General features: G+C 70.1%; 432 protein-coding genes, 9 tRNA genes, 1 pseudogene and 2 riboswitches (2 of these 444 cut by a window edge). Of the genes and pseudogenes, 192 read left to right on the top strand and 250 right to left on the bottom strand.

All coding sequences use genetic code 11. From position 1 onward, the window contains the following. The 4 genes from BJ986_RS09800 to guaB form a co-directional block, all read right to left on the bottom strand. A protein-coding gene (locus BJ986_RS09800; RefSeq protein WP_179421815.1) for a GMC oxidoreductase crosses the window boundary here: on the bottom strand, positions 1–1,558 show its 5' portion. Its footprint begins 182 nt before the window's first position; the window shows 1,558 of its 1,740 coding nt (coding positions 1–1,558); the start codon lies at positions 1,556–1,558; the stop codon falls past the left edge of the window. After that, the gene (locus tag BJ986_RS09795) at positions 1,555–3,147 is read right to left on the bottom strand and encodes a succinic semialdehyde dehydrogenase (protein ID WP_179421814.1); all 1,593 of its coding nucleotides are present in this window, start codon (positions 3,145–3,147) and stop codon (positions 1,555–1,557) included. Before BJ986_RS09795 ends, BJ986_RS09800 begins: the two co-directional genes overlap by 4 nt. Positions 3,148–3,295: 148 nt before the next feature. Continuing rightward, positions 3,296–4,417, bottom strand: a complete 1,122-nt coding sequence (locus BJ986_RS09790) for a GuaB3 family IMP dehydrogenase-related protein (protein ID WP_179421813.1) — start codon at positions 4,415–4,417, stop codon at positions 3,296–3,298. Between the two features lie 318 nt (positions 4,418–4,735). Then, on the bottom strand, positions 4,736–6,352 hold the full coding sequence (guaB, locus tag BJ986_RS09785; RefSeq protein WP_179421812.1) for an IMP dehydrogenase: 1,617 nt from the start codon (positions 6,350–6,352) through the stop codon (positions 4,736–4,738). A 256-nt stretch (positions 6,353–6,608) separates the two neighbouring features. Between guaB and BJ986_RS09780 the strand changes: the two genes are divergently transcribed. Both BJ986_RS09780 and BJ986_RS09775 read left to right on the top strand, forming a co-directional pair. Then, positions 6,609–6,902: a WhiB family transcriptional regulator gene (locus tag BJ986_RS09780; RefSeq protein ID WP_179421811.1), complete on the top strand. Its 294-nt coding sequence runs from the start codon at positions 6,609–6,611 to the stop codon at positions 6,900–6,902. 27 nt (positions 6,903–6,929) lie between these two features. Then, a complete protein-coding gene (locus BJ986_RS09775) occupies positions 6,930–7,166 on the top strand; it encodes an RNA-binding S4 domain-containing protein (protein WP_337795102.1) in 237 nt (78 codons plus the stop codon). A gap of 61 nt (positions 7,167–7,227) precedes the next feature. Here BJ986_RS09775 and BJ986_RS09770 read toward each other — a convergent pair whose 3' ends face one another. From BJ986_RS09770 to groES, 3 genes are all read right to left on the bottom strand, one after another. After that, on the bottom strand, positions 7,228–8,766 hold the full coding sequence (locus BJ986_RS09770) for a sigma factor-like helix-turn-helix DNA-binding protein (protein WP_179421810.1): 1,539 nt from the start codon (positions 8,764–8,766) through the stop codon (positions 7,228–7,230). 155 nt (positions 8,767–8,921) lie between these two features. Next, positions 8,922–10,538: a chaperonin GroEL gene (groL, locus tag BJ986_RS09765; RefSeq protein ID WP_179421809.1), complete on the bottom strand. Its 1,617-nt coding sequence runs from the start codon at positions 10,536–10,538 to the stop codon at positions 8,922–8,924. Between the two features lie 101 nt (positions 10,539–10,639). Next, entirely contained in the window at positions 10,640–10,933 is a 294-nt protein-coding gene (gene groES, locus BJ986_RS09760; protein ID WP_179421808.1) for a co-chaperone GroES, read from the bottom strand. Positions 10,934–11,222: 289 nt separating this feature from the next. Here groES and BJ986_RS09755 point away from each other — a divergent pair, with 289 nt between their 5' ends. From BJ986_RS09755 to BJ986_RS16390, 3 genes are all read left to right on the top strand, one after another. Then, a complete protein-coding gene (locus BJ986_RS09755; protein WP_179421807.1) occupies positions 11,223–12,044 on the top strand; it encodes a GNAT family N-acetyltransferase in 822 nt (273 codons plus the stop codon). 80 nt (positions 12,045–12,124) lie between these two features. Further along, entirely contained in the window at positions 12,125–13,357 is a 1,233-nt protein-coding gene (locus tag BJ986_RS09750) for a THUMP-like domain-containing protein (RefSeq protein ID WP_179421806.1), read from the top strand. A gap of 140 nt (positions 13,358–13,497) precedes the next feature. After that, positions 13,498–14,199, top strand: a complete 702-nt coding sequence (locus tag BJ986_RS16390) for a VldE C-terminal domain-containing protein (RefSeq protein WP_179421805.1) — start codon at positions 13,498–13,500, stop codon at positions 14,197–14,199. A gap of 85 nt (positions 14,200–14,284) precedes the next feature. Here BJ986_RS16390 and BJ986_RS09740 read toward each other — a convergent pair whose 3' ends face one another. The 3 genes from BJ986_RS09740 to BJ986_RS09730 form a co-directional block, all read right to left on the bottom strand. Beyond that, on the bottom strand, positions 14,285–15,169 hold the full coding sequence (locus tag BJ986_RS09740; protein WP_179421804.1) for a PfkB family carbohydrate kinase: 885 nt from the start codon (positions 15,167–15,169) through the stop codon (positions 14,285–14,287). Further along, the gene (locus BJ986_RS09735) at positions 15,169–16,152 is read right to left on the bottom strand and encodes a nucleoside hydrolase (protein ID WP_179421803.1); all 984 of its coding nucleotides are present in this window, start codon (positions 16,150–16,152) and stop codon (positions 15,169–15,171) included. Before BJ986_RS09735 ends, BJ986_RS09740 begins: the two co-directional genes overlap by 1 nt. Positions 16,153–16,269: 117 nt before the next feature. After that, entirely contained in the window at positions 16,270–16,473 is a 204-nt protein-coding gene (locus tag BJ986_RS09730; protein ID WP_179421802.1) for a hypothetical protein, read from the bottom strand. Between the two features lie 43 nt (positions 16,474–16,516). Here BJ986_RS09730 and BJ986_RS09725 point away from each other — a divergent pair, with 43 nt between their 5' ends. After that, the gene (locus BJ986_RS09725) at positions 16,517–17,527 is read left to right on the top strand and encodes a glycoside hydrolase family 3 N-terminal domain-containing protein (RefSeq protein ID WP_179421801.1); all 1,011 of its coding nucleotides are present in this window, start codon (positions 16,517–16,519) and stop codon (positions 17,525–17,527) included. Positions 17,528–17,548: 21 nt separating this feature from the next. Here the strand turns inward: BJ986_RS09725 and BJ986_RS09720 are convergent, their stop codons facing one another. The 11 genes from BJ986_RS09720 to glmS all read right to left on the bottom strand — a co-directional run bounded on the left by BJ986_RS09720 (position 17,549) and on the right by glmS (position 27,561). Then, positions 17,549–18,100: a hypothetical protein gene (locus BJ986_RS09720; protein WP_179421800.1), complete on the bottom strand. Its 552-nt coding sequence runs from the start codon at positions 18,098–18,100 to the stop codon at positions 17,549–17,551. Further along, a complete protein-coding gene (locus BJ986_RS09715; RefSeq protein ID WP_179421799.1) occupies positions 18,097–18,633 on the bottom strand; it encodes a hypothetical protein in 537 nt (178 codons plus the stop codon). The genes BJ986_RS09720 and BJ986_RS09715 overlap by 4 nt, the downstream gene beginning before the upstream one ends. 181 nt (positions 18,634–18,814) lie before the next feature. After that, a complete protein-coding gene (gene tsaD / locus BJ986_RS09710) occupies positions 18,815–19,879 on the bottom strand; it encodes a tRNA (adenosine(37)-N6)-threonylcarbamoyltransferase complex transferase subunit TsaD (protein WP_179421798.1) in 1,065 nt (354 codons plus the stop codon). After that, positions 19,876–20,349, bottom strand: a complete 474-nt coding sequence (gene rimI / locus BJ986_RS09705) for a ribosomal protein S18-alanine N-acetyltransferase (RefSeq protein WP_179421797.1) — start codon at positions 20,347–20,349, stop codon at positions 19,876–19,878. Before rimI ends, tsaD begins: the two co-directional genes overlap by 4 nt. Next, positions 20,346–21,020, bottom strand: a complete 675-nt coding sequence (gene tsaB, locus BJ986_RS09700) for a tRNA (adenosine(37)-N6)-threonylcarbamoyltransferase complex dimerization subunit type 1 TsaB (protein ID WP_179421796.1) — start codon at positions 21,018–21,020, stop codon at positions 20,346–20,348. The genes rimI and tsaB overlap by 4 nt, the downstream gene beginning before the upstream one ends. Next, entirely contained in the window at positions 21,017–21,490 is a 474-nt protein-coding gene (gene tsaE / locus BJ986_RS09695) for a tRNA (adenosine(37)-N6)-threonylcarbamoyltransferase complex ATPase subunit type 1 TsaE (RefSeq protein ID WP_179421795.1), read from the bottom strand. The genes tsaB and tsaE overlap by 4 nt, the downstream gene beginning before the upstream one ends. Next, a complete protein-coding gene (locus BJ986_RS09690) occupies positions 21,483–22,655 on the bottom strand; it encodes an alpha/beta fold hydrolase (RefSeq protein ID WP_179421794.1) in 1,173 nt (390 codons plus the stop codon). Before BJ986_RS09690 ends, tsaE begins: the two co-directional genes overlap by 8 nt. After that, positions 22,652–23,830 (bottom strand): alanine racemase, encoded by a 1,179-nt coding sequence (alr, locus tag BJ986_RS09685; RefSeq protein ID WP_179421793.1) that lies wholly within the window; start codon positions 23,828–23,830, stop codon positions 22,652–22,654. Before alr ends, BJ986_RS09690 begins: the two co-directional genes overlap by 4 nt. 29 nt (positions 23,831–23,859) lie before the next feature. After that, on the bottom strand, positions 23,860–25,317 hold the full coding sequence (locus tag BJ986_RS09680; protein WP_179421792.1) for a bifunctional ADP-dependent NAD(P)H-hydrate dehydratase/NAD(P)H-hydrate epimerase: 1,458 nt from the start codon (positions 25,315–25,317) through the stop codon (positions 23,860–23,862). Between the two features lie 20 nt (positions 25,318–25,337). Beyond that, positions 25,338–25,688, bottom strand: coding sequence for a holo-ACP synthase (locus BJ986_RS09675; protein WP_179421791.1), 351 nt, complete (start codon positions 25,686–25,688; stop codon positions 25,338–25,340). Between the two features lie 13 nt (positions 25,689–25,701). Then, on the bottom strand, positions 25,702–27,561 hold the full coding sequence (gene glmS, locus BJ986_RS09670) for a glutamine--fructose-6-phosphate transaminase (isomerizing) (protein ID WP_179421790.1): 1,860 nt from the start codon (positions 27,559–27,561) through the stop codon (positions 25,702–25,704). A 69-nt stretch (positions 27,562–27,630) separates the two neighbouring features. Between glmS and coaA the strand changes: the two genes are divergently transcribed. Next, positions 27,631–28,602, top strand: a complete 972-nt coding sequence (gene coaA, locus BJ986_RS09665) for a type I pantothenate kinase (RefSeq protein WP_179421789.1) — start codon at positions 27,631–27,633, stop codon at positions 28,600–28,602. A 37-nt stretch (positions 28,603–28,639) separates the two neighbouring features. Further along, positions 28,640–30,064 carry a class II fumarate hydratase gene (locus BJ986_RS09660; RefSeq protein WP_179421788.1) on the top strand — a complete coding sequence of 475 codons (1,425 nt, stop codon included), beginning with the start codon at positions 28,640–28,642 and terminating at the stop codon, positions 30,062–30,064. Positions 30,065–30,140: 76 nt separating this feature from the next. Here the strand turns inward: BJ986_RS09660 and BJ986_RS09655 are convergent, their stop codons facing one another. The 3 genes from BJ986_RS09655 to BJ986_RS09645 form a co-directional block, all read right to left on the bottom strand. Continuing rightward, a complete protein-coding gene (locus BJ986_RS09655) occupies positions 30,141–30,791 on the bottom strand; it encodes an aggregation-promoting factor C-terminal-like domain-containing protein (protein WP_337795096.1) in 651 nt (216 codons plus the stop codon). A 396-nt stretch (positions 30,792–31,187) separates the two neighbouring features. Continuing rightward, a complete protein-coding gene (locus BJ986_RS09650; protein ID WP_238338360.1) occupies positions 31,188–32,516 on the bottom strand; it encodes a PhoH family protein in 1,329 nt (442 codons plus the stop codon). 416 nt (positions 32,517–32,932) lie between these two features. Further along, positions 32,933–33,694 (bottom strand): isoprenyl transferase, encoded by a 762-nt coding sequence (locus BJ986_RS09645; protein WP_179421785.1) that lies wholly within the window; start codon positions 33,692–33,694, stop codon positions 32,933–32,935. 130 nt (positions 33,695–33,824) lie between these two features. Here BJ986_RS09645 and trhA point away from each other — a divergent pair, with 130 nt between their 5' ends. Next, positions 33,825–34,523, top strand: a complete 699-nt coding sequence (trhA, locus tag BJ986_RS09640) for a PAQR family membrane homeostasis protein TrhA (protein ID WP_179421784.1) — start codon at positions 33,825–33,827, stop codon at positions 34,521–34,523. A gap of 91 nt (positions 34,524–34,614) precedes the next feature. Here trhA and BJ986_RS09635 read toward each other — a convergent pair whose 3' ends face one another. From BJ986_RS09635 to mca, 3 genes are read right to left on the bottom strand one after another with little or no spacing between them, the layout of a single operon-like run. After that, entirely contained in the window at positions 34,615–34,998 is a 384-nt protein-coding gene (locus BJ986_RS09635) for a VOC family protein (protein ID WP_179421783.1), read from the bottom strand. A 41-nt stretch (positions 34,999–35,039) separates the two neighbouring features. Next, positions 35,040–35,297 carry a hypothetical protein gene (locus BJ986_RS09630; RefSeq protein ID WP_179421782.1) on the bottom strand — a complete coding sequence of 86 codons (258 nt, stop codon included), beginning with the start codon at positions 35,295–35,297 and terminating at the stop codon, positions 35,040–35,042. Then, complete coding sequence (gene mca, locus BJ986_RS09625) at positions 35,294–36,229, bottom strand: mycothiol conjugate amidase Mca (protein WP_179421781.1); 936 nt, start codon at positions 36,227–36,229, stop codon at positions 35,294–35,296. Before mca ends, BJ986_RS09630 begins: the two co-directional genes overlap by 4 nt. A gap of 95 nt (positions 36,230–36,324) precedes the next feature. On the opposite strand from mca, the gene BJ986_RS09620 reads away from it, so the two are divergent. Together BJ986_RS09620 and greA are read left to right on the top strand one after the other, a co-directional pair. Further along, a complete protein-coding gene (locus tag BJ986_RS09620) occupies positions 36,325–36,690 on the top strand; it encodes a DUF4307 domain-containing protein (protein ID WP_179421780.1) in 366 nt (121 codons plus the stop codon). 267 nt (positions 36,691–36,957) lie between these two features. After that, entirely contained in the window at positions 36,958–37,452 is a 495-nt protein-coding gene (gene greA, locus BJ986_RS09615; RefSeq protein WP_179421779.1) for a transcription elongation factor GreA, read from the top strand. A 64-nt stretch (positions 37,453–37,516) separates the two neighbouring features. On the opposite strand, the gene ilvA is transcribed toward greA, so the two are convergent. The 7 genes from ilvA to BJ986_RS09580 all read right to left on the bottom strand — a co-directional run bounded on the left by ilvA (position 37,517) and on the right by BJ986_RS09580 (position 44,822). Continuing rightward, positions 37,517–38,743 carry a threonine ammonia-lyase gene (ilvA, locus tag BJ986_RS09610; RefSeq protein ID WP_179421778.1) on the bottom strand — a complete coding sequence of 409 codons (1,227 nt, stop codon included), beginning with the start codon at positions 38,741–38,743 and terminating at the stop codon, positions 37,517–37,519. 82 nt (positions 38,744–38,825) lie between these two features. After that, on the bottom strand, positions 38,826–39,683 hold the full coding sequence (locus BJ986_RS09605; protein ID WP_179421777.1) for an ABC transporter permease: 858 nt from the start codon (positions 39,681–39,683) through the stop codon (positions 38,826–38,828). Continuing rightward, a complete protein-coding gene (locus BJ986_RS09600) occupies positions 39,680–40,660 on the bottom strand; it encodes an ATP-binding cassette domain-containing protein (RefSeq protein ID WP_179421776.1) in 981 nt (326 codons plus the stop codon). Before BJ986_RS09600 ends, BJ986_RS09605 begins: the two co-directional genes overlap by 4 nt. A gap of 93 nt (positions 40,661–40,753) precedes the next feature. Beyond that, entirely contained in the window at positions 40,754–42,073 is a 1,320-nt protein-coding gene (locus tag BJ986_RS09595; RefSeq protein ID WP_179421775.1) for a glutamate mutase L, read from the bottom strand. 20 nt (positions 42,074–42,093) lie between these two features. After that, positions 42,094–43,281: a cystathionine gamma-synthase gene (locus BJ986_RS09590; protein ID WP_179421774.1), complete on the bottom strand. Its 1,188-nt coding sequence runs from the start codon at positions 43,279–43,281 to the stop codon at positions 42,094–42,096. Between the two features lie 21 nt (positions 43,282–43,302). Next, positions 43,303–43,818 carry an MOSC domain-containing protein gene (locus tag BJ986_RS09585; protein WP_179421773.1) on the bottom strand — a complete coding sequence of 172 codons (516 nt, stop codon included), beginning with the start codon at positions 43,816–43,818 and terminating at the stop codon, positions 43,303–43,305. After that, complete coding sequence (locus BJ986_RS09580) at positions 43,815–44,822, bottom strand: GNAT family N-acetyltransferase (protein WP_179421772.1); 1,008 nt, start codon at positions 44,820–44,822, stop codon at positions 43,815–43,817. The genes BJ986_RS09585 and BJ986_RS09580 overlap by 4 nt, the downstream gene beginning before the upstream one ends. Before the next feature lie 100 nt (positions 44,823–44,922). Between BJ986_RS09580 and msrA the strand changes: the two genes are divergently transcribed. Together msrA and BJ986_RS09570 are read left to right on the top strand one after the other, a co-directional pair. Then, positions 44,923–45,636, top strand: a complete 714-nt coding sequence (msrA, locus tag BJ986_RS09575; protein ID WP_420372057.1) for a peptide-methionine (S)-S-oxide reductase MsrA — start codon at positions 44,923–44,925, stop codon at positions 45,634–45,636. Positions 45,637–45,669: 33 nt separating this feature from the next. Next, positions 45,670–46,158: a GNAT family N-acetyltransferase gene (locus BJ986_RS09570; RefSeq protein WP_179421770.1), complete on the top strand. Its 489-nt coding sequence runs from the start codon at positions 45,670–45,672 to the stop codon at positions 46,156–46,158. A 97-nt stretch (positions 46,159–46,255) separates the two neighbouring features. Here BJ986_RS09570 and BJ986_RS09565 read toward each other — a convergent pair whose 3' ends face one another. Together BJ986_RS09565 and BJ986_RS09560 are read right to left on the bottom strand one after the other, a co-directional pair. Further along, a complete protein-coding gene (locus BJ986_RS09565; protein WP_179421769.1) occupies positions 46,256–46,819 on the bottom strand; it encodes a universal stress protein in 564 nt (187 codons plus the stop codon). Positions 46,820–46,832: 13 nt separating this feature from the next. Further along, positions 46,833–48,305 carry an MFS transporter gene (locus BJ986_RS09560; protein ID WP_238338076.1) on the bottom strand — a complete coding sequence of 491 codons (1,473 nt, stop codon included), beginning with the start codon at positions 48,303–48,305 and terminating at the stop codon, positions 46,833–46,835. Between the two features lie 167 nt (positions 48,306–48,472). Here BJ986_RS09560 and BJ986_RS09555 point away from each other — a divergent pair, with 167 nt between their 5' ends. After that, on the top strand, positions 48,473–49,363 hold the full coding sequence (locus tag BJ986_RS09555) for an ABC transporter substrate-binding protein (protein WP_179421768.1): 891 nt from the start codon (positions 48,473–48,475) through the stop codon (positions 49,361–49,363). 27 nt (positions 49,364–49,390) lie between these two features. Here the strand turns inward: BJ986_RS09555 and BJ986_RS09550 are convergent, their stop codons facing one another. After that, positions 49,391–50,767 carry a cystathionine beta-synthase gene (locus tag BJ986_RS09550; protein WP_179421767.1) on the bottom strand — a complete coding sequence of 459 codons (1,377 nt, stop codon included), beginning with the start codon at positions 50,765–50,767 and terminating at the stop codon, positions 49,391–49,393. A gap of 162 nt (positions 50,768–50,929) precedes the next feature. Here BJ986_RS09550 and BJ986_RS09545 point away from each other — a divergent pair, with 162 nt between their 5' ends. Together BJ986_RS09545 and BJ986_RS09540 are read left to right on the top strand one after the other, a co-directional pair. Then, on the top strand, positions 50,930–52,060 hold the full coding sequence (locus tag BJ986_RS09545; protein ID WP_179421766.1) for an SGNH/GDSL hydrolase family protein: 1,131 nt from the start codon (positions 50,930–50,932) through the stop codon (positions 52,058–52,060). A 50-nt stretch (positions 52,061–52,110) separates the two neighbouring features. Beyond that, positions 52,111–53,334, top strand: a complete 1,224-nt coding sequence (locus tag BJ986_RS09540) for an acetyl-CoA C-acetyltransferase (RefSeq protein WP_179421765.1) — start codon at positions 52,111–52,113, stop codon at positions 53,332–53,334. Between the two features lie 59 nt (positions 53,335–53,393). Here the strand turns inward: BJ986_RS09540 and BJ986_RS09535 are convergent, their stop codons facing one another. Further along, on the bottom strand, positions 53,394–53,702 hold the full coding sequence (locus BJ986_RS09535) for a hypothetical protein (RefSeq protein WP_202881222.1): 309 nt from the start codon (positions 53,700–53,702) through the stop codon (positions 53,394–53,396). A gap of 52 nt (positions 53,703–53,754) precedes the next feature. Continuing rightward, complete coding sequence (locus tag BJ986_RS09530) at positions 53,755–54,621, bottom strand: Bax inhibitor-1/YccA family protein (RefSeq protein WP_179421763.1); 867 nt, start codon at positions 54,619–54,621, stop codon at positions 53,755–53,757. A 231-nt stretch (positions 54,622–54,852) separates the two neighbouring features. On the opposite strand from BJ986_RS09530, the gene BJ986_RS09525 reads away from it, so the two are divergent. Further along, positions 54,853–55,599, top strand: coding sequence for a hypothetical protein (locus BJ986_RS09525; protein ID WP_179421762.1), 747 nt, complete (start codon positions 54,853–54,855; stop codon positions 55,597–55,599). Between the two features lie 16 nt (positions 55,600–55,615). Here BJ986_RS09525 and BJ986_RS09520 read toward each other — a convergent pair. Then, a tRNA-Leu gene (locus BJ986_RS09520) sits at positions 55,616–55,690 on the bottom strand. A 114-nt stretch (positions 55,691–55,804) separates the two neighbouring features. Between BJ986_RS09520 and BJ986_RS09515 the strand changes: the two genes are divergently transcribed. Next, positions 55,805–56,437, top strand: coding sequence for a TetR/AcrR family transcriptional regulator (locus BJ986_RS09515; RefSeq protein ID WP_337795088.1), 633 nt, complete (start codon positions 55,805–55,807; stop codon positions 56,435–56,437). Here BJ986_RS09515 and BJ986_RS09510 read toward each other — a convergent pair. From BJ986_RS09510 to eno, 5 genes are all read right to left on the bottom strand, one after another. After that, complete coding sequence (locus tag BJ986_RS09510; RefSeq protein ID WP_179421761.1) at positions 56,426–57,034, bottom strand: VOC family protein; 609 nt, start codon at positions 57,032–57,034, stop codon at positions 56,426–56,428. The two genes, BJ986_RS09515 and BJ986_RS09510, sit on opposite strands and share 12 nt — an antisense overlap. Before the next feature lie 63 nt (positions 57,035–57,097). After that, on the bottom strand, positions 57,098–58,042 hold the full coding sequence (locus BJ986_RS09505) for a Ppx/GppA phosphatase family protein (RefSeq protein ID WP_179423703.1): 945 nt from the start codon (positions 58,040–58,042) through the stop codon (positions 57,098–57,100). Positions 58,043–58,047: 5 nt separating this feature from the next. Further along, positions 58,048–58,587 (bottom strand): DUF501 domain-containing protein, encoded by a 540-nt coding sequence (locus tag BJ986_RS09500; protein WP_179421760.1) that lies wholly within the window; start codon positions 58,585–58,587, stop codon positions 58,048–58,050. Further along, positions 58,584–59,075, bottom strand: coding sequence for a septum formation initiator family protein (locus BJ986_RS09495; RefSeq protein WP_179421759.1), 492 nt, complete (start codon positions 59,073–59,075; stop codon positions 58,584–58,586). Before BJ986_RS09495 ends, BJ986_RS09500 begins: the two co-directional genes overlap by 4 nt. A 234-nt stretch (positions 59,076–59,309) precedes the next feature. After that, positions 59,310–60,602, bottom strand: coding sequence for a phosphopyruvate hydratase (gene eno / locus BJ986_RS09490; RefSeq protein ID WP_179421758.1), 1,293 nt, complete (start codon positions 60,600–60,602; stop codon positions 59,310–59,312). A 360-nt stretch (positions 60,603–60,962) separates the two neighbouring features. Here eno and BJ986_RS09485 point away from each other — a divergent pair, with 360 nt between their 5' ends. Further along, positions 60,963–62,852, top strand: coding sequence for an Ig domain-containing protein (locus BJ986_RS09485; RefSeq protein ID WP_202881221.1), 1,890 nt, complete (start codon positions 60,963–60,965; stop codon positions 62,850–62,852). 104 nt (positions 62,853–62,956) lie between these two features. Here the strand turns inward: BJ986_RS09485 and BJ986_RS09480 are convergent, their stop codons facing one another. The 5 genes from BJ986_RS09480 to mfd form a co-directional block, all read right to left on the bottom strand. Next, entirely contained in the window at positions 62,957–63,877 is a 921-nt protein-coding gene (locus tag BJ986_RS09480; protein WP_179421756.1) for a pseudouridine-5'-phosphate glycosidase, read from the bottom strand. After that, positions 63,874–65,112: a carbohydrate kinase gene (locus BJ986_RS09475; protein ID WP_179421755.1), complete on the bottom strand. Its 1,239-nt coding sequence runs from the start codon at positions 65,110–65,112 to the stop codon at positions 63,874–63,876. Before BJ986_RS09475 ends, BJ986_RS09480 begins: the two co-directional genes overlap by 4 nt. Before the next feature lie 62 nt (positions 65,113–65,174). Beyond that, a complete protein-coding gene (locus tag BJ986_RS16055; RefSeq protein ID WP_179421754.1) occupies positions 65,175–66,167 on the bottom strand; it encodes a MazG family protein in 993 nt (330 codons plus the stop codon). A 6-nt stretch (positions 66,168–66,173) separates the two neighbouring features. Then, on the bottom strand, positions 66,174–66,701 hold the full coding sequence (locus BJ986_RS09465; RefSeq protein ID WP_179421753.1) for a SurA N-terminal domain-containing protein: 528 nt from the start codon (positions 66,699–66,701) through the stop codon (positions 66,174–66,176). Positions 66,702–66,721: 20 nt separating this feature from the next. Then, positions 66,722–70,297 carry a transcription-repair coupling factor gene (mfd, locus tag BJ986_RS09460; protein WP_337795084.1) on the bottom strand — a complete coding sequence of 1,192 codons (3,576 nt, stop codon included), beginning with the start codon at positions 70,295–70,297 and terminating at the stop codon, positions 66,722–66,724. A 118-nt stretch (positions 70,298–70,415) separates the two neighbouring features. Between mfd and BJ986_RS09455 the strand changes: the two genes are divergently transcribed. Further along, positions 70,416–71,669, top strand: coding sequence for a heparan-alpha-glucosaminide N-acetyltransferase domain-containing protein (locus tag BJ986_RS09455; RefSeq protein WP_337795082.1), 1,254 nt, complete (start codon positions 70,416–70,418; stop codon positions 71,667–71,669). Between the two features lie 9 nt (positions 71,670–71,678). On the opposite strand, the gene BJ986_RS09450 is transcribed toward BJ986_RS09455, so the two are convergent. Beyond that, a complete protein-coding gene (locus BJ986_RS09450; protein ID WP_179421751.1) occupies positions 71,679–72,500 on the bottom strand; it encodes a glycosyltransferase family 2 protein in 822 nt (273 codons plus the stop codon). A 390-nt stretch (positions 72,501–72,890) separates the two neighbouring features. Here BJ986_RS09450 and BJ986_RS16385 point away from each other — a divergent pair, with 390 nt between their 5' ends. After that, the gene (locus BJ986_RS16385) at positions 72,891–73,676 is read left to right on the top strand and encodes a GNAT family N-acetyltransferase (RefSeq protein ID WP_337795080.1); all 786 of its coding nucleotides are present in this window, start codon (positions 72,891–72,893) and stop codon (positions 73,674–73,676) included. 92 nt (positions 73,677–73,768) lie between these two features. Next, positions 73,769–74,341 (top strand): polysaccharide deacetylase family protein, encoded by a 573-nt coding sequence (locus BJ986_RS09440; RefSeq protein ID WP_179421749.1) that lies wholly within the window; start codon positions 73,769–73,771, stop codon positions 74,339–74,341. Positions 74,342–74,355: 14 nt separating this feature from the next. Here the strand turns inward: BJ986_RS09440 and BJ986_RS09435 are convergent, their stop codons facing one another. Then, entirely contained in the window at positions 74,356–75,306 is a 951-nt protein-coding gene (locus BJ986_RS09435; protein WP_179421748.1) for a glycosyltransferase, read from the bottom strand. Positions 75,307–75,441: 135 nt separating this feature from the next. Between BJ986_RS09435 and BJ986_RS09430 the strand changes: the two genes are divergently transcribed. Genes BJ986_RS09430 through BJ986_RS09395 form a run of 8 tightly spaced genes read left to right on the top strand, consistent with a single transcriptional unit; the run spans position 75,442 to position 84,405 of the window. After that, positions 75,442–75,891 carry a holo-ACP synthase gene (locus BJ986_RS09430; protein WP_179421747.1) on the top strand — a complete coding sequence of 150 codons (450 nt, stop codon included), beginning with the start codon at positions 75,442–75,444 and terminating at the stop codon, positions 75,889–75,891. A gap of 20 nt (positions 75,892–75,911) precedes the next feature. Beyond that, positions 75,912–76,166, top strand: a complete 255-nt coding sequence (locus BJ986_RS09425) for an acyl carrier protein (RefSeq protein WP_179421746.1) — start codon at positions 75,912–75,914, stop codon at positions 76,164–76,166. Beyond that, positions 76,159–77,340 carry an acyl-CoA dehydrogenase family protein gene (locus tag BJ986_RS09420; RefSeq protein ID WP_179421745.1) on the top strand — a complete coding sequence of 394 codons (1,182 nt, stop codon included), beginning with the start codon at positions 76,159–76,161 and terminating at the stop codon, positions 77,338–77,340. Before BJ986_RS09425 ends, BJ986_RS09420 begins: the two co-directional genes overlap by 8 nt. 10 nt (positions 77,341–77,350) lie before the next feature. Further along, a complete protein-coding gene (locus BJ986_RS09415) occupies positions 77,351–78,283 on the top strand; it encodes an amino acid--[acyl-carrier-protein] ligase (protein WP_179421744.1) in 933 nt (310 codons plus the stop codon). After that, positions 78,280–79,263 (top strand): DUF1839 family protein, encoded by a 984-nt coding sequence (locus tag BJ986_RS09410; RefSeq protein ID WP_179421743.1) that lies wholly within the window; start codon positions 78,280–78,282, stop codon positions 79,261–79,263. Before BJ986_RS09415 ends, BJ986_RS09410 begins: the two co-directional genes overlap by 4 nt. Before the next feature lie 8 nt (positions 79,264–79,271). Beyond that, a complete protein-coding gene (locus tag BJ986_RS09405; protein WP_179421742.1) occupies positions 79,272–81,842 on the top strand; it encodes a glycosyl hydrolase 2 galactose-binding domain-containing protein in 2,571 nt (856 codons plus the stop codon). Beyond that, positions 81,839–83,536 (top strand): alpha/beta hydrolase family protein, encoded by a 1,698-nt coding sequence (locus BJ986_RS09400; RefSeq protein WP_179421741.1) that lies wholly within the window; start codon positions 81,839–81,841, stop codon positions 83,534–83,536. Before BJ986_RS09405 ends, BJ986_RS09400 begins: the two co-directional genes overlap by 4 nt. 23 nt (positions 83,537–83,559) lie before the next feature. After that, the gene (locus BJ986_RS09395; protein ID WP_179421740.1) at positions 83,560–84,405 is read left to right on the top strand and encodes a methyltransferase domain-containing protein; all 846 of its coding nucleotides are present in this window, start codon (positions 83,560–83,562) and stop codon (positions 84,403–84,405) included. Here BJ986_RS09395 and BJ986_RS09390 read toward each other — a convergent pair. Further along, positions 84,387–85,112 (bottom strand): flavin reductase family protein, encoded by a 726-nt coding sequence (locus tag BJ986_RS09390; RefSeq protein ID WP_179421739.1) that lies wholly within the window; start codon positions 85,110–85,112, stop codon positions 84,387–84,389. The genes BJ986_RS09395 and BJ986_RS09390 overlap by 19 nt on opposite strands. Positions 85,113–85,838: 726 nt before the next feature. On the opposite strand from BJ986_RS09390, the gene BJ986_RS09385 reads away from it, so the two are divergent. From BJ986_RS09385 to BJ986_RS09370, 4 genes are all read left to right on the top strand, one after another. Continuing rightward, positions 85,839–86,645: a YveK family protein gene (locus tag BJ986_RS09385; RefSeq protein ID WP_179421738.1), complete on the top strand. Its 807-nt coding sequence runs from the start codon at positions 85,839–85,841 to the stop codon at positions 86,643–86,645. Positions 86,646–86,734: 89 nt separating this feature from the next. Further along, positions 86,735–88,006, top strand: a complete 1,272-nt coding sequence (locus BJ986_RS09380; RefSeq protein WP_179421737.1) for an O-antigen ligase family protein — start codon at positions 86,735–86,737, stop codon at positions 88,004–88,006. After that, on the top strand, positions 87,994–89,091 hold the full coding sequence (locus BJ986_RS09375; RefSeq protein WP_179421736.1) for an acyltransferase family protein: 1,098 nt from the start codon (positions 87,994–87,996) through the stop codon (positions 89,089–89,091). The genes BJ986_RS09380 and BJ986_RS09375 overlap by 13 nt, the downstream gene beginning before the upstream one ends. Continuing rightward, on the top strand, positions 89,058–90,029 hold the full coding sequence (locus tag BJ986_RS09370; RefSeq protein ID WP_179421735.1) for a hypothetical protein: 972 nt from the start codon (positions 89,058–89,060) through the stop codon (positions 90,027–90,029). The genes BJ986_RS09375 and BJ986_RS09370 overlap by 34 nt, the downstream gene beginning before the upstream one ends. Before the next feature lie 29 nt (positions 90,030–90,058). Here the strand turns inward: BJ986_RS09370 and BJ986_RS09365 are convergent, their stop codons facing one another. Together BJ986_RS09365 and BJ986_RS09360 are read right to left on the bottom strand one after the other, a co-directional pair. Further along, positions 90,059–91,543 (bottom strand): oligosaccharide flippase family protein, encoded by a 1,485-nt coding sequence (locus tag BJ986_RS09365; RefSeq protein WP_179421733.1) that lies wholly within the window; start codon positions 91,541–91,543, stop codon positions 90,059–90,061. A 15-nt stretch (positions 91,544–91,558) separates the two neighbouring features. Then, positions 91,559–92,536 (bottom strand): glycosyltransferase, encoded by a 978-nt coding sequence (locus BJ986_RS09360; RefSeq protein WP_179421732.1) that lies wholly within the window; start codon positions 92,534–92,536, stop codon positions 91,559–91,561. Between the two features lie 197 nt (positions 92,537–92,733). On the opposite strand from BJ986_RS09360, the gene BJ986_RS09355 reads away from it, so the two are divergent. Both BJ986_RS09355 and BJ986_RS09350 read left to right on the top strand, forming a co-directional pair. Continuing rightward, positions 92,734–93,894 (top strand): Gfo/Idh/MocA family protein, encoded by a 1,161-nt coding sequence (locus BJ986_RS09355; RefSeq protein ID WP_179421730.1) that lies wholly within the window; start codon positions 92,734–92,736, stop codon positions 93,892–93,894. Further along, entirely contained in the window at positions 93,846–94,784 is a 939-nt protein-coding gene (locus BJ986_RS09350) for a hypothetical protein (RefSeq protein ID WP_337795074.1), read from the top strand. Before BJ986_RS09355 ends, BJ986_RS09350 begins: the two co-directional genes overlap by 49 nt. Before the next feature lie 111 nt (positions 94,785–94,895). On the opposite strand, the gene BJ986_RS09345 is transcribed toward BJ986_RS09350, so the two are convergent. The 6 genes from BJ986_RS09345 to BJ986_RS09320 all read right to left on the bottom strand — a co-directional run bounded on the left by BJ986_RS09345 (position 94,896) and on the right by BJ986_RS09320 (position 101,885). Next, a complete protein-coding gene (locus tag BJ986_RS09345; RefSeq protein WP_179421729.1) occupies positions 94,896–96,176 on the bottom strand; it encodes a hypothetical protein in 1,281 nt (426 codons plus the stop codon). Positions 96,177–96,566: 390 nt separating this feature from the next. Continuing rightward, positions 96,567–97,250: a PIG-L family deacetylase gene (locus BJ986_RS09340; protein ID WP_179421728.1), complete on the bottom strand. Its 684-nt coding sequence runs from the start codon at positions 97,248–97,250 to the stop codon at positions 96,567–96,569. A 231-nt stretch (positions 97,251–97,481) separates the two neighbouring features. Beyond that, complete coding sequence (locus BJ986_RS09335) at positions 97,482–98,897, bottom strand: sugar transferase (protein ID WP_179421726.1); 1,416 nt, start codon at positions 98,895–98,897, stop codon at positions 97,482–97,484. Positions 98,898–99,376: 479 nt separating this feature from the next. Further along, positions 99,377–99,979 (bottom strand): aminoacyl-tRNA hydrolase, encoded by a 603-nt coding sequence (gene pth / locus BJ986_RS09330; RefSeq protein ID WP_179421725.1) that lies wholly within the window; start codon positions 99,977–99,979, stop codon positions 99,377–99,379. Positions 99,980–100,060: 81 nt separating this feature from the next. After that, complete coding sequence (locus BJ986_RS09325; protein ID WP_179421724.1) at positions 100,061–100,750, bottom strand: 50S ribosomal protein L25/general stress protein Ctc; 690 nt, start codon at positions 100,748–100,750, stop codon at positions 100,061–100,063. A gap of 160 nt (positions 100,751–100,910) precedes the next feature. After that, on the bottom strand, positions 100,911–101,885 hold the full coding sequence (locus BJ986_RS09320) for an EamA family transporter (RefSeq protein ID WP_179421723.1): 975 nt from the start codon (positions 101,883–101,885) through the stop codon (positions 100,911–100,913). Positions 101,886–101,973: 88 nt separating this feature from the next. Here BJ986_RS09320 and BJ986_RS09315 point away from each other — a divergent pair, with 88 nt between their 5' ends. After that, positions 101,974–102,525, top strand: coding sequence for a CGNR zinc finger domain-containing protein (locus tag BJ986_RS09315; protein WP_179421722.1), 552 nt, complete (start codon positions 101,974–101,976; stop codon positions 102,523–102,525). Positions 102,526–102,722: 197 nt separating this feature from the next. Beyond that, positions 102,723–103,715: a type IV toxin-antitoxin system AbiEi family antitoxin domain-containing protein gene (locus BJ986_RS09310; protein WP_179421721.1), complete on the top strand. Its 993-nt coding sequence runs from the start codon at positions 102,723–102,725 to the stop codon at positions 103,713–103,715. A gap of 115 nt (positions 103,716–103,830) precedes the next feature. On the opposite strand, the gene BJ986_RS09305 is transcribed toward BJ986_RS09310, so the two are convergent. The 5 genes from BJ986_RS09305 to BJ986_RS09285 form a co-directional block, all read right to left on the bottom strand. Continuing rightward, complete coding sequence (locus BJ986_RS09305) at positions 103,831–104,811, bottom strand: ribose-phosphate diphosphokinase (protein WP_179421720.1); 981 nt, start codon at positions 104,809–104,811, stop codon at positions 103,831–103,833. Then, positions 104,808–106,292 (bottom strand): bifunctional UDP-N-acetylglucosamine diphosphorylase/glucosamine-1-phosphate N-acetyltransferase GlmU, encoded by a 1,485-nt coding sequence (gene glmU / locus BJ986_RS09300; protein ID WP_238338349.1) that lies wholly within the window; start codon positions 106,290–106,292, stop codon positions 104,808–104,810. The genes BJ986_RS09305 and glmU overlap by 4 nt, the downstream gene beginning before the upstream one ends. Positions 106,293–106,453: 161 nt before the next feature. After that, positions 106,454–107,461, bottom strand: coding sequence for an NAD-dependent epimerase/dehydratase family protein (locus BJ986_RS09295; protein ID WP_179421718.1), 1,008 nt, complete (start codon positions 107,459–107,461; stop codon positions 106,454–106,456). 7 nt (positions 107,462–107,468) lie between these two features. Continuing rightward, a complete protein-coding gene (locus tag BJ986_RS09290) occupies positions 107,469–108,848 on the bottom strand; it encodes a nucleotide sugar dehydrogenase (RefSeq protein WP_202881220.1) in 1,380 nt (459 codons plus the stop codon). Between the two features lie 138 nt (positions 108,849–108,986). Further along, positions 108,987–109,065: transfer RNA gene (locus BJ986_RS09285), tRNA-Gln, on the bottom strand. A gap of 175 nt (positions 109,066–109,240) precedes the next feature. Between BJ986_RS09285 and BJ986_RS09280 the strand changes: the two genes are divergently transcribed. After that, positions 109,241–110,179, top strand: a complete 939-nt coding sequence (locus BJ986_RS09280; RefSeq protein WP_179421717.1) for an acyl-CoA desaturase — start codon at positions 109,241–109,243, stop codon at positions 110,177–110,179. Positions 110,180–110,247: 68 nt separating this feature from the next. Here the strand turns inward: BJ986_RS09280 and BJ986_RS09275 are convergent, their stop codons facing one another. After that, positions 110,248–111,057: an N-acetylmuramoyl-L-alanine amidase gene (locus BJ986_RS09275; RefSeq protein ID WP_179421716.1), complete on the bottom strand. Its 810-nt coding sequence runs from the start codon at positions 111,055–111,057 to the stop codon at positions 110,248–110,250. 83 nt (positions 111,058–111,140) lie between these two features. Between BJ986_RS09275 and BJ986_RS09270 the strand changes: the two genes are divergently transcribed. Both BJ986_RS09270 and BJ986_RS09265 read left to right on the top strand, forming a co-directional pair. Beyond that, positions 111,141–111,740, top strand: a complete 600-nt coding sequence (locus BJ986_RS09270; RefSeq protein ID WP_179423694.1) for a TetR/AcrR family transcriptional regulator — start codon at positions 111,141–111,143, stop codon at positions 111,738–111,740. A gap of 33 nt (positions 111,741–111,773) precedes the next feature. After that, entirely contained in the window at positions 111,774–112,427 is a 654-nt protein-coding gene (locus tag BJ986_RS09265; protein ID WP_337795073.1) for an O-methyltransferase, read from the top strand. Here BJ986_RS09265 and BJ986_RS09260 read toward each other — a convergent pair. Continuing rightward, entirely contained in the window at positions 112,405–113,226 is an 822-nt protein-coding gene (locus BJ986_RS09260) for a methyltransferase domain-containing protein (RefSeq protein WP_179421715.1), read from the bottom strand. The genes BJ986_RS09265 and BJ986_RS09260 overlap by 23 nt on opposite strands. 67 nt (positions 113,227–113,293) lie before the next feature. On the opposite strand from BJ986_RS09260, the gene BJ986_RS09255 reads away from it, so the two are divergent. Continuing rightward, the gene (locus BJ986_RS09255) at positions 113,294–113,818 is read left to right on the top strand and encodes a MarR family winged helix-turn-helix transcriptional regulator (protein WP_179421714.1); all 525 of its coding nucleotides are present in this window, start codon (positions 113,294–113,296) and stop codon (positions 113,816–113,818) included. 63 nt (positions 113,819–113,881) lie between these two features. Here the strand turns inward: BJ986_RS09255 and BJ986_RS09250 are convergent, their stop codons facing one another. Next, entirely contained in the window at positions 113,882–115,714 is a 1,833-nt protein-coding gene (locus BJ986_RS09250) for an ABC-F family ATP-binding cassette domain-containing protein (protein ID WP_179421713.1), read from the bottom strand. A gap of 7 nt (positions 115,715–115,721) precedes the next feature. Next, positions 115,722–116,657: a 4-(cytidine 5'-diphospho)-2-C-methyl-D-erythritol kinase gene (locus BJ986_RS09245; protein WP_179421712.1), complete on the bottom strand. Its 936-nt coding sequence runs from the start codon at positions 116,655–116,657 to the stop codon at positions 115,722–115,724. 110 nt (positions 116,658–116,767) lie between these two features. Here BJ986_RS09245 and BJ986_RS09240 point away from each other — a divergent pair, with 110 nt between their 5' ends. Both BJ986_RS09240 and BJ986_RS09235 read left to right on the top strand, forming a co-directional pair. Next, positions 116,768–117,457, top strand: coding sequence for a response regulator (locus BJ986_RS09240; RefSeq protein ID WP_179421711.1), 690 nt, complete (start codon positions 116,768–116,770; stop codon positions 117,455–117,457). Further along, positions 117,454–119,967 carry a DUF4153 domain-containing protein gene (locus tag BJ986_RS09235; RefSeq protein WP_179421710.1) on the top strand — a complete coding sequence of 838 codons (2,514 nt, stop codon included), beginning with the start codon at positions 117,454–117,456 and terminating at the stop codon, positions 119,965–119,967. The genes BJ986_RS09240 and BJ986_RS09235 overlap by 4 nt, the downstream gene beginning before the upstream one ends. Before the next feature lie 74 nt (positions 119,968–120,041). On the opposite strand, the gene rsmA is transcribed toward BJ986_RS09235, so the two are convergent. From rsmA to metG, 4 genes are all read right to left on the bottom strand, one after another. Continuing rightward, positions 120,042–120,905 carry a 16S rRNA (adenine(1518)-N(6)/adenine(1519)-N(6))-dimethyltransferase RsmA gene (gene rsmA, locus BJ986_RS09230; RefSeq protein ID WP_179421709.1) on the bottom strand — a complete coding sequence of 288 codons (864 nt, stop codon included), beginning with the start codon at positions 120,903–120,905 and terminating at the stop codon, positions 120,042–120,044. Between the two features lie 95 nt (positions 120,906–121,000). Then, positions 121,001–122,077, bottom strand: coding sequence for a ubiquitin-like domain-containing protein (locus tag BJ986_RS09225; protein ID WP_337795072.1), 1,077 nt, complete (start codon positions 122,075–122,077; stop codon positions 121,001–121,003). Between the two features lie 353 nt (positions 122,078–122,430). Beyond that, positions 122,431–123,252, bottom strand: a complete 822-nt coding sequence (locus BJ986_RS09220) for a TatD family hydrolase (RefSeq protein WP_337795070.1) — start codon at positions 123,250–123,252, stop codon at positions 122,431–122,433. Positions 123,253–123,277: 25 nt separating this feature from the next. Then, positions 123,278–125,110, bottom strand: coding sequence for a methionine--tRNA ligase (gene metG, locus BJ986_RS09215; RefSeq protein WP_179421706.1), 1,833 nt, complete (start codon positions 125,108–125,110; stop codon positions 123,278–123,280). A gap of 186 nt (positions 125,111–125,296) precedes the next feature. Between metG and BJ986_RS09210 the strand changes: the two genes are divergently transcribed. The 3 genes from BJ986_RS09210 (at position 125,297) to BJ986_RS09200 (ending at position 128,018) form a co-directional block, all read left to right on the top strand. After that, positions 125,297–126,466 (top strand): RtcB family protein, encoded by a 1,170-nt coding sequence (locus BJ986_RS09210; RefSeq protein WP_179421705.1) that lies wholly within the window; start codon positions 125,297–125,299, stop codon positions 126,464–126,466. A gap of 126 nt (positions 126,467–126,592) precedes the next feature. After that, positions 126,593–127,201 (top strand): DUF4126 domain-containing protein, encoded by a 609-nt coding sequence (locus BJ986_RS09205; protein ID WP_179421704.1) that lies wholly within the window; start codon positions 126,593–126,595, stop codon positions 127,199–127,201. Positions 127,202–127,247: 46 nt separating this feature from the next. After that, positions 127,248–128,018: a CPBP family intramembrane glutamic endopeptidase gene (locus BJ986_RS09200; protein WP_179421703.1), complete on the top strand. Its 771-nt coding sequence runs from the start codon at positions 127,248–127,250 to the stop codon at positions 128,016–128,018. On the opposite strand, the gene rsmI is transcribed toward BJ986_RS09200, so the two are convergent. After that, positions 128,011–128,880, bottom strand: a complete 870-nt coding sequence (gene rsmI, locus BJ986_RS09195; protein WP_179421702.1) for a 16S rRNA (cytidine(1402)-2'-O)-methyltransferase — start codon at positions 128,878–128,880, stop codon at positions 128,011–128,013. The two genes, BJ986_RS09200 and rsmI, sit on opposite strands and share 8 nt — an antisense overlap. 50 nt (positions 128,881–128,930) lie before the next feature. Here rsmI and BJ986_RS09190 point away from each other — a divergent pair, with 50 nt between their 5' ends. Further along, positions 128,931–130,487: a dolichyl-phosphate-mannose--protein mannosyltransferase gene (locus tag BJ986_RS09190; RefSeq protein WP_179421701.1), complete on the top strand. Its 1,557-nt coding sequence runs from the start codon at positions 128,931–128,933 to the stop codon at positions 130,485–130,487. Positions 130,488–130,717: 230 nt separating this feature from the next. Further along, positions 130,718–130,885: a Flp family type IVb pilin gene (locus tag BJ986_RS09185; RefSeq protein WP_179421700.1), complete on the top strand. Its 168-nt coding sequence runs from the start codon at positions 130,718–130,720 to the stop codon at positions 130,883–130,885. A 7-nt stretch (positions 130,886–130,892) separates the two neighbouring features. On the opposite strand, the gene BJ986_RS09180 is transcribed toward BJ986_RS09185, so the two are convergent. Next, positions 130,893–132,215, bottom strand: coding sequence for a HAMP domain-containing sensor histidine kinase (locus tag BJ986_RS09180; protein ID WP_179421699.1), 1,323 nt, complete (start codon positions 132,213–132,215; stop codon positions 130,893–130,895). 174 nt (positions 132,216–132,389) lie between these two features. Here BJ986_RS09180 and BJ986_RS09175 point away from each other — a divergent pair, with 174 nt between their 5' ends. The 5 genes from BJ986_RS09175 (at position 132,390) to BJ986_RS09155 (ending at position 137,906) form a co-directional block, all read left to right on the top strand. After that, the gene (locus BJ986_RS09175) at positions 132,390–133,079 is read left to right on the top strand and encodes a hypothetical protein (RefSeq protein WP_202881219.1); all 690 of its coding nucleotides are present in this window, start codon (positions 132,390–132,392) and stop codon (positions 133,077–133,079) included. Further along, a complete protein-coding gene (locus BJ986_RS09170) occupies positions 133,079–133,795 on the top strand; it encodes an ABC transporter ATP-binding protein (RefSeq protein ID WP_179421698.1) in 717 nt (238 codons plus the stop codon). Before BJ986_RS09175 ends, BJ986_RS09170 begins: the two co-directional genes overlap by 1 nt. Beyond that, on the top strand, positions 133,792–134,487 hold the full coding sequence (locus tag BJ986_RS09165) for an ABC transporter ATP-binding protein (protein ID WP_202881218.1): 696 nt from the start codon (positions 133,792–133,794) through the stop codon (positions 134,485–134,487). The genes BJ986_RS09170 and BJ986_RS09165 overlap by 4 nt, the downstream gene beginning before the upstream one ends. Next, on the top strand, positions 134,484–137,126 hold the full coding sequence (locus tag BJ986_RS09160; RefSeq protein ID WP_179421697.1) for an FtsX-like permease family protein: 2,643 nt from the start codon (positions 134,484–134,486) through the stop codon (positions 137,124–137,126). The genes BJ986_RS09165 and BJ986_RS09160 overlap by 4 nt, the downstream gene beginning before the upstream one ends. Before the next feature lie 66 nt (positions 137,127–137,192). Next, positions 137,193–137,906 carry a response regulator transcription factor gene (locus tag BJ986_RS09155; protein WP_179421696.1) on the top strand — a complete coding sequence of 238 codons (714 nt, stop codon included), beginning with the start codon at positions 137,193–137,195 and terminating at the stop codon, positions 137,904–137,906. Here the strand turns inward: BJ986_RS09155 and BJ986_RS09150 are convergent. The 8 genes from BJ986_RS09150 to BJ986_RS09115 form a co-directional block, all read right to left on the bottom strand. Then, positions 137,885–139,783 (bottom strand): APC family permease, encoded by a 1,899-nt coding sequence (locus tag BJ986_RS09150; RefSeq protein WP_179421695.1) that lies wholly within the window; start codon positions 139,781–139,783, stop codon positions 137,885–137,887. The genes BJ986_RS09155 and BJ986_RS09150 overlap by 22 nt on opposite strands. Positions 139,784–139,965: 182 nt before the next feature. Continuing rightward, positions 139,966–140,625: an HAD-IA family hydrolase gene (locus tag BJ986_RS09145; RefSeq protein WP_179421694.1), complete on the bottom strand. Its 660-nt coding sequence runs from the start codon at positions 140,623–140,625 to the stop codon at positions 139,966–139,968. 36 nt (positions 140,626–140,661) lie between these two features. Beyond that, on the bottom strand, positions 140,662–141,600 hold the full coding sequence (locus tag BJ986_RS09140; RefSeq protein WP_238338073.1) for a carbohydrate ABC transporter permease: 939 nt from the start codon (positions 141,598–141,600) through the stop codon (positions 140,662–140,664). Beyond that, entirely contained in the window at positions 141,600–142,487 is an 888-nt protein-coding gene (locus tag BJ986_RS09135) for a carbohydrate ABC transporter permease (protein WP_179421693.1), read from the bottom strand. Before BJ986_RS09135 ends, BJ986_RS09140 begins: the two co-directional genes overlap by 1 nt. A gap of 126 nt (positions 142,488–142,613) precedes the next feature. Further along, positions 142,614–143,969, bottom strand: a complete 1,356-nt coding sequence (locus BJ986_RS09130) for an ABC transporter substrate-binding protein (protein WP_179421692.1) — start codon at positions 143,967–143,969, stop codon at positions 142,614–142,616. Then, complete coding sequence (locus tag BJ986_RS09125; protein WP_179421691.1) at positions 143,966–144,820, bottom strand: PfkB family carbohydrate kinase; 855 nt, start codon at positions 144,818–144,820, stop codon at positions 143,966–143,968. Before BJ986_RS09125 ends, BJ986_RS09130 begins: the two co-directional genes overlap by 4 nt. An 11-nt stretch (positions 144,821–144,831) precedes the next feature. Further along, positions 144,832–145,857, bottom strand: a complete 1,026-nt coding sequence (locus tag BJ986_RS09120) for an SIS domain-containing protein (RefSeq protein ID WP_238338072.1) — start codon at positions 145,855–145,857, stop codon at positions 144,832–144,834. Positions 145,858–145,859: 2 nt separating this feature from the next. Next, the gene (locus BJ986_RS09115; RefSeq protein WP_179421690.1) at positions 145,860–146,858 is read right to left on the bottom strand and encodes an SIS domain-containing protein; all 999 of its coding nucleotides are present in this window, start codon (positions 146,856–146,858) and stop codon (positions 145,860–145,862) included. Positions 146,859–147,146: 288 nt separating this feature from the next. On the opposite strand from BJ986_RS09115, the gene BJ986_RS09110 reads away from it, so the two are divergent. Then, on the top strand, positions 147,147–148,238 hold the full coding sequence (locus BJ986_RS09110) for a substrate-binding domain-containing protein (RefSeq protein WP_179421689.1): 1,092 nt from the start codon (positions 147,147–147,149) through the stop codon (positions 148,236–148,238). A 173-nt stretch (positions 148,239–148,411) separates the two neighbouring features. On the opposite strand, the gene BJ986_RS09105 is transcribed toward BJ986_RS09110, so the two are convergent. The 3 genes from BJ986_RS09105 to BJ986_RS09095 form a co-directional block, all read right to left on the bottom strand. Further along, positions 148,412–148,484: transfer RNA gene (locus BJ986_RS09105), tRNA-Ala, on the bottom strand. A 155-nt stretch (positions 148,485–148,639) separates the two neighbouring features. Beyond that, positions 148,640–149,437 carry an anti-sigma factor family protein gene (locus BJ986_RS09100; protein ID WP_179421688.1) on the bottom strand — a complete coding sequence of 266 codons (798 nt, stop codon included), beginning with the start codon at positions 149,435–149,437 and terminating at the stop codon, positions 148,640–148,642. Beyond that, positions 149,434–149,946 carry a sigma-70 family RNA polymerase sigma factor gene (locus BJ986_RS09095; RefSeq protein ID WP_179421687.1) on the bottom strand — a complete coding sequence of 171 codons (513 nt, stop codon included), beginning with the start codon at positions 149,944–149,946 and terminating at the stop codon, positions 149,434–149,436. The genes BJ986_RS09100 and BJ986_RS09095 overlap by 4 nt, the downstream gene beginning before the upstream one ends. 135 nt (positions 149,947–150,081) lie before the next feature. Here BJ986_RS09095 and BJ986_RS09090 point away from each other — a divergent pair, with 135 nt between their 5' ends. Further along, positions 150,082–150,519 (top strand): DUF2231 domain-containing protein, encoded by a 438-nt coding sequence (locus BJ986_RS09090; protein ID WP_179421686.1) that lies wholly within the window; start codon positions 150,082–150,084, stop codon positions 150,517–150,519. 37 nt (positions 150,520–150,556) lie between these two features. Here the strand turns inward: BJ986_RS09090 and BJ986_RS09085 are convergent, their stop codons facing one another. From BJ986_RS09085 to BJ986_RS09060, 6 genes are all read right to left on the bottom strand, one after another. Beyond that, complete coding sequence (locus BJ986_RS09085) at positions 150,557–151,462, bottom strand: hypothetical protein (protein ID WP_179421685.1); 906 nt, start codon at positions 151,460–151,462, stop codon at positions 150,557–150,559. Between the two features lie 10 nt (positions 151,463–151,472). Further along, entirely contained in the window at positions 151,473–152,135 is a 663-nt protein-coding gene (locus BJ986_RS09080; RefSeq protein WP_179421684.1) for a GNAT family N-acetyltransferase, read from the bottom strand. Beyond that, the gene (locus tag BJ986_RS09075) at positions 152,135–152,653 is read right to left on the bottom strand and encodes a MogA/MoaB family molybdenum cofactor biosynthesis protein (RefSeq protein ID WP_337795062.1); all 519 of its coding nucleotides are present in this window, start codon (positions 152,651–152,653) and stop codon (positions 152,135–152,137) included. Before BJ986_RS09075 ends, BJ986_RS09080 begins: the two co-directional genes overlap by 1 nt. After that, positions 152,650–153,081, bottom strand: a complete 432-nt coding sequence (gene moaC, locus BJ986_RS09070; protein ID WP_202881551.1) for a cyclic pyranopterin monophosphate synthase MoaC — start codon at positions 153,079–153,081, stop codon at positions 152,650–152,652. The genes BJ986_RS09075 and moaC overlap by 4 nt, the downstream gene beginning before the upstream one ends. Positions 153,082–153,149: 68 nt before the next feature. Beyond that, on the bottom strand, positions 153,150–154,370 hold the full coding sequence (gene glp, locus BJ986_RS09065) for a molybdotransferase-like divisome protein Glp (RefSeq protein WP_179421682.1): 1,221 nt from the start codon (positions 154,368–154,370) through the stop codon (positions 153,150–153,152). Further along, positions 154,367–155,803, bottom strand: a complete 1,437-nt coding sequence (locus tag BJ986_RS09060; protein ID WP_179421681.1) for a UTP--glucose-1-phosphate uridylyltransferase — start codon at positions 155,801–155,803, stop codon at positions 154,367–154,369. The genes glp and BJ986_RS09060 overlap by 4 nt, the downstream gene beginning before the upstream one ends. A 53-nt stretch (positions 155,804–155,856) precedes the next feature. Here BJ986_RS09060 and BJ986_RS09055 point away from each other — a divergent pair, with 53 nt between their 5' ends. Beyond that, positions 155,857–156,393 carry a 5-formyltetrahydrofolate cyclo-ligase gene (locus BJ986_RS09055; RefSeq protein ID WP_179421680.1) on the top strand — a complete coding sequence of 179 codons (537 nt, stop codon included), beginning with the start codon at positions 155,857–155,859 and terminating at the stop codon, positions 156,391–156,393. A 44-nt stretch (positions 156,394–156,437) separates the two neighbouring features. Here the strand turns inward: BJ986_RS09055 and BJ986_RS09050 are convergent, their stop codons facing one another. Continuing rightward, complete coding sequence (locus BJ986_RS09050) at positions 156,438–159,179, bottom strand: penicillin acylase family protein (RefSeq protein WP_179421679.1); 2,742 nt, start codon at positions 159,177–159,179, stop codon at positions 156,438–156,440. A gap of 47 nt (positions 159,180–159,226) precedes the next feature. Between BJ986_RS09050 and BJ986_RS09045 the strand changes: the two genes are divergently transcribed. The 5 genes from BJ986_RS09045 to mscL all read left to right on the top strand — a co-directional run bounded on the left by BJ986_RS09045 (position 159,227) and on the right by mscL (position 163,331). Beyond that, positions 159,227–160,804, top strand: a complete 1,578-nt coding sequence (locus BJ986_RS09045) for a potassium/proton antiporter (protein ID WP_337795061.1) — start codon at positions 159,227–159,229, stop codon at positions 160,802–160,804. Positions 160,805–160,896: 92 nt separating this feature from the next. After that, positions 160,897–161,199, top strand: coding sequence for an FmdB family zinc ribbon protein (locus tag BJ986_RS09040; RefSeq protein ID WP_179421678.1), 303 nt, complete (start codon positions 160,897–160,899; stop codon positions 161,197–161,199). A gap of 156 nt (positions 161,200–161,355) precedes the next feature. Next, the gene (locus BJ986_RS09035) at positions 161,356–162,192 is read left to right on the top strand and encodes an S-methyl-5'-thioadenosine phosphorylase (RefSeq protein WP_179421677.1); all 837 of its coding nucleotides are present in this window, start codon (positions 161,356–161,358) and stop codon (positions 162,190–162,192) included. Between the two features lie 12 nt (positions 162,193–162,204). Then, positions 162,205–162,870, top strand: coding sequence for an SAF domain-containing protein (locus BJ986_RS09030; RefSeq protein WP_179421676.1), 666 nt, complete (start codon positions 162,205–162,207; stop codon positions 162,868–162,870). A gap of 101 nt (positions 162,871–162,971) precedes the next feature. Further along, a complete protein-coding gene (gene mscL, locus BJ986_RS09025; protein ID WP_179421675.1) occupies positions 162,972–163,331 on the top strand; it encodes a large conductance mechanosensitive channel protein MscL in 360 nt (119 codons plus the stop codon). Positions 163,332–163,420: 89 nt separating this feature from the next. Here mscL and BJ986_RS09020 read toward each other — a convergent pair whose 3' ends face one another. The 7 genes from BJ986_RS09020 to BJ986_RS08990 all read right to left on the bottom strand — a co-directional run bounded on the left by BJ986_RS09020 (position 163,421) and on the right by BJ986_RS08990 (position 172,865). Then, positions 163,421–167,593: an AAA domain-containing protein gene (locus BJ986_RS09020; protein ID WP_337795057.1), complete on the bottom strand. Its 4,173-nt coding sequence runs from the start codon at positions 167,591–167,593 to the stop codon at positions 163,421–163,423. Positions 167,594–167,602: 9 nt separating this feature from the next. Then, positions 167,603–168,928 (bottom strand): MFS transporter, encoded by a 1,326-nt coding sequence (locus BJ986_RS09015; protein ID WP_337795054.1) that lies wholly within the window; start codon positions 168,926–168,928, stop codon positions 167,603–167,605. Between the two features lie 94 nt (positions 168,929–169,022). Continuing rightward, a complete protein-coding gene (locus BJ986_RS09010; protein WP_179421673.1) occupies positions 169,023–170,141 on the bottom strand; it encodes a hypothetical protein in 1,119 nt (372 codons plus the stop codon). Next, positions 170,138–170,602, bottom strand: coding sequence for a hypothetical protein (locus BJ986_RS09005; RefSeq protein WP_202881216.1), 465 nt, complete (start codon positions 170,600–170,602; stop codon positions 170,138–170,140). The genes BJ986_RS09010 and BJ986_RS09005 overlap by 4 nt, the downstream gene beginning before the upstream one ends. Beyond that, on the bottom strand, positions 170,599–171,132 hold the full coding sequence (locus BJ986_RS09000; RefSeq protein ID WP_179421672.1) for a hypothetical protein: 534 nt from the start codon (positions 171,130–171,132) through the stop codon (positions 170,599–170,601). The genes BJ986_RS09005 and BJ986_RS09000 overlap by 4 nt, the downstream gene beginning before the upstream one ends. A 119-nt stretch (positions 171,133–171,251) precedes the next feature. Beyond that, positions 171,252–171,731: a TasA family protein gene (locus tag BJ986_RS08995; protein WP_179421671.1), complete on the bottom strand. Its 480-nt coding sequence runs from the start codon at positions 171,729–171,731 to the stop codon at positions 171,252–171,254. Positions 171,732–172,106: 375 nt separating this feature from the next. Further along, the gene (locus BJ986_RS08990) at positions 172,107–172,865 is read right to left on the bottom strand and encodes a matrixin family metalloprotease (protein WP_179421670.1); all 759 of its coding nucleotides are present in this window, start codon (positions 172,863–172,865) and stop codon (positions 172,107–172,109) included. Positions 172,866–173,071: 206 nt separating this feature from the next. Between BJ986_RS08990 and BJ986_RS08985 the strand changes: the two genes are divergently transcribed. Then, positions 173,072–173,293: a hypothetical protein gene (locus tag BJ986_RS08985; RefSeq protein ID WP_179421669.1), complete on the top strand. Its 222-nt coding sequence runs from the start codon at positions 173,072–173,074 to the stop codon at positions 173,291–173,293. A 26-nt stretch (positions 173,294–173,319) separates the two neighbouring features. On the opposite strand, the gene BJ986_RS08980 is transcribed toward BJ986_RS08985, so the two are convergent. The 3 genes from BJ986_RS08980 to BJ986_RS08970 form a co-directional block, all read right to left on the bottom strand. Next, entirely contained in the window at positions 173,320–173,733 is a 414-nt protein-coding gene (locus BJ986_RS08980) for a TraR/DksA family transcriptional regulator (protein ID WP_179421668.1), read from the bottom strand. 95 nt (positions 173,734–173,828) lie between these two features. Beyond that, the gene (locus BJ986_RS08975) at positions 173,829–174,656 is read right to left on the bottom strand and encodes an MIP/aquaporin family protein (protein WP_238338340.1); all 828 of its coding nucleotides are present in this window, start codon (positions 174,654–174,656) and stop codon (positions 173,829–173,831) included. 5 nt (positions 174,657–174,661) lie between these two features. Next, positions 174,662–175,498 carry a haloacid dehalogenase-like hydrolase gene (locus BJ986_RS08970; protein WP_179421667.1) on the bottom strand — a complete coding sequence of 279 codons (837 nt, stop codon included), beginning with the start codon at positions 175,496–175,498 and terminating at the stop codon, positions 174,662–174,664. Between the two features lie 215 nt (positions 175,499–175,713). Between BJ986_RS08970 and BJ986_RS08965 the strand changes: the two genes are divergently transcribed. Further along, a complete protein-coding gene (locus BJ986_RS08965; RefSeq protein ID WP_179421666.1) occupies positions 175,714–176,031 on the top strand; it encodes a hypothetical protein in 318 nt (105 codons plus the stop codon). Positions 176,032–176,184: 153 nt separating this feature from the next. Then, a tRNA-Arg gene (locus tag BJ986_RS08960) sits at positions 176,185–176,260 on the top strand. Between the two features lie 680 nt (positions 176,261–176,940). On the opposite strand, the gene BJ986_RS08955 is transcribed toward BJ986_RS08960, so the two are convergent. The 3 genes from BJ986_RS08955 to BJ986_RS08945 form a co-directional block, all read right to left on the bottom strand. Further along, positions 176,941–178,782, bottom strand: a complete 1,842-nt coding sequence (locus tag BJ986_RS08955; protein ID WP_179421665.1) for a substrate-binding domain-containing protein — start codon at positions 178,780–178,782, stop codon at positions 176,941–176,943. A 138-nt stretch (positions 178,783–178,920) separates the two neighbouring features. Then, on the bottom strand, positions 178,921–179,880 hold the full coding sequence (locus BJ986_RS08950) for a class E sortase (RefSeq protein ID WP_179421664.1): 960 nt from the start codon (positions 179,878–179,880) through the stop codon (positions 178,921–178,923). Next, positions 179,877–181,709 carry a substrate-binding domain-containing protein gene (locus tag BJ986_RS08945; RefSeq protein ID WP_179421663.1) on the bottom strand — a complete coding sequence of 611 codons (1,833 nt, stop codon included), beginning with the start codon at positions 181,707–181,709 and terminating at the stop codon, positions 179,877–179,879. Before BJ986_RS08945 ends, BJ986_RS08950 begins: the two co-directional genes overlap by 4 nt. 247 nt (positions 181,710–181,956) lie before the next feature. Here BJ986_RS08945 and pstC (BJ986_RS08940) point away from each other — a divergent pair, with 247 nt between their 5' ends. The 6 genes from pstC (BJ986_RS08940) (at position 181,957) to BJ986_RS08915 (ending at position 188,182) form a co-directional block, all read left to right on the top strand. Further along, positions 181,957–182,943, top strand: a complete 987-nt coding sequence (gene pstC / locus BJ986_RS08940) for a phosphate ABC transporter permease subunit PstC (RefSeq protein WP_179421662.1) — start codon at positions 181,957–181,959, stop codon at positions 182,941–182,943. Then, entirely contained in the window at positions 182,943–184,127 is a 1,185-nt protein-coding gene (pstA, locus tag BJ986_RS08935) for a phosphate ABC transporter permease PstA (protein WP_179421661.1), read from the top strand. The genes pstC (BJ986_RS08940) and pstA (BJ986_RS08935) overlap by 1 nt, the downstream gene beginning before the upstream one ends. Next, positions 184,124–184,960 carry a phosphate ABC transporter ATP-binding protein gene (locus tag BJ986_RS08930; protein WP_179421660.1) on the top strand — a complete coding sequence of 279 codons (837 nt, stop codon included), beginning with the start codon at positions 184,124–184,126 and terminating at the stop codon, positions 184,958–184,960. The genes pstA (BJ986_RS08935) and BJ986_RS08930 overlap by 4 nt, the downstream gene beginning before the upstream one ends. A 12-nt stretch (positions 184,961–184,972) precedes the next feature. Next, positions 184,973–186,616, top strand: coding sequence for a phosphate ABC transporter substrate-binding protein PstS (gene pstS, locus BJ986_RS08925; RefSeq protein WP_179421659.1), 1,644 nt, complete (start codon positions 184,973–184,975; stop codon positions 186,614–186,616). Positions 186,617–187,165: 549 nt separating this feature from the next. Continuing rightward, a complete protein-coding gene (locus BJ986_RS08920; protein WP_179421658.1) occupies positions 187,166–187,900 on the top strand; it encodes a 4'-phosphopantetheinyl transferase family protein in 735 nt (244 codons plus the stop codon). Positions 187,901–187,969: 69 nt separating this feature from the next. After that, positions 187,970–188,182, top strand: a complete 213-nt coding sequence (locus BJ986_RS08915; RefSeq protein WP_179421657.1) for a three-helix bundle dimerization domain-containing protein — start codon at positions 187,970–187,972, stop codon at positions 188,180–188,182. Positions 188,183–188,218: 36 nt separating this feature from the next. Here BJ986_RS08915 and BJ986_RS16775 read toward each other — a convergent pair whose 3' ends face one another. From BJ986_RS16775 to BJ986_RS08875, 8 genes are all read right to left on the bottom strand, one after another. Then, positions 188,219–189,538: a M1 family metallopeptidase gene (locus BJ986_RS16775; RefSeq protein ID WP_179421656.1), complete on the bottom strand. Its 1,320-nt coding sequence runs from the start codon at positions 189,536–189,538 to the stop codon at positions 188,219–188,221. Continuing rightward, the gene (locus BJ986_RS08905) at positions 189,535–193,440 is read right to left on the bottom strand and encodes a Pls/PosA family non-ribosomal peptide synthetase (protein WP_179421655.1); all 3,906 of its coding nucleotides are present in this window, start codon (positions 193,438–193,440) and stop codon (positions 189,535–189,537) included. The genes BJ986_RS16775 and BJ986_RS08905 overlap by 4 nt, the downstream gene beginning before the upstream one ends. Positions 193,441–194,266: 826 nt before the next feature. Then, entirely contained in the window at positions 194,267–195,793 is a 1,527-nt protein-coding gene (locus BJ986_RS08900) for an alkaline phosphatase D family protein (protein WP_420372041.1), read from the bottom strand. Positions 195,794–196,447: 654 nt separating this feature from the next. Beyond that, positions 196,448–197,980, bottom strand: a complete 1,533-nt coding sequence (locus BJ986_RS08895) for a CYTH and CHAD domain-containing protein (protein ID WP_179421653.1) — start codon at positions 197,978–197,980, stop codon at positions 196,448–196,450. A gap of 284 nt (positions 197,981–198,264) precedes the next feature. Further along, complete coding sequence (locus BJ986_RS08890) at positions 198,265–198,375, bottom strand: aldehyde dehydrogenase family protein (protein ID WP_179421652.1); 111 nt, start codon at positions 198,373–198,375, stop codon at positions 198,265–198,267. A 440-nt stretch (positions 198,376–198,815) separates the two neighbouring features. Beyond that, positions 198,816–199,067, bottom strand: a complete 252-nt coding sequence (locus BJ986_RS08885) for a hypothetical protein (RefSeq protein ID WP_179421651.1) — start codon at positions 199,065–199,067, stop codon at positions 198,816–198,818. 250 nt (positions 199,068–199,317) lie between these two features. Further along, the gene (locus BJ986_RS08880) at positions 199,318–200,010 is read right to left on the bottom strand and encodes an aspartate/glutamate racemase family protein (RefSeq protein ID WP_179421650.1); all 693 of its coding nucleotides are present in this window, start codon (positions 200,008–200,010) and stop codon (positions 199,318–199,320) included. A 51-nt stretch (positions 200,011–200,061) separates the two neighbouring features. Next, a complete protein-coding gene (locus BJ986_RS08875; protein WP_179421649.1) occupies positions 200,062–200,565 on the bottom strand; it encodes a MarR family winged helix-turn-helix transcriptional regulator in 504 nt (167 codons plus the stop codon). Between the two features lie 94 nt (positions 200,566–200,659). Between BJ986_RS08875 and BJ986_RS08870 the strand changes: the two genes are divergently transcribed. The 3 genes from BJ986_RS08870 to BJ986_RS08860 are packed head-to-tail and all read left to right on the top strand — an operon-like array spanning position 200,660 to position 202,936. Beyond that, a complete protein-coding gene (locus BJ986_RS08870; RefSeq protein ID WP_179421648.1) occupies positions 200,660–201,232 on the top strand; it encodes an NADPH-dependent F420 reductase in 573 nt (190 codons plus the stop codon). Positions 201,233–201,263: 31 nt separating this feature from the next. Next, positions 201,264–201,773, top strand: a complete 510-nt coding sequence (locus BJ986_RS08865) for a VOC family protein (protein ID WP_179421647.1) — start codon at positions 201,264–201,266, stop codon at positions 201,771–201,773. Next, positions 201,770–202,936, top strand: a complete 1,167-nt coding sequence (locus BJ986_RS08860; RefSeq protein ID WP_179421646.1) for a luciferase domain-containing protein — start codon at positions 201,770–201,772, stop codon at positions 202,934–202,936. The genes BJ986_RS08865 and BJ986_RS08860 overlap by 4 nt, the downstream gene beginning before the upstream one ends. Positions 202,937–202,969: 33 nt before the next feature. Here BJ986_RS08860 and BJ986_RS16770 read toward each other — a convergent pair whose 3' ends face one another. After that, the gene (locus BJ986_RS16770; RefSeq protein ID WP_179421645.1) at positions 202,970–203,872 is read right to left on the bottom strand and encodes an ATP-binding protein; all 903 of its coding nucleotides are present in this window, start codon (positions 203,870–203,872) and stop codon (positions 202,970–202,972) included. A 166-nt stretch (positions 203,873–204,038) separates the two neighbouring features. Between BJ986_RS16770 and BJ986_RS08850 the strand changes: the two genes are divergently transcribed. The 12 genes from BJ986_RS08850 to BJ986_RS08795 all read left to right on the top strand — a co-directional run bounded on the left by BJ986_RS08850 (position 204,039) and on the right by BJ986_RS08795 (position 222,568). After that, positions 204,039–204,491: a hypothetical protein gene (locus tag BJ986_RS08850; RefSeq protein WP_179421644.1), complete on the top strand. Its 453-nt coding sequence runs from the start codon at positions 204,039–204,041 to the stop codon at positions 204,489–204,491. Between the two features lie 305 nt (positions 204,492–204,796). Then, on the top strand, positions 204,797–205,321 hold the full coding sequence (locus tag BJ986_RS08845) for a polysaccharide deacetylase family protein (RefSeq protein ID WP_179421643.1): 525 nt from the start codon (positions 204,797–204,799) through the stop codon (positions 205,319–205,321). Further along, the gene (locus BJ986_RS16620; RefSeq protein WP_337795048.1) at positions 205,318–205,851 is read left to right on the top strand and encodes a glycosyltransferase; all 534 of its coding nucleotides are present in this window, start codon (positions 205,318–205,320) and stop codon (positions 205,849–205,851) included. Before BJ986_RS08845 ends, BJ986_RS16620 begins: the two co-directional genes overlap by 4 nt. Before the next feature lie 242 nt (positions 205,852–206,093). Continuing rightward, the gene (locus tag BJ986_RS08835; protein ID WP_179421642.1) at positions 206,094–209,036 is read left to right on the top strand and encodes a prealbumin-like fold domain-containing protein; all 2,943 of its coding nucleotides are present in this window, start codon (positions 206,094–206,096) and stop codon (positions 209,034–209,036) included. A 102-nt stretch (positions 209,037–209,138) separates the two neighbouring features. Beyond that, complete coding sequence (locus tag BJ986_RS08830) at positions 209,139–210,659, top strand: SpaH/EbpB family LPXTG-anchored major pilin (protein WP_179421641.1); 1,521 nt, start codon at positions 209,139–209,141, stop codon at positions 210,657–210,659. 141 nt (positions 210,660–210,800) lie between these two features. Beyond that, positions 210,801–211,757 carry a class C sortase gene (locus tag BJ986_RS08825; protein WP_179421640.1) on the top strand — a complete coding sequence of 319 codons (957 nt, stop codon included), beginning with the start codon at positions 210,801–210,803 and terminating at the stop codon, positions 211,755–211,757. Between the two features lie 277 nt (positions 211,758–212,034). After that, on the top strand, positions 212,035–212,421 hold the full coding sequence (locus BJ986_RS08820; RefSeq protein WP_179421639.1) for a sortase family protein: 387 nt from the start codon (positions 212,035–212,037) through the stop codon (positions 212,419–212,421). A 91-nt stretch (positions 212,422–212,512) separates the two neighbouring features. Further along, entirely contained in the window at positions 212,513–213,025 is a 513-nt protein-coding gene (locus BJ986_RS08815) for a class C sortase (protein ID WP_420372040.1), read from the top strand. Positions 213,026–213,233: 208 nt separating this feature from the next. After that, entirely contained in the window at positions 213,234–214,817 is a 1,584-nt protein-coding gene (locus BJ986_RS08810; protein WP_179421638.1) for an RNA polymerase sigma factor, read from the top strand. A gap of 10 nt (positions 214,818–214,827) precedes the next feature. Beyond that, positions 214,828–215,049 (top strand): hypothetical protein, encoded by a 222-nt coding sequence (locus tag BJ986_RS08805; RefSeq protein ID WP_179421637.1) that lies wholly within the window; start codon positions 214,828–214,830, stop codon positions 215,047–215,049. A gap of 289 nt (positions 215,050–215,338) precedes the next feature. Then, the gene (locus BJ986_RS08800; RefSeq protein WP_179421636.1) at positions 215,339–218,665 is read left to right on the top strand and encodes a DUF7507 domain-containing protein; all 3,327 of its coding nucleotides are present in this window, start codon (positions 215,339–215,341) and stop codon (positions 218,663–218,665) included. Positions 218,666–218,974: 309 nt separating this feature from the next. Continuing rightward, positions 218,975–222,568 (top strand): galactose oxidase-like domain-containing protein, encoded by a 3,594-nt coding sequence (locus BJ986_RS08795; protein ID WP_179421635.1) that lies wholly within the window; start codon positions 218,975–218,977, stop codon positions 222,566–222,568. Here BJ986_RS08795 and BJ986_RS16880 read toward each other — a convergent pair. Then, the gene (locus BJ986_RS16880; protein WP_420372039.1) at positions 222,565–222,828 is read right to left on the bottom strand and encodes a three-helix bundle dimerization domain-containing protein; all 264 of its coding nucleotides are present in this window, start codon (positions 222,826–222,828) and stop codon (positions 222,565–222,567) included. The genes BJ986_RS08795 and BJ986_RS16880 overlap by 4 nt on opposite strands. A gap of 182 nt (positions 222,829–223,010) precedes the next feature. On the opposite strand from BJ986_RS16880, the gene BJ986_RS08790 reads away from it, so the two are divergent. The 4 genes from BJ986_RS08790 (at position 223,011) to BJ986_RS08775 (ending at position 226,997) form a co-directional block, all read left to right on the top strand. After that, a complete protein-coding gene (locus BJ986_RS08790; RefSeq protein ID WP_337795044.1) occupies positions 223,011–223,829 on the top strand; it encodes a trimeric intracellular cation channel family protein in 819 nt (272 codons plus the stop codon). After that, on the top strand, positions 223,826–225,112 hold the full coding sequence (locus BJ986_RS08785; RefSeq protein ID WP_179421633.1) for an amidohydrolase: 1,287 nt from the start codon (positions 223,826–223,828) through the stop codon (positions 225,110–225,112). Before BJ986_RS08790 ends, BJ986_RS08785 begins: the two co-directional genes overlap by 4 nt. A 50-nt stretch (positions 225,113–225,162) precedes the next feature. Then, positions 225,163–225,450, top strand: a complete 288-nt coding sequence (locus BJ986_RS08780) for a DUF1905 domain-containing protein (protein ID WP_179421632.1) — start codon at positions 225,163–225,165, stop codon at positions 225,448–225,450. 245 nt (positions 225,451–225,695) lie between these two features. Continuing rightward, positions 225,696–226,997 carry a D-alanyl-D-alanine carboxypeptidase/D-alanyl-D-alanine-endopeptidase gene (locus tag BJ986_RS08775; RefSeq protein WP_179421631.1) on the top strand — a complete coding sequence of 434 codons (1,302 nt, stop codon included), beginning with the start codon at positions 225,696–225,698 and terminating at the stop codon, positions 226,995–226,997. Positions 226,998–227,039: 42 nt separating this feature from the next. Here BJ986_RS08775 and BJ986_RS08770 read toward each other — a convergent pair whose 3' ends face one another. Further along, positions 227,040–227,234 carry a hypothetical protein gene (locus tag BJ986_RS08770; RefSeq protein ID WP_179421630.1) on the bottom strand — a complete coding sequence of 65 codons (195 nt, stop codon included), beginning with the start codon at positions 227,232–227,234 and terminating at the stop codon, positions 227,040–227,042. Between the two features lie 101 nt (positions 227,235–227,335). Here BJ986_RS08770 and BJ986_RS08765 point away from each other — a divergent pair, with 101 nt between their 5' ends. The 5 genes and pseudogenes from BJ986_RS08765 (at position 227,336) to BJ986_RS08745 (ending at position 231,657) form a co-directional block, all read left to right on the top strand. Continuing rightward, entirely contained in the window at positions 227,336–227,809 is a 474-nt protein-coding gene (locus tag BJ986_RS08765; protein ID WP_337795043.1) for a MarR family winged helix-turn-helix transcriptional regulator, read from the top strand. Between the two features lie 28 nt (positions 227,810–227,837). Continuing rightward, a pseudogene (locus BJ986_RS16875) lies at positions 227,838–228,434 on the top strand (DUF222 domain-containing protein); the annotation flags it as partial. 85 nt (positions 228,435–228,519) lie between these two features. Beyond that, complete coding sequence (locus BJ986_RS16360) at positions 228,520–229,254, top strand: HNH endonuclease signature motif containing protein (protein WP_179421629.1); 735 nt, start codon at positions 228,520–228,522, stop codon at positions 229,252–229,254. Between the two features lie 141 nt (positions 229,255–229,395). Next, the gene (locus BJ986_RS08750; RefSeq protein WP_179421628.1) at positions 229,396–231,087 is read left to right on the top strand and encodes a glycoside hydrolase family 13 protein; all 1,692 of its coding nucleotides are present in this window, start codon (positions 229,396–229,398) and stop codon (positions 231,085–231,087) included. 108 nt (positions 231,088–231,195) lie between these two features. Continuing rightward, positions 231,196–231,657 carry a PLDc N-terminal domain-containing protein gene (locus BJ986_RS08745; RefSeq protein ID WP_202881214.1) on the top strand — a complete coding sequence of 154 codons (462 nt, stop codon included), beginning with the start codon at positions 231,196–231,198 and terminating at the stop codon, positions 231,655–231,657. 10 nt (positions 231,658–231,667) lie between these two features. On the opposite strand, the gene BJ986_RS08740 is transcribed toward BJ986_RS08745, so the two are convergent. Next, positions 231,668–232,540, bottom strand: coding sequence for a DUF1028 domain-containing protein (locus BJ986_RS08740; protein WP_179421627.1), 873 nt, complete (start codon positions 232,538–232,540; stop codon positions 231,668–231,670). Between the two features lie 155 nt (positions 232,541–232,695). On the opposite strand from BJ986_RS08740, the gene BJ986_RS08735 reads away from it, so the two are divergent. Then, positions 232,696–233,223: an O-acetyl-ADP-ribose deacetylase gene (locus tag BJ986_RS08735; protein ID WP_179421626.1), complete on the top strand. Its 528-nt coding sequence runs from the start codon at positions 232,696–232,698 to the stop codon at positions 233,221–233,223. A gap of 21 nt (positions 233,224–233,244) precedes the next feature. On the opposite strand, the gene BJ986_RS08730 is transcribed toward BJ986_RS08735, so the two are convergent. The 4 genes from BJ986_RS08730 to BJ986_RS08715 form a co-directional block, all read right to left on the bottom strand. Then, positions 233,245–233,955 (bottom strand): DsbA family oxidoreductase, encoded by a 711-nt coding sequence (locus tag BJ986_RS08730; RefSeq protein ID WP_179421625.1) that lies wholly within the window; start codon positions 233,953–233,955, stop codon positions 233,245–233,247. 141 nt (positions 233,956–234,096) lie between these two features. Then, a complete protein-coding gene (locus tag BJ986_RS16355; protein ID WP_337795040.1) occupies positions 234,097–234,783 on the bottom strand; it encodes a C40 family peptidase in 687 nt (228 codons plus the stop codon). 53 nt (positions 234,784–234,836) lie between these two features. After that, positions 234,837–235,035, bottom strand: a riboswitch (cyclic di-AMP (ydaO/yuaA leader). Positions 235,036–235,250: 215 nt separating this feature from the next. Beyond that, complete coding sequence (locus tag BJ986_RS08720) at positions 235,251–235,949, bottom strand: iron-dependent transcriptional repressor DtxR (RefSeq protein WP_179421624.1); 699 nt, start codon at positions 235,947–235,949, stop codon at positions 235,251–235,253. 34 nt (positions 235,950–235,983) lie between these two features. Next, complete coding sequence (locus BJ986_RS08715; protein WP_179421623.1) at positions 235,984–237,291, bottom strand: MFS transporter; 1,308 nt, start codon at positions 237,289–237,291, stop codon at positions 235,984–235,986. Between the two features lie 94 nt (positions 237,292–237,385). Here BJ986_RS08715 and BJ986_RS08710 point away from each other — a divergent pair, with 94 nt between their 5' ends. The 3 genes from BJ986_RS08710 to BJ986_RS08700 are packed head-to-tail and all read left to right on the top strand — an operon-like array spanning position 237,386 to position 239,553. Further along, positions 237,386–238,120 carry a hypothetical protein gene (locus tag BJ986_RS08710; RefSeq protein WP_179421622.1) on the top strand — a complete coding sequence of 245 codons (735 nt, stop codon included), beginning with the start codon at positions 237,386–237,388 and terminating at the stop codon, positions 238,118–238,120. After that, positions 238,117–238,857 carry an SDR family NAD(P)-dependent oxidoreductase gene (locus BJ986_RS08705; RefSeq protein WP_179421621.1) on the top strand — a complete coding sequence of 247 codons (741 nt, stop codon included), beginning with the start codon at positions 238,117–238,119 and terminating at the stop codon, positions 238,855–238,857. The genes BJ986_RS08710 and BJ986_RS08705 overlap by 4 nt, the downstream gene beginning before the upstream one ends. A 54-nt stretch (positions 238,858–238,911) precedes the next feature. Continuing rightward, positions 238,912–239,553, top strand: coding sequence for a malonic semialdehyde reductase (locus tag BJ986_RS08700; protein ID WP_179421620.1), 642 nt, complete (start codon positions 238,912–238,914; stop codon positions 239,551–239,553). A 322-nt stretch (positions 239,554–239,875) separates the two neighbouring features. Here the strand turns inward: BJ986_RS08700 and eda are convergent, their stop codons facing one another. The 3 genes from eda to pdxH all read right to left on the bottom strand — a co-directional run bounded on the left by eda (position 239,876) and on the right by pdxH (position 243,246). Next, entirely contained in the window at positions 239,876–240,541 is a 666-nt protein-coding gene (eda, locus tag BJ986_RS08695) for a bifunctional 4-hydroxy-2-oxoglutarate aldolase/2-dehydro-3-deoxy-phosphogluconate aldolase (protein WP_179421619.1), read from the bottom strand. Further along, complete coding sequence (gene edd / locus BJ986_RS08690) at positions 240,538–242,424, bottom strand: phosphogluconate dehydratase (protein WP_179421618.1); 1,887 nt, start codon at positions 242,422–242,424, stop codon at positions 240,538–240,540. Before edd ends, eda begins: the two co-directional genes overlap by 4 nt. Before the next feature lie 141 nt (positions 242,425–242,565). Next, complete coding sequence (pdxH, locus tag BJ986_RS08685; RefSeq protein ID WP_179421617.1) at positions 242,566–243,246, bottom strand: pyridoxamine 5'-phosphate oxidase; 681 nt, start codon at positions 243,244–243,246, stop codon at positions 242,566–242,568. Positions 243,247–243,292: 46 nt separating this feature from the next. Between pdxH and BJ986_RS08680 the strand changes: the two genes are divergently transcribed. Beyond that, positions 243,293–243,700, top strand: a complete 408-nt coding sequence (locus BJ986_RS08680) for a hypothetical protein (RefSeq protein ID WP_179421616.1) — start codon at positions 243,293–243,295, stop codon at positions 243,698–243,700. A gap of 95 nt (positions 243,701–243,795) precedes the next feature. Here the strand turns inward: BJ986_RS08680 and BJ986_RS08675 are convergent, their stop codons facing one another. Further along, on the bottom strand, positions 243,796–245,070 hold the full coding sequence (locus tag BJ986_RS08675) for an MFS transporter (protein ID WP_179421615.1): 1,275 nt from the start codon (positions 245,068–245,070) through the stop codon (positions 243,796–243,798). A gap of 57 nt (positions 245,071–245,127) precedes the next feature. Here BJ986_RS08675 and BJ986_RS16350 point away from each other — a divergent pair, with 57 nt between their 5' ends. Next, a complete protein-coding gene (locus BJ986_RS16350) occupies positions 245,128–245,964 on the top strand; it encodes an NYN domain-containing protein (protein ID WP_179421614.1) in 837 nt (278 codons plus the stop codon). Here the strand turns inward: BJ986_RS16350 and BJ986_RS16345 are convergent. Further along, positions 245,961–246,542 carry a pentapeptide repeat-containing protein gene (locus BJ986_RS16345; protein ID WP_179421613.1) on the bottom strand — a complete coding sequence of 194 codons (582 nt, stop codon included), beginning with the start codon at positions 246,540–246,542 and terminating at the stop codon, positions 245,961–245,963. The genes BJ986_RS16350 and BJ986_RS16345 overlap by 4 nt on opposite strands. A 108-nt stretch (positions 246,543–246,650) precedes the next feature. Between BJ986_RS16345 and BJ986_RS08660 the strand changes: the two genes are divergently transcribed. The 3 genes from BJ986_RS08660 (at position 246,651) to BJ986_RS16045 (ending at position 250,437) form a co-directional block, all read left to right on the top strand. Then, positions 246,651–247,748 (top strand): citrate synthase 2, encoded by a 1,098-nt coding sequence (locus tag BJ986_RS08660; protein WP_179421612.1) that lies wholly within the window; start codon positions 246,651–246,653, stop codon positions 247,746–247,748. Between the two features lie 150 nt (positions 247,749–247,898). Beyond that, on the top strand, positions 247,899–249,023 hold the full coding sequence (gene serC / locus BJ986_RS08655; RefSeq protein ID WP_179421611.1) for a phosphoserine transaminase: 1,125 nt from the start codon (positions 247,899–247,901) through the stop codon (positions 249,021–249,023). Between the two features lie 124 nt (positions 249,024–249,147). Continuing rightward, entirely contained in the window at positions 249,148–250,437 is a 1,290-nt protein-coding gene (locus BJ986_RS16045; RefSeq protein ID WP_202881212.1) for a lytic transglycosylase domain-containing protein, read from the top strand. Between the two features lie 189 nt (positions 250,438–250,626). On the opposite strand, the gene BJ986_RS08645 is transcribed toward BJ986_RS16045, so the two are convergent. The 3 genes from BJ986_RS08645 to BJ986_RS08635 form a co-directional block, all read right to left on the bottom strand. Further along, positions 250,627–251,925, bottom strand: coding sequence for an MFS transporter (locus BJ986_RS08645; RefSeq protein WP_179421610.1), 1,299 nt, complete (start codon positions 251,923–251,925; stop codon positions 250,627–250,629). Next, positions 251,922–252,389 (bottom strand): MarR family winged helix-turn-helix transcriptional regulator, encoded by a 468-nt coding sequence (locus BJ986_RS08640; RefSeq protein WP_179421609.1) that lies wholly within the window; start codon positions 252,387–252,389, stop codon positions 251,922–251,924. Before BJ986_RS08640 ends, BJ986_RS08645 begins: the two co-directional genes overlap by 4 nt. 133 nt (positions 252,390–252,522) lie before the next feature. Then, entirely contained in the window at positions 252,523–254,040 is a 1,518-nt protein-coding gene (locus BJ986_RS08635; RefSeq protein WP_179421608.1) for an NCS2 family permease, read from the bottom strand. Between the two features lie 55 nt (positions 254,041–254,095). Between BJ986_RS08635 and BJ986_RS08630 the strand changes: the two genes are divergently transcribed. After that, entirely contained in the window at positions 254,096–254,362 is a 267-nt protein-coding gene (locus tag BJ986_RS08630) for a DUF2530 domain-containing protein (RefSeq protein WP_179421607.1), read from the top strand. A gap of 34 nt (positions 254,363–254,396) precedes the next feature. On the opposite strand, the gene BJ986_RS08625 is transcribed toward BJ986_RS08630, so the two are convergent. Continuing rightward, positions 254,397–255,131 carry a DUF3027 domain-containing protein gene (locus BJ986_RS08625; protein ID WP_179421606.1) on the bottom strand — a complete coding sequence of 245 codons (735 nt, stop codon included), beginning with the start codon at positions 255,129–255,131 and terminating at the stop codon, positions 254,397–254,399. Further along, positions 255,131–255,526, bottom strand: a complete 396-nt coding sequence (locus BJ986_RS16615; protein WP_179421605.1) for a cold shock domain-containing protein — start codon at positions 255,524–255,526, stop codon at positions 255,131–255,133. The genes BJ986_RS08625 and BJ986_RS16615 overlap by 1 nt, the downstream gene beginning before the upstream one ends. Positions 255,527–255,682: 156 nt before the next feature. Here BJ986_RS16615 and BJ986_RS08615 point away from each other — a divergent pair, with 156 nt between their 5' ends. Next, positions 255,683–257,023, top strand: a complete 1,341-nt coding sequence (locus BJ986_RS08615) for an MFS transporter (protein WP_179421604.1) — start codon at positions 255,683–255,685, stop codon at positions 257,021–257,023. Here the strand turns inward: BJ986_RS08615 and BJ986_RS08610 are convergent. Together BJ986_RS08610 and BJ986_RS08605 are read right to left on the bottom strand one after the other, a co-directional pair. Then, positions 257,016–257,942 carry an aldose 1-epimerase family protein gene (locus tag BJ986_RS08610; protein WP_337795037.1) on the bottom strand — a complete coding sequence of 309 codons (927 nt, stop codon included), beginning with the start codon at positions 257,940–257,942 and terminating at the stop codon, positions 257,016–257,018. The two genes, BJ986_RS08615 and BJ986_RS08610, sit on opposite strands and share 8 nt — an antisense overlap. 65 nt (positions 257,943–258,007) lie before the next feature. Then, a complete protein-coding gene (locus BJ986_RS08605) occupies positions 258,008–258,547 on the bottom strand; it encodes a hypothetical protein (RefSeq protein ID WP_179421602.1) in 540 nt (179 codons plus the stop codon). Positions 258,548–259,049: 502 nt separating this feature from the next. Here BJ986_RS08605 and BJ986_RS08600 point away from each other — a divergent pair. After that, positions 259,050–261,278 (top strand): helicase-associated domain-containing protein, encoded by a 2,229-nt coding sequence (locus BJ986_RS08600; protein ID WP_179421601.1) that lies wholly within the window; start codon positions 259,050–259,052, stop codon positions 261,276–261,278. Positions 261,279–261,432: 154 nt separating this feature from the next. Here the strand turns inward: BJ986_RS08600 and BJ986_RS08595 are convergent, their stop codons facing one another. Then, positions 261,433–262,365, bottom strand: coding sequence for a hydroxymethylglutaryl-CoA lyase (locus BJ986_RS08595; RefSeq protein WP_179423662.1), 933 nt, complete (start codon positions 262,363–262,365; stop codon positions 261,433–261,435). A gap of 99 nt (positions 262,366–262,464) precedes the next feature. On the opposite strand from BJ986_RS08595, the gene BJ986_RS16335 reads away from it, so the two are divergent. From BJ986_RS16335 to BJ986_RS08560, 7 genes are all read left to right on the top strand, one after another. After that, the gene (locus BJ986_RS16335; protein ID WP_238338071.1) at positions 262,465–263,082 is read left to right on the top strand and encodes a hypothetical protein; all 618 of its coding nucleotides are present in this window, start codon (positions 262,465–262,467) and stop codon (positions 263,080–263,082) included. A 3-nt stretch (positions 263,083–263,085) separates the two neighbouring features. Beyond that, positions 263,086–264,732 carry a DNA repair helicase XPB gene (locus BJ986_RS08585; RefSeq protein ID WP_179421600.1) on the top strand — a complete coding sequence of 549 codons (1,647 nt, stop codon included), beginning with the start codon at positions 263,086–263,088 and terminating at the stop codon, positions 264,730–264,732. 61 nt (positions 264,733–264,793) lie between these two features. After that, positions 264,794–265,501: a response regulator gene (locus tag BJ986_RS08580; RefSeq protein WP_179421599.1), complete on the top strand. Its 708-nt coding sequence runs from the start codon at positions 264,794–264,796 to the stop codon at positions 265,499–265,501. After that, on the top strand, positions 265,501–267,027 hold the full coding sequence (locus BJ986_RS08575) for a sensor histidine kinase (RefSeq protein WP_179421598.1): 1,527 nt from the start codon (positions 265,501–265,503) through the stop codon (positions 267,025–267,027). Before BJ986_RS08580 ends, BJ986_RS08575 begins: the two co-directional genes overlap by 1 nt. Before the next feature lie 51 nt (positions 267,028–267,078). Beyond that, positions 267,079–268,566 (top strand): S1C family serine protease, encoded by a 1,488-nt coding sequence (locus tag BJ986_RS08570; protein WP_179421597.1) that lies wholly within the window; start codon positions 267,079–267,081, stop codon positions 268,564–268,566. Positions 268,567–268,691: 125 nt separating this feature from the next. After that, a complete protein-coding gene (locus BJ986_RS08565; RefSeq protein ID WP_337795036.1) occupies positions 268,692–270,716 on the top strand; it encodes a HelD family protein in 2,025 nt (674 codons plus the stop codon). 24 nt (positions 270,717–270,740) lie between these two features. Then, on the top strand, positions 270,741–271,403 hold the full coding sequence (locus BJ986_RS08560; RefSeq protein ID WP_179421596.1) for an HD domain-containing protein: 663 nt from the start codon (positions 270,741–270,743) through the stop codon (positions 271,401–271,403). Here the strand turns inward: BJ986_RS08560 and BJ986_RS08555 are convergent. Together BJ986_RS08555 and BJ986_RS16040 are read right to left on the bottom strand one after the other, a co-directional pair. After that, the gene (locus BJ986_RS08555) at positions 271,354–271,887 is read right to left on the bottom strand and encodes an NUDIX hydrolase (protein ID WP_179421595.1); all 534 of its coding nucleotides are present in this window, start codon (positions 271,885–271,887) and stop codon (positions 271,354–271,356) included. The genes BJ986_RS08560 and BJ986_RS08555 overlap by 50 nt on opposite strands. Then, the gene (locus tag BJ986_RS16040; RefSeq protein WP_337795035.1) at positions 271,884–272,636 is read right to left on the bottom strand and encodes a DUF4031 domain-containing protein; all 753 of its coding nucleotides are present in this window, start codon (positions 272,634–272,636) and stop codon (positions 271,884–271,886) included. Before BJ986_RS16040 ends, BJ986_RS08555 begins: the two co-directional genes overlap by 4 nt. A gap of 122 nt (positions 272,637–272,758) precedes the next feature. Between BJ986_RS16040 and BJ986_RS08545 the strand changes: the two genes are divergently transcribed. Continuing rightward, entirely contained in the window at positions 272,759–273,049 is a 291-nt protein-coding gene (locus BJ986_RS08545) for a WXG100 family type VII secretion target (protein WP_179421594.1), read from the top strand. Positions 273,050–273,054: 5 nt separating this feature from the next. Here BJ986_RS08545 and BJ986_RS08540 read toward each other — a convergent pair whose 3' ends face one another. The 5 genes from BJ986_RS08540 to BJ986_RS08520 all read right to left on the bottom strand — a co-directional run bounded on the left by BJ986_RS08540 (position 273,055) and on the right by BJ986_RS08520 (position 280,760). After that, positions 273,055–275,598: an ABC transporter permease gene (locus tag BJ986_RS08540; protein WP_179421593.1), complete on the bottom strand. Its 2,544-nt coding sequence runs from the start codon at positions 275,596–275,598 to the stop codon at positions 273,055–273,057. Position 275,599: 1 nt separating this feature from the next. Next, complete coding sequence (locus BJ986_RS08535) at positions 275,600–276,385, bottom strand: ABC transporter ATP-binding protein (protein ID WP_179421592.1); 786 nt, start codon at positions 276,383–276,385, stop codon at positions 275,600–275,602. Between the two features lie 166 nt (positions 276,386–276,551). Beyond that, positions 276,552–278,249, bottom strand: coding sequence for an alkaline phosphatase D family protein (locus BJ986_RS08530; protein WP_337795031.1), 1,698 nt, complete (start codon positions 278,247–278,249; stop codon positions 276,552–276,554). Positions 278,250–278,354: 105 nt separating this feature from the next. After that, complete coding sequence (gene groL / locus BJ986_RS08525) at positions 278,355–279,980, bottom strand: chaperonin GroEL (protein ID WP_179421590.1); 1,626 nt, start codon at positions 279,978–279,980, stop codon at positions 278,355–278,357. A 303-nt stretch (positions 279,981–280,283) separates the two neighbouring features. After that, on the bottom strand, positions 280,284–280,760 hold the full coding sequence (locus BJ986_RS08520; RefSeq protein WP_179421589.1) for a DUF559 domain-containing protein: 477 nt from the start codon (positions 280,758–280,760) through the stop codon (positions 280,284–280,286). 603 nt (positions 280,761–281,363) lie between these two features. Here BJ986_RS08520 and BJ986_RS08515 point away from each other — a divergent pair. Further along, positions 281,364–281,804, top strand: a complete 441-nt coding sequence (locus BJ986_RS08515) for a phage tail protein (RefSeq protein WP_179421588.1) — start codon at positions 281,364–281,366, stop codon at positions 281,802–281,804. A gap of 16 nt (positions 281,805–281,820) precedes the next feature. Here BJ986_RS08515 and BJ986_RS08510 read toward each other — a convergent pair whose 3' ends face one another. The 10 genes from BJ986_RS08510 to BJ986_RS08465 form a co-directional block, all read right to left on the bottom strand. Then, a complete protein-coding gene (locus BJ986_RS08510; RefSeq protein ID WP_202881209.1) occupies positions 281,821–282,261 on the bottom strand; it encodes a hypothetical protein in 441 nt (146 codons plus the stop codon). Then, positions 282,261–283,310: a P1 family peptidase gene (locus tag BJ986_RS08505; protein ID WP_179421586.1), complete on the bottom strand. Its 1,050-nt coding sequence runs from the start codon at positions 283,308–283,310 to the stop codon at positions 282,261–282,263. The genes BJ986_RS08510 and BJ986_RS08505 overlap by 1 nt, the downstream gene beginning before the upstream one ends. Then, entirely contained in the window at positions 283,307–283,744 is a 438-nt protein-coding gene (locus BJ986_RS08500) for a VOC family protein (RefSeq protein WP_179421585.1), read from the bottom strand. The genes BJ986_RS08505 and BJ986_RS08500 overlap by 4 nt, the downstream gene beginning before the upstream one ends. Next, the gene (locus tag BJ986_RS08495) at positions 283,744–284,199 is read right to left on the bottom strand and encodes a GNAT family N-acetyltransferase (RefSeq protein WP_179421584.1); all 456 of its coding nucleotides are present in this window, start codon (positions 284,197–284,199) and stop codon (positions 283,744–283,746) included. Before BJ986_RS08495 ends, BJ986_RS08500 begins: the two co-directional genes overlap by 1 nt. An 82-nt stretch (positions 284,200–284,281) precedes the next feature. Continuing rightward, on the bottom strand, positions 284,282–284,572 hold the full coding sequence (locus BJ986_RS08490) for a DUF3263 domain-containing protein (RefSeq protein WP_179421583.1): 291 nt from the start codon (positions 284,570–284,572) through the stop codon (positions 284,282–284,284). A gap of 175 nt (positions 284,573–284,747) precedes the next feature. Continuing rightward, entirely contained in the window at positions 284,748–286,118 is a 1,371-nt protein-coding gene (locus BJ986_RS08485; RefSeq protein WP_179421582.1) for a pyridoxal-dependent decarboxylase, read from the bottom strand. Positions 286,119–286,141: 23 nt separating this feature from the next. Next, positions 286,142–286,798 (bottom strand): HAD-IA family hydrolase, encoded by a 657-nt coding sequence (locus BJ986_RS08480; RefSeq protein ID WP_179421581.1) that lies wholly within the window; start codon positions 286,796–286,798, stop codon positions 286,142–286,144. Between the two features lie 10 nt (positions 286,799–286,808). After that, positions 286,809–287,237, bottom strand: coding sequence for an arsenate reductase ArsC (locus BJ986_RS08475; protein ID WP_179421580.1), 429 nt, complete (start codon positions 287,235–287,237; stop codon positions 286,809–286,811). After that, positions 287,234–287,917, bottom strand: a complete 684-nt coding sequence (locus tag BJ986_RS08470) for an aquaporin (protein WP_337795028.1) — start codon at positions 287,915–287,917, stop codon at positions 287,234–287,236. The genes BJ986_RS08475 and BJ986_RS08470 overlap by 4 nt, the downstream gene beginning before the upstream one ends. Next, the gene (locus BJ986_RS08465) at positions 287,908–288,324 is read right to left on the bottom strand and encodes an ArsI/CadI family heavy metal resistance metalloenzyme (protein ID WP_179421579.1); all 417 of its coding nucleotides are present in this window, start codon (positions 288,322–288,324) and stop codon (positions 287,908–287,910) included. The genes BJ986_RS08470 and BJ986_RS08465 overlap by 10 nt, the downstream gene beginning before the upstream one ends. Before the next feature lie 107 nt (positions 288,325–288,431). Here BJ986_RS08465 and BJ986_RS08460 point away from each other — a divergent pair, with 107 nt between their 5' ends. From BJ986_RS08460 to BJ986_RS08440, 5 genes are all read left to right on the top strand, one after another. Next, on the top strand, positions 288,432–288,797 hold the full coding sequence (locus BJ986_RS08460; protein WP_179421578.1) for an ArsR/SmtB family transcription factor: 366 nt from the start codon (positions 288,432–288,434) through the stop codon (positions 288,795–288,797). Between the two features lie 20 nt (positions 288,798–288,817). Beyond that, positions 288,818–289,495 carry a uracil-DNA glycosylase gene (locus BJ986_RS08455; protein WP_179421577.1) on the top strand — a complete coding sequence of 226 codons (678 nt, stop codon included), beginning with the start codon at positions 288,818–288,820 and terminating at the stop codon, positions 289,493–289,495. Positions 289,496–289,545: 50 nt separating this feature from the next. Beyond that, entirely contained in the window at positions 289,546–290,385 is an 840-nt protein-coding gene (locus tag BJ986_RS08450; RefSeq protein WP_420372056.1) for an SGNH/GDSL hydrolase family protein, read from the top strand. Positions 290,386–290,577: 192 nt separating this feature from the next. After that, positions 290,578–291,762: an acyl-CoA dehydrogenase family protein gene (locus tag BJ986_RS08445; RefSeq protein ID WP_179421575.1), complete on the top strand. Its 1,185-nt coding sequence runs from the start codon at positions 290,578–290,580 to the stop codon at positions 291,760–291,762. Positions 291,763–291,768: 6 nt separating this feature from the next. Further along, the gene (locus tag BJ986_RS08440; RefSeq protein ID WP_179421574.1) at positions 291,769–292,533 is read left to right on the top strand and encodes an SDR family NAD(P)-dependent oxidoreductase; all 765 of its coding nucleotides are present in this window, start codon (positions 291,769–291,771) and stop codon (positions 292,531–292,533) included. On the opposite strand, the gene BJ986_RS16910 is transcribed toward BJ986_RS08440, so the two are convergent. Beyond that, positions 292,493–294,634 (bottom strand): AAA family ATPase, encoded by a 2,142-nt coding sequence (locus BJ986_RS16910; RefSeq protein WP_475439525.1) that lies wholly within the window; start codon positions 294,632–294,634, stop codon positions 292,493–292,495. The genes BJ986_RS08440 and BJ986_RS16910 overlap by 41 nt on opposite strands. Before the next feature lie 159 nt (positions 294,635–294,793). Between BJ986_RS16910 and BJ986_RS08430 the strand changes: the two genes are divergently transcribed. The 4 genes from BJ986_RS08430 to BJ986_RS08415 all read left to right on the top strand — a co-directional run bounded on the left by BJ986_RS08430 (position 294,794) and on the right by BJ986_RS08415 (position 299,514). Further along, positions 294,794–295,873 (top strand): methyltransferase domain-containing protein, encoded by a 1,080-nt coding sequence (locus tag BJ986_RS08430; RefSeq protein WP_179421573.1) that lies wholly within the window; start codon positions 294,794–294,796, stop codon positions 295,871–295,873. Between the two features lie 28 nt (positions 295,874–295,901). Then, positions 295,902–298,055 (top strand): alpha/beta hydrolase, encoded by a 2,154-nt coding sequence (locus BJ986_RS08425; protein WP_179421572.1) that lies wholly within the window; start codon positions 295,902–295,904, stop codon positions 298,053–298,055. Between the two features lie 84 nt (positions 298,056–298,139). Next, positions 298,140–298,733, top strand: a complete 594-nt coding sequence (locus BJ986_RS08420) for a TetR/AcrR family transcriptional regulator (RefSeq protein WP_179421571.1) — start codon at positions 298,140–298,142, stop codon at positions 298,731–298,733. A 10-nt stretch (positions 298,734–298,743) separates the two neighbouring features. Continuing rightward, positions 298,744–299,514 carry a maleylpyruvate isomerase family mycothiol-dependent enzyme gene (locus BJ986_RS08415; RefSeq protein WP_179421570.1) on the top strand — a complete coding sequence of 257 codons (771 nt, stop codon included), beginning with the start codon at positions 298,744–298,746 and terminating at the stop codon, positions 299,512–299,514. 147 nt (positions 299,515–299,661) lie between these two features. Here BJ986_RS08415 and gabT read toward each other — a convergent pair whose 3' ends face one another. Beyond that, on the bottom strand, positions 299,662–300,993 hold the full coding sequence (gene gabT, locus BJ986_RS08410; RefSeq protein ID WP_179421569.1) for a 4-aminobutyrate--2-oxoglutarate transaminase: 1,332 nt from the start codon (positions 300,991–300,993) through the stop codon (positions 299,662–299,664). A gap of 90 nt (positions 300,994–301,083) precedes the next feature. Between gabT and ligD the strand changes: the two genes are divergently transcribed. Genes ligD through BJ986_RS08385 form a run of 5 tightly spaced genes read left to right on the top strand, consistent with a single transcriptional unit; the run spans position 301,084 to position 305,252 of the window. Continuing rightward, on the top strand, positions 301,084–302,067 hold the full coding sequence (ligD, locus tag BJ986_RS08405) for a non-homologous end-joining DNA ligase (RefSeq protein WP_179421568.1): 984 nt from the start codon (positions 301,084–301,086) through the stop codon (positions 302,065–302,067). Positions 302,068–302,109: 42 nt separating this feature from the next. Beyond that, on the top strand, positions 302,110–302,514 hold the full coding sequence (locus BJ986_RS08400) for a TOBE domain-containing protein (protein ID WP_179421567.1): 405 nt from the start codon (positions 302,110–302,112) through the stop codon (positions 302,512–302,514). Continuing rightward, positions 302,511–303,341, top strand: a complete 831-nt coding sequence (modA, locus tag BJ986_RS08395; RefSeq protein WP_179421566.1) for a molybdate ABC transporter substrate-binding protein — start codon at positions 302,511–302,513, stop codon at positions 303,339–303,341. The genes BJ986_RS08400 and modA overlap by 4 nt, the downstream gene beginning before the upstream one ends. A 28-nt stretch (positions 303,342–303,369) precedes the next feature. Beyond that, on the top strand, positions 303,370–304,161 hold the full coding sequence (locus BJ986_RS08390; RefSeq protein ID WP_179423656.1) for an ABC transporter permease: 792 nt from the start codon (positions 303,370–303,372) through the stop codon (positions 304,159–304,161). Beyond that, complete coding sequence (locus BJ986_RS08385; RefSeq protein ID WP_179421565.1) at positions 304,158–305,252, top strand: ATP-binding cassette domain-containing protein; 1,095 nt, start codon at positions 304,158–304,160, stop codon at positions 305,250–305,252. Before BJ986_RS08390 ends, BJ986_RS08385 begins: the two co-directional genes overlap by 4 nt. A gap of 19 nt (positions 305,253–305,271) precedes the next feature. Here BJ986_RS08385 and BJ986_RS08380 read toward each other — a convergent pair whose 3' ends face one another. The 8 genes from BJ986_RS08380 to BJ986_RS08345 all read right to left on the bottom strand — a co-directional run bounded on the left by BJ986_RS08380 (position 305,272) and on the right by BJ986_RS08345 (position 311,948). Beyond that, positions 305,272–305,550, bottom strand: coding sequence for a hypothetical protein (locus tag BJ986_RS08380; protein WP_179421564.1), 279 nt, complete (start codon positions 305,548–305,550; stop codon positions 305,272–305,274). A gap of 227 nt (positions 305,551–305,777) precedes the next feature. Then, complete coding sequence (locus tag BJ986_RS08375; RefSeq protein ID WP_337795025.1) at positions 305,778–306,203, bottom strand: anti-sigma regulatory factor; 426 nt, start codon at positions 306,201–306,203, stop codon at positions 305,778–305,780. Positions 306,204–306,484: 281 nt separating this feature from the next. Continuing rightward, positions 306,485–306,907 carry a hypothetical protein gene (locus tag BJ986_RS08370; protein WP_179421562.1) on the bottom strand — a complete coding sequence of 141 codons (423 nt, stop codon included), beginning with the start codon at positions 306,905–306,907 and terminating at the stop codon, positions 306,485–306,487. 15 nt (positions 306,908–306,922) lie between these two features. After that, positions 306,923–306,995: transfer RNA gene (locus tag BJ986_RS08365), tRNA-Thr, on the bottom strand. An 85-nt stretch (positions 306,996–307,080) separates the two neighbouring features. Beyond that, on the bottom strand, positions 307,081–307,830 hold the full coding sequence (locus tag BJ986_RS08360; protein ID WP_179421561.1) for a transglycosylase family protein: 750 nt from the start codon (positions 307,828–307,830) through the stop codon (positions 307,081–307,083). 12 nt (positions 307,831–307,842) lie between these two features. Continuing rightward, positions 307,843–307,995: riboswitch (cyclic di-AMP (ydaO/yuaA leader) on the bottom strand. Between the two features lie 214 nt (positions 307,996–308,209). After that, a complete protein-coding gene (locus BJ986_RS08355) occupies positions 308,210–309,796 on the bottom strand; it encodes a threonine/serine exporter family protein (protein WP_179421560.1) in 1,587 nt (528 codons plus the stop codon). Further along, the gene (locus tag BJ986_RS08350) at positions 309,793–311,478 is read right to left on the bottom strand and encodes a serine/threonine-protein kinase (RefSeq protein ID WP_179421559.1); all 1,686 of its coding nucleotides are present in this window, start codon (positions 311,476–311,478) and stop codon (positions 309,793–309,795) included. Before BJ986_RS08350 ends, BJ986_RS08355 begins: the two co-directional genes overlap by 4 nt. A gap of 41 nt (positions 311,479–311,519) precedes the next feature. Next, positions 311,520–311,948, bottom strand: coding sequence for a CBS domain-containing protein (locus BJ986_RS08345; protein ID WP_179421558.1), 429 nt, complete (start codon positions 311,946–311,948; stop codon positions 311,520–311,522). A 189-nt stretch (positions 311,949–312,137) separates the two neighbouring features. Between BJ986_RS08345 and BJ986_RS08340 the strand changes: the two genes are divergently transcribed. From BJ986_RS08340 to BJ986_RS08320, 5 genes are all read left to right on the top strand, one after another. After that, positions 312,138–313,658: a trehalose-6-phosphate synthase gene (locus tag BJ986_RS08340; RefSeq protein ID WP_179421557.1), complete on the top strand. Its 1,521-nt coding sequence runs from the start codon at positions 312,138–312,140 to the stop codon at positions 313,656–313,658. Beyond that, a complete protein-coding gene (gene otsB, locus BJ986_RS08335; RefSeq protein ID WP_179421556.1) occupies positions 313,655–314,503 on the top strand; it encodes a trehalose-phosphatase in 849 nt (282 codons plus the stop codon). Before BJ986_RS08340 ends, otsB begins: the two co-directional genes overlap by 4 nt. A gap of 317 nt (positions 314,504–314,820) precedes the next feature. Next, positions 314,821–315,228 carry a hypothetical protein gene (locus BJ986_RS08330; protein ID WP_179421555.1) on the top strand — a complete coding sequence of 136 codons (408 nt, stop codon included), beginning with the start codon at positions 314,821–314,823 and terminating at the stop codon, positions 315,226–315,228. 17 nt (positions 315,229–315,245) lie between these two features. After that, positions 315,246–316,112, top strand: a complete 867-nt coding sequence (locus BJ986_RS08325) for a hypothetical protein (RefSeq protein ID WP_179421554.1) — start codon at positions 315,246–315,248, stop codon at positions 316,110–316,112. Between the two features lie 198 nt (positions 316,113–316,310). Beyond that, positions 316,311–317,837: an HNH endonuclease signature motif containing protein gene (locus BJ986_RS08320; RefSeq protein WP_179421553.1), complete on the top strand. Its 1,527-nt coding sequence runs from the start codon at positions 316,311–316,313 to the stop codon at positions 317,835–317,837. Positions 317,838–317,936: 99 nt separating this feature from the next. On the opposite strand, the gene BJ986_RS08315 is transcribed toward BJ986_RS08320, so the two are convergent. After that, positions 317,937–318,950 carry a LacI family DNA-binding transcriptional regulator gene (locus BJ986_RS08315; RefSeq protein WP_179421552.1) on the bottom strand — a complete coding sequence of 338 codons (1,014 nt, stop codon included), beginning with the start codon at positions 318,948–318,950 and terminating at the stop codon, positions 317,937–317,939. Between the two features lie 259 nt (positions 318,951–319,209). Here BJ986_RS08315 and BJ986_RS08310 point away from each other — a divergent pair, with 259 nt between their 5' ends. From BJ986_RS08310 to BJ986_RS08300, 3 genes are all read left to right on the top strand, one after another. After that, the gene (locus BJ986_RS08310) at positions 319,210–320,325 is read left to right on the top strand and encodes an ABC transporter ATP-binding protein (protein WP_179421551.1); all 1,116 of its coding nucleotides are present in this window, start codon (positions 319,210–319,212) and stop codon (positions 320,323–320,325) included. A gap of 115 nt (positions 320,326–320,440) precedes the next feature. Beyond that, a complete protein-coding gene (locus BJ986_RS08305) occupies positions 320,441–321,730 on the top strand; it encodes a DUF4032 domain-containing protein (RefSeq protein WP_179421550.1) in 1,290 nt (429 codons plus the stop codon). Between the two features lie 84 nt (positions 321,731–321,814). After that, positions 321,815–322,447 (top strand): RDD family protein, encoded by a 633-nt coding sequence (locus tag BJ986_RS08300; RefSeq protein ID WP_179421549.1) that lies wholly within the window; start codon positions 321,815–321,817, stop codon positions 322,445–322,447. Between the two features lie 36 nt (positions 322,448–322,483). Here BJ986_RS08300 and BJ986_RS08295 read toward each other — a convergent pair whose 3' ends face one another. From BJ986_RS08295 to ispF, 5 genes are all read right to left on the bottom strand, one after another. Beyond that, positions 322,484–322,924, bottom strand: coding sequence for a DUF2752 domain-containing protein (locus BJ986_RS08295; RefSeq protein ID WP_179421548.1), 441 nt, complete (start codon positions 322,922–322,924; stop codon positions 322,484–322,486). Positions 322,925–322,947: 23 nt separating this feature from the next. After that, positions 322,948–323,253: a CD225/dispanin family protein gene (locus BJ986_RS08290; RefSeq protein WP_179421547.1), complete on the bottom strand. Its 306-nt coding sequence runs from the start codon at positions 323,251–323,253 to the stop codon at positions 322,948–322,950. A gap of 87 nt (positions 323,254–323,340) precedes the next feature. Continuing rightward, positions 323,341–324,324 carry a 23S rRNA (guanosine(2251)-2'-O)-methyltransferase RlmB gene (rlmB, locus tag BJ986_RS08285; RefSeq protein WP_179421546.1) on the bottom strand — a complete coding sequence of 328 codons (984 nt, stop codon included), beginning with the start codon at positions 324,322–324,324 and terminating at the stop codon, positions 323,341–323,343. Between the two features lie 11 nt (positions 324,325–324,335). Beyond that, a complete protein-coding gene (gene cysS, locus BJ986_RS08280; RefSeq protein ID WP_179421545.1) occupies positions 324,336–325,775 on the bottom strand; it encodes a cysteine--tRNA ligase in 1,440 nt (479 codons plus the stop codon). Positions 325,776–325,889: 114 nt separating this feature from the next. Beyond that, positions 325,890–326,384: a 2-C-methyl-D-erythritol 2,4-cyclodiphosphate synthase gene (ispF, locus tag BJ986_RS08275; RefSeq protein WP_238338070.1), complete on the bottom strand. Its 495-nt coding sequence runs from the start codon at positions 326,382–326,384 to the stop codon at positions 325,890–325,892. Between the two features lie 76 nt (positions 326,385–326,460). Here ispF and BJ986_RS08270 point away from each other — a divergent pair, with 76 nt between their 5' ends. Further along, complete coding sequence (locus BJ986_RS08270; protein WP_179421543.1) at positions 326,461–327,054, top strand: GNAT family N-acetyltransferase; 594 nt, start codon at positions 326,461–326,463, stop codon at positions 327,052–327,054. Here the strand turns inward: BJ986_RS08270 and ispD are convergent. Both ispD and BJ986_RS08260 read right to left on the bottom strand, forming a co-directional pair. After that, positions 327,044–327,715 carry a 2-C-methyl-D-erythritol 4-phosphate cytidylyltransferase gene (gene ispD, locus BJ986_RS08265; RefSeq protein ID WP_179423654.1) on the bottom strand — a complete coding sequence of 224 codons (672 nt, stop codon included), beginning with the start codon at positions 327,713–327,715 and terminating at the stop codon, positions 327,044–327,046. The genes BJ986_RS08270 and ispD overlap by 11 nt on opposite strands. Further along, positions 327,712–328,194, bottom strand: a complete 483-nt coding sequence (locus tag BJ986_RS08260; RefSeq protein ID WP_056922091.1) for a CarD family transcriptional regulator — start codon at positions 328,192–328,194, stop codon at positions 327,712–327,714. The genes ispD and BJ986_RS08260 overlap by 4 nt, the downstream gene beginning before the upstream one ends. A 208-nt stretch (positions 328,195–328,402) precedes the next feature. On the opposite strand from BJ986_RS08260, the gene BJ986_RS08255 reads away from it, so the two are divergent. Further along, on the top strand, positions 328,403–329,023 hold the full coding sequence (locus tag BJ986_RS08255) for a hypothetical protein (RefSeq protein ID WP_179421542.1): 621 nt from the start codon (positions 328,403–328,405) through the stop codon (positions 329,021–329,023). A 66-nt stretch (positions 329,024–329,089) separates the two neighbouring features. Here BJ986_RS08255 and BJ986_RS08250 read toward each other — a convergent pair whose 3' ends face one another. Both BJ986_RS08250 and BJ986_RS08245 read right to left on the bottom strand, forming a co-directional pair. Continuing rightward, complete coding sequence (locus tag BJ986_RS08250) at positions 329,090–329,773, bottom strand: response regulator transcription factor (protein WP_179421541.1); 684 nt, start codon at positions 329,771–329,773, stop codon at positions 329,090–329,092. Continuing rightward, complete coding sequence (locus tag BJ986_RS08245) at positions 329,770–330,990, bottom strand: ATP-binding protein (RefSeq protein ID WP_179421540.1); 1,221 nt, start codon at positions 330,988–330,990, stop codon at positions 329,770–329,772. Before BJ986_RS08245 ends, BJ986_RS08250 begins: the two co-directional genes overlap by 4 nt. A 169-nt stretch (positions 330,991–331,159) precedes the next feature. Here BJ986_RS08245 and phoU point away from each other — a divergent pair, with 169 nt between their 5' ends. After that, a complete protein-coding gene (gene phoU / locus BJ986_RS08240; protein WP_179421539.1) occupies positions 331,160–331,849 on the top strand; it encodes a phosphate signaling complex protein PhoU in 690 nt (229 codons plus the stop codon). A 51-nt stretch (positions 331,850–331,900) separates the two neighbouring features. Here phoU and BJ986_RS08235 read toward each other — a convergent pair whose 3' ends face one another. From BJ986_RS08235 to BJ986_RS08220, 4 genes are read right to left on the bottom strand one after another with little or no spacing between them, the layout of a single operon-like run. After that, the gene (locus tag BJ986_RS08235; protein ID WP_179421538.1) at positions 331,901–332,635 is read right to left on the bottom strand and encodes a phosphoglyceromutase; all 735 of its coding nucleotides are present in this window, start codon (positions 332,633–332,635) and stop codon (positions 331,901–331,903) included. 33 nt (positions 332,636–332,668) lie between these two features. Beyond that, the gene (locus BJ986_RS08230) at positions 332,669–333,157 is read right to left on the bottom strand and encodes a YbjN domain-containing protein (RefSeq protein ID WP_420372055.1); all 489 of its coding nucleotides are present in this window, start codon (positions 333,155–333,157) and stop codon (positions 332,669–332,671) included. Positions 333,158–333,198: 41 nt separating this feature from the next. Next, positions 333,199–334,512, bottom strand: a complete 1,314-nt coding sequence (gene mshA / locus BJ986_RS08225) for a D-inositol-3-phosphate glycosyltransferase (RefSeq protein ID WP_179421537.1) — start codon at positions 334,510–334,512, stop codon at positions 333,199–333,201. A gap of 44 nt (positions 334,513–334,556) precedes the next feature. Then, complete coding sequence (locus tag BJ986_RS08220) at positions 334,557–335,348, bottom strand: hypothetical protein (RefSeq protein WP_179421536.1); 792 nt, start codon at positions 335,346–335,348, stop codon at positions 334,557–334,559. A gap of 45 nt (positions 335,349–335,393) precedes the next feature. On the opposite strand from BJ986_RS08220, the gene BJ986_RS08215 reads away from it, so the two are divergent. Then, entirely contained in the window at positions 335,394–336,182 is a 789-nt protein-coding gene (locus tag BJ986_RS08215; protein WP_179423650.1) for a class I SAM-dependent methyltransferase, read from the top strand. 25 nt (positions 336,183–336,207) lie between these two features. Here BJ986_RS08215 and BJ986_RS08210 read toward each other — a convergent pair whose 3' ends face one another. From BJ986_RS08210 to BJ986_RS08180, 7 genes are all read right to left on the bottom strand, one after another. Next, complete coding sequence (locus tag BJ986_RS08210) at positions 336,208–336,660, bottom strand: phosphomannose isomerase type II C-terminal cupin domain (protein ID WP_337795019.1); 453 nt, start codon at positions 336,658–336,660, stop codon at positions 336,208–336,210. Between the two features lie 14 nt (positions 336,661–336,674). Further along, a complete protein-coding gene (locus tag BJ986_RS08205; protein ID WP_179421535.1) occupies positions 336,675–337,013 on the bottom strand; it encodes a DUF2516 family protein in 339 nt (112 codons plus the stop codon). A gap of 16 nt (positions 337,014–337,029) precedes the next feature. Beyond that, complete coding sequence (dtd, locus tag BJ986_RS08200; protein ID WP_179421534.1) at positions 337,030–337,455, bottom strand: D-aminoacyl-tRNA deacylase; 426 nt, start codon at positions 337,453–337,455, stop codon at positions 337,030–337,032. A 6-nt stretch (positions 337,456–337,461) separates the two neighbouring features. Then, complete coding sequence (locus BJ986_RS08195) at positions 337,462–338,442, bottom strand: asparaginase (RefSeq protein ID WP_179421533.1); 981 nt, start codon at positions 338,440–338,442, stop codon at positions 337,462–337,464. Positions 338,443–338,559: 117 nt separating this feature from the next. Continuing rightward, positions 338,560–339,258 (bottom strand): hypothetical protein, encoded by a 699-nt coding sequence (locus BJ986_RS08190; protein WP_179421532.1) that lies wholly within the window; start codon positions 339,256–339,258, stop codon positions 338,560–338,562. A gap of 1 nt (position 339,259) precedes the next feature. Beyond that, positions 339,260–339,781 (bottom strand): helix-turn-helix domain-containing protein, encoded by a 522-nt coding sequence (locus BJ986_RS08185; RefSeq protein WP_179421531.1) that lies wholly within the window; start codon positions 339,779–339,781, stop codon positions 339,260–339,262. Between the two features lie 99 nt (positions 339,782–339,880). Beyond that, positions 339,881–340,723 (bottom strand): beta-keto acid cleavage family enzyme, encoded by an 843-nt coding sequence (locus BJ986_RS08180; RefSeq protein ID WP_179421530.1) that lies wholly within the window; start codon positions 340,721–340,723, stop codon positions 339,881–339,883. Positions 340,724–340,871: 148 nt separating this feature from the next. Between BJ986_RS08180 and BJ986_RS08175 the strand changes: the two genes are divergently transcribed. Beyond that, positions 340,872–342,290 carry a polysaccharide biosynthesis tyrosine autokinase gene (locus BJ986_RS08175; RefSeq protein WP_179421529.1) on the top strand — a complete coding sequence of 473 codons (1,419 nt, stop codon included), beginning with the start codon at positions 340,872–340,874 and terminating at the stop codon, positions 342,288–342,290. Between the two features lie 9 nt (positions 342,291–342,299). Here BJ986_RS08175 and ygfZ read toward each other — a convergent pair whose 3' ends face one another. Both ygfZ and BJ986_RS08165 read right to left on the bottom strand, forming a co-directional pair. Then, positions 342,300–343,358 (bottom strand): CAF17-like 4Fe-4S cluster assembly/insertion protein YgfZ, encoded by a 1,059-nt coding sequence (gene ygfZ / locus BJ986_RS08170; RefSeq protein WP_420372038.1) that lies wholly within the window; start codon positions 343,356–343,358, stop codon positions 342,300–342,302. Next, the gene (locus BJ986_RS08165; protein ID WP_337795016.1) at positions 343,343–343,759 is read right to left on the bottom strand and encodes a Fur family transcriptional regulator; all 417 of its coding nucleotides are present in this window, start codon (positions 343,757–343,759) and stop codon (positions 343,343–343,345) included. The genes ygfZ and BJ986_RS08165 overlap by 16 nt, the downstream gene beginning before the upstream one ends. A gap of 56 nt (positions 343,760–343,815) precedes the next feature. On the opposite strand from BJ986_RS08165, the gene BJ986_RS08160 reads away from it, so the two are divergent. After that, on the top strand, positions 343,816–344,838 hold the full coding sequence (locus BJ986_RS08160) for an LCP family glycopolymer transferase (RefSeq protein WP_179421528.1): 1,023 nt from the start codon (positions 343,816–343,818) through the stop codon (positions 344,836–344,838). Positions 344,839–345,366: 528 nt separating this feature from the next. Here the strand turns inward: BJ986_RS08160 and BJ986_RS08155 are convergent. The 5 genes from BJ986_RS08155 to BJ986_RS08135 form a co-directional block, all read right to left on the bottom strand. Continuing rightward, a complete protein-coding gene (locus tag BJ986_RS08155) occupies positions 345,367–345,822 on the bottom strand; it encodes an SRPBCC family protein (RefSeq protein ID WP_179421527.1) in 456 nt (151 codons plus the stop codon). A gap of 74 nt (positions 345,823–345,896) precedes the next feature. Continuing rightward, a complete protein-coding gene (locus tag BJ986_RS08150; protein WP_179421526.1) occupies positions 345,897–346,433 on the bottom strand; it encodes a hypothetical protein in 537 nt (178 codons plus the stop codon). Positions 346,434–346,752: 319 nt separating this feature from the next. Beyond that, complete coding sequence (locus tag BJ986_RS08145; protein WP_179421525.1) at positions 346,753–347,685, bottom strand: hypothetical protein; 933 nt, start codon at positions 347,683–347,685, stop codon at positions 346,753–346,755. Then, the gene (locus BJ986_RS08140; RefSeq protein ID WP_179421524.1) at positions 347,685–348,272 is read right to left on the bottom strand and encodes an arsenate reductase/protein-tyrosine-phosphatase family protein; all 588 of its coding nucleotides are present in this window, start codon (positions 348,270–348,272) and stop codon (positions 347,685–347,687) included. Before BJ986_RS08140 ends, BJ986_RS08145 begins: the two co-directional genes overlap by 1 nt. A 5-nt stretch (positions 348,273–348,277) precedes the next feature. After that, on the bottom strand, positions 348,278–348,775 hold the full coding sequence (locus BJ986_RS08135; protein WP_179421523.1) for a heme-binding beta-barrel domain-containing protein: 498 nt from the start codon (positions 348,773–348,775) through the stop codon (positions 348,278–348,280). A 122-nt stretch (positions 348,776–348,897) separates the two neighbouring features. On the opposite strand from BJ986_RS08135, the gene BJ986_RS08130 reads away from it, so the two are divergent. Further along, entirely contained in the window at positions 348,898–349,266 is a 369-nt protein-coding gene (locus BJ986_RS08130; protein WP_179421522.1) for a DsrE family protein, read from the top strand. 24 nt (positions 349,267–349,290) lie between these two features. Here BJ986_RS08130 and BJ986_RS08125 read toward each other — a convergent pair whose 3' ends face one another. Together BJ986_RS08125 and BJ986_RS08120 are read right to left on the bottom strand one after the other, a co-directional pair. Next, positions 349,291–350,157, bottom strand: coding sequence for a hypothetical protein (locus BJ986_RS08125; RefSeq protein WP_179421521.1), 867 nt, complete (start codon positions 350,155–350,157; stop codon positions 349,291–349,293). A gap of 7 nt (positions 350,158–350,164) precedes the next feature. Continuing rightward, positions 350,165–350,425: a MoaD/ThiS family protein gene (locus tag BJ986_RS08120; RefSeq protein WP_179421520.1), complete on the bottom strand. Its 261-nt coding sequence runs from the start codon at positions 350,423–350,425 to the stop codon at positions 350,165–350,167. Between the two features lie 99 nt (positions 350,426–350,524). Between BJ986_RS08120 and BJ986_RS08115 the strand changes: the two genes are divergently transcribed. Continuing rightward, on the top strand, positions 350,525–351,211 hold the full coding sequence (locus BJ986_RS08115) for a winged helix-turn-helix transcriptional regulator (protein ID WP_179421519.1): 687 nt from the start codon (positions 350,525–350,527) through the stop codon (positions 351,209–351,211). 96 nt (positions 351,212–351,307) lie between these two features. On the opposite strand, the gene BJ986_RS08110 is transcribed toward BJ986_RS08115, so the two are convergent. Then, complete coding sequence (locus BJ986_RS08110; RefSeq protein ID WP_179421518.1) at positions 351,308–353,191, bottom strand: bifunctional metallophosphatase/5'-nucleotidase; 1,884 nt, start codon at positions 353,189–353,191, stop codon at positions 351,308–351,310. A 98-nt stretch (positions 353,192–353,289) separates the two neighbouring features. Here BJ986_RS08110 and mshD point away from each other — a divergent pair, with 98 nt between their 5' ends. From mshD to pstB, 7 genes are all read left to right on the top strand, one after another. Next, entirely contained in the window at positions 353,290–354,273 is a 984-nt protein-coding gene (mshD, locus tag BJ986_RS08105; RefSeq protein WP_337795014.1) for a mycothiol synthase, read from the top strand. A gap of 10 nt (positions 354,274–354,283) precedes the next feature. Beyond that, positions 354,284–356,545 carry an RNA degradosome polyphosphate kinase gene (locus BJ986_RS08100; protein WP_179421517.1) on the top strand — a complete coding sequence of 754 codons (2,262 nt, stop codon included), beginning with the start codon at positions 354,284–354,286 and terminating at the stop codon, positions 356,543–356,545. Then, on the top strand, positions 356,542–357,510 hold the full coding sequence (locus tag BJ986_RS08095; RefSeq protein WP_179421516.1) for an NUDIX hydrolase: 969 nt from the start codon (positions 356,542–356,544) through the stop codon (positions 357,508–357,510). The genes BJ986_RS08100 and BJ986_RS08095 overlap by 4 nt, the downstream gene beginning before the upstream one ends. A 186-nt stretch (positions 357,511–357,696) precedes the next feature. Then, positions 357,697–358,821 carry a phosphate ABC transporter substrate-binding protein PstS gene (gene pstS, locus BJ986_RS08090; RefSeq protein ID WP_179421515.1) on the top strand — a complete coding sequence of 375 codons (1,125 nt, stop codon included), beginning with the start codon at positions 357,697–357,699 and terminating at the stop codon, positions 358,819–358,821. 170 nt (positions 358,822–358,991) lie between these two features. Beyond that, a complete protein-coding gene (gene pstC, locus BJ986_RS08085) occupies positions 358,992–360,005 on the top strand; it encodes a phosphate ABC transporter permease subunit PstC (RefSeq protein WP_179421514.1) in 1,014 nt (337 codons plus the stop codon). Beyond that, positions 360,002–360,919 (top strand): phosphate ABC transporter permease PstA, encoded by a 918-nt coding sequence (pstA, locus tag BJ986_RS08080; RefSeq protein WP_179421513.1) that lies wholly within the window; start codon positions 360,002–360,004, stop codon positions 360,917–360,919. The genes pstC (BJ986_RS08085) and pstA (BJ986_RS08080) overlap by 4 nt, the downstream gene beginning before the upstream one ends. 74 nt (positions 360,920–360,993) lie before the next feature. Then, positions 360,994–361,770, top strand: coding sequence for a phosphate ABC transporter ATP-binding protein PstB (gene pstB / locus BJ986_RS08075; RefSeq protein WP_179421512.1), 777 nt, complete (start codon positions 360,994–360,996; stop codon positions 361,768–361,770). A 105-nt stretch (positions 361,771–361,875) separates the two neighbouring features. Here the strand turns inward: pstB and BJ986_RS08070 are convergent, their stop codons facing one another. From BJ986_RS08070 to BJ986_RS08040, 7 genes are all read right to left on the bottom strand, one after another. Beyond that, on the bottom strand, positions 361,876–362,946 hold the full coding sequence (locus BJ986_RS08070; protein WP_179421511.1) for a hypothetical protein: 1,071 nt from the start codon (positions 362,944–362,946) through the stop codon (positions 361,876–361,878). A 149-nt stretch (positions 362,947–363,095) separates the two neighbouring features. Then, entirely contained in the window at positions 363,096–364,097 is a 1,002-nt protein-coding gene (locus BJ986_RS08065) for an inorganic phosphate transporter (protein ID WP_179421510.1), read from the bottom strand. 8 nt (positions 364,098–364,105) lie between these two features. After that, positions 364,106–364,732, bottom strand: coding sequence for a DUF47 family protein (locus tag BJ986_RS08060; RefSeq protein ID WP_179421509.1), 627 nt, complete (start codon positions 364,730–364,732; stop codon positions 364,106–364,108). A 110-nt stretch (positions 364,733–364,842) separates the two neighbouring features. Continuing rightward, positions 364,843–365,061, bottom strand: a complete 219-nt coding sequence (locus BJ986_RS08055; protein WP_179421508.1) for a hypothetical protein — start codon at positions 365,059–365,061, stop codon at positions 364,843–364,845. A 587-nt stretch (positions 365,062–365,648) separates the two neighbouring features. Then, positions 365,649–366,296: a hypothetical protein gene (locus BJ986_RS08050; protein ID WP_179421507.1), complete on the bottom strand. Its 648-nt coding sequence runs from the start codon at positions 366,294–366,296 to the stop codon at positions 365,649–365,651. Positions 366,297–366,335: 39 nt separating this feature from the next. Next, positions 366,336–366,653, bottom strand: a complete 318-nt coding sequence (locus BJ986_RS08045) for a low affinity iron permease family protein (RefSeq protein WP_179421506.1) — start codon at positions 366,651–366,653, stop codon at positions 366,336–366,338. A gap of 144 nt (positions 366,654–366,797) precedes the next feature. Further along, positions 366,798–367,553, bottom strand: a complete 756-nt coding sequence (locus BJ986_RS08040) for a hypothetical protein (protein ID WP_179421505.1) — start codon at positions 367,551–367,553, stop codon at positions 366,798–366,800. A gap of 323 nt (positions 367,554–367,876) precedes the next feature. On the opposite strand from BJ986_RS08040, the gene BJ986_RS08035 reads away from it, so the two are divergent. The 3 genes from BJ986_RS08035 to BJ986_RS08025 all read left to right on the top strand — a co-directional run bounded on the left by BJ986_RS08035 (position 367,877) and on the right by BJ986_RS08025 (position 372,374). Beyond that, the gene (locus tag BJ986_RS08035; RefSeq protein ID WP_179421504.1) at positions 367,877–368,518 is read left to right on the top strand and encodes a peptidoglycan-binding protein; all 642 of its coding nucleotides are present in this window, start codon (positions 367,877–367,879) and stop codon (positions 368,516–368,518) included. A gap of 11 nt (positions 368,519–368,529) precedes the next feature. Then, positions 368,530–370,926: a zinc metalloprotease gene (locus tag BJ986_RS08030; RefSeq protein WP_179421503.1), complete on the top strand. Its 2,397-nt coding sequence runs from the start codon at positions 368,530–368,532 to the stop codon at positions 370,924–370,926. 155 nt (positions 370,927–371,081) lie between these two features. Continuing rightward, complete coding sequence (locus BJ986_RS08025; protein ID WP_179421502.1) at positions 371,082–372,374, top strand: PP2C family protein-serine/threonine phosphatase; 1,293 nt, start codon at positions 371,082–371,084, stop codon at positions 372,372–372,374. Between the two features lie 61 nt (positions 372,375–372,435). Here the strand turns inward: BJ986_RS08025 and BJ986_RS08020 are convergent, their stop codons facing one another. After that, on the bottom strand, positions 372,436–373,149 hold the full coding sequence (locus BJ986_RS08020) for a response regulator transcription factor (protein WP_179421501.1): 714 nt from the start codon (positions 373,147–373,149) through the stop codon (positions 372,436–372,438). Then, positions 373,142–375,202: an ATP-binding protein gene (locus BJ986_RS08015; RefSeq protein WP_179421500.1), complete on the bottom strand. Its 2,061-nt coding sequence runs from the start codon at positions 375,200–375,202 to the stop codon at positions 373,142–373,144. Before BJ986_RS08015 ends, BJ986_RS08020 begins: the two co-directional genes overlap by 8 nt. Positions 375,203–375,389: 187 nt before the next feature. Here BJ986_RS08015 and BJ986_RS08010 point away from each other — a divergent pair, with 187 nt between their 5' ends. Further along, positions 375,390–376,106 carry a hypothetical protein gene (locus BJ986_RS08010; RefSeq protein WP_179421499.1) on the top strand — a complete coding sequence of 239 codons (717 nt, stop codon included), beginning with the start codon at positions 375,390–375,392 and terminating at the stop codon, positions 376,104–376,106. Between the two features lie 131 nt (positions 376,107–376,237). Here the strand turns inward: BJ986_RS08010 and BJ986_RS16315 are convergent, their stop codons facing one another. Next, a complete protein-coding gene (locus BJ986_RS16315; protein WP_202881207.1) occupies positions 376,238–377,581 on the bottom strand; it encodes a SpoIIE family protein phosphatase in 1,344 nt (447 codons plus the stop codon). Between the two features lie 227 nt (positions 377,582–377,808). Here BJ986_RS16315 and BJ986_RS08000 point away from each other — a divergent pair, with 227 nt between their 5' ends. Then, positions 377,809–378,480 (top strand): DUF72 domain-containing protein, encoded by a 672-nt coding sequence (locus BJ986_RS08000; RefSeq protein ID WP_337795008.1) that lies wholly within the window; start codon positions 377,809–377,811, stop codon positions 378,478–378,480. 7 nt (positions 378,481–378,487) lie between these two features. Here BJ986_RS08000 and BJ986_RS07995 read toward each other — a convergent pair whose 3' ends face one another. After that, entirely contained in the window at positions 378,488–379,036 is a 549-nt protein-coding gene (locus tag BJ986_RS07995) for a CGNR zinc finger domain-containing protein (RefSeq protein ID WP_179421498.1), read from the bottom strand. Between the two features lie 71 nt (positions 379,037–379,107). Between BJ986_RS07995 and BJ986_RS07990 the strand changes: the two genes are divergently transcribed. From BJ986_RS07990 to BJ986_RS07980, 3 genes are all read left to right on the top strand, one after another. Then, entirely contained in the window at positions 379,108–380,373 is a 1,266-nt protein-coding gene (locus tag BJ986_RS07990; RefSeq protein WP_337795007.1) for an MFS transporter, read from the top strand. Positions 380,374–380,547: 174 nt separating this feature from the next. Continuing rightward, entirely contained in the window at positions 380,548–382,056 is a 1,509-nt protein-coding gene (locus tag BJ986_RS07985) for an MFS transporter (RefSeq protein ID WP_179421496.1), read from the top strand. Between the two features lie 233 nt (positions 382,057–382,289). Further along, positions 382,290–382,364 (top strand) — tRNA-Lys (locus BJ986_RS07980). A gap of 127 nt (positions 382,365–382,491) precedes the next feature. Here BJ986_RS07980 and BJ986_RS07975 read toward each other — a convergent pair. Together BJ986_RS07975 and BJ986_RS07970 are read right to left on the bottom strand one after the other, a co-directional pair. Further along, positions 382,492–383,472, bottom strand: a complete 981-nt coding sequence (locus tag BJ986_RS07975; protein WP_179421495.1) for an NAD-dependent epimerase/dehydratase family protein — start codon at positions 383,470–383,472, stop codon at positions 382,492–382,494. A gap of 161 nt (positions 383,473–383,633) precedes the next feature. Next, positions 383,634–384,083 carry a GtrA domain-containing protein gene (locus BJ986_RS07970; RefSeq protein ID WP_179421494.1) on the bottom strand — a complete coding sequence of 150 codons (450 nt, stop codon included), beginning with the start codon at positions 384,081–384,083 and terminating at the stop codon, positions 383,634–383,636. A gap of 44 nt (positions 384,084–384,127) precedes the next feature. Between BJ986_RS07970 and BJ986_RS07965 the strand changes: the two genes are divergently transcribed. Next, positions 384,128–385,333 (top strand): DegT/DnrJ/EryC1/StrS family aminotransferase, encoded by a 1,206-nt coding sequence (locus BJ986_RS07965; RefSeq protein WP_179421493.1) that lies wholly within the window; start codon positions 384,128–384,130, stop codon positions 385,331–385,333. Positions 385,334–385,346: 13 nt separating this feature from the next. Here BJ986_RS07965 and BJ986_RS07960 read toward each other — a convergent pair whose 3' ends face one another. From BJ986_RS07960 to BJ986_RS07950, 3 genes are read right to left on the bottom strand one after another with little or no spacing between them, the layout of a single operon-like run. Beyond that, on the bottom strand, positions 385,347–385,766 hold the full coding sequence (locus BJ986_RS07960; RefSeq protein WP_179421492.1) for an acyltransferase: 420 nt from the start codon (positions 385,764–385,766) through the stop codon (positions 385,347–385,349). Positions 385,767–385,824: 58 nt separating this feature from the next. Then, on the bottom strand, positions 385,825–386,907 hold the full coding sequence (locus tag BJ986_RS07955) for a glycosyltransferase family 2 protein (protein ID WP_179421491.1): 1,083 nt from the start codon (positions 386,905–386,907) through the stop codon (positions 385,825–385,827). Continuing rightward, the gene (locus BJ986_RS07950; RefSeq protein ID WP_179421490.1) at positions 386,904–388,850 is read right to left on the bottom strand and encodes a hypothetical protein; all 1,947 of its coding nucleotides are present in this window, start codon (positions 388,848–388,850) and stop codon (positions 386,904–386,906) included. The genes BJ986_RS07955 and BJ986_RS07950 overlap by 4 nt, the downstream gene beginning before the upstream one ends. Before the next feature lie 355 nt (positions 388,851–389,205). On the opposite strand from BJ986_RS07950, the gene BJ986_RS07945 reads away from it, so the two are divergent. The 8 genes from BJ986_RS07945 (at position 389,206) to BJ986_RS07910 (ending at position 394,182) form a co-directional block, all read left to right on the top strand. Continuing rightward, complete coding sequence (locus BJ986_RS07945) at positions 389,206–389,499, top strand: hypothetical protein (RefSeq protein WP_179421489.1); 294 nt, start codon at positions 389,206–389,208, stop codon at positions 389,497–389,499. Between the two features lie 162 nt (positions 389,500–389,661). Continuing rightward, complete coding sequence (locus BJ986_RS07940; protein ID WP_179421488.1) at positions 389,662–390,648, top strand: DUF6454 family protein; 987 nt, start codon at positions 389,662–389,664, stop codon at positions 390,646–390,648. Between the two features lie 45 nt (positions 390,649–390,693). Then, positions 390,694–391,704 (top strand): pirin family protein, encoded by a 1,011-nt coding sequence (locus BJ986_RS07935; protein WP_337795005.1) that lies wholly within the window; start codon positions 390,694–390,696, stop codon positions 391,702–391,704. Between the two features lie 45 nt (positions 391,705–391,749). After that, entirely contained in the window at positions 391,750–392,025 is a 276-nt protein-coding gene (locus BJ986_RS07930) for a hypothetical protein (protein WP_179421487.1), read from the top strand. Then, on the top strand, positions 392,022–392,861 hold the full coding sequence (locus tag BJ986_RS07925) for an oxidoreductase (RefSeq protein ID WP_179421486.1): 840 nt from the start codon (positions 392,022–392,024) through the stop codon (positions 392,859–392,861). Before BJ986_RS07930 ends, BJ986_RS07925 begins: the two co-directional genes overlap by 4 nt. Before the next feature lie 4 nt (positions 392,862–392,865). After that, positions 392,866–393,921 (top strand): PHP domain-containing protein, encoded by a 1,056-nt coding sequence (locus tag BJ986_RS07920; RefSeq protein ID WP_179421485.1) that lies wholly within the window; start codon positions 392,866–392,868, stop codon positions 393,919–393,921. Positions 393,922–394,014: 93 nt separating this feature from the next. Next, positions 394,015–394,087: transfer RNA gene (locus BJ986_RS07915), tRNA-Glu, on the top strand. A gap of 21 nt (positions 394,088–394,108) precedes the next feature. Continuing rightward, positions 394,109–394,182: transfer RNA gene (locus tag BJ986_RS07910), tRNA-Asp, on the top strand. Positions 394,183–394,283: 101 nt separating this feature from the next. Here BJ986_RS07910 and BJ986_RS07905 read toward each other — a convergent pair. After that, positions 394,284–395,207, bottom strand: coding sequence for an NADP-dependent oxidoreductase (locus BJ986_RS07905; protein ID WP_179421484.1), 924 nt, complete (start codon positions 395,205–395,207; stop codon positions 394,284–394,286). A 159-nt stretch (positions 395,208–395,366) separates the two neighbouring features. On the opposite strand from BJ986_RS07905, the gene BJ986_RS07900 reads away from it, so the two are divergent. Both BJ986_RS07900 and BJ986_RS07895 read left to right on the top strand, forming a co-directional pair. Continuing rightward, positions 395,367–395,443: transfer RNA gene (locus BJ986_RS07900), tRNA-Phe, on the top strand. A gap of 126 nt (positions 395,444–395,569) precedes the next feature. Beyond that, a complete protein-coding gene (locus BJ986_RS07895) occupies positions 395,570–398,950 on the top strand; it encodes a response regulator (RefSeq protein ID WP_179421483.1) in 3,381 nt (1,126 codons plus the stop codon). 214 nt (positions 398,951–399,164) lie between these two features. Here BJ986_RS07895 and BJ986_RS07890 read toward each other — a convergent pair whose 3' ends face one another. The 3 genes from BJ986_RS07890 to BJ986_RS07880 form a co-directional block, all read right to left on the bottom strand. Further along, positions 399,165–399,557: a hypothetical protein gene (locus BJ986_RS07890; RefSeq protein WP_179421482.1), complete on the bottom strand. Its 393-nt coding sequence runs from the start codon at positions 399,555–399,557 to the stop codon at positions 399,165–399,167. Positions 399,558–399,679: 122 nt separating this feature from the next. Continuing rightward, positions 399,680–400,798 carry a CaiB/BaiF CoA transferase family protein gene (locus BJ986_RS07885; RefSeq protein WP_179421481.1) on the bottom strand — a complete coding sequence of 373 codons (1,119 nt, stop codon included), beginning with the start codon at positions 400,796–400,798 and terminating at the stop codon, positions 399,680–399,682. A 68-nt stretch (positions 400,799–400,866) separates the two neighbouring features. Beyond that, the gene (locus BJ986_RS07880; RefSeq protein WP_179421480.1) at positions 400,867–401,055 is read right to left on the bottom strand and encodes a BldC family transcriptional regulator; all 189 of its coding nucleotides are present in this window, start codon (positions 401,053–401,055) and stop codon (positions 400,867–400,869) included. A gap of 201 nt (positions 401,056–401,256) precedes the next feature. Here BJ986_RS07880 and BJ986_RS07875 point away from each other — a divergent pair, with 201 nt between their 5' ends. The 4 genes from BJ986_RS07875 to BJ986_RS07860 all read left to right on the top strand — a co-directional run bounded on the left by BJ986_RS07875 (position 401,257) and on the right by BJ986_RS07860 (position 404,965). Then, a complete protein-coding gene (locus BJ986_RS07875; protein ID WP_337795004.1) occupies positions 401,257–402,363 on the top strand; it encodes a Glu/Leu/Phe/Val dehydrogenase dimerization domain-containing protein in 1,107 nt (368 codons plus the stop codon). 207 nt (positions 402,364–402,570) lie between these two features. After that, entirely contained in the window at positions 402,571–402,768 is a 198-nt protein-coding gene (locus BJ986_RS07870) for a DUF3073 domain-containing protein (protein WP_179421478.1), read from the top strand. A 188-nt stretch (positions 402,769–402,956) separates the two neighbouring features. Further along, positions 402,957–404,420, top strand: coding sequence for a purine-cytosine permease family protein (locus tag BJ986_RS07865; protein ID WP_179421477.1), 1,464 nt, complete (start codon positions 402,957–402,959; stop codon positions 404,418–404,420). Continuing rightward, positions 404,417–404,965, top strand: coding sequence for a cysteine hydrolase family protein (locus tag BJ986_RS07860; RefSeq protein ID WP_337795003.1), 549 nt, complete (start codon positions 404,417–404,419; stop codon positions 404,963–404,965). Before BJ986_RS07865 ends, BJ986_RS07860 begins: the two co-directional genes overlap by 4 nt. On the opposite strand, the gene BJ986_RS07855 is transcribed toward BJ986_RS07860, so the two are convergent. From BJ986_RS07855 to purM, 3 genes are read right to left on the bottom strand one after another with little or no spacing between them, the layout of a single operon-like run. After that, positions 404,962–405,462: a hypothetical protein gene (locus tag BJ986_RS07855; protein ID WP_179421475.1), complete on the bottom strand. Its 501-nt coding sequence runs from the start codon at positions 405,460–405,462 to the stop codon at positions 404,962–404,964. The two genes, BJ986_RS07860 and BJ986_RS07855, sit on opposite strands and share 4 nt — an antisense overlap. Positions 405,463–405,516: 54 nt before the next feature. Continuing rightward, positions 405,517–406,008 carry a hypothetical protein gene (locus BJ986_RS07850; RefSeq protein ID WP_179421474.1) on the bottom strand — a complete coding sequence of 164 codons (492 nt, stop codon included), beginning with the start codon at positions 406,006–406,008 and terminating at the stop codon, positions 405,517–405,519. Positions 406,009–406,047: 39 nt separating this feature from the next. Next, positions 406,048–407,163, bottom strand: coding sequence for a phosphoribosylformylglycinamidine cyclo-ligase (gene purM / locus BJ986_RS07845; protein WP_179421473.1), 1,116 nt, complete (start codon positions 407,161–407,163; stop codon positions 406,048–406,050). Positions 407,164–407,263: 100 nt separating this feature from the next. Here purM and BJ986_RS07840 point away from each other — a divergent pair, with 100 nt between their 5' ends. Continuing rightward, positions 407,264–408,133 carry a hypothetical protein gene (locus tag BJ986_RS07840; protein WP_179421472.1) on the top strand — a complete coding sequence of 290 codons (870 nt, stop codon included), beginning with the start codon at positions 407,264–407,266 and terminating at the stop codon, positions 408,131–408,133. 117 nt (positions 408,134–408,250) lie between these two features. Here BJ986_RS07840 and BJ986_RS07835 read toward each other — a convergent pair whose 3' ends face one another. Continuing rightward, on the bottom strand, positions 408,251–408,667 hold the full coding sequence (locus BJ986_RS07835) for a hypothetical protein (RefSeq protein ID WP_179421471.1): 417 nt from the start codon (positions 408,665–408,667) through the stop codon (positions 408,251–408,253). A 90-nt stretch (positions 408,668–408,757) separates the two neighbouring features. On the opposite strand from BJ986_RS07835, the gene BJ986_RS07830 reads away from it, so the two are divergent. Next, positions 408,758–409,258, top strand: coding sequence for a hypothetical protein (locus tag BJ986_RS07830; protein WP_179421470.1), 501 nt, complete (start codon positions 408,758–408,760; stop codon positions 409,256–409,258). Between the two features lie 32 nt (positions 409,259–409,290). On the opposite strand, the gene purF is transcribed toward BJ986_RS07830, so the two are convergent. After that, entirely contained in the window at positions 409,291–410,829 is a 1,539-nt protein-coding gene (purF, locus tag BJ986_RS07825) for an amidophosphoribosyltransferase (protein ID WP_179421469.1), read from the bottom strand. A 43-nt stretch (positions 410,830–410,872) separates the two neighbouring features. Then, positions 410,873–411,097 carry a hypothetical protein gene (locus BJ986_RS07820; protein WP_179421468.1) on the bottom strand — a complete coding sequence of 75 codons (225 nt, stop codon included), beginning with the start codon at positions 411,095–411,097 and terminating at the stop codon, positions 410,873–410,875. A gap of 78 nt (positions 411,098–411,175) precedes the next feature. Between BJ986_RS07820 and BJ986_RS07815 the strand changes: the two genes are divergently transcribed. The 4 genes from BJ986_RS07815 (at position 411,176) to BJ986_RS07800 (ending at position 415,044) form a co-directional block, all read left to right on the top strand. Then, on the top strand, positions 411,176–412,759 hold the full coding sequence (locus tag BJ986_RS07815; RefSeq protein ID WP_179421467.1) for a molybdopterin-dependent oxidoreductase: 1,584 nt from the start codon (positions 411,176–411,178) through the stop codon (positions 412,757–412,759). A gap of 240 nt (positions 412,760–412,999) precedes the next feature. Then, positions 413,000–413,641 carry a fasciclin domain-containing protein gene (locus tag BJ986_RS07810; RefSeq protein WP_179421466.1) on the top strand — a complete coding sequence of 214 codons (642 nt, stop codon included), beginning with the start codon at positions 413,000–413,002 and terminating at the stop codon, positions 413,639–413,641. Positions 413,642–413,665: 24 nt separating this feature from the next. After that, positions 413,666–414,262 carry an ECF RNA polymerase sigma factor SigK gene (sigK, locus tag BJ986_RS07805; protein ID WP_179421465.1) on the top strand — a complete coding sequence of 199 codons (597 nt, stop codon included), beginning with the start codon at positions 413,666–413,668 and terminating at the stop codon, positions 414,260–414,262. Then, positions 414,259–415,044 carry an anti-sigma factor gene (locus tag BJ986_RS07800; RefSeq protein WP_179421464.1) on the top strand — a complete coding sequence of 262 codons (786 nt, stop codon included), beginning with the start codon at positions 414,259–414,261 and terminating at the stop codon, positions 415,042–415,044. Before sigK ends, BJ986_RS07800 begins: the two co-directional genes overlap by 4 nt. A gap of 6 nt (positions 415,045–415,050) precedes the next feature. On the opposite strand, the gene BJ986_RS07795 is transcribed toward BJ986_RS07800, so the two are convergent. Continuing rightward, positions 415,051–415,914: an LLM class flavin-dependent oxidoreductase gene (locus tag BJ986_RS07795; RefSeq protein ID WP_179421463.1), complete on the bottom strand. Its 864-nt coding sequence runs from the start codon at positions 415,912–415,914 to the stop codon at positions 415,051–415,053. A 71-nt stretch (positions 415,915–415,985) separates the two neighbouring features. Here BJ986_RS07795 and BJ986_RS07790 point away from each other — a divergent pair, with 71 nt between their 5' ends. The 3 genes from BJ986_RS07790 to BJ986_RS07780 all read left to right on the top strand — a co-directional run bounded on the left by BJ986_RS07790 (position 415,986) and on the right by BJ986_RS07780 (position 418,983). Beyond that, a complete protein-coding gene (locus tag BJ986_RS07790) occupies positions 415,986–417,032 on the top strand; it encodes a zinc-dependent alcohol dehydrogenase family protein (protein WP_179421462.1) in 1,047 nt (348 codons plus the stop codon). 35 nt (positions 417,033–417,067) lie between these two features. Further along, on the top strand, positions 417,068–417,871 hold the full coding sequence (locus BJ986_RS07785) for a spermidine synthase (protein ID WP_179421461.1): 804 nt from the start codon (positions 417,068–417,070) through the stop codon (positions 417,869–417,871). 77 nt (positions 417,872–417,948) lie between these two features. Continuing rightward, complete coding sequence (locus BJ986_RS07780; protein ID WP_337795000.1) at positions 417,949–418,983, top strand: Gfo/Idh/MocA family protein; 1,035 nt, start codon at positions 417,949–417,951, stop codon at positions 418,981–418,983. A 2-nt stretch (positions 418,984–418,985) separates the two neighbouring features. On the opposite strand, the gene BJ986_RS07775 is transcribed toward BJ986_RS07780, so the two are convergent. From BJ986_RS07775 to purS, 6 genes are all read right to left on the bottom strand, one after another. After that, positions 418,986–419,378, bottom strand: a complete 393-nt coding sequence (locus BJ986_RS07775; protein ID WP_179421459.1) for a VOC family protein — start codon at positions 419,376–419,378, stop codon at positions 418,986–418,988. A 53-nt stretch (positions 419,379–419,431) separates the two neighbouring features. Then, positions 419,432–419,794: a sterol carrier family protein gene (locus BJ986_RS07770; RefSeq protein ID WP_179421458.1), complete on the bottom strand. Its 363-nt coding sequence runs from the start codon at positions 419,792–419,794 to the stop codon at positions 419,432–419,434. A gap of 201 nt (positions 419,795–419,995) precedes the next feature. Continuing rightward, entirely contained in the window at positions 419,996–421,120 is a 1,125-nt protein-coding gene (locus tag BJ986_RS07765) for an ATP-binding protein (protein WP_179421457.1), read from the bottom strand. Positions 421,121–421,194: 74 nt separating this feature from the next. Beyond that, entirely contained in the window at positions 421,195–423,495 is a 2,301-nt protein-coding gene (purL, locus tag BJ986_RS07760) for a phosphoribosylformylglycinamidine synthase subunit PurL (RefSeq protein ID WP_337794999.1), read from the bottom strand. Further along, positions 423,492–424,163 (bottom strand): phosphoribosylformylglycinamidine synthase subunit PurQ, encoded by a 672-nt coding sequence (gene purQ, locus BJ986_RS07755; RefSeq protein ID WP_179421456.1) that lies wholly within the window; start codon positions 424,161–424,163, stop codon positions 423,492–423,494. The genes purL and purQ overlap by 4 nt, the downstream gene beginning before the upstream one ends. Next, positions 424,160–424,444, bottom strand: a complete 285-nt coding sequence (gene purS / locus BJ986_RS07750) for a phosphoribosylformylglycinamidine synthase subunit PurS (protein WP_179421455.1) — start codon at positions 424,442–424,444, stop codon at positions 424,160–424,162. Before purS ends, purQ begins: the two co-directional genes overlap by 4 nt. Positions 424,445–424,575: 131 nt before the next feature. On the opposite strand from purS, the gene BJ986_RS07745 reads away from it, so the two are divergent. Continuing rightward, entirely contained in the window at positions 424,576–425,055 is a 480-nt protein-coding gene (locus tag BJ986_RS07745; protein WP_179421454.1) for a nitroreductase/quinone reductase family protein, read from the top strand. Here the strand turns inward: BJ986_RS07745 and BJ986_RS07740 are convergent. Next, positions 425,052–425,963, bottom strand: a complete 912-nt coding sequence (locus BJ986_RS07740; RefSeq protein WP_179421453.1) for a phosphoribosylaminoimidazolesuccinocarboxamide synthase — start codon at positions 425,961–425,963, stop codon at positions 425,052–425,054. The two genes, BJ986_RS07745 and BJ986_RS07740, sit on opposite strands and share 4 nt — an antisense overlap. 45 nt (positions 425,964–426,008) lie before the next feature. Then, a complete protein-coding gene (gene purD, locus BJ986_RS07735; RefSeq protein WP_179421452.1) occupies positions 426,009–427,292 on the bottom strand; it encodes a phosphoribosylamine--glycine ligase in 1,284 nt (427 codons plus the stop codon). Between the two features lie 244 nt (positions 427,293–427,536). Here purD and BJ986_RS07730 point away from each other — a divergent pair, with 244 nt between their 5' ends. The 3 genes from BJ986_RS07730 to BJ986_RS07720 all read left to right on the top strand — a co-directional run bounded on the left by BJ986_RS07730 (position 427,537) and on the right by BJ986_RS07720 (position 432,512). Further along, the gene (locus BJ986_RS07730; protein ID WP_179421451.1) at positions 427,537–428,658 is read left to right on the top strand and encodes a helix-turn-helix transcriptional regulator; all 1,122 of its coding nucleotides are present in this window, start codon (positions 427,537–427,539) and stop codon (positions 428,656–428,658) included. Positions 428,659–428,765: 107 nt separating this feature from the next. Then, positions 428,766–430,988, top strand: coding sequence for an AAA family ATPase (locus tag BJ986_RS07725; RefSeq protein ID WP_179421450.1), 2,223 nt, complete (start codon positions 428,766–428,768; stop codon positions 430,986–430,988). A gap of 204 nt (positions 430,989–431,192) precedes the next feature. Next, positions 431,193–432,512 (top strand): hypothetical protein, encoded by a 1,320-nt coding sequence (locus BJ986_RS07720; RefSeq protein ID WP_179421449.1) that lies wholly within the window; start codon positions 431,193–431,195, stop codon positions 432,510–432,512. Positions 432,513–432,571: 59 nt separating this feature from the next. On the opposite strand, the gene BJ986_RS16035 is transcribed toward BJ986_RS07720, so the two are convergent. From BJ986_RS16035 to BJ986_RS07670, 10 genes are all read right to left on the bottom strand, one after another. Continuing rightward, the gene (locus BJ986_RS16035) at positions 432,572–433,081 is read right to left on the bottom strand and encodes a DUF402 domain-containing protein (RefSeq protein ID WP_202881204.1); all 510 of its coding nucleotides are present in this window, start codon (positions 433,079–433,081) and stop codon (positions 432,572–432,574) included. Between the two features lie 37 nt (positions 433,082–433,118). Beyond that, positions 433,119–434,420 carry an adenylosuccinate synthase gene (locus BJ986_RS07710; protein ID WP_179421448.1) on the bottom strand — a complete coding sequence of 434 codons (1,302 nt, stop codon included), beginning with the start codon at positions 434,418–434,420 and terminating at the stop codon, positions 433,119–433,121. Between the two features lie 84 nt (positions 434,421–434,504). Further along, on the bottom strand, positions 434,505–435,311 hold the full coding sequence (locus BJ986_RS07705; protein WP_179421447.1) for a helix-turn-helix domain-containing protein: 807 nt from the start codon (positions 435,309–435,311) through the stop codon (positions 434,505–434,507). A 300-nt stretch (positions 435,312–435,611) separates the two neighbouring features. Continuing rightward, positions 435,612–436,016, bottom strand: coding sequence for a DUF3151 family protein (locus BJ986_RS07700; RefSeq protein ID WP_179421446.1), 405 nt, complete (start codon positions 436,014–436,016; stop codon positions 435,612–435,614). Continuing rightward, complete coding sequence (gene fbaA, locus BJ986_RS07695) at positions 436,013–437,041, bottom strand: class II fructose-bisphosphate aldolase (RefSeq protein ID WP_179421445.1); 1,029 nt, start codon at positions 437,039–437,041, stop codon at positions 436,013–436,015. The genes BJ986_RS07700 and fbaA overlap by 4 nt, the downstream gene beginning before the upstream one ends. An 86-nt stretch (positions 437,042–437,127) precedes the next feature. Next, positions 437,128–438,453 carry an RNA polymerase sigma factor gene (locus BJ986_RS07690; protein ID WP_337794996.1) on the bottom strand — a complete coding sequence of 442 codons (1,326 nt, stop codon included), beginning with the start codon at positions 438,451–438,453 and terminating at the stop codon, positions 437,128–437,130. Positions 438,454–438,457: 4 nt separating this feature from the next. After that, positions 438,458–438,820 (bottom strand): YciI family protein, encoded by a 363-nt coding sequence (locus tag BJ986_RS07685; protein WP_179421444.1) that lies wholly within the window; start codon positions 438,818–438,820, stop codon positions 438,458–438,460. Continuing rightward, complete coding sequence (locus tag BJ986_RS07680) at positions 438,817–439,185, bottom strand: YciI family protein (protein ID WP_179421443.1); 369 nt, start codon at positions 439,183–439,185, stop codon at positions 438,817–438,819. Before BJ986_RS07680 ends, BJ986_RS07685 begins: the two co-directional genes overlap by 4 nt. A 27-nt stretch (positions 439,186–439,212) precedes the next feature. Then, positions 439,213–439,917 (bottom strand): TrmH family RNA methyltransferase, encoded by a 705-nt coding sequence (locus BJ986_RS07675; protein ID WP_337794995.1) that lies wholly within the window; start codon positions 439,915–439,917, stop codon positions 439,213–439,215. Then, positions 439,910–440,689 (bottom strand): polysaccharide deacetylase family protein, encoded by a 780-nt coding sequence (locus tag BJ986_RS07670; protein WP_238338067.1) that lies wholly within the window; start codon positions 440,687–440,689, stop codon positions 439,910–439,912. The genes BJ986_RS07675 and BJ986_RS07670 overlap by 8 nt, the downstream gene beginning before the upstream one ends. 193 nt (positions 440,690–440,882) lie before the next feature. On the opposite strand from BJ986_RS07670, the gene BJ986_RS07665 reads away from it, so the two are divergent. Beyond that, positions 440,883–441,578, top strand: coding sequence for a DedA family protein (locus BJ986_RS07665; RefSeq protein WP_179421441.1), 696 nt, complete (start codon positions 440,883–440,885; stop codon positions 441,576–441,578). A gap of 69 nt (positions 441,579–441,647) precedes the next feature. Here the strand turns inward: BJ986_RS07665 and BJ986_RS07660 are convergent, their stop codons facing one another. The 7 genes from BJ986_RS07660 to BJ986_RS07630 all read right to left on the bottom strand — a co-directional run bounded on the left by BJ986_RS07660 (position 441,648) and on the right by BJ986_RS07630 (position 447,297). Beyond that, on the bottom strand, positions 441,648–442,298 hold the full coding sequence (locus BJ986_RS07660; RefSeq protein WP_179421440.1) for a response regulator: 651 nt from the start codon (positions 442,296–442,298) through the stop codon (positions 441,648–441,650). Continuing rightward, positions 442,295–443,530, bottom strand: coding sequence for a histidine kinase (locus BJ986_RS16765; RefSeq protein WP_179421439.1), 1,236 nt, complete (start codon positions 443,528–443,530; stop codon positions 442,295–442,297). The genes BJ986_RS07660 and BJ986_RS16765 overlap by 4 nt, the downstream gene beginning before the upstream one ends. A 7-nt stretch (positions 443,531–443,537) precedes the next feature. Then, a complete protein-coding gene (locus BJ986_RS07650; protein ID WP_179421438.1) occupies positions 443,538–444,344 on the bottom strand; it encodes an ABC transporter permease in 807 nt (268 codons plus the stop codon). Then, positions 444,341–445,231: an ABC transporter ATP-binding protein gene (locus BJ986_RS07645; RefSeq protein ID WP_179421437.1), complete on the bottom strand. Its 891-nt coding sequence runs from the start codon at positions 445,229–445,231 to the stop codon at positions 444,341–444,343. The genes BJ986_RS07650 and BJ986_RS07645 overlap by 4 nt, the downstream gene beginning before the upstream one ends. A gap of 115 nt (positions 445,232–445,346) precedes the next feature. After that, complete coding sequence (locus BJ986_RS07640) at positions 445,347–445,925, bottom strand: LemA family protein (RefSeq protein WP_179421436.1); 579 nt, start codon at positions 445,923–445,925, stop codon at positions 445,347–445,349. A gap of 10 nt (positions 445,926–445,935) precedes the next feature. Next, on the bottom strand, positions 445,936–446,490 hold the full coding sequence (pyrE, locus tag BJ986_RS07635) for an orotate phosphoribosyltransferase (RefSeq protein WP_179421435.1): 555 nt from the start codon (positions 446,488–446,490) through the stop codon (positions 445,936–445,938). A 39-nt stretch (positions 446,491–446,529) separates the two neighbouring features. Then, complete coding sequence (locus BJ986_RS07630; RefSeq protein WP_179421434.1) at positions 446,530–447,297, bottom strand: SDR family NAD(P)-dependent oxidoreductase; 768 nt, start codon at positions 447,295–447,297, stop codon at positions 446,530–446,532. 37 nt (positions 447,298–447,334) lie between these two features. Between BJ986_RS07630 and BJ986_RS07625 the strand changes: the two genes are divergently transcribed. Then, positions 447,335–448,123 carry an exodeoxyribonuclease III gene (locus tag BJ986_RS07625; protein WP_179421433.1) on the top strand — a complete coding sequence of 263 codons (789 nt, stop codon included), beginning with the start codon at positions 447,335–447,337 and terminating at the stop codon, positions 448,121–448,123. Between the two features lie 57 nt (positions 448,124–448,180). Next, entirely contained in the window at positions 448,181–449,068 is an 888-nt protein-coding gene (locus tag BJ986_RS07620; protein WP_179421432.1) for an alpha/beta fold hydrolase, read from the top strand. Here BJ986_RS07620 and BJ986_RS07615 read toward each other — a convergent pair. The 4 genes from BJ986_RS07615 to clpB all read right to left on the bottom strand — a co-directional run. After that, positions 449,050–450,705: an MFS transporter gene (locus BJ986_RS07615; protein ID WP_179421431.1), complete on the bottom strand. Its 1,656-nt coding sequence runs from the start codon at positions 450,703–450,705 to the stop codon at positions 449,050–449,052. The two genes, BJ986_RS07620 and BJ986_RS07615, sit on opposite strands and share 19 nt — an antisense overlap. Next, positions 450,686–451,375, bottom strand: a complete 690-nt coding sequence (locus tag BJ986_RS07610; protein ID WP_179421430.1) for an LppX_LprAFG lipoprotein — start codon at positions 451,373–451,375, stop codon at positions 450,686–450,688. The genes BJ986_RS07615 and BJ986_RS07610 overlap by 20 nt, the downstream gene beginning before the upstream one ends. Positions 451,376–451,504: 129 nt before the next feature. Beyond that, positions 451,505–452,398, bottom strand: a complete 894-nt coding sequence (locus BJ986_RS07605; RefSeq protein ID WP_179421429.1) for a hypothetical protein — start codon at positions 452,396–452,398, stop codon at positions 451,505–451,507. Positions 452,399–452,580: 182 nt separating this feature from the next. Beyond that, a protein-coding gene (gene clpB / locus BJ986_RS07600; RefSeq protein WP_179421428.1) for an ATP-dependent chaperone ClpB crosses the window boundary here: on the bottom strand, positions 452,581–454,809 show its 3' portion. 336 nt of this gene lie beyond the right edge of the window; 2,229 of the gene's 2,565 nt are visible here — the last part of the coding sequence; its start codon lies off the right edge, out of view; its stop codon occupies positions 452,581–452,583.

Here is a 454,809-nt window from a genome sequence, read left to right as displayed (position 1 = left end):
TCGCGGACACGGCCGACCCGTCGACGACGTGCAGCCCCGGGTAGCCCCAGACCCGGTGATAGCCGTCGACGACCCCACGCTCCGGGCTGGAACCGATCGTCACGCCCCCGAGGAAGTGAGCAGTCAGCGGGATGTTGGCGATCTCGCCGATGCTGCTGCCGGCGAAGGCCTTCAGCCCGCTCGCCTCACTCAGCCTGGCGGCCACGGCCTTCATGGCCGCCTGCCCGGCTGGGATGTAGGTCGGGTTGGGTTCGCCGTGGCCCTGGCGTGAAGTGAGCCCGCGACCGCCGAAGAGACCCGCGGTGCCGCGCACGTGCAGGGAGTTGTCCCTGGACTGCATGACGAGGCCGATGATGGTGCGCTCGCTCCAGCGGTACTTCGACAGCGACCGGACGAAGATCACCGGGTGCTTGACGACCTCGACGACGAAGCGGAGGGGCCGGGGCAGCCACCCACCCGGAACTAGGATCGTCGCCATGAGACCCATCGCGTTGGAGCCCTTGCCGTAGCGCACGTTCTCGACGTGGGTGTCGGCATCCGGGTGGAAGGAGGAGGTGATGGCGACTCCCCTGGACAGGTCCATCCCCGGCTTGACCTTCTCCATCATCACGCCGTTGAGCGCCTCGGAGTTGGTCCGGGTGAGGTATCCCAGGCGGGCCGAGATGCGGGGCAGCGTCCCTGTCTGCCGCATCGCATGGAGGAGCTTCTGGGTGCCCCAGGTGCCACCGGCGAAGACGACCTGGTCCGCGGTGACGGTCTGCCGCGCCCGGCGGAACCACGCGCCGCTCGCCTCGTGCGTCACGGCATACCCGCCTTCGCGGCGGGGTGCGACGCCCACGACTGTGCGCATCGGCTCGATGGTGACCCCGAGCCGCTCCGCGAGGGCGAGGTAGTTCTTGACCAACGTGTTCTTGGCGCCCACGCGGCAGCCGACCATGCAGTTGCCGCACTCGGTGCAGCCAGTGCGCTCCGGCCCCGAGCCGCCGAAGTAGGGGTCGGGGGCGCGTCGGCCCGGCATCCCGTAGAAGACTCCCGTGGGCGTCTTGCGGAACGTGTCCTCGACGCCCATGTCGCGAGCGGCCAGACGCATCACGTCGTCGACGACACTGTGGCAGGGGTTGGTGACGACGCCGAGCATCGTCGAGGCCAGGTCGTAGTGCGGCGCGAGCTCGGACTTCCAGTCGGTGATGTCGCTCCACTGCGGGTCCTCGAAGAACGGCCGCGGCGGGACGTACAACGTGTTGGCGTAGTTCAGCGACCCACCGCCGACGCCGGCGCCCGCCAGGATGACCACATCAGGCAGACGGTGGATCCGTTGCACCCCAAAGCATTTCAGCCTCGGCGCCCACAGGTAGCGTCGCAGGTCCCACGACGTCCTGGCGAAGTCCTCGTCCCGGAACCGCCGGCCCGACTCGATGACGTGGACGCGGTACCCTTTCTCCGCGAGGCGCAGGGCGGTGACCGAGCCGCCGAAGCCAGACCCGACGACGACGACGTCGTAGTCGCTGTCGTGGTCGCTGCCGGTCCCAATGTCGATGCCGCTGTCGGGCCCGGTCATCGGCGTCCCAGGGCCTTGAGCACCGTCAGCGCACCGGTCATCAGCCGGGCGTAGGTCTCCTCGCCCATGCCGCCGACCGGCGCGATCGGCAGGACGTACTGCGCGGTGACGTTCTGGGACTCGGTGTACTTCAGGATGCCTTCGCTGCCGTGACGACGGCCGACCCCGGACTGCTTCATGCCGCCCATCGGGGAGGCGACGCTCCCCCACGCCGCGGCATACCCCTCGTTGATGTTGACGGTGCCGGCCTCGATCGAGGTCGCGATGCGACGTCCCCGGGCGACGTCGCGGGTGTACACCGCGGCGTTGAGACCGTACTCGGTGTCGTTCGCGAGGCGGATCGCCTCCTGGTCACTGTGCACCCGGTAGATCGACACGACGGGGCCGAACGTCTCGTCGTCGCGCAGCTGCATCGCGGCGGTGACCCCCTCGATGACCGTCGGCTCGTAGAAGTAGGGGCCGACATCGGGGCGGGCCCGGCCGCCGACGAGCACCCTGGCGCCCTTGGCGCGCGCGTCGTCGACGTGGGCGACCACCCGCTCGAGCTGCGCGGCCGAGACGAGCGACCCCATGTCGACGCCGTACGCGAGCTCCGCACCCAGCTTCATCTCGCCCACCGCCGCCACGAACCTGCGGGTGAACTCGTCCGCCACCGACTCGTGCACGAGCAGCCGCTCGATGGAGATGCACAGCTGCCCGGCCGAGGAGAAGCACGCCCGGACCGCACCCTCCACCGCCTTGTCGAGGTCGGCGTCGTCCGCGACGTACATCGAGTTCTTGCCCCCGAGCTCGAGGGAGTAGCCGACCAGGCGCCCCGCGACCGACGTCGCCACCTGACGGCCGGTCTGCGTCGAGCCGGTGTAGCAGACGTAGTCGCTGAGGTCGACGACTGCCTGCCCGACGGTCGGGCCGTCGCCGAGGACGACCTGCAGGACCGACTCGGGCAGTCCCGCCTCGGTCAGCAGCTGGACCGCGTGCAGCGCGGTGAGCGAAGCCTGCTCGTCGGGACGCAGGACGACCGCGTTGCCGGCCAGCAGCGCGGGGATCGCGTCGGTGATCGCGAGCGACAGCGGGTAGTTCCACGGGCTGATGATGCCCACGACCCCGCGGGCGTGGTGGTGGACCGTGCTCTGGGTGAGCACCGGGAAGAGCCCGGCCCGGCGGCGCGGACGCAGGTATGCCGCGGCGGAGCGGGCGTAGTGCCGCGCCACCAGGGCGACATCGGCCACCTCCTCGAACGCCTGGCGCCGGGTCTTGCCCGACTCGAGCTGGACGATGTCGAGCAGCTCGACCTGTCGCTCGAGGACGAGGTCGTGGTAGCGCAGGAAGATCCGCTCGCGCAGCTCCATCGGGGTGCGGGACCAGGATCGCTGGGCCGCGCGCGCGGCATCGACCGCGGAGGCGACGTCCTCCCGCGTCGACAACGGAAGCGATGCCAAGGGCGCCCCGGTCAGCGGCGTGTGGCTCACGAACTGTGCCCCGCGCGGGGCCGCGACCACCCGGCGAGCCAGGCGTCGGGCGAGCGCCGGGTCCACGGCATACGTCGCGGTGGGGTCGGTCTCGGGGTCGGCGATGAGGTCCGGAGCCATACCTCGCAGCCTAGGTGGGCGACCCCGTCATTACCAGAAGTAAGTTAGCCGCATCACGCACGCAGTGCGCCCCCCGAGAGCCCAGCTTTCGCCGCTGCGGGCGCGCGTGGAGCCCGAAAGCTGGGCTCTCGCGGCGAAGGGTGCGGGGTCAGCTGCGCTGGTACGGCGCGACGACGACCTCGACCCGCTGGAACTCCTTGAGGTCGGAGTACCCCGTCGTGGCCATCGCGCGGCGCAGGGCCCCGATGAGGTTGCTCTTGCCGTCGGCGGTGCGCCCGGGACCGAACAGGATCTGCTCCAGCGGCGCGAGGGCGCCGACCTCGACGCGCTCACCGCGAGGCAGCTCCGGGTGGTGGGCCTCGGAGCCCCAGTGGTGCCCGCGGCCTGGCGCGTCGGTGGCCCGCGCCAGTGCGGCACCCAGCATCACGGCGTCGGCGCCGCAGGCCACCGCCTTGACGATGTCACCGCTGTCGCCCATGCCGCCGTCGGCGATGACGTGGACGTAGCGACCGCCCGACTCGTCGAGGTAGTCGCGCCGGGCCGCTGCGACATCCGCGATCGCGCTGGCCATAGGCGCGTGGATGCCGAGCGTCCGCCGGGTGGTGTGCGCGGCACCTCCGCCGAAGCCCACCAGCACCCCGGCGGCACCGGTACGCATCAGGTGCAGGGCAGCGGTGTATGACGCGGCCCCACCGACGATGACGGGGACGTCGAGCTCGTAGATGAACCGCTTGAGGTTGAGGGGTTCGGTGCGACCCGAGACGTGCTCGGCGCTGACCGTCGTGCCGCGGATGACGAACAGGTCCACCCCGGCGTCGACGACGGTCTTCCAGAACTGCTGGGTGTGCTGCGGGCTGAGCGCGCCCGCCGCGGTGACCCCTGCCTCGCGCACCTGGCGCAGCCGCTCGGTGATGAGCTCGGGCTGGATCTGCGCGGAGTAGATCTCCTGCATCCGCGCGGTCGCCAGGGCCGGGTCGAGCGTGGCGATCTCCGCCAGCAGCGGGGTCGGGTCCTCATACCGGGTCCAGAGGCCTTCGAGGTCGAGCACCGGCAGGCCACCCAGCCTGCCGAGGGCGATCGCCGAGTCGGGCGACATGACCGAGTCCATCGGCGCCGCGATGACAGGGATGTCGAAGTGGTAGGCGTCGATCTGCCAGCCGACGGACACGTCCTCCGGGTCGCGGGTGCGCCGCGAGGGCACCACCGCGATGTCGTCGAAGGCGTAGGCCCGACGGCCGCGCTTGCCCCGGCCGATCTCGATCTCAGTCACCGCGCAAGGTTATCGGGCGCGGAGCCGACCGTGCGCCCACCCACCCCTGACGTCCCGTCGCCGAGTGAGGGGGCGGCCGACGACGGGACGCCCTTCTATCGTCACAGCGGCCAGTCCCGGTTGCAACGACGATCGCGGGCGCACCCCCTGCCCGAATGGCGGAAGCGCTCCTGACGTCACCCTAGGTCGTCCACGCGCGCGGCGACTCGGCCAGAATGCGTATGCCGTTCTGGACAGTTGCGGTGGTCGTCGCGGCGGCCAGCGCCGGCACCGCGCGGCCACGCGCACCGGGTGGGGTGCACGCGGCATACCCAAGGGTCAGTGGCGACCGCTGTAGTTGGGCGCCTCGACGGTCATCTGGATGTCGTGCGGGTGGCTCTCCTTGAGCCCCGCGGAGGTGATGCGGACGAACCGGCCACGCGCCTGGAGCTCGGGGACGGTGTGCGCGCCGACGTAGAACATCGACTGGTGCAGGCCGCCGACGAGCTGGTGCACGACCCCGGAGACGGGCCCGCGGTAGGCCACCTGGCCCTCGATGCCCTCCGGCACGATCTTGTCGTCGCTGGTGACGTCGGCCTGGAAGTAGCGGTCCTTGGAGTAGGACTTCTTGCCGCGGGACGACATCGCCGCCAGCGATCCCATGCCGCGGTAGGACTTGAACTGCTTTCCGTTGACGAAGATCAGCTCGCCCGGGCTCTCCTCGCACCCCGCCAGCAGCGAGCCGAGCATGACCGTGTCGGCCCCGGCGACCAGCGCCTTGGCGATGTCTCCGGAGTACTGGAGGCCGCCGTCGCCGATGACCGGCACCCCGGCCCGCCGACAGGCCAGTGATGCGTCGTGGATGGCCGTCACCTGCGGGACACCGACGCCCGCCACGACGCGCGTCGTGCAGATCGAGCCGGGACCGACGCCGACCTTGACCGCGTCGACGCCCGCGTCGACGAGCGCCTGGGCACCCGCGCGGGTGGCCACGTTGCCGCCGATGACCTGGACGTGGGCGGTGGCCGGGTCGGACTTGAGCCGGCGGATCATGTCGAGCAGGAGGCGCGCGTGTCCGTGCGCGGTGTCGACGACGAGCACGTCGACCCCGGCCTCCATGAGGGTCGTCGCCCGCTCCCACGCGTCACCGAAGTAGCCGACCGCCGCGCCCACCATGAGGCGCCCGTGGTCGTCCTTGCTGGCGTCCGGGAACTGCTCGGACTTCACGAAGTCCTTGACTGTGATGAGCCCGGCGAGACGGCCCTGGCCGTCGACGAGGGGCAGCCGCTCGCGCTTGTGCTGGCGCAGCAGTGCGGTGGCGTCCTCGCGCGAGATCCCGACCCCGCCGGTCACCAGCGGCATCGGGGTCATGACGTCGCGGACGCGGGTGGTCGCCCACTCCGCGACCGGGGTGAAGCGCAGGTCGCGGTTGGTGATCATCCCGAGCAGCGTGTTGTCCGGGGCGACGACGGGCAGGCCGGAGACGCGGTACTCACCGCAGATCCGGTCGAGCTCCTCGAGGGTGGCGTCGGGACCGATGGTGATGGGGTTGCTGATCATCCCCGTCTGGGTTCGCTTGACGAGGTCGACCTGGTAGGCCTGGTCCTCGATCGACAGGTTGCGGTGCAGCACCCCAAGACCGCCCTGGCGGGCCATCGCGATGGCCATCCGCGACTCGGTCACGGTGTCCATCGCGCTCGAGATCAAGGGCGTGCGCAGGGAGATCTCGCGGGTCAGGCGGGCAGTGGTGTCGACCTCCGACGGGATCACGTCGGTCTCGCCGGGCAGGAGCAGGACGTCGTCGTAGGTGAGGCCGAGCTTGCCGAACGGGTCGTGCTCCTCGAGCTCCGGAGCGGGCGACGCGGCGGACTCCCGGGCTTCGGCGGACTCCCGGGTCGGGGCGGGAGCGGACTCCTGCAGGCGTCGACGGGCTTCGAGGTCCACATCAAGGCTCATTGCCCAATCGTAACGGGCGCCGACCCGACCCGGAGCCACCCCTCGCAGGGCCGCGAAAGGGCCGCGAAAGGGCTTCGGAAGTGCCTCCGGAAGCGCCCGCGGACGAGGTGGCGGGGGCCCGTCCAGCATGCGGGACGGGCGAAGTCCCTCTGGGCGGCCTTGAACAAGTCCTTACGTTCTAATCCTGTTTCCGCAGGTCAGAGGGCGGTAGCGTCCGAGACGTGCGGCACCGTGCCGCAGGGAGAAGAGGGACGACATGGCTGAGTTGTCACGGCTTCCAGGCCCGGTTGCCGACCTGTGGGAATGGCAGCTGGACGGTTCCTGTCGCCAGATCAACCCAGAGGTCTTCTTCCACCCCGAGGGGGAGCGTGGGCCGGCTCGCCGGTCGCGTGACTCCCAGGCCAAGGAAGTCTGCCTGGCCTGCCCGGTGCTCAAGCAGTGCCGCGAGCACGCGCTGCGGGTTCGGGAGCCGTACGGCGTCTGGGGCGCGATGACCGAGGACGAGCGCGAGGCGTACTACGCGGGCCACACCGTGCCCGCGGCCAGCTGAGCGACCGACGGACCTAGACTCGGCTGCGTGAGCAGCCCCCTGGAACCGCCCCTCGAGGTCCCCATCCGTGACCAGTCGATCCGGCTCGGGCAGCTGCTCAAGCTGGCCGGCGTCGTCGACGACGGGGCCATGGCGAGGTCGGTGATCGAGCTCGGCGAGGTCACCGTCGACGGCGCCGTGGAGGTGCGTCGCGGTGCGCAGGTGCGCCCCGGCCAAACCGTCGGATATGCCGGCCAGCGGCTGACCGTGGTCACCGACGCCTGAGTTCCCGTCGCCTGAACTACCCGACGCCTGAGCCGCCCGCCGGCCACCACGACCCGGTCACTCACGGGGACACGGTCAGCAGCGCGTGCAGCATGCCGCGCGTCTCGGCACTGGCCGGCCAGGAGTCCCTGGGCTGCCAGTCGACCGTGAAGCGGTCGGCGCAGTCGCTGCTGAGCTCGACGAGGCGTCCCTGCCGGGTCATCGCCCGCACGACGAACAGGGAGCTCCCGGTCGTGCACGTGCTGCCGGGACTCAGGCTCGACCCCGCTGCGGCCAGGTCGGCGTTGAGCTGGGCGAGCTGCGGGGCCCCCAGGACGTTCCCTCGGATGGCGACGTACCGCGGCACCGTCGTAGCCATCGGTCGGGGGTGCAGGCAGGCGGTGGCCTTCTCCAGCACCGTCCCCCGCGGCAGGCTCGGGCGGGTCACGCTGGCGATGGCGCGGGTCCTGCCGAGCAGCGACGGGCACCCGAGGAACGGGTTGGTGGTCTCGGCCGGGCCCGGTCCCGGGTCGGCCGACTGCTCGGCCAGCGCGACGTAGTAGCTCGCCAGCGCCGGCCAGCCGTTGCAGGCCATGCCTTCGTTCGCATACGTCGTGATGCTGCCGTCCTTGCGCTGCAGCACCAGTCGGAAGGCCGGGCCCTGCGGGAGCGGGGCGCACTCAGTCCCGCCCGTGCGCGGGCGCAGCACGAGCGAGTCGACCGCAAGGGGCGCGCTGACGGGGGCGTCGGGCGGCAGGGAGCCGATCCAGACCGACCCCTCGTCGGTCTGGGCGCAGACGAGCACGGCGGCGACGGCCAGGCTGAGCGGCCCGCTCGGCACGACGGGCGGCGTCGGCGGCCCGAAGGACGTCCGACAGGCCAGCGCCACTGGTTGCGAGGGCCCCGGACTCGGGACCAGCCCGCCATCACCCCCTCGCGACACCAGGCCGCCCACGAGGGCCACGGCCACCAGGCCGGCCCCGGCCAGGGCCCAGCCGCGCACACCCCGCCTCCACCCGGCATACGACCTCGGCCGGCCGACGAGGCCGTCGACGGACGGGTCCTGCGGCGGCAAGTCCGCGAGGGTCGCCCGCAGGCCGTCCTCGTCGAGGGCGAGGTCGGTCAGGACGGTCTCGAGGGCGTGGACGCGGTGACGGTGGACCGCCGCGACCCCCTCGTCGAGCGCATCGGCGACCTGGGCCTCGCTGAGGCCGTCGAAGGACCACAGCACGAGGACCGCGCGCTCGCGACGGGACAGCCGGTCGAGCGCCCGGAGCACGTCCGCCTTCGTCGGCGGACCGGAGGCCGGGGCGCGCGCGCCACCGGGTCCGGCACGCGGGTCCTGGCCACGCTTCCGGTCGGGCTCCTCCTGGCCACGGGGCCGCCACCGGCGCCGCAGGTACGTCGCCACGAGCGATCTGCGCAGCTCCGCGTCGTAGGACCCGGCGCCGACGTCGGACAGGTGGTGCCACTGCGGCCAGCTGCGCACCAGCGTGGCTCGGACGAGGTCCTCGGCGCCACGGTCGTCCCCGACCAGCAGCCAGGCCGTCCGCAGCAGGTCGGCACCCCGCGCCACGACGTACTCGTCGAAGCTGGGAGGTTCGGCGAACCGATCCGCCATGGCCCACCTCGCTCTGCGCACCTGCTTTTGCACGACCGCGCTTTTCGCATCGTATGCCGACCGCGGCACGACGAAGGCCCGTCCCCTCGGGGGGACGGGCCTTCGTGAGGTGTGCCGCGCGGCTCAGGGCCGGGCGTCAGGCACAGCTGCCTCGGTCAGTGGCCGTGACCGTGACCGTGGCCGCCGGCGGCCTCCGGCTCCTCTTCCTTCTTCTCCACGACGAGCGTGTCGGTGGTGAGCACCATCGACGCGATCGAGGCGGCGTTGACCAGCGCGGAGCGGGTGACCTTGACCGGGTCGATGACGCCCGCCTTGATCAGGTCGCCGTAGTCGCCGGTCGCGGCGTTCAGGCCGTTGCCCGCGTCGAGCTCGCGCACCTTGGAGACGGCGACGTAGCCCTCCATGCCGGCGTTCTCGGCGATCCAGCGCAGCGGCTCGGCCGAGGCCTTCCGGACGATCAGCGCGCCGGTGGCCTCGTCACCCTCGAGACCGAGGTCGTCGATGGCGGTGGAGGCGTGCACGAGGGCGGAGCCGCCACCAGCGACGATGCCCTCCTCGATGGCCGCACGGGTCGCCGAGATGGCGTCCTCGATGCGGTGCTTCTTCTCCTTGAGCTCCACCTCGGTGTGGGCACCCACCTTGATGACGCAGACGCCACCGGCGAGCTTGGCGAGGCGCTCCTGGAGCTTCTCGCGGTCCCAGTCGGAGTCGGTGCGCTCGATCTCGGCCTTGATCTGGTTGACCCGGCCGGTGACGTCGTCGGAGTTGCCGCCGCCGTCGATGATCGTGGTGGTGTCCTTGGTGACGACGACGCGGCGGGCCTGGCCCAGCACGTCGAGGTCCGCCTGGTCGAGCTTGAGGCCGACCTCCTCGGAGATGACCTGGCCACCGGTGAGGGTCGCCATGTCCTGCAGCATCGCCTTGCGACGGTCACCGAAGCCGGGCGCCTTGACCGCGACGACGTTGAACGTGCCGCGGATCTTGTTGACCACCAGGGTCGACAGCGCTTCGCCGTCAACGTCCTCGGCGATGATCAGCAGTGGCTTGCCGGTCTTGACGACCTTCTCCAGCACCGGCAGGACATCGGCGATGGCCGAGATCTTGCCCTGGTTGATGAGGATGTAGGCGTCCTCGACCACGGCCTCCATGCGCTCTGCGTCCGAGACGAAGTACGGCGAGATGTAGCCCTTGTCGAACTGCATGCCCTCGGTGAACTCGAGCTCGGTCGTCGCCGTCGAGGACTCCTCGACGGTGATGACGCCGTCCTTGCCGACCTTGTCGAACGCGTCGGCGATGGTGGCGCCGATGGTCTGGTCCTGGGCGGACAGCGCTGCGACCTGGGCGATCTCGTCCTTGCCCTCGATCTCGCGAGCGTTCTCGAGCAGCCGGGCGCTGACGGCCTGGACCGCCGCGTCGATGCCGCGCTTCAGGCTGGCCGGGGCGGCGCCCGCGGCAACGTTGCGCAGGCCCTCCTTGACCATGGCCTGGGCGAGGACGGTGGCCGTGGTGGTCCCGTCGCCTGCGACGTCGTTGGTCTTGGTGGCGACCTCCTTGGCGAGCTGGGCACCGAGGTTCTCGTAGGGGTCCTCGAGCTCGATCTCGCGGGCGATGGTCACGCCGTCGTTGGTGATCGTGGGTGCGCCCCACTTCTTGTCGATGACGACGTTGCGGCCCTTCGGGCCGAGGGTCACCTTGACCGCGTTCGCGAGCGCGTCAACGCCGCGCTCCAGCGACTTGCGGGCGGAGTCGTTGAACTCCAGCGTCTTAGCCATGAAAGTCCTTCTCTAGCAGTGGAGTACAGGGATTGAAGGCAACGTGCCCTGTATGCCGGCAGGCCGGCATACAGGGCACGTTGCTCACGCGGTGCGGATGCTCAGCCGACGATGGCGAGGATGTCGCGGGCGGAGAGGATGAGGTACTCCTCGCCGCCGTGCTTGATCTCGGTGCCGCCGTACTTGCTGTAGATGACCCGGTCGCCGACGGTGACGTCGAGCGGGACGCGGTTGCCGTGGTCGTCGATCCGGCCAGGACCGATCGCGAGGACCTCGCCCTCCTGGGGCTTCTCCTTCGCGGTGTCCGGGATGACGAGGCCAGACGCGGTGGTCTGCTCGGCCTCGACGGACTTGACGACGATGCGGTCTTCGAGCGGCTTGATGGAAACCGACACGATGATGACCTCCCCTTCGGGAATGTCGAAGTTGGACAGGTGGATGGTGGTGCTTGGTGCTGTGGTGCTGAGGTCACGGCCTGGCGGTCGCCGTCGCGGGGATCGACCGACTGGCTGCGTTAGCACTCGGCGAACCGGAGTGCCAACGCAAATCTAGGCTCGCGGTTAGCACTCGGTCAACTCGAGTGCCAGAGATTGTCCGTTGCGTTCGCCACGAGCGGACGGACAACGCCTGGGGGACGGACAAACCAGTTGCCGAGCGCGGTCCGCGGGAGGCAGGGTCAGCAGCGTGACCGACACCCACGAGACCTCCGCCGCGCTCCTGCGAGCCTACGACGCGCAGCTGCGCGAGGAGCGCGAGGTGACCTCGTCCCTGGACACCGCCCGGCTCGGGCCGCTCGTGCTCGCGACGTTCATGGGTGGGCGCGGCTTCATCACCTACCGGAGCCTGGACACCGACGACGGTCCAGCCACCCGAGACTCGGTCGCGCTGCTCGTGGAGCAGGCCCTCGAGCACTACCTGGTGAAGCCCGAGATCACCCGGGTCGAGTGGAAGACCCGCGGGCACGACCACGCCCCGGGCCTGCACGACGCCCTCGTCGCCCACGGGTTCACCCCCGACGAGCCGGAGTCGATCATGATCGGTGAGGCCCAGCTGCTGGCTGGGGACGTCCCGTTGCCGGAAGGCGTCACCGTCCGCCGGGTCACCGAGGAGGGCGACGTCCGGGCCATGTGCGCGATGCAGGCCGAGGTGTTCGGCGACGACGAGGCGCAGGCGCAGGACCGGGCGGATGAGATCCTGAACCGGCTGCGGACGCGCGACGACCTGGAGATGTGGGTCGCCGAGCACGACGGCACGATCGTCAGCGCCGGGCGCCTCGAACCCGTCGCCGGGACCGAGTTCGCCGGCATCTGGGGCGGCGCCACCCGACCCGCGTTCCGCGGACGCGGGATCTACCGGGCGCTGACCTCCGCCAGGGCGCGTTCGGCCATCGCCCGCGGCAAGCGCTACATCAACAGCGACTCGACGGAGTTCTCCCGTCCCATCCTCGAGCGATCGGGCTTCCTCAAGGTCTCGACGACCACCCCCTACGAATGGCGGCGCCCCTAGCCCGCTGCCCCGCATGGCCCGCATGGCCCGCATGGCCCGCATGGCCCGGTCAGCACCCGCCGTACGACAGAATGCCGGGCATGGACCTGGCTCTGCTGCGACGGCTGACCACCGGCGAGGGCTGGGGCCTGCTGCAGTCCCTCCCCCCGTACGACGAGGCGGGCGCGCTGGCGCTGCAGCAGCGCTTGCGGGACGCCGGCTTCGAGCCCGACCTCGTCGCCGCCGCGCTGAACCAGGCCCGGTTGCGCGCCAAGGGCCAGGACAAGTTCGGCGAGTTCGCCCGCGGCATGGTGCTCACCTCCGACGGCCTGGAACAGGCGACCCGGCTCGCGGTAGCTGCCCAGCACGCCCAGCGCTTCCGGGCCGCGGGCATCCACACCGTGTACGACCTCGGGTGTGGCATCGGCTCGGACGCCATGGCGATGGCAGGCCTCGACCTGCGGGTCAGAGCCATCGACGCCGACGAGGTGACCGCGGGGATCGCGGCGGTGAACCTGCGGCACTGGCCGGACTCCACGGCATACCAAGGGCTGGTGGAGGAGTTCACCGCCCCGTTGGGTGAGGGTGCGCGTGGCGTCGGGGCGTGGCTCGACCCGGCCCGACGGACGCCCGGCGTGGCCGACGTGACCGGTCGCACCCGGAGGGTCTTCAACCTCGCCGAGATCTCACCCAGCTGGACCACGGTCCAGGAGGTGGCCCGCGCGCTGCCCGCAACCGGGGCCAAGCTGAGCCCCGGCTTCCCGCACGCGGCCGTGCCCCCGGGCGCCGAGGCGCAGTGGACCTCCTGGGACGGCGACGTCGTCGAATGCGTCGTCTGGTGGGGACCACTGGTCCGGACGGCCGGTCGCACCGCCGCGGTGCTGCGCGCCTCCGGGCCTGCCGTGGTCGTCACCGAAGCGGACGGGGACGGCGTCGCTCCCCCGCTGCAGAACCTCGCCGCCGTCGGGGCTTGGCTCTACGAACCCGACAAGGCCGTGCTGCGTGCTGGCCTCGTGGGGGCGCTCACGGCGGCGACCGACGGGGCCGAGCTCGACGCCGGAGTGGGTTACGTCGGGTCGAGCCGGTCCGTCGACGTCCCCTTCGCCAAGAGGTATGCCGTGGTGGAGGCGATGCCGTTCAACGTCAAGGCCCTGCGTGGCTGGCTCCGCGACCACGGCATCGACCGGCTGACCATCAAGAAGCGCGGGGTCAGCGTCGACGCCGACCTGCTGCGGCGCCAGCTGAGGCTGCCGGCCAAGGGCACCCAGGAGGCGGTCGTGATCCTGACGCGGGTGCGCAGCAACCAGGTGGCTATCATCGTGCGCCCCGCCTGACCTCCCGCCCCTGTCCCTCCCCCTCCCCTCTCCCCCGGTCGATGTAAACACCGGTGATTCCCGGCGTGTTTACATCGACTCGCGGAGGGGGCGGTCAGGAACTGGCCCCACGCCGTGACCACCTCGTATCCTCGGCGGCAATGCGTTCCCCTCACTCCACCGGCTCGGGCCGCCATCGCGCCACCAGGACCCGCCGCTCCGCGGTCCTGTCGGGCCTGCGTCGCCCGAGCCTCGGGACGGCCGTCAAGGGTCTGGGCCTGATCGCCTCGGCCCTCGGGGTGGCCGTCGCCTTCGCGGCGCCTCCCGGGCCGCAGGTCCTCGAGCTGACGGCCGCACAGGTCCGGCCCCCGGTCGAGGCGCGCGCCGAGCCAGTGTCGGCGCCGGCGAGGGTCACCCGCTACGGCGTCATCGGGTTCACCGCGCAGCCGGTGCGGCCGACGAGCAAGGCCTCCAGCACCGCCCGGGCAGCACGCAGCACCTCGGCCGTCTCGCGGGACACCTCCCGCGCCGGCCTCAGCAACGTCGGCGGCATGACGCCCAACGCGATCGCCGTCATCAACGCCGTCACGAAGCAGTTCCCCGGAGCCGGTCCGTTCGGCGGCTACCGCCCCGGCGACCCCGGGGACCACGGCACCGGTCACGCCGTCGACATCATGTGCGGCACGGCGCAGGGCAACGAGATCGCCAGCTTCCTGCAGGCCAACGCCGGCACCCTGAACATCAAGTACCTCATCTGGCGTCAGCGCATCTGGTATCCCGGCGGCGGCAGCTGGCAGGGCATGGCCGACCGGGGCAGCCCCACCGCCAACCACTACGACCACGTGCACGTCTCGGTCCTCTAGCCCTTCCCTCGTTCGATGTAAACGCGCCGGGGATCCCCGGCGGGTTTACATCGACCGGGTCAGAGGGTGGCGTCAGAGGGTGGCGTCAGAGGTCGGGGTCAGGCTGGGCGCCGCGGTGCCGCACGGCTGCCGCCCCTGCCTCGCTGGCTGCCCTGACCGCGTCGTGCCGCGTCGCCCCCGCGGCCAGTGCCGCGGCCAACGCACCGCAGAACGCGTCGCCGGCCCCCGTCGTGTCCAGCACGTCCGCGGCATCAACCGGTATGCCGGGTGACCGCTCCCCGTCCCAGCTGCACCCCGCTGCGCCGAAGGTCACGAGCAACGACGCGGGGGCGGCATCACTGTCGGCCAGCTGGAGCGCCTCGTGCTCGTTGACCACGAGCGGGTCGGCAAGGGCCACGACATCTCGCGGCAGGGCGGCATACGGGGCGGCGTTGAGGACCACGCGTGCCCCACGCCCGTGGGCGGCGCGAGCGGCAGCCGCAACGGTGCGCAGCGGCACCTCGAGCTGGAGCAGCAGGACGTCGCCCTGCCCGAGCTCGGCCAGCTGCCCTGCCAGGTGGTCGGCGAAGTCATCGGCCGGGTCATCGGCCGGGTCGCGGGCCGGGTCATCGGCTGTGACGTAGGCATTGGCGCCCGGGATGACGACGATGGAGTTCTCGCCGTGCTCATCGACCGTGATCCAGGCCTGACCGGTGGGACTGCCGTCGACGACCCGGACTCCCGACACGTCGATGCCCAGCGACCGCAGGCGGTGGAGGTAGGCCTGGCCCGCGTCGTCGGAGCCGACCGCCCCGAGGAACCGCACCTCGGCGCCGGCCGCTGCGGCAGCGACCGCCTGGTTGCCGCCCTTACCCCCGGCCAGGCGGTGCAGCGGGCCGTCGGCGAGGACGGTTTCGCCCGGTCCCGGGTGGCGCTCCACCGCGGCGACGAGATCGACGTTGAGCGAGCCCAGGACGACCACCAGCCCCATCAGCGCATCCCGCCGCTGACCGTGTCGAGCCACAGGGTCGCGTAGCGCTGCGCGTCGACCTCGAGGCAGACGTCGATGCTGGCCGGGGCCTGCCCGTGGGGGTCGTGCGAGAGGTCACCCGACCAGTCCCGTCGGTCGACGATCGTGCGACCGCGCGACCAGGTGCCCGCCAGCTCGACCCGCACAGGGAGCTGCTCGCGGCGGACCCCGGCCGGTTCGAGGACGGCGCAGACCGCTCCCGCGTCGCCGATCGTCGCGTCCGGGGAGCCGAACCGCTGGCACTGGAACTCGATGAGGCGTCCGGCCAGCTCAGCCGCGTCGTGGCCACCCGGCGCCGCCAGGGTGCGAGCCGTCTCGAGGCTGACTCGCGGCGCGTAGAACACGTCGAGGCCGTACATCGTGACGGGGATGTCGAGCTCGGCACAGGCGTCCAACACCACGGCCGCGGCCTCGGGGTCGTGGAAGACGTTGAACTCCGCCGACGCCGTCGCGTTGCCGACGTGAGCCGCTCCGCCCATGAACACGATCTCGCGAATCCCCTTGGCAGCACTGGGATAGGTCCGCAGCAGCAGCGCGATGTTCGTCAGTGGCGCGAGCGGGATGAGCGTGACCCGATGGGCATCGTCGGCGTGAGCGGCAGCCTCGTCGAGCACGTCGCGGAGCAGCTCGACCGCATGGCGCGGGTCCGGGGCACGCTCGGACCTGGCCCAGTCGAGGTCGCCCATCCCGTCATGGCCGTGGACGTGCCTCGCGTCGACCGGTGCTTCCAGCAGGGGGCGTTCGGCGCCTCTGGCCACGGGGACGTCCGCGCGTCCCGCCGCATCCAGCACGGTCAGGGTGTTGGCGACGACCGGGTCGACCGCCGCATTGCCCCCCACGCAGGTCACGGCACGCAGGTCGAGCGCGGGGTGCAGAGCTGCGAGCAGCAGGGCGCAGGCGTCGTCGACCCCCGTGTCGACGTCCAGGACGACGGGAATGGCCATGCGGCGATCCTGCCAGAGGTGAGCTGGCTCCAGCCGGAGACTGCACCCCCCGGCGCGGGACCGCCGTCGGTGTTTCATCACGGTCGCGGCGGCGGGGTAGGTTCCGTGCGTGACTGCTCACCCCGCGCGCCTCCAGCGCCGCCTTCTCGTGGGGGTGTGCGTGCTGACGATCTGGGCGACAGCGGCGTGCAGCGCGACCAGCCCGCAGGCCGGGTCCACCGGAGCTTCCGGGTCCTCCGCGCCCTCGGTGACCTCGACGACCTCGACGACCTCGACGTCCAGCTCGACGTCGTCCTCGCCCACGAGCACCCCGAGCACCACCGCCTCTCCCGCCCCGACCTGTGGCGAGCGGATTGCGGCAACGATGACCCCGGCGCAGCGAGCTGGACAGCTCCTGATGGTCGGGCTCCAGCCGACCGGCAGCTCCCACGCCCTGGCTGCCCAGATCAGGTCGCAGCATCTGGGCGGGATGATCTACCTCGGCGGGTGGTCGGGCGGGACCGCGTCGATGGCTGCGATCTCCCGGCGCCTTCGGACCGGCGCCACGCACGGGCTCCTGGTGGCAGCCGACCAGGAGGGCGGACAGGTCCAGCAGCTGCGCGGACCGGGCTTCGCGCGCATACCCTCGGCCCGCACTCAGGCCGCCTCCAGCGTGACGGGCGAGGAGAAGGACGTCGCGAGGTGGTCGCGGGAGCTCGCGGCTGCGGGCGTGAACGTCAACCTCGCTCCGGTGGCCGACACCGTGCCCACCTCGCTGGGTGCGGCGAACCAGCCGATCGGACGCTACCGCCGCGACTTCGCCCCCGGTTCGCCGACGACCAACGCGACGTATGCCGCGGCTTTCGTCCGCGGGTCGGTGGCTGCCGGCATCGCGCCCACCCTCAAGCACTTCCCCGGCCTGGGGCGTGTCACGGGCAACACCGACGTCACGAGCGCGGGCATCACGGACCGCACGACCGACGCCGACAACCCCTACCTGGCACCCTTCAAGGCGGGGATCGCCGCCGGCGCACCGATCGTGATGGTCTCCTCCGCTCGCTACCCCAGGCTGGACCCTGACCACCAGGCGATGTTCTCCACGGCGGTGATCACCGCGCTGCTGCGGGTAAGGATGGGCTTCCACGGGGTCGTGATCACCGACGACGTGGGCGCCGCCAAGGCCGTCGCAGCCGTGCCGGTCGGCCAGCGCGCGACGCGGTTCATCGCCGCCGGAGGCGACATCGTCCTGACGGCGAGGGCGTCGCAGGCCAGGGTCATGCTCTCGGCGATTGCTGCCAGCAGGGCGGTCAGCCCGGCCTTCGGCAGGCAGGTGGACGCCGCCGCCGCGAGGGTGCTCGACCTCAAGGTCGACCTCGGCCTCGTCAAGTGCAGCTGATCTGCCGACCGACGACCACGGTCAACGGACTTTGTGGACTTGGTAGCCGACTGCGCCCATCGACTCCCCGGCGGGCACGACGACCACGACGGACTTCTGCGCCGCCCGGTCGATGCTGAGCTCAAGCGAGTCGGTGCTCGTGGCGGCTGTGCAAGCGTCCAGCTGACGGATGACCGATCGCTCCCCCAGTGAGAAGTGGGCCACGAGGACCCCTTCCCCGGCACATCTGACCACGAGGCGGTAGGTCCCCGGCCTCCAGGCCCCAGCATCCTCGTCGCGGATGATCATCGTTTGAAGGCCGGTCGGCCGCTGGACCACGGTTGGCCGCGCCGGCACGCTGACGACTGCACCCCCGTCCGCGTCCTGCAGCCTGTTGACGGACGCCATCAGGGCATCCATCCGGGCGACGAAGGAGGCCGAGTTGCTCGTCGTCGTGGGCGTATCCGGCGGGGCGGACGTTGCCGGGGGACCTGCCTGGGCACCTGTGCAGGCGGACGCGCCAAGGCTCAGGACGACGGCCGCGAGCGGCCCGGTGGCGACCCGACACCAGGGTGCGCCCGCAGCCTGACTCACGTGGTCGTCTCCCAGTAGCGGTAACCCCACGTGTTTGCGCTGGGCATCTTCGTGACCGTTCCCACGTAGCTCGATGTGACCTGGCAGGCAGGGTCGACGTAGTACTTCTTCACGCCCATCTTGTAACCCCAGTTGCCGAACTGAAGGTTGCCGTACCTGCTGCTCGACGAGATCGTGCGCGAGTACCCCATGGTCTCCGAACGTGACCCCGCCACGGTGGCGTCGATCCCGAAGGTGCCCTCTGCGCTGGCCACGATCGCTGAATAGGACACCGTGACCGACATCGACACGGTCATGCTCGCGCTCTGCGTGCTCTCCCTACTTGCCGAGACGGTTCCGCCAGGTCCGCTCTTCCAGTGCACGCCACTGGGGATGTGGATGTCGGTCTTGCTGTATGTGGAGTAGTTCCAGCCATACTCGGCGCAGGCCTGGGTGCCCGCCTCAACGGCGGATGCCGAAGTGGTCTCGCCCACCAGCATCAGCGTGGCTGCCGTGACGGCCACGCACGATCGCTTCAGATTCTTCAAACGCATCGTTTCCCCCTATGGATGGGGGGCCCAGCCCCTCGCTCAGAAACTGCCCGGGTATCGGCGCCCGTCCCCCTCGGCCTTGCGAACGAGCCTCAGTCTTCTGGCAACATACCCGGGTGTCAATGACTAGATTCATAGTCAGTCCGGGACCGTATCCAGCTCCAACCCACCTACCGGGTTGAGGCTAGGCCTGGACGACGGTGACCGGCATGGACGAGTCCGCCGGGAGACTCAGGTCGGAGGGCGCGCGGCCCTTCAGCACCATCTGGGCTCCCAGCGACGCGACCATCGCGCCGTTGTCGGTGCACAACCCGGGGCGCGGCACGCGCAGGGTGATGCCCGCAGCGTCGCAGCGCTCCTGCGCCATGGCCCGCAGCCGGCTGTTGGCGGCCACGCCACCCCCGATCTGCAGGTTCGCGACCCCATGTTCCTTGCAGGCGAGGACTGCCTTGCGAGTGAGCACGTCGGTGACGGCCTCCTGGAACGACGCGGCGACGTCCGCGACCGGCACCGGCTCCCCGGCCGCCTCCCGGGCCTGCACCCAGCGGGCGACCGCGGTCTTGAGCCCGGAGAAGGAGAAGTCGAACCGGTAGCGCTCCATGTCACGCCCGGTCGTCAGCCCCCGGGGGAAGTCGATGGCGACCCGGTCTCCCTCGCGAGCCATCCGGTCGATGTGCGGGCCTCCCGGAAAGGGCAGCCCCAGGACTCGCGCGACCTTGTCGAACGCCTCACCGGCGGCGTCGTCGATGGTCGACCCGAGGGACTGGATGTCGTGGGTGACGTCGGGCACGAGCAGCAGTGACGAGTGTCCACCAGAGACGAGCATGGCGAGCGTGGGTTCGGGCAGCGGCCCGTGCTCCACGATGTCGACGGCGACGTGGGACGCGAGGTGGTTGACACCGTAGAGCGGGACGCCGAGAGCAACCGCGAGCGACTTGGCGGCGGCCACGCCGACCATCAGCGCGCCCGCCAGCCCGGGTCCGGACGTCACCGCGATCGCGTCGAGGTCGGCCAGCCGGACGCCAGCCTCGCGGGTGGCCCGCTCGATCGTCGGGACCATCGCCTCGAGGTGGGCGCGGCTGGCCACCTCGGGCACCACCCCGCCGAACCTCGCGTGTTCGTCGACGCTGCTGGCGATCGCGTCGACGAGCAACGTCTCGCCGCGCACGATGCCCACGCCCGTCTCGTCGCAGGAGGTCTCGAGGCCGAGCACCAGCGGCTGGTCACCCTTCGTGGGCCCGGAGCTCATCGCATCACCTCCGACAGCCTCAAGCGCATGACGTGGGCGTCCACATCACCCGGCTGGTAGTAGCGGCGGCGCACCGTCAACGTCTCGAATCCCTCTGACTCATAGAGCTTTCGGGCCGGCTCGTTGTCGGCCCGCACTTCAAGCATGAGGTATGCCGCGTGGTCGGCGACCGCGCGCCCGACCAGCTCGCTGAGCAGCTGACGGCCGAGGCCGCGACCCTGCGCGCGAGGCGAGACGGCCATGGTCATGACGTCCGCCACCTCACCACCGAGGTCGACGCCGGCATACCCGACCAGCTCTCCGGCGGCATCCACCTGGACGACGTAGGAGCGACGGGGGCGGGCTGCCAGCTCGGCCCACAGCGACGCGGCCGTCCACGCGTCGTCGGGGAACAGCTCGGCCTCGAGCGCGACGACGTCGTCGATGTCGGTCCAGCGCAGGTCCCGCAGGCCCACGTCCGGGGCGGTCATGCCCTGGCTCGTTCCGCGGTGGTGAGGGCGTCTGGCCGGCGCAGGTAGAGCGGTTCCACCGGCAGGGTCTCGCCACGCGAAAGTCGTTGCAGCGCAAGGTCGCCCAACACCCCGGCGGAGACGTCGAGCACAGCGACGGGGCGCGGGAAGAGCTCGGGGTAGAGCACCGGGCCGCGACCGGCGGTGGGCAGCCCCCGGACCTCCTCGGGCACGTCAGCGGGGCGCGCCACGGCGGGCTCGGTGAGCCGCACGGCCCGGTCCTGCTCGGGACGGTCGGGGTCGACGCGGTAGCGCGCCCAGTAGACCTCCTTGCGCCGGGCATCGGTCGCGACGACGAACTCGCCCTCCCGGACGTGCTCGACCGCCTGCTGTGCCAGGACGTCGAGGCTGCAGACGCCGTGGACGGGGATGCCCATTGCATGGCCGAACACGAGACCGGAGACGATCCCCACCCGCAGCCCGGTGAACGGGCCGGGGCCGTTGCCGACCACCACGTCGGTCACGTCGGTCGGGGCGAGCCCCAGCCTGGCCAGTAGGTCGCGCATGAGAGGGGCCACGGCCTCGGTGTGGCCGCGCGGGTCGTCGGAGCCATCCTGCGCCCAGTCGGCCCCGGCGCTCACGGCCACCCTTACGGAGGTGGACGTGTCGATGGACAGCACCACGCGGCTCATACCGGGACCCCCAGGACGCTGAGGTCGGCGCCTGACCAGCGGGCGCCGTGGGTCTGGACCCGCGCCCGCCTGGTCTCCTCGCCCGACAGCATCACCTCGAGCCGGTCGTCGGCGAGGTCCTCGGCCAGCCCGTGACCCCACTCGACGACTGTGACCGAGTTCTCGAGCGAGGTGTCGAGGTCGAGGTCGTCGAGCTCGGCGAACCCACCGAGGCGGTAGGCGTCGACGTGGACGAGTGCCGGACCCTCGACCAGCGACGGGTGGACGCGGGCGATGACGAAGGTCGGCGAGGTGATCGGACCGCGGACCCCCAGGCCTTCGGCGAGGCCCTGCGTGAGCGTGGTCTTGCCCGCCCCGAGCCCACCTGTCAGCACGACGAGGTCACCGGCAGTCAGCAGGCGACCGAGGCCGACGCCCCAGGCCCGGGTGTCCTGCGCGGTCGGCAGGTCGGGGCTGACGAGGTCAGGCACGGCGCTGCCCGCGGCGCGCCTTCGCGACCAGCCGGCGCTTGGCCAGGTCGGTGACAGTGCGCCGGACCCGCGGCTTGCGTGCCACTGCGATGCCCTCGGCGGCGGCCCGCATGCCGCGCTCGACGAGGCCGGCGAACTGCTCGTTCAGCACCTCCGGGTGCTCGAGCATGATGATGTGCCCGGCCTCCTCGATGACCACGTGCTCCGCCCCGGGGATGCGGCGGACGATCTCCTCACTGTGGTCGGGCGGGGTGAGCACGTCGTGGACTCCGTTGAGCACCAGCACCTCCACGCCGTGGAAGTGGACGAGCGCGTGGCGCTTGTCGTGCCGGTCGAAGGTCGGCAGGAAGTCCGCCATCACATCGAGCGGGGTGCCGAAGATCATGTCCGCGGTGAGCCGGACGGCGGCAGGCGGCACCGGCGACGCGAAGCTCCATCGCTCGACGAGGAACTCCTCGATGTCGCGGCCTGCGCGCAGCGCGGTGCGGACCAGACCCGGCCGGGTCGAGAGCCGGTCCAGGACACTCGGACCGAAGCGACCCACGAGCTTGCCGAAGTACTGGCCGAAGCCGAGCGAGACCAGCTGGGCCCCACCGGCGCTGGTCGCGACGAAGGCCGTCGCGACGACGCGGTCACGGATCAGGTCGGGGTGCTGGTCGGCGAGGGCCATCGTCGTCATGCCACCCATCGAGTGCCCCACGAGGACCAGAGGCCCTTCGGGCGCCGCCTCCTCGATGACGCGATGCAGGTCGCGGCCGAGCTGGTCGATGTCGCACGACTCCTCGCTCCCGCGCCCCGACCGCCCATGCCCGCGTTGGTCCCAGGCGACCACCCGGTAGCCGTCCCGGATGAACGCCTTGCGCTGGAGCACCCAGCTCTCCAGGCTCAGGCAGAAGCCGTGCGAGAAGACCACGGTCGGCTTGTCGGGCGAGGCCGTGGCGGGCGCCGGCTCGTCGACCTCGACGTGCAGCGGCACGCCGTCGTCCGCGACGACCACGAAGTCCTTGTCAGGCGTGTGGGCGTAGGCACCTGCGGGTGCCAGCACGGACAGGCGCGCGTGGCGTTCCTTGCTGACCCGTCCCGCCGCGATGCCGGCCGCGGTGGCGACGCCGGCGGCGGCCAGGCCGATCCCGAGACCGGCGATGCCGCGGTTCGCGGGGCTCACTCGTCACCCCCGACGTAGACCCGCGGCACCCTCGCACCCACCCGCGTCACGATCTCGTAGTTGATCGTGTCGATGGCGGCAGCCCAGTCCTGCGCGGTCGGCTCACCGGCCGCGCCCACGCCGAAGAGGACGGCCTCATCCCCGGGCTGCGCACTGCTGTCGCGGCCCAGGTCGAGGACGAACTGGTCCATGCAGACCCGTCCCGCCACGGCATACCGGCGGCCACCCACCTGCACGGGTCCGACGCTGGTGGCGTGCCGTGGCACGCCGTCGCTGTAGCCCATCGGCACCAGGCCGAGCTTGGTCGGCTCGCTCGTCGTGTAGACGTGGCCGTACGAGACCCCTTGTCCCGCAGGCGAATCCTTGACGCTGGACAGCCGGGCGACCAGGCGCATGGCCTCGCGCAACCCGAAGTCCTGCGGTGCCCCGAGGTCGGGGACCGGCGACAGGCCGTAGACGGAGACGCCCGGACGCACCAGGTCGTAGTGGGCGGACGGGTTGGTGAGCGTCGCGGCCGAGTTGGCGAGGTGCTTCACCTGCGGGGTGATCCCGAGGCGTCCTGCCTGGGCGACGATCCCCTCGAACCGCTCCTGCTGGGCCCTGACCGTCGGGTGCTGCGGCGCGTCTGCATAGGCGAAGTGGCTGAACAGCCCCACGACGTCGACGGCGCGCTCGGCCTGCGCCGAGCCAAGCGTGGCCAGCAGCCCCTCCAGGTCGGCGTCCCACGCGCCGTTGCGGCCGAGACCGGTGTCGACCTTGAGGTGGACCCGCGCGGTGCGGCCGGTGGCGGTCGCCGCCGCGAGCACCTGGTCCAGGGCCCACGTCGTCGAGATGCCGAGGTCGATGCCCAGCTCGAGTGCCTCGGCGAAGTCCTGGCCCGGGACGTGCAGCCACGACAACAGCGGCGCCTCGACGCCTGCACGACGCAGCTCGACCGCCTCGGGCAGCTGGGCGACGCCGAGCCAGGTGGCGCCACCACGCAGGGCCGCACGGGCGCTGGGAACCAGGCCGTGGCCGTACGCGTCCGCCTTGACGACCGCCATCACCTCGGCGCTGCCGGCCAGCGCCTTGAGGGCTATCACGTTGGCGCTGATCGCGGACAGGTCCACCTGGGCGCACGCGGGCAGCCCCGGCGGCGCCGGGGCTGGGGGGGTGCTGATCGTGGTGTCGTTCATCGCCGCCCAGTCTTTCACGAGCGCAGGAGTCAGCGCGTGAGCAGGTGCGCCACGGCCTGCGGTATGCCGTGGGCCACCGCCAGCGCGCGGACCGGGCCACCCGGGTTGGCCAGGTCGGCACTGACCCCGTGCACGAGCGCACCGAGGCTGCCCGCGTCGAGCGGGGTCAGCCCGGAGGCGAGCAGCGCGCCACAGACACCGGACAGGACGTCCCCAGCCCCAGCCGTGGCGAGCCAGGCGGGCGCGTCGTTCTGGGAGCGCACCGCAAGCCCCCAGTCCGTGGGGGGCACCACCAGGGTGGTGGCCCCCTTGAGCAGGACGGTGGCCCCCGTCAGGTCCGCCGCGCGACGCGCGTGGCTCAGGGGGTCGGCCTCCACGGCCTCGCGGGTGGTCTCGGACCCCTCGAGCCGGGTCAGCAGCCGGGACAGCTCGCCCGCGTGCGGGGTGAGCAGGGTGGGACCCTGGCGCGGTCCGTGGACCAGGTCGAGGCCGCCGGCATCGACCAGGACGGGCAGGTCGGAGTCGAGGGCGGAGCGGGCGACGTCGAGCTGGGCCTTGCTGCCCCGCGCCCGAGAGGTGATGTCGAGCCCCGGTCCGACCACCCAGGCCTGGACGCGGCCCTCACCGTGGACGGCTTCGGGGATCGCCGCCCGGACCAGCGCGGTCGGTGCGGGGGTGCCGACGTAGCGCAGCATGCCGAGCCCTGCGCCGACGGCTGCCGTGCAGCACAGGACGGGCGCTCCGGTGTAGTTCTCGCCCCCGGCCACCACCCCGAGCACGCCGCGGGAGTACTTGTCGTCGGCGATGGTGGGGACCGGCCACAGGTGGGCGACATCGGCGAAGTCGAGTCGTTCGACATCGGGTTCGCCGTCCAGCTCGAGCCCGATGTCGATGACTGTCAGGCGACCCACGGCAGCCTCCGTGGCGGGGAGCAGGTGCACCGGCTTGGCCACCGCGAAGGTCACCGTCTCGTCGGCGAAGACCCCGGTGTCCGATCGACTCTGGCCGGCGGGGTCCTGGCCCGACGGCAGGTCGACGCTGACGACGTAGGCGGACGCGGGGATGGCATCGACCCACGCCACGGCGTCCTGCGGCAACCCGGGCCGTCCTCCGATGCCGAGCAGGCCGTCGATGACGAGGTCGGCGCCCGCGAGCGGAGCAGCCCAGTCCCCACCCGGCGCCAGCACGGTGACGCCGGCCGCCGACCACGACGCCGAGTCACCGATGGCCAACGGCCAGTCGCCTTGCAGTGCAACGCAGTCGTGACCGTCCTGCGCGAGGCGCGCCGCGGCATACAGGGCATCGGCGCCGTTGTTGCCCGGCCCCGCGAGGACCACGACCCTGGCGCCCCCGGACGCGGGCAGGCGGGCGCGGCACACCTCGGCCAGTCCCTGCGCCGCGCGCCGCATCAGCTCCCCCTCCGGGAGCCGGCTCATCAACGTCGCCTCGGCGTCGCGGACCCGCTGCGCCGACCACGCCCTCAGCACGAGCACCCCTGGGGCACCGCTCAGCCCTCCGCGATCACGACGGCCGAAGCGATCCCCGCGTCGTGCGACAGCGAGATGTGCATCGCGTGCACGCCCAGCGCCTCGGCGCGGGCCTCGACCGTGCCGGTGACCTGCAGGTGCGGGCGGCCGTCGTCGCCACGCCGCACCGTCGCGTCGTGCCACTGCAGGCCCACCGGCGCGCCGAGGGCCTTGGCGAGCGCCTCCTTGGCGGCGAACCGCGCCGCCAAGGAGTTGAGCGGCAGGGAGCGCTCCTCGTCGGTGAACAGCCGGTCGAGCAGACCCGGGGTGCGTTCGAGCGTCTGCCCGAAGCGCTCCACGTCGACGACATCGATCCCGACCCCGACGATCACCGGATGCCCGCGATCACTCGACGGTGACGCTCTTGGCCAGGTTGCGTGGCTGGTCGACGTCCAGTCCCTTGGCCGAGGACAGGTGCAGCGCGAAGACCTGGAGCGGGACCACGGTCAGCAGCGGTGCCAGCAGCGGCGACGTCGCAGGCACGCGGATGACCTCGTCCGCGAAGGGCACCACGTCCTCGTCGCCGTCCTCAGCGACCACGATCGTGCGGGCGCCCCGGGCGCGGATCTCCTGGATGTTGGAGACGACCTTCTTGTGCAGCTCGTGCGGGGTCCCCGGGCCGGGGACGACGATGAAGACCGGCTGCCCGGCCTCGATGAGCGCGATCGGGCCGTGCTTCAGCTCACCCGCGGCGAACCCTTCGGCGTGGATGTAGGCGAGCTCCTTGAGCTTGAGCGCGCCCTCCAGGGCAACGGGGAAACCGACGTTGCGGCCCAGGAAGAGCACCGAGCGGGTGTCGGCCATGAACCGCGCGATCTCCTTGACCCGGTCCATCCGGCCGAGCAGGTCCTCGAGCTTGGAGGGGACCTCGTGCAGCTCCTTCATCACCGACTGCGCGTCGTCGGCGAAGGTGCCGCCGCGCAGCTGGGCCAGGTAGAGCCCGAGGATGTAGCAGGCGGTGATCTGTGCGAGGAAGGCCTTGGTCGAGGCGACCGCGATCTCCGGGCCGGCGTGCGTGTAGAGCACCGCGTCGGACTCGCGCGGGATGGTCGACCCGTGGGTATTGCAGATGGACAGGGTCATCGCGCCGAGCTCGCGGGCGTGCTTGACGGCCATCAGGGTGTCCATCGTCTCGCCGGACTGGCTGATCGACACGATCAGGGTGCGCTCGGTGGCGATGGGGTCGCTGTAGCGGAACTCGTGCGCGAGCGACACCTCGACGGGGATCCGGGTCCAGTGCTCGATGGCGTACTTGGCGACCATGCCGGCGTACGCGGCCGTGCCACACGCCACGATGGTGATGCGGTCGACGTCGCGCAGCTGGTCCGCGGTGATCGACATGTCGTCGAGCACCAGTCGGCCCTCGACGTCCGTCCGACCCAACAGGGTGTCCCTGACGGCGTGCGGCTGCTCGTAGATCTCCTTCTCCATGAACGTCGCGTAGCCACCCTTCTCGGCGGCTGCGGCGTCCCAGGTGACCTCGTAGTGCTTCCCCTCCGCGGGGGTGCCGTCGAAGTTGGTCACCGAGTAGGAGTCGGGGGTGATCGTGACGATCTGGTCCTGACCGAGCTCGAGGGCGTTGCGCGTGTGCCCGATGAAGGCGGCAACGTCCGAGCCGAGGAAGTTCTCGCCCTCGCCCAGCCCGACCACCAGGGGGCTGTTGCGGCGGGCTCCGACGACGACGCCGGGACTGTCGGCGTGCACGGCCAGCAGCGTGAACGCACCCTCGAGGCGGTTGACCACGTTCTGCATCGCCAGGGTGAGGTCACCGGTCGCGTCGTACTCGCGGGCCACGAGGTGAGCCGCCACCTCGGTGTCGGTCTCGCTCTCGAAGGTCGCACCCTCGGCGAGGAGGGCGTTCTTCAGCTGGTGGAAGTTCTCGATGATGCCGTTGTGGATGAGGGCGAGCCTGCCACCCTCGCCGGCCCGGTGCGGGTGCGCGTTCTGGTCGGTCGGGCCGCCGTGCGTCGCCCACCGGGTGTGCCCGATCCCGGTCGTGGCGCCGGGGAGGTGGTCGGCGTCGAGTGCGTCCTGGAGGTTGACGAGCTTGCCGGCCCGCTTCTCGCTCTCCACCCCGTCGGCCGTGACCAGGGCCACACCCGCCGAGTCGTAGCCCCGGTACTCGAGGCGAGCCAGGCCTTCCATGACGACGTCCAGCGCTTTGCCGTCCGCGTTCGGGCCGACGTATCCGACGATTCCGCACATGGGAGGCAGCCTAACCGGCGACCGGCTCGCGGACCGCATCCGAGGGACTGCGCGCCGGTGTGAGCAAGAATGGCGCGCGTGAGCCACCCCGCGAACGGCAACGGCGCCCTTCCCTCGCCCTACGTCGAGCTGGACCGTGCCGCCTGGGCCCGGCTGCGCGAGAACCAGCCGCTCAACCTCGACGCGGCCGACGTGGCGCGGGTCAAGGGCCTGGGCGAGCGCATCGACCTGGCCGAGGTCGAAGAGGTCTACCTGCCCCTGTCGAGACTGCTCAACTTCTACGTCGGCGCGACGGCCGGACTGCACCGGATCACCGGTGACTTCCTCGGGGAGAGCCCGGCCAAGACGCCCTTCGTCATCGGGGTCGCCGGATCCGTCGCCGTGGGCAAGTCCACCACGGCGCGCCTGCTCAAGGAGCTCCTGTCCCGCTGGCCGGGGACGCCGCGGGTCGAGCTCATCACGACCGACGGGTTCCTCTACCCCAATGCCGAGCTCGAACGTCGGAACCTGCTGCAGCGCAAGGGTTTCCCCGAGTCGTACAACCGACGGGCGCTGCTGCGCTTCGTGGCGGAGGTCAAGTCGGGCAAGGCGGAGGTCGCCGCACCGGTCTACTCGCACCTCACCTACGACATCGTCCCGGACGAGCGGGTGGTGGTCCGCCAGCCCGATGTGCTCATCGTCGAGGGGCTCAACGTCCTGCAAGCCCCGCGCCTGCAGGAGGACGGCCGCACCGGGCTCGCGGTCAGCGACTTCTTCGACTTCTCGGTCTACGTCGACGCCCACCTCGAGGACATCCGGCAGTGGTACGTCGAGCGCTTCCTGCGGCTGCGCGAGACGGCCTTCGCCGACCCGCACTCCTACTTCCACCGCTACGCCGCCCTGTCCGACGAGCAGGCCCGTGACACGGCTGCGCGCATCTGGCGGGACATCAACGAGGTCAACCTGCGCGAGAACGTCCTGCCCACCCGCAGCAGGGCGACGCTGGTGCTCGCCAAGGGCAAGGACCACAGCGTGCGTCGCATCCGCCTCCGCAAGCTCTGACCCCCTCGGGCGTCGCGCCGGAAGGCATGATGGGGGTATGCCGCCTGCTTCCGACCGCGAGGACCTCACCGCACCCGCCACGCGCACCGAGCACGACTCGATGGGAGACGTGGAGGTCCCCGCCGAGGCCCTCTGGGGCGCCCAGACGGCCCGTGCCGTCGAGAACTTCCCCATCTCCGGCCAACCGGTCCCCGCCGGCGTGATCCACGCGCTCGCCCTGCTGAAGGCGGCCGCCGCGGAGGTCAACGCCGAGCTCGGGGTGCTCGACCCGGTCAGGGCGAAGACCATCGCCGCCGCCGCGGCCGAGGTGGCGGAAGGCCGACACGACGACCAGTTCCCCATCGACGTCTTCCAGACGGGCTCGGGCACCTCGACCAACATGAACGTCAACGAGGTCCTCGCCCGGATCGCCCACCTGGCCACGGGCGAGGCCGTGCACCCCAACGACCACGTCAACGCGGGGCAGTCCAGCAACGACACGTTCCCCAGCGCCCTGCGGATCGCGGCCACCCTGGCCGTGCACCGCGACCTCGCGCCGAGCCTGCTGCACCTCGCCGAGGCCTTGCGGGCCAAGGAGTCGCAGTTCGCCGACGTGGTCAAGGCAGGGCGGACCCACCTCATGGATGCGGTGCCCGTCACGCTCGGGCAGGAGTTCGGCGGCTACGCCCGACAGGTCGAGCTGGGCGCGGAACGGGTGCTCGTCGCCGCGCAGGCGACGGCCGAGCTGCCCCTGGGTGGCACAGCTGCCGGGACGGGGCTGAACGCGGCGCCGGGGTTCGCCGCGGCCGTCATCGATCGGGTGAGCGCCCGTACCGGTGTGGACTTCCGCGAGGCCGCCGACCACTTCGAGGCCCAGTCCGCGCAGGACGCGGTCGTCGAGCTCAGTGGTGCCCTCAAGGTCGTGGCCGTGAGCCTGACGAAGATCTGCAACGACCTGCGGTGGATGTCGTCGGGACCGAGGTCGGGCCTGGGCGAGATCCACCTGCCCGACCTCCAGCCGGGCTCCAGCATCATGCCCGGCAAGGTGAACCCGGTCCTGCCCGAGGCCACCCTCATGGTGTGCGCCCAGGTCATCGGCAACGACACCGCGATCACGGTAGCCGGCTCCTCGGGGGCCTTCGAGCTCAACGTCATGCTGCCCGTCATGGCGCGCAACGTCCTCGAGTCGACATCGCTGCTGGCCGCGACGTCCCGGCTGCTGGCCGACCGCTGCGTGTCGGGCATCGAGGCCGACGTCGAACGGTCCCGTGAGCTGGCCGAGGGGTCCCCGTCGATCGTCACCCCGCTGAACCGCTACATCGGCTATGAGGCCGCCGCGGCCGTGGCGAAGCAGTCCATCAAGGAACGCCGTTCCATCCGCGAAGTCGTCATCGAGCGGGGCCACGTGGCCAGCGGCGAGCTCACCGAGCAGCAGCTCGACGAGGCGCTCGACGTGCTCGCGATGACCCGACCGCCGCGCTGACTTCGGCGCCTACCCGATCGCAGGGTCGCGGTGGCTAACTAGCCGTGGCCAGTAGCAGTGGTGGATCAGTAGTGGCTCAGTACCAGTGCGGCGAGCGGCTCTGCCACTGGCTCAACGCGCCACACGGAGTGCCGTAGGAGCTCTTGATGTACTGCAGGCCCCAGCGGATCTGGGTGGCCGGGTTGGTCAGGTAGTCCCCCGCGACGGACGACATCTTGGAGGCCGGGAGCGACTGGGGGATGCCATACGCGCCGGACGAGGAGTTCGTGGCCTTGTAGTTCCAGCCGCTCTCGCCGTTCCAGAGCGTGTCGAGGCAGCCCCACTCGCTGTCACCGAACCCGAACTCGGGCAGCAGCGCGCGAGCAGCCGCGCGCGGGTCGTTCTGGGCGTTCTGGAGGATCGCCTGCTTCTTGGCCTCGAGGGCCTGGCGCGCCTTGTCGCGGGCGACCTTCTCGGCAGCCTGGCGACGGGCGGTGGCGGCGACCTTGGCCGCGGCGACCGCGGCGATGCGGTTCTTCTCCTGGGCCGCGGCGATGCTCGCGTTGGTCTCGTTGCGGTCGGCGGCCAGTCGGGCGGTGTCCTCGATCTGGGCGTCCGCGAGCTCGTTGGCCTGGGCGATCGCCTCGGTGCTGACCGTGAAGGCGGCTGCACCGGTCTGGCGCTGGTCGGCGGCCTGGTATCCGGCGGCGGTCGTGGCGATGACGGCCAGCAGCACGCTCGAGGTCACCGCAGGACGACGGATCGCCTTGGTGAGGGAGGAGGACCGAGAGGCTTTCCTGCCGTGGGTCGCACCATGACGGTGACGACCCTGGTAGGCCTGACTCATACGGGTTCCTCCAAAGGAAAGACCACCAGAGATGTGGTGGCCTCAATCGGTGCCGGGGGGATTTTCGTCAAGCCGCCCAGGGCTGCGCAGCCTCACGGCCGCGGAACCAGAAACTCAGCGTCCCGACACGTTATGAAACCGAGACTTTACCCGATCTTGGAAGTCGATCTCCAATCGTTCACGCGGTTCTGTGACCCATGTGACGGATGTGACGGCATTTTCATCCTTTTGGACGAGGCGCACCGCCCTGAGAGCAGGGCGGTGCGCCTTTAGGACACATCGAACAAACCGGACGCGTCAGACCTCGAGGCCCTCCAGCAAGTCGGTCACCAGGGCCGCGATGGGGCTGCGCTCGCTGCGGGTGAGGGTGACGTGGGCGAACAACGGGTGTCCCTTGAGGGCCTCGATGACGGCGGCCACGCCGTCATGGCGACCGACCCGCAGGTTGTCCCGCTGGGCGACGTCGTGCGTCAGCACCACCCGGGAGTTCTGGCCGATGCGCGACAGGACGGTGAGCAGGACGTTCCGCTCCAGGCTCTGCGCCTCGTCCACGATGACGAAGGCGTCGTGCAGGGAACGGCCACGGATGTGGGTCAGGGGCAGGACCTCGAGCATCCCCCGGTCCATGATCTCCTCGACGACCTCGTGCGAGACGAGTGCACCGAGGGTGTCGAAGACCGCCTGGGCCCAGGGACCCATCTTCTCGGACTCGGATCCGGGGAGGTAGCCCAGCTCCTGGCCGCCCACGGCATACAGGGGCCGGAAGACGACCACCTTGCGGTGCTGGCGCCGTTCCATGACCGCCTCGATGCCCGCGCACAGGGCGAGCGCGGACTTGCCGGTGCCCGCGCGGCCGCCGAGCGAGACGATGCCCACGTCCGGGTCGAGCAGGATGTCGAGGGCGATCCGCTGCTCGGCGCTGCGACCGTGCAACCCGAACGCGTCCCGGTCACCACGCACCAGCCGGATCTGCTTGTCGGCGCCGACCCGCCCCAGACCGCTTCCCCGCGGCGAGAGCAGGACCAGCCCGGTGTGGCAGGGCATCTCGGCTGCCGCTGCGTTCTCGATGCGGCCGTGCTCGTAGAGGGCGTCCATCTCCACCGTGGTGACGTCGAGCTCGGCCATCCCGGTCCACCCCGAGTCGACGGCGAGCTCGGCTCGGTACTCCTCGGCCTCGAGGCCGACCGCCGACGCCTTGACCCGCATCGGCAGGTCCTTGCTGACGACGGTGACGGCGAAGCCCTCGTCGGACAGGTTCTTGGCCACGGACAGGATGCGGGTGTCGTTGTCACCCAGGCGGAAACCCGCCGGCAGCGAGCTCGGGTCCGTGTGGTTGAGCTCGACCCGCAGCGTGCCGCCGTCGTCGCCGACCGCCACCGGAGCGTCGAGCCGCCCCTCGCTCATGCGCAGGTCGTCGAGCAGCCGCAGCGCCTGTCGCGCGAAGTACCCCAGCTCCGGGTGGTGGCGCTTGGCCTCGAGCTCGGTGACGACGACCACCGGCAGCACGACCTCGTGCTCCTTGAACCGCAGCATGGCGCGCGGGTCGGACAGCAGCACCGAGGTGTCGAGCACGAACGTGCGGAAGGCGGGCTCCGTGGCGGCGCCCTTGCCCTTCGGGACGGGCATGGCGCGTGCGGCCCCCATGGTGCTGGCAGCCCCTGCGGTGCTGGCGGTGCGCGGCGATGAGCTGGAGGAGGTACGACGGGTGCTGTCGTGGTTCGAGGCCAATGTCTCTCCTTGGCACAGCGCGCGCTCGGCGCGATGCGCCTACTCGCGAACGAGGTGCCGGGACCAGGCTCTCCCACCGCGGTGGAGCCGGTTCCGGCCCTCCGCTCGGAGCTGGATCTGCTCCATAGGTCGGCCTCCCCGAACGTGGGACGGGTGCCCCGCGTCACTACGGACGGTACGACTCACCGGACGCCGTGGAGGGCAGGCTCGCGGCGTGTCACCCAGAGTTAACCGTTTGGTCGATACGTCCCCGGTTCGATGTGAAAACACCGGTGATTCCCGGCGTTTTACATCGAACCGAGCGGCGTCGGCCGCTAGCCGCCGAAGCGGCGGTTGCGCTCGGCGTAGGCACGCAGGGCGCGGAGGAAGTCGACGTGTCGGAAGTCGGGCCAGTACGCCTCGCAGAAGTAGAACTCGCTGTGCGCGCTCTGCCACAGCAGGAAGCCGGAGAGCCGCTGCTCGCCCGAGGTGCGGATGACGAGGTCGGGGTCGGGCTGGCCCTTGGTGTAGAGGTGCTCGGCGATGTGCTCGACCTGCAGGGTCTCCGCCAGCTCCTCGATCGTCGTGCCGTGGGCGGCGTGCGCGACGAGCATGGACCGGACGGCGTCGGTGATCTCCTGACGACCGCCGTAGCCCACCGCCACGTTGACGGTCATGCCCTGGACGTCCTCGGTCAGGTCGGCGCTCTCCTTGAGGCGGCGCGCCGTCTCGGCCGGGAGCAGGTCCAAGGACCCCACCGGGTTGATGCGCCAGCGCTTGGTCTGAGCCAGGTCGCTCACCGTGTTCTCGATGATCGACAGGAGCGGCACGACCTCCGCCGCGGGTCGGCTGAGGTTGTCGGTGGAGAGCAGCCACAGCGTGACCACCTCGACCCCCGCCTCCTCGCACCAGTCCAGGAACCCCGCGATGTTGTCGGCCCCGGCCTGGTGGCCTTCCTTGGTGCCGGCGCCCCGGGCCTTGGCCCAGCGCCGGTTGCCGTCCAGCATCACGCCGACGTGCCGGGGAAGGGTCTCCCGGGAGAGGCGACGGCTGAGCCGCCGCTCGTACGCGGCATACAGGAGGTCGGACAACGCCACAGGCACTCCTCGGCAGACGGGGACGGGGGTCCGTCCACCAGCCCACGCTACTCCCGCGGGGTCGGGTGGTGAGGCCGGCCTCACAACCTACGCTCAGGTAACCTACGCCACCGTAGGTTACAGTGGACCCATGACTACGGCACCCGACCCTCGCTCCGCGCAGGGACCTCTGGAGTCAGTCGTCGACGCAGTGAAGCCCCACCTGCGCGGCTGGCTGCACGCCGGCATGGTCCCCCTCGCCCTCGCGGCTGGCATCGTCCTCATCGCCCTGGCCCCCACCACTCCCGCGCGCCTCGCCGCCGCGGTCTTCAGCGTCACGGCCTGGCTCCTGTTCGGCACGTCCGCGGTCTACCACCGCGGAAACTGGTCACCCAAGGTCGCCGGGATCCTGAAGCGGATGGACCATTCCAACATCTTCCTGATCATCGCGGGCACCTACACGCCGTTCGCGCTGCTGCTCCCCGACGACGACGCGCGGACCATGCTGCTGATCGTGTGGATCGGCGCCATCGCCGGCGTGCTGTTCCGCGTCCTGTGGGTCGGCGCCCCCCGCTGGCTCTACACCCCGGTCTACGTCGCCCTCGGGTGGGTGGCTGTCTTCTACCTCGGCCCGCTGCTCAAGTTCGGCGGCCCGGCCATCGTCACCCTGATCGCCGTCGGCGGCCTGCTCTACACCGCGGGCGCCATCGTCTATGGCATCAAGCGGCCGAACCCCTCACCGCGCTGGTTCGGGTTCCACGAGATCTTCCACACGCTGACCGTCGCCGCGTTCACGGTGCACTACATCGCCGCCTCGATGTCGGTCTACGGCGTCGTCGCGCGTTCCTGACGCCCCTGGCGGTGGCGACGTCGCCTGACGACGTCCTGCCATGGCCTGCCATGGCCTGCCATGGCCTGACGTGGCCTGACGTGGCCTGACGTCAGGCCTGGGGCGCCGTCTCCCAGAGACCGACGATGTTGCCCTCCGTGTCGGTGAAGTAGGCGGTGAACCCCATCTCCCCCACGGGCTGCTTGGGCAGCGCCACCGACCCGCCCTTCTCCTCGATGGCCTTCAACGTCGAGTCGATGTCGGCGACGTCGATGACGACCCGAGGCCCTTCGCCGGCACTGGCACGCGGGCCCATGCCGCCGTTGATGAAGCCGGGTTCGGTGGGGCCCTGGTCCCCGGACGGGCCGGTCGAGACCATCGTGTACTCCATCCCCGGATAGGACTGGAGGTCCCACCCGAAGAGCTCGCCGTAGAAGGCCCGAGCCCTCTCCCCGTCGTCGTAGGGGAGCTCGAAGTGCACGACGCGACCGCTCATGACGGACCTTCCTGGGTCGGCGCTGCGTCCCGGACGAAGCGCTACGTTCTGGGGTCCCTAGTCTGCCCCTCGGCACCGTTGTCGTCACCGGTTTCGCCGTGCCGTTCCCGCTCCCGTTCCCGGTCGCGCTCGCGCTCCTGCTCCTCGGCCTGCCGCTGGAGCTCTTCCGAGCGGTACGACATCCGACGCATCCTGGCGTTCATGTTGCGCATCAGCAGGTAGAGCGCGATGGCGAGCACGAAGAACGCCAGGAAGCCCCAGAGACCGGGCGAGACCATCGCCGAGGGCGCTCCGTTCACGACGCCACCTCGGTGCGCCCGTCGTAGGCCAGCTCGAGCTCCCCGCTCGTGGCGAGTCGGTCGCCCGTGGCAGCGTTGGGGATCCCGGCGAAGAGGTCGTCCTCGACCGGGGTGACGGGGACGTACGACATCGCCGCCTCGAAGTCCTCGGTCGGCCAGACGCTCACCTGCAGGTCACGCGGGACGCGGAACCAGGCGCCGTCCGGGTCGATCTGGGTCGCGTGCGCGAGCAGCGCCTGGTCTCGCTGGTCGAAGTAGTCGGAGCAGGGCACCCGGGTGGTGATGGTGCGAGCCTTCTCCGGGTCCCAGTCCTTGAGCCAGTCGCCGTACGGGCTCTCCACGCCCTGCTCCAGCAGCGCCTCGTGGAAGGCCGCGTACTTCGCCCGGTTGTGCGAGTTGTAGTACAGCTTCAGCGGCTGCCACGGCTCACCCGCGTGCGGGTATGCCGAGGCGTCGCCGGCCGCCGCGAACGCCGCCATCGTGACCGTGTGGGTCATGATGTGGTCGGGGTGGGGGTAGCCGCCGTTCTCGTCGTAGGTGGTCACGACGTGAGGGCGGAACCGGCGGATCTCGCGGACCAGCGCCTCGGTGGTCACCTCGATCGGCTCGAGAGCGAAGCAGCCGTCAGGCAGGGGCGGCAGCGGGTCGCCCTCCGGCAGACCGGAGTCGACGAAGCCCAACCAGGTGTGCTGGACACCGAGGATCTCCTGGGCGCGCTTCATCTCGTCGCGGCGGACCTGCGCGAGGTCTCGCTCGATGTGGGGATCGCCCTTGAGCCGGGGGTTGAGCACGTCGCCGCGCTCCCCGCCCGTGCACGAGACGACGAGCACGTCATACCCCGTGGCGGCGTACTTCGCCATCGTCGCCGCGCCCTTGCTCGACTCGTCGTCAGGGTGCGCGTGCACCGCCATCAGCCGCAACCGGTCAGCCACCTGCACAACCTCATTCGTCCATCGCCGACAATGGTCGTCCGGAGTCACCTGGCATCCGGACCGTTTGCCATCCTCTCACCTGCGGAAGGTCACCCATGCCGCTCCCCCGTCCCGCCCCGGGCACTGGCCGCTGGTGGGTCATCGGCACGATCGGCTGCACCATCGGAGTCGCCCTCGCCGTGTGGCTGGGGCTCGCCAACAGCCTGGGCGCGGTCACCTGGACCGACACCGACTACAAGGTGCTCGACGACCGGAGCGTGCAGGTCGGGTTCGACGTGCACCGGTCCCCCGACCAGGCCGTCACCTGCACGGTCCAGGCGCAGGACGCGGCGCACGGCGTCCTCGGCGTCCTCAAGGTGCGCGTGCCCCCCTCCGCCGAGCGGTCGGTCCACCAGCAGGTGGTGGTCCGCACCGCCTCCCGCGCCGTGGGCGGGAGCGTTCGCTACTGCGCTCCCTCCTGACCAGCCCTCTGACCTGCGAAGTCATGGGCCTGACCTCCGTGGCGCGGGCCCTGTCGCGCGGCCGCCACGGCATACCTCTGCGGGGGTCGATCGAATCGGCGAAATGGACCCTTTCGAGCACGGCGATGTAGGCTTGTCCTTTCACCGAGCGGTCTGGACACGACACTGCGACGCCACTGTGGCCGTGGTCGAGGTCCGGGCCGCTGTGCGTACCACCATCTCCGCGACGCATCCGCGTCCGGCGGAGACCCGATCAAGGAGTACACCGTGAGCGAGACCGCGACCCCCACCGCGAGCTACCTGACCCAGGAGGCCTTCGACCGTCTGAAGGCCGAGCTGGACCAGCTCTCCGGCACCGGCCGTACGGACATCGCCAAGAAGATCGAAGCCGCACGCGACGAGGGCGACCTGAAGGAGAACGGCGGCTACCACGCCGCCAAGGAGGAGCAGGGCAAGATGGAGGCCCGCATCCGCCAGCTGACCCAGCTCCTCGAGAACTCGATCGTGGGCACCAAGCCGGCCGACGACGGCGTCGTCGAGCCGGGCATGGTCGTCGCCGTCGACATGTTCGGCGAGGACGTGACCTTCCTGCTCGGCTCGCGCGAGATCGCCGACGGCACCGACCTCGAGGTCTACAGCGAGAAGTCGCCCCTCGGCGCCGCCATCAACGGCAAGAAGGTCGGCGACAAGGCGTCCTACAAGGCCCCCAACGGCAAGACCATCCAGGTCCGCGTCAAGTCTGCGACGCCGTACACCCCCTGACCCCGAGTCGACGTCGCCGCCCTCCGCCCCCGCAGGGGTGGGGGGCGGCTTGGCGTGTGCCGGGTCAGCTGAACTTGAGCTGGTAGCCCTTGTCGCGCAGGGTGCGCAGGACCTCGTCGCAGTGCTCCTTGCCGCGGGTCTCCAGCTGGAGCCCGATCTCGACCTCGTCGACCGAGATGCTCGTCCCGGTGCGGATGTGCTCGACCTCCAGGACGTTGGCGTCCACGGCAGCACAGTCGGCGAGCAGCCTCGCCAGGTGGCCGGGGCGGTCCGAGACGCGCACCCGGAACTGCAGGTAGCGTCCCGCGGCGGCCATGCCGTGGCGGATGATCCGCAGCAGGAGCAGGGGGTCGATGTTGCCGCCGGAGAGGACCGCCACCACAGGCCCGTCGAGCTTCTGCTTCCCGGCCCGGTCGAGCAGGTGCGCGACCGCCGCCGCACCCGCCGGTTCGACGACCAGCTTGGCGCGCTCGAGGACGAACAGCAGCGCCCGTGACAGCTCCTCCTCGCTGACCGTCTCGATCGCGTCGACCAGGTCACGGACGAGGGCGTAGGGCACGTCGCCCGGCATGCCGACGGCGATGCCGTCGGCCATCGTCTGCATGTTCTCGTAGGCGACGGGCTTGCCCGCCGCCAGCGACAACGGGTATGCCGCGGCCCGCTCGGCCTGGACGCCGACGACGCGCACGTCGGGGCGGGCAGCCTTGACCGCGACGGAGATCCCCGCGAGCAGACCCCCGCCGCCGGTGCTGACCACGATGGTCCTGACGTCCGGGCACTGGTCGAGGATCTCCAGGCCGGCGGTGCCCTGCCCGGCCACGATGTCGCGGTGGTCGAAGGGGTGGATGAGGACAGCCCCGCTGCTCGCCTCCCACCCGCGCGCCTTGACCAGGCACTCGTCGATCGTGGTGCCGACCTGCTCGATCGAGGCGCCGTAGGCCTTGGTGGCGAGCAGCTTGGGCATGGGTGCCCCGTGCGGCATGTAGACCTTGACGTCGATGCCGAGCAGCTGGCCGGCCAGCGCGACCCCCTGGGCGTGGTTGCCGGCGCTGGCCGCGACCACCCCGCGGGCCTTCTCCTCGTCGGACAGCCGCGCCATCCTCGTGTACGCACCCCGGATCTTGAACGACCCGGCGCGCTGGAGGTTCTCGCACTTGAGGAAGACCTCGGCGCCGACCCGGTCGCTCAGCGCCCGGCTGTACTCCAAGGGGGTGGGACGGACGATGCCACTGAGCAGGTCTTGCGCAGCGCGCACGTCGTCGAGGGTGACAGACAGCGTCGGTGATGCCATGGCCGGAAGGCTAGTCCCTCCCACGGCACGCCGAGGCCATGCCCTCGAGCTGGCCTCGACCTGGCCGCGGCCCAGCCCCCACCTACCCCTGGGTGCGCTTGGTGAAGGCCCGGATGGCCAGAGGTGCGATGACCAGCGTCAAGCCGATCGTCCAGATCAGCGTCGTCACGATGGGGTGGTGCATCGGCAGCTGCGCGTCCGCGGGCACGGGGAGGTCGTTGCCCCAGAGCTGGCGAACGGCCTGGACGAGCGAGGAGATGGGGTTCCACTCGGCGATCACCCGCAGCGCGTGCGGCATCTTGTCGGTGGGGGCGAACGTGTTGGCCAGGAACGTGATCGGGAACATCGTGGTGAACATCAGTCCGTTGACCGCCTCCACCGACCGCATGGCCGATCCGACGAGGATGCCGATCCAGATCATCGCGAAACCCCACAGCAGCAGGAGCGCATAGGCCAGCACGGCCTGGGGGAAGCCGCCCCGGATCCGCCAGCCGACGAACAGCCCGGTGACCGACATGACCAGGATGCCGATGCTGGAGTGCATCAGGCTGGAGATGCTTCGGCCCACGAGCACCGCCGACGGGTTGATGGGGAGCGACCGCATCCGGTCGACGATGCCCTTGTCGATGTCAGAGGTCAGGCCCACGGCGACGACGAACGACGCGAAGGCGATGGTCTGCCCCATGATCCCGCCCATCAGCCACTCCCGGTAGCCGGCGGGCGAGCCCTTGACGGCGATGGAGCCGCCGAACACGTACGCGAACAGCAGGACGAACATCACCGGCTGAATGGTGACGTCCATCAGCATCTCGGGCATCCGCTTGATGTGGATGAGGTTGCGGCGGGTGATCGCCAGGGACTGCCGCAACAACCCGGTCGGCTTGATCTCGGGCCGGGCGATGCCGCTGGCCGACCTGCGCGTCGTGGTGTCGGTGGTCATGACGCCTGCTCCTGGTCGGTGTCCGTGTCGGTGGGGCCGTCCTCGGCGCGGTGGCCGGTGAGGTGGAGGAACACGTCGTCGAGACTCGGCCGCTTGAGCCCGAGGTCGTCGAGCTCGATGGCACTGTCCTCGAAGACGGCGGCGATCCTGGTCATGTCGCGTAGCCCCTCGGCGGGGGCGGTCAGCTGCCGTGCGGCCTCGTCGACGTGCACCTCGGACACGCGTTGGCGCAACATCTCGGCGGCGGTGTGGAGGTCTTCCGCGCGTGACACGGTGAGCACCAGACTCGCCCTGCCACTGCGGTCCTTGAGCTCGAGCGGCGTCCCCTCGGCGATGATCTGACCGCGGTCGATCACGACGATGCGGTCGGCAAGCTGGTCGGCCTCCTCGAGGTACTGGGTCGTGAGCAGCAGCGTCGTGCCGTCCTTCACCAGACCCCGCAGCACGTCCCACAGCTCGACGCGACTGCGCGGGTCGAGCCCCGTCGTCGGCTCGTCGAGGAAGAGCACCGGCGGGGTGGCGATCAGGCTGACCGCGAGGTCGAGCCGGCGACGCATGCCTCCGGAGTAGGTCTTGACCGTCCGGTCGCCCGCCTCAGTCAGCGAGAAGCGCTCGAGCAGGTCGGCGCCCGCTGCCTTGACGTAGGCCGATGACAGTCCGTACAGGGAGCCGATCAGCCGCAGGTTCTCGCGACCGGTGAGCAGCTCGTCGACCGTGGCCGCCTGACCGGTGAGTCCCATCGACCGGCGCACAGCGTCGGGCTCACGCAGCACGTCGTGCCCCGCGACCCTCGCCGTGCCGCTCGTGGGTTTGGACAGGGTCGTCATCATGCGCACCGTCGTCGTCTTGCCGGCGCCGTTGGGGCCGAGCAGCCCCAGCACGGAGCCCTCCGGCACGGCGAAGCTCACGTCGTCGACCGCGGTCTGGTCGCCGAATCGCTTGACGAGGTGCTCGGCCTCGATCGCCAGGGAGGTCATTCCTCGACCCTAGGCCGGGGGCCGGTCGCACAACCAGTCATTTTCCAGTCCTCCCCATTCACGCGACTGCCCTTCCTCCCCACTCACGAGACGCTACGCCGGACCACCGACAACAGCCCTCGCCAGCTCACGGGCGGCCGTGGGGTGGCTGTGGCGCAGCAGGCCGACGGCGAACAGCAGGTATGCCGCGTCGGTCACCAGCTCCGCGGCGCGCGGCACCTTCCACCCGCCCGCGTGGTCGGTGGCCACCGACCGGAGCACCTCACCCCGCCCGGTCGTCGTGGCGTGCCGCAGCACCCCTCCGGAGCCGACGACGAGCTGCACGTCGGCCAACGGCCGGGCACTGGCCCCCGGCGCGGGCGGGCGCGCGTGACGGCGCGCTGCCACCACCGCGGCCGCCCGCGCGAGGGCGAGGTCCATCGACCACTCGCCCTCGTCCGCCGGCAGGTGACCGGGGTCGCGGACCAGGCGCGCGGCATACCCGTCGATCGTCGCGGGGAGGGGCACGTGCTCACGGAGGGCGGCTTCGACGATGCCCTCGGCGTTCCAGCGCATGCCGAGGTCCGCCTCCACCGTGCGGGCGTGCCACAGCGGGGCGACCACGTCCTTGGCCAGGCCGGCGTCCTCTCCCTGCGGCCGCAAGGCGGAGTAGACGTCCGTGGTGGCGCCACCGACGTCGACCACCATGACGTCGCCGTCGAGGTGCTCGGCGAGCACCGCGACACCGTCGAGCACGGCGTCCGGCGTGGGGGCACGCACCATGGCGGCGAACTCCGGTCCGGGCGACAGTCCCTTGCCGCCGATGACGTGCTCGAGGAAGACCCGCCTGATGGCGGCGCGGGCCGGCTCGGGGACGATGACGCCGATCGCGGGCAGCACGTTGTCGGTCACCGTGAACGACCGCCCCGTCGAGGCGAGGATCGTCGCGACCTCGTCCTGGACGTGGGCGTTGCCGGCCACGACGACCGGTGCGCCGATGCGGGCCTTGGCAAGGCGAGCTGCGTTGTGCAGCAACACTTCCGCGTTGCCTCCGTCGGTCCCGCCCACCAGGAGGACGAGGTCCGGGCGGCTTTGCCTGAGCTCCGCGACACCCGCTCCCGACAACGGACCCGACGTCACGTGGGAGACCCTGGCGCCGGCGCTCAGCCCGACCCGGTGGCCGGCCTGGGCGGTGACGTCCCGCTCGTACCCGACGACCGCCAGCCGCAGGCCGCCGCCGGCGCTCGAGCAGGCGAGCACCTCGTCGACCGGCCCGTGGCCCGCGAGCTCACTGCGCAGGGTGCGGTAGCCGTCCAGGACGTCGGTGCCGATCGTCGTCGGCGTGGACCCCGTCGCGACGACGGATCCCTGTCCGTCGACGAGCACCGCCTTGGTGAAGGTCGACCCGAAGTCGACACAGAGGAGCTGGGTCACGTCGCCTGCCCGTCCCCCGCTCAGCCCAACCGGTCGAGCGCCTGCCGCAGGTCGGCGATGAGGTCCTCGACGTCCTCGATGCCGACGGACAGCCGGATCAGGTCGGCCGGCACCTCGAGCTCGGTGCCCGCCACCGAGGCGTGGGTCATCCGGGCCGGGTGCTCGATGAGGGACTCGACCCCGCCGAGCGACTCGCCGAGGGTCCACAGCTGGGTCTCGCCGCAGACCTTGACGGCGACGTCCTCGCCGGCCTTGACCTGGAACGAGATCATGCCGCCGAACCGCTTCATCTGACGCTTGGCGACCTCATGGCCGGGGTGGCTCTCCAGGCCGGGGTAGTGCACCGCGCTGACGGCCGGGTGGCCGAGCAGGAAGTCGACCACGCGCTCGGCGTTGTCGCTGTGCCGCTCCATCCGCAGCGCCAGGGTCTTGAGTCCCCGCAGCACCAGCCACGCGTCCATCGGGCCGGCCACCGCACCCATCGAGTTCTGGTGGAACGCAACCCGATCCGCCGCATCCTCGAGGCCGGGCACGGTGATGTCATGGCCCACGACGACCGCGCCGCCCACGACGTCCGAGTGGCCGCCGCAGTACTTGGTCGTCGAGTGCGTGACGATGTCGGCCCCGAGCGAGAGCGGCTGCTGGAGGTAGGGCGAGGCGAAGGTGTTGTCGACGATCAGGAGCGCGCCGGCCTCGTGGGCGACCTCGGCGAGGGCGGTGACGTCGGCGATGCCGAGCAACGGGTTGGTCGGCGTCTCGACCCAGACGATCTTGGTCTGCCCGGGGCGGATCGCTGAGCGGACCGACTCGACGTCGGCGATCTTGGCGATGGTGTGCTCGACACCCCACGTCGTCAGGACCTTGTTGAACAACCGGTACGTGCCACCGTAGGCGTCGCTCGGCACGACGACGTGGTCGCCGGGCTTGAGCAGGGCGCGCAGGACGGTGTCCTGGCCGGCCAGCCCGGACGAGAACGCGAACCCGCGGGCGCCCCCTTCGAGGGCCGCGAAGCACTCCTCCAGCGCGGTGCGGGTCGGGTTCGCGGAACGGCTGTACTCGTACCCGCCACGGAACCCGCCGATCCCGTCCTGCTTGTAGGTGGACACCTGGAAGATCGGGGTGATGACGGCGCCGGTCCCGAGGTCCGGCTCCTGGCCGGCGTGGATCGCACGCGTGGAGAAGCCGTGGTTGCTGCTCTGCTCGCTCATGCCGGCAAGGCTAGCCTCCGCTCACGGGTCCTCCCCCACGACGGGGTCCCGTACCACCGGGTCCTCCCCTACCACCGGGTCCTCCCGCACGACTGCATCGCCCACGCGGACGACTCCCCCTTCGAGGATCCGGAACACGGTGCCGCCTCGGGCATGCAGCGCCTTCATGGCACCCGGCCCGATCGCGTCGTCCATCAGCCTGCACGGCGCGGCGGGTCGGACGACCTCGAGCAGGGCATCGCCCATCCGCACCCGCGTCCCCGGGCGACCGGGCACCGGGCCACCCGACAGCGTGATGTTGCGACGGGTGGCCCCGGGTCCCACGGGGGCCCCGAGATCGCGGCTCGCCTCGGCCAGGTCCGTCGCGGACTGCACCGTGACATGGCGATGCCTCGACCCGTGGTAGCGGTCGCCCACCAGTCCGGCACCGGCCTCCGCCACGACCGACTCGACCGGCCGCATGGGCAGCTTGGTGGCCTTGGCGACGTGGATCGCCAGCACCCTTCCGAGGTCGGCGTCGACCGGGTCGTCCCTCATGGCGTCTTCTGCCACTCACGCATCATCGCGTCGTGCACGTAGCCGATCGTGCGGTTGACCCGCAGCATCGCAGCGTTGTCGTCCGCGTTCCAGGTCCGCACCGAGCGGGTGTCCGGCGACTCCTGCATGAGGGCGAGGGCGGACGCCGCCTTCATCCGCAACCCCAGCTGGTGCCCGCGGTGCTCGCCCACGACGAGGGTGTCGTGCTGGAAGCCGACCCGAGGCTCGGACCGCGGCACCTGCACCTGGGTGTAGCCGACCAGCTCACGGGTCGCCTCGAGGACCGCGAAGGTGTCGACCACGCGTCGACCCATCGCCGCGACCCGCTCGTACTCGCGGATCACCCGCTCCTCGTCCCAGCGCTCCTCCTCGAGCTCGAGGTCGCCCATCGGGATGTCGGTGCTCATCCGCCGGCTCAGCTCAGCCCGCCCTGCCCACCACTCCTGGGGTATGCCGTCCCAGCAGGTCCGTAGGACGTAACCGTCGTCGCGGCCCGGCTGCAGTGCGGCTTCCAGCCGCGTTCGGTCCGCGGGCAGGGCGAGGCTGCTGCGCAGGACGGTCTGCGCCCCGGCATACCCCTGGCGGGCGGCGAAGTCCTCACCGCTCTCGTCGCGCTCCCCCACCAGCCACTGGGTCTCCGCGAGCAGGACAGTCCGTCCGTGCTCCTGCGCGGCCGCCTCGACGGTGCCGAGCAGCTTCGTGCCGACACCGCGGCCACGGTGGTCGGGGTGCACCACGACTATGACCAGGCCCTGCGCGCGGTTGTCGCGCTGAGGCATCACCAGCCCGGCCGAGCCCAGCACCGTGCCGGAGGCGTCGACCGCTGCCCAGGAGATCCGGGGACGGTCGGTGCTGCGGCCCGTCTCACGCAGCTCGTCCGCCGTCCACGACGCGTGCTCGGGCCCGAACTGGTGGCGGCCGTCCGCAGCGAAGACCTCGGCCCAGTCGTCGAACAGCTCTCGCTGCCGACCGTCGGGGTCGTCGATCAGCTCGATGGTCACCATGCCCCAACCCTGCCGGGCAAGCTCGCACGACGCCACCGCGTTTCGGGGTCGCGGCCGCGCCCGGAACAGTCGCGAGCGCGGAGGCGTTGGACGAGGCGTGATATTCGGATCCCGCGCCAAGACGACCCTGCCCACCGCCGAGACCGCCCTGCGAGGACGCGAGCAGGGCCCGTTCCACATCGCCGGGGAGCACGTCGTCCTGCACACCCCGCTCGAGGGCCCTTGGCCGGACGGCACGGAGGTCCTCTACGTGGCGATGGGCTGTTTCTGGGGTGCGGAGCGGATCTTCTGGAGGCAGCCGGGCGTGGTCACGACGGCGGCCGGGTACATGGGCGGCCTGACGCCGAACCCCACCTACGAGGAGACCTGCACCGGGCAGACCGGGCACGCCGAGACCGTGCTGGTCGCCTACGACCCGGAGCAGACCACCCCCGAGCTGCTGCTCAAGGAGTTCTGGGAGAACCACGACCCGACCCAGGGCAACCGCCAGGGCAACGACATCGGCACGGCCTACCGGTCGGCCATCTACTGGACGACCCCGGACCAGGAGCGGGCCGCGGAGGCGACGCGCGAGGCCTTCCAGAAGGTGCTGTCGGACAACGGGTTCGGCACGATCACCACCGAGCTGCGTTCAGCCGAGGACGCCGGCGCGTTCTACTACGCCGAGGACTACCACCAGCAGTACCTCTACAAGAACCCCGGCGGCTACTGCAACCACGGGCCCAACGGCATGACCTGCCCGGTGGGCCTTGTCAGGCAGGACGAGCTCCCGTCGCAGGAGAGCGTGCTTCGGGTCAACGACTCGGGCGCCTGAGCCCGCCGCCGGGGCTGGGCTAGCGTGGGGCCGGTGGAGATCCGCGACATCACCGAGTCCGACCTCAGCGCGTTCGCGCCGATCTTCCGCGAGATCGTCGATGCCGGTGAGACGTATGCCTATCCGGGGGGCCTGCGCGACGACCAGGTCCGTGACCTGTGGTTCGAGGCCGCACCAGGGCGCACCGTGGTGGCGGTCGACGACGACGGCACCCTGTTGGGGAGCGCCAAGATGGGTCCGAACCGTCCGGGACGCGGCTCGCACCTCGGGACGGCCAGCTTCATGGTGGGGTCGGCTGCCCGCGGCAAGGGGGTCGGGCGGGCGCTGGCCGAGGACATGATCGCGTGGCATCGTCGCGAGGGTTTCGCAGGCATCCAGTTCAACGCGGTGGTGGAGACCAACACGGCTGCGGTCGGGCTCTGGCAGGGCCTCGGATTCCGGATCCTGGGCACGGTCCCGGGGGCCTTCGAGTCGAGGACCCACGGTCGGGTTGGCCTGCACGTGATGCTGCTCGAGCTGTGAGGCCCTGACCCGCCCAACACGGTGGTTGCGTGGGCTTCCGCCCACCTGCTGCTGGGCGGAAGCCCGCGCAACTACCGTTTTACGCCGCGAGCCTCCGTCAGTGCGGTGGACTCGGGTGGCTCAGGCCGGGCCGGCCGGCGCGACCGGCCGCCTCGGTGACGTTGCGGGCCACGGTCTCGGCCGCTCGTTCGAGCGGTGTGCGAGGCGCTCCCGAGACCCGCGGCGGCATGACCACGACGGGACAGCTCGCGCCGTTGACCAGGCGCATGGCGAAGCCCGGTAGCGCCGTGAGATCGAGCCGGCGGGGGGCGTCGATGACCAGCAGGTCCGCCCGCTCGGAAGCCGCGAGCAGGGCACGCCGTTTGCCGCCGTGCACCAGCCGGACCTCCACACCGTGGCCGCCTCCGAGCACCTCTGCGACGTCGGCCTGCAGGTCGGCCAGCGCCTGCTCCTCGGCAGCCCGCGCGTCCTCGGTGATCGGGGCCGGCGTGACCCGCGAGGCGGTCTGGGGTGGCGTGGGGCGCCAGGCCCGCACTGCGACGACGCGCCCACCACGCAGGGCCGCGAGCTCCGCGGCCCAGTGCAGGGCGGTGGGTGACTTGGAGGTCGCGCTCACGCCGACCACGATCGTGTAGGGCTGCGTCTCGTCGAGAGCTCTCATCGTGGCCACCTCCCTACGCGCGGGCCGGCTCGAGCGGCGGTTCGTCGCTGACCTTGCTCAACGGGTCGGCGATGTCCTCCAGTCCCTTGCCCTCGGCATCGACACCGATCCGGATCGCCACCAGGCCGCCGATGATCATGATCGCCGAGGCCAGGACGTAGCCCCAGAACAGCGGGGTCCGCTCCTTGCCCTGTCCGACGAGGGCGCCGAACAGGACCGGACCCAGGGCGCCGAAGATCTGGCCGATGGCGAAGAAGTACGAGATGGCCTGACCGCGCACCTCGAGCGGGAAGATCTCGCTCACCGTCAGGTATGCCGAGGACGCGCCCGCCGAGGCGAAGAAGAACGACACGCACCAGAAGATCGTGTGGGTCGTCGCGTTGAGCGTGCCCGCCTTGAACAGGAACGCCGACACGAGCAGGACCAGGCCGGCGACCAGGTAGGTCGAGAAGATCATCTTGCGCCGGCCGATGGTGTCGAACAGGGGGCCGAGCAGCAGCGGTCCGGCCAGGTTGCCGATGGCGAACGGGATGAAGTAGATCGCGGCCGCCGACTTGTCCAGGTGGTAGAAGTTCTGCAGCACCAACGCGTAGGTGAAGAAGATCGCGTTGTACAGGAAGCTCTGCGTGATCATCATCGTCAGGCCGAGGACCGTCCGCGACGGGTACCTCTTGACGAAGACGTGCAGCAGGTCGCGGAACGGGATCGTCTCCCGTGCCTTGATGGACATCGCCCTGCTCTCGTCGACCGGGGCCAGCGTCTTGCCCTGTGCCTGCACCGACGCCTCGATCTCGTCGACGATGCGGTCGGCCTCCGCTCCCTGGCCGTGCGTCACCATCCACCGGGGGCTCTCGGGGATGTGCCGGCGCAGCCAGATGATGACCAGGCCCATGACCGGTCCGATGAAGAACGCCACGCGCCAGCCGACGTTCTGCGCGACGTGGCTCGTGTCCAGCAGCCAGAAGCTCGCGAACGCGCCCAGCAGGGCGCCCGCCCAGTAGGTCCCGTTGACCGCGATGTCCACGCGTCCGCGGTACTTCGCCGGGATGAGCTCGTCGATCGCGGAGTTGATGGCGGTGTACTCGCCGCCGATGCCCAGGCCCGCGACGAACCGCCACAGGTACAGGAACCAGGGCGTCCAGGCGAGGCCGGCGATGCCGGACCCGACGAGGTAGATGGCCAGGGTGATGATGAAGAGCCTCTTGCGGCCCAACCGGTCGGTGAGGCGGCCGAAGGTGAGCGCCCCGACGACCTGGCCGATGAGGTAGATCGTGCCGGCGAAGCCGACCTCGGTCGAGCTCATGTGCAGGGTGTCCTGGAACCCGGCGTTGGACACGAGCTGGATCTCGAGCCCGTCGAGGATCCACGAGACGCCGAGGCCGACGACCACCAGCCAGTGGAACCGGGCCCACGGGAGGCGGTCCATCCGGAACGGGATCAGGCTCCGCACCGCCCCCGAGTCGGTCGGGACTGCTGCTGTCGTCATCGGTCACTCCTTCGTGTCTGCGTCGGGTGGTTGCACTGGGCACCCGACGGGGAAACCTACGCCCGGTTCGTCCGGTTCGCTCGTTGAAAGGCTTCGTGACCTGCAGAAACGTGACGCCTGCTACCCTGTCAGGCTCCCCGGGAGACGCGCTGCGTAGGGTCTGTTGCATGCGCATCGTGTCCCTGCTCCCCTCGACGACGGAGATCCTGTTCGGGGTGGGAGCGGGCGACCAGGTCGTCGGGGTCACCTTCGAGTGCGACACCCCGGTCGAGGCGCGCACCCGCACGATCGTCTCGACGACGGCGATCCCCGAAGGCCTGTCCCCCCGGGACATCGACGCCTTCGTGACCCGGGCGATGGTCGCCGGTGAAGACCTCTACCACCTCGACGCCGGAGCCCTGGGCGCCCTGGACGCGGACCTCGTCGTCACCCAGGACCTGTGCGCCGTCTGCGCCGTGGACGTGTCCGTCGTCGACGACGCGCTGGCCTACCTCGGGTGCCGGGCCGAGGTGCTGACGATCGACCCGCACACGATCGAGGAGGTCCTCGACTCGGTCACCACCCTCGGCGGGGCCACCGGCTGCGAGGCCGCCGCCAGCCGCCTCGTGACGAGCCTGCGCGAGCGCCTGTATGCCGTGGAGAAGGCGGTGCAGGGCGCGCCCCGCCCGCGGGCGCTGGTCCTGGAGTGGACCGACCCCGCCTTCGCCCCGGGGCACTGGGTGCCCGAGATGGTGACCGCAGCGGGTGGCCTCAGCACGCTCGGCACGCCCGGCGAGAAGTCGGTCCGCGTCACGTGGGACGAGGTCCGGGACAGCGCCCCCGACGTCATCGTGTGTGCACCCTGCGGCTACGACCTCGAGGGCTCGGTGGCGTTGGCCCGCAAGGCGATCGACGACGGCGAGCTGCCGTCCGGCATACCGGTCTGGGCCGTCGACGCCAACGCGAGCTTCGCCCGCCCGGGTCCCCGCCTCGTCGACGGCGTCGAGGCGCTGGCCGGCATCCTGCACCCGGACGCGGCGCAGCCGCCGCGCCCGGACATGGCACGGCGGCTGCGGTAGCCGCGCGAGACGCGCAGGCGCGCGGAGCTAGTCGACCAGGGCGATGAGCAGGTCGGCCCGGGTGAGGACACCGACCGGCTTGCCGTCCTCGACCACCATGATGGCGTCGGCGTTCTCGAGCTCGTGCCGTGCCACCGAGACGGGCTCGCCGGCACCCACGAGGGGCAGTGAGGTCTCCATGTGCTTCTCGACCGAGTCGGTGAGGTGGGCGGCGCCGTTGAACAACGCCTCGAGCAGCGCCCGCTCGCTGACCGACCCGGCGACCTCGCCGGCCATGACGGGCGGCTCGGCCTTGACGACCGGCATCTGCGACACGGAGTACTCGTGCAGGATCTCGATGGCGTCGCGCACCGTCTCGGTGGGGTGCGTGTGCACCAGGGCAGGCATGTCGCCGGCCTTCCGGTGCAACAGCTCGCCCACCGTCGTCTGCCCGGCCGAGCGCATGAAGCCGTAGGAGCTCATCCAGTCGTCGTTGAAGATCTTCGACATGTAGCCGCGCCCGCTGTCGGGCAGCAGGACGACGACAACGGCGTCGGCGGGCAGGTCCTTGGCTGCCCGCAGGGCGGCCACGACCGCCATGCCACAGGAGCCACCCACGAGCAGGCCCTCCTCCTTGGCCAGGCGGCGCGTCATCTCGAACGAGTCGGCGTCGCTGACCGCGATGACCTCGTCGACGACCTTGGGGTCGTAGGCAGTCGGCCAGAAGTCCTCACCGACGCCCTCGACGAGGTACGGACGACCGGTGCCACCGGAGTAGACCGAACCCTCGGGGTCGGCGCCGATGACCTGGACGCGGCCGCCCTCGCGGGTGTCGGAGACCTCGCGCAGGTAGCGGCCGGTGCCCGTGATGGTGCCGCCGGTGCCGACACCGGCGACGAAGTGGGTGACCCGACCGTCGGTGTCGTCCCAGATCTCGGGTCCGGTGCTCTCGTAGTGGGACTCCGGCCCCATCGGGTTGGCGTACTGGTTCGGCTTCCAGGCGCCCTCGATCTCGCGCACCAGCCGGTCCGAGGTCTCGTAGTAGGAGTCCGGGTGGTCAGGAGCAACCGCGGTCGGGCAGACGACGACCTCGGCGCCGTAGGCCTTGAGCACGTCGCGCTTGTCCTGGCTGACCTTGTCGGGGCAGACGAACACGCACTTGTAGCCCCGGCGCTGGGCCACCAGCGCCAGACCCACGCCGGTGTTGCCGGAGGTCGGCTCGACGATGGTGCCGCCGGGCTTCAGCTCACCGGAGGCCTCGGCTGCCTCGACCATCTTGAGCGCGATGCGGTCCTTCACCGACCCGCCGGGGTTCATGTACTCGACCTTGGCCAGGACCGTCGCGGCGATCCCTTCCGTGACCGAGTTCAGCTTGACGAGGGGCGTGTTCCCGACGAGGTCGGCGATGTGCTCTGCGTACTTCACCAGCCCATCCTCTCAGATGCTGGACGACCCCCGGACGGCCCTCTCCGGCAACTGGGGGAGCCCTCCGGCTGGCCCCCGGCGCACCATCGGAGGGGGGAGGGGGACACCATGTCATGGTCAGCCGTTACCGTCAGAGAGACCAGCGAGGAGAGGGGACTGCCCATGGGCCGGGCTCGACGCGCACGCAAGATCGCGGCTGCCGCCGCCTACGGTGGCACCGGCTTGGCCGCAGGTATCGGAGCGCTGGGGGCACTGGGCTACGGCGTGCTCAAGGCCGAGGCCAAGGTCGCCCGGCGGATCGTCGGCCAGCCCTTCGACGGCTCCCCCGACGACAACGGCACCTACGGCTCCGGCGTCGGCGAGCCGGTCGAGCTCGTCGTCCTCGGCGACTCCTCCGCCGCGGGCATGGGGGCCGACCACCGGTACCAGACGGTCGGCGCGATCATCGCCAACGGCGTCTCCGCGCTCACCGGCCGGCCGGTGCGGCTGACCAACACGGCCGTCGTGGGCGCCGAGTCCTCCGGGCTGGAGCTCCAGCTCGCCAACGCGCTGGACCAGGTCGCGCGCCCGCACGTCGCCGTGATTATGATCGGCGCCAACGACGTCACCCACCGCATCGACAAGGCGGTGGCGGTCCGTCACCTCGAGACGACGGTCCGGGCGCTGCGCGAGCTCGGCACCGAGGTCGTCGTCGGCACGTGTCCCGATCTGGGGACCATCCAGCCCATCCCGCAGCCGCTGCGGCTGATCGGGCGACGGTGGTCACGCGACCTCGCTGCTGCCCAGACGGTCGCGGTGGTCGAAGCGGGCGGGCGCACCGTCTCCCTGGGCGACCTGCTCGGCCCGGAGTTCGCCGAGCGCCCGCACGAGATGTTCAGCGCGGATCGGTTCCACCCCTCCCCCGCCGGCTATGCCCGAGCCGCCTCCGCCCTGCTCCCGAGCGTGTATGCCGCGCTGGGGGTGTGGTCAGGCGAACGGTCCGAGGACCGTGCTCCCGACTCCCGCCGTGGCGAGGGCGTGGGCCCCGTGGCTGTCGCGGCGGTGCAGGCCGTGCGCGACCCCGGCACGGAGGTGAGCGCCACCCAGATCGCCGGACAGAGCCGGGGCCCCCGCGGTCGCTGGGCGGTGCTGCTGCGTCGACCGCGCAACCCGGTGCCTCAGGTGCGCGACCCCGAGGTGCACGAGCCCGAGGCGCACGCGCCCGAGCGGGGGACGGCGGCAGTCGCGACCGACAGCGAGAGCAAGGACACACCCACGGACCCAGCGCCACGGCATACCATCGAGGCTGACTAAGCGGCCGCTTATCTCGCGGCCCCTCGCAGCTGTTGCATGAGGAGGAACCCGTGACCGAAGCAGTCATCGTCTCGACCGCGCGTACGCCGATCGGGCGCGCTTTCAAGGGCTCGCTCAAGGAGATGCGCCCCGACGACCTGTCGGTGCAGGTGATCAGTGCCGCGCTGGCCAAGATCCCCGAGCTCGACCCACTGCTGGTCGAGGACCTCTACTGGGGCTGCGCCGAGCCGTCCGGACGCCATGGTTCCAACATGGCGCGGGTCATCGCGGTGCTCGCGGGGTTCGACGGGCTGCCGGGCTCCACGATCAACCGGTTCTGCGCCTCCTCGGTGCAGACGACCCGGATGGCCTACCACGCGATCAAGGCCGGCGAGGGCGACATCTTCGTCTCCGGCGGGGTCGAGTGCGTCTCGCAGTACACCAGCTGGGCCGGGGCCGGCGGCTCGTCGGGCGACGACCAGAACCCGAAGTTCGCCGGCTCAGCCGCCCGCAGCGAGCAGATTGCCGCCAGCAACGAGACCTGGTCCGACCCCCGGGAGCAGGACCTCCTTCCCGACGTGTACCTGTCGATGGGTCAGACGGCCGAGAACGTCGCGACCCTGCGTGGCATCTCCCGCGAGCGCCAGGACGAGTGGGGTGTCACCTCCCAGAACCGCGCGGAGAAGGCCATCGCCGACGGGTTCTTCGAGCGCGAGATCGCTCCCGTCACGCTGGGCGACGGCACGGTCGTCAGCAAGGACGACGGCCCGCGCGCCGGAGTCACCCTGGAGGCGTTGCAGGGCCTGAACCCGGTGTTCCGCGAGCAGGGCACCATCACGGCGGGCAACTGCTGCCCCCTCAACGACGGCGCCGCCGCGGTGGTGGTCATGAGCGACACCAAGGCCAAGGAGCTCGGGCTGACCCCGCTCGCGCGTGTCGTGTCGACCGGCGTCTCCGGCCTGTCTCCCGAGATCATGGGCCTGGGTCCGGTCGCCGCCTCGCGCCAGGCCCTCGCCCGCGCTGGGATGACGATCGGCGACATGGACCTCTACGAGATCAACGAGGCGTTCGCCGCCCAGGTGCTGCCGTCCGCCGACGACCTCGGCATGGACTTCGACAAGCTCAACGTCCACGGTGGCGCGATCGCCCTGGGCCACCCCTTCGGCTCGACCGGTGCGCGGATCACGACGACCCTGCTCAACGGACTGGCTGCCCGTGACGGCCAGTTCGGCCTCGAGACGATGTGCGTCGGCGGCGGCCAGGGCATGGCGATCATCTACGAACGCCTCAGCTGAGCCCCCGCTTCGCCGACGACTCGCCGGGATCATCCGGCGAGTCGTCGGGGTATGCCGGGTCAGGCGAGCTGGCGGCGGAGGTCACCCAGGCGCGCGGCCAGGTCCGCGAGGACGCGCGGGTCCGGGGCAGCCGCGCAGGCGTCGTAGACCAGGACCGTCAGCTGGTCCATCAGGACTGCCGGGCCGAGGTCAGGGACCGAGGGTGCTGTGGCCCCCCGCTCCCCGCTCGCTGTCGTCCCCCGCCCTGGGTTCACCCGCCCTGGGGTCGCGGGCAGCGTGGCGGCGGCCAGGTCGTCGAGCAGCGGCCGCACCCGCGGCACACACGCCAACGCGTGGTCCAGCGACAGCTGTTGCCACCGTCGGACCACGCGTTGAAGCTCCGCCGAAACCTCCTGCGGGACAGGTGATCTCGGGGGCACGCTAGTTGCTGCGCAGACGCCCGAGCAGGCGCAGGATCTCGAGGTAGAGCCACACCAGGGTGACGATGAGGCCGTGGGCCAGCAGCCACGAGTACTTCTCGGGGGCGCCCGCCGCGATGGCCCGGTCGATCGCGTCGAAGTCGACGGCCAGCATCGCGGACGCGAGCCCGATCGCGAAGATGGAGATGCCGACGCCCAGCATGCTGGTGCCGCCGAGTCCGAACGGCTGGTGGGCGACCAGCGCGTACACGAGGTTCACCAGCGCGAAGAGCGCGTAGCCGATGACCGCCATGGTGACGATGCGGCGGAACTTCTCGGTGACCTTGATGATGCCCGTCTTGTAGGCGAAGAGCATGCCCGCGAAGACACAGAGGGTCGCCAGCACCGCCTGGGCGACGATTCCCTGGAAGGCGGGCGTGTCGGCGTTCCGGTCGAAGTAGGTGCCGTAGGACTCGCTGATCGTGCCGACGAACAGTCCCTCGAACACCGCGTAGGCGACGATGAGGGGCACGCTGACCGTCTTCTTGAAGGCGATGACCAGGCCCAGGCCCAGGATGGCGACCACGCCGACACCCCAGAGGGCGATGCCGTAGGTCGGCGAGAGCGCCCAGCCGATGGCGGCGAACGCCAGCATGATGGCGAAGAGGCCTGCGGTCTTCATGACGACGTCGTCGATCGTGAGGCGCTTGGTCTGGACCGGGCCGGCGGCCGGCTGGTTGTAGAGGTCCTGGAGCTGCTGGCTGGTCATGCCGTCCGTGGCCGCAGTGCCGGCGGGGGGCTGCGGGGCCTGTGCCCCACCCCGCCCGAACCCGGCGTAGCCCTGACGGGACTCCTTGTCGATCCGGTCGAACACCGGGTTGCTGGCCATGCGTGTCTCCTTGTGGAAGGGCGGCGCTGCGGACGGCCGCTCACCCCAGACTACGTGCGGGGGTGTGCCGGAAGTTCCCCACGCGGCCCGCTGGTCCCATTTCCACCATTTGGGTGACCTGTCCACCATTTGGGTGACATTTCCATGACCCTTCTGCGGGAAGTGATGGGGCGGTAGGAGCGCAAATACTGGAAGGTCCGCATTTCCAGCAGGTGAAAGCAGGTGAGAGCCGTGTCCGTACCTGACGTGCGCGCAACGTCCACCCTGGGCCGAGTCCTCCTCTTCATCCTGGCCTGCATCCTCGCCCTGGTCCTACCCCTGTTGGTGATGCGCCAGGTCTTCAACTCCGGAGGCCCCGCCGCGGCGCCGCCCGCGCGGACGACGACTCCCGCCGCGCTCCTGGGGGCCACATCGGTCAAGGCCGCGGCCGCGGCCGCGACAGGGCTGGCGCAGACAGCGGAGGTCTGCCGGCTGGCGAACCTGCGGCAAAAGGCCCCACTGAGCGCGGCGGAGGTGTCGCTGGCCCAGTTCGACAAGCACATCGACGCGATGAACCTGCTGGTCGCGGGCAAGATATCGCTGTCCGTCGCCACGACGTACTGGGACCAGACCCGAGTCAAGGCTGCCGAGAACGCGCGGGCGTTCCACCGAGCCGACCAGGCTCTCGGCGCGAACGCGGCCACCTGCCCTGCCCTGGACCCCGCGGTGGCCGGCCCCGCGCCCTACGCTCAGGTCGTCGCGATCATGAGCTGTGCCCGGGCCATCACGGCGCGCACGACCGCACTGGCGCAGGCGCGCACGGCGGTGTCCACGTGGGAGCACCACGTCCACGACATGGAGATGCTGCGGATGGGCCACATCACGCCAGCCCAGGCGGTGGCTGCGTGGCAGAAGGCCTGGAAGACCGGCGCGAATCAGCTCGCGGCCTACGACGAGGCCGCGGCGAAGGCCACGGCGATCCCCTGCTCCCTGGACTGACCTCGGCGTGGGTGAGTGCCCCCGACGGGGATCGAACCCGTACCTGTGACGATTTTAAGTCGTCTGCCTCTGCCAGTTGGGCCACGGGGGCGGGCCAAGTATGCCGCGCGGGCCGTGGCGTCGCAGGCAGCCCGCGGCGGCCCGCGTCGGCTCCCAGCCGACTTACCACGGGTAAGGTGCCGCCGGCCGGGGCTAGAGTTCCCTTGTGACGACGTCGGCCGCCCCCCGTGCCCCGCGAGTGCGCATGCCCCGGGCCGAGCGGGAGGAGCAGATCCTGCGCATCGCCGAGGAGGTCTTCGCCGAGCGAGGCTTCCAGGCCACCACGATGGAGGACATCGCCGAACGGGTCGGTGTCACCAAGCCGCTGATCTACGAGTACTTCGGCTCCAAGGAGGGCCTGCTGTCCGCCTGCATCACCCGCGCGCGCAGCCAGCTCCGGGTGGCGACCGAGGCGGCCTGGCTGGCGGTCGGCCCCGACGCCCCGCTCGAAGTGGTGTTCCGCGCCGGGGTCGCGGCCTTCTTCGCGTTCATCGACGAGCACGCGACGGCGTTCGTGCTCACCCAGCAGGAGGGGGCGGTGGCCACGCAGGCCAGCCCGCTGATCGAGAGCATCCGCGAGCAGCAGTCGGCGGCGACGATGGGCACCTTCCGCAAGGCACCTGCCCTGACCGGCGTTCCCGACCAGCTGCTCGAGGGCTACGTCGAGGTGGTCATCGGGGCCTGCGAGCGCGTCGCCGTGTGGCGCATCCGCCGCCCTGAGGTGTCCGCCGACGAGGCCACGGAGATCGTCGTGTCCAGCCTGTGGGGCGGCCTGTCCGCCCTGTCCTCACGCGGCTGAGGCCTCCCAGACGAACCCGTCGGGGTCGGTGAACGTCCCGGCGTCGCCGACGACGGCCAGCCGGTGCGCGCCAGCGCCTTCCTGCGGGACGCCGGCATCCTTCGCGAGGGCACGCCGACCGTAGAGCGCGACCTTGATGTTCTCGGTGGCGAGCTCGACGTACTTGCTGCCGAATCCCTTTGCCACGGCGAGCCCTCGGTCGACGTAGAAGCGCTTGCTCGCCTTGACGTCCGCCACGCCCAGGAGCAGCACGAGGTCGTCGACGCGCCGGGTGGGTGGACCGGTCTCCTTCTTCGACGAGGTGGCGACCTTCCAGATCGCGCCGTCCGGCGCCTGAACCGTGCCGCCGTAGCCCCAGAAGCCCTTCGTCGCAGGCTTGAGAGGGCGGGCGCCGGCCTCGACGGCCGTGCCGATGAGGCGGTCCACGGTGGACGGCTGCGACACCACGAGCGAGAGGGTGAAGGCACGGAAGCCGCTGGTCGGCGTCTGCGAGGCACGCAGGTCCAGCTGGCCGTCCAGGTCGAAGGCCGTGGCGTAGAAGGCGCTCGCCGCGGCGGGGTCGGGTACTTCGAGGGTGATCCGGTCGATGGAGGTCATGCGGACAACGCTAGGGACGCCGCCGGGGTGGACGCTTCTTGATTCCTGACCAGCTGGACCGGTTCACCCGGCGAGGGACAGCGCGATCCCGTCGAGGATGTCGTGCTCGGAGCTGATCACCCGGTGCACCCCCTGGCCTGCCAGGCGGCGCACCACCTCGTGCCAGACCAGTGCCCCGGCGCCGATGACATCGACGCGTCCGGGGTGCATGAACCCCAACGCCGCCCGCTCCTCCCGGGTCATCCGCAGCAGCGACTGGCAGGCCGCCAGCACCTGGTCGGACGACAGCTCGCTCAGGTGGATCCGCTCGGGGTCGTAGGTCTCCAGCCCGAGGGCCTGGGCCGTGATGGTGGTGACGCTCCCCGCCAGTCCGACCAGGACGCTGATGCCGTCGAAGTCGACCTCCTGCTCCGCGGTGTCGATCGCGGCGTTGATGTCGACGACGGCAGCTGCGACCTCGGCCGGCGTGGGAGGGTCCGACCGCAGGTGCCGCTCGGTCATCCGCACGCAGCCGATGTCGACCGAGCGGGCGGCCTCGACGGCGTCCGCGCCGCGGACGAACTCGGTCGAGCCACCACCGAGGTCGACCACCAGGTACGGACCGGGTATGCCGCGCGCCCGCAGCTCGCCGGTCGAGCCGTGGAACGACAAGGCGGCTTCCTCGTCACCGGAGATGACCTCGGGCGCGATCCCGTAGTGGGAGAACGACTCTCGCACCCCGGCGACGAACTCGTCGGCATTGGACGCGTCCCGCGACGCGGACGTGGCCACGAAGCGAACTCGCTCGGCCCCCAGCTCTCGGCACTGCGCGGCATACTCGGTCGCCATGGCCAGGGTGCGCGCCATGGCGGCCGGGTCGATGCGGCCGGTGCGGTCCACGCCGTAACCCAGCCGCACCACCTCCATCCGGCGCAGGACGTCCACCAGTGACCCGGTCACGGGGTCGACATCGGCGACCAGCAGCCTGATCGAGTTGGTGCCGCAGTCGATCGCCCCGACGCGGGCCATCTCGCTCACCGCCCGTCCGCCGGGAGCGCTGCCCGGACCGCGGCGAGCTCGTCGTCGGGCACGCATGATCCGGCCGCCCACCAGTCGTCGAGCATCGCCAGGGCTTCGTCGCCGAGGGGGTTGACCCCGGGACCGACCGCCAGGGAGTGCGCGACGAGGACGTGCAGGCACTTGACCCGGGTCGGCATGCCGCCGGCGGAGATGCCCTCGATCTCGGCGACCGTGCCGAGGGCCGAGCGACGGGCGAGGTAGTCGTCATGGGCCGCGGCATAGGCGGCGGCCAGGTCGGTGTCCTGGGCCAGGCGGTCGCTCATCTCCTTCATCACCCCGGTGGACTCGAGGGTGGAGATCGCGCCCGTCAGCTTGGGACAGGTGGCGTAGAACGTCGTCGGGAACGGTGTGCCGTCGGGTAGCCGCGGCTCGGTCTCGAGGACGTCCGGTGCGCCGCACGGGCAGCGGTGCGCGACGGCCGCGACGCCTCGCGGCACCCGGTCGAGCTGGGCCCGGACGGCGTCGAGGTCTGCCGGGGTCGGCTGGTCGCTCACTTGGCCGAGCTGGTCGTGCCGGCCGAGCCGCTGGTGCCGGTGGTGGGGCCTGACGTGCCGGGCGGGGCCGTGGCGGCCGGGCCGGCATCGGCGACCTGGACGGACTGCCAGAGCTGTCCGTACCAGGGGCGGTTGCTGGAGGCGGCCGGGACCTTGGCGAGGCCCGGCAGCGCCTTCGTCGAGGCCTTGCCGTCGATCACGGTGTAGGACTTCTCGCCGACCTTGACGAACTTCAGCCGCTCACGGGCCTGCTGCATGACGTAGACGTCGTCGTTCCAGCGGGCCTGCTCCTTCTGCAGGTCACTGACCCCCTGGCGCTGCACGGCCACGTGTCCGCGGAGTGCGTCGATCTCGCCTTGCTGGCGCAGGTAGGAGCGCAGGGTCGGGACGAGCGTGACGGCAAGGAGCACGAAGATCGAGGCGAGCACGACCACCCGCAGCACCCCCCGCGAGCTCTTCCGCTCCGGGAACGTCGGGGCACCTGCCACCTTGCGCGCCGCACCGGAGGAGGTGGCCCGGGACCGGCCGGGACCGGCTCCAGGTCGCGCCGACGCGGACCGCGGTGCACCAGGGCGGCCTGCTCCGGAGGCAGGGCGAGGCGTGCCAGGTCGCCGCGAGCCGGCGCGCGCCGGGGCAGGCCGACGGACGGGCTTGTCGTGCCCGTCGGTGCCGTGTCCCGAGTCAGCCATCGTGAGTCCCTGGTGTCCCTGCTGCGGTGGCCGTCAGGCCCGTGCCGCGAACCTCGGGAAGGCGCCGGCGCCGGCATACACGGCGGCGTCGTCGAGCTCCTCCTCGATGCGCAGCAGCTGGTTGTACTTGGCGACGCGCTCGGACCGCGCCGGCGCGCCCGTCTTGATCTGGCCACAGTTGGTCGCGACGGCCAGGTCCGCGATGGTGACGTCCTCGGTCTCGCCGGAGCGGTGGCTCATCATGCAGCGGTAGCCGTGACGGTGGGCCAGCTCGACCGCGTCGAGGGTCTCGGTGAGCGAGCCGATCTGGTTGACCTTGACCAGCAGCGCGTTGGCCGTGCCGGACTCGATGCCTCGCTGCAGGCGCACCGGGTTGGTGACGAACAGGTCGTCGCCGACGAGCTGCACGCGGTCACCGAGGCGGTCGGTCATGGCCTTCCAGCCCTCCCAGTCGTCCTCGTCGAGCGGGTCCTCGATGGACACCAGCGGATAGGAGTCGACGAGGTCGGCGTAGTAGTCGACCATCTCGGACGGGGTTTTGCGGACGCCTTCGAACTGGTAGGTGCTGTCATCGTCATTGTGGAACTCGCTGGCGGCCACGTCGAGGGCCAGGGCGATCTGGGTGCCGGCCTCGTAGCCGGCCCTCTCGATCGCCTCGAGGATGAGGTCGAGAGCGGCCCGGTTGGACTCGAGGTTGGGGGCGAAGCCCCCCTCGTCGCCGAGTCCCGTCGCGAGGCCGCGCTCCTTGAGCACCTCCTTGAGGCAGTGGTAGACCTCCGCGCCCCAGCGCAGCGCCTCCCGGAACGACTCCGCACCGATCGGGGCGATCATGAACTCCTGGACGTCGACGTTGGAGTCGGCGTGGCTGCCACCGTTGAGGATGTTCATCATCGGGACGGGCAGCACGTGCGCGTTGGGGCCACCGAGATAGCGGAACAGCGGGAGCCCTGCCGACTCGGCAGCCGCCTTGGCGACAGCGAGCGAGACGCCGAGGATCGCGTTGGCTCCGAGCTTGGCCTTGTTGTCGGTGCCGTCGAGGCCGAGCATGACGCCGTCGACGAGCCGCTGCTCGCTGGCCTCGAAGCCGATGAGCTTGGGGTTGATGTCGTCGAGGACGGCGTCGACCGCCTTCTGGACACCCTTGCCGAGGTAGCGCTTCTTGTCGCCGTCGCGGCGCTCGACCGCCTCGAAGGCGCCCGTCGAGGCGCCCGAGGGAACGGCGGCGCGGGCGATGGTGCCGTCGTCGAGGGCCACCTCGACCTCGACCGTCGGGTTGCCGCGGGAGTCGAGGATCTCGCGGGCGCCTACTGCCTCGATGCTGGCCACTGGTTCTCCATCGTCTGGTGCCGTCGGGTGCACGACCGAGCGCGTGGCGGGGGTCCCGCCGGGCGCGCAGGGTACGGGTCCGAGGCTACCCGTTGGGGCGCCGGGGACCGGACAGCGACCCGCGTCCCGGACGCGGGGTTGCACGCCGCGCCCCGCGCGCCAGCAGGGACAAGCGATGCCAAGTGGATGCCAGGTCCTTACCGCAGGCCCCTCACTCTTGGCAGAACCTTGACAGCGCGTAGACCGGGGGCCGCCACACCGAGCAGTTGAATTCCCCCACCACTGACCAGTGGCACACCCAGCCGGAACGGCCCCCTGATGGGATCAGGTCGCCCCGGGAGGACCCGAAAGGACCACCCGTTGTTGACTTTCACGAAGAAGCGAGGCTCCGCGGGCTTCGTCGGCTTGAGCGCCTTGTGCCTCATTGCCGCCGCCGCCATGGCCACCCCTGCCGCCGCAGCCTCCACCCATGGAACCGGACACACCGCCGGATCCCGCCCCACGCCCAACCCCTACTCCCCTCAGGCCAACGGCCACGGCTACCGTCACGGAGCATTCGCCTCGCGTGACACGAACTCCAAGATGCACGCGTGGGCGAATGCCAACGTCGCAGCCACCGGCCCGCAGACGCTGTCCTACGGCGGCGGCGTCGACGGCATCGGTGTCACCAGCGGCACCCCGAAGGTCTACCTCGTGTTCTGGGGCACCCAGTGGGGCAGTTCCAGCACCGACGGCAACGGCAACCTCGCCTTCAGCAGCGACACCGCAGGTGGGGCCGGCAAGCTCCAGCAGATGTTCAAGGGACTGGGCACCAACAACGAGCTGTGGTCGGGCGTCATGACCCAGTACTGCGACGGCTCGCTCGTCGCGAGCGGCGCGACGTCCTGCCCCTCCGGCGCTCCACACGTGGGCTATCCGACCGGCGGGAACCTCGCCGGCGTCTGGTACGACAGCTCCGCCGCTGAGCCGGCCGCCGCGACCGGCGCCCAGCTCGGCACCGAGGCCGTCAAGGCCGCGGGCCACTTCGGCAACACCACTGCTGCGAGCAACCGCTACACGCAGTACGTGGTCCTGTCGGCCAAGGGCCTCAACCCCGACAACTACAAGACCGGGGGCTTCTGCGCCTGGCACGACTGGAACGGCGACGTCGGCGTCACGTCGAGCTACGGCGACATCGCCTTCACCAACATGCCGTACGTCATGGACCAGGGCACGAGCTGCGGCCAGAACTTCGTGAACTCCGGGGCGGCCGGCACGACCGACGGCTACACCATGGTCGAGGGCCACGAGTACTCCGAGACCATCACCGACCAGAACCCGGCCGGCGGCTGGACCAACCACACGGGCGGCAGCTACAACGGCCAGGAGAACGCCGACGAGTGCGCGTGGATCTCCCCCGGCTCGGCCGGCGGCGCAGGCAACATCGCGATGGCGACCGGGTCGTTCGCCGAGCAGGCCACCTGGTCCAACGACACCAACCGCTGCGACCTGACCCACGCGATCGTGGGCGGCTCCACCGGCAACACGGTGACCGTGACCAACCCGGGCAGCAGGACCGGCACCGTCGGCACCGCGACCAGCCTGCAGATCTCGGCCAGCGACTCGGCCTCGGGCCAGACCCTGACCTACTCGGCCACCGGTCTCCCGGCGGGCCTGTCGATCAACTCCTCCACCGGGCTGATCTCGGGCACGCCGACCACCGCCAACGCCTACACGGTCACGGCCAAGGCCACGGACACCACCGGGGCCAGCGGCAGCGCGACCTTCACCTGGACGATCTCCAGCAGCGGGGGCGGATGCACGGGCCAGCTCGTCAAGAACCCGGGCTTCGAGTCGGGTACGGCGTCGTGGACCTCCTCCGCAGGCGTCATCGGCGTCAACGGGCCGTCCGAGCCGGCGCGCTCGGGTAGCTACGACGCGTGGATGGACGGCTACGGGTCATCGCACACCGACACGATCTCGCAGTCGGTGACGATCCCCGCCGGGTGCGCCGCCACCCTGACCTACTACGTCCACATCGACACGGCCGAGACGACGACCACCGCGGCCTACGACACGATGACGGTCAAGGCCGGGTCGACCGTCCTGCAGACGGTGTCGAACCTCAACGCCGCGAGCGGCTACCAGGCCAAGACGGTCAACCTGTCGGCGTACGCGGGCCAGACGGTCACCCTGACGTGGACGGGCACCGAGGACGGCAGCCTGCAGACGTCCTTCGTCGTCGACGACACGGCGGTCAACCTGTCCTGACGACCTCCAGCACCACCCGCGGGGCGGGCTCCTCCACGGAGTCCGCCCCGCGGCATACCCGGGGTTGCGGCTGTGGGGTTGCGGCTGTGTGCACCGCCGAGGGGTCAGGGCGTCGCGTAGGCGATGGCGAGTGCTGCGCCGAGGCGAGCGTTGTGGCGCACCAGCGCGATGTTGGTCTCCAGGGACCGGCCGCCGGACAGCTCGACGATGCGCCCCAGGAGGAACGGCGTGATGTCCTTGCCGTGGATGCCACGCTCGGCGCACTCCGCGAGGGCCTGGTCGATGAGGCCGCTGATCTGCGCCGCCGGGATCTCGTCCTCGGCGGGAACGGGGTTGGTGACCGCGATGCCGCCCGCGAGGCCGAGCGACCACTTGGCGCGCATCATCGCGGCGAGGTCCTGCACGGAGTCGACGCGCATCGGGGCGGCGTGGCCGCTCTCGCGCGAGTAGAACGAGGGGAACTCGTCGGAGCCGACGACGACGACCGGCACGCCCAGCGTCTCGAGCGACTCGAGGGTCAGGCCGATGTCGAGGATCGACTTCACCCCGGCACTGACCACGGCGACATCGGTCTGGCCGAGCTCGGTGAGGTCGGCGGAGATGTCGAAGCTCGTGGCGGCGCCGCGGTGCACACCGCCCAGACCACCGGTCACGAAGACTCGGATGCCGGCCAGGGCCGCCAGGCGCATCGTGCTGGCCACCGTGGTGGCACCGTGCACCTTGCGGGCCATGACGTACGGAAGGTCGCGCAGGCTCACCTTGGCCACCTCGGGGTGGGTGGCGAGGGTCTCGAGCTCGTCGCGCGTCAGGCCGATGCGCGGTATGCCGTCGAGGACGGCGATCGTGGCCGGCACGGCGCGGCCGTCGCGGATGATCTGCTCGACCTCGAGGGCCATCTCCACGTTGCGCGGGTAGGGCATGCCGTGACTGATGATCGTGCTCTCGAGGGCGACGACGGGCTTGCCGCTCGCGAGCGCCTCGGCCACCTCGGTGGTGAGCTGGAGCGAGGGGTGGGGGGCGTTCATCGGTTCTCCTTGGACTGGGGGCGGGTCGACGTGGCGCGCCGGGTGGTCGTGCCGCGCCGGGTGGTCGCGCCGCGCGGAGTGGTCGCTCCGCGCGGAGTGGTCGCGCCGCGCAGGGACCTTCTGAGCTCTGCGTCGACGAGGCGGGGGGTGAGGTCGGGCCGCACGGTCTCGGGGCTGGCGACCGTGAGGGCAGCGGCCATCTGGCCGAACCGGGCGGCATCGACCGGGGAGTCGCCGCGCATCAGGGCATGCACGAACGCGCCGGTCATCGAGTCGCCCGCACCGGTGACGTCGACCGGTGTGACGGGCGGGGCGTCCAGCGTGACCACTGTCGCGCGGCCTGCGTCATCGAGGCTGCTGAGCAGGCTGCCGCGGACGCCGCGGCGCACCCAGACGTTCTGGACACCGAGCTCGTGCAGCCGACGCGCGGCGCGGGCGATGTCGGCGCGCGCCTGGGGCACGGGCTCACCGACGATCGCGGACAGCTCGTCGAGGTTGGGGGTCAGGGCCAGCAGGGGTCGCTGCGGCGAGAGCATGTGCGCGAGCGGCCTGGCCTTGGCGACGCTGACGGGGTCCATCACGACGGGGACGTTCACCGCAGCCGCGAAGTCCAGCAGCCAGGCGGCCGGCGCCTCCGGGATGTTGCCGTCCAGGACCAGCAGGTCGGCGCGGCTCAGCAGGTCACGGCAGCGCATCAGCTCTCGGACGGTCAGCCGGTCGGTGGCCCGCATGTTCGACACCGCCACCACCAGCTCGCCGGTGGCGTCGAGCACCGCGAGGTAGGTGCCGGTGGCGTCGTCGGAGGCGATCATGTGGTCGACGACCACCCCTGCGGCTCGGGTGGCTGCGATGATCTCCTCGCCGAAGGCGTCCCGGCCGACCGGAGCCACGAGGTGGGTCGGGCTGCCCAACCGCGCGAGGTTCTCCGCGATGTTGCGGCCGACACCCCCGGGGGTGCTGAGGGCGGCGCCGGGGTTGGAGGTCCGCAGCTCGATGGCGTGGGTCGAGTGGGCCTTGATGTCCATGTTGGCGCCGCCCACCACCACGACGGACTGGGCCTCCGGACGGACGACGTAGCCGCGCCCGAGGATGGCCCCCTTCTTGGTGAGGTTGGACAGGTGCACCGAGACGGCCGCCTTCGTGGAGCCCGTGCGGTCCGCGATGGCGGCGGCATCCAGGAGGGGCTCGGCCCGGAGCAGGTCGACGATCTCTCGCTCGCGCTCGGTCAAGGTCATACTTGAAATCTTAAGGCATCTTTGGTTTTACAAGCAAATCCATGGGCCCGCGGCCCCGCGGGTCAACCCGTCTGCGCCTCCTGATCGAGGTCGCGCAGCGCCTGCCTCAGCACCTCCTCGGCAGAGACACCGCGGGACCGGGCCTCGGCCACGAGGGCGAGCAGCCGCGCCGCGAGGTCTCCCTGCGGGTCACCCACGGCGGACAGGTCGCCGCCGGTGCGCTCGAGTCGCGCCAGCACCTTCTCGGCGGCGAGCAGGCTGGGCAACGATCTCGGTATGCCGTGCAGCAGGCCTTGGTGCCCGTCCTCGCCTCCCCCGTGGGGTGCCTTCGCCGCACGCTCGGCGGCCTTGATCTGCTCCCAGGCCTGCTCCACCTCGGCAGGAGTGGTGGCGGCTCCGTCCGCGAACACGTGGGGGTGCCGGCGGACCAGCTTCTCGATGATCGCGCCGGCCACGTCGTCGACGTCGAACGGCTCGGTCGCGTGCTCCTGGGCCACACGGGCCTGGAAGACCACCTGGAGCAGCACGTCACCGAGCTCCTCGCGGATGTGGTCGCGGTCGCCGGACTCGATGGCCTCCGCTGCTTCGTGGCTCTCCTCGACCAGGTACTTCACCAGCGACTCGGGGGTCTGTTCGGCATCCCAGGGACAGCCTCCGGGCGACCGGAGCCGGTCCATCACGGCCACGAGGTCGAGCAGCCGCGAGCCGGGCACGTCCCACGACGCCACCAGGACCTCCACCTCGGGAGGCGATCCCAGCCGGGAGACCTCTGAGGCGATGGCGTCGGTGAGTCCCGGGTCCCCGTCCGCCGAGGACACCCAGACGACGGGTGCCTGCGCCGCCAGGTCCATGAGGGTGCGCGCCAGCTCAGGCGGGGCGACGTCACCCAGGTGACGCACCGGCGTACCGGCCTCGGCCACGGCATCCGCCAGCGGTTCGGTCTCGTCGCGGGCGAGGACCACACCGGCGGCGTCCAGCGCCTGCCACGCCGCGCGGGTGAACAGGCCGGGCGCGATCCGCGGGCTGCCGACCAGCAGGGTCAGCCGACCCGGCACCGGGGCTCAGCCCGCCGGGGTGGTGGCCGGCGCCGAGGACTGGCTCGGCTCGGTCTTGATCCAGTTGGGCTGGCTCACGTCGAAGCGGACCTTCTTGGGGTCGAACGTGCCGTACCGCGGGTTGAGCGTCACCTTCGCCTTGGACGCGAGCGCGATGACCTTGCCCTGCTCGACACTGGTCAGCTGCTGGGACGACAGGCTGGACTTCACGAGCTCGAGGGTGGCCGGCACCGGGTCGGGGATGCCCGCGACAGCAGCCTTGGCTGCCGAGTCGGACAGCCCCTTGCCGGACTCGTCCGCGACCTGGTTGATGAAGGTGGCCATCACCAGGCTGGACAGGGCGCTGGCCGTGTCGAGCTTCGCGCCGGGGTAGGCCTTGGTGATCTGCGTGGTGGCCTCCTGGACCTCCTGCTCACTGATCCGGTGCCCGTTGACGACCGCGGCGGTGTCGGCGGTGGCACAGCCGGAGACGGCCAGCACCCCCACCACGACTGCTGTCACGATCGACCCACGCAGCGCACTCAATGCCTTCACGGACTACATCCTCCACTTGGTCACACGGTGCCGACGCGGGCGGCGTCGGCGACGCTGCCCAGCAGCACGCCTCGGATGAGGTCGCTGGCCCACTGCAAGACTGCCGTGTCGCGCAGCGGTTGGCCACCCACCCGAGCCGTCATCGGCTTCGGCACGAGAATGGTATGCACCGCATCCTTGACGAGGGACTTGGGGTAGAGCCGCTGCAGTCTCAGCTGGGCCGACTCGGGGAGGTCGACCGGCCCGAACCGGACGAAGTTCCCCTGCACCGAGATGTCCGCGACCCCAGCCTGCCGGGCCACCGTGCGCAGCCGGGCGACCTCCATGAGGTTGCGGACCGGCTCGGGCAGGGGGCCGTAGCGATCGACGAGCTCGGCCTCGATGTCGGCGAGGGCCTGCTCGTCCAGGACGCTGGCGAGCTTCTTGTAGGCCTCCAGCCGCAACCGCTCCCCCGGCACGTACTCGTGCGGCAGGTGGGCGTCGACCGGGAGCTCGATCTTGATCTCGCCCGGGGGCGTCTGACCATCCCCACGGAAGTCGGCCACCGCCTCCCCGACGAGGCGCACGTAGAGGTCGAAGCCGACCCCGGCTATGTGGCCGGACTGCTCCCCGCCGAGCAGGTTGCCGGCGCCGCGGATCTCGAGGTCCTTCATGGCGATCTGGATGCCGGCGCCGAGGTCGGTGTGGCTGGCCATGGTCTGCAGCCGGTCGTGGGCCGTCTCGGTCATCGGCTTCTCGGGCGGGTAGAGGAAGTAGCAGTAGGCCCGTTCGCGGCCTCGCCCGACGCGGCCGCGCAGCTGGTGGAGCTGGGACAGGCCCAGGACGTCGGAGCGCTCGACGATGAGGGTGTTCGCGTTGGAGATGTCCAGGCCGGTCTCGACGATCGTGGTGCAGACGAGCACGTCGAACTTCTTGTCCCAGAAGTCGAGGACCACCTGCTCGAGCTTGTGCTCGCCCATCTTGCCGTGGGCGGTCGCCACCCTGGCTTCGGGCACGAGCTCACGCACCCGGCTGGCGGCGCGCTCGATGGTCGACACCTTGTTGTGGACCAGGAAGACCTGTCCCTCACGGAGCAGCTCACGACGGATCGCGGCCACGATCTGCCTCTCGTCGTAGGCCCCCACGTAGGTGAGGACCGGGTGCCGCTCCTCCGGCGGCGTTGCCAGAGTGGACATCTCGCGGATGCCGGTCACGGCCATCTCGAGCGTTCGCGGGATGGGGGTCGCCGACATGGCGAGCACGTCGACGGCGGTGCGCAGGGTCTTGAGCTGTTCCTTGTGCTCGACCCCGAAGCGCTGCTCCTCGTCGATGACGACCAGCCCCAGGTCCTTGTACTCGATCGTGCCGCCGAGCAGCCGGTGGGTGCCGATGACGAGGTCGACGCTGCCGTCGGCCAGCCCAGCGATGGTCTCGCGGGACTCCTTCTCGCTCTGGAAGCGCGAGAGCGGCCGCACCACCACCGGGAACTGCTGGTAGCGCTCGGTGAAGGTCTGCAGGTGCTGCTGGACCAGCAGGGTCGTCGGCACCAGCACCGCCACCTGCTTGCCGTCCTGGATCGCCTTGAACGCAGCCCGCACCGCGATCTCGGTCTTGCCGTAGCCGACGTCGCCACAGATGAGGCGGTCCATCGGCACGGAGCGCTCCATGTCGGCCTTGACCTCTTCGATGGAGCTGAGCTGGTCAGGGGTCTCGACGTAGGAGAAGGCGTCCTCGAGCTCGCGCTGCCACGGCGTGTCCGGCGAGAAGGCGTGGCCGGCGGTGGCCATCCGGGCGGAGTAGAGCTGGATCAGCTCGGCGGCGATCTGCTTGACGTACTTGCGCGCCCGCCCCTTGGTCTTGGCCCAGTCGCTGCCGCCCATCTTGTTGAGCGTCGGCATCTCGCCACCGACGTAGCGGGTGACCTGGTCGAGCTGGTCGGTGGGCACGAAGAGCCGGTCCCCGGGTTGGCCGCGCTTGCCCGGGGCGTACTCGATGAGGAGGTACTCCCGGGTCGCGGCCCCGATGGTGCGCTGGACCATCTCGACGAACTTGCCGACCCCATGCTGCTCGTGGACGACGAAGTCGCCGGGCTTGAGCTGCAGCGGGTCGACCTGGTTGCGCCGCCGCGACGGCATCTTGCGCATGTCCTTGGTGGAGCCGCCCTGACCCGGCGTGCCGGTGAGGTCGGTCTCGGTGATGAGGGCGAACTTGCTTGCAGGACACAGGAAGCCGCTGCCGACGCTGCCCGTGGTCAGGTGCACGACCCCGTCGCTCAGGTCGCTCAGGTCTGCGTCGAGGCGGGCCGCCACCGACTCGTCGGCCAGCACCTCGGAGACGCGGCGGGCCAGACCCGGTCCCTCGGTGACCACCACGACCCGCCACCCCTCGGCGACCCAGCGCTGCAGGTCAGCCACGGCCTCGGGCGTGCTTCCGCGATACCGCGGCGACTCCTCCAGACCGGTGTTCACGACGACCGAGTCGCCCGCGGCGAGCTCCTCGTCGGCGACGAACGGGCCGAGGTCCCACCACGGCACCCCGAGGTCCTGGGCATGCGCGCGAAGGTCGGCGAGGCTCCAGAACGACGCGGTGCCGAGGATTCCCTGCAGGTCGATCGGCACGGTGTTGCCGACCGCCGCGTTGGCCCAGCCGGCCTCGAGGAACTCCTGGCTCGTGGCGACCAGGTCATGGGCCCGGGTGCGCACCCGTTCGGGGTCGCACAGGACCACCGCCGTCCCGTCGCGCAGCGTGTCCAGGACGCTCTCCATGCCGTCCACGAGGGCCGGCGCGAGGGACTCCATGCCCTCGACGGCGATGCCCTCGGCGAGCTTGGCAAGCAGGTCGACCGCACCGGGCAGCTGGTCCATCAGCGCGGCGGCGCGAGCCCGCACCGAGTCGGTGAGCAGCACCTCGCGGCACGGGGGTGCCCACAGTCCGTGCTCGGCGACCTCCAGGCTGCGCTGGTCGGCGACCTTGAACCAGCGGATCTCCTCGACGGTGTCGCCCCAGAACTCCACCCGGACCGGGTGGTCCTCGGTGGGTGGGAACACGTCGAGGATGCCTCCCCTGACCGCGAACTCACCGCGGCGCTCCACCAGGTCGGTGCGGGAGTATGCCGCGGCCGCCAAGTCCTCGACGACCCGTTCGAGGGGCGCGTCGTCACCGGCCAGCAGGGCCACCGGGGCGAGGTCGCCCAGGCCCTTGGACACCGGCTGGAGCACCGCCCGCACGGGGGCCACGACGACATCGAGCGGACCGTAGGCCGGGTCGGCCGGGTCGGGGTGCTTGAGCCGGCGCAGCACGGCCAGCCGCTTGCCGACCGTGTCGCTGCGCGGGCTGAGCCGCTCGTGGGGCAGGGTCTCCCAGGCGGGGAACTCGGCCACGCGGTCCGGGTCGAGGTAGCAGCCCAGGGCCGCCACGAGGTCCTCGGCCTCCCGCGTCGTGGCCGTCACCGCCAGGATCGGGCGGCCACAGTCCCGCGACAGGGCCGCGATCAGGGCAGGTCGCGCACCGGCCGCGACCGCGAGGTCGGCGGACGGTTCGCCTGCGCGGGCGACCGCGAGGGCTCGGCCGACGGCGGCATCGGCACCGAGGAGGTCGAGCAGCGGGGCGAGGGTCACGATTCTTCCAACTTCTGGTGGTGGGGGGCGTCCTGGCGCGAACGGCCCAAGTTCTCGGGAGCGGTCCTACGTCACTTTAAGGGGGACGTGCCGCGGGCCTGAGCACTACCGTCGTCGTGTGCACCCTGCGGAGGCCCTAGCGGCACAACAGTCCAAGGATCGACGCTCCCCCTTGCCGAACGCAATCGGATCTAGTTCTGGCGGCCACGCCGCGGGTGGTCGACTTGTAGGTCTCGACGTCGCGCGCTGTATCGCCCTGATCGGGATGATCGCCCACCACACGCTGGCGAAGACGATCCACGGCCACGTCCCGTGGCCCCAAAGCCTCGCCACAGGCCGATCCTCCGGCCTCTTCGCCGTTCTGGCTGGCACGAGTATCGCGATTATGACGAGGCGCTCCACGCTCGAGCGCCAGTCAGGGCGAGGCCGGTTGGAGATAAGCATATTTGTCCGGGCGCTCGCCATCGCCGCCATCGGGCTCGTTCTCGAAAAGCTGCATGACCCAGGCGTCGGCGTGATCCTCCCTTACTACGGCGTGCTGTTCATGCTCGGAATCCCGTTCCTCCGCCTCCGCGCCCGCCAGCTGCTCGCTGCCGCGTTGGTCGCTGATCTCGTGCTGCCGTTCGTCAGTGCTCTCGTGAGACCGCATCTCCCCTCCACTGCCTCCGTTCCACTCCACGACCTCACGCCGTTCCAACTGGCGGTGAACCTGGGTCTGAACGGCGACTTCCCGGCACTGCCCTGGCTCGGCTTCCTTCTGGCGGGCATGGCCCTTGGGCGCGTGGCATTGGATCGCCCGCGGACTGCCTGGTGGCTAGTTGCGACTGGCTCGGCCCTCGCCGTGGCCGCCGCCACGGTGTCGGATCTCCTCCTCCGCATCCCTTCCGCGCGCACCGCCTTGCTTCAGTCCTGGCCGGACGCCCGCCCCGGCGCCACCTGGCACGACCTCGCGGCAGCCCTTCCCGCAGGCTTCGGAGGCACCACGCCAACAGGGTCGCTGTGGTGGCTGGCCGTCCATGCTCCTCACACGGCCACTCCCTTCGACCTGATGCAGACAACCGGGTGCGCGGTGGCTGTGATCGGTGGCTGTCTTCTCGCGGCACGTCACCGGCCAAGGGTCTGGCAGGTCGTTTTCGGCGCGGGGGCCATGTCGCTGACTTCGTACAGCTTGCACCTTGTCCTGCTGCGCACCGACGTGTGGCCAGACATAGGCACCACCAACTTCTGGTCGGAGGCTGCCGTGGTCCTGACGGTCGGGGCGGGCTTCGCGCTCCTTCGCTGGCGCGGGCCCCTTGAACGAATCGTGTCGTTCCTCACAGGCCTCGCCTCAGGCTTCCCACACCCTCAGATGAGCCGTATCCGCAGCCGCTGACGCCACCGCCTACCGGGTCGAGGCATCCCTCTCCCATTCGCGACTGGCGGCGCTGGCCGACGCCCGCCATGCGGCATACGCCGAAATTCCCGCATAGATGACTCCGGCAGGCACCAACCATGGGCGCGGGACGACCACGTCGCGCAACCACGACCATCGGTCCGCGACCCGCACCCCAGACTGCACCGTACGCATCGCGGCGTTGCCACGACGCACGCGAACCAGCCGAGACACCAGGTCAGAGGTGCGGCGTGGGGCCTCCACGACGACAGTGACGTCCGCGACCAGGCGCTTCTCGTGTTCGGAAAACAAGGAGTCCAGGAACAAGTCGTCGGCGATGAGGTCAGGAAATCGAGCGAACCGTGCCCTGCCAGCCTCCGACAAGGCCACGAGACCCCGACCGAACAGGCCCCCGTCAAAGGCCGGCAAACGAGTGTTGATCGCATAGAACGCCCGCACAGCCAGCGGTCGACCCTCGAGAGCAACCGTCCGTTGGGGGTACGCCGCCAGCGTTGCGCAGCCAGCCCCCTCTAGGACGGCACTCAGAGCGCGTATGTCAGCGGTAGTCACCCTCATGTCAGCGTCGAGGTAGATGCGCGGATATCGCGTCGCCGCATCGTCGCCCGCGTTGAGCGCTGCAGCCTTGCCCGCGGTGGCCAGTTCAATCACCTGGATGCCGGGACGCAAGGCGCGCGCAGCGGTGTCATCGGCACATCCGTTGGCTACCACGATCACCTCGAGTTCCCCGGGTGCGGCTTCCGAGAGGAGGGTGTCCAAGCACCGTCTGACCACGCTCGCCTCGTTGTGCGCGGCTACGATCACACTGGTCATGGGTGTCGACCCTAGCCACGATCCGCAGCGGCCACACCCGTCAGTTGACCGAGGCCGCCCCAGCCAGCGGCGTCTATTGTTGAGCACATGGTGGAGACGGGGACCAGCACGGGTTCGGTTGTGCACAGCGTGCCCTGGGAGGAGGTTGACGCCGCCATTCGGAGCGCATGGCAGGGGATACGGGCGGCTGACAGCACCTTTGCCAGTCCCTACTTTCATCCCGCCTTCAGTGACGCGGTTCATGCCACCACGGGGGCAGTGACTTTGGCTGTCGTCACGGATTCCTCCCTCGCTGGCGATATCGCTGGCGTGTGGCCCTTGCAGCGGAATGGTTCCACCATGCTCCCCGTTGGGTGGCCTGCGGCTGACTTCCAGGGCCCTGTGACTCGGGTGGACATCGACCCGCTAGCCACGCTGAAGGAGCTCAAAGCGACGAACCTTCGTTTCGACCATCTCGTTCGAGGCCCCTCACCCACCCTCCTGGGCGAAGCAAAGGTTTGGCGCCAGTCCCCGTTCATGGACGTCACTGGCGGCCTGGATGGCTATCTGATGAGGGCATCAAAGAGCGGCCGGTCAAACTTCAGCCAGGCGCGGAGGCGCGGCCGGCGGGCTGCCGAAAGCCTGGGGGAGTTGCACTTCGAGGCAGACTCGCGGTCCCACGCGCTGCTCGACCAGATCATCGACCTCAAGTGCGCCCAGTACGTCGCCTCCGGCGCTCCGAATTTCTTCTCGGACGAGAAGCGCCGACAGTTGCTGCATCACCTCTTGGACCGGCGCGAGGACGACTTCTCGGGGCTTCTCTCGGCGGTGCACTGCGGGAACAGGCTCGTCGCAGGGCACTTCGGCCTGCGGTCCGAAGGGGTCGCTCACTGGTGGTTCCCTGTCTACGACCCTGAACTGGCCCATCTGGCCCCGGGTTGGATCCTGTTGCGGGAACTCGTGGCGGCCGCGCCGGGACTGGGGATTCGCCGTCTGGACCTGGGCCGCGGGGATGACGAATACAAGCGACGAGCGATGACGGGCTCCGAGGAGGTTGGCGAGGGCTTTGTGAGCGCCTCTCGCGCAGCCAGGACTGCGTTTCGTATGCGCGCCGGCGCTCGCGAGCTCGTGCGGGCTTCCGGAGTCGCACCGCGAGTGCGGGGCCGGCTTCGCAACATCCGGGGATTGGGCACGTGACCCAGCACGGCCCCCATGTGTGCTTCCACGGGGTAGGTAGACCACGACGCCCTTTGGAGCCCGGCGAAGACAAATATTGGGTGACTCTCCCGGTGTTCAACGACATTCTCGACGTTCTGGTCACCGTTCCTGGTGTCAGGATCAGCTTTGACGACGGCAATGACTCGGACGCCCAGAGCGCGGCGCCGGCCTTGCTGGAACGTGAGCTTGCGGGCACCTTTTACGTGCTGGCCGGGCGTCTCGGTTCTGCAGGGTCCGTCAGTCGTCGTGACCTCTCCGCACTGCTTGCAGCCGGTTTCTCGATCGGGACCCATGGCATGCACCATTTGCCCTGGAAAAAGTTGGGCGCAGCGGCCGTCGAACGCGAAATGGTGACAGCTCGACGCGAACTGGAAGACATCACGGGTCGGGCGATAACGTCGGCGGCAACGCCTTTCGGACGGTATGACCGGGCGAGTCTGGCCTCACTCCGACGATTCGGCTACTCGGAGGTGTGCACGAGCGACAGGCGGCTCGCGGTGCCAGGTTCGTTCCTGCAGCACCGTTTCAGCGTGACCTCGACCGACACGCCGGACTCGGTGCTGCGAGCGATCGTCGCCGCGGGCCAGCCTCACTACCGCTTGGCCAAGGTTTCGATCGGACTCGCGAAGCGGTGGCTCGCATAGGTAGACCCGCTCGGTCACCTCGACGTGCCCCGGTGGCGCGCGATGACGTCGGGGCCGGGGTCATCGTGGACGACAACACATCGAAGGAGTTCGCGGGTGGCCGCGCGACTGGGCTTGCGACCTATGATGGCTCGGGTTGCCTCCCGAACCAACAGCCCCGCGTGAAATGCGGCCCCGCGAAGCGGGCCGTTGCGCCGCCGGTACAGCCGCACCCTGTTCCTGGCGACCAGCGCCCACAAGGCCGGTGTCACAGCCGACCCACCTTGGAGGTGGACGGCTCGGGCCTCCGGCACGTAGCGAGTCCCGTAACCAAGGTCGCGCGCCCTAAGCCCGAAGTCCGTCTCCTCCGAGTAGAGAAAGAACGACTCGTCCCACCCGCCGCAGGCATCCCAACACTCTCGACTGATCAACTGGGTGGACCCCTCGGCCCAGTCAGTCGTGGCCGGATGCTCGTACGCCGATGCATCGGTCACGACTTCGCCGAGGCGCGCCAACCTGCCCGCGCGTCTGCCTCCGATCAACGCCTCGGCAAGCAGCCTTCGCAACGATGGTTCTCGACGCATGGACGGGATGAGGGCGCCATCGCCCGTGGTTAGGCGCGGCACCGCGATGCCCGTGCCTGGGACACGCAAGGCTTCAGCCAGCAGGCCAACGCAACCCTGGGACAGGCGAACGTCGGGATTCAGCACGAGAACCGCATCGAAGTCCGAAGCGACGGCAACGCCGGCGTTGATCCCCGCGGCATACCCTCCGTTGCGCCCTGTCTCCACGACGACCGCCTCGGGCATCAGGTTCCGCAACACGTCGGCGGAGTCGTCGGCCGAGGCATTGTCCACAGCCACGACGGTCCACCGAACCCCCTCAAGCCCCAAGCGAAGCGCGGGAACGAGCTGTGGGAGGAGGGGCGCACTGTTGAAGAGAACGACGACCACGGTGACCCGCACGGCCTCGTCAAGTTCCGACATTTCGCATGCCCCGCCTCCCCTGCGCGCCTGACACCCTCTGCGACCGGCATGCTCCTCCCCGAGTATTCCACGAAGTCGGGATCGGATCGCCAGCTTTCACGACCACCGCGCCACGGAGCGCCCTATCCTCGACGCATGGGTACGTCCCAGACAGCGGCAGACCACGACCACCGCCCCTTTGAGGTGCGCGTTGGCACAGACATCCAGAGCGTGCCGTCAATGGAGAGGTCACTCATCGATCACGGCGATCGATTCATGGACAGGATCTTCACCGAACACGAGGTTGCCTCCTGTGGTGGGCGAAGCGCGAGTCCGCGTGAACTGGCCCCAGGACTCGCGGCCCGATTCTGCGCCAAGGAAGCCATCATCAAGCTTCTCCGTCCAATGCATGAGGTCCCTCTATGGCGCGAGATGGAGGTGCTTCGGCATGAAAGCGGGTGGACTGAAGTGTCGCTGACGGGCACTGCGTCAGACCTTGCGAAAGCCGCTCAGATCGGTTCGATCGCACTGTCGATGTCGCACGGCAGCGAGTACGCGGTTGCCACCGTCATTGGTGTCATCTTCGAAGTCGGGTTGAGGACATGACTGCTTGAGAAGGGCATGACATGGAAGAGCGGATTCGATCAGTGCTCGTCGCCTTCGCGCGGCTTCCGATCGAGGTAGACAAATTGGGGCGGGACGACGACCTTTACCGGGCTGGCATGACGTCGCATGCAAGCGTCAACGTGATGCTGGGCCTTGAAGACGCCTTCGACATCGAATTCCCGGACGAGTACCTTCGCAAAGGCACTTTCGAGAGCATCTCCACCATCATGGCAGTGCTGGGTCAGCTCGAGGTGGAGGTGCCCGCCCATGGTTGAGGTGGCCATTCACGGCCGGCACGACGCGGGAGTGCCGGACCACCTGAAACTTGCAACCGACATCGGGTCCGAGGTTGCCGGGCCGGCTGCAGCCGAAGTCGATGAGCAATCGCGGTTCCCCGTCGAGGCCATCGATGCCATGCGATCCGCCGGGCTTCTTGGCGCGCTGATTCCGACGGAGATGGGCGGACTTGGCTGGACGTTGGGCCAGGTCGCGGAGGCGACGACGACGCTTGCCCGCTACTGCAGTTCGGCCGCGATGGTGCAGGCAATGCACCAGATTCAGGTTGCCTGTCTTGTACGGCACGGAGACTCCCCCGAGCTTCGTGCCTTCACCGAGCGTGTCGCGCGCGAGGGACTCCTGCTCGCCTCAGCCACCACCGAGGCCGGCATCGGTGGCAACGTGCGTATGAGCAGTTGTGCGGTCGAGCGTGACCTCGACTCCTTCCAACTGCGAAAGCAAGCCCCTGTCATCTCATACGGCGAGTACTCCGATGCGATCCTCGCGACCGCGCGACGAACGCCCGAGAGCCCTGCCAGCGATCAAGTGCTCGTCCTATGTCGCCGTGAGAACGTCACGCTGAAGCCCACCAGCGAGTGGGACGCGATGGGCTTCCGGGGCACCTGCAGCCTGGGTTTCGAGCTGCTGGCGCACGGGGATGCGGCAGACATCTTGCCGGTTGCCTACGGCGACATCTCAAGCCAGACGATGCTGCCGGTCTCCCACATCCTCTGGTCCTCACTCTGGTTTGGAATCGCCTCGGAGGCCTCCGACCGTGCCCGCAAATTCGTGCAGGCTGCGGCGCGCCGCAACCCCGACATCACCCCGCCCAACGCGCTTCGCCTTGCGGAACTGACGACTGTCTTGCAGGAGTTTCAGGACGTCGTGTTCGCCGCCAGGGCCCGGTATGCGGCTATCCAGGACTCTCCTGACCAGACCACCGCCATTGGTTTCGCGATAGCGATGAACTCACTGAAGGTGTCGGCGTCAACGCTCGTCGTGGACGTCGTGCAACGAGCGCTGCTCATCTGTGGCATGGCGGGATACGCCAACCGCAGTCCCTTCACGCTGGGGAGGCTCCTCCGGGACGCATATGGCGCACAGCTGATGGTCAACAACGACCGCATCAACGCCAACAACGCCCAGTTGCTTCTCGTGCACCGCAAGATGTGAGGTGAGGGGTTTGGGGGATCATCACGTCGTCGAGGCGCACGAGGCCTTCCGTGCGCTCCTTGTGGCCGACGGCATACTGCAGCGGACCAGTGTGGACGGCCTGTACCTGCGATCGGCGACATACGAGCAGGTCATCCGCGGAGTCGAGGCGTTGGCCCACCGGATCGGAGTCAGCGCGGAGGAGACCTACGAGCCCCTTCTCTACCTTCCACCCCTCTTGCCGCGGTCGGCTTTCGAGCGCACAGATTACCTGCGATCCTTTCCCGACCTTGTTGGTTCGGTCGACGTCTTCCGCGGGGAGGATCACGACCATACCGAACTGCTCATGCTGGCCGACGAGGGTCGTGACTGGACCACCAAGCTGGAGCCCGCTGAGGTCGTCCTGGGATCTGCAGCCTGCCATTCGCTGTACGAGGGAATGCAAGGTCAGTCCGTCGGGAGTCAGGGTCGTCGGCTGGAGGCAGTGGGGTTCTGCTTTCGCCATGAGCCCAGCGTTGACCCGGCTAGGCAACAGAGCTTCCGTCAGCATGAGTTCGTCTACGTCGGCACCCCCGAAGGAGCGCTCGAGCATCGGGACCTTTGGGCGGAACGAGCCTTGAACGCCATGCTGTCCCTTGGCTTGCCCGTGGAGCGGGTAGTGGCGAACGACCCCTTCTTCGGTCGCGCCGGTCGGATCCTCACGGCAAACCAACGTGACACCGAGCTGAAGTACGAGATCGTCTGTCCGATCACCTCCACCGAGCACCCAACGGCCATCGTGTCCTCCAACCTGCATCTCGACCACTTCGGCACACCGTTCAACATCACGACGACCAACGGCGAGCGCGCGCACACGGGCTGCGTCGGATTCGGTCTCGAGCGCATTGCCCTCGCCCTGCTCCATGTGCACGGCACCAACCCGACAACGTGGCCAGACGATGTCCAGGCCCAGCTGCAGCAATGAGTACGACCCTGCTCCCGCTGACCGCCAGCGCGTACACACCTCACGAACTCCACACAGACACCTTGGTGTGGGCTGAGACGAACTGCTATGTGGATGTGTGGATCGAACTGCTTCACTCGCTGGGGATGCAGCCGCTGGCCAGCGCCGCCTTCAGCCTCGCCTCCGACTTCGAGGGAGACCAGTGGACGTTCTTCAAGTTTCCGCAAGAAGACCTCTACGCGGCATACGGCATCGACGTCCACGAGATGAATCCCTGGCGCGGGTCGCTGGTCCACTGCGTCGAGCAGTTGCAACTGGGGCGCCTGCTGACCATCGAAGCTGACTCCTACTACCTCCCGGATACCCAAGGCGTGAGTTACGGCATCGAGCACGTCAAGTCGACCATCATCCCCAATGCTGTGGACCTCGCGGGGCGTCGTCTTGGTTACTTCCACAATGCCGGGTACTTCGAGCTGGCAGGGGACGACTTCGACGGAGTCTTCGGCGTCGGCACACACCTGCCGGCAGACGGCGTCCTGCCTCCTTATGTGGAGCTGATTAGGCTTGATGGCCTTGTGGACAGGCGCGCTACCGAGCTCACCGACATCTCCTTCGACCTGCTACGACGGCACCTGAGCCGAACCCCACACGACAACCCAGTCGAACGCATGTCGGACCGAATCCGCGCGGACGCGGAGTGGATCAAGGCGGAGCCGACAAACACCTTCCACCAATGGGCATTCGCAACCGTCCGACAATGCGGGGCAAACGCCGGTCTTGCGGCGGAGTACTGCCGTTGGCTCGGCTCCCGCCGGGAGGGCAAGCCGGGTCTGCTCGAGGCCGCAGAGTGCTGGAGCGAGCTCGCCACCACGGCCAAGTCGGTGCAGTTCCTGATGGCCCGCCTGTCCCGAGGTCGCACCGTTTCATTGGACGAACCGCTGGCCGCCATGGCTGGTTACTGGGCGTCGGCTCAGCGCGCGACGTCCGCATTGGCCCTGTGAGGGGCGACATGGCTGACCCCAAGGACGACGTTCTCGCCGGCGCTCGCTGGGAGATGGCATCTGCGCCCCCCGGTGCGCCGCTTCCCGAGTCGGGGTGGTGGCGCATCGAGGGCCCGATGACGGCTGCGGCGGCCCTGGTGGCTTCTGGGGATCCCACCGCTCTCGTCCGAGACTACGACGCCGACGACTGGTGGTTCCGGTGCGCCTTCACGGCAGAGGCCCAGTCCGGACTCCACTCGGACGAAGAGAGCGCCTACCGCCTTCGGCTCGATGGACTGGCCACGATCGCCGACGTGTGGCTTGGCGATGACCACCTGCTGCACAGCGAGAACATGTTCGTTCACCATGACCTCTCTGTCGAGGTACGTCCCGGTCCGAACGAATTGCGTATCCGATGCGCGGCTCTGAACCCGCTCCTCACACAGCGCCGGACGCGGCCTCGGTGGAAGTGTGCCGAACTGGTCCACCAGAACCTGCGCTGGTACCGCACCTCCCTCGTGGGTCGCACCACCAACGGCATTCCAGCACCTGCGCCGGTCGGTCCGTGGCGCGCGGTGACGCTGCACCCTGTGGCCCCGGTTGAGGTCACAGTCCTCGACGTGCGCGCCGCCCCGATGGAGGACCGTTCAGGACTGGGGCGAGTGGCGGTGCGCTGTGTAGTGACGGGGGTTGGGGACGACAGCGACGTGGTGGTCGGCGTCACGCTCGTCGGTGGCACAGCTGGCTCGGTTCACTGTGATGGGTTCGAGGACCATGCATCGACGCTGGAGCGTCAACAGACCGCTGATGGTGGCCTGGAGATCAGGGCTGAGGTGGAGGTTCCCGGTGTTCAGCTGTGGTGGCCACACACCCATGGCAGCCAACCGCTCTACGACGTGACGCTCACGGTCGACGGGCGCTCCCATCACCTACGTCGCGTGGGCTTCCGCACCGTGGGCATCGACCGGACCGACGGTGCCTTCCAACTGGTGGTGAACGGCATCCCCATCTTCTGCCGCGGCTCGTGCTGGACACCCCTCGAAAGCGCGCGCCTGACGGCAGGCCCCGAGGGGATACGCGACCGTTTGGAGCTGGCGAGAAGCGGAAACCAGAACATGCTCCGCGTCACGGGAACGGGGGTCTACGAAAGCCACGAATTCCACGACCTGTGTGACGAGCTGGGTCTGATGGTCTGGCTCGACTGCATGTTCAGCTTCTACGACGTCCCCGCTGAGGCTGAGTACCTGACCGGTCTGAAGACCGAGTTCGACCAGGTTTTCGCCAACCTCCAAGGACGTCCCAGCACTATGGTCGTATGTGGTGGGAGCGAGAACGAACAGGAGGCGGCCTACCTTGGCCTTCCGCCCGACTCGTGGACCAGCGCTGCCGCAGACGAAGTGGCGCCAGCACGCCTCGCGGCGTGGCTGCCCGAGGTTCCATACGTTCGCAACACGCCAGGGGAGAGCCCCCTGCCGAGCATGGTCGACGCCGGCCCCTCCCACTATTTCGGCGTCGGGGCCTACCTGAGGCCCTTGCACGACGCTGTCCTGTCGCGAGTGCGCTTTGCCTCTGAGTGCCTTGCCTTTTCGACACCCCCTGAGCCGATCGACACCCCACATGAGCGGGCCCTCTTGCAGGGCATGGGTCATGAGCCTGACTGGAAGGCCAGCGTAAATAGGGATACCAGGACCAGCTGGGACCTCGAGGATGTCCGAGACTGGTACACCGCATCCCTCTTTGGCGTCGAACCCCGAACACTGCGTCGCATCGACGGCGAGTACGCCGCCTCCGCAGCCCGGGCCACGGTCGCCACCATCTTCGACTCGGTTCTTGCACAATGGCGCGGCCCCAGGTCGCCGTGCTGTGGGGCCTTGGTCCTGCAATCTCACGACACGGTGTTCGGTGGCGGGTTGGGGCTCATCGACACCCTCGGTCGTCCCAAGGCACCGTGGTACGTCATGCGGCGCCGCATGGCCCCGGACGTCGTGATACTTCAGGACGATGGCGTTAACGGCTTGGCGGTTTTCATCGCGTCGGACCGCCACGAGTCGTGGCTCGCCCACGTACGACTCAAGTTGTTCCTTGCCGACGGCACGCTGTCCGAAACCGCGGACGTCACCTGCAAGGTCGTCAACGGCCGCGGGAGCCTTGAGACAGCGACGATCTTTGGTGGGTTTCGCGACCTCAGCTACGCCCACAAGTTCGGACCACCCGCGTACGACGTCATCACTGCCACGCTCGCAGGCGAGGATGGGCAGGAGCTTGCCCATGACACATACGTCCCATCGAACCCCACAGGTCTGCGAGGAAGAGTCACCGACCTTGGCCTCTCCGGGCGGTTCGTCGGTGGCGGCGATCGCCCGTGGTCAGTCGAGGTGTCCACCCAACAGTTCGCACAATGGGTTTCCATCGAGGTCGAGGGCTGGATTCCCCAAGATTCGTGGTTCCACCTGGCCCCCGGCCAGCTGGCAACGGTTGGCCTCATGGGTCAACGTGGCTGGCGAGGAGCATCGGCCGCCGGCAACGACCCACACGCCGGATATCTGCGCTCGGCCAACCTCGTGGGCACGCAGCGGATCGAGCGGCGCGTGGAGCCATGACTCCTGTGGAAGCGCTCACTCAGCCTTCACCCCACGCTCGGTCATCGCCGGCGATCACGGACACCGCGGGGTGGTTCGGCCTATCGGGCAGGGAACTCTTCGGATGGCTCTGCAGTCCGGCCGGCGCCACCGCGGCAACCGGCGCCCTCCTGTGCCCACCGCTCGGCGAGGAGGAACACAACGCCCATGAGACCTTTCGGATCCTGGCCCACCGACTGGCCAACCGAGGGATCGTGTCACTACGTTTCGACTACCACGGCATCGGCGACTCCACGGGTCGGTGGGATGACCCGAACCGCGTCGATGCATGGATCCAGAGCGTCACGGATGCCGCCGAGGTGCTCCGGTCAACCGGCGTAGCCCATGTAGTGGGCGTGGGGATGCGCCTGGGTGCAGCCCTCGCCGCCACGGCCGCATGGCACGGCGCAGTTGAGTTCGCCGCGCTCGCCCTGTGGGATCCCTGCAGCGGCAAGGAAATGCTGCGCCAAGGCATGGCTCGGCGACCAAGCGAGGTCGCACCACCCATGGGCGCTGTCGACACCCCTGGCTACCTGTACTCCGCCGACACCGTGATTGGCATGCAGTCACTGGACATTGGCACGTTGCCGACAGGACCCCTGGCCCCACGCATTCTCGTGCTTGGACGGGCGGAGCGGCCGATTCCCAGGACACTCACGCGGCGGCTCAGTGGTCCGGAGGTCACGTGGGGAGTCGCCCATGGGCAGGCTGAACTCCTCGACGTCCCGATGACCGACAGCATCACGCCCGAACAGTCCCTGGTCGAGGTCGCTGAGTTCCTGGCTGCGGGGGCTGCGACCCCGCCAGTGGAGCTGGTCAACCCGATGCGGCAAAGTCTCCGACAGCACACCCCGTCTGGCTCCGCATTCACGGAGTCTGTGGTGTCTCTCGGCCGCATCGGGCTCTTCGGCATTCTCAGCAAGCCCGAGCACGCCATCAACGCGCCGGTGGTTGCGCTCTTGAACGTCGCCAATGATCGCCACACCGGACCGGGCAGGTGCTGGGTAAATGCATCCAGAGCGTGGGCTGACCATGGCTTCACCGTGGTCCGCATGGACCAGAGCGGCACGGGCGACAGCCCCTGCCATCCCGGACAGGCCTTCGGAACCATGTACTCGCGACACTGGCTCTACGACCTGCCCGAGGCCCTCCATTCCCCAGTCTTCGGTGACACCCCACCCGTGCTCATCGGGTTGTGTTCAGGGGCATACAGCGCAATGGAGGCGACGCTTGTCTCGCGCGTTGATGCGGTTTACGCCATCAATGTCATCCTGCACTCAAAGACCACGGTCCGGTTCGGGCCAGAGGGCGACCCTCGACGCCTCGCAGCCCGCCCCCCCACACGCCCGTTCCTGGCCTTGTCACGCAAGTGGCTGCGCCCGGGCAACCTCGCTTGGCGCATCTACCGCCAGCTCGCGTTCTGGCATGCTCCCGCGTCATCACTCGACCGCATCATCCGCCGAGGCACCCGGGTCGTGCTGGTCATGAGCCGTAACGACGGCCGTCATTTCCGCGAGTCGGCGTACTGGACGCTCACTCATCTGTGGCGCTGGCGACGTGACGGGCAACTCAGCCTCTTGGTCGACGATGCGGTCGACCACCCACTCATGACCCAAGAGGGACAAACATGGGCCATGCAGTCGATCGAGCGGGACCTTCTCCAGCAATACGGCTGAGCACGCGTCAATAGGAGGCATTGGTGGTAAACGCCAGCGCGGACCCGAATTCAGAGATCTGGCATCGGGATGCTAACCAGTACGAACCATTGGACAGCTGGACCGACGTGGGAGAACGCCGCGTCCTCTCCGAGATCGCCGACCGCACGCGGGGCCGCGCGGTCTTGGACGTCGGGGTGGGCACCGGTCGGTCGACGTGGCTACTGCGCCTCCTCACGGCCGACTACCTAGGGATTGACTATGAGCCAAGCATGCTCGAGCGCGCCAGGGACGCTCATCCCGGCATCAGATTCTCCCAGATGGACGCACGTGACCTCTCCGAACTGGGTGACGACTCGTTCGCGTTGACATACTTCAGCCACGCCGGCCTGGACTCACTCGACCACGAGGGCCGGGCCACAGCGCTACGAGAGCTCGCGCGCGTGACCAAGCCGGACGGACTGGTCGTGTACTCGACACTCAACCGTCGCGGCGAGTTCTTCCAGGCGGGTCCGGGACCCGTCGACCAACCCCAGCGGTCTCATGCGGTCAGCGTCGCACGCTTCGCTGCGCGCGCCGCCCTCCACCCGCGCAGCCACCTCGCCGGATTCCGCAACGTCCGCGGTCACCGAAGCTCTTTCGAAGACCACGTGGAGTGGGCGATTGACACCATGCCCACCCACGACTGGGCGCTCCTGGTCCACTTCACGACCGTCCCACATGCAGTGCGGGAGGCCGCCGAGGCGCACCTCGAGGTCACCTCAGTGATCAGTCGGGAGGGGGATGAGCTGTCCTTGGACGACAGGGAGAGCAGGACCGCGTGGTTCCATGTCGTCGCGCGTCCCGCACCCGGAGAAACGCGCTCGGCACCTCAGACGAACCAGCAATAGCGCCCGCGGTGAAACAGCAGGGGATGCGACCCTTCGCCACTCCGTGAGGCATTGACGACTCTCCCAACGATGATGAGGTGGTCGCCCCCGTCATGGATCTCGTGGGTCTCACACTCGACTACGCCCACGGACGCTTCGAGCAATGCCACCCCAGTCACCGCACCATGCCGATAGGCCATCGCTGACATCTGACCAGCGCGCTCGCGGCCGGGGCGCGCGAAGTGGCTAGAAATCTCGTAGGCACCGGCGTCCAGGATGCTGAGCCCCCAGACGTTGCTGCTCACGATGGCTTCGCGGAATCGAGCCCCCTTCGCTATGCAGACCAGCACGAGCGGCGGATCCAAAGACACGGACGTCACAGAGTTCGCGGTCATGGCAACGTCATCGCCGTCCCACTTGGTCGTGACCACGCACACGCCTGTAGCCATCGACCCCATGACATCCCGAATGAGCCGTGGCGTTACCTTGGCCGGTTCCTCCGATGTCGCCGGCACCTCGGACTCGTTGGCCAAGGTGATCGAGGCGAACCGCAGGGCCACAGTCGCAGCATCGACGTAACCGGCCCCATCTTGGGTGGGCGCGTCAGACGGGTTCTGGTCGGGCTCGTCGACCCACCCTGCGGCGATCGGATGCTGAGTCACGCTTCGATCGTAGGACTGTATGCCGTGTCCGAGGTTGTTTTCCCCGAAGACCCTCTCGACTTCCATCTAGCCACTGTATGAGTGCGACCGTCAGGCACACGCCAAGAAGCAGCGTCATCGCGACGGCCTGCTTGACAGGCCCTCGCAACTCGGACGTGACATACGCTGCCGGGAGTCGTTGTGTGGACATGGTCATGGCGGCAGGCACTGACCTCTCAGTCTGCACACGCGCCAGGGTCGCGTCGATCTTTGCCAGCAGTGTGTTCATCCGGGAGTCAACTTCGGCCCTGGTGGTCCCCACAACCTGCACGCGTAGCTCGGGACGGTCGTAGTAGTTGTTCCACTGTCCGCCCGAGTTCCACAGCTCCACTGACTGACCGTGGTGTATGCCGGTGTCGGCGAGTCGGATGTCGTTGGAAACGATCCGGACGTCGCTCGGGCCAGCCACCATGCGCTGCAGGACGCCGGCAGCAGTGACGATGCTCCCGTAGTCGGTCAGGGGGTTGGCGTAGTCCACAGGGGCGCGAACAATCCGCACGTGCACATCCGCATAGAAGACCGGTGGCGTACGCATGAGCCACACCCCTGCACTCGCCGTGAGGATCAGGCCCAGACCCAGCACCACAGCAAACCGCCTGCACGCCCCCATCAAGCGGCCAAGCACCCAGCCATCTTGGGTCTCCACCTCTCCATCCTGCCACCGAGTCTCCGCAGGGCAAGTACGAAACGAAATGTTCGGAGAGCGCCCACACCCTCTTTGCTCTTCGCTTACTCTTGACTTGACCACGCCTAGTGAAGAAGCCGGGGGCCACAGTGTTTCTGTCTGAAATCTGGAGCTCGATGCGCCGGCGGTGGTACCTGCTGATCCTTGGCGTTCTCGCCTCCCTAGGCTTGGCAGTGGGGACAGGAATAGCCGTCGGCCCCAAGTACACCTTGGTGTCCGAGGTGCTCCTGATGCCCCCTGCGAGCAGCACCCCGGGCCGATCGAATCCCTACCTCATACTCGATGGCCTGAGCCCCGCTGTCGATGTGGTGTCGCTGGCTGCAGTTGACCCAGCAATGCTCGAGAAGATGAGGGCTGAAGGACTTGACGCGGAAGTGTTGGTGGAGCGGGACATCTTGAGCCCCGCGCCGCTCGCAAAGGTGACTGTGACTGCAACAACGCCCAGCAAAGCCCTGACGGCTCAGGACATCATGCTGAAGCAACTGCCGGGCACTGTCGCACAGCTCCAGTCGAGCGCCGGCATCGTCGCCTCACAGCAAATCACGACCAGCGTCATCGTCGCGGGCAGTAAACCGGCGACTGTGCGCAAGGGCCAGGTGCGCTACGCCCTCGCCGCCCTGATTGTGGGTGGTGCCACGACTTTCATGCTGATCGGCGGGCTGGATGTCGTTCTGACCCGCCGACGCCAACGCCGACTGGACTCGGTTCCCGCCTCAGGCCCGGTTCCCAGTCTGCTTGAGGACCATCCCATCGATACACCACCGACATCCGCCTCCGAGACAGCCCCCAAGGGCGTCACTGGTCAAGGCCGAGTATCCCCACAGGGTGGACGCAAGATCGCCGCGTCAGCACGAGGATCAGCCCCACGACCATGACCCAGGAGGGGCGGACCTCGGCGCGGGTCGGGGCCCCGGCGAGTCGAACGGCACCTGTCCGACAGGTCTTGGCCGACGGCACTACCTACTTGACCCTCTACGCAGTTCTGCTCTTCGCCGTACCCTCACGCCTGGTCTTCAAGCCGCTCGGCGGGGTCGGGACGCCCGCGGCGATGGTCGGGATGGTGGCCTTCATCTGGTGGGTCTGGGACACGACGCACCGAAGCGGACCACGACGCCCCCTCGTCCCCGTGGAACGGGCTGGCCTGATTCTCCTCGCCGTGGCCCTAGGCAGTTTCGTCGCGGCTACGAGTCGCGTCATCAACACGACGGAAATGCACGGCGTACAGCAAGGCTGCCTCGGCATGATTGCCCTCGTCGGCGTGATGCTTACCTCGTCGGCCGGCGTCACCTCCTCTGAGCGACTTCACGTGCTCCTGCGTAGGATCACGCTGTTCGCGGGACTGGTCGGAGCTCTGGGGTTCATTCAGTTCGTCACGAAACACACCTTCATTGACAACCTCAGCATTCCCGGCCTCACCTGGAACTCAGACGTCGAAGTGGCCGACCGCAACGGCTTCTACCGCCCGGCGGGAACAGCTACCCACCCTCTCGAATTTGCCACGACGACTGCGGTCCTGCTGCCGTTGGCGTTGCACGTGGCTCTGGACTCGAAGTGGGAGACCTCGTCCCTTCGAAGATGGTTCCCCGTGGCGATGCTGTGCCTCGCCGTGCCGCTGTCGATCTCGAGGTCCGCCATTATCGGGACGGCGATCATTGTCGTAGTGCTATTTCCCACGTGGCACCGCACCCTGAGGAAGGCAGCTCTCGTCGTCGGGAGCCTCCTGCTGGTGGCGGTCTACGTGTCCATTCCGGGATTTCTCGGGACCATCCAGGGCATGTTCACTGGTCTGCAGAACAACGCCAGCATCGGCTCGCGGACTGACAGCTACACGCTGGCGAGCGAGTTCATCGCGCGCGCGCCGATCTTCGGACGGGGAGTCGGAACCTTCAACGCGAGTTATCGCATCCTCGACAACCAGTACCTTGCGACTCTCATCGACATGGGGCTCGTCGGGCTGATCTGCCTGCTCGGCGTCTTCGTCACCGGCCTCGTCACCGCTGCACGAGTCCGGATGCTCGCCACGGACGAACGAGACCGCTCACTGGCCATCACCCTGGTTGCGTCGATTGCCGCCAGCACGACCTCCTACGGCTTCTTCGACGCCTTTTCGTTCCCCATGTTCTCGGGTGTGTCGTTCCTCTTGGTCGGCTTGGCCGGACAACTGGGTCGAGAGCAGATCGCGCGGCAACGCGGACGTACAGACGGGCCGGCCAGCAGCGAAACATGGGCAAACTGATGCGCGTGAGTCGTCCCGTCGAGCTCGACTCACGCAACAACGCGCTGAACCTGTTCCGACTCCTACTCGCCGGCCTGGTCCTTGTCGACCACACCTACTTTCTGTCGGGTCATGGCGACGGACCACTCGTGGGAGGCCGCGACATGGGGACCTGGGCCGTGTACGGATTCTTCGCGATAAGCGGCTACCTCATCACGGGGAGTCGCGTTGCCAACCCTTGGGGGCGGTTTCTGCTCAAGCGCGTGGCTCGCATCTTCCCCGGGTTCCTCGCCTGCAACGTCGTCGTCGCGTTTGTGCTCGGACCGATTGCCTGGCTGGCAGACGGCCGCAGCCTGAGCGCCTACCTCACAGGGAGTCACGGTCCGATCGAGTACGTCGTCGCCAACGCACCGCTCAAGATCGCGTTCTACGACATCGCGGGCGGCCCATTCGATGTCCCTATCGCGGGCGTGTGGAACGGCTCGCTGTGGAGCCTCTACTTCGAGTTCCTCTGCTATCTGGCGATCGGGTTCCTGGCGTCGTTGGCGATCATGCGCGGGGCCGCGCCAATGGCCGCGGTGTACCTGGTTGCCCTTGGGGCTTGGGCCGCCGCAGATCGCTTCGCAGGGAGCATCCTTGGTGGCTATCAGGTGCGGACCCTCACAGAGCTCGTGCCGTGGTTCTTCGGGGGCGCCGCCGTATTCTGGCTCACCCGCAAGCGTGTCTTGGACCCGCGCCTCGCCGCGGCTGCCGCCGTCGGGACGGTTCTCCTTGTCGCGCTCTCCGACCGATGGGGCCCGCAAGCCGCGGCCCCACTCGTCGTCTATGACCTGATCTGGCTCGCCACGGTGATCCCCAGTCCTCGGCTGGTACAGACACATGACGTCTCCTACGGCGTGTACATCTACGCCTTTCCCGTTCAGCAGGTCCTGGCGACGTTCGGCGTGGTCTCCGCTGGCATTGCGGCTTTTGCCGCCGCTGCGGCAATCGGGACGGTATCCCTGGCCACCGCAAGCTGGCTGATGGTGGAACGTCCGGCCATGGCACTCCTGCAGCGCGTGAGGTACCCGCCGTGGATGCCCCGCCGGGCGCGGCCGGGATCGTGACGCCCCGCCGCTCGGGCGTCCTGCTCGTCGCCCTTGTGGGCGCCGGTGGAATGCTCGCTGTCGCGTTGGCCATGGCATCCCACCACGTATCCAGGGCCGGGGTGGTGGCAACCGTCACCACCCGCGAACCAGCGCGGAAGTCCTTCCCCACGACGGCCACGACGGGCCTGTCCGACGCGATGGATCTTTCCCCCTATCGAGGCGACTGCACCATAAGCGACGGATCGTCATTGGCGATCCACGATGCCGACGTGGCGGCGATGTGCTCCGCGTTGGTGGTCAGCGATGGATCGGTCACCGTCACAGGGTCGCGGCTCCCTCGCGTCGAGGTACGGTCGCCCGGCACCCTCACAGTGCGCGAGTCCGACATCCAGGGCGGCGATCAGTCCCAGTTCTCGGCCGTTCTGGGCGACATCACCCCGTCTTCGAGCGCGTCGTACCACCTCGTCATCTCTGGCACCGAGATCCGCGGGGGCAAGGACTCCGTCGAGTGTTCCAATGACTGCCTGGTGGAGCACTCGTATCTGCATGATCAACGGTCCTACGGGGGTGCCCACATCCAAGGCTTTCTCAGCAGTGGAGGTCGACACATCACGGTCCGGGGCAATGCGATCGCTTGCGATCCCCCTAGTCCCCGGCAGGGAGAAGGGTGCACGGCAGACCTCGCCCTCTTCGGCGACAACGCTCAGGTGTCTGACGTTCTCGTCGAGGGCAACATTTTTCTGGGCGGTCCGTTTCCGGCGTTCTGCATCTATGGCGGATACGAACCGCTTAAACCCTTTCCCACACCGGAGCGGGTCCGTTTCGTGGACAACGTCTTTGAACGCGGCCCCTACGGCACCTGTGGTCGCTATGGCCCGGTGTCGTCAGTCAAGGCTGGCACCGTGTGGACGTGTAACACCTGGAGCGACGGCGCGGCAGTAGTTCCCACGACCTGAGCCCGAATGCGGTGCTGGAGCCCGAGCCGTCATGCCTCGGAGCTGTCTGCCGACGGGTCATCAACACGTTGACGCCTGGACCGACCCAAGGCTGACTCGACATGTGGCCGAACCCAGTGGAACAACAGCGCGACGTACAGAAGCGCCATGGCGGTCCCGCCAACCACGAGCGATGCCAACGGGGAGGGCATTGCGTCCGAGATGACGCGGCCGACAATGCCTACCGGAACGGCGGCAAGAGTTGGGCGCCAGCTCGCGCGGACGACCGCAGCCCCCGTATGTGGCAGGACCCGCAGCGCGACCAGCAACAACGGGGCAGTCGCAATTCCCGCGACCAGCAATCGCGCGCCGCCGGTGCCCTCCATCCCCCACCTTATGGTCATGAAGATCATGGTCGGGAGGACAAGTGCCACGGACCCGAGGTTGACCCACATGACGGCTCTGCTTCGGCCCTGTGAAAACAGCAGGTTGGACATCAGGTCGGCGACGACCTTGAAGGCACCGAACAGGCCGAGGAGCCCGAGGACGCCGGCAGCCGGAAGCCACTTGCTCCCATATACGAGGTCGATGAGCGGTCGGGCGAGCGCGGCGAGGGCCACCCCGATAAAGAGCGCCGCAGCCCAGGTCACTGAGACCGAGGCCTCCACCACCTCGTGTAGGCGATCCGTCGCAGTGCGCGCATACGCGGGGAGTGAGACGCCTGCGATCGCATTCCCAATGATCGTCGTGGGCCAGTTCGAGATGTTGAAGGCCAACGTGTAGAGCCCAAGCGCGACTTCGCCCGCCACCCGTGCGATGACGATGTTGTCGACTCCAAGGAACACGACTCCGATGAGGTTCACCCCGGCGACGGGCAAGCCGAACTGCAAGGAACTGCGGGCCTCCTCCCGGCGGAATCCCAGGCGAAGGCGACGGCCCGTGAGCACAAACTGCATCGCTGTGCTGATTCCGTGTGCGAGAAGCCGCGACACGGCCAAGGCCATTGGACCCCACCCGTCAAGAACCAGGAGTACCAGTGCGCTGGTGGACACGAAGAACGCCACCACGTGAGTGGCAAAGATCTTCTTCTGCTGGAAATGCCGCAGCATGAAGGAGTAGGGCTCCACCGCCACGCCAGAGATGAGCAGGACGAAGGACAACGCGCGAATGACCGGCGCCGCTGACGGGGTGCCCATTGCCGACGCGAGGGGCCCGGCAGCCGCCAACAGCAGCAGGGTCAAGAAGCCCCCTGTGAGTACTGAGAGGGTGGTGATCGTGGGCGCCTTGGCGTCGAAGTCAGCCGCCTTGACCAGGTCCGCAGTCAGGCCTAGTTCGCTCACCGCCATCAGGATGACCATGACGGTCAAGGAAACGGCAAAGACACCAAAGGCTTCGGGGGCGAGGAGTCGGGCCATGACGATGCCCACGATCAGGTTTGTTGAGCGCAGTAGGATCCCGCCGAGCACGCTCCATGCCAAGCCGCGCCGCACCTGCCGGCCGAGTGGGAGGTCCGACGGCATCGAGTTGTCAGTCACGTGGCCACGCATCCATCACGACCGGAGCAAGAATGGCTTGCCAACGGGCTCACGTTCCACGCTGATGGCGAGCGCTCGTGACAGGTGCTCGCTTGTCAGCTCCCCCGGCTCTGCACTAACGCCGAGTCCGCGGCGGTCCAGCTCGCCAGCGATCATGGTCTGATGGTCGTCGACCATCTCGTTGTGCGCGCGCCGCCGGACGAGGAGGACCGGAGCCTTGCCCAGGTCAAGGCTAGTCAAGGCCGAGCCCACGCCTGCGTGCGCAACGACCAGGTCAGACTCCGCGATCGCCGCCTTGAGCTCACTGGCGGGAATCGACGTCTTGGCCTCAAGGCCGAGCCCGCTCACGTCGGTCACACCCACTTGCCACAACACTGTCGCGCCTGGCGCCAGCACGCTCGGGAGGGTCTTGGCCAGCGCTTCGGCTGCCCTTCGGAAGCCGTACGTGCGCATTGTCCCGAAAGTGACCACGACGCGTCTGGCCAACCCGCCCGGTGGTGGCTCGATGTCCAAGGGTCGGTAGCTGTCGAACACGGAGCCTCGGTACTGCCACTTCTCATCGGCCCAGGCCGGGTACTGCGAATACATCCGCATCCCCGGGAGCGCGGCCACGAGTGAGGCCGTCAGGCTAGGACCGTCGGCTCGTGCAGCGCTCTCGATGAAATGGCATTCGACTCCGCGGGCTCGGGCGATGGGAAGGAATGACAGCGTGATGGCCGACCCCGTGGTCACGATGCGAGCGAATCGTCCGTGCCGCAGGATGCGCTCTGCGGCGGGGATGTTTCTCACGACGGAGGAATAGCTGCGGGGGGCGACGTAGGGGACGTAGTGAACCACCTCGCCCGCCAGCAAGGACCGTGACTGGGGGTCGTCGAACGTGACCCACTCGACGCTCTTCGGAGCAGGCTGGAGGCGCCTGTGCAGCCTCACCAACTGCTCGAGGTGGCCGCCGGTAGATGCGATGAGCAGTGTGGCCCCGCCTGCTCCCCTCATTCGTGAGCCCCCGTCCGGACCTTCTGCCGCTGTGGCGATATCGGGATCGCACCATACGCCTGTCGCAACTGAAAAGCATCCCTTCATCGCATGTGGCGTTGCGCAGGCCCAGAGGCAACAATCCATCTCTGGGGTCTCGCCTTCACAGGGGCGATCGCAATCGACCGCCGGAGCGGCCACGAGGGGAAGGGTCCAGGATGATCAGGGTTGGCGTGATTGGCTTGGGGAAGATGGGCATCTCGCATCTCGCCATGTTCCGCGCACACCCCGACGTGGTGATCGCAGCGGTGTGCGACGCCTCAGGCTATGTGCTGGAGGTCCTGGGAAAGTACACCGGCGTGCGGGCATTCACCGATGTAGAGCTCATGTTGGCCACCGCTGAACTCGACGCGGTGGTGATCGCGACTCCCTCACACCTGCACGGGGACATGATCAGACGTGCTCTCAACGCAAACCTGGCCGTCTTCTGTGAGAAGCCGTTCTGCATCGATGTCCGGGAAGGGCGCGAACTGGCCTCCTTGGCCGCCCGGAGGGGGTTGGTCACGCAGGTGGGCTACCACAATCGTTACGTCGCCTCCTTTGCGGAGGTGCACAAGCTGCTGGCGGCAGGCGCCATCGGAGAGGTCACTCATGTGTTGGCCGAGGCCTATGGTCCGGTCGTTCTCAAGCCCAGCGGTACCTCATGGCGCAGTAGGCGCTCTTCGGGCGGCGGCTGCCTCTACGACTACGCCGCCCACCCTATTGACCTGCTGACCTGGTACTTCGGACCGGCCGACACCGCCGCCGGCAGCGTGTTGCAGAAGGTCTTCTCGACCGAGACAGAAGACGAGGTATACACCACCTTGAAATTCGGGTCACGCGTCACAGCCCAGGTCTCGGTGTCGTGGTCGGACGAGTCTCAGCGCAAGATGTCCACTCAGCTGACCTTCTGGGGCACCAAGGGGAGGATTCACGTCGACCGTCAAGAGGTCCAGGCGTACCTGCGCAACGACGCTCAACCTCCAGAGGGCTACCGGCCGGGCTGGAATGTCAGGTACACCACGGACCTCACTCAGCCGGTCTGGTTCTACCTCCGTGGCGAGGAATACAGCGCTCAGGTGGCCGACTTCGTGCGTCGCGTCCATGACCGTGCGGACTCTGGTGTCAACACCTTCGAGTCGGCCCTTGTCACTGATGAATGCCTGGCCCTCATCATCCAGGACTCCGCCGCCGAACACGCTTGGACTCCTGCCTCTCTGGCCATGGCCGGCGCCATTGGGCTGGACGAAGGCCCTCCCAGGGTGGTGCCGCCGAAGTCCGCGCGCGAGCGGTGGCGGAGCCGCTGGGGCTCGAGGCCACAGCTGAGGGGGTCGCGGTGATGCCTCCGAACAAAGCCCTGGACACGTTGATGCTCGGTGACAACCAGTTCTTCGGCATCAACCACATGTCCGAGGACAAGGCTCGTGCGCAGTCGATGCACTTCCAGGACCTCGACGCCATCATCGCTGTCATCGATGCGGCCTACGACGAGGGCATCCGAACGTTTATGTGCACCACCCACGACCGCATCGCGCAAGTCGCTGAGCACGTAATGCGGAACCCCGCTCGCTACGCCGAGCTCCAGTTCGTCCCTTGCATGCCCTACGCCCACAAGTACGCCAATGCGATGACTGAGGATGGGCTGGTCGGCGCCCTGCGTCGGTTCCTGCCTGCTGAGGGGCTCATGAACGCGGCAGTCCGCGGTGGTCGATCAATTGCCAGCAAGGAGATCCGAGGGATCACAACTCTTCTCATTGACGCCGAGATGACGATGTTCAAGGGATTGCCGACCCCGGTGATCTTCCTCCAGAACGTCGTCGTCGACCTGATCTTGGGCCTTGGGTTCGACGAAGCGTTGGCCATCTTCGCCGACCACGTCCGCTCGCGGTATGGCGCCGAGCCGGGGTTCATCACGATGAACCTTCCACTCCTTTTGGACCGCCTTGACGCGCTCGGCGTCGCCAACCCTGTCGTGTGCGCCAATATCAACAAGATCGGCTTCCGGATGTGCGGAGGGATCCCCGCATACGAAGAGGCGCTGCGCACACGTCCCTTCCGGGCGGTCGCCATGTCGGTTTTTGCCTCCGGCGCCATTGAGCCGCGCGAAGCCGTGGAATGGGTCTGTTCTCAGCCGAACGTCGAATCCATCGTCTTCGGCGCGTCCAGCCGCGCCTCCCTGAGGTCGACCAAAGCGCTCTCAGACGAATTCTGGAGACGAGAGTCCCTATGAGTTCTACCGACGGTCGTACGCAGGGCGTGAGCGCGATGCGCCCACGCCCTGCGTACGACCGGCCCAGGAGGCCTGGGTCACGTTTCTCTATAGAGGATCAACAAAATGGAACTACCCAGTGGCTGGTTCTGCAATGACTGATTTGTCGTCGTAGGTATTGCCGGACCACACGTTGCCCGTCCCGCCCGAAGCCGCACGACGCCACGACACAGAGGAGTAGGCCTGACCGCACTTGCCCTGCGACGTCCGCGAACTAACTGCCGCCGACCCAGCGACACCGGTCGAGCCCTTCTCAAAAACGTTGTTGGTCACGACGATGTGATCCGGGTTCGGGAACGCCTTGCCAGGGTTGTACCCGAACGTTGCGCAGTAGTAGTACGCCTCCGGGTGGGCCTTGAACAAGTTGCCAGTGATAGTCACGTCGGACGCGACAGCAAAGTCACCGAACAGCGACAAGTCGGCGGTGCAGCCTTCCGTCCCGTCACAAGAGAGCGTGTTGTGCTCGATCCAGATATTCGAGTTGCTTCCGCCGCCCGAGTTGAGAATGGCTTGCTGGTGAGCCCCAGATGACTGTTGAAAGTAGGGCGTGTGCAGCCAAGAGTCCTTGACTTTACAGGAGGCGACACACTCGAGCGGGTTCCGTCCGCCGTGCACGTTGACTCGCAGCAGACTCAACATGAATGACGGCTTGGGGGCTGCGACTCCTGCGCCGGGGTAGCTGGTGATTGTGGAGTAGGTGACCTGGTTGCCGCCGTTGCCCTCGCTGTCGGCGATGCTGACGCGGGCGTTCGGGGACTCGACATAGACGCCGGCGAACTTGCTCTTCGTGATGGTGACGTTCGCGGTGCCGTTGACGTAGAGACCTTGCCCTGAGGCCGGGCACTTGTTGGTCAGGTCTTTGGAATCGATGACGACCGTGCCAGAGGAGATTGTGCACGGACCCGTATAAGCGCTGAGCGCGGTACCGGTCGGGATGCCCGTGCTGGCGGGGCCTGGAAAAGCCGAACTGCTCGCCGCGGTTGTGCTCGGCGTCGTGGTCGAGCTCGTCGGGGTGCTGCTCGTGGTCGAGCTGGTGGTGCTCGTGGGCGGCGTGGTGCGCGTCATCCGGTTGCGGGTGTGCTGCACCCAGATCGCACCTCCGTTGGCGGTGCGAGCGCCAGCGCGGGAGATCGCCATGACCTTCTGCATCTGCAGCTCGGTCGTGGCGGACCCGGACGGCAACGTCTGGTGACCGCTCTGTGCGGATGGGCTGCCCAGACTGTGCCCGGAGGCGATCGCGGCTACGCCGCCTCCGACCGCCGCAGTGACGGCCAAAACGGACGTGACGGACAGAGCGGCTTTGGCCACTCGTCTTCCGGGCAGGCGAAGTAGACCCTTGGGGGAAGGGGTCATGGGTGAAACTCCTTTGGGGTGGGGATAGCGCGTGAGGAAGCCCCTGCAAGAGACACCATCCGTGTCCCCAGAACTCGGGACACGGCGCAAACGTATGTTTGACCCAAGCGTTGAAGCTCGGGCGCACCTACGCATCCTGTCGGCACCACCTAGGGCGTCGACGCCCGCCGGTCCTGTGTAGGAAACTGCAAACCCTGCTGCAGGTACGCTCCGACGGAGAGGCCATAAGGGATCTATCGCCTCTAAGGCCGACCATACTGGCGACTCAACCCGGTCAGGTCAAATCCAAACCGGCCTCGTACGTTCGGGTGACACCCCTAACAGGACTACAAATGAGCACGCCGATGGTTACTGGCGAAACACCCGAGAATGTGGTATTGAGCGAACCACTTATCGGCGGGCTACGCGATCAGTCGTGACGAACGCCAGCTCCCGCGGGCGGGCCGCATCGCGCAGGATGGACTCGGGGAGCCCCCGCTGACCCTTCTCGTCGCCGTGCTGGCTGCGGTAGGCCGCCAGCGCGGCCTCCTTGGCGCTCCCGACAGAGGCCGTGTCCACCGCTTCGGCAGTCCGTTCCGCAAGCATGCGCAACAGCTCTCGCAGGCCTTTCGCCCCCCGTGCGTGACGGCGCGACAAGGGCCAGTCGGTCCACAGCCAGATCGGGTACTCGAGGAGTCTGGGACGGCAGCTGGTCCGGGCCAGGGCCAGGCGGGTCGCCTCCGCCGCCGCAGCATGATCCGGGTGCGACTCCTGGACACAGGTCACGTAGACATCGTCCGGGGCGGCCTCGTCGATGAGCCCGGCCAGCCTGACGGCGATCTCTTCGGTGAAGCTGCTCAGGCTGCCGTCGGGAAAGTCCCACTGCAGCAAGTGATCTGGTGGCACACCCAAGGTCCGCATGGCCTCACCCAGCTCTCGGGCGCGAAGCTCGGGCAGGCTGCCGTGGCCGCCCTCCGAATCCTGCCCAGCCTCTCCGCGGCTGAGGACGACGACGTGCGCTTCCACGCCAGCGGCGCGGGCCATCGCCAGACGCGCTCCACACCCCAAGGTCTCGTCATCGGGATGGGGCGCCACCACCAAGAGGCTTCGCGTGCTCACCGTTCCGGTGACGTCCCGTGCTGCACGGTGGAGGGCCTGCTTCGCCATCCCCCGAAGCCCCGCTGTCGTCCTGCGTGCTGCCTGCTCCACGTGCCTCAGCACGCCCCCTCCGTAGACCGGCCCTGGACCTTCACTGTGAACCTCCGCGATCAGCCGACGTGCGGGTCGGCATAGCTGGCCGTCAGAGCGGACGCCCGGTGCTCCGCTTCAGTAGGCCCCTGATCCTCGCAGTACCGCCCTGAAGGTCTTCACGAGGATCTGGAGATCCAAGGTAAGGCTCCAGTTGTCGACATACCAGAGGTCCAGGCGCAGGGTCTCGTCCCACGTCAGGTCGCTCCGTCCGCTGACCTGCCACAGTCCCGTCAACCCGGGCCTGACCCGCAGGCGGTGCACGGCGTCGGGTTCGTACTCCGCCACCTCACGCGGGAGGGGCGGCCGGGGCCCGATCAGGGACATCTCGCCGCGGAGCACATTCGCCAGCTGGGGCAGCTCGTCCAGGGAGAAGCGGCGCAGCACCCGCCCCAAGCGGGTCACGCGCGGGTCGGACTTCATCTTGAACAGGACACCGTTGCCTGCGTCTCGCTGCAGCTCGGCGAGCCGCGCCTCCGCGTCGACACACATGGTCCGGAACTTCAGCATCTGGAACTCTTCGCCGCGAGCGCCGACCCGGGTCTGGCGGAACAGGACCGGTCCGGCAGAGTCCAGCCGGATGAACACCGCGATGGCGAGGAGCACGGGCAGCGCCGCCAGCAGGAGCAGCACCGTGAGCGCCTTGTCCACGAAGGACTTGACCATGCGCCGTGCGCCGGACATGACCGGGCGCTCGATGTGCAGCAACGGCATCCCAGCCGTGGGGCGGATGGACAGGCGCGGACCGGCGACCCCGAGCAGTCCCGGGGACACGACGAGCTCGACGTCCCGCTCCTCGAGCGACCAGGCCAGCCGGCGCAGCTCGTGCCCATGGAGGTCGGGGTCGCTGGACACTGCCACGACCTCCGCGTCGAAGAGGTCGACGGCCGACATGGCCTCGTCCGGATAGCCGAAGACCGGCACCCCCTCCACCTCGGAGCGGGCGTCACCGCTGAGGTCGAGACCGGAGACGCATGCGGCGACGACGCGCAGGCCCTGCTGAGGTGCGCGCTTGATCTCCCGGATCATGGGTAGCACGGTCTTGGCGTTCCCGATGATCACGGTTGCCTGGGTCTCGGACCCTGCCGAGCGCCGACGGTAGAGGTCGGCCCGCACCCGCTGACGGGTGCCGAGGCCGAGCACGAACAGCATCGTCACGGCGACGAGGCTGGTGAGCCGCGGCACGTCGATGCGGACCATGAAGGAGAGGAACGCGGCCGCGCCGACCAGGTAGACCGCAGACCGCATCACGGCGCGGTACTCCTCCGGCCCGGAGCCGGCGAAGCGGCGCTCGTAGCCGTGCGAGAGCGACAGCGTCCCCAGCCACAGCACCGGGAGCAGCGCCACGACGAGGACCCGCGAGGCCATCGTCGTCCCCGGCATGGCGACCAAGGCGGTGGTGCTGCCGGCACCGAGCGCGGCCAGGAGATCGCCACCCATGGCCCGACGCCGGTAGGCGACGTTCCACTGGACGCGCTTGGTGTGGACCGGCATCGATCGCTTCGGCGCCTCGGTCACCCACGGCGAGCTGGTGACCGCCCGACGAAGGCGCTGTGACAGGGCCGGCCTGTTCACTGATTCGACGTATTCCGTCATGCCAACCTCTTGCCGTCCCGATCCCGCGAACCCCGCCATGTCCGTCTCCCCCGCCACCCGATGATGAGGGTGTGTAGACCCACGATGACGAACCCTCGACTGGACTCGGAACGAGCCATCTGCACCCGTGAAACAGGTTAGGGCGTAAGGGATTTCGTCACCTACACCCTGAAGGCGAGGGTGATGTAGACAGGCTGACTACCGCACCTTGCGTACGTCACTCATACCCATGGGGGAACCGATGTGCCGAAGTGGAGACGATCTGGTCCGGTTGGTGCGGATCGCCCCAGTTGGCTGCTGGCCAGGACGTAGTCATTGGGGGCCCGGGCGGCCGATGCTTGGGGGCCCGCGAGGCCGATGCTGAAGCGTTGGCGGCCCTATGCCGGGCTGTGGAACTTCTGCTGCGCCAGCACCAGGCCATGGGTCACGACCATCTCGACAGCATCGGCCGCGTCACCGATCAGGAACGGCAGCTCCTTGCGCTCGGTGGTCCCGAAGTCACGGAGCACGAAGTCGGCGGGGTCCATCCGCCCGGGCGGTCGTCCGATCCCCACCCGGACCCGCAGGTAGTCCTTGGTGCCGAGGGCAGAGCTGATCGAGCGCAGCCCGTTGTGACCGCCCTCGCCCCCGCCCTTCTTGAGCCTGACGTCCCCGGCCGGGATGTCCAGCTCGTCGTGGACCACGAGCAGTCGGTCGACCTCGACCGAGAAGAACGTCATCAGCGCCTTGACCGGGCCGCCCGACTCGTTCATGTAGGACGAGGGCACCGCGACGACCGCAGCCGGGCCCGGGGCCCCGCCGGGAAGCATCCCGATGCGGACCGTGGCAGCAGCGGCGCGTGCCTTGTGCGCCGTCAGCTTCGTGCCCGATCGCGAGGCGAGCTCGTCGACGACCATCGCCCCCACGTTGTGCCGGTTGCCGGCGTACTTGGGACCGGGGTTTCCCAGGCCCACCACGAGCCAGGTGCCGTCGTCACTCACGGGCCGAGTATGCCGGAAGGCCAGGTCCCCCCCTGAAACCACTCAGGGGACCTGGCCTTCCGGCATACGACGGATGAGGACTCAGGCGTCCTCGGACTCGGCCTTCTCGCCCTCGGGGGCCTCGCCCTCGGCGGTCTCGCCCTCGCCCTCGGTGGCCTCGGCGTCGCCGGGCTCCTCGTGCTCGATACCAGCCTCGGCCTCGGCCTCGGCCATCTCGGCGTCCAGCGCCTCCTGCGAGATCTGCTGGGTGATGTTGACGACCAGGGTGTCCTCGTCGACGACCAGGGTCGAGCCGGTCGGGAGCTTCAGCTCGGACGCCTTGATCTGCGTGCCGGCCTCAAGGCCCTCGACGGAGACGACGATGTTCTCCGGGATGTGGGTGGCCTCGACCTCGAGCTGGATGGTCTGGGCGTCCAGGGTGACGATGGTCTCGGCAGCGGCCTCACCCTCGATGTGGACCGGGACGTCGACGGTGACCTTCTCGCCCTTGCGGACGATGACGAGGTCGATGTGCTCGATGACCGGCTTGATCGGGTCGCGCTGCACGTCCTTGGCCAGGGCTAGCTGCTCGTCGCCGTCGATGACGATCGTGAGCAGGGCGTTGGCGACCTTGAGGGCCATCATGGTGTCGTGGCCCGGCAGGGTGATGTGCACGGGCTCAGCGCCGTGGCCGTACATGACGGCGGGGATCTTGTGGTCGCGGCGGATCTTGCGGGCAGCGCCCTTGCCGAACTGCGTGCGCTTCTGCGCGACGAGCTTGTTGTCAGACACGGAATTCTCCTGTGCGGTGGGGGACTCGAGGATGCGGTGGGCCTCGACGCGGGGCGCAGCACGGAGACCACACCGCGTCGAATTACGGACGTGACTGGCTCCCGATGGTGCTTGGTGGCGGCAGCCGTGCAGTGTCCCTCGCCGAGGCAACCCGCCGAGTCTAGGCGACGCCTGCGGGGAGAGGGAAATCCGCGTCGTCCATGGCGGCCGTCGCCCGGTCCGCCCGCTCCCGACGCAGCTCCCCGACCCGGACCGCGACGACCCCGCCGACGATGCAGACGCCACCGGCCAGCTGCATCAGGCCCGGGAGCTCGCCCAGCAGCATCCAGGCGAAGAGGACGGCGAAGAGCACCTCGGTCAGACCCACGAAGGAGGCCACCGTGGACCCGAGCACGCGCGCGGCCGTCACCCCGAGCAGGTATGCCGTGGCGGCGGCGATCAGGGCGAGCTCGCCAATCGCGACCCACCAGGGAACCTGCCTCCCCATCAGCTCGACGGGAGCGGAGGCAAAGGTCAGCGGGAGGATGCGCGCGACCCCCAGCACGCCGAGGGCGACCGCCCCGGCGCCCATCCCCAGACCTGCGAGCGCCACCGGGGGCAGGCTGCTCTCCTCGGCGGCGAGGACGAAGAAGGTCGCGAGCCCCGTGGCGGCCACCAGTCCCCACGCCACCCCGACCAGGTCGGGGCGCGCCTGTCCCGCGAGGTCCAGGACCAGCACCAGGCCGAGGATGGCCAGGACGATGCCGAGGCCGGTCAGGGCAGTCGGCGCGCGACGGGTGCGCAGCCAGACCCACAGGACGACGAGCACGACGCCGAGGTACTCCAGCAGGAGCGCGACCCCGACGTCGAGCCGCTGCACGGCATAGAAGTAGGCCACCTGGCAGCCGGCCACCGCGACGGCACCGTAGGCGAGGACGGCGGGCAGGTTCTCGCGCACCAGCGACCACCTGCCGCGCAGCGCCAGGAGTGTCGGCACTGCGAGGACCAGGGTGGCGCCGCTGACACGGAGCAGGACGATCGCCCCGGAGCTCCAGCCCTCCACCAGCAGCGACTTCGCGAAGGGCCCGCTGCTGCCGAAGGTCGCCGCGGACGCCAGCGCGAACCAGAGGCCGAAGCCCTTCGACCGTGCCGCCATCGCCGCGCCCTTTCGCGAGAATTCCCTTGGTAAGCAGTCAAACGCCTTATACTCATGACGGTAGCGATCTAGCGGGTCAGGAGTCAAGATGCTTTTTGCCCATGACACGGAGATGGCGCTGCGGGGAGCGGCGGCCCTCGTCAACACGGCCCCGACCCTGCCCACTGACACCGAGGACCTGGCCACCGTTGCCGACCTCGACGCCTTCGTGCGGCAGTGGGAGTGGACGGGGTCGCGCGCCCACGACGACACCGAACTGGCCAGCGTCCACGCCCTGCGTCCGCGGTTGCGCCAGCTCTGGACTGCCGAGACGGACCAAGCCGTCGAGCTGGTCAACGCCCTGCTGGCCGAGGCCGGCGCCCTCCCCCAGCTGGTGCGTCACGGCGAGTGGTCGTGGCACCTGCACGCCACGCCACCGGAGGCGCCGCTGGCCACCCGCATGGCGGTGGAGGCTGCCATGGCGATGGTGGACGTCATCCGCGCGGACGAGCTCGCGAGGCTGCGAGTCTGTGCCGCCGAGGACTGCGAGGACGTGGTCATCGACCTGTCCAAGAACCGGTCGAAGCGGTTCTGCGACGGAGGGTGCGGCAACCGTGCCAACGTGGCGGCATACCGGGCCCGCAAGGCTGGCGCCCCCTAACCCGGGCCGGCGCTCCCTCACTCGCCGGGCGCTCCCTCACCTAGGCCGGCGCTCCCTCACCTCTGCTAGCAGAGGTTGGCTGTCTCAGCAGAGGCTGCAACGTCTGCTGAGCCAACGGCGCTCTGCTGAGTCGGCGAGCAACAGAGGTTGTCCACAGGCTCCCAACCGGGATCACGCGCCCTTGCCATGCTTGGTCGATGGACCTGGCCGACATCGCCCAGCACGGCGTGGTGAGCACCGCCGATGCCAGAACCCTCGGGATCGGCGCGGGGCAGCTGCGCCTGCTCGTCCGTTCGGGACGCCTGCTGCCGCTCGTGCGTGGTTGGTATGCCGTGGCGCCAATGGTCGGCGAGGCGCCCTGGCGCGCTGCGGACCCGTTCGCTGCCGCTCGGTCGCTGCACCGGCTGCGCACCGCGGCCCTGCTCCGTTCCTTCGAGGGACGTGTGACGGCGAGCCACCAGTCAGCCGTGGTCCTGAGGGGAGGGCGGCTGTGGCGGGCGGACCTCGAGACGGTCCACCTGACGCGCACGCGAGACGACCACTCGAGGCATCGACTCGGCGCCGTCCTGCACCCGCGGGTGGCGATGGAACCCAGCACCGGGCCAGACGGGCTGAGCACGGTGCCGATGGCGGTGGCGGTGGTGCAGGTCGGTCTGGTCCCCATCGCCGGGCGTCACTCCCCCGATCCGATGGAGAGCCTCATCGCGGCCGACGGCGCCCTCCACGACGGCCACATCACCGGCGAGCAGCTCGAGTCGGCACTCGCGCTGCATCGGCGGCATCCGCAGGTCGAGGGGGTCCGACTGCTGCTGCGGCACGCTGATGGACGTCACGAGTCGGTGGGCGAGACGAGGCTGGCCCAGGTTCTGCGGACCCTCGAATACCGCTTCACCCCACAGGTCCCCATCATCGCCCGAGGGGTGACCCGGCGCGGTGACTTCGGCATCGACGGGACGGACGTGGTCGTGGAGTTCGACGGGCTGGCGAAGTATGTCGAGAACTCCGTCCGGCCCGGCTTCCCCACCGTGCGCCGGGCCCTGGCTGACGAGAAGGCACGACAGTCCGATCTCGAGGATGCCGGCAAGGAGGTCGCCCGGGTCGTCTGGGCCGACCTCGACCACCCCGCAGGGATCAAGGCCAAGGTGGACCGGGCCATCGAACGCGCCAGTCGCCGCCGCCGCTCCGCCTAACCTCTGCTAGCAGAACTTCGCTGGCTCAGCAGAGGTTGCAGCATCTGCTGAGCCAGCCAACCTCTGCTAGCAGAGGTTAGGGAGGTGCCCCTGTTTCGTTGGCTCAGGGGCGGGGTCAGGCGTGGCCGTCGAAGAGGCTCGTGACCGAGCCGTCCTCGAAGACCTCCTGGATCGCGCGGCTGATCAGCGGTGCGATCGAGAGCACCGTGAGCTTGTCGAACTCGTGCGCCTCGTCGATCGGCAGCGTGTTGGTGACGATCACCTCGGTGGCACTGCAGTTCTTGAGCCGGTCGATGGCCGGATCGGACAGGATCGCGTGGGTAGCCGCGATGACGACACCGGCCGCCCCGTCGGCCATCAACGCGTCAGCGGCCTTGGTGATCGTGCCGCCCGTGTCGATCATGTCGTCGACGAGCACGCAGACGCGCCCCTTGACCTCACCGACGACACGGTTGGCGACGGTCTCGTTGGGGCGGTTGATGTCTCGTGTCTTGTGGATGAACGCCAGCGGGACCCCGCCGAGCCGCTGCGACCACTGCTCGGCGACCTTGATCCGGCCGGCGTCGGGCGAGACCACGGCGAGCTGCTCGTGGCCGTACTTCCGGGCCACGTGGTCGGCGAGGATCGGCAGCGCCATCAGGTGGTCGACAGGGCCGTCGAAGAAGCCCTGGATCTGCGCCGTGTGCAGGTCGACGGCCATCAGCCGGTTGGCGCCGGCTGTCTTGAACAGGTCGGCCATCAGGCGCGCGGAGATCGGCTCGCGGCCGCGGTGCTTCTTGTCCTGGCGGGCGTAGCCGTAGAACGGCAGCACGACCGTGATCCGCTTGGCGCTCGCCCGCTTGAGGGCGTCGACCATGATGAGCTGCTCCATGATCGCCTCGTTGATGGGCGTCGTGTGGCTCTGGATGACGAACGCGTCGGACCCGCGCACCGACTCCTCGTAGCGCACGTAGATCTCACCGTTCGCGAAGTCGTAGGCGCTGGTCGGGACGAGGTTGGTGCCGAGCAGGCTGGCGACCTCCTCCGCGAGCTCGGGGTTGGCGCGTCCCGCGAAGACCATCAGGTTCTTCTCGGTGGTCTTCGTGATGCCGGTCACGGGTGGGCCTGCCCTTCGGTGGATTCCTCGGTATGCCGCGTGGTCGCTGCGGCGTCGTCTCCCGCCGTGGCGGGTGCATCCGTCGCGAGCGCATCCGTCGCGCGGGCGGTCTTGGCGAGCGCATCCCTGGCCGCCTCGTCGGTCTTCGTGCCGGCGCGGGCCCTGGCGACCCAGCCGTCGACGTTGCGCTGCCGTCCCCGGGCCACCGCGATCTGGCCCGGATGGACGTCGCCCGTCAGCGCCGAACCGGCCCCGACGTACGCGCCGTCGGCGATGTCGACCGGGGCGATCAGCACGCTGTCCGACCCGACGAAGCTGTACCGACCGACGGTGGTCTGGTGCTTCGCGACACCGTCGTAGTTGGCGAAGATGGTGCCGGCCCCGATGTTGGCGCCCTCCCCGATGACGGCGTCGCCGGCATACGTGAGGTGGGGGACCTTGGCCCCCTCGCCGATCTTGGCGTTCTTGGTCTCGACGAAGCCGCCGATCTTGCCCTTGGCCCCGAGCTCGGTGCCGGCCCGCAGGTAGGAGAACGGGCCGACGGTGGCCTCGGGCCCGATCACCGCGAGGATCGCCTCGGTGCGCTTGACCTCCGCACCGGCACCGACCTCGGTGTCGGTCAGGGTGCTGTCCGGGCCGATGGTGGCGCGCTCGCCGATCGTCGTGGCGCCGAGCAGCTGCGTGCCGGGCAGGATCGTCGCGTCGCGGCCGATCGTGACGTCACTGTCGATCCAGGTGGTGTCCGGGTCGACGATCGTGACGCCGTCGCGCATCCAGCGCTCGGTGGTCCGGCGGTTGAGCTCCTTGCCGAGGCGGGCGAGCTGGACGCGGTCGTTGACTCCCTCGGTCTGCCAGAGGTCGGCGATGAGGTGCGCGCTGACGCGTCCGCCGGCCTTGCGGGCGATGGCGAGGACGTCCGTGAGGTACTTCTCGCCCTGGGCGTTGTCGGTGCCGACCTGCCCGAGCGCCTCGACGAGGACGGCCGCGTCGAACGCGTAGATCCCCGAGTTGATCTCGGTGATGGCGCGCTGCTCGTCCGTGGCGTCCTTCTGCTCGACGATGCCCTCGACGCCGTCGTCGGCGCCTCGCAGGATCCGGCCGTAGCCGGTGGGGTCGTCGAGGTGGGCGGTGATCACGGTGACCGCACTCCCGGTGGCGGCGTGCTCGTCGACCAGCGACTGGAGGGTCTCTCCTGCGAGCAGGGGGACGTCGCCGTAGGTGACCAGGATGGTCCCGTCCAGGCCCTCGGGCAGGGCGTCGAGCGCGCACTCGGTGGCCCGGCCGGTGCCCTTGATCTCGTCCTGGTCGGCGATCACGGCCTCCGGGTCGACCTCGGCGACGTGGGCGGCCACCAGGTCCCGCTCGTGGCGCACCACGACCGCGAGGTGCTCAGGCGCGACCGAGCGGGCCGCGGCGAGGGCATGACCCACCAGGGTCCGACCCCCGATCCGGTGCAGCACCTTGGGGGTCGAGGACTTCATCCGGGTGCCCTCACCAGCAGCGAGGACGATGACAGCGGCAAGGCGGTGCGAGCCGGTGGGGGTGTTCACGCGCGAGGCTCCAGCGATCTGGTCGGGTGCGACGGGACGGCGTCATGCTACCCGCAGGTCGCATCGCGTTCGTCCGCCTGTCACGCGGACCCCTACTTCGTGGGAGGGCTCGTGGTGGGCGCGGTCTCGAGGTACCAGGGGTTGGCTCTGGCCCAGTCGACGGTGCGCCGGATCCCCTCGTCGACGTCGACCTCGAGCTTCCAGCCCAGGACGCGCTCCGCCTTGGCCGTGTCCGGGATCCGCTTCGGGATGTCCTCGTAGGTCGAGCCGTAGTGCGTGCCCGTGTCCAGTGGTTCCGGGACGATCTCCCCCTCACGACCGGCGCTGGCGATCGTGAGGCGCACGACGTCGGCGATCGACGTCTCGTGCATGCTCCCGATGTTGAAGGCCTCGCCCACGGCCTCGTCCATCTCGGCGGCCAGCAGAGTGCCCCGGATCGCATCGTCCACGTAGGTGAAGCAGCGGGTCTGGTCACCCGAGTCGTACAGGTAGGGCGCCAGCCCGTTGAGCACCCGGTGCACGCTCTGCGACACCACGAAGATCGGGTTCTGCCGCGGCCCGTACACGTTGAAGTACCGGACGACCGTGACGGGCACACCATGGCTGGCATGCATGGCGAAGGCGAGGTGCTCGGCCATGGCCTTGGACGTGCTGTAGCTCCACCGGGCGGTCTTGGTCGAGCCCAGGACCCGGTCGTCGTCCTCCGCCCACGGCGGGCTGGGGTTCTTGCCGAACACCTCGGAAGTGCTGGCCAGCACGACCCTGGTCCCGTGGCGGCGGGCGATCTCGAGGACGTTCCGTGTGCCGCCGACGTTCACGTCCAGCACCTTGAGCGGGTCGTCGATGTAGTTCTTGATGCCGACGATGGCGGACAGGTGGAAGACGACGTCGACGTCCGGGCCGATGGCTGCTTCCAGGGCCCCGCGGTCGGTCACATCTGCCTGGATGAAGTCGAAGCCGTCGTAGGAGTCGAAGGTGATGCTGGTGTCCCGCTCGTTGCGGGCGAGGTCGACGACCGTCACGGTGTCGCCGCGCTCGAGAAGAGCCGTGACGAGGTGTGAACCGATGAAGCCGTAACCCCCGGTGACTACTGCACGCATGCCTCTCCTACCGCCCTATTCCCTTGTAGCGCAGGCCTGCTGACTCGACGTCCGAGCGCTGGAAGGCGTTCCGCCCGTCCAGGACGACGCAGTCCTGCGCCGTCAGCTCAGCCACCCGGGTCATCGGATAGTCCCGGAACTGCTGGTGTCCGGTGAGGTACACGACGGCATCCGCATCACGGATGGTGTCGTCGAGCGTCGCCGTCAACGGCACCGTGGTGACGGTGAGGGCCTCCTCGGGCCCGACCCACGGGTCATGGACGAGGAGGGTGCAGCCCGACTCCTCGAGCATCCGCACCACGTCACGGGTGGGCGTCAGACGGCAGTCGCCCGTGTTGTTCTTGAAGGCGATACCCAGGACCGCGACGCGTGAGTCCTTCAGCTCCTTGCCGCCCAGGGCGAGCTGTTCGCGCAGGAGCTCGCACGTGTATGCCGGCATCGTGTCGTTGACCGCGCGCGAGGTCTGAGGAGTCAGCATGTCGAGTCCGAGCTGCTCCCCGAGGTGGTGCACGAACCAGGGGTCCTTCGTGAGGCAGTACCCACCCACCCCCATGCTCGGCATGAGGATGTTGACGTTGTAGTTGACCTTCGGCAACGTGTTGGCGGCGTCGATCACCTGGGTGACGTTGCTCCCGAGCTTGTCGCAGATCTTCGCGAGCTCGTTGGCCAGGGCGATGTTGAGGTCGATCCAGAGGTTGTCCGCCAGCTTGGTCAGCTCAGCCTCCCGGGGTGAGTCGACCACGACGGACTCGACCCCCAGCGCCTCGCGCCACAGCCTTTGGCACACGTCGGCGGAGCGGGCATCGACACCCCCCACGACGACGGGGATTGAGGTCAGGTCCCTGACGGCTCGCCCTTCCGCCAGGCGCTCGGGGCAGAAGGCGAGGCCGAAGTCCACCCCGGCACGCAGGCCGCTGGTCTCCAGGATGGGCTGGACGAGGCCGGTCGTGGTGTTCGGGGGGACCGTGCTCTTGAGGACGACGAGCTGTCCGCGCGTCAGGAAGGCGGCCACCCCCTTGGCGGCAGCCTCGATGTCGTCGACGACGGGCTCGTAGTCCTGGCCGAGCGGAGTGCCCACGGTCACGATCACCACGTCCTGCTGGGCCACGGCGGCGAAGTCCGTCGTGGCGGTCAGCCGACCGGCCCCGACGTTCCGCGCGACGAGGTCGTCCAGACCGGGTTCGCGCACCCGCGTCGTGCCCCTGGTGATCTCCCCGACCACCTCCGGCCGCACGTCTATCCCCGTCACCTGCCATCCCCGGTCCGCGAGGACCGCCCCGATGACCACCCCTATGTACCCGAACCCCACCACTGCGACCCGCGCCTCCCGGCGCGCGAACAACGCATCGAGTTCATCAGCGGGCAGGTCCAACATCCCGTGTGCCACGGCTCTCCCCTCGCAAGTACCACAACCCACCACAGCATCAGGGTGGTGCTGGCTCACAAGACACCGCTGCGGGCACCTTCCCCTTTGACGACGACCGGTGTATAAGGGGCGGCCCTGGGCTCCTCGCCTGCGAAAAGGCTCCCCGGGTAGGAATCGAACCTACGTCGCTTGTCCTGATTCAAAGTCAGGCGGGCCCTGCCAGCAGACCAACCGGGGAACGCCCCCAGGGGGACCCGCCAAGGGTAGCCAAGCACGCGGCATACCTGGGCATCGACCGCGGCCGGGCGCTCGACGGGCCGAGCCGCCCGATGACAACCTACGTTTCCGTAGGTTACGGTTTCGTAAGTTGATGAAGCCTCCGTGGCGACGAACCGAAGGAAGGTTCCCCTGCGATGACGCCCGCGACACCCTCGACGCTGGACCAGACCCTCACGGTCGCGCCCGAGAGGAAGGGCGGTGGCGAACAGGTCGCGTTGGCCCTCTTCATCGGCATCCCCTTCCTCGCCCTGCTCGCAGCCATCCCGGTCGCCTGGGGATGGGGACTGGGCTGGCACGACATCGTGATCGCGGTGGTCATGTACGCGATCGCGGGTCACGGCATCACCGTCGGGTACCACCGCCACTTCACGCACGGCTCGTTCAAGGCCAGCCGCGCCCTGAAGATCGCCCTCGCCATCGCAGGGTCCATGGCCATCCAGGGACCGGTTGTCCGCTGGGTCGCCGACCACCGCCGCCACCACGCGTTCTCCGACCGGGACGGCGACCCGCACAGCCCCTGGCGCTATGGCGAGACGATCCCGGCGCTGGCCAAGGGCCTCTGGTGGGCCCACACGGGCTGGCTCTTCGACGTGGAGCAGACCCCGCGCAGCAAGTACGCACCCGACCTCATGGCCGACGAGGACCTGCGCAGGATCGACCGCGCCTTCCCGCTCATCGTCGCCGGCTCGATGCTGCTGCCCGCGGTGGTAGGCGGCCTCTGGTCGATGAGCTGGCAGGGCGCGCTGACGGCGTTCTTCTGGGCCTCCCTGGTCCGGGTCTCCCTGCTGCACCACGTCACCTGGTCGATCAACTCGATCTGCCACACCATCGGCGAACGACCGTTCAAGAGCCGTGACCGGTCCGGCAACGTCTGGTGGCTGGCCGTCCTGTCGATGGGCGAGTCGTGGCACAACCTGCACCATGCCGACCCGACCTGTGCACGCCACGGCGTCGAGAAGGGACAGGTCGACTCGACGGCGCGGGTGATCTGGGCGTTCGAGCGACTCGGCTGGGCCACGGACGTCAGGTGGCCGGTGGCCAAGCGCATCGACGCGCGACGCATCAGCGCCTGAGGGAGCGTCAGGGGGCGCGCCAACAGGCCGGCCAAGGCCGTTACGGCGAGGCCGTCACGGCGACGTCCTCACGGGGACATCGTCAGCATCGAACGAAACTGGACGACCTCCGGGCGCTGCCAGTCGAGGTGGTCGTTGCGCCAGCCCTCGAGGTCGCGAAACCCCTTGGCGTCGTTGGCCATCGCATGTCCGATGACGCTCTCGTCCGAGATCGAGAACCGCCTCTGCAGGGCCTCGACGAGGGCGACGCCGGCGGCAACCTGCGCCCTGCGGCGCAGCACCTGCTGGACCGCCCAGCGCGGGTCGTGCCCGCTGGACGACTGGACGAACTCGATGCCGATCGCGAGGTGGTTGAGTCCCACGGTGTGCCGACACATCACGGTGGGCGGCACCAGCTCGTGGATGGTTCCGTCCTTGTCGATGACGTAGTGCGAACAGGCTCCCGGGAGCTCACCGCGGTTGGGCACGTCGGACTCGAAGAGGGAACGAGCCGAGGCGTACGTGTCGCTCTCCGTGTAGTGCAGGACGATGAGGGTCGGGGTGAGGCGCCAGGTGGCAGTCCCATAGTGGCGCTTGGCGTATGCCGCGGTCTCCGCCTTGCGCGCGGCGCCGAACTCCAGGTGGTCGACGACGATGCGCGGAGCGACCGCCGGGTCCAGCCCCGTGGTGACCGTCGCCGTGGGCTCGCCCGCTGGCGCCCCTCCCGTGGGCGTTCCTGACGTCGGAGTCGTCAGGGCGGGCGCCGTCTCGGCCCCTCGCTCGGCCTGCCCCACGAGGGCGGTCTCGAGGGCGACTCCCGCCCCCAGCAGCACGACCATGGCGGCAGTCGCCATGGCCAACCGCCGCACTCCGCCGGCATACGGGGCACTGCCCTTCACGACCACCACGCTACGCAGGCGGCATGATGGGACGTGTGACCGACGCCCACGACAAGCCCACCAGCTCCGCCTCCCGTGCTCGCATGACCGGCAAGCAGCGCCGCGAACAGCTCCTCCTCGTCGGTCGGAAGCTGTTCGCGGACAAGGGATTCGAGGGCACGACGGTCGAGGAGATCGCCGCCAAGGCCAGCGTCTCCAAACCTGTGGTCTACGAGCACTTCGGGGGCAAGGAGGGTCTCTACGCCGTCGTCGTCGACCGAGAGATCGCGGCGCTCCTCGGGGGCATCACAGGCGCCCTCAGCGCGGAGCTCAACAGTCGGGAGACGCTCGAGCGGGCCGCGGGCGCGCTGCTGGACTACATCGAGAGCAACACCGACGGCTTCCGGATCCTGGTGCGCGACAGTCCGGCCGGACAGTCGACCGGATCCTTCGCCAGCCTCATCTCGGACGTCGCGAGCCAGGTCGAGCACATCCTCGCCGCGGAGTTCAAGCGCCGCCGGCTCGACCCGAAGACTGCTCCGCTGTATGCCCAGATGCTCGTCGGCATGGTCGCCCTGACGGGCCAGTGGTGGCTGGACTCTCGCAAGATGAAGAAGGCCGACGTGGCTGCCCACCTGGTCAACCTGGCCTGGAACGGGCTCGCGGGCCTCGAGAAGAAGCCTTCACTGCTCACTGCTGACTGACATGGCCGGACCGGTCGGACTAGCCTGACGAGGGTGCGCTCCTTCCTCGTGACCGACGCCATCCGCGACTACGCCGCCGCCCACAGCTCGTGGCGGCCCGACCCCGTGGTGCGCCGGCTGCAGGAACGCACCGCCGCGCTCGGCAGCCCCGCAGGCATGCAGATCGGCGACGACCAGGGCCAGCTGCTGACGATGCTCACCCGCCTCGTCGGCGCCCGGTCGGCCGTCGAGGTCGGCACGTTCACGGGCTACTCGAGCCTCTGCATCGCGCGGGGACTCAGCGACGGCGGCACCCTGGTCTGCTGCGACATCAGCGAGGAGTGGACGTCGATCGGCGCCCAGGCGTGGCACGAGGCCGGGGTGGCGGATCGCATCGACCTGCGGATCGCGCCGGCGCTCGACACGCTGCGGGCCCTGCCCACCGAGCCCATGATCGACCTGGTCTTCATCGACGCCGACAAGGGCGGCTACGTGGACTACTGGAACGAGCTGGTGCCCCGGGTCAGGCCGGGCGGGCTGTTGCTGGCGGACAACGTGCTGTGGAGCGGTGAGGTCGTCGACGACGAGAAGTCTGGCGAGAACCTCGACGCCCTGCGGGCGTTCAACGACGTGGTCGCCGCGGACGAGCGCGTCGAGGTCGTCGTGCTCACCGCCTTCGACGGACTCACGATCGCGCGTCGCCGCTGAGCGGACGGTGGGCGACGGCGAAGATCCGCCGGAACGGGAAGACGACGCCGATCTGCGTGCGCGGGTATGCCGCGCGGAGCCGGGTGTCGTACTCGGCCAGGAAGGCGGTGCGCTCGCCCGCGTCGGTCAGCTCCTCGAGCACCGGCCGGAGCCCGGTGCCCCGCACCCACTCCAGGACCGGGTTGTCCTCCTGCCCCCGGGGGTCGAGGACGTGCTGGTACGTCGTCTCCCACACGTCGACCTCGAGCCCGACACTCCCGAGCAGCTCGACATAGGCCGCCGGTTCCTCGACGGCGAGGCGCTCGAGGGCCGGTCGCGGCCGCTCGGCCGCCGGGTGGCCTTGGGCGACCTCGCGCATGAGGGCGTGCGCCGGGGCGTCGAGGTTGCCTGGCACCTGCATGGCCAGCCATCCGCCCTCCGCCAGGGCCGACGCCCAGCGGGTCAGCAACGCGAGGTGGTCCGGGACCCACTGGAGGGTGGCATTCGTGACGATGAGGTCGGGGGCTGCACCCAGTGTCCCCGGATCCCACTGCGCCACATCGCATTCCACCCACTCGACGCGCCCGCCGGCATCCGCTGAGCGCGCCGCGTCGAGCATCTGCGGCGAGCTGTCCACCCCCACGATGCGCGCCCCGGGCCAGCGTTCGGCGAGCGAGAGGGTCAACGGCCCGTTGCCACAGCCGAGATCGACGACCAGCTCCGGGTCGAGCGCCCCCACCCTGGCCATGAGGTCGCCGAACGGTCGCGCGCGGTGGTCGGAGAACCGTGCGTACTGGCGGGGATCCCACGTGGTGCTCATGGCGCTGTCCCTCTCGTGAGGACTTATCTTGATATCAAGATACTTGACGAAAGGTACAGTTGTCACCATGAGTGCGGGAGGCGTGGAGGCGGCCGCGGCTCCCCCTCCCGACGACGTCGACCACATCGTCGAGGCCTGGCGGCGCGAGCGCCCCGACCTCGACGTGGCCCCCTTGCACATCCTGTCCAGGGTCTCCCGACTGGCTCGCCGCCTCGACCTCGACCGCGGCCAGGCCTTCGCCCGCCACCAGCTGGAGGGGTGGGAGTTCGACGTGCTGTCGGCCCTGCGCCGGGCAGGGCACCCGTACGAGCTGTCCCCCGGCCAGCTGATCCGCCAGACCCTGGTCACCAGCGGGACCATGACGAACCGGGTGGACCGTCTGGAACGTCGCGGGCTGGTGGGTCGCACCCCTGATCCCACCGACCGTCGCGGGGTCATCGTGCGGCTCACTCCAGCCGGTCAGCGCACCGTGGACGACGCGATGGCCGACCTGCTCGACCGGGAACGCGATCTGCTCGCCGAGCTGTCGACGAGCGACCGCGACGAGCTGGCAGCGATGCTCCGGCGGCTGCTGTCACCCTTCGAGACCTGAGCGACCTCACCAACCTGAGTGGACTCAGTGGCCTGAGTGGCTGAGTGCCCGAGTGGCCTGAGCTCAGCCGACGATCTCGGCCGCGGCCAGCCACTCGAGCTCGAGGGCTTCGCGCTCGTCGACGATGGCGCGCAGCTGCCCGTTGAGGGTCAGCACCGTGGCGTGGTCGGTGGCCGACGCCGCCATCTCGGCATGGATCCGTTCCTCGCGCTCAGCCAGCCGTGCGAGCTGCTTCTCCACCCGCGCCATGTCCTTGCGGGCTTCCCGCAGCTCGGCAGGGCCGTGGCTCGGGGCAGAAGCCGCAGCCGCAGCCGCGGGTCCGCTCGGCGCGGTTCCGCCGGGCGTGGCAACGGTGGCCGGCGTCGGCGCGGGCGCCCCGCGGCGCAGCTCGAGGTACTGCTCGACGCCACCTGGGAGCTCGCGGATCTTGCCATCGCCCATCAGGGCGACCTGCTTGTCGCAGGCCCGCTCCAGCAGGTAGCGGTCGTGAGACACGACGAGCAGCGTGCCCGCCCAGCCGTCGAGGACGTCCTCGAGCGACGTCAGGGTCTCGATGTCCAGGTCGTTGGTGGGCTCGTCGAGCAGCAGCACGTTCGGCTCGTCCATCAGGAGGCGGGTCAGCTGCAGGCGCCGCCGCTCGCCGCCGGACAGGTCGGAGACGCGGGTCTGCTGGCGCCCGCCGGTGAAGCCGAGCCGCTGGGCGAGCTGGGAGGCGCTGATCTCCTTCTTGCCCAGGCGGATGTACTTGCGGACGTCCTCGATCGCCTCGATGACGCGCCAGTCGGCATACCGCTCCAGCTCACGCACCTCCTGGGTGAGGTAGGCGAGCTTGACCGTGACGCCCTGCTTCCGCTTGCCCGACGACAGCGGGACCGTCCCGGCGATCGCCCGCAGGAGGGTCGACTTGCCGGCGCCGTTCACGCCGACGATGCCGACCCGCTCGCCTGGCGCGAGGTGCCACGTGATGCGGTCCAGCAACAGACGGTCGCCGAGGGTCACCGAAGCGTCGACGAGGTCGACCACGTCCTTGCCGAGCCTGGTCGTGGCGAAACGCATCAGCTCGACGTCGTCGCGCGGGGGCGGCTCGTCGGCGATGAGCGTGTTGGCCGCGTCGATGCGGAACTTGGGTTTGCTGGTGCGCGCCGGCGGCCCGCGGCGCAGCCAGGCGAGCTCCTTGCGGAGCAGGTTGTCGCGGCGCTCCGCCGTGACGGCAGCCATCCGCTCGCGCTCGGCCTTCGCCAGGACGTATGCCGCGTAGCCACCGTCGAAGGCGTTCACCGTGCCGTCGACGACCTCCCAGGTGGTAGTGGCGATCGCGTCGAGGAACCACCGGTCGTGCGTGATGGCGACGACGGCGTTGTCGGGGCGGGCGCGGTGGCGCACGAGGTGCTCGGCGAGCCAGGCCACGCCCTCGACATCGAGGTGGTTGGTCGGCTCGTCGAGGAACAGCACCGTCGGGTCCTGCACCAGCAGGGCGGCCAACGCCAGACGCCGACGCTCTCCACCGGACAGCGGACCGACGCGCGCGTCGAAGCCACCGACTGCCTCGGCACCGATCCCGCCGAGGAGGCCCGTGAGGACGTCGCGGATCCGCGGGTCGCCGGCCCAGACGTGCTCGGCGAGGTCGCCGAGGACCGCCTCACGAACCGTGTGGCCGGGGTCGAGCACGTCCTCCTGGGCGAGCACGCCGACCCGCGACACACCTGCCCGCGTCACCCTCCCCGAGTCCACCTCGAGCTGCCCGGCGAGGACGCGCAGCAAGGTGGTCTTGCCCCCGCCGTTGCGCCCGACGACACCGATGCGGTCGCCACCGAGCACGCCGAGGGAGACCTCGTCGAGCACCTGGGCGGTGCCGAGGGCCAGGGACGCGCGCTCGACGCTGATGAGGTTGACCATCTGCTGCTCAGCCCGGCCGCGGAGCGCTGATGACGTGGGCCCCGTGCGCCGGACCGGTGGCCCGACGCACGTCCTGAACCGCCCCGGAGGCCGTCAGGGACACCGCCAGGTCGAGGGCGGCCTCGTTGGACTCGGCAAGGAAGGCGACCGTCGGACCGGAGCCGGAGACTATGCCTCCCAGGGCACCGAACTCGAGCCCTGCGTCGAGCACGTCGCCCAAGGCCGGCATCAGCGAGATCGCCGCTGCCTGCAGGTCGTTCGACAACGCCGCGCCCAGCGCCCGCGCATCGCCGGAACGCAGGGCCGTCATCATCTCGGCGCTCGGCGACGGGTCCGGGACGGCGCGGTCGCCCCGCAGGCGGTCACACTCGGCATACACGGCCGGGGTCGAGAGGCCGGCCTCGCTGAGGGCAAAGACCCAGTGGTAGCTGCCGCGCGCCAACACCGGCGCCAGCCGTTCGCCGCGGCCCGAACCCATCGCGGTGCCGCCCCCGAGCAGGAAGGGCACGTCGCTGCCGAGCCCCGCTGCGATCTCCTCGAGCTCCGGGCGGCTTAGGCCGGTCCCCCACAGCACGTCGCACGCGACCAGTGTCGCCGCGGCGTCGGCGGACCCGCCGGCCATGCCGCCAGCCACCGGGATGTCCTTGCGGATGGTCAGGTGGACGGCCTCGTCGATTCCGGCCACCTCCGCGAGCTTCTGGGCGGCGCGAGCCGCCAGGTTGGTGCCGTCGACGGGCACTCCGAAGGACTGCGGCCCCGACACCGCCAGCCCCCACTCGGGCGCGCTCATCACGGTCACCTCGTCGAAGAGGTTGACCGCGTGGAAGATCGTGGACAGCGGGTGGTACCCGTCCCCCCGAGGCGCCCCGACGAGCAGCTCGAGGTTGACCTTCGCCGGGACGCGCACCGTCACCGATGACGGCGGCAGAGCGGCTGAGGTCATGGCCGCCACCCTAACGGGGTGAGCGGGGGCAGCGCGGACCAGCACATCTGCACAGAACCTTCACACCATCTCCCCCACCCGCCCGCGACCACTCTCCTACCCTCGAGAACGTGAGCCCCAAGCCCCGCATCCTCGTCGTCGAGGACGAACGCACCATCGCCGACGCGATCGTGGCACGGCTGAGCGCCGAGGGTTTCGCCGTCGAGCAGGCGAACGACGGGCTGGCGGCCCTGGACCGGGCAGCAGCCTGGGACCCGCAGGTCGTCGTCCTCGACGTGATGCTTCCCGGGCTCGACGGCCACGAGGTGTGCCGCCGGCTCCAGGCCACGCGGCCGGTGCCGGTGCTGATGCTCACCGCGCGTGACGACGAGACCGACCTGCTGGTCGGTCTGGGGATCGGGGCCGACGACTACATGACCAAGCCGTTCTCGATGCGCGAGCTGGTCGCGCGGATCCGGGCTCTGCTGCGACGGGTGGAGCGTGCGGCTGCCACGCGCGAACCACCCGCCCCCACGCTCGACCTCAACGGCCTGCGCATCGACGGAGCCCAGCGACGCGTCTGGTCCCAGGACGGCGAGGTCCACCTCACGCCCACGGAGTTCGACCTGCTGGCCTGCCTCGCGGCACGGCCGGGCACGGTCCTGACCCGCGAGGCCCTCCTCGCCGAGGTCTGGGACTGGGCCGACGCCTCGGGCACCCGCACCGTCGACAGCCACGTGAAGTCGTTGCGCCGCAAGCTCGGAGCCGACCTGCTGCGCACCGTGCACGGTGTCGGGTACGCCCTGGAGGTCGGCCGGTGAGGTACGACCTGCGCCCCCTGGACGCCATCCGGTCGATCAAGGTCAAGCTCGGTCTGCTGGTCGCCGTCACCGTGACCGTCGCGTCGGTGCTGGCCGTCGTCGGCACCCGGGCGGGCCTGTCGCCGTGGGCCACCGTCCCGGTGGCGGTCCTGGCAGCGCTCGGCGTCACCCAGGTGCTGGCGCGCGGGATGACCTCCCCCCTTCGCGAGATGACGGTTGCCGCGCAGCGCATGGCGACCGGCGACTACTCGCGGCGGGTGCATGCCTCCTCGCGTGACGAGGTGGGCGAGCTGGCCCGGGCCTTCAACCGGATGGCCGCGACGCTCGAGCTGGTCGACCGCCAGCGGCGCGACCTGGTGGCCAATGTCTCCCACGAGCTGCGCACGCCGATCTCGGCGCTGCAGGCGGTGCTCGAGAACCTGGTCGACGGGGTGTCCCAGCCAGGACCCGAGGAGCTGCGACTCGCCTTGGCCCAGACCGAGCGGCTGGGTCGCCTGGTCAGCGACCTGCTCGACCTCTCGAGGGTCGAGGAGGGCGTGACCCCGTTGCGGGTCAAGGACATCCGGCTGTCCGAGCTCCTCACGGAGGCGGTCGCCCAGGCCAGGGTGGACGGTCTGCGCTATTCCGTGGCAGTCCGTCCGGAGAGCCTGGTCGTGCCCGCTGACCCGGACCGCCTCCACCAGCTGCTCGCGAACCTCGTCGACAACGCCTCGCGCCACAGCCCTCGCGGTGGCCTGGTCCAGGTCACCGCCGAGGCGGTCGGCGACGAGGTGCTGCTCGCCGTCGCCGACGAGGGACCCGGCATTGCCGCCTCCGACCGGCGAGCGGTGTTCGAGCGGTTCACCACCAGCGCCGCCCACGACAGCGGCACCGGTCTCGGCCTGGCCATCTCGCGCTGGGTCGCCCAGCTGCACGGCGGGACCATCGCCGTCGCCGACAGCGACCGCGGCTGCCGCATCGAGGTGACCCTGCCCGCGGACCCGACCCGTCCGATGACGACCAAGGAGCCCATCATGAGCACCCTCACCCCACCGGCCCCCGCGCCGACCCCGCCGGACGCACCAGTGCGCGAGGGCCTGACGGCCTACTGGCCGGAGCCCCCACGGCGCGGTCCCGGCATCGTGGCCGGGGCAGTGGGCGTCGGCCTCCTTGCCGCGATCGTCCTGCCCAACCGCAGCATCGGCGTCGGCACCGCCCTGGTCTTCGGTGCGATCGCCGCGACCGTGCTGGGCGCCCGGACCCGCTCGCGTCCGTGGCGTCCGCTGGACAGCCTCGACGCCGCCCTGGTGGCCCTGCTCCTGGCCACGCTCTTCGTCAGGGATGCCGCCTGGATCACCATCCTGTGCCTGCTGGCCGGGCTCGCGCTGGTGGCGGTGAACTCGACCCGGGCGTCCTCCATCCTGGCCCTGCTCGGCACCGCCGCGGCCGTTCCGCTCGCCGCCATCCGCGGCCTACCGTGGCTGGGCCGCACCCTCAAGCCACGCAAGGCTGTGCAGGCCTGGTTCCCCGCGGTGCGCGCCGCCTTCGTGTCGCTGGTCCTGCTCGTCGTCTTCGGCGCCCTGTTCGCATCGGCCGACGCGTTGTTCGCGTCGTGGGTCGACGCGATCACCCCGAACATCACCTGGAACGACCTGCCGGCTCGGGTGGCCCTGGCACTGTTCATCGCGACAGGCACCCTCGCCGCGGCCTACGTGAGCTTCGCGCCGCCGGCAGTCGACCGGCTGCGGCTACCCCTGCGACCGAGTCGGCGTCAGTTCGAATGGCTCGCGCCGGTCACGGCCGTCAATGCAGTCTTCGCACTGTTCCTGGTGGCGCAGGCGACCGCCCTGTTCGGCGGCCACGACTACCTCCAGCGGACCACGGGACTGACCTATGCCGACTACGTCCACCAGGGGTTCGGCCAGCTGACGATCGCCACCATGCTCACCCTGACCGTGGTCGGATGGGCTGCCCGCAAGGCCGTCCCGGGGCGCACCCGCGACCTCGCGCTCGGCGTCCTCTGCGCGATGACGATCGTCGTGGTGGTGTCCGCGCTGCACCGGATGAACCTCTACGAAGAGGCCTACGGCTTCACCCGCCTGAGGCTGCTGGTCGCGGTCTTCGAGGGCTGGCTCGGGGTGGTGGTGGCGCTGGTGATGGCCGCCGGCCTGGTCCGGCGGCGCGGCTGGCTGGTCCCGCTGGCGGTGCGCTGCGGAGCCGTGGGTCTGCTCGGGCTCGCGGTGCTCAACCCCGACCTCTACATCGCCGAGCACAACCTGTCCCGCACGCACACGACGTCGCCGGTTGACTACGGCTACCTGGCGGACCTGTCGGCGGATGCCTACCCCGCGATCTGGAAGCTGTCCCAGGACCCGTTCGCCTGCGTCACGGGGACCGGGAAGCTGTCCCCTCCTGCCCACGACGACTGGCTGGAGTGGAACCTGGGCCGCGCGCACGCCCGCGACCTGCTGGCCGGTCGGCCGCCGGCTACCAGCCAGCCCGTCGGCCCCGTCTGCCTCCCGGTCCGCTGAGGTCAGCCAGCCAGCGACCTCAGTCCGCGAGGTCAGCCAGGGGAGGTCAGCCCAGGGAAGTCAGCCCAGGGAAGTCAGTCCGCGAGGGCGGTGCGGGCGGCGGCGATGGCGGCGAACTCGTCAATGCCCAGCTGCTCGCCCCGCGTCCGGTGGTCGATCCCCGCCAGCCGCAGGCACTCCTCGGCTCGGGGCGCAGACCCAGCCCAGCCCGCGAGGGCCGCGCGCAGGGTCTTGCGGCGCTGGGCGAAGGCCGCGTCGATGCAGCTGAACGTGTCGCGTCGACTGGCGGTGGTGATCGGTGCGGACCGTCGCTCGAGCAGCACCAGGCCGGACTCGACGTTCGGCACCGGCCAGAAGACGCTGCGCGGCACGGTCCCCGCGAGCCGCACCGCGGCATACCAGGCGGCTTTGACGCTGGGGACCCCGTAGGCCTTCGACCCGGGCTTGGCCGCGAGCCTCTCGGCCACCTCGAGCTGCACCATGACGAGCACGCGCTCGAGTGTCGGGAACGCCTCCAGGAAGCTGAGGACCACCGGAACGGAGACGTTGTACGGCAGGTTCGCGACCAGCGCGGTGGGCTGCGGGTCGGGCAGCTCGCGCACCTGCATCGCGTCGGCGTGCACGAGCGTCAACCGGTCCGCGTAGGCCGGTGCGAGCCGGCTCACCGTGCCGGGGAGCGCCTGCGCGAGGTTCGGGTCCACCTCCACGGCCGTCACGTGGGCGACCTCGGGCAGCAGCGCCAGCGTCAGCGACCCGAGCCCGGGGCCCACTTCGACCACGCAGTCCTGCGCCGTCACCCCGGCCAGGCGCACGATCCGCTTGACCGTGTTGGCGTCGACGACGAAGTTCTGGCCCCACTGCTTGGTTGGTCGCAGCCCGAGGTCGGCCGCGATCTGCCGGATCTGCGCGGCTCCGAGGAACCCGCTCTGCTCGACCATGGCGCCGACTCTAGGGGTGCACCGACGGATCGAGGTATTCGGCTACCGGGGTGCGGTAGCCGAATACCTCGAGTCGGTGAGCGTTCGGTGCAGGGTCAGGCAGCGTGCGCGCAACCCCACGGGCCGAGCCCGGCCTTGGCGTAGTAGCGGTTCGCCACGGTGATCTGCTGGGCGCGCGATGCCAGGTCGGCACGCGGCGCGAAGTCCGCACCACCGTTGGCCAGCCAGGAGCCCGAGTCGAACTGCAGGCCGCCGTAGTAGCCGTTGCCGGTGTTGGTGGCCCAGTTGCCACCGGACTCGCACTGCGCGATGCGGTCCCACATGGCGGCGTTGGACAGGTTGATGCCGGCGCCGGAGGTGTTGCCCGCGCTGATGGTCGGACGCGACTTGGTGCCCACGGCGATGATGGCGCCGACCGGTGCCTGCGTGAGCGTGGTGGCGATGGCCTTCTTGCTCTCGACCTTGCCGTCCACGGTGGTGATCGCGTAGGTGACGACCTGGGCGCCAGCCGAGCCGGCCTTGATCGTCTTGGTCTGACCCCGGAAGAGGCTGGAGTCGCTCTGCCTGGTGACGGGGGCCGCGACCGGCTGGGTCTCCTTGACCTGGGTCGAGGTGACCCGCAGGACGGCGATCTTCATGCCGGCGGTGACGACCGTGGTCGGGGCCGGCTGCACGCGGTCCAGGGCGCCCTTGCTGATGTGGAGCTCTGAGAGCACGTCGGCGACGGTGGCGCCCGTGCTGGTGATGGTGCGGTTCTTGCCGTCCGCGCGGACGGCCACGACCTTGGGCGTCGTCACGGACAGGACCAGGCCCTGCCGGCCGAGCGGCATCGAGCGGGACGCCGACAGCTTGGCCGAGTCGGCACGGATGCCGAGCTCCTGCAGCGCGGCGGCCACCGTCGTGGCGGTGGTCCAGTAGTCCCGGGTGCGACCGTCGATGGTGACGGTCAGCTTGCGACCGTAGCGGACCACGATCTTCTCTCCGTCGGAGAGCGGGGTGTTCGGACCCGGCACGACCACGTCGTGCTGGTGGATCGAGATGTTCTGCTTCTTGAGGATGTCACCGACAGTGCTGGCGAACGAGTGCACTGTGGAGGCATTGCCATCCACCGAGAGGGTGACGGCCTTGTCGAGGTGCGCGACGCCGATGGCACCAGCGATGAGGCTGGTCACGACCGCGGCTTGAGCGATGCGACGAACGGGACGGGTGATCACGATGCTCCAGAGTTCGAGCTCTCCGGGCAGCGGATGAACGGCGCGACCAGGCTCCGACAATGCGGAGGCTCAGGCTTCGATGCTCGCGCGCACTGCGTGCTCGCGAGCAAGAAAACAGGGGCTCTCGGGTCCGCCGTCGTGGCGGATCGAGCGACCCCTGCTCGCGTCGCCCAGGGTCCGACCCCGGCCAACAGTCATCCACCATGACCACGTTTTCGCCAAAGGTCAAATTTTGATAACGGTACGTTCAGCACTTCGCCAAGTCACAGGCGTGGCATTCGGTGCACCTGCTAGCGCGCGGCTGGGCCCGTTCACCAGGGCCCGTAGACCGCCTCGGAGGTGTCGCTGACGGCCTGGCACAGCGTGGGCACGGCGATGCCGAGCACCCCCGCCATGGTGCGGATCGTGTGCGGGACGAGATAGGGCGCGTTGGTGGCCCCCCGCCAGGGCACCGGGGCCAGGTAGGGGGCGTCGGTCTCGACGAGGACCCTGTCGAGCGGAGTCACCGACAGGGCGTCGCGCAGGCCCTTGGCGTTCTTGAAGGTCACGGTCCCGGCGAACGAGAGGTAGTAACCGCGCTCCGCGCACGTCCGGGCCATCGCCATGTCACCCGAGAAGCAGTGCATGACGGTCCTGGCCGGCGCGCCCTCCTCGTCGAGGATCCGCAACACGTCGTCGTGCGCGTCACGGTCGTGGATCTGCAGCGCCTTGCCGGTGCGCTTGGCCAGGTCGATGTGCCAACGGAACGCATCCTGTTGCGCCCCAACGCCTTCCGGACCGGTTCGGAAGTAGTCGAGCCCGGTCTCTCCGATCACGCGCACCCTCGGGTGGGCGGCCAGCTCCTCGATCTCGGCGTAGGCCGCTCGGAGGCCTCCCGCCTCGGCCAGCCGGGGTACCTCGTTGGGGTGCAGGGCCACTCCACCGAGCATCGCCGGGTGGCGGTCGACCATGTCCACCGTGAACCGGGCGCCCGCCAGGTCGCACCCGATCTGGACCAGCCGGTCGACCCCGACGGCTGCGGCGGCGGCGATGGCCGCGCCGACGTCCGGGGCGTCCTCACCGTCCCGGGCGATGTCGAGGTGCGTGTGGTTGTCGACGACCGGGATCGGGAGCGGGTCCGGGGCGTCGGGCACCCGGCTGTGGCCGCCTCGACCCGGCTCAGCCGGCGGCGTCACCGCTGTCCGCCGCGTCGTCCTTCAGCCTGGCGAGCTCCTCGTCCACCACTGCTTCGTCGAGCTTGGTGAAGATCGGTGTGGGTTTCACCACAGTGGCGCCGACCCGCACCGGGACGGACTCCCAGCGCGGGGTCTGCGAGTAGTCGCCCGTCACCACCGGGTAGGTCCGGTCCGCGTCGTCGGCGTCGAGTCCGGAGACCTCCTGGAGCGTGGGCATCGGCATGAAGGTGCCCTCCCCGCCGAAGGCCGCGTGCACCTGGTTGGACGACGACGGCAGGAACGGCGCCAGGACCCTGTTGAGGTCGGCCACGCACTGGGTCAGCGTGTGGAGCACCGTCGCGAGGCGCTCGCGCTGGTCCTCACCCTTGAGCTTGAACGGCTCGGTGTCGGTGACGTACTTGTTCACCTCGCCCACGGTCCGCATGGCCTCGGCGACCGCGGCCTTGACCCGCTGCTTGGCGAGCAGGCCGCCCACGGCGTCGAACGAGGCGAGCACCTTGGCCCGCACCGCCTCGTCGACGGGCTCGAGCGCCCCCGGCTGGGGGATCTCGCCGAAGTTCTTGGCAACCATCGAGGCCGTGCGGTTGACCAGGTTGCCCCAGCCCGCGACGAGCTCGGAGTTGTTGCGCTGCACGAACTCCGCCCAGGTGAAGTTGGCGTCCTGGTTCTCCGGCCCTGCCGCGCAGATGTAGTAGCGGATCGCGTCGGGCCCGTAGCGCTCGAGAACGTCGCGGATGTAGATGACGTAGCCACGCGACGTCGAGAACTGCTTGCCCTCCATGGTGAGGTACTCGCTCGAGACGACCTCGGTGGGCAGGTTGAGCACCCCGAACTCGCCCGGCTCTCCCCCACGACTGCCGCGACCGGCATACCCGAGGAGCTCGGCCGGCCAGATCTGGGAGTGGAAGGTGATGTTGTCCTTGCCCATGAAGTAGTACGACAGTGCCTCGGGGTCGTTCCACCACTCGCGCCACCGGTCGGGCTCGCCGAGGCGGCGGGCCCACTCGATCGACGCGGACAGGTAGCCGACCACGGCGTCGAACCACACGTACAGCCGCTTGGTGGGCTGGTCACGCCAGCCGTCGAGCGGCACCGGGATGCCCCAGTCGATGTCGCGGGTCATCGCCCTCGGACGGATGTCGTCGAGGATGTTGAGGCTGAACTTGATGACGTTCGGCCGCCACGTGCCGCTCGCCTCGCGACCCTCGAGCCACTCGCGCAGTGCGTCGGCGAGCGCCGGCAGGTCGAGGAAGAAGTGCTGCGTCTCGATGAACTCGGGCGTCTCACCGCTGATCTTCGACCTCGGGTTGATCAGGTCGGTGGGCTCGAGCTGGTTGCCGCAGTTGTCGCACTGGTCGCCGCGGGCCTCCGGGTAGGAGCAGATCGGGCAGGTGCCCTCGATGTAGCGGTCGGGCAGGGTGCGCCCGGTCGACGGCGAGATGGCGCCACGGGTGGTCTGCTCGACCATGTAGCCGTTCTTCCAGACCTGGGTGAACAGCTCCTGCGCCACGCCGTAGTGGTTGGCGGTGGTGGTGCGCGTGTACAGGTCGTAGGAGCAGCCGAGATCGGCGAGCTCGGCGGCGATGATGGCGTGGTTGCGGTCGACGAGCTCGCGGGCCGTCACGCCCTCCTGGTCGGCGAGGACGAGGATCGGCGTGCCGTGCTCGTCCGAACCGCTGACCATGAGCACGTCGTGCCCGGCCATCCGCATGTACCTGCTGAAGACGTCGGAGGGCACGGCGAACCCGGCCACGTGGCCGAGGTGCCGGGGGCCGTTGGCGTACGGCCAGGCGACGGCAGACAGGACTTTGCTCACGACTGAATCCTAGGGGTGGCTGCCAAACGGGTTTCGATCCCTCCGGTATGCCGCCTGCTCACCATCGCGGGACAAGGCCGCGGGATGAAAAACCCGGTGCGGCCGTGCGGCACACCTGTCACGCTCGTCTGCGGTCCGCACGCCGCGGCGCCGCACGAAATCCGTTACGTCCCAAGGAGGTGCGTCATGCATCAGATCTCCACCCGGCTCATGAACTGGGCCTCCGTCCTCGAAGAGAAGACCCAGGAGCAGGCGCTGCGCACCTCGCAGATGCCCTTCGTCTTCCCGCACGTGGCCCTCATGCCCGATGCCCATCTCGGCCTCGGCGCCACCGTCGGCTCGGTCATCCCGACCGAGCGGGCCGTCATGCCCGCGGCCGTCGGTGTCGACATCGGGTGCGGCATGATCGCCGTCCTCACCCAGTTCACCGCTGCGGACCTCGCGGGTCGGTCACTCACGCCCCTTCGGGAGTCGATCGAGCGGGCGGTGCCGCTGTCGGCGGGTGCGGCCAACTCGAAGATCGTCGCCACTGCACAGCCGCGGGTCGACGAGCTCGAGGCGATGGCGGCCGCGGCCGAGTTCAGCCCTGACCAGAGGGCCGGACGGTGGCGGCTCCAGCTGGGCTCGCTCGGCTCGGGCAACCACTTCATCGAGGTCAGCCTCGACGAGCAGGACCGGGTGTGGGCATTCCTGCACTCGGGGTCGCGGGGCGTCGGCAACAAGATCGCGCAGCACCACATCGCCGTCGCCCGGCAGCTCATGGAGCGGTACTGGATCGACCTGCCCGACCGGGACCTTGCCTACCTCGTGGAGGGCACGGACGAGTTCTGGGCCTACATCCGCGAGCTCCGGTGGGCTCAGCACTACGCCCTGCTCAACCGGGACGAGATGATGGACCGGGTCCTGCGGCAGCTCGGGGAGTTCCTCGGGACGCCGGTGGTCGAGCACGAGCGGGTCAACTGCCACCACAACTTCACCCAGCAGGAGCACCACTGGGGGAGGCAGCTGTGGGTGTCCCGGAAGGGCGCGATCGAGGCGAAGGCAGGCCAGCTCGGCCTGATCCCCGGCTCGATGGGCACCCGGTCGTACGTCGTGGAGGGTCTCGGCAACGCCGTTGCCCTCAACTCCGCCCCGCACGGTGCGGGGCGGCAGTACAGCCGGAGCGCGGCCCGGAAGCGGTTCACCCACGAGCAGCTCCGGGAGGCCATGCAGGGCATCGAGTTCCGGGACACCGAGGCGTTCCTGGACGAGATCCCCGGGGCGTACAAGGACATCGACCAGGTGATGGCGGACGCCGCCGACCTGGTGACCGTCCGGCACACGCTGCGGCAGGTCGTCAACGTCAAGGGCGACTGACCAGCCCCGACCCCGCCCCGGTATTCCGCGTACGCGGCATACCGGGGCGCACGTGTCAGGCACCGGGGCCCTGCGTCGAGTAGACATGTCCTGACAGGTGCACCGCACCCGCACAGGAGGTGGCCGATGTTCGCCGCACTGACCGGCATGGGGTTGTCCGCCGCCGCGGGCCTCAACGCCTACATCCCGTTCCTCGTCGTCGCCCTCGTCGCCCGCTTCACGGACGTCATCACGCTGCCGCAGTCCTACGCGTGGATCGAGTCGTGGTGGGCGATCGGGGTCGGCGCGGTGCTGCTGCTCGCCGAAGTGGTGCTCGACAAGATCCCCGCGGTCGACTCCGTCAACGACGCGATCCAGACGTTCATCCGGCCGAGCATGGGTGGCCTCATCTTCGCCGCCACGTCCGCCGCCGAGGGACTCGACCACTCGTCCTGGATGACCAGGAACCCGTGGGTCGGGGTCATCCTCGGCGTGGTCACCTCGGGTCTCGTGCACGGCGGGAAGACCGTGGCCCGGCCGGCCATCAACGCCGGGACGCTCGGGGTCGGCGCGCCCGTGGCCTCGACGGTGGAGGACGGGGCGTCGATCGGTCTCAGCCTGGTGGCGCTGTTCCTCCCGGTCCTGGTCATCGTGTTCCTCGTCCTGCTGGCTTGGCTCCTCGTGTGGTTGTTCCTCAGGGTCCGGCGATGGCGCAGGCGCCGCGACCGCCGCGACCGCCGCACCGCGCTGGCGTGAGCAGGCCTGTCATGGTTCGTCCAGCCTCGACCAGCAGACTGGGCGCATGACGGTCGCCACCACGGTTCCCACGCGCCGGTCCCTGGTCAGCGAGACGATCCTCGTGCTGGGGGTCAGCCTGGGCGCGAGCGGCGTCTGGGCGCTGCTCTCGCTCGTCAACAAGCTGACCCAACCCGTGGCGCTCAACCGGCAGACGACCGCGATGAACTCCTCGGTCACGCCCGACAGGCCCTGGCTGGACCTGACCTACCAGCTCGTCGGCATCGTGCTCGCCCTCGTGCCCGTGGCCCTCGCCCTGCACCTGCTCTCCCGCGACCGCCCGGACGCCCGGCACGCGATGGGCGCCGACCTGCGCCAACCCGGCCGCGACCTCGTCCGGGGCGCGCTGCTCGCCGCCGCTGTCGGCCTGCCCGGGCTCGGCCTCTACGCGGCCGCACGGGCGCTCGGCCTCAACACCACCATCGCCGCGGCGAACCTCTCGAACCAGTGGTGGACGATCCCCGTGCTCGTGCTCGCCGCGGTGCAGAACGCCGTGCTCGAGGAAGTCGTGATGATCGGCTATCTCTACGCGCGGTGGCTCCGGGCCGGCTGGTCGCTGCCGGTCGTCATGGTCACCTCGGCCCTGATCCGAGGGTCGTACCACCTCTACCAGGGCTTCGGAGGGTTCGTCGGCAACCTCGTGATGGGGCTGCTCTTCGGCTGGGTCTACACCCGCACCCGACGTGTCGCCCCGCTCGTGGTCGCCCACACCTTGCTCGACGTCGTCGCCTTCGTGGGCTACGCCCTGCTCAAGGGCCACCTCGCCTGGCTCAGCTGACCTCGGCCGGTCCCGTCCTCGCGACGAGGGCCGCGTCGTACAGCGCCTTCTTGGACAGACCCGTCGCGGCTGCCACGTCGGCGCAGACGTCCTTGAGCCGCTCACCTGCGGCCACGCGCGCCTGTATGCCGGGCAGCGCCTGCTCGACGGTGGTCACCGTCGGCGCCGCGCCGGCCACCACGACCGTGATCTCCCCACGGACGCCCTCGGCCGCCCACGCAGCCAGCTCGGCCAGCGGCCCTCGACGGACCTCCTCGTAGGTCTTGGTCAGCTCCCGGCAGACGGCCGCGCGCCGGTCGCCCCCGAAGGCCTCTGCCATCGCGACGAGCGTCGCGTCGATGCGGTGCGGGGCCTCGAAGAAGACCATGGTCCGACGCTCGTCAGCCAGAGCTGCCAGGCCTCGCGCCTTCTCGCCCGCCTTGCGCGGGAGGAAGCCCTCGAAGCAGAACCGGTCGACCGGGAGGCCTGACACGGCCAGGGCCATGAGCACTGCGCTCGGGCCCGGCACGCAGGTGACGCGGACGCCGGCCGCCACGGCGGCGTGGACGAGCCGGTACCCGGGGTCCGACACGGACGGCATACCGGCGTCCGTCACGACGACGACCCGCGCGCCGCCGCGCAGCCGCTCGACGAGCTCCGGTGTGCGCGACCCCTCGTTGTGCTCGTGGTAGCTCAGCACCGATCCGGTCGGGGAGATGTCGAGGTCGGCGCACAGCCGGCGCAGCCGACGGGTGTCCTCGGCCGCGACGACATCAGCAGTGGCGATCTCCGCGGCCAGGCGCGGTGCCGCGTCGCGAGGGTCCCCGATCGGGGTGGCCGCCAGGACGAGGACACCGGGGACGGGAGCCGGGTCGGAAGTCACGTCGCCATCCTGTCAGGGGAGCCGTCCTCGCTGTGCATACGATGGCGCGCATGACCCGGATCGAGCTGCTGCGATCACGGCTGCTCGGATTCAGGCCCACGGACACCCTCTGGGGGTGGCTGGGACCCGTGTTCTTCGCGGTGGTGGGCGGGGTGATGCGGTTCTGGTCGCTGGGTCGGCCGCACCAGCTGGTCTTCGACGAGACGTACTACGTCAAGCAGGGCGTCTCGATGCTGGACTACGGCGTGGAGATGCGGGTGCCCGGCACCATCAAGAAGCCGGACGAGCTGTTCACCCACGGCACCCCGGATGTCTTTGGGACAGAAGGAGATCTGGTCGTCCACCCGCCGGTCGGCAAGTGGATCATCGCGGCCGGGGAGCACCTCTTCGGGCAGACCTCGTCGTTCGGGTGGCGGTTCTCCGTGTGCGTGCTGGGGACGCTGTCGATCCTGATGATCGGGCGTGCCGCGCGACGCATGTTCGGGTCGTCCCTGCTGGGCACCATCGCCGCGTTCCTCGTGGCCTTCGAGGGACACCACTTCGTCCAGTCCCGCACCGGGCTGCTCGACCTCATCGTGATGTTCTGGGCGCTCGCGGCGTTCTGCGCCCTGCTGATCGACCGCGACCGGTCACGGGCCCTCCTCGCCGAGCGGGCGGCCGGGCTCTCCAACCGTGCGCTCGCGTCCGGTTTCGGCCCGTGGCTCGGGGCGCGACCGTGGCGCTGGGTCGCCGGTATCTGCCTGGGCCTGTGCGCGGGGACGAAGTGGTCAGGGCTCTTCTTCCTCGTGGCGTTCGGGCTCATGACGGTCCTGTGGGACATGGGGGCGCGTCGCGCCGTCGGGGTGCGGCACTGGTTCTCGGGGGCAGTCGTCCGTGACGGGCTGTGGGCGGCACTCGTGATGTGCGGCACGGCTGTTGTCACCTACGTCGCATCCTGGGTGGGCTGGTTCGCGTCCAGCAACGGCTACGACCGGCAGTGGGGCACGATCCACCCCTCCCGCGACACCCCCTGGGTCCCGGCTGCGCTGCGGTCGCTGTGGCACTACCACCAGGAGATCTACACGTTCCACGTCAACCTGCGCGACAACCACCCGTACAAGACGAACCCGTGGTCGTGGGTCATCCAGGGGCGTCCGACCTCGTTCTTCTACGAGGGGCCGAAGCGCGGGGTCGACGGCTGCACGGTCGCCCAGTGCTCCAAGGCCATCACCTCGATCGGCACCGTCTCCGTCTGGTGGCTGGGCGCGGCCGCCATCTTCGTGCTCCTGTTCCACTGGCTGTTCAAGCGCGACTGGCGGGCGGGCGCCATCCTCGCGGGTCTGGCCGGTGGCTACCTGCCCTGGTTCGGGCTCGAAGAGCGCACCATCTACTCCTTCTACACGGTGGCGTTCGAGCCGTGGATCATCTTCGCGGTCGTGTTCGTGCTGGGCCTGGCCCTGGGGAAACCCACCGACTCGTGGCGGCGCCGCGAGATCGGCCTGTATGCCGTGGGCGCCTACTGCGTGCTGACGCTGGCGATCTTCGCGTTCTTCTGGCCGATCTACACCGCGCAGGTGATCCCGCAGGGCCAGTGGTCGCTGCGGATGTGGTTCCCCAGCTGGGTCTGATCCCGGCTCCCCCGGCGGCTCCGCCCCCGAATACCACGCCGACCTCGCGTGGCGGCAGGTGCTCCTGGAGGCATCCAGACTCAATCGTGATTCCCCCGGGCCAAGCGAAGGCGTCGGGTCGCCCGTTCGCCGGACGATTCCGCCGGAACGGTCGAGGGGGCGGACCTGACGGCTCTGTCACTCTGGCGGGTGCAGGGGCACACGCTCCACAGGCTGAGATGGAGAGAAACATGACCAGGTTCATTGCGAGGCTCCAGCGGACGATCTCCGAGCGAGGCGCCACGGCCGTCGAGTACGGGCTGATGGTCGCTCTCATCGCCATCGTCATCATCGCTGCCGTCGCCCTGCTGGGCGGAAACCTCTCGGCACTCTTCAACCAGGTGGCTGGCAGCGTCTGACGCGCCGTCAGCCGCGCTGCTCCGCACCCTCCCCGGACCATCGGGTCCGGACGGGCTCGGGGAGGAACAGGGTGAAGGTCGTCGGCGTCCGCTCGCTGAGGGTGAGACGGGCACCGACGGCCTCGGCCATCGTCCTCGCCAGGGGCAGGCCCAGCCCGCTCCCACCGCGGGAGTCATCGCTCGCGTGCGGTCCGAAGGGGTCGGGCACGGTCAGGTGACCCTCGTCCGAGACGTCGACGGCCGGAACGCCGACAGCCTCCCGGACGACGACCTGCACCCGCCCTCGGCCGTGTCGCGAGGCGTTGTCGAGGAGGATCTCCAGCACCTGCTCGACGATCCTCGCGGCGACGGGCGCTGTGGCGGCCCCGTCCTGCTCGTGCACGGTCAGCGGTCTGCCTGAGGCTGACAGCGGGCCGTGCCACTGACGCCCCACCCGCCGGACCACCTCCCCCAAGGGGACGAGCGGAAGGCTCGTGCCGGCCAGCAAGGGTGACCGACGGGCCACGAGCAGGACATCCGCGACGACGTCCTGCAGGCGGCTGAGCTCGCCCAGGGCGCGCTCCAGCCGCTCGCCCGGGCGCGGGTCGTCCAGGGCTTCCTCGATCTCGAGTCGCAGCCTCGCCAGTGGCGTCCTGAGCTGATGGGACGCCTCGGCAGAGAACCGCCTCTCACTCTCGAGGGCCTGGACCAGCGCGCTCACCATGGCGTTGTGGGCACGACCGACCAGGTCGACCTCGGTGACGTCGCTGGGCGAGGCCCGCGCCGTGAGGTCTCCCTCGGAGACCCTGGATGCCACGACGGCCAACTTCTCCAAGGGCTCGACCAGCGCCCGCGACTGGCGCCGAGCCACGGCCAGCGCGGCCAGCAACGCGATCAGTGCGGCCCCGGCCAGAAGCCCCCAGGCAAGCGCGACCTGCTTCCACAGCTCACCCGCGGGTTCCCCGGCGCGAACGACCGCCACCACGTGCTCGTTGCTCACGACCGGGACCACTGCAGCCAGCTGCCCCTGGTCCCAACCAGTCGCCGTGGCGCCATGGCGGGCCCGCGCCACCAGGACGCCACCGTGGTCGGGCCCGGCACCGTTGCGCCGGATTCCGGCGGCGTCGTAGACCCCTACCTGCGTCGGGGGCTGCGCAGGTGGCAGCTCGACCGGGTCACCGGGCGACGTCGTCGCGCCCACCGCGAGGGTGGCGGTTCGCGCCAGCACCTCGAGCTCGGCGAGCTCGCGCTCCTGCAACAGCGCGCGGGTGACCACCCCCAGCGGCAGCCCGAAGAGCAGCAGCGCCACCGCCACCGCCACGACCGCCACCCGGCGCACCCCTGTCCGCATCCCACCATCATGGTGGGAGGCGGAGCGGTGCCACAGGAGTCGCCGGCATCCAGCAGGAGTTTTGCCGTCGTCTAACCCAGCACTAACCGCGGACTTGCCACCCCGCTCCTAGGGTCGAGGAATCGCCTCAGTACCTGCCTCAGCACCTGCAGACCCCGCGACCAAGGAGCGCCCATGAAGCACCATCGCCCCACTGCCCGCGTGCTGGCCAGCCGCACCATGACGATCCTGGGCGGCTCGCTTGCCGTGGCGCTCGTGAGCGCTTGCGGCTCGAGCGGCGGGACCAACGCTCCGACGAGCCCGCCGACCGGGGCCGTGACCTCCACCTCCGCGTCGTCGGGGACCAGCTCTGCCAGCGGGGGTTCGGCCTCCGCCACGAGTCACCCCACCGAGTCCAACCCTCCAGGGGACATCCCCGACAACCAGGCGTACGTGCCGTTCGCCCCGGCCGGCAGCACGGTCACCGTCAAGGTCCCCGAGGGGTGGGGCCGCACCACCACAGCAGGCGCCACGGTGTTCAGCGACAAGCTCAACAGCATCCGGATCAGCGTCACGAAGAGCTCGACCGCACCCACGGTCGCCAGCGTGCGCAGCCACGACCTTCCCATGCTGCAGGCGACGGTGCCGAACTACGCACCAGGCAAGGTCACCACCGTCACCCGCCGCGCGGGCACTGCGATCCTCGCGACCTACCAGGGCGACTCGGCCCCCAACCCGGTGACCGGCAAGGTCGTCCGCGACGCGTTCGAGCGGTACACCTTCCAGCACGGCCAAACCAGGGTGGACCTCACCCTCGCCGGACCCACCAACGCCGACAACGTCGACCCGTGGCGGATCGTCAGCGACTCGCTGGCCTGGCACTGATGGCGTCGGCGACCACTGTCACGGCGCGACCCCAGGGCCTGGCCCCGGAAGGGCAGCCCGCCCTCGTGGCGGACCGGCTCTATCGCTTCTACCGAGCGGGTGACGACGAGACCCTTGCTCTGCAAGGCGTGTCCCTGACACTGCAGCCCGGGGAGATGCTGGCAGTCGTCGGCCCGTCCGGCTCCGGGAAGTCGACCCTGCTGTCCTGCCTGGCCGGCCTCGACGAGCCCGCTGGTGGCACTGTGACCATCGCAGGCCACCGGCTCAGCCACCAACCCGAACCGGTCAGAGCGGGACTGCGCGCGAAGCACATCGGCATCCTGCTGCAGTCACGCAACCTGCTCCCTCACCTGAACCTGACGGCCAACATCTCCCTGGTCCAGTCCGCTCTGCGCCGTAGTCACCCCCGTCCGGCCGCCCTGGACCTGCTCGAGAGCGTCGGGCTCGCCGACCGTGCCCAGTCCCTGCCGCGCCAGCTGTCCGGTGGCGAGCTCGCACGTGCGGGGCTGGCCGTCGCGCTGGCCAACGACGCGCAGGTCATCCTCGCCGACGAACCCACCGGGGAGCTCGACGGCGAGACCGAGCAACAGGTCCTGGACCTGCTGCGGCAGCGCGTGGCCGCCGGCACTGCCCTCCTCGTGGTGACACACAGCGCCGAAGTCATGGCGGCAGCCGACCGAGTCATCACCCTTGCCGACGGGAAGGTCCAGGCATGATGAACGCCCTCTCCCCCGATGTCCTGTGCCGCGACGCCGCGTTGACCTTCGGCACGGGACCCACCGCGGTCGTGGCCGTCCACGGGGCCACCTGCGCCGTCCACCGCGGAGACCGGATCGCCATCATCGGCCCCTCGGGGTCGGGCAAGTCGACCTTGCTCCACCTCCTCGCCGGCCTGGAGCGCCCGACCAGCGGGACCATCGAGTGGCCCGCCCTCACCGGGGCGCACGATGCGGCCACCCGAAGCGCGGCGATCGGTCTGGTCTTCCAGACCCCGAGCCTCATCCCGACCCTCAGCGTCGAGGAGAACGTGGCCCTTCCCCTTCAGCTGGCGGGAGTCGCCGCCGCCCCGACCAGCGAGCGCACCTCCGAGAGCCTGGCGCAGGTCGACGCCGCACACCTGGCCGACAAGCTGCCCGAGGAGCTCTCCGGTGGTCAGGCCCAACGCGTGGCCGTCGCCCGGGTCCTGGCCATGCGCCCACCGTTGATCCTCGCTGACGAACCCACCGGACAGCTCGACCACGCTTCCGGGCAGCTCGTGGTCAATGCCCTGCTGGCCGCGGCCGACCACATCGGCGCCGCCCTCGTCGTGACGACCCACGACGCCACCGTCAGCGCACGGCTGCCGGACCACTGGACCATGCACGAGGGCCGCCTCAGCGTGCCGGACCGGGCCGGGGTCAACCGATGACGGGGACCGTGGTGTGGCTGACAGGCCTGATGCGCCGTCGTGGTCTGCGCCTGCTCGGGACCGCTGCGGGAATCGCCCTGGCCGTGGGGCTGACTGCGGCCCTCGGCGGATTCATCGCCGCCTCGCAGGCCACCATGACCACGCGCGCGACCCACACCGTTGCGGTCGACTGGCAGGTCGAGGTGCAACGGGGGGCAGTCCCCGCCGGGGTCCTCACGACGCTGCGGGGCACGCCCGGCACGGCGACCGTGCAGACCGTGCACCTGACCAAGACCACCGGCCTGGAGGCGACCGCGGCGGGGAGCACCCAGACCACCGGGCCCGGGGTCGTCCTGGGCCTGCCTGCGGGGTACCGATCGGCCTTCCCGGCGCAGCTGCGACAGCTGGCCGGTAGCCCCGAGGGCCCGCAGCTGGCCCAGCAGACGGCCGCGAACCTGCACGTCGCCCCCGGGGACCACGTCATCATCGGCCGTCCCGGGTCGCCGCCTGCGACGATCACCATCGCCGGGGTCGTCGACCTGCCCCAGGCCGACACCCTCTTCCAACACGTCGGCGCGGCAGCGCAGTCGCAGGCGACCGCACCACCGGACAACGTGGTCCTGCTGCCCGAGCCCACCTTCACCACCCTGTTCCACGGCGCCGACGTGACCACCCAGTTCCACGTCCGGCGGAACGCCCCCCTACCCGCCGCCCCCGCCGACGCCTACAGCCGCGTGCTCGCGACGGCGCACCACTTCGAGGCCCAGACCGCCGGCGGCGCCCTGGTCGGCGACAACCTCGCCGCCGCCCTGGACGCGGCCCGCGGCGACGCGGCATACGCGCAGATGCTGTTCCTCTTCCTGGGACTGCCGGGTGCTGTCCTCGCCTGCCTGCTCACCGCCGCCGTGGTCGGCGCCGGCGCCTCCCGCCGCCGGTCCGAGCAAGCCCTGTTGCGCACCCGGGGCCTGTCCACTCGCGCCGTCATCAGGCTGGCGCTGGCCGAGACGGTCCTGGTCGCCGCCCTGGGATGCCTCGTCGGGCTCCTCCTCGCCAGCGCAACGCTCGCCCTGGCCGCCCGGACCGGCCCCCGCGCCGAGCTCACCTGGCTCTGGTCAGCTGCCGCCGTCGCCCTCGGGGTCGTGGCCGCGACGGCCACGACGCTCACGCCGGCAGTGCGTGACCTCCGTGCCCGCACCGTCACCCAGACCACCGCGGTCGTCGGGCGCCGAACCCGCCTCCCCTGGTGGCTTCGCACCGGACTCGACCTGGCCCTCGTCGTCGCCGCCGTCATCGTGTTCTGGGCGTCCTCCGCCGACAACTACACCCTCGTGCTGGCACCGGAGGGCATTCCCAGCATCGCGGTCTCCTACTGGGCGTTCCTCGGCCCAGCGCTGCTCTGGCTCGGGGCGGCGGGGCTGCTCACCCGCATCATCCTGACCCTCCTGGCCCACGCGCGCCCCGCCCTCACCACCGGCCTGCGACCCCTGACCGGGCCCCTCGCCCCGTCCGGTGCGGCCAGCCTCAGCAGACAACGACCGGCGCTGGCCAGGGCGAGTGTCCTGCTGGCACTGGCGTTGTCCTTCGCCGCCTCCACAGCCACCTTCAACGCGACCTACGCACAGCAGGCCGAGGCCGACGCCCAGCTCACCAACGGGGCAGACGTCACGGTCACCGAGCCGCCCGGCGCCAGCGTTCCCGCCAGTGCGGCCGCTCCACTGGAGAGGACCCCCGGGGTGCGGCGGGTCGAACCCCTGCAGCACCGCTTCGCCTACGTCGGGGCCGACCTGCAGGACCTGTATGGCGTCAATCCCGCGACCATCGCGTCGGTGACCGCCTTGCAGGACGCCTACTTCACCGGTGGCACGGCGAAGCAGCTCATGACCCGCTTGCAGACCGACCCCACCTCGGTCCTGGTCAGTGCCGAGACCGTCAAGGACTTCCAGCTGAGCCCGGGCGACACCCTCCGGCTGCGACTGCCCGACGCGCACGGCGGTGCCGCCCGCCTGGTGCCCTTCCACTTCGCGGGGATCGTCAACGAGTTCCCCACCGCCCCCAAGGACAGCTTCTTCGTCGCTAACGCCGCCTACGTCGCCAAGGCGACCGGCAATGCGGCCGTCAGCACGTTCCTCATCGACACCGGTGGGACCAACCAGGCCCAGGTCGCCGCCGCGGTACGTCGCGAGGTCGGCTCGGCGGCTGCGGTCACCGACCTCACCGAGGCCCGCGGCAAGGTCGGTTCCAGCCTCACCTCGGTCAACCTCCAGGGCCTGACGCGAATCGAGCTTGGCTACGCGATCGTCCTGGCCGTCGCCGCCGGCGCACTGGTCCTGGCCCTCGGCCTGGCCGAACGCCGACGGTCGATGGCCATCATGACCCTCCTGGGCGCCCGACGCCGTCAGCTCCGCGGCCTGGTGATCGGGGAGAGCACGGTCATCCTCGCTGGCGGTCTGCTCGGCGGCGCAGCCATCGGGACCGTCCTGTCCCACATGCTCGTCAAGGTGCTCACCGGGGTGTTCGACCCACCTCCCTCCCACATCGCGGTGCCGTGGAGCTACCTGACCGGCACCACCCTGGCTGTCGTCGTCGCGCTCGTCGCCGCGGCAGCGTCCGGGGCCCGCGCCAGCACCCGGCCCGCGGTGGAGGAGCTCCGAGACCTGTGACGAACCCTGTGACGAGCGCCGGGGCGAACCCGGGGACGCCGCCCGGCGCGAAGTAGCATCTGCGCCATGGCCCAGGAAACCGCCAACGGTGTGGCCGCGCTCGTCATCGAGGACGACAACGTGCTCGGGCACCAGCTCACCGCCGGACTGGCGGCCCAGGGTTACCGTTCACGCTGGTCCCGCACCGGCGCCTCAGGTCTGGCCGAGGCAGCGGCGCACCGCCCGGACCTGGTCGTCCTCGACCTCGGCCTGCCCGACCAGGACGGCATCGACGTCGCCCGGAACCTGCGCAGCTCCCACCCCGACCTGCTCCTGATCATCCTCACCGCTCGGGATGCGGACATGGACGTCGTCGTGGGCCTCGACGCCGGGGCCGACGACTACCTCACCAAACCCGTCAGCCTCAGCGTCCTGCTGGCTCGGCTGCGCGCCCACCTTCGAAGCAGACCCATGGCCCGGCCCGCCGAACCGATCGCGCACGGCCAGCTCCACATCGACACGGCCGCCAGGGCCTGCACCCTCGCCGGTGCGCCAGTCACGTTGCGCCCCAAGGAGTTCGACCTGCTCGCCACTCTCGCAGCCTCCACGGGCACCGCCCTCAGTCGGGAGGACCTCATGTCCCAGGTCTGGGACGAGAACTGGTACGGCTCCACCAAGACCCTCGACGTGACGATGGTCGCGCTGCGAAAGAAGCTCGATGCTGCCGCCACGGCCGCAGGCTCCCGTGCACCCGTCATCACGACACTGCGGGGCCACGGCTACCGCATGGAACTGGCCTGAGGCAGCACCTCGTCGTCGAGGTCGTCGGTCCCCGCGAGCCCGTCACGCGATGACCGGAGCTGGTACGGCACGGAGGTCACCATGACGCCTGGCTGGTAGAGCAGCCGGCCCTTGAGGCGCAGCGCGCTCTGGTTGTGCAGGAGGTGCTCCCACCAGTGCCCTACGACGTACTCCGGGATGAAGACCGTGACCACGTCTCGGGGGTTCTCGCGCCGGATGTGGCTGATGTACTCCAGTACCGGACGGGTGATCTCTCGGAACGGGGACGCGACGATCGTCAGCGGGATGTCGACCCCGCGTTCGTCCCAGTCTGCTCGTAGCTTTCGCTCCTCCTCCTTGTCGACGGCCACGGTCAGGGCGGTCAGGCGGGAGGGGCGTGTCGCCTTGGCATAGGCCAGCGCCCGCAGAGTGGGGGCGTGCAGCTTGGAGACCAGCACGATCGCATGGTTGCGGCTCGGGAGGATGATGCCGCCGGGCTCGGGTTGGAGGTCGAGCTCGACGGCGTCGTAGTGGCGGCGGATCGCCCGCATGAGCAGGAAGATCGCCACCATTGCTGCGATGGCCAGGTAGGCGCCCCCGAGGAACTTGTAGCGCACGACGATGACCAGGACCAGGGCGGTCACCACCGCGCCGGTGCCGTTGATGAGCTGGGATCGGTGGATGGTGCGGCGGCGGGCGGGGTTGCCCGTCCGGCCGAGCTCGTCGCGCCAGTGCCGGACCATGCCGACCTGGGAGAGGGTGAAGGAGGTGAAGACGCCGACGATGTAGAGCTGGATCAGCTTGTCGATGTTGGCGTCGAAGCCGATGACGAGCGCGGCGGAGACTCCCGCCAGCAGCAGGATCCCGTTGCTGAAGGCCAGGCGATCTCCCCGGTTGTGCAGCTGATGAGGGAGGAAGCGGTCTCTCGCCAGGATCGACGCCAAGGTGGGGAACCCGTTGAACGCCGTGTTTGCCGCCAGCACGAGGATCCCGGCCGTGGCCGCCTGGAAGGCGTAGAAGAGGACGCCGCGCCCCCAGATGGTCTCGGCGATCTGGCTGATCACCGAGGGGTTCCCGTCGTGGTAAGCGCGCGCATGAGTGGCCAGGGCGAGGGCTGTGATCCCGGAGAACATCGTGATGGCCAAGGCGCCCATGATCAGCAAGGTGGTGGCCGCGTTCTTGCTCTGGGGCTTCTTGAACGCCGGGACCCCGTTGCTGATCGCTTCCACGCCGGTCAGCGCCGTGCAGCCGGAGGCGAACGCGCGAAGGCACAACAGGACGGTGAAGATGCCCCCCACTTGGGCGGTGTGCTGCAGCTGGAGGTGGGCGCTGGAGGCCTCCGGGATCCCGCCGTTCAGCTCGCGGTATGCGCCACTGGCGAGCAGCAGCATGGTCAGGCCCACGAAGGCGTAGGTCGGGAACGCGAAGGCTGTGCCCGACTCCTTCACTCCCCTCAGGTTGACGAGCGCGAGCACTGCGATGAAGCCCACGGAGAGCTCCACGGCGTACGGCGCCAGGGACGGCAGCGCGGAGATGATGGCCACCACGCCAGAGACGACCGACACCGCGACCGTCATCACGTAGTCGACCAACAACGCGGCTGCCGCGGTCAAGGACGCGTTCTGGCCCAGGTTCTCCTTGCTCACCACGTAGGCGCCACCCCCGCTGGGATAGGCGTAGCACGTCTGCCGGTACGAGGCCACGACCACGGCCAGCAGCAGCGCCACCGCGATCGAGATCGGCGCGGCGAGTCCCAGGTATGCGGCGGTGCCCGCAGTTCCCAGGACGAGCACGATCTGCTCAGTCGCGTAAGCCACCGACGAGATCGGGTCCGAGCAGAAGACGGGCAGAGCGATCTTCTTGGGCAGCAAGGTCTCGCCCAGCCTGTGGCTGGCCATCGCGCGCCCGATCAGGAGCCTCTTCAGGGACTCGGCAGTTCCGGACAAGACTTCCTCAGCGACCCGTGAATTGCAGCTGCGCAGCGCTCATGGCGCCAGCCTGCAGGGCGCGCCGAGCATTCGTCACGGCCCTTAACGCAACCTTGACGGCACCTCTGCGGGGATTCGAACCCCGGGCCTTCTCATTGCGAAGGCTGAGCCAACAGCTCGTCGCGCACCTGCGCCATCGTCGGGCACACCGTGACCCCCGGACCGGCCAAGCGCTCGGCAGGAGTGGAGGCGGCATACCCGATGCAGCGCATGCCTGCTGCCCGGGCCGATGCGACGCCGGGCGGGCTGTCCTCGACCACCACGCACCGGCTGGGCTCCACTCCCATGGTGCGGGCGGCGTGGAGGTAGAGGTCCGGTGCGGGCTTGCCGCGGTGCACGTCCCGTGCGCTGAAGATCCGCCCCTGGAAGCGTTCGTATAGTCCCGTCACGCCCAGCGTGCGCCGCATCTTGTCGTGGCTGCCGTTGGACGCCACACAGGTGGCGATGCCCTGCTCTGTCAGCTCGTCGAGCAGCGGGATGATGCCCTCGACCACTTCCAGCTCGGTGGCGTAGGCGGCGTCGTAGAGGTGCTCGAACTCGTCGTCCCAGCCGCTCGGGAGCGGTCGGCCGAGGGCTCGCTCGACCTCGGCCTGGAAGTACTCCTCCGAGCGTCCCAGGAAGCGCTCCATCACCTGGTCGGCGCTGAGTTCCCACCCGAGGCTGGTCAGAACCGTGGCACCGATCCGCGCCCCCATCAGCTCGGAGTCGACCAGGACGCCGTCGCAGTCGAAGATGACCAGGTCCACAGGCACGCGGCCCTTTCAGTCTGGGAGGGGTGTTGCGGGGAGCTACTTGCCGATGCCGTCGGTGAGCCCTCTGAGGAACTGGCGCTGACCGATCAGGAAAAGGACGATCATGGGCAACGCGGCCATGGTCAGGCCGGCGAACTGGACTGGCCAGTCGGTGAGCAGTCGGCTCTGCATGTCCATCAGTCCCACGGGCAGCGTCTTGAGGTCACCGGTGCTGATGAAGACCAGCGCGAACACGAACTCGTTCCACGCGAAGAGGGCCTGTAGCAGGGCCGCGGAGACGAGGATCGGTCGACACATCGGCAGGATGACCTGCCAGAAGGCCTGCGTGGGCGAGCACCCGTCCAACGTGGCAGCCTCATCGACCTCTGGGGGGATGTCGATCATGTACGCCCGGATCAGGAAGGTCGTGAAGGGGATGCGGAACGCGGTGTAGAGCACGATGAGTGCCCAGTAGCTGTCGTAGATGTGTAGCTGCTGCAGCAGGCCGAAGAGGGGTATGAGCGCCACGGTCGGTGCGAGCATGAGCCCGCCAAGCAGGAGCCCGAGGATGGCCCCCCCGAAGGGGACGCGCAGGCGCACGAGCCCATAGGCAGACCAGGCGCTGAAGAGGACCGTGGTGAGGATTGAGGCGGAGGTCACCAGAACGCTGTTGACGAAGTAGCGCACGACCCCGGCGCTGCCGGCCCTGCCGAAGTTGCCCCAGCGCAGCTTGCCCGGCAGGCCCCAAGGGTTCGCGAAGACCTCTTGGTTGCTCTTGAAGCTGCTGAAGACCATCCACAGCAAGGGATAGAGGACGGCGACGACGAGCAGTGCGAGCCCGAGCCAGCCTGCCAGGCGCATTGCGCGGGCCCCGAAGCGACGCGCTGCCCGCGTCGACCTCCCGACTGCCGGGGTGTTCGCCGTCATGGCCAACGTCGGGCTTGCCTTCGTCTGGCGGGTGGGGGTCGGGGTCGGGGTCGGGCTGGAGGCGGACATCACCACTGGATCCTCCGTCGGCGGCTGACCACGATCTGGACGGCGCCGATCGCAAGCGTGATCACGAAGATGACCGTGGCAATGGCGGACGCGTATCCCATGTCGTCGTTGAGGAAGGCGTTGCGGTAGAGCCACGTGCCGAGCACCTGGCTGGAGTCCGAGGGCCCACCCGCGGTCATGACCATCACTTCGTTGAACACGAGAAAGGCTCCGGAGACGGTGAGGATGATGATCAGCGTCGTCATCTCGCGGACCATGGGCACGGTCACCGAGAAGAACCTCCGGATCGGGCCAGCGCCATCGACCTTCGCAGCCTCGTGGAACTCCTTGGGAATCCGCTGGATTCCGACGACGAACAAGATCGCGGTGTAGCCGATGGACTGCCACTGGCTCATCGCGATGATGCTGCCCATGGCGGTACTCGGTTCCCCGAGCCACGAGTGCTGCCAGCTCTCGAGCCCCACCGCTCCGAGCAGGCGGTTCACGAGCCCGATCTCGGGGTTGTAGAGGAACGAGAAGAGAATGCCCGCGACCGTGATCGAGATGACAGCGGGGATGAAGTAGATCGTGCGGAGGATGCCACGCAGTCGTTGGTGGACGAACTCCTCGAGCAGGGCCGCCAGGACGAGCGAGAAACCGACCTGGAAGACCAGTGACACGACCGCGAACACCGTGTTGTTCCACAGTGCCGTCCAGAAGATCGGGTCGTGGAACGCCGTCCGGTAGTTGTCGAGCCCGACGAAGGTCGGCGCTACCGAGAACGCGTTCCAGGAGAACAGGCTCAGCCGCAGGTTGTCGACGATGGGGTAGTAGACGAAGACCAGCAGCAGGACCAGGGCGGGCAGGACCCAGGCCAGCGACCGCCATCGCATCAGCGTGGTGCTCATGTCATGCCCTCCTCGGTGGGCGTTGGTCGGTCGACGCTGACCGACCGTGTCGAGGTCGGACCGGGTGGTCCTCGGTCAGTGGGGCGGGCACGTCCAATGATCCGCCCGCCCCACCTGGGTGTGAGGTCAGCCAGCCTGCTTCTTGGCCTTGGCAGCGGCCTCCTGGACGCCGGTCATGACGTCCTTGCTCGTCTTCGAGCCGGAGATGACGCCCTCGATCCCGGAGAGGTAGGCGTTGGCCACCTCTGCGTTGGTCACCGTGTCGAGCCAGATCGCGAACTGGTTGGCCTTGCTGATGTCGGCGAGTGCTGACTGGAGCTGCGGGAACGAGTTCGCCGAGGTCGCCGAGCCCTGGACAGGACTCAGCCAGCCGATGTCAGCCGTGAGCTTCGCGGCATTCTGCTGGGTGGTCATGAACTTGAGGACGTCGACGGCGAGCGCCGCGTTCTTGCTCTGGGCGTTGACCATGAACCCGTCCGGTGCACCCGTCAGGGCTCCGGCGTCACCGGCCGCGCCCTGGGGTGCGGGCAGCCGCATGAAGTCCCAGTTGTCGGCGAGCTGCTTCGGCGCACCTCCCTTGGCGGTCAGCGCCTGGAACTCGACCGACTCCAGGTAGTGCATGGCGGCCTTGCCGTTGAGGAAGTTCGCCTGTCCGGCCTCGTGCGAGACACCGTTGGCGTCCTTGCTGGAGCAGTGGGTGACGATGTCCTTGAACTGGTCGACCGCCTTGGTGTAGCCGGGATCCGTGAATGCACCTGTGGCCGGGTCGTAGTCCTTGGCGAGGGTGTCCGGTGGGACGTTGTACGCGTTCAGTTGTGTGATGTAGTGGATCGCTGGCCAGCCGTACTGGTTGCCGAAGGCGATGGGCGTGTAGCCCGCCGTCCTCAGCTTGTCGCAGTCCCCGATGAGCTCCTCGAGCGAGGCGGGAGCTCCGCTGATCCCGGCCTTGGTGAAGGCTGACTTGTTGTAGGCCAGGTACTTCGCGTCGAGGTCGATCGGCACACCGAAGTTCTTGCCCTTGGTCTCGAAGGCCTTGAGGGCGGCCGGCGAGAAGGTCTTGCCCCACTCGGTGTCGGGCCCGATGACCGAGGTCAGGTCGGCCGCCAGACCGGCACGGACGAACTTGTTGGCGAAGTCACCGGCCCACGAGAAGTAGATGTCGGGCAGCTGCTTCGAGGCCGAGAGCACCCGGATCTTGTCCTTGTAGGGCTGGTCTCCCACCTGCTCGAGCTTGATGGTGACCTTGGGGTTGGCCTGTTCGTAGGCCTTGGTCACGCTCTCGAAGTACGGGGCGTACTTGGGGTCCGCGAACTTGGTGACCATGGTGATGGTTCCCGACTTCTCGGCTGGTGCGCTGAGGCTCTGGCTGCTGGCTCCTCCCGCACCAGGGTTGGCCGTCCCGGGCGCGCCGCAGGCGGCCAGGGCCACCGCGGTCGCGGTGGCGAGCACGGCGAAGGATGCGCTGCGCATGGTGTGCTTCATGTGAGGTCCACTCCTTTGTGGATGGGGTTGAGCGGTGCAGTGAGTCCCTCGAGTGAGGTCTCGTACCCGAAGGCGCCGAAGGTGGCGCAGGTGCTTGAGGCGTATGCCGTCGCGGCGCCCAGGAGCGTCGCGAGCGGCATGTCGCCGATGAGGCCGGCGAGAAGTCGGCCGATGAAGGCGTCCCCGGCCCCGAGGGTGTCGACGACGGGAGTTGCGGGCGCCTGGGCGTACACCACGTGCTCGCCCTGGAGCGCCACCGCACCGCCGGCTCCCATCGTGACCGCGACGAGGCCCGGGCCGAGGTCCTGGATGCGCCGGGCCTCGTGGACGGCCTCGTCGACGCTCGCGAAGGGCAGTGAGCGGATGGCGATGTCGACGAGCGGTGCGTACTCGGCGATGTAGGCCCGCGGGCGCTCCGAGAAGTCGAAGGAGAGCCGCGGTGCCGCGGCGGAGATGTCGCCAAGCTGGTCCTCGACCATGGAGCACTCACCGGTGTGCACGACGGTCGCCGCTGCGACGGCTGCGAAGTCCGCCGGTGTCAGCACGAACCTCGACACCCCCGGGTCCCCGTGGTCGAACACGCGGTTTCCATCGACGACGCGCACGTCCGCCGAGGCGTTCGGGCCCTCGACGACCCTGAGCATCGAGGTGTCCACCCCCTCGGCCACCAGCGCGTCGAGGACGGTGCGACCGGCGAGGTCGGTGCCTACCGCCCCGATGTAGGCCGCGCCGGCGCCACATCGACGCCCGTGCACGGCCACGTTGACCGCGTTCCCTCCGGGGTAGAGCACCCCCCGTTCGAGGTACCGGTCGACGACGTTGTCGCCAAGGGTGAGCAGAGTGACGTTCATGCTGCCGTCCTTCAGTACGCCATGCGACGGTAGTAGCGGCGGGTCGTCAACGGGTGGTCACGGAGCACCTCGAGGTGGGCGCTGACCCGCTCGAGCAGGGCAGCCAGGATTACCGGCGACACGAGTGCCCGGGTGGTCTGCGAGATCCCGGGCAGTTCCACATCCGCCGTGTCGAGGATGAGCAGCTTCTCGGTGAGTCCCGACACAAAGCGCTCCACCCGGTCGGCGAGGGGCCGGGTGGCGTCCTCGCCCTTGAGCAGGAGGACGCTCACGTCAGGCTCGACGAGCTCGAGGGTGCCGTGGAAGAAGTCCGAGGCATGCACGGGGCGCGTCCGGATCCACTGCATCTCCTCCAGGATGCACATGCCGTAGTAGAAGGCCTCCGGCCACGTGTTGCCGGACCCGGTGACGATGTGCCACGGATCGGCCGCGATCGCCTCGGCGAGCGCGGGCGCTCGCCGATCGAAGGCGCCCTTGGCGTCGAGGAGGAGCTCGGGCAGACGTGTCAGCTCGGCGACGACGGCGGCGTGGTCCTCGAGCACGCCCGTGCGCGCCATGATCGACAGCGACAGCAGCAGCGCCTGCAGGTAGAACGACTCGCAGGACGTGTCGTCCTCGGCGAAGTTCACCAGGCTGACGTCGGCCTTGGTCCCCAGCGGGGTGTCGGGGTGGCCGGTGAGGACCAGCACCCGCGCCCCGGCGGCCTTGACGAACTCGAGGGCCGCGATGCTCTCGGCGGTCGTGCCGGACAGCGACGGGATGACCACCAGGGTGTCTCGGCCCACCGTTGCCGAGCCCGTCACGACGAGCTCGGCGGGCAGGACGACGTCGGCGCGGAAGGCTGAACGGTCGCGCAGCAGGGCGGCCGCGGGCTGCATGAGGATGCCCGCCCCCCCGGCGCCGGCGAAGACCACGTTGGTCACGCCGGAGCCGAGGGCGTCAGCCACCACGGCGTCGATCTGATCGGCCAGGCCGACGGCACCCGACTGGATGCGCAGGTAGCGCGCTGGGTCGAAGTTGAGCAGGTCGGGAGTCATGCTCAGTACTCGACCTTGAACATGTACCGACGCGTCTCGAGGTCGTGACCGCGGACCGACTCGTAGTGCTGGGCGAGCCGGTTGGCCAGTGCACCCACGACGATCGGCGAGACCTCGCCTCGGACGGACTCGGGAATGCCGGGCAGCTCGAGGTCGCGCACGTCGACGTACTGCGCCTTCTTGCAGTACTGGTCGAGGAAGCTCTTCGCCCGCTCCCCCATGGGCCGCGAGGCGTCGTCACCGACCCACAGCAGGACCGCGGTGTCGTCGTCGACCATCTCGAACGCACCCTGGAAGAACTCTCCGGAGTTGAACGCCGCCGCGTGCTTCCACTGCATCTCCTGCAGGAAGCACATGGCCAGGCCGTAGGCCCATCCGTAGCTGGGTCCGGACCCCAGGACGTACGTGATCGGCTCGTCCTTGAACGCGTTGGCGATGTCGGCGAGCTCCGGCTCGGCCTGCTCGACTGCGTGCCGGACGGCGACAGGCAGAGCCGCAAGTGCCTGGTCGACGGCGTCGGTGTCGAGCTCGGCGCCAGTGGCGGCGAGCAGCTCGAAGGCGACGATCAGCTCGAAGAGGTCGCTCTTCCCGGTGAAGGCCGTGTCGGCCGCCTCGGCGAGTGGGCTGCCGGGCTTGGCGGCGGCGATGACCGTCGCGCCGGTGGCCTTGGCGGTCTTGGCGGCGGCGACGGTCTCCTTGGTGGTTCCGGTGTAGGACGCCAGCACGACGAGCGAGCCGGGACCCATGATCGCCGGCACCGAGGTGTTGAGCTCGTCGCTCTGGAGCTGGAAGGCCGGGAACGATGCCTTCTGCTGGAGCAGGTAGTGGGCCGGGTAGCTGCAGATGATAGAGCCGCCGGCGCCGACGAAGTACACGTTGCGCAGCCCGCGCTCCACGACGTCGCGGACCACGGTCGCGATCGCCTCGCGCTCCGCGATGGTGGCCGTCAGCTTGTCGACGATGTCGGCGTCGATCGGCTTGAGGGGAAGGGTTTCGGTCATCGGTGCTCCTGGTTCCAATCCGCGAGTAGCTCGCTTTTGATAACGTTCTCAACGTGATGAGTGAGAACGTTCTCAACCCATAGGCCTCCTGTCAAGAGGGTTCCCGGAAATTGGTCAGATCCGGTGCGACGAGGCATTCCGACACCGGCTAAGGTCGGGCCAGAAGTCGGCGGAGGCGTGCCGCCGACGGGGCGCCGGGGACCCGCGCGCTCGCGGCGCCGACCGCCACAGCGATCGACTCGGCAGACCACCAAAACCGTTGGTTCGAGACGTATTCGAAGGAGCACCGTGAGCAAGAGCGTTGAACCGCGCGGCATCGCCACGGTTCCCGACGTCGCGCGTGAAGCGGGAGTCTCCACCGCCACCGCTGCCAGGGCGCTCGGCGGCTATGGCTCGGTGCGCGAGAGCACCCGCGAACGGGTGCTCGCGGCAGCCGAACAGCTTGGCTATCGAGCGAACAGCCTCGCGCGGAGCATGATCACCGGGTCGACGCGCACCCTCGGCGTCGTGGTGTCAGACATCGAGAACCCCTTCTTCCGTCGTTCACTGCGCGGCATCGCCGACACGGCGCGGGCTCAGGGGTTCGAGGTGCTGCTGGCCAACACCGACGAGGAGCTCGACAAGGAGGAGACCGCGGTCAGGCTGATGACCGAGCGACGCGTGGACGGCCTGGTCGTGTGCCCCGCAGACGGTGGCGACAGGTCCCACCTCCGCGAGGTCATTGCAGCCGGCATCCCCGTGGTCCTGCTGGACCGGAGCGTGGCGGGCCTGCAAGCCGACACGGTAGGTATCGACAACCGCAAGGCTGCGCGAGCTGCCACCGAGCACCTGTTGGCCAACGGCCACCGAGAGATCGCGATCCTCACCGGCGGGACACCCACGATGCTGGAACGCATGCTGCGCCCCGACATGAGGGGCGTCGAACGGGCATCGGCAACGACTGTCGGCGCCCGCGCGGCCGGGTTCCGCGATGCCATGACGGCGGCAGGTGTCCCTATCCGACCGGAGCTGATCTCCTCCGGTGGCTACCGGCGCGAGGACGGCGAGGCCGAGACGGCCAGACTGCTTGCCTTGGATGACCGGCCCACGGCGATCCTCGCCTTCGACGCCATGCAGTCGCTCGGGGCGTTCCACGCCATAGCGCGCGCGGGAATTCGTTGCCCGCAGGACGTGTCTCTGCTGGGCTTCGACGACACCGAGTGGGCTGACGTGGTCAGCCCGGCGTTGACGGTCGTCGCCCAGCCGGCCTACGAGATCGGGGTGGCGGCGTGCCGCCTGCTGTTGTCACGCATCGAGGGAGCAGGGGGCGCGGTGGCCCATCGACGGTTACCGACCGAGCTCATCGAACGCGGCTCAGTAGGACCGTGGCTGGCGACATGAGGGTTTCAGTACACCCGCCCGGCCCCGGCAGCCCCTCAAGGTGAGAGGCGCAGTTCGAGTGCATGGAGTTCATGGGCTGGCTCGGGTCCGATGGAGCAATAGCTGACAGTCACATAGCAAGACACCCTGTCCATCCTGCGCCGTTTGGGCAGGTCAGACAGGGTGTCATCGGGTGGAGCTGCGGGGATTCGAACCCCGGGCCTTCTCATTGCGAACGAGACGCGCTACCAACTGCGCCACAGCCCCTGATGCGGACGAAACAATAACACCAGCACGGGGCCCGATGGAAAACGGTCGCCTGCCGGTCCCTATGCCGTGCCTCTCAGCGTGGGGCACGGCATAGGGATCGGCACAGGGACCGGCGACTTGGGCGTCCGCTGACCGGCTCGAAGGCGTTCTCGTCAGGTCAGGCGCGCTCGCATCACCGTGTGGCCCGTGTCGACCTGCCGGATCTCCACCGCCGCGATGCGCGCGACGGGCAGGGTAGACACCCCGACCGGGTGCATGATCCGGTCCGGCCGGGCGGTCCAGTCGCGAAGCTCCGTCGCCTGACCGGCTCGATCCACGACCCAGATCGCATAGTCCACGCGGTAGTCGCCGCCCGAACCCCCAGCGCCCGAACCACCCGCGCCCGAACCCCCAGCACCAGAACCACCAGCCGCGCTGCCCGTCTGCCGGGCGTACTGGCACTCCACCCGCAGCTCGGTCCCGCTCGCGGTGGGCACGACGTCGACCACGGCCGTCATCAGCGACGGCTCGACAGCGCTGAAGGCCAACCTGCCTCCCGCCACCAAGCCGGGCCTGGTCGACCCGGCGTTCGAGGTGGCCCCCGGTGCTGGCGCGCCGTCGCGCCCGGCGTTGGACGCGGCATACCCGCCGACGCCTCCGATGAGGAGAGCGGCCGCAGCGGCGGTCAAGGGCACCAACCAGGCGCGCCGGGCCGTCCTGACCGGCTGGGAGGGCAGCGCGGGCATCAACGAGGCCGGGAGCTCCAGGTCGAGGACGTCATGGTCCATGGCGAGGACCTCGCCGGGCGGCAGCTGGGCGAGCAACCCCGGCAGCCCGGCGAGCTCGGCCACCGCGGCGCGGCAGACCGGACATCCGGCCAGGTGCTCCTCGTACTCGCGGCGCTCGGCAACGGCAAGGGCACCGAGCACGTAGGCGGCGTCCCAGTCGGCGTACTGGTCGCGCTCGCTCATCGGCCGCTCACCCCCTTCTCCTGCAGGACCAGTCGCAGGCTGCGCAGCCCGTAGTGCAACCGCGACTTCACGGTCCCCTCCGGCACCCTCAACTCGGCCGCGATCTCGGCCACGGTCCTCCCTTCGTAGTAGGCCGCCGCGATGACCTGCCGGTGCTCTCGCGAGACCGAGCCGAGCGCGTCGGCGAGCAGCCACCGGTCCAGCACCTCGCCCGACCGGTCCCCCACCCCGGGCTCGACGAAGTCGATGCCGGCGACCTCGTGCCGCGACGCGGCACTGCGCCAGCGGTCCACGACGAGGTTGCGCACGACGGTGAACAACCAGGCCCTGGCCTGCTGTTCGGAGCGCGTCCCCAGCCCGGGGTCGCGCCAGGCCCGCAGCAGCGACTCCTGCACGACGTCCTCGGCGACCTGGGCGTCACGCGTCAGCCGCAGGGCGAACCGCCACAGCTCGGCGGCATGGCGGTCGTGCAGACCCTGCAGGGCCGCTTCCCGCTGGTTCGTCCCCACCTCAGGCTTCCTCCCGCCCCTCGACACGACAGATCCTCCCCGCACCGGGGACTCGCCGTAAAGGACGAGACATCGGCCCGCGCGGTTCAGCGTGGACGCCGTGAACCCCTGCGACCTCGGCTACGTTCCTGGGTCATGCAGATCAACGGACTCCCGGCCCACGTCCTGCTCGTGCACGCGGTCGTCGTGCTCCTGCCGTTGACCTCTCTCGCCGCCGTGCTGGTGAGCGCCTGGCCGGCCGCCCAGCGGAAGCTGACCTTCCTCGTCCCCCTGGGCGCCGTCATCGGTGCGGCAGTCGTGCCGATCACGACCCGCGCAGGCAACGACCTCGCCGCCAGGCTCGGCAACCCGCCCTTCATCAAGGCGCACCAGGACTACGGCGACAAGGTCCTGCCCTGGGCCGTGGCCCTGGCCGTCACGACCCTCGTGCAGTGGCTCTACCTGCGACAGGGCTCGGCCACGGTCGTCCGGGTCGTGCTCGGGCTGCTCGTGGTCGGCAGCGCCGTGGGCACCGGCACGATCGTGGTGCTCACCGGCGACTCGGGCGCCCACGCGGTGTGGGGCAACCGGTAGGTCGCGCCAGGCACCTCCGGAACGTGGTCCCGACAGGTCAGGCGCCGGCGACCCGACGCTCGGGGACGTCCTGGTATGCCGCGTACTCCGTGTCGGCGTCGCCCACCAGGTCGGCGGACGTGGGCGCGGGGCGCGTCACCCGGGACTTCATCGTGTAGGTCGGTCGCGGCACCGGCACGGGATCCCAGGTGAGGGGGATGTCGTCCTCGTCCACGAGCGGGCGGGCCGGGATGCGCGAGGACTCAGGCGTGGCCGCTGCTGGCACAGCCACGTCCGCAGCCTCGTGGTCGAACAGCTCCGGCCGCGTTGGCTGGGCTGCGATGACGGACTCGACCGCGGCATCGACCACCGGCTCGACCACCGGCTCGACCCCCGACGGGACAGCCCCGTGGGACGAGGTCGGCTGCGCCGGGGCCGGGTGCGAACAGGCCGGGCGGGAGGAGTCACGGGAGGCGGCACGGGAGCGACGTTCGGCCAGCGCGGCGCTGCGGGCCCAGGCCACGGCCCCACCGACGCAGACCAGGGGCACGAGCAGGGTGAGCACGGGCAGCAACGAGAGCGCGACGAGCGGGAGCGCCACCACCACCGTGGACAGGGCCCCGAGCATGATCATCGCCCGGTTGCGGCGGGCCACCAGGGGGTTCGTGCGCACCGGCTCCGCCTCGAACGGCCTGGGCAGCTCGGCCCGGGCGGTCTCGGCACGCTTCACGACCACCTGCGGACGCGCGGCGCGCGCTGGGGACACGGCATACGAACGCGGTTGCGGCGCGGAGAGGTTGGACGCCGGCAGCGGACTGCGGCGTTCGAGCACGCGCATCGACTCCGAGAACTGGTCCACGGAGCGCGCGGTGGCGAGGTGCTCGCGGCGACGGACCCAGAACTGCACGAAATAGGCAGCCCAGACCGCGATGATGACGAGGAAGACAAGACTGCTGGGCTGCACGGATACGAGGCTAGGTCTCCTGTGCTGACGGACCGGGGACGTGGGGCGGTGTGTCGCCACTGTGACTGGTGTGGTTGGTGTGCAACCGCTCGAGCAGCGAGTGGCCGCCCAGGTCCTCGGTGGTCAGGGCGAAGGTCCGGTGGTCGCGCCAGGCCCCGTCGATGTGCAGGTAGGACGCCCGCACCCCTTCGTCGCGGAAGGCGAGCTTGCGGACGACGGCAAGGCTGTTGGCGTTCTCGGGACGGATGTTGACCTCGATCCGGTGCAGCCCCATCGTGCCCAGGGCATGGTCGCCCGCCAGCGCCAGGGCCACTGGGGCGATGCCGCGGCCGGCGACGGACTCGTCCACCCAGTACCCCGCCGAGGCCGAGAGCAGCGACCCGTACGAGATGCCGAACAGCACCATCTGGCCGACGATGCGGCCCTCGATCCGGAGCGTGAACGGCAGCATCCGACCCGCCTTGGCCTCCCGGCGGTAGTGCCGCACCAGCCCGGCGAAGGAGATGACCGGCTGCTCCTGGTCCGGCGACGTCGCGTCCCAGGGCCCCAACCACGAACGGTTGCGGCTGCGGACCTCCGCCCACTCGGCCCGGTCCCGGCGGTGCAGCGAGTCGAGCAGCACGTGCTCGCCGCCGGGGGTCTCCCCCCGAAGCTCTACCGGCCAGAGGGCCATCAGTGGTCGCCGCCGCGGATCTGCGAGAGCGCGTGCGGCAGCACGGCTTCCAGCACCCCCAGCCCGTCGCGGACCCCGCCGGTCGACCCCGGCAGGTTGACCACGAGGGTCGTGCCGGAGACCCCGGCCACCCCGCGCGACAGCGCCGCCGTCGGCACCCCGGCCGCGAGCCCGGCGCCCCGGATGGCCTCGGCCAGTCCGGGGACCTCGCGGTCGAGGACGGCCCTGGTCGCCTCGGGCGTGCCATCCGTGGGCGACAGCCCCGTGCCCCCCGTGGTGATGACCACGTCCGGTATGCCGGCCAGTGCCTGCGCCAGTGCCTCACGAACGGCGGGGCCGTCGGGCACGACCACGGGGTCCCCGACCGCCAGACCCCACTGCCGCAACGCCTCCACGACGAGGGGACCCCCACGGTCGGGGTACACCCCTTGGGCAGCGCGGGTCGAGCAGGTGATCACGACCGCAGTGGGGCGGGCGCTGTCGGCGAGGTCGTCGATGCCCGCGACGCCCTCGGTCACAGCGCCTCCGCCCAGTCGCCGGAACGCCCGCCCGACTTGGCGGTGACCCGGATGTCGGTGATCCGTGCGTGCTTGTCGACCGCCTTGACCATGTCGATCAGGGCCAGCGCCGCGACCGCAACTGCAGTCAGGGCCTCCATCTCGATGCCGGTGCGGTCGGCGGTGCGGACCGTGGCTCCGATGTCGACGCCGTCGTCGACCACCTCGAGGTCGACCTCGACCCCGTGCACGGCGATCGGGTGCGCCAGCGGGATGAGCTCGGGGGTCCGCTTCACCGCCTGGATGCCGGCGATCCGGGCGACCGCGAGCGCGTCGCCCTTCGGCACCGTCCCGTCCCGCAGGGCCGCGACCGCCGCGGGAGACAGCAGGACCCGACCGGCAGCGGATGCCTGGCGCGCGGTCACCTCCTTGGCGGAGACGTCGACCATGTGGGCCGACCCGTCCGGTCGCACGTGGGTGAGTCCGGACGGTCCGGGCCGCTCCGCCGGGTCGAGGCTCACATCCCCTCCCGGCCCAGCAGCGGCAGGCACATCAGCTCGTCACCCGCCGCGACCTCGGTCACGTCCTCGGGGATGACGGCCAGGGCGTCGGCGGCGGCGAGCGCACCGAGCATGTGGGAGCCCTGGCCCCCGGCGAGTCGGGCCCGGTCGTCGTCGAGGATCACCCGCACGAACTCCATCTTGCCCTCGACCGAGCCGAACGGCTCCGCCGCCACGGCGGGGACGTAGCCCGGCGGGTAGGACGGCTCGGGGCGGCCGGCCATGGCGCGCAGCGCGGGTGCCACGAACACGTGGAAGGACACCAGGGCGCTCACCGGATTCCCGGGCAGGGTGAACACGGGCACGCGCTCGTCACCGAGCACCCCGAAACCCTGGGGCATGCCCGGACGCATCGCGACCTTGTCGAACCGCATGGTGCCGACCCGCGACAGGACCTCCTTGACGGTGTCGAAGGCGCCCATCGAGACACCGCCGGTCGTGATGATCGCATCGGCGCGGACGAGCTGGCCCTCGAGGGTCTCCATGAGGGTGCGGGCGTCGTCCGGCACTCCCCCGACCCGGAACGGCGTTGCCCCCACGGCGGTCACGGCGGCAGTCAGCATCACCGAGTTGGAGTCGACGATCTGGCCGAACCCGGGCGTGCGCCCGACCTCGACGAGCTCGTCGCCGGTCGAGATGACGACCACCCGCGGCCTCGGGACGACGCGCACCCGGGCGATGCCGGCGGCCGCCAGCAGGGCGATCTGTCCGGGACCGAGCAGGGTGCCACGACGCAGGACGACGTTCCCGGCCTCGACGTCCTCGCCGACCTCGCGCACGTGCGCGCCCACGCTCCGACGCTCCCTGATCTGCACCCGGACCACCCCGCCATCGGTCGCCTCGACGGGCACGACGGCGTCGGCGCCATGCGGCATCGGGGCACCGGTCATGATTCGCATGGTCTGCCCGCTGGCGAGGGACCACGGTTTGGTGTTGCCCGCAGCGATGTCGTTGACCACGGGCAGGGTCACCGGGCTCTCGGCACTGGCGGTCGCGATGTCCGAGGCGTGCACGGCATACCCGTCCATCGCGGAGTTGGTGAAGCCCGGCAGCGACCCCCGAGCCTGGACGTCCGCGGCCAGGATGCAGCCCTGCGCGTCGAGGACGCCGAGCTCGAACGGCGGAATCACTGTGACCGTGCTGAGGATCCGGTCCAGGTGCTGTTCGACGCTGATCACGAGGTGGTCGCTCCTTCCGCCACGGTGTCTCCGAGGATGTCTGCCACCGTCGCCGTCGCGGTGAGGGTGGTGCCGTCGGGGACGGTGAACGGCTCGTCAGCCTCCACCACGACCTCGCCCACGCACCGGATCCCGGCGCCGAACGTCACGTCGCCACGAACGGTCAGGGAGGTGCAGTCGATCATGGACGGGCTGCCCCCGGGGAACCGTGCATCGAACTGCTTGATCTGCGTGTAGTGCTTGTCGAGGTCGACGCGAGGATCAGGTCGCGTCGACCTGGCCACGACCTCGAACTCCTCGCCGAAGCCATACAGGTCCGAGCGGAGCAGGAGCAGCTCGTTGGTCGTCTTCACCGGACGGAACCGGCTCCGGGGCACGTGCAGCGCGCGAGACCCGTCGAAGACCTCGATCGCCATGCCCATGGCCGACTCGAGCTGGATGACCGGCGTGGAGTCGGGGCGTCGGGGGTCGACGGTCTTGCGGTTGATGATGATCGGCAGGCCGAGGACGCCGTCGCGCGCCGACATCTGGGCATCGAGGGCGTCGAGATCGACCCACAGGTTGTTGGCGTGGAACAGCGAGTGCCGCCGCGTGTCCTGGAAGTGCTCCTGGTCCTCGGGTGCCACCATCGCGCTCTCGCGGAGCACCACCCTGCCGTCACTGCGACGGACTGCCAAGTGGCCACCCTTGCGGTCGTTGAGGGTGCGGTCGCAGACCTCCGAGACGTACGGAATCGACTCGCGTGCCATCCAGGCCGGGATCGCCGGGTCGCAGGTCGCCCCGAGGTTGTCCGAGTTCGAGAGGAACGCGTAGCGAAATCCCTTGTCCCGCAAGGCTGCCAGCACGCGACTGGCCATCAGGGCCACGTAGACGTCGCCATGGCCGGGAGGGCACCACTCGAGGTCGGGGTCGTCGGGCCACGACACCGGGGTGAGGTCATCGGCGCGCAGCTTGGGCTCGGCGTTCTGCAGGAAGTCGAGCGGCAGCCCGTCGACGGCCAGGTCGGGATACGCCGCCAACGCGGCCAACGACTCCTGTCGGGTGCGGAACGAGTCCATCAGCACCAGCGGGACCTGCACGTCGTGGCGGGCGCGCAGCGCGAGCACCTGGCGCGCCACCACGTCCAGGAACGTCAGTCCGTCGCGGACCTCGAGCACCGACTTGGGACCGGACAGGCCCATGCTCGTACCCAGACCGCCGTTGAGCTTGATGACGGCGGTACGGGCCAGCGCCTGAACCGTCTGGTCATCGTCGGCGGCGATGCTCTCGAGCGTCGTCACGTCGCGCAGGGGCTCGATGTCGTCTTCCGGGATGATCCCGGCCTTGCCCGACTCGAGCTGGGCGTAGGCGTCCTCGAACGCGTGGATCGCCAACGGGTCGACCCCCCGCTCGGTCATCCGCGCAACCGCCTGCGCCAGCCCTTCCTTGCTCATGACGGGCAGCCTAGTGGGACGATCTGGGCGTGCCCCCGTCCAGCAAGAGCGCCATGAGACAGCACCTGCGCTCGGTGCGCCGCGAACGCGTGCCGGCGCGTGACCGGGCCCGCGACGCGCAGGAGCTGGCGCTGACCGCGCTCGAGGTCGTACATGCCGCGGGGGTCCGTCGCGGGGACTGGGTCGCCGCATACGAGGCCACGGCTCTCGAGCCGCCCACCGAAGCGATGATCGAGGCGTTGTCCGCGCAGGGCATCCGGGTGATGGTGCCGGTCACCCTCGACGACTGGGACCTGGACTGGCGGGAGGCCGGGAGCGAGCAGGTCCTGGGCAGGGAGGCGATCGCCACCGCTGCGGTGGTGTTCCTGCCGGCCCACGGGGTGGACCGCTCGGGGACGCGGATCGGGCAGGGCAAGGGCTGCTACGACCGGGTGGTTCCCCGGACCGCCGCCCGGCTGGTGGCCGTCGTCCATCCGTGGGAGCTGCTCGACGAGGACCTGCCGACCGAGCCGCACGACCGCACGGTGCATGCCGTCATGGCGGTCGGGCCGGGGGTGGTCGAGGTGGGGCGGGGCCTTCAGGCGCCTTGACGCCTTGACGCCCTGACGCGCCGACGCGCCCGTGAGTGTCGCGGTCAGTCGGAGGAGCCGCCGGGCACCAAGGTCAGCTCGTCGCCGCCGGCATCACGGACGGCCTTCTCGGTGAAGGGCCACGGGAAGAGCTCGTTGTGAGCCCAGGCCTGCGACTGGTCGTTGTAGTGGGGTGCGAAGGCGTGGCCGCTGTTCCCGGTCTGGTTGACCCAGTGCGACTTGTCGAGGTTGCCGAGGTCGACGACCATCCGCATCGAGGGCGCCCAGTCGACGTCGAACGCCTTGCTGGTGTCCCCGCCGTCGAGTCCCACGCTGGCATCCCACCCGTTGGCGTCGACGATGGCCGACCCGCCGGGCATGTCCATGGGTCCGCGGTTGAAGAGCATGGACACGATGCCCGGCACGTCCGCTCCACCCAGCACCTGGTGGGTCAGGGTGAGCTGGTGCAGCTTGCCCCACTGCCAGTCGTGCGGATCCTTGCCGAGCTGCTTGGTCAGCTGGAGCCGGGCATCCACGAGGGCCTTGCGCAGGATCTCGGACTCACTCTCGGTCACCCCGGGCGTGCGCTTGTCGTCCCACCACGCCGAGCGTGGCTTGGTCAGCAGCACCGAGACGGCCTGCATCCACTGGCCGCCGCCATCGGCCCGCAGGTCCTTGGGCAGCTCGTCATCGAAGGTCAGGTTGAGCAGGCTGGACCAGACGGCGTTGTAGTAGGCAGCGGCGGCACCGGAGTCGCTCGAACCCACCGGGTTCGTGTAGTCCCAGCCACGCAGCAGGTCCTGCGCCTGCTTGGTGAAGTCGTCGCGCCCGAGGTCGACCTTGAGCAGCGCCTTGACCAGCGTCGGTGCGAACTGGCTGCGGGTGTCGCCCTGGATGGCCGACATCGTGGCCGGCGTGACCTTGGTGTTCTTCTCCAGCAGCGACCGGATCCGCTGGCTGCGGAAGCCGTAGTCCCACTCCGTCGTCAGGAACGGCGTCTGGCTCTCGGTCACGGCCTGGTTGGCCGCGACGATGAACCCCTCGGGCGGGTTGTAGGCGTGCGGCATCGAGCCGAAGGGCACGTAGCCCTGCCAGTCCCACGAGGAGACCCAGCCCGGCCTGATCCAGAAGCCTGGAGCAGAGTCCATGTACCGGCTGCGGACCGGGATCCGGCCCGGAGCCTGGTAGCCGATGTTGCCGGCTGTGTCGGCATACAGCAGGTTCTGGGCCGGGACGGCGAACTGCTGTGCGGCAGTGCGGAACTGGGCGAAGTTCTGGGCCGTGTCGAGCCCGAAGATCGCGTCAGCGGTCTGGCTCACCTCGAGGCCGGTCCACTGCAGGGCCACCTCGTAGGTGCCGGGGCTCGGCCGACCGTTGACGGGCGGGCTCTCGCCTGCCTTCTCGACCGGTTCGAGGGCATCGGAGAGGATCGGGCCGTGCACGGTGCTGCGCACCGTGATGGTCTGCTGGCCGCCCCCGCCGATCTTGATCGTCTCGGTGCGCGTGGTCAGGGGGACCTGCTTGCCGTCGCGCAGGTAGGTGTTGCCGCGCACCTGCTCGAGGAAGAAGTCGCTGACGTCCGGCCCGAGGTTGGTGAACCCCCAGGCGACCGACTGGTTGTGGCCGATCACCACGCCGGGGAGTCCGGAGAACGAGTAGCCCGCCACGTCGAAGGGGCAGCTGCCACTCACCGACCGGCAGTGCAGGCCGACCTGGTACCAGATGCCGGGGATCGAGACACCGAGGTGAGGGTCGTTGGCCAGCAACGGTTTTCCGGTGCTGGTGCGGCTCCCGCTGACGACCCACGAGTTCGACCCGATGCCGTCACCGCGCCCCAGGGTCACCGGCACCGCGGCGAGCGCCCGCTGCACCACGGCATACGCGCTCTGGGCTGCGTTGCCCGTCTCGGCGGCCAGCTCGCCGGGAGTCCCCGCCACCGGGGCCGCCGGGCGCGTCGCCACCTTCGACCGCGCGGGGCGCGTCGCGACCTTCGCCTGCGTGGGCCGTCCGAGCATGGTCGGCACGGCCGAGTTCGCCGTCGCCGGGGACGAGCTCGAGGACGCAGCCGCGCCGTCGCCCGAGGTCGCACCGGGCGACCAGTCCTGGGGGGAGAGGATCGGCTTGTTGGTGCCGTAGGGATAGGCCGGGTACAGCTCGTTGATCTGGGCGATGGGCATCGAGCCGGCGAGGCGGGCGCGCATCAGCTCGGCGCTGTAGTCGCCGCGCAGGTCCCAGGCCATCGCCTTGAGCCAGGCGAGGGAGTCGGCCGGCGTCCAGTCCTCGACCCGGTAGTCGGTGACCTTCTGGCCGAGCACGACGTACTCGAGCGACATGCTCGAGGGGTTGCCCTGCCGGTGGATGTAGGCGTTCACCCCGTCGGCATAGGCCTGCAGGTAGCGGCGGGTCTCGGGCTTGAGGGTCGGCAGCTCGGCCTCGGCGACCCGGCGCCAGCCGAGCGTGCGGATCACCACATCGGTCTTCAGCCCACCCTTGCCGACGAGCTCGGACAGCCGCCCGGCGGTGATGTGCCGGCGCAGGTCCATCTCGAAGAACCTGTCCTGCGCGTGGACGAACCCTTCGGCCTTGAAGAGGTCGTCGGCGCTGTCCGCGTAGATCTGCGGGATGCCGTGGTCGTCGCGGATGACGCTGACCTTGCCCGACAGGCCCGGGATCTGGATCTCGCCCTCCGTCGTGGGGAACGGACGCCGCACCCAGGTGACGGCGAGGACCACCACGATTCCGAGGACGATGACGAGCAGGGCCGCCACTGCCACGGCGACGCGGCGGGCAAGAAGGGCGCGAGACACCCTGCGAGACTATCCGCACCACCTCGAGGGAAAGGACGTGACGGGCCGTGCGCGCAGCGATCCTGCCCCCTGACCTCGTGTGGTCCGCGCCGTCCATGACATCCGCCGCGTCGGGCACCTTCACCCTGCACGACCTGACCCCGGCCCTGCTGGTCGGCTCGATCGTCCTGCTGGTCTCGGTCGCCGCCGTCCGGCTGTCCCTCAAGTCAGGACTGCCCTCGCTGCTGATCTACCTGTGCATCGGGCTGGCCATCGGTGAGGCCGGTTTCGGCATCAGGTTCGACTCCAACGAGCTCACCCAGGTGCTCGGCTACTCCGCCCTCATCCTCATCCTCGGCGAAGGCGGGCTCAGCACCCGCTGGGAGGGGATCCGGAACTCGGTCGGACCCGCGGCGGTGCTGTCGACCGTCGGCGTCATCGTCTCGGTGCTCGTCGTCGCCCTCGCCGCTCGCTTCGTCCTGCACCTCGACTGGAACACCGCCCTGCTGGTGGGCGCGATCCTGTCCTCCACGGACGCGGCGGCGGTGTTCTCGGTGCTGCGCCGCGTGCCGCTCCCCCGCCGGATCACCGGGATGCTGGAGGCGGAGTCGGGCTTCAACGACGCACCGGTCGTCATCCTGGTCACCGCCCTCGCGGCGAGGTCCGCCCACCCCGCGGGTGCGGAGTCGTGGCTCACCCTGGCGGTCAAGGCGGTCGTCGAGCTCGGGGTGGGCGCCGCCACCGGGCTGGCCGTGGGATGGGCCGGAGGGCAGTTCATGCGGCGAGCCGCGTCCGGCTCCTCGGGTCTCTTCAGCATCGGGGTGGTCGCCCTCACGATCCTGGCGTATGCCGCGGCGTCCAGCGTCCATGCGAGCGGGTTCATCGCCTGCTACCTCGCGGCGCTGGTGCTCGGCAACCTGCGGCTGCCGCACGGCCCGGCGGTCCTGGGACTCGCCACCGCGATGGGTTGGCTCGCCCAGATCGGGCTGTTCGTCATGCTGGGCCTGCTGGCTTCGCCGGGCAACATGGCCCGCCAGGTCGTGCCCGCGATCGTCATCGGCCTGGTGCTGCTGCTGCTCGCGCGGCCGCTCTCGGTGCTGGTCTCGGTCGCACCCTTCCGGCTTCGCTGGCGCGACCAGGTCTTCCTGTCGTGGGCGGGGCTGCGAGGTGCCGTCCCCATCGTGCTCGCGACCGTGCCGCTCACGGTCGGCGCCAAGAACGTCTCGTGGATCTTCGAGCTGGTGTTCGTGCTGGTCGTCATCTTCACGCTGGTCCAGGCACCGACCCTGCCGTGGGTCGCCCAGCGCCTCGGCATCGTCGAGGACTACGCCACGCTCGACCTGGCCGTCGAGGCCACCCCCCTCGACGAGCTGAAGGCAGAGGTCATCCAGGTCACCGTCGGGCAGGCCTCCAAGCTGCACGGCGTCGAGGTCTTCGAGCTGCGGCTGCCCGAGGGTGCCAACGTGACCCTCGTCGTGCGCGGCGGCAAGGGCTTCGTGCCGCAGAACAACACGGCCATCCGTCGCGGCGACCAGCTGCTCATCGTCTCGACCGCGGAGGCCAGGAGCCGGGCCGAGAAGCGGGTCCGCTCGGTCAGCCAGCATGGTCGCCTCGCCGGCTGGCGTGACGGGAGCGGGAAGAAGTAGGCCCCCCGCGGCCTTATAGTTGGCAGTCGAGCCATCACAGTGCCAGCGTCGCAGGTAGCGAACGCCGGCCAGAACGCCGAATTGGAGGAACCGTGCCGACGTACTCCTACGCCTGCACCGAGTGCGACCACCGCTTCGACGCGGTGCAGTCGTTCAGCGACGACTCCCTGACCGTCTGCCCCGAGTGCGAGGGCCGGCTCCGCAAGGTCTTCAACGCGGTCGGCGTCGTCTTCAAGGGTGGCGGCTTCTACCGCACCGACTCCCGCAGCAGCTCCTCAGCCTCGGTCCCTGCCCCCTCAGGGTCGTCGAGCGGGTCCAGCGACTCGAAGGGCGGCTCGTCGAGCACCTCGTCGGCCTCGACCACGTCGAAGTCCGCGGACGGTTCGGCCGCCTGACCCCGGCCACGGCCACGCGGCCATGCGGCCAAGCGGCCACGCGGCCATCCTCGACATCGCCCATCCCTGTCCACAGGGGCGGGCGTCGTCGGATCGCCGTCCACAGTGCTCGCCGGGCCGACCGTGCGGACACTGGGCGCTGCGTAGTCTGCTGGCATGACCTCGACGACTCCCCGCGCCGACCTCGGACTCATCGGCGGCTCCGGCTTCTACGAGTTCTTCGACGCGGCCGAGCGGGTGAGCGTGAGCACGCCTTTCGGCGAGCCGAGCGACGACCTCGTCATCGGTGAGGTCGACGGACGGCGGGTGGCGTTCATCGCACGACATGGCCAGGGGCACCGGTTTCCGCCGCACCGGGTGAACTACCGGGCCAACCTCTGGGCACTGCGATCGGTCGGCGTGCGCCAGGTGCTCGCGCCCTGTGCGGTGGGTTCGCTGCGGCCAGAGCTCGGGCCGGGCACGATCGTGGTCCCTGACCAGGTGGTCGATCGCACCTGGGGCCGGGAGCACACGGTGTATGCCGAGCCGGGGCCCGTCGTGCACGTCGGGTTCGCCGACCCGTACTGCCCTCGCGGACGGGCCGTGGCCGTCGAGTCCGCCACTGCCGCAGGCAAGTCCGTGGCCGATGCCGGGACGCTTGTGGTCATCAATGGCCCTCGCTTCTCGTCCAAGGCCGAGTCCGCATGGCACCGGCAGGCCGGGTGGACCGTCGTAGGGATGACCGGTATGCCGGAGGCGTCGATCGCTCGCGAGCTGGCCATGTGCTTCACCACGATCGCCCTGGTCACCGACCACGACGCGGGCGTCGACGGCGGGGAGGCTGTCACCCACGAAGAGGTCCTGGCGGTCTTCGCCCAGAACGTCGACGGGCTGAAGCAAGTGCTGCGCTCGGCGCTGTCGGCCATGCCGGCGCAGGAGTCCGACGCCGAGGCGACCTGCGGGTGCCGGCGCGCGCTCGACGGGATCACCCTTCCGTTCGCGTTGCCGGGGTAGGGGCGCCGCGCGATGGGTTGGCTGCATGGTCCCGGCCGACGACGGCAGTGGCGACGCCGCATCGTCAGACGCGGGCTGGCCCTGCTCTGCGCGGTGGGGGCAGCGTTGGCGGTGCTGGCGGTGGCCCGTGCGGCCGACTCCCGCCCGCTGGTGCCGGTCGTCGTGGCGGTCCGACCGATGGCCATCGGCGAGGTGGCCTCGCCGGGTTCGGTGCGTGAGGTCTGGTGGCCGGCCGAGCTGGCGCCCCCCAGCAGTGTGCACACCCTGGCCGACGTGCTCGGGCGACCGCTCGCGCTGCCCCTCGCCCCGGGTGAGCCGGTCACCCGGTCACGCGTCAAGCACAGCTCGCTGCTGGAGCGCCAGCCGCCCGGCTCGGTCGCCGTGCACGTCTCGGTGCCTGACCAGGGTGCGGTGTCCATGGTCTCCGCCGGCGACACGGTCGACCTGTGGGGCCCGGAGGGGCCCGTGGCGCGCGCGGTCGTGATCCTGCGGGTGGACAAATCTCGCGCCACCGACTTCGGGTCGGTCATCCAGGGGGAGGGGTCGTCGAGCGGCTATGCGCTCGAGGGGGGCGGCCTGGTCGTTTCCGCAGGTCAGGAGACGGCCCGACGCATCCTGGCGGTGCCCGAGGACGCACTCGGGCGACCACGGCTCCAGCTCGTCCTCACCCACCAGTGACCCGAGGGCGGCTCAATCGGGTCGCGACCACCCCACAACGGGTTCGCGGGTCGCTAGCGTGTCGCTCGTAGGACCAACTTCTAGGAAAGGGCGCGACACCCATGAAGGGTTTCAAGGACTTCGTCATGCGGGGCAACCTCGTGGAGCTTGCAGTCGCCTTCATCATCGCTGGTGCGTTCGGCACTGTCGTCAAGACCTTCACCGATGTCCTCATGGGGATCATCGGGAAGGTGGGAGGCAAGCCAGACTTCAGCACCTACAAGCCGGCCGGTCTGTCGGTCGGCATCTTCCTGACTGCGCTCGTGTCGTTCCTGATCGTCGCGTTCGTCGTCTACTTCTTCGTCGTCAAGCCCTACGAGCTGGCCAAGGCCCGTTATGCCAAGGCTGAGGAGGACGCTGCACCCGACGAGGACACCGTCCTGCTGCGCGAGATCCGCGACGCCCTCCGGGGTCGTGCCTGACGTTCACCAGTTAGCGCACGCAGCGAAGGCGCCGGACCCCCTGGGGGGACCGGCGCCTTCGTCGTCGGCACCGATGCGGGGAGCCGGTATCAGTCGGACCCCCAGTGCGGCGGCCGCTGCTCGCGCAGCCAGCGGTCGTAGGCCAGCTCCTCGGGCTGCTCACCCCAGCCGACATCCGTGTCGTCCTTGGTCTGCTCGGGCTTCGTGCGCTTGCCCTTGCGGGCGCGGACGCGGCGCTCGCGGGCCCCTTCGTCGGCGGCCGGGCGGAACTCGTCCTCGCCAGCGTTCGCAGGCGACTCCCCCGTCGGCTCGGCTACCGGCGTCTCGGTCGTCGCCTCCGTGGGGGCTTCCGTGGCGTCTGCTGTGTCGTCGCCCGGGTGAGCGTCTGCGAGAGACCCTGCGGGAGCGTCTGCCGGAGCTTCTGCGGGGGTCACGGTCGAGGTGACCGCGGGCCGGTTGGCCATGGCCTGCTGCACCGCGGAGTTGACGCGGGCGACGTCGCGGGCCGGGTCACGGAACAGGTCGGTCGTCCATACCCTGACGTGCATCCATCCCAGCCGGCCGAGCTGTTCGCCGCGCAGCCGGTCGCGGTCCCGACTGCTGCGCATGGCCGCGTAGCCCGGACCGTCGGTCTCCACGGCCACGAGGACGTGTCCGCTGCGCTCCGGGTCCTCGACGACGATGTCGATGGGCTGTCCGGCGGAGCCGTAGGCCTCGTGCACGACCAGTCCTGAGTCCCGCAGTCGTCGGGCGAACTCGGCCCGTAGCGGGTCGGCCGCCGCTGCGTCGGGGTGATCGCCCTGGGCGGAAGGCGCTGCGAAGGCGCCGCCGTCCGCGGCATACGCCAGGAAGTCGCGGAGCATGACCGAACCCCGGGACTTGAGCCGAGCGGGGTCGAGGTCGCTCGCGAGCAGTGACGAGACCACCGTCATCCGCCGACGCGACCTGGTGATCGCGACGTTGAGGCGTCGCTCCCCGCCCTCGAGGTTGAGCGGGCCGAACCGGTGCAGGACCCGGCCGTGCGGGGTCTTGCCGTAGCCGACCGACAGGATGATGGCGTCGCGCTCGTCGCCCTGGACGCGTTCCAGGTTCTTGACGAAGAACCGCTCCGGCCGGTCCTCGTCGAAGAAGTCACCCACGCCGTGGGCGGCGTCGGTGGCCAGGGCTCGTCGGAGGGCGTCGTCGAGACGGGTGGCGTGCCGGATGCCCAGCGCGATCACGCCGAGAGACTCATGGGGGCGGCTGCGGGCGTGCTCGAGGACGAGCTCCACGACCCGGGTCACCTCCCCCTCGGTCGACTCGATGGCCTCCTCACCGGGCTGGACGATCCCCGACCCCTCGACCGACTCGAGGCGCACCACCGGGTCGGTGCCCGTGCCGGGGAAGGTGACGAGCGAACCGTCGTACATCTCGCGGTTCGCGAAGGCGACGAGGCGCTCGTCGAGCGAGCGGTAGTGCCAGGACAGGCGACGAGTCGGCAGAGCGGCGGTCAGCACGTCGAGGACCGACTCGAAACCCTCGGTCAGCGCGTCGGTCTCCGGCGCCGCGTCCTCGTCCACCGCTGCCGTGAAGAAGCTCGTCGGCGGCAGCTGGCGCTCGTCACCGGCCACCACGACCTGGTGTGCCCGCGAGATGGCCGACACGGCCTGGGCGGGTGGGATCTGCGAGGCCTCGTCGAAGATCACGACGTCGAACCAGCGTCCGGGTGGCAGCACCGAGGCGACCACGAGCGGCGACATGGCCCACGCGGGCTTGGCCGCCGTCAGGGTCTCGGCCGCCCTGGGCAGCAGGTCACGCAGCGGGCGGTGGCGTCGGGACTTGCCCGCCTCGGCCCGGACGAGGGCCTCCTGCTCGGGGTGGTCGGCCAGCACCTCGCGAAGCCGGCGCCCGGCCCCGGCACGGACGCGTTCGGCGGAGGCGCGCAGGTGGGCGTGGTCGGCGGCGACGTACTCGCGGGCGACCCGCTGCAGCTGGGCTCCGTCGTGGGCGCCATAGCGCGGGTCGCGCACGATGAGGTCCTCGGACAGCGAGGTCCACCAGACGAACTCGAGCTCGGCGCCCACGTCGTCGGGCTCGACGCCACGGTGGGCGACGTCGTCGAGGAACGCTCCCATGCCCGCCTCGCGCAAGGCGTCGAGGGTGCCGAGCACCTGCGGCACCACCGTGAGGCGATCGGGCCGGCTGTCGAGCTCGGCCAGGCGCTCCTGGAGCTCCTGGAGCGTCGCGCCGAAGAGGTCACCGCCTCGCTGGGTCCCGGTGAGCCGTCCTTCCAGCCAGGTGAGGTCGGAGGAGACGGAGGCGTAGGCCGCCCGCGCCCGGTCGAGGTCGACCGGGATCTCGGGTCGGCCTCCGGCGCCGGCCATCTGCTGCCAGGCCTTGCGCTGGACCTGGGCATCGAGCAGGGCCGCGTGGAGGTCAGGGGGCGGCGGCCCCGGGCGCAACAGCGATCGTGCCTGACGGCGCAGGCGCCATCGCGAAAACCAGCCCAGGGCAACGCCATTCGCCTCCCGGTAGGCCCGGTCTCCCGTCGCGGCAACGAGGTCACCGAGCGGGATGTCGAAGATCTCGGGCCGGAACACCTCGAGGGTGTCGCGGACCCGACCGACCGAGTCCAGGACGTTGCCCCAGTCCCCGACCCGGTCGGCCTGGGGCAGGCTGACGTCGGAGAAGACGTCGCGCATGGTCTGCTCGACTTCCTGGAGTCCCCCCTGGCTGAGGCGGCTGGTGATGTCGCGAGCGCGCACAGCCTCCTCCGACGTCGCGATCCGCGCCCCGAACCACGGGTCGGTGCCCGGCTGGGTGGACCAGGCCCCGAGCGAGGCGGCCTCGGTCAGCTGGCGGCTGAGCTCCTGGACGCGCTGGCGGTCGAGGTTGGCGAGCTGTTCGCCGCGCACCCTGACCCGTGAGGTGGGCGGGTGGGCGAGGCTGCCGAGCCGCGAGATGGCCTCCTGCGCCTGGTGGGCCGACACCCCCCAGGGCTGGCGCACCTCGTGCAGGGCTGCGGAGTGCTCGACCAGGGTCCTGCGCCGGTCGACCAGGGCCTGCTCGATCTCGCTGGTGTCGGGGTCCTTCACCAGGGCGCCACGGTCCAGGGCGGCCCCGAACTCCTGGGCCAGGCGGCGCTTGTTGCTCGCGCCGTCGTAGGCGTCCAGGACCAGGTCGCCCAGCCCCACGCCCTCGAGACGGGAGAGCACCGCGTCGATGGCGGCCCGCTTCTCCGCGACGAACAGGACTCGCTTGCCCTCTCCCGCCAGGCTGGCGATGAGGTTGGCGATGGTCTGCGACTTGCCGGTGCCGGGCGGTCCCTTGATGACGAGGTGCGCGCCGGACCGGACCGCGTCGATCGCCGCCTGCTGGGTGGAGTCCGCGTCGAGGATGAGCAGCTCGTGCGACGGGTCGCTGTCCGCGGGCGAGTCCGGGACCGAGGTGCGGACCGCGCGCAGGGCTCCGGGATCGCCCGCGAGGGCGGCCACGACATCGTGGTCGGCCAGCGAGCTCCCTTGGGCCGCAAGGTCGGCCACCATGGGCAGCTTGGCGTACGAGAACGTCCCGACCACGAGCCGCGGCGAGACCGAGAAGTCCGGCACGCTGGCGCAGAGGGCGGTCAGCTCGGCATAGACCGGGTGCGGGTCGAAGGCCCCGCTCGCGTTGGCCAGCTCCTCGAGGGCACCGGAGTCGAGCTCGAGCCCCTGCTCCGAGCGGAGGTAGTGCTCGAGGACAGGGTTGAGCTCGACGTCGTTGCCCAGGTCGAGGTCGAAGTCCTCGCGGGCGGCGCCGGTCGGCTTCAGGACACACGACCGCAGCAGCACGGGGGCGGCAGGGGCGCGGGTGGCGCCGCGGACGGACCAGCTCGCCATGCCGATCGCGATGAACCCGGCGGCGATGCCGCGTTCTTCCGACAGCTCGAGGGTCTTCGCGCGGACGACGCGGGCGCGCCGCCGAGCCTCGTCGAGGGCCGCGGGCTCGCGCACGAGGTCGGAGAGCCTGGTCGGGCGGCCGGCGAGCAGCATGGCCAGGCCGCCGGGGTGGGCTGTGGTGAGGTCGAGGGTGCCGCTGGGCAGGTCGCGGTACCAGAGCAGGGTGTTGCGGCCGCCGAGGTCGACCAGGTGGCGCTGCCAGACCGCGACCGCGTCCGCCACGCGGGTGCCGCGGGGGTCGGCGTCGAGCTGGGCTGCGCCCACGGAGTCGGTATGCCGGGTGGGCGTGGTCGCGTCGCCGCTGGGCTGCGGCGGTGCGGAGGTCTGGTCAGGCGGCGGGGTCACCCAAGCAGGCTAACCAACCGGGTCGCCGCCACGGTCGGGCAACACGGGGTCGGACGGCACAGGCTGTGACGGCACGGGCTCGGACAGCACGGGCTCGGGCAGGACCGGGTCGGGCGACACCGGCGGGGCATGACCCGGCTGGGAGCCCTCCACGCGGATGAGCAGGGACGCCAGGGCGACGACCGCGGCGAGCCCCGCCGCGCAGGCACCCAGCACGGCATACCCGAGCTGGCCGACGACGACTCCTGCCAGCGCACCGCCACCGCCGGCGGCCAGCCCCATGACGAGGTCAGCCGCGCCCTGGGCTCCCGAACGCTCGGCCAGCGGCACGGATTTCACGACCAGCGTGGAGCCGGCGACGAGGGTGAAGGACCAGCCCAGGCCCAGCAGGAAGAGCCCGGTGGCCAGCCCGGGCGACCACCCGGTGGGAGCTTGGGCCGCGAGCAGACCGGCCACGACGAGGATCACGGCGCCGGCAAGTCCGCAGGCGCGGCCGCCGAACCGGTCGACGGCCAGGCCGGTCAGGGGCGAGAACGCGAACATACCCAGCACGTGCAGGCTGATGACGAGCCCGATGACGCGAAGGCTGGCGCCGCCGTGGTGCATGTGCAGGGGTGTCATCACCATGACGCTGACCATGACTGTGTGCCCCAGGGCCATCGTCACGAGGCCGAGCAGGGCACCGGGATGGGCGACCAGCGTGCGCCACCCGCGCAGGATCGAGCCGTGCTGGGGCTCCAGCGGCTCGGTCGCGAGGGCGGCGGCCCGCTCCCGCGCGAGCAGCAGTGGGTCGGGACGCAGCCGGGTGAAGAGCAGGACGGCGCCCAGCACCAGGCCGACGAGGGAGAAGACGTACGGCCCGGTGAGCGCCGGGATCCCGAGGAACCGGGCGACCGGCTCCCCCGGACCCGCCAGGTTGGGTCCGAACACGGCGCCGATCGTCGTCGCCCACACCACCGTCGAGAGGTCGCGGCCGCGGTGGGCTTGGTCGGCGAGGTCGGCCGCCGCATACCGCGCCTGGCTGTTGGCGGCGTTGGCCCCCCCGAACAGGGCGGCTCCGGCCAGCAGCAGGGGGAAGCTGCGGATCGCGCCGGCCGTGATCATCGTCAGCGCCCCAATGATCCCGAGGGCATAGCCGACCAGCAGGCCCCCGCGGCGTCCGCGCGAGGCCATGACGTGCGCCATGGGGATCGCGATGAGCGCACCACCCAGCACCTGGAAAGTGCCGCCGAGCCCGGCGAGGTCGGCCGAGCCGCCGACGTCCTCGGCGAGCAGGGCGCCGACGCCGGCACCGGCAGACACCCCCACCCCCACGAGGACCTGGGTGCCGATCAAGGTGCTGATCGTGCGCCGCTGAACCGCTCTATCGGACGCGGGTGCGGCGGGCATCCGTTGAGTATGCCGCCTGCCGGCGGCAGCACCGGTCAGGTCAGCCCGCGCCGTTGATCGTGATCGTGACCTTCAGGCTCGTGTTGTTGGTTGATGCCGTGATGGTGCGAGTCAGGTCACCGAGGTCGAGTAACACCGGTGCCGACGAGGTGCTGTTCTTCGCGATCGTCGCGTTGGTGTTGTCACCAGTGCCAACCACCGTAATGTCCAGGTTGATGGCGGTGCCCAAGTTGTTGACTCGGGGGTTTCCCCAGCTGTCGACCACGGTGAAGGTGCCCTTCCAGGTGCGTCCGGTCCCGGTGGGTGTCGGAGCCGTCTGGGTGCACGTGCGCGCGGACTGGTTGAGGTCCACACCATCGTCGCAGCTGAGGGTGACGGGACCGGCCTTGTTGGCTGGGTTCGTCACGACGATGGTGTAGGCGGCAGCTGCGCCGACCGTCAAACTCGCAGTAGTGCCCGCGAGCGCGCCCTGGGTGGCCGTGATGGTCGTGGTCTCCGCGTCGTAGAGCGTCACCGTGGCCGTGCCCACCCCGTTGGTGAAGTTCACGTTCGGAGCGAAGGCCGGGGCCTTGCCCGAAGGCGACTTGCTGGGGCCACTGAAGGTGACGGCCTTGGTGCCGTTGTACGTCGTGTCCTTCACACCCGAGCAGTTCGTGGCCGTGACAGTCACGGTGAACGATGTGCCTGCGGTCGGGGTGGTGCTCGAGGCCGTGACCGTGTACTTGGGTGTGGTGGGGCACAGCGTCGTGCCCGTCGTGGCCACGGAAGTGGCCTGCCAGGCCGTCCCGAGCGCCGCGACGATGGTGTAGGTGTAGGTCTGGCCGCCGGTGAGAGCGGTGTCGGTGCAGGAGTATGAGCCCGAGGCGGGCAGGGAGCACCCGAGTGTCGTCGCGTCGCGCTTGACGCTGTAGGTCGTGCCGGTCACCTGGCTGGCTGCCGTGGGCAGCGTTCCGCTGACCACGAGCGACGTCTGGGTGGCCGAGCCGACGCTGGGCGGGGCCGGCGACGCGAGGGTGCGGGCGGTGGCGCCCGCCGTCGCTGTGCCAGAGGTGACCCAGAACGCGAGCGCCGGGGTGGCGCCGACAGCGGCGACCACACCGAGAGTGGCGACGACGAGGGCGATCCGCCGGATGCCGCGGGAGGGACGCAGGCGGGTCATGCCGTCTGCCCCGTCGCGCGCAGCGGGATAGTGAAGGTCGCGCCCTGGCAGTCCGAGGACGACGAGGTCGACATCGAGACCGCCTTGGTCAATACGATCGGAGCGCTGCCGCCGGCGGGGATGGTCACCGAGACGGTGGCGGGAAGGGCCGCGGTGACACCGGGCGCCGTGCAGCCGGCGCTGGCGATGATGACACCGGTGGCGGCGATCGAGGTGACGGTGACGGGGCGCTGGTTGGGGTTGCTCACCATGACCGTGAGGTCGGCCGAGCTGCCGGGGTAGAGGGTGGCGCTGATGACGGCGACGGCGGTGAGCGGCGTCGTCGTGCCCACCGCGGACGCGCCGGAACCGGCCCCGGTTGCGGACCAGGTGGCATACGCGACGCCGCCGACCAGGAGGAGGGCGGCGGTGCCCGCGGCTGAGGTGCTCAGTCGGCGCGTCCAGCGCTGGGAGGTGGTCACGAGCTGCCGCCGCCCTGGCCCTGCGTGGCCAGACCACCGAAGGCGAGCGGGAAGGAGACGTTCTTGCAGCCGTCCTGCGACGAGGCGGTGTTGAGCATCATGATCGTGAGGGGGATCGTGATGCTGGACTCCCGTGGCACGAGGTAGCTGCGCGCGCCAGGCTTGGTCGCCTTGTAGCTGCTGACCACGAGGTTGGCGGCGGCCGAGCACGAGGCATTGGCATCCTGCGGCGTCACGGTGAGCTCGAGGATCCTGTAGTCGACTGCGTCCGCGTTGGTGACCTTCACCTGAAGTGTCTGCAGCTGGCCCGGGCGCAGTTGGCTGACGCTGCCCACGGCGGCGAAGGGGGCATGGCCCGAGGCGTTGGCCGCGGCGAGTGAACCGTTGCCCTGCATGAGGCGAAGGGCGCCCTGGTGGGGAGCAGGGTCATCTCGGGTCAGCCACACGCGGCACCCGCCCAAGAGGGCCAGGATCACGACGACGCAGATCGCGACCGCAAGGGTGCGGCGCCGGCGCGGCGTGGTGGCCATGAGGTCGTCTCCCTAGTTGGTCCTGGGTGGGGTGCTGCTGGTCTGGCTGGCTTGCCTGCCGCCCGGTGGCATCGAGGGGGTCGATGCCACCGGGCGGGGATCAGGCCCCGTCGTGACGATCAGTTGCTGGAGAAGACCAGGTCGACCGTGACGTTCTTGCAGTTGTCCTGGTTCGTGGGCAGGTTGTTCATCGCGATGGTGGCCGGGCCCCAGGCGTCCACGCCCGTGCCGGACGCGATCTCGTGGGCGGTCGCCGACGGCTGGGTGATGGTGAAGTCAGCAGCCGTGCAGGCAGCCTTGGTGCCGTCGGCCTGCTTGGACCATCCCGGGGCCACCGCGACGGTGACCTGGTTGACGTACACGGTGCCGGCGTTGGGGTTGTCGAAGTTGCCGGAGACGTTGCGCGCCGGGGCGCCCGGGTAGAGGCCCGAGACGGCGGTGCCTGTCGCGTTGATCTTGACCGGGTTCACGGTGCCGGTCGTGGCCGATCCCGTGCCGGTGCCACTGGTGGACCAGTAGGCGAAGGCGACCCCGCCGACGATGAAGGTGAGGGCGGCGCCCGTGGCGATGGCGGCGGCCCGCTTGCGGTTGAGCTTCATGGCAGATCCTCTGTTCGTGGACGGGTGGCCGGCCTGATGCGTGGCCCCTGTTGGGATGAGTTGATCGCGTCGGGACGCGTCCTGGCGGCATATCGAGCAACATCGCTCCCCGAAAGGGTCATAGGTTCTACCGGAAATTCCCCGATTGAGTCTGTGTTTAGTAAAGTCGACCACTTTGGATGCTGGGATGGTGTATAAGCGCTCGCGCTCGTTTATGGCGTCAACTTCCTTGACTCCACCGTCCTCCTCGGCTCCCGGGCCGCGACGCAAAAAGCGACTGCCCGCTCACCTGAGGTGAGCGGGCAGTCTGTGTGCCAGGCGGTCGTGACGCCGGGCAGTCTGGGTCGGGCACGAGGCTGTGCCGGGGTTGTGCGGCTAGCTGAGGTCCTTCAACGGCATGTATGCCGTGTTGATGCATCCCGCGACCTTGCCCACCTTGGCGAGGCCGGCGCGGTCGCCGGTGTAGTAGAGGGTCGGGGAGACAGTCCGGATCGAGGGGAACATCTGCTGACGGGGATCCGTGACGTGCTCGAGGCCGACGGCGTGACCGAGCTCGTGGGCGAGCAGGTTGCTGCGACGAAGTCCGGTGCCGGTGCCGCCGATGGTCTGCTGGAGCATCTGCGGGGTGTCGATGACGACGAACCCTCGTTGGGCCGCCACGGTGTAGGTGGTCCTTCCGCCGACCGTGCGCGAGACGTAGCCGTAGTAGAGACCGCCCTGGCCCAGCGTGGAGCCCGCGAGGGAGTAGTTGGTCTTGGACGGCGTGGTGAAGGCGATCACCAGCTCGGCGGACTGCGTGGCCATCGACCCGAGCTTGGGCACCTCGGTCGTGGCCCCCTTGTAGCTGAACGCGAACGAGGTGTCCGCAGCGACCTTCGCCACGGCTGCCTTGGTGTCGGCCAGGACGCCAGGGCGGAGCGAGGAGGGCACCGCCGCCAGGTTCACCTTGTAGGTGATGGCCGTCTGGCAGCCGTTCCAGCGGACCACCTGCTTGGAACCGTCCGGCAGGCTGGCATACGTCAGGTTGTAGGTCGGGACGGCACCATCGGCGGTCTGCGGCGCAGCAGCGATCAGGCCCGTGACCAGTGCGGCCGGGGCGAGGGCGACGCCGAGACGGGCGATGGACTTGCGCATGGGACCTCCGAAGGTGCGCCGCCGTCGCGGCGCTGTGGTCCTGAACCTACGAGCGCCGCTGACTCGAATGCGACGAAACTGGGCAGTCTCGTCCATTTGGGTGAGGGTGATGTGACCGGACGTCCGGGGCGCGTTCGGTAAGTCGGGGTCGATGGAGAATCGGCGGTTCCGCTGCCGCCCATCGTCGCTGGACCTACTCTGGCGACATGGGGAGTCTGAGCGGCGGGCGGTTTCTCTCGGTCGCGTGGGTGGTTGCCGTGTACCTGACGGCGACGACGCTGTGGGATGTCTGGGGCCTTGACCCTCGCGCGACCGTGGGATCCAGAGCACTCCATGCCATGGGCGCGGTCGTGGCCGCCGGCCTTGCGTCGTGGCGCAGCGCAGTGGCGCTGCAGCGACGACGCACCGCCGCGGGATCGACCGACTAGCCGTCCTTCAGAGCCTCGGGTCTCGTTCAGCCTCGCAGCAGCGCCGCGTGCCGGACGCACGTTCGTGCGGTTGGCCTGGCGTCCAGCCGTGCGGAGGGGATGGGCTCGTGGCACACCTCGCAGAACCCGTAGCTGCCCTGCTGCAGTCGGAGCATGGCGGCCTCGATGGCGCCGAGATGGTCTTGCGCCGCCTGAATGAGCGCTGCCAGCTGTGACCGTTCGTAGGCGATCGTCTGACCCTCGGGGTCGTGCTCGTCATCGGCATTGGAGTCCGTCGATGCGGCGAAGACGGCCTCGAGATCCCGTGTCATGGTCGTCAGGCGGGCGCGAGCCTCATCGCGCTCCTCGCGCAAGCGCTCGGCCACGGACTCGAGATCAAGGTCCGTGCGCGGCTCGTCGGCAGTGTGGTCCGGCGAGGACCGACGGGGCAGTTGGGCCATGTCCACAGCATCCTCCACCAAGCGTTGTGCAGGCTTCGTGGCCTTGGTCGCCTTGGTTCCGGGAGGGTGGGCGACGGCCGGTATGCGGTGACGGCTCAGGCTTCTCGACCTTGCGCGGCCTTCACTGCTTCGGGGTCACCTCCGGGTCCGCGCAGGACGAAAGCGACCGCGACCGCCAGCAGAGATCCGATGAGGGGACCGAGCAGGTAGGGCCAGAGTCCGCGGAGGTCTCCGCGCACCAGGTCGGGCGCCAAGGATCGGACGGGGTTCATGGATGCTCCGCTGACGGGGCTTGCCCACAGCCCGGCCAGGACGATGTATCCGCCCACTCCAAGGGCCGCCAGCGGGCCGACGTTCTGTGCGGTTGAGGCCGTGCCCAGGATGGTGCTGACCAGGCCCAGGGTGAGTACTGCCTCGATGAGCAACGCTTGGGTGGTGGTGAATCCGGGGCCGGGTCTGGTCGCACCGAGCTGGCCGGTTGTCCCGAACAGCGCCCGCAGGAAGAGGCACGCCAGGACGCCGCCGACCAGCTGAGCGGCGAGGTAGCCGGGCACGCGACGCCACTGGAAGTCTCGGCGCAACGCGAAGGCGACAGTGACCACGGGATTGAGATGGGCACCGGAGACCGCGCCCATGCCCAGGATGACGGCCATCACCAGCAGGCCGGGCGCGGTGACGGCGGCGACCCGGCCGATGCTGCCGGTCTTGGCATCCAGGACGGCCCCTCCGGCGCCCACCAGCACGAGCAGGAGGGTGCCGAACGACTCGGCGAACAAGCGTCGCCACTCGTGGCTGAGATCGGTGAACTGCCGGCCCCAGACCGGTTGGCGCTCCATGAGCTCAGCGATGTGGGCGCCGTGACGGGCTCGGAGGGCGGCAGCGCTGTCGCCCGACGGGTCCCGGTCGTGCGCGCTGGTCGGCATGGCGCTCACAACGCCTCCTTCCCGCGAGCAGCGGGCCACAGGTCGACGAAATCAGTCTTCATGCTCACGATCGTCCAGTCGTGCTCGCGCGCTTTGGCGAGCAGCCGCGGATCGTCGTAGGCATACTCACGCGTCGGGTCGTCGTGGTGGACCACCATGGCAAACCGCGCGGCTTCGAGCATCTCGATGTCCCCGGCCGCGTTCCCAGCTGCCAGCACCGGCATGACGCCGGCCCGGTCCCACAGGTGCACGGTCTTCCCTGGGCCGTCGTCCAGCTGCTCGAGCGTTGCGGTCCGGACCAGCTGGCCGTTCACCGCCGTGAGCTGCACCTCCGAGCCGATGACGTGCTCACGGCGCAGACCGTATGCCGGACCAGCCATCACCCTCATGAAGTCCCGCGAGCTGTCCGTGCACATGAAGACGCTGAACTCCAGGGCGTGCAACACGTCCACCAGCTCCAGCATCGGTTGGAAGGTGAGCAGCGGATACGGACGCTGGAAGCGCAGGTGGACTGCCTCGCGAAGGAACGCGCGGGCCGCCAGGTCGTACTGCGCGGTGGTCTGCCCTTGGAACAGCTCGGCCAGCTCGCGAAGGACCTCATGCCCGCTGGCGGGAGGTGCCTGTGGACCCTGGCCCTGTGTGCATGCCGCGAGGAACTCAGACAACGTGGTGTGGGGCCTCTCGCAGGCCATCGTGCCGTCGTTGTCGAACGCGGCGACCCGCTCGGACACGGCGAGTGCACTCTCGCCCTGGGTGACCTCGACCAGGAACTCGGTCAAGGCACGCTTGGCAGGTCCATCACGCCAGGACGGCATACGCCGGCCCAGCTCCTCGATGTCCACTCGCGCCGCTCCTTCCGTTGGATCCTTCGTTGAACCTCGCCGGGTGGGCTCGTCATGGCTGCTGTGGGGCTCATCATGGCCGCTGGCTGCCCCACGCGCACGACCAATGCCCCGCGTCGTCCGGGGTGGAGAGCCTCAGCATTTCCACAGGTGGGAGGTCCTTTAATACGCTTTTCCAGCACGGGCGTCTGTGCTGCGAGTGAAGGAGAAGAGTGGTGACCGTAGTCAAGTCCCTGTGGGCCTCTGTGCAGGGGGACCCGGTGTTCATGCGGCGCGTGAACGGCTGGTTGGCGATCTTCTGGATCGTGATGATTCCGATCTCCATGTGGATGGGGTGGTTGAACTCTGTGGTCTACGTGTCCGCTCTCTCGCTCTGGGCCCTGGTCTCGGGACACTGGTCCGCCTGGCAGGCAGCCCGAGTCGAGGTTCACCAGCAGAAGGCAGCGGAAGAGGCAAGCAAGGAAGACATCCCCGAGGAAGTGGTCCAGAAGCTGGTCGAGAAGACCGAGATCGGGCCCGAGCTGGCGACCTGAGGCCCACGACGACGCGAGCGAACCAGCTCGCGCGAACACGGGCGCCTGGAGACGACCCGACGACCCCTGGCCGTGCCGTCTCGGCTACGCTTGGCCGCTGCGTGGCTGGCTGGGTTCGAGAGAGGTTCCCAGCAGAGGTCTCAGCCATGCTCCGCCCTCGTAGCTCAGGGGATAGAGCACCGCTCTCCTAAAGCGGGTGTCGGCAGTTCGAATCTGCCCGAGGGCACCAACCGGCAATATCCGGCATCAGCCGAAATCACCCAGCATCAGTTAGTGCGACGATCGTCAGCCGTGTGGGACCGAGTCCTGGCTCGGGAAAGCGGGTGTCGTGTGTCGCCGGTCCCGTCGACGATTCCTGCATGTGCGCACGTCGCGGTCCCGCGAACGAGGCCGGGGCCGTCGCGGACATGATCCAGAGGCTGGCGCCGGTGCCCATGGGGTACCCAGAGGAATGAAGCCAACCGCATTCAACTGATACTCCCGCAACGCAACAACACAGTGCTAACGGCGTTTCCGAGTGCCTCCCGTGGTGGTGGGCGGCGTCGCATTCATCGAACCCGCCTGCCACCAGGGCCGAGTCGCGGTCCAGGTCCCAGGGTCAGCTGGGTGAGCGCGAAGAGGCTCGCCAAGCGAGCCAAGGCCGTTCAGCAGGCACTGGGCCAGCATCAGGACACCGTCGTCGCCCGGCAGCGACTGCGCCAGCTCGGCGCCCAGTCGTTCCTGCGCGGCGAGAACGGCTTCACCTTCGGTCTACTACACGGTGTGGAACGCCTGCGCGCAGAGCATGCCGAGCTTGAGTTCCAGAGCGCGTGGGTGCGGATGACACGGCCGCGCACAGCGGCCTCACGGGTGTGCCCAGGGGCCGGGCTGTGCGCAGCCCGGCCCCTGGGTTGTCACCGTGGGTCCAGCTCAGCTGACCGTGAGGCTGTCGAGGCTGACGAAGGCGCCCTTGGATGCCGCGGACTTCGCGCCGACCACGACGATCTTGACCGTGTGACGAGCATCCGTCAGGTGAGAGATCGTGACTGCGGAGCGAGCCGTCGATCCGTACTCGTTGACGGTGGCCTTGAGGACGCCGTCCACGTAGACCTTCGCCACTCCGGACGCGGTGGTCCGGAGGTAGCCGTAGGTCAGGCTCGTGCTGCGGAACGTCATCAGGGCGTAGGCGTTCTTGGTCGCAGAACGCGTCCAGGTGCCCCCGCTGGCTGCGCTGGAGCTCAGACGGGTCCAGCCAGCGGTGTAGGCCACCGGCGGGACGTTGACGTCCTGCACGGCGAGCGGCCCGCGGAAGGCGACGGCCGGGGTGGCCGTCAGCGTGTTGCCGGCGCGGTCGCTGATCGCGCTCGCGGTCGCGAACACCTCGTACTTCTCACCGGGGACATAGCCCGCGGACGGGGTGAACCGCGCGCTCTTGACGGGGTTGGTGCACGCCGTGGCCACCTGCTGCAGGTCGTAGCAGGTCACGGTGCCCGCCAGCGGCGTCGTGGTGCCCGTGACGCGCTCGCCGAAGCTCGACGCACCGACACCGTTGACCAGCTCGCTGAAGGTCGCGGTCGCGGCGCCTCGGAAACCACCGGTCGGCGTGAGGGCGACGCTCGGGGCTGAGGTGTCCAGGGTCTGGGTCAACCGGCAGAAGCTGGTGCCGCTGACACCGCCGCCGATGGAGCCGTCGGCGAAGGGGACGAAGCCCTCGCTGCTGATCTGCTGCTCGACCTTTGCACGGGTGGCAGCCGGCAGGTCGTCGCGGCAGAGGAACCCGGTGCGCTCGCCGATGTAGCTGGTGACGAACTCAGGCGCGTAGCGGTAGACGTTGAACAGCGACCGGCGGGCCGGGAACGTGCCGTTCTTGACGTCGGGCGTGTCGGCCGCGACGCCATCGAGCGCGCCGAGCTCACCGCCGGTGACATCTCCGGGCTGCGGCGACTGCGCCTGCTTCTGGGTGAAGCGCCCGATCGAGTAGAAGTAGATGGCGTCGTTCTGGTCGCCGTTGGTGAAGATCGGCGAGGCGTCGTTCTCGAAGATCACGTGAGACGGACCGGAACCGCCGGGCTTGTTGGCGGCCGGGATGGCCTGCGTGCTGTCGCCACCGAGGTAGCTGTCGAACGTGCTCCGCGTCCCGGACCCGGCCTGGACCGAGTAGATGACGATGTTGTTCGCCGGCAGCGAGGGGTCCACGTCGTGCCAGGTCTTGAGCGTGCCGTTGTAGATGTTGACGAGCTGGGCCTTGGTCAGGTCGTGCAGGCTCGCCGAGCTCGACGTGCTGGCGGTCGAGTGCCACCACGAGATGCCGTCCTGTGCGTAGGCCACCGCCTTGAGGCCGTCGCAGTCACTGGTCTTGATCGCGCGGGAGGACCGGGCGAAGTCCACGACGGGCACCCCCGCGAGGCCCTGGTTGCAGAGCTGCTTGATCCCACTGCCCGAGCCGACGGGGTAGCGCTCGGTGACGGTGTCGTGGGTCGCGTTGGAGTCGGCCTCGCCGGTGTAGTCGCTCTGGCAGGAGCCGTCAGGCAGGAGGCTCGCGTCGGTCGGGACGACCGTGCATCCGCGCTGACCGCCGTAGAGGCTGTCCAGCTTCTGCATCATGGCGTAGGTGGTGTCGGACCCGCTCGCGTACAGCGTGTGCGAGGTGGCTCCGTGCGCGGCCGTTGTGCTGGCCATGGCCAGCTGGGGGGTGACCATCACGGCTGCTGCAGCCGCGATGGGGACGACGCCGGCCAGGAGGGCTCGGCGACGCGGGGCAAGAACGGACACGGTGGTCCCTTTCGATTCAAGGTGGATTAGGCGGCTATTGCTATCAGCGCGAGACGACGGCTCGACAGTGAATTCGGTTGCCACACAACGGAACAGAGGGCGAACAGTTCGGCTGCATCGGGCAATTCGGACACCCGGTCACAGCGCGGCCGGGAGCATCCGGCTGAATGCTGTTGCGGCCACGGCGACGAGGAGCACCAAGGGCGGGGTGGTGATCAGCCACGTGGACGTTCGGTGCCACCGCCGGTAGAGCGCGATGGTGATCGCCGTGACGAGTGCCAGGACCTCCAGCAGGAGCACGAGGTCCTTCCAGACACCGGCCTGTCCGCCCATGCCGGTCTCACTGAGGTCGCGCCCGGCTCGCGGTGTCGGCGCGAACGGCGCGCCCTGGAGGTCGGCAGCGAGCGATACAGCGCGACTCGCGACATACTCCGGGCCGCTGGTGGTGAGGACGAGGCGAGGTCGATCCCCCTCGGCATACGGGTCCGCGCCGAGCGGGGCGGTCGACACCCGGTAGTGCGCCACCCCCTCGGCAGTCGCCACGGTGATCTCGTCGTCGGCACGCAGGGACGGCAGGGCCCGGAACAACGCGCCATAGCTGGTGCGCGTGCCGACGACGCCGGCGGTGCCTGGCTGGCCCGGAAGGGCCGTGCCGGGGACGTGACCGGGTCCTTGCTCGAGCTGCGCCGGCTGGACCCCTTCGACGACCACCTGGGACAGATGCAGCCGCGGGATCTGCAGCAGGGCGACCGCATCTCCGCGCGCGGGCGCGAGGAGGGTCAGGTCGTGGGGGTCGGCGAGGTGGGGCGCTGATGCCGTCGACGGGCCGAGCAGCCCGCTCGCCGTCTGCGGGAGCTGAAGCTGGCGGTCCGCCTGGGTTGCCTGGAACCGCGTGGCCAGCTCCTCCACCAGTCGCGCTTGAGCGTTCCGCTCGAGCACCGGCCCGATGCCGAAGGCGAGCACGATCGCGGCCGCCACTACCACCGACCACGCCACCAGGACCCAGCCGAGGAGCACCCCGATCTGGCTCCTGGTGATCGTGAGTGCTGGCAGGCGCAGACCCGCCCCGACCTGAGGAGAGGTGCCGACGGCGCTCATGCGGCCACCTCACGGCGGAGCAGCAGAGTGCCTCCCAGGGCGGCACCGCTGGAGAGCATGAGTACGCCCGGCAGGAGCGGCGCGGGCACGGGCGCGGGCTGGGGCAGCACCAAGGGTGTCGTGCTCGACACGGTCGATGCCCGAAGGGTCTCGCTCGGTGTGGTCGCGCCGGGCCCCGGGAGCGGTGCGCCGCCCGTCGGGGACGGCATGGACCCGCCAGTGAGGGACCCACCCGGACCCGTGCCGCCGGAGAGTGCGCCCAGGGACCCCGGCGTCGGAGCCGGCAGGGTCCCTGGGGGGGTGACCTCGGGTCCGTGCGGTGCGGGCGATGGTGTCGGTTTCGGGTCCTGCGGCTGCGGGATGGTCGCGATGCGTTGCGCCGCGATGTCAGTCAGCGCGGCAGGCATGGGGACGTACCCCGCAGGCAGCACCTTCTGCCCGTCGCCGCTGGCATACGTGAGGATGGTCCGGAGCGCGGTTCCGGTCGCCTTGGTGGTCCCGCTCGTGGGGACGACCGCAGTGGTGAGGGTGGGCAGCGGGTAGGCGGCAGGATCCGTCGTGTCGAACTCGGGCTGCGCGGTGACACCATCCGCGCCGACCCGCATGTGGCTCAGTCCAGCGAGAATCGCCGGGTCGGTCGGGGCGACGTACTGGCCCGCGGCATTGGCCACCTGGACCATGGGCAGGCCGTTGAAGGCCGCGGCGCTGGAGTCGAGGACGCCGATGTAGCCGTAGACCGAGTAGTCGGTGTCGTCGGGTCGGGTGAGGCCCTGCGCGACGGCGTCGCCGCCGGTGCGCAGGTCGACGAAGCCGGTCGAGGGGTAGGTGTCGACAGGGCCGCCGCGGTAGGCGGCGCCACCCTGTTCGTATGCCGCCTTGGCGGTGGCCTCGAAGAAGCGGGTCAGCTCGAGGGTGAGGCCGCAGCCGTCGGCGCGCGCGATGGGCTTGACGGAGGTGGGGAACGAGTGGCCCTGGTTGAGGGCCAGGATCCGAGGGTCGTTCCAGTTGTCGATCTGGCCGGTGAAGATCATCGCGAGCAGGTCGGGTGTGAGCTTGAGGTCGTCGATCTGGGCACCTGTCTTCGCGTCGTGCAGGTTGTACGCGAAGCTGACTGCGGAGACCGTCAGCGGCACGTATGTGAAGGTGCGCTGGTTCACGGTGGGAAGCGAGCGGTCCTCGGTGGTGAGCGGGTCCTGGGTCACACCGAAGTCGCGCAGATCTCGCCAGGCGTTTCGCCGACCCTGGACGTCGTTGCCCGTCGTGAAGTCCACGGGCGTGCGATAAGGCTTGTCGCACAATGTCGTTGCCCACCGGAACATTGCCCGAGCCGCGGCGTCCGAGCCCAGCGCCGTCATCCCGGTGACGTTCTGCGGGCAGGAGTCGGCGGTCTTGGCAAAGCTGATCGGGGCACCGGCTGCCGAGGAGAAGTCCTCAGGGGCGGAGTCCTCCAGGACGACCACGGAGCACGGGTGACCGGCGTCGCAGGCCTGGGCGGAGGTGAGCTGCCCGGTGTGCACCTGGAAGGTGAGGGCGCCGGCACCGCTGGTGGTGCTGGCGTTCGTCAGGAAGTGGCTGCACTGGTCGATGCGGGTGGCCTCCGGCCCGCACTGCCGGATGTCCACGGGGGCGTCTCCGGTGAACCCCTGCCAGCTGACCCTGGCCCATTGGCCTTCGGCCAGCTGGTCCGAGGGAGTGACCGTGACCGATCGGGGAGCCTGCGCCTGGGCGCCAGTGGAGATGGCGGCAAGCCCGATGAGGCAGGTGCCTCCGAGCACGAGGGCCGCGGAGACGCGGCGCAGGGCTGTGCCCCACGCAGGACGGATGGACACGCGAGAACCTCACTGGACACTCAGATACACAGGCGGGGGCGACGCAAACTGTGGCCGCGAATGCCTTTGCGGGTCAACGCGATTGTCTGATTCCGAGGGAACGTTTCGGGTTCAGTCGCCGGGTGTTCACCCAACACGGGCCAATTCGTTGAACTCGCTCCGGGATGCTTCGGATGTCGACGGATGCCCGTCCACTTGCGGGCAGGATCTGCGCGCGATGACGTGCCCTGACCAAGGAGGCGCCCGCATGACCGTCGAGACCGCTGCTCTGCGCGTCGAGGAGGACCGGCCCCGGCCGCTACCCAGTGGGATGTCCCTCGGCGACAGGCTCTTCCGCGGCGGTGTCACTGCGACTGCGCTCCTGACTCTCGTCATCCTGGTGCTCATCGGCACCTTCCTGGTCATCAAGGCTCAGCCCGCGCTGCACGTGAGCGGCTGGTCGTTCCTCACCGAGCGCCGCTGGGACACCGAGGCCACGCACCCCCGCTTCGGTGTCGCGGCCCTGGTCTACGGCACGGTCGTCATCGCCGTGATCGCGCTCGTGATCGCGGTGCCCACGGCGACGCTGACTGCGTTGTTCCTCACCGACTACGCGCCTCGGCGGTTGCGTCGGCCGCTGACCTCGCTCGTCGACCTGTTGGCCTCCGTGCCCAGCATCGTCTTCGGCCTGTGGGGGGTGTTCGCCCTCCAACCTCACCTCGTGGGCATCGCGACGTGGCTGTCGACGCATCTGGCAGCTGTCCCCGTGCTCAGGGTCGACCGCGCCTCCTACACAGGCTCAGCATTCGTGGCCGGCGTGGTGGTGAGCCTTATGGTCCTGCCCATCATCACCTCGGTCGTTCGTGAGGTCTTCGCCTCCGCGCCGCTCGGGGAGAAGGAGGCGGCGCTCGCCCTGGGGTCCACGAGATGGGCGATGGTGCGCACCGTCGTGCTGCCCTTCGGCAAGGGCGGGATCGTCGCCGGCACCATGCTCGGCCTCGGGCGCGCGCTGGGTGAGACGGTCGCGGTGGCCGTCATCGTCAGCCCGTCCTTCGTGATCAGCCCGCACGTGCTCCAGACCGGCGCCAACAGCATCGCGGCGCTGATCGCGCTCCGATTCGGTGACGCGAACGCCCTCGGGCTCTCGGCCCTGATGGCCGCGGGTGTCGCACTGTTCGCGATGACGCTGGTCGTCAACGTCTGCGCCTCCTTCGTCGTCGCCCGATCCCGATCCGGAGCCGGGGTGGACATCTGATGTCCGTCGTCGACCTCGACCTCGACCAGGCCGAGACCCCCACTGGGCGCCCCGTGTCTGCGTCCACGAACACACACCAGACCACGGTCTTCGCGGTGCCTGCTGGTTCGGACGTCGCGCCCGAGCACCGGCTGCGGGCCACGGTGCCCTGGCCGCAGGTTCTCCTCGTGTTCGGCTGCGCCGTGAGCGCCTACGCGTTGATGCTGGTGGGCTACTCCTACCTCGCGGGCCTGTCTGGCGCGGTCGGGTTCGGGATCTGCTGGTACGCCGTCTTCCTCCTCATGGTCTATGTCACGGCCCGCGAGCAGGAAGGACGGCAGGCGGCGTCCGACCGGGTGGCGTCGGTCGTCGTGTGCACCGCCGCGCTGGCGCTGCTGGCGCCCCTGGTCCACATCGTCGGTTTCGTTGTCATCAAGGGCCTGCCCGAGCTGCGGCCGGGCTTCTTCGTCCATGACCTTCGCACCACTGCCGCCCTCTCGGATCGCGCATCTGGCGGCGCCGGCCACGCGATCATCGGGACGCTCGAGCAGGTGGGTCTCGCGGTCCTGATCGTGGTGCCGCTCGGCATCGTCACCGCGGTGTTCTGCAACGAGGTGCGTGGCCCCCTGCGCCGGCCCGTGCGGATGTTCGTGGACACGATGAGTGGCGTGCCGTCCATCGTCGCCGGCTTGTTCATCTACATCGTGTGGGTCGTCGGGTTGAACCAGCACTTCTCCGGCTTCGCGGCCTCCCTCGCCCTGGCGATCCTGATGCTGCCCAGCGTGGCTCGGACCGCCGAGGAGATCCTGCGGCTGGTGCCGTCGGGGCTGCGGGAAGCGAGCCTCGCCCTCGGCGCCTCGCAGGCGAAGACGGTCTGGAGCGTCGTGCTCCCGACGGCGCGCGGTGGCCTGGTGACGGCCTCCGTCCTGGGCGTGGCGCGCGGGGTGGGCGAGACCGCACCGCTTCTCATGACCTCCTTCGGCAACAAGGTCTTCAACGCCGACCCGTTCTCCGGGGCACAGGCGAGCCTGCCGAAGTTCGTCTGGGACTACTTCCAGGCGCCCAACCAGGCGCTGGTGGACCGCGCCTGGACCGCCACCCTCGTCCTCGTCGCGCTGGTGCTCATGCTCTTCACGCTGGCGCGCGTCATCACCAACCGCGCGGCCCCCGGCCGCCGTCGCCCCCGGCGGAAGGCCTCCTCATGACCGAAGTCCTCGACACCGCTCGCAGCGTCAGTGCTCCCTCCCCCCACGAGCCATGGACGACCGAGTGGGCAGGCCTTGCGACGCGGGAGGTCTCGGCGTGGTTCGGCGAGCGCAAGGTGCTCGACCGCATCAGCCTCGACATGCCGGCGCGGACGGTCACCGCCCTCATCGGGCCCAGCGGCTGCGGCAAGTCGACCTATCTGCGGACGCTCAACCGCATGCACGAGCTCGTGCCCGGGGCACAGCTCGCTGGCGAGGTGCTCCTGGACGGCACGGACATCTATGCCGCAGGGTCCCGGGCCACGGCGATCCGCAAGCGGATCGGCATGGTCTTCCAGAAGCCGAACCCGTTCCCTGCCATGAACATCCGCGACAACGTGCTCTCCGGACCCAAGCTTGCGGGACTCCCGGTGGCCGACCCGGACGCCCTGGTCGAGCTGAGCCTGACCCGTGCGGGTCTGTGGTCGGAGGTCGCCAAGCGCCTCGACGAGCCCGGCGGAGCGCTGTCCGGCGGACAGCAGCAACGCCTCTGCATCGCCCGGTCGCTGGCGGTCTCACCCGAGGTCCTGCTCATGGACGAGCCCTGCTCGGCGCTCGACCCCACCTCGACGCGGCGGATCGAGGAGACGATCCGCGAGATCGCGGAGGAGGTCACCGTCGTCATCGTGACCCACAACATGCAGCAGGCCCAACGGGTGTCGGACTCGTGCGCCTTCTTCCTGGCGGCTGAGAACGAGCCTGGGCGCGTCGTCGAGGCTGGCCCCACGAACGCCATGTTCACCACCCCCCAAGACCCCCGGACGGCGGACTACGTCGCCGGCCGCTTCGGCTGATCGAGGAGAATCGTGCACTCTGGACTTCGCAGGGCCCTGGGGGCAGCTACCGCGGTAGCCGGCGCCGTCGCGCTCAGCCTGCTGCCCGCGGCGACGGCATGGGCGGCCGGTGGTGACGTCACCGTGACCGGGGCCGGCTCGACCTGGTCGCAGATCGCCCTGGACCAGTGGCGCGCCGACGTCGCCCACTACGGGCTGAACATCAACTACTCCGGTGTCGGCTCCTCGGCCGGGCGCAACTTCTACATCATCAACCAGGTGGACTTCGCGGCTACCGAGATCCCCTTCCAGCCCGACGAGGTGCGCCGGCTTCGCGCCGAGGGCAAGAGCTTTCAGTACCTCCCGGATGTCGCGGGCGGGACGTCGCTCATGTACAACCTCCGCGACGCCTCGGGACGCGCGGTGAACGGTCTGCGCCTGTCCAAGGAGACGCTGGGCGGGATCTTCACCGGCACGATCACCTCGTGGGACGCGCCGCAGGTCAAGGCGGACAACCCGGGGCTGAACCTGCCACACCAGGCCATCACGCCGGTCCTGCGCTCCGACGGCTCGGGCACGTCCGCCCAGTTCTCGAGCTACCTGCTGCACGAGACCCCGTCTGCCTGGGCGAAGTTCACGGCCTCGCAGGGCGTGCCCGACGCTGCGACGTCCTACTGGCCGACCTTCGGAAACAGTGTGGCCCAGAAGGGGTCCGACGGCGTGGCGAACTACGTGGCGAACGACTCGACGGGCGTGGGCTCGATCGGATACGTCGAGGCCGGGTACGCCATCGAGCGCAACCGGCCGGTCGCGTTCATCCGTAACGCCTCCGGCGCCTACGTGCTGCCGACGGCGCACGCCGTGTCGGTCGCCCTGACCCGGGCCACCCTCAACGGCGACCAGACCCAGAACCTGGGTGCCGTCTACACCAACCCTTCGCCTGACGCCTACCCGATCTCGTCCTACAGCTACATGGTCACGCCGACGAGCGGGATCGACCCTCAGAAGGGCCGCGTGCTCGGGGCCTACATGCTCTACTTCGCCTGCGCGGGCCAGCAGAAGGCCGCCGTGCTCGGGTACTCCCCGCTGCCGCCCAACCTGGTGAAGGTGGTCTTCAGTGCGGTGAAGCGGATTCCCGGAGCCCCGACCCCACCGCCGCTGTCCCGCTGCGCCAACCCGACCATTCCCGGGGCTGTCGACGGCGGTGTCCCGGGCCTGACCGCTGGGACCGGGAGCGCCGCGCCTCCCGGCTCGGGCGGCGGCGCGACGTCCGGCCACGCCCCTCAGGGCAACCTTGCGTCGCCCGGCACGCCCTCCTTGAGCGGGTCGCTGGGCCACCCCGCCCCGACGACGGCCGGGGGCTTGACCCCCGCCGGCACCGTGCCGGCTGGCGCGAACGGCCTGGCAGGCACCAGCACCAACGGACTCCAGACATCGGCCTACGCGCCTGCGCAGAACGTCTCGCTCGTGGTGCCCACCGCTGCCGGTGGGTCCGCGTCCTACCCCGCCCTTGCGGCGCTGCTGGCGGTCCTGCTGCCGGCCTTGCTCGCGGGGCCGGCGCTCGGCACCGTGCGGCAGGTGCGCCGCCGCGCGCCCGGCTCGATGGAGCGTGTGCGCGGTGCAGGGACGGCGGTCATCGGCCGCCTCGGCGGAGGCAGCCGCCGCGCCCAAGGGTGACCGAACGCTAGAGCAACGGTATGGCGCTGTAGAGAAGTCTCTGTGGCTCCGCACGTGCCTCGGTTCGGTGCCAAGGCGCCAGTGAAGGCATGGCAGCACCGGCCAGGGCTCTCCATCCGCAGCCAGTGTCGGAGGCGGCCGCTAGCGTCCCCATGGTGGTAGGCGCTTTCCCGGTCTCCGCGACAGGACCGTGGCGTCGGCCCTGCAGGTCGAGGGCGAGGCGCCTCGGTTGGGGCTTGGCGCCGAGACAACGGCGCGGTGCTGGGCGTTAGGCCCGCCGCCCAGTCGCTGCGCGGACGGCCGCGAGGAGGTACGAAACCTTCACGCGCCACCTGGCTCAGTGGTCGGAGGCGACCTATCCCTGACGTCCCACCGTTGCGGGTAGACGGGTGTGATCCCCAACTTCTGGACCGCGTCATACACATCGAACAGCGCCGACACCCGCTGCAGGAGTCGCGTCGAGCACCTTCAGGCTGCCTCATGTGTCGCGGAATCATCTGTGGTTGCTGACCAGTTGGCGGACGTGCCCGTGGCGGTCATCATTGACCTGTGCGCCGACTGGCAGAAGTGAGGGTCGGCGTTGACCGCAGTGGCGCGGCACCGCCTCCAGCGCTCTTCTCGTGCCTGCCCGCGCAGGAGGTCCTCGACCACGTGCGCCCGGCGATCGACCCTGACTCTCTGCTCACCTCGCAGGAGGCGGCACGGGCCGGCCGTTTGTCCCTCGAGCTCGATCGTCGGGACTTCGTTGCAGCCCGGGTGCTGGCGCGGCTGCTGATCGCCCGGCGTCACGGTCAGGGAGCCGACCCTGCGGCGATCGCGGGGATCGCCTTCTCCCAGCGGTGCGAGCGCTGCGGGGCGGCGCATGGCCGACCGTTCGTCGACGTGCCCGGCGAGCGCGTCTCATGGGCCCATGCCGGGGGCTACGTCGCCGCGGTGGCCGGCAACGGACCCGTGGGTGTCGACGTGGAGCCATTGACGTCCCTAGGCCGCGGCGCCTGGGAGGGAGCCCCCGACCTTCGGTCGTGGGTAAGAGCCGAGGCTCTGCTCAAGTGGGGTGACGGGACGCTGGACCAGGCCGCCACCTGGCTTCCGGCGCTCACAGGGCCACCGTCCACCAGGGGTCGCCACTACCTCGTCGGCGACGATGGCCAGCCCCGTCGCGCGCGCGGGATGCCGGCCGGGGTCCGCGGAGTCGTGGTCACCGACGCCCCGCGCGCGGCTGTACCGGTGGCGTGCAGCGCAGCGACCGAGGCGCGGGCGCAGTGGGTCGACCCGCTGTCGTGAGCGTCCCGTCACCAGGCCGTGCGCCTACAGGTCTTGCGCTGGCGGCTCGCCAGGAGGACTGTTCGAATCATGTCCGGACTTGACGAGGATGCTGCCTTGGTGAAGGTGTCCGAAGGTCTCGTGGCGCGGTTCCCCGCAGTCGATCCTGCGACGGTGCGTTCGGTCGTCGCCGAGGCACGCTCCCGCTTCGACGGGCCGGTCCGCGACTACGTGCCGCTGCTGGTCGAGCGCGTGTGCAGGGAGCGGCTCACGGCGCTGGCTTCCGCATCGTCGAGCACGTAAAGGCCAGGGGCGCGACGGGCGCGACGGTCGGAGTGCCTAGCGCGAACTCCTGGGCAGCGGCGGCAGCTGCGGCTCGAGCAACCACGCGCGGAACAGGCTGCTCACTTCGTCGCGGTCGGGGCCTGCTCCCTCGGTGAAGCGCTCGATGAACTGCGCGGTGGTCACCGAGCCATGACGATGGGCCGCTACCCACTGGCGCAGCAGCGTGAAGAAGCGGGTGTCCCCGATGGTCACGCGCAAGGCGTGCAGGAGCAGGGCCCCGCGCTTGTAGACGCGGTCGTCGAACATCAGGGGGCGGGAGGGGTCTGCGAGGACGAGGTCCTGCGGGGATGACTCCAGCCGTCTCCAGTGCTCGGAGGCGTGCCGCCCGGCTGCGCGTCCGCCCGATGCCTCCGACCACAGCCACTCGCTGTAGCAGGCGAAACCCTCGTGCAGCCAGATGTCCTGCCACCGCGCGGTGGTGAGGGAGTTGCCGAACCACTGGTGGGCCAGCTCGTGCGCGATGAGGCGTTGGCCGGCCCAGTCCGTGCGCATGTGGTTGCGACCGAACGTGGACAGGGTCTGGGACTCCACGGGGATCTCCAGGTCGTCGTCCGTCACGACGACGGTGTACGCGCCAAAGGGGTACGGCCCGAAGAGGTCCACGAAAGTGCGCATCATCTCGGGTTGCCGGGACAGGGCAGCCAGGACTTCGTCGGTGAGTCTCGCGGGCGCCTCGGCAGTCATCGGGACAGGCGACCCCGGGAGGGCCGTGCTCCGATACCGACCGACCTGCAGCGTGGCCAGGTACGTGGACATCGGCTCGCGCTGCTCGTAGCTCCAGAGCACGCGGCTGGACATCGGTCGTCGGTCGGTCAGGGCACCGTTGGCGATCACGCGGTACCCGGCTGGAGCGGCCACGTCGAACCTGTAGGTGGCCTTGTTGGACGGCCGGTCGTTGCAGGGGAACCAGGAGGGCGCACCATCGGGCTGCCCCGCCACGATGGCTCCGTCGGTGAGCTCTTCCCAGCCTGCGCCGCCGTGGGGTCCGGGCACCGTCGTCGGATGACCGGAGTAGGTGACCGTGACGGTGAACCCCGCACCCGGAACGAGCCTGCTGTGCGGCTGGAGGAGCAGCTTGCCCGCGCTGTGGCGGTACTTGCGAGGGGCGACCCCGTCGATGGTCACCTTGGACACCCTGAGTCCGTGAAGGTCGAGAGCGAACCGCTCCGCCTCGTGGAGGGCGCGACAGCGCAGCGTGGCTCGGCCGGCCAGGTGGTTGCTGGCGACCTTGTAGTCCAGCCCGAGGTCGTAGTGCTCGACGTCGAAGGTGTCGTCCCCGTGACCGGCGAGGTAGGGGTCCCCGTCGCTGATCACCGAGTGGCCACCTCGACCCCGTCAGCCTCGACACCGTCGGCCTCGATACCGTCGTCCGCCCAGGGCCCGATGGGGTTGCCGATCCAACGGGTACCGTCGGGCACCGACTCACCTCTCATGACCAGGGACACGGGTCCGACCGTAGCGTGTCGTCCGATGACTGCGGCCGGAAGGATGACGCCGTTGGAGCCCAACGTGGAACCGGTGCGCATCGTGACGGCGGACATGCTCAGGAGCCTGTCGTGGAACAGGTGGGTCTGCACGACGCAGCCCCGGTTCACGGTGACGCCGTCGCCCAACGTGACCAGGTCTGCCTCGGGGAGCCAGTAGGTCTCGCACCAGACGCCGCGCCCGATTCGCGCGCCCATGCTGCGCAGCCACCAGTTGAGGACCACGGTGCCAGTGGCGCCGCGGGCGAACCACGGGGCGGCGACGACCTCCACGAAGGTGTCAGCCAGCTCGTTGCGCCAGACGAACGAGCTCCACAGCGGGAACTCGGAGGGCTTCACGCGACCAACCAACAGCCACTTGGCGAGGGTCGCCACCATCGCCGCCACTGCTCCAGCGGCCAGCAACGCCAGACCGGTCGAGACCGCGGCCACACCCCAGCCGAGCTCGATGGCTGTCCACTCCATGACAACGACGACCCCGACGCAGATCGCGACGTGCGCCATGACGGCGACCAGGCGGCATACCTCCACCAAGGCCCTGGCCACGCGCAGTCGGCGAGGCGGATCGTAGGTGCGGCTGGTCTCGCCGGACTCGGTGGGACGACGCAGCAGCGTGGGCGGGCTGCCGAGCCACGAGGTCCCCGCCTTGGCCTTGGTACGACGTGGCGCGGCAGACAGCACGGCCACGAGGCCGCGCTTGGGCACCCGACGGCCCGGTGCTGCCATGCCCGAGTTGCCGACGAAGGCGTGCTTTCCCACCTTCACGTGCTCGATGCGCAGCCACCCACCGCCCAGCTCGTACCCCCCGAGGAGGGTGTCGTCGGCGAGGAATGCTCCATCGCTGACTGTGGTCAGCCGCGGGATGAGCAGCACGGTCGACGCCTCGACCTCCCGGCCGATGCGCGCTCCCAGCAGCCGCAGCCACGTCGGCGTCAGGCTGCTGGAGTAGAGGGGGAAGAGCCACGTGCGGGCTTCGTCCAGCACGCGGATGGTCGACCACGCCTGCCAGGCCTGTCGTCCGTGGATCGGGTGGTGCCCACTGCGCAGCCCCAGGCCCAGGAGCCGGACCAGTGCCAGCACCAGCAGGGCGAGCGTGAGCATTCCCACGACAGTGCCGACCGGCAGCCACACGAACGCGGCGCGGACCGCGGAGGAGAGGTCGGTCGAGGCGCGGAGCGGCCCAGCGACGACCACGACGCCGGCGAGGACCGCGACGGCCGGCAGCAGCGAGATCAGGACCGCGACGGCTCCGTAGGCAGCCAGCCACAGCGGCCGGTTCAGGGGGAGCCGGTCGTCCCACGGTCCACGGGCCCGGCCGGATCGACGAGCCGGCGCGCCGGCCCAGGACTGGTCCGGCGGGACGCTGCCGAAGACGGCAGACCCCGGCGCCACCTCCGCGCGCGCCCCGACCCGACTGCCGGGCGCCAGGGTGCTGCGCGCACCTACCCGCGCCCGCTCCCCGATGTCCACCCGACCGATGTGCAACAGGTCGCCGTCGAGCCAGTGCCCGGCGAGGTCCACCTCGGGCTCGACCGAGCACTCGTCCCCGAAGCTGGCGAGACCGGTGACCGGCGGTATGGCGTGCAGGTCGACGTGCTTGCCCACCCTAGCGCCGAGCGCCCGAGCGTAAAGGCGCAACCAGGGCGCGTTGGCGAGGTTCGCAGCCCCGAGCTCGTCGGTGAGACGGTCCGCCGCCCACAGCCGCAGGTGAACGCGGCCCCCACGGCGGTACTGGCCCGGTCCCACACCCCGCAGCAGGATCCTGGCCCCCGCTGCGCTGAGCGTGAGCCGCCCGATGGGCGTCACCAAGGCCAGCCAACCCAGGAGCACCCACCACCAGGACACGCTGGGCAGCCACGCCAGTCCCCACAGGTCGACGACGAGGTTGTTGGCGGCAGCGACCCACACGGACCAGCGCAGACCGGTCAAGATGCGCACCGGGATGGTGAATGCGACTTGACCCAGCTGCGTGCTCACGGGAACGGGTCGCACGTTCCTGGCCCGAGCCGCGGCCGGAGCTGCCAGCTGGTCCAGCAGACGCGCCAGGTCTCCCAGCCGCGGTGCGTCGTAGACATCCGCCACTGTCACCTCGGGAAAGCGCTCCCGCAGCCGCGACACCAGGTGGGCCGCGGCCAAGCTGCCACCGCCCACGTCGAAGAAGTCCTCGTCCGGTCTCGTCACGACCGCGCCGAGGATCTCGAGCCACAGCTCCTGCAACCACAAGGCCGTACCCTCGAGCTGGACGGACTGGTCAGGCTTGCTCTTGCCGCCCAGGGTGGCCACCGGCCATGGCAGCGCATCCCGGTCGATCTTGCCGGAGGTGCGAGTCGGAAGGGAGCGCACCTCGGCCAGCCGGGGGACCAGCGGAGCCGGCATCGACTGGCGCAGGGAGGCCAGCGACGCCTCGAGGTCGAAGGCCTCGGTGATGACGACGTAGCCGACCAGCATGGCGTGCCCGGCCTTGGTGTGTCGCACGGCGGTGGCAGCGCCGGTCACCCCGGGCAGGGACAGCAGGTGGCTGTCCACCTCGCCGAGCTCGATCCGACGGCCGCCGACCTTGACCTGGTCGTCAGCGCGGCCGACGAAGACCAGGCCCTCGTCGTCGTTGCGGACCACGTCGCCGCTGCGGTAGGCCCTGGCCCAGCCCAGCGACGGCATCGGCGCGAACTTCTCCGCATCCTTGTCCGGGTCCAGGTACCGGGCCAGGCCGACCCCACCGATGATGAGCTCACCCGTCTCTCCAGGACCCACCGGGTCACCCGTCGCGCCGACCACCGCGAGGTCCCAGCCGTCCAAGGGCAGTCCGATGCGCACCGGTCCCTCGCCGGTGAGCCGCGCCCCGCAGGCCACGACGGTCGCCTCCGTGGGTCCGTAGGTGTTCCACACCTCCCGACGCTCGGTGGCCAGTCGCGCACCGATCTCAGGGGGACAGGCCTCTCCGCCGAGGATCAGGAGCCGCACCGCGGCCAGCGCCTCGGTGGGCCACAATGCGGCCAACGTCGGGACCGTCGAGACCACCGTGACCCGGTTGGCCACCAGCCACGGACCGAGCTCCATGCCGCTGCGGACGAGCGACCGCGGGGCCGGCACGAGGCAGGCGCCGTAGCGCCACGCGAGCCACATCTCCTCGCACGACGCGTCGAACGCCACCGAGAGCCCCGCCATCACGCGGTCACCCACGCCAAGAGGACGGTCCTGGACGAACAACCGCGCTTCGGCATCCACGAAGGCCGCCGCAGAGCGGTGCGACACCGCGACACCCTTCGGTATGCCGGTGGACCCCGACGTGAAGATGATCCAGGCGTCGTCCGCGTGGTCGGGCTCCTGCGCACCGATGGGCGGACCGGCGACCGCCCCGGCCAGGTCGATGACGAGATCGTCACCGATCACCGCTGAGACCTCGGCCTCGGTGAAGACGGTGCGAGCCCGCTCGTCAGGATCGTCGGCGTCCACCGGCACGTATGCCGCTCCGGCCATGAGCACGCCCATGATCGCCACGTACAGGTCGACCGTCCCCGACCTGAGGCGCACCCCGACGCGGTCCCCAGATCCCACTCCCAGCTCGTTCAGCTCCCGGGCCACGAGCTCGCTCGCCTCCTGGAACTCGAGGTAGGTGAGCACGTCCGCACCGTTGTCCAGAGCAGGTTCGTCGGGTGCCAGGGCGACCGTCTCCGCAAAGATGTGGAGCAGGGTCCGTGGGGCCGGCGCTCGGGGCCCGCGAAGAAGAGTCACCCCAGGCCGTCAGGGGTGCAGACCGCGCGGGATGACCTCATGAGCGGATCATCCTCGCCTTGGGTGAACGGAGCATGTCCACGCCTCGCCGAAGTCGCGGCGCTCGTCAGACTCCCCGTTGGGATCGGCCAGTTCTCCAATCCGAGCGACAAGCATCATGTGGCCCCCTGATGTCGTGAGCAGGGTGGTAGCCGTGAGCTCCACTGCGGAGAACGACACGATCGGCGGTGGTTGCCACCTGTGCAATTCAGTGAAGGGTCGAGCCGACTCAGTTGACAGAACCCTGCCGTTCGACAGTTCCAGGTTTCCCAATTTCTCGACCCCGAAGGCCGTCGCGACATCCACATCCAGAACCTCGGCACGTGCAGATACCCCGGCGCTACAGTCCCACCGGCCTCCACGGGCAGAATCGGAAATCGCATCCCTCCCCACAGAGACGTCTCGGCGCGGATTGCCGTCCGAAGCTGCAGCAAGTCACGAGCGGGGACGCAGAGTGCCCGTCGAATTGGCCCGAGCACCGCATTGAACTGCTCCTGCCGAAGCAGCCCAATTCGCTCACGCGAGTCATCCTGTCAGAAGTCCCGCGGGCGGCCGCCGAGACCTTTTCACCTGGTTTTCGAACGCTGATGGACGTGACGAGTGCGTCATTGCCGGCCCAGTCGAGCCAATCCACTGCCTGCGCCTCAGGACCATTCATGCCCGCAGGCTGCCCCGCTACTTGCACCGATCGCCGAAATGGCGTGCTTCGGTGAGCGACGCTGCGAGGGGTGGTCGGACGCTTGCCGTTTGACGTTGTGCCTAGCGATGAGCGCCTGGGGATCTTCGCTCAGCGTGCTGCCGGGTCGAGGACTTGGGTGAACAACGCGTGGCCGTCGATACCCTTCAGTGTCACGGTCAGCTGTTCCGTTCGCGGGTCGATGTCGACCTGACCGAAGTACTGGAACCCTTCCAGCGGAGAGACGCCCGCGCGCGGCGGGGCGGCAACGAAGACCGCCTCGGGACCAAAGGTGGCGTCCAGCGAATTTGGGCCGAAGCCTCCGGCGTTCAGTGGGCCTGACACGAACTCCCAGAACGGGTCGAACTCTTGGTATGCAGCGCGGTCCGGGTGGTACCGGTGAGCCGCGGTGTAGTGGACGTCCGCGGTGAGCCAAACGTGGTTGCGCACGCCAGCCCGCTTGAGCTCGGTAAGCACCCGGGCCAACTCGATCTCGCGCCCCTTCGGCGCCCCGGCGTCACCGTTGGAGATGCTCTCCTGGTTGGGCTTGCCCTCGGTGGAGTCGGGCACGACGAGCCCTAGGGGCAGGTCATTCGCGATGACCTTCCACGTCGCACGGGAGCGCTTCAGCTCTTTGATCAGCCACTCGGTCTGCTCCATGCCCAGGATGCCGCCGTCGTCAGCGGTCTGCAGGTCCGTCGTGTTGGGATCCTTGTGACTACGCATGTCGAGAACGAACACGTCAAGCAACGGCCCGTAGGACAGCTTGCGGTAGACCCGGCCCAACTTGTCCGGCGAGGTGCGGGAGATCGGCATGTACTCGTGGAACGCCTGCCGGGCCCGGGCAACGAGCGGATCGACCGGCGTACCGTCGGGGTAGCCCGACCGGCCAACCAGGACCTCGCCGGGATACCAGTTGTTCAGCACCTCGTGGTCGTCCCACTGGGCGACGATCGCGCACTGGGCGAGGAACTCCCTCCAGGTCCGGTTCTCGGAGACGAGGTTGTATTTGAACTGGCCACGGAAGTCGTCCAGCGCGATCGCGGCGTGGCTCTTTTCGGGGGTAACGACGTTGTGCCACACACGGCCGTCCGGAAGCACCACCTCAGCCTTCACTGGGCCGTCGGCGTAAACGTTGTCCCCTGAGCTCAGGAAGAAGTCTGCGTTGGCTGCAGCCATCGCCCGCGCGATCGGGAAGCCGCCGAGGTCGGGGTTGACACCCCAACCCTGGCCAGCAATGTCGCCGGACCACAGGAAGCGGATAGCACGCCGGTCGGTCACGGCTGACCGGAACCGGCCGGCTACCGGCTCACCAGCGAGCTTCGCGTCATGAGGGTCGACTGGGGTGATGCGGTAGTGCAGGTCGGCACCCGAGGGCAGGCCGTGCAGCCGAAGTTGGCCCGTGAAGTCGGAGCCAGCCGTGACAACTGGTGAGCTCATCCGGCGAAGGACCCGCCGGAAAGACGAGTCGGAGGACACCTCGGCAACCAGCCGGGCGGGCCGGTCCGCCCGGCTCCATAAAGTGATGGCCCCAGCCTCAGGGTCACCGGACTGCACACCGTGCGTCAGGATGGGCTGACCTGTGCGGACCAGCGCCGCGGCTGGCCGTGTGACGCTTCCGGCGGTGAGGGCTGCCAAGCCCATCCCAGCGGAGCCACGGAGCAAGGATCGGCGAGAGAGGTCAGTCATGGTCCCTGATAGTGCCCGCCGGGAACCAACGACTGGTGACGAAGCCCTGAACGATGCAGCACCAGCCTGTGGCGAGTAGTAGTCCTGTCGGCCATGACCGGGTGCGTACCGCCTCGCAACTCGGAATCCGAACTTCTTGTCCTAGGTGGCTGCCGCCGGTTGAACGACCAGGGCGCTGTGTACCGCCGCATCGGCCAAGAGAGGTCACTCGGAGTGAGGTGCGCGAATGCGCGGCGGTCAGCTCAGGGCCTGCGCACGCGATGAACGTCCGGAGGTGTAGTCCACCGTTGCCGTCAACCGCTCTAGCGCCTAGCGCTCCACCAGAACCGGTACGACGTCGTGCACCGGCGCGGTCAACTTCGAGCGAACCACCCGTACTGCGGCCTTAAGCACCTCCACACCGCACAAGGGGTGGCCGCGCTCACTGACCGTCGTCGTACACCACTCTCGCGGACGCCACTTGCCTTCACGGTTCGGACCCGAATCATCACCGCAGCTTTGCCAAGGTGATTGCGGGATCGTCGCCGCTACTTCACCGCCGTGGCTTCCTGGCGCGCCAACTGGAGCGGTGGCGCCTCGCTTACGTGGTCCGGTGCTGCGCCGTTATCGCTTGGACACCCAGGCGGCCGCTGTGCGCGGCCGTGGCATCCGCACCCACGCGCTCTGGAACTCAAGCTCGGCATGCTCTGCGCGCAGGCGTTCCACACCGTGTAGTAGACCGAAGGTGAAGCCGTTCTCGCCGCGCAGGAACGACTGGGCGCCGAGCTGGCGCAGTCGCTGCCGGGCGACGACGGTGTCCTGATGCTGGCCCAGTGCCTGCTGAACGGCCTTGGCTCGCTTGGCGAGCCTCTTCGCGCGCCGCCCGCCGGCTGGGACGGCCAGCTCCGCGGCGTATCGCAGGCGCTTGGCCTTCTTACGCGCCTCGTGCAGTGCGGGGTCGTGCCCGGCGGCGTCACTCTCGGCGACGGCCCGTGCTGCTCGGTGCAGCCGCATGGCGTCTCGCCTGACGAGGTCCCCAAGGACCAAGCGCGCCGGTGCTCGCGCAGCGGGCGCCAGTGGCAGGTCTGCGACCAGGGCATCGAGCGCGTCAAGCAGGCGGTAGTAGCGCGTGGAGCCCAGCGCCTCCCGGGCCCGGGCGAGGGCATCCTTGTGTTCATGGGCCAGCTCGATACGCAGGCGGCGGCGGGCCGGGCCGAGCACGAGTTCGCGCGGTTCGGCCGATAGGGCGGCCTCGAGCCGCTCGCGGATGACCTGGGTGTCACGGGCCGGACTGAGAACCTGACCCAGCCAGCGAAGCTCACCAAGCAGGTCCTCCGGCGCCTGCTCAAACAGCGGTTTGGCAGTGGTCAGAGCCGACCGGAGCCGTCGCGCAGCGATCCGCAACCGGTGGACTCCCTCCGGCGATCCGGCGCGGACCGCCGCGTCCTGCTCGTGCAGGGCCGAGATCTGTTGCACCAGCCGGTCCCGCAGCAGAGCGGCCAGACTGCCCTTGGGTCCGCACGTCGGTTCCTTCGGCTCGCGGTCGCCAGCGTGCGTCGCCAAGATACGGTCGAGTTTCGAGGCATGGTCTGCTGGGCGGGCCCCAGAGCCCAGCAGCAAGGGCTCGATTGACCTGAACACCGAGGCTGGTTGACCCTCCACGGCCTCCAGCTCCCACTCACGCCACGCCTGCTCGCCGTGGTCGTCCTCGCCGTTCAGCAGCCGTGCGCACACCCTGTCATCGCACAGCGTGGCCAGCGGCCGCGCGGCGCTGAGCAGCGTGTACGCAGTGCGGTCGGTGGCGATGGCCGCCACCGGCACCAGTGGCCGATCGCGGACGATGGCCCGCACCGGGTCGGCGACCTGGCGCGGCACCGACCTCACGGCGCGACCCAGCGGGTGCCGCAGCTCGGTCTTCTCGTCCCGACCTCGCGGTACCTTCACGTGCCAACCCTCATCGTCCCCGCCGGTGCGCCGCCGAAGGGTGATGCCGCGACGGTGCAGATCTAGGGCCGGGGTGTCGAAATACACGGCATCCAGCTGAATCTGAATCACCGCACCAACACCCGGGGTCGCGTCGCCTTCGCCCAGCGGGACCGCGGTCGTCCCGTCCACGTCGTACTTGCGTTCGGTCTCCACATGCTCGCGAGCGGCCATACCCCATCCTCCCGCATCGGGCTTCGACGCTGGAAGGTGCACCTCATGCAGAACCGGGCTCGGCGGATCGGCGACGGTCATCTTGCAGCCGAGCTCTGTCTCACGGCCAGCGTGCTGCAAAACCGGTTCCGCGCTGGCCAACTGCAGCAGCGGGGCGCCCGGTCAGGGCGTCCGCACACCGGTCGGCGCACCATGATGGCGTCGCCAACCGGTCGCGCCAGCGGCGTCGGACAGGCGCATGGTCAGCTGGCCATCGATGACCGTCGCGGTTGAACCCCCGCGATCTAGGCCAGCCGACCCATCAGCGTCACGGATGCAGGGGTGTCCTCGCTCGGCTTGATGACGCAGGTGTTGCCCCAGGCGATCGCGGGGGCGATCTTCCATGGTCGCAGCATCGTGGATGTCTATGCGGTACCCGATGATGTCCCCCCAGACGTTGGTCGCTAGGTACCCGAGAGGTACCCGCGGCACCAGAACCAGCCAGTACCACCCGGCATACACAGGCTCGGAAACCGTTGTGCAGCAACGAACCGCCGCGGGCCTTGGCGTTGGCGACGGACTCCTAAAGCGGGTGTCGGCAGTTCGAATCTGCCCGAGGGCACACTGTCGGCTCTATGAGTTCGCCTGATGCTTGACGTTTGGGCTTCGGTTGATGCTTGACAGTGTTTCGGCTGATGCTTGACACCTACTTCGGCTGATTCTTGACGCTCCTTCCACGTGGGAGATGAGCGTGGCTGAGCAGAGGTACAAGGCGGTGCTCGCGGTGATCGCCGACGGGCGGCGCGCGGTCGGCGAGGTGGCGAGCCACTGCGCCCGGCAAGCTCAGCGCAGACATTCAGTGACCGACGACTCCCTCCACAACGATGGCCACACTGAAGGCCAGCGGCGGCGAGAAGAGAATCCCGCGCCCCAACGCAGACGCCCACACATCGCCTAGCCCGGCAGCCCAGACCGCGGCACCCACGGTCACAGCCAGAAGTGACCACAGCGCCATGGGCACAAGGGCGATGAAGATCCCCCACTCGATCTGCGAGGGGCCCGCCAGATACGTGAAGAACGGGATTGCAATGAGTGAGGCGGTCACCACCAGAGAAGGCCACATGAGTACGCGTGGGGTCCACATCGACGCAGTCGCCGCTTGCGAACGTTCAGCGGACGACCAGGCAGCTCCGGACCCTGAAGCCGGCGGGCACGTCGACCACTCGGACGGACGTGCACAGACTCCCCGGTCATGCCACAGACTGACCGTCGACCCGGGACAGAACCACACGAACGCGCACACCGTGATCGATCTGGAACGCCAGCCACACGCGACCCCGCCGCGAGCCGGGAGGGGCTCAGGAGCTCAGCATCCAGTCGACGGCCTCCTGGCAGTGGATCGCGGCGGTGTCATAGAGCGGCACTGAGGCGTCACCGCCTTCGACGAGGAGTCCGATTTCGGTGCACCCGAGGATGATGCCTTCCGCACCGCGCTGGACCAGGTGGTCCATGACGTCGCGATAGCGGTTGCGCGAGGAGTCGAGGACCACGTCGTGGCACAGCTCGTCGTAGATGATGCGATGCACGTCGGCGCGTTCGACGGCGCCTGGGGTGATCACCTCGAGACCCTGCTCGCGTAGGCGTCCGACGTAGAAGTCCTGCTCCATCGTGAAGGCTGTCGCGAGCAGGGCGACCGTGTGAAGGCCGTCGGCCCGAACGCGCGCCGCAGTGGCGTCGGCAATGTGAAGCAGGGGAATGGTCGTGGCCTCCTGCAGCTGGTCAGCGACCTTGTGCATCGTGTTGGTTGCGAGGATGAGCCCCTCGGCGCCGGCGTGTTCCAACCCGCGGGCTGCATCGACGAGCACCGCCGCGGTGCCGTCCCAGTTCCCGTCGTGCTGCATCGCGGCGACCGGTTCGAAGTCGACGCTGTGGACCAGGAGGTGAGCGGAGTGCAGGCCGCCGAGCCGAGAGGCGACTCCTTGGTTGAGCAGCCGGTAGTACTCGGCTGTGCTGGTCCAGCTCATCCCGCCGAGTACTCCGAGAAGTTTCATGGCGTCATCTTCCTGCCGGTGGTTCGGACAGGGCAAAGATCGTCAGTGGGGCTACTCGGCCACGGGAGCCTGGTCGGGCTCCAGCAACGCCCGCACCCGGCCACCCGGGTCCAGGCGGCCGAGCATGGCGTCGCTGATGCGTGCCAGCTGCCGGACCTGGGTCGGAGTCAGCGCGTCGAAGACGAGGTGACGGACGGTCTCGACGTGGCCGGGCGCGGTCTGGACGACCATGTCCCACCCTGCGCTGGTCAGGCGGGCGTTGGTGGCCCGGCCGTCCTCGGGGCAGGGGAAGCGCTCAACCAGTCCCCGGCCCTCGAGCTTGTGGACCACGTGCGACAGACGGGGAAGCGTCGCGCTGGTGCGCTGGGCCAAGGCCGTCATCCGCAGCGTGCGCTCCGGCGCCTCGGACAGCATCGCCAGGACGACGTAGTCGAAGTGGCTGAGCCCTGCGTCGCGGCGCAGCTGCGAGTCGAGGGCGGCCGGGAGCAGCTCCATGACCGCCTCGAACCGTAGCCAGGCAGCGCGCTCGCCCGGATCCAGCCACCGTGTCGTCATGTTCACAGCCTATCGGATTAGTTGAAGGAACAACTTACGGCCGAGGCGTGTTACTTGTATCGACAACTTACGACACCACTCTGAAAGGCTCACCATGGCGCACATCTCGATCATCGGAACCGGCAACATGGGCCAGGCGATCGCCGCGGTCGCAGGCCGCGGCGGACACACCGTCAGCCTCGTCGGCAAGGACGACACCGACGCACGCCTCGGCGACGTGGTGGTCCTGGCCGTCCCCTACCCGTCCCTGTCGGACCTCGTGGCCACCCGCGGCGCCGACCTCGCCGGGCGGATCGTCGTCGACATCACCAACCCCCTCGACTTCCAGACCTTCGACTCGCTCACCGTCGCCGCCGACGGCTCCGCGGCCGCCGAGCTGGCCGCGGCACTCCCCCAGTCACGCGTCCTCAAGGCGTTCAACACCAACTTCGCTGGCACGTTGGCCACAGGGAAGGTGGGCGACCTCACCACGACCGTCCTGATCGCCGGTGACGACGCCGACGCCAAGTCGACCCTGGCCGACATCGTCGCCGCCGGGGGCCTCAAAGCCATCGATGCCGGCTCCTTGCGTCGCGCTCGCGAGCTGGAGGCGATCGGCTTCCTTCAGATCACGCTGGCCGCCAACGAGAAGATCTCCTGGACCGGCGGCTTCGGCGTCATCGCCTGACCAGACCAGCCACACGAAGAGAGTCCCCACCATGACCGTCAACGCCGTACGTCTCAATCACGCCGTGCTGTTCGTCAGCGACGTCGACCGCAGCCTCGACTTCTACCAGCAGGCTTTCGCGATGGAAGTCGTGGCGCGAGAACCGCGCGCTCACGCCGCCTTCCTGCGCCTCCCCCGTTCCGGCAACCACCACGACCTGGGCCTGTTCGGCGTCGGTGCGCAGCCGCCGCGCCCCCGCGGCGCCCTCGGCCTCTACCACCTCGCGTGGCAGGTCGACACGATCGACGAGCTCGTCGAGGCCCGCAGCACCCTGGTGCGCCTCGGCGCCCTGACCGGCGAGTCCAGCCACGGCGCCACCAAGAGCCTCTACGGCCAGGACCCCGACGGCAACGAGTTCGAAGTGATGTGGATGCTGCCCCGCGCGGCATGGGGTGAGTTCGAGCACTCCGCACCGGTCGAGCGCCTCGACCTCGCCGCTGAGGCCGAGCGCTGGACCGGCGTCCGCACCGCAGCCGAGCTCGTGCCGAAGGACGCGTCGTGAGCGCCGAGACGACGTTCGCGGCGCCGGTCGTCGCGACCCATGGGGCCGCAGACCCGAGCGCTCCGCTCGTGGTCCTCCTCCACGGCCGAGGATCCAACGAGCAGGAGATCCTCGGCATCGCGCCACACCTGCCCCAAGGCGTCGAGTATGCCGCCGTGCGGGCCCCGATCGCCGAGGGCGGAGGCTTCGCGTGGTTCGCCAACCGTGGCATCGGCCGCCCAGTGGCCTCCTCTCTCCAGGCGACCATGGCCTGGTTCCGCACCTGGCTCGACACGGTGGCGCCAGCCGGTCGGCCCGTCGTGCTGGTCGGCTTCAGCGGAGGGGCCGCCTTCGCCGGCGGACTCGTCCTCGCCGACCCGTCGCGCTATGCCGGAGCAGCGATCCTCTACGGCACCCTGCCGTTCGACGCCGGCCTGCCGTTCGAGCGCAGCCACCTCGCCAACCTGCCGGTGTTCGTGGCGCAGGGAGAGGCGGACCACGTCATCCCGCGCGAGCTGCTCGACCGCACCTGGACCTGGCTGCACACCCAGTCCGGCGCGCCCACCGTCGGACGCCGCGACCCGGGCGGCCACGGGCTGACCGCGGCGACGATGCAACGCCTCGCCGCGTGGGTCGCCGAGCTCTTCACTCACCTCGCCGTCGAGGGAGCCCCGCCGGTCGGGCCGCCTCAGGAGGTCTTCTGGACCACGGTCGACGGTGGCCACCTCCCCCACCGCGAGGGCACCTCCCCCCAGGTCCACTGGGACATCCCCCAGCAGCAACAGTCGCAGAACGCACCGGAGACGTTGCAGGAGAAGCTCTTCGAGCGGGTCAGTGCCCTCGCCGGGGTGCAGGGCGGTCCGTCACGCATCTCGGTACCCGGAGCGCGGGCGTTCACCCTCCCCGACGGCACCGGCCCCGACGAGTCCTACCTCGTCCCCGGTGTGCGCGAGTTCGCGCACCTTCACCCGGCATACGACGGCTCGCTCCACCTCGCCCTCCCAGCTGCCTACGCCGCCGACCTCGTCGCCCACGGCTGGGGCGTCCCCCACCCGTGGGCCGGCACCCGTCTCGCGGCCGGCTTCGTCATGCTCTTCGGCCCCCGGACCGAGGACGAGCTCGAGACCGTATCCGCCATCGTCACGGCGGCCCACGCCTTCGCCTCCGGGACGGCGAAGGCCTGACGGGACGGTCGCGACACCCCGCCAGGCCCACCGTCAGGCTGCCGGCTCGAGCACGAACCACACAGTCATTCCCCCGGCGTCCAACCTGGAGCCCCACCGCGTGGCGAGCGCGTCCACGAGCTGCAATCCGCGACCGTGGACGGCCAACGGATCCACGGCCACGTTGCCGGGGTCGACGACGACGTTCGAGCCACTGTCACGAACGGTCCCGGTGAGGACGCCGTGGTGGAGGACGAAGCGCAGCTCGCATCCGGCGTCGGTGTGCATCACCGCGTTGGTGACCAGCTCACTCAGGCACAGGATCGCATTCGTGACCGTGCCCTCGTCCACGCCCCACGCCGCGAGGGCGCTGACGGCGAAGTGGCGTGCTGCACCGACTGCGCGAGGGTCCGCGGCGACGGAGTAGGTCACTGCTTGTGCACTGGGTGGCACCGGCTCAGCCTCAAGGGACCTGTCGGCATGGGTGGTGGCGCGCTGCACCTCGCGCAGCTCATCGCCCAGACGCGCCGCGAGCGCCTCCAGCTCGGCCACCCGTTGCGGGTCGAAGTGCTGCGCTGCGTCGAAGAACAAGGCGTAGGCGCCCACGACGTGCCCGGACGCGACGATAGGTAGGACCGCCAAGGCTTGCGTCGTCGGCAGCTGGCGGTCGACGAACGCCCGGTAGCGTCGGCCGACGTCGTCCAGGGAACCGAGCACGACCTCGCCCGTGCGCACGGCGTGGGTGAGTGGGACGTCCTCGTAGGCGTCGATCTCACACCACGGCACGGAGCGCTCTGTCTCGCGGTCACTCGCGGTGAACAGCAGCCTCCGCCCGCCGCCCTCGGCGAGTGCCAAGCCTGCCCGATGGACCCCCGGCACGTTGGCCAGCTGCGCGAGCGCGGACTGCGCCCACGCCTCCCCCTCCGGGACCGGTCTGCTTGCGACGGTGTGCGCCACTTCCGCAGGGTACCGGCCTGGGCGGCGTCACGGATCACGCGGTGAGGCGTCTCATCCTGTGATGCCTCGACTGGTGTCGTTGGATACCGCGTCACCAATGCCCGCAGTGGGTCTCCCCGTTACGCGACCGACTGCAGGGTGCGGTCGCGTAACGGGAGGGGTGCGGGTGGCGCAGGATCTGGCATCGGGTGAGTCTGCGGACTGGGTGGCGGCCGTGAGGTATGCCCGGGCGTTGCGGTCGGACGCGGCCACACCTTTGGTCGACGGGACCGTGGCGGCGCCCCTGCGGGCCGATGAACGGCCGATCTTCCAGGTGGTGGCCACGTTCGAGCGGCGGCATGACACGACGAGGCTCACGACGTGGGCCGACCGCAGCGGATGCCAGGTCACGGGGACGCCACAGCGCCTGGTGTTGAGTCACCGCCTGAAAGGCTGGGTGAGCTTGTGGTTCTCCGAAGTTGTCGGACTACGCATCGAGCCTGGTGAGCGTGACTGGCAGATCGAGATGGCTTTCCAGCACCAGTCGCCCGTCCGGTTGACCGGTCCGGGCGTCGCGTTGGTCGCGGTTCATGTGGTCGCGATGGTGCACCCGCAGACCTGGTGGCGATGGCCCCATTGAAGGGCCTGCTCGGGGACTGACCCACGTCGAGGTCGGGTGGCGCGTCCGGGCGTGCGCGCCATGCGATTCCTGGGTCGTGGACGGCCGCGGGGGACGTCACAGACGAAGGCCTGCGGCGTCTCAACGGTGAAGGGCCGGTCATCGTGCGAACGCGCTGGCGCCCACCGCAGGAAGGACCCCGATCACCCCATGAGACTTCGTCGGACTGCAGGGTCGGTCCTCGGCGCCCTCACCGCCGTCACTCTCGGGCTCAGCCCGGGTCATGCCGCCCACGCCTCACCCAGCAACCCGCCCGCGCCACCCAGGTGCGTCCACGGCTATGGGCCCCGACCTTCGATGACGGTCCGTCGGCCAGCACCTCTGCGATCCTCGGCGCGCTCTCCGCCAACGGGCAGGTGCGGGCAACGTTCTTCAATGTCGGCGCCCAGGAGCAGCTGCACCCGGCCCTCGTGCTCGCCCAGCAGGCTGCCGGGCAGTGGCCAGGCGACCATAGCTACTCCCATCCCTTCCCCGACGAGCTCCCCTCGTATGCCGTGACCGACGAGATCCTTGGCACGCAACAGATCCATGAGCAGCTCACCGGCGTCCGCGAGTGGCTTTTCAGGCCGCCATTCGGTCCTGCCACGGCGGCAATCCGTGCCACTGCGCTGTCCATGGGCATGACCGAGGTCCTCTGGACGGTCGACACTCGTGACTACGCGGGCGCCACGACGCCCGAGATCGTCGCTACGGCGATGACGGCGCACGACAAGGACATCGTGCTCATGCACGACGTTCTACGCCAAGGCAGCCCACTGGTAGGGACGGGGAAGCTGCGGACCGCGATGTGAGACGTGTGATCAGCACCGTCGTCACCTTCCAGCGGGTCGGGACTCTCTCGGAGTGGACGGGGCGCGAACACACAGGAAGCGCCCCAGAGAGACGGGGACTCTCATTGCACACTCATCCATCTGTGCTGGCTCAGCCATGGGTCGGCGCCGCCATCAGGGTGTGCGGACGCCGTGAACACGCGCACCACGGGGGCCGTGTCATCGCGGTGGTCCCAGCCCACAACGAGGGTGCCACGGTGCATCAGGCGGTCGAGGCGCTGGCCGCCCAAGCCCGAGTTCCCGATGAGGTCATCGTCGTGGCTGACAACTGCACCGACGACACCGCAGCCCGCGCCATGGCCGCTGGCGCCCGGGTCGTCGAGACTCGCCTCAGGAAGCGGACGGCCCTGGCGGCCCGGACCTACCGAGGCGGCGTCGCCCAGGTGGCCATCGCCGCCTGGCTAAGCGTTCCCGGGAGACACGCCCTAGTTCGGGATGGTGTGCCCGGATATCCCGATGTCTTTCGCAGCCTTCGCGTCACGATCGGCTAGGTCGGACGTCCTCCGTAGTGGCGTGGTGCAGTTCTGCTCTCGTCTTCTGCAGCGATCCCACCTTGGGGATCCTTCGATTTTGGGACGAGGGGCCGACGTTGAGTACCACCCGCCTTGCCACGCCTGCGCGCCGCCGTGCGGCCGGAGTGTGTGTGCCCACCCTGGGAGCAGGTGCCAACCCGGGGGACAGACGGCGCACGACTGGCTGGGAGCGTAAGGAATGGGCGACAAGGCCGAAGCGGATGACGCTTCTGTCGTCTCTTGGCGCCCTGACGATGGTGGCGGCTGGCCTGGTCGTCGGCGGGCCTGGTACTTCGTCTCCGGCGTGGGCCGCGAGTGTAGAGATGGTCTCGGCCGATTCGTCGACGATGGTCACCGTCGCGGCCGGGGCGGAGATCGGTTCCCTTGACGTCCCGACACTGGTGACGATCACCCCCGGCACAAGCGGTACGGTCCCCGTGACAGTCCAGCTCAATGCCGGATCAATTTCCAGCATGACCCCCACGGGCGCAACGAACCAAGACCTCGTATTCAACGCCCCGTCGAACAGCACATTCGCCGCCCAAACGTCGGTGAGTGTCCAGCAGTCAAATGACGGTGTGACCTTCTTTGCCAGCACCGTGACCGCATCGAGCTGTGCCCTGAGCAACCTGAACAGGACGCTCTCGTGCCAGGTCAGTGGCAACTCGAGCTGGCCTGCACCGCCAGCGAGCTACAGGTTCAATCCCGTGGTAACGGTTGATGCAAGTGCGCCTGCCGGTATCTTGACGCACGGAACGAGCAGCTACTCCTTCATCGGCGACGGCGCACCTCTTCAGACGACGAAGGGGACCCTGAACGTTCAGACCTCCGACCAGCCACCCTTTTCTTGCACGAACACGCTCTACACGCTCGACACCAACAGCCAGCTGTGGCAGGAGACTCTCGGTCCCGGGGGCGTGTTGGCCGGTTCAACATCCAAGCTTCTCGCCAACGTGCAGGTTACCCAGAACGGGTTGGCCGCCTCTGCTGGTGGTACGGCGTTGTACTGGGCCAACCAAACCGGGGGCCCGGTAACCGTTTCCAGGCTCGATTCTGCGACGGGTCAGATCACCACGTTCGCAACGACAACCACGGTGACGGGTGGTCTCATCGCCGGGGCGATCAACCCTCTCAACGGGTGGTACTTCTACGGGTCTATCGATGCCGCGACCTCCAGCCTGTACATCTACGCGTTCAACACGACCACCAACACGGACCTCGGCGAAGTCGGCCGAGTCCAATTCCCGGCCGGGACATCCAACGTGTCCGACTTCGTCTTCGATGGCAACGGAAACCTCTACACCAGCTTTGACGATGTGACCTTGACGACCACCACCCTTGTCCGGGTCAACGGGACGATCCCAACAACCTCGGGCACCCCCACACTCACATACACGCCACTGTCAACACTGGCCATCGCGGGGTTGGGGATAAGCTCCGGGATCGCGTTCGGGTCCAACGGCAACCTGTACCTGACGACAACGACAGCGTTCCTCCGGGTCGACCCGATCACCGGGGCCCTTCTTGAGACCGGGCCGACACCATCAGCGACAACATACGATGCGGCGTCGTGCAGCTTTCCCGGATCCGTGACCCTGCAAAAGAACATCGTCCGGCGTGCCGTCAGCACCGACCAGTTCAACCTCACCATCACCGGGTCGAACACGGCCGGCAACACCGGCACCACGTCCGGAACGACGACCGGTCTTCAGACCGCACCGGGGGCAGTGGCAGGCCCCGTCATCGCGTTGACCGGCGCCGTCCTGACCTTCACCGAATCGGCCGCCGCGGGAACAAACCTGGCCAACTACACGACCACCTACCAGTGTAAGGATCCGACGGGTACGGTTCTGCAATCCGGATCCGGCACGACGTTCACTTTCACCGAGCCCCCACCGGTGAACGGTGTCGGTGCCGCTGTCACCTGCGTATTCACCAACGGACCCGCGCCGAGGATCACGCTGACAAAGGCGTTGGGGGCGCCGCGCGAGGCTGCCACGGACCAGTTCACAGTTGCTGTGCGCACGGGGGGCGCAGCGGGCACTGTCGTGAACAGCACGGCCAACTCGACGACGGCCGGTTCGGGGTCGACCGTGACGCCGGGGTCGGGAACGTCCGGGGCGTATGTGGCGTCGGTAGGGACCGCCTACACGTTGACGGAGGCCCCCTTCGGCACGACATCGCTGGCGAACTACGCGAGCAAGATCACGTGCACGGACTCGGCCGGCCTGCAGACCGGCCTGCCCGCGGGTGCGGCATATGACCCGAACGCTCCTCCGACGGTCACGCCCGTCCTGGGCGCGAACATCTCCTGTGTTCTGACGAATACAGCTCAGCCGATCATCTCGTTCGGCAAGACGGTCGACAAGGGCGCGAACACGATCGTGAACCCGGGTGACACGTTGACCTACACGCTCTCGATCGTGAACTCGGGGTCGGTGCCCTCCAGCACGATTTCGCCCTTCGATGACCTGACGAATGTGGTGAACAATGCGACGTTCAACCCGGGGTCGATCACGATCACCCCGGCGGGCACGGGAACGGCGTCGTATGCCTCCGCGACCAAGCGTTTGACCTGGACCGGGATCGTTCCGGCGAACACGACGGTGAACGTGACGTACACGGTGACCGTCAACCCGGTTGCGTTCGGTCAACTCCACAACGCGTTCATGGGCGTCTCGGTCACCAACCCCATCGGAGCGAGTCTGCAGTGGCGGAAGATCGACGCGACGGCGGCGAAGAACGTGCTCGCGGGGGCGTCGTGGACGCTGACGGCGTTGAACGGGCTGGGTCAGCCGACGGGTACTCCGATCGTGGTCACGGACTGTGTTAGCTCACCGTGCACGGGCGCGGACACGAACCCGGCTGGAGGACTGTTCTTCGTCAAAGGTTTGACGCCCGGGAACTACCAGCTGGTGGAGACGAAAGCACCGGTCGGGTACGTGTTGAACTCCACTCCGATCCTGGTCACCGTCTCGGCTACGACTCAGACCACGGTCCTTGCGGACGTGGTGAACCAGCAGGCGGCGCCGATCGTGCTGCCCCTGACCGGGGGGCTGGGCACAGACGTGATCACGTATTGGGCGACGTCGCTGCTGGCTGCTGCTGTGGTCCTTCTGGGCTGGCAGTGGCGTCGGCGATCCCGGATCCGGAGATCGCCGTGACCTCGAGAACGCAAATGAGTGGGGGGCCCTGACCTCGCCCCCCTTGCATCCGGTCCACCCACCTACATAACTCTGAAACGAAATAAGACAGGAAACACCACAATGAACAACACTTCTCGGTCGCCGCGCTTGCGGCGGCTGGCTGCCGTCGTCGGCGCCGGTGCGCTCACCCTGTTGGGTGTGGCGGCCATCGCCGGCCCGGCAAACGCGGACACCACCGGCGGCAACGTGCCGGCCGGCCCGTACAACCTGACGATCACGAAGCTGCAGAACCCGACGACCGGAGGTACCGCGACGAACGGTACCCAGCAGAACGTCGCAGCACTGACCCCGATCCCGGGGGTCGTGTTCAACATCGCGCCGGTCAACGGTGTCGACCTGACCACCCAGGCCGGGTGGATCACCGCATCCACGCTGACGGTGAACAGCTCCGGCCAGGTCGTCGGCGGGGCCACCACGTACACCACCGGCACAGCAACCCCGTTGGCCGCGACGAACAGCAGCGGCGTGACCACCTACAGCACCTCCACCCCTGCGGTCTACGAAGTGACCGAGGTCAGCGCCCCGGCCGGGACCGTCATCGGTGCACCATTCCTCGTGACCCTGCCTCTGCCGCAGGGCAACAACTGGTTGACGAACGTGTTCGTCTACCCGAAGAACACGGTGCAGAACGCTCCGGTGAAAACGGTCACCGACACCAGCGCGTCCGGGGTCGGGGCGACGGTGAACTGGACGATCACCTCCACCGTGCCGAACCAGGCCGCGGGGAACGCGTTCACCGCCTACACCATCGCTGACACCCTCGACACCCGACTGACCCCCCCGACCGCGGCCGCGGTCACGGTCACGATGAAGTCCGCCACCGGCACCACGATCACCCTCCCGGCCGCCGACTACACGATCACCGTCTCCGGGCAGACCGTCACGGTGAACTTCACCGCCGCTGGTCTGACGTTCCTGACCTCGAACCCGTCCGCGGTGATCACGGTCGGGATCCCGACCGTGGTGAACTCGGTCGGTAACGGCACCATCCCGAACACGGCCAGCCAATTCATCAACGCGCCGACCGGCGGGTCGACCACGACCCCGTCGAACACCGCGAACACCACCTGGGGCGACGTGACCCTGCACAAGGTCGACCCGGCCGGGAACGCGCTCGCGGGTGCCAGCTTCCAGGTGTTCACCTCGCTGGCGAACGCGCAGAGCCTGACCAACCCGGTCTCTGTCGGCGGTGTGACCACCTTCACGTCGAACGCGTCCGGCACTGTCGCGATCAACGGTCTCAAAGCGCAGAACAACGGTACTGGCGCCAACCTGACCTACTACATCGTCGAGACGCAGGCGCCCGCCGGGTTCATGATCGCGCCTGCTTTCCAGCAGAGCAGTGGTGGTTTCGCCGAGACCGTCGCCCCCGGCACCTCAGCGAATGCGACTGTCACGGTCACCGATCCCCAGGTGTCCCCGATCGCGCTTCCGCTGACCGGTTCGACTGGCACAGCGATCTTCCTCGGGGGTGGGCTCGCTCTGGCAGCGGCCGGCATCGCAGCCGCGGTCCTGCTGGTTCGACGCCGGCAGGCCGAGACCGGTTGGGTCGCCGTGCCGGAGGAGGCAACCGGGCGCTAAGGCCCACCACACAGCAAGCCCGACGTCGAGGCACGACAGCCCGCCGACACCAGGGCAGCAACGTTCCAGGCTCAGGGTGGTGGGAGCAGGCACACCATCTCCCACCACCCCGAGCCGCCTTTCCTCACCGGAGCAGTCCTCATGAGCACCCCTTGCACCAAGACCAGCGCCGCCGCCCCACGCGGGCGTTGGCGCCTGTCGGGACTCTCGTTGGTGGTCGCGGCGGTGTGTTTGCTCGGCATCGGTGTCGCGCTGTATCCGCAAACCGCCTCCTGGTTCAGTGCTGTTCAAGAAGGGCAGCTGGTCGCCCAATACGCCAACGATGTCAAAGTGATCGGACCCGCCAGTCGTACTCAGGCGCTCAAAGAGGCGCAGGCGTACAACGCCCTGCTCGAGAGCGGCGCTGAGGTCAAGGCGAATGAGCGCATCCCGGTCGACACCGGCGCTTCTCTCCCCAGCGGGTTCGACTACAACCAACTTCTGGCAGCCAATCCGTATGGGCTGATGGGACGCCTAGTCATCCCCGCCATCAAGGTCGACCTGCCGATCCTTCACGGCACCAACGACAGCACCCTCACCGGGGGCATCGGCCACCTCGAGGGGACCTCGCTGCCCATCGGAGGGGTGGGCACCCACGCCGTTCTCGCCGGTCATCGCGGCCTGGCCTCGGCCACCCTGTTCACGAACCTCGACAAAGTCGTCAACGGTGACACCTTCACCATCTACGTCTTCGGAGAGACCCTCACGTACCAGGTATTCGACATCAAAGTCGTCGACCCCGATCAGACCAAGGCTCTGAATCCCGTTCCCGGCAAAGATCTGGTCACTCTGGTCACGTGCACGCCGATCGGCATCAACAGCCAACGGATCCTCGTCACCGGAGAACGCATCCTGCCCACGCCGGCGTCTGCGGTCGCAGGAGCCGGCAAACCACCCATCGGGCCCGGATTCCCCTGGTGGGTTCTCGAAATCGGAGGGACGATCCTCGCCGCCTCCGTCTATGTCTGGTGGTCTGGCCGACCGGTCAAACCTCGCCGCAGACACACCCAGGCACCTGCACGGCCGATCGCTCGAGCTGTGGGGCTGGCCGATGCCTGATCACAGGGGCCGGCGACCGGCGCGAAAGGGACGGCAGGCGTCCAGCGCTCCCCGCATCGTGGTCGCGGGATTGCTCTGCGCGGTGGCTGTCGTCGCGACCGCATGGACGGTGTCTACCTACATCACCCAACAGGGTTTCCCCAAGGACATGCGAGGTAACCCCGTTCTCGTCCCGCAACCGTCCGAGATGGTGAAGAGCCAAACCGATGCGGTATCCACGAGGAACGGACTGACACTCCGAGTCCCCTCCACCGGGCTGAGCGTGCCCGTCGGAGAGTTGAACGAAGTCAACGGGATCATCGACCCGCCCGGGTTCTCCTCGGCCTACCTCGTCCGCAACTACGGCGCCCCCTTGGCCCGCGCCACCACGGGGACCGTGTTCGTCGTCATGCACTCCTGCCGAGGCGGAGCGGTCTGCCCGGGCAACTACCTCATCAACGTTGCCGCGGGCACCTCCTCCCTCAAACCTGGAGCCGATGTCTACGTCGGCGGGCTCCACTACCACGTCACCGGATCGCAGAAGGTCTACAAACCCGACGTCCACACCCAGACCGACATTTGGACCAATGCGCCCGGGAGGCTCGTCCTCTTCACCTGCCTCCAGGTCCCCGCCCAGACAGAGTCCACCGACAACATGATCATCACCGCCCAGCTCGTCACCTGATCACGTCCAGACCAAGGCTCGTCCACGCATCTAGCCGACAGGAGAGTAGCTCCACCATCCGTCTGGGCCAAAGATCGGTGTCGATCTGCCCGTGTACCACGGAACCAGTGACGCCATCCTGCTCAAAGGCGCCGGGCACCTGGAGGGGACTTCCCTGCCCGTCGGGGGAGAAGGGACCCTGTCGGTGATCACCGGTCACCGGGGACTGGCCGAGGCGACCATGTTCACCAACCTCGACCGGATCCACCCCGGAGACACCTTCGTGATCACCACCTTTGGCCGCGTCCTCAGCTACCGCGTCTTCGATACGCGAGTCGTGGAACCTTCCGATACCGCCTCGCTGCACCCGAAGGCCGGCCGAGACCTCGTCACACTGATCACGTGCACCCCGCTCGGTATCAACTCTCACCGCATCCTGGTTACAGGCGAACGAGTCATGCCCACTCCCACGTCCGCCGTTGAGGCCGCCAACACCGGGCCTGCGTTGGTCCCTTTCCCGTGGTGGCTGGTGTGGTATCTGGTTGGGCTCACTCTGATCGGCGTCTACGTCTGGTGGGGAGGCCTGGTCCGGCGCGGCCCCCATCCTGCCGGGCTCCGCCCCTGATAACGCGTGACGGAACCGGTCGAATCAGCAGATTCGGGTGCCGACTTCTGGGTCGTTCGCTACACGTCCCGTGGCCCTTGTCCTGAGCCGCGTCACGGTTGGCCCGCTGGGGCGTCCCTCACTCGTCAGCCAACGAATGTGGAGGGATGGGCATGAGGGTCGAGGCCCGGACAGAGGACGCCGACGGGTGGGTGGCCTGACGGTGCCCATGACCGAAGTGGATGACCTCGAGCTGACGTCACCCGCCCGCGACGGCGACGAGCGAGCCGCGGTTGAGCTGTGGACTCGGCACTACCCCGCAGCCCTGTCCACAGCTCACCGCGTCGCGCGACAGCCGCGCGACGCCGAGGAGCTTGCCTCGGACGCTTTCTCTGGCATGTTGGCAGCCCTTCGCAGAGGCGGCGGCCCCACGGGATCGGTCCGCGCCTACCTGCTGACCTCTGTCCGAAACGGGGTCACGACGCGAGGCCGGAGGGCCAACGCCTTCGACATCCTCACCGACCAGATCTCGCTGCTCGAGAACGCCGCCGACGTGCCGGCCGACCCGGTTGCGGCGGCGAGTGAGCTCAGCCTGATGCGCGAAGCCTTCGCCTCACTCCCCGCCCGCTGGCAACACGTCCTGTGGAGGACAGCCGTTGACCACGAGGCCAACATCTCGGTAGCCGACGAGCTGGGAGTGAGCCCCAACGCCGTGGCCGCATTGGCGCGGCGGGCCCGCCAAGTGCTGCGCGCTGCATACGTGCAGGCCCATGTGTCGAGGGGAGCCATCGACCCCGAGTGCGCGCCCTTCATCCGCGGTTTGGCAGCAATGCTGACGCTTCCTGCAGACACCGCCCCCACTGCCAGGCACGTCCGCGGGTGCGCGCGATGCACCGACCGGCTCGCGGAGCTGCGGAAGGTGGACCAGAACCTCTCCGGCATCCTCGGCCCGGCCGTCCTCGTCCTGCTACCTACCGGGGTGGGCACCGCTATCGGGGCGGGGCCAGCGGGCGGAGCGGGGTCGGCGGCCCACGCGACAGCTGCCCATGGTGACGTGGCAGCCTCGGGCTCAGCGCACAGGGTGGCGCTTGCGACCGCCGTGGCCGTCGGCAGCGGCCTGTTGACCTGGGCGCTGTGGCCCGAGCGACCCGCGCTGGAGCGCACCCCGGTCGCCGTCGCGACCTCGTTGAGTCCATCCGCACCGACGAGCAGCCCCGCTCCTCCGCCACCCACGCCGCTGCCGACCCCCGCTGCCACCCCGACAACGCCGCCTACAAGTTCGCCGCCTGCGCCGTCCACAACGAAGCAGCCCCGCCGCGGTGGCACCACCCATCGCGACGGCACCGAGCACCGCGCCGACCCCGACACCGACCCCGGCACCCACGACTCAGGCCCCCCAGGGAGGGCTCTGGCTCGCCGTGGCAAGGGGCGGACCCACCAGATCACCCTTCATCCAGGTAACTGCGTCCGGGCAACAGCTGACCGGGGGGCTAGGACTGCGCGTCTCAGTGCCCGCGGGAGTGTCCCTGGCCGAGTTCTCGGGAGCCTGGCGGGGCTGCGCGCAAAGCGGGAGGGAGATCACCTGCACGGCGGCGGCTTCCCCCACCGCGACCGGGCAGTCCTGGTCGGGAACGATCTCGACCCGGTGGGCCGCCCGCTCGATTGGTTCGGTGAGCGCCAGGGCCACCGGCACCTACCGGTCTGGCTCCGCAGCGTCTGCGACAGCCACGACCCTCTGGCCGTCCCCGTGACCCATCCCCGGAGCGACAAGCGCCCGGTGCTGCGCCTCGGCCGCCCGTTTCTTCCATCCTGAGGAGGTTCCTATGCTTCACGACAGCGTTGTTGTGCCGGCCGACTACCTCGACGACCTAGCCGTCGCCGTCGAGCGGCTCCAGCAGTTGGGCACGGAGAGCGAGGGCCGCGTCCAAGGCGGTGATCCCATCCGCCTCCTCGACGCACTGTGTGCCGTGTATGCGGCCTCTCAGCGATTGGTGGAACAGGAACGGGCAAGCAAGGTCCGGGACGAGACGCCCAACTTGGTCTGACCGCGTCCTGAACGCTCCAGGTGGCGAGGCGTCTGCCCGTCATCAAAAGGTCCGCGAACCATGACGAACGTCGCGAACAGTGAGTTCGCCGAAGGTTTCTCGGGCGTTGGCGTCACTCTTTGAACGATCACGCGTCTACCACGGTGGGCAGACGACCTTCGATGGCTTGGTCGCGCCCGAAGGCGGTCACACGGAGGTCTTGGTCTTGTACAGCGGGCGGTCATCGGCGACCCAATGTTTGGACGGGCGGTCGCCCAGCCGCAAAGGCATCTCAATCCTCGCCGTCCTCGTGTACCTCGCGACGCTGGCGATCGCAGTCGCCACGCCGGCCTCGGCCTATCAGGCGACCATCACTCCACCGGCCATCTCCGGTGGCGTCGGCACCCTGACCATGCCGGGTTCGGGGCTGACCGCCTCCGTGTCGGCGACGGGCCTGACCTCGGTCGTCGGGGGGAGCACCCTGGGCGCACGCGGATATGTCGCCAGCGACTTCACCCCAGGTCTGGCATCGACGACGCCGGCCGTGGACATGCTCACGAACGCGACCAACAACTGCGCGTCGGGGGGCACGTGCTCTGGGCTCGGCACGGTGACGATCAACTTCAGCCAGCCGGTGCGCAACCCCATCCTCTCGCTGGCCGGGATGGGTGGCGAGGTGCACTCGTGGGACAAGAGCAACAACGTGACTGCCATGTCCCAGCTGCACGACATCCTCACGCTCACGACGCCCGGAGTGACCCTGACAGACCTCAGCGGGGGAAATCTCGCAGTCTCCGGCAGCCAGATCACGGCCAACAACAACAGCACGAGCTACCGCTGCGAGACGAGGGCACAGTCCGACAGCCCATCGATTCCTCTGCCGTCCGCCAGTGCCACGGCCGAGTGCGGGTCGGTGCGCGTCAACGGGACCGTCACCTCGGTCACCTTCAGCGTCAGTGCCTTGTTCACCCAGACCACGGCCAGCATTCCGCCCGACACCCACAACAGCGCCTCCGGCGGGGCGACCCCGAACCAGGATGGCTTCTCGATCGCCGTCACCGTTCCCGAGGACTTCGGTGACGCTCCGGCGTCCTACGACCAGGGTAAGGCCGCCCGCGCTGTGCTGTCCGATGTCACCCTCGGATCGACCGTCACAGAAGACAGCTCGACGGTGGCGAACGGCACCAGCTCGCCCAACGCCGGCGCCTCCGCGCTGACCGACGTCGGGGACGACGGCGTGACCCTGGGACCCATCACCTCCGCAACGACCAGCTACTCCACGACGGTGGCGATCAGGGGTGCCAGCAAGGCGGGCACAGTCTGCGGGTGGATCGACTTCAACAAGAACGGGATCTTCGACAACCCTTCAGAACGGGCGTGCGCGACGTTCCTTGCCGGTGCCACGAGTGCGACGCTGACCTGGTCCGGCATCAGCGGGCTGACTACGGGCAACACCTACGCCCGGTTCCGGGTCGGCTACAACGCCACGCAGACGCAGTCCCCGATCGGCGCCTCAGACGCCGGCGAGGTCGAGGACTACCCCCTCGCCATCAGCACTGCCCCCACAAGCATCAGCTGCACCCCGGGGACCACCTATGCCCTGAACCAGGGTGGTACCCACGAGCTGTTGGCAGTCAACACCGCCACGGGCCAGTCGACCGTGGTGACCAACTTCGGGACGTCCATCCCCAACACGGACCTCAATGCGCTGGGTCTGACGCCCGGCGGCTCCGCGGTCTACGTGACGCAACAGCACTACACGACCGTGGGCGGTCAGAGCCTCGTCAACGTGTACAGGTTCACGCCGGCCACTGGGACGATCCAGACAGTAGGCACCATCGCCGTCAGCGCTGCTGACCCGAACGTCGTCATGGGGGGAGTCGACCCGACCACCGGAATCTATTGGGTGGGGGCGTTCAACCAGACGCTGAACACCTTCGAGTTCTACGCGTTCAACACGACGACCAACACCAGCCTGGGTCTCCAGTTCCGTACCGCGTTCCCCAACACCGCCACGACGAACGGCGACCTTGCGTTCGACAGCAGCGGTCGCATGTTTGTCGTGATGAGCGCGGGCGATGGCACGGCGGTCAACAACCGGCTCGTCGACTTCCAGCCGCCGCTGATCTCCAGCGGTGCCACGGTCACGGGTCAGCTCATCGCGAAGCTGCAGCCCTACACCGTCGCCGTCAACGGCGTTGCCTTCGGCGCCGATGGGTTCCTCTACACCGAGGCCAACTCCGGGCCCAACTTTGCTCGCGAGATCAGGAAGATCGACCCGGCAACGGGTGCGATCATCGCCACCATGCCCCTGTTGAACCCGGATGGCACCGCGAATGCGGATGCTGCCGATCTGGGGTCGTGCGCCTCCCCGAACTCTCTGTCCCTGCAGAAGAACATAGCCGGCCGTGCCAATGCTGGTGACCAGTTCGGCCTCGCGATCACCGGCAACGGCATCAGTGCCAACAACACGGCGGTCACCTCAGGGAGCACCGGGGGTGTGCAGACCGCGCCCAGCGAAGTGGTCGGGCCGATCCTCGTCATCCCCGGTCGCACCTACACCATCACCGAGCAGGGCGCGGATGGCGCCGACCTTGCTGGTTACGCCTCCCAGTACCAGTGCGTCGACACCCTGAATGGCAACGCAGTCGTGGCCTCAGGGACCGGGACAACAGGACCGGTCCTGATGCCCAGCACCACGAACTCCGGCTCCAACGTGGTTTGTACTTTTACGAATACGCCTCTCATCGCAGGGCTTTCGCTACTGAAGTCCGCCGCGCTGACCACTGACGCCAACAACGACGGCAAGGCGGGCGTGGGGGACGTGATCGCGTTCTCCTTCACCGTGAAGAACACGGGTACCGCGCCACTGACCAACGTGAGCGTCGTTGATCAGCTCGCCGCGCCGGGCGGCCCGGCGGTGTCGGTGACCTGTCCCTCGACCACCCTGGCGCCGGGCGCGACCGTGGTGTGCGCCAGCTCGCCGTACACCGTGACGCAGGCTGACGTCGACGCCGGGTCTGTCGCCAACTCGGCCACGGCATCCGGGACCCCGCCCACCGGCGCGCCGGTAGTGACCCCGCCGTCCACGACCACCACGCCTTCGCTGGTCGCTCCCGGCCTCTCGTTGGACAAGAAGGTCTCGGTCATCAAGGACTCGAACGCCGATCGGGTCATCGATGTCGGCGACACCATCCAGTGGACATTCACGCTTCGCAACATCGGCAATGTGACGTTGCGGGCAGTCAATGTCGGTGACGCATTGCTTGCAGAGGCGGGAATCGCCGTGGTCTGCCCGAGGACCACCTTGGAGCCGACAGAGTCGATGACCTGCGCGAGCGCGCCCTACACGATCACGCAGGCCGATGCGAACGCCGGCCACGTGGCCAACACCGCGGTGAGCCGCGGCACCACTCCCAGCGCTTCGCCGGTGGTGTCACGCCCGTCCCGCACGCTGACGCGGGTGGGTCCGGAGCCCAGGGTCGCGACCCCCGGCCTCGGCGGCTTCCTGGCGTTCACAGGTGTCTCGTCCGGGCTGTACGCAGCAGCCCTGGCCGGGTTGCTTGCTCTCCTCTTGGGCTTGCTCTTCGTCTGGCTCGGACGTCGGCCAAGGGAGGTCGGAAGGCACCCCTCCTGAGCCAGAACCAGCTGGTAGCAAATCTACACCGGCCCCGGCTGGGGGCTCCCCCGCGTGCCCTCGGTCGTGACCGGGACCAAGGAGGGCGTGCCACAGGGAACGGATCCGTTCCCCTTGTCCCGAGCTGTTCGGGACAAGGGGAACCATCGATCACCCAGCCACGACCACACCGGTCGGGGGGCGCCGCATAGGCATCTTCCAACTACGGCAAACGGCGGATCCTGAAGCCAGCGGGGCGCGAATACTGTGAAGTTCGCCCAATCGCAATCATCCGGCACCGCGGCAGAGCCGGGGGAACAGGAGCGCGCGATGTCCGAATGTCTTCGCAGGCGGGACGTCTTCCTGAAGATCGAAAAGCTGGGCGGGTACAGCCCGCTCGCCCCCATCGTCGGGAGCCGCCATTACGGGCGTGACGCGATGTTCGGGATGGGCCACGAGACCGGCCGGGTGCAGCCCACCGAGATCGCCGCCACGACGGTCGACGCACTGGTCTACCGCGAATACCTCGACGACCACTACACGATGCCGCGCACCACAAAGCTCGTCGAGTCAGACGTCAACGAACCGCCCTGGTACCGAAGGGTTCCCGGGGCAGTGCTGTATGCCGAGCCGGGCGAGCGACTGCGGATCCACGTCCTGAATGGCGACGTCGACTGCCACAGCCTGCACGTGCACGGGGTGAAGTACGGCATCGACGCCGACGGGGCGTGGCCGTTCGGGATCGGCACTCGGCACGGCCTGCGCAGCGACGAGATCCTCCCGGGACAGAGCTGGACGTACACCTTCGACATCACCGACGCCACCATCGGCGTGTGGGCTTTCCACGACCACGCCCACAGGGTCCAGGCCAACGTCAACCGAGGCCTGTTCGGCGCGCTCATCGTCCGCGACCCCACCGCTCCCCCGGCCCTGGACGTGCCGATCTTCCTGCACGCGATGCAGGCCCCGTCGACAGCGGACGCGTTCGAGAGCCCCGTCCTGCACAGCGCCACCCCGAAGCAGACCTTCGAGCACGTGTTCTCGACCGCGGGCGTCATCGCCTACCACTGCAAGATCCACGGCCCCACCATGTCCGGGACCGTCACCGTCGACCCCGGCGCCCCCGCCGGCGACCGGGCGGTCGACATCCGCGACAACAGCTTCTTCCCGCAGGCCGTGTCTGTGCGGCCCGGCAACAAGGTCATCTGGACACTGGCACAGAACTTCGACCACATCGTCCTTGCCCCTGGGGGCGGCGCCTTGACGTACTGCCTCAACGGACGCGCGTTCGTCGGCAACACCCCGACCATCGAAGCGGACACCGGGCAGCGCCTGCGGTGGCACGTCGTCAGCCTCGACCTGGGTTCGGTGTGGCACAACTTCCACCCCCACTCGGCCCGTTGGGCCCTCCCGACGCCCGCCGGCGGCGCCGCCGACGTGCACAGCCTCAGCCCCGCAGAAGGTTTCACCGCCGACACCATCGTGCCCGCGGCGCTGCGGCTGCCGTGCGATCTCGAGGACCTTCAGTGTGACCCGCCGGACGACGCGTGCCGGGTGCGGGTCAAGGGCGACTTCCTGTTCCACTGCCACCTCGAGGAGCACATGATGGCGGGGCTGGCCGGGCTGGTCCGCGCCCGTGACTGGGTGTGGGTCGACCCCAAGACGGCCTGGTCTTCCGACTGGATACTTCCCCTGGATGACGGGCGGAACGACCTGGAGTGGGTCGACCTGGTCCGGTGCGGCGACTGCGCCACGGGTCTTCACGACCACCCGCACACGCACACCAAGCCGCACAACCCATGTTGCGGCATACCGGACGACGAAGACGAGCACGGCGACCACGAGCGCACCCATGCCCATGACGGCACCGACTGCGACCCCAAGCAGTGCCCGCACGACCACGCGCACGCGCCCCGCAAGCCCGGCGGGCGGTGCTGCGGACACGACCACGGCACCACCAGGTGTTGCGGCCACGAGGTCGACGCGCCCTGCGAGGAGTGCGAGCGCCTCGGCGGCCACCACACCCACGGCAGCGGTCACCACCATGGGACTGACGACAACGGGGGTGACCACGGGCACGAGCGGGCCGACCAGCCCTGGCGGGGCCCCAGGCACCCTGCGCGCAGCGCCGCCCGGGCTACCGAGGGCGGTCCCGCGACGGACGTCGTGCTGGGCGCGATGCACATGCCGTTGCACGGTGGGCTCGGACCGGTGTCGGGCACGGTCCCCGGTATGCCGGGTATGCCCGGACAGCCGGGGCTGCCGGGGCTGCCAGGGCTGCCGGGCATGCCGGGGATGCCAGGGATGCCAGGGATGCCGGCCACCCAGCCGATCGATGTCTGCGACCTCGCGGACACCGGGTACTGGGAGCTTCTGCCCGTCGACTCGCACGTCCTGGCGGTCCACGCGGTCCTCATGCACACGGGTCAGGTGCTGTTCTTCGCTGGCTCCGGCAACAACGTTCCCAACTTCAACGCGCACCTGGTGCGCAGCGTGGTGTGGGACTACCAGGAGGGCACGTTCTACGACCCCGGGTGCCCCTTCGACGTGTTCTGCGCCAGCCAGACCGTGCTGGCCGACGGCAAGGTCCTCGTGGCGGGTGGCACGGACAAGTACGACGACTTCGTCGGTTCCCAGGCCACCTACCTGTTCGACCCCACCCTGCGCCAGTGGATCCGGGTCGACGACATGGACGCCCACCGCTGGTATCCCACGCTCGTCACCATGGGCGATGGCCGCGCCGTCGTCGGCTCCGGCATACCGGCTCCCAACGAGGTCTTCGACCCCGCGATCGGATGGCGACCGCTGCCGAACACCACCAACCTCCCGTTGTATCCGCACCTGCTGCTGCTCAAGGACGGCAGGCTCTTCTACACCGGCGAGCAGCTCGGCAACGCCACGATCGACGGGCGGACGATCGACCCGTTCACCGGCGCCGAGCAGACCGTGACGGGCCTGCGTGACAAGGCCAGGCGGGACCAGGGCAACAGCATCCTGCTGCCCCCGGCCCAGGACCAGAAGGTGATGGTCATCGGCGGCGGCGGTGCCCCCTCGGCCACCAAACGCACCGACATCATCGACCTGTCCGCTGGCCCCGCGGGTGCCACCTTCCACCCCGGACCCGACCTCGCCCGGGCGCGCGGGCTGTGCAACTCCGTGATCCTTCCGGACCGGACGGTCCTCGTCACCGGAGGCGGCCTGCACGGTGAGACCCGCGCCGACGCCGTTCACCTCGCCGAGATCTACGACCCGGCCACCAACACGATGCGGTCCGTGGCCGAAGCGACGGTCTCCCGGCTCTATCACTCGGTCGCGCTCCTGCTGCCCGACGGACGCGTGGTCACGGCAGGGTCCAACCCCGACCGCGGCGACGACGAGCTGCGCCTCGAGCTGTACCACCCGCCCTACCTGTTCCGCGGTCCGCGGCCCCTGCTCGACTCAGCACCCACGGAGTGGCTGTACGGCAGCACGGTGGAGGTGAGCACACCCTCGGCGATGACCCTGAAATGGGCCCAGCTGGTCCGCCCGATGGCAACCACCCACTCGAACGACACCAGCCAGCGGCTGGTCGACCTGCCCATCGTCTGCCGCGACGCGTGCACCATCACCGTCGAGGTCACCGACAACCCCAACCTGGCCCCGCCCGGCTGGTACATGCTCTTCGTCGTCGACGACTGCGACATTCCCTCCGTCGCACTCTGGGTCCACCTCGACCGGGCCCCGGCGCCCCCGCCGAAGCCTGGACACGGCGGCGTCATGCACATGGGCGGCGGTCACGAGCACCGTCCCGTCTTCGACATCCCCGGACTGCCCCCACTCAAGCCGCCTCGCAAGCGAACCAGCAAGACGACGAGCAAGACCGCGAGCAAGACGGCAAGCAAGAGGGCGGGCAAGACGACCTCACCTCAGGGGGATGACAACTAGCTTCGGCTGGTCCTTGACGCCCCGTCACCCACCGTCGCGCCGGGACCTCCCGGGCTCGACGATGCGGACTCGAGCGCCCTCAGCCGCTCCGCGCTCACGCGTTCGACCAAAAGCGGCACGTAGTCGCGCACCGGTCCGTCGAAGCTGGAGCGGGCCTCGGCGACGACAGAGCGCACCGTCGCAGGATCGACTGCAGGAAACCGCGCGGAGAGGCCTTCTGACACCTTCACCAAGGCAGCATCCTCGTCAAGTCCGGACATGGTTCGAAGACTCCTCCTGGCGGACCACCAGCGCAAGAGCCGCCCGCGCAGGGGAGGGAGCTGCACGGTGCGACCGCCGCGAGGCCGAGCGACTCGAGCGATCGGAGAGCGACAGTCGGCCACCAGGCGCAAGATGGGGACCATGCCGACAGAGCTCGCACCAGCGCCGTGAAGGACTAGCCGTGGCGCTCCATGGCGTCGAGGACGTCTTTCGCGTGCTGGACCTGTCCGGCGTCTTCGCCAACGCCGTCCTCGGTGGGGTCATCGCCCGACGGGAGAAGCTCGACCCCATCGGCTTCGCCACCCTGGCCGTGCTGTCCGGCCTCGGCGGCGGCCTTCTCCGGGACGTCCTGCTCCAACACGGCACGCCGGTGGCCCTGACGGACTACGCCTACCTGTTGACGGCCTTCGCGGGCGCCGCGGCCAGCTACCTTGCTCGGGTCGAAGGGCCCCTCTGGGACCGGGTGTGGCCCCTCATGGACGCCATCGCCTTGGGCTGTTGGGCGAGCGCGGGAGCAACGAAGACGCTGGCCGTGGGCCTGGGATGGTTGCCTGCCATCCTGCTCGGGGCCGTGACCGCGGTGGGCGGGGGCGCCATCCGGGACATCGTCCTGCGCCGCGTCCCCGGTGTCCTGGGCGGCAACACCCTGTATGCCACCGCCGCCCTCGTCGGGGCCGGCACCCTCGTGCTGGTGTACCGAACGGGCCACCCGACGGCGGCCTCCCTGTGTGGCCTGCTCGTCGGAGCAGGGGTGTGCCTGCTCGCCCGGTGGCGCGGCTGGATCCTTCCCAGCGCGGACGCATGGTCACCCGCCAACGTCGTCCCCGGCCGGTACCGCGACCGACTCCACCGCGCCACAGTCGCCCGTCGACGCCCCAACCCGCCCGCGTCTTCCGATCCCGCCAGTCGCGATCCCGCCAGTCGCGGTTCCGGGAGTCGCCGTTCCGCGAGTCGCCGTTCCGCGCAGGCGGATCCATCCCACCCACCGGAGCAGCCATGACCTCCCCGAGTGCCGCCTCCACAGTTCTCGCCGACCTCGACCGAGTCCGGGAGTGGCAGGAGGACCTGTACCGACAGATCCATCAGCACCCGGAGCTGTCCCACCAGGAGCACGACACCGCGGCCGCCGGCGCGCGACGACTGCGGGACTGCGAGTTCGACGTGACCGAAGGGATCGGCGGCACCGGTGTGGTCGGGGTGCTGCGCAACGGTGACGGGCCTGCGGTCCTGCTCCGCGCTGACATGGACGCGCTGCCCGTGCGTGAGGCCACCGACCTGCCCTACGCGAGCACAGCCATGGCGACTGACGCGACCGGCACCGAGGTCCCGGTCATGCACGCCTGCGGACACGACGTCCACGTCGCCTGCCTGCTCGGGGCCGCAGCCCTGCTGGCCGCCCAGCAGGAGCTGTGGGCGGGAACCCTCGTGGTGCTGCTCCAACCGGCTGAGGAGCTCGGCGACGGCGCGCGTCGGATGGTTGAGGACTCGTTGGCGCAAGTTGTCGGGAAGGTCGACGTCGCCTTCGCCCAGCACGTCCTGCCGATGCCCTCGGGCACCGTGGGCACGCGCCCCGGCCCGGTCCTGTCCGCGGCCGACAGCATTCGCGTCACCGTGCACGGTCGCGGCGCCCACGGGTCGATGCCGCAGGCCTCGGTCGACCCTGTCGTCCTGGCCTCCATGATCGTCCTGCGCCTACAGACCGTCGTCTCGCGCGAGGTCGCCCCGACCCAGCCGGCGGTCGTGACGGTCGGCAGCATCCGGGCAGGCAGCAAGAGCAACGTCATCGACGACCACGCCGTCCTCGAGCTCAACGTGCGCACCTACGACGACCAGACCCGGACGGCTGTGCTCAACGCCATCAAGCGCATCGTCGTGGCCGAGTGCCAGGCCTCGGCCTCGCCGAAGGAGCCCGAGTTCGAGCTCTTCGACCGGTTCCCACCCACGGTCAACGACACGGCGACGACCGCCCGGCTCAGCGCTGCCTTCTCCGACCACTTCGGAGACGACGCCCGCGAGCTCGAGCTGCAGAGCGCCAGCGAGGACTTCAGCGACATCCCCACCGCCCTCGGGGTGCCCTACTCCTACTGGGGAATTGGTGGCACCGATGCCGCGGCCTACGAGGCCGCGCGGCGAGCAGGGCGCCTCAACGAGGACATCCCGGTCAACCACTCCCCCTCCTTCGCACCCGTCATCCAACCCACCCTCGACACCGGCACCCGCGCCATGGTCGTCGCCGCCCTCGCCTGGCTCGGGCGAGACCTGTCCCTGCCCGGCCAGGACTAGTCGGCCGGCGAGAGCGCCGCGCCGGCGTGGGCGCTCCTATCCTGTGCCGCATGGAGATGGAGTTCAGCGGCGAGATCTGGTTCTGGAGGGGACCTTCGCCGTTCCACTTCGTCACCGTCCCGGAGGACCTCTGCGATGCACTCGAGGCGACGGCCGGGTCGGTGAGCTATGGCTGGGGGATGATCCCGGTCCGCGCGCAGATCGGCGACACCGTCTGGAAGACCTCGCTGTGGCCGAAGGACGGCCGGTACATCGTTCCGCTCAAGGTGGCCGTCCGCCGGGCCGAAGCGCTCGAGCTCGGCGCGACCACGACGGTCCGCCTCGACGTCGACGTCTGAGAGCACGTGAGCGTCTGAGGTCTCCGGACCGTCTGCTGTCTCGGGCCCGAACCGGTGCCAACGGCGCCAACCGAGCCACCCGGAATACGGGCACCTCCAACTCAGGCGAACGGACCGAAACGCTGTGAATATCGGGCGAACGGCCGCACCGGGCCGGACGGCGGCAGTACCTTCGCCCCATCCCCGCAGTCACACCTGCCCCAACCGTCCCCGCGGCCGAGGCAGACCAGCTCCCTAGGACCGGCATGACCTCTCGCCCCCGCCCGGTGACCCTCCGCCGGTTCACGACCGCCGTGGTCGCCAGCACGCTCGGCCTCGCCCCGGCCATCGCGTCGTCGGCCACCGCCCAGGCGCAGGTCGCGGCCGCCATCGCGACGGTTAAGCCCGCCGTCACTCCATCGACCAGCGACGCCCGCGTCGCCAGCCTGCTGACGTCGCGCGTGACCACTGCGCGTTTCGGCACTGCCTTCAGTGGTGCGGTCATCGACGCCGCGACCGGTCGGCTGGTGTGGAGCAAGAACGGCAGCACCGGCCTCATGCCCGCCTCGACGACAAAGTGGGCCACCGCCACCGACGCCCTCCGGGTTCTCGGCCCGTCGCGCCGGTTCGACACCACGGTCAAGCGCGGCTACCAGGCCGACCAGGTCATCCTCGTCGGCTCCGGCGACCCGTCCTTCTCCTCGACCCAGCTCGCGGCACTGGCCACGACCACCGCAGCCGTGATGAAGGCCAAGCACCAGCCGCGCATCAGGCTGTATGCCGACGACACCCTTTTCGCTCCACCCTCGCTCGCGACCGGCTGGCGTTCGACCTACATCCCGGCCGACACGACGTGGGTGCGGGCCCTCATCGTGGACGGGCGGCAGGTCACCGACACGACGACTGACGCGGCGAACCTCTTTGCGGCCCGGCTCAAGGCGAAGGGGCTCACGGTCACGGTCATGGGCCGCGGGCGCGCCACTGCTGCGAACCCGCTCATCGCAACCTCCTCCGGGCGGACTGTCAGCCAGCTCGTGTCCTGGATGATGCTCGAGTCCGACAACGGGTACGCCGAGGCCCTGCACCGGCTGGTCGGCATCAAGCTCGGGTACGGCAATACCTGGGCTGCGGCGAAGTCCGCGCAGTCGGCTCAGCTCGCGCGCGAGGGACTCACCGCGAACGCCCTCTACGACGGGTCGGGGCTGTCCCGCAGCGACCGCCTCACCGGCCTGCAGCTCACGCGACTCGTCACCAACATCTTCGAGCCCGCCAACGCGGCCCCGCTGGGCACGCTGAGCAGCGACGCCGGCCTACCCGTCTCAGGTATGACGGGCACTCTGCGCGCGTCCTACGGCCGGTTCACGGCGAGCACCTCGAAGTGCGCCGTCGGGCAGGTGCACGCCAAGACGGGCACCCTCACGGACGCGGTGGCACTGGTCGGCTGGACCCGCGGCAAGGACGGCCAGGTCAAGGCTTTCGCCTTTGTCATCAACGGGAAGCCGACCTCAGTGACCCTCATGCGGCAGAACATCGACATGCTCGCCGCGACCGTCAACGGCTGCTACTGACCCGTCCTCGGAGCCTGGTCGCAGCACTCCTTGTGCGGGCTGCTAGCGCTGCCCACGCTGCTCGCGGGCGCGACGGGCCGCGGCGACCTTGGCCGCGCGCTGGCGCTCGAGTCGGCGATGCGGGTCCTCGGCGTCTCCCAGCTGAGCCGGCCCGTACATGTGCATGCCGAGCACCTTGATGCGGTAACCGATCCGGTAGCCCCACGACAGCCCCTCGCGGTCAGGCTTGCCACTCATCGTCCACTCCTGGTCGTCAGGGGTCGCCCCCGGTGTCAATTGGTTAGTACCCTAACTATGCGTGTACGAACGATACTCCCGGATCCTCTAGACTCGAAATCGTGACCACCAGAGCCGCCCTCTCGACGACGCCGCCACCCGACCTCCTTCAGCTCGACCGACAGGTCTGTTTCGCCCTGGCGGTCGCGTCGCGCACCGTGATCTCGCTGTACCGCCCACTGCTCGAGCCCATGGGCCTGACCCACCCGCAGTACCTCGTCATGCTTGCGCTCTGGGAGGACTCGCCACTGCGCGTGAGCGACCTGGCCCACCGTCTCAGCCTGGAGCCGGCGACGCTCTCCCCGCTCCTCAAGCGTCTCGAAGCAGGCGGCATGGTCAGCCGCGAGCGGGACCCCCTCGACGAGCGGGCCCTCGCGGTCTCGCTGACCAGAAAGGGCAGAGCCGCCCGCAAGCGCGCCGAGCGCATCCCGCCGGCCATCATCGACCGGCTCGGCATGAGCGTCAGTGAGCTCGAAGACATGCGCGACAGCCTCACCAGCCTGATCGCCGCCGCCGAGGCCCCTGCCCACGCCTGACGACGACTTGGCCTGACGACGACTTGGTATGCCGCCTGGCTCGGCTCCGAACCGTCGGCTCCGGCCCGTTGACATTCGAACAGGTGTTCGAATATGCTGGATCATGGCCATCGCACCTCTGCATCCTGCGCCACCGCTCGCGGTGGCCGATGGGGTGCGTCAGGTGCACTCCGTGCTCGACCGGTGCGATCGCGTCGAGGGGCTTTCGGGGCAGGCCGCGTCGAGTCTCATCGGCGAGCTCGAACGGGCGGTGACCCGGTTGGAGGCCATGAAGCTGTCCCTCGTGATGGTGGTCGACAAGGCTGACCTGGCGGCGGACTCGGGGATGACAGGGACGGCCGCCTGGCTGGCGTCGCGGTCCCGGCGCGACGGAGCCGCGGCAGCCAAGGACCTGCGGCTCGCGACTGCGCTCGACGCAGGGCTCTCGGCGACTCGGGAGGCCCTCGGCCGGGGCGCGCTGTCGACCGAGCACGCCCACGTGATCGCCCGCACGACTGAGCAGCTGCCGACCGGTCTGGACGAAGCCGAGCGGGTCGCGATCGAGCAGTCCCTCGTCGCCGTGGCCACGCGCGTCGACCCGGTTGCCTTGCGTAAGAAGGCGCGGAGAGCTCTCGAGGCGGCGAAGCGACAGCAGGCCGAGGTCGACGCCCACGAGGATGCGCTCCTGCGGGTCGAGGGAGGATCGTGCGCTGGCCGCGAACAGGCTGACGATGCACGACAACCAGGACGGCACCGTCACGGGACATTTCACCGTGCCGACCCTGGCCGGGCAGATCCTCAAGAAGGTGATCCAGCAGATCGCCTCACCGCGCAGGTTCGCCCAGCGCGCGGCGCGAGACGCGCAGGCGCAGGCAGCCGAGCGCGGCACCGCCCTGACCGCCTCCGAGACGGCCGAGGCGACCTGGGACGCGTTCCGGGCGGAGGAGCTGGACTGGTCGCAGAAGTACGGCCGGGCGTTCGTCGAGCTGTTGGAGCACCTCCCGACCGACCACCTGTCGGGCAAGGTCAACGCGACGATCGTGGTCACGCTCGATCACGACCAGCTCAAGGCTTCAGCGGGCGCCGCCCACCTCGACACCGGCCACGACGTCTCGGCGTCCGAAGCTCGGCGGCTGGCCTGCGGCGCGGGCCTCGTCCCGGCTGTCCTCGGTGGCGAGTCCCAGGTCCTCGACCTTGGTCGCTCCCAACGCTTCTTCACGGAGGCGCAGCGGGTCGCGCTCGCCCTGACCTACGACACCTGCGCCGCCGATGACTGCGATCGGCCCTACGCGTGGACCGAGCACCATCACGAAGATGCTTGGGCGACGGGCGGACGGACCGACCTGGACAGGGCGGTCCCCCTCTGCGGCTACCACCACAGGCGGATCCACGACCCCGGCTACTACCACCGGGTTTTCCGCGAGGACGGCGGGCGCAAACGGGTGACCTACGTGAAGCGGACGTAGCGGATCAGGCTCGCGCGGGACCCGACCAACCCGGGCGTGGTTGGGCTGGGCGTGTCACGAGCGGGCTCGGCGAGCTGCGACCTGCGCTGCCGGTCGGCGCTGCGCTTGCCGAGGGGGTGTCCGGCTCGAAAGACTCACGCCATGACCGATGACCAGTGGTTCCGCGAAGCCGTCGTCTACCAGATCTATCCCCGCAGCTTCCAGGACTCCAACGGCGACGGCATCGGCGATGTCCCCGGCATCATCAGGCGGCTCGACTATCTCGAGCAGCTCGGGGTCGATGTGGTGTGGCTGTCACCGATCTACACCAGCCCCCAGGACGACAACGGCTACGACATCGCCGACTACCAGGACATCGACCCGACGTTCGGGACCCTCGCCGACGTCGACTCGCTGATCGAGCAGGCGCACGCCCGCGGCATCCGCATCGTCATGGACCTCGTCGTGAACCACACGTCGGACGAGCACCCCTGGTTCGTGGAGTCCCGGTCCAGCAAGGACAACCCGAAGCGCGACTGGTACTGGTGGCGGCCGGGGCGTGGCGCCGAGGGGAGAGACGCACCGAACAACTGGGAGTCGTTCTTCAGCGGGCCTGCCTGGGAGCTCGACGAGGCGACCGGCGAGTACTACCTGCACCTGTTCAGCCGCAAGCAGCCCGACCTCAACTGGGAGAACCCCGAGGTCCGGGAGGCCGTCTACGCGATGATGCGCTGGTGGCTCGACCGTGGCGTCGACGGTTTCCGGATGGACGTCATCAACATGATCTCCAAGGACACCGCGCTGCCCGACGCCGAGCCGGTCCCCGGCAGCAGCATGGTCTTCGGGGGTGACCATTTCCTGAACGGTCCGCGGATCCATGAGTTCCTCCGGGAGATGCACGCGTCCGTCTTCGAGGGGCGGCCCGAGAAGCTGCTCACCGTCGGCGAGATGCCTGGAGTCACCGTCGAGGACGCCGTGCTCTACACCGACCCGGAACGCCACGAGGTCGACATGGTCTTCCAGTTCGAGCACGTCGGCCTCGGCATCGGCGCACACAAGTGGGACCGCAGCAGGGTCGACCTGCGTGACCTCAAGGCGTCTCTCGGTCGCTGGCAGGAGGGGCTCGCGAAGGTCGGCTGGAACTCCCTCTACTGGAACAACCACGACCAGCCACGAGCCGTGTCGCGGTTCGGCTCCGATGCGCCTGAGCACCGAGTCGCCTCGGCGAAGCTCCTCGGGACGGTCCTGCACCTGCACCGCGGGACGCCGTACGTCTACCAGGGCGAGGAGCTCGGCATGACCAACGTGCCGTTCGCGACGGCGGCCGACTTCCTCGACATCGAGTCGGTCAACTACTACGCCCTGGCCGTCGCTGCTGGCGGCGACGCCGAGCACATCCTGGCCAACCTGCGCATCGGCAGCCGCGACAACGCCCGCTCCCCCATGCAGTGGGACGACACCACCAACGCCGGGTTCACGACCGGACAGCCTTGGTCTGCAACGAATCCCAACTACACCGAGATCAACGCGGCGGCAGCGGTGGCCGACCCGGAGTCGGTCTTCCACCACTACCGACGCCTCATCGAGCTGCGGCACACCGAGCCTGCCATCGCGCACGGCGACTTCACGATGCTGGCGCCGGACCACCCCACGCTGTATGCCTTCACGCGCTCCCACGAGGGCACCGACCTGCTCGTCCTCGCCAACTTCTCCGGCGACGAGCTCGACCTTTCGGACACGATCACCGAGCCCGACCGATGGTCCGCCTCGACCATGCTGCTGGGAAACCTCGCAGATCCTGCCTCGCCCACCGCCCCGCTGCGCCCATGGGAGGCCCGCCTCCTCAAAGGCTGACCGTGCGCTGACGGGGTGCTGACCGGTGCTGACCGTGTGCCGCGCGGCGCAGAGCAGTTCTGGGCAATCCGCTCATCCGGACGCATCCGTTGTGCGACTCTTCTCGGCGTGATTCGAGCAGAACTTGGGTTGGGGATCCTCGGGACCGCGCTGTGGATCTACTGTCTCTTCGACGTGATCATGACCGATGAGTCGCGCATCAGGAACCTGCCCAAGGCGACCTGGATCGTCATCGTGCTCTTGACCTCGATCGTCGGCGCGGTGGCCTGGCTGGTGGCTGGCCGTCCCGAGGGACCGGCGCGCAGCCTGCCCTACAAGGGCAACACCGGCGTGGCCTACCCGGAGTACGAGCGACCTGGGCGGTTCGTGGCGACCAACCCGGACGACGACGCGGCCTTCCTGCGGCAGGTCCGGGAGCGAGCCGAGGCCCAGATGCAGGAGGCCAAGCGCCAACGGCTGGAGCGTGAGCGCCTCGAGGCGCAGGAACGCGAGGTCCGCCGCCGCAAGGCGGCCGGGGACGCCGCCGGTGGCAGCGACCCCGAGCAGGTCGACCCGACGTCGCTGGACTGACCGGAGTCAGTCACGTCAGGTTCGGGGTCCTGGTTGCGTCGCGCAGGGCGGCGAGCACCTTGGAGTCGATGCCGTCCGGGGCCAGGCGCATCTCGTAGTTCGCCTCGCCAGCCCAGCTCGCCAGCGCCTGGGTGACCTCCCCGTGGTGGCCCAACCGGGCGAGCCTGCGGCCCACCTCGTCGGCCAGGGTGACCGGCTCGCTGGGTGCGTGCGGCTCGTCTGACTCGCCCGACCAGGGGAGCACGAGCTCGGGGCCGCCGAAGACGAGGTCGTTGAGCCGCAGCAACCTGGCGAGCTCCCGCGGGGCGTCGGCGTGGTCGTCGACGCGGAGGTCGGCGAGCACCCCGCAGTGGTCGTACCCCGCGCCGGGCAGCACGGCATACAACGCGGCGCCCTGGCGACCTCGTGAGTCTCCCCCGGCGGCGTCGCCGGCCAGCAGCGCCTCGATAAGCCGGTCGGTGAGGGATGCGCCCGCGGATCCGAGCCACGCGGCCTCCATCGCCGCCACCACCTCCGGACCGGTGAGGATGTTGCCCTGGATCGCGTAGCCACCGGTGCTCTCGCGACCACTGACACCGCCTGCCCAGTCCATGCACGAGCCACCCGTGTAGGTGGCCTGCGAGTCGACCCCGACGACCCCGAGCTGGCGGTGTTCCCGCTCGTCGTCGGACGAGGTGCAGGCCACGACCGCCTCGTCGGCGGACGCACCCGCAGCCAGGGCGTCCAACGCCACGGACCGGTAGCCCACTCGCGCCATCGCCTGCGTCGCCACCGCCCCGACACCCAGGCGCGCCTGCGGGACCACGGCACCGACGAACGGGAACTTGCTCGCCACGGCTACCCCGAAGCCGTCCCCCACCTGGCCCACGATCGAGAAGGTCATGCGCCGACCGTAGCGCGACCGGAAGACCCACCGGCCCCTCGGCCTGACGATCCCCGCGGTATGCCGCGGCACGCGGGTTGCGCGCGGCTCGCCGGTTGCGCGCGGCACGAAGGTTGCGCGCGGCACGAAGGTTACGCGCGGCATACCGTGGGCGGGTGGTCACCATCGAAGCCGTCCTGGGCGACATCACCACCCAACAGGTCGACGCCATCGTCAACGCCGCGAACTCGCAGCTTCTCGGCGGGGGCGGCGTGGATGGGGCGATCCACGCAGCCGCGGGGCCGGAACTGCTCGAGGCGTGCCGGCGGGTGCGCGGCACCACCCACCGGGACGGGCTCGCCGTGGGGGACGCGGTCGCCACGACGGCAGGCGACCTGCCCGCGCGGTGGGTGATCCACACCGTGGGCCCGAACCGGCACCGAGGACAGACCGACCCGGCGCTGCTGGCGTCCTGCTTCACGCGCAGCCTCGAGGTCGCCCGGGAGGTCGGGGCCCGCAGCATTGCGTTCCCGGCGGTGAGCGCGGGCATCTACGGCTGGGATGCGGCCGAGGTCGCGCAGGTCGCGGTCGAGGCGGTGCGGGCCGACCTGGCCGGCCGTGACGAGATCGAGCTGGTGCGTTTCGTGCTGTTCAGCCCGGCGCTGCTGGCCGCCTTCGAGACCGCCCTCGCCCCAGGCGGCTGACCCCTTGGCTCCGCCCTCGCGTCAGGCGCCGGCGCTCATCACCTCGTGGTCGCCGTTCGCGGCGGCCTCGATCAGCTGGCCGATGACCTCTGGCGAGTGCGCCCCCGACAGCGCCACCCGCCGGTTGGCCATGAAGAAGGGCACGCCGGAGACGCCGATGTCGATGGCTGCGGCCTCGTCGGCGCGCACGTGGTCGGCGAACTCGTCACTGGCCAGCACTGCCGACACCCGTCGCCCGTCCAGCCCTGCCTCGGCGCCGAGGCGCTGGAGGGTCTCGATGTCGTCGATCGGCTTGCCCTCGGAGAAGTGGGCGCTGTAGAAGCGTTCGAGCACTGCGGCCTGCAGCGCCGGACCGCCCTGGGCCAGGCCGAGCGCGACCAGCCGGTGGGCGTCGAACGAGTTGGCGCGCAGCTGCTTGTCGACGTCGATCTCCACCCCATCGGGGCGCCCCATGACGGCGGGTCGCTCGGCGATCTCGCGCGCCCCGGCCAGGTCCGTCCCGTAGCGCTGCGCGAGCCAGGCGAGCACCGTCTCTCCCTCGGCGTGCACGACCTGGTGGTCGAGCTCGAACGCGTGGTAGGTCACCGTGACCTCGGCGGGGTGGGCACTCTCGGCGATCGCCAGCTCCAGCCGTCGCTTGCCGATGTAGCACCACGGGCAGACGACGTCCGCCCAGACGTCGATCTCCACAGCGTGCGGGCGAAGGGCGTTGGTCGGGTCCACGTCGTTCATCCGTCCATCCTCACATGGCGGTGCAAGCCGGGCGTATGCCGCACGGCTGGCTCGCGGCACACGACGCCGAAGGCCCCCTCCCGCTGAAGCGGGAGGGGGCCTTCGGACCGTGGCTCAGCTCTGGGGCGGCCTAACGTCGGGTCAGGGGCGACCGTAGGAGACGTTCGAGGACCAGATCGGGCGGAGGTCGACGGCCTTGCCGCTGCGCGGGGAGTCCCACATCATGCCGTTTCCGGCGTAGATGCCCACGTGGAAGGCGGGGCTGCCGAAGAACACGAGGTCACCCGGCTGCGGGTTCGACACGGGGGTGGCGGCTGCGCGCTGCTCCTCAGCGGTGCGCGGCAGGCTGATGCCCATCCGGCCGAAGACGTACTGGGTGTAGCCGGAGCAGTCGAAACCGGTCGACGGGCTCGTGCCACCGTAGGAGTACATGATGCCCTTGTACTGGGCCGCGATGCCCAGGATGCCACCGGTAGCCGGCTTGAGGCTGGTGAAGACCGGGCGGGTGGCCGAGCGGCTCACGCCGGTGTCACGGACCACCGTCGGGGCGGGCGCCGGCTTGGGGGCGGGCTTGGGCTTGGGCTGGGCGGTCGCCTTGAAGCCGATGACGCCGAAGGCGTTGGTCGCAGCGGGGCCGGCGGTCTCGGGGGCCTGCACGGCGACGGGCGCCGTGGTGGCGGCAGTCGTCGGAGTCGACGGCTGGCTCGCCGAGGCGGCAGAAGCCGGGAGGGCGAACGAGGCGACAAGACCACCGGAAGCGGCGATGACCGCTGAGGTCTTGACGGCCGGCTGCGCGGCGCTGGCCACGATGTCGGACAACTCGGACACGGGGTTGAAACGGCCCGGCGCGCGGTGACGGCCAGAACTGTGTGAAGCCACGATGGATGAACCTCCGGCGCCTACGAGGTGAGCTGTCGGGTTCGGGTGGAGGTAGATCACCCGGCCTCCACGGTTGCCACCCGACCTTGCGGGCGCGTACGTGGGGGCTTCACCCCAAGGACCATCTCGAGAGACGGCCCAAAAGTGGGTCCCCCGCTCCTGCCAAGCGGTTTGTACTGATGACTCGGGCGTGGTGACAGGACTAGGCGTTTCCACATCGAGCCGGTCCACTCAGGGGGCGAGTGGACCGCAGCCACCGTACACAAGCCTCACGGGAATGTCACGTTGAGGTCACGGCCGACCCAAGAAAGTCCAAGGCACGGTCTGGTGGACGCGGCCTCTCGTGCTCATGAAACGGGCAAAGCACACCGAAATGCGACACGCCCGCAGACCGTTTCGGGCAGGTGGGACAGCGCTCAGACGAGCGCGCCGAAGACGTGCTGCGCGACGTCGTCGGGCAGGGAGACGCCGGTGGAGTCGGGGGCGCCCTCGCGGACCGCGACCACGCGGCCGTCGGCGCGGTGCACCCGCACCCGCTCGCCGGGCAGCAGCCGGGCCACGGTGAGCAGGCTCAGCGCCTCGTGGTCGACCTGGACGGGTTCGCCGATCCGACGCACCAGCACCGTCTCGGGGGATTCGCCGGCCAGCTCGGTCAGGGTGTGCAGCCCGGAGCGGAAGTCCTCGGTCGGTTCCTCCTCGCCCAGCTCGTCGAGGCCGGGGATGGGGTTGCCGTAGGGCGAGTCGTGGTGGTCCCTGAGCATGGCCAGGATCTTGCGCTCGACCCGTTCGGACATGACGTGCTCCCAGCGACAGGCCTCGTCGTGGACGTACTCCCACTCCAGCCCGATGACGTCGACCAGCAGCCGCTCGGCCAGCCGGTGCTTGCGCATCACCCGGGTGGCCAGCAGCCGACCATGGTCGGACAGCTCGAGGTGGCGGTCACCGGCAAGGCTCAACAGGCCGTCTCGCTCCATCCTCGCGACGGTCTGGGAGACCGTGGGGCCGGAGTGGCCGAGACGCTCGGCGATGCGAGCGCGCAGCGGGGGGATGCCCTCTTCCTCGAGCTCGAAGATCGTCTTGAGGTACATCTCGGTGGTGTCGATCAGGTCGGTCACAGGCCTAAGCCTCTCACCTGGGCGCGTCAGCGCGTCACGGATCACCGGCGCCACGGCCCTTGGCGCCACCGCGCCCGGCGTCGCGCCGGGCCTCGCGCCGGGCCTCGCGCGCCGGGTCGTACCGCGGCACCCAGTAGCCGAGCCAGCCCGACCCGACCAGCGCCAGCCCACCGAGGCTCACGCAGGCTGCCGCCAGCCCGGCCTGGGCGGTGACGAGGCTGATCAGGGCGGGCGACCCGCTGCCGCCGAGGACCGACACGAACCGCCAGCCGCCGAGGAACTGTGACCGCCCCTGTTCCGGGGCGCTGTCGGCGCCGAGGGTCATCACGATGCCCGATCCCATGCCGTTGCCCACGGCCGCGACGAGGGCCACCGCAGTCACGGCGAGCGCGGTGTGGCTCAGTGGCAGGGCCATCGTCCCGATGCCGAGCAGCACGACGCAGGGACCCGCGACCCAGATCCGGCCGAACCGGTCCATCACCGACCCGGCGGGGTAGAACAACAGCATCTCGACTCCGGCGACGATGCCGAAGATCACCGCCGTGGTGCTGGCCGACAGGCCGACGTGCGCGGCCCAGAGCGGCAGCAGCACGACGCGGGCCGACCGCGCGGCGCCGATGACCATGATTCCGAGTCCGATGGTCAGGTAGACCCTGCGGTGGTCCCAGAGCACGGTGGCCGTGCTGACGGGGGTCCGGTCCTGCGCGTCATCCTTGGCCTGCTCCTTGGCCCGGGCCTCGTGCGCCGCGGTGAGGTCCGGTCCCAGGCGGACCAGGGCCGCGGCACTGAGGCCGGCGGCGACCGCGACCGCGAAACCGGCCCGGGGTCCCCACAGGTGGATGATCGGCGCCCCGAGGAACGGTCCGATGAACATCCCGATGCGGTTCACGCCGCCGAGGGTCGACAGGGCTCGCGCGCGCATGGAGAACGGCACCGCGTCGATGAGATAGGCCTGCCGCGCGACCGTGAACACCGACGAGGTGAACCCCATCGCGAACACGGTCACCATGAGCACGGCGAGCGACGGGGCGGTCAGCGCCACGAACGCCGCCACCGCGTCCACGGCGCAGGCCCACAGCAGGGCCCGCCGCTCCCCGATCCGGTGGACGAGCGCTCCGGCGGGCACGGCGAAGAAGAGCTCAGCGACGAGCGCCAGCCCGGCGGTGAGCGCGGCGACAGCCGGCGTCGCCCCGAGGTCGAGGGCACTCAGCGTGACGATGGGGACCACCGCACCGCTGCCGATGGCCACGATGATGGTCGGACCGTAGGCCGGCACCGCGATCCCGCGCAGGCTGAAGGCGGGCTCGGTGTCGAGGCCGCGGCTCGACTCGGATCTGGGCATCCCGGCCATTCTGACCCGCCCCCGGCTCCCGGCGCCTCCCCGTTCGACAGGTAGGCACGAGCAGGCACGAGCAGGCACCGGTAGGTTCGGAGCCATGACCTTCGTCGTGCCCGCGCGGTTCTGTGGCCCACCGGAGTCGGGTAACGGCGGGTGGGTCAGTGGCCACGCCGCTGCGCTGCTCGAGCCCGCCCCCGCCGAAGCCGTGACGGTCCGCCTGCGCACGCCTCCCCCGCTCGACCGCGAGCTGGCCGTCCGGACCGGTTCGGCCGGCGAGCGCCGCACCCTCGAGATCCTCGATGGCGAGCGCCTCGTCGTGGAGGCGACGACCGCCCCCGCACTCGACCCGGCCGGCATACCGGGTGGCGTGTCCTTCGCGGACGCCACCGCGGCCGGAGAGGGCTACGAGGGGCTGGCCGCCCACCCCTTCCCCACCTGCTTCTCGTGCGGCACCGGCCGTGCGCCGGGCGACGGCCTGCGGCTGCGGCCAGGCCGCGTCGCGGGTGGCGACGGGGAGTATGCGGCAGCGTGGCTCCCCCGGGCGGACATCGACCTCGAGACGGTGTGGGCCGCACTGGACTGCCCCGGCGGATGGGCCTCGGGCATCGCCGGGCGCCCGATGGTGCTCGGCACCATGACCGCCCAGGTCACCAGCCTGCCTGCCGCAGGCGAGGAGCACGTGGTGATGGCGTGGCAGCGCGGTGGCGAGGGACGCAAGCACCACAGCGGCACTGCCCTGTATGCCGCGGGCGGACGCCTGCTCGCGCAGGCCGAGGCCACCTGGATCGCCATCGACCCGACGACCGTCCGACCCGCCGGAGGTGCGGCATGAGCAAGCTTGCAGTGGTGACCGGAGCCAGCAGCGGGATCGGCGAGGCCACCGCCAGGCAGCTCGCGGCCGACGGGTTCGAGGTGGTCTGCGCGGCGCGCCGCGGCGACCGGATCGAGTCCCTCGCCGCGCAGATCGGCGGGCGGGCGGTGGTCTGCGACGTGACGTCGGCCGACGATGTGGCACGGCTGGCGACCGCCGTGGGCGAGCGCCTCGACGTGCTCGTCAACAACGCGGGTGGTGCGCTCGGACTGGCCCCGACCGCCGACACCGACGTCGCCGACTGGCGCGGCATGTTCGAGTCCAACGTCATCGGCACGCTGCAGTGCACCCAGGCCCTGCTGCCGGCCCTGGTCGCCTCCGGCGCGGGGACGATCGTCAACGTCGGGTCCATCGCCGGACACGTCGCCTACGAGGGTGGTTCCGGCTACGTCGCGGCCAAGCACGCGGTCGCCGCCCTGACCCAGACGCTGCGGCTCGAGCTCGTCGACCAGCCCGTGCGGGTCGAGGAGATCGCCCCGGGGATGGTGCGGACCGAGGAGTTCGCGCTGACCCGGTTCGGCGGGGACCAGGCGAGGGCGGACGCGGTCTATGCGGGCGTGTCGGAGCCCTTGGTGGCGCAGGACATCGCCGAGGCCATCGGCTGGATGGTCGCCCGCCCGGCCCACGTGAACATCGACCTCCTCGTCATCAAACCCCGCATCCAGGCCGCCCCGCACAAGGTGCACCGGACGTCCTGACCTGCGCCTTCATGGTTGAGGAATGCAACCATGAAGTTGAGCGTTCAACGAACCATGACTCAGACCCATGACTCCCTGACCGAGCTCGAGGCCCAGTTCACCGACCACCTGGAGCTGTCCCCCGAGGCGCAGGACCTGTTGTTCCGCGACGCCCGCACCGCCAACGCCTTCACCGACGAGCCCGTCACCGAGGAGCAGGTGCGCGCGATCTACGACCTCGTGAAGTGGGCGCCGACGTCGATGAACAACCAGCCGCTGCGGATCGTCCTGGTGCGTACTCCCGAGGCGCGCGGACGGCTCGTCGAGCTGATGGGCGGCAACAACAAGGCGAAGACCTCCACCGCCCCGCTGGTCGCCGTGCTGGCCGCCGACACCGACTTCCACGACGAGCTCGGCAAGGTGTTCCCCCACTTCGCGGGCGCCCGGGACCTGTTCGCCGGCAACGACGAGCTGCGCGAAGGATCGGCCACCCTCAACGCCACCCTGCAGGTCGCGTACTTCATCCTCGGTGTCCGCGCAGCCGGTCTCGCCGCAGGGCCGATGACCGGGTTCGACGCCGCTGGCGTGGACCGCGAGTTCTTCCCCGACGGGGCCCACCGCACCATCGCCGTGGTCAACATCGGCCGCCCCGCCGAGGGTGCGTGGATGGACCGGCTGCCCCGCCTGGACTACGACGAGGTCGTCACCTCCGTCTGACCCTGCGCTCATCGCAGGACGCCGTCCAACAAAAGCGTTGCACAAGCCGACCTTCCGGATTTAGCGTCGAGCTACACGGAAGGGAGGTGGTCCAAGAAGTGATTTCATTCTGGACGCGTGAGGTGACTGCGCGCTAGCGCACCTCGACTGCTCGAGGTCCGCCATCCGGCGCAATCCCCAGCAGTTCACCGCAGCCCGTGGGCCGTGCAGGTCGTCCCCTGCACACGCCGAGCCGCCTTTGGCGACAAGGCAAGGCCCACGGGCTGTTCCATGCCCAGCGGGCGGACCGTGCCCCAGGTCCGGCCCCGTGAGTTCCGGCGCGTCAGGCGGGGCGCAGGGCGGCAGCTTCCGCGGCGAGGGCCTCGATGCGGCCCCAGTCCCCTTGCGCCACAGCGTCCTTGGGCGTGAGCCAGGAGCCGCCGACGCAGCCGACGTTCGGCAGGGCGAGCCAGGCGGCCGCCGTCTCGGACGTGATCCCACCCGTGGGGCAGAACCGCAGCTGCGGGCAGGGCCCGGCCACGGCGGACAGGTAGGGCCGCCCCCCGCTCGCCTCGGCCGGGAAGAACTTCATGGCCTCCAGCCCGGCCTCGGCCAGGGTCAGCATCTCGGTCAGGGTGCCCGCCCCGGCGAGCAGGGGGAGCCCGCTGGCCAGGGCCGCCTCGAGCAGGCGCGGCGGCGAGCCGGGGGTGACCAGGAACTGCGCACCCGCGTCCTTGACCTGCTGCACCTGCGCCGGGGTCACGACGGTGCCCGCGCCGACGACCATGCCCTCGACCTGCGAGGCCACGGCCTCGATCGCGCCGAGCCCCGCCTCGCTGCGCAGCGTGATCTCGATGACCGGTATGCCGCCACGCACCAGCGCCCGGGCCAGCGGCACCGCCTGCTCGACGGAGTCGACGACCACGACGGGGATGACCGGGGCCAGGGACAGGACGTCGGCGCCGTCGCGCAGCGCCGCCGCGTCGGGGACGAGCGGGGTGGTGGTCATCGGGTCTCCTCGTGGTTGGCGAAGGGGGCGGCGTCGCTGCGGTCCCAGACGTGACCGAGGCTGCCGAAGACGTGGGCTCCCTCGTCGGCGCGACCGACCGCGGACCGCATGGACGCGAACAGCTCACGTCCGGTGCCGATGCCCTCCTGGCTGACGCGCGGCGACGGCACACGCGCCGCGAACTCGTCCTCGTCGACCAGCACGTCGAGCCGTCCGGTGAGCGAGTCGACCCGGATGACGTCGCCGTCCTGGAGCTTCGAGATCGGCCCGGCGTGCACCGACTCCGGCGTCACGTGGATCGCCGCCGGGATGGCGCCGGACGCCCCGCTCATGCGGCCGTCGGTGACCAGGGCCACGGCATACCCGCGCTTCTGGAGGACCCCGAGCGAAGGGGTGAGGGCGTGCAGCTCGGGCATCCCGTTGGCGCTGGGACCCTGCTCGCGGATGACGACGACCACGTCGCGATCCAGCTCCCGTCGCGAGAACGCCTGGAGGAAGCCGACCTGGTCGGTGAAGACGCGCGCGGGCGCCTCGATGACCCGGTGCTCGTGGGCCACGGCGGACACCTTGATGACCGCATGGCCGAGGGTGCCACCGAGGACGCGCAGTCCGCCGTCGACGGTGAACGGGTCGTCGGCGGGGCGCAGCACAGTGCGGTCACCGGATTCCGTGGTGGCGTCGACGAACCCGAGCTCGCCACCGATCAGCACCGGGCGCCGGGTGTAGCGCCGCAGCCCCGGCCCGGCCACCGTCAGCACGTCGTCGTGCAGCAGACCGTGGTCGAGCAGGGTGCCGATGAGGAACGGTGTCCCACCGGCGGCGTGGAAGTGGTTCACGTCGGCGGGACCGTTGGGGTAGATCCGGGCGATCGACGGGACCGCCGCGGACAGGTCGTCGAAGTCCTCCCAGGTCAGGTCGATCCCCGCCGCTGCCGCCATCGAGATGAGGTGCATCGTGTGGTTGGTCGAGCCGCCGGTTGCCAGCAGCGCCACGACCCCGTTGACGATCGCCTTCTCGTCGACGACCTGGCCGATGCCGTACGGCGTCTCGGACGCCGCGATCTCGGCGACCCGGGCGGTCGTCGCCGCCGTGAGTGCCTCGCGCAGCGGGTCGTCGGGGTGGACGAATGCAGCCCCGGGCAGGTGCAGACCCATGACGTCCATGAGCATCTGGTTGGAGTTCGCCGTGCCGTAGAACGTGCAGGTGCCCGGCGAGTGGTACGACGCCACCTCGCTCTCGAGCAGCTCCTCGCGCCCGACCTCGCCGGCGGCATACGCCTTGCGGGTCTCGGCCTTGTCCGCGTTCGAGCGGCCGGACGCCATCGGTCCGGCCGGCACCAGGGCAGTCGGCAGGTGCCCGAACGACAGCGCACCCGCCACGAGCCCGGGCACGATCTTGTCGCAGACACCGAGCATGAGGACGCCGTCGAACACGTCGTGGGACAGCGCGATCGCCGCCGACATCGCGATGACGTCGCGGCTGAACAGGCTGAGCTCCATGCCTGCGCGGCCCTGGGTGATGCCGTCACACATCGCCGGCACCCCACCCGCCACGCGGGCCACGGCGCCGACCTCGCGGGCGGTCTGCTTCATCGCGGCCGGGTAGTGCTCGAACGGCGCGTGGGCCGACAGCATGTCGTTGTAGGACGTGATGATCCCGAGGCTCACCCCGGTGTCGGCCGCCATGGTGGTGCGGTCGCTGCCGCCGCACGAGGCGACCGCGTGGGCGAGGTTGGAGCAGCCGAGGTCGGTGCGTGCCGGGCGCAGGCTCAGCTCGGACGCGGCACGCGAGATGCGTTGGAGGTATGCCGTGCGGCTCGCGCGGCTGCGGTCGGTCACCCGGGCGGTGACGTCGGCGACGACGGGGTGGAGGGCGGGCGCCATGAGGCTCCTGAGGGGATTCGGCGGTCGAGGATGGGACCGCGCGAACGGCGTCATTGGCGCGCGCGTGTGACTCAGTTCACAAGTGTGACGACGTCTCGCGATCCGGCAACGCCCATCCCGGCATACGGACGAGTAGCCCCGTCAGGGCTGGCGGCGGGACAACGCCCAGGCGGAAGGATCGTCGAGCGACCCCTGCGCCACCCTGCTGAAGACCAGCCGGTCGTGCAGCCGGTTGCGCCGACCGCCCCAGAACTCGACCTCGTCGCACAGCACGCGGTAGCCGCCCCAGAAGTCCGGCACGGGCACGTCCTCGGGGCTGCCGTGGTCGGGGAACTGCGCGGCATACCTCGCGTAGGCCTCCTCGAGGCCCGCTCGCCCCTCGATCGGCTGGGACTGCCGCGAGGCCCAGGCGGAGATGCGAGAGGCCCACGGCCGTGACCCGAAGTAGCCGGCCACCTCCTCGCGGGACAGCTGCTCGGCCACCCCGCGGAACCGGATCGCGCGGAACATCGCCGGCCACGTCAGCGCGGCCGCGATCCCCCCGGTCGCGGCGATCTCGAGTCCCTTGGTGGACTCGGTGCCGGTGACGAACCCTGGCCCGCGGTCGTCGAAGAACCGCATCAGCACGGTCCGGACGTTGGGTCGCCCCGCGCCGTCGACGGTGGCGACCGAGAGCGCCAGGGGTTCCGGGACGTCGGACCCGGCCTGCGAGCGGTCGACCGCCTCGTCGACCCAGCGCCTGGCCTGTTGCCACGGCGTGGCGGCGATGTCGGCTTCGGAGATCCCGTCGCCGGCGTAGTCAGTGCGCTGCACGTCTCCCATGGGTCGAGATTAGGGTGAAGGCCGGACCAGACGTCAGGGAGGCACCATGCCCAGCAAAGGCAAGGCCGTCGGCAACCTCGTGAAGTGGGGCGTGAAGTACGGCCCCCACGTGGTCGTGCTGGCCCAGCAGGCCAAGGAGCCGGCGATGAAGGCTGCCCAGACGGCGCTGGACCGCCAGCGGGCCCGGCGGCGGGCGATCGAGCACGCGGCCACGGTGCGCGAGGGCACGGTGCTCAAGACCTTCGATCCCCGAGCCGACCATGCTGAACCCGTGTGGGTGGTCTTCTCGGCAGACGAACCCATCGCCGCCCACCCCACCTCGAGCACTCCCCTCGGCGAGCTGATCGCCAACAGCGACCTGTCGACCCGCGTCCGCCCTGCCGACCTCCCCACGCCCGCCGCACGCCTCAAGCAGCTCCCCCGCCGCCGGAGCGCGCGGACCAACGGGCAGTAGGGCCGCGTGTCCGGCCAGTCAGTGCCGGCCGACGTTGGCCGACCCCGTGACCGGCCGGCATTGCCCGTCACTGCTCGCGATCACGACAGCGACCCCTACGGCGTGGGGTGACGCGCGTCGTAGCGCGCGAACCCCGGCTGCATCCGGCCGAGCACCGTGATGCCCACGACGCAGGCGAGCCCGCCCACGACCGCGGTCATGGCCTCGCCGATCCCGCTCGCCAGGAACCCGCCGGCCAGCTCGCCCAGCCTCGGCCCACCGGCCACGACGACGATGAAGACGCCCTGCAACCGCCCTCGCAGGTGGTCCGGAGTGGCCGCTTGGAGGATCGTCGTCCGGAACACCGCGCTGACCGAGTCCGACGCCCCGGCCACCGCCATGGCGACCAACCCGAGCCACAGGGCCGCGCTGCGCGACATCACCCCACCGGCGGCCAGCATGGCGGCACCGAAGCCGGCGATCGCGAAACCCCACCCGACGATGGACACGAGGATCGCCAGGCCCTGACGTCGCACGTGCCCGAGCCGCCCGGAGAAGAACATCGCGACGATCCCGCCCACCGCGGCGGCCGCCGACAGCGCCCCCACGGTCCTGGCTCCCCCGCCGAAGATGACGGCGCCGGCGGCCGGGAAGAGCACCCGCGGCTGGGCGAGCAGCATGGCGCAGATGTCGGCGACGAAGGTCATCCGCACGTTGGGTCGGGTGGCCAGGAAGGCGAACCCGTCGAGGACCGAGCGCAGTCCCGGCCGGCTGGGCGCTGCGCCCTCCTGGGGCTCGGGCGGCAGCGGTTGCAGCCTCGCCAGCCCCCAGAGCGCGGCCGTGGTGATCACGGCATCGGTCGTGTAGGCCGCCTTGAACCCGCCCCAGTCGACGAGGAACCCGGCCATCAGCGGCCCCACCGTCATCGACGCGTTCATGGCGAACACCGACAGCGCGTTCGCGGCCGGCAGCAGCTCGCGCGGCAGGATGCGCGGGTAGATGGACGTCCGAGCCGGCGAGGAGACCGCGAACGCCCCGTTCCACAACGCCACCAGCGCATAGAGCACCCAGACCTGCGTGTTGCCGAGCCACGCCTGCAGCGCGCACAGGAGGCTCGAGACGAAGGCGACGGCCTGGGCGATGAGTCCGACCGTGCGCCGGTCGAAGTGGTCGATGAGCGTGCCGCCGTACAGCCCCATGACCACCAGCGGCACCAGGGCGCAGAACCCCACGATCCCCACGGCCGCGGTCGACCGGGTGAGCTCGTAGACCTGCAGCCCGATGGCGACCACGGCCAGCTGGGAACCCACGTTGGAGAGGGTGAACCCGACATACAGCCGCCGGTATGCCGCGTGGCCCCGCAGCGGGGTCAGGTCCAGGAGCAGCGGCACGAGGAGACTGTATGCCGGTGCCGCGACGGCGACGCGCGGTGCCGTAGCGTCGGGCCCATGGACCCTCGCGCCCGGATAGCCCTGCTGATCGACGCCGACAACTCCTCGGCCACGAAGATCGACCTGATCCTCAACGAGCTCAGCGCCTACGGGGAGACCAGCATCCGCCGCGCCTATGGCAACTGGACCAAGCCCGGGCTCAAGCCGTGGGCCGATGTGCTGCACGCCCAGGCGATCCGTCCCGTGCAGCAGTACGACTACAGCCGCGGGAAGAACGCCAGTGACATGGCGATGGTGGTCGACGCGATGGGGCTGCTCTACAACGACCACCCCGACGCGTTCGGGATCGTCTCGTCGGACGCGGACTTCACGCCCCTGGTCATGCACCTGCGCGAGAAGGGTGCGGCCGTCTACGGGTTCGGCGAGCGCAAGACGCCCGAGCCGTTCCGCTCCGCGTGCACGAGGTTCCTGTTCCTCGACCAGCTGTCCGAGCCGGATGGCACGACTGCCCCGACGCAGAACGGGGGGAGCGACAGCGGCGACGACCTCGCGAAGCCGCCCGTCAAGGCCGCCCGGGCCACGAAGGCGGTCAAGGCCGCGAAGGCCGCGGCCAAGGTCGAGACCACCCCGACCCGCCGGACGACCGCCGAGCTGCGCCAGGACGCAGGACTCGTCCGCCTGCTGCGCCGGGCAGTCCAGCGGGCCGCCGACGACGACGGCTGGGCCGGGGTCGGCGTGGTGGGCAACAACATCTCGAACCAGTCGTCGTTCGACTCCCGCAACTACGGGTACGCCTCGCTGAGCAAGCTGCTGAAGGCGACCGACCTGTTCGAGGTCCGCACGGTGGGCAACGACATGGCGGTCCGCGACAAGCGCGAGGACAAGCGGGCCTAGTCGGCGATCGTGAGGCCCAGCTCGTCGGCGAGCGCGGGTCCGAGGTCGATCAGCTGCAGGGCGGAGATCGTCGCGCCGCGCAGTCCGGCCACCCCTCGGGGACCGGCCAGGTCCGCGCCGGTCAGGTCGACGTCCTTGAAGGTGCCCCGGGTGAAGTCGGGCGACACCAGCCGAGACCCGGCGAACGAGACGCCTGTCAGCACAGCCTCGGCGAAGTCCGCCTCCACCAGCTGGCAGTCGACGAACGCGACATCGCGCAGGCGTGCCCCGCGCAGGTTGAGGAAGTCGATCTTGCAGCCCTCGAACCGGACGCGGGTCAGCTCGGCGCCGGACAAGGCCACCGCACCGAGTCGCGCGCCCTGGACCAGGCAGTCGATCCAGGAGGACTCCGCAAGGTCCACGCTCGCTCCGTGCACGGCATACAAGCTGGTCTCGGCGAAGCGGGACCGAGGGGCGCGCAGCTCGCTGAGGTCGCACCGCTGGAAGGTGCACTCGAGGAAGCGCGATCCCGCCACCGAGGACCCGCTCAGGTCCTCGGTGAACGCCTCGCCGTCGTAGTCGGTGTCGGGTCTGAGCACTGCGCCATAGTGGCCCACCACCCTGACAGTGCAGAATGAACCCGCCAGTAGGTCACCGGGCGCCACACGATGGTCGCCCCACCTTCCCCTTATGCCGAGAGGACACAGATGTCCGACAGCGACTTCAAGCCCGGCCTCGAGGGCGTCATCGCCTTCGAGTCAGAGATCGCCGAACCCGACAAGGAAGGCGGTTCCCTGCGCTACCGCGGAGTGGACCTCAAGGAACTCGTCGGCACGGTCAGCTTCGGGCAGGTGTGGGGTCTGCTGGTCGACAACGAGTTCGACCCGGGACTGCCCCCCGCCGAACCGTTCCCACTGCCCGTCCACTCGGGCGACATCCGGGTCGACGTCCAGTCGGCGCTGGCCCAGCTCGCGCCGCTGTGGGGTTTCAAGCCGCTGCTCGACATCGACGCCGCGCAGGCCCGCGAGGACCTGGCCCGTGCGTCGGTGATGGCACTGTCGTTCATCGCCCAGTCCGCGCACGGGCAGGGGTCGCCGATGGTGCCGCAGAGCCGCGTCGACGAGGGCCGGACGATCGTCGACCGGTTCATGATCCGCTGGCGCGGCGAACCCGACCCCAAGCACGTCGAGGCGATCGACGCCTACTTCATCTCGGCGGCCGAGCACGGCATGAACGCCTCGACCTTCACCGCCCGGGTCATCGCCTCGACCGGCGCCGACGTCGCGGCCTGCCTGTCCGGCGCGATCGGCGCCCTGTCGGGTCCGCTGCACGGCGGAGCCCCGTCCCGCGCCCAGCACATGATCGAAGGAGTGGAGCGCAGCGGCGATGCCCGGGCCTACGTCAAGGGTGTCCTCGACCGCGGCGAGCGCCTGATGGGCTTCGGCCACCGCGTCTACCGTGCCTACGACCCGCGCGCCGCCGTGCTGCGCGACACCTGCGAACGCCTGGGCGCCCCGCGGTTCAAGGTCGCCCTCGAGCTCGAGCAGGCCGCGCTGGCCGAGCTGCGCGAGCGCCAGCCGGACCGGGTGCTGGAGACCAACGTCGACTACTGGGCCGCGGTGCTGCTCGACTTCGCCGAGGTCCCCGGCACGATGATGACCCCGCTCTTCGCGGCGGCCCGCACCGCCGGCTGGTCGGCGCACATCCTCGAGCAGAAGAAGACCGGCCGGCTGATCCGGCCGAGCTCGCGCTACATCGGCGAGGCCCCGCGCGGGCTGGACGCGGTGACCGGCTACCGCGGCTGACCGACGTCCTTCCCGCACCACCGTGACGAGGTATGCCGCGTGGCCGAGCCGGCCGCGCGGCATACCTCGCGGCGTCGATGGGGTCGATGCGGTCCGTCCGGGTGGTGGACCCCATGTCCCACGCCTCGGGACGGGTGAGAGACTGACGCCGTGACCGACACCGCAGCCCCCGCGACCATCCCCGCCGACCTGCTGCCCCGCGACGGCCGCTTCGGCTCCGGGCCCTCGAAGGTGCGTCCCGAGCAGGTCGACTACCTCGCCAGCCTCGGCACCACCCTGCTGGGCACCTCGCACCGGCAGGCGCCGGTCAAGAACCTCGTCGGCGCGGTCCGCGAGGGCCTGTCGGAGCTGTTCAGCCTGCCCGACGGCTACGAGATCATCCTCGGCAACGGCGGGTCCACGGCCTTCTGGGACATCGCGGCGTTCGGCCTGGTCCGCGAGCGAGCCCAGCACCTGGCGTTCGGGGAGTTCTCGTCCAAGTTCGCCAGCGTCACCGACAACGCACCCTTCCTCGGCGGGTCCACCATCATCAAGGCCGACCCCGGCTCGCTGGCCGCGGCCCGCGCGGAGGCCGGCGTCGACGTCTACGCCTGGCCGCACAACGAGACCTCGACCGGCGTGATGGCCCCGGTCAAGCGGGTCGAGGGAGCGGACGACGGCGCCCTCGTGCTCATCGACGCCACCTCGGGCGCCGGCGGGCTGCCGGTCGACGTCGCCGAGACCGACGTCTACTACTTCGGCCCGCAGAAGTGCTTCGCGGCCGATGGCGGCCTCTGGCTGGCCGCCTTCTCCCCGGCCGCGCTGGACCGGGTGGACGAGATCGCCGCGTCCGGTCGCTGGGTGCCCGACTTCTTCAGCCTGCCGACCGCCGTGTCGAACAGCCGGCTCAACCAGACGTACAACACCCCCGCGCTGGGCACCCTCGCCCTGCTCCGCTCGCAGATCGACTGGATCAACGGCCAGGGTGGTCTCGACTGGGCCGTCAAGCGCACCGCGGACTCGAGCGGACGCCTCTACGACTGGGCCGAGCGCACTGCCTACACCACGCCCTACGTCACGGACCCGGCCGCGCGGTCCCAGGTGGTCGCGACCATCGACTTCGCTGACGAGGTGGACGCTGCCGCGATCGCCAAGACGCTGCGGGCGAACGGCGTGGTCGATGTGGAGCCGTACCGCAAGCTGGGCCGCAACCAGCTGCGGGTGGCGACGTTCCCCGCGGTGGATCCCGACGACGTGTCCGCCCTGATTGCGTGCATTGAGCACATTGCGGGCTGATTTGCGGGTGCGCAAAGCCCCTGTGGGCCTCACCGCCGCGTAACCTCGGCTTCACGGCCTCGTTGATCCCCCTGTAACGCGGGGCGGGACACCGCATGGTGCAACGAGGTCGAGGAGCCGAACGATGACACGCACGACGCGACTGCCGTGGCGCAAGATCGCAGGGGGTGTGCCCGCTATCGCCCTCATCGGCGCGGGCGTGGCCCTGGCGGCCACGGGCGGCAGCGCCGCGACCGACATCGTCGCGGACCACACCCCGGTCGTCACCGTGCCCAGCGAACCGATCACCGGCCAGGCCGCCCCGCCGCTGCCCGAGCTGCCGGCCCCGCCGGAGGCCCAGCCGACCCCCCTCTCCTCGTCATCCGGCTTCTCCTCGTCGTCCGGCCTGCCCCTGTCGATGAGCGCCAACGGCATCCCCGCTGCTGCCCTGGACGCCTACCGGCGGGCGGCCACGATCGTCGACGCCGCCGACACCCAGTGCCGGATCGACTGGGCCCTCATCGCCGCCATCGGCAAGGTCGAGTCCAACCACGGCCGGTACGGCGGCAACGGCATCGACCGTGACGGCACCGTGCGCCCCGGCATCTACGGCATCCCGCTCAACGGCAGCAACAACACCGCCGTCATCCACGACACCGACAACGGCGTCTACGACCGCGACCTCACCTGGGACCGCGCGGTCGGCCCGATGCAGTTCATCCCCGGCACCTGGCGGGTGGTGGGCGTGGACGCGAACGGCGACGGACGCAAGGACCCGCAGAACATGGCCGACGCCGCCACGGCGACCGCCGTCTACCTCTGCTCCGGCCCTGGCGACCTGAGCACCGACTCCGGCGCCCGCTCGGCCGTGCTGCGCTACAACCACAGTGACGCCTACGCCAACGAGGTGCTGGCGATCGCCGCCGGCTACCGCGGTGGCTACACGGTCATCCCCGGCTCCGACCTGTCCCAGGCTCAGCGCAACGGCTCGCCCTTCCTGCCGTCGGGCGACCCCCAGCCGATGGCGAGCTACAACGCGGTGCAGGCGCAGCAGCCCGCCTCGGGCTCCGGCTCGGCGGCCAAGGGCGGCACCTCGGCCGGTGCGAAGCCCGGGGCCGCGGGTGGTTCCAAGTCCGGCGGGTCCGGCTCCGGCGTTGCCGGCACGGGCACGGGCAGCACGCCGAGTCCGCAGCCCGGTGGCGGCGTCGTGGGCACCGTGCCCGGCGTGGTGGGCGGCGTGGTCGGCGGAGTGGTCGGTGGCATCACCAAGACCCCCGCTCCCATCCCGACCCCGAAGCCGGTCCCCAGCCCGACGCCGTCCACACCTGCGCCGGTCCCCCTGCCTACGGTCCTACCGACGAACGGCAAGTGCCCCAGTGGCTACGACCCGGTCCTCAACGTGCTGGGGATCACGATCGCCTGTCGGCCGCACTGACCCCCACCCGGTAGCCAAACCCCCATGGCTACCACGAAGGCCCACCGGACGCCCCTCCCGGTGGGCCTTCGGCATCCCGGGGTCGCCGGCGGCTGGGCTCAGTGGCTCAGTGCAGGATGCTCGCCACGACGGCAGCCGCCACCACGATCACCAGGACGGCGATGGTGACCCGACGCCGAAAGACCGGGGTCATCGGACCGCCTCGGGGAGGGGCTCGGAGACCTCGGGCTGCGGAAGCGTGCGGATCCTGATGCGCGGGCGCCGCTGTGACTCGTAGCTCACCTGGACATTCTCGCGCCTGGCCGTCCGGATGGACACCGCCACCAGCATGACCCCCACGGCGATGGTGCCGATGCCGACCGTCCAGCGGGCGCCGGCGACGTCGCCGATCCAGCCGATGAGCGGGGCGCCGAGTGGGGTGCCGCCCATGAAGATCGCCATGTACAGCGCCATCACCCGGCCGCGCATCGCGGGATCGACGCTGAGCTGGACCATGGCGTTGGCCGTCGTCAGGGCGGTCAGCGCCGTGAGTCCCACCGGGACGAGGGCGAGCGCGAACATCAGGTAGGTGGGCGCGAGCGCGGCCAGGCCGCTGGCGACGGTGAAGCCCACGAGCGCGACGAGCAGGACCCGCAGCCGTGGCCGGGCCCTGCGTGCGGACAGCAGCGCGGCGGTCAGCGACCCGATGGCCATGACCGAGCCGAGCAGCCCGTACTCCTGGGGACCCTTGCCGAACTCCTTGGTGGCCATCAGCGCGGTGGTGATCTGGAAGTTCATCCCGAACGTGCCGAGCACGAAGACCAGGGCCATCACGAGCTGGAGGTCGGGTCGGCTGCGCACATAGGCCAGCCCCTCCCGGATCGCCCCGCTCCCTCGGGCGAGGGCGGGCGCGGGCCGCAGCTCGCTGGCCCGCATCGACGCCAGGGCCACCATCACCGCCACGAACGTCAGGGTGTTGAGCAACAGCGTCCACCCCGTGCCGAAGGCCGCGATGGTCAGGCCCGCGACGCCGGGGCCGATGAGGCGCCCGGCGTTGAACGACGCGCTGTTGAGCGACACGGCGTTGGCCAGCCGCTCGCGCGGCACCATCTCGGACACGAAGGTCTGCCGGGCGGGGTTGTCGACGGCGGTCGCCACCCCGGTGAAGAGCGCGATGACGTAGACCATCCAGAGCTGGGCCTGCCCGGTGACGACGAGCAGCCCGAGGGCCAGCGACGACAGGGCCAGCGAGGTCTGGGTGATCGCCAGGATCCGTCGCTTGGGGTACCGGTCGGCGATCATCCCGGCCCAGGGGGCGAGCAGCAGGAACGGCAGGAACTGCAACCCGGTGACGATCCCGAGCGCGCTGGACGAGTGGTGGGTCAGCTCGGTCAGGACCAGCCAGTCCTGGGCGACCCGGCCCATCCAGGTGCCGATGTTGGAGATGAACGCACCGGTGGCATAGATCCGGTAGTTGCGGACGCCGAGCGACGAGAACGTGGGGCTCACTCGTTGGCCACCCGGGTGAGGATGGCCGACGCCTGCCGCAGCACGTCCTGCTCGGCCGGGGTCAGGTGGCCGACGCGCACGGACATCCACGCGTCGCGCTTGCGGCGGATGTCCTTCAGCACCGTGGTCGCGGCGGGGGTGAGGGACAGGATCACCTGCCTGCGATCGGCGGGGTCGTCGGTGCGCGCGACCAGACCGCGCTCGACGAGGGCCGCGACCGTGCGGGTCATGCTGGGACCACTCACCTTCTCGATCTCTGCGAGCTCACTCGGCGTGCGCGGCGCCTCCTCGAGGCGGCAGAGCACCGAGAACTGGTGCGGCGCCACGACGTGCGGGCTCTCGAACCGGACACGGCGGGAGATGCGCATGCAGGCGAGACGGAGCTCGCCGGCCAGGGCGGAGACCGCGGAGGGGGACAGCCCGGCATCGGCAGCGCGGCGCGAGCGCGCGCGGGGTGGGGTCATGGGTGCCTCCTTGTCGATACTTAGCATAACTCATTACCTGTGCTAAGTATTTCGTGACGCAACCATCCCTCGAAAAACGTATGCCGCGCGGCCCCGGCGGGGGCCACGCGGCATACGGGTCGGGCGGGTTCGGTCAGTGGACCCCGAGCAGGCTCTTGACCGGGTCGATCGCGAAGTAGAGGACGAACAGTCCGGACACCGCCCACAGCAGCGGGTGGATCACGCTGGACTTGCCGCGCACGACCTTGATGAGGGTGTAGACGACGAACCCGGCGCCGATCCCCGCGGTGATCGAGTACGTGAACGGCATGAGCACGATCGTCAGGAAGGCCGGGATCGCGATCTCGAGGTCGTCCCAGTCGATGCCCTTGACCTGCTGCATCATCAGGAAGCCCACGACGACCAGGGCCGGCGTCGCCGCCTCGTAGGGGACGATCTTGACGAGCGGCGCGAGGAAGGTCGCGAGCAGGAACAGGACGCCCGTGACGACCGAGGCGAGGCCCGTGCGCGCGCCCTCGCCGACACCGGAGGCCGACTCGATGTACGAGGTGTTCGACGACACGGATCCGGCGCCTCCGGCGATGGCGGCCACCGAGTCGACCAGCAGGATCTTGTCGGAGTTCGGCGGGTTGCCGGCCTTGTCGAGCAGCCCGGCCTCGGCGCCGATGGCGACCATCGTGCCCATCGTGTCGAAGAAGTCGGCCAGCAGCAGGGTGAAGACGAGCAGCACCGCGGAGACGACGCCGATCTTGGAGAACGAGCCCAGCACGCTGAAGTGACCCAGCAGTCCGAAGTTGGGGACGTCGAGGACCTGGTCAGGCAGCTTGGGGACGTTGAGCCCCCAGCCGGCCGGGTTGACGACCTTGCCGGTGGCGTCGGTCTGGGAGCCGATCTTGCCGACGGCCTCGATGATGACCGCCAGGACGGTCGCGCCGATGATGCCGTAGAGGATGGCGCCCCTCACCCGCTTGACCATCATGACGATGATCGCCAGCAGGCCGACGACGAAGACGAGCAGCGGCCACCCGTTGAGGAACCCACCGATGCCGAGCTCGACCGGCACGGGACCGGCGGCAGGCTTGCGCACGAAACCGGCGTCGACCAGCCCGATGATCGCGATGAACAGGCCGATGCCGACCGAGATCGCGGTCTTCAGCTCACTCGGGATGGCGCGGAAGACCGCCTGCCGGAAACCGGTCAGCACGAGGATCGTGATGATCACGCCCTCGATGACGACCAGGCCCATCGCGTCGGCCCACGTCATGTTCGGCAGCTTCGCGATGCCGAAGGTGACGAAGGCGTTGAGGCCCAGGCCCGTGGCGAGCGCGATCGGGAAGTTGGCGACCACGCCCATGAGGACGGTCATGACCCCGGCCACCAGGGCGGTGCCGGCGGCCACCAACGTGATCGCGTGGACCACGTCACCGCCACCGAGGAACTTGCCGGAACCGTCCTGCTGGGTCCCGATGATGAGCGGGTTCAGGACGACGATGTACGCCATCGTGAAGAACGTGACCAGCCCGCCGCGGATCTCGCGGCCGAGGGTGGAACCACGCTCGGTGATCCGGAAGAAGCCGTCGAGGCCTCGGGCGGGGGGCGTCTTCGCGGACGGGCGCAGTGGCGCCTCAGACTGTGTGGGGGGCTTGGCCATGGGCAGCAGAGTAGGGCCTCATCGCGGTGTCGTCGCGAAAGATAGGCTGCCCGGCATGAGCGAGTCGCAGCCCCCCGCTGAGGGTCAGGCCGGACCCGGCGGCGACGGAGAGCTGAAGCCGCTGGCTGTCAGCACCGCGCGGGTCGTGCTCTGGGGACAGCTCGGCTGGGTCGTCACGCTGGCCGTCGTCCTGGCTGTGCCCGTGCTGCACCAGGGCGAGCGTCACTGGTGGCCCTGGGTCCCGGTGGCGGGCCTCGTGCTCGGATTCATCGGCTTCTCGTACGTCCGCCGGGGTCGCGGCAACGCCGCCGGGGCCGACTGACGCGCCCTCCGGTCAGACGGTGCGACCCACCGGCTCAGACGAGGTCGTAGGCGATCTCGTCGACGATGGGCTGACCGACCGGCATGGGCTCAGCCGGCTCGGCGTCGATCTCGGAGTGGGCGCCGCAGCCGTGGTCAATGCTCACGACGCGACCGTCGGAAGGTGACCAGGCGTTGGCGCACACGCCGAAAAAAGAGCGGAGTGCACCCGCCATCGGGAGGAAGTACCCGCAGGAGGAGCAGGGTGCCGGGGCCTTCTCGGCGACCTCGGCGTGCGGGCCGTTCTCGCCCTCGTACCACCGCTGGGCCGCGGCCTCGCGACCCTCGGCCGACAGGACGCGCTTGCGTCCCAGACCCAGCTCGTAGGCGGCGAGCTCGTCGACCTCCTCGTCGCCGGTGGCCTCGAACCCGGCCTCGAGCAGCGGGTCGTCCTCCTTGTAGGGGAGCACGTCGCCGGCGCTGAGGTCACCGGGCGCCAGGCGCTCGGCATACGGGAGCCACGGAGGGGACAGCAGTGCACCCTCGCCGGGCACGAGGTTGGTCTCGCACACGGTCGCGACCTTGCCGCGCGGCACCCGGGCGAGGGTGATCGCCCAGCGCCAGCCGGGGTAGGCGACGGCTTCGCAGGCGAAGAAGTGCGTGGCCAGCCGCTCGTCGTCCATCTGCATGCCGAGGTGGTCACCAACGGTGCCCTGCTCGGCGATCGACTCGGCAGCCTCACGGGCCAGGTCCACAGCCCCGGCCAGGACGGCGTCGTCCTTGGGCGCCATCACGGCTCGATCTGGTCGGCGAGGAAGCGCAGGACGGCGGCGAGCTTGGTGGCGTGGTCCTTCTCGGGACGACGCCCGCGCCGCAGCGAGTTGGACGCGTTGTCGAGCAGCTTGATGGCGTCCTCGACCAGCGGCGCGAGGTCCTCGGGGGACTTGCGCGACGCCTCACGCTTGCCGGCGCTGACGGTGGGAGCGGCCTCGAGCAGGGTCACCTGCAGGGCCTGCGTGCCGCGGCGTCCCTCGGCCACGCTGAACTCCACGCGGGCGCCACCCTTGAGCGTGGCGACCCCCTCGGGGAGGGCGTTCGCGTGCAGGAACACGTCGCTTCCGTCGTCGTCGGAGATGAAGCCGAAGCCCTTCTCCGCGTCGTACCACTTGACCTTGCCAGTAGGCACTTGTCTTCCTCTTGCCTCGAAAGTTGGGGTGCGTCGTTGCGCACTCGCAAGGTTATCGGGTGGCTCCAAATCCTTTCTCGGTATGCCGCGTGCTCACAGGGCGCTCCGCCGGAAACCCGGTGTCCCGCCGTCGGTGGCGTGCGGGAGGATCGACGGGTGAGTGAGTCGTCAGCACCAAGCCAGTCCGGGCTCCGCGAGTTCTGGGCACAGCTGCCGGTCGAGGGCCGGTGGCTGCTGTCGACGGTGGCGGTGCAGACCCTGGGTCGCGGGCTGACCCTGCCGTTCACCGTCATCTACCTGCACGAGGTGCGTGGGATCTCGCTGGACCTCGCAGGCCTGCTCATGGCCTTCATCGCGGTCGTCGCGCTCGTCGTCACCGGACCTGGAGGCGCCCTGACCGACCGGTACGGCGCCCGCCGGATGCTGCTGTGGGGCACCAGCGCCCAGCTGGTCGGGTGCGTGATCCTCGCGTTCGCGACGACCCCGGCCGTCGTGGCGCTGGCCTTCGTCTTCCTCGGGTTCAACTTCGGGGTGGCCTGGCCCGCCTTCAACGCCCTGGTCGCGGCGATCACGACAGGACCCGCCCGACAGCAGTACTTCGGGATCAACTTCGCCCTGGTCAACCTGGGCATTGGCCTGGGTGGGGTGATCGGCGGCCTCTACGCCGACGTGACCAGGCCCTCGACGTTCACGGTGATCTTCCTCGCCGATGCGGCCTCGATGCTCGTGCCGATCGGGCTGCTCGTCGGGCCGTTGCGTCACGTGCACGGCCGCGCCGAGAAGCCGGAGGGCGAGAGCGCGGCTGCGGGCTCCTACCTCACGATCCTGCGCAACCCGGCGGTCCTGTGGGTCACCGTGCTGACCTTCCTCGGCGTGTTCATCGGCTACGGCCAGATGGAGGCGGGCTTCCCGGCATTCGCCCGGCAGGTGAGCCAGGTGTCGACGAGCGTCATCGGGTTCGCGTTCGCCGTCAACACGGCGGTCATCGTCGGGCTGCAGTTCTTCGTGCTGCGGCGCATCACGGGGCGGCGGCGCACCCGGATCCTGATGGTCATGGCCGCGCTGTGGGCGCTGGCCTGGCTCGTGCTCGGGCTGACCGGGTTCGCCGCGGGGAGCGTCGCGGCCGCCGGGGGCGTCCTCGCCTTCCACGCGGCCTTCGCGCTCGGCGAGACGCTGCTCCAGCCGACCATTCCCGCCATCACGAACGACCTCGCCCCCGACCACCTGCGCGGGCGCTACAACGCGGTCAACGCAGGGGCGTTCCAGTCCGGGACGATCCTGGGGCCCGTGGTCGCAGGCTTCATGCTCGGCCACCACTGGTCGGCGGCCTTCATCGCCATGATCGTCGTGGGCTGCGCGCTGATGGTGGCGCTGGCCTTCGCGGTCGAGCGGCGGATCACGCCCTCCGTCAACGGCCTGCAGGACGGCGGGCCGGCGCCCGAGCCCGGGACGGTGACGCCGGCGCAGGCGAAGGGGTCAGCCGGCACCGTCAGCTGAGCACAGCGGGTTCGATGCCCCACTGAGCCGACCAGGCGTCGCCCGGCTCGAGGACGAGGAGCCCTTCCCCGGAGTTGAAGGCGTTCGCCGGGCACGACATGGGTTCCACGGCGATGCCGCGCACTCCGTCGACCCCCGTGTCGCGGCCCTTGGCCGTGAAGACCTGGACCCAGGGCAGTGCCTCGTCGCCCCACACCGTGACCGCGCCGGTCGCGAGCCCTCCCACGACCACCTCCCAGGCCCCGGTGGCGGGAGACCGCGACAGGTCGGTGAACGCGGTGTCCAGCTCGGTGGCACCCAGCGCGCGAGCAGCTCGGAAGTCCGTCTCGGCCCGGACCGGAGCGGTGCCGGTCGGGATCTGACGGTCGTCGACCAGCACCTCACGAGCTGCGGGGACGGCGAGCTCGACCTGGGCCAACGGCGTCTCACCGACGGCGATGTAGGGGTGTGCCCCGAAGCCGAAGGGGGCCGGCTGGGTGCCGACGTTCGTCGCGTGCACGCTGACGGTCAGGCCCGGCTCGTCCAGGACGTAGTTCACGCTGAGGTCGAGGATGCCGTCCCAGCCGGGCTGGGGATGCAGCCGGGTGCGCACGGTCAGCGCTGACCAGTCGTCGTTGTGCCAGTGCAGCTGCCAGGTGGCCCACCGCACCAGCCCGTGGTTGGCGTTCCGGAGGGCGACCTCGGTCAGCCCGAGCTGGTAGTCCTGTCCCGCGAACGAGTAGGCCCCGTCGCGGATCCGGTTGGGCCACGGCATCAACACCTGGCCGCGACCGGAGCGGCATACCTCGTCGTCGGCGTAGCCGGCCACGATGTCGGCGCCGTCCACGCGATAGGTGCGCAGGCCGCCGCCCACTTCGACGACGGTGGCCTCCTGCCGTCCGCGCCGAAGCGTCCACTGCTCACCACTGGGAGAGGCCACGGCGCCCACGCTAGCGGCGGGAGCACCCGACGGCGCGGCCGAAGGTCGCGCCGTCGGCAGGTCGCTCAGCCGCGACGGCTCCCGGCGATGAGGACCGCCTTGCCGCCGGTCTTCTGGGCGACGACCAGCACCGTGTCGCCGACCTGGAGGTTGGTGGTCTGGCCGCGGGTGTCGGCACCGATGGTGTAGGTCGCCGTGAAGTTGTCCGTGCTCTTCACCGTGACGGACGTGGCGTCGACCTTGGTCACGTCGCCGCGCTGCAGAGTCATGACGGTGTCGGCGCCGTTCTGCTGCACGGTGAACTCACCGTGCTGCACGGCGCCGAGTCCCATGGCACCCCGCAGGAGCGGCCCCATGCCGTTGCCCATGCCTTTGCCCAAGCCGTTGCCCATGCCGTTGCGCTGGCGCGGCACCGGGGATCCCTGCTGGAACCGGTCGAGCTTCTTCTGCTGCCCGGGCCATAGTGCGCCACCGTCGGCGAGCCTCTCGATCTTGGTGGCGCGGGCGTGGTTGCCGACGGCCCGCACGGCCACGAGTCCGACCACGCCGACCAGGCCCAGCACCAGCAGGGCCGTCAGGCAGCCGGCGACGATCACGGCGATCATGCCGCCGGTCGTCGAGGTCGCCTGACGCCACAGACCCGGAGGCTTCGGGTGGGGGCCACCCGGGGCCGCGTACCCGCCGGGGACTACCGGCCCGCCAGGGGCACCCGGCCCGCCAGGGGCACCCGGCGCGGCTGGGGACGCCGGGAGGGGCTGGGTCGGAGCAGGCTGCATGCTCGAGGTGTGTGGTTCCTGACCTCTCACGGCAGGATCCTGGGGCGACTGGGCTGGCGACTGGGCTGCCCCCTCGGGAGTACGGGGCTGGGTGGGTTCGGTGGGCTCCAACATGGCGCCTCCTCTCGTTTCCACAAGTGTGCAGGTCCAGCCTGTGACCGGCATGGGAAATGTCTGGGAGTCCGGAGCATGCGTGCGAGGCGACTACCGTGGTGCGGTGGCCGCCGTTCCCTCCCCCAGCTCGCCGAACCCCCGCGCGGGCGCCGGGTCACAAGCCGGGTCGTCCGCTGGGCCCCATGGAGGTCCGACGGGACGGTCCACCGCCCGGTCGATGGCCGACGACGTGCGGGAGCGGACCGACGAGCAGCTGGCCACCCTGCTGCGACTTCGACAGGACCTGGCTCGCCCGGCGCCGGCGGACCTGTCCTCCCTGGCCGCCCGCGCCAGCACCCGGGCCAGCGTGCAGCGGGCCGTCGACTCACTCGACCTGGCCCACCTCCAGGTGCTCGAGGCCGCCGTCGCAGCCACCTCGCCGCTCGACCCGAGCGCGGTGGGCACCCTGCTCGGGGTCTCCGCCGACGAGGTCGGGCCCCTGCTCGACGACCTGTGGATGCTCGCGCTGCTGTGGCGCAGCCCCGAGGGGTTGCGCGTGACCCGCACCGTCGTCGAGGTCCTCCCCCACCCCGCCGGGCTCGGGCCCCGTGCGGCCGACAGCTTCGTGGAGGTGCCGTCGGAAGACCGGGTCCCGGGGCTGCTCGCCGAGGCCCCACCCGCGGCTCGCGCCATCCTCGACCGCCTGACCTGGGGTCCACCACTCGCGGTCCTGCCCCCGGGCGCCCCCGAGCGGCTGGCCGAGGGCGCGCGCTGGCTGCTGGAACAGCACCTCGTCTTCTCACCGTCGGCCGACCAGCTGGTGCTTCCGCGCGAGGTGGCCCTGGCGCTGCGCGAGGGACGGAGCCACCGTGCCCCCGCGCTGCAGCCCCCGGCCCTCGACGGGCAGACCCGCGCGGCTGCGGAGGTCGACGCCGCCGCGGGCCAGCAGGTGACCGACCTGCTCGCGCTGGTCGACGAGCTCGCCGCAGAGTGGGGCCTTCGTCCACCCCGCGTGCTGCGCTCCGGGGGCCTGGCCGTGCGAGACCTCAAGCGGCTGTCCTCCGTGCTCGATGTGGACGAGGCCCGGGCGGCATTCGTGGCCGAGCTGACGTATGCCGCGGGCCTCCTCGCGGACGACGGCTCGCTCGACCCCTCGTGGGCTCCCACCCCCGCCTACGACGAGTGGCAGCAGCACCCGGGCGACCAGCGCTGGGCCGTGCTGGCGCGGGCCTGGCTGCTCACCACCCGCGCCCCCCACCTGGTGGGCACCACGCCCGCCGGCGCGTCCGGCACCGTCAACGCCCTCGGGCCCGACGCCCACTGGCCGCCTGCCCGCGGGCTGCGCAGGGACGTCCTCGAACAGCTGGCCGCCGCACCGGCTGGGCTGGCGCCCGAGCGCGCCAGCATCGCCAGCGCCGTGAGCTGGCAGCGTCCCCGTCGCGTCCCCGCGAGCCTCGACACCGTGGTCACCGCTGTGCTCGGCGAGGCCGAGTGGCTGGGCGTGACGGGGCGGGGGGCCATCTCCACCGCCGGACGGGCCCTGCTGGCCGGTCTCCCGGACGCGGAGCTGGCCGCCGCCATGCAGCCGCACCTGCCCGAGCCCATCGAGCACGTGCTGCTCCAGGCCGACCTCACGGCCATCGCGCCGGGACCGCTGGCCGGCGGCCTCGCGACGTTCATGCGGCTGGTCGCGGACGTGGAGTCCCGCGGTGGTGCGACCGTCTACCGGTTCACCCAGGACTCGGTGCGCAGGTGCCTCGATGCCGGGTGGTCCGTCGACCAGGTGCTCGGGGCGTTGACCGACGCGAGCCACACGCCGGTCCCCCAGCCGCTGGACTACCTCATCCGCGATGTCGCCCGTCGCCACGGTCAGGCGCGGGTCGGCGCGATGCGGGCCTACATCCGCTGCGACGACGAGGCCACCCTCGGTGCCATGGTCGCCGACCGGGAGCTGTCACCCTTGCAGCTGCGCAGCATCGCCCCGACCATCCTCGTGTCGCCCGTGGCCGCCGACACCGTGCTGGACTTCCTGCGCGAGAACGGTTTCGCGCCCGCAGCCGAGACACCGGACGGCGGGATCATCGTGCCCACCACCGGACGGCACCGCACGCCCCTGCAGCGACGACCTGCACCTGTGACGGCCCAGGCTGTCGACGACGAGCTCGTGGCGACCATGGTCGGTGCGCTGCGCGCCGGCGAGGAGGCAGCGGCATACCAGCGTGAGCAGGTGGCGAGCAGGCCCGGACCCAGCCTGCCGAGCACCGACCCGACCACGACCCTCGCCGTGCTACGCGACGCGGCGGCGGACCGGCAGGCGGTCTGGCTGGGCTACTCCGACGCGGACGGGCGCACCCAGCGGATCCTCTTCTACCCCGACCGGGTGGAAGGTGGCCGGGTCCACGGCACGGCTGACGGGGCCACCCGCACGCTGTCGATCCACCGGGTCACCGGGGCCGTGCAGGGCTGAGGGGAGGCCCTCCAGGGGGAAGGACCTCCCCTCATGTCGGGGCGTCTGCGATGGGTGTGGCGCGACCTCGACAGCCCATCGTATCGCCAGAAATCTTGTCACACCTGTGCCGTTCTTGGCTAGTCCCTTCCGCGAACGCCACGAACGAGCTGGGTCAGCCGCCGGCGAGCGCGCGCACGACGCCGGACGGGGACGGGCGACCGAGGTGCCCAGCCATCCACACGCTGGTCTCGACGAGCGCGGCGAGGTCGACCCCGGTCTGGACACCCGCCCCGTCGAGAGCCCACACGAGGTCCTCGGTGGCCAGGTTCCCGGTGGCGCTCTTGGCGTAGGGGCAACCGCCGAGCCCACCGGTGGACGAGTCGACCACCGTGACGCCGTGTCGCAGCGCCGTCATGGTGTTGGCCAGCGCCTGGCCGTAGGTGTCGTGGAAGTGCACGCCGATCTGGTCGGTGCCGATCCCCCGCGCGTCGAGGGCATCGAGGAGGCGGCTCACGTGCCCGGTCGTGCCGGTGCCGATGGTGTCGCCGAGGGAGAGCTGGTCGGCGCCGAGGTCCATCAGGCGCTGCGCGACGTCGGCGACCTGACCGATCGGGACCGGCCCCTCCCACGGGTCGCCGAAGCACATCGACACGTAGGCGCGGACCCACAGTCCGGCGTCCTTGGCGCGCGCGACGACGGGAGCGAACATGTCCAGCGACTCCGCGACCGTGCGGTTGAGGTTCTTGCGGGCGAACGTCTCGGTGGCGCTCCCGAAGATGGCGACCGCCCCGACCCCCGCCTCGAGGGCGTCGTCGAGACCGCGCTCGTTGGGGACGAGCACGGGACGACGGGGCCCCCGGCCGAGGTCCCCGAGGTCGGCCAGCACCTCGCGGGCATCGGCGAGCTGCGGCACCCAGGCCGGCGGGACGAAGGACGTCGTCTCGATCGTCTCGAGGCCGGCCGCTGCCAGTCGACGGATGAACTCGGCCTTGACGGCAGCCGGCACGACGGCTTTCTCGTTCTGCAGACCGTCCCGCGGGCCCACCTCGTAGATCGTGACCCGGCTCGGCAGTTCCGGGTTGGTCTCACGCTGGGGCAGTCCGATGCTCACCCTCTGATCCTGCCATTCCCGGACTGGCGAACGGTCCCCTCCCGCAGGGGTTAGATTTGCACCCGAACCCAGGTCATGGCGAAGGGACGCACGATGAGCGACACACCACGCAACGACGAGAGCCCCGAGTTCCGCGACCCGACGGCGCCGATCGAGACCGACCAGACCCAGGTGGTCCCGCCGGTTCCACCGGCCCCGCCTGCCACCCCCGCTTCCTCCCCCGCCCCGCCCGGCGCGGCTGCCGGAGAGCCTGGCTACGGGCCGCCCCCCGGGTCCGCCCCGCAGAACCCCTATGGAGGTCAGCAGCTCCCCACCCAGGGGCAGGGCGGCTACGGCGGCGCCCCTTCCTATGGCGCGCCCGGTCATGGCGCCCCTGGATACGGCCCGCCTGCCTATGGCACGCCTGCCTACGGCACCCCCGGTTACGGAGCTCCCACGTACGCCGCGCCGAGGTCGCTCGCGGGCAGCACGATCGCCCTGCTGGTCGTGTCGGGCCTGACGACCCTGATGTGCGGTTTCGGCGTCGTCGCGCTGGTCTTCGCGATCGTCGCGGCGACCAAGAAGGACGACGTGCCCGCGTCGGCCAAGTACACCCGGTGGGGCTGGATCGCCGAAGTGGTCGGTCTCGTCGTGTCGATCATCATCGTCGTGTTGTTCTTCGCGCTGGTCGCGACGAGCTCGTCGTCCTCGTCATTCAACACGTCGTACTAGGTCATGGCTGATGGCCCCCTGATCGTCCAGAGCGACAAGACCCTGCTGCTGGAGGTCGACCACCCGCGCGCCGAGGAGGCGCGCCGGGCGATCGCCCCGTTCGCCGAGCTCGAACGCGCACCCGAGCACATCCACACCTACCGGGTCACCCCGCTCGGGCTGTGGAACGCGCGCGCCGCCGGCCACGACGCCGAGCAGGTGGTCAACGCCCTGATCACCTTCAGCCGGTATGCCGTGCCGCATGCCCTGCTCGTGGACGTCGCCGACACGATGGACCGCTACGGCCGGCTGACCCTCGAGAAGGACCCGGACCACGGCCTCGTGCTGCGCACCACCGACCGGCCCGTGCTCGAGGAAGTGTTGCGGCACAAGAAGATCAAGCCACTGATCGGTGAGCGCATCGACGCCGACCGTGTCATCGTGCATCCTTCGGAGCGCGGCCACCTCAAGCAGGAGCTGCTCAAGGTGGGATGGCCGGCCGAGGACGAGGCGGGCTACGTCGACGGCGAGGCGCACCCGATCGCCCTCGACAACGCCGACTGGTCGCTGCGCCCCTACCAGCAGCAGGCCGTCGACGGCTTCTGGCACGGCGGCTCAGGGGTGGTCGTGCTGCCCTGTGGCGCGGGCAAGACCCTCGTGGGCGCGGGCGCGATGGCCGTGGCGAAGGCGACCACGCTCATCCTCGTCACCAACACGGTGTCGGCGCGCCAGTGGCGCGACGAGCTGCTCAAGCGCACGAGCCTCACCGAGGACGAGATCGGCGAGTACTCCGGCGCACGCAAGGAGATCCGCCCCGTCACCATCGCGACGTACCAGGTGCTCACCACCCGCCGGAAGGGTGTCTACACCCACCTCGACCTGCTCGACGCCCGCGACTGGGGCCTCATCGTGTATGACGAGGTGCACCTGTTGCCGGCCCCGATCTTCCGGATGACGGCCGACCTGCAGGCGCGCCGTCGACTCGGGCTGACGGCGACCCTCGTACGTGAGGACGGCCGCGAGGCGGATGTCTTCTCCCTGATCGGCCCGAAGCGGTACGACGCACCGTGGAAGGACATCGAGGCGCAGGGCTACATCGCCCCCGCGGACTGCGTCGAGGTGCGCGTCACGCTGCCCGACGCCGACCGCCTCGCGTATGCCGTGGCGGAGCCCGAAGACCGCTACCGGCTGTCCTCGTGCAGCCCGGTCAAGAACCCCGTGGTCGAGCGGATCGTGGCGCAGCACCGCGGCGAGCCCACCCTGGTCATCGGTCAGTACCTCGACCAGCTCGCCGAGCTGTCCGAGCGGCTGGGGGCCGACGTCATCACCGGGGAGACCCCGGTGGCGCAACGCCAGAAGCTCTTCCAGGCCTTCCGGGTGGGGGAGATCAGCCTGCTGGTCGTGTCGAAGGTCGCCAACTTCTCGATCGACCTGCCCGAGGCGAGCGTCGCCATCCAGGTCTCCGGCACCTTCGGCTCCCGCCAGGAAGAGGCGCAACGGCTCGGCCGGGTGCTGCGCCCCAAGGGGGACGGCCGCACCGCGCACTTCTACACGGTCGTCTCGCGCGACACCGTCGACGCCGAGTTCGCCGCCCACCGTCAGCGCTTCCTCGCCGAGCAGGGCTACGCCTACCGCATCGTGGACGCCGACGACGTGGACGCCACGGCCTGACTCACCCGACTCACCCAGACGGCATACAGGAAACTCCCAGACTCTGCACGGAGACTGAGGTGTGACCACTGCGCAACCCGAGGCCCGCCTCCTGGTCGTCGAGGACGAGCCCAACATCCGCGAGCTGCTCGCCACCTCCCTTCGCTTCGCCGGTTTCGAGGTGCACGTGGCTGCCGACGGCGCCACGGCCCTCCACCTCGCGACGACCCACGAGCCCGACCTGGTCGTGCTCGACGTCATGCTCCCGGACATGGACGGCTTCACCGTCACCCGCAAGCTGCGCGACACCGGGCGTCAGCTGCCGATCGTGTTCGTCACGGCGCGCGACTCGGTCGACGACAAGATCAAGGGCTTGACGGTCGGCGGCGACGACTACGTCACCAAGCCGTTCAGCCTCGAAGAGGTGATCGCGCGGATCCGGGCAGTGCTGCGGCGCACCCGCGGTGAGCTGAACGGGGCGGCCTCGATGCGTTTCGAGGACCTCGAGCTCGACGAGGACTCCCACGAGGTGAGCCGCGGCGGCCGCGCCATCGACGTGTCCCCCACCGAGTTCAAGCTGCTGCGCTACCTCATGCTCAACCCCAACCGGGTGCTGTCGAAGGCGCAGATCCTCGACCACGTGTGGGACTACGACTTCCGCGGCGAGAGCGGGATCGTCGAGTCCTACATCTCCTACCTGCGGCGCAAGATCGACCTCGACGGACTGCCGCCGCTCATCCACACCAAGCGTGGTGTCGGCTACGTGCTGCGCAAGCCGCCGGAGGCCTGATGGGAACCACCGCGTCCCCGGCGCAGGCCGTCCACGCGACGATCGGCCCGGCCCCGGCGAAGGCGTCTCCCGGCGAGCGGGTGAGGCACCGCCTGGAGGACCTGCCGCTGCGTATCCGCCTGATCGCCGTCATGGTGCTGCTCCTGCTCCTGGCCCTCACCGTCACCGCGTCGGCCACCGCCGCACTCATGCGGCGAGACCTGATGGGTCGGGTGGACGACGACCTGCAGCGGGCCTACCCGACCGTCGCCCAGCAGGCCCTCGACGCGTTGCGTGCACCGGCCCGCAGCCGGTTGCCCAGTGGCTACGCGGTGGTCTTCTACCCCACCGACGGCACGACGCCGGTCGAGATCGACCCGACGGGCGCCAGTGACCGACCGGCCGTCCCCGCCAGCCTGGCCATCACCGACCCCCGCGTCGACTCTCCCGCCGCGTTCACGATCCGCACCAAGGACGGTTCCGGCCAGTGGCGTGCGGTCGCCGGCAGGCTGCGCGACAACTCCGCGACGTTCATCGTCGCCGTGCCCCTGGCCAGCGTCAGCCACACGGTGCGACGGCTGGTGCTCGTGGAGGTGCTCATCGGCCTCGTCGTCCTCGCCGCGTGCGCCGTGATGGGCTGGTATGCCGTGCACCGGGCCTTCCGACCGCTGCGCCAGATCGAGGACACTGCCGCCGCGATCGCCGACGGCGACCTCGCCCGCCGCATCCCCACCCGCACGGCGAAGGACGAGGTCACCTCACTGTCCCGGTCGCTCAACGTCATGCTCGCCCAGATCGAGCAGTCCTTCGCCGCCCGCGAGGCCTCCGAGGAACGGATGCGCCAGTTCGTCGCGGATGCCTCGCACGAGCTGCGCACCCCCCTCGCGGCGGTCCGCGGCTACGCAGAGCTCTACCGCCAGGGTGCGGTCAAGGAGCCGGAGGAGGTGGCGAGTGCGATGACCCGGATCGAGGGAGAGGCCACCCGGATGGGGGGCCTGGTCGAGGACCTGCTCATGCTGGCCCGGCTGGACGACCAGCGGCCGCTGCGCTTCGCGCCCGTCGACCTCACGGTGCTCGCCGCGGACGCGGCCCAGGACGCCCGCGCCATCGACCCGACCCGCCCGATCGCCGTGACCGGGCTCTGGGGTCCGCTGGGGCCGACGGTGGTGCCCGGGGACGACGGCAAGCTGCGCCAGCTCGTGGCCAACCTGGTCTCCAACGCCCTCAACCACACTCCCCCCGGCTCTCCGCTCGAAATCGCCGTGGGCACCAGGGAATCCGACCATCAGGCCGTGGTGGAGGTGCGCGACCACGGACCCGGGGTCGACCCCGACAAGGCACGCAAGGTGTTCGAGCGCTTCTACCGCGCCGACCCGTCCAGGGTGCGTGGCACCGGGGGTGGGAACGGTCTCGGCCTGGCCATCGCGGCCGCCATCGTCAACTCGCACCGGGGCCGGATCGGCGTCGCCCAGACCGCCGGCGGCGGCGCCACCTTCATCGTCGAACTGCCCACAGCCAACTCTCAGGCCGCGCCCAGCACCTCTTGACGTTGGGCAGGTTGACTGAGGTCACCAAGCCACACAAGGAGCGCGAACGCCATGACCCAGATCCACCCGGACACCCGACCGGAGACCCCCGGTGACGGCGCTGTGCCGCCGCAGGGCGAGCCGACTGCCCCGGTCTGGTTCGGCCAGACGCAGGAGATCACCCCGCCCGCCGGCAGGACCTACGAGCCCGCGCGCGACGACGCGGCGTTCGGACGTCCGGGCGTAGCAGGAGATCCAACACGTCCGGGCGTAGCAGGAGATCCAACACTGCCCGCGGCGGATGCCCACCCGGCATACCCGCCGCTGTCACAGCCTCCGGCTGGGCCGCCCCCATCCTTTCCCACTCGGGACGGGGCAGAGCCTGCCCAGCCGGGCAAACGACGTCGACTGACGGAGCTCACCGCCGTCGCGGCGCTCGCCGCCCTCCTCGCGAGCGGCGGCACCTACGCCGCGGTCCAGGTGGCCGACGGTTCGCAGCCCACCTCCGTTGCGAGCACGTCGACGCTGGGCCGTGGCGCAAATGCCGGACCCGTCGTCCAGGCAGACGCCACGAACCCGAACTGGACGGCCACGGCCGCCGCCGTCGCGCCGAGCGTCGTGGCGATCACGGTCAAGTCCGCCCAGGGCGAGGCGCAGGGATCCGGCGTCATCATCGACGCCAAGGGCCACATCCTCACCAACAACCACGTCGTCAGCGGCGCCGGTCCGGGCACCAGCATCACCGCGACCCTCAACGACGGCCGCACCTACAAGGCGACCATCGCCGGCACCGACCCGAGCACGGACCTCGCGGTCATCACCCTGAGCGCCGCGCCCGCCGACCTCAAGCCCATCGCGATCGGCAACTCCGCCGACCTCAAGGTCGGCGACCCGGTCATGGCGATCGGCAACCCCCTGGGCCTCGCCGGGACCGTCACCACCGGGATCGTGAGCGCACTGAACCGCCCCGTGACGACCTCTGCCGCTGAGAGCCAGCAGCAGCAGGACCCGTTCGGCCAGCAGCCGCAGACCGGCAGCGACGGCAACACCGTCGTGACCAACGCGATCCAGACCTCCGCGGCCATCAACCCGGGCAACTCCGGTGGCGCGCTCGTCAACGCGGCGGGGCAGCTGATCGGCATCAACTCCGCCATCGCCAGCCTCGGCTCGTCGGGCGGCGGCCAGAGCGGCAGCATCGGCATCGGGTTCGCCATCCCGGCGAACGAGGCCAAGAGCATCGCCTCGCAGCTGATCAGCTCGGGCAAGGCCAAGCACGCCTTCCTGGGGGTCAGCCTCGGTGACGCCACGGCCTCCGACGGCAGCAGCCAGCGCGCCGGCGCGCAGATCACCCAGATCTCCGCCAACACCCCTGCTGCGGACGCCGGCCTGCGCAAGGGCGACGTGGTCATCGCCGTCGACTCCACGCGGGTGGACTCGGCCCTCTCGCTCGTGGCCAACATCCGCGAGCGCGCGGTCGGCGACAAGGTCACCCTCACGGTGCTGCGCAACGGAAAGCAGCTCAACCTCACGGCCACCCTGGTGGCCAGGGCAAGCTCCTAGGACGCCTCCGGTGTCCTCCCGGGAGGACACCGGAGCACCACCGTCGCCGGTCGGGCACGCCAGCTGCCCGACCGGCGACGAAACCCGTTCGACGTGCGGGTCGCTCGGTGGCAAGGTGGACCCTTGTGTCTGCCCCCGCTCCCGCCCCCGAGCTCACGCGTGAGCAGGACTACCTGGCCGCCGCTCGCGAGGCCCTGGCCAGGATGCGCGAGCAGACCCTGTCGCTGAAGGTCCAGGCGCACGACCCCATCTCCGCCGAGCACCTCGCCCGCACCCTGCACCTGCGAGCTGCCTCGCTCCAGGACGACCCGTCCACGACGCTGTTCTTCGGCCGGATCGACACCGACAGCGACGAGCGCTGGTACATCGGACGTCGCCACGTGGCGGACTCGGCGGGCGACCCGCTGGTCATCGACTGGCGCGCAGGGATGTCGACGGCCTTCTACCGTGCGTCGCACGCCGAGCCGATGGGCGTGGTGCTCCGGCGGCGGTTCGGGCTGGACCACGGTGCCATCACGGCGTACGAGGACGAGCACCTCCAGGACCGCGCGGAGCACGAGGTCCGCAGCCAGATCCTGGCCGAGGAGATCGAGCGGCCCCGTGTCGGGCCGATGCGCGACATCGTCGCCACCATCCAGCCCGAACAGGACGAGATCGTCCGGGCCGGGGCGGACCAGACGATCTGCGTGCAGGGGGCGCCGGGCACCGGCAAGACCGCCGTCGGCCTGCACCGCGCGGCCTGGTTGCTCTACGCCTTCCGCGACCGGCTGGCTCGCTCCGGTGTCCTCGTGATCGGCCCCAACCGCGCCTTCCTCGAGCACATCGGCGCCGTGCTGCCCGCCCTCGGCGAGGTGGCTGTCGGTCACACCACGATCGAGGAGCTCGTCGCCTCGGTCCCCGTCCGCGGCCTCGACAGCACCGAAACCGCTGTCCTCAAAGGCGATGCCCGCCTCGCCGAGGTGCTCCGGTATGCCGTGTGGTCGGCCGTGCAGCGGGCGACCGAGCCCCTCGTCGTGCCCCGCGGCGTCCGCAAGTGGCGGGTCCCGGCATACGAGGTCAACGAGATCTTGGACGAGCTCAAGGCCAGGGGCGTGCGCTACGACGCGGCGCGCCAGATGCTGCCGCAACGGCTCGCGCACGCGGTCCTGCTGCAGATGGAGGGCGCCGGCGACTCGCCCGACGACCGCGTGCAGGACCAGGTCGCTCGCAGCGCCGTCATGAAGAAGTACGTCTCGGCCCTGTGGCCGGCGCTCGACGCCAAGGCCGTCCTGTTCTCGCTGCTGTCCGACCCCGACGTCCTGGCCCAGCACTCACGGGACATCCTCACCGAGGACGAGCGCCGGATCCTGCTGTGGGACAGCCCCGCGCGCTCGAAGGGGACGGTCCGCTGGTCGCGTGCCGACACCGTCCTGCTCGACGAGCTCGGCGACCACATCAGCCGCACCCCCTCGCTCGGGCACGTCGTCCTCGACGAGGCGCAGGACCTGTCCCCGATGCAGCTGCGCGCGGTCGGCCGACGCTGCTCGACGGGCGCGGCGACGGTGCTGGGCGACATCGCGCAGGGCACCACACCCTGGGCCACCGACTCCTGGGAGTCCTCTCTTCACCACCTGGGCAAGCCGGGCAGCCACGTCGAGGTCCTCGACCGCGGCTTCCGCGTGCCCGCGAGCGTCATCGAGTACGCCGCCCAGCTCCTGCCCCACATGGCACCGGGCCTCGGTGCGCCCGTGTCGGTCCGCGACAACCGCGGACGACTCGACCTCCTCGCCGTCGGGGCCGGCGACCTGCTGACGCGCACTGCTGACGTCGTGGCCGGCGAGCTCCTCCAGCCGGGCTCGATCGGCATCATCGCCCCCGACGACCTGGTGACAGAGGTGTCGAAGACCTTGCGCCGCAACGAGATCGAGCACGGAGTGCTCGGCCAGGACCACGGGGACATCGACCACCAGGTCGACGTCGTGCCGGCCACCGTCGCCAAGGGCCTCGAGTTCGACCGGGTCGTGGTCGTCGAGCCTGCCGCCATCGCCGCCGCCGAGCCCGACCAGCGCACCGGGCTGAGACGGCTGTACGTCGTGCTCACCCGGGCCGTCTCGGCCCTCACCGTGGTGCACGCCCAGCCGCTGCCCGCCGAACTCGCCGCACGGGGTTAGCGCGGCTCTGCCAGACTCCCCCTCGTGCCGGCCCTCATCACGTGGTGGAAGCTCGACGTCGCCGAGCTCGCCCCCGGCGCGCACTCGGACGCCGTCTTCGCGATCGGGTCCGACCTGATGCGCAGGCTCGGCGAGCCCCACCGCAGGTACCACACCACGCGCCACCTCGTGGAGCTGTTCTGGGCGCTCGAGGACCTGGAGAGCGCGCGCGTCCTGTCGGGCCGGGAGGCAGCGGTGGGCCGCATCGCCGGCTGGTTCCACGACGCCGTGTACGACCCCACGACGCCGCCCGGGGACAACGAGATCCAGAGCGCGGAGCTGGCCGTCCGCGACCTCGGGGCACTCGGGTTCGCCGACGAGGACGTCGCGGTCGTCCGCGACCTCGTCCTCGCAACGCAGACCCACGAGCTGGCCCACGAGGGGCTGTCCGCCGCGTTCCACGACGCCGACCTCTGGATCCTCAGCGCCCCGCCTGGACGATACGAGGAGTACACCGCCCAGGTGCGTCAGGAGTATGCCGCCGTGCCCGACGACGTCTTCGCCTCCGCCAGGGCGGCGATCCTGCGCCCCTTCCTGGACCGCGAGTCCATCTACGCCACGGTCTTCGCCCGGGAGAGCTGGGAGGACGCGGCCCGGCTCAACCTGGCGCGTGAGCTCGAGGCCCTGACGGCGGCGCCTCCTCGATGAGGGGCCACCAGAAGCGATCCCCGGAGAGGCTCCTGAACTCCTCCACGCTGACCCAGTGGGGATCGACCGCGTCGTCCTCGGCGGCCCTGAGCTGCGGTGCGGCCACGCCGATACGGGCCCGGTAGAGCTGCATCGCGCCCCCGGCGGCCGGCCAGCGCCCCGCCGACTGCGGTTCGAACCGCTCCTGCCCCCAGGGCGCGAGGTCCTCGCCGGCCAGGACGAGGCCGGTCTCCTCGCGGACCTCGCGCAGCACGCACTCGACCACCGTCTCGCCGGGCTCGCGAGCACCTCCGGGTGGCCCCCACTCGTCGCGTCGGGGACTGAACACCACGGCATACCTGCCGTCGGCGTCCTGGAGCACCACCATCGCCGCGAAGACCTCGGCCTCCGGCACGGGTTCGTCGGAGCGCACCAGCTCGACGTGGGCCGCGGAACCGTCGGCGAAGGGAACGTCCCGCAGCCGGGCGAGCACGGTCCTGCTCATCGCCGATGATCCCCGTGACGCAGGTGCTCCATCAGCGGCCACCAATGACGTTGCGACAGCTGGGATCCCGCGTCGTCGAGCGGCAGCCAGGTGCCATGGGTCACGTCGTCCGCGGCGTCGAGCCGCTGCGCGTACACGGCGAAGCAGGCCTTCGGGACGGGCCACGGATAGGTCCGGTCGGGGGTAGGCACGGTGTTGCGGACGTAGCCGAGCAAGGTCGGCGACAGGGGCGTGGGCCTGGGCGAGACGGTCAGGCTCTGCGCCACGGCAGCGACTGCCTCGGCGGGCTGCTGGTCCCCGACCGTTCGGGACGGGAGGTCCCAGCCCCCGTCGGGCCGCTTGACCACGAGCAGTTCCGTGCCGCGCACCAGGGCAAGGCGCACCACGACCGTGTTGGCCGGCGCTTCGTCCTGGCGCGAGGCGATCACGTCGGCCCGCGAACCCGGTGGCAACCAGGGGGCCCCGGGTACCGCCTCGACGACGCGCTCGTGCTTGCGCTTCTGGATCCGCAGTCCGCTGCGTTGCAGGATCCGCACCACCTCGCGCCCATCCACGGGCGCGGCCCCGGCCGCGACGAGCGCGGCATACCGCTCCTGCGGCACGTCGTAGTGGTCGCCCTCGAAGCCTCGGCGCGGAATCCCGTGCGCTGCAGCGAAATCATGCAGCTCCTCGTACGACGTGTCGCTGACGAGGTGGGACCACAGCCGGCCGTGCGCGGGCCACGCGGGCGGGTCGATCCAGATCGTCACCCGGCTGACGCTACCGCCCCCGCGCCGGCCCCTGTGGATAACGGGGGGCCGAGGTCGCCGAGGTGCCTAGCCTCGCAGGAGGCGGATGCCATGGGGGCATCGCACGGGTCAGGAGGACAACCATGTCGGCACAGTTCACGGTGGACACCGGGCGGATCCAGGCGGCTTCCGGTGACATCGCCCGGATCTCCAGCGAGATCGACGGCCAGGTCACGGCCATGATGGCCCGGCTCAACGGACTCCAGGGCGCCTGGACCGGCACCGCCTCCGCGCGGTTCCAGATCCTCGTCGCCGAGTGGCAGGGCACCCAGAAGCAGGTGCGTGCCTCCCTCGACTCGATCGGTGGCGTGCTGGCGGCCGCCGGCGCGCACTACGCCGAGACCGAGGCGCAGACCCTGCGGATGTTCAGCTGACGACGCTACTCCGTGGTGATCGCCTTGAGCACGTCGAGCCGCGAGGCCCGCCGGCCGGGCCACAGGGCGGCGAGCACGCCCACCACCCCGGCCAGCACCACGAAGATCGCGAGCTGTGGCACGGGGATCGCGAGCACGGTGATCCCGGAGTCGGCCAAGGAGCGCTGCAGGCCCCAGCCGGCGGCGAGCCCCAGGACCACCCCGAGGACGGCTCCCAGCAGGGCGATGGCGACCGACTCGAGCCGCAGCATCGTCCGCAGCTGCCGTCGACTGAGGCCGACCGCCCGCAACAGCCCGATCTCCCGGGTCCGCTCGATCACGGACAGCGCAAGGGTGTTGACGATGCCGAGGACCGCGATGACGACAGCCAGGCCGAGCAGGGCGTAGATCAGGTAGAGCAGCTGGTCGATCGGCGCGCGTTGCTCCGCCGCGAAGGCGTTCTGGTCCTTGAGGGTGACCGTGGGCAGGTCGGCGATGACCTTGTCGATGCCCGCCTCGATGGCCTTCTTGTCGGCCCCGGGCTGACGCACGACGAACGTCAGGCTGTCCTGCTGCGGCCGCCCGTTCGCGGTGGCCGTGGCGATCGAGGTCAGCACCGGGATGTCCATGGCCTCCATCGACCGGTAGATCGCGACGACGGTGTAGGTGGCCGGCTTGCCGGCGGCGATCGAGGCCTTGACCGTGTCGCCCACGCCGAGGCCGAGTGCCTTGGCGGACTTGTCCGTCAGCATGATCGTGTTTCCGGTGAGGCTGGACAGCGTGCCGTGCAGCACCTCGATCGGCACCGCCCGGGCGAACGTCGCCGGGTCCACCGCGGCGGCGAACTGCCGGTCGCCACCCTTCCTGAACACGGTGTAGCGCACCGGGGTGGCCACCTCGACCCCCGGCACCTTGGCCACGTCCGTCGTGATCGACGACGAGAACGGCTGGCCGATCGCGTTGGACACGACGTAGTCGGCCACGAAGTTGTCGGCGATCGACTTGTCGACGCTAGCCTTGGCCGACGCGCCGAAGACCGACATCATCGACACCAGGGTCAGGCCGATCATCAGGGCCGACGCCGTGGCGGCGGTGCGGCGGGGGTTGCGGATCGCGTTCTGCTCGGCCATGACCCCGACCGTCCCGAACAGCCGTCGGTAGACGAGGCCGCAGGCTGCGATGACCGGACGACCGATGACGGGACTCGTCAGCGCCACCCCCAGCAGCAGCCCGAACACACCGCCGCCGACGTACAGCGCCGAGTTGTCGACGGAGGTGAAGGCCCCGAGGTAGCCGGCCACCAGCCCACCGACCATGAGCACGCCACCGACCAGCAGGCGCCAGCGCAGGGCCGACTCGGGCAGGGCCACGTCGTCGCGCATCGCGGCGACCGGTGGCATCCTGCCTGCTCGGCGAGCAGGCAGGTAGGCGGCGACCATCGTCACGAGCAGTCCCACGGCATACGACCACATCGCGGTGGGCCACTGGAAGACGAGCGGCGACCCCGTGAGGTCGAGCCCGAACTGCGCGAACAGCGCTTTGATCCCCAGGGCCAGGACGAAGCCGAGGCCCAGCCCGACCGTCGACCCCACGAGACCGACGACGAAGGCCTCGAACAGCACCGACCGCGTCACCTGCCTTCGAGCGGCACCCAGGGCGCGGAACAGGGCGAGCTCGCGGCTGCGCTGGGCGACCAGGATCGAGAACGTGTTGATGATGAGGAACGACCCGACGAACAGCGCGATCCCCGCGAAGACCAGCAGGAAGGTGTTGATGAACGACAGCGCCTTGTTGATCGAGTTCTGAGACTCCTTGGCGACGGCCTCGCCCGTCACGGCCTGGTAGCCGGCGGGCAGCCTGGCCTGGACGGCCTTGGCGAGGTCCTTCTGGCTGACGCCGTCCTTGGCCGTGACCCAGGCGTCGGTGTACTCGTCCTTGCCACCGAGGTAGAGGCCCTGGGCGGTCTTGGTGTCGAAGAAGGTGAGGGTCGCACCCACCAGCCCCGACTTGAACTCGGCGAGGCCCACCAGGGTGGCGCGGACGATCGGCGTGGGGCTGCTGGTGGCCAGCGTGACCACGTCGCCGATCCGGTAGCCGGCGCGCTCCGCGGTGCCGGCGTCGAGGACGACCTCGCCCTTCTGGTGCGGCGAGCGCCCCCTCGTGATGTGTGCCGGGGGCTCGCCCGACGCGGTCGGGGCGTCGTTCCACGACAGGCCCAGCCCCGGGGCACCCTGGCCGCCGATGAGCTTGCCCTTGGTGGACACGACGAAGGTGGTCGGGTCCGAGACGTTGCCGTCGACGCGGGCCACGCCGGGCACGGACGCGAGGCTTCGCACCATCGACCCGGGCAGGGTTGCCGACGAGGGGGCACTGTCGAAGTTGCCGTTGACACTGGCAGGCCGGACCACGACGTCACCGACCGTGTCGACGATGCCGCTGAACGCCTTTCCGAGGGTGTCGGTGAAGATCAGCGACCCGGAGACGAACGAGACGCCGAGGATGATCGCGAACCCACTCATGAACAGCCGCAGCTTGCGGCCCATGAGGCTCTTCCAGCTGGCGCGCAACATCTCAGGCGCCACCCTGGGTGGACAGGTGCGCCATCCGCTCGAGGATCTTCTCGGCGGTGGGCTGGCGCATCTCGTCGACGACCTTGCCGTCCGCGAGGAAGACGACGCGGTCGGTGTAGGCGGCGGCGTGGGCGTCGTGGGTGACCATGACGATCGTCTGGTCGAACTCGTCCACGCTGCGTCGCAGGAAGCCCAGCACCTCGGCCCCCGACGTCGAGTCGAGGTTGCCGGTGGGCTCGTCGGCGAAGACGATCTCGGGCTGGCTGACCAGGGCCCGTGCGCAGGCGACGCGCTGCTGCTGGCCACCGGACAGCTCGCTCGGTCGGTGGCTGAGCCGGTCGCGCAGCCCGACGGTGTCGATGACGGTGTCGAACCAGGCCGGCTCGGGCGTGCGGCCGGCGATGGCCAGCGGCAGCAGGATGTTCTCCTCCGCAGTGAGTGTGGGGATGAGGTTGAACGACTGGAAGACGAACCCGACGCGGTCGCGACGGAGCAGGGTCAGCGCCTTGTCCTTGAGCTGGGTCAGGTCGACGTCACCGATGTAGACCTCGCCCGACGTCGCGGAGTCGAGGCCGGCGGCGCAGTGCATCATCGTCGACTTGCCCGAGCCCGAGGGCCCCATGATCGCGGTGAACTCCCCGCGGCCGATGTCGATGCTGACGCCGTCGAGGGCCCGGACCTGCGCCTCCCCCTTGCCGTAGACCTTGTGCAGGTCCACGACCCGGGCCGCAACCGATCGCGCGGTGGGCGCCGAGGTGGCGTCGGTGGTCAAGGGGGTGGCGGTCATCTCAGGCTCCCGGCTCATGGTGGATTCCGTTCTCGTCAAAGGTAGGGACGCGGCCACGCCGACGCATTCAGGTTCAACCCTGAGCCCACCCTGAGTGAACCCCCAGTCCGCCTACGTGCTGTCCCTCAAACGGTGGACGGGAGCCCGCAGTGCCCGGTCGCGGGAGTCAGTGCACGACAACGCGGGCGACCTGCCGCAGGTCAGGGGCGTCGTAGCGCTCGCCCCGGACCTCACCGGCCTCCCAGCGCATCACGAGCCCCCGACCCCGCACCTCGAGCGTGGCGAGGTTGTTGTCGAACCACGGACCATCGCTGACGTCCCAGTGGTACGGCGCGCTGGGCACCTTGTCGGTGTGGTCCACCAGGAACGACATCGGTCGAGCCAGGCCCTTGCCGAGGAACGCCTGGGCGATGCGCACCTGTCGGGGCAGGGGGTTGCGGATCGGGGAGCAGACGGCCTGCAGGATCGTGCTGCTGCCAGGGGGGAGCTGGTCGGGGCTGATCTGCGTGACGTAGGAGTTGTGCACGTCACCGGACAGGAAGGTGATGGTCCCCGGCCGTCGCCCCCGCTTGCCGGTGGCGACCTCCAGCACCATGGCCAGGACCGCGGCGAAGCCGTCCTGGAACGCCGCCCAGTGCTCGAGGTCGACCGCGCGGCGCATCTTCTCGCCCCACCGGGCGACCCGCGGCCCCCAGGCCCCGGACGCCATGGCCTCGTTGATCGCCTCGAGGTCGTGGATGCCCTGGGCGATGAGGAACGGCAGCGACGTGCCGATGAACAGGTGGTCGACGTCGCCCTGCAGCTGGATGTCCAGCCAGGCCAGCTCGTCGTCGTCGAGGATCGAGCGCCGGTCCGGCTGGAGGACCCTGGCTGCTCGGGAGTCCACCACGACGAGGCGGGACTCCCCCAGGTCGCGGACGTAGCTCCAGCGGTACGTCTCGGGCTGGCGGTCGGCCCGGTCCGCGAGGTCGTCCAGCACGCGGGTCAGGTCCAGCTCGTCGGCCACCCCGGACCCCGCGTGGGCCACGACCTGCTGCCACACCTCGTCCTGCGCCAGTCCTTCGGGCGAGAGGTTCCCGAGGTGCTGGTAGACCCAGTAGGAGGCGAGCCCCCCGACGATCCGCTCGTGCCACCAGGACGTCTGGTTGATCTCACGGCGCCAGCTCTGCGAGGTGTTCCAGTCGTCGCGGATGTCGTGGTCGTCGAAGATCATCGCGCTCGGCAACGTCGACAGCAGCCAGCGGTTCAGCGGGTCGCTCCAGGCCAGCCAGTACAGGTGGGAGTACTCGACGAAGTCCTTGAGCTCGGTCCCCGGCGGCTCCTCGAGGCTGCGGCGAGAGGCGATGAACTCCTGCATCGCCTCGCTGGTCTCGTCGGCATACACCTGGTCGCCGAGGAAGCAGACGAGGTGCGGCCAGTCCTTCTCGTCGCGCTCGGGCCGGCTCAGGTGGTGCGCGTAGGCACGAAGGGCATCGACGCCGTTGCTGGCGTTCCCCTCGGCGTCGTGCGAGACGCTGGTGCGGCAGGACCCGAAGGCCAGCCGGGTCGGCTCGCTGTTGAGCAGGGTCCGGATCCGGCTCGGCGGGAGCCCCGGGTGCTCAGGCTCAGCCGGCGGCCACACCTGCTCACCGTCGATGTCGACGGCGTAGTCGCTGGCCGTTCCCGGCTCCAGGCCGTCGACCACGACGAGGGCGTAGTGCCGTCCGTGCGCTCCGAACGTGGGCGCCGACCACTCACGGTCGAACGCACGCACCCGCACCTGCGCGGCATCGCGGGTCTGGACCCAGATCGTCGCCGAGGTCTCCCCGATGTAGCGGAGCAGCGGCCCCAGGGTCAGGGGGCCAGAAGAGGGATGAGTCGGCACGAGGACCGTTCTACACGGCATACCGGTCCGGTGGGGACAAAGACGAGGGGCGGCCCACCTCTCGGTGGACCGCCCCTCGTTCTGGCGTATGCCGTGTGGCTGGGCTCAGAAGCCCATGCCACCCATCTCGTCGCCACCGGGAGCCATCGGCGCAGCCTTCTCGGGCTTGTCGGCGATGACGGCCTCGGTGGTGAGGAACAGCGCGGCGATCGACGCGGCGTTCTGCAGCGCCGAGCGCGTCACCTTCGCCGGGTCGATGATGCCCGCGGCGATGAGGTCGACGTACTCGCCGGTGGCGGCGTTGAGGCCCCACCCTGCTTCGAGCGTGCTGACCTTCTCGCTCACGACGCCGCCCTCGAGGCCGGCGTTGATCGCGATCTGCTTGAGCGGAGCGGAGGCTGCGACGCGAACGATGTTCGCACCGGTGGCCTCGTCACCCTCGAGCTCGAGCTTCTCGAACGCGGCCTTGGTCGCCTGGAGCAGGGCCACGCCACCACCGGCGACGATCCCCTCCTCGATGGCAGCCTTGGCGTTGCGCACGGCGTCCTCGATGCGGTGCTTGCGCTCCTTGAGCTCGACCTCGGTCGCGGCACCGGCCTTGATGACCGCAACACCGCCGGCCAGCTTGGCCAGGCGCTCCTGCAGCTTCTCGCGGTCGTAGTCGCTGTCCGACTTGTCGATCTCGGCGCGGATCTGGTTGACGCGACCCTGGATCTGGTCGGCCTCGCCAGCACCCTCGACGATGGTCGTCTCGTCCTTGGTCACGACGACCTTGCGGGCGCGACCGAGCATGTCGAGCTCCGTGGTGTCGAGCTTGAGGCCGACCTCCTCGGAGATGACCTGGCCACCGGTGAGGATGGCGATGTCGGCCAGCATGGCCTTGCGACGGTCACCGAAGCCGGGAGCCTTGACGGCGACCGACTTGAAGGTGCCACGGATCTTGTTGACCACCAGGGTCGACAGGGCCTCGCCGTCCACGTCCTCGGCGATGATGAGCAGCGGCTTGCCGGACTGCATGACCTTCTCGAGGAGGGGCAGCAGGTCCTTGATGCCGGAGATCTTGGAGTTGACCACGAGGACGTAGGGGTCCTCGAGCACCGACTCCATGCGCTCGGTGTCGGTGACGAAGTAGTGGCTGATGTAGCCCTTGTCGAAGCGCATGCCCTCGGTGAGCTCGAGCTCGAGGCCGAAGGTGTTGGACTCCTCGACGGTGATGACACCTTCCTTGCCGACCTTGTCCATGGCCTCGGCGATCATCTCGCCGATCTGGGGGTCAGCAGCGGAGATCGAGGCGGTCGAAGCGATCTGCTCCTTGGTCTCGACATCCTTGGCCATCTCGAGCAGCTGGGCGGAGACGGCCTCGACGGCCTTCTCGATGCCGCGCTTGAGGGCCATCGGGTTGGCGCCTGCGGCGACGTTGCGCAGACCCTCCTTGACGAGGGCCTGGGCGAGGACGGTGGCCGTGGTCGTGCCGTCGCCAGCGACGTCATCCGTCTTCTTGGCAACTTCCTTGACCAGCTCTGCGCCGATCTTCTCGTACGGGTCGTCGAGCTCGATCTCCTTGGCGATGGACACACCATCGTTGGTGATCGTCGGGGCTCCCCACTTCTTCTCGAGGACGACGTTGCGGCCCTTCGGACCGAGGGTGACGCGGACGGCGTCGGCGAGGATGTTCATTCCCCGCTCGAGACCGCGGCGAGCCTCTTCATCGAAAGCGATGATCTTGGCCATTCGGGTGGTTCCTCCCACGCGAAACGTAAACGGTGGCCAGCGGGCGCCCGCGACGGACGGACCGGCTTGCGCGGCTCACGTCGCCGTGCTCCCCGGACCTCGCCCTACTGGCCTGGATTGTCACTCTCATGGTGAGAGTGCTAATGCCATTATTGGCACTCTCAGGGGGAGAGTGCAAACGGGTCCGGCGCGTGACCTCGCCGAGATCCCAGCTCTCGGGCTGCAACCGCCCCCGGCGGGCCCGAGAGCTGGGATCTCGAGGTGGACAACACCGTATGCCGAGTCCGCCAGGTGCCGACCGCATCAGCCCACGAGGCGGTGAAGCATGCGCATGAGCTCTCGGCGCCGGTGCGGATCGGCCAGGTCGGCCGCGGTGATCCGCACGACCTTCCAGCCCAGGTCCTCGAGAAGCCGGACGCGCTGGATGTCGTTCTCCCACTGTCGTCGGTCCGACCGGTGCTGGTCACCTTCGTACTCGACGATGACGCGCGGCCCTCGCCACATGAAGTCCACCCGCGCAAGGAAGTGGCCGTCCTCGGCATAGACGGTTGCGTTGAGCTCTGGCTCTGGCAGACCAGCCTCGCCGAAGGCGAGTCGGGCCCGGGTCTCCATCGGTGACCCGCTTCCGCTCCTGACCAGCTCGGACGCAGCACGGAGCTTACGCCGGCCCCTGCCGCCGACTCCGGCTCCGGCTGCCGCGAGGGCTGCCACCAGGCGCGGGTCCCGAGTGGCAAAGGCGTCGCCGGCAATGACGAGATCCTCGACCGACAAGGCAGGCATCGTCGCGAGATCCGTCCAGGTAGGCACCGGACGAGTGACAGGCAGCCCTCTCAGGATCTCGACCTCGCGCAGCTCAAGACCGCGATGTCCACGGACGCCGTCGCGTCGGCTCGGCGTCCCGCAAGTCAGGACGTCCAGTGGCTCGTGTCGGCTCCACCGGGTCGGGAGCGGCAAGCGCCAAAGCCGGGCCGCGGTGAGGTGTGAGAACGCCGCGCCCGGCGGAAGGACCACCAGGAGGTCACGTGCGTGCTCGTCGATCGTGCCTGCTGACCGGGTGGAGCGAATGCCCCAGCCGGGCCGTTGCAGGTCCCGGGCATCCAGTCGAGATCGCCCGACGTCAGCCGCGCGCGCCTCGGCCACGGTGAACGCACGGTCGCGCAGCACCGCGGGGAGTGGGGTCCGGGGCTGTCGCACCCGACGAGCGTGGCAAATCCGCAACGGTCCCCTGGGAGTTCTCCACAGGCCGCAAGGCACCTGACCTCGCCGAGATCCCAGCTTTCGGGCTGCAACGGCCCTCACGGGCCCGAAAGCTGGGATCTCGGGCGATCAGGTGGCGGGCGGAGTCAGGTCGCCGGAGCGGTCCGGTGGTGGGAGGCTCGGGCCATGGCTGCGCATGCCGGCCCGCTCGAGGGCTCGAACTTCATCGTCGACTTCGCGGGCACCGACGACGCCTCGTTCTCCCACGTCGAGCTCCCGGTGGCCCACATCGACGAGATCGCCTACCGCCCTGGCAACGACAGGTCCAACGAGCCGCACAAGCAGCCGGGGCTGGCCAGCTACTCGCACCTGGTGCTGAGCCGTGGCCTGAGCGCCAACCTCGACCTGTGGACCTGGTGGGAGGGAGCCCGCGACGGCGACCCGGCGGTGGACCGCACCGTGGTCGTGAAGCTGCTCGACGCCACCGACCAGCTCGTCCTGACCTGGCAGTTCCGCAACGCCTTCCCCGCGGTCTACCGCCTCAGCCCCCTCGACGCCGCGTCCAGCGACATCGTCATCGAGACCGTGGAGCTCGCCTTCGACTCGATGGACGTCGAGGTCCCCTAGCCGCAGCGTTCCCGGATCAGAGCAGGGTGCGCAGCGTCGCGTCGGCCTCGGACTCTACCGGGTCGTCGAGGTCGCCGATGAAGACGGCGTATGCCGTCCTGGCCGGATTGGCCTCCAGCTCGGCGAGCACGGTGCGCCAGGCCGCGAGGTTGGGGTGGTCGAGGGTCGTGCACGCCTCCGCCGGCCGCAGCGTCTCCACGGCGGCTTCCAGCTGCGGGCGGGACAGCTCGTAGGTCTGCGACCCCCTGGAGTGCCCGAGCAGCTTGGCCAGGATCACTGCCGGCAGGCCGTGCCGGCCACCGGGGGCGTTGACGTGCGGGAACTCCAGCTCGGGGGACGAGGATGCGGGACTGATGCCCACGGCATACGCGACGGGCGGCTGCCAGCCGTCGATCGTGGCGGCCAGTGCGTCCTTGATCGCGGCGAGCCCTTCGGGCGTGCTCCACTCGGGTTCCATCACCTCATCCTGACAGCAGACGGGAACGCGTCGCGGTAGGACCGCAGGTCGACGGCACCGTTGGACACCGACTCGGCGGCCAGCACGGCGTGCCCCACCGCCCGGGTGACGCAGTCGCCCGCGGCCACCATGAGGGCGTGCAGCGCGGCAAGGTCGGGGGCCGGCCGCTCCCCCGTCGCGAGGGTGAAGAGGGTGTCGCCGTCGAGCAGGGTGTGCACCGGGTGGACCGCCCTCGCGAGGCCGTCGTGCCCGAGCCCGCTGGTCTTCTGGCACTGCGCCTTGGTGAGGGTCGCGTCCGTGGCGATGACGCCGATCGTGGTCGCCATCCCGGGGCGCACCGGCTGGCCTTCGTATGCCGCGGCGGCACGATCGCGCGCCGCGTCCAGCTCGTCGACGCTCGGCGTGCCGACGTGGGCGAACTCGTCGCCCAGACCGTGCCGTGCCGCGAGGAGCTCACCTGTGCGCTCGTCGTAGGGCGCGCCGAACGAGTTCAGCGCGACGAGCGCCGCAACGGTCGTGCCGTCATCCAGCACTGCGCTGGCCGACCCGATGGCGCCCTTGAGGCCACCCGCCCGGGCCCCGGTCCCGGCGCCCGCGCAGCCCTGCAGCACGGCATCCGTCGAGGCACTGGCGTAGGCGTCGGCGCCGTCGGCCGCGGTCGGGGCGTTGGCGAACTCCCCACCCCGACCGAGGTCGAAGAGCACCGCCGCCGGCAGGATGGGCACCACCTGACCGGGCTCACCCATGGGCCAACCCAGCCCCGCGGCATACAGCTGCTGGACGACGCCGTCTGCGGCGGCGAGCCCGAAGGCGCTCCCGCCGGTGAGGACCACGGCGTTGACCCGGTCGACGAGGTTGCGCGGGTCGAGCAGGTCGGTCTCGCGCGTGCCGGGAGCACCGCCCCTGACGTCGACCCCGGCCACTGCACCCGCGTCGGGGGCGACGACAACGGTGCAGCCGGTCAGCCACCCCTGGTCGCGGCGGGTGGCGTGGCCGACCCGCAGACCGGCGACGTCGGTCAACGAGTTGGTCGGTCCCGGGCGCATCATCCGGGGCTCGCGCCGGCGCCCGGCTCGGCGCCCGGCTCGGTGCTCAGCTCGGCGCTCGCGTCGATGACGCAGAACCGGTTGCCGTCCGGGTCCTCCAGCACCTCGTAGTCGCGGTCCTCGTCGGGGTAGCGCCAGTCCTCCGCCCGGCGAGCCCCCAGGCCGACCAGGCGCTCGACCTCGGCCGCCTGGTTGTGCGCGTAGAGGTCGAGGTGGAGGTGGGGGATCGGCGACGGCTGGGTCTCACCGCGGTTGAGCGACAGGTTGGGCCCGTTCCCGTCGCGCGGCCGCAGGACCACCCAGTCGGGCTCGGGGTCGGGGTCATGCTCGGGTTCATCGCGCGGCTCGTAGTCGAGCGCGGCCGACCAGAACGCCATGGCCCCGGGGACGTCACTGACGTTGACGACGATCGACCCGATCCGGAAGGCAGCACCCATCACAGCTCCAGCCGGTAGGCGCGGGCATCGGGGACGAACCCGACCCGTTCGACCATCGTCGTGGTGTGCTCGCCGGCGGAGATGAGGACCTGTCGGAAGCCCGCATCCCTCGCCCACTGAGCGGCAGCCCTCAGCAGCGCCTCCCCGACGCCGATCCCACGGTGCTCGGGTCGCACGAAGAAGGTGTCGACCAGCAGGTCGGCCCCGGCCCCCGCAGGGCGTCCCGGCCACGGCAACGGCTCCACGACCGCACCCTGGAGGTACCCGGCGTGCTCGTCCCCGGCCTCGGCGACCCAGACGGGGTGGGCGTTTCCGGTCGCCAGCCACGCCCGTGCATGGCGGTCGAGGAAGCCGGGCTCGACCTGGCCACCGCGGTGCCGGGCGCACTGGAGGGTCAGCGCCGCGACGACGAGGGCGTCGTCGGGTCCGGCCAGCCTGGTTCGCAACTCACCCACGAAGGCAGTCAAGCACGGCCCGGGACGCAACAACGCCCGTACAGTCGCTTCTGCACGGGCGTTGGTGAACCAGGGGGCTCGGTCAGAGCTGGATGCCCAGCCGCCGGGCGCTACGAGCCCGCTGACGGGAGGCGCGCAACCGGCGCAGCCTCTTGATCAGCATGGGGTCGGCCTCGAGGGCGGGCTGGGAGTCGATCAGGGCGTTGAGCACCTGGTAGTACCGCGTGGCGCTCATGTCGAACAGCTCACGGATCGCCTGCTCCTTGGCGCCCGCGTACTTCCACCACTGCCGTTCGAAGGCGATGATCTCGCGGTCGCGGTCACTCAGCTCCGTGGGGGTGCTGACGTGATCCTGCTCGTGTGCGGCGTTCAACTCTCGACCCAATCCTTCGTGGTGTGCGCAGACGTGGTGTGTGCCGTGTGTGCGTGCAGGGCAACTATACGGAGCGAATCACACGCTTGTCATTCCACTCCGGTAGTCCCATCGGGCCAGTTCTGGCAGCCCCTTGTCACACTCGTCCCACGTGTCTCACAAGGGTGCTGACGCCTCAGGCCATGGTGTCGAGGATGGCCACGATGTCGTCCTCGGAGGTGCGCGGGTTGACGATCGCGAACCGGGTCAGCGTCTCGCCGGCGTGCGAGGTCGGCACGACGAAGGCGAACTGGTCGGCGAGGAGCCGGTCGGACCACTCCTGGTACTGCGCCGCAGACCAGCCGAGGCGCCGGAAGACCACGACCGAGAGGTCGGGCTCGCGCGCGACCTCGAGGTAGTCGCGCCGGCCGATCTCCTGCGCGGCGAACCGCGTGACCTCCAGCGTGCGCTCCACGGCGTCGCGGTAGGCGTTGGTGCCGTGGGTGGCCAGGGAGAACCAGAACGGCAGGCCCCGGGCGCGGCGGGTGAGCCCGACGGAGTAGTCGGTCGGGTTCCAGTCGGGGGCGTCGTTGAGGACGTCGAGGTAGGACGCGTGCTGCGTGTGTGCCGCGCGGGCCAGGGACGGGTCCCGGTAGAGGAGGGCGCAGCAGTCGAACGGCGCGAACAACCACTTGTGCGGGTCGACGATGAACGAGTCGCAGTGCTCGATGCCCGCGTAGCGGTCCCGCACCGAGGGGGCGGCCAAGCCGGCCCCTCCGTAGGCGCCGTCGACGTGGAACCAGATCCCGAGCTCGCGGCATACCTCGGCCACGGAGGCGAGGTCGTCGACGATGCCGAAGTTGGTCGTGCCGCTGGTGGCCACCACCGCGAAGAACGTCTCCGGACCGTTCGCGAGCAGGACCTCGCGCAGTGCGGGACCGGTGAGCCGGCCCGCGTCGTCGACGTCGACCCCGACGAACTCGGCGTCCATGACGTCGCAGGCCGACTGGATGGAGGAGTGGGCGCCGTGCGTCGCGGCCACCCGCCACGGCCGGGCACCCGAACCGGTGCGACCCTCATGGGCTGCCGTCACCCGGGCCGTGTGCCGCGCGGCGACCAGCGCTGACAGGTTGCCGATGGTGCCGCCGGGGACGAAGACGCCGCCCGCCTCCGGTGGGAGGCCTGCCAGGTCGGCGATCCAGCGCAGCGCCTGGTTCTCGGCGTAGACCGCCCCCGCCCCCTCGAGCCAGGACCCGCCGTAGATCGACGACGCCCCCACGACGAGGTCGAACATCGCCGCGGCCTCGGTCGGCGCGCACGGGATGAACGACAGGTACCGCGGGTGGTCGGTGGAGATGCAGGCCGGAGCCAGGTCCTCCTCGAAGAGCTTGAGCGCCTCGATGCCCCCGATGCCTTCGGCGGTGATGGTGGCGCCCGCCAGGGCGTCGAGCTCGGCCAGCGTCCGCGGGCCGTCGAGAGGCACCGGGTCGAGCTTCAGTCGGTCGGCGGAGTAGGCGAGGATCGCGTCGCCGAGGATCTCGAGGTTCTGGTCGCTGTAGCCGTGCACGCGGCGAGTCTAGGGTGCGCCGCTCAGCCGGGGGCAGGGGCGAACAGGTGCGTCCGCAGGGCTGCGACGTCGGCCACGATGGCGTCGGGTCGGGTCGCTGCGAGGGCCGGCTCGAGACCGGCGCCCCAGGTGACGGCGACCGCTCCCATCCCCGCGGCCCTGGCCGCCTCGACGTCGACGGTCGCGTCGCCGACGTAGACGCAGTCGCGCGGAGCGGCGCCCAACTGGGCCGCGGCATACAGCAGGGGTGCGGGGTGCGGCTTGTGCAGCTCGGTCTCCTCCTGTCCTGCAAGGACATCGATGCGCTGGGCCAGGCCCACGGCCCGCAGCCCGAGGCGCACGGTCTCGCCCTTCTTGGAGGAGACGACGCCGGTGCGTGCACCGGCCGCATGGAGGTCGTCGAGCAGCTCGGGGACACCGGCCACGGAGCGGATCAGCTCGTCGTGGTTGGCCAGGTTCCACTCGCGGTAGACGTCGGTGAGCTCGGCACCCCGACCGGGATAGCGCTCCTCCAGCACCGGCTGGAGGGGTCGGCCGATCCACGAGCGGACCTCGTCGTCCGCGGGCTCCTCGCCCAGGACCGAGCCCAGCGCGTGGTGGTAGGAGGCGACGATCAACGGGATCGTGTCGGCGAGGGTGCCATCGAAGTCGAAGAGGACGACGGGCCAGCGGGGAGTCACGGGACCGAGGCTACGGCCCCTGGGTGACGGGGCGGACGCCCAGCTCACGCAGCAACGTCTCCACCCGGCCGCGGATCTCGTCGCGGATCGGGCGTACCGCGTCGATGCCCTGGCCCGCCGGGTCGTCGAGCACCCAGTCCTCGTAGCGCTTGCCCGGGAAGTACGGGCAGGCATCCCCGCAGCCCATCGTGACGACGACATCCGAGTCCTGCACCGCCTGCGTCGTCAGGACCTTCGGCACTTCGGCGGAGAGATCGATGCCCTCCTCGGCCATGGCGGCCACCGCGGCCGGGTTGACCTGGTCGGCGGGCGCGCTCCCCGCCGAGCGCACCTCGACGGCGCCGCCCCCGAGGTGGGCAAGGTATGCCGCGGCCATCTGCGAGCGGCCGGCGTTGTGGACGCAGACGAACAGGACCGAGGGTCGGCTGGTGGTGCTCATGGGCGTTCCTTCTCGTGAGTGGGCGCGGCAGCGAAGAGCCGCAGGACCAGCACGGCGACGGCCGCCCCGACCCCTTGCGCCACGATGAAGGCTGGCACGCAGCGCGGGGAGATGCCCGCGAAGGTGTCGGAGAACGCCCGCGCCACGGTGACCGCAGGGTTGGCGAACGAGGTGGACGAGGTGAAGAAGTAGGCGCCCAGGATCCAGGCGGGCACCACGACGGACGCGCGGTCCCCTCCCTCGCGCACCAGCGCGATGGCCAGGACCAGCCCGCCGGTCGCGACGACCTCGCCGAGCCACAGGGCCGGTCCGGTGCGTTCGTGGTGGGACCAGGTGACGGCAGGCAGCCCGAACATGAGGTTGGCCAGCACCGTGCCGCCGACCCCTCCCACGAGCTGCACGAGCACGTAGGGCCCGACGTCCGACCAGCGGTGCGCACCCCGGACCGCCTGGGCCAGCGTCACGGCTGGGTTGAAGTGCGCCCCACTGATCGGGCCGAGCGAGGAGATCAGCACACCGAGGACCGCCACGGTGGCCACCGCGTTGACCAGGAGCTGCAGGGCGACGTCGTGGGTCAGCCGCTGGGCCATGACCCCCGAACCGACGACGGCAGCGAGGAGCAGGGCAGTGCCGAGTAGCTCGGCGGCGAGCCGGGCCCGGCGGGGAGAGGTCAGCAGCACGCAGCTGCCTCGCGCTCAAGGACGGGGTTGTCGTCCTTGACGGTGTAGACCTCCCACGGCGCGCCGGCCGGGTCGTGCACCCACACCTTGTCCTGCAGCGCGTAGCAGCAGGTGGTGTCGCGTTCGTCGAAGGCCGCCAGGCCTGCCTGCCGCAGTCGCGCGGCGCCTGCCTCGACGTCCGCGGTGCTGTCGACCTCGATGCCGAGGTGGTTGAGGGCCTGGGCGGTCCCCTCCCCCCGCGACTCGGCGGGCACCTCGATGAGGACGAGCTTGAGCGGGGGCTCGGCGATCGCGAAGTTGGCATAGCCCGGGCGCCGCTTGTGCGGCTGCGTCCCGAACAGCGTGGAGTAGAACTCGACCGACTGCTCGAGGTCGGCCACGTTGAGGGCGAGCTGGATGCGAGACATGCGACCACTCTTCCTTCATCGACTATTGTCTATACAGGAAGTCAACCGGCCATATCGACCTTTGTCAATATGGCGAGATCAACAGAAGATCGAAGAAGGAGGCCGCGATGGGGCAGACGCAGCTGCTGGCGACGACCACCGGACCCGCCGCATCGGGCGACGCTGCCTGCTGCGGCACGCTCACCACCGACTCCGCCATGGGTCGCGCGCAGGCCGAGGCCACGGCATACCTGCTCAAGGCTGTCGCCGACCCCGTCCGGCTCCAGCTCCTCTCGCTGATCCGCGCCGCCAAGGACCACGAGGCGTGCGTCTGCGACCTCACTCCGGCCGTCGGGCTGTCACAGCCGACCGTCAGCCACCACCTCAAGGTGCTCACCGAAGCCGGTCTGCTCACCCGCGAGCGGCGGGGCACCTGGGCCTGGTTCCGGCTGGTGCCGTCGCGACTGGACGACCTGGCCGCGATCTTCCGCTGACGGGGGTTTAGTTTCTGGGTATGCCGCCGGCCACCCTCACCGAGCTCGTCCACCCCTCGTGGGCGGCCGCGCTGGAACCCGTGGCGGGGGTGGTCGCTGCGCTCGGTGAGTTCCTGCGGGAGGAGGTCGCGGCGGGACGGGGCTACCTGCCGCCCGGCGTCCAGGTGCTGCGGGCGTTCGAGCGGCCGCTCGACGAGGTCCGCGTGCTCATCGTCGGACAGGACCCGTACCCCACACCGGGACACGCGGTGGGCCTGTCGTTCTCGGTGGCCCCCGACGTGCAGCCCGTCCCGCGCAGCCTGGTGAACATCTTCCAGGAGCTGCAGACCGATCTCGGCCTGCCCCGGCCCTCGACCGGCGACCTGTCGCCGTGGTCCGACCAGGGGGTCCTGCTGCTCAACAGGGTGCTGACCGTGCGACCCGGCGCCCCCGCCAGCCACCGCGGCCGGGGCTGGGAAACCGTGACGGCACAAGCGATCTCGGCGCTGGTGAGCCGCGGCGGCCCGCTGGTCGCGATCCTGTGGGGCCGGGACGCGAGGAACCTCGTGCCGCACCTCGGCGGCACGCCAGCGATCGAGAGCGCGCACCCGTCGCCGCTGTCGGCACACTCCGGCTTCTTCGGCAGCCGACCCTTCAGCCGCGCCAACGAACTCCTCGCCCAACAGGGCGCCGCACCCATCGACTGGAGGCTCACGTGAGCGACGCCGACACCCCGGACCCGGGCACCGCCGACCCGACGACGGACACCTTGTACACCCCGACCCAGACGGAGAACCTGACCCACCTGCCCGAGGGCGGCAAGGTCTGGCACCGCTACGTCGCGATCGGCGACTCGTTCACCGAGGGCATGTCGGACCCCGACCCGGACCGCGACAACGCGTTCGTGGGCTGGGCCGACCGCCTGGCCCACCACCTCGCCGACATCGCGCACCGAGCAGGGGGCGACTTCGCCTACGCCAACCTCGCGGTCCGCGGGCGGCTGCTGGCCGACGTCATCGGACCACAGCTGGACGCCGCGATCGCCCTGCGCCCGGACCTCGTCTCGATGGTCGGCGGCGGCAACGACATCCTGCGGCCCAAGGCCGACCTCGACGCGATCGCCGCCAAGCTCGAGGCGGCGGTCCTGCGGCTGCGCGAGGCCGGTGCCGACGTCCTGCTGGCGACCCCGACCGACCCGGTGGGGGCGCCCCTGCTGCGGCACCTGCGCGGACGCCATGCCATCCACTCGGCCAACCTGTTCAGCATCGCCCAGCAGCACGGGGCCTACGTCATCAACCAGTGGGGGATGAAGGCGCTCCAGGACTTCCGGCTGTGGTCCGAGGACCGGATCCACATGACGACCGAAGGACATCGGCGGGTGGCGCTCAACGCCCTGTCGGCGCTCGGGCACGAGACCGACCGGGCGGACTGGTCAACCCCCCTGCCGCCGGCGCCGCCGCTGCCCCGACGCGAGGCCGCGGCCGCCAACGCCGAGTGGGCCCGCACCCACCTCGCACCCTGGGTGCAGCGTCGCCTCAGGGGCGAGTCCAGCGGCGACACCGTCCGCGCCAAGCGTCCCGAGCTCACCCCCGTCGACCCGCGCCCCTGACCTGCCCCAGGCCCCTCACCTCTGCTAGCAGACCGCGGCTCACTCAGCAGACGTTGCAGCCTGCGCTGAGCCAGCGAACCTCTGCTAGCAGAGGTTGGTGGGACGGTGGCGCGGCGGTTGGCGGGACCGTGGCGGGTCGGCGCTGACCTGCGCGATTCAAGTACTAGGACGTCCTACAACTACTCTGGGCGCATGCCTGCGACCCGCCTCATGCCCTCCGAGGAGGGCTACGACCTCATCGAGCTGACGCGCGAGATCTGCGACAAGGAGCTCCGCCCCCGGGTCGACGAGGCGGAGCGCGCCGCCGCGACCACCCCGGCCCTGCCCCGCGACGCGTTCCGCACGCTCGGTCGCGCTGGTCTGCTTTCGCTGCCCTACCCCGAGGACCTCGGCGGCGGTGGCCAGCCCTACGAGGTGTACCTGCAGGTCGTCGAAGAGATCGCCTCCGCCTGGATGAGCGTCGCCGTCGGCGTCTCGGTGCACTCGCTCACCTGCTACCCCGTGGCGCAGTTCGGCACGATGGCCCAGCAGGAGGCCCTGCTTCCCGCCATGCTCTCGGGAGACCAGCTCGGCGCCTACTGCCTGTCCGAGCGCGGCGCCGGCTCCGACGTCGCGTCGATGACCGCCCGGGCGACCCCCGACGACGAGACCGAGCCCACGGCATACCAGCTCAAGGGGACGAAGGCCTGGATCTCGCACGCCGGGCACGCGGACTTCTACACGAGCTTCGTGCGCACCTCCGACGACGGTGCGCGTGGCCTGTCCTGCTTCGTCGTGCCCGGGGACGCTGAGGGCATCGCGTTCGGCGCGCCGGAGAAGAAGATGGGGCTGCACTGCGACACCGTCAGCGAGGTCCACTTCGAGGGGGTCGAGGTGTCCGCCGATCGGCTCGTCGGCGAGCGCGGCCAAGGCATGGCCATCGCGCTGTCCGCTCTCGACTCGGGTCGGCTCGGGATCGCCGCTGCGGCAACGGGTCTGGCACAGTCGGCCCTCGACCAGGCTGTCGCCTACGCCAAGGAGCGCGAGCAGTTCGGGCGTCCGATCGGCGACAACCAGGGACTGGCGTTCCTGTTGGCCGACATGGAGGCGGGCGTGACGTCGGCCCGGGCGGCCTACCTGCACGCCGCTCGTCTGCACGACGCCGGCCGCCCCTTCACCAAGGAGGCCGCGGTGGCCAAGCTGGTCGCGACCGACAACGCCATGCGGGTCACCACGGATGCCGTCCAGGTGCTCGGGGGCGCCGGCTACACGCAGGACTTCCCGCTCGAGCGCTACATGCGTGAGGCCAAGGTGACCCAGATCTTCGAGGGCACCAACCAGATCCAGCGGCTCGTCATCAGCCGCCAGCTCCTGAAGAGCTCGTCCAAGAGAGGCTGAGAACCCTTGCAGATCAACGATTCCACCGTCGCCCTCGTCACCGGCGGGGCCAGCGGTCTCGGCGGTGCCACGGTCCGCCGACTGCACGCCGACGGTGCCGCCGTGGTCATCCTCGACCTGCCGTCCTCGCCCGGCGAGGCCCTGGCGCAGGAGCTCGGCGACCGGGCGAAGTTCGTCGCGACCGACGTGCGCGACGAGGCTCAGGTCCAGGCCGCGATCGACGTCGCGCGCGAGCTCGGCACGCTGCGCATCGTGGTCAACTGTGCGGGCGTCGGCACGCCGGGTCGGGTCGTCGGCAAGCGCGGGCCGCTGCCCCTCGAGCAGTTCGCGAACGTCATCAACATCAACCTCATCGGCACCTTCAACGTGCTGCGCCTCGCAGCCGCGGCCATGCTCGAGAACGAGCCGGTCGATGCCGACCGCGGCGTGATCGTCATGACCGCGTCGATCGCCGCCTACGACGGGCAGATCGGCCAGGCCGCGTATGCCGCGAGCAAGGGGGGCGTCGTCGGCCTCACCCTGAGCGCCGCCCGCGACCTCGCGGACAAGGCGATCCGGGTCATGACGGTGGCTCCCGGGACGTTCATGACCCCGATGCTCGCCGGTCTTCCGCCCGAGGCCACGGCGGTCCTCGAGGCCCAGGTGCCGCACCCCTCGCGGCTGGGCAACCCCGACGAGTACGCCAGCCTCGTCGCGCACATCGTCGACAACGGCATGCTCAACGGCGAGGTCATCCGACTCGACGGCGCCCTGCGGATGCCCCCGCGCTGACCCGACCCAGGGTCACGGTCAGCCCTCGGCCATCGCCCTGGCCAGGTCCTCCCGCGAGTGGATCCCGAGCTTGATGTAGACGTGCCGCAAGTGGTACTCGACGGTCTTGGGGCTGAGGAACAACGCCACCGCCGCCTCGCGACTGGTGCCGTGACTCCTGCGCGCGCCCCTCGCGGGCCAGCAGCCAGGCAAACCCGGCGTGGGCCAGGGCCCGGTCGTTGTCGTGCCCGGTCTCGTGCGCGAGCCGGATCGCCTCGGCGTAGCCCGCTTCGGCGTCAGCCCATCCGTCCGAGGCCGCGTGGTCCCGAGCGATCAGGGTGAGTAGGAACGGCAGGATCCCCACTGCAACCACGGTGCGCACCGTCCGAATCGCCTCAGCCATGGCTGCGCGGCCCTCCCCGGCCTCGCGGAGGAACATCGGCCCCATCAACGCCCACCGGAACCGCCACTGGTCGCCGCCGGCACCAGGCTCGGCGGGTTGGGCCATCGCCGCCCTGACGAGGTCGGCACCACGGTCCGCGCGTCCAGCCAGGACGAGGGCGAAACCCGAGGCCATCCACCCGATGCGGCGTGCGGACGGCGACGCCCGTGGTCCGGTCAGGTCAGCCAGCTGGTCGACGGCGCGCAGGGCCGAGGCTGAGTCGCACAGGTAGAAGCAGGCCTCGATGGCATCGGCGAGCAGCACCGCTGCCGCGTCCGGGTCGAGTGGAGTCGCCTCCGCAGCCGCGGCGAACAGCAGGTCCTTGGCTTGTTCGAGTGAGCCGCAGCGCGCCTCGATGGTGCCCAACCTGCCCAGCACGCGCGCGCGCTCCAATGGGGTCGCGGCCAGACCCAGGGACTGCCGCAGCAGCCGGGTGGCGTCGTCGGTGGCGCCGGCCAACCAGGCCTGGTCCCCGGCCCGCAGCAGCCGAGCCCCGCGCAGACCGGCGTCGGCCGTGTGGGCCGCCGACCGGACCAGCTGGGCCGCGGCCACGGCGTTGGCCCCTCTCCGACCGGCCGCCTCGGCGGCCGCCTCGAGCAGCTCGGCGGCCTCGGAGTCCGGCCCGACGGCCGCCTCGGCACGGTGCCAGGCCCGCCGGTCCAGCTCGTCAGGTGCGACCGCGGCCGCCAGCAGCCGGTGCGCCCGCCTGCGCGCGGTCGGGTCGGCTTCGCCGTAGACCGCGGCACGCACCAACGGGTGGCGGAACTCCACCGAGCCCCCGGTCAGTCGCACAAGGCCGGCCCGCTCTGCCTCCTCGAGCGAAGCCAGGCCCACACCGGCTGCCCGGCAGGCACGGTCCAGCGCCGCCAGGTCGTGGTTGTCCGTGGCCGCCAGGAGCAGGGCGGTGCCCGCCTCTGCCGACAGCGCCAGCGCCTTGCGCGAGTATGCCGCGAGCAGGGCGCCGGTGAGGGCGACGGGCGTGTGGGCCGGGGCGGCTGCGAGCCGCTCCGCTTCACCGGCCAGGTCGAGGATCGCCAGCGGGTTGCCGCCGGTGGCCTCGTGGAACCGGGCGATCCGCTCTGACGTCCACCGCACTGCGCCAGCGCCCTCCAGGAGCGTGCGGGTGCTCTCCATGGTCAGCGGCCCGAGGTGGAGGGTGGGCAGGCTGGCCAGGGGCGAGTCGCCGACGGGACGAAGCGCCACGACGACCGCGACCCGGTCGCTGACCAGCCGTCGGGCGGCGAAGGCGAGCGCTTGGGCCGACGAGTCGTCGAACAGGTGCGCGTCGTCGACGACCAGCGCCAGCGGCTCCTCGTCGGCGGCCCGGGTCAGCAGGCCGAGCACGGCAGCGCCGACGGCGAAGCGCTCCGGAGTGGGCCCGGAGTGCACCGCGAGCGCGACTGCGAGGGCCTCCGACTGCGGCCCCGGGAGCTCGTCGAGCAGTGGTAGCAGGGGAGCGCAGAGCTGGTGAAGACCGCCGAAGGCGACCTCACGCTCGGCCTCGACTCCCCGGGCCGAGAGGATGCGCATCCCCGTGGCTCGGGCCCGGGTGTGGGCGAGCAGCCCCGTCTTGCCGATCCCGGGATCACCGGAGATGACGAGCACCCCGCTGTCCCCGACCCGCGCACCGGCAAGCAGCTGATCGATGACCCGCTGCTCCACCTCGCGCCCCACGAGCACCCCGTCAGTCTGACCAGATCAGCGACCGATGACTAGGGGACCCTCGGATTTCACTAGGGGGGTCACCGGATTCGCCGACCTCGGCGGCCGCCCTAGCGTCGCGAAGGACACCACCACTGCGGCCCGCCACTGCGGCCCGCACCACTGAAAGGACACACCATGACTGCACTGCACGATGCTCCCGCGATCGATGTCGAGAAGCTGATGGCCTTCGTCTTCAAGGCCGTCGACGAGGTCGGCGCCACCCTCAACACGGCTCTGGTCGTGATGGGCGACAAGCTCGGGTACTACCAGGCGATGGCCGCCTCGGGGCCGACGACCCCCTCCCGACTGGCCCAGGACACCAGCACCGACGAGCACTACGCCCGGGAGTGGCTCAACGCCCAGGCGGCCGGCGGCTACGTCGAGTACGACGCCTCCACGGGTCGCTACACGCTCCCCCCGGAGCAGGCGGCCGCGCTCACCGACCCCAGCAGCCCGGCATACCTGCCGGGGTTCTTCCAGATCGCCCTGGGGACCACGCACGACACCGACAGCATCCTGCAGGCGGCACGCAACCAGTCCGGGGTCGGCTGGCACGAGCACCACGGTGACGTGCACGACGGCTGCGAGAGGTTCTTCCGCACGATGTACAACGCGCACCTGGTGGGCGAGTGGCTGCCCGCCCTCGACGGCGTGGTCGACAAGCTCGACCGTGGCGCCAGGGTCGCCGACATCGGCTGTGGCTACGGCGCCTCGACGATCATCATGGCTCAGGCCTACCCGAACTCGACGTTCGTGGGTTCCGACTACCACGGGGCCTCGATCGAGGCGGCCCGGCAGCGCGCACAGGACGCTGGGGTGGCCGACCGGGTGACGTTCGAGGTGGCAGAGGCGACCGCGTTCACCGGATCCGGCTTCGACCTCGTCACCACCTTCGACGCGCTGCACGACATGGGCGACCCGGTCGGCGCCGCAAGGCACGTCCGTCAGGCGATCGCGCCCGACGGCACCTGGATGGTGGTCGAGCCGATGGCCGGCGACACGGTCAGCGACAACCTCAACCCGGTGGGTCGTGCCTACTACGGCTTCTCCACGCTGCTCTGCACGCCGTCGTCACTGGCCCAGGACGTGGGCCTCGCACTCGGCACCCAGGCCGGGCCGGCCCGGATTCGCGACGTCGTGACGACGAGCGGGTTCTCGAGGTTTGCCTCGGTGGCGCAGACGCCGTTCAACAGGGTCCTCGAAGTCCGGCCCTGACCGGCGCGACGCGGCGCACACTGAGCTGATGACAACACGGCCGCAGGCACCGGCAGTGGAGCCGGGCAGCACGGGCACCGTCACCCGCGACGGCGTCACGGTGAGCTATGCGGTCTATGGCCAGGGGGGCACCACCGTCCTGCTCCTGCCGACCTGGACGGTGGTCCACTCCCGCGTGTGGAAGGGCCAGATCGGTTACCTGGCAAGGCATTTCCGCGTGGTCACCTTCGACGGGCGGGGGAACGGCCGGTCCGACCGGCCGGTGGGCGCGGCGGCATACACCGACGGGGAGTACGCCGCCGACGCCCTCGCCGTGCTTGACGCCACTGAGACCGCGCGGGCCGTGGTGGTCGGCCTGTCCTGGGGGCTGACGTGGGGGCTCCACCTGGCCGCCGCGCACCCCGACCGGATGGCGGGCCTGCTCGGCATCGGCGGCTCCAGCAACGTCCAGGTCCCCAGGGCGGGTCGGGACGTCGTCGACTGGGAGGGCCCGGTGAGGGGCACCGAAGGGTGGGCCAAGTACAACCGGCAGTACTGGCTCGAGGACGGCTACAGGGACTTCGTGGAGTTCTTCTTCGGCCAGATGTTCGTCGAGCCACACTCCACCAAGCAGGTCGAGGATGCAGTCGACTGGTCGCTGGAGACCACCCCGCAGACCGTCGCCGATGCCAGCGCGGGGATGCACGGTTTCGACGGCATCCCGGTGACGCCCATCGAGGAGGTCTGTGCACGCGTCAGCTGCCCGGTCCTGCTCGTCCACGGGACGCACGACGCGATCTCGCCCGTCTCCGTCAGCCACCGGATCGCGGAGCTGACAGGTGCGTCGGTCGTGCTGTTGGAAGGGTCCGGACACGGGCCCTCCGCTCGCCACCCGGTCGTCGTCAACCACCTGATCCGCGACTTCACCGAGCGCTGCGCTGGTGCCCCCGCGGCCCAGGCGGCCGCGCTTCGCCCGAGCTGGACTCGCGCCGCCCGGCGTCGGCGGCGCGCGCTCTTCCTGTCCTCCCCCATTGGGCTGGGGCATGCCCGTCGTGACCTCGCCATCGCCGACGAGCTGCGCAAGCGTCACCCGGACCTCGAGATCGACTGGCTCGCGCAGCACCCCGTGACCACCGTGCTGGAGAGGGCAGGTGAGCGCGTCCATCCCGCCTCGGCCTGGCTGGCCAACGAGTCGGCCCACATCGAGCACGAGGCGGGCGAGCACGACCTGCACGCCTTCCAGACGCTGCGCCGGATGGACGAGATCCTGGTGAACAACTTCATGGTCTTCGACGACGTCGTCCGCGACGAGCCCTACGACCTCGTCGTCGGGGACGAGGCCTGGGACCTGGACTACTTCCTGCACGAGAACCCGGAGCTCAAGAGGTTCCCCTTCGCGTGGATGACCGACTTCGTGGGGTGGCTGCCGATGCCCGACGGCGGAGCGGCCGAGGCCGCGCTGACCGCCGACTACAACGCGCAGATGCTCGAGCACCGGGCGCGGCACCGCTGGGTGCGTGACCGGTCGATCTTCGTCGGGTCTCCCGACGATCTCGTCCCCGACACGTTCGGTCCGGGGCTGCCGGGGATCCGTGAGTGGACCGAGGCGAACTTCGACTTCGCCGGCTACGTCACCGGGTTCAGCCAGCCCGAGGTCGCCGACCGTGACCGGCTGCGCGCCGACCTCGGGTATGCCGCGGAGAGGCCCCTCTGCGTGGTCACCGTCGGTGGTTCCGGGGTGGGGACGCCCCTGCTGAAGCGGGTGCTCGACGCCGTGCCACTGGCTCGGCGGCAGGTCGCGGAGCTCCGCTTCCTCGTCGTGACCGGGCCGCGCATCAGCCCGGCGAGCGTGCCCCGGCGACGCGGCGTGACCGTCCGAGGAATGGTGCCCGAGCTCTACAAGCACCTCGCAGCCGCGGACCTGGCGGTCGTCCAGGGCGGCCTCACCACCTGCATGGAGCTGACCGCGAGCCGCACCCCGTTCCTCTACGTCCCGCTGCGGCACCACTTCGAGCAGAACTTCCACGTGCGGCACAGGCTCGAGCGATACCGCGCGGGTCAGCTCCTGCCCTACGACGAGGCGGCCGACCCCGACGGCCTGGCTGCTGCGATTGTCGCGAACCTCGGCAGGGCGGTGGACTACCGGCCGGTCGAGGACGACGGCGCAGCCAGGGCCGGCGACCTCCTCGCGGAGCTGCTCTGAGCCAGGAGAGACGGACAGTGCCCGCCTGTCGAGCCACCGTGGTCGCCCTTGACAACGAACGCCGACCGGCGCACCATCCTAACCATGTTAGTTGATCCGATGCGCGATAGGGTAGCCGAACGGCGTGAGGCAACCCGGCGGGAGATCCTCACCTCCGCCTGGGAAGTCGCCCAGGAGAAGGGCATCGCTGCCATCACCCTCAAGGACGTCGCCGACCGCGTTGGCATGCGCCCACCGTCCCTCTACTCGCACTTCGCGTCGAAGAACGCCATCTACGACGCAATGTTCGCCCAGGCGTGGCAGGGCTGTCTCGAGGCACTGCACGCCGCGGCCGGCCCCGGTCTTCCTGGTGACCCGCGGGTGGCGATGACCGTGATGGGACGCGCCTACTTCGACTACGCGGTCGCCGACCAAGCCCGCAACCAGCTGATGAACGCCCGCATCAGCGCTGACTTCCAGCCCAGTCCGGAGGCGTATGCGCCCTCCCTCGCAGTCTGGGAGCTGAGCCGCACCCTGCTCGCCAGCATCGGCGTGACCGCGGAAGCGGACCTCGACCTCTACTCGGCGGTCGTCGGAGGCCTCGTCGATGCCCAGCTGGCCAATGACCCCGGCGGTGACCGTTATGCCCGGCAGCTCGATCGGGCCATCGGCATGCTCGCCGACCAATTCGGATTTTGAGGAGACCGTCATGCCCACGCAGCTCGCAGACCGCACCACGATCCACGACACGCGGTTCGACCGCGAGACCGCCATGGCGCTGGCCGCCGAAGAGTACTCCCGCTTCGCCGGCGTGCTCGTGGGCCTGACCAACCAGGACTGGCAGGCACCGACCAGCTGTACCGGCTGGACGGTTCGCGACATGGCCGGGCACACGCTCGGGATGGCCGAGCTCGGTGCGTCGCTTCCTGAGATGGCACGCCAGCTCGCCCGCGCCGCTCGGGCGTCCAAGCGGTCGGGACGCCCCCAGATCGACGAGCTCACCGCCCACCAGGTGCGCAAGCACGAGCACCTGAGCGTCGCGGATCTCGTTGCGGCGGTGCAGCGCATCGGGCCCAAGGCAGTGGCCGGGCGCCGGCGACGACCAGGGTTGATGCGGGCACTCACCGTCACCGACAGTGGCCCGGACGGCGCGAGCCTCGAGCGCTGGAGGCTGGGTTTCCTGACTGACACGATCCTGACCCGCGACCCGTGGATGCACCGCAGCGACATCGCGCATGCGCTGGGTCGACCCATGGAGCTGACCGAGACACACGATGGCGTCATCGTCGCCGACGTGGTGGCGGAGTGGGCTCTCCGGCACGGACAGCCCTACGACCTCACCCTGACCGGGCCTGCCGGCGGCCATTGGTCGTCGGGCGCGGCCGGTGAGTCGATCAGCCTGGACGCCCAGGAGTTCTGTCGCATCCTGTCCGGACGTGGCTCCGGCACGGGTCTGATGGCGACGTTCGTGCCGTTCTGATCAGATGACGGGAGGCCGGCCTCCCTCGGGAGACACGAGACCCGGCCAACTCATACTTGGCCGGGTCTCACCTTTTGTAACAGGGGCAACAGACCCGGCCGGTGACCGACACGCAACGACCGCGTAAACACTGGCTGACGAAAGCCCTCAGACGGACTGGGCGAACGCGTCCTCGAGGATGTCGAGCCCCTCGGACAGCAGGTCGTCGCCCGCCGACAGCGGCGGCAGGAACCGGAAGACGTTGCCGAAGGTGCCGCAGGTCAGCGTCACGAGACCTGCGGCGTGGCAGGCCTTGTTGATCCGCCCGGTGAGGTCCGCGTCGGGGGTCTTGTGCTCGAGGTCGCTGACGAGCTCGACCGCCAGCATCGCCCCGCGGCCACGGATGTCGCCGATCACGTCGTACTTGTCGGCCAGCGCCTCGAGCCGCGGGCGGAACAGGGCCTCGACGGCGCGGGCCCGACCGCACAGGTCGTCGGTCTTCATCGTCTCGATCGCGGCGAGGGCGCTGGCGCAGGCGACCGGGTTCCCGCCGTACGTGCCGCCGAGGCCCCCGACGTGGATGGCGTCCATGACGTCGGCGCGACCGGTGAGGGCGGCCAGCGGCATACCTCCGGCGATGCCCTTGGCGGTGGTGATGAGGTCGGGGACGACCTGCTCGTGGTCGGAGGCAAACCAGTCACCGGTGCGGCAGAACCCGGTCTGCACCTCGTCGGCGATGAACAGGATCCCCTGCTCGGTGCACCAGTCCGAGACCTTCTTCATGAAGCCGGGCGCCGGCACGATGAACCCGCCCTCGCCCTGGATCGGCTCGAGGATGACGGCCGCCGTGTTGTCCTCGCCGACCTGGGCGTGGACGAGGTCCACGAACTCCGCGAACGCCTCGTCGGCGCAGGCCTCGGGCCCCGTCGGCCAGCGGTAGGGGTAGGCCATCGGCACGCGGTAGATCTCGCTCGCGAAGGGCCCGAACCGGTGCTTGTAGGGCATGTTCTTGGCGGTCAGGCCCATCGTCAGGTTGGTGCGCCCATGGTAGGCGTGGTCGAACGCGACGACCCCCTGGCGACCGGTGAAGTGCCGGGCGACCTTGACGGCGTTCTCCACGGCCTCGGAGCCGGAGTTGAAGAGCGCAGAACGCTTCTCGTGCGTCCCGGGGGTGACCTCGGCCAGCGCCTCGGCGACCTCGAGGTACTCCTCGTAGGGCGTGACCATGAAGCAGGTGTGGGTGAAGTCGTTGATCTGCGCGGTGACCGCGTCGATGACGCGCTGGTTGCCGTTGCCCACCGTCGTCACAGCGATGCCCGAGCCGAAGTCGATCAGCTGGTTGCCGTCGACGTCGCGCAGGATCCCGCCCGCCGCCTGCTCGATGTAGACCGGGAGTCCGGTGCCGACGCCGGCCGACACCGCAGCGAGCTTGCGCTGCTGGAGGGCCTGGCTCTTGGGGCCGGGGATGCTGGTGGCGAGGACGCGCTTCTGCTCGAGCATGGGCCGAGCATACGACCGCGCCCACACGCCGAACAGGCGACGGTGTGGCTGGGCGTGGCAGCGCGGCATACCCGCCCGTAGCGTGGGGGCATGGCATCCAAGGCGAGCTCGCCCGCGGTCGAGGTCGAGGTCGGCGAGCGCGACGTGCGCATCTCCAACCCCGACCGCGTCTACTTCCCGGCGCGCGGCGAGACCAAGCTCGACCTCGTCAACTACTACCTGTCCGTGGGCGACGGGATCGTCAACGCGTTGCGCGAGCGGCCGTGCATGCTGCACCGGTTCCCCAAGGGCGTCGGCGGCGGAGACAAGGTGCACCAGAAACGGATCCCGCAGGGCGCGCCGCCGTGGGTCGACACCGTGCGACTCACCTTCCCGCGGTGGAACCGCACGGCCGACGAGCTGTGCGTCACCGAGCTGGCCCAGGTGATCTGGGCCGTGCAGATGAGCACGGTGGAGTTCCACCCGTGGAACAGCCGGCGGGCCGACGTCGAGAAGCCGGACGAGTGGCGGATCGACCTCGACCCGGGGCCCGACTGCCCGTGGGACCGGGTGCAGCGAGTGGCCCACGTGGCCCACGAGGTGCTCGACGAGCTCGGGGCGGTGGGCTGGCCCAAGACCAGCGGCGGGTCAGGGCTGCACGTCTACGTGCGGATCGCGCCCGAGTGGGGGTTCAAGGACGTGCGGCGAGGGGCCCTCGCCTTCGCGCGCGAGGTCGAGCGACGTATGCCGGACGACGTCACCACCACGTGGTGGCGCAAGGACCGCGACCCGGCCGACCTGTTCATCGACTACAACCAGAACGCCCGCGACCACACCATCGCCGCGGCCTACTCGGTGCGGGGCAACGCGATCGGCACGGTCTCGGCGCCCATCCGGTGGGACGAGGTCGACCACGTCGTCCCCGACGACTTCACCATCGCGACGATGCCAGCCCGGTATGCCGAGCTCGGCGACCTTCACGCCGGCATCGACGACGCGGTGTTCGAGATCGACCAGCTCATCGAGTGGGCGGAGCGCGACGAGCGGGACGGTGCCCCCGAGCCACCCGAGCCCGACGCGGCAGAAGCGGACTGACGCCGTTCCCTGATCCGCACTTGCGGCGATAGAGTAGGTCTCATGCCGCTCATGAGGATCAAGGATGCGGCGTCGTTCCTCGGCGTCAGCGACGACACGGTCCGGCGCTGGGTGGACAGTGGCGCCCTCGAGCCGAGCACGGACGAGGCAGGCCGCAAGGTCGTCGACGGCTACCAGGTCGCGCTCCTGGCGCGCGACCAGGCCCACTCGGTGGCGGACCCCTCAGGCGTCGGTCGCTCGGCCCGCAACCGGTTCGTCGGCCTCGTCACCGACATCACGCGGGACACCGTGATGGCTCAGGTCGAGATGCAGTGCGGGCCGTTCCGGGTCGTGTCGCTGATGAGCTCCGAAGCCGTGGACGACCTCAAGCTGGAGCTCGGATCCGTGGCCATCGCCGTCGTCAAGTCCACGACCGTCATCGTCGAAACTCCCCTAGGAGCATCATGATCCGCCCCTTCGGTACCCTGGCCACCCTCGCCGCCGGGGCGCTCGTCCTCGCGACCGCGGCCTGCGGGTCCACCGCGGGCGACGGCACGAGCTCCGGCTCCTCGACGTCATCCTCGTCGGGCACGTCCGCGTCGGGAACGTCCGCGGCGCTGTCCGGTCAGATCACCGTCTTCGCCGCGGCCTCGCTGAAGAAGACCTTCACCGCCATCGGAGCCGAGTTCGAGAAGGCCCACCCCGGCACCACGGTCACGTTCAACTTCGCCGGGTCCTCGGACCTGGTCTCCCAGATCCAGCAGGGTGCGCCTGCCGATGTGTTCGCCTCGGCCGACGCCAAGAACATGGCGAAGGCCACCACGGCCTCACTCACCGCGGGCCAGCCCGTGAACTTCGCGTCCAACACCCTCGAGATCGCCGTCCCCCCGGGCAACCCGGCGAAGATCACGAGCCTCGCAGACCTCGCCAAGCCCGGGATCAAGGTCGTGGTGTGCGCTCCGGCCGTCCCCTGCGGCTCGGCAGCCGCCACAGTGGAGAGGGCTGCCAAGGTCGACGTCAAGCCTGTCAGCGAGGAGCAGTCGGTGACCGACGTCCTCGGCAAGGTCGCCTCGGGCGAGGCTGACGCCGGCCTGGTCTACGTCACCGACGTCAAGGGAGCAGGCGACAAGGTCAAAGGCATCGAGTTCGCCGAGTCCTCGTCCGCCGTCAACACCTACCCGATCGCCGCCCTCAAGCGCAGCACGAACGGCTCGCTGGCGCAGGCCTTCGTCCAGGCGGTCACGGGCCAGGCGGGTCAGGGCATCCTCGCCGCCGCCGGGTTCGCCAAGCCGTAGCCTGCCAGCCGTGCCCCTGGTCCACCCGATGCCCCGAGGACGACCGCCGCTGGGACTGCCGGCCTGGGTGTTCGTCCCCGCCGCGGTCGGTGCGATGTTCGTGGTCCTGCCGCTGGTGGCCATGCTCACCCGGATCGAGTGGGGCAGCTTCGGCAGCCTCATCACCTCCGACTCCTCCCGCGCCGCCCTGGCCCTGAGCCTGCGCACGTCCCTCGCCAGCACCGTCCTGTGCATCGTGTTCGGCGTGCCGATGGCCCTCGTCCTGGCACGCACCGAGTTCCGCGGACAGTCGATCGCCCGGTCGCTGGTCCTGCTCCCCCTCGTGCTCCCGCCCGTGGTCGGCGGCATCGCGCTGCTCTACACGTTCGGGCGGCGCGGGCTGCTCGGCCACACCATCGAGGTCCTCGGGCTCCAGATCGCGTTCTCCACGACTGCGGTCGTGATGGCCCAGACGTTCGTCGCGCTGCCGTTCCTCGTCGTCAGCCTCGAGGGTGCGCTGCGCACCGGCGGACAACGGTTCGAGGAGGTGGCCGCGACCCTCGGCGCCCGCCCGACGACAGTGTTCCTGCGGGTGACCCTGCCACTCGTCCTGCCCGGGCTGGCCTCCGGCGCGGTGCTCGCCTTCGCCCGCGCGTTGGGCGAGTTCGGCGCGACCATCACGTTCGCCGGCAGCCTGCAGGGGGTCACCCGCACCTTGCCGCTCGAGATCTACCTCCAGCGTGAGACCGATCCCCAGGCAGCCGTGGCGCTCTCGCTGGTCCTCGTCGTCGTGGCCACCGTCGTGATCGCGCTGACCCGGCGGTCGAGGACAGCGCTGTGAAGCTCGACGCGCGTGTGAGGTTTCCGCAGCGCGGGGTCGACCTCACCCTCGCCGTGGAGGCGGGCCGCACCCTGGCGCTCCTCGGGCCGAACGGTGCCGGCAAGTCCACCGCCCTCGCGTCCATCGCCGGGCTCCTGCGCCCCGACACCGGGCGGATCACCCTCGACGACCGGATCCTCTACTCCCACTCCGACGCCCACTCCGACACCGACTCCGGCTCCTTCGTCGCGACCCGCCCTGGCCAGGGCGAGTGGGTGCCCCCACACGCCCGGGGTGTGGCCCTGCTGGCCCAGGAGCCGCGGCTGTTCCCGCACCTGTCGGTGCTCGACAACGTCGCCTTCGGCCCGCGCAGCGCAGGTATGCCGCGAGGAGCCGCCCGCGAGCGAGCGCGGGAGTGGCTCGGCCAGGTCGACGCCGAGGCCTTCGCCGACCGTCGGCCAGCAGCCCTCTCCGGGGGCCAGGCGCAACGGGTGGCCATCGCGCGCGCCCTGGCGACCGAACCGCACCTGCTCCTCCTCGACGAACCGCTGTCGGCCCTCGACGTGGAGTCCGCCCCGGCGATCCGTCAGCTGCTGCGTCGGGTGCTGCGGGACCGCACCACGATCCTGGTCACCCACGACATCCTCGACGCGGTCCTGCTGGCCGACGACGTCGCCGTCGTGGAGGACGGCCGCGTCGTCGAGCAGGGACCCACGTCCCGCGTGCTCACCCGGCCGACGAGCGGCTTCGCGGCCCGCATCGCCGGGCTCAACCTGGTGCGGGGTACAGCCCACGGTGCAGCGGTGTCGACACCTGAGGGACTACGGATCGAAGGACTCAGCGACGACACCTTGGGCGAGGGTGCTCCGGCGGTGGCGGTCTTCAGCCCGAGTGCCGTCGGCGTCTACCTCCAGGCCCCGGCCGGGAGCCCGCGCAACGTCGTCCGAGGGACGGTCACCGACCTCGAACCCCACGGTCACCAGGTCCGCGTGCACACGGCCTACCTGGCGGCGGACATCACCCCGGCGGCCCTGAGCGAACTCCACCTGGCCCCCGGTTCGGAGGTGGTCTTCACGGTCAAGGCGAGCGAGGTCGCGGTGTATGCCGCGTGAGCGGTCTGCCGCGCGGTGGTCAGACGAGAGTTGCCGGACCCGCGACCTCGTCCGCACCGATGGACGGAGCGACCTCTGGGCATCGAGCGTGCAGCTCGTCGATGATCTCCTGCTCGCGAGCCAGGGCTGCGAGGAGATCCGTCGACTGCAGGGTCGCGGCCGGGCACGAGGAGTCCCGACTACCGCGAGTGGCGTCCTCCAGCGCGGCGAGCTCGGTGAGCAGCTCACGCACGGACGAACCCCCGAGCGGCATGGTCCCCGGCTCACCCCCGTGGACGGTCTCGGTCGACTCGCTCATCTGAAGCCTCCTGGGCACTGACGACGTGGTGCCCCGACTGCTTGAAGCCCTGAGATCATCATCCGAAATGTCACGTTCTGTCAACGGTCGGAGGAGCTGGTTGCCGGACAGCGAGAGCTCCTCGTGTCCCGGGTCCTGTCCCTGGTCGTGTCCCTGGTGCTCCCCTTGGTCCTGTCCTTGGTCGCGCGCGTACGGGTCGTGCTGCTGATCCTGCGTGTCCTGGGCGTTCATCCTCGTCCCTTCGTGTCGAACCATTTGGTCATGCTCACCGTGGTGCCGTGCCCGGGCTCGGAGACGATGTTGAACTCGTCCATCAGCCGTCTGGCTCCTGGAAGCCCCAGGCCGAGCCCCTGGCAGGTGCTGTATCCGTCCTCCAGGGCACGCCCCACATCGGCGATCCCGGGCCCGGTGTCCCGAGCGACGACGCGTATGCCGGGTCGCGGTCGATCGAGCAGCTCGACCGTCACCTCGCCGGTCGATGCGAACCTGACGATGTTGCGCGCGACCTCGGACACGGCCGTCGCGAGCATGGTCAGGTCTGCTCCGCTGAAGCCTGCACGGACGGCCAGCTCCCGGGCCGCCGACCGGGCGGCGACGATGTCGGGGTCGGCATAGGCGAAGGCTTGGACGCTCGTCCATAGGTGCCCCGCCACACAGGTGAAGACCCCGCTCGACCGGGGACGTGACGCGGGACACTCCCTGCTGGACGCACTCTGGACGCCCAGGCTGCGTTCCCGCTGCCCCGCGCCAGCACGCATCCCTGCGCTTCACGTCCACGCGGCAGGAAAGATCCCCCGACATCCGCGTCATGCCGGGTCGACGAAGGCGTCACCCGGCCCGTGAGTACGGATCCGAACTTAGGTGGTGCTGCGCGCACGGTGGTTACATCCGCATCTGCGGCAGAGCGAAGCTCGGCGGGGCCGAGAACGAACTCCTATGACCTAGGCACGGGGTCGGGCACGACACCGGCTTGTAACGCCTGAACGAGTTCGGCGACCTCAGCCTTGGCCTCGTCCATGCTGCCGAACTCCTGTTGGAGCCACCAGTGATACCGAACGGCCATCCTGCGATTCTTCTGCCAGTAGACGCGGGCCGCCCAGGTCTGCGAGCGCCGCTCGGCAACGAGGTAGATCACGAGCCCCACCAGCAAGCCGGGAATGCTGCCCCAACAGAATTCGGGGACAAACGTCGGGAGCTTACTGGGGACGGCGAGCACCTTGTAGCGGCGCTGACCCACGAGGATCCAATCGCTCTCGGTGGGCCCCTCTTCATCCTCCTGGGCAAAGGCTCCCGGCTTCACGTCCTCACCAAACACCTGAAGCTCCGTCCCCCTCGGCGCCACTTTCTGCTGAGGCATGCGTGCTGGTCAGAGAGCCGACGAGGGGACTTGAACCCCTAACCCCTTGTTTACAAGACAAGTGCGCTGCCAATTGCGCCACGCCGGCACGCCTGCCGCAGCAGACGGCGACGATGGTACCGGCGCAGGCACCGGCGTCGAGAATCCGGGAGCACCCGGCATACGCGCTGGGGTCAGTGGGCGTTGAGGTAGGCCTGCAGCGCCCGCACGGTGGCGCGGTCGAGCGAGTGCGAACCGTTCTGGCGCGCACCGATCTTGGCCTGGAGTGCACGGACCGTCTTCGGGCCGATCACGCCGTCGGGCACCGAGCCGACCTTGCGCTGCAACGCCTGGATGTCCGCCCGGGACAGCGAGCCGTTGACCGAACCACCGACCCAGCGCTCGATGGCGGCGTTGGTCATCGGTCCACGGATGCCGTCGACGACCAGCTTGCCTGCGGACGGGGCGGCGGCGTGGGAGGCGTGCGAGACCGACGGGGCCCGGCGCACCGATGAGCGCGAGGCTGCCTGGGTCACGGTCGACCCGGCGTCGACCGCTCCGCCGTTGGCGCGGGTCAGCCCGGCGCGGGCGCCACAGGTCGGCCAGGCGCCAGGGCCCTGGGCCGAGAGGACCTTCTGGGCGATGGAGATCTGCTGGGCCCTAGTGGCGCGGTTCGCGGTCGCCGCGTAGCGCCCACCGCCATAGGCGTCCCACGTCCCGGCGGAGAACTGCAGGCCGCCGTAGTACCCGTTGCCAGTGTTGATCGACCAGTTCCCACCGCTCTCGCAGGCGGCGACCCGGTCCCAGACGGTCGAGGCGGCGGAGGCGGAGGTCGCGGTCGCCATGCCTCCTGCGACCGTGGCGACGCCGGCAGCGGCAACGCCGGTCACGCGCCGGCGCACAGGGTTGATCTTCCGAGCAGAGTGCTTCGGGGCATAGAACATGGCGGGGGGACTTCCTCTCCTGACCGGCGCCTGCGGGGTGAGCTGTCGGGTTCGGGCTGTCAGGTGCCCGGCCGGCCGGAGCCGGCTTCACCCCAAGGCCACCGTGGTGGCCGCATTGGGTCCCCCGTCCTCGTCTGCCCGGAGATCTTCCGGCGGGACATCCACCTGACGAGGCTCGGCGCGGTGGATGTGCATGGCTGTGGGTATGCCGTGTGCAGTTGTGAGCGCGCATTTGCGCAGGTGGTCCACCGTAGACGTGACACGCCCAAGGCGACAAGCAACTGGGCGATATTGACCGATGGCCGACCCCGGCAGCCCCGGCCAGAGCCCCCGTCCACGACCCGTCCACGACCCGTCCACGACCCGTCTGCGCGGGCGGTCAGCGGCGGCGAGCGCGCCGCTTCTGCACGATGCGGCGGTCGAACGGCGCGGCCATGAACTCCCCCAGCACGCTGCCGGCAGCGATGGCGAGCAGCGCGGCCATCGCCCCGAGCAGGGTCGTGAGGCCACCCTGCAGGGCGAGCGTGCCGGAGCTCGCGGACGCCCCGTTCACCATCTCGTAGAGCCCACGGAAGATGGCCAGACCGGGGAGCAGGCCATAGGACGCCGGCACGACGAGCACCATCGCCGGGGCTCCCATGCGCAGGGCCAGCAGTCGTCCGCCGCAACCGAGCACGGTGGCCGCGAGGCCCGCCGCCGCCAGGAAGCCGAGCCGGTCGACGTGTGACACCGCGAGCGACACGGCGACCCCGACGGCGCAGAGCACTCCACAGGGCAGGACCAGCAGCCGCCTGCTCCGCAACGACACCGCGCCGGCCACCCCCACCACGAACGCGCCCCCGACGGCCAGCGCAAGTGGGGCGTTGAGAGCTCTCGTCGCCAAGATCGAGGGGGAGGCGAGCTCCAGGTTGAGCGCACTGGTCAGGGCCAAGGTGAGGGACAGGCCCGTGGCCACTCCCAGGATGATGCCGGCCGTCGTCAGGAAGACGGCGAACATCCGTCCCGCGCCCGTGACCGAGTAGCCCGAGATCGCGTCCTCGAAGGCGGAGGCGACCGTGCGGCCCGGGAGCAGCACGGTGATCCCGCCGGCGACGATGAACGCGAAGTCGGACGACGACACGGGCAGCCACCCGCCAGCGCCCAGGCTGAAGGCACCCCAGGCGATCGTCGTCGCCATGAAGCCGCCGATGGCGCACTGGTAGAAGTCGGGCAGGCCACCACGCCCGAGGACGCGAGCGGCATACTCCACAAAGAGGGCCGACACCCCGGCGACGAGAGCAGGGACCGGACCGGCCCCGAGCATGACGGCGATGGCCGCGGCCAGCAGGCCGAGCGACCCACGCACCATCCACTTGGGCCAGAACCTCGGGGCCCGCCGGATCTCCAGCAGCTGCTCGGCCGCCGCCTCCCGGTCGTAGGAACCGGCGACGAGGTTCTCCACGAACTCGTGCACCGCCGTCAGCCTGGCGAAGTCGCGCGTCGAGGACCGCACCACTCGGAGCATGGTGATGGGCACGCCGGAACCGGTCGAGCACTGGACGAGCAACGACTGCAGCGTGATGTCGACCTCGAGGTTGTCCAACCCGGCGGCCGCGGCGACGGCGACCACGGACGACTCGACCTGGGGAGCGCCCGCGCCGCAACGCAGCATCAGCTCGCCGACGCGCAGCGCCAGGTCCAGGGACGCCCGCGCCTCACGCTCCTCGGCGGCAGCCTGACGTACCCGGGGATTGCGGTAGGGCGTGTGTCGAAGACTCTCGATCATCGGGAGCGTCTCGGTGAGCTCCTCACCACGCCAGATCCGGCTCTGTCGCAACATGGGACGGCGCCGGGTGGGTCGCGTCGACCGCCCCGGAGCGGCGGCCGGAGCGGCGGCCGGAGCGGCGGCCGGAGCGGCGGCCGGAGTGGCGGCCGGGTCGGTGGCGTGGCCCGGGTCGCCCGGGTCGCCCGGGTCGCGCTGCGTCATCCGGTGAGGCTGACGCCGGGCAGCCCCGCAGGCGCACGCATCGGCCACCACAGCGGAACGCCGGCGCGCTGCAGGCTCCACACGACCAGCACCCCGGCCGCGACCAGGAGCAGCACCACCACGACCTGGGTCGCCCGCTTCCCGGGGGTGACCCCGCGGATGATGCTGCGCGAGCCGCGACGCAGACCGGAGCCGCCGGGACCCCACCAGGCCATCAGGGCCGCGACGAGCGCGCCCACGGCCAGTGACGTCGCGGAGTTCGGGTGTGGCGAGCCGCCGACGACGGCGACGGTGGCGAGCGCGGCGCTGAACACCGCACAGATCCCGACCAGGAGCGGCAGGATCGCGCTGACCACCGTCGCGAGTGCACCCACGACGAGGTGCCAAGGGCTGGCGACGACGGCCACGGGAACGTCGGAGCGACGGCGGCCTCGGTGGTGCCGGCGCAGCACGAGCGAGGTCACCGACCGGTCCGCGGTGCGAGCAGCCCACGACCAGAGCACCGCGATGGCGGCCGCCACCACGGGGAAGCCCGCCGTCGCGGCCACGACGGCCGCCAGCATGGCCAGCAGGGTGCCGGTGCGTGCCGGCCGACCGATGCGCGGGTCGGGCTCGCCGACCTCTCCCGCCCAAGCGGCCTGCCACTCGGACACCTCGCCCTCAGGCGCGTCCCACGGGACGAGGTCCTGCTCTGGTTCGGGCGCCCACTGCGGTTCGGAGCTCCACTGAGGTTCGACGGGCAGCGCGACGGGGGCGGCCGCGACCGCCGGACGTTCCCAGCGGGCGGTGGCTCGGTGCTCCAACGGCTGGGTATGCCGTGGCGTCGAGAGGGCCTGCGTCACCGGCCGCCCCGTGGCGTAGCGCTCCAGCGCGTCGACGACCTCGTCGGCGTCGGGCCGCTGGTGCGGCTCGGGCGACAGCGCGGCATACAGAAGGGGCGCGAGGCGCGGGTCGACCCCGCTGAGGTCCGCCTCGCCGCGGCTGACGCGCGACAGCACCACGTCCATCGGGCCGCGACCGAAGGGCGGCGCGCCGCTGGCGGCGAAGGCCAGGGTGGCCGCCCACCCCCACCAGTCGGTGGCCTCGGTGACCGCCGCACCCCCGACCACCTCCGGGGACAGGTATCCGGGGGTGCCCATGACGAGTCCCGTCATCGTGATCCGGACGTCGTCGGCCATGTGGGCGATGCCGAAGTCGATGAGGACGGGGTCACCGTCGAGGAGCAGCACGTTCCCGGGCTTGAGGTCGCGATGGATGACGTCGGCGTCATGGATGGCGTGGAGGGCGTCAGCGAGCCCGCGGCCGAGCCGGAGCAGGTTGCCGTCCCGGATGGGGCCGGTCTCCTTGACCACGTCGTCCAGAGCGGGACCGGGAACGTAGCGCGTGACGAGATAGGGCCGCGCGCCGTCCAGGTCGGCGTCGATCACCGTGGCGACGCGATGGTCGTCGATCCGACGCAGGACGGCCACCTCGCGGGCCAGCCGGGAGCGGGCATCGCAGTCCTGGGCGACGTGCGGACGCAGCAGCTTGAGCGCCACGGCACGACCACTGGGGTCGAGCGCCAGGTGGACCACGCCCATGCCGCCCTCACCGAGCTGCTGGATGAGGCGGTACGGACCGATCCGGGGCCCGTCGGACGCGGCGGACCGGCCGTCGCTGCCCTCGATCGCCTCCGTGGTCATCCTCCTACGGTAAGCGAGGGACCCCTGTGAATCAGGTGAGGTTACTGCTGGATGTAGCCAACAAGTTGGTCACGCTCGGACTGCAGCTCGTCGATCCGGTGCTTGACGACGTCGCCGATGCTGACGATCGCGTGCAGCTTGCCGTCGACCACGATGGGCACGTGCCGGATGCGCAGGTCGGTCATCGTGCGAGCCAGCTCCTCGATCGGGATCTCGGGCGAGCTGGTCGTGACGTCGGCCGTCATGATCGAGCCCACCGGCGCCAGGAGGACGGCGGCGCCGTCACTCTGCAGGTGGCGCACGACGTCCCGCTCGCTGACGATGCCGTCGACGGTCTCACCGTCATCGCTGACGACGAGGGCACCGATGCGGTGCTCGGCGAGCAGGTCGAGCAGCCTTTCGACGGTCTCCTCGGAGCGGATGGTGACCACGTGGCCACCCTTGCGACGCACGACGTCCGAGATCCTCATGCTCAGACGGTAGACCGCCGGGAGGGCCACCGCTAGGGGAATCCGGGCATACGCGGCACCCACCCGGCCGAGGTGCCGTATGCCGCGTGGTCGCCCCCACGGCATACCCCGTGGTCCCCCCGCGACATGCCGCGTGGTCGCACCGCGACATAGGGTTGCCAGGGCAACTACACGAGGAGTTGATTTCCTGTGCCTCGCAGCCAGCAGCAGTTCGACCTGGTCATCGCGGCCAACCGACTGCCCGTGGACCGGGTCGTGGGCGACGACGGTGAGGTGTCCTGGCGGACCAGTCCGGGCGGTCTGGTCACCGCCATGGAGTCGGTCATGCGTGGCCGGGAGGGCGCCTGGGTCGGGTGGGCCGGCGAGGCAGGGGACGCCCCGGAGCCGTTCGTCGAGAACGACATGTACCTGCGTCCGGTGCCCCTGTCCGAGGACGAGGTGGCCCACTACTACGAGGGCTTCAGCAACGACACCCTGTGGCCGATCTACCACGACGTGATCGTCCCGGCGACCTTCCACCGCTACTGGTTCACGGCCTACGAGAAGGTCAACCGGCGGTTCGCCGAGGCGGTCTGCCAGGTCGCCGCGCCGGGCGCGACGGTGTGGGTGCACGACTACCAGCTCCAGCTCGTGCCCGCGATGGTGCGCGAGCTGCGGCCGGACGTGAGGATCGGCTGGTTCGACCACATCCCGTTCCCCCCGGTGGAGCTGTTCGCCCAGCTGCCGTGGCGGCGGGCCGTGCTCGAGGGACTGCTGGGGGCCGACTACCTGGGGTTCCAGCGGGTCGCCGACGCGCAGAACTTCGTCCGCGCGTGCCGACAGCTGCTCGGCCTGCCCACCAAGGGCGACACGGTCTCGGTGTCTCGCGCCGCGGACAGCCGGCGGGTGCGGGCCAGCGCCGTCCCGATCTCGATCGACTACACCGGGCTGGAGGCGGTCGCGAAGCTGCCGGAAACGCAGCAGCGCGCCAAGGAGATCCGCGAGTCGCTCGGCAACCCGCGCACCCTGCTGCTCGGCGTGGACCGGCTCGACTACACGAAGGGCATCGGGCACCGGATCAAGGCCTACGGTGAGCTCCTCGAGGAGGGCCAGGTCTGCCCACCGGAGGAGGTCTTCGTGCAGGTGGCCACCCCGAGCCGCGAGAGGGTGGCGGCATACCGCGAGCTGCGGCACGAGATCGAGGGCGAGGTCGGACGCCTCAACGGCGAGCACAGTCGCATCGGTGCGCCGGCCGTGCACTACCTGCACCACTCCTACCCGCGCCAGGAGATGGCGGCGCTGTACCTCGCGGCCGACGTGGTCCTCGTGACGCCGCTGCGCGACGGCATGAACCTCGTCGCCAAGGAGTACGTCACCTGCCGCCCTGACGAAGGCGGCGCCCTCGTGCTGTCCGAGTTCACCGGGGCGTTCCACGAGCTGCACCAGGCGTTCGTCTGCAACCCGCACGACATCGAAGGCCTCAAGCAGACGATCATGCGAGCGATCGAGACTCCGGAGAAGGAGAAGCGGCGCCTGATGCGGGCGATGCGCCGCCGGGTCGCCGACCACGACGTGCAGCGGTGGGCGTCACGCTTCCTCGAGGCCCTCGCCGTCGCCCCCGACCGACCCCAGCGGACGACCAAGGAGCAGCAGGCCGACGACGACCACGCCACAGCCGACCGCAGGGCACGCGACCTGCACCAGGCCGCGCCGCAGCAGGCCACCCGATGACCCAGCCCTCGTCGTCGTCCTCGTCGTCATCCCCGGAACTCTCGGCGGCGGCAGCGGCAGCCGCCTTGGTGGCGAAGACGTGGTCGGTCGCTCTGGTGGAGGCGATCGACGAATTCGCCTGTGCGCCAACGGTGCTCGTGGCGTCGGACTTCGACGGCGTGCTCGCGCCCCTCGTCCAGGACCCGATGGCGTCGCGGCCCCTGCAGGGCACCATCGAGAGCCTGGAGGGCCTGGCGGCCCTTCCCCGCACGTATGCCGCGGTGGTGTCCGGGCGTGACCTGGAGACGCTGACCCTGCTCACCGGCCTGGCCGGCAGCCGAGTCACCCGGATCGGCAGCCACGGCGCCGAGACGAGCGCCTCTGGCACCCCGGCCCTCACCGACGAGCAGCGGCTGGCCCTGGGTCGCATCACCGACGACCTGAAGGACCTGTGCGCCAGCCTGCCGGCCGGCCCCTCCCTGGAGTTCAAGCCGGGCGCGGTCGTGTTCCACACCCGCCGGATGACGGATGAGTCCGCCGCGCGCGAAGCCGAGGAGGCGGCGCTCGAGGTGACCACACGGCATACCGGGTTGCACGTGCTGCACGGCAAGCACGTGGTGGAGGTGAGCGTCGTGCAGGCCGACAAGGGCACCGCGCTGGTGGCCCTGCGCGACGAGCTGGGCGCCGACGTGGTCGCCTACTTCGGCGACGACGTGACCGACGAGGACGCGTTCCGGGCGCTCGGCAGCGATGACGTGACGGTCAAGGTGGGGCCTGGCGCGACGGCCGCGCGGTTCCGGGTCGACTCGCCGGAAGAAGCCGCTGCCGCGCTTCGCCTGCTGTTCGAGCGGCGCTCCCGGCAGTAGTCGGTCGGGCCTCGCAAGCCCGGTCTGGCCTGACGTTCCGTGCCCTGTGGATGACACTGGCACGGTTCACGTTTGTTTGCATAGACTCGCGTGCGATCGGGTAGCGGGGGCTGCTGGAGGGGAGATCGAGCGTGAGTCCTGTGCGTGCGTATGCCGTGGGCGGCCTTGTCGGGGCGCTCGCCCTGGTCGGGTGCACCCGGGGTGGCGTCGACCCGCCGCCGAGCACGTCGGCCACGGTCGCGGCTCCGACCCCGAGCTCGACGACTCCGACAACTTCGGCTCTGACGACGAGTCCTTCGAGTGCCGCGACGGCGACGGTGGAGATTCCGGCGGCCGCACGAGCCCATACGCCGGCCGGCGCCGAAGCCTTCGTGAAGTTCTTCATGGTCCAGGTCAACGTCGCGTGGACCAGGCCGCAGGCGGGCCTGATTCCTCCGCTCGGGGAGCCCGGCTGTCTCTCGTGCCAGTCCTTCGAGCGCACCGCCAGCGACCTGGTTGCCAAGGGCCACCGCTATGCCAAAACGCCCGCGACCTACACCAGGTTCGAGGCGTTGAGCGGCGCGCCCGGCGGTCGCCAGTACGTCCGGGTGCTGGGGACCCAGCACCGAGTCGACATCGTCGATTCAGCGGGACGAGTTGTCAGCACGGACGCTGAAAAACCGATCGCGGTCAACGCCATGACCGTCTGGCAGGGGGACCAATGGCTCCTGTACGACATGGGGTAGGGGTCTTCGCTGCTGGGGTGACCCTGAGCGCGGCGGGGCTCGTCGGCCTGGCCGACGCCGCCCGAGCGGACATCACCGGATCCTGGGCTGCCACCGGGACCCGCATGTCGAACTGGGATCGAGCCGAGCTGAGGCGGATCAAGGCCGAGGCCGCCGCAAACGCGGCCGCGACTGGCCTGCGGCATGAGTACGCGTCCGTCGCGAACTGTGGGACCAACAATCCGGCCTCGCCGAATCCCGACGACCTGTGTACGGATGCCGCCCGGTACTGCGCCGGCAACCCCCCGGGACAGGGGCTGGGCCCGAGCGTCAGGTTGTTCCGACGTGCGGTGAACGCCTCCGGCCAGCCGACCGGACCGTGGGAGCAGTACGGAATCACGTGCTTCCCCGAGGACGCTCCCGGCGCCCGACCGGGGGTGACGATGGCGATGGTGCTCGCGGCCTTCCACGACACCGCCTTCGCCAAGCCGACGCTGGAAGTCCAGCCGAAAGGCAACGTCACGCTCGTGACCCTGCCGACGTACTTCGAGACCCGGTGGCCCGGGACCGGCTTCGAGCCGGGCGAGGTCGACCACGTGGACCCGGCGCGGATGGCCGGCTTCAGGGTGGAGATCCGGCCGCGGCTCAAGTCCGTCGTGTACCTCTACGGGGACGGCACCTCGAGTGGGCCGACGACCTCGCTGGGTGGCCCGTACCCCACCGGCGACATCACCAAGTCCTACTCGCGGGCCGGTGACTTCACCATCCGCGCAGCCGCCACCTACACCGGCGAGTTCCGTGTCAACGGCGGCGAGTGGATCGACATCCCGGGGAACGTCACGATCCAGGGCACCCCCGAAACCCTCCAGGTGAAGACCGCCAAGGCCAGGCTCTACACCCGCTGAGGGCGACTCGCTCAGCGGCATCTGCGGGGCACTCGAGCCGTATCCGTGCCGTATCCGCGCCGTTTCGCCGCGATATCGCACCACTGACCACATCCGTCTCGACTTATCCACATGAGCGCGAATGATGGTGGGGCGCAATGGATTTGCCCGCCCACAACACGGCTTGGGCTGTCAGTGGTCGCGCCTAGGGTGGTTGGCATGGCGATCAGTCCGGACACCACCACCCGCTCGAGCTGCGGGCACCTTGGTGACGGATGTGCCAGCCGGGGCTCGGCCAGCGGTCGTGATCGACCGGTGCTCGGTGGCGCGTGGGTGGCCGGCGAAGCGCTGGCCGCAGGTGAGCCGGGTCGGCTGTGGGCGCTGACCGATACAGAGGTGGCCCAGGCGATGCAGACGCTCGGGGTTCTGGCAGTCAGCGTCGACGCGCACCTCGTGGCGGTGCTGGCCGAGGCGAAGCGGCGCAGCCTCGGCAGTGGCGACGGGTGGGGACCGGTCGACTGGGCGCACGCCATGGCGCCGCTGCTGCCACTGCGAGAACTGCGCGACCTGGACGCCGTCGCCACCGAGGCTGCCTCCGACGACCTGAGACTGGTCGACGTGGTGGACGCGTGCGCCGCGGGCACAGCTGCTGGGACTGCGGCCGGAACCACTGCCGAGGGCGAGCCCCTGCCGGTCGGCAAGGCTGCGCAGATCGTCCGGTTCCACCACAGCATCCGCGGCATGGCCGACCCGGACGAGCTCGAGGAGGTCACCGGCATCCTCCTACACTCCGCGCGCGGCGTCGACGGGCTCGGTGAGCGCGAGCTCGCCGCCGCGGTGCGGCACGCGGGCCAGGTGATGCGCCCCGACCGGCTGGTCGAACACGACGCCGACCTGAGGCGTGCGCATCGATCGCTCGTCAAGGGCCCGGGCCCGGTGGGGTTGAGCCGCTACACCTTGATCCTCGACGAGGAAGGCGCGGCGATCGTCGACGCCGCGGTCGACGCCTTGGCCAGACCCCGACCGGACGCAGACACGGGGGCCCACGACCCACGCACCCCCGCAGCCCGGAGGGCAGACGCGTTGCTGGACCTGGTCACCCGGGCCGTGGGGGCCCCGGACGGGGCGCCCCGCCAAGCCAAGACCAGCCTTGCGGTGACCATCAATCTCGACGTGCTGCAGGGCCACTCCCGCGGTGCGGGGCTCACGATGGCCGGTGAGATCCTGACCACCGACACAGTGCGCCGGCTGGCGTGCGACGCCCAGGTCATCCCCGTCATCCTGGGCAGCCGCGGCGAGATCCTCGACCAGGGCATGGCCAGGAGATTGTTCGACCGAGCACAGATCCGGCACCTGTGGCTCAGAGACGGACACTGCACGTTCCCGGGCTGCTCGAAACCGGCCGCATGGACGGACGCACACCACCTGATCCACTGGATCGACGAAGGACCCTCCGATGTCGGCAACGCAGCCCTGCTCTGCCGTGCTCACCATACCGTCGTCCACCGCGAACGCTATGCCGGCGCCGTGGTTGACGGCCCGGGCGGCATCCATGTCCGTTGGGACTTGACCCGCGGCTCCTACGACACGCACGTCGCGCGACACCGTTCCGCGACGGCTCTCCTGTCGGCCGGACAAGCCTCGACAGACCCAGCCCCGACAGACCCAGCCTCGGTAGACCCACCCTTGGGCGACGCAGCTGTGGTCGACCCTGGCTCCCCGGACCCCGGGCCGCCGCGACGATGACCTCGCTCCACACCCCGTCCACCCGGGCGGGGACGTAGCCCTGCCCTCGGGCATGCATCCGGCCGGCGTGACCGGGACCGGGGGAACCTGCCGGAGGGCTCAGCGTGGTGGAGCAGCACCGGTCGAGGAGCGCACCACGAGCTCGGGCCGGAAGATGTACTCGGCCCGAGGCGCGGGCTCCCCGGCGATCTCGTCGAGCAGTGCCCGCACCGCGGCCTCGGCCATCGCCTGCACGCTCTGCCGGACGGTGGTCAGCGGTGGGTCGGTGAACGCGATCAGCGGCGAGTCGTCGTAGCCCACCACCGAGAAGTCCCGCGGCACCTGCTTCCCCGCGCGCCGAGCGGCCCGGATCGCGCCGAGCGCCATGAGGTCGGAGCCGCAGACGACGGCCGTGCAGCCCTTCTCGATCAGCCGAGCCCCGGCGGTGTCGCCCCCCTCCACCGAGAACATCGTCCGCTCGATGAGCTCGTCCACGTCGTCGCGGCCCAGCAGGCTGCGCATCGAGGCGCGGAACCCGTCGATCTTCCGGATGACCGGCACGAACCGCTCCGGCCCGACCGCCAGACCGATCTGCGTGTGGCCGAGCTGGACGAGGTGGGTCAGCGCGAGCTCCATGGAGGCGACGTCGTCGTTGGAGATGAAGGGCGCGTCGATCCCCTCGCAGTAGCCGTTGACCAGAACGATCGGCAGCTCCCGCTCGCGCAGGCTCGTGTACCGCTCCGGGTCCGTGGTGACGTCGGCGTGCTGGCCCGAGACGTAGATGATCCCGGCGACGCCGCGGTCCAGCAGCATCTGCACGTACTCGTCCTCGTGCACCCCGCCGGGCGTCTGCGTGCACAGCACCGGGGTGAACTGGTGCCTGGCCAGAGCCGTCTCGATGATCTGCGCGAATGCAGGGAAGATCGGGTTGGTCAGCTCCGGGACGATCAGCCCGACGAGGTCGGCGGTCCTGCGCCGCAGCCGTGACGGGCGGTCGTAGCCGAGGATGTCCAGCGAGGTCAGCACCGCCTCGCGGGTGGACTCGGCGACCCCGGGCTTGCCGTTGAGCACCCTGCTGACGGTCGCCTCGCTGACGTCCGCGTGTGCCGCGATGTCAGCCAGTCTCGCCTTCATGGGCGCGACGGTAGCAAGAACTTGCAGGCCTGACGGACAGACACGGTGCAAGAAATTTCACGTTGGCCGCCCGGGCCGCGTGATGACCGGGTTGCGAAAACGTTTCCACCTGGGCGCCCGCAGGCCGGACCAGCACTGGCGCAACGCCCCTGGCTGGGCCACACTGAGGCCACCGCAGACACCGACGTCAGCGGCAGCACCACCCTTTACAACGGATCGTCCGGCACGTTCCTGCCGGTGAAGGAGAGGCAACGTAGCCATGGCAACAGTCAAGTTCGACGAGGCGACCCGGCTCTACCCGGGCAATGACAAGCCCTCGGTTGACAAGCTCAACATCGACATCGAGGACGGCGAGTTCCTCGTCCTGGTCGGTCCCTCCGGATGTGGCAAGTCCACCTCCCTGCGCATGCTCGCGGGCCTCGAAGAGGTCAACGCCGGCAAGATCTGGATCGGTGACCGAGACGTCACCAACCTGTCCCCCAAGGACCGCGACGTCGCGATGGTCTTCCAGAACTACGCGCTCTACCCCCACATGACGGTGGCCGACAACATGGGCTTCGCGCTCAAGATCGCCGGCGTCGACAAGGGCGAGATCCGCAAGCGCGTCGAAGAGGCTGCCAAGATCCTCGACCTCGAGGCTTACCTCGAGCGTAAGCCCAAGGCCCTGTCCGGTGGTCAGCGCCAACGTGTCGCCATGGGACGTGCGATCGTGCGCTCCCCCCAGGTGTTCCTCATGGACGAGCCGCTGTCGAACCTCGACGCCAAGCTCCGCGTCCAGACGCGCACCCAGATCGCGTCGCTGCAGCGCCGGCTCGGCGTCACCACGGTCTACGTCACGCACGACCAGGTCGAGGCCATGACGATGGGCGACCGGGTCGCGGTGCTCAAGGACGGCCTGCTCATGCAGTGCGACACTCCGCGCCGCATGTACGACCACCCGAACAACGTGTTCGTGGCCGGCTTCATCGGCTCCCCGGCCATGAACCTGCTCGACGTCGACGTCGCTGACGGCGGGGTCAAGGTCAGTGGCAGCGTCATGCCGGTCGACCGCGAGGTCCTCGCGTCCGCTCACGGCAAGTCGATCACCATGGGTGTGCGACCCGAGGACCTCGAGCTCACCAGCGAGGGTGGCGGCGGCATCCCCGTCACCGTCGACGTGGTCGAGGAGCTCGGCGCCGACGCCTACATCTACGGCTCCGCCAAGGTGCACCAGCACGTCGACGCCGATGACGACGCCGACGCTCCCGAGCGTCCGTTCATCGCCCGCGTCGACGGCCGGCGTCCCCCGAAGAAGGGCGAGACCGTCTACCTCGCCCCGAAGCAGGGCCACCTGCACCTGTTCGACTCCGAGACGGGTCAGCGCCTCGAGAACTGACGGTCTCCGCTGAACCGAGGCGAGAGCAAGCACGGTATGCCGTGTGGCCGGTTCCCGTTCGCGGGAACCGGCCACACCGGTATCCGCCCCACGACACCAGAGCGAGGGTGAGGACGTGGCACTCCAGATCACGGCGGCCCGGCCTGACCCGGCCCTGCTCGACCTCCCATGGGAGCTTCCCCTGGAGAGCTGGCCGGAGAAGCACCTCGCGGCGCTGCCCCGGGGGATCTCGCGGCACGTCGTCCGGTTCGTCAAGCTGTCGGGGCGGGTCCTGGCGGTCAAGGAGATCAAGGCGGACATCGCGGCCCGCGAGTACCAGATGCTGCGGATGCTGAACCGTCTCGACCTCCCCTGCGTGGTCCCGTTCGGCGTGGTCAGCGGACGGGAGACCCCCGACGGGTCACCCCTGGACGCCTGCCTGATCACCCGGCACCTCCAGTTCTCACTGCCCTACCGCGCCCTGTTCAGCCAGTCCCTGCGACCGGACACCTCGACCCGGCTGATCGACGCGCTGGCGGTCCTGCTGGTCCGGCTCCACCTCGTCGGCTTCTGGTGGGGCGACGTGTCGCTGTCCAACACGCTGTTCCGGCGCGATGCCGGAGCGTTCGCGGCATACCTCGTCGATGCCGAGACCGGTGAGCTGCACCAGTCGCTGACCGCGGGGCAGCGAGAGCACGACCTCGACATCGCCCGGGTCAACATCGCCGGCGAGCTGATGGACCTGGAGGCCGGCGGCTTCCTCGAGGCCGGGGTCGACCCGGTCGACACGTCCAACCGCATCGTCACGCGCTACACCGACCTGTGGACGGAGCTCACCGGTCTCGAGCGGTTCGAGAGCGGCGACCGGTGGCGCGTCGACGAGAGGATCCGTCGCCTGAACGAGCTCGGCTTCGACGTCGACGAGCTCGCCATCTCGACCGACATCGGCGGGACGACGATCCAGATCCAGCCCAAGGTGGTCGATGCCGGGCACCATTCGCGCCGCCTGCTGCGGCTCACCGGCCTCGACGTCGAGGAGAACCAGGCGCGCCGCCTGCTCAACGACCTGGACTCCTACCGCGCGGACACCGACCGGCAGAACGACGACGAGGAGATCGTCGCGCACGACTGGCTGTCCAAGATCTACGAACCCATCACGCGCACCGTCCCGCGGGACCTCGCCGGCAAGCTCGAACCGGCCGAGCTGTTCCACGAGGTCCTCGAGCACCGGTGGTATCTCTCCGAGCGCGCTGGTCGCGACATCCCCATCGAGGACGCCATCCGCGACTACGTGTCGACCGTCCTGCCGAGCAAACCCGACGAGGCGACGGTGGTGGGCGTCGACACCGTCGAGATGCCCGTCCTCGCGATGTTCGAGGACACCGCTGACGACGACCCGCGGCCGGCTCCTCGACACCAGGCGTGATCACGACCGCATCGCCCGCGTGCAGGCTAGGGTGACCGTCGCCCGCTCGATCCACAACACGAGCGCCGACCTGCAGGGGAAACCATGGCCGAGCAGCCGAACCAGCCCACCGCACCACAGCCGAACCCACCGCAGCCGAGCGCACCGCAGCCGTTCGCGGCACCCGCCTACGGCGCACCCATCGGGTACGCCGTTCCCACGGCATACGGGGTCGGAGGCCCGTGGGGACCGCTCGCCGGCTGGGGCACCCGGGTCGCGGCATACCTCATCGACGGTCTGTTGCAGCTGATCGGGATGATCCCCTACGTCATCGGGATCACCCTGTTCGTCGCGGCGGCTACGAAGACCCCCAGCTACGACAGCACCTACCCGGGCGCTGCCCCGGTGGAGACGGGCGGCGACCCCGCCCTCATGGCCGCGGGTGGGCTGTTGTGCGTGCTCGGACTGCTGCTGATGCTCGGCATCGCGATCTGGAACCGTGCCTTCAAGCAGGGGCGCACCGGCCAGAGCATCGGCAAGAAGGCGATGGGCATCATGCTGCTCGACGAGAACACGGGGCGGCCGATCGGCGCTGGGATGGCCTTCGTGCGCGACCTGGCGCACACCCTCGACGGGTTCTTCTACCTGGGCTACCTCTGGCCGCTGTGGGACGACAAGCGGCAGACGTTCGCCGACAAGATCCTCAGCACGGTCGTGGTCGAGACGCCCAAGGGCTGACCCGCCGACGGGGCTGACGGGGCGGACAGGCTCCGCTCAGGCAGGGGACAGCCAGGTCCAGCCCGGCACGTTGCGCAGCACCCAGAACGCGAGCACCAGCGTGAGCAGCCCGTAGAGGAGCACGGGCGGCGCCACCCAGGTCCGGGGCAGACCACGCCAGAGCCGCCGCGTCCAGAGGACGAAGGCGACGACGAGGCCGCCGGCAGCGAGCACCATCAGCGGGTTGCGGGCCACCGCGCCTGCGAAGTCGCCGTGCGCGAGGTCATGCAGGGCGCGCAAGGAACCACACCCCGGGCAGTAGTAGCCGGTCACGGCCAGGAACGGACACGTCGGGTAGTGGCCCGGCTGGTTGGGGTCGACTGTGGCGACCAGGGTGGTCGCCGCCACGGCCGCCGCCAGGACCAGGCCGGGCGCGCGCAGCGCCCCGAACCCCCGTGGGTGGACGGGTGGCGCGGGGCGCTGCGTTGTCGCGGTCATGAGGTGCCTCGGGTGAGCGAGACCTACTTGTTCATGTTCGGCAGGACGACCGCGAAGTAGATGCCGTTGACCACGATGCCGACGATGGCCGCGATGATCGCGAAACGCTTTGCCTTCTCGGACGAGGCCTGGGCGCCGCCAACGTCACCGGAGGCGTACTTGCCGTTGACCTGGGCCGCGAAGACGATCGAGGCGATGCCGAACGGAAGGCAGCAGAAGATCGTCGACAGGATGGCCCACACGAGGTAGTTCGGCGGCGGCGTGCCCCCGGCCGTCGGCTGGTTGTATCCGGGCGCGGGCGGAGGAGGCGGAGTGCCGTAGTCAGACATGCGGTGTGATCCCTTCGGGTATGCGAGTGTCACCCCCCCATGGGCGCGACGGGCGAAACGCTAGCGGATACGTCCCGTTGCGTGGGGTCAGATCGCCCGACGTCTCGCCACTTCGTACAGCGCGACTCCCGTGGCGATGCCTGCGTTCAGCGACTCGACCGCGCTCGACATGGGGATCGACACGATCTGGTCGCAGTTCTCCCGGACCAGGCGGGACAGCCCCTTGCCCTCGGACCCGGTCACGATGACGATCGGCTCGGTGGCCAGCTCGAGGTCGGGCAGCTGGACGTCGCCCTCCATGTCGAGCCCGAGGATGAAGAAGCCGGCCTTGCGGTACTCCTCGAGCGCACGAGTCAGGTTCGAGGCCAGCGCCACGGGCACTCGGGCTGCGGCACCCGCCGAGGTCTTCCAGGCGCTCGCGGTCATGCCGACCGAGCGGCGCTCGGGGACGACCACACCGTGGCCGCCGAACGCTGCCACCGACCGGATGATGGCACCGAGGTTGCGGGGGTCCGTGATCCCGTCGAGGGCGACCACCAGCGGTATGCCGGGCGTCTGCGGGTCGATGAAGTCACTCGGGTGGGCGTACTCGTAGGGCGGGACCTGAAGGGCCAGGCCCTGGTGGACCGCACCGTCGGTGAGTCGGTCCAGCTCGCCGCGTGGGGTCTCCAGGACCGCGATGCCCTTGGCGGTCGCGGTCTTGAGCGCCTCACGCACGCGGTCGTCGGAGTCGATCCTGCCCGCCACGTACATGGTCGTGACGGGGACGTCCGCCCGCAGCGCCTCGACGACCGAGTTGCGACCGGCGACGATCTCGCTGGATGCCTTGCCGCGGCGCGAGCCACCCCGGCTCGCACTGGGCCGGGCTCCCGGCCGGGATCCGCTCCCCCCGGCACGCTTCTCGGCGGCAGCAGCCATCCGGTTGGCCTTGTGCTTGGGTCGCTCCTCGGCCTTCGGCGTGGGCCCCTTGCCCTCGAGGCCGCGTCGGCGCTGTCCGCCCGAGCCGACCTGCGGGCCCTTCTTCGACGCGCCCTTGCGAACGGCGCCGCGTCGCTGGGAGTTGCCAGCCATGGGTGTTCCTCTCAGCTCTCGCGGCGGGCGAGCGACCAGTTCGCTCCCGACGCCGTGTCTTCGATGACGATGCCGGCCGCCCCCAGCTGGTCGCGGATCGCGTCCGCGGTGGCGAAGTCGCGCGCTGCACGGGCCGCGGCTCGGGCCTCGAGCTGGACCTGCACGAGGGCATCCAACGCGTCCTGCGCATCCCCGGCGCCGTTGTCGGTGCCACCGCCCCAGTGCGGGTCGAGGGGGTTGATGCCGAGCAGGTCGGTCATGGCGACGACGGCGGCGAACGCGGTTGCCAGCGCCTGGTCGTCACGGTCGTCGAGGGCGGTGTTGCCCGCCCGGACGGTGTCGTGGACCACCGCGAGCGCGCCCGACACGTTGAGGTCGTCGTCCATCGCCGCGGCATACAGGTCCGGCACGCAAGCGTGGTCCGGTGTCGTGGAGGTGCCTTCGGGCAACGCCCGCAGGGCACGGACCAGGAAGCCCTCGATCCGCTCGACGGCTGCCTCGGCCTCACGCAGCGAGCCCTCGTGGTACTCGATCGTGGAGCGGTAGTGGGCCGCGGTGAGGTAGTAGCGCAGCGCCAGCGGGCGGGCGACCTTGATGACCTCGGAGACGATGAGGCTGTTGCCGAGGGACTTGCTCATCTTCTCGCCGCCCACGGTGACCCAGGCGTTGTGCAGCCAGTACGTCGCGAACGGCAGGCCCGCGGCGTGCGACTGGGCCTGCTCGTTCTCGTGGTGGGGGAAGCGCAGGTCGACGCCGCCTCCGTGGATGTCGAAGGCGTCGCCGAGGTACTTGCGCGCCATGGCGGAGCACTCGAGGTGCCAGCCCGGGCGACCGGTGCCGAACGGCGTCGCCCAGGAGGCCGTCGCGGGCTCGGACTCCTTGCGGCCCTTCCAGAGCGCGAAGTCACGGGGGTCACGCTTGCCCCGCGGGTCCGCGTCCTCGGCGGCCTCCATGTCGTCGATCCGCTGGTGGGTCAGGGAGCCGTACTCGGGAAAGCTCTTGACGTCGAAGTAGACGTCGCCGCTCTCGTCCGGCGCGGGGTAGGCGTGGCCCTTGTCGACCAGCGTCTCCATGAGGGCGACCATCTCGGGGATGTGTCCGGTGGCCCGCGGCTCGTAGGTCGGCGGCAGCACCCCGAGGGAGGAGAGCGCCGCCGACGTCGCGACCTCGTTGCGGTAGGACAGCGCGAACCACGGCTCGCCGGCCTCGGCGGACTTGGCGAGGATCTTGTCGTCGATGTCCGTGACGTTGCGGATGAGGGTGACGTCGTAGCCGTGGCGACCCTCGAGCCACCGGCGCAGCACGTCGAACGCGACGGTGAACCGCACGTGTCCGATGTGGGGCGCAGCCTGGGTCGTGAGCCCGCAGATGTAGATGCCCACCCGACCGGGGACCAGTGGGGTGAAGTCGCGCAGCTCGCGCGCGGCGGTGTCGTACAGGCGAAGACTCACGGCGCAAGGCTACCTGCGGGACCACCCCCCGGCCGAAACGGCGAGGCCCCCGGGCCCTCGTCGGCGACGGCGGTCGAGCCCCTCCGGGAGGTGGCGTGCGGCGCGCCTGCTCCCTCAGTTCACGGGGAGGACGAGTGCGATCGCGATCGCGGCGACTCCCTCACCGCGACCGGTGAGCCCCAGCCCGTCCGTCGTCGTCCCGCTCAACGACACCGGAGCCCCCGTGCAGGTCGTCATGGCGTCCTGCGCCTCGGGACGGCGACTGCCGATCCTGGGCCGGTTCCCAATGACCTGGACGGCGACGTTGCCGATCTCGAAACCGGCCCCGCGGACGAGCCTGGCCGCCTCGCCGAGCAGGGTCAGCCCGGACGCCCCCGCGAGCTCGGGATTGTCCGTGCCGAAGTGCACGCCGAGGTCGCCGAGGCCGGCGGCGGAGAACAGAGCGTCGCAGGCCGCGTGACAGGCAACGTCCGCGTCGGAGTGTCCCGCAAGGCCCGTCTCCCCGGGCCACAGCAGGCCGCCGAGCCACAGCTCGCGGTCCGAACCCTGCGGCGCGAAGGCGTGGACGTCGACACCGATGCCGGTGCGCGGCATACCGGGAAGGACCATGGCCCCATCCAACCATCCGGCGCCCCTCACAAAACGGGGTGAGGGTCGTGCCGCGGCCGCACTAGGGTTCCCTCGCATGACCGACAGCGAGGCTCTCCTGGACATCCCCGTCATCGTGGGCGACCTGGTCACGCTGCGTCCACACACAGTCGCCGACGCCGACGGCGTCCTGGAGCGAGCCGTGGACCCACTTGCGCAGCGCTTCACGACGGTCCCGTTGGCCTACACGCGGGACATGGCGGTCGACTACGTCACCGTGTTCACGGCACCCTCGGCGGCGCAGATCTCCTGGGCGATCGAGGTGCAGGGCAGGTATGCCGGCACGATCGACCTGCGCGTGATGCCGGTCGACGCGGGCGCCGGGTCCCTGGGCTTCGCGACCCACCCGGACTTCCGCGGCCGCGGGGTCATGTCCGAGGCTGTCCGGCTCGTGGTCGCCCACGCCTTCGACAGCCTCGGTTGGCAGACCGTCAGTTGGGAGGCTCACGCCGGGAACTGGGGCAGCGCGAAGGCTGTGTGGCGCGCCGGGTTCCCGGTGCCGACGTTCGTGCCCGACCTGCTGGTGGAGCGCGGTCGGCTCGTCGACGGCTGGATCAGCACCGTCCACGCGCCCGCTCCCGCAGGCCCGGTCACCTCGTGGGAGCAGGTGCAGGCCGCCCTCAGTCGCTGAGGTGCCGCTCCGCCAGGGCCAGGTCGTCCGGTGTGGTGATCTTGAACGCGAGGCGGTCCCCGTCCACCACGCGCACGTGGCCGCCCATCCGTTCGACCAGGGCTGCGTCGTCGGTGGCCCGCGCACCCGAGGCGTGGGCGTGCTGCAGGACCTCGCGCAGGAAAGCCTGAGGCGTCTGGATCGCTCGCAGCATCGCCCGGTCCGGCGTCGCGGTGACCCGGCCGGCCCCGTCGACGACCTTGACGGTGTCCGTGACCGGGATGCCGGGGACGACGGCGGGGTGACCAGACCGCACCTCGTGCACCAGCCGGGAGAACAGGGTGGGCGGCGCGAGGGCGCGCGCTGCGTCGTGCACCAGGACGATGCCGTCCTCGGGACGCAGCGCGGCAAGGCCGGCCGCCACGGAGTCGGTGCGCTCGACGCCACCGGCGACCACGTCGACGTCACCCGGGCGACTGCTCCGGGACGCGATCGCGCCCGCCTCCCTCAGGTGGGAAGCGGGCGCGACCACGACGACGTGGGAGACCTCGGGTGCCGTGAGGGCGCGCTGGACGGCGTGCTCGAGCAACGGCATACCCGCCAGGACCACGAAGGCCTTGGGCTGGGCAGCGCCGAGCCGAGTGCCCTGTCCTCCAGCAACGAGGACGACGGCAACGCTCAGGAGGCGAGCACCTCGTCGAGGATCGCCTCGGCCTTGTCCTCGTTCGTCTTCTCGGCGAGCGCGAGCTCGGAGACGAGGATCTGACGAGCCTTGGCGAGCATGCGCTTCTCGCCGGCGGACAGGCCACGGTCCTTGTCACGACGCCACAGGTCGCGGACGACCTCGGCCACCTTGATGACATCGCCGGAGGCGAGCTTCTCGAGGTTGGCCTTGTAGCGGCGCGACCAGTTGGTCGGCTCCTCCGTGTGGGGGGCGCGAAGGACGGCGAAGACCTTGTCCAGGCCCTCCTGTCCGACGACGTCCCGGACGCCGATGTCCTCGCAGTTGTCTGCGGGCACTTCGATCGTCAGGTCGCCCTGGGCCACCTTGAGCTTGAGGTAGATCTTCTCCTCGCCCTTGATCGTGCGGGTGTTGATTTCTTCGATGAGTGCAGCCCCGTGGTGGGGGTACACGACCGTCTCGCCGACCTTGAAAACCATGTGCTGTTTTCCCCTTTCGCGACTCTCAGAATATCACGCCACGCCGACGTCAGGAAAGCCACGCAGAATGCGTTTGCGCAGGTCAGGGGCGCGTAAAGGCCTTACGGGACAACGATTTCGGTCTTGACAGAATGGCCACTTCCGTGCAACGCGCACGGGTGCACACACCCGGGTAGCCGCCCGGCAGGCGGCCGGTAGGCTGTCCCCCGTGACCCGCCGAACCCCCCTGGCCACCCGTTCCGGACGCCGCACCACCAGCCCGCGCCCCTCCCTCCGACGTCTCCTGCCGGTGGTCGTGACAGGCGCCGCCCTCGCGCTGTCGGCCTGCCAGACGCAGTCGCCGATCCAGACCGAAGTGCCGTACATGCCGGCCGACGGCGTGGCCGTGGACCTCGGTGCCGTGCACGTGCGCGACCTCGTGATCATCAGCGGCGGCAAGGACAAGCCCGGCGTGCTGTCGGGCTCGGTGGGCAACGACAGCGGCCAGGCACAGCGGATCGCGTTCGCCCTGCCGCAGGGCCAGCCCGTGTTCGCCGATGCGCCGGCCCATTCCGAAGGTCCCCTCTCCGACGGGACCCAGGTGCAGCTCCCGGCTGTGCCCGTCAACGCCGGCGACGTGGTCACGCTGAAGGTGCAGTCCCCCAGCGCGCCCACCGCCGTGGTCGTGGTGCCGGTGCTGAGCCCCAGCGGCTACTACGCGACGCTCGCCCCCACGGGCGCGCCGACCACGGCCTCCCCCACGACGAGCACCACGATCTCGACGGCGACTCCCGGCGGGACCGCCACCCCCACGACGACCGCCACCCCCACGACGACCGCAACGCCCTGACGAGGTCCACTCCCTGACGAGCTCAGGCGGACCCAGTTCCCCCGGTCAGCCGGCCCGGGTGCCTGGTCAGTCGGTCTCGAACTTGTAGCCGAGTCCGCGGACCGTCACGATGTGCCGCGGGTCGGCCGGGTCGGGTTCGATCTTGGCCCGCAACCGCTTCACGTGGACGTCGAGGGTCTTGGTGTCGCCGACGTAGTCGCTGCCCCAGACGCGGTCGATGAGCTGCATCCGGGTGAGCACCCGGCCCGTGTTGCGCAGCAGCATCTCGAGCAGCTCGAACTCCTTGAGGGGCAGCTGCGTCGGCTCGCCCGACACGGTGACGATGTGCCGCTCCACGTCCATCCGCACCGGGCCGGCCTCGATCGTGGCCGGCAGCAGGTCCTCAGGCTCGGCCAGCCGGCGCAGGACCGCCTTGATCCTGGCCAGCAGCTCTCGGGACGAGTAGGGCTTGGTCACGTAGTCGTCGGCCCCGATCTCGAGGCCCACGACCTTGTCGATCTCGCTGTCCTTGGCGGTGAGCATGATCACGGGCACGTTGGAGCGCGATCGGATCGCACGGCATACCTCGGTGCCTGAGAGGCCCGGCAGCATGAGGTCGAGAAGCACGAGGTCGGCGCCCGACCGGTCGAAGTCCGCGAGCGCCTCCGGCCCGGTCTCGGCGACGGCGACCTCGTAGCCTTCCTTACGGAGCAGGTAGGACAGGGGGTCCGAGAACGAGATCTCGTCCTCGACAACCAGGATGCGCGTCATGCGGGGGTGTCTCCTCGGGTGGGCAGCGACGGGGTGTCGTGGCCGTGGGGGGCGTCGTGGGCGTCAGGCTGCGGGGACGGTGACCCGGTGCGGTCGACGGCTGCGGGCAGCCGGATCGTGAAGGTGGACCCGCGACCCTCCTCGCTCCACACGTCGACGTCGCCGCCGTGGTTCGCGCAGATGTGCTTGACGATGGCCAGTCCCAGGCCGGTGCCGCCCGTGGCGCGGGAACGCGCGCCGTCCACGCGGTAGAAGCGCTCGAAGATGCGGGTCTGCTCGCTCGCCGGGATGCCGTGGCCCTGGTCGGTCACCGTGATCTCGACCATCTCGCCGGCCAGGCGGCCACCGACCGCGACCCGGCTGCCCGGGTCGGAGTAGGCGACCGCGTTGCCGATGAGGTTGCGCACGGCGGTCACGATGAGGTCCTCGTCGCCGAAGACCTTGAGGTCGGGGGTGCAGGCCTCCGCGATCTCGATCTGCTTGGCGTCGGCCCCGACGCGGGAGTAGTCGATGGCCTCGTGGACGGCCGCGGCCACGTTGACCAGGCGGGGCTCGTGGAGGGTGTCGGCCACCTGCAGACGCGACAGGTCCACGATCTCCTTGACCAGCTGGGCCAGCCGATGGCTCTCGACCTGCATCCGCGAGGCGAACCGCTCGACCGCCTCCGGGTCGTCCTTGGCGTCCTGGATCGCCTCCGCCAGCAGACCCAGTCCACCCACGGGCGTCTTGAGCTCGTGGCTGACGTTCGCCACGAAGTCACGTCGGACCTCCTCGACGCGACGCGCCTGGGTGTGGTCCTCCACCAGCAGCAGGACGTGGCTGTCTCCCAGGGGTGCGACGCGGGCGTGCATGATCGAGCGGGCCTGGCCGAGCGGGCCGCGCGGCAGCTCGAGCTGGGCCTCGCGGATGACGCCGTCGCGGCGGACCTGGCGGGCCAGGTGCCGCAGCTCGGCGTGCACCAGCTCCTTGCCCTTGACCAGTCCGTAGGCCGCCGCGGACGGTGAGTTGTTGATGACCTCGTCGGCCGAGTCGACGACGATCGCGATGGAGCGCAGCACCGAAAGGACGTCGGCCACGCCGGTCGGCAGCGGCGTGGCGGGCATAGTCGGGGGCACACTGGTCTGCATGCGCTCCGAGTAGCGCACCGCAACGACGGCGAGGGCGCCGGTCAGCAGCCCGGCGAACCCGGCCAAGACGGCAGCACTGGTCGCATCCACCCCTTCAATGTACGGTGCGGCACACACCCTTCCGAGCACGAAACGACACGCCAATGCACGGCCGGACCCATATGTTCACCTGAGGTCACCCGATAGTTCACTGCTTCGTGGGAACCTCGGCTCGCACATCCCGGTACATCGAACCGTGCCTGACAACCCTAGGGAAGCAATGCGCAACGCCTTTCACGAGGACCTGGACACCATCTCCGACCAGCTCGTTGAGATGACGCGCCTGGCCGGCTCTGCCATGGCCAGGGCGACCACTGCCCTGCTCGACGCCGACATCCAGCTCGCCGAGTCGGTCATCGACGCCGACAAGGAGCTCGACCGGCTGCGCGAGGACCTCGACGCGCTGTCCATCGACCTGCTGGCACGCCAGCAGCCGGTCGCCACCGACCTTCGCATGGTCGTCACGAGCATGCGCATGAGCGCCGACCTCGAGCGGATGGGTGACCTCGCGCGCCACGTCGCCAAGGTCGCCCGGCTGCGCTACCCGGAGTCCGCGGTGCCCGCCGACATCCGCGCCACGATCCTGCAGATGGGTCAGGTGGCCGAGCGCATCGTCGCCAAGTGCGGGCAGGTCATCGCCGCCAAGGACGTCGAGGACGCCAAGACGCTCGAGCGCGACGACGACGCGATGGACGAGCTGCACCGCACCCTGTTCAGCCACCTCATCGACGGGACGTGGAAGCACGGCACCGAGGCGGCCGTCGACATGACGCTCGTGGGTCGCTACTACGAGCGGTTCGCCGACCACGCCGTGTCGGTCGCCCACCGGGTCGTCTACCTGGTCACCGGTGAGTGGGATGTCGCCGAGGACCACGAGGACCAGGAAGACCGCGCGCCCGGGGCCCGATGACCTAGCGGCCCTTCGCCGCGACGGCTCTAGCGGCCCTGGTCCGCCACGGCTCTAGCGGCCCTGGTTCGCGACGGCTGCGGCGGCCTCGGCGGCAGCCTCGGGGTCCAGGTACTCGCCGGGCCCGGTCGGCAGGAAGTCCTCGCCGAGGGTGTAGACGAGCGGCTGGCCGGTGGGGATGTTCAGTCCGGCGATGTCCTCGTCGCTGATCCCGTCCAGGTGCTTGACCAGCCCGCGCAGGCTGTTGCCGTGCGCGGTCACCAGGACGGTCTCCCCGGCCCGCAGGTCGTCCTGGATGGGGCCCTCCCAGTAGGGCATGAACCGCGCGATCACGTCCTTGAGGCACTCGGTCCGCGGCACCTCGATCCCCGCGTAGCGCGGGTCTCCGCTCTGGTCGTACTCGCTGTCGACCTCGATCGGCGGCGGAGGGGTGTCGAACGACCGGCGCCAGAGCATGAACTGCTCGTCGCCGTACTTCTCACGGGTGGCCGCCTTGTCCAGGCCCTGGAGCGCGCCGTAGTGCCGCTCGTTGAGGCGCCAGTCGCGGCGCACCGGGATCCAGTGGCGGTCGGCCGCGTCGAGAGCGAGGTTGGCGGTGGTGATGGCTCGCCGCAGCACCGACGTGTGCACGACGGTCGGCAGAACTCCCTTGTCCTTCAACAGCTTTCCACCGATGACGGCTTCCTCGCGACCCTGGTCGTTGAGGTCGACGTCGACCCAGCCGGTGAAGAGGTTCTTGGCGTTCCAGTCGGAGTGCCCGTGGCGCAGCAGGATGAGGGTGTATGCCATGCCGGCCAGCCTAGCGAGACGGGCGGCTGCGGCTCAGTCGTGCTCCAGCAGGTGGCGGAACGCCTCCAGGTTGCGCAGGGACTCCCCCCGCGAGACCCGCCAGTCCCACTCCTTCTGCATGCTGGTCAGGAAGCCGATGGCGAGCAGCTCGTTGAAGTGCGCGTCCGCCGCTTCCAGAACGACACCCAGGACCTGGTCGAGGTATGCCGCGTCGACCCCCCGGGCGGGTACCCGTCCGGTCACGTAGACGTCGCCCGACTTGTCCACCGAGTAGGCCAGGCCTGGCAGTCGCAGGTTCTTGCGCAGCAGGTAGCGGTAGAACGACTCGTGGTTCTCGTCCGGGTTCCGGATGACGAACGCCGACAGCGACAGGGCGTCCTGCCCCGCCACGAGCGAGACCACCGTCTTGAGCTTCTTCTCGCCCGGGAGGGTGAGGACGAACTCGCCGTCGCGGGCGCCCGGCTCCCACTCGATCCCGGCGTCGGCGAGGAACTCCTCGATGCTGGCCGCCAGCTCGTTCACGCCCTGCTCGTTCACGCCCTGCTGGTTCACGCCCGGCTCGCTCACGGTACGACCGCCGCGGGGACCCGTGCCAGCGAGCCGTTCGGGGAGGGGCTGTCCGTCGAGTACCTCTTGGCCCGACACGCCTCCACGTAGACCTCGTAGAGCCGGTCCGTCGTGCGGTCCCAGCCGAACAGCGCGGCGTGCTCGACGGCCCGGCGGCTCAGTTCGGCCCGTCGTCGCGGGTCCACCAGCAGGGCCTCGAGCGCCAGGGACCAGCGGTGCGGATCGTGTCCGTCGACCAGGACCCCGGCCTCCCCCACTGCGGTGGGCAGGCCGCCCACGTCGGCAGCGACGACCGGGGTGCCGCACGCCTGCGCCTCGACGGCCACCAGGCCGAAGGACTCCGAGTGCGAGGGCACGGCCACGAGGTCCGCGGCCCGGTACCAGTCGGCCAGCTGCGTCCTGGGCACCGGGGGAACGAACCGCACCGACGCGCTGATGCCGAGCCCGTCGGCCAGCTCCTGCAACCCCCGCGGGTGCGCCAGCCCGGATCCGGACGGTCCGCCCAGCACGGCGACGACCAGCTCACCCGCCCACTGCGGGTGCCGGGCCAGGAGCTCGGCGGCCGCCTTGATGAGCACCTCGGGTGCCTTGAGCGGCTGGATCCGCCCGACGAAGAGCAGTACCTTCGCGTCCTGGGGCAGACCCACGGCGGCACGCGCCGCCCTGGCGTCCCCGGGCGAGAACAGCGCAAGGTCCACGCCGGGAGGCACCACGACCACCTTGTCCGGGTCCGCGGCATACAGGTCGATGAGCTCGTGGCGCTCACCCAGGGTGTTGGCGATGAGGCGGTCCGCCGCCTCGACCACCTGCACCTCACCGATCTCGCGGCCCGGAGGTTCGGGGGCGTCGCCCTCGGCCAGGTGGAGGTTCTTGACCCGCGCCATGGTGTGCATGGTGTGCACGAGGGGCACCTGCCACCGGTCGGCGGCCAGCCACCCCACCTGCCCCGAGAGCCAGTAGTGCGAGTGGACCAGGCTGTAGTGACCCTCGGGCTCGTGGGCGCCGGTCCGCATCACCCCGGCGGCGAAGGCGCACAGCTGCCCGGGGAGGTCGTCCTTGCCGAGCCCTTCGTAGGGACCCGCAGTGACGTGGCGGACCGTGACGCCGGGCTCCATCTCGACCGTGGGGGGCAGGTCGGCCGTCGTGGTCCGGGTGAAGATCTCCACCTCGACGCCACGCCTGGCCAGCTGGTGGGCGACCTCGACGACATAGACGTTCATCCCGCCTGCGTCACCGGTGCCGGGCTGCTCCAGGGGGGAGGTGTGGACGCTGAGCATGGCGACGCGTTCGATGCGGTCGCAGCAGCCCATGCCGCGAGTCTGCCACGCAGGCGGTGGGGGCCACGACGCAGTGCTCAGCCCGTGTGCGTCGGCCGGGGCGACTGGCGGGCCTGGGACGTGACACTCAGTGAGCACGAGTTCGACCAGATGTGGATGTCGGTACGCCCGGAGGAGCGGATGTCGACCCCTCGCGCCACGCGCTGCGGGCCCATGCCGATGTCGGTGCCGAGGTAGGTGGAGAACGCGGCGCGGCCCTCCAGGGTCCCCGGGTCGACCCAGACCGCGGAGCTGCGGAGGTTGACGGCCGGAAGGGCCGGCCGGATCCCGACCGTCACGGGCTCGCGGTCGAGGTGCCAGACGACTCCGTCTGCCCCGTTGACCGAGGCCCCGACCCGGACCAGCCCACCACCCGCCTCGACTCGCAGGGTCACCGGCAGCGAGCGCGACCCGTCGTCGAGCGTCCCGAAGTACGTCGCCCGGCCCGGCAGGAAGACGAGCTCGGTGATCGTCAGGTTCTCGAAGCTGCGGGTGACCCGCTCCTGCGTCTGCCCCGCCGCGTCGGTCGTCGCGGTGCCCTCGACGGCCGAGAGCATCGAGCCCCCGATGACGGTCTGCAGGAGCAGGTCGTTGCCGCGGCTGATCCGCAGGCCGTCGGAGTAGAGCGAGACGGTCACGCCGCCCCCCAGGGTGGCCACGCCCTTGGCCTCGGGGCGCACCGTCAGCAGCCCCGGGGGGACGTCGACGAACCCTTCGCCGTGCCCCAGCCATCTCGGCACGGTGGTCACGAGACCGAGCAGGGCGAGCGCGCCCAGCGAGGCCACCAGCGCGACCATGCTGCGGCTGATGTCCCGCTCCCGGCCTCGCACGTGCCCAGCCTAGGGCGCCCCGCCGCGTAGGCTGCGCGCGTGGCTGTGCAGCGACCGGTGGGCACGATCACCCGCGGCACCACCAACCCCAACAGGTTGCGCCGGGTCGACCGCTGGTTGGCCGGTCCGCAGGCCTGGCGCCTGCGGCGAGCCGTGGGCGCGCCGGTCGTGGTGGACCTCGGCTACGGCGCCTCCCCGGTGACCGCCGTCGAGCTGCACGACCGCCTGCGCCGCGTGCGTCCGGACATCCAGGTCGTGGGGATCGAGATCGACCCCGAGCGGGTGGCGCTGGGCATCCCCCTCGAGCGTGACGGGTTGCGTTTCGTGCTGGGCGGTTTCGAGGTGCCGATCGAGGGGCGTGAGGCCACCGTCGTGCGGGCGTTCAACGTCCTGCGGCAGTACGACGAGTCGCAGGTGCCGGACGCCTGGGCGACCGTCCAGCAGCGCCTGGCCCCGGACGGCCTGCTGGTCGACGGCACCTGCGACGAGCTCGGTCGGCGCAGCGCGTGGATCGCGGTCGGGCGGACGGGCCCCTTGTCGTTGAGCCTGTCGTGGCGGCTGCGCGGGCTCGACCGGCCCTCGGACATCGCCGAGCGGCTGCCCAAGGCGCTCATCCACCGCAACGTGGACGGTGAGCCCGTCCATGCGTGGCTCCAGGCACTGGACCGGGCGTGGCTGCACGCGGCCCATCACGCGAGCTTCGGTGTGCGGCAGCGCTTCCTGTCGGCGGTGAGCGCCGCGCGCGACGACGGGTGGCCGATCCAGGACGGACCGGCGAGGTGGCGCCTGGGTGAGGTCACCGTCGACTGGTCGGCGGTCGCGCCCCGTCCCTGAGCTGGTTCAGCGTGGCGCGCTGTGGTCAGCGCGCGTAGTCGTCCTCGAGGCGGACGATGTCGGCCTCGTCGAAGTCCCCGAAGGCGATCTCGAGCAGTCGTCCGGCCCGATCGCCCTTGTTGGCCATCCGGTGCACCGCGTTGCACGGCACCCAGACCGACTCACCGACCGCCGCGGTCCAGGTCCGGTCGGCCACCGTGACCTCGATCGGCACGTCGAGGACCTGCCAGAACTCGCCCCGGTGGTCATGGGTCTGCAGCGACAGGCGGTGACCCGGGTCGACCGTGATGATCTTGACGGTCACGCGCTCGTTCGACACGAACTGCTGGAAGCTCCCCCACGGCCGGTCCACGGTGAAGATGTGGTCACGCGGGTCAGCCAGCTCCGAGACGTCGACACCGGCCCGGTCGCCCATCGCACTGTCGCCCATCGCACTGTCGCCCGTCGCACTGTCGCCCGTCGCACTACCGCCACTCACGGCGTGGTCACCATTCACCATGGCCCGTAGGGACCCATGTGCTGGCCCCCGCGGCCGCTGCCGCTGACCTGCTGGAGAGCGGGACGCACGTCGGCGAGGTAGATCCCCGCCCCCACGATGGCGATGATGCCGACCGAGAACAAGGTGAACGAGTTCGCGACCGAGATGAACCCGAGCAGCACGGCGACCCCCGTCACGATGCTCCAGAACTTCTTGGTGCGCTTGCCCGCGGCGATGAAGGCGTCCGGCCGCCGGCGCATCGCGTCGACGAAGGCGAACACCTCGGCCGCGAAGGCGGCGAGACTGAGCAGCAGGATCACGAGGCCCTGTGCGGATCCGAGCGCGGAGAACATGGGCACAGCCTAAGGGTCAGACATCGATGATCAGGGTCACTGGACCGTCATTGACGATGGTGACCTCCATCATCGCGCCAAACACGCCGGTGGCAACCTCCACGCCGCGAGCGCGCAGGGCCGCGACGACGGCGTCCACCAGCGGCTCCGCCACCCGACCGGGCGCAGCCGCGCTCCACGACGGGCGCCGGCCCTTGCGGACGTCGGCATGGAGGGTGAACTGGCTGACGACGAGCACGGGCGCCGCGTCGTCGATCACCGAGCGCTCGTCACGCAGGATGCGCAGCTCGCTGATCTTGCGGGCCAGCGCCTCGACCTGTGTCGGCCCGTCGTCGTGGGTCACGCCGACCAGCGCGACCAGCCCCGGCCGGTCGATGGCGCCGACGACCTCGCCCTCGACCGACACCTGGGCGGTGGTCACCCGCTGCAGGACGGCACGCACGGCGGCTCAGATGTTGACGGCGACGAGGCCGCCGACGACCTCGCCGTGCCCGAGCACCGGCGAGTTCTCGAGCTGGGCGAGCGCCGGGGACTCGACGCCGATGCGTCGCAGCACGGCGGCCAGGATGACCGGCTTGGCCCGCGGGTACCCGTCGGCGACCTTCACGGCCACACCGCGACCGTCGGCCAGCCCCACCGCATACACGGACTCGGCACCGTCCTTGGCGATGAGGCCCGGGGTGGCCCCGATGAGGGCGGTCACGTCACGACCGGTCCCCCCGAGGTATGCCGGGTTGGCCCGGATGGCGTCCGCCACCTCGGCCTCGTGCGTGCCGGGGCCGGCGGCGGCCAGGGCGCCGAAGGCGCGGGCCAGTCCCGCGAGCGTCACCGCCATCACCGGTGCGCCGCAACCGTCCACCGCGACGGCGGTGATCTCGTCGCCGGTCAGCTCGGCCAGGGTCCGCGAGATCGCTTGCTGCAGAGGGTGTTCCGGGTCACGGTAGGTGTCGGTGTCCCAGCCGTTGACGACGCAGGTGGCCAACATCGCGGCGTGCTTGCCCGAGCAGTTCTGCATGATGGGCGTCTTGCTCCCGCCCCCGCGGATCACTGCCTCACGCGCGGACTCGTCGACGGGGAGGTCCGGGGTGTTCTGGAGGGCTTCCTCCGTCAGCCCCACCGACGCGAGCATCTCGCGGACCGCCGCGAGGTGGAAGCCCTCGCCCGAGTGGCTGGCCGAGGCGAGCGCGAGATGGGCGGGGGGCATGCGCAGCCCGGCCCGCACCATGGCCAGGGTCTGGATCGGCTTGTTCGCCGACCTCGGGAAGATCGGGTCGTCCACGGCGCCCAGCGCCAGCAGCGGGCTGCCCTCGGGCTGGGTCACCACGACCGAGGCGCGGTGCGCCGACTCGACGAAGCCTCCCCGCACGTAGTGCGCAAGGACGGGTGCGTCGTGGAGGGCGGGCGGGGTGACGGTCTGGGGCGTACTCACCCGCCGAGCCTAGCCACCCTCGCGGGAGGTGCCGCCGGGGCAACGCCTCTGCCGTCGGGGCAACGCACACGGCCCCCTCCCGGGACACGGGAGGGGGCCGAGTGGCTGGGGGGTTGGTCAGTCGCCGACCTTCGAGGCGGCCGTGGTGGCGGCCTTCTGGGTGGCGGCGGCCGTCTTCTTGGCGCTGGTGGTAGCGCGCTTGGTGGCGGTCGCGCTCTTCGCAGCGGTCTTCTTCGTGGTGGTCGTGGTGCGCTTGGCGGCGGTGCGGGTGCGGGTGGCGGAAGTCTTCACCGCGGTGCCGGTCTGGGTGGCCTCGTCGACGACCGAGTCGGCGATGGCGTCGGCGGCCCGAGCGACCTCCTTGCGACCGGTGGTCAGCGTGGCCTTCGCCGAACGCTGGATCTCGGTGGCGGACTTGCGCACGGTCGTGACGGCACCCTTGCCCAGGGCGAACGTGGCCTCGGCCTGCGAGACCAGGTCCTTGGTCGCCTTCTGGGTCCGGACGCGCTTGACGAGCTTCTCGCCACGGGCGGCGGCGGACTCGTAGGTCTCCTGCGCCTTGCCGGCCAGCTCGAGGCTGCGGTTGAGGGCCAGGGCCGGGAGCTCCTGCGCCTGCCCGGCGACCTCGGTGACCCGGACCTGGGCCTTGGTCTGCAGGGCGGAGGGGTCGAGCTCGCCCCGGACGTTGGACGCCTTGACGGTGGCCTTGACGCGCGCGTCGCGGACCTTCTCGACTGCGAGGTCGGCCAGGCCGACGGCGGCGAACACGGGGGTGCTGTCGGTGACGGTCTTGCGGATGTCGGCAACGAGTGCCATGTCATGCTCCTTCGGTGGGAGGGGTCTTGGTACGGGACTTCGCGGTGCTGGTCTTCGTCGTGCTGGACTTCGCGGCGCCGGACTTCGCGGCGCCGGTCTTCGTCGTGCTGGACGAGCGCGGTCGGCCCTTGGCTGTCCCGGCGCCCACGAACGAGTCGTAGATGTCGAGCAGCGCGGCCTTCTGGCGCTCGGTGAGCTGCGGGTCGGCGCCGATGACGGCCCGGGTGTCGAGCGCAGCGCCATGCACCGCTGCGTGCGTCGCCGGGGCGTCGCCGTGGCGCTCGTCGAGGATCCCGGCCCGCACGTAGAGCGACTCCGCCGACACCTCGAGGCCCTTGGCGAGCTGCTGGAGGATCTCGGCGCTGGGCTTCTTCAGGCCCCGCTCGATCTGCGACAGGTACGGGTTGGACACACCGGCGAGCTCCGAGAGCTGGCGCAGCGAGAGCCGGGCGGACTGACGCTGCTCTCGCAGGTAGTCACCCAGGTTGTTGCCGCTCAGCGGCCCCAACGGAATTCGGCTCATGCCTCCATATTGCTTGCTCTAGTTAGCAGAATGCAAAGTCAAGACAGCGTGTTCCCCATCACACGGCATACATCGGGGGTGCCCAGGACCGTCAGACGGCTACCGGCGGCGGTCCTTCACGCCGAGCATGAGGCGGGCGTCGTCGGTCGACAGCGTGGGTCGCTGCATCACCTCGGCGAGGTGCGCCACCCGCTCCACGAGCTGGGAGTTGTGCTCGACCGGTATGCCGCGGGCGAAGACGACGTTGTCCTCCATCCCGACGCGCAGGTGGCCGCCTGCGGCCAGCGCGGCCGCCGCGACGGGCAGGTGGCTGCGACCGATCCCCGTCGCCGACCACGAGGTCACCTCGGGCGGGAGCATCGCCACACCGGCCAACAGCGCGGCGGGCGTGCCCGGCATACCGCCCGGCACGCCGGTGACGAAGTCGACGTGGACCTTGCCGCCGAACGGCAGGCCGTGGGCATCGATGAGGCGGGCCAGGGAGGCGACGTGGCCCAGGTCGAACAGCTCGAACTCGGGGACGACCTCGCGCTCCTGGGCCTGGACGTAGAGGTCGGACATGAAGCCGTAGGGGTTGAGGAAGACGTCGTCGCCGAAGTTCGTGGTGCCGCAGGTGAGCGAGCACGAGTCCGGCTCGGCGTCGAGCACGGTCAGCCGCTGCTCGAGCGGGTCGTGCACGCTGCCGCCCGTCGACAGCTGGATGACCAGCGAGGTGCGCTCCCGCAGTGCGTCCACCGCAGCCTTGAGGTGCCCGCGGTCGAGAGTCGGGCGGTGCTCGGAGTCGCGGATGTGCAGGTGGATCATGGAGGCACCCGCCGACTCGCACGCGACCGCCGTGTCGACCAGCTCCTCGAGCGACGTGGGCAGCTGCGGGAAGTCCGCCTTGGCCAGTTCCGCACCGGTGGGGGCGACGGTGATGAGGGTGCCGGTCGTGGGAGCCATGGGCGTCATCATGGCAGCCGCTCGGCGCCGCCAGACCCTGCACCCAGGTGGTTGTGTGGGACACTGACGGCGCTCACAGCCAATCGCAACCTACCGGGGCTCATCGACCGCGCCCGACGGTGCCCGCCCAGACAGTGAAAGCAGGACCGTGGACCTTCACGACTACTACCGGGTCGTGCGCAAGCGCTGGCGCGCCATCGCTGCCGTGACCCTCCTGATGATCGCCCTGGCTTCGTTGCTCACCCTGTTGAGTCCCAAGACCTACCAGGCGCACACACAGCTGTTCGTGTCCACCTCCGGCGGCCAGGACTCCACCGCGCTGCTGCAGGGCAACACCTTCACCCAGCAGCGCGTGAAGTCCTACTCGGACCTGATCACCACGCCGGCCGTCCTGGACCCGGTCATCAAGTCCCTCGGCCTGCCGGGCACGGCCGACGACCTGGGCGCCCGCATCACGGCCAGCGTCCCGCTGGACACCGTCCTGATCGACGTCCTGGTGAACGACCGCAACCCCGAACAGGCAGCCCGCATCGCCAGCGCCGTCGGCAAGCAGTTCTCCACGAGCATCCTCGACCTCGAGCGCGTCTCGGACAGCTCGGTCAGCCCCGTGAAGGTCTCGGTCGTCCGACCGCCCTCGGTGCCCCAGGGCCCGATCAGCCCGAACCCGGTGCGCAACATCGGCCTCGGGGTCGTCCTCGGGCTCCTCCTGGGATTCGGCGTGGCGCTGCTCCGCGACACCTTCGACACCTCGATCAAGAGCGAGCGCGACGTCAAGGACGCGGTCGACGCGACGATCATCGGCGGCATCACCCTTGACCCCGAGGGTCCGAAGAACCCCCTCATCGTCCAGTCCGACCCGCACGGCCCGCGCGCCGAGGCGTTCCGGGCGCTGCGCACGAACCTGCAGTTCGTGGATGCGGCGAACCACCCGCGCTCGATCGTGTTCACCTCCTCGATCCCCGCCGAGGGCAAGACGACGACGACCGCCAACCTGGCCATCAGCATGGCGGCCGCCGGCGCCCGGGTCTGCGTCATCGAGGGCGACCTCCGCCGGCCGCGCCTGCTGCGCTACATGGGCATGGAGGGCTCGGTGGGCCTGACCAACGTCCTCATCGGACAGGCCGCGCTCATCGACGTGCTCCAGCCCTTCGGCGACACCGGGATCCAGGTGCTGGGCGCCGGACAGATCCCGCCCAACCCCAGCGAGCTGCTCGGCTCGGAGACGATGTCGCGCACGATCCGCGAGCTCGAGGGGATGTTCGACTACGTCATCATCGATGCTCCGCCCTTGCTGCCGGTGACCGATGCCACCGTCCTCAGCACCATCACCGGGGGGGTCGTCCTCGTCGTCGGCTGCGGCGTCGTCAACAGTGAGCAGCTCAGCCGCGCGCTGACGTCGGTCAACGCGGTCAACGGCAACGTGCTCGGACTCGTGGTCAACCGGATTCCCACCCGGGGCGCCAACGCCGAGAGCTACTACTACGCCGAGGGGTACGCACCGCTCACGACCTCCCGCAGCCGCAAGGAACGTGCGCGCGACCGGGCCGCCGTGTCCGCCCGGGTCTGAGCGGACGCCTCAGGGAGCGACGACCACGACCTGGCTGGCGCTGACGCCCTCGATCTCGAGGACGTCGTCGACCGGGGTGTTGCGCTTGACCAGCGCGAGCCCCACGGGGCCGTCCTCGAAGTGCCGGGCGACCGAGGTCAGCTGACCCACCTGCCGGTCACCGGCCATCACGGGCGCCCCGCGCTCGGGCAGCGTGTGACCCGAACCGTCGAGATGCAGGAAGACCAGGCGTCGCGGCGGGCGCCCCAGGTTGTGCACGCGGGCGATCGTCTCCTGTCCGCGGTAGCACCCCTTGTGCAGGTGGACCGCTGTGCGCAACCAGTCCACCTCGTGGGCGATCGTGCGGTGGTCGGTCTCGAACCCGAGCCTCGGACGCCACGCCGTGACCCGCAGTGCCTCGCTGGCCCACGTGCCCGCGAGGGCACGGTCCGCGACAGCCTGCGCCAGGGCCGGACGCTCCACGAGGACCTCGCGCCAGGCGCGGCCCGCGGCCGGGTGCCCTTCGACCGGTCCGTATGCCGCGGTGTCACCGACGAGGTCGGGCCACGGGTCCCGCCAGGCGAGCAGCTCCCCCGGCTGCGACTCAGCACCTGAGGGTTCCCCGAGCACGGCCCACGACGACGTCACGTCGGCCACCTCGACCCTGAGCATGAACCGCATCGAGTCGAGCCACCCCGCCAGCGCGGGTGCCCGTCCGGGTTCGGTCGTGACCCAGGTGGTCTCGCCGTCGTCGACGAGGTGGAGGTTGTGCTCGACGTGCCCCTTGGGGGTCAGGACGAGGGCTTCGCGCGACTGCCGCGGGCCGAGACCGATGAGCTGTTGGCTGGTGATCGAGTGCAGCCACGACAACCGGTCGGGTCCGGTGACGGTGACCACCCCGCGGTGGGACAGGTCCACGACGGCCAGGCCCTCGGTGAGCAGGCGCTGCTCGCGCAGCGGGTCGCCGTAGTGGGCCGCGACCCCGGCATCCGGGCCATCCCCCTCGACCGCGCCGGGCTCGCCGAGCAGCACCGAGCGGGTCGCGGCCGGCATACCGGGTGTGGCCGTAGTGCCTAGCGCGTCGCGCATGAGTCGCACTCTCCGTGGATCGCCATGTGTGTCACGTCAGCAACAAAGCCCGTACCGGTCAGAACATTCCCCGCGAAGCCGTCGGCATACTCCTTGGGGCACTCCTGCACGCGCCCGCACGTGCGGCAGACGAGGTGGATGTGGTCGGCGTGGTCGGCGAGGTGGTAGCTGGGCGCCCGGTGGTCGAGGTGGGTGTGACCCACGATCCGCAGGGACTCCAGGGCGTCGAGGGCGCGGTACACAGTGGATGGCGCCAGCGCGGGACCGCCGTCGCGGGCCACCTGGGCGACGACGTCCTCCGGCGTGGCGTGGCCGAGCCGGGACACCGCGTCGAGCACCCGTTGGCGCTGCGGCGTCATCCGTCGCCCCTGGGCTCGCAACCGCTCGCCGACGTCTTGCACGGTCCCACTGTACGGTTCTGCACCGATCCGCCCGCGGCGATACCTACACTGTCCGGGTGCTCGACCAATTCGAAGACACCCAGACCCCGCCTTCGACGACGCCTCGGAAGCGGTCGCGCTTTCGGCGAACGCTGGCCGTGCTCCTGGCCCTCGTCCTCCTGGTCGTGGTCGGAGGCGCCGCGGGATACCTGCTCTTCCTCAACCACACGCTGACTGCGAACGTCCAGCACAAGTCGCTGCTGCCGACCCCGGGGGTCAGCGGCGCCGCGCCCGCCCCGCCGAAGAAGCCCCGGGCCAAGGCGGCGCAGAACATCCTCTTCATCGGGTCGGACGCCCGCGCTGGGCTGGCGGGCGCCCGCTCAGACGTCATCGTGCTGATGCACATCTCGGGTGACCGCAAGACCGTCACCCTCGTCCACTTCCCGCGCGACCTGTACGTCAGCGTGCCGGGCCACGGCAAGGACAAGATCAACGCGGCCTTCGCCTACGGCGGTTCGCCGCTGCTGGTCCAGACGCTCCAGAACCTCGTCGGGGTGCCGATCGACCACGTGGCGCTCGTCGGCTTCGAGGGCTTCAAGGCCATGACCGACGCCGTGGGTGGGGTCGACGTCTATGTCGAGGAGCCGAGCAGCTCCGGCGGTTACACGTTCAGCAAGGGCTACCAGCACATGGGCGGCGCGGAGGCGCTCACGTTCGTGCGCGAACGCGAGGACCTCAGTCACGGCGACATCTCGCGGGGACGTCGTCAGCAGGCCTTCATCAAGGCCCTGATGCTCAAGTCGTTGAGCGCGAGCGTCCTGACCAACCCGTTGCGGCTGGCCCAGTTCGTCGAGGCGGGCACCGCGAACCTGACCGTGGACGACGCCTTCACCGTGAGCAAGCTGCGCAGCGAGGCCTTCTCGCTGCGCAACGTCCGAGGGTCCGACGTCGCGTTTGTGACGGCACCGTTCACCGGTTTCGGCACGTCACCGGTCGGCGGGTCCATCGACATCGTCGACGTGCCCGGGATGAAGGCGCTCGGAGAGGCTCTGCAGAACGACACCATGAGCACCTACGGCGACGTCACCCACACGCCCTGACTGGGGTACCTGCGCCCCACGCCGGCGTATTCGAGTCACCGGCCGCAAGGTAGGGCGGGCCCGCGACACAGCGGCGCGACGAGGACGACGAGGCGTTGACCAGAGACAGTGTCGTACACGGGCCGTCGGCCCAGAGGTGCGGCTAAGCGGGAGGCGATGTCAACCCGGGCGCAGCTCATGCGGCCCGGACCCATGGCCCCTCCGTGGAGTCTGATCGTCACCCGGTCAGCGGTCTGGTCTACGACGTGAAGAGAGCCCCCGCAGTTGATGCTGCCATGCAGCAGGAGCCCATCCGGCGAGACCATGATTTGGCCGGTCCAGGGCATGTCGGCGGCGCACCGGCCGCCAGCGGGTGGGGTGCAGATCGAGGGCGACGGGGTCGGACTCCGCCCTGCCCTGAGTGCGTGCGGTGCGCAGCTGGTGAGCAGGAGAGCGAGAACCGCGAGAGCAAAAAGGAGCCTGCGCATGCCGCTAGGACGACTGCCCCGTCGTGCGGGTTCCACCTGCGAGGACGTCGGCCGTGTCGCGTCACAAGGCCTGGACTGAGGAGGTCTCGAGGATCTCCTTGAGCTTTGCCAGGTCCTTGCGGTTGGCGCGCCGGACTGCACTCGCCATGAACGGTGCGGCCAGCTGGGAGAACCCCGACGGATTCCCGCGGTTCCGCAGCCTCATCCGGGTCGCAGCATCGCCGATCGGCTCCCACTCGTACGTCGTCTCCATCGGGAACGGTCCCTGGGCGGTCCGCATGACGAGCCGCTCGCCCGGCGTCAGCTCGACGAGCTCGTAGGTGTAGGCGAGCCGCCGGCCGAGGAAGTGGGCCACGAAGTCCAGCTGCGACCCGACGTCGAGGGGCGCAGGCGTGCGCCACTCGACGGAGCGGATGTTCGCGTACCACTCGGGCGCATTCGTGGGGTCGCCGGCATAGGCGGCGACCACCTCGCGCGGACGACTGATCACGACCTCGGTGAGAACGTCAACGGGCATGCGCCCATCCTCTCAACCTTCGCCGGTCGGATCCCGGCGTCTCGGGGCGCGGACCGGTCTCACCACAGGCATGGTCACAGGCCGAGGTCGGCACACACGCTGATGACGTTTCTCGGGATGCGGATGGGAGACATGGACCCGTCGGGGTGGGTGATGAACTCGATGAGCCCGACGGTGCCGAAGATCTGCGGGACGCCGAGCTGCGCGGCTTGCTGCGGGCTGACGGCGAAGTTGTAGTGCCCTTCGCTGCGCGTGAGGACGTCGCCGTTGGTGTAGGTGGTGACCGTTCCTGGGCCGCCGGCGTTGTACTTGACTGTCTTGGCGGACGTGCTGAACTGGACGGAGAGGGAGCCGGTGAACTGCTGGATGTCCGTGGTGCCGGCGGACGGTGGCAGGGATCGCTGGTACTCCTTGTTGTACGGGAACGACAGGTTCACAGGGGTGTCTCCGCAGGCGACGACCGCGCCCACGGGTGGCTGCCACAGGTGCCAGTCCGAACCACGGGCGCTCGCGGTGCTGGTGGTCAGGAGAACGGCGCCAGCAGCTAGGAAAGGCACGAGCAGGGCCTCGAAAATGCGGCTGGACCGGCGGTTGCGAGTTGTGAGTGTCATGACGCACCTTTCTCGGTGTGGCGAGCGCATCCCCGTCCAGGCGACTCGGCGTGCTTGGACGGTTGGGGCGGTGTGCGGCCCGACCCCGATGACCGGACCTGTCACTGGCGCCGAAAGGAGCGCTTGGTGACGAGACCCGGTCGCGGCCCGTCCGCTGCGCCGGGCAACCGATGAGAGGCGTGACCCTCTGCACGTCGTAGGCTCTCAGCCCTGGTTTCGTCCGGGGACCCGTATTCGACGTAGGACACGTGCTGGTGCGGTGGGGTGCTTCCAGTTGGCGTCGGCCGGGAGATTACGGGCGTGCCCGCAGCCCGGACGGTCAGCTCTTCTTCCAGGTCGAGAGATCGCCACCGGCCACGAACACGGCGTCCCCCACGGCGAGCCAACCCGACCCGGATGTCACCGAGAGCGCGACGGTCCCGGGCTGGACCTTGGAGACGTCCGTCATCGCGCAGCCGAGGGCCTGGGTGGGTTTGGCCGCATCGATGACGGCGAGGCCGCTGCAGGACGCGACGCCGGGGACGACGACGAGGGCACGACCCTTGGCGGTGAGGGCAACCGCGATTGCCCCCGGGACGGTGGAGGCGGTGGTCCAGCGCTGGCCGTCCGTGCTCACCCTCACCCGTCCGTCGGTGCACAGGGCGGCACCGCCGGCGTCTACGATCGCCAGGTCGACCACAGGGGTGGAACCGCACGGTTTGCCGGTGCCCCCAGTGGGCAGTCCCACGGAGGCGCTGGCCCTGGGGTCCCGGAACCAGACATTCGCCGCGGCGACCGAGTTCCCGAAGTCCGCGACGAGGGTGGATGCCTGGCGGATGGCGGGTGTGCAGCCCGTCCGGGAGTCGGCGCCCACGACGAACGCAGAACGGTCAGACCTGACCCGGACCCTGACGATGGTGTCGAACGGGGCGGATCGCGGACCCCAGCTCGCTCCGGCGTTGCGGGTCAGCTCGAGCTTGGAACCGCGGGACTTGCAGTTGCCGAGCGTGAACCGGAAGGCGGTGGCCTTGTCGACCGCGACGATGCCCTGCGTCAGGGGTGCCGCCCTGACCGCGGGTGTGGACGGCCCGGTGGTCGTGGCGGTGGTGGTCCCGGGCACCGACGGGGTGGTGGTCACCCCTGAGCCGATGGTGGAGCCGCCTCGGTCGACCGGGTGACGGGTGCTGGAGATGGCGAACCCCACGAGCAGCACGTCGACGATCAGGAACGCGGCCAGCCCGACGAGCCCGGCTCGTTCGCCGAGGCGGGGCATCACGGCCTCCCCAGGGCGTGCGCCACGGTGGGCAGGGCACCCATGATCTGCTCGGTCATGTCCTCGAAGACCTGCGCCGGGCGGCGGTACGGGTCGACGATGTCGGCCTCTGCGTCGCTCAGCGGCGTCCGCATCCCCCGCTGTCCAGCAGCCAGGGCCACGACCCGGGTGATGTGCTCGCGGGCGGAGTCGGACGACACGGCCACGGCCGACGGGTCCAGCCCGGAGACCAGGTCGGCGAACTCCCGGAAGGCGAAGACATAGCGCAGCGCCTTGGGGTGCAGCGTGGCCACCTTCCCGCGGTGCACCCGGGTGGCGGTGAGCACGAGGTCGGCGTCGGCCACCATCGCCTGGGTGAGGTGGCGAGCGACGAAGCCGTTCGCGGCATACCCCTTGGACTCCAGCAGCGCACGCGCCTGGTCCTCCATGGGGTGGCCGGCCAGGGCCCCGGTGCCGCCGCTGGAGACCTCGACGGCGCCGACCCCCCAGGAGCGGTCCAGCTCGGTCTGGAGGGCGCGCTCCAGGAACGGCGACCGGCAGATGTTGCCGGTGCAGACCGTCAGGATCCGCGCTGGGGTGGACGCCATGTGCTCTAGCCGACGCGCTTGAGCTCGGCGGAGAGGTGGCTCTGCAGCGGCTGACCGACGGCGGCCATGTCCATCGCCCACATGAGGTTGGAGTTCACCAGCCCGTAGAGGCGCGTGCCTGCGTTGTACTCCTTGGCCTGCGGGCTGCGCAGGACACCATCGGTGCGCAGCTCGATCTTGGCCGGTTCCGCCTTGCCGTAGTAGAGCTCGACGATTCCCGTCGGGTGGGTGAGGAGGAGCTCCACCTCTCCGTCCTCGAACGGCCGCCAGAAGCCCAGCTCGGTCGCCAGCGGGCGCACCTTGGTGCCGGCCTCGTCGAGCAGCCACGTGCGGCTGTGCCACTCGAGGAAGGGGCGACCGTCGTGGGTGACCTCGATTTCCTGGCCGAAGTTTGCCGACTCGATGGTCGGGTAGCCGACGACGCCGGCGCCCTCCCAGCGACCGATCAGCCACGCCAGCGGCGCGAGCGCGCGCGGCAGGTCCGGGTCGAGGGTGAACTGCATCAGCGCGGCGTCTTGACCAGGCGGTACACGACGAATCCGGCGAACCAGGTGATCACCACGGCCGTGAGGGCGAGAAGGCAGATGTAGAACGTGTGCACGCGCCAGATCGTAGCCTGTGGACCATGACAGACCCGCGCACGCTCGTCATCAAGGTCACCTGTGGCACCGAGTCGCTCGAACGCCTGAACCAGGCCTTCACCGTCGCCGCCACCGCGGTGGCCAGCGGCGTCGGCGTCAGCCTCTGGCTCACGGGGGACGCGTCGTGGATGGGCGTGCCGGGTCGGGCTGAGCAGGTCGAGCTGGCGCACGCGGCAGCGCTGGCGGACCTGCGCGACGCCGTGCTGGCCACCGGCACGGTCACTGTCTGCGGCCAGTGTGCGGCGCGACGCGACCTCGCCGAGGCCGACCTCCTGCCCGGCGTGGCGATCCGCGGTGCGGCGGCGTTCGTCGAGGAGGTCCTGTCCCCCGGGGTGCAGGCCCTCGTCTACTGACCTTCTCGCGAGGGCGCCGCGTCGTCAGGCGTAGAGGGGCGACGTCACGACCACGTGGATGACCACGCCGATGATGAGACAGGAGGTCGCGGCCGCAGCGAGCTGGGCCCGCGGCATGGCGGTCGAGGGCAGGGGCGCCAGCAGGCGCCGGGTGGCGTGCGCGATCGCGGCGGCGAGCAGGCCGAGCAGCGCGCCCGGGGCCAACATCGGAGCACCCGCGATCGCCGAGACCAGCAGGGCGGATCCCCCTCCCACCAGCATGGCGATGAAGAGGGCCCACTTCCTCAGCCGCGGGAGCGAGATGCATGGGTCGGTCAGCGCGCCAACCCCCAGACCGGCCATCGCAGCCGCGAGGGCGTGGTCACCGGCCAGCACGTGCGGGATCGGGGCCAGCGCAGTGCCGGCCGAGATGATCGCCAGACCCGAGGTCGTGGCAGCCACGGACTCGGTCAGGCGGGGACGGCCGTCGCGACGCATCAGCTGGTGCAGGAAGGCGACGAGGACGGCGACGGCCAGAGCGGCAGGCATCCACTCGAGGTAGGGGTTGTGGCGCGTCAACAGTGCGGTCCCGGTCATGAGCACCGTGCCGATCGCCAGGACCGCGCTGGTCCCCCGCGGGCTCGGCAGGCTGAGCAGCTGCGGCCAGCCCCAGGCCAGCACCAGCCCGGCCAGCCCCACGGCCAGCGCGACGAACTGCGGGCTGGCATAGCCGGTCAGTGCCACCAGCGCGGCGAACGCGACGGTCGCGGCGATGGACAGCGGTCGCGGGAGCAGGGCGCGACGCGGCAGGGCAGGCTTCGCGGTCTGGGCATGGACGCGACGCTCGCGCCGGGTCAGCGGCACGGCAGGGTTGTTGGGCGCCTGCTCGGGGACGTCGGACACAAGGGGCATCTTCGCATCACCCCCCGGCGAAGGGAGGCAGTACCTCCAGCACCGAGCCGTCAGGCAGGGGGTCGTCACGATGGGTCGCCCGGCCGTCGAGCAGCAAGGTGCTGACCGCCGTGACCGCAGGCAGCCCGGGGTGCAGCAGGTCGACCGCGGCGACCGCCTGTGCGACGGTCCGGCATCCCCGGACGAGGTCGGAATCCACGCCTGCTGCCGCCCTGGCACCTGCCCAGTAGCGGACGGTCACCGAGGCACCCTCGTTGTCACCCGGCATACCACCCTCCTCTCCTGCGCGTGTCCCAAGCATCAGACAAGGGTCTCACGATGTGTGCAACGGCCCGTGGGGTGGCCTTCGGCCGTATCCTTTCAAGGCATGGCCCGTCTGTTGCTGCTGACGAACGCCTTGGCGCCCAGCGCCGAGGTGCTTCCGGCACTCGGGCTGCTCACCCACCACGTGCGCATCATCCCCGCGGAGCCGACGGCGCTGGTCGACGCGCCGCCGTGTGACGCCGTCCTGTTGGACGCGCGCCGCGACCTCGCCGTGGCTCGCTCCCTGTGCCGCGTGCTCCGCGCGACGGGCATGTCCGTGCCCCTCATCGCCATCCTCACCGAAGGCGGCCTCGCGGGCATCACGACCGAGTGGGGCGTCGACGAGGTCCTGCTCGAGTCCGCCGGTCCCGCCGAGGTCGAGGCGCGGTTGCGACTCGCCGCTGGGCGCCTGCAGGACAACCAGGAGCCCGAGGACGTGCAGATCACCTCCGGCGACGTGACCATCGACGAGGCGACGTACTCCGCCCGCGTCCGGGGTCGGCTGCTCGACCTCACGTACAAGGAGTTCGAGCTCCTCAAGTACCTCGCCCAGCACCCGGGGCGCGTCTTCAGCCGCGCCCAGCTGCTCCAGGAGGTCTGGGGCTACGACTACTACGGCGGCACCCGCACCGTCGACGTCCACATCCGCCGGCTGCGCGCCAAGCTGGGCTCCGAGCACGAGGTGCTCATCGGCACGGTGCGCAACGTCGGCTACCGCTTCGTCCCGGCCGAGGACGCCGTCGACGCCTGAGTCACCGACTCCCCACCACGCGAAGGGCGCCCCTCCCGTTGCCGGGAGGGGCGCCTTCTCGGCGGCATGCCGCGTTGCCGCGTCAGGGGGCCGTCGTCAGTTCTTCGTGATCCGGGCGTCCGCGACGGGGCTGTACGGCGAGTGGGCCTGCAGGTAGTTCGCGAAGGCGTCGATGTCGAGACCACCGAAGAACCTGCCGCTGCCGACGCGGAAGCCGGGCAGTCCGTCCCCACCGTCTGCGACGAAGTTGTTCGTCACCACGCGGTACGTGCCCGTGTCGCTGAGCTCGGCGCCACCCAGCGTGACCGGTCCGAGCACCCGCCCGGCGGGGGTGTCGCTGTAGCTGTACGCAAAGCCCGACGACACCTGCAGGATGACCGGCCTGGCGATGGAGTTGGGCGAGGTCGTCGCACCGCCACCCCACTGCTCGCGCAGGATCTCCTTGACCTGGGCACCGGTCAGGGTCAACGACACGAGGTAGTTGTTGAACGGCTGCACCTGGAAGGCCTCGTCGTACGTCACCTCGCCGGGCGCCTCGTTCCACGACTTGTTGGCGTAGGTGAGGTTGGTGCGGATGCCGCCGGGGTTCATGAAGGCGATGACCGGGGCCTGGCCACCCGTGGTCGTCGACGGGTCGGCCAGCTGGGCGTCCGCGATCAGGTCGCCGAGCTTGGACTCCCCGGCGGGGCTGGAGGCCGTCGTGATGTCGGTGCTGATCGAGCCCAGGACCTTGCTGGCGATGGGAGCGATGAGCGTCTTGTAGTCGGCGATGATCTTCGTCTCCGCGGGATCCTTGAAGGCCGGGTCCCGGGTGACGACGAGGTTGTTGCCGGCCACCGAGGCGCGCACGATGTCCTGGGTGCGCCGGTCGAAGGTCAGGTTCGTCTCGGTCACCAGGCGCCCGAAGGAGGAGGCCGAGGTCACCAGGCGCGGCTGCCCCGCCGGGTCCGGGATGCTGCAGACGTACGGCGTGTGCGTGTGGCCGCTGATGATCATGTCGATCTGCGGGGACAGCTGCTGCGCGATCGGGATGATCGGGCTGGCGGGGGCGTTGAGCCCGGTGCTGGTGCCGGTCGGGCAGGCGGAGTCGAACTTGTTCTCCAACCCGCTGAGGTGGGCGGTGCTGGCGGTGCGCGTCGGCACCCCGCCCTGGTGGATCAGGACGATGATCGCCTTGACGCCCTGCGCCTCCAGCCGGGGCACGAGGGCGTTGGCCGTCTGCACCTCGTCGGTGAACTCCAGCCCCTGGATCCCCGAGGCCGTCACGATGTTCGGGGTGTCCTTGAGCGTCATGCCGATGAAGCCGATCTTGGCTCCCTTGAACTTCTTGACCCAGGTGGCCGGCAGGATGGTCTGACCGGTCGCCTTGAGCCGGACGTTGGCCGCCAGGATCGGGAAGTTCGCACCGGTGAAGGTCTTCCCACCCGGGCACGAGTCCTGGTTGGCGGCGCCTGCGCCGTCGTCCAGGCACCCGCCGTTGGCCAGCCGCTGGAGCTCCTTGTAGCCCTCGTCGAACTCGTGGTTGCCCACCGCCGTGACGTCGAGGCCGAGGCTGTTCATGGCCTCGATGGTCGGCTCGTCGTGGAACGCCGCCGACAGGAGGGGGGACGCGCCGACGATGTCACCGGCAGCCACCGTTGCGGTGTAGGGGTGACCCTGACGCAGGGCCTTGAGGTGCCCCGCGAGGTACTCCACGCCGCCGGCGTTCACGGTCTGCGGCGTCGCGCTGTACGTCGTGACGCCGGTGTTCGGGTTGGTGTTCGACGTCTCGGTGTAGGTGTCCGAGGTGATGATCCGGCCGCCCGAGCCCGACGGGGGCTCGAGGTTTCCGTGGAAGTCGTTGAACGACAGCAGCTGGATGTCGATGGTCGGCCCGTTGGAGGCAGCGGACGTGCTGCCTCCCGTGAAGGCCGCACCGGTCGCCGCGAGCGCGGCCACTGCCACGACGCCGGACAGGCGTCGGGTACGGGAAGAAGTCATGTGTTCGTCCTTGTGCGGAGGAGGAACCGGCGGTCGCCGGACCTGTGCACGCTAACCGCGGATCCACCGGTGGGGAAGATGCATGGTGCAATGCATACGTGCCCTTGACTCCCGTGCGCCCCGCCGACCCCTTGACGGCCGAGGAAGCCGCCCAGGTGCATGACCTGCACGGGCGCGCGGCCGCCGTCGACGGTGTCGGTCCGCTCTCGGAGCAGTCGCTGCTGTCCCTCACCTCCGCGGCTGGTCGCGTCCACCACCTGCTCGCGTATGCCGGGCAGCAGCTCGCGGGGTACGCCCAGCTCGACCCCGCCACCGGTCCCGACCCCTCCGGAGAGCTGGTCGTCGATCCGGACTTCCGGAAGCGGGGCCTCGGCCAGGCCCTGGTGGACGCGGTCCTGGAGCTGGCGCCCGAGGCCCGGCTCTGGGCACACGGCCAGCTCCCGGCCGCGCAGGCCCTCGCCGCGAGCAGCGGGCTGACGGCTGTCCGCGAGCTGCACAAGATGGCCAGGCCGCTCGGGGAGGCCGACCTCGACCCGGCGGCGAGCGCCCTGCCGCCGGGGTTCCGGTCACGGTCCTTCGAGCCCGGCCGCGACGAGCAGGACTGGCTGGAGACCAACGCGGCGGCCTTCGCCCACCACCCCGAGCAGGGACGGCTGACGCTGGCCGACCTGCGCGAGCGGATGGCGCTCCCCTGGTTCGACCCGACCGGGTTCATCCTCGTCGAAGCCGACGAGCCCGTCCGCGACCCGTCGGCGGGGAGAGTCGCGGCCTTCCACTGGACCAAGGTCGACCCTGACGACCGCTCGTCGGTGGACCCGGCCAGACCGGCAGGTGAGGTGTACGTGGTCGGGGTACACCCGGCATACCAGGGGCGCGGGCTGGGACGGCCCGTCACGGCCCTGGGGCTGGCCCACCTGGCCGGGCTCGGGCTTCCGGAGGTGGTGCTCTACGTCGACGGCGACAACCAGGCCGCGATACGCACCTACACGGGGCTCGGTTTTCGCAGCATCATGGTCGATGTGATGTATTCGCGCGGTGTTCAGCCGGCGCGTTCACCCGGCCCTGTCAGGATGACGCCATGAGTGTGCAGCCATGAGTGTGACGACCCGTCCCACCGACGAGCCTGAGATCTTCGACGGCGACGAAGAGGGCCACGAGGTGTCGATCGCCAGCGCCCAGCCGCGGGCGTCGAACGGGCGGTTCATGCGGGTCGTCCATGCCTCCGGGGGCGAGGACGAGAGCGGCCTTCCAGCGGACCGGTTCCTCGACCGCGAGATCTCGTGGCTGCAGTTCAACGAGCGGGTCCTGCAGCTGGCCGCCGACGACTCGGTGCCGTTGCTCGAGCGCGCCCGTTTCCTGGCCATCTTCACCTCGAACCTCGACGAGTTCTTCATGGTCCGGGTCGCGGGGCTCAAGCGACGCATCGCCACGGGCCTGGCGGTCCGCTCCGCGTCGGGGCTCGAGCCACGAGAGGTCCTCGAACAGATCTCGCTCGTCGCGCACGAGCTGCAGGCCATGCAGACCCTGGTCTACAAGGACAAGGTGCAGCCCGCCCTCGAGGACGAGGGCATCTCCGTGGTGCGCTGGGACGAGCTGAGCGATGCCGAGCGCGAACGGCACTCGGACCTGTTCGCCGAGCGCGTGTTCCCGGTGCTCACCCCGCTGGCCGTCGACCCGGCCCACCCGTTCCCGTACATCTCGGGGCTGTCGCTCAACCTCGCCGTGGTGCTCATCAACCCCAAGACCGGCAAGGAGCACTTCGCGCGGGTCAAGGTCCCGCCCCTGCTGCCGAGGCTGCTGCACATCGAGCCCGAGCCGGGCGAGCCGTCGACGGTCGACCTGTTCAGCACCCGGTTCGTGCCGCTCGAGGACGTCATCGCCGCCCACCTCGACATGCTGTTCCCGGGTATGGAGGTGCGCGAGCACTTCACCTTCCGGGTCACGCGCAACGAGGACCTGGAGGTCGAGGAGGACGACGCCGAGAACCTCCTCACCGCCCTGGAGAAGGAGCTGACCCGTCGCCGGTTCGGTCCGCCCGTGCGCCTCGAGGTGGACGAGACGATCGACGACCACGTGCTCGACATGCTGGTGCGCGAGCTCGGCGTCACCGAGAGCGAGGTGTACCGGCTCCCGGCCCCGCTCGACCTGCGCGGGCTCGACCTCGTCGCCGACCTCGAGCGATCCGACCTGCGCTACCCGCCGTTCCGGGGGCAGATGCACCCCGACCTCGCCCCCGCCGAGAGCTCCAAGCCGTCCGAGATCCTGCCGATCGTGCGTGACAAGGACGTGCTGCTGCAGCACCCGTACGACTCGTTCTCGACGTCCGTCCAGGCGTTCATCGAGCAGGCGGCGGCCGACCCGAACGTCCTCGCCATCAAGCAGACCCTCTACCGCACGAGCGGTGACTCCCCCATCATCGACGCCCTCATCGACGCCGCCGAGTCCGGCAAGCAGGTGCTGGCCATCGTCGAGATCAAGGCCCGTTTCGACGAGAAGAACAACATCTCCTGGGCCCGCAAGCTGGAACACGCCGGTGTCCACGTCGTCTACGGCATCGTCGGGCTCAAGACGCACGCCAAGCTCTGCATGGTGGTGCGCCAGGAACAGGACGGCAGCCTGCGCCGGTACTGCCACGTCGGCACGGGCAACTACAACGGCAAGACCGCCCGGCTCTACGAGGACTTCGGCCTGCTGACGTCGGATCCGCAGGTGGGCGACGACCTGGCCCGGCTGTTCAACCAGCTGTCCGGCTTCGCCCCCCGCAGCAAGTTCAAGCGCCTGCTGGTGGCCCCGCGCTCGGTCCGGTCCGGCCTGATCGAACGCATCGAAGCCGAGATCGAGCACGCGCGAGCCGGCCGCGGTGGCCTAGTCCAGCTCAAGCTCAACTCGATCGTCGACGAGCAGATCATCGACGCGCTCTACCGCGCCTCGCAGGCGGGGGTGAAGGTCGACATCTGGGTGCGCGGCATCTGCTCGCTGCGACCCGGGGTGCCCGGCCTCTCGGAGACCATCGAGGTCCGCTCGATCCTCGGGCGCTTCCTCGAGCACTCACGCGTGTTCCTCTTCGGAGGGGGCGGCGATCCCGAGGTCTACATCGGCAGCGCCGACATGATGCACCGCAACCTGGACCGTCGCGTCGAGGCTCTGGTGCGCCTCGCCGACCCCCGCCACGTCGGGGACCTCCAAGCGCTGATGGCGCGGGGCATGAGCGACAGCTATGCGCACTGGCGGCTGACCGGAGACGGCCGGTGGACGAGGGTGAACTTCGACGAGGACGGCCAACCGCTGGCCGACCTGCAGAGCGCACTGATCGACATGCACGCCAAACGCCGCCGCAAGGCCCGCCGGCGTTGACCGCCCCGATCCCGGCCGCGGGCACCGTCCCGTGGCGCCGCCGACGCGGCCAGCTCGAGGTCGCGCTGGTGCACCGACCGAAGTACGACGACTGGTCGTGGGCCAAGGGCAAGCTCGACCCGGGCGAGGAGTGGCCGGTCGCAGCGGTGCGCGAGACGCTCGAGGAGACGTCATTGTCCGTCGGTCTGGGTCGACCGCTCCCGGGTGCGGAGTACGCCGTCCTGGACGGGACCGGCCAGCCGGCGACCAAGGAGGTCCGCTACTGGGCCGCGGAGGCCACCAGGCCCGCCGGTCCGCTGCTGAACGAGATCGACGAGGTGCGCTGGCTCGACGTCGTCACCGCCTCGGACCGGCTCGACTACGCGCGCGACCGCGACCAGCTGCGTGCGCTCGTGCGGGCCGACAACGCGGGGACGCTGACCACCTGGCCGCTCGCCCTGGTCCGTCACGCCCACGCGGTGGGCCGCGGATCGTGGTCGCAGGACGACCGGCTGCGGCCCCTGGACCCGGCCGGCGAGGAACGCGCGGCCGCGATCGCACCGGTCCTCGCGGCATACGGCGTCAAGCGGTTGACCAGCTCGCCCTCGGTGCGCTGCACCGACACCCTCCGCCCGTTCGCGGCTCAGCTCGGGGCGGCGATGCGCACCAAGGAAGGCCTCAGCGAGGAGGGGTACGCCGCGGAGCCGGCGCGCGCCGGCCGCCACCTGGAGCGGCTGCTCGAGCGAGGCGCCCCTGCGGCCCTGTGCAGTCACGGCCCGGTGCTCCCGACGCTGCTCGCGATGCTGCTCGCCCGGGTGGCTCCCGATGAGCCGGAGGCCGACCTCGTCGAGGACGCGCTGCGTGCGGCGGCCCACGCCAAGATGGCCAAGGGCGAGGTCCTCGTCGCCCACCTCGTCGGCACCGGGCCCAACGCCCGGGTGGTGGCCGTCGAGCGTCACCTGCCCTCCCGTCCACGCGCCTTCTGACGCGTTACTGACCTCTCGTTCACCCAGTGCATCCCGGGGGGTCGGTGGCGCGACCTCGAATGTCTCACTGGTGTTCACCGTCCGTTCACCCTTCGCGGGCCGCTGCGTCACTCGCCCTACCTACCTTCGGGGCGTCGGGCACGAACGCCCGCCCCTGATTTCCCCCTCTGGAGAGGTTTGAACACCGTGAAGATTCAGCGTCTTGGCCTGGTCGCCAGCGTCGCCTTGGTCGGCTCGATCGCGCTGACCGCGTGCGGATCCGACAACAACGCCGGCGGCGCCAACGCCTCGTCCGGCTCGAGCTCCAGCACCACCAGCTCGTCCTGCCCCAAGGGCGGCACCCTGAACGGCGAAGGCTCCTCGGCTCAGAAGAACGCCATCGAAGAGGCCATCTCGTCCTTCCAGTCCCAGTGCGCCGGCACCACGATCAACTACAACCCGACCGGTTCCGGTGCGGGTATCAAGCAGTTCATCGCGGGCCAGGTCGACTTCGCCGGCTCCGACTCGGCGCTGAAGACCGTGGCGAAGGACGGTGTCGTCGAGGCCGACGCAGCGGCCAAGTACTGCGGCTCGCCCGCCTGGAACCTGCCGATGGTCACCGGCCCGATCGCGATCTCCTACAACGTCAAGGGCGTCAGCAAGCTCGTCCTGACCCCCGAGGTCGCCGCCAACATCTTCACCGGCAAGATCACGAAGTGGAACGACCCGGCCATCGCCAAGATCAACTCCGGCGTGACCCTGCCGGGCGAGCCGATCAAGCCCTTCTTCCGCTCCGACGAGTCGGGCACCACGGAGAACTTCACCAAGTACCTCAAGGCCGCCGCCCCCACTGCCTGGACCACCGAGCCCGGCAAGAAGTGGCTCGGCAAGGGTGAGGGCAAGGAGAAGTCCGCCGGTGTCGCCGGTGCCGTCAAGGCCACCGAGGGTGGCATCACCTACGCCGAGTGGTCCTACGCCAAGGACAGCAACCTGGGCATCGCCCAGATCGACAACGGCGCCGGCCCGGTCGAGCTGACCGGTGCTGCCGTGGGCAAGGCCGTCTCCGCCGCCAAGGCCACCGGCCAGGGCAACGACCTGCGCCTCAAGCTCGACTACGCCACCAAGGAGGCCGGGGCCTACCCGATCCTGCTGGTGACCTACGAGATCGTCTGCTCCAAGGCCAAGGACCCGGCCAAGGCTGACCTCATCAAGGCCTTTCTGACGCACTTCGCCTCCGCCGACACCCAGAAGGGTCTCGAGTCGATCGGCTACGCGCCGCTCCCCGACGAGGTTCGCACGAAGGTTGCCGCGGCCATCGCCGCGCTGTCCTGACCCACCCCGGGTATGCCGGGGGGCTGGCTGGTTGCCGGCCCCCCGGCATACCCGTTCTGACTGGTGCACGAAAACTGATGACCGCCCGAGTGCTGTTGACTGTCCCCAGCACGCGATGATGACGGCACGACCCCTGCTCCACCTCGACCGCACGCACCGAAAGGCGCAACGTGAGCTCCGTAACCGGCGTTTCGATCGCTGACGAGCTGCCCGGACCCGACGCCCGCCATTCCCTGACCGGGGACGGCGCAGGCACTGGACGGCTTGGCGACCGGATCTTCGGTGGGACGGCACGGGGCGCCGGGATCCTCGTCATCGCCCTGGTGACACTCGTCGGGGCCTTCCTGCTCTGGCAGGCCATCCCCGCCCTCGCGCACGACAAGGTCAACTTCCTCACCTCGCGTCAGTGGACCGTCGACAACCCGTCGGACCTGCGGTTCGGGATCGTCGAGCTGCTCTGGACCACCCTCGCCGTGTCCGCGATCGGCATGGTCATCGCGGTCCCCGTCGGGGTGGCAGTGGCCCTGTTCATCACCCAGTACGCGCCGTCGTGGCTGTCCCGGCCGGCCGCCAACCTCGTGGACCTCCTCGCTGCGGTGCCCTCGATCGTCTACGGCATCTGGGGCCTGAAGACCTTCGGCCCGGTGTTCGAGCCGGTCCAGGGCTTCCTCAAGCACACCCTGGGCTGGTTCCCCCTCTTCTCCGACGCCGGCATCAGCGGCGGCAGCACGATCCTGTTCGTCGGCATCGTGCTGGCGATCATGGTGCTGCCGATCGTCACGGCGCTCTCGCGCGAGGTCTTCGCGCAGACGCCCGTGACCCACACCGAGGGCGCACTCGCGCTGGGTGCGACCAAGTGGGAGATGATCCGCGTCGCGGTGCTGCCGTTCGGCAAGGCCGGTGTCATCTCGGCCGCCATGCTCGCCCTCGGCCGCGCCCTCGGCGAGACCATCGCCGTCACGATCATCCTGTCGACGCTGTCCGCGGGCAGTGCCTGGTCCTGGTCGCTGTTCAACGGCGGCGAGACCTTCGCGTCGCGCATCGCCAACAACGCCGGGGAGTTCGACTCCCCCGCCAAGACCGGCGCGTTCATCGCGGCGGGCCTGGTGCTGTTCGTGCTGACGTTCATCGTCAACGCGATCGCGCGCATCGTGATCGAGCGCAGGAAGGCGTTCATCGAATGAGCACCCTCGACACCGCTTCCGACCGGACGACCAACGCGTCGTCGGTCCCGACCCTCGGGCACCCCGCCAGGGGACGGGAGCTGCGCGACCAGCTGGCCCGCGTCGTGATGTGGCTGGCATTCCTGCTCGCCATCGTGCCGCTGCTGTGGATCCTGTGGACGGTCGTCAGCAAGGGCGCGCACCTGCTGCTCCAGCCTCAGTGGTGGTCGAACTCGCAGAAGGGCATCACCGCCCGGCACGAGGGCGGCGGCGCCGTCCACGCGATCCAGGGCACCCTCATCCAGGGGCTGACGACTGCCGCCATCTCGGTCCCGATCGGCGTGATGACCGCGATCTACCTCGTGGAGTACGGCCGTGGCCGGCTCGCGAAGGCCGTTTCCTTCATGGTCGACATCCTCACCGGCGTGCCCTCGATCGTCGCCGGCCTCTTCATCTACGCGCTGTGGGTGACGACGTTCGGCTTCCAGCGGGTCGGCTTCGCGGTCTGCCTCGCGCTCGTGCTGCTCATGGTCCCGGTCGTGGTGCGCTCCACCGAGGAGATGCTCAAGCTGGTCCCGAACGAGCTCCGGGAGGCGTCGTACGCGCTGGGCGTGCCCAAGTGGAAGACCATCGTCCGGGTGGTCCTGCCGACAGCCTTCTCGGGCATCATCACTGGAGTGCTCCTGGGACTGGCCCGTGTCATGGGTGAGACCGCGCCGCTGCTGATCCTGGGGCCGTACACGAAGTCGATCGCCACCGACCTGTTCGGCGGGCTGATGCCGACCCTGCCCACGATGATCAACCAGGACCGGACGGAGAGCCTGCAGCCCGCAGTCGACCGCGTCTGGGCCTCCGCGCTGACCCTGATCCTCCTGATCCTCATCCTCAACCTGGCCGGCCGCCTCGTCGCCCGGCTCGGCTCCCTCAAGAAGTAAGCACCCCCGAACTTCCCTCAGCGACCTGTGCCGGCCACCCGGCACACTCCCTCCGAAGGACGAAAGAACAGACCATGGCCAAGCGAATCGACGTCAGTGACCTGAACGTCTACTACGGCGCGTTCAAGGCCGTCGAAGGCGTCACGATGACGGTGGAGCCCCGCTCGGTGACCGCGTTCATCGGGCCTTCCGGCTGCGGGAAGTCGACGTTCCTGCGCACCCTCAACCGGATGCACGAGGTGATCCCCGGCGGCCGCGTCGAGGGCAAGGTCATGCTCGACGACCAGGACCTGTATGCGTCGGGTGTCGACCCGGTCGCGGTGCGGCGCACGGTCGGGATGGTGTTCCAGCGGCCGAACCCGTTCCCCACGATGTCCATCTACGACAACGTCGCGGCGGGGCTGCGGCTCAACGGGGTGCGCGGTAAGGCCACGCTCGACGGGATCGTCGAGAAGTCGCTGCAGGGAGCCAACCTGTGGACCGAGGTCAAGGACCGGCTGGGCAAGCCCGGTGCCGGCCTTTCCGGTGGCCAGCAGCAGCGACTGTGCATCGCCCGCGCGATCGCGGTCGAGCCCCAGGTGCTGCTCATGGACGAGCCCTGCTCGGCGCTCGACCCCATCTCGACGCTGGCCATCGAGGACCTGATCTCGGAGCTGAAGAGCAAGTACACGATCGTGATCGTGACGCACAACATGCAGCAGGCTGCGCGGGTCTCGGACCAGACCGCCTTCTTCAACCTCGCCGCGACCGGCAAGCCCGGCAAGCTGGTCGAGGTCGCCGACACCCAGAAGATCTTCAACAACCCCGGGGTGAAGGCGACCGAGGACTACATCAGCGGCCGCTTCGGCTGATCCCTCCGGGCCCCCTTTCCTTCCGCCCGCCGACCTGTTGCTCGCACATCGTCACCGGATCGCCTGAGAGGCATCCCGTGACCACCAGGGAGCAACACGTCGCAGTCAGGCGGCGTGCGGCCCGTTGCCGTGGCCGGGGAGAGTCCCCATGGACGCCGGGTTCCAGAGCCGCAGGTCATCGCCGAGATCCTGACGCCAGAGACATCTGATGCGGGAAGGATGGGCACGACCTCGCGTCTCGCGCAGGACCTGAGCCAGCCCCGACCCCCCGTCGAGCACGGCGCCCGTCCCCCACCGGGCGACGGCGAAACCGACCGACTCGAGCTCTCGCTCCCGATCGCGCTCGGCCACCATGTGCGCAGCGGCCTCCTCGGCGTCCCACTCGTCCTCGGAGTAGCTACCCAGGTACTTGCCGCGGCCATCGGCCTCCCCCACGACACCCGCCGACGGCCAGAGGAAGTCGACGCGGCCGATCAGTCGTCCATCGAGGCGATGGATCCAGACGTGGCTCATCGGGATGGGGAAGCCGAGCGCGTGGGCGGTGGCCGCGGAGGCCGACTCGAGCCAGCTCTCCCGACGGTGGTCCACCCTCGCCATGCCGATGTCGGCCCTGGTGATGCCGGGCCACCTGGTCTGGAAGGCGCGCATCTCCTCCAGGGCCTCGAGACCAGTCAACCCCTGGCGCAGCGCAGCATCGGCGACGGCGAGCGCGTCCCGCGGACGAAGCTGCCGGAAGCAGTCGATGACGGTGCGCGCCGGGTTCGTCACGGGGAGGCCGGACGCACGCATGACGTGCTCGTCCGGCATGGCACCGTCGAGCAGTCGCCGCCAGTCGCCGCGAGAGGCCGTGCTGTCCGACGCGGGAAGCGTGAGGCTGACCGGACCCAGCGGCCCCAACGGGTATGGGAGCCCACGCACCAGCGCGGCACTCAGGTGGCTCACGACGCCACCCGGCACGGACACGCTTGCCGCACGCGCCATGGCCAGGTGTAGCCGCGGAGGTGACAGCGCGATCCACGGCTCTCGCACGGCATACAGGCTCGCGGCGACGGAGATGACCTGCCGACGCCGCACGGCCCCGGCGATGCTGGTGCTCGTCAACCCGGCGGCGAAGGCTTCACGGGCCAGGAACGGTTGCGGAAGGGCCAGCCAGGCCGACTCGGGGATCTGCCGCATCCCCCGAGCGTGGTCCGGTCCCGGCCTGAGGGTGTCACGACAGCTCGGCGCCTGTGGAACCGAGTCCCGGACAGGTCGAGCTGTGGATCCAGCCGGCCGTCACGGGACCGTGACGACGTCGGGGGCTGTCAGGCGAAGTCCGGCGGCCCTCAGACGAAGAGGTTGATCAGGAAGCAGGTGCCGGCGGCGGCGAGGCCTGCGCCGGGGAAGGTCAGCACCCAGGCGCCGACGATGTTGCCCGCGACGCCCCAGCGCACGGCCGACAGGCGCTTGGTGGCACCCACTCCCATGATCGCCGAGGTGATCGTGTGGGTCGTCGAGATCGGGGCGCCGAACGCCATTCCCGCGACGTACAGGATCGTGGCTGCCGTGGTCTCCGCGGCGAAGCCCTGCGGCGGGTCGAGGTGGATGATCCGGCGGCCGAGGGTGCGCATGATCCGCCACCCGCCGGCATACGTGCCGAGGGAGATGACCACCGCGCTCAGGATGAGCACCCACAGCGGCACGCGATCTCCGCTGTAGTGGCCGCCGACCGTCAGGGCGAGCACCACGACGCCGGCCGTCTTCGCCGCGTCCTGGAACCCGTGACCGAACGCCATCGCGGCGGCCGAGACCGTCTGGGCATAGCGGAAGCCGCGGGTGACCTTGCCCGGCTGGGCACGACGGAACAGCCACAGGATCGCGGTCATTACGATGAAGCCGAGGATGAGTCCCACCACCGGAGACAGGACCATCGGGATGACGACCTTTTCGAGGATCCCGGTCCACTTCACCGTCGCACCCGCTGCAAGGGCCGCGCCGCCCAGCCCGCCGATGAGGGCGTGGGACGACGACGACGGGAGGCCGTACCACCACGTCAGGAGGTTCCACCCAGTCGCGCCGATCAGGGCGGCGGCACAGATGACCAGGCCCTCGTTGCCCTTCGGCGGGTCGATGATCCCCTTGCCGATCGTCGCCGCGACCTTGCCGAAGAAGTAGACGGTGATGCCACCGACCATGTTCGCCACCGCCGCCATGAGCAGGGCGATCCTCGGGGTGAGGGCGCGGGTCGAGACCGAGGTCGCGATCGCGTTCGCCGCGTCGTGAAAACCGTTCGTGTAGTTGAAGCCCATCGCGAGGGCGATGACGATTCCGAGCGGAAGCCAGTCCATGGGGAGGCTCAGGACTCCTTGACCGCGATGCTCTCGACCTTGTGAGCCACCTTCTCGAACGCGTCAGCGGCGGCCTCGAGCTCCTCGACGACCTCCTTGAGCTTCATGATCGTGAGGGTGTCGGCACCGAAGTCGCCATTGAACAGACCCGCGAGCAGGCGGCGGTAGATCTGGTCGGCCTGGTTCTCGAGGCGGTTGATCTCGATCCAGTAGCCGGAGAGGTCCTTCATCGAACGCAGTCGTGGCATCGCGTCGGCCGTGAGCTCGGACATCCGGGAGAGGACCTCGACCTGGTCGGACACTCCCGACGGGAGGTCACCGATCCGGTACAGCACGATCAGGTCGACGGCGGCGTCCATCATGTCCATGCAGTCGTCGAGCGTGGAGGCGAGGCCGTGGATGTCCTCACGGTCGAACGGCGTGATGAACGAGCTGTTCACCTTGCGGATGATCGCGTGGGTCGCCTCGTCGGCGGCGTGCTCGATCTCCCGCATCCGGGTCGCGACGGCCTCTCGCTCGTCGTGGGGCACTCCCAGCAACGTCGTCAGCTCACGCGAGCCGCTGACGAGGTAGGAAGCGGACTTGGCGAACAGATCGTAAAAACTGTTCTCCTGGGGGGTGAGGCGAAAGCCCACGGTTCTCTCCGGTCACGCAAGGGGGACGGCCGTGGATGATGCTACGGGCAAGCGCGCCAGTAGACGCAACTGGGAGCGGGTCGTCGACCTCGCGATGCGACCTGCTGCGCTCAGGCGTGCTGCCGCGTCCAGACCCGGTGCGGCGAGGCGGGCTTGACCTCGGACGACGACGAGTGCCCACGCTCGATGCCGAGGGCCCGGTCGATCTCGGCCTCGGTGAGAGGCTCGTCGCTGGCGGTGGCGGCGACGACCAGGTCGCCGACCAGCTCGATCTCGTCCTGAAGCGCGTCGTCGGTCAGGTCAGCACCGGCGCGCGGTTCCTTGGTCATGATGAAACGCTAACGGAGCCAAGGCGTTCTGACGCACCTAGTTTGCTATCTCTTGACCCGCGATGCCCGGGAACCACCCACTTGGGCCATGGGCACACCGTCAGGACTAGTCCCAACCGGCTATGCCTGATGATGGTTGGCATGACCCCCGATGTCGGCGGTGCCCCTGCCGTCGAACCTCCCGCTGTCGAGGACCGTGGTTCGTTCAGCCACGCCGTATGCAGCGTGTGCGGCTGGAGCGGACCAGGTCGCCGTTCGCGGCGGGTCTCGCGGGACGATTCACGGGTTCATCAGGGCGCCTGTCCGGGCGCCCGACCTCACCCCCAGGGAGGCTGACCGCGGGCCGCTCACGCGGCATACCGAGGGTGTCGTGGGGCCATCGGCGGGTCCTTGCGGCGCGGCGCGGCAGGGTGGCCGGGGGGTGAACATTTGTGCGTCGGGCCGGGAGCGCCTCACGGCGCGCGGCCGCTCGTAGCGGCTTCAGTTGGGACCCGGGGCTACCGCGGCCCGACGCACGTCCGACTGTAACCCCGGATGCCGGTGAGTTGTTCCATCTGGCGCGTGTTCATCGCAGCGCAAGAGGCCGTTCAGGTGAGTTCGCCGACGTGCCACAGACGGGCACCGGCCTCGAGGTCCTCGGCCGTCGAGAGCATCGAGGCGGCGCGGCGGGTCTGCTGCCCGGCCGCCTCGCGGTCGTGGGCGTCGGTCGTGTCGGCGCGGTCGGCACGACCGGCGGCCACCACGCGACAGAACGCCGCGGCCCTCTGGAGCGCGACCGCGAGGTCGCCGGCGAAGACCCCGCGCAGGATCGCATCGGTGAGGTCGCGGAGCTCGGCGGGACCCGGCGGCTCGGCGACGCCGGCCACCGCATGGTTGACGTCGGTGAAGCGGATGCCGGCCGCATAGTCGGCGCTGGCCTCGTCCGGGCTGCGCTGCACCCACTCGCGCAAGGCGTAGAGACGCCAGAGAGCCCCCGGAAGGCTCCGTGCCGGGCGGTCGGCCCAGAGCTCGGCGACAGTCACCAGCCCGAGCTCGTCGACCAGGGCGACCAGTCGCGCGGTGAGGGCCGGGTCGTCGTTGGCCCGGCCGGTGCCCACGAGGACAGCCGCCGTCTCGTGGGCGATCTCCGTGACCTGCGCAGGGTCCGGGACCGTGCCTCCCTGGGCCTCCATCGCCGTGGGGCCGAAGAAGGCCGGGCGACGAGGACCGGGCCGACCGCTGGGCTCGTTCGTCATCGCTCCCAGTGTCTCAGGAGCCGGAGGAGCCGAGGTCCGTCACTCATGCGTCCCCCGCACCTCGCGATGCGTCAACCGAGCGGCCTCCAGCTCCGCATCCGGGGCTTCCTCCAGCGTCACCATTGCCTTGTCCGCCCCCGGCAGCGCCCGCAGGATCTCGTCCAGCTTTCGCTGGGTCGCCGCCTGTTCCCGCGACTGCGTGTGCTGGATGACGAACACCATCACCAAGGTCACCGCAGACACCAACGTCTGGAACACCAGCTCCAACCTCGACGGGAACTTGAACACCGTCGAGAACACGACCCATGCCACCACCGCGGCCACCACGCCGGAACCCACCAGCGGACGCGCCGCCACCCGGTCGAACCAATGAAGCGCCAACGACCCCGGATGTCTCGACCACTCACCAAGCCTCATACCGCCATCCTCCCCCAGGCCGCAACGCTCAGCCACCACGCTGGCCGTGAGTCCAGGCCATCGGCGCCTGCCGGCAGCCCCGCCTCACAGGTGGACGTGCGGGTGGAGATCGACCGCAGGCGGGACACGGAGGTCGCCACCCTCACTGCGATGCATGGCATCGGCGAGCAGCTTGTCGACCCGCTGCACATTGAACCGACCGAGGCCATGCGCGTACCCCAGCAGGAGCAGGTCCAGCGACTTGATGTAGCCGGCACCCTTGACCACGACCATCGGACCGGCCGCTGCGCGCATCACCTGGAGCTCAGCCAGCGTGGACCGGTCGGAGGTGAACCACGAACCGCCCTGCAGGATCCTTGCCCCAGCCTCCTGCGCCAGCTGACATCCCCGAACCAGCTCCGTCTCGTCGAGGCCAGCGGTGAGGAACACGACCTTCAGCGCGGCGTCGTAGGGGGCAGCAAGCTCCGCGAGCCCGTTGATCCCCTGACCCAAGGACGCGTCGCCGTTCGAGCGCCACCACGCGTTGTCGACGACGACAGCAATCTCGCTGGCGCCACCATCCAGGGACACCTTGGCCTTCGACAGCGACACCGATCGGTCATCGGTCACCTCGAAGCCGGGAACGACGGTGCCCACTGCCACCCCCGCCCCGTCGAGGTGCCTGGCGGCTTCGTTGACCATCGGGGGCAGGCAGTACACCGTCGCCAGGTGCGCCCGTGCCGCTTGCCGGCAGGCATCCGCAACGTCCTGCGAGGACGCCGCTGAACCCAGCACCAGAAGGTCCAACATCCCCGCGACCTCACGGACGGTCAGCTGAGGCTTGACGTGGTCAGCATGCACAGGTCCCCCCTTCCCTGGGCCGAAGTCGAGGCCTCGCACCGCGCTACCTGTGAATAGAACGTGAACAAAACGCCAGCTCGCATGGTGCCTAGAGCGGTGCAGCCAGGCCTGCCTCCTGATGACGGAGATTCTGCCAGCACCAGGTGTATTCGCCTGATTTCGGGGTAGGTGGACACTGCGTCCCTGCCACGAGACCCAGCGGGATCGGGCCTCCGGCAGATGCCTATTCATGCCCTGACCAGCCCGTTTGTCGCATTTGTTCGGGTAAGGTCAGGGAGTCAATCAGAGGACAGGCACCACCGGGTGCCGGGATGGAGTACGTGATGAGCGGTACCGATCTGCCCCCCGTGTCGAAGGACGAGCTGGCCGCCGAGGCCGGCGCGGCATTGCCTGACAAAGAGGTGATGTCCCTTCTCGACCTGAACGCTGACCTCAACCTTGCCCTGGATGTCGCGGCTCCCATCGACCTGGGCGTGGCTGCCAACGCCAACGTCGCCGCACCGATCGCGGGCGCAGTCGGGGCCAACGTCCTGTCCGTGGGCTCCACGGACGCAGCCCTGGCCCACCAGGGTGTGAACATCGACCAGGCCCTGTCGGGCTCGGCAGTCGCTCACGCCCCCCAGCACAGCGACATCCAGCAGACCACCCCCGGGACCACGCCGGCACCTGCCCCCGCCCCCGCACCGGCCCCCGCCCCGGCAGACACCCCGGCTTCGCCGCTCAGTGGCAACCTGCTCGACATCAACGTCAACGCTGCCGCCGACGCCAAGCTGGCCGCGCCGATCGACGGCGCCGTTGCTGCGAATGCCAACGTCGCAGCGCCCATCGACGCGTCCGTCTCGGCCAACGTCGGCTCGGTGGCCTCCCAGGCCGCCTCGGTCGCCGACCAGACGGGCTCGATCACCCAGCACCTGGACGGCAGTGCACAGGCCGTGGCCGACCAGACCTCAGCGATCAAGCAGTAGCTGGGAGCTTCGTGAGTCTCACGTCGTCACCGTCTGTGGTGCCGGGACCGGACGCTTCGGCGCCTGGTCCCGGCTCCACGGGGTCAGACACCACCGCGTCAGGTGCCGCCCCCGCGGTCGACGACCGCCCGCACCCCGCAGACGGCGTCGAGCTCCTCGGCGAGCTGACGGACTCGGGTTATCGCAGCCCGCCGTCGCTGGTGCGCCGAGCTGGCGGCCAGACCGTCCAGCTGACGCCCTTGCTCTACCTGGTCCTCAAGGCCATGGACGGTCAGCGCACCTATGCCGAGATCGCCGAGCTCGTCAGCACCGAGTACGGGCGCCGACTTGGGGCGGACGACGTCCAGACCTTGACCGAGTCCCAGCTGCGGCCGCTGGGACTGGTGCGCGGCACCGACGGTGCGGAACCGGTGGTGGAGAAGTCGAACCCCCTCCTGGCGCTGCGCTTTCGCTGGGTCGTCTCCGACCCGCGGATCACCCGACGCATCACCACCCCCTTCGCGGCCCTGTTCACTCCTGCGGTGGTGGTCGTGGTCCTGCTGGCCTTCGCCGCGATCTCGGGCTGGGTCCTGTTCACGAAGGGTCTGGCGTCGGCCACCCACCAGGCGTTCGACCAGCCCTGGTTGCTCGTCGTGGTGTTCGCGATCACCCTCGTCTCGGCGGGATTCCACGAGTTCGGGCATGCCTCGGCGTGCCGCCGCGGCGGCGCGACCCCAGGGGCGATGGGCACCGGCCTGTACCTGGTGTGGCCGGCGTTCTACACCGACGTCACCGACAGCTACCGCCTCAGCCGCGGCGGACGCCTGCGGGTCGACCTGGGCGGCCTCTACTTCAACGCGATCGTGGCCGTGGTCATGTTCGCCGTGTGGGCGGCCACGGGCTGGGACGCGATCCTGCTCATCCTGGCGGCGCAGCTGCTGCAGATGGTCCGCCAGCTGGCCCCGATGGTCCGTTTCGACGGCTACCACGTCTTGGCCGACCTGACGGGAGTGCCCGACCTCTACTCCCGGATGGGCGCCATCCTCCTCAGCCTGCGACCGGGGCGGTCGGCCGACCCCCGCGTGGCAGCCCTCAAGCGTGGGCCTCGAGTCATCGTCACCGTCTGGGTGCTGCTGATCGTGCCCCTGCTGATCTTCACGCTGTTGATGATGGTCCTGGCACTGCCTCGGGTCCTGGGGACGGCCTGGGCCAGCATGGTCCGCCAGTCGCATGCGCTGGGGGTCGACTGGGCCGGCGGTGACGCCGTCGGCGTGACCGTCCGCATCCTGGCGATCGTGGCCATCGCCCTTCCCATCCTCGGCTCGCTGCTCGTGCTTGCCCGGCTCGTTCGGAGCACCAGCGCCACGACGTGGCGCCGGACTCAGGGTCGCCCAGTGCGTCGTGCCGTGGCAGGCCTGACCGCGCTGGCCATCCTCGCCGGACTCGCCTACGCCTGGTGGCCCGACCAGAACCGGTACCGCCCCATCCAGGCCTTCGAGCACGGCACCGTCACCCAGGCCCTCGATTCGGCAGGCTCCATGCTGGGGCGCCCCAGCGCCCTCCAGGACGGACAGATCGTCCAGGGGCAGCCCTCGGTCTGGGCATCGACCACCAAGCCGCCGACCAGCGACCACCCGCAGCTCGCGCTCGTCCTGATCCCCAAGAACCCGACGTCCTCCACCGGGCACCAGCCCGCCTGGGTCTTCCCGTTCAACCGCCCGTCCGCGCCCGGACCCGGGGGAAACCAAGCCCTCGCGGTGAACACCACCAACGGATCGACCCTGTACGACGTCGCCTTCGCGCTGGTGTGGGCGGACGGCAGCAGCGTCCTGAACCGCAACGAGGCCTACGCCTTCGCCAGCTGCCGTCAGTGCAGGACCGTGGCGATCGCCTTCCAGGTCGTCCTCATCACCGGCAGCGCCCGAGTCGCGATCCCGCAGAACCTCTCCGGCGCCCTGAACTACTCCTGCGTGCAGTGCGTGACCTACGCCCTGGCCCAGCAGCTGGTCCTGAGCGTGCCGGCCAACCTCACCCCCGAAGCACGGCAACGCCTGGACGCCCTGTGGGCACAGATCAGCAACTTCGCCGCGACGATCAAGAACCTCCCGCTCGACGCGATCCGCCTCCGACTGCTCGACTACCAGAGCCAGATCCAGAACATCGTCGTACCCGCGGCGAACGGTCCTGCTCAGGGCTCGACCACGTCCACCTCATCACCCACCTCGAGCGGGGCTTCCGGCTCCTCCGGTGGTGGCGCCACGCCGAGCCCGAGCGCCACAGGGGCGCCCGGCGCGCCGGTCCCCACCGCTCCGGCGTCCAACTCCACCACCACGCCCACCTCATCGCCCACCTCAGCTGCGAGCCCGACAGCTCCACCCGCCACGGCGTCGCCCACCGACACGCCCGCGCCCACCACGACGACCCCCTGAACGCGGCATCGTCCCCCCGCCATGGCCTCACCGCGAGCCATGGCGGGGTCGCTGGAGCGTCTCGCGGATGGCCCTCTCACACGTTTTTCGCAATGGGTCCCGCGGCCGCACGGGTGTTGCTACGGTTCCCGCAAAGATCGGACAGGAAGGGTCTGATGTCGAACTTTCGACCCCTGGACTCGGGCGCACCGCTCGACTACCGGGCAGTGTTCGACGCCCTGCCCAACCCGTGCGCACTGCTGAGCCCCGACCTCAAGGTGCTGGACGTGAACGCGGCCTACCCGGTCGTGGTCGGCCGCACCAGACGCGAGCTGCTGGGTCGCGACCTCATCGACGTGCTGCCGTTCGACGCCCTTGAGTCGTTCGACGGAGCAGCCCAGCGAATCCGGGAGTCCCTGCAGCGGGCCCTGGCGACCGGCCATCCCGAAGTGCTACCCGTCCAGCGGCACGACGTCCGGACCGACGCCGCACCCCATGCGCCGGCCGCGACGCGCTACTGGATCTCGACGGCCACGCCCATCCTGAACGCGGGCAGTGCTGTTGCGCTGCTGCACAAGATCCAGGACGTGACGCCGGTGGTGCTGTCCGTCGCCGCGGACTTCGGCGCTCCGGGCGCTTCCGGCGCTCCCGGCGCTCCCGGCGAACCGATGGTGGACCTGGAAGAACACACCGACCTGTTCGGGCTGGCGCTGGAGCTGCAGACCGCGAACGAGCAGCTCCAGGAAGCCCAGGAGCGCGAACGGGAGACCAGCCTGACGCTGCAACGCTCGATGCTCCCGGCCAGCATCCCGGAACAGGCCCGCGGTCGAGTGGCAGCCCGATACCTGCCAGCCCGCAGCTCTCTGAGCGTCGGCGGCGACTGGTACGACGTTGCCGCGCTACCGGACGGGCGCCTGGCCGCGGCCGTGGGCGACGTCGTCGGTCAAGGCCTTCACGCGGCCGCCGTGATGGGGCAGCTGCGCAGCGCGCTCAGTGCCGTCACCATCGCCGATGTCGGCCCCGGGAACGCCCTCAGAGTCCTGGACCGCTTCGCTCGGCAGACCGAGCAGGCCACGGCCACCACAGCGGTCAAGGTCGTCCTCGACCTCGACCAGCACACGGTGACCTACAGCAGCGCCGGCCACCTGCCGCCACTGCTCCAACACGCCGACGGCCGGATCGAGGCCCTCGACCAGGCGCTCGGCCCCCCGCTGGCCACCACCGCCGAAGCTGACCCGCGCCCACAGGCAACAGTCCACTTCGCCCCGGGCGCCAGGCTCGTCCTCTACACCGACGGCCTCATCGAGCGTCGCACCGAGTCGCTCACCGATGGCATCGCCCGCCTCGTGGACTGCCTCAACGCCCACCCGAGTCTGAGCCCCGAGGCGCTCATCGACACGATCATCGCCGAGGTCCGTGACCACCACCTCGCCGCCGACGACACCGCCGTCCTCGTCATCCGCCTCTAGCGACCGCTCACCTCGGCTCCCCCACGGCATACCGGGCGGACCTGCGGCCTGAGTCTTCTGGTCATCCGTTCGCCGTGTCCGTGGAGCCTCCGGCGGCGTGGGGCCCGTTGGGGTCTCGCAGGTAGGTCAGCACCGCGGCCACACGTCGGCTGACGCGGCGTTCCTCGCCGAGGTTGAGCTTGGTGAAGATCGTGCTGATGTACTTCTCTATCGCCGACTCGGAGAGATGAAGCCCCTCGGCGATTGCTGTGTTGGTGCGCCCCTCAGCCATTTCGCGAAGGACGTCGAGCTCGCGTGAGGTGAGCCCTCGCAGGGGTGACTGCGACTGCCGTACCTGTTGCTCGACGAGGCGTTCGACGACGGCGGGGTCGACCACGGACCGTCCGGAGACGACGGCGCGCAGGGAGCTGACGATCTCGTCGAGGGCGCCGATGGACACCTTCAGCAGGTACCCGAGGCCGTCGGTGCCATCTCGAAAGAGCTCGGTGGCGTAGGCGGCGTCGGAATACTGCGAAAGCACAACGACGCCAACCTGCGGGAAGTCCCTCCGGATCTGTCGAGCCGCCTCGATGCCCTCGGTCCGGTGGGTTGGCGGCATCCGGATGTCCGTGAGGACGGCATCGGGCCGCAGCGTGCTGACGGCTTGGAGGAGCTCTGCGGCATCGCTCACCGCGGCGACGACCTGGATCTGATCGGAGTCTTCGAGCAGGCGCCTGGTGCCTTCGCGCACGAGGTAGTTGTCTTCGGCGATGATGACGCGCAGCCGCTCAGACATGGCTGGGCTCACCGGCGGGGATGGACGCGGTCACGGTCGTGCCGGCACGGTGCGCGCTGGTCACGGTCATCGTGCCGCCCAGTGCCTCGACCCTGTCCCGGAGCCCCATCAGGCCATGCCTTGGTGCAGCATCCACATCGAAGCCCGACCCGTTGTCGCGCACTTGGACCCGCAAGGCCCCGCAGTCGTGGGAGAAGTCGACCCAGGCGCGGGTCGCGTGCGCGTGCTTGAGCACGTTGCCCAGGGCCTCGATGACGACGAAGTACGCGGCCCCTTCGACGTCGGGGGCAAGACGTGTGGAACCGTTCAGCCCGGATTCCCTGACCTCGACGCGCAGCGTGAGGTGGGCGGCACGGGCGCGGACGGCTTCGACGACGCCCCGGTCGGTCAGCAGCGGTGGGTGGATACCGCGGGCGAGGTCCTGCAAGGACACCAGTGCTCGTTGGGCGTCACTGGTGACTTCGGCCAGACTCAGCTCGGCCAGGTGGGGGTCACGGCGGAGCTGGTTCCGCGCCAGCCCGAGCCGTGCCAGGACCGCGACGAGCTCCTGCTGGACCCCGTCGTGGATGTCGCGCTCCAGGCGGCGCCGACTCGCATCCTCTGCCTGCACGATGCGAGCACGGGAAGCGGTGAGCTCCGCGAGCCGGTCCGCGAGCTGCACTGTCAGCCAGGAGTTGTGGACCGCGAGGGCGGCCTGGCGGCCGAGGCTCTCCAAGAGGTGCAGATCCGCCTCGGAGTACCGGCCCTCACGCCGTGGGCCGCACTCGATGGCGCCGACAGCCAGCGACTCGGTTGCCAGCGGCACGCTGAGGGTCGGTGCGGCCTCTGGGGGCGGGTCACCGGCCGAGCCGATGACGGGTCGGCCGTCTGCGTCGAGGACGACCCTGACCCATCGGGCGCGAAGCCCCGCTCGGACGTCGGCGGCGAGGCTGTTGGCGAGGTCCTCTGCGTTGGGGGTGGACTCCAAGCGGGCCCCGAGCTGGGCGATGAGCTCGTAGCCGGACACCCGGCGGCCGAAGACCAGCCGGTCGGCCAGCCGCTCCAACCGGCGGCGCGCCGGGGCCACCCCAAGGGTCGCGGCGATGGTCAGGGCGACGGCCAGTGCCAGCGGGACGCGGCCGCCGACGGCAACGCCGAAGCTCAAGGTGACCGCGACATAGGCGAGTGAGATCAGCAGCCACAACACCGAATAGACGACGGAGCGTCTGATGACGACGTCAATGTCCAGGAGGCGGTGCCGGAGCATGCCGATGAGGATCGAGACGGGGACGGCGAGCGCGGCGGGGGCGTACAGCAGGTACAGCACAGCGCCCGGCAACGTGGAGGTGGAGTCGCTCACGGTGCCCAGCAGCAGCCCCCAGACGACCGTGAAGAGGACCCCCAACAGCGGCCAGGCCGTCTGCCGGCGCTCGAGCGCCTCGAAGTGTCGGAACCGCAGGCCGAGCATGGCGACTCCACAGGCGAGCAGCAGCAGGAACCCGACCTGGTAACCGGCCCTACCCACCGCTCCGAGAGGCAACAGCCCGAGCTGAGCGCCTTGGTTGGGAGCACTGACCTGCTGGCCCCAGACAAAGTTGCCCGGGTAGGTGACCTGGACTGAGCCCAGGCGCTCGGCGACCAGGACGGCGGCAATGAACGCGAGTCCGGCGAGGACGATGCCGCGCTCGTAGCCCCGGTGGTAGCGACCGTCGGGGAAGACGGCAAGCAACGCCAGCAGCGCGGCACCCTGAGCGAGCTCGAGCCCCTGCAGGGCCAGGACAGCAGCCCAGCCCCAGGTCGGCACGGTGGAACGATCTTGCAGGTATGCCGAGTAGGCCGAACCCGAGGCGAAACCGGCGGCCATGACCAGGCCCACCAGCAGCAGCCGCTGCGCGCCGCGGTGCTCGGGCCGAGTGCGGACGGCGAGACCGCCGGTGACCAGGAATGCCGAGGTCTGAGGCAGGCCCCGGCTCGCCTCCACCAGGTGACCAGCGCGCCACCCGAGGATGGGCGCGGTGAACATGGCGAGGGCCCCAGCCCCCGCCAGCAGCGTCCAGCCGCGACGCGAGGTCATGCCCACAGTGTGGCCGTCAAGTGGCGCACGCGTCAGTGCGGTGAACCTCAAGGTGCCGTGCAGTCCACCTCAAGGACGACCCGACCACGGATGGGCGCCTGCCCGGTATCGACGGGGGACCGGTCCTGCCAGCGTCATTCGACCAGGCACCGGCACGTCCGCCGGCGCCAACGAGAAGGGACCAGCCATGAGCGCCTCGACCCACCACACCACCACAGCGACGCCCGAGTCGGACCCGCACGCCGGTCAGACCTCATTCCCGGGGCGCCAGCGTGCCGCTGCCATCTGCCTGATCACGGCCCCCGTGGCCTTCGCTGCGGCCGAGGTTCTGTCCCCGGAGTCCAACGGGACCAGCGCCCAGATGCTCGCCGCATTCGCGTCGCACCGGGGCGCTGGTCTGGTCGCAGCCCTGCTCGGAATCGCGTCAGTGATGCTGTTCGTGCCCGGCGTCCTGGGACTGGTGCGACCCATCACCGGCCGCGGCCGCCGCTGGGCACTCACCGCAGCCGCAGCAACCACCTACGGCCTGGTCACCGCGCACGCAGCCCTCGGCGGCATCAACATCATGTTCTACGCCATGACCGACCCGTCCCTGTCTCGACCACAGATGACCCGACTCATGGACGTCCTCATGAGCACTCCCGCGGCCGGCCTGCCTCTACTGCTCGGCCACCTCATCTTCGGTCTGGGCATCATCGCCCTGGGCATCGCCATCCTTCGTTCGCGCACGTTCCCGGTGTGGACGGGCGCGGCGCTGATCCTGTGGATTGCACTCGACATGGTGCTCGGGTCGCTACCCGTGCCCCGGGCGGTAGGAGACGTCACGAGCAGCGCCTTCGGGGTCAGCGCTCTCGCCGTCATCGGTTGGTCGATCCTGACGCGACGCACCGGGCCGACCGCATGACGGCGTGAGTCTGGCCATCCCTCCTGGGTCGGGTCGCGCCCCGGGAGGGATGGCGCGGACGGGCGGTCGCGAGCTATGTCGGCATATTTGCTGACCGTCAGGACGCGATCACCTTCCCGTCCTCGGCGGATTCACCCGTGCGACAAGGCCGTCCGGTCGGCCGCTGAGCTGGCGCGCAGCTTCTCGGCGCCCGAAGAGGTGACCCTGTTCCTGCCATGGGCGCCGTGCCAGTCCAGGACCAGCAGGGTGGCATCGTCGGCCAGGGCTCCGCCGGACAGGGCCAGGACCATGTCGGTCAGGTGGCGGGTGGTCTCGCGCGGATGAAGGGACCGGGTCTGGGCGATCTCCGCGATGAGGTCGAGGGTGGCGGCGCCGCGTTCCAGCATGCCGTCAGTGACCATCACGAGCCGGTCGCCTGGCTGCAGGGGAATGTCGGTGGAGGTGTACGCGGTGTCCGCGAACATGCCGAACGGGACGTCCACCGGGAGCAGCACCGGCGTCGTGGTTCCCTGACGGCACAGGTAGGGGGCGGCGTGACCGGCGTTGACCATGGCCAGGATGCCGCTGCGCAGGTCCAGGCGCCCCAGCATGCCGGTGGCGAAGCTCTCCGTGCCGCTGGCAGAGGCGTGCTCGAACAGTGCCAGGCTCGCGGCCGTCGCCTGCCCGAGAAGGGTGCCGCCCCGGCGGCGGGTGTTGCGCAGACTGCCGACGCACAACGTGGCGGTCAGGGCGCTGGCCACGCCGTGGCCCATCGCGTCCGTCAGTGACAGGTGCAGCACGTCCCGGCTCAGGCAGTAGTCGAAGGTGTCCCCGCCCACCGACGCCGCCGGCTCCAGCCATGCCGACAGGGTGAACGCTCCCGCTTCGCAGGTGAATGCTGCGGGCAGCAGACGCCGTTGGATCTCGGCGGGCAGGGTGAAGACCGTGCTGCGCTGGCCCCACTCGAACAGGTCGGTATGCCGCCGGTTCGCGATGACGACGAACGCCAGCAGGTGCCCGAGCCGGGAGACCTGAGCAAGTGCCGCGGCGTCCGGCGCCGTCGGCATCGACAGCTGGAGCAGCCCCAGCACCTCACCTCGCTCCGTCACCGGCGCCAGGACCACCCAGCGGGCGGGCTGACCCTCGGGACGCTGCCCTTGCGAGGGTGAGAGGACCTGCACCGTCTGGGTGCGCAGTGCCTCCTCGGCCGGGCCTCCATCGAAGGGCACGACGACTGCCTGCTCGTCATCATCGAGGCGGGGCATCCCCTCCAGCCCACCCAGCCCGAGTCCCGCCAGCACCTCGTCCGACTCGCCATGCGACAGACGCACCAGTCCTCGCCCAGAGATGTCCGCGATCAGGAAGAACACGGCCGACGCTCCGAGGCTCTGAGCCAGGGCGTCGGTGACGGCCTCCACCGCCTGAAGCGGTGAAGCGTTCTCAGCGGCATCCAGGACCCCACCCAGGGCCTGGTCGGACGTCAGGGGTGCGCCCACAGCACGACAGTACGGGCCCACGCGCCTGCGGGGCTCGCACGAACGACGGAGTCCAGTCGGGCTGCGGGCAAGGACCGTCGCGGAGTCGACGACTCGGGGATACTCGGCTCCATGCGACAGGAACAGGCCGTCCAGGGCTTCGGATCACGCTCGCTACACCCTGGCCGGATAGGCACGTGGACGTTCGCGTAGGGCTGTGTGGTTGGACGGTCTCGCAGTCTTCGTATGTGCGTCGCTTCCCCGTCGTCGAGGTCCAGCACACGTTCTACGACCCGCCAGCGGACGCCGTGCTGACCCGCTGGCGGACCCAGGTGCCGGCCAGCTTCGAGTTCACCATCAAGGCGTGGCAGATCGTCACCCACGAGTCCAGCAGCCCCACCTACCGACGCCTGAAGCGGCCTCTGCCGGACAGCGCACGTGGGCAGATCGGAGCGTTCCGGACGACGCCTCCCGTCCTTGAAGGCTGGCAGCGGACTCTCGACTGCGCCCGGATCCTGCGGGCCAGCGCCGTGCTGCTTCAGTGCCCGAAAAGCTTTCGCCCGACGGCCGAGAACGTCGCCGGGCTTCGGAGCTTCCTCTCACAGGTGGAGCGGCCCGCTGGGTGGCTGATGTGGGAGCCCCGGGGTGAGTGGCCCACGCAGCTGCTCGAGGAGCTCTGTGCCGAGCTGGACCTCGTGCACGTTGTCGACCCGATGCACACCGAGACGGTGACGCCGGAGCGGACCTACTACCGGCTGCACGGCACCACGGGCTCGCGGCACGTCCATACCGATGACGAGCTGCGCCGGCTGCGGGACCTGGTCGTCGGCCGGCCGTCGCCGTACGTCATGTTCAACAACCTGCCCCGCACCGGCGATGCAGAACGGTTCCTCGCCCTGCTCGCCGATCAGGGCGGGTGAGCAGGCGCTAGGGCCGATCAGGCGCATGGGTGCCGCGGTAACGGCGCACTTTTGCACGGTCCCCGCACGTGGCCATGTCGCACCAGCGTCGCAGCTTGCTCCGGGAGCGGTCGAGGAAGGGATGGGTGCATCGGTCATCGGCGCAGAAGCGCACCTCGGCCCCATCGGTCCGGTCGAACAGCTCCACGCCGGCCTGGGCGACCGCAGCGAGACAAGCATCAGCGTCACCGCGGCGAACCCGTCGGCCGTCAGGGCCCAGCGTCTGCGCGGGTCCCGGCCGGGAAGCCACACGGTTGAGAGCCGACCGGCTGCGCTCGGGTAGCGGCGATCCCTCGACCAAGGCGCGGACCAAGAGGTACAAGTGCTCGCGGAGCCGCTGTGCCGCCGCGAGGTCGGATCCACTCACCACGGGAGGCCGGTCCACCAGGCCGGCATCGACGTACCAGGCGGCCAGCGCAGCACGGTCGACCAGGCCCTCTTCGTCGGCCGTTCCGCGTTCGCTCAGCGTGCCCACGAAGTCGAGTGCCGCGTTCCCCGCGATGTGCACCATGCCCATGTCACCAGTTTGACGGGTTACATGCCAGGTGGCAAGGTCGCATCTACGTAACTGGTTGAAGGGGTGACACCATGTTCGGGAAACCTGTGCGCACATTCGTGCTGGCGGCGGTTCTGGTTCGCTGCATGGACGCCGGCACGACCGTCGGCATGGTGTTGCTCTGCACGGCATCACACCTGGCGTCGCCACTGCGAACCGCCGGACTGGTCGGCGCCGCTCTCACGATTCCGCACGCCTTCGGGTTTCTGTCCGCTCCACTGCTGGACCGCGTGGGCGATCCTCGGCGCGTCGTGGCTGCGGCGGCTGGTCTGTTCGCGGGGCTTCTGATGCTCACCACGGCCTGGCTCGGCAAGTCGCCCCTGCCAGTCGTCCTCGTGCTGGCGCTCGGGGCCGGCGCGGTCGGGCCGATGCTGACGGGCGGGCTGAGCAGTCTCCAGGAGGGCCGCTCAGCCGATGACCGGACCCGCCGCCTCCGCGCCGTCGACGCCCTCACCTACGGCCTCGCCGGAGCCGGCGCCCCGGTCGTCGTCTCGGCCCTGGCCACCGCCATCTCCCCTCGAGGCGGTCTGCTCGCCCTCAGCTGTCTCGGCCTGGTCGGGGGACTTCTCGTCCTTCGCCTCCCGGTGGGGCGGCCGCCGGCTCCGGATGCCTCGGTGACGCGGCTTCCTCCGACCGAACCCGCCCACCCCTCAGCGGACGCAGCCCGCTCCGGACTCTTCACCGTGCTGCGGCATGCACCATTACGACGGGTCGCCCTGCTCACCTGGGTCGGTGCCCTTCTCGTCTCCGCCGCCCTGCTGACGGGGATGAGGTTGGGCGAGGACCATGCCAGCGGCTACGGCGGCTGGGTAGCAGTGGCTTTCGGACTGGGCGGTCTGGCCGGCGGACTTGCCCTCACCATCCGCCCCCTGAGGATGCAATCGGACCGCGGGATGGTGCTCTTCGTCGCCGCGCTTGCCCCACCACTGGTCGCAGTCGTCCTCGTCGAACGATGGTTCCCCGCCGTGTTGGCAACCTACGCACTCCTCGGCCTCGTCGTCGCCCCCCAGACGGTCCTCAGCCTCGCAGCTCGTGGCGAGCACGCACCCGACCGCGCGCGCAGATCCGTCTTCGTGACCATTGCGGGAACGAAGGTGGCCTTTGCATCCGCCGGGACCGCACTGGCCGGTCTGGCAGAAGGCTGGAACGCCCAGGCAACGCTCACGGTCCTCGCCGCCGTCGCGCTCGCGAGCAGCATCCCCGCGGGTGCCGCGATACGGGGCTCGAGGCGGTACTTCCACAGAGTAATGAAAAACACACTTTCCGATGTAATGCGAACCACATTTCCCGGCGATTAGGGCCCTCGCCGGGGGCCGTGTAACGTTGCGGAGGCTTTTGCCGCATTCCATGCCGGAAATGAGGCGAGAGCCATATCCCGTGGGCATGGCCCGCGGTCTCGACCACAGGAGCGCCAGAATGCCGAAACGCGAACGTTCTCACGACTCGATTACTGCTTCAGGAGCGCTGTAGAAATGGCTAGGAAACCCCTTTTGAGGCGCCGTCTTAATACTTCACACATCAACGTCGTCGATCGGCCCAAACTGAAAATGGCCCTGGGTGGGACCATGGTCGGCAACACCATGGAATGGTACGACGTCGGCGTATTCGGCTACCTCATTACCACCATGGGGCCGGTCTTCCTACCTGAGGCTGATAGATCCGTTCAAAACCTGTTCCTGCTGGGCACCTTTGGCGCCACTTTCATCGCTCGCCCGCTCGGTGGTGTCTACTTCGGCTGGCTTGGTGACAAGATCGGCCGCCAGAAGGTTCTCGCCATGACGCTGATCATCATGGCTGCGGCGACTCTCGTCGTGGGGCTGCTCCCCGGCTACTCACAGCTCGGCATCTGGGCCGCAGCACTGCTGGTCGTCACCAAGCTCGTGCAGGGGTTTTCCACCGGCGGCGAGTATGCAGGGGCCACCACCTTCGTCAGCGAACACGCTCCGGACAAGCGCCGTGGCTTCTTTGCCAGCTTCCTGGACATGGGCAGCTACCTGGGTTTCGCGATCGGTGCCGGGCTCGTCTCCGTCCTGCAGCTGATCCTTGGCCAGCCGGCAATGGAGGCTTGGGGCTGGCGCCTGCCCTTCCTGCTGGCAGGCCCGCTCGGCATGATCGCCATCTACTTCCGCATGAAGATCGAGGAATCGCCCGCGTTCCAGGCAACCCTGGATGCGGAAGAAGGCGCCGCCGCGAGTTCCCAGTCCGGCCACGGCGTTGCTCCGATGGGTCCGGTCGGGATCTTGAAGGCCTACTGGCACAGGATCCTGCTGGCCATGATCCTGGTGGCCGCCGCCAACACCGTCGGCTACGCGCTCACGTCCTACATGCCCACCTATCTCACCAGCAACAAGGGATACGACGAGCTCCATGGGACGCTGCTGACCATTCCCGTCCTGGTCGTCATGGCATTGTGCATCCCATTGACCGGACATCTCTCGGATGTCATAGGACGCCGTCCCGTGCTCTGGATAGGCGCCATCAGCACGGTCGTGCTTTCCCTTCCCGCGTTCCTGCTGATCGGGGTGGGAGGAATCTGGTCGACGCTGCTCGGCCTGGCTTTGATTGCTTTCCCCGTCACGTTCTACGTGGCCAATCTCGCGTCAGCGCTGCCGGCACTGTTCCCGACCGCCCATCGCTATGGGGCCATGGGCATCGCCTACAACTTCGCGGTCGCAATCTTCGGCGGCACAACGCCCTTCATCATTGCCGCCCTCATCAAGGCCACAGGCAACGAATTGATGCCCGCCTACTACCTGATTGCCACCTCGGTGATCAGTGCGGTCACCATCTTCTTCCTCCCCGAATCGGCCCGGAGGCCCCTGCCCGGGTCAATGCCCAGCGTGCAGTCGGAAGCGGCGGCTCGTGAGCTGGTGGCAACTCAGGACGAAAATCCCATGCTGGATATGAACGAGCTGCCTTTCGACGACACCTATGAACCGCCGGCACAGTCCGACGCGGACCTGTCGGCGATGTCGGCGTAGAGCTTGGAAGGCGATCCCGAGGTCGACGGGATTCCCGAGGACGGCGTGCCGTCCAGCTCCTTCCCCCGAGGGCCACGAGGCTCAGTCGGACGTCCTGGGTGGCGGCCCAAGGCGGTCGGGGCCAAAGGGACATCTTGCCTACGGCATACTTGCGGCGCGGCGGGTGCACGGACCGGTCGAACCACACGGGCGATGTCCGCGAGGCTTCTCCCGAGCAATGTCCGTGTCCCCCAGGGCCTCTAGCTCAACGGCAGAGCTGCGGACTTTTAATCCGTAGGTTGTCGGTTCGAATCCGACGGGGCCCACCAGAAGTTTCCGCAGGTCAAGGCTGTCCCCGCCACGCGATGCGGCAGTCAGCGGCTTGGCTGAAAGGCAGCATGGGAACGATTCGTAACACCTGCTGCCGCGCAGGCTCGCGAAGCGAGCCCGTCACCCCTAGCGGCCGTTCAGCGCTTTCTCGCCCAGGTAGTAGTCGATCGTCTCCTTGAGCTGGGTCTTCGACAGCGGGTGCGGGTGCAGGTCGAGGAGGGTCTTGGCGCGCGTGATGTCCGCGCAGTGCCGCCGAACGTCTCCGGCCCGTTCCGGCGTGTGGACGATGGGGTGGTTCTCGGCGCCAAGCACTTCCAGGAGCTCGCGAACCAGGGTGTTGATGGACGTCTCGATGCCGGTCGCCACATTGATGACGAGGCCGCGAGACTCCACCACCTCATAAGCCCGCAGGATGAGGTCCACGGTCTCTTTGACGTAGATGAAGTCGCGGGTCTGCTCGCCGTCGCCGGTGATCTCGACCGGGATGCCTTCAGCAACTCGGTGGATGACGATCGGGATGATGCCTGCGTAGCTGCCGGGGTTCTGCCGGGGGCCAAAGTTGTTGAAGGGCCTGACGATCACCGCGTCGATGCCGAAGGTCTTCACATACGACGTGATGATGGAGTCGGCTGCGGACTTGCTCGCCGCATAAGGGGTGATGGCGTCCTGCGGATGGTCCTCTGACATCGGCACGCCACGCGCTGTGCCGTACGTTTCTGACGAGGAGCAGTGAACGAGGGTGTCGATCAGTCCGCGGCGAGCCAGTTCGCAGAAGGTGGTGGCGATGCCGATGTTCGTCTGCGCGGTCCAGACCGGGTAGTGCAGGGAGGTTGGCAGCGGGACGATGGCCAGGTCGAACACCACGTCCACCTCGCGCTCCGAGACGACGTCCTGCATGGCTGCCAGATCCGAGGCATCGAGGCGCCGCACCGCAAGGTCGGTGTTCTTGGCTACGGCGTCCTGAAGGTTCTCCTCCCGCCCGAGGAAGAAGTTGTCGACCACGGTGATCCTGCTGGGCTCCTCCAGCAGCAACCGGTCGACGAGGTGGCTGCCGATGAACCCAGCGCCCCCCGAAACCAGCACGGACTTGCCTTGAAGCTTGAGCACACTTGACCCCGTAGTCATTGGAGGACGGACCGGTAGGCGCCGGTCTCAATGGGCATTTCGACAGAGACCTTAGCAGTGAGAACCACGCAGACTCTCACGGCTGCCGTCGACACAGACAGACGCACGCCAGCTCCCGGCGTGACGCGGCCGTGAGAGCTCGATCAGGCCTCGGGGCTGGAGAAGGTGACGCGATCGAGCCAGATGTAGCGACCGATGAACAGCCCGAGCTGTCCCAGTAGACCGGCTGCCACGAGAGCCAGCCCCCTCGCGCCGAACCACGCGTCGGCGATGGCGATGAGGGCGCCGGACGCGAGAGCCCCCACCATGACCAGCTGCCAGAAGGCGAACATCTCCGCGAGCAGCCCCTTGCCGGTGCGTTCATGCCACACGAACCTGCGGTACAGCCAGAAGGAGGGAGGCGTGATCACCGTGCCCACGACCAGGTTCAGCAGGCCCGCGTTGACGTCCCAGATGCTGCGCGCCAGCAAGAGCAGGCCGTACCCGACCGGCACCGTGATCAGCGACAGCGACGTGTAGCGGGAAAATCGGCCGGATACCAGCCGGCGAAGTCCGTCGCGGGACTCACCTACCCAGCGGGTGGATGGTGCCATCAGTCGCGCTCCCGTCGTCTTGCCCTACGTCTATCATGGCGCGCATGAAGCCAAGCCCCATCCAGGCGTCGGGGTTCCCCGACACTTCCGCCAACCCGATCCCGCTGAGCCATCCCTCGACCGATGAGGCCGAGCTCGCAGCAGTGGCAGAGGTCTTTGCCTCCGGCTGGATGGCAGGACAGGGACCGCACGGCACCATGCTCGAGGAGGGCTTCAAGAAGCTGACCGGTCGTGCGTACGCGATCGCGGTGAACAACTGCACTGCTGGCCTTCATCTCGCGCTGGCCGGCCTTGGGCTGGGTGCCGGCGACGAGGTGCTGGTGGCGGACTACAGCTTTCCGGCCACCGGACACGCGGTGCTCTACTGTGGCGCAACCCCGGTCTTCGTTGACGTGCGTGAGGACACGGGAACGATGGACCCCAAGCTGCTCGAGGAGGCCATCACGCCCCGGACGAAGGGCATCCTGGCTGTTGACGCCCTTGGCACCCCGGCCGACTGGAACGAGCTGCAGGAGATCGCCGACCGACACGGTCTCTTCCTGGTGGAGGACGCGGCCTGTTCGGCTGGTGCCGAGTACGACGGCCGGCCGTGCGGCAGCTTCGGGGATGTCGCGGTGTTCTCCCTGCATGCGCGCAAGGGCATCACCTGCGGTGAGGGGGGAGTCATCGTCACCGACGACCCCGAGCTCGCCGCGAGTGTGCGGGCAGCCTCGTGCTTCGGCATGGAGAGTGCCTTCTCCCGGCAGTCGGCTGGGACCCTTGCGCTGCCGACGTTCGCCGCGATCGGGTACAACTACAAGCTGTCCGACGTTCTTGCCGCCGTGGCGGTGGTGCAGCTGGGCAAGCTCGACGCCTTCCTCGACCGACGCCGGGCACTGGCTGTGCGCTATGGCGAGCTGCTGAGCGCAGTGCCGGGGATCGAGGCGCCAGTCGTTCCGCCGGACCGTCTCTCGGCCTGGCAGACGTATGCCGTGACGGTCACTGAGCCGCTCGATCGCGATGCGATCGCCATGGCTCTGCGAGCACGTGGGGTTGGGAGCACCATCGGGACCTATGCGATGCACCTTCAGCCGGTCTACGGGCCCGCCCCTGCCGGGTGTCCCTCTTCGCAGCGCCTGTTCGAGCGTCAGCTCGCGCTCCCGATGTACGTGGGCCTCACAGATGATCAACAGGACCTCGTGGTTCAGATTCTCTCGTCCATCGTCGCAGGGGACACGGTGCCGGACGCAGAGACTGTCACCACCGCTTAGGGGCCAGAGGCCCTCACTTCGAATAGCTGATCTTCCCGCTGCTCGCGTCAACCGTGCCCACCACCCGGGCCGGCACGCCAACGGCAACGCTGAAGTCTGGCACGTCGACGGACACCACCGCTCCGGCACCGACGATGCAGTGGTCTCCGATGGTGACACCCATCTGGATCACCGCGTTCGCGCCGATGAACGTGTAGTCGCCGATGCTGACGGGTGACCTCTCGATCGCCACTTTGTGGTCGGTCACGCAACGTTTCGCGGTGGAGTGGGTATAGATGTGGACGCCTGCGGAGACGTTGCAAGACCGCCCGATCACCAGTCCGCCCGAACCGTCGATGAGGCAGAACGGCCCGATCCACGTCCCGTCACCAATGGTGGGTTCCCCCACGAACCACGCCAGCGGGTTGTACGGATTCGTCGGCACGGACGTCATGTCGGCTCCCCTGTCGTCGTGAGCTGGGGCGCTCTGCATGCGCTCAGTCACGTTGCGGTCAGTCACGGAGGGTCAGGTGGGAGAGCTGGGTTTCGGCCTCGCGTGGGGAGGGCGCGCGGCGGCCGTGACGGGGCAGGATCCCCCCAGCCGTCTCGGAGGCCCGGGTGGACCCCCACACGTCGCGGACGACATACAGGGGTCGACTTCGGACCTCTTCGACCGCTCGCCAGAGGTACTCGCCCATCACGCCGATGACGGTCAGCTGGGCTCCGCCGATCAACAGGACGATCACGGCCACGGTCGGCCACCCGCTGGGCGTGGCGACCCCGAAGAAGAGGTCGCGGATCACGAGCACCAGGGCATAGAGCAGGCCGCCTGTTGCGATGCACACCCCGAGCGCAGCGCAAAATCTCAGGGGCATCGAGGAGAACTGGATCATCGAGTCGACGGCCAGCTTCACCATCTTCCGGCGGGTCCACCGGCTCGTGCCATGCACCCGGTCGACCTGCTCGTACTCGACGCGCACCTGCGTGAACCCCAGCCAGGCGATCAGCGCCAGCACGTTCCGGTTTCGCTCCGGCAGCTGGGCCACCTCGTCGATGACACATCGATCCAGCAGCACCCCGGATGGTCCCTCCGGGGGGTAGTTGGCCAGGTTGGCGAACTTGCTGAACATGCCGGAGAACGCCCTCGATGCGAGGTCACGCGACTTTGACCTGCCCACCCGGGCCTGCGGGACGCCCCATACCACGTCCGCGCCCTGCTCCCATTGAGCCAGGAAGTCGTTCAGCAGCGACGGAGGCTCCTGCAGATCCGCCCCGAGGACGACGGCACACTCCCCCCGGCATCGGGCCAGTCCGGCGGAGATCGCATAGTGGGACCCAAAGCTGCGGGCCAGGCGGATGACCGTGACACGGTCCTGCTCCTGGGTCAGGCTCTTGATCCCATCACTGGTGCCGTCACTCGAACCGTCGTCAACCAGGACCAGCTCGAAGCTGTAGGCCGGGTGACTGACAGCGAACTCGCGGAACCTGGCGAGCAGGCCGGGGACGTGGTCGATCTCGTCGAGCGCGGGGATGATGACCGAGACCAGCGGCAAGCTCTTCTCGGCTTGGTCTGCACCGGGCGTGGCTGTGGTCATTGCATGCTCTTTTCGTGTGCGGCAAGCTCGGCCGTTCCCACGTAGACCGTCAATCCCATCGTCTGTGACGCACTGGCCAGCTGCCGGTAGTCGCGGGAGAACGTTAGCCCGCAGGCCTTCAGGGCGCGAATCTCCGAGCCCGAAACCTTCCGACTGAACACCAAGATCGGTGGCCGAGACCCCCAGGGACCCTTCCCGCCAGGACACGCAGCCCGTATGCCTGCCGCGGTGCGCCGCCTGTCCCTGGCGGAGTACCACCCTTCGCCCACCGATCTGCCGTCGAGCGCGAAGATGACTCCCGGCAAGCCATCGAATCCCATCATGTAGGTACCACCACCTGGCTTGAGGTAGGGGCCGACGAGACGAGCCAGCTGGCTGTAACCCGCGGCCTTTTCGGGCGTCAGCGTGACTGAGCTCAGCGCCGGAACCCCGGATGCGTGAGCGGTGGTCAGGCTCGGCGCGGGCACGCGGTAAGGATGAAGCAGCAGGCCACTCGTCGCGATGGACGCCGACAACACGACCGCCCCGGCGGCGGCCGTCGCTGTGATGGCGCGCGCCGCGCGTGGGGTGGCCTCGATCCCCGTCAGGACAAAGATGATCAGGGCGGCGAAGGGGGGAAAGCAGTTGAACGCCATGTAGTAGATCGGGTTGCCAGTCCCGGCGGCCTGGGTGAACGGGAGCAGCAGCAGCAGGGCGACCATGGCGGCGCCGCGCCAGCCTTCCCGCCGCAACGACGACGCCTGGCCGGTGGGGCGGCGCCAGTCGAGCAGCGCCCCCAGCGCGACGATGAGAGTCGTGGCAATGACCAGGGTCGGAGCGACGCTGTACTTGGGGATATTGGCATTCCCGCCGGTCAGCGCGCCGCCCGCAACCAAGATCCAGCACGAGCGTGCCGCGGCCGCCGCTGCCGCGACGAGCACTACCGCGGTCGCCTTGGGGCCAACCCTGTCTCGGATGAGCAGCGCGATGAGCGTGACGCTCAGGAGCACCCAGTGCTCCTGAGCCATACGCGTGATCAGCTCGCCGAACCTGAGCCGGTACATGAGAAGCAGGCTCTCGGGACTGTTGGAGCCTGCGGCGATCAGCTTGTTCGTGGACAGCATCAGGGGGATGGCCTGGTCCAGCCGTACGAGGAACAGCTGGACCGCGACGATGGTGAGCACGAAGCTAGCCAGCGCCAGTACGACAAGCCGCACCATCTGCCGATACCCACCGGGCGCGATCATGACCACGGCGACCACGGCGACGACCAACAGGGTCAGGGCCGACGAGGCCCATTTCGCGATCAGCATCGCGAACACGAGAGGGCCGGTCGACAAGGCCAGCCAGGCGGGGATGGCCCGACCCAGCTCCACCTCAGCTGCCATCCGGAGAACCACGGCGGCGGCCAGGAGCCCTCCGAGGAGGGACAGGTCGTTGTAACCGGGGCTCAGCGGGAGCCAGGAGTAGCTCATGCCCGCGCACGCGACGATCGCCGTGGTGCCGGCGGCCTCCCACCAGCGCGTAGCTGGGGCGTTTGGGCGCCTGATCCTCAGCCACCGCATGAACGACCAGCCAAATGCCGCGCTTGCACCGATGATCGTCAGCACGCGGACCAGCCGCAGGCTCGCGACGTTGTGCCCCAGCAGCTGGAAGACCGGGCCGTAGACGAACTGCGCTCCTGTGAACGTGCGAAGATCCGTGTTCCACCAGCGGTAGGACAGCAGGTACAGGCCCTCGTCCGTGTGGTCGAGCCCATGTCCGGCCGTGAGGGCGGCGGCAAGAATCCAGGCACTGGCCGCAGCCACCGATCCCAAGGTGGCGAGACAGAGGAGCTGAGCAGAGGTCGGTCGGCGTGATGTCAGGCCCGGCCGGGCAGCAGACATCGAGGGCGCAAGGGGCTGGCTACCGGAAGGCCCTGCCGCCGTCGCCACGGTGCCGCCCTGGGCGGTCAAGTCCTCCATGTGGCGCCTAGCCTCCCTCACGTCTTCCATGTCGCCCCTAGGCTAACCCGCGCGACGGCTCAGCCATGTGCGGACACGTCTGGCTGCACGGTCGGCGGCGCCCAACTCGGCCCCTCCCAGCTGGGGACCCGTCACCGCGTGTCCTTACCAGATCTTTACCTCAACCTGCCATATGTTTACTCAAACTGGCCCGGCAAAGGCCAACCCCTTGGCAGGAGTTTCGATGCGAAGACTCGAGCGCCGAGCGCGGAGATCGCGCCCTACTGGACAAGGCAGTTCCCTCACCCGCCGGCACCGCCCCGCGCCGACTACCGAAGACGCGGTCCGCGCCCAAACACTGGAGCAGGTCGACCCCGTGCTGGACGAGGCCGAGCCGATCCTCGACGCCAAGTCGCTGGCCACGGCATACCCCCCTGAGCCGGGCGAGGAGCCCTGGCCCAGGGCACGCATCTCGGTCATCCGCGCCGGCTTCTACGCGATCTCCGAGGCCGGCTCGCCGCGGGCGGGCACGATCTACGGTGACTACGTCATCGGCTTCACCGTCACCTATGGCAACTTCCGCGGCCGGTTCGCGTCCATGGACGAGGTGCGCCGGTTCGTCGGCGTGGCGTATGCCATCCGCCGCAGCCTCGACCGTCAGGCGTCGTAGCAGCCCGACACCACCGGGCTGGGTTCAACCGGGCTGGGCTCAACCGGGCTGAGCTCAACCGGGCTGAGTTCAACCGCTGGGCATGTGGGTCACCCCTGACGTTCACCGCGGCTGCCTAGGTTCAGGCGCTTCAGGAGACGCATATCCCCAGGAGAGTTCGTCATGACCCGACTTCGCACCCAGATCGCCGCCCTGTCCGTGCTCGCGATGGCCGGACTGGGCGGCGCGGCAGCCGCGCACGCCGCCTCGGCGGGGCCCGGGCACACCCCGACCACGACCCTCGCGCAGGACTTCAATGCCGTCACGAGGAACACCCAGTGGCAGCAGACGGGCACGCTCAAGCTGAACTTCCCGACGTACCACACCGAGGGCATCGCCTTCACTCCCCAGCACATCTTCCTGTCGGCCGTGCAGATCCTCGAGCCGACGGTGAAGTACTCGACCCCGCAGGGTGGTTACGACCGGACTCCGGGCAAGGGCATCGGCCACCTGTTCGTGATGGACACCTCAGGCCACCTGCAGAAGGACATCGTCCTCGGCGAGGGCGACATGTACCACCCGGGCGGCATCGACTTCGACGGCGCGAACGTGTGGGTTCCCGTCGCGCAGTACCGGCCGAACTCGAGCGCCATCATCTACCGCGTCGACGCGAACACGCTGGCCGTCCACAAGCAGTTCCAGGTCGCCGACCACTTCGGCGGGATCGTCATGGACAAGCAGACCGGCCACCTGGTCGGGAACACCTGGGGATCACGGCGATTCACGGAGTGGGACCTGCGGGGCAGGCAGCTGAAGACCTGGGACAACCCCAACTTCTTCATCGACTACCAGGACTGCCAGTACGTGCCTGCGGGCAAGATGCTCTGTGCCGGCATCACGAACCTTCCCCAGACCCCCAGCGCCGGGGGAGCGAACGGGACGTACGAGCTCGGAGGTGTGGCCATGCTCGACCTCACCAGCGAGCAGGTGACGCGCGAGATCCCGTTCCAGCACTGGTCCACCGCCGGGCACGTCGCGACCCGCAACCCGTTCAAGATGACCGCCGAGGGCAACCACCTCACCATGCGGGTCGCCCCGGACAACGGCGACGAGGGCAACGGCACCGAGATCCTCACCTACGAGGCCACGGTCACCCCCGCCGCGCACTGACCGCAGGGGCCGCCAGTTTCCCGCCGCGGGTGGGAAACTGGCGGCGTGAGCAACGTCGAACGTGACCCGGTCGAGACGGTCTTCCCGCCGGGCGACCCGTCCGCCCCCTCGGGCGACCAGTCCGCCGGACTCGAGGTGCTCGAGCCGCGTGATGTGCCCCTCGGCGGCCCCCGCGCGATGACCGTTCGACGCACTCTCCCCCAGCGCCAGCGCTCGCTCGTCGGCGCGTGGTGCTTCGCCGACCACTATGGTCCCGATGACGTCGCCACGACAGGTGGCATGGACGTTCCTCCCCACCCGCACTGCGGACTGCAGACCGTCAGCTGGCTGTTCACCGGTGAGATCGAGCACCGCGACAGCCTCGGCTCGCACACGGTCGTGCGCCCCGGAGCGGTCAACCTGATGACGGGCGGCCTCGGCATCGCCCACTCCGAGGTGTCCACCCCGAGCACGACCGTCCTCCACGGCGCGCAGCTCTGGGTGGCCCTGCCGGACGCACATCGAAACGCCCCCAAGGGATTTCAGCACCACGAACCCACCCCGATCCGGGTCGAGGGCGCCACCCTCTCGGTCTTCCTCGGCACCCTGGCGGGCCAGACCTCCCCGGTCGACACCTTCACCCCCCTCCTCGGCGCGGAGGTCACCCTGGACCCCGGCGCGAGCGTCGCGCTGAGCCTCGACGAGGCCTACGAGCACGGAGTGCTCGCCGACAGCCCAGGGCTCACCGTCAACGGCACCGACACCCCGCGCAGCGCCATGGCCTACCTCCCCACCGCGACCCCGACGCTGACCCTCACGAACACCACGCTCGACCCTGCCCGCGCGCTCATCCTGGGCGGCCCGCCGTTCGAGGAGGAGATCGTGATGTGGTGGAACTTCGTGGGCCGCAGTCACGAAGACATCGTGCAGGCGCGCGAGGACTGGATGGCCCACTCCGAGCGGTTCGGCGAGGTCGACGGGTATGCCGGTGAAGTCACGCACCTGCCTGCGCCCGTGATCCCGGTGGTGCGGATCCGCCCACGCGGCAACGCATCTCGCGGCCGCCGGAACCCCTGACCTGTGGACGGCCGTCCTGCGGCCGTCATGCGGCAGACTGTCCAGATGAGTCCCCCCGCCGGAAGGCGTCCCGGGCGGCGACCTGGTGGCGTCGCCGCCTTCGCGCCCATCGTCGTGGCCATCTGCGCCATCGTCCTCGTCCGCGACGGAGTCGGGGCAGTCTTCCCCCGCCTCAACCCCTGGGCCCTGTTCGTCATCGCGCTGGTGGTGGGCTGGCTAGCCTATGCAGGCGTCGAGCGCTGGTTCGCCCGCCGCAACGGTGGCCGTCCTGACGACCCCGCCGGACCCACCACCCCCGCCGATCGGAGCGACGACACGTGAGCGCCACCCCCACCGGACCCGTCCTCGTGACCGGCTGTTCGACCGGCATCGGCCGGGCCGCGGCCACGGCGCTCGTCGCCGGTGGCCACACGGTCTACGCCACCGCCCGCCGCCCGGAGACCCTCTCCGACCTCGCTACGGCCGGCGCCCGCATCCTGCCCCTCGACGTCACGTCCGAGGAGTCGATGGCGAGCGCTGTCACGGCGATCGAGGACGAGCACGGCAGGGTCGGCGCCCTGGTCAACAACGCCGGCTACGGCGAGTACGGCACCATCGAGGAGACCGACCTGGACAAGGTGCGGACGATGTTCGAGACCAATGTGTTCGGACTCGCACGGCTGACCCAGCTGGTCCTGCCGGGCATGCGCGCCGCCGGGGCCGGCCGGATCGTCAACATCGGGTCCATGGGCGGGCGCATCACCTTCCCCGTCGGGGGCTACTACCACGCCACGAAGTACGCCGTCGAAGCCATCACCGACGCGCTGCGCAACGAGGTGCGCGGCTTCGGCATCGGCGTCGTGCTCATCGAGCCGGGGCTCATCCGCACACAGTTCGGTGAGACCGCGATGGGCTCCGACGCCCACGCCCCCACCGACGGCTCCCCGTATGCCGCGTTGCTGGCTTCCAGCGCCAGCAACACCACCGGGGGGTACGCCAACCCGATGGTGGCCACCGAGCCGGAGTCCGTCGCCAAGGTCATCGTCCGGGCCGTCGAGTCGCGCCATCCCAGGACGCGCTACGTGGTCACGCCCGCCGCGCGGGCCCTCATTGCCACCAGGACCCTGGGCGGCGACCGGGTCTGGGACTTCATGGTCCGACAGCAGTTCAAGGGGTAGCCCCGTGGTCGCGACCGTCGAACCCCTGGCCGCCCCCGTCGAGCCCGACGAAGCACTGCGGCGCATCGCGTTCCTGCTCGAGCGCGAGCGGGCCGGCTCCTACCGCGTCGAGGCGTTCCGCAAGGCAGTCGTGACCGTGCGGGAGACGCCTGAGCAGGAGCTTCTCAGCCGCCACCAGGCGGGCACGTTGCAGGACCTGGCCGGGATCGGGAAGTCCACCGCCGCTGTGGTGAGCGAAGCTCTCGATGGCGAGCTCCCGGCATACCTGGGGTCGTTGCAGGAGAAGGCGAAGCCGCTCGCTGTCGGAGGAGCGGACCTGTTCGCCCTGCTCAAGGGCGACTGCCACACGCACTCCAACTGGTCGGACGGCGGCAGTCCCATCGACGAGATGGTCCTCACCGCCGTGGAGCTCGGCCACGAGTGGCTCGTGCTCACCGACCACTCCCCCCAGCTGCGGGTGGCGAACGGGCTCACGGCCGAGCGGCTCACCAAGCAGCTGTCGATCGTCGACGCGATCAACGGGTCGCTCGGTGGCCAGTTCCGGCTGCTCAAGGGGATCGAGGTCGACATCCTCGACGACGGCTCGCTGGACCAGACCGACGCCGTGCTCGCCCGGCTCGACCTCGTCACCGCGAGCGTGCACTCCAAGCTCAGGATGAACAGCGCACCCATGACCAAGCGGATGGTGGCGGCGGTCTCCAACCCGCGGGTCAACGTGCTGGGCCACTGCACCGGTCGCCTGGTCGAGGGATCGCGCGGCACCCGCCCCCAGTCGGAGTTCGACGCCCGCGCGGTGTTCGAGGCGTGCGCCGAGCACGACACCGCCGTCGAGATCAACAGTCGTCCCGAGCGGCACGACCCCCCGGACGAGCTGATCAGGCTTGCCATGGACGTCGGCTGCCTGTTCGCGATCGACTCCGACGCGCACGCCCCAGGGCAGCTCGAGATGAAGGCCTACGGCTGCGCGCGCGCCGAGCGGCTCGGGATCGACCCCGACAGGATCGTCACGACCTGGGACGTCGCGCGCCTGCTGGACTGGGCTGCTGGATCGTCACGCTGACCCGTTTTGGATATCCGGCCGCTCTGCCCGTATGCTTTCGCGAGTCCTCGACGGATCCGCGCCTGGCGCTAACGGCGGGGGACCGTTGAACGGGTCCCCATCGTCTAGCGGCCTAGGACCCCGCCCTTTCACGGCGGTAGCACGGGTTCGAATCCCGTTGGGGATACGCAGCACCAGCACCATCCAAGGCCCCGTAGCGCAGTTGGTTAGCGCGCCGCCCTGTCACGGCGGAGGTCGCCGGTTCGAGCCCGGTCGGGGTCGCTCGACAACGAAGAGGCCCGCACGCGAGTGCGGGCCTCTTCGCATGCCGACCACGGGGTATCGCCGAGGACAGCCCCCGGCGACCCGCGGCCAGCGGTCGGTCAGGCACTGAGCTCGATGGCGATCTTGCCTCGGACGTGCCCGGTCTGGCTGAGCTCGAACGCCTTCGCCGCATCCGCCAGCGCGAACACCTCAGCCACCGGCACGGCCAGCTTCCCCGCGTCCGCGAGGTCGCCCAGGGCGGTCAGGTCCTCAGCGTTGGGACGCACCCAGGCAGCGAGGCCACCGGCCTCGGCGACGGAGCCGTCGGCGATGGATCCGTGCCGGCCACCGTCCGCGAGGACTGCCTGGGTCACGTCCAGGACGCCCCCCACGAAGTCGGCCACGACCTCCACGCCATCGGGGGCCAGCTCGCGCACCCGCTCGGCCAGCCCCGCGCCATACGTCACCGGCTCGGCACCCAGCTCGCGCAGGAACTCGTGGTTGCCCTCGGAGGCGGTGCCGATCACGCGGGCGCCGAGGGCGCGGGCGATCTGGACGGCGAAGAGGCCGACGCCACCGGCGGCGGCGTGCACGAGGACGGTCTCGCCGTCCTTGAGCCCCAGCCGGGCCAGCAGCTGGTATGCCGTGAGTCCGGCGAGCGGGAGGCCGGCCGCCTGGTGCCAGTCGAGCGACGTCGGCTTGCGCGCGACCGTGCGGACCGGGGCGGTGACGAGCTCGGCGAAGGTGCCTCCGTGCACCCAGTCCTTGCGGGCGTACGCGATCACCTCGTCGCCGGGCGACCACTCAGGCGTGTCCGGACCGACCGCCTCGACGACGCCGGAGACGTCCCAGCCGGGGACGGCCGGGAAGTCCACGACCATGAGGCCGTCGAGGTACCCCTTCATGACCTTCCAGTCGACGGGGTTCACCGCCGCGCTGCGCACGCGGATCAGCACCTCGCCGGGGCCGACCTTGGGGTCGGGGATGTCGGAGAGCTGGAGGATGTCGGGGTCGCCGTACTCGGCGAAGGTGATTGCCTTCATGCGGAGCGCAACTGGGCTGCCCGCCCGGCTATTCCGCGGTTTCCGCCGGTTGTGAGCGGGCAGCACGGATCGGCTATGATCCTGCAGTCGCGACGGTCCACCGGGCTTCGGCACGAGACCGCCGCGATCGCATGTTCGGCACCACGCACATGCACTCACGGCCAGGTAGCTCAGTTGGTACGAGCGTCCGACTGAAAATCGGAAGGTCGGCGGTTCGACCCCGCCCCTGGCCACCATCCGCAGCCCATCCCGCTCGGCGCTGAAGCGCCGGTTGCGAGTCCGGCGCCCACGAGCGGCGCGAGTCTGGGCCAATTCGAGTGTTTGAGTGGGCTTCCGCGCGCCGGATGAAGGAAGATCACTGCGTGCAACATCCGCAGCCTCTCGAGCCCGGTGACCGAGGCGTTTCCGCGCGCCTGCGCGACGTCGGGCCATCGGACGAGCTGACCGGTGGTCTGGCCGACCCCGGCACGCTGAGCCGGTGGCTGGTCGACGCGTCCCCGGACGGCCTGTGGGTGTTCGACTCCGAGGGCAGGACCGTGCTCGCCAACCCCCGCATGGCCGAGCTCCTTGGCCGCACGGTCGAAGAGATGGACGGCCTGTCCGTCTTCGAGACCCTCGACGAGGCCGGCCAGGCCCAGTTCGCCGAGCACCTGAACGGACTGCGGAGCAGCAGCGAACCCGGCAGCAACCTCGAGTGCAGCCTGCTGCGCAAGGACGGCAAGCAGTTCTGGGCGCTGGTCAGCCACACCCCGATCAGGGACGACGACGGCAACCACGTCGGCTGGCTGCACCGGGTGACCGAGTACAGCAACCAACGCCAGCTGATCGACACCCTGCAACGGCGCGAGGCGCAGCTCGCGGAGGCGCAGGACATCGCCAAGATCGGCAGCTGGGAGTGGGACGTCGGCAGCGACGTCGTGACGTGGTCGGACGAGCTGTACCGGATCTACGGCGTCGAGCCCGACGCCGGCTTCGTCCCCAACTACCAGGGCTTCCTCGACCGGATGCACCCCGACGACCGGGACGCTGTGGACGCGGTGGTCAGGCGTGCGCTCGAGGAGACCGGGGAGTTCGAGTTCGACGCCCGGATCTTCCGCAGCGACGGCTCGCTGGCCTGGATCCGTGGTCGGGGTCGCCTCACCCGGGACCCGGTCACGGGTGCACCGGTGCGTATGGGCGGCACGTCCCAGGACATCACCGAGAACAAGGACGCCGAACAGGCGCTCGCCCTCCTCACCTCCATGGCGACCGCGGCCAACGACGCGACCACGTTGGCGGAGGTCATCCCCACCGTCCTCACGGACGTGTCCCGGCACACCGGCTGGCAGCCGGTGGCTGCCTGGGTCGTGACCGGCGACGGAGAGCTCGAACGCGTTCTCGGCGAGACCCGTGACGTCTCGGACCAGGACCTCCTGGAGGCGACCCGCATCGCCGGCGCGGCAGTCGAGTCGCTGAGCCCACAGGCATCCCTCACCACAGAGGGAACCACCCTGGTCGCCGCCCCGGTGGTGGCAGAGGACCGCGCCGCGTGCGTCGTCGTGATGGACACCCGCGCCACCACGCCGCCCACCGACACCGACTCGTTGACGGTGGCCCGCGCGGCGTCGATCTTCTCCCGGGTCGCGGAGCGACAGCTGGCCGCCGAGCGCCTCGAACAAGCACGCGACAACGCCATGAGCGCGTCGATGGCGAAGTCCGAGTTCCTCGCCACCATGAGCCACGAGATCCGAACCCCGCTCAACGGGGTGATCGGGCTGTCGGAGCTGCTCGGACGCACCGACCTCACCCCGCACCAGCGCCGCCTCGCCGACGGCATCGACGGCGCTGGTCGGAGCCTGCTGTCCCTCGTCAACGACATCCTCGACCTGTCCAAGATCGAGGCGGGCCGGCTCGACCTCGAGGCCGTCGACTTCGACCCGCGGGAGGTCGTCGAGCAGAGCACCACGATGATGGCTGATCGGGCCCGCGCCAAGGGTCTGGAGCTCGCGGTGACCTGCCACTCCGACGTCCCGGCGGCAGTGTGCGGTGACCCCGTCCGGTTCGGACAGGTCATCGCCAACCTCACGTCCAACGCCGTGAAGTTCACCACCAGCGGTGAGGTCGTCGTGCGCGCGACCGTCGAGACCGACGACGACGCGGCCACCACAGCGGGCAACGGAGGGGGCGCAGGCACCCAGGGCGCCGAGGCCAGTGAGAGCACCGACGCGGGCATCGTCCTGCGCGTCGAGGTCAGCGACACCGGTTCCGGGATGAGCCCCGAGGTCAAGGAACGGTTGTTCACGGCCTTCTCCCAGGGCGACAGCTCCACCACCCGCGAGTACGGCGGCACCGGGCTCGGCCTGGCCATCAGCCGCCAGATCGTGGAGGCCATGGGTGGCGAGATCGGCGTCAACAGCGAGTCCGGCTACGGCAGCACCTTCTGGTTCACCGTCCGTTTCGCGCCGGCGGCGGTCAGCGACCCCGGGGCCGGGCCGGAGACCTCGGTGGCCGGGCTGCGCGTCCTGGTCGTCGACGACAACGAGACCAACCGCTTCATCCTCGAGGAACAGCTGGCCGGCTGGTCGATCGAGGCCGCCATCGCCTCGTCGGGCGTCGAAGGTCTCGGGCTCCTGGATGACGCCCACCGGCGCGGAGTTCCCTTCGACGTGGTGCTGCTCGACTACCTCATGCCTGGCGTCAACGGTGAGCAGTTCGCCCGGATGATGCGCGGCGACGGGCGGTTCGGCGACACGAGGATCGTCCTGCTCACCTCGGCCATGGACCTCGAGCCGGACGTCCTGGCCGCGGCCGGCATCGACGTGTCCCTCACCAAACCCGTGCTGCCCTCCAGCCTGCTCGACACCCTCACTGAACTGGCCGGAGCCCTTGGGGGCACAGCACCAGCGGCGAGCCCGCAGCCGAGCCCCGCGACCCCCGGTCGCGCCGACCTCCGCGGGCCCCTGGGCTCACGGGGACGGGTCCTCGTCGTGGAGGACAACGAGGTGAACCAGCTGGTGGCCGTCGGCATCCTCGAGAGCCTCGGGTATGCCGTGGACGTCGCCGAGAACGGGCTGGCGGGCTACTACTCGTTCCAGTCGGCCGACGGCGCCTACGACGCGGTCCTGATGGACTGCCAGATGCCCCAGATGGACGGCTACGACGCGACCCGCATGATCCGCTCCTTCGAGGACGACCAGTACCGCACCCCCATCATCGCGATGACGGCAGCAGCCATCGCCGGCGAGCGCGAGCGCTGCATCGAGTCGGGCATGGACGACTTCCTCACCAAGCCCGTCGACGTCGGGCTGCTGCGCGACACCATGGAACGCTGGGTCCCCGTCGCCGGTGACCACACCCACGACCCGGACGCGACGGACAGCCGCAGGCTCGCGGCTCTCGCGGACACCACGGTGCTGGACCCCTCCAGGCTCGAGGAGCTGCTCGACCTCGACCCGGGCGACCCGTCGATGCTCCTGCGCTTCATCGACCGGTTCGGGCCGAATGCCCGGGCCACCCTGGCCACCATGCGCGAGCACCGCGACGCCGGGGCTGCGCACGAGCTCGGTCGGGCTGCGCACGGCCTCAAGGGCAGCGCGGCCAACCTCGGAGCCACTCGGCTCGCCGCGCTGTGCGCCGAGGTCGAGCACCTCGGCGACGACGGGGTCACGGTCGACCAGCCGGCACTGGTGGGCGTGGAGCGTGAGCTCGACGCCGCGGTACGGGCGCTCGAGAAGTTCGCCGTCACCCTCCGTCGCCTGTCCTGACCGCGGGCCGCAGACGACGGGCGCAGACCGCGGCGGCAGACGGCGCCGCAGACGAAAGCCGCCGGTCATCTGCAGGGAATGACCGGCGGCATCGCTTGTAGGGATTCGTTCTCTTGCTGTTCCAGCGCTCGCCTGGCTGAGGGGCGGGGCTGGGTACCTTCTTCAGTTACCTTCTCTGGCGACGCGGCACCGCAGGGGGTGGTGCCGGACGCGGCTACGCCGACGGTGCGCCGGTGTCGACACCCCAGTGCTGGGGCGCGCTCGTGATGTACTGCCCCGTCTGGGCACCGAGGGCCAGCCGACGACGCACTTCGCGCATCAGCTCGTCGTTGGTGGCCAGCAGTACGGCCTCGGGGTGGTCGATCCCCCCCATGACGGCGAGGCCGCTGCCCTCCGCTGACCGCAGCACGATCTCGCGGACGGAGATGCACAGCGCACGGGACAGCGCGAGCATCTCGTCGGGCTGGGGCCACTCCGGCAGGACCGGCGAGTCGAGGATGCCCTCGAGCGTCCACTCGTCAAGACCGGTCCGGGTCGCGAGGGTCGCGCGGTTCCAGCCCAGCACGCGTAGCTGTGCCTGCAGGAAGGTGCCGAGGCTGTTGGTCACAGGGACTCCAAAGGGGTGTGAGGTGATCTCTTCCCCGATGGAAGCGTGGATTTCGGCCGTGGAACGAGAATTTTAACAAGCCTTGACCAACCAGTCGGCTGTTCGGTGGATCGTCCATCGCCCTAACGTGCGGCCCGGAGCTCGGCCACGATCTCGTCCGTATGCCGCCCCGGCGGCACCGCGGGATGCCCCGCCGTTGCGGGGGTCACGGAGAATCGCGGGGCCGGCGCCGGCTGGACCATCCCAGGCGAGCCGGGCACGACGGCATACGCCTGCCTGGCCGTGAGGTGGGCGTCGGAGCGGGCCTCGTGTGCGGTGAGGACCGGCGCCACGCAGGCGTCGAGGTCGGCGAACACGTCCACCCAGTGCGCCAACGAGTGGGCCGCGAACCTGTCGGCGACCAGCCCGGCAACGCGCGGCCAGGAGGCGCTGTCCATCTGGTCGGCACCCACCGCGGCACCGTCCAACCCCAGCCCGGCCAGGAACCGTGCGTAGAAGGCCGGCTCGATCGCACCCACGGCGACCCACCGGTCGTCGCTCGTGCGGTAGCAGCGGTAGAACGGCGCACCACCGTCGAAGAGGTTGGCGCCCCTGCCCTCCGACCACATCCCCGACCCGAGCATCGACTGGTGCATGGCGGTCATCGCCCCGACACCGTCGACGATCGCGGCGTCGACCACCTGGCCCTGTCCGGACTCGCGGGCGTGCCACAGCGCGGCGACGACGCCCAGCGCGAGCAGCATGCCGCCACCACCGAAGTCGCCGAGCAGGTTGAGCGGCGGCACTGGCCGCCCATCGGGCCCTGCGAAGGCGTCCAGGACGCCCGCCACCGCCAGGTAGGTGATGTCGTGCCCGGCCAGCGCGGCATACGGTCCGTCCTGGCCCCAGCCGGTCATGCGGCCGTAGACGATCCGCGGATTGCGTTGCAGCGCAACGTCGGGCCCGAAGCCGAGACGCTCGGCCACACCCGGACGGAACCCTTCGATGAGGATGTCGGACCGGTCGAGGAGCCCGAGCACGACGCTGCGGCCCTCCTCGGACTTGAGGTCCACCACCACGGAGCGCCGCCCCCGCAGGAGCACTCCATGGGTGGCCCTCAGGTCCTCCCCGGGCCGGTCGACGCGCACGACGTCAGCCCCCAGGTCGGACAGCATCATCGCGGCAAAAGGTCCGGGACCGATCCCGCCGACCTCGACGACCCTGACCCCGGCGAGAGGGCCGGAGGGGCGCGCAGGATCCATGGGACGAACGTACCGTCACACCCCTGCCGACGGGCGCGCGCCAGGCCCTGCTCCTGACGCGCTGGCCGTCAGAGGACGTCAGTCAGCAGCGCGCGAACCTCGACCTCGCGGTATCGGCGGTGGCCGCCGAGCGTGCGGATGGAGTTGAGCTTCCCCGCCTTGGCCCAGCGAGTCACTGTCTTGGGGTCGACCCGGAACAGTGATGCCACCTCGGCGGGCGTGAGCAACTTCTCGACCTCGGTGGTGCGAGTAACCATGTCTAGCTCCTAGTGCAGGGGACGTGTTTCCATAATCGGACAAGCGGGACCCTTTGGGAACATTCCCAACGGGTCATCCGATATGGCCCGTTCGGACTAGTCATGAGACCGACCCTTGAGCGGGATTACGCTTGGTGCCGGCGCGCGATCCGCGTCACCTCCAGCGCCACCGCGCCCCACCGAGCTCAAGGAGTCACCACCGTGACCGCGTCCTCGTCGCCCACCACCTCGACGTCCTCCACGTCGACGTCCTCCCACGAACAGGTCGTCTTCTGCCACGACAGGACGACCGGCCTGCGGGCCATCATCGGGATCTACAGCACGGCACTCGGACCGGCCCTGGGCGGCACGCGGTTCTACCCCTACGCCAGCGAGGACGCGGCCCTGGCCGACGTGCTGCGCCTGTCCAAGGGCATGGCCTACAAGAACGCGGTGGCGGGCCTCGACCTCGGTGGCGGCAAGGCCGTGATCATCGGGGACCCCGCGACCGACAAGACGCCCGACCTGCTGCGCGCCTACGGCCGCTTCGTCGAGTCGCTCGGTGGGCGTTACGTGACGGCCTGCGACGTGGGCACCTATGTCGCCGACATGGACGTCGTGAGCGAGACGACCCGCTTCGCGACCGGTCGCTCCGAGGCCAACGGCGGGGCCGGCGACTCCTCGGTCCTGACCGCCTTCGGCGTCTTCCAGGGCCAGCGCGCCGCCGCCCAGCACCTGTGGGGCGAGCCGACGCTCAAGGGCCGCACCGTCGGCATCGCGGGAGTGGGCAAGGTCGGACGCATCCTGGCGGGACACCTGCTCGAGGACGGCGCCACGGTCGTGGTCACCGACGTCAACGAGCAGGCCGTGGCGGCCCTGGTGGCCCAGCACCCCGAGATCGAGGTGGTCGCCGACACCGCGACCCTGGTGCGATCCGACATCGACGTCTACGCCCCGTGCGCCCTCGGTGGCGCGCTCGACGACGCCACGGTCGAGGCCCTGCGCGCCACCGTGGTCTGCGGAGGCGCGAACAACCAGCTCGTGGTCGAGGGCGAGGGAGGCACCGCCGACCGGCTCCGCGAGCGGGGCATCACCTACGCGCCGGACTTCCTCGTGAACGCCGGCGGGGTCATCCAGGTCAGCGACGAGCTCCACGGCTTCGACTTCGAGCGTGCCAAGAAGGGCGCCGCGGCGATCTTCGACCACACCCTCGAGGTGCTCGAGACCGCGGATGCCCGCAGCATCACGCCGGCTGCGGCCGCCGACCACATCGCGGAGGAGCGGATGGCCGCCAGGGCGGCCGCCGGGATCTGGCTGCCCGCCCACTGAGCAACCACCCTGAGGCCTCCGAGGTCCTCGCCTGAGCACCGCGGGCCCGACTGAGACGTGGGTCTCGGCACAGAACTTGCATCGCTCCTGTAGCGTTGTCCTCACGACAAATACACGATTCCCGGGACCGCTCCGTCGAGCCGAGACGCCGACATGGTGACTCGACAAGGCGATGCCGTCCCGGCAGACGCATGAGGGGGTCACGCCATGGGGCGCGGCCGGGCCAAAGCCAAGCAGACCAAGGTCGCTCGGGAGCTGAAGTACTTCTCCCCGAACACCGACCTGACGGCGCTTGAGCGAGAACTGCACGGGTCCTCCTACGCGGAGCCGGAACCTGTTTCCGACCCCTCCGCGGGCGAGGACGAGTACGACGAATACGGAAAGTGGGCCTCGGGTCAGCAATGACCTGACCGCCTGACTGACCTCCACCTCATGCGCGGGCCCTCGGGCTCGTGTGTCACCTCAGCCGCGCTGCGGCATGCGGCCATTGCCGCATGCCGCAGTGTCGCTGTCGCTGACCCTGTCGCTGATCCGGTCTGCCGTGTGTGCCGCGTTGCCGGCGCCACGCCTGGCCCGCGGTCTACGCTCGCGCCATGAGCACAGACATGCGCGCCCAGACCCAGCGCCTGGGTGTGGAGACGACCGGCATCGAGATCATCGACGAGGCCGACCGCACGGCCAGGCCGCAGGACCTGTTCTGGCCATGGTTCGCGGCCAACGTGTCGGTCTTCGGGATCAGCTACGCCGGCTTCGTGCTCGGCTTCGGCATCTCGTTCTGGCAGGCCGTGCTCGTCACCGTGGTCGGGGTGGTCGTGTCGTTCCTGCTCTGCGGCGTCATCGCGATCGCCGGCAAGCGGGGTTCTGCCCCGACGATGGTGCTGTCCCGGGCTGCATTCGGGGTCACCGGCCAGAAGGTCCCCGGCGTCGTGTCCTGGCTGACGTCGATCGGCTGGGAGACGTTCCTCGCGATCACGGCCACCCTGGCCACCGCGACCATCTTCAGACAGCTCGGCTGGGGCGGGGGCACCGGCACGAAGATCGTCGCCTGCGTCGTCACTGCCACGCTGATCGTGCTCGCCTCGGTGGCCGGCTACCACATCATCATGCGGCTCCAGTCATGGCTGACGTGGATCACCGGGATCGCGACCGTGGTCTACATCGCGCTGACGGCCAAGGACGTCAACTGGGCTGCGGTCAGCGCCATCCCAGCCGGGTCAACGCAAGCGGTCGTCGGGGCGCTCGTGCTGGTGATGACCGGCTTCGGGCTCGGCTGGATCAACATCGCCGCGGACTGGTCGCGCTACCAGCGCCGGGACGCCTCCGGCTCGTCCATCGTCGCGTGGAACACCTTCGGCGGTGCGCTCGCGCCGGTCCTGCTGGTGGTCTACGGCCTGCTGCTCGCCGGCTCGAACGACAAGCTCAGCAAGGGCATCCAGAGCGACCCGGTCGGCACGCTGGCCACCATCCTGCCGACGTGGTTCCTGGTGCCGTTCCTCGTCACGGCCATCCTGGCGCTGGTGAGCGGCGCGGTGCTCGGCATCTACTCGTCCGGCCTGACCCTGCTCTCGCTTGGCGTCCGCATCCCCCGACCGCGGGCGGCGCTCGTGGACGGAGTCATCCTGACCGTCGGCACGATCTACGTCGTGTTCTTCGCCGACAGCTTCATCAACCCGTTCCAGTCGTTCCTGATCACCCTCGGCGTGCCGCTGGCGAGCTGGGCCGGGATCATGATCGCCGACATCGTGGCCCGCCGCCGCGACTACGACGAGGAGGCCCTCTTCGACCCCCGGGGGGTCTACGGGGCGTGGGACTGGGCCTCCATCGGCATCCTGGCCGCGACCTCCGTCATCGGCTGGGGTCTGGTCATCAACCTCTTCGCCGACGACGCCTCGTGGAACAACTGGCAGGGCTACCTGCTCGGGCCGCTGGGGCTCGGAGGCAAGGGCGGCGCATGGGCCTACGCCAACCTCGGCGTGCTGGTCGCCCTGGTGCTGTCCTTCGGGCTGGCCCTCGTCCTGCGGCGCGGCACGGTGCGCCGACAGGAGGCCGGTGCGTGAGCGGTCGCCCCTGGTTCGTGGCGATCGACCTGCAGCGCGTCTTCGGCGACCCGTCCAGCGCCTGGTGCGCTCCTCGGTATGCCACGGCGGCCGCCAACGTCGTCCGGCTCGCGTCGGCCTTCGGTGACCGCTCGGTCTTCACCCGGTTCGTCGCACCCGCCGAGCCCACGGGCGCGTGGGTGCCGTACTACCAGGAGTTCCCGTGGGCACTGCAGCCCGCGGAGAGCCGGCTGTACGAGCTGACGGACGACGTGGCGGCATCCGCGACGACGACCGTCGTGGCCACGACCTTCGGCAAGTGGACCGCGGACCTGCGCGCGGTGGTGGGCGAGCAGCCGTCGCTGGTGGTCGCCGGGGTGGCCACTGACTGCTGCGTCGTGTCGACGGTGCTGGCCGCGGCCGACGCAGGCGCGTCCGTCACGGTCGTGACCGACGCGTGCGCCGGGTCGAGCGACGAGAACCACCAGAAGGCCCTCGACGTGATGTCCCTCTATGCGCCCCTGGTGTCGCTCGCGACGACCGCCCAGGTGCTGGCCCGACCCTAGAAGCCGCCGCCCGCCCACGGCGTCACGAACAGTGAGTGGCTGTTGGCCAGCGCCCGCGCCTCTGCGACCGCAGGGTCCGGGCGGGTCGAGTGCCCGTCGCCACCGTGGTCGACCCCCACGTCCGCAGGTGCGGGGTCGAGACCGTCCCAGGCGGCATACCCGGCAAAGAGGCCGAACGCGGCCTCGGAGTGGATGACCGCGTCGGCCAGCGCACCCAGCGCCATGGGCTCACAGGCATCGAGGAAGCCCCGCGGGTTGCGGCGCTCGCCGATGCTGACCAGACGCGCGATCGCGCCCGTGTCCCCGGGCCGGAGCCGCTGCCCCGCCACCAGGCCGTCCTGCACGGCTCGCAGGATGCGGGCGCGCTTGTCCTCGTCGAGGAGGTCGAGCCCCTCGTGGTGGGCGCTCTGGAGTGCGTCCAGTGGAGCGGTCCGCAGCAGGAAGCGGTACTGCCGGACGGTCTGGTCCTCGGCCACGGGCTCAGCGATGGTCCCCATGACTCATGCTAAGCGGAAGTCGGCGCCCTGCAGGCTCCTTCGGGGATGGGGAAGTCAATGGCCGCCGAACGCGGTGTCGGGCGAGCTCGGACCGCCCGCGAAGGTGCGGTAGACGACGCGGCCCATGAGCGCGTCGTGCCAGTGCTCGCCGAATCCGCCGTCGACCCATGCGCCCCCATCGGTCAGCACGGGCTCGGCGCCGTCCCACGCGGCATACCCGGCGAACCGGCCGAACATCGCCTCCGCGACGAGGACTGACTCCGCGAGCTCGCTGAGCACCACGGACGGGCACGCCCGCAGGAACTCACCGGGGCGACGGCGCTCCCCCAAGGTCACCAGGTGGGCGATGGGGCGGACGTCGTCGGGATCCAGCCGCAGGCCCGCCACCAACCCGTCCTGCACGGCCCGCAGGACCAGGGCCCGGCGACGTCGTGCCATCGGGGCGAGCACCTCGACGTGCGCCTCCTCGAGCGCGTCCAGCGGGGCGGTGCGCAACAGGAAGCGGTACTGGCGTACCCACTGGTCCTCGTGCTCAGGTGCCCACACAGCCCGACGGTAGTCCCGCCGGGGTCACCCGCGGAAGCGTCAGGCTGCGGGGTGGTCGCCGACGAGCTGGACCGCGCCGCCCTCGACGCCCTTGGCGCCATGGACCACCTCGTGGCCCGCGTCGACGGGGGCGTCCTCGGCGGCGGTGACCTCACCGATCGTCCAGGCAGGTATGCCGCGTGCCTCGAGGAAGCGGGCAGCCGCGTCGACCTGGTCGGCCGGGAGCATGGCCACGAAGCCCACCCCCATGTTGAGGGTGCGCTCGAGGTCAGCGCGGGGGACCTGGCCCAGGCCACCGATCGTGGAGAACACCGCGGGCGGGGTCCAGGTGGAGCGGTCGAGTCGCGCGAAGACGGTGGGCGGAAGGACGCGGGCGAGGTTGGCCACGAGGCCGCCACCGGTCACGTGCGAGAGCGCATGGAGGTCGACACCGTCGCTGCGCAGGAGGTCGAGCAGGTCGGCGGAGTACACCCTCGTCGGAGTGAGCAGCTCCTCGCCGAGGGTCCGCCCGAACTCCTCCACGTGGCGGTCGAGCTGCCACCCGGCGGAGCGAATCACCGTGCGCACCAACGAATAGCCGTTGGAGTGGAGTCCGCTCGACCCGAGGGCCAGGACGACGTCGCCGGGCACGACGCGGTCGGGACCCAGCACGTCGGCATACTCCACGACACCGGTGGCGGCACCCGCCACGTCGTACTCGTCGGGCTCGAGCAGACCCGGGTGCTCTGCGGTCTCGCCGCCCACCAGCGCGACCCTGGCCTGCTCGCACGCCGCGGCGATGCCCGACACGATGGCCGCGATGCGCTCCGGGACGACGTGGCCGGTGGCGATGTAGTCGGTCATGAACAAGGGCTCGGCGCCGCACACCACGATGTCGTCGACGACCATGCCGACCAGGTCGAACCCGATGGTGTCGTGCTTGTCGAGAGCCTGGGCGATGGCGACCTTGGTGCCGACGCCGTCGGTGCTCGTGGCGAGGACCGGGTGGGTCATCCGCGCGATCGCCGAGGCGTCGAACATGCCGGCGAAACCGCCCAGGCCGCCCAGCACCTCGGGACGGGTCGCCCGGCGGACAGAGGCCTTCATGAGCTCCACGGCCTTGTCACCGGCCTCGACGTCGACACCGGCGGAGGCATAGGTGATCGGCTCGCTCACGTGCCCCACCCTAGACCGGTACCGATGGCTGAGCCGAGGCGGTCCTGGCGGCGGGATCCTGCTCACGCAGGGACCGTTTCGTCACGGAGGGGAATCTGCCATGTCTTCGAGCTACCAGTTCGACCTGTTGCGTACCTATCGATTCCTGCGGCTGGCCATGGTGCTCCTGGTGCTGCTGCTGTTCATCTCGGTCGCGACCTACATCTGGTCCTCGGGCCACATACTCCAGTCGATCAGTGCGTCCTACTACACGCCGGTGCAGGCGGTCTTCGTCGCCAGCCTGTGCGCCATCGGCACCTGCCTCATCGTCTACCAGGGCAGCACCAACCTCGAGGACGTGCTGCTCAACGGGGCGGGCTTCTTCGCGTTCATCGTGGCGTTCGTGCCGACCCGTCCGGAGCAGAAGTGCGTGTCCTCGGCGATCAGCTCGGACGTGCGTGACGCGATCACCAACAACGTCTCCGCGCTGTTCATCGTGGCGGTGCTGGCGTTCGCGGCCGTCATGGGGATTCAGCTCTTCGCGACCCCGGCAGCTGATCGCGCGCTGTCCAAGGGCGTCGGGGTGGCGATCGGCCTGTCGGTGCTGGCCTTCCTCGGCCTGGTCGGGTTCTACCTGGTCAACCGGGGTGCGTTCATGTGCCACGGGCACGACACCGCGGCCATCCTGCTGTTCATCGGCATCGTCGCCGTGGTCTTCGTGAATGCCCGCGGGCTCGCCCGCGAACAGGCTCGCGAGGACGGGCGTCCAGTTCGCCAGCACCTGTGGAACCGCTACTTCTGGGGCTTCGTGCTGATGGTGGTGTCGATCCTGGTGATCGTCGTGACGGGCCCGTGGCTGGGCTGGCTGGACCACTGGGTCTTCTGGCTGGAGGCCGCCCTGATCGGGCAGTTCGCGACGTTCTGGCTGACCCAGACGATCGACCTGTGGCGCGAGCCCCGCAGAGAGGACGCCCCCGTCGCCGGCGCGTAGCTCTTCCTTCCTCTCCCGGTTCGAGGTATTCCGCTACCCGAATCGGGTCGGCAAATACCTCGACCGGACAGCCGGTCGTCCACAGGTCGTCGCCGCGCCCCCGTCCGTCCACAGCTCTCAGCAGCAATCCAGACAGCGCCTCGCCCCGGGCGAGAACGTGACCCGGTGCCGCAAAAGCCCCGCTCGACCGCCGAGCGTCGGTATGCCGCGGCCGCCCTTGCCGTCGAATACGGAGGTGTGCTCTCTCGAGACCTCCTGGCGAGCCTCGACGTCGACCACAGGATGGTCCGACGGGAGACGCACGCGCAGCGATGGCGGTGCCATGGTCGTCAGACGGTCGCCGTCCACACGGGCGACCTGTCCGATACTGCGCAGCGGTGGCGAGCCTTGTGGGAAGTCGGCGAGAAGATCGCAGCGCTCGATGGTGTGACCGCACTCCAGGCTGCGGGAATGACGGGGTTCGCCGAGGAGGCTCTGCACCTCTCGGTCAGTCACCGGGCCACGATCCAGCGAGTAGACGGTCTCCGGATTCACAAGCTGATCCGGCGCGTCCCAGACGAGGTGCTCCAGACGGGCGTCCCTCGCACTCGACCCGCGATCGCTGCCGTCCGAGCGGCCCGATGGGTGAAGACGGATCGCCAGGCGGCGCTCGTCATGGTGATGCCTGTCCAACAGGGGCTGTGCACGGGACACCAGCTGGTTCGGGCCAGCCGAGCGACGCAGGGTCGCAACCGCCGCCGCCTCATCAAGCAGCTTGCCCGGGACATCGCCGACGGCGCTCAGTCACTGGGTGAGCTGGACTTCGCGGAGATGTGCCGCGCCCGCGGACTACCCGAACCGAGCCGCCAGTCGGTCCGGCGAATCCACGGCGGTCGAGCATTCCTCGATGCCGCATGGGACGACATCGGGCTGGCCGTCGAGATCGACGGGTCCGGACATCGTGCCGGCCTCGCGGTGACGGCCGACAACCTCCGCCAGAACGAGATCGCCCTGATGGACGAGACCATCCTGCGCATCGACCTGATCGGCCTTCGCGTCGACGGAGCACGATTCATGGACCAGGTCTGTCGAGCCCACGCCCGGCTCACAGCCCGTTCGAGGTATTTCCCTACCCGAATCCGGTAGGGAAATACCTCGAACCGGGAGGAGGGGGCGGGTCAGGGGCGGGTGAGGGCGTCCTCGGCGCCGCCGCCGACGCCCAGGGTCACGCCGTCCACGTCGATCGGCAGCGTCTCGAAGAGGTTCTTGCCGAGCCGGCTCGCGTCGGGCAGCTCCAACGGGTAGGTGCCGGTGAAGCAGGCGGTGCACAGCTGGTCACCGGGCTGCTCGGTGGCGGCGACCATCCCGGCCTCGGAGATGTAGCCGAGCGAGTCCGCACCGATCGAGGTGCAGACCTCCTCGACCCCGATGCCCGTGGCGATCAGCTCGGCCCGCGTGGCGAAGTCGATGCCGTAGAAGCAGGGCCAGCGCACCGGCGGCGAGGAGATCCGCACGTGCACCTCCGCGGCCCCGGCCTCGCGGAGCATCCGGACCAGCGCCCGCTGCGTGTTGCCGCGCACGATCGAGTCGTCGACCACGACCAGACGCTTGCCCTTGATGACCTCGCGCAGCGGGTTGAGCTTGAGCCGGATGCCGAGCTGGCGGATGGTCTGCGACGGCGCGATGAAGGTGCGTCCGACGTAGGAGTTCTTGACCAGGCCCTGGCCGTAGGGGATGCCGGACTCCTGGGCGTACCCGATCGCGGCGGGCGTGCCCGACTCGGGCGTCGGCATGACCAGGTCGGCCTCGACCGGGTGCTCGCGGGCCAGGGTGCGACCCATCTCGACGCGCGACTCGTGGACCCCTCGGCCGTTGATGGTCGTGTCGGGGCGGGCCAGGTACACGTACTCGAAGACACAGCCCTTGCGGTCGGTCTCGGCGAACCGCTGGGAACGCAGGCCGTCCTCGTCGATGATGATCAGCTCGCCAGGCTCGACCTCGCGGATCAGGGAGGCGCCGACGATGTCGAGGGCAGCGGTCTCCGAGGCGACCACCCAGCCGCGCTCGAGACGACCGAGGACCAGCGGGCGGATGCCCTGCGGGTCGCGCGCGGCATACAGGGTGTGCTCGTCCATGAACACGAAGCAGAACGCTCCGCGGAGTCGCGGCAGCAGGTCGAGAGCGGCGGCCTCGAGGGACCGGTCGGGGTCGTCGGCCAGCAGCGCGGTGACCAGGGCGGTGTCGGTCGTGTTCCCGCGCCCCAGCTCACCGCCACGGGTGCCGTACCCCTCTGACTGGCGCTCGGCGACCAGCTCACGCAGCTCGGCGGAGTTGATCAGGTTGCCGTTGTGGGCCAGGGCGACCGTGGACTCGGCGTGGCCACCGAGGGTCGGCTGGGCGTTCTCCCAGGTCGAGCCGCCCGTGGTCGAGTAGCGGCAGTGGCCCACGGCGAGGTGCCCGCGCAGAGATGCGAGCGACCGCTCGTCGAAGACCTGGGACACCAGTCCCATGTCCTTGTAGACCAGGATCGAGCGACCGTCGGAGGTGGCGATGCCCGCCGACTCCTGGCCGCGGTGCTGCAGGGCGTAGAGCCCGTAGTACGTCAGCTTGGCGACGTCCTCGCCGGGAGCCCAGACGCCGAAGACCCCGCAGGCGTCCTGCGGGCCCTTCTCGCCGGGAAGCAGGTCGTGCGTGAGCCGTCCGTCGCCGCGTGCCACGTGGTTCAGTCTCCCACAGGGACGCGCCGCGGTGCTGCAGCCGTCATCCGCGCCGGTCCAGCAGCACCGCGACGACCGCGGCGAGCAGGGCGAACACGAACGCGCCGAGCAGCCCGAGGAACAGCACCGCACTGGACACGCTGTAGTCGTGGCCGTACGACGTGGTGTCGTCGCTGCGGTAGCCGACGGCCGAGCCGACGACGAAGCCGAGGATCGCGCCGGTGGCGATGAAGGCGACGAAGTTCGGGTAGCGGCGGGTCGGTGGCACGCGCTCAACGTTACCCGCGGGTGACGGTTTGGGGTGCAGGGGACCCATCCGCCGCAGAGGCGAGTACGAATAGCAGGTATGGAACACCCCCGAAGGTCACCCGGAGCCACCGGCCAACGCCTCATGTATGCCGTGAGCGGCGTCCTCGCGGCGGCTGCCGGCATGGCGGTGGGTCACCTCGTGGCGGCCTTCGTCAACCCTTCGGCCTCGCCCGTGCTCGCCGTCGGCTCGACGGTCATCGACGCCACCCCCACCCCGGTCAAGGAGTGGGCGGTGCGGAACTTCGGCACCGCCGACAAGCCCGTCCTGCTCGGGAGCGTCGCGCTCGTCACGGCCCTGGCGGCCGCAGGCATCGGGTGGGTGTCCCGGACCAGGCCGAGTCTCGCGAACGTGCTCGTCGTGGGACTGGCCATGCTCGCCGGGCTGGCCGCCTGGTCCCGTCCTGCCTCCGCGCCCTTCGACATCGTCCCGGCGCTGGTCACCGCCGCGGTCGGAGTGGCAACGCTCACCGGCCTCCGCGCGCTGATCCCCAACTTGCCCACCCCCGGGGCGGCCCAGGAGTCGCCGCTGAGCCACACGGCATACGCGAAGGGAGCCTCGGGCGAGCCCGCTCGACGCAACTTCCTCATCGGCGCCGCAGGCGTCACCGTCGGCGCCGCCGCGCTCGGCGCCCTCGGCCAGAAGCTCGCCGCGCCAGCCACGCTTCCGTCCTCGGTGACGCTCCCGAAGCCGCAGACCGCGCTGCCGCCACTCCCCACCGGCATCGAGGGCAAGGTCCCGGGGATCAGCCCGTTCAGCACGCCGCTCAACGACTTTTACCGCGTCGACACCGCGTTGGTCATCCCGCGCATCGACGTCGGCAACTGGGTGCTCGAGATCGGCGGGAAAGTCGACAAGAAGCTCTCGATCACGTTCGCCGAGCTGCTCACAATGCCGATGATCGAGAAGGACATCACCCTCAACTGCGTCAGCAACGAGGTGGGCGGCCCCTACATCTCCTCCACCCGCTGGCTCGGCGTCCGCGTGCGTGACCTGCTCGAGCGCGCCGGCGTGCAGCACGGCGTCGACCAGATCCTCAGCGAGTCCACCGACGGCATGACCATCTCCACGCCCATCCAGGCGCTGACCGACGACCGGGACGCCCTGATCGCGGTGGCGATGAACGGCCAGCCGCTGCCGGCCCGTCACGGGTTCCCCGCGCGGATGGTGACGCCCGGCCTGTACGGGTTCGTGGGCGCCACCAAGTGGCTGACCAAGCTCACTGCGACCACGTATGCCGCGGACAAGGCCTACTGGACCCAGCGCGACTGGGCGATCGACGGCACCGTCAAGACCCAGGCGCGGATCGACACCCCCGCCGGGCTCGCCACCTACAAGCCCGGCAAGGTTGCCATCGGCGGGGTCGCCTGGGCGCAGCTGCGCGGGATCAAGGAGGTCGAGGTGCGCGTCGACAACGGTCCGTGGGAGAAGGCGACCCTGGGCCCCGACGGCGGCACCGACTACTGGCGCCAATGGTTCTGGGTGTGGGACGCCACGAGCGGACGGCACGAGCTGACGGTGCGTGCGACCGACGGCACGGGCGCGCTGCAGACCGACAAGCGGGCCGACCCGTTCCCGGGTGGCGCGTCGGGCTGGCACTCGATCGTCGTCCTCATCTCCTGACGAGAGATCCCTGACCCCCACGGGCGGGTTCGAGCTCCGGCTCGGACCCGCCCGCGCATGCCTGGCCACGGGTGACCGCTGCGCGTCCCGGGCGTGCGTCGTCCGGTGCCGGTGGCCGGACCTCGCTGCCCTCCAGGCGCGAAAACCGTTGTCCCGAAAAGATTCCCCATCCGACCAATCCACCCCTGGGACAGGTCCGAATACCCGGTGTCAGACAGTCCACAACAAGGAGCCACCATCATGCGCCTCGCACGCCGCAGCACCATTGCTGCCCTCAGCCTCGCCCTTCCGCTCAGCCTCGCCGCCTGTGGGAACTCCGGTTCCGACACGGCCGCGTCCAGCAGCTCGTCGATGCCGAGCTCCAGCTCGAGCTCCAGCTCCAGCTCGTCGACCACCACCTCGGACATGGCGGCCAAGCCGTTCGGTGCTGGTTGCTCCGCGGTCCCCGCGGACGGCAAGGGCTCGTTCTCCGGTATGGCCACCGACCCGGTCGCCACCGCCGCGAGCAACAACCCGGTCCTGTCCACCCTCGTCACCGCGGTGACGAAGGCCGGCCTCGGCGAGACCCTGAACTCGGCCAAGGACATCACCGTCTTCGCCCCGAGCAACGACGCCTTCGCCGCGCTGCCCAAGGCCACGCTGGACGCCGCCCTGAAGGACCCGAAGGGTCTGCTCACCAAGGTGCTGACCAACCACGTCGTCCCCGGCAAGCTCACCCCGGAGATGCTTGCCGGCACGCACAAGACCCTCGGCGGCGGCAGCATCACGGTGACCGGCTCCGGCGACTCGTTCATGGTCGGCAAGGCCAAGGTGATCTGTGGCAACGTGCAGACCGCCAACGCCACGGTCTACATCATCGACGGCGTTCTCCTCCCCGGCTGAGCTGAATCAGCGATGATGGTGCCCATGGCAGCAACCACCCCAGGTCCCGAACCGATCTGGGGAGGTGCTGCCGTGGGCACCGACCTCGCCGGTCTGCTGCGCGCCAGTGCCCTCGGTGACGAGGAAGCCTTCGCCCAGCTCTACGACGCGGTGGCCGCCCGGATCTACGGGTTGGTCCTCCGCGTGGTGCGGGACCCGGCTCAGTCCCAGGAAGTGGCCCAAGAGGCCTTGCTCGACATCTGGCGCACCAGCGCCCGGTTCGACCCTTCGCGAGGAAGCGCGGTCAGCTGGATGCTCACCATCGCCCACCGCAAAGCGGTCGACCGGGTGCGGTCAGCCCAGGCGTCGACAGACCGTGAGCACACCTACGGCTCACGGAACCAGGAGCGCACCTACGACGAGACGGCCGACACGGTCGACCGCCGCCTGGACGCCCAACGAGTACGCAACGCCTTGGACTCGCTCACCGAGACCCAGCGCAGCGCAGTCGAACTTGCCTACCTCGGCGGTTACACCCACACCGAGGTGGCCTCCCTTCTCGGTGTGCCACTCGGCACGGCCAAGACCCGAATACGCGACGGATTGATCCGCCTGAGAGACACCCTGGGGGTGCAGTCATGAGTGCCGACATCCACGGATTGGTCGGCGCCTATGCAGTCGATGCGATCGACGAGCAGGAGCGCAGCGCCTTCGAGCTGCACCTCGCCGAGTGCCCCGAGTGCCAGGCGGAAGTCGCCAGCCTGCGTGAAGCGGCAGCGCAGCTGTCGTTGATGAGCCAGACGGCTCCCCCGTCGTCGATGCGCGACGCCGTGCTCGCCGGCATCCGGACGGTCCGCCCGCTGCCCCCTCTGGAGGCGCAGCCCAGCGGCCAGGTCGCCGCTGGACCCGTTGGCGAGGACTCGCCCACAACTGACGCGCCGCCCCAGCCTGAGGCCACTGTGCTGCCCTTCCGTCCCCGCCGCCGGGTGACCGCCTGGCTCGCCACCGCCGCCGCAGCTGTCGCCCTCCTCATCGGCGGCATCACCTGGAGCCCGTGGCACACCGGTTCCAGCGACCAGGTGACCGCCGCACAGGTGCTGCACGCCAAGGACGCCCAGCGGATCGAACGGACCATCGGCGGCGCGAGGGCCACCATCGTGCGCAGCGCCTCCCTCGGGACCGCGGTCATCGTGGCGGACAACATGCCCGCGGCGCCGGACGGCAAGGACTTCCAGCTCTGGCTGAACCAGCCCAACAAGGGCATGGTCAGTGCGGGGATCATGCCGCACGGCTCAGCGCCGACGGTGACGATGGTGCTCGGTGGTGACGCCTCGACGGCCACGGCCGCAGGGATCACCATCGAACCGGCAGGTGGCTCGCCCGCACCGACGTCAGCGCCGCTCGCCCTGTTCGCCTTCTCCTGACCGAGCTCAGCGCAGTCCGGGCAACCTCGCCGCCACCTCGTCCAGGACGGCCTCGCTGCCCGCGTAGACGCCCTCGGCGCGCGGCCAGTGCGTCACGACGTCGGTGAACCCCAGCCCGGCCGCCCGTCCGACCATCTCGGCGAAGAGCTCGGCGCTCTCGAGGGAGTAGCGCGGCGCTCCGTCGAGCGAGAGGTACCGGTCCAGCGGCGCCTGACGGTCCGCGGCGCCCTCCGCCTCGTCGAGCCTCGCGCTCAGCTCGGCGATCCCGGACCACCACTCGTCCAGGGTCTCCCCGCCCTTGCCGTACGTCACCCAGCCCTGGCCGTGGGCCGCCGCGAGGCGCAGCGAGCGCGGGCCGTTCGCCGCGATGACGAAGGGCACGCGGGGCCGCTGGAGCGAGCCGGGGAGGGTGCGCGCGTCGACGGTCCGGTAGTGCCAGCCCTCGTGCGTCAGGTGGTCCTCCAGGAAAAGCCGGTCGAGCACCTCCACGAACTCGTGGAACCGGTCGACGCGCTCCTTCAGCGTTCGCTCGTCGCCGAGGATCGCGGCGTCGAGGTCGCCACCCGTCCCCAGGCCGCAGATCAGCCTCCCGCTCGAGATGTCATCCAGCGCAAGCAGATCCCGCAGGAAGACGTAGGGATGACGGTAGTTGGGAGAGCTCACGAACGTCCCGAGCCTGATCGTCGACGTTGCCATCGCGGCGGCGGTCAGGGTCGGCAGGGCACCGAACCACGGCGAGTCCGGCAGCCCCGCCCAGACCAGGTGGTCGTACGTCCACGCGTGGTCGAAGCCGTACTCCTCGGCGCGCTGCCACAGCGGCTCGGCCTCGGTCCAGCGGTACTCCGGGAGGATGGTGATGCCACAGCGCATGCAGCGAGGGTATGCCGCGTGGTGACCACGCGGCATACGGGCGCCTCGATCGCCGTGGCAGGCTGGCAGGCATGAAGGCCACCATCCTGAACGCGCCCGGTGACATCCGCCTCGAAGACGTCCCCGACCCCCGCATCGCCAAGCCCACCGACGCGCTGGTGCGCGTCACCGCTGCCTGCGTGTGCGGCAGCGACCTCTGGCCGTACCGCGGCATCAACCCGGTCACCGAGCCGACCCGCATCGGCCACGAGTTCGTCGGCATCGTCGAGGAGGTCGGCAGCGACGTCCGCAGCGTGCGGCCGGGTGACTTCGTCATCGCGCCCTTCATGTACTCCGACAACACGTGTCCGCACTGCCGCGTCGGGATCCAGTCGCGCTGTGACCACGGCGGATTCTGGGGCGGGCCCGACCGCGACGGCATCATGGCCGACGGCGGGCAGGGCGAGTACGTCCGCGTGCCGCTCGCGGATGGCACGCTCGTCTCCACTCGCGAGGTGCCGGACGAGGACCTGGTCCCCAGCCTGCTCAGCCTGTCGGACGTGATGGGCACGGGCTGGCACGCCGCCGTGGCGGCTCAGGTGCAGGAGGGGGACACCGTCGTGGTGGTCGGAGACGGTGCAGTCGGCCTCAGCGGCGTCCTGGCCGCCGCGCGGATGGGCGCCGAGCGCATCATCGCCATGTCGCGCCACGAGTCCCGCCAACGCATCGCCCGTGAGTTCGGCGCCACCGACGTGGTGGAGGTCCGGGGCGACGACGCGGTCGCCGCCGTCAAGGAGCTCACCGACGGGGTCGGCGCCGATGCCGTGCTCGAGTGCGTCGGCACGAACGAGTCGATGTCGACGGCGATCGCAGCCGCCCGGCCCGGCGCCATCGTGGGATACGTGGGCGTGCCGCACGGCATCGAGTACCCCGTGCGAGACATGTTCGCGCGCAACGTCGGGATCGCGGGCGGGATTGCGCCGGCCCGCCAGTACCTGCCTCAGCTGCGCGACGACGTGCTGTCCGGTGCGATCAACCCTGGGCTCGTCTTCGACCTGGAGGTCCCACTCACCGAGGTCGCCGAGGCGTACGCCGCCATGGACGAGCGTCGGGCCATCAAGTCGCTCATCCGCCCCTGACCCGGCCCATACCGCGTCTGTCCCCGGCTGAGCTGATGCAGGAGTTCCGTTTCGAGGTCGACGACCACGGCGGGAGCACCGTCCTGGTCGACGGGTACCCGCAGTCGTACGTCAGCCTGACCGACCCCGAGCTGCTCGTCTTCGGCTACATGCAGCACCTGGCGGCCGTGGCCGACTCGCTGCCCGCCGGCCCCCTGGCGGTCACGCACGTCGGAGGTGCGGCGATGACGCTGCCCCGCTACGTCCAGCACACCCGGCCGGGTTCGCCGCAGATCGTGCTGGAGCCCGACGCGGCGCTGACCGAGGCAGTGCGACACGAGCTGCCCCTGCCACGCGGGCACCGCATCCGGGTGCGTCCGCAGCGGGGTCGGGAGGGCGTGGCGGCCCTCAAGGACTCGAGCGCGGGGGCGGTCGTCGTCGACGCGTTCGCGGACAGCCAGGTGCCGGCCGACCTCACCAGCGCTGAGTGGTTCGCGGACGTGGCGCGGGTGCTGCTGCCAGGTGGGGTCCTGGTCATGAACACGGCCGACGAGCCGGACCACCGTCACGTGGCCCGGGTCCATGCAGGTCTCGCCCGACACCTGCCGCACACCGCCGCGATCGCGGAGGTCGACATCTGGAAGCGGCGCCGGTTCGGCAACCTGGTGCTGGTCGGCTCGAGTCAGCCGCTGCCGCTGGACGCCGTCGTCCGCAGCGTCGCCAAGGGCGCCTTCCCCAGCACCGTCCGCGAGGGCGCCGAGCTCACCCGTGCCCTGGGCTCGGGACGGCCGTTCACCGATGCCGACGCGGTCCCGAGTCCCCCGCCACCGACCCCTCCCGACGTGTGGCGGATCCGGTGAGCCGGACGCTGCCCTGCTCTGCTGACACCTGATGGATGCCGGGTGCGGGCCGCCGGTCCAGCACCGATGATGGGGCGGTGCCTTCCCTGACGCTGCCCCCGCCCCGGACGCCCGATCCCCGTGACGCACCGACCCTTCGCTGGGGGATCCTCGCGCCGGGAGGCATTGCCCGCTCCTTCGCCACGGCCCTGCAGGCCCGCACCGGCCAGCAGCTCCAGGCGGTCGCGTCCCGGAGCCTGCCCCGCGCTCAGGAGTTCGCAGCAGCCTTCGGCATCGAGACGGCCTACGGCTCCTACGCCGACCTCGTCGCGGACCCGGACGTCGACGTCGTCTACGTCGCCTCGCCGCACTCGGAGCACCGCGCCCAGGCGCTGCTCGCCACCGGGGCCGGCAAGCCCGTGCTGGTCGAGAAGGCCTTCGCCCGCAACGCCAGCGAGTCCCGCGACATCGTCGAGTCTGCCGGGGCCGCAGGCGTTTTCGTCATGGAAGCGATGTGGACGCGGTTCCTGCCGCACATCGACGTGGTGCGGCGCTGCCTCGAGGACGGGCTGCTGGGTGACGTCCACACCGTGCACGCCGACCACGGACAGGCGCTCTATCCCGACGGCCCGCTCCGACTGGCCGACGCTGCGCTGGCGGGCGGTGCGCTGCTCGACCTGGGGATCTATCCCGTGTCGTTCGCCCATTTCGTGCTCGGGGACTTCGTCGACGTGACAGCGACGGGCGCACTCACCGACACCGGGGTGGACGCCCAAGGGGCGATCGGGGTGACGAGCAGCACCGGTGCGATGGGAGTGCTGGGCACGACGATGCTCACCAAGACGCCGACGACTGCGGCTGTCTGCGGCACCCGGGCTCGCCTCGAGATCAGCGGCCCGTTCTACACGCCCCGCGCGGTGGTGCGCCTGGTGTCCACCGACGGCACGGAGCTGGACCGCTACGCCCCCGAGGACACCGCCCACGGACTCCACTTCGAGGCTGTCGAGGTGGCGCGTCGGATCACGGCCGGAGAGGTCGAGTCACCCCTGATGCCGCACGCCGAGACCCTGACGATCATGGACGCGCTCGACGACATCCGGGCGCAGATCGGGGTCCGCTACCCGGGCGAGTGACCCTAGAAGGTGTCACCGCGGCGCCAGGCCATCTCCTGGAGCTCGAACGAGTTGCCATCGGGGTCGGAGAACTCCGCGCCCTTGACTCCCCCGCCGAAGTCGTGGACCTCGCTCACGTCGACTCCACGGCTGACCAGGTCGGCGCGGGCCGCCTCGATGTCCTCGACCACCAGGTGCAGACCGCGGATGCTGCCCGGCTCGCCCCGGTAGACCTCCAGTCCGGTCCCGAAGCCGATCGAGCAGCCCGATCCCGGCGGGGTCAGCTGGACGATCCTGATGCCCTCGGCAGGCTGCACGTCGACGTCCTTGGTGAACCCGAGGGTGTCCTCGTAGAACGCGATGGACCGTTCGACGTCGGCGACGGGCAGTGGGACGAGCTCCAGCTTCAGCTGCATGCGGATCAGTCTCCTTGGATGGTCAAGCTCTGGCGGGCGGTCGATCTGGGCGGTCAGGCGAGCGGAAGGTATGCGGTGAGGTCGGCGCGGTGCCCGCTCACCCGGAGGGTGCCCGACTCCCAGGCACCCTCCCAGCTGAGGGCCCCTGTCGCCACGGCGAGCCAGGTCTGCGCATCGGTCTCGATGACGTTGGGGGGCGTGCCGCGGGTGTGGGTCGTACCGGCGATGCACTGAACCGCCCCGAACGGGGGCACGCGCACCTCGACGCTGCGGCCGGGCGCAACGACGGAGAGCTCCTCCAGCGTGTAGCGCACGGCCGTGCCGAGCTCCGGGCTCCCGGTGGCGTCACGCTGGACCTTCCACGAGGCCACCGCGGCACGTCCGGCGGCGACGGTGACTCGGCGGCGCGGCGGCATACCGGCATCGTCGCATGCCGCACCGACGTCTCCTTGAGCGGCCGTCCGGCGGTCGAGAATGAGTATGAGTACCCATTGGCGCCGTCAGATCCTCGACGTACCGTTCATGGCGGGGACACACGGGGGACGAAGGGCCCGGCCGCGCGGGGGATGCGCGACCGGGCCTTCTCGCGCGTCAGCGGAACGGGCACGCCGCCGGTGTCAGCCGCGGTCCGGCAGGATCGCCCAGACGCTCGCTCCACCCCACGGCGAGGTGTCGATGCCCATCCGTCCACCATGGGCGGTGACGATCCGTTCGCACGTGCTCAGGCCGAAGACGCGGTCACGCTCCTCCGGTGGCACCCCGGGTCCGTCGTCGTCCACGGCCAGCCGCCAACCGCCCGTCACGGGTTCGACCGTGATGGTGACGTGCGGCTCCCGACCGCTGGTGGCGCTGAACTTCACGGCGTTGGCGACGATGTTCTGGACGAGAGCGCGCAGCACGGTCCGGTCGGCCCTGAAGACCGGCAGCTCACCCACCTCGACGATCGCTCCCGCGGCCCGCACCCGGGCGCTCAGGTCCTCCAGGACCTCGTCGACGAGCAGGGCGACGTCGACCTCGGTGGTGCGGACGCGTCCACCGAGCTGGGCGTAGTCGAGCAGGTCGGTGATGAGGTACTGCATCCGCTGGGCCGACAGCTCGGCCCGGCTCAGGGCGCGGGCGACGTCGGGCGCCGCGTCGAGAGACGCGCTGTCACTGGCCATCTCGAGGAACCCCGAGAGGGCTGCCAACGGGTTCGCGAGGTCGTGGCTCACCTGGCCGGCAAACTGGGCGAGCTGCTCGTTCGACCGGGTCAGCTCCCGGGCCGTGCGCCGCAGCTCGAGCACGTCGACGACCTGTCGGGCCAGGACGTCCAACCCGTGCGCAGCCTCGCTGCTCAGCCGGCCCGTCGAGTCATCGAACACGCAGAGGGTGCCGATGACGACACCGTCGGGCGTGACGAGCGGACTCGACGCGTAGAACCGGACCTTGGCGATCTCGCCGGTCACGAACGGGTTCTGGGCGAAGCGCGGGTCCTCACGCGCGACGAAAACCTCGACCCGGCGTGCCTCGTCGAGCACCACGGCGCACATCGAGTCCTCGCGGGCACAGACCCCGGGGGCGAAGCCGACGGCCGCGATCTGGTGCTGAAGCCGGTCGTCGATGATGTTGATGACAGTCGTCGGCACCTCGCAGACGATGGCCGCCAGCTCAAGCAAGCCCTGGAGGTCCGGTTCGGCGGGTTGGTCGAGCACCTGGTACTGCTCGATGGCCTGGCGTCGGGCCAGGTCGTCGACTGATCTCACGCTGCTCCTCGTGTTCGGCCCCCGAAGCGCCCCAAGACTAGTGTGCGGCGAAAACCGCTGGGGCACATGGCCCCTCAGTCACCGAACACCGACCGCAGGGTCGAGGTGTGGGCCTCACGCAGATCGGCCAGCGAGACCGCGAACTGGCCCTGGACGTCGAGGCCGTCCGTCTCGTCGTCGACGACCCCGATCCGGGCGTGGACCTGTCCGCGGGCGGTGCACATGTCGGTGAACCGCACCTCCTCCGAGCGCGGCACGGAGACGATGACGCGGGCGGTGGACTCGCTGTAGAGCGCCGTGAACGCGTCGATGCCGTCCCGCTCGCACACCTCCTCGAGCCAGATCCGGGCTCCGACGCCGTGGCGGAGCACCGCCTCGGCCAGCGCGATGGCCAGGCCACCGTCGGACAGGTCGTGCGCCGCGTCCACCAGTCCGTCGCGGCTGGCGTTGACGAGGATCTCGCCGAGCAGCTGTTCCGCGGCGAGGTCCACCACGGGCGGGAGGCCACCGAGATGACCATGCACGACGTGGGCCCACTCGCCGCCGGCGAGCTCGTTGCGCGTGGCCCCCAGCAGGTAGATGACCTGGCCGGCGGTCTTCCAGCCCGAAGGCGTCCGCCGCGACACGTCGTCCATGACGCCCAGCACCCCGATCACCGGGGTCGGGTGGATCGCGACGTCGCCGGTCTGGTTGTAGAACGACACGTTGCCACCGGTCACGGGGATACCGAGGGTCTTGCAGCCCTCCGCGATGCCCTTCACGGCCTCGCGGAACTGCCACATCACACCCGGGTCCTCCGGCGAACCGAAGTTGAGGCAGTCGGTCACAGCCAGCGGGGTGGCGCCCGACGTGGCGACGTTGCGGTAGGACTCGGCCAGTGCCAGCTGGGCCCCGACGTACGGGTCGAGCTTGGCGAACCGGCCGTTGCAGTCGGTCGAGACCGCCACGCCACGGCCGGTCTCCTCGTCGACCCGCACGACACCCGCGTCATCGGGCATCGCGAGAGCGGTGTTGCCCAGGACGTACCGGTCGTACTGGTCGGTGACCCAGGACTTGTCGCAGAGGTTCGGGGAGGCCAGCAGCGTGAGCAGGTCGGACTTGAGCCCGAGACCGTCGACGGGCCGACCGAGGGTGTCGGTGCCGTTGGCCTGCAGGTCGTCCAGGTATGCCGGCCGCTCCAGCGGGCGGTGGTAGGTCGGCCCCTCGTGGGCGACCGACCGCGGGGGCACGTCGACGATGACCTCGCCGTGCCAGGTGATGACGAGGTGGTCCCCGTCGGTGACCTCGCCGAGGACGGTGGCCTCGACGTCCCAGCGGTCGGTGATCGCCATGAACTCGTCGAGCTTGCCGGGCTCGACGACGGCCATCATGCGCTCCTGGCTCTCCGACATGAGGATCTCCTCAGGGCGGAGCGAGGCGTCGCGCAGCGGCACCCGGTCGAGCTCGATCTGCATGCCGCCGTCGCCGTTGGAGGCGAGCTCACTGGTGGCGCAGGAGAGTCCGGCGCCACCCAGGTCCTGGATGCCGTCGACCACGTGCGCGGCATACAGGTCGAGGCAGCACTCGATGAGCACCTTCTCGGCGAACGGGTCGCCCACCTGGACCGCGGGTCGCTTGGTGGGGCCGCCCTCGTCGAACGTCTCGGAGGCCAGCACCGAGACGCCACCGATGCCGTCGCCGCCCGTCTTCGCTCCGAAGAGGATCACCTTGTTGCCGACGCCCGAGGCCTTGGCGAGGTGGATGTCCTCGATGCGCATGGCGCCCACGCAGAGAGCGTTGACGAGCGGGTTGCCCTGGTAGCAGTCGTCGAAGACGACCTCGCCGCCGATGTTGGGCAGGCCGATGCAGTTGCCGTAGCCACCCACCCCCGCGACGACCCCGGGTAGCACTCGCTGGGTGTCGGGGTGGTTGAGGTTGCCGAAGCGCAGCGGGTCCATGATCGCGATCGGGCGCGCGCCCATCGACATGATGTCGCGGATGATGCCGCCGACCCCGGTGGCCGCACCCTGGTAGGGCTCGACGTAGGACGGGTGGTTGTGGGACTCGACCTTGAAGGTCACCGCCCAGCCGTCACCGATGTCGACGACCCCGGCGTTCTCACCGATGCCGACGAGCAGCTTCTCGCGCATCTCGTCGGTGGTGTTCTCGCCCCAGAGGGAGAAGTGCACCTTGCTCGACTTGTAGGAGCAGTGTTCGGACCACATCACCGAGTACATCGCGAGCTCGGCGCTCGTCGGACGCCGGTCGAGGATCTCGCGGATGCGGTCGTACTCGTCGGCCTTGAGTCCGAGCTCGACCCACGGCTGGTCGACGTCAGGGGTCTGCGCCGCGTGGCCGACGGTGTCGACGCTCGGGCGGTCGATCTGGGCGGTCACGCGTTTGCCACCTGCTTCAGGACGGAGGTGAAGAACGGGAGCCCGTCGGTCGAGGGGCCGTAGCCCTCCTCGACCGCGTGCTCGGGGTGAGGCATGAGGCCCACGATGTTTCCCCGGTCGTTGGTGATGCCCGCGATGGCGCGGTACGAGCCGTTGGGGTTGCCACCGGCATACCGGACGACGACGCGGCCCTCACCCTCGAGCTCGTCGAGCGTGCGCTCGTCGGCGACAAAGCCGCCCTCGCCGTTCTTGAGGACGATGGTGATCTCCTGACCGGCCACGAAGTCGGAGGTCCAGGCCGTGGAGGCGTTCTCGACGACGAGGCGCTGGTCGACGCAGTTGAACTTGCGGTGGTCGTTGCGGATCAGCGCGCCGGGCAGCAGGTGGCTCTCGCACAGCACCTGGAAGCCGTTGCAGATGCCGATGACCGGAAGTCCGCCCCGCGCTGCCGGGATGAGCGCGTCCATGACCGGCGCGAAGCGGGCGATGGCGCCACAGCGCAGGTAGTCGCCATAGGAGAACCCCCCGGGCAGGACGACCGCGTCGACCCCCTTGAGGTCGGCGTCGCCGTGCCACAGGGTGACCGCCTCGGCGCCGACGGCACGCACCGCACGCGCGGCGTCGCGGTCGTCGAGGGACCCCGGAAACGTGACGACCCCGACCTTCACTGGTCGGGGTCCTCTGCGCGCACCGAGTCGACGTCCTGCTGCGCCCGGACAGACACCACGTCCTCGATCACGGGGTTGGACAGCAGCTTCTCGGCAGCCTCGGCGGCGGCGGCGAGGTGCTCCTCGGTGACTTCACCGTCCACGGTGAGGACGAACCGCTTGCCCTGCCTCACCTCCCTGAACTGCTCGAAGCCGAGGCGGGGCAGGGCCCCGCTGACGGCTTGACCCTGGGGGTCGAGGATCTCTGGCTTCAGCATGACGTCAATGACGACGTGGCCCATTCGGGTGTCTCCTGAGTTGGTACCTGCGCTCGCGCGGGAGGGAAGCGTCCGCAGTCTATCCGCGCCCGCTGGTCGGTATGCCGCGTGGTCCAGCCCGTTGACATCCACGGACGCGCGGAGGAACGTCGCCGGTGGGACGGCACGTCGAGGAGGCCCGGATGAACCCCGTGATGAAGGCGACCATGAAGGCCGGTTCCAGCCTGATGGTGTCCTTGTACAAGGCTTCGGGGGGCCGGATCGGCGGCCGGGTGAAAGGGCTGCAGGTCATCCTGCTGACCGTTCCGGGCCGCAGGACCGGCCGGCCACACACGACCGCGGTGAGCTGCTTCGAGCATGCCGGCGGTTACGTCGTGGCGGGCTCTGCCGGGGGGATGCCCCGGGAGCCGCAGTGGTTCAAGAACCTGCGCAAGGCTCCCGCGGCCGAGGTCCAGCTGGGCCGTCGGCGGTTCCGCGCCGCGGTACGCGAGCTGCTCGGCACCGAGCGCGATGAGGTCTGGCGTGACGTCGTGGTGGCTCGCGCGCCGTTCTTCGCCGACTACAGCACCAAGGGCCACCGCACGATCCCGCTCGCGCTCCTGACACCGCTGCCCGAACCGGGGCTCGGCGCCTAGGGAGCGAACGTGCGTCCCGTGAGTCGTTCGTAGGCCTCGACGTACTTGGCACGGGTGCGCTCGACGACGTCGTCGGGCAGCTTGGGCGGAGCCTGCCCGGAGGCCTTGTCCCAGCCGCTGCCCGGGGAGGTCAGCCACTCGCGGACGAACTCCTTGTCGAACGACGGCTGGGTGTGTCCGGGCTCCCACTGGTCGGCCGGCCAGAACCTCGAGGAGTCCGGCGTCAGCACCTCGTCGGCCAGCACCAGCGAGTCGCCCTCGAGGCCGAACTCGACCTTGGTGTCGGCGATGAGGATGCCTCGGTCGGCCGCGATCTCGTTGCCCCGCTTGAGGATCGCCACGGTGAGGTCCCGGGCCCGCTCGGCGGTGCGCTCCCCCACGGCGGCGACGACGTCGGCATACGGCATGGGTTGGTCGTGCTCACCCACCGGTGCCTTGGTGGACGGGGTGAACACCGGCTCGGGGAGCCGCGACCCGTCGACCAGGCCGCCGGGCAGGGGGACACCGCTGACGTGGCCGTCGGTGACGTACTCGCGCAGTCCGCCGCCGGTGAGGTAGGCCCGCGCGACGCACTCGACGGGCAGCATGGACAGCCGCCTGACCAGGACCGCGCGACCTGCCACCTGGGGCGGGACATCGGTCGAGACGACGTGGTTGGGCACCACGTCGGCCAGCTGCTCGAACCACCACAGCGACAGCTGGGTCAGCACCGCGCCCTTGTCGGGGATGGGGCTGTCCAGGATGAAGTCGAACGCCGAGAGCCGGTCGCTGGCCACGAGCAGGAGCTGGTCGTCGCGCGGAGCCCCCGAGGCGTCCAGCGGGGCGTAGAGGTCACGGACCTTGCCCGAGTACACGTGGGCGTAGCCGGGCAGCGGCTCGGGCGAGGGGTCGGCCTGGGAGGACGTCATGGCGACATCCTCCCAGCCCGTCCGTGGTCTTGGGCGGCGGCGGTCTCAGCCGACGTGCAGCTCGTTGCGCTGGGCCGCGAGCGCGATGTCCGTGCGGTGGTGCGAACCCTCCAGCTCGATGAGGTCGACGGCCTCGTAGACGCGTTCGCGCGCCTGGGTGAGGCTCTCGCCGAGCGCCACCACCGACAGCACCCGGCCGCCTGCGGAGACGAGCATCCCGTCGTGGTCACGGGCCGTCCCCGCATGCAGCACGTATGCCGTGGGCACGCCGGCCACTGCGTCGATGCCCGTGACCGGGTCACCGGTCCGCGGGGTGTCGGGGTAGTTGTGCGAGGCGACGACGACGGTGACGGCGTGCTGGGGCGACCACTTCAACGGAGCGATGCCGTCGAGGTGGCCCGTGGCTGCCGCCTTCAGCAGGCCACCCAGCGGGGTCTGGAGGCGGGCGAGCACCACCTGGGTCTCCGGGTCTCCGAACCGGGCGTTGAACTCGATGACCCGCGGCCCCCGCGCGGTGACGGCCACCCCGATGAACAGGATCCCCACGAACGGCGTGCCCCGGCGGGCCATCTCGTCGACGGTCGGCTGGGCCACCCGGCTGACCAGCTCGTCGACCAGCGAGGCCGGCGCCCAGTCCAGTGGTGAGTAGGCACCCATCCCCCCGGTGTTGGGGCCCTGGTCGTCGTCACCGACCCGCTTGAAGTCCTGGGCAGCGGCGAGGGGGACGACGGTGCTGCCGTCGCAGACACAGAACAAGGAGACCTCCGGGCCGTCGAGGAACTCCTCGATGACCACCGTGCCACCCTCCTTGGCCAGACAGAGCTGCGCGTGGGCCAGCGCCTGGTCGCGGTCGTTCGTGACGACCACCCCCTTGCCCGCCGCGAGTCCGTCGTCCTTGACGACGTGGGGTGCGCCCAGGGCGTCGAGCGCGTCTGCGACCTCGTCGAGCGTGCTGCACACGCGTGCCAGCGCCGTCGGCACGTCGGCGGCCGCCATCACCTCCTTGGCGAAGGACTTGCTGCCCTCCAGCCGAGCTGCCTCGGCGGACGGCCCGAACACGGTGAAGCCCGCCTCGCGCACCGCGTCGGCGACCCCCGCCACCAGCGGCGCCTCCGGGCCGATCACCACGAGGTCGACGCCGTGCCGGCGGGCGAGCGCCTCGATGCCTGGCGCGTCGAGGACACCGCCGGGGAGCGCTTCACAGAGGGCGATCGCGTCCATCCCGGGGTTGCCGGGAGCCACGATCACCGCGTCGACGTCCGGATCGGCGCCCAGGGACCTGACGAGAGCGTGTTCGCGGGCACCGGAACCGATGACGAGTACCTTCACGGGCCCAGCGTAGAGACTCGGGGGCGCACATGAGTGCGCGGCGTCCCGGGGAGGCAGGGGGGACATCTCCCGGGGACGCCGCGCAGCCGACGTGCGGTCGCCTGGCGGGGGAACCTGCAACCATGCACGTGGGTCGACGCTGTCGACTGACTCAAGAGTGGACCATCGCCGGCCCGCAGGTAAAGCCCAGACGTGGCGGACTTGCGCCATTGACGGAATCTCGCCAGGGGACGACCATGAGGCCATGGTCGTCATGAGCCAGCTGGCGGGCCGGCCGGCGGCGGACGCCGGGGGCGATGCGGAAGCCGGCGACATGCCCGGCAACGATCCCCCGGTCGTGCGGGCTGACGACTGCGACCAGGCACTCGACATCGACCCCCTGTCGGGCAACCTGGAGCTCGCCGCCGACGACGCCAAGGCCGAAGGCGTGCTGACCCGGATCTTCCTGGCCGCCCTGCAGCACCCCGAACCGACCCGGGCCCTGCTGATCGCCCAGGGGATGAAGGCCCCCCTGGTCGACCACTCGCTCGCCGTCCTGGCCAGCCGCGGGCTGATCCGACTCGGTGCCGAGGGGCGCATCGAGGTCATTCCTCCCGACATCTCCCTGCCCGCCCTGGCCCTCGACTACGAGCGCCGGGCGCGCGAAACCCGTTCTGCCGCACACGAGCTGGCGCAGGTGTTCTTCCAGGCGAGGTCGGCATCCCGCACTCCCGACGTGGGAACCGTGCGGATCCTGAACAGCCTGGACGAGATCGCGGCGGTCACCGCGGAGGCGGTGGCTGCCGGCACCCAGCAGATCCGCACGTTCCGCTCCCTGTCGCCGCGGACGAGGGCCATCTTCGCGAGCCCGCTGCACAGCCACGAGGAACCCACGCGCGGGGTCGGTGGCAACCAGCTGGAGTACACGACCGTCTACGACACCGACGTCCTGGAGATCGACGGCGCCCTGGAGATCCTCGAGGCCCGCGAACGGGGCGGTGAACGGTTCCGGCTGACCTCGTCGGTGCCGTTCTCCGCGGTGATCGTCGACGAGGCCGCTGCGATCGTCGACGTCAGCGCGTTCGACCCCTCGGGCTTCGGGTCAGCACTCATCCGCGCGCGTTCGATGGTGCTGGCCCTGATCGCGCTGTCGGACCGGCTGTGGGACCTCGGCTCGCCGCTGAGCGCCGGCGGGCTGGCCACCGAACGGCGCGACCAGATGATCCTCGCGCTCCTCGCGGCTGGGGCTCCCGATGCGACGATCGCCCGCCAGGCTGGGGTGTCCCAGCGCACGGTCGAACGTCGGGTCCGGGCCCTGATGGACCAGCTCGGCGCCGGCACCCGGTTTCAGGCCGGCGTGCAGGCAGCCCGGCGGGGACTGATCTAGCCCTCGCCAGCGGGTGAACTGGTGCACGGTGGGCACCGTCGTGCTCGCTAGACTCGTGCGTTCTCCCCCGGGAGACACCACGCCGCACTACCAGGAAGCATCTCACCGTGACGGGATCTGACCACTCGAGCGCGAAGGCGTCCAGCGCCGAGGTCGCCCGTGAGATCGCCATCGAGCAGGCCCACGTCGACCTGGTCTACGCCGAGCTCCTCAAGGCGCAGGCCCGCGCCGGCCTGGTCGAGGCCGATGGCCTGGCCCGCGGCCGCACCGACCGCACGGGCGACGTCCGCGACGAGGAGCTGACCGGGCTGTTCGAGCGGGACGCCCTGGTGTTCAACGCCGCTCGACGCCGGTCGACCCTCGACACCCAGTACGAAGGCCTGGTGTTCGGACGGCTCGACCTCGACCACGCCCTCGCCCATGCCGACCGGGACCCCGACCGCGAGACCCGCTACATCGGCCGGCTCGGGATCCGCGACGACGACTACGAGCCGCTCGTGATCGACTGGCGCGCGCCCGCCGCCGCCGCGTTCTACCGGGCCACGCCGGTCGAACCCATGGATGTCCTGCGCCGCCGAGTGCTGCGGTGCAAGGGTCCGGACGTCGTCGGCGTCGAGGACGACCTCATGGTCACCGACGCCCCCGAGGACCTCGTGGTCGTCGGCGACGGCGCCCTCCTCGCGGCCCTGACCCGCAGCCGCGGCGCCCAGATGCGCGACATCGTCGCCACGATCCAGCGGCACCAGGACGAGGCGATCCGAGCCTCGGCCCGCGGCATCACCGAGATCACCGGCGGTCCGGGGACGGGCAAGACCGTCGTCGCCCTCCATCGTGCGGCCTACCTGCTCTACTCCGACCGCCGTCGCTTCGAGGCCGGCGGCATCCTGGTGGTCGGCCCCTCGGCCGCCTACACGGCATACATCGAACGCGTGCTGCCCTCGCTCGGTGAGGAGTCGGTGACGCTGCGTTCGCTCGGTGACGTCGTCGACGGCGTCACCGCGACGCGGCTGGACCCACCCGAGGTGGCAGCCATCAAGGGCTCCCTGCGGATCCGGCGGCTGCTCGCCCGGGCCAGTGCGGATGCCCCACCGGACGCCCCCGAGGCCTTCCGCGCCTTCGTCAACGGCAAGGCGGTCAGGGTGGATGCCCCGGCGCTCGACCGCATCCGGGCCCAGGTGCTGCGCAACCACCAGCGCAACCTGTCGGCCAAGGCGGTCCAGAGCGCCCTCGCCGACGCAGCCTGGGCCAGCGTCAAGGACGGCGACCGCGCCGAGTTCATGGACCGGTTCGAGGACCACCTCGAGGTGGACGCGTTCCTCGACGCCTGGTGGCCGCAGGTCGACCCGCGCGAGGTGCTCCTGTGGCTGGCCGACCCAGAGCGCGCCCGACGGCACGGCGCCGGCGTCCTGTCGCCGCAGGAGTGCGACCTGTTCGCCGCGTCGATGCGGCGCGCCCTGGAGCTCGGCAGCTGGTCGGCGGCGGACGCCGCCCTGGTCGACGACCTCTCCGCGCGGCTCGGCCCGGTCCAGGACGGGCCGGCCGAGGAGCGCGGGTTCTACGAGATCGAGGAGTTCGAGGACGTCTCCCAGTTCGGTGTCGCCGAGGTGCGGGCCGGGCTGGACTCGCGCGGTGTCGGCACCAGGTCCTCGCGGACCGCCCCGACCGACCCCCGTGAGCTGCTGCTCCAGGGCCGCATCGAGGCGCCGGGCGAGTATGCCCACGTCCTGGTCGACGAGGCCCAGGACCTGTCGCCGATGCAGTGGCGGATGCTCGGCCGGCGCGGCCGCTACTCGTCGTGGACCGTCGTCGGCGACGCGGCACAGGCGTCGTGGCCCGATGCCGTCGAGGCGACCCGGGCCCGCGAGGAAGCCTTCGGGTCGCAGGAGCGGCGCCTCTTCCACATGGACACGAACTACCGCAACGCGCGCGAGATCTTCGCCTACGCGGCAGACGTCGTCCGAGCCGCAGTGCCGGATGCCGACATCCCCCAAGCCGTCCGCGAGACGGGTCACGACCCGGTGGACACCATGGTCGCCCCGGGCGCGTGGGCGGCAGCCGCGACAGCCGCGGTCGAGGGGCTGCTCGACGAGGTCGAGGGCTCCATCGCCGTGATCACCCCGGCCAGGTATGCCGCCGAGCTGGCCGGCTTGGGCGAGCTCAGCGACCGCGTGGGCGTCATCGACCCGATGTCGACCAAGGGGCTCGAGTACGACGCCACGGTCATCGTGGACCCCGACGAGATCGCGGCCGAGTCCCCCGGTGGGGTGCGGGTCCTCTACGTCGCGCTGACCCGCGCAGCCCACCGCATGACGGTGCTGCGGCCTCGCTGACCACCTCCGCCCTCGCTGCATGGTGCCCGTTGGGAAGCGCGCGGGGGGGAGCGTGGGGCCCCTGGGCCTCACTGGCTGAAACGCCCGAGATCTCTAGTCCTTTCGGTTAGGTCACGCTCGCCCTTTACGTACTCTTTGCCATTTCTAGGTAGTTTCTTGACCATTGCGCCTCAGCGGGAGGCCCACCCCCCTGAGAGGACATCGATGACGCCTGCACGCACCCGCACGGCACTCGCCCTGACGCTGGCCTGCACTCCCCTGCTGATCGCGACGGCTGCGCACGCCGACCCGGCCTGTGGGACGCCCGCCGTGGACGCGGTCTTCGCCACCGTGCACACCGATGCGGTCACGCACCTCGAGCTCAAGTGGGCGACCACGGTGGTCGACAGCCCGGCGGCGGCTGCCTGGGACGAGCCCGACGTGGTCGTGCCCGCCACCTACAAGACGGTCACGGTGGTCGACAAGGCGGCCTGGGACGAGACGGTCGTCGACAAGGCGGCCTGGGACGAGACGGTCGTCGACAAGGCGGCCTGGGACGAGACCGTCGTCGACAAGGCAGCCTGGGACGAGACCGTCGTCGACAAGGCAGCCTGGGACGAGACCGTCGTCGACCAGCAAGCCTGGTGGGAGACGGTCGTCGACCAGCAGGCCTTCCAGCAGTTCGTGGTCACGCGGCCGGCCATGACCTACCGGGTGAACCAGTGGCAGTACCGGAACATCTTCGGCCATGTCCTCTACACCGAGTGGTGGCGTGAGGGCACCAGTCCCTCCGGGAGCGGCTGGAGCCTTACCGGGAACTGGTACTACCAGACCGACCCCGCCCAGGGGTACTGGGCGTACGTTCCCGCGGTCACGCACCAGGTCTTCCATCCTGCCGAGACCCATGTCGTGCACCATGATGCCGAGACGCACGTGGTCACCCATGATGCCGAGACGCACGTGGTCACCCATGATGCCGAGACGCACGTGGTCAACCACCCGGCCGAGACGCACGTCGTCAACCACCCCGAGGTGAACCACGAGGAGCAGGTCGTCGACGTCGCCGAGCACAGCGTGCCGGGCGAGCACCACGACGCCGTCGCGGAGGTCTCCCACCAGGAGTACCAGTGGGCTGCGCAGTCCCCCGGCGAGGCGTGGGTCCAGACCGAGGAGTCGCGCATCGTCACCGACTCCGCCGCGAGCGACACCCAGGTCCTGGTCACGCCGGCCTCCCCGGCCGGCGCCCCGTGCCCGCCCGCCGTCGCCCCGCCTGCCGTCGCCCCGCCTGCCGTCGCCCCGCCCGCCGTCGCCCCAGGCGCCGGGGACCACGGTGACGGTGGCATCGGGGCCGGCGGCAGCGCGAACAGCCGCAACGGCAACGGCAACGGCACCAGCCCCGCGAAGGCGCCGGCTGTCTCCGCCGCGTCCGCGGTTCCCGTCCTCGCCCACACCGGCGCCGACGGCGCCGGCGAGCTGCTCGCTCTCGGTGGGCTGCTCGTCCTCGCCGGGGCGGGCGCGCAGCGGGTCGCTCGCCGCCGCGGCTGACCAGCCTAACGACGCTGGGGCCCATTCGTGACGAGCGTGTCGCGGGTGGGCCCGAGCGGTCAGCCGGCCTTCAGGGACGCGAAGACGGCGCGCCACGGGGCGGCGGTCTCGTCGGCCAGAACCGGTGCGCCTGAACGGATCTCGTCGACCACGCGCGCGCACTCGGCCTCTGCCGCGACCACCAGGTCGGGTGGGTAGCCGTAGAGAACCTGGTGCTCGGCGAACTCGTCCTCGTCGTCGACGTACCAGCTGCCGTCGAACCGGCGGATCACGTCGAGGTCGAGGTCCACTGCCGTCACGAGGTCGCCGTCCCAGACAGGCACCGTGGTGATGTCGACGTAGAGCTCGAAGGCCTGGTCCGGGTGCTCGCCGTAGAACATCGCGGTCAGGCCCCTGCCGTGCGGGACGAGGAGCACGTTGTCGGTGACGCTCACGAAGGAGTTCGGTCCACCCGACCACCGGTTGCCGACCGGGTCGCCCAGCCAGTCACCGTGGTCGTCGGCCCCGAGGTAGACGAGCTCTGCGCCGTGGTGCCGCTTGCCACCCCACTTCGTGAACCGCAGGCGCACAACCGAACCGGGCTCCGGCCTCGGCTGCGCCACGGGTTCAGGCGCCGAGGAGGGAGTGGCGGCTGATGATCTCGTCGCGGCCGGGGCCGACGCCGATCGCCGAGACGCGCGCGCCGATGAGCTCCTCGAGTCGCAGCACGTACGCCTGCGCGCTGACGGGAAGCTCCTCGAACGTGCGGCACGTCGAGATGTCCTCAGACCAACCGGGCAGCTCTTCGTAGATCGGCTTGGCGTGGTGGAAGTCCGTCTGGTTGACCGGCATCTCGTCGTGGCGGACCCCGTCGACGTCGTAGGCCACGCACACCGGGATCGTCTCCAGCCCGGTCAGCACGTCGAGCTTGGTGATGACGAAGTCGGTGACGCCGTTGACCCGGGTCGCGTAGCGGCCGACCACGGTGTCCACCCAGCCGCAGCGGCGTGGGCGTCCGGTCGTCGTCCCGAACTCGGCCCCGACCTTGCGCAGGAACTCGCCGTTGGCGTCGAACAGCTCGGTGGGGAACGGCCCCTCGCCGACCCGCGTCGAGTAGGCCTTGAGGATGGCGATGACGCCCGACACCCGGGTCGGCGGGATGCCCGAGCCGGTGCAGGCCCCACCGGCCGTGGCGTTGGACGACGTGACGAACGGGTAGGTGCCGTGGTCGACGTCGAGCAGGGTCGCCTGCCCGGCCTCGAGGAGAACGGTCTTGCCCTCGTTCAGCGCGCGCTCGAGGACCAGCGAGGTGTCGGCGACCATGGGGCGCAGGCGCTCGGCATACCCGAGGAGCTCCTCCATCACCTCGTCGACCTCGACGGCCCGGCGGTTGTAGATCTTGGCGAGGACCTGGTTCTTCAGCGCCAGCGCCGCCTCGACCTTCTGGCGCAGGATCTTCTCGTCGAAGATGTCCTGCACGCGGATGCCGTTGCGAGCCATCTTGTCCGCGTACGTCGGGCCGATGCCGCGGCCGGTGGTGCCGATCTTGCGCGAGCCCAGGAAGCGCTCGGTGACCTTGTCGAGCACCCGGTTGTAGGGCGCGATGATGTGCGCGTTGGCGCTCACGAGGAGGCGGGAGGTGTCGACACCGCGGGCCTCGAGCCCGTCGAGCTCCTCGAAGAGCACGGCCAGGTCGATGACCACGCCGTTGCCGATGACCGGAGTGCAGGTCGGCGTGAGGATGCCCGAGGGGAGCAGGTGCAGGGCGTACTTCTCGCGCTTGCCGTCCTTCTCGATGACGATGGTGTGACCGGCGTTGTTACCGCCGTTGAACTTCACGACGTAGTCGACGTCGCTGCCCATCAGGTCGGTGGCCTTGCCCTTGCCCTCGTCGCCCCACTGAGCGCCCACGAGCACGATTGCCGGCATACCGCACCTCTCCCATGTCTGCGTTTTTCCTGCGGTCATGCAGCAGGCCCCGTCGCGTGCGCACGGGGCCCGTACCGGGAAAGGTTACCGGTCCGCGGGCTCGCGGGGGGAACCGAGCTCACCGCTGGCCGCCGCCAACCCCAGCTGGAACCTCGTCTGCACACCGTGCCGCGCCATCAGGGCAGCCACCCGCCGGCGCACGGTCCGCAGGCTGCAGCCGAGGTACCGCGCAATCGACTCATCCTTCAGACCGAGCCCCAGGAGCTTCACCAGACGCAGGTCCTCGTCGTCACGGGCATCCTCCGGGACCACCGGAAGGGCGCGCTCGAAGGCCCGGTCGAAGAGCGCGGTGAACGCGGCGATGAGCATGGGGTCGCGGACCATGACGTAGTCGCTGCCGACGTTGCCCCACTCGGCCACCGCGACGAGGGAGTGTTGGCCGAAGATCGTGAACTCGCTCGGGGGCGCCAAGGACAGCCCCTGCTCCTCGCCGACGCCCGCGAACGCCTTGAGCCAGGCGCGCCCGTCCTCGCTGTCCACGATGTCCATGGGATACAGCGTCCGCTGGCGGAACTGCCCCGCCGCCAACAGGTCCTGGTTGAGCCGGCGGTTCTCCTGCGCCAGGTCCGCCGTCACGTGGACGCTCATCGTGCTGACCCGGCACAGGCCCGTCGTGTTCAGCAGCAGGTAACGCAGCATGGGTGCGGCCATCTCGGCCGCGAGGGGTTCGACGCCACTGGTCCGGGCGTGCCGGGCAGCACCACCCGCCGAGAGCTGGAAGAGCGCATAGCGCACCTCGGCCAGCTCGGCCCGTCGCGCCTCGAGCTGTTCCTCCCCGCTCTCGAGGACGCGGAACAGCCGGTCCATCGGATCGGTGAGCATGCGTTCCACGTCTCGAGCCGACGCATCCCCGCTGGTCAAGGCACCTCCCCGCCCGAAGTGACATCATCTGTCCTTTGGCAGCATAGTGCCACCGAAGGCCTCGTTCTGAGTGCACAATGACCGGACGCTGCTCGTCACGCGGCAGGGGACGACCATAGACGGGTAGGGATCACGCGGGCTCAGGCCCGCGGCAGGGGGCGGCGCCGGGAGACCGGGACCAGAATTCGGGTCCGGTCTCCCGGCGTCACTGCTCTCCCGGCGCACTGTGTCGGCAGGCCCCAGGCCGGCAGACGAAAGGTCGCGCCCTGATCAGAGCCCGAGCTCGCGCGCACCCGTCATGGAGGAGTCGCGCAGGAACTGGGCACAGCGCAGCTCCTCGTCGGTCTCACCGATGGTTCCGGCGGCCCGGGACAGGGCCGCCAGCGCGCGCAGGAAACCCCGGTTGGGCTCGTGCTCCCACGGCACGGGTCCCTGCCCGCGCCAGCCGTTCTTGCGCAGCGAGTCCAGCGCTCGGTGGTAACCGGTGCGGGCGTAGGCGTAGCCCTCGACGGTGCGCCCGTCGGCGAGTGCGTCCTCGGCGAGCGTGGCCCAGGCCAGCGACGAGGTCGGGTATGCCGCGGCCACCTGGTCCGCGGCGACGCCCGCCTCGAGCTTCGCGGCAGCGGGGTCGACGGGCAGCCGCGTCTCGGGGATGCCGAGCAGGTTGTCGCTCACGCGTGGGTACCGGCCGAGCGCAGGTTCTGGCAGGCCTCGACGACGCGGGCAGCCATGCCGGCCTCGGCCTCCTTGCCCCAGGCGCGGGGGTCGTACAGCTTCTTGTTGCCGACCTCGCCGTCGACCTTGAGGACGCCGGCATAGTTGGTCAGCATGTAGCCGGCGACGGGGCGGGTGAAGGCGTACTGGGTGTCCGTGTCGACGTTCATCTTGACGACGCCGTAGTCGACCGCCGCCGCGATGTCCTCCGGGCTCGAGCCGGACCCACCGTGGAAGACGAGGTCGAACGGCTTCGCGTCGCCGGCAAGTCCGTGGGCCCGGGCGACCGCGTCCTGGGCGGCCTTGAGGATCTCGGGGCGCAGCTTGACGTTCCCCGGCTTGTAGACGCCGTGGACGTTGCCGAACGTCAGGGCCGTCAGGTAGCGACCGTGCTCACCCAGGCCGAGGGCCTCGGCGGTGGCGAGCGCGTCCTGCGGAGTCGAGTAGAGCTTCTCGTCGATCTTGCCCTCGACGCCGTCCTCCTCGCCGCCGACGACGCCCACCTCGATCTCGAGGATGACGTCCGCGGCGCGGCACAGGTCCAGCAGCTCGCGGGCGATCGTGAGGTTCTCGGCGAGCGGGACGGCGGAGCCGTCCCACATGTGCGACTGGAACCACGGCGTGCCACCGGCCTTGACCCGCTCCGTGGACGCGGCGAGCAGCGGCCGGACGAAGCCGTCGAGCTTGTCCTTCGGGCAGTGGTCGGTGTGCAGCGCGATGTTGACGTCGTACTTCTTGGCGACCTCGTGGGCGTAGGCCGCGAGCGCGATCGAACCGGTCACCATGTCCTTGACGGTCGGACCGGAGAGGTACTCCGCGCCACCGGTCGAGACCTGCACTATGCCGTCGCTGCCCGCGTCGGCGAAGCCACGGATCGCCGCGTTCAGCGTCTGCGAGGACGAGATGTTGATCGCCGGGTACGCGAAGGAGCCGGCCTTCGCGCGGTCCAGCATGTCGGCATACACCTCGGGGGTGGCGATGGGCATGGAAGTCTCCTTCGACTCGTGCGTGGCGTCGGCCTGGCGTCGTCGCCGATCTTTGCACGACCCGCGCGCGACCGGACACCCGTGTCTCAGGCTGTCGGGGTGACCCGGCCTCCCCGGCCCCCGGCTCCGTCGCGGTCGGGGCGCAGGTCTGCCCGCCGCTCCAGCAGCAGGGCGCGCTCGGCGTCGTTGCCGCAGCGCTCGATGGCCAGGTCGTAGGCGGCCCGCGCCCCGTCCCGGTCGCCGGCGCGAGTGAGCAGCTCGGCCCGCACGGCGGGGAGGCGGTGGCTGTGGGCGAGCAGGTCGTCGAGCCCCGCCAGCGCCGCCAGCCCCTCGTGCGGCCCGCTCGCCTCGGCGACGGCCACCGCGCGGGCCAGCCTCGCGCTCGGCGTGGGCGTCAGCGCCACGAGCTCGTCGTAGTGGGCAACGACCCGGTCCCAGGCCGTCTCGGCGGCGGTGCGGGCCGTGGCGTGCTCGACCGCGATCCGGGCCTGCACGGCATACCCGGCGGCCTGAAGGGTGACCGGCCCGGCCAGGCCGGGGGAGCGCAGCAGCCGCACCGCCTCGTCGACCTCGTCGCGGTGCCAGCGCGACCGGTCCTGGTCGGGCAGCAGGACGATCCGGCCGCTGTCGTCCACCCGCGCGTCCCGACGCGAGTGCTGCAGCAGCATCAACGCGAGCAGGGCCACCAGGACCGGTGCGTCGGGGCGCAGGGCGAGCACGACGCGCACCAGGCGGATCGCCTCGCCGGCGAGGCCGGTGCGCACGACATCCGGACCCGACCCGGGCGCATATCCGGCGGTGAAGGCGAGGTATGCCGTCTGGGCGACGGTGTCGAGCCGCTCGGGCAGCACGTCGGCTGAGGGCACGGCGAAGGGGATGCCCGCGGTGACGATCTTGCGCTTGGCACGCGTGATCCTGGCCGCCATCGTGGGCTCCGGCACGAGGAACAGCCGGGCGATGTCGGCGGTGCTCACGCCCAGCACGAGGCGGAGGGTGAGGGCGCTGGCCGCGGCGGGGTCGAGCGCCGGGTGGGTGCACATCAGCACCAGCCGCAGCAGGTCGTCCTCGACGAGGTCGCCGGGATCGGCCAGCACGGGCGAGCCCTCGACCCGCTCGGCCTCGACGATGAGCAGCGGCGCCTTGCGGTGCGCCATCGCCTCGGCGCGGAGCCGGTCGAGCACGCGCCTCCTGGCCGCGGTGTGCAGCCACGCGGCCGGGTTGTCCGGCAGACCGTCGCGCGTCCAGCGCCGTGTCGCCGTCTCGACCGCGTCCGCGAGCGCGTCCTCGACGAGGTCGAGTCGCCGGAAGCGCGCGAGGAGCAAGGCCGTCAGCCGTCCCCACTCCTGCCGCACGACCGTGGCCAGCACGTCGGCGGGATCGCCGGACGTCGCGGCGGGTCCGCCGACGCTCACCTGGTCACAGGCTCTCGTAGCCCTCGACACCCACCACGGACCGGATCTCGACGGTGTACGCCCTGGGCAGCAGCCGGCCGGCGGTGATCGCGGCGTCGAGGTCCGGCAGCTCAACGTCGTAGTAGCCGCCGATCTGCTCGGCGAGCTCGACGAACGGCCCGTCGGTGACCACGTCCGACCCCCCGCCGTCGCGCCTGATCGTGGTGGCGAGGTCGGCGTCGCTCAACGCCGCGCTGCTCAGCCGCCGCCCGTGCTCGTCGACGTACCGCTCGAAGGCGTGGTGGGCATCGACGTGCTGCTGCCTCACCTCGTGGCTGGCCTCCGCCCAGCCACCGGGCTCGTAGGCGATCAGGACGACATACCTCACGGCATCTGGTTCTCGACCTGGGGGCGGATCTCGATGGCGTCGTGGAACGGGGTCGCGAGCAGCCGGCCGCAGACCTTGGCCAGGTCGGCGGGGTCGGAGGTCTCGACGACGTAGTAGCCGCCGACCTGCTCGGCGCTCTCGGCATACGGTCCGTCGGTGACCGAGACCTGGTCGAGGGCACTCCCGCGGACCACGCGCGACTGCCCGGCCGGGGTCAGCTGGGCGCCACCTGTCATCTTGTGTCCGCGCTCGGCGAGCAGCTGGGCGAACTCCCCGTGGGCTGCCGTCAGGTCAGCGCGCTCCTGGGCCGAGGCCGACGCGTAACGGGCCTCGTCGGCCGGCAGCAGGACGATGTACTGGGTCATGGCTGTTCCTCTCATCGGTGGGTGCTATCACCCTGATGACGGACGAGCGGTGGGCTCATCGACAGCCTGCCCGAAAATGTTCCGGCGCACCCAGGCATGCATGGCGATGGCGGCCGCGGCTCCCGCGTTGATCGAGCGCGTCGACCCGTACTGCCCGATGTGGAGCACCACCTCACAGGCCTGACGCATCTCGGGCGACAGTCCCGGCCCCTCCTGCCCGAAGACGAGCACGCACTCCCGGGGCAGGTCGTAGGTCTCCAGCGGCAGCGAGCCCGGCAGGTTGTCGATCCCGATGAGCGGTATGCCGCGTTGCCGACCCTCCGCGCCAGTGCCCGCCGTGGCGGCCCACTCGACCAGGTCGTCCACCGTCGGGTGGTGGTGCTCGTGCTGGTAACGGTCGGTCACCATCGCCCCCCGGCGGTTCCACCGTCGCCTGCCCACGATGTGGAAGGCCTTGGCGTTGAAGGCGTTCGCCGTCCTGATGACCGACCCGATGTTGAAGTCGTGCCCCCAGTTCTCGACCGCCACGTGGAAGTCGTGACGCCGCGCGTCCAGGTCGGCGACGATCGCGTCGTGCCGCCAGTAGTGGTAGCCGTCGACCACGTTGCGGCGGTCGCCGTCGCGCAGCAGGTCGGCGTCCCAGTGGTCCCCCGGCGGCCACTGCCCCACCCACGGCCCGGCGCCCACCTCGTCGGTCGCGAGGCCGCTGGACCCGGTGGGCGTCTCAGACACCAGTCAGCTCGCTGACCGTCGCGAACCGCAGATCCTTCGAGAGCACGGCGTCGAGCATATGCGGGAGCGCGGCCACCGTGGCGGCGCGGTCGAGGGACTGCGGGTGCGGCCCGTCGAGGTGCCCGCCGTCGTGGCACAGGATGATCGAGCCGGGACCGGTCCTCGCCGCGACCGCGGCGGCGGCAGACGACGGGTCCCCCAGGCGCAGGTAGTGCTCGAGGCACTCGCTCCAGAAGATGCAGCGCAGGCCGTGAGCGTGCGTGACCCTCGCCACCGTGGGGCTGGTCCAGCCGTGGGGCGGGCGGAAGAGCCGGGTCGAGGGTGCACCCACGCGGGCCAGGCTCGCGGCCCCAGCCAATACCTGGCTGCGGACGACCGCTGCCGGCTGCTCGTCCAGCCAGAGGTGGTCCTGCGTGTGGCTGGCCACCTGGTGCCCACGCCGGAGCACCTCGACGGCCAGGTCAGGGCGCTCGACGACGTTGCGCCCGATCATGAAGAACGTCGCCACCACCCCGAACTGGTCGAGGACGTCGAGCACCGCCGGGGTGCTTGCGGGGTCCGGGCCGTCGTCGAAGGTGAGGGCGACCACTCTCCGGCCAGTGTGGACCGAGCTGATCGACCTGGGGTCGACACGACTGCGCGACAGGGGAGTTCCGGTTCGCTCCAGAGGGTCGTGCTCTCGCGCCAACCCAGCGCCCAGCACGCCCGCGAGGCTGGTGCCCACCGCTGCCCCCAGCACGGCCCTTCGCGTGGGCCACGGCCTTCCGTCCATCGATACCCCCCGGTATCCCTTGCCTCTCGACCCGTCGCACGGGCCTTGCTCCAACGGTCCCACCGCGGCGCCCACCAGGCGGGCGGATCCCGCAGATGTATGCCGTGCCGTGACCTGGGGCCCCACTCGGCCCACAGGTTTCTCTCAGGTGACAAGTCGAGCGCAGCCGCCGGCGCGGCATACCCTGTAGCCCATGCACTCACTGAGCACCAGCTGGATGGACCCCCAGTGGCTCCTGACCCATTTCGGCTCCCAGTTCTTCTGGGTGAGCGTCGCGATCGTCTTCGTCGAGTGCGGGCTGCTCTTCCCGATCCTGCCCGGTGACTCGCTGCTGTTCGCCATCGGGTTGTTCATCAGCACCGGCGACCTCTCGATGAACCTCGTCGTCGGCCTGGTGATCCTGAGCCTCGCGGCGTTCGCGGGCAACGTCGTCGGCTACGAGATCGGCCGCGCGGTGGGCCGTCCGCTGTACGAGCGCGACGGGCGCATCCTCAAGAAGAAGTACTTCGACGACAGCCACGCCTTCTTCGAGAAGCACGGCGCGAAGGCCCTGGTGCTCGGCCGGTTCGTCCCGGTGGTTCGCACCTTCATCACCGTCGTGGCTGGGGTGAGCCGGATGGACCGGCGGCACTTCTTCGTCTGGAGCGGCGTCGGCGCCGTGCTGTGGGTCTGGATCGTGACGCTGCTGGGCTACTTCCTGGGCAACTCCTTCCCGGCCCTCAAGAACCACCTCGAGCTGGCCATCCTGGCCATCGTGGCCATCTCGCTGATCCCCATGGTCGTCGAGGTGGTCCGGGCCCGCCGTGGCCGGACGTCGGACGAGACCGTCGGGGACGACGCCGTCGCGCACGACCAGTCCGTCGACGACCTGCGCGACGACCGCGTCTGACCGCGTCTGACCGCGTCTGACCGCGTCTGACCGTGTCTGACCGCGGCTGACCGCCAGTCCGGCGACCCCTCAGAGCTCGATCAGGCCCGCCCGGTAGGCCGCGGTGACGGCCGCCGTGCGGTCGGTCACCCCGAGCTTCTCGAAGGTCCGGAGCAGGTGGGTCTTCACGGTCGCCTCGCCGATGTGCAGCTCGCGACCGACCTCTGCATTGGACAGCCCCTTGGCCACCCAGCGCAGCACCTCGGTCTCGCGGTCGGTGAGGGTCGGCGCCGCGGGCGCCCGCAGCCGACTGGCCAGCCGGGCGACGACTGGCGGGGCCAGCACCGTCTCACCGCGCGCCGCTCGGCGGATCGCGTCGGCCAACGTCTCGCGCGGGGCGTCCTTGAGCAGGTAGCCGTTGGCTCCCGCCTCGACGGCCCGGACGATGTCGGCGTCGGTGTCGTAGGTGGTCAGCACCAGGACCGCCGGCGCGCGCTCCGCCGCCCGCATCCTGGCCGTGGCGTCGGCGCCGTCCATCACGGGCATGCGCAGGTCCATCAACACGACGTCCGGCGTCAGCCGGGCCGCCAGCACCACCGCCTCGGCCCCGTCCTGCGCCTCCCCCACCACCTCGAAGTCCGGGTGCTCGGACAGCATCGCCACCAGGCCCATGCGGACCACGGGATGGTCGTCGACCACCAGCAGCCGCAACGGGGTCTGGCCACTGCCGGGCTCGCTCATCGGGGCACCTCCACCCTCAGGCGCGACCCGGCGCCGGGCCGGCTGTCCACGTCGAACCGGCCGCCGACCTCGGTCGCCCGCGCGGTCGCACCGTCGAGGCCGTAGCCCCGGGCCTGCGCCGCGGGGTCGAAACCGACGCCGTCGTCGGTGACGACCAGCGCCACGGGACCGTCCGCGGCATAGGACAGCGACACCTCGAACGTGGAGGCCCCCGAGTGGCGCCGGACGTTGGACAGGCCCTCCTGGGCGGTGCGGAGCAGGACCACCTCGGAGTTGGCCGGCAGCACGACCGGCTCCCCCTCGATGCGCACCGTCCCGGCCATCCCGCTCTCCGCCGAGACCGCGTCGACCAGCCGTTGCAGGGCCTCGGACAGGGTGCGCGACTGCAGGTGGCCGGGCGTCAGCTCGGCGACGATCAGCCGGGCCTCGGAGAGGTTGTCGGCGGCAGTGTGCTCGATCAGCCGCAGCCGCTCGCGGACGGCGGAGAGGTCGCCGCGGTCCAGGGCCAGCTCGGTCGCCCGCGCCAGCGTCACGACCGAAGTGAAGCCCTGGGCGAGGGTGTCGTGGATCTCCCGCGAGATGCGCTCGCGCTCCCCCGCGACGCCCTGGGCACGCTCGGCCGCCGCGAGCTCGTCCTGGGTGCGGTGCAGCTCGTCGATGGTCCGGGCCCGGGTGTCGGCCTCCCGGATGATCCGGTCGATGAACAGCCCCAGGGTCAGCGACAGCACCAGCATGATGACGGTGCTGATCGCGATGCCGACGGCGTCGTCGCCGGTGCGCGGGCCGTTCCAGAGGCGGACGGCACCGATGAGCAGGATCGCCGCGACCACCGTGCCAGCGGCCCTGTTGCGGGGCAGGATCGCCCACGTCTGCGGGAACAGGCCGAACGTCAGGATCCACGCCGTGCCCGTCCCGTCGAGAGCCATCAGGACGACCATCAGTCCCCAGGCAACCCCCAGGTAGAGCATCCCCGCGAAGGGGTCGCGCTCGCCCATCCCGCGGCGGCCCCACACGGCATACGCGACCCCGATGACCACCACGCAGGCCAGGCGCGAGCCGAGGTGCGGTTTCCCCTCCACGACCATGACCACCACGGTCGTGACGACGAGGGCGGCGAACAGGCCGTGCCACCAGCGTTGCTGGCTGCGCCACATCTCGTCGAGGGCGTCCGAGGACGAACCCCGCTCGGGCCGGCAGTCGGAGGGTTCGGCGTCGGTCATCGCGGTGCCCACCGGGCCATCATGTCGTGCCGCGCTTGGTCCAGCGGAAGGTGCGGGCACAGACGAGGAGCCCGGCGAGCAGCCAGACCGCGAGGACGACGGCCGTGCGGCCGGGCTCCCAGGTGCCGGCCATCTCCCGGGTCTGCCAGTCGCCGGGGAAGAACACCGAGCGCATCCCCTGGGCAATCCACTTCAGCGGGAACACCGACGCCACCTGCTTGAGCCACAGGGGGAGGTCGGTGAACGCGAAGTAGACCCCCGAGATGAACTGCAGGATCAGCGTCGGGGCGATGACGACCGCGCCGACCGACCGGGACGAGGACGCCAGGGAGGAGTAGGCGATCCCGAGCACCGTCCCCGTGGCGACCCCGAGCAGGAACACCCAGGCGAACGTCAGCCAGTGACCCGCGTCGGTGGGCAGCTGCACCCCGAACGCGAGCCTGGCCATCGCGATGAGCAGCGCGAACTGGGCGAGGCTGGTGAGGGCGACGAGGCCCACCTTGCCGAGGAAGTAGGCGACCGGGGGCATCGGGGTGGAGCGCAGCCGCTTGAGGGTGCCGTCGTCACGCTCGACCGCGACGCTCAGCGCCATCGACTGGAAGCTGGTGAGCATCACGCCGGCCGCGACCATTCCGGGCAGGAAGAACCGCGCCGCGTTGACTCCCTCCGTGTCGCCCTTGTCGCTGAACTGGTGGCTGAAGATCACCGAGAACATCGCCAGCATCATGATCGGGAAGACGAACGAGAAGAACACCGCTTCCTTCTCCCGGAAGTACATCTTCAGCTCGAGCACCGTGCGGTCCCAGCCGATGGCGACGACGTTCATGCGACCACCTCGGCGACAGGGTCGGCGCCGACGGGCTCGCCGACGGCGTGGGGCGCGATGAGCGCCAGGTAGGTGTCCTCCAGGGAGGGCCGGGTCACCGTCAGCTTGGGCACCTCACCGCCCACTCGCGCGCTGAGTGCGGCGACGAGCCGCGTCGGGGTGCTCGTCCTCTCGGTATGCCGCGTGCCCGCGTCGTCCTCCCAGGTCACCGTGGCTTCCAAGGAGGCGCGCCCGCCGAGGTTGGCCGGGGTATCGAGGGCCAGCATCCTGCCCATCGCGATGACCCCGACCCGGTCGGCGAGGTGCTCGGCCTCGTCGAGGTAGTGGGTGGTGAGCAGGATCGTCGTGCCCCCGTCGGCCAGTGAGCCGATCAGCTCCCAGAAGTCGCGCCGGGCCTGCGGGTCGAAACCGGTGGTGGGTTCGTCGAGGAACAGCAGCTCGGGCGTGCCGACGATGCCCAGCCCGACGTCGAGCCGCCGGCGCTGGCCACCGCTGAGCTTGCCGATCCGGTCGTCCGCCTTGTCGACGAGTCCGACGGCGGCCAGCACCTCGTCGACGTCGCGCGGGGTGCGATACACCTTGGCGGTGCTGGCGAGCGCCTCGCGCGGGGTGATCAGGTCCAGCCCGGTCGAGGACTGCAGCACGATGCCGAGCCGGTTGCGCCAGCCCAGCCCAGCCCTCTCGGGATCCTCGCCGAGGACGTTGACGCTGCCGCCGTCGCGCCTGCGGAAACCCTCCAGGATCTCGACGGTCGTGGTCTTGCCGGCGCCGTTCGGTCCGAGCAGCGCGAAGACCTCACCGCGCTCGATCCGCAGGTCGATGCCGTCGACGGCCGCCCGGCTCCCGTAGGTCTTGCGCAGTCCGGTGACGAGGATGGGTGCGTCCATGGGTCCACCCTGCCTCGCCAGGTCGTGCCACGGCAGCGTCGGCTGGTTGATCCCTGGTCCACCGACCGGTGGACGCGTGACGCCGGGCCGGGTGTTTCGGGGTGCGCCGCGGCGCTCAGGCCTGCGGCGGGGTCCCCTGGCCGAAGTCGACCTTCACCGCGTCGCGCTCCTCGCCCTCCACCTCGAAGTACTCCGCACGCCCGATGTGGAACAGGCCGGCGACGATGTTCGAGGGGACGGTCTCGACCCTGGTGTTGAGCTCGCGGACGTTGGCGTTGTAGTACCGCCGGGCCGCGGCGATGCGGTCCTCGGTCGAGGTCAGCTCCTGCTGCAGCGCCAGGAAGTTCTGGTTGGCCTTGAGGTCCGGGTAGGCCTCGGCCACCGCGATGAGCCGACCGAGCGCCTGGCTCAGCAGTCCCTCGCTCTGCGCCTGCTGCGCGGGGCTCTGGCCACCGGCCATCGCTGCCGAGCGGGCCTTCATGACGTCCTCGAGCGTGCCGCGCTCGTGGGCGGCATACCCCTTCACCGTCTCCACGAGATTGCCGATGAGGTCGTGTCGGCGCTTCAGCTCGACGTCGATCTGTCGCCACGCCTCCTGCACCAGGTTGCGCAGCCTGATGAGGCCGTTGTAGACGCCGACGGCCCACAGGACGAGCACCACGAGGACGACACCGATGATGATCAAGGCCCACATGGTGCTCAGCCTAGGCCAGCCCGAGCTCCTCGAGCCCGAAGACGAAGCGGTACTCGTACCCGGCGTCCGCGAACTTCTCGGCCGCGCCGGTCGCCCGGTCGGCGATGGTCGCGACGGCGACGACCTCGGCGCCGGCCTCCCGAGCGGCCGTCGCGGCTTCGAGGGGAGAGGCGCCGGTGGTGGAGGTGTCCTCGACGATGACGACGCGGCGGCCCTCGATGGACGGCCCTTCGATCCGCTGCTGCAGGCCGTGGGCCTTGCCCGACTTGCGCACGACGAAGGCGTCCTTGCGCTCCCCCGCGGCCGCGCTCGCGTGCAGGATCGAGGTCGCGACGGGGTCCGCCCCGAGCGTCAGGCCGCCGACCGCGTCGAACTCGAGGTCCTGGACGAGGTCGCGCATGACGATCCCGACCAGCGGTGCGGCCTCGCCGTCGAGGGTGATGCGCCGCAGGTCGACGTAGTAGTCGGCCTCCCTGCCGGACGACAGCGTCACCCGGCCGTGGACGATGGCCTTCTCCTTGACGATCTCCAGCAGGCGGGCACGGGCGGCGGCGGTGTCAGTCACGGTTCGCCAGCCTACCGATCACGCAGGAAGGTGTGCCGGTCACTTCCCGGGGCGGTGCACGCTGCTGGCGCGACGGCGCACGAGCGAGCGGGGCACGACGCGCAGGGCGCCGACGATGGCCTTGTACTGCGGCGACGGCACCGACACGACACGGCCCTTCGCGACGTCGTCGAGGCAGTCACGCACCAGCCGGTCGGCGTCGAGCCACATGAACTCGGGGATGCTCGACATGTCGACCTGGGCCCGCTCGTGGAACTCGGTGTGCGTGAACCCGGGGCAGAGGGCGGTCGCGGTCACGCCGGTCCCGCGCAGCTCGGCGGCCAGGCCCTCGGTGAAGACCGTGACGTAGGCCTTGTTGGCCGAGTAGGTGCCTGCGGTGATGAAGGAGGCGACCGACGAGACGTTGACGATGGCGCCGTGGCCTCGGGTGCGCATGGCGTTGCCGGCCGCGTGGGACAGGACCAGGACGGCCCGGCAGAGCACGTCGAAGTTGGCCTCCTCCTGCGCGATGTCGTGGCGCAGGAACGACCCCTTGAGCGAGTACCCCGCGTTGTTGACCAGCAGGTCCACGGGGCGGGCGAGGTCGGCCAGCCGCTCGGCGACCTTGCCCGTCTCGGCCCGGTCGGACAGGTCGGCCACCAGGATCTCGGTGCCGACGGCATACTTCGCCCGCAGCTCGTCGGAGACGTTCTCCAGGCGCGCACGGTCGCGGGCCACGAGGACCACGTCGTGGCCGCGCTCCGCGAGCGCATGGGCGAAGGACAGGCCGATGCCGGCGGTGGCGCCGGTGACGAGGGCAGTGCTCATGCCGTCACTCTAGGCGGGTCCGCATAGGGTTGCCCGCGTGCGTATTGCCACCTGGAACGTCAACTCCATCCGCTCCCGCGTCGACCGGGTCGAGGCCTGGCTGCAGCGCAGCGACGTCGACGTGCTGGCGATCCAGGAGACCAAGGCCACCGACGCCCAGTTCCCGTTCGAGCGCCTGCGAGCCCTCGGCTACGAGGTCGCGCACCACGGCCTGAACCACTGGAACGGGGTGGCCATCGTGTCCCGGGTCGGGATCGAGGACGTGACAGCCTCCTTCCCCGGCGCCCCCGCCTGGGGCGACCCGCCGGTCGTCGAGGCGCGCGCCCTGACCGCGACCTGCGGCGGCGTCAGGGTCACCTCGGTCTACGTCCCCAACGGGCGTCACCTCGAGGACCCGCACATGACCTACAAGCTCGAGTGGCTGGCCCGGCTGCGCGACCAGGTTCAGCGGTCGGTGGAGGCGGGCGAGACCGCGGCGATCATGGGCGACTGGAACATCGCGCCGCAGGACGGGGACGTCTGGTCGATGGAGTACTACCTCGACAAGAGCCACGTCTCGCCCGGCGAGCGGGCCGCCTTCCAGGCGGTGCTCGACGCCGGGTTCGTCGACGTCGTGCGTCCGCACACCCCGGAGCCGGGCACCTTCACCTACTGGGACTACAAGATGCTGAGCTTCCCGAAGCGACGCGGCATGCGGATCGACTTCGTCCTCGGGACCCCCGCGTTCGCCGCCCGGGTGACCGGCGCCGTCATCGACCGTGAGGAGCGCAAGGGCAAGGGCGCCTCCGACCACGCGCCCGTCCTGGTGCAACTGGATGAGGACTGACCGACCGGCCGACGGGCAGGTCTGCGGGGGACCTTACCGACAGTAATAATGGGCGACATGACCACGCGCATCTTCTCCGTCGCCACCCCTGACGGAGCACTGCTCAGGGTCCAGGAGCATGCCGCGGCAGAGGTTTCGCAGAGCTCCACGGAGGTCGGCGCAGACCTCCCCACGGTCGTGCTGGCGCACGGGTGGACGCTGACCCGCGAGTCATGGCTCCCGGTCGTCGAGCAGCTGGTCGCGGCAGGGGTGCGGGTCGTGACCTACGACCAGCGCGGCCACGGGGGCTCCAGCCCGCTGCGGGGGCAGCCGACGGTGCGGCTCCTCGGAGACGACCTGGCTGCGGTGCTCGACGTCGTCCAACCACACGGCCGGGTGGTGCTCGGTGGTCACTCGATGGGTGGGATGACGGTGATGGCCTATGCGGGGCTGCACCCCGAGGAGTTCCGCGCGCGCGTCGCCGGGGCGGTGCTGGTGGCCACCAGCGCGGGCGAGCTGCAGGACCGCCTCCCTGCCGTGGCGTCGCGCGTGATGGCCCTGGCGTCCCGGATGCCCGGTCTCCCGGCGGGGCGCTTCGTCACCAGGCGCGGCCAGCGACGGCTGCTCTTCGGCGCCGACGCGCAGCCTGCCCACGTGCAGCTGACCCGCGACATGGTGGCGGGGACGCCGCTGCCGACCATGGGACGGTTCTTCGGCGCCCTCGGCGAGCACGACGAGAGCGAGGCACTGAGCCAGCTGGCCGGCATGCCGACCGTGGTGCTGGTCGGGGACCGCGACCGGCTCACGCCGCCGCGGCACGGTCGGCGTCTCGCCGAGCTCGTCCCGCATGCCGAGCTGCGGATCCTGCCCGGCTGCGGTCACATGCTCGTCTACGAAGCCACTGACGAGGTGCTCGACGCCTTCCACACCGTCCTGGACGCGAGCATTCAGCCCGAGGTCGGCTGACCGTCCACCACGGGCCTGCGCCGCAGGCCCAGCCCCACCGAGGCAAGGGCGCCCAGGAGCGCGGCAACGGCGGCGCCGAGGAAGACCGTCTGCGCCTGCACCAGACCCGCGGCGAGCAGGGCCTTGGTGTCGGTCTGGTCGCGCAGCGCCGCCACGGTGTCGTAGTAGCGGTGCAGCCCGATCGCGGTCAGCAGCGCCAGGCCGACGACCATGCCGACCATGCGGGCCACGACGACGAGGGCGGACGCCACCCCGTGGGCGTCAGCCGGGGCGTCGGCGAGGGCGGCGTTGTTCACCGGCGCGAGTGCCAGGCCGATCCCGAGGCCGACGACGACGAGCACCACGGTAGGCGTGGCCCCGTCGAGCGAGCCCCGGCCCCACCCGCTCATCACGAACAGGCCGACGGTCGCCAGCAGCAGACCGACACCGCTGACCATCCCGTCGCCGAACCTGCGCAGGGACCAGCCCCCGAGCAGCGCACCCACGGGCACCGCCAGCAGGAAGCGCACCAGCACGAACGCCGCCACGGTCTGGGAGCTGGTCAGGGTCAGTCGCGCGAGCACCGGGACGTCGACGATGACGGCCACGAGAGCGGCGCCGACCAGGAGGCTGACGACGAGCGAGGTCCGCGCCCTGCCCCGCACGACACCCCGCGCGACGAGCGGCTCGGCGACGGTGCGCTGCCGCCAGAGGTAGAGCCCCAGCGCGAGCGCCCCGAAGGGCAGCAGCGCGAAGCCGAGTGGCCCGATGACCTCGCGCTCGGGGTCGCTGGCGGCGAAGGTCAGCACCACGCTGCCGAGGGCCAGTCCGAGGAGCAGGGCACCGGGCAGGTCGGCGGCGCGCAGCAGGGGCCACCACCGGGGAGCGGTCACCGCGAGCAAGGCCACCACGAGGACCAGGGCCACGACCCCGATGGGGGTCAGCACCCGGGACGTGGAGTCATCGAACGGCACGAACGGCAGGCCGAGGGTCACGTCGGTCACCAGTCGCTGCGGGGCGGCCAGGGTCAGTCCGCCCACGACGAGCGCTGCGGCGCCGAGCACCAGCGGTATGCCGCGTGGTCGCCGTGGCCTCTCGCCCCCCAGGACGACCACGGCCCCCGCGAGGACGAGACCCGCGACGGCGTTGAGCCAGAAGATCATCCGCCAGCCGGAGATGGCCAGGACCACTGCGCCGAAGACCGGCCCGAGGACGCTCCCCACCTCCTGCACCGCGCCGACCACGCCCAGGGGCGTGCCCCGTCGATCGGCCGGCCAGAGGTCAGCGACGATCGCCAGGGTCGCGGGGACCAGCCCGCCGCCACCGACTCCCTGCAGGACCCGTCCCGTCACGAGGACGGGCAGCTCGACGGCGAGCGCCGTGATGGCCGACCCGACGACGAAGACCAGCAGGCAGGCGACGAGGATCCGTTGTCTGGCCACGAGATCCGCCAGTCGACCGATGAGGGGCAGCACGGCGATGTAGCCCAGCAGGAAGCCGGAGATGATCGGGGTGGCCTTCTGGAGGGCGTCGATCCCGAGGCCGACGCCGGTCATCATGTCGGTCAGCGCCAGGACGACGACATAGGTGTCCGCCGCAGCCAGCGCCACCGCCACCGACGCCGTGGCGAGCAGCGCCCTAGGGGCGGGTGATCGCAACGGGCTGGGGCAGGCTCTTGAGCCGCAGGGAGTAGGTCGAGGTGGCCCCGGGGTAGAACGGGCCCTTGAGAACGACGGTGCGCAGCTCGTGCCCGCCCTGGGTGACGCCGTAGGTCACGTCGAACGTCGCCGTGCGGTCACCGATGACGAGCAGGTCCGCCACGGCGGCCCCGGGGAGCGTGCCCGTGAACGACGCGAGCACGTCGCCTCCGTCGCGGACCGTGTCACCTTTGGCGAGGGACTGTGTCTTGGCGATCAGGCTGGTGATCCCGGTCGCCTTGTCGAACAGCCTGGCCGGGTTGGGCGCCCCGTAGGTCGCGGGGTCGATCTTGTTGTACCCCGGGGTGAAGAACTTCATGAAGACGTCCTGCTCGACGGCGATGACGTCGACGGTCCCCGTCAGGCCGGCGACGGTGGCGTTGAGCGTGCCCTTGAACGAGGGCGGGGTGAACAGCCCCGTGCCCTTGGCAGCCGACACCCCGACGGCCTTGCTCGGCAGACCGGTCGACTCGAGGGTGAAGCTCACCGCCGGGCTCTTCTCGAGGTTGGCGCGCGCCGCGGCGAGCTGCTCGGCCGGGGTGCCCTCCTTGACCGGGGCGTCCCCTTTGGACGTGCAGCCCACGAGGGTCAGGGCCGCGATGGCGGCGATGGCGATTCCCTTGAGGCGCATGCCACCCACGGTAGTCGGACGGGACCGCTCACCACGGTCGCAACGCGGAGCCCGCCCCACCTTCGGGCGGACGCAGGAGGGGTATGCCGGGTGGGAACCACCCGGCATACCCCTCGTGGGCGTGGTTCGTCAGTCGACGAGCAGGCCCGAGAAGCCGCTGCCGATCTTGCCGACGGCGCGCAGGTCGGAGCCATTCAGGTCGTAGGCGTTCGGGTCGAAGTAGCCGTAGGCGTCACCGTTGTCGAGGAAGCCGATCACAGGCGCGCTGTTGGCCTGGGCACCAGTGCAGGCGCCGACCGTGACGTGCTTCATGCCGGCCCATCCGGAGGCCTTCAGCACCTTGCCCGTGGTCGCGCCGGTCGAGCGGTTCACGAGGTACTGGACCAGGGCACCGCTGCTCTTGTTGACCCCGACGAAGCTGTCGAAGGTGGAGTCAGGCGCGGTGGGGGAGATGAAGCCGATGCCGCTCCAGCCGGTCGTCGCGATGGCGCCGAGCCCACGCAGGGCACCGGTCGAGGAGATCGAGTAGCGGTAGAGGCCACCACTGGTCGTCAGCGCGTAGAGCCGGGTCCCGGTGGGCGAGGCCGCGAGGTGGCGGATGCCGGCCCAGCCGGACGCAGCGACCTGCGTGGCGGTCAGGGTGCCGTTGTAGGTCACCTTCCACAGCGAGCCGTTGGTGCGCACCGCGAAGTAGACGTCCTGGCTGCTGGTCTCCTGGGCCAGGGCGAAGGCCTGCGGCGTCTCGACCGTGCCGCCGAAGCTCAGCGCGCCGATGGGGTAGCGGGTGAACTTCTGACCGCGGTAGACGTAGCGGGAGAGCTGGCCGTCGACGATCCGGTTGGTCAGACCGGAGCAGGTGGTCGGGATCGTGGTGGCCGTGGTGGCCGAGACGGCGGCGGGAGCCGCCGTGGGTGCGGCCGCGGCAGCACCTTCGGTGGCGGCGACGAGCGCGCCCGTCAGGGAAACGGCGGCAACCGCCGCGAGAGTGGTGTGGCGCAGACGCGCCCGGTGGCGACCGAACATGCTGGGTCCTCCATGAGGGTGTCGTGGAGGGCCACGATCTGCAGCCCCCGGACATGATGAGCCACGAAGCCGCCCCCGGCGACCGTCTTTGACCAAATCGAGACGAAACTCGTCAGGTCCGCCGACGGGTGGGGGCGGCTCCGTGGGCTCAGCTCAGCAGGCTCAGCCGGCCGGGCCCTCGCTCACCGCAGGGTGAGGGCGTCCGCGGACTCGTCGAGGTCGACCGTCACGGTGTCGCCGTCGCGCACCTGACCCCCGAGGACGGCCTTGGCGAGCCGGTCGCCGATCTCCTTCTGCACCAGGCGGCGCAGTGGACGGGCACCGTAGGCCGGGTCGTAGCCGGTGATCGCCAGCCACTCACGAGCCGCGTCGGTGACCTCGAGGGTGATCCGGCGGTCGGCGAGGCGGGCGGCGAGCTCGCGGACCTGGAGCTCGACGATGTGACCGAGCTCGGCCGACGTGAGCGCATCGAAGATCACGACCTCGTCGAGCCGGTTGAGGAACTCGGGCTTGAAGCTGGCCCGGACCACTCCCATGACCGCCTCGTGCTTGGCCGACTCGTCCAGCGTCGGGTCGACGAGGAACTGGCTGCCGAGGTTGCTGGTCATCACGAGGATGACGTTGCGGAAGTCCACCGTGCGACCCTGGCCGTCGGTGAGCCGCCCGTCGTCGAGGACCTGCAGCAGGATGTCGAACGTCTCGGGGTGGGCCTTCTCGACCTCGTCGAGCAGGACCACGGAGTACGGGCGACGGCGGACGGCCTCGGTGAGCTGTCCACCCTCCTCGTACCCGACATAGCCGGGCGGTGCACCGATGAGGCGGGCCACGGCATGCCGTTCGGAGTACTCACTCATGTCGATCCGGACCATCGCGCGCTCGTCGTCGAAGAGGAAGTCCGCCAGCGACTTGGCGAGCTCGGTCTTGCCGACCCCGGTGGGTCCGAGGAAGAGGAAGGACCCGGTGGGGCGCTGGGGGTCGGCGAGGCCGGCCCGGGACCGCCGGACGGCATCGCTGACGGCCGCGACGGCTGCGGTCTGCCCGATCAGGCGGGAGCCGATGATCGACTCCATCGACAGGAGCTTCTCGGTCTCGCCCTGCAGCAGGCGCCCAGCCGGTATGCCGGTCCAGGCCGAGATCACCTCGGCGATGTCGTCGGCCCCGACGCGCTCCTTGACCATGGGGTCCGCGTCGGCGCGCCCCGACGCCACCTCGTCCTCGTTGGCCGCGGCCAGGGCCTTCTCGAGCTCGGGGATCTCCCCGAACTCGATCCGGCTGGCGGTCTCGAAGTCGTACTCGCGCCGAGCCTTCTCGAGCCTGGTGCGAGCCTCGTCGATCTGCGTCTTGAGGTCGCCGACCCGGTTGAGGCCTGACTTCTCGGACTCCCAGCGGGCGTTGAGCGCGGCCAGCTCCTCGGACCGGTTCGCGAGGTCCTCCCGCAGCCGGGCGAGCCGCTCGACGGAGGCGTCGTCGGTCTCGCGCTCGAGGTGCAGCTCCTCCATCTTGAGCCTGTCGACCGAGCGGCGCAGCTCGTCGATCTCGACCGGGCTGGAGTCGATCTCCATCCGCAGCCGGGAGGCCGCCTCGTCCACGAGGTCGATCGCCTTGTCGGGCAGCTGACGGCCGCTGATGTAGCGGTCCGACAGCGACGCGGCGGCGACGAGGGCCGCGTCCTCGATCTCCACCTTGTGGTGCGCCTCGTAGCGCTCCTTGAGCCCGCGCAGGATCGCGATGGTGTCCTCGACCGACGGCTCACCGACGAAGACCTGCTGGAAGCGACGCTCCAGGGCGGCGTCCTTCTCGATGTGCTGGCGGTACTCGTCCAGGGTGGTCGCCCCGACGAGTCGCAGCTCACCGCGGGCGAGCAGCGGCTTGAGCATGTTGCCCGCGTCCATGGCGCCCTCGCCGCTGGCCCCTGCGCCGACGACGGTGTGCAGCTCGTCGATGAACGTGACGACCTGGCCGTTGCTCTCCCGGATCTCCTCGAGGACGGCCTTGAGCCGCTCCTCGAACTCGCCCCGGTACTTCGCACCCGCGACCATGGCGCCGAGGTCGAGGCTGACCAACCGCTTGTCGCGCAAGGACTCCGGCACGTCGCCGTCCACGATCCGCTGGGCCAGGCCCTCGACCACCGCGGTCTTGCCGACGCCGGGCTCGCCGATGAGGACGGGGTTGTTCTTCGTGCGCCGGGAGAGCACCTGGACGACCCGGCGGATCTCCGCGTCGCGCCCGATCACGGGGTCGAGCCTGCCGTCACGGGCCTGCTGGGTCAGGTCGGTGCCGTACTTCTCGAGCGCCTCGCCGCCGGCCTCCGGGTGCTCCGAGGTCACCTTGTGGCCACCTCGCAGGATGGGGATCTGCTGCTCGAGGGCCTTGGCGTCGGCCTTGACCGCGCCCTTCTCGACGAGCGCCAG

It is taken from the genome of Pedococcus badiiscoriae (genome assembly GCF_013408925.1).
Classification (GTDB): domain Bacteria; phylum Actinomycetota; class Actinomycetes; order Actinomycetales; family Dermatophilaceae; genus Pedococcus; species Pedococcus badiiscoriae.
The sequence above is the reverse complement of the archived record's forward strand: the minus strand, read 5'-3'. Positions and strand labels throughout refer to the sequence as shown.

What these genes read in the sequence shown, in the direction of transcription:
- BJ986_RS09315 (WP_179421722.1), top strand. Translation starts at nt 101,974, where the DNA reads ATGCTTTTTGCCCATGACACGGAGATGGCGCTGCGGGGAGCGGCGGCC.
- BJ986_RS08065 (WP_179421510.1), bottom strand. Translation starts at nt 364,097, where the DNA reads ATGGACTGGCTTCCGCTCGGAATCGTCATCGCCCTCGCGATGGGCTTC.
- BJ986_RS08070 (WP_179421511.1), bottom strand. Translation starts at nt 362,946, where the DNA reads ATGCGGCAGATCCCCGAGTCGGCCTGGCTGGCCCTTCCGCAACCGTTC.
- BJ986_RS08805 (WP_179421637.1), top strand. Translation starts at nt 214,828, where the DNA reads ATGCTTCACGACAGCGTTGTTGTGCCGGCCGACTACCTCGACGACCTA.
- BJ986_RS08370 (WP_179421562.1), bottom strand. Translation starts at nt 306,907, where the DNA reads ATGCCTCAGCAGAAAGTGGCGCCGAGGGGGACGGAGCTTCAGGTGTTT.
- BJ986_RS08880 (WP_179421650.1), bottom strand. Translation starts at nt 200,010, where the DNA reads ATGAAACTTCTCGGAGTACTCGGCGGGATGAGCTGGACCAGCACAGCC.
- BJ986_RS09080 (WP_179421684.1), bottom strand. Translation starts at nt 152,135, where the DNA reads ATGGCCCTCTGGCCGGTAGAGCTTCGGGGGGAGACCCCCGGCGGCGAG.
- BJ986_RS07865 (WP_179421477.1), top strand. Translation starts at nt 402,957, where the DNA reads ATGAGCACAGACATGCGCGCCCAGACCCAGCGCCTGGGTGTGGAGACG.
- BJ986_RS09510 (WP_179421761.1), bottom strand. Translation starts at nt 57,034, where the DNA reads ATGACCTCCATCGACCGGATCACCCTCGAAGTACCCGACCCCGCCGCG.
- BJ986_RS09320 (WP_179421723.1), bottom strand. Translation starts at nt 101,885, where the DNA reads ATGGCGGCACGGTCGAAGGGCTTCGGCCTCTGGTTCGCGCTGGCGTCC.
- BJ986_RS09245 (WP_179421712.1), bottom strand. Translation starts at nt 116,657, where the DNA reads ATGACCTCAGCCGCTCTGCCGCCGTCATCGGTGACGGTGCGCGTCCCG.
- BJ986_RS08600 (WP_179421601.1), top strand. Translation starts at nt 259,050, where the DNA reads ATGGCCGACGACGTGCGGGAGCGGACCGACGAGCAGCTGGCCACCCTG.
- BJ986_RS08360 (WP_179421561.1), bottom strand. Translation starts at nt 307,830, where the DNA reads ATGTTCTATGCCCCGAAGCACTCTGCTCGGAAGATCAACCCTGTGCGC.
- BJ986_RS08290 (WP_179421547.1), bottom strand. Translation starts at nt 323,253, where the DNA reads ATGTCTGACTACGGCACTCCGCCTCCTCCGCCCGCGCCCGGATACAAC.
- trhA (WP_179421784.1), top strand. Translation starts at nt 33,825, where the DNA reads ATGACTACGGCACCCGACCCTCGCTCCGCGCAGGGACCTCTGGAGTCA.
- BJ986_RS08660 (WP_179421612.1), top strand. Translation starts at nt 246,651, where the DNA reads ATGTCCGACAGCGACTTCAAGCCCGGCCTCGAGGGCGTCATCGCCTTC.
- BJ986_RS08115 (WP_179421519.1), top strand. Translation starts at nt 350,525, where the DNA reads ATGGCCCGTCTGTTGCTGCTGACGAACGCCTTGGCGCCCAGCGCCGAG.
- BJ986_RS07730 (WP_179421451.1), top strand. Translation starts at nt 427,537, where the DNA reads ATGGTCGTCATGAGCCAGCTGGCGGGCCGGCCGGCGGCGGACGCCGGG.
- BJ986_RS07955 (WP_179421491.1), bottom strand. Translation starts at nt 386,907, where the DNA reads ATGACCACAGCCACGCCCGGTGCAGACCAAGCCGAGAAGAGCTTGCCG.
- BJ986_RS08780 (WP_179421632.1), top strand. Translation starts at nt 225,163, where the DNA reads ATGGAGATGGAGTTCAGCGGCGAGATCTGGTTCTGGAGGGGACCTTCG.
- BJ986_RS08015 (WP_179421500.1), bottom strand. Translation starts at nt 375,202, where the DNA reads ATGACCTCGCGTCGCGGCTGGACGCTGCTGGCGGGGGCTGGGGCCCTC.
- BJ986_RS08350 (WP_179421559.1), bottom strand. Translation starts at nt 311,478, where the DNA reads ATGACCACGGAGGCGATCGAGGGCAGCGACGGCCGGTCCGCCGCGTCC.
- BJ986_RS08455 (WP_179421577.1), top strand. Translation starts at nt 288,818, where the DNA reads ATGCCGCCGGCCACCCTCACCGAGCTCGTCCACCCCTCGTGGGCGGCC.
- BJ986_RS08505 (WP_179421586.1), bottom strand. Translation starts at nt 283,310, where the DNA reads ATGATGCGCCCGGGACCGACCAACTCGTTGACCGACGTCGCCGGTCTG.
- BJ986_RS08570 (WP_179421597.1), top strand. Translation starts at nt 267,079, where the DNA reads ATGACCCAGATCCACCCGGACACCCGACCGGAGACCCCCGGTGACGGC.
- BJ986_RS08020 (WP_179421501.1), bottom strand. Translation starts at nt 373,149, where the DNA reads ATGTCTGAGCGGCTGCGCGTCATCATCGCCGAAGACAACTACCTCGTG.
- BJ986_RS09725 (WP_179421801.1), top strand. Translation starts at nt 16,517, where the DNA reads ATGACCCCGGCGCAGCGAGCTGGACAGCTCCTGATGGTCGGGCTCCAG.
- BJ986_RS08770 (WP_179421630.1), bottom strand. Translation starts at nt 227,234, where the DNA reads ATGAGTGGCAAGCCTGACCGCGAGGGGCTGTCGTGGGGCTACCGGATC.
- BJ986_RS08710 (WP_179421622.1), top strand. Translation starts at nt 237,386, where the DNA reads ATGACCTTCGTCGTGCCCGCGCGGTTCTGTGGCCCACCGGAGTCGGGT.
- BJ986_RS08830 (WP_179421641.1), top strand. Translation starts at nt 209,139, where the DNA reads ATGAACAACACTTCTCGGTCGCCGCGCTTGCGGCGGCTGGCTGCCGTC.
- BJ986_RS08990 (WP_179421670.1), bottom strand. Translation starts at nt 172,865, where the DNA reads ATGCGCAAGTCCATCGCCCGTCTCGGCGTCGCCCTCGCCCCGGCCGCA.
- BJ986_RS09780 (WP_179421811.1), top strand. Translation starts at nt 6,609, where the DNA reads ATGGCTGAGTTGTCACGGCTTCCAGGCCCGGTTGCCGACCTGTGGGAA.
- BJ986_RS07610 (WP_179421430.1), bottom strand. Translation starts at nt 451,375, where the DNA reads ATGCGCCTCAAGGGAATCGCCATCGCCGCCATCGCGGCCCTGACCCTC.
- groL (WP_179421590.1), bottom strand. Translation starts at nt 279,980, where the DNA reads ATGGCCAAGATCATCGCTTTCGATGAAGAGGCTCGCCGCGGTCTCGAG.
- BJ986_RS09770 (WP_179421810.1), bottom strand. Translation starts at nt 8,766, where the DNA reads ATGGCGGATCGGTTCGCCGAACCTCCCAGCTTCGACGAGTACGTCGTG.
- modA (WP_179421566.1), top strand. Translation starts at nt 302,511, where the DNA reads ATGATCCGCCCCTTCGGTACCCTGGCCACCCTCGCCGCCGGGGCGCTC.
- BJ986_RS09580 (WP_179421772.1), bottom strand. Translation starts at nt 44,822, where the DNA reads ATGGTGACCATCGAGCTGATCGACGACCCCGACGGTCGGCAGCGAGAG.
- BJ986_RS07855 (WP_179421475.1), bottom strand. Translation starts at nt 405,462, where the DNA reads ATGGGGACCATCGCTGAGCCCGTGGCCGAGGACCAGACCGTCCGGCAG.
- BJ986_RS07840 (WP_179421472.1), top strand. Translation starts at nt 407,264, where the DNA reads ATGTCTTCGAGCTACCAGTTCGACCTGTTGCGTACCTATCGATTCCTG.
- BJ986_RS09155 (WP_179421696.1), top strand. Translation starts at nt 137,193, where the DNA reads ATGGCCCAGGAAACCGCCAACGGTGTGGCCGCGCTCGTCATCGAGGAC.
- BJ986_RS08110 (WP_179421518.1), bottom strand. Translation starts at nt 353,191, where the DNA reads ATGACTTCTTCCCGTACCCGACGCCTGTCCGGCGTCGTGGCAGTGGCC.
- BJ986_RS09600 (WP_179421776.1), bottom strand. Translation starts at nt 40,660, where the DNA reads ATGACCTCCCTGGCGATCGAGGCCGAGCACCTCGTCAAGCGATTCGGC.
- BJ986_RS08475 (WP_179421580.1), bottom strand. Translation starts at nt 287,237, where the DNA reads ATGAGCACCACCAGCCGACCCTCGGTCCTGTTCGTCTGCGTCCACAAC.
- BJ986_RS09375 (WP_179421736.1), top strand. Translation starts at nt 87,994, where the DNA reads ATGGGCAAACTGATGCGCGTGAGTCGTCCCGTCGAGCTCGACTCACGC.
- BJ986_RS07965 (WP_179421493.1), top strand. Translation starts at nt 384,128, where the DNA reads ATGAAGCCAAGCCCCATCCAGGCGTCGGGGTTCCCCGACACTTCCGCC.
- BJ986_RS09310 (WP_179421721.1), top strand. Translation starts at nt 102,723, where the DNA reads ATGGACCTGGCCGACATCGCCCAGCACGGCGTGGTGAGCACCGCCGAT.
- BJ986_RS09480 (WP_179421756.1), bottom strand. Translation starts at nt 63,877, where the DNA reads ATGAACGCCCCCCACCCCTCGCTCCAGCTCACCACCGAGGTGGCCGAG.
- BJ986_RS08400 (WP_179421567.1), top strand. Translation starts at nt 302,110, where the DNA reads ATGCCGCTCATGAGGATCAAGGATGCGGCGTCGTTCCTCGGCGTCAGC.
- BJ986_RS08355 (WP_179421560.1), bottom strand. Translation starts at nt 309,796, where the DNA reads ATGACGCAGCGCGACCCGGGCGACCCGGGCGACCCGGGCCACGCCACC.
- BJ986_RS08825 (WP_179421640.1), top strand. Translation starts at nt 210,801, where the DNA reads ATGAGCACCCCTTGCACCAAGACCAGCGCCGCCGCCCCACGCGGGCGT.
- BJ986_RS08980 (WP_179421668.1), bottom strand. Translation starts at nt 173,733, where the DNA reads ATGGCCCAACTGCCCCGTCGGTCCTCGCCGGACCACACTGCCGACGAG.
- BJ986_RS07800 (WP_179421464.1), top strand. Translation starts at nt 414,259, where the DNA reads ATGAGTGCCGACATCCACGGATTGGTCGGCGCCTATGCAGTCGATGCG.
- BJ986_RS09360 (WP_179421732.1), bottom strand. Translation starts at nt 92,536, where the DNA reads ATGAGGGGAGCAGGCGGGGCCACACTGCTCATCGCATCTACCGGCGGC.
- phoU (WP_179421539.1), top strand. Translation starts at nt 331,160, where the DNA reads ATGCGCAACGCCTTTCACGAGGACCTGGACACCATCTCCGACCAGCTC.
- BJ986_RS08190 (WP_179421532.1), bottom strand. Translation starts at nt 339,258, where the DNA reads ATGGCACTCGTTGCCGACATCCGCAAGACCGTCACCGACAGCACCCCC.
- BJ986_RS07815 (WP_179421467.1), top strand. Translation starts at nt 411,176, where the DNA reads ATGGAACACCCCCGAAGGTCACCCGGAGCCACCGGCCAACGCCTCATG.
- BJ986_RS08630 (WP_179421607.1), top strand. Translation starts at nt 254,096, where the DNA reads ATGAGCGAGTCGCAGCCCCCCGCTGAGGGTCAGGCCGGACCCGGCGGC.
- BJ986_RS16335 (WP_238338071.1), top strand. Translation starts at nt 262,465, where the DNA reads ATGAGCGACACACCACGCAACGACGAGAGCCCCGAGTTCCGCGACCCG.
- BJ986_RS08890 (WP_179421652.1), bottom strand. Translation starts at nt 198,375, where the DNA reads ATGCTGCGACCATGGAAGATCGCCCCCGCGATCGCCTGGGGCAACACC.
- moaC (WP_202881551.1), bottom strand. Translation starts at nt 153,081, where the DNA reads ATGGTCGACGTCTCCGCCAAGGAGGTGACCGCGCGCCAGGCATCCGCT.
- BJ986_RS09545 (WP_179421766.1), top strand. Translation starts at nt 50,930, where the DNA reads ATGGGCCGGGCTCGACGCGCACGCAAGATCGCGGCTGCCGCCGCCTAC.
- BJ986_RS08135 (WP_179421523.1), bottom strand. Translation starts at nt 348,775, where the DNA reads ATGCAGTTCACCCTCGACCCGGACCTGCCGCGCGCGCTCGCGCCGCTG.
- BJ986_RS08345 (WP_179421558.1), bottom strand. Translation starts at nt 311,948, where the DNA reads ATGAGGATCTCGGACGTCGTGCGTCGCAAGGGTGGCCACGTGGTCACC.
- BJ986_RS09010 (WP_179421673.1), bottom strand. Translation starts at nt 170,141, where the DNA reads ATGACCCGCCTGCGTCCCTCCCGCGGCATCCGGCGGATCGCCCTCGTC.
- BJ986_RS08380 (WP_179421564.1), bottom strand. Translation starts at nt 305,550, where the DNA reads ATGAGCGAGTCGACCGAGACCGTCCACGGGGGTGAGCCGGGGACCATG.
- BJ986_RS08010 (WP_179421499.1), top strand. Translation starts at nt 375,390, where the DNA reads ATGAGCGCCTCGACCCACCACACCACCACAGCGACGCCCGAGTCGGAC.
- guaB (WP_179421812.1), bottom strand. Translation starts at nt 6,352, where the DNA reads ATGAGCCTTGATGTGGACCTCGAAGCCCGTCGACGCCTGCAGGAGTCC.
- BJ986_RS08235 (WP_179421538.1), bottom strand. Translation starts at nt 332,635, where the DNA reads ATGGCATACACCCTCATCCTGCTGCGCCACGGGCACTCCGACTGGAAC.
- BJ986_RS09100 (WP_179421688.1), bottom strand. Translation starts at nt 149,437, where the DNA reads ATGAGCGAGCGCGACCAGTACGCCGACTGGGACGCCGCCTACGTGCTC.
- mscL (WP_179421675.1), top strand. Translation starts at nt 162,972, where the DNA reads ATGAAGGGTTTCAAGGACTTCGTCATGCGGGGCAACCTCGTGGAGCTT.
- BJ986_RS07795 (WP_179421463.1), bottom strand. Translation starts at nt 415,914, where the DNA reads ATGCGCTGTGGCATCACCATCCTCCCGGAGTACCGCTGGACCGAGGCC.
- BJ986_RS08835 (WP_179421642.1), top strand. Translation starts at nt 206,094, where the DNA reads ATGACGCTTCTGTCGTCTCTTGGCGCCCTGACGATGGTGGCGGCTGGC.
- BJ986_RS09255 (WP_179421714.1), top strand. Translation starts at nt 113,294, where the DNA reads ATGAGTGCGGGAGGCGTGGAGGCGGCCGCGGCTCCCCCTCCCGACGAC.
- BJ986_RS08500 (WP_179421585.1), bottom strand. Translation starts at nt 283,744, where the DNA reads ATGGGTGCTGCCTTCCGGATCGGGTCGATCGTCGTCAACGTCAGTGAC.
- BJ986_RS07630 (WP_179421434.1), bottom strand. Translation starts at nt 447,297, where the DNA reads ATGAGCACTGCCCTCGTCACCGGCGCCACCGCCGGCATCGGCCTGTCC.
- BJ986_RS09475 (WP_179421755.1), bottom strand. Translation starts at nt 65,112, where the DNA reads ATGACCTTGACCGAGCGCGAGCGAGAGATCGTCGACCTGCTCCGGGCC.
- BJ986_RS08585 (WP_179421600.1), top strand. Translation starts at nt 263,086, where the DNA reads ATGGCTGATGGCCCCCTGATCGTCCAGAGCGACAAGACCCTGCTGCTG.
- BJ986_RS09750 (WP_179421806.1), top strand. Translation starts at nt 12,125, where the DNA reads ATGGACCTGGCTCTGCTGCGACGGCTGACCACCGGCGAGGGCTGGGGC.
- BJ986_RS07810 (WP_179421466.1), top strand. Translation starts at nt 413,000, where the DNA reads ATGCGCCTCGCACGCCGCAGCACCATTGCTGCCCTCAGCCTCGCCCTT.
- BJ986_RS07740 (WP_179421453.1), bottom strand. Translation starts at nt 425,963, where the DNA reads ATGACGTCCTCCCAGGCCGACCCCTCGCCCGAGCCGCTGCCCGGCTAC.
- fbaA (WP_179421445.1), bottom strand. Translation starts at nt 437,041, where the DNA reads ATGCCCATCGCCACCCCCGAGGTGTATGCCGACATGCTGGACCGCGCG.
- pstB (WP_179421512.1), top strand. Translation starts at nt 360,994, where the DNA reads ATGGCCAAGCGAATCGACGTCAGTGACCTGAACGTCTACTACGGCGCG.
- BJ986_RS08300 (WP_179421549.1), top strand. Translation starts at nt 321,815, where the DNA reads ATGGCCGAGCAGCCGAACCAGCCCACCGCACCACAGCCGAACCCACCG.
- BJ986_RS08575 (WP_179421598.1), top strand. Translation starts at nt 265,501, where the DNA reads ATGGGAACCACCGCGTCCCCGGCGCAGGCCGTCCACGCGACGATCGGC.
- BJ986_RS08605 (WP_179421602.1), bottom strand. Translation starts at nt 258,547, where the DNA reads ATGATCGCCGTGATCGTCGCCGGCTGCCTGACGGCCCTGCTGGTGCTG.
- BJ986_RS08100 (WP_179421517.1), top strand. Translation starts at nt 354,284, where the DNA reads ATGAGTGTGACGACCCGTCCCACCGACGAGCCTGAGATCTTCGACGGC.
- BJ986_RS09585 (WP_179421773.1), bottom strand. Translation starts at nt 43,818, where the DNA reads ATGAGGGACGACCCGGTCGACGCCGACCTCGGAAGGGTGCTGGCGATC.
- BJ986_RS09400 (WP_179421741.1), top strand. Translation starts at nt 81,839, where the DNA reads ATGACTCCTGTGGAAGCGCTCACTCAGCCTTCACCCCACGCTCGGTCA.
- BJ986_RS07775 (WP_179421459.1), bottom strand. Translation starts at nt 419,378, where the DNA reads ATGCAGCTGAAGCTGGAGCTCGTCCCACTGCCCGTCGCCGACGTCGAA.
- otsB (WP_179421556.1), top strand. Translation starts at nt 313,655, where the DNA reads ATGACCCAGCCCTCGTCGTCGTCCTCGTCGTCATCCCCGGAACTCTCG.
- BJ986_RS08865 (WP_179421647.1), top strand. Translation starts at nt 201,264, where the DNA reads ATGACCGTCAACGCCGTACGTCTCAATCACGCCGTGCTGTTCGTCAGC.
- BJ986_RS08975 (WP_238338340.1), bottom strand. Translation starts at nt 174,656, where the DNA reads ATGCCGACCAGCGCGCACGACCGGGACCCGTCGGGCGACAGCGCTGCC.
- BJ986_RS08035 (WP_179421504.1), top strand. Translation starts at nt 367,877, where the DNA reads ATGAGCGGTACCGATCTGCCCCCCGTGTCGAAGGACGAGCTGGCCGCC.
- BJ986_RS07620 (WP_179421432.1), top strand. Translation starts at nt 448,181, where the DNA reads ATGACCACGCGCATCTTCTCCGTCGCCACCCCTGACGGAGCACTGCTC.
- pdxH (WP_179421617.1), bottom strand. Translation starts at nt 243,246, where the DNA reads ATGGGAGACGTGCAGCGCACTGACTACGCCGGCGACGGGATCTCCGAA.
- BJ986_RS08640 (WP_179421609.1), bottom strand. Translation starts at nt 252,389, where the DNA reads ATGACCCCACCCCGCGCGCGCTCGCGCCGCGCTGCCGATGCCGGGCTG.
- BJ986_RS07645 (WP_179421437.1), bottom strand. Translation starts at nt 445,231, where the DNA reads ATGGACGCACCCATCCTCGTCACCGGACTGCGCAAGACCTACGGGAGC.
- BJ986_RS08025 (WP_179421502.1), top strand. Translation starts at nt 371,082, where the DNA reads ATGTCGAACTTTCGACCCCTGGACTCGGGCGCACCGCTCGACTACCGG.
- BJ986_RS16350 (WP_179421614.1), top strand. Translation starts at nt 245,128, where the DNA reads ATGGACCCTCGCGCCCGGATAGCCCTGCTGATCGACGCCGACAACTCC.
- BJ986_RS08250 (WP_179421541.1), bottom strand. Translation starts at nt 329,773, where the DNA reads ATGACGCGCATCCTGGTTGTCGAGGACGAGATCTCGTTCTCGGACCCC.
- BJ986_RS08420 (WP_179421571.1), top strand. Translation starts at nt 298,140, where the DNA reads ATGTTAGTTGATCCGATGCGCGATAGGGTAGCCGAACGGCGTGAGGCA.
- BJ986_RS09795 (WP_179421814.1), bottom strand. Translation starts at nt 3,147, where the DNA reads ATGGCTCCGGACCTCATCGCCGACCCCGAGACCGACCCCACCGCGACG.
- BJ986_RS09090 (WP_179421686.1), top strand. Translation starts at nt 150,082, where the DNA reads ATGCAGATCAACGGACTCCCGGCCCACGTCCTGCTCGTGCACGCGGTC.
- BJ986_RS08930 (WP_179421660.1), top strand. Translation starts at nt 184,124, where the DNA reads ATGACCGAAGTCCTCGACACCGCTCGCAGCGTCAGTGCTCCCTCCCCC.
- BJ986_RS09190 (WP_179421701.1), top strand. Translation starts at nt 128,931, where the DNA reads ATGACCCGGATCGAGCTGCTGCGATCACGGCTGCTCGGATTCAGGCCC.
- BJ986_RS08555 (WP_179421595.1), bottom strand. Translation starts at nt 271,887, where the DNA reads ATGAGCAGGACCGTGCTCGCCCGGCTGCGGGACGTTCCCTTCGCCGAC.
- BJ986_RS07930 (WP_179421487.1), top strand. Translation starts at nt 391,750, where the DNA reads ATGAGTCCCCCCGCCGGAAGGCGTCCCGGGCGGCGACCTGGTGGCGTC.
- BJ986_RS08430 (WP_179421573.1), top strand. Translation starts at nt 294,794, where the DNA reads ATGACTGCACTGCACGATGCTCCCGCGATCGATGTCGAGAAGCTGATG.
- edd (WP_179421618.1), bottom strand. Translation starts at nt 242,424, where the DNA reads ATGGCGCCCGCCCTCCACCCCGTCGTCGCCGACGTCACCGCCCGGGTG.
- BJ986_RS16045 (WP_202881212.1), top strand. Translation starts at nt 249,148, where the DNA reads ATGACACGCACGACGCGACTGCCGTGGCGCAAGATCGCAGGGGGTGTG.
- BJ986_RS09565 (WP_179421769.1), bottom strand. Translation starts at nt 46,819, where the DNA reads ATGAGAGCTCTCGACGAGACGCAGCCCTACACGATCGTGGTCGGCGTG.
- BJ986_RS08155 (WP_179421527.1), bottom strand. Translation starts at nt 345,822, where the DNA reads ATGCCCGTTGACGTTCTCACCGAGGTCGTGATCAGTCGTCCGCGCGAG.
- mshA (WP_179421537.1), bottom strand. Translation starts at nt 334,512, where the DNA reads ATGGGCTGCTGCGACCGCATCGAACGCGTCGCCATGCTCAGCGTCCAC.
- BJ986_RS07970 (WP_179421494.1), bottom strand. Translation starts at nt 384,083, where the DNA reads ATGGCACCATCCACCCGCTGGGTAGGTGAGTCCCGCGACGGACTTCGC.
- BJ986_RS09715 (WP_179421799.1), bottom strand. Translation starts at nt 18,633, where the DNA reads ATGCGTTTGAAGAATCTGAAGCGATCGTGCGTGGCCGTCACGGCAGCC.
- gabT (WP_179421569.1), bottom strand. Translation starts at nt 300,993, where the DNA reads ATGCTCGAGCAGAAGCGCGTCCTCGCCACCAGCATCCCCGGCCCCAAG.
- BJ986_RS08995 (WP_179421671.1), bottom strand. Translation starts at nt 171,731, where the DNA reads ATGAAGCTCAACCGCAAGCGGGCCGCCGCCATCGCCACGGGCGCCGCC.
- BJ986_RS09280 (WP_179421717.1), top strand. Translation starts at nt 109,241, where the DNA reads ATGACGCCCGCGACACCCTCGACGCTGGACCAGACCCTCACGGTCGCG.
- BJ986_RS08750 (WP_179421628.1), top strand. Translation starts at nt 229,396, where the DNA reads ATGACCGATGACCAGTGGTTCCGCGAAGCCGTCGTCTACCAGATCTAT.
- BJ986_RS09345 (WP_179421729.1), bottom strand. Translation starts at nt 96,176, where the DNA reads ATGACCCCTTCCCCCAAGGGTCTACTTCGCCTGCCCGGAAGACGAGTG.
- BJ986_RS07950 (WP_179421490.1), bottom strand. Translation starts at nt 388,850, where the DNA reads ATGGAGGACTTGACCGCCCAGGGCGGCACCGTGGCGACGGCGGCAGGG.
- BJ986_RS07995 (WP_179421498.1), bottom strand. Translation starts at nt 379,036, where the DNA reads ATGGGCATGGTGCACATCGCGGGGAACGCGGCACTCGACTTCGTGGGC.
- BJ986_RS08120 (WP_179421520.1), bottom strand. Translation starts at nt 350,425, where the DNA reads ATGCCGGGTGACAACGAGGGTGCCTCGGTGACCGTCCGCTACTGGGCA.
- BJ986_RS09060 (WP_179421681.1), bottom strand. Translation starts at nt 155,803, where the DNA reads ATGAGCAAGGAAGGGCTGGCGCAGGCGGTTGCGCGGATGACCGAGCGG.
- BJ986_RS09205 (WP_179421704.1), top strand. Translation starts at nt 126,593, where the DNA reads ATGTTCGCCGCACTGACCGGCATGGGGTTGTCCGCCGCCGCGGGCCTC.
- BJ986_RS08180 (WP_179421530.1), bottom strand. Translation starts at nt 340,723, where the DNA reads ATGGCTCCCACGACCGGCACCCTCATCACCGTCGCCCCCACCGGTGCG.
- BJ986_RS09035 (WP_179421677.1), top strand. Translation starts at nt 161,356, where the DNA reads ATGACCTCGACGACTCCCCGCGCCGACCTCGGACTCATCGGCGGCTCC.
- BJ986_RS09130 (WP_179421692.1), bottom strand. Translation starts at nt 143,969, where the DNA reads ATGAAGCACACCATGCGCAGCGCATCCTTCGCCGTGCTCGCCACCGCG.
- pstA (WP_179421513.1), top strand. Translation starts at nt 360,002, where the DNA reads ATGAGCACCCTCGACACCGCTTCCGACCGGACGACCAACGCGTCGTCG.
- BJ986_RS09505 (WP_179423703.1), bottom strand. Translation starts at nt 58,042, where the DNA reads ATGGCCCGCGTCGGGGCGATCGACTGCGGCACCAACTCGATCAGGCTG.
- BJ986_RS08310 (WP_179421551.1), top strand. Translation starts at nt 319,210, where the DNA reads ATGGCAACAGTCAAGTTCGACGAGGCGACCCGGCTCTACCCGGGCAAT.
- pstC (WP_179421662.1), top strand. Translation starts at nt 181,957, where the DNA reads ATGACCGTCGAGACCGCTGCTCTGCGCGTCGAGGAGGACCGGCCCCGG.
- BJ986_RS08540 (WP_179421593.1), bottom strand. Translation starts at nt 275,598, where the DNA reads ATGTTGCGCGCCAGCTGGAAGAGCCTCATGGGCCGCAAGCTGCGGCTG.
- BJ986_RS07670 (WP_238338067.1), bottom strand. Translation starts at nt 440,689, where the DNA reads ATGGACGGAAGGCCGTGGCCCACGCGAAGGGCCGTGCTGGGGGCAGCG.
- BJ986_RS08985 (WP_179421669.1), top strand. Translation starts at nt 173,072, where the DNA reads ATGGGGAGTCTGAGCGGCGGGCGGTTTCTCTCGGTCGCGTGGGTGGTT.
- BJ986_RS08715 (WP_179421623.1), bottom strand. Translation starts at nt 237,291, where the DNA reads ATGCCCAGATCCGAGTCGAGCCGCGGCCTCGACACCGAGCCCGCCTTC.
- BJ986_RS07605 (WP_179421429.1), bottom strand. Translation starts at nt 452,398, where the DNA reads ATGTTCGGTCGCCACCGGGCGCGTCTGCGCCACACCACTCTCGCGGCG.
- BJ986_RS09620 (WP_179421780.1), top strand. Translation starts at nt 36,325, where the DNA reads ATGCCGCTCCCCCGTCCCGCCCCGGGCACTGGCCGCTGGTGGGTCATC.
- BJ986_RS07880 (WP_179421480.1), bottom strand. Translation starts at nt 401,055, where the DNA reads ATGGTTACTCGCACCACCGAGGTCGAGAAGTTGCTCACGCCCGCCGAG.
- ispF (WP_238338070.1), bottom strand. Translation starts at nt 326,384, where the DNA reads ATGGTCCTTCCCGGTATGCCGCGCACCGGCATCGGTGTCGACGTCCAC.
- BJ986_RS07650 (WP_179421438.1), bottom strand. Translation starts at nt 444,344, where the DNA reads ATGAACGTCGTCGCCATCGGCTGGGACCGCACGGTGCTCGAGCTGAAG.
- BJ986_RS09420 (WP_179421745.1), top strand. Translation starts at nt 76,159, where the DNA reads ATGGTTGAGGTGGCCATTCACGGCCGGCACGACGCGGGAGTGCCGGAC.
- tsaD (WP_179421798.1), bottom strand. Translation starts at nt 19,879, where the DNA reads ATGAGCTCCGGGCCCACGAAGGGTGACCAGCCGCTGGTGCTCGGCCTC.
- BJ986_RS08460 (WP_179421578.1), top strand. Translation starts at nt 288,432, where the DNA reads ATGGGGCAGACGCAGCTGCTGGCGACGACCACCGGACCCGCCGCATCG.
- ygfZ (WP_420372038.1), bottom strand. Translation starts at nt 343,358, where the DNA reads ATGCGCGACGCGCTAGGCACTACGGCCACACCCGGTATGCCGGCCGCG.
- BJ986_RS09200 (WP_179421703.1), top strand. Translation starts at nt 127,248, where the DNA reads ATGACGGTCGCCACCACGGTTCCCACGCGCCGGTCCCTGGTCAGCGAG.
- BJ986_RS08915 (WP_179421657.1), top strand. Translation starts at nt 187,970, where the DNA reads ATGTCCGGACTTGACGAGGATGCTGCCTTGGTGAAGGTGTCCGAAGGT.
- BJ986_RS09030 (WP_179421676.1), top strand. Translation starts at nt 162,205, where the DNA reads ATGGGTTGGCTGCATGGTCCCGGCCGACGACGGCAGTGGCGACGCCGC.
- BJ986_RS09740 (WP_179421804.1), bottom strand. Translation starts at nt 15,169, where the DNA reads ATGGGGCTGGTGGTCGTCCTGGGCTCGCTCAACGTCGATCTCGTCGCC.
- BJ986_RS08315 (WP_179421552.1), bottom strand. Translation starts at nt 318,950, where the DNA reads ATGAAGGCGAGACTGGCTGACATCGCGGCACACGCGGACGTCAGCGAG.
- BJ986_RS09430 (WP_179421747.1), top strand. Translation starts at nt 75,442, where the DNA reads ATGGGTACGTCCCAGACAGCGGCAGACCACGACCACCGCCCCTTTGAG.
- BJ986_RS09410 (WP_179421743.1), top strand. Translation starts at nt 78,280, where the DNA reads ATGAGTACGACCCTGCTCCCGCTGACCGCCAGCGCGTACACACCTCAC.
- BJ986_RS08705 (WP_179421621.1), top strand. Translation starts at nt 238,117, where the DNA reads ATGAGCAAGCTTGCAGTGGTGACCGGAGCCAGCAGCGGGATCGGCGAG.
- BJ986_RS16880 (WP_420372039.1), bottom strand. Translation starts at nt 222,828, where the DNA reads ATGTCCGGACTTGACGAGGATGCTGCCTTGGTGAAGGTGTCAGAAGGC.
- BJ986_RS09560 (WP_238338076.1), bottom strand. Translation starts at nt 48,305, where the DNA reads ATGACGACAGCAGCAGTCCCGACCGACTCGGGGGCGGTGCGGAGCCTG.
- rlmB (WP_179421546.1), bottom strand. Translation starts at nt 324,324, where the DNA reads ATGGCTGGCAACTCCCAGCGACGCGGCGCCGTTCGCAAGGGCGCGTCG.
- BJ986_RS07770 (WP_179421458.1), bottom strand. Translation starts at nt 419,794, where the DNA reads ATGCCGCCGCGCCGCCGAGTCACCGTCGCCGCCGGACGTGCCGCGGTG.
- BJ986_RS08535 (WP_179421592.1), bottom strand. Translation starts at nt 276,385, where the DNA reads ATGACCGCCACCCCCTTGACCACCGACGCCACCTCGGCGCCCACCGCG.
- BJ986_RS08520 (WP_179421589.1), bottom strand. Translation starts at nt 280,760, where the DNA reads ATGCCTGCCTTGTCGGTCGAGGATCTCGTCATTGCCGGCGACGCCTTT.
- BJ986_RS09435 (WP_179421748.1), bottom strand. Translation starts at nt 75,306, where the DNA reads ATGTCGGAACTTGACGAGGCCGTGCGGGTCACCGTGGTCGTCGTTCTC.
- BJ986_RS09555 (WP_179421768.1), top strand. Translation starts at nt 48,473, where the DNA reads ATGCGCATCGTGTCCCTGCTCCCCTCGACGACGGAGATCCTGTTCGGG.
- BJ986_RS09735 (WP_179421803.1), bottom strand. Translation starts at nt 16,152, where the DNA reads ATGGCCATTCCCGTCGTCCTGGACGTCGACACGGGGGTCGACGACGCC.
- BJ986_RS08870 (WP_179421648.1), top strand. Translation starts at nt 200,660, where the DNA reads ATGGCGCACATCTCGATCATCGGAACCGGCAACATGGGCCAGGCGATC.
- BJ986_RS07985 (WP_179421496.1), top strand. Translation starts at nt 380,548, where the DNA reads ATGGCTAGGAAACCCCTTTTGAGGCGCCGTCTTAATACTTCACACATC.
- BJ986_RS07870 (WP_179421478.1), top strand. Translation starts at nt 402,571, where the DNA reads ATGGGGCGCGGCCGGGCCAAAGCCAAGCAGACCAAGGTCGCTCGGGAG.
- BJ986_RS09175 (WP_202881219.1), top strand. Translation starts at nt 132,390, where the DNA reads ATGAAGCACCATCGCCCCACTGCCCGCGTGCTGGCCAGCCGCACCATG.
- rsmA (WP_179421709.1), bottom strand. Translation starts at nt 120,905, where the DNA reads ATGGTCGAGCAGAGCGGGTTCCTCGGAGCCGCGCAGATCCGGCAGATC.
- BJ986_RS09120 (WP_238338072.1), bottom strand. Translation starts at nt 145,857, where the DNA reads ATGACTCCCGACCTGCTCAACTTCGACCCAGCGCGCTACCTGCGCATC.
- BJ986_RS16390 (WP_179421805.1), top strand. Translation starts at nt 13,498, where the DNA reads ATGCGTTCCCCTCACTCCACCGGCTCGGGCCGCCATCGCGCCACCAGG.
- BJ986_RS08125 (WP_179421521.1), bottom strand. Translation starts at nt 350,157, where the DNA reads ATGCCCCTTGTGTCCGACGTCCCCGAGCAGGCGCCCAACAACCCTGCC.
- tsaB (WP_179421796.1), bottom strand. Translation starts at nt 21,020, where the DNA reads ATGAGCCGCGTGGTGCTGTCCATCGACACGTCCACCTCCGTAAGGGTG.
- coaA (WP_179421789.1), top strand. Translation starts at nt 27,631, where the DNA reads ATGGCGCGCGTGAGCCACCCCGCGAACGGCAACGGCGCCCTTCCCTCG.
- BJ986_RS08295 (WP_179421548.1), bottom strand. Translation starts at nt 322,924, where the DNA reads ATGACCGCGACAACGCAGCGCCCCGCGCCACCCGTCCACCCACGGGGG.
- BJ986_RS08150 (WP_179421526.1), bottom strand. Translation starts at nt 346,433, where the DNA reads ATGACACTCACAACTCGCAACCGCCGGTCCAGCCGCATTTTCGAGGCC.
- BJ986_RS08415 (WP_179421570.1), top strand. Translation starts at nt 298,744, where the DNA reads ATGCCCACGCAGCTCGCAGACCGCACCACGATCCACGACACGCGGTTC.
- BJ986_RS09295 (WP_179421718.1), bottom strand. Translation starts at nt 107,461, where the DNA reads ATGCGTGCAGTAGTCACCGGGGGTTACGGCTTCATCGGTTCACACCTC.
- BJ986_RS09650 (WP_238338360.1), bottom strand. Translation starts at nt 32,516, where the DNA reads ATGCCCGTCCCGAAGGGCAAGGGCGCCGCCACGGAGCCCGCCTTCCGC.
- BJ986_RS07710 (WP_179421448.1), bottom strand. Translation starts at nt 434,420, where the DNA reads ATGCCGGCAATCGTGCTCGTGGGCGCTCAGTGGGGCGACGAGGGCAAG.
- BJ986_RS08810 (WP_179421638.1), top strand. Translation starts at nt 213,234, where the DNA reads ATGACCGAAGTGGATGACCTCGAGCTGACGTCACCCGCCCGCGACGGC.
- ligD (WP_179421568.1), top strand. Translation starts at nt 301,084, where the DNA reads ATGGCATCCAAGGCGAGCTCGCCCGCGGTCGAGGTCGAGGTCGGCGAG.
- BJ986_RS08700 (WP_179421620.1), top strand. Translation starts at nt 238,912, where the DNA reads ATGACTCAGACCCATGACTCCCTGACCGAGCTCGAGGCCCAGTTCACC.
- groL (WP_179421809.1), bottom strand. Translation starts at nt 10,538, where the DNA reads ATGGCTAAGACGCTGGAGTTCAACGACTCCGCCCGCAAGTCGCTGGAG.
- BJ986_RS08185 (WP_179421531.1), bottom strand. Translation starts at nt 339,781, where the DNA reads ATGAGCCGAATTCCGTTGGGGCCGCTGAGCGGCAACAACCTGGGTGAC.
- alr (WP_179421793.1), bottom strand. Translation starts at nt 23,830, where the DNA reads ATGAACGACACCACGATCAGCACCCCCCCAGCCCCGGCGCCGCCGGGG.
- BJ986_RS09170 (WP_179421698.1), top strand. Translation starts at nt 133,079, where the DNA reads ATGGCGTCGGCGACCACTGTCACGGCGCGACCCCAGGGCCTGGCCCCG.
- BJ986_RS08515 (WP_179421588.1), top strand. Translation starts at nt 281,364, where the DNA reads ATGGCTGCGCATGCCGGCCCGCTCGAGGGCTCGAACTTCATCGTCGAC.
- BJ986_RS08740 (WP_179421627.1), bottom strand. Translation starts at nt 232,540, where the DNA reads ATGACCTTCTCGATCGTGGGCCAGGTGGGGGACGGCTTCGGGGTAGCC.
- BJ986_RS09160 (WP_179421697.1), top strand. Translation starts at nt 134,484, where the DNA reads ATGACGGGGACCGTGGTGTGGCTGACAGGCCTGATGCGCCGTCGTGGT.
- BJ986_RS09210 (WP_179421705.1), top strand. Translation starts at nt 125,297, where the DNA reads ATGCATCAGATCTCCACCCGGCTCATGAACTGGGCCTCCGTCCTCGAA.
- BJ986_RS09115 (WP_179421690.1), bottom strand. Translation starts at nt 146,858, where the DNA reads ATGACCGAAACCCTTCCCCTCAAGCCGATCGACGCCGACATCGTCGAC.
- BJ986_RS09355 (WP_179421730.1), top strand. Translation starts at nt 92,734, where the DNA reads ATGATCAGGGTTGGCGTGATTGGCTTGGGGAAGATGGGCATCTCGCAT.
- BJ986_RS07680 (WP_179421443.1), bottom strand. Translation starts at nt 439,185, where the DNA reads ATGACCCAGTACATCGTCCTGCTGCCGGCCGACGAGGCCCGTTACGCG.
- BJ986_RS08895 (WP_179421653.1), bottom strand. Translation starts at nt 197,980, where the DNA reads ATGGCCGCTCGCGAGCATGTGGAGACCGAACGCAAGTACGACGTGGAC.
- BJ986_RS07885 (WP_179421481.1), bottom strand. Translation starts at nt 400,798, where the DNA reads ATGGATCCTGCGCGCCCCTCCGGCCCTCTCGCCGGGGTCAGGGTCGTC.
- BJ986_RS09135 (WP_179421693.1), bottom strand. Translation starts at nt 142,487, where the DNA reads ATGAGCACCACGCTGATGCGATGGCGGTCGCTGGCCTGGGTCCTGCCC.
- BJ986_RS09390 (WP_179421739.1), bottom strand. Translation starts at nt 85,112, where the DNA reads ATGGAAGTCGAGAGGGTCTTCGGGGAAAACAACCTCGGACACGGCATA.
- BJ986_RS08680 (WP_179421616.1), top strand. Translation starts at nt 243,293, where the DNA reads ATGCCCAGCAAAGGCAAGGCCGTCGGCAACCTCGTGAAGTGGGGCGTG.
- BJ986_RS09055 (WP_179421680.1), top strand. Translation starts at nt 155,857, where the DNA reads ATGAGACAGCACCTGCGCTCGGTGCGCCGCGAACGCGTGCCGGCGCGT.
- BJ986_RS07665 (WP_179421441.1), top strand. Translation starts at nt 440,883, where the DNA reads ATGCACTCACTGAGCACCAGCTGGATGGACCCCCAGTGGCTCCTGACC.
- BJ986_RS08545 (WP_179421594.1), top strand. Translation starts at nt 272,759, where the DNA reads ATGTCGGCACAGTTCACGGTGGACACCGGGCGGATCCAGGCGGCTTCC.
- BJ986_RS09180 (WP_179421699.1), bottom strand. Translation starts at nt 132,215, where the DNA reads ATGCGGACAGGGGTGCGCCGGGTGGCGGTCGTGGCGGTGGCGGTGGCG.
- BJ986_RS16360 (WP_179421629.1), top strand. Translation starts at nt 228,520, where the DNA reads ATGCACGACAACCAGGACGGCACCGTCACGGGACATTTCACCGTGCCG.
- glmU (WP_238338349.1), bottom strand. Translation starts at nt 106,292, where the DNA reads ATGAAGTCCTCGACCCCCAAGGTGCTGCACCGGATCGGGGGTCGGACC.
- BJ986_RS09140 (WP_238338073.1), bottom strand. Translation starts at nt 141,600, where the DNA reads ATGTCCGCCTCCAGCCCGACCCCGACCCCGACCCCCACCCGCCAGACG.
- BJ986_RS08465 (WP_179421579.1), bottom strand. Translation starts at nt 288,324, where the DNA reads ATGTCTCGCATCCAGCTCGCCCTCAACGTGGCCGACCTCGAGCAGTCG.
- BJ986_RS08635 (WP_179421608.1), bottom strand. Translation starts at nt 254,040, where the DNA reads ATGGCCAAGCCCCCCACACAGTCTGAGGCGCCACTGCGCCCGTCCGCG.
- BJ986_RS08270 (WP_179421543.1), top strand. Translation starts at nt 326,461, where the DNA reads ATGACCGACAGCGAGGCTCTCCTGGACATCCCCGTCATCGTGGGCGAC.
- BJ986_RS09660 (WP_179421788.1), top strand. Translation starts at nt 28,640, where the DNA reads ATGCCGCCTGCTTCCGACCGCGAGGACCTCACCGCACCCGCCACGCGC.
- BJ986_RS08785 (WP_179421633.1), top strand. Translation starts at nt 223,826, where the DNA reads ATGACCTCCCCGAGTGCCGCCTCCACAGTTCTCGCCGACCTCGACCGA.
- BJ986_RS08145 (WP_179421525.1), bottom strand. Translation starts at nt 347,685, where the DNA reads ATGCCCCGCCTCGGCGAACGAGCCGGGCTCGTCGGGCTGGCCGCGTTC.
- BJ986_RS08130 (WP_179421522.1), top strand. Translation starts at nt 348,898, where the DNA reads ATGACAGACCCGCGCACGCTCGTCATCAAGGTCACCTGTGGCACCGAG.
- BJ986_RS07640 (WP_179421436.1), bottom strand. Translation starts at nt 445,925, where the DNA reads ATGTGGGCCTTGATCATCATCGGTGTCGTCCTCGTGGTGCTCGTCCTG.
- BJ986_RS07960 (WP_179421492.1), bottom strand. Translation starts at nt 385,766, where the DNA reads ATGACGTCCGTGCCGACGAATCCGTACAACCCGCTGGCGTGGTTCGTG.
- BJ986_RS07720 (WP_179421449.1), top strand. Translation starts at nt 431,193, where the DNA reads ATGACGCCTGCACGCACCCGCACGGCACTCGCCCTGACGCTGGCCTGC.
- BJ986_RS09250 (WP_179421713.1), bottom strand. Translation starts at nt 115,714, where the DNA reads ATGGTCAACCTCATCAGCGTCGAGCGCGCGTCCCTGGCCCTCGGCACC.
- BJ986_RS09185 (WP_179421700.1), top strand. Translation starts at nt 130,718, where the DNA reads ATGACCAGGTTCATTGCGAGGCTCCAGCGGACGATCTCCGAGCGAGGC.
- BJ986_RS07990 (WP_337795007.1), top strand. Translation starts at nt 379,108, where the DNA reads ATGTTCGGGAAACCTGTGCGCACATTCGTGCTGGCGGCGGTTCTGGTT.
- glmS (WP_179421790.1), bottom strand. Translation starts at nt 27,561, where the DNA reads ATGTGCGGAATCGTCGGATACGTCGGCCCGAACGCGGACGGCAAAGCG.
- BJ986_RS09270 (WP_179423694.1), top strand. Translation starts at nt 111,141, where the DNA reads ATGACCGGCAAGCAGCGCCGCGAACAGCTCCTCCTCGTCGGTCGGAAG.
- BJ986_RS07660 (WP_179421440.1), bottom strand. Translation starts at nt 442,298, where the DNA reads ATGAGCGAGCCCGGCAGTGGCCAGACCCCGTTGCGGCTGCTGGTGGTC.
- BJ986_RS09335 (WP_179421726.1), bottom strand. Translation starts at nt 98,897, where the DNA reads ATGCCGGTCCACACCAAGCGCGTCCAGTGGAACGTCGCCTACCGGCGT.
- eda (WP_179421619.1), bottom strand. Translation starts at nt 240,541, where the DNA reads ATGACCACCACCCCGCTCGTCCCCGACGCGGCGGCGCTGCGCGACGGC.
- BJ986_RS07905 (WP_179421484.1), bottom strand. Translation starts at nt 395,207, where the DNA reads ATGAAGGCAATCACCTTCGCCGAGTACGGCGACCCCGACATCCTCCAG.
- ilvA (WP_179421778.1), bottom strand. Translation starts at nt 38,743, where the DNA reads ATGGCATCACCGACGCTGTCTGTCACCCTCGACGACGTGCGCGCTGCG.
- BJ986_RS08950 (WP_179421664.1), bottom strand. Translation starts at nt 179,880, where the DNA reads ATGAGCGCCGTCGGCACCTCTCCTCAGGTCGGGGCGGGTCTGCGCCTG.
- BJ986_RS08795 (WP_179421635.1), top strand. Translation starts at nt 218,975, where the DNA reads ATGTCCGAATGTCTTCGCAGGCGGGACGTCTTCCTGAAGATCGAAAAG.
- purS (WP_179421455.1), bottom strand. Translation starts at nt 424,444, where the DNA reads ATGGGCCACGTCGTCATTGACGTCATGCTGAAGCCAGAGATCCTCGAC.
- BJ986_RS09150 (WP_179421695.1), bottom strand. Translation starts at nt 139,783, where the DNA reads ATGGCCAGCCACAGGCTGGGCGAGACCTTGCTGCCCAAGAAGATCGCT.
- BJ986_RS08775 (WP_179421631.1), top strand. Translation starts at nt 225,696, where the DNA reads ATGACCTCTCGCCCCCGCCCGGTGACCCTCCGCCGGTTCACGACCGCC.
- BJ986_RS08205 (WP_179421535.1), bottom strand. Translation starts at nt 337,013, where the DNA reads ATGTTCTCCGCGCTCGGATCCGCACAGGGCCTCGTGATCCTGCTGCTC.
- BJ986_RS09425 (WP_179421746.1), top strand. Translation starts at nt 75,912, where the DNA reads ATGGAAGAGCGGATTCGATCAGTGCTCGTCGCCTTCGCGCGGCTTCCG.
- BJ986_RS09530 (WP_179421763.1), bottom strand. Translation starts at nt 54,621, where the DNA reads ATGGCCAGCAACCCGGTGTTCGACCGGATCGACAAGGAGTCCCGTCAG.
- rimI (WP_179421797.1), bottom strand. Translation starts at nt 20,349, where the DNA reads ATGACCGCCCCGGACGTGGGCCTGCGGGACCTGCGCTGGACCGACATC.
- BJ986_RS08875 (WP_179421649.1), bottom strand. Translation starts at nt 200,565, where the DNA reads ATGACGACACGGTGGCTGGATCCGGGCGAGCGCGCTGCCTGGCTACGG.
- BJ986_RS09125 (WP_179421691.1), bottom strand. Translation starts at nt 144,820, where the DNA reads ATGAACGTCACTCTGCTCACCCTTGGCGACAACGTCGTCGACCGGTAC.
- BJ986_RS08320 (WP_179421553.1), top strand. Translation starts at nt 316,311, where the DNA reads ATGGCGATCAGTCCGGACACCACCACCCGCTCGAGCTGCGGGCACCTT.
- BJ986_RS09405 (WP_179421742.1), top strand. Translation starts at nt 79,272, where the DNA reads ATGGCTGACCCCAAGGACGACGTTCTCGCCGGCGCTCGCTGGGAGATG.
- pstA (WP_179421661.1), top strand. Translation starts at nt 182,943, where the DNA reads ATGTCCGTCGTCGACCTCGACCTCGACCAGGCCGAGACCCCCACTGGG.
- BJ986_RS08510 (WP_202881209.1), bottom strand. Translation starts at nt 282,261, where the DNA reads ATGGAACCCGAGTGGAGCACGCCCGAAGGGCTCGCCGCGATCAAGGAC.
- BJ986_RS07940 (WP_179421488.1), top strand. Translation starts at nt 389,662, where the DNA reads ATGACCCGACTTCGCACCCAGATCGCCGCCCTGTCCGTGCTCGCGATG.
- BJ986_RS09635 (WP_179421783.1), bottom strand. Translation starts at nt 34,998, where the DNA reads ATGAGCGGTCGCGTCGTGCACTTCGAGCTCCCCTACGACGACGGGGAG.
- BJ986_RS08625 (WP_179421606.1), bottom strand. Translation starts at nt 255,131, where the DNA reads ATGGCGCCCAAGGACGACGCCGTCCTGGCCGGGGCTGTGGACCTGGCC.
- BJ986_RS09000 (WP_179421672.1), bottom strand. Translation starts at nt 171,132, where the DNA reads ATGGCCACCACGCCGCGCCGGCGCCGCACCCTTGCGGTCGCGATCTGC.
- sigK (WP_179421465.1), top strand. Translation starts at nt 413,666, where the DNA reads ATGGCAGCAACCACCCCAGGTCCCGAACCGATCTGGGGAGGTGCTGCC.
- BJ986_RS09260 (WP_179421715.1), bottom strand. Translation starts at nt 113,226, where the DNA reads ATGAGCACCACGTGGGATCCCCGCCAGTACGCACGGTTCTCCGACCAC.
- BJ986_RS07790 (WP_179421462.1), top strand. Translation starts at nt 415,986, where the DNA reads ATGAAGGCCACCATCCTGAACGCGCCCGGTGACATCCGCCTCGAAGAC.
- BJ986_RS08055 (WP_179421508.1), bottom strand. Translation starts at nt 365,061, where the DNA reads ATGACCAAGGAACCGCGCGCCGGTGCTGACCTGACCGACGACGCGCTT.
- BJ986_RS09605 (WP_179421777.1), bottom strand. Translation starts at nt 39,683, where the DNA reads ATGACCACCGACACCACGACGCGCAGGTCGGCCAGCGGCATCGCCCGG.
- BJ986_RS08390 (WP_179423656.1), top strand. Translation starts at nt 303,370, where the DNA reads ATGCCCCGAGGACGACCGCCGCTGGGACTGCCGGCCTGGGTGTTCGTC.
- BJ986_RS08730 (WP_179421625.1), bottom strand. Translation starts at nt 233,955, where the DNA reads ATGAACGACGTGGACCCGACCAACGCCCTTCGCCCGCACGCTGTGGAG.
- BJ986_RS09450 (WP_179421751.1), bottom strand. Translation starts at nt 72,500, where the DNA reads ATGACCAGTGTGATCGTAGCCGCGCACAACGAGGCGAGCGTGGTCAGA.
- BJ986_RS08425 (WP_179421572.1), top strand. Translation starts at nt 295,902, where the DNA reads ATGACAACACGGCCGCAGGCACCGGCAGTGGAGCCGGGCAGCACGGGC.
- BJ986_RS09165 (WP_202881218.1), top strand. Translation starts at nt 133,792, where the DNA reads ATGATGAACGCCCTCTCCCCCGATGTCCTGTGCCGCGACGCCGCGTTG.
- BJ986_RS07785 (WP_179421461.1), top strand. Translation starts at nt 417,068, where the DNA reads ATGCAGGAGTTCCGTTTCGAGGTCGACGACCACGGCGGGAGCACCGTC.
- BJ986_RS09590 (WP_179421774.1), bottom strand. Translation starts at nt 43,281, where the DNA reads ATGAGCGAGCAGAGCAGCAACCACGGCTTCTCCACGCGTGCGATCCAC.
- BJ986_RS08140 (WP_179421524.1), bottom strand. Translation starts at nt 348,272, where the DNA reads ATGGCGTCCACCCCAGCGCGGATCCTGACGGTCTGCACCGGCAACATC.
- BJ986_RS08260 (WP_056922091.1), bottom strand. Translation starts at nt 328,194, where the DNA reads ATGGTTTTCAAGGTCGGCGAGACGGTCGTGTACCCCCACCACGGGGCT.
- BJ986_RS08050 (WP_179421507.1), bottom strand. Translation starts at nt 366,296, where the DNA reads ATGACGAACGAGCCCAGCGGTCGGCCCGGTCCTCGTCGCCCGGCCTTC.
- BJ986_RS08445 (WP_179421575.1), top strand. Translation starts at nt 290,578, where the DNA reads ATGCCTGCGACCCGCCTCATGCCCTCCGAGGAGGGCTACGACCTCATC.